The following is a 389,143-nucleotide window of genomic DNA, read 5'->3' as shown; positions in this document are numbered from 1 at the left end:
CCCTCAAATGCCTCTGTTTACCATAGAAGAACCACAGCCGAAACTCAATCCACCCATCCAAAACTGGCGGGAAGATATGCCGGAGAACCACGAGCCGCAACTAGTGCCACCTAAGCTACTCTGGTTAACAACGCTAAATGATATCTTTGTTGAAATACCTCGGTATAGCACGGAAGTTGCATGGGGGGGAGTGCTTATCTGGGGTATTATTATTTCCATTTTCAGCATAAGTTTTGGGATATTGGGGTTTGTTCTACAGATTGGACACGATGATTATGTGATGATTTCTCTAGGGTTGATTGGTACATTTAGTTTTTTGCCATTGGCTTTTTATTGTCTAAAAATGTACTTTGCTCAACCTCGAGATCAGCCGCTTCGCCTCAACCGGAAACGCCAAAAAATCTATATCTTTGAATATAAACGTACGTGGTTTCTCTGGCGCAAATGGCCAACCACCATCCGGTCATATAACTGGGCGGATGTTCGCGGCGAAATACGTTATTCCAGTGATCGTTATAATATGGGCTTCCAGCTTTTCGGTTCGGTTTGCGAGCCGGGCACAAATAAAGTCGTTACCCGCTTTCTGATTGCTAAAGAGCGCAGCTCACAGGAAATGCTGTGCCAGATCTGGAGTTATCTCTCTGTCTATATGCAGCATGACTCGGTCACAGCAGATCCGGTAGAAACCGGCCGGCCTGACGACTGGTGCCCGCGCAAGGCAGACCGCTGGCCAGACGATATGGAACGGGAGTCAACAACGGCACCTTAAAGCGCCCTGCAACCTACGCAAGATGGATAACTAAATCTAAAAGGATTGCCCTCGAATGCCTCTGTTTACCATGGACGAACCTCAACCGAGACTTAATCCACCTGTCAAGAACTGGCGGGAAGATATGCCGGAGAATCACGAACCACAGCTGGTACCACCGCAGCTACGTTGGTTGACAACGCTTAATGGCACATATCTGGAAATACCCCGATACAGTACAGAAATCATATGGGGTGGAATGCTTTTTAGTGGAATTTTAGCCTGCATTTTCGCTTTTATCTTTGGGGTTTTCAGTTTTGCCATACAAGATGGATACAAAGATTATGTAATGACCGCTATAGGTTTGGTGGGAGCATTGGGTATCTTTGGCCTAGCTCTGTTTTTTCTAAAAGTTTATTTTTTCCAGCCTCGCGATCAACCTATTCGACTGAACCGGAAACGTCAAAAAATCTATATTTTCGAATATAAACATACATTTTTCCCATGGCTAAAATGGCCAGTCACCATCCGGTCGTATAACTGGGCGGATGTTCGCGGCGAAATACGTTATTCCAGTGATCGTTATAATATGGGCTTCCAGCTTTTCGGTTCGGTTTGCGAGCCGGGCACAAATAAAGTCGTTACCCGCTTTCTGATTGCTAAAGAGCGCAGCTCACAGGAAATGCTGTGCCAGATCTGGAGTTATCTCTCTGTTTATATGCAGCATGACTCAGTCACAGCAGATCCGGTAGAAACCGGCCGGCCTGACGACTGGTGCCCACGCAAGGCAGACCGCTGGCCGGAAGATATGGAGCGGGAATCGACCACCGCACCTTAAAACGGTTTGCATCGGCAACTGACTTTCTTCTCTCAGAATTTTTTCTGCTCAAATCGAAACGTAGAACTGTGCCGTCTTATTATAAATTAAAAATGTTTTTGTTTATCTAAAGGAATTTTAAATGAAAAGAATTAGCTTAATGCTTTGGATTGGTTTGCTCATTAATATACTCATTACATGTATTGCATGGTTTAATTTATCTGAAACAGCAGGCGGGTACGATTATGACAATTCACACCTGGTGTGGTCTATTGTACTTCCGTTATTTATTGTTGCGTTGGCCATGCAAATTGCAAGTATTGGCTTGTTATTTCTGGCACCAAAAGCGGGGCGAATTATCGCAGGCATTGGCGCATTTTTCATGCTCCCCATTGGCATGGTGTTTTTCATTGGATATATGTCAAGTTACGAAAAAAAATCTAACCAGGGTATGACTGTATTCTCATCACCTGAAGAAGAAAACAATATAAACACTGAGGGGAAAACAGGTTTAAATACACCTGCAGAAGGAAGTACGGAAGAAAACACAGAGATGAATGAAAGTGTGAAACTATACTTCAAAACAACGCCATTTTTTATTAATGGCGTAGTGTTTATTGTCCTCGGAGGGGTGATAATGGTCATGGGCCTAGGGACCGGTAGTATTTTGGTAGGAGCCGGCGTGCTGGCTTTGGTTAATGGTTTCCGCCTGAACAATCGGGTAGTTATTGGGTTATCAAAAAATGAGTTAATAATTACACCTGGGCTATATTCCGAAACCTACCGCGTCCCATATAATAATGTCAAAGTCACGCATATGGATAACCGTCTTTTTAAGTTACACATACAAACACCTGACGTGGATAAAGTCTGTACTCTGCGTAAGGCCTGGCTTGAGGGGGAGCGTGACTACGTTTCGTCAGCCATGGCAAATATTTTGTCTAACCTGACTGAATCTCACGCCGCTTAAATAATAAATCATGGTGATTTCTATATTGCCTCAAAATAAACTCTGAGGCGAAAAACGACAAGAGCAGGGAAATATAGTAACCTGTAACTCATTACCTGCCTCTGCCATTTAACCCCCCTGAGTTCTCTAATACAAGAAAAACGCTATGGCCGTAGATTTAAAAAACATCCCTGACACCTGCATCAGACCGACCCCACCTCGCCTGTCGCGCTGGATAGTTTTTCTTATTTTTCTAATTGGCCTGAGCATTGTTTATTCCAGGCTGGTGACAGGAGAAAATAATGTATTAGTGTCCGTGGGCATCCCTGGAATTATTACGGGATGCTTATATTTTTCGTCTTATTTGATTTATCTACTTAAGCAAATATTTGCCAGCGCCTACGATAAAGAAAGAGAAAATACTATTATTCAGGAAGTTCGCCGGGGTCGTCGTGCATTACAGATATTAGCAGCCGAGTGCTGTACCGCACACTCTGAGCCAGAGACACCCCTGGCTTCTGTATCGGCCAATTTGCTGCGTAATGACAATGTACTCTTTACCCAGCGTTCCTGGCGCGATGAGGAGAATATTCGTCTGAGCCAGTTAGCCCGAATAGCGGGTTTATCCGATGAAAAACACCTTGAAATGTTATTTATCTCACTGGCAAAACAATTAGCGCAAACACTTGCGCTATTGCCTGCAGATAAACCCCTGATGCTGCTATTTGAATCATCGTCATCAATACCTGAGGAGAAAGCAGAGGCTCTGTGGTGGCAAGCCTGGAAGACAAGCGGGATCCAACAATCCTGCTCGCGTATATCTGGCAGCGGAATGCAAGTTGTCGATGAATGGCTGGATCATCGCATTCACAGCGATGCTTTGTTGCTTGTCGTGTCATGGCAATATTCGCCAGTGAATACGCCCATGTCAGCAGAGGCGATTACCGGCATCTTGCTTGGCAACCGCCTGACCCAACATGCTATTTCACCTCTGGCCTTTCTTCATCGCCCCGAAGCCGTCGGGACATCACCGGATGCATTTGAATATGCTCTCGGGCAGGCGCTTGACTGGGTTCCTCTCGCGCCCGCCATACCCGGGCATATCTGGCTGGCTGGCGTAACGACTGATGACAGCGAGCATATACCTCTGATGAAGGCCATCAGTTCTGCTTCGTTGAGTGGTGTTGACCAACAAACCGGTGTACATGATTTTACCGATTATCTGGGCCTCCCTGATAAAGCGGCCTCCTGGCTTGCTGTTGCTGCAGCGGCTCAGGCAATACAACAACATCCTGCATACCATCTGCTGATATGTCGCGAACAACAAAATGGAAAGGTCTGGAACATGATTGTATCCCCGGCAATTTCTGGCCAGGAAGGCGAAAGATGAAACGAATTCTGTCCTTAATTAAAAAACCTGAACTGGTGTTCTGGTGCCTTATTTTAATCGGCTTACTCACAGGTCTCATGATGGTCTGGACCCTCTGCTGGCATCCCGAAAAATTAAACCTGATTCGGGCAACTCCAGGCTGGTACGCGTGGTTAAGCAGTTCGGTTGCCGCGTGCGTTGCCATATTTCTCATCGCCTTTTTCCTGTTTTGGGGAACACGCGTCGAGGGTCGCCGTAGTTTCAGACATGAACGGCAGAATATTTCCGGCGATGATGTTTTGACCCCCAAAAAGCTGGACTCAAAGCTGCCCAATAAATCCCAGTCCGACCTCGCCCAGCTCAAAGCTCGGCTGCGCCGCCGCTACGGTCTGTTCTGGCGTTATAAATTACGCCTGTTGATGATCGTCGGTGAGGCCAGTGAAATCACTGCCCTGGCACCTACACTGGCAGAACAGGGCTGGCTGGAAGGTCAGCGTACCGTGCTTATTCACGGTGGCAGTCTGCATGAAGCTGCTGACGATGCGCGTCTTTCTGAATGGCGGAAACTGCGTCGCACCCGTCCGTTTGATGGCATTCTCTGGGCCGTCACCGAATCTCAAAGCAAAACGTCGCAGTGGATGGACGACGGTCTGCGCTCGCTTGAGAAAACCGGCGAAGCATTGCGTTATCAGGCGCCGGTATATCTGTGGCAGGTTTGCGAAAGCGACTGGTCACAGGATGAACGTATCGAGCAGCCGGTCGGGGTTATTTTCCCGGCTAATGCCACCTCACAATCGGTAGAAAGAACGCTGAAATCGCTGATACCCCTGATGCGCGAGCAGGGAATGCAGCAGGTATTGACCCAACAGACACACGATTTTCTGCTGCGTCTGGCGCAGTCGTTAGGCGAGTCTGGTGCAGCCCGCTGGGGTCAGATACTTTCACCCTGGTCTGCTGATTATGCCGCACGCATTCCAATGCGTGGCCTGATGTTCAGCTTGCCGCAGACCTCAGCAGCCTCTGCCGGTGTACATGATAAAACCTGGACACCGCCTGCAAGCTGGCAGAGCGTACTGGATGACTGCCGGTCTGCACGCGGTCGTCGCGTCGGTCTGCCGTGGGAGCAAACGCTCTGCTACGGTGTGCTCGCGCTGATCGTCCTGTGGGGCATTGGCAGCGTGGTGTCCTTTGCTGTGAACCGTCATCAGATGGTCTCTGCCGCTGAGCAGACGCAATACCTCGCCAAACCGCAGCCTGTTTCCGATGAGCAATTAATTGCCTTGCAGACACTGCGCAATGATATCGGTCGTCTTCAGGCTCGCGTTACTGAGGGTGCGCCTTGGTATCAGCGTTTTGGTCTGGACCACAATGCGCAGCTGCTCACAGCCCTGCTGCCATCATATGGCAGCGCTAATAACCGCCTGATCCGCGATGCCGCAGCTGAAAGTTTGCTACATAAGCTCAACGAACTTGCCAGCCTTCCCGCCAACAGCCCGAAACGTGCTGCGCTGGCAAAGTCAGGCTACGACCAGCTTAAAGCATATCTGATGATGATCAGACCGGAAAAAGCAGATGCCGCGTTTTACGCACAGGTAATGAAAACGACACAACCGCAACGCCCCGGCGTGTCTCCGGGATTGTGGCAGAGTCTGGCTCCTGACTTATGGCAGTTTTATGCCGCCAACCTGCGCACGCAGCCAGACTGGAAGATTAAGCCGGATCTGGCGCTGGTTTCCCAGTCGCGACAGGTTTTGCTGGGTGAAATCGGTCAGCGCAATGCTGAAAGTACTTTGTATGAAAATATGCTGCTTTCAGTACGCCGCAATTACGCAGACATGACACTGCTGGATATGACGGGTGATACAGATGCGCAGCGTCTGTTCAGAAGCGATGAAGTGGTACCGGGTATGTTCACGCGCAAAGCCTGGGATGAACAAATCCAGGAGGCGATCGACAAAGCGGTATCTTCGCGTCGCGAGGAAATTGACTGGGTGTTGAGCGATAACCGCCGGGCGATCTCTGAAGATATTTCACCGGAAGCGTTAAAGAAACGCCTCACTGAACGCTATTTCACTGACTTTGCGGGTAGCTGGCTGAATTTTCTCAATAGTTTGCGCTGGAATGAAGCTAAAAATCTGTCAGATGTTATTGATCAGCTTTCATTGATGAGCGACGTACGCCAGTCCCCGTTGATCGCCCTGATGAACACGCTGGCATGGCAGGGACAAACCGGACAGCAAAACGAAGCGCTGTCAGATTCTCTGGTGAAATCAGCCAAAGCACTCATCAATAAAGATTCACAACCTGCTATTGATCAGCACGCCAGCGGGCCTGTCAGGCCTCTGGATGAAACCTTTGGTCCGCTGCTCGCCCTGATGGGAAAGGGCAGTGCGCAGAACATGTTGTCATCGGACAGTTCGCTTAGCCTGCAAACGTTGTTGACCCGTATTACCCGCGTGCGCCTGAAACTTCAGCAGGTGGCGAATGCTTCTGACCCGCAGGAGATGACGCAAGTGCTGGCACAAACGGTGTTCCAGGGTAAAAGCGTAGACCTGACCGATAGTCAGGAATATGGCAGCCTGATCGCTGCCAGCCTCGGTGAAGAATGGAGCGGTTTCGGCCAGACCATGTTTGTACAGCCACTGACACAGGCATGGGAGGCCGTATTACAGCCCTCTTCGGCCAGCCTTAATGACCAGTGGAAAAACGCCATTGTTAACAACTGGAAATCCGCCTTCGACGGACGCTATCCGTTTGCTGCCAGCAAAAGCGATGCTTCTCTTCCGATGCTGGCAGAGTTTATTCGCAAGGATAGTGGCCGTATCGACAACTTCCTGACCCGTGAGCTGAGCGGTGTTCTGCACAAAGAAGGGACACGCTGGGTGCCGGATAAAGTGAACAGTCAGGGTCTGACCTTCAATCCGGCATTTCTGGCGGCGATCAACCAGCTCAGCCAGATCTCCGACATCCTGTTCACCGACGGCAGCCAGGGAATGCGCTTTGAATTGCTGGCCCGTCCGGTTCCTGATGTTGTCGAAACGAATCTTTCGATCGACGGACAAAAATTGCGTTACTTCAATCAGATGGAAAGCTGGCAAAGCTTCCGTTGGCCGGGCGATACCTATAAGCCGGGCACCATGCTGACATGGACCTCGACCTCCGCCGGTGCCCGGTTATACGGTGATTATCAGGGGACCTGGGGACTTATCCGCTGGCTTGAACAGGCTAAACAACAAAAGCTGGATGAAGGCCGTTATCAGCTGACATTCACCACGTCAGACAAACAACAACTGCAGTGGATATTGCGCACTGAACTGGGTAAAGGCCCGCTGGGTCTGTTGCAGCTGCGTAACTTCACATTACCGGCACAGATTTTCCTGATTCAGGCTAGTCCTTCATCTGCTGAACAGCCTTTTGATCCCGATGCAATCGCCGAGGAGCCGTAATGACCACATTAACCACCCTGCTTACCGCCTGCGCGGCAGAGCCTGAATCTCTTTTATCTCAGGCAGAAAATCAGGTTGCCCTTTGGGATAAATGGTTGCAGCCAATTACACCGGATCAGCCCGCGGGCGAAGATCCGGGTTACGACGATGACTTCCAGCAAATGCGCGAAGAGGTCAACAAACTCTCCGGTGCGGATACTACCCTGACCTGCGAACTGGCAGAAAAACTGCTCGCCAGCCAATGTAAAGACGTCCGCGTGGCCACTTATTACATCTGGGCGCGTCTTCATCGTGACGGCGAGGCCGGCCTGGCTGACGGACTTTCTCTTCTGGCCGGGCTGATTGTCCGTTTCGGGGAAACCCTGCATCCTCTACGTGCAAACAGCCGCAAGACATCACTGGAATGGATCGCAGGATCCCGCGTACTGGACAGTCTGTCGCTTTATCCGGAAGTCGATAAAACAGATTTTGCGCGCATCATTGGCGCACTGGCACTCATTGAACAGGGTGTCAGCACCTGGAATGAATCCTCAAAGCCAGAACTGGGGGCGCTCTACGCCGCACTCGAAAATCGCCTCGCTCAGTCAGGCGGGATGAACGCCGTCGTCCCGCAAACCAGTGCATCGTCGTCACAGGCAGAAAGCAGTGGTTTATCCCCTTCCCTGCGATCCGTGCAGTCAGGAAGGGATCTGCTTGATCAGGCAAAAATGCTGGCAAAATACCTGCGGGATCAGCCGCAAGGCTGGCTGTCGGGCCATCATCTTATTAAGAGTGTGCGCTGGGACACCGTTCACGAACTGCCGCCGCTGGATGCCAGTGGCCGCACCCGCTTGCTCCCGCCCCGCCCTGAATATCGTGCTCAGCTTAAACGCTTATATCTGCAACAGAGTTGGGTGGAACTGCTGGAGCAGGCGGAATCCATGTTTGCTGAAGGTGTTAACCATTTCTGGCTCGATGTTCAGTGGTATTTGCATCAGGCACTCAGCAAAGCCGGCGCACCTTATGAAGGCTGGGCAACTTGTATCACGCAAGATCTGGCGCTGTTTCTCACCCGTTTGCCGGGTCTGGAAAGTTTGTCATGGAGCGACGGCACGCCGTTTGCCGATGAAGTCACACAAGGCTGGATTAACCAGCAGGTGCTGGAATCTGTCTCGGGTTGGGGAAATGAACCCGCTGCCTCCGTTGCTTCCGGTGAAGATGACATTCTCCTGCTGGAGCCTGAAGCGCTTGCCCAGGCAGACAGCGATGGCGTGGAGTCTGCACTGACCTGGTTGCAGACCAGACCGGGCATCCACACCGCCCGCCACCAGTGGCTGTTGCGCTTAGTGATGGCGCGGGTTTCGGAGCAGTACGGTAAAAATGATATGGCGCTGCATCTCCTCGGCAGCCTGGATAGTGACAGTCTCTCACTCACGTTGCCGCAGTGGGAGCCGGGGCTGGTATTTGAAGTGAAAGCCCGTCGGCTGAAATTACTGCGTATGAAATCGCAACGAGGAGACGGTGATAAAAACCGGATGATGGCCGACATGGACGTCTTACTTAGCGCACTGATAGCTATCGACCCTGCCCGCGCCGCCGTATTGTGCGGTTAATACCCAATAAAGGATTATCACAATGGCAAAAGGTTATTACTTAGTTTTGGGCGATAAAACCACCTGCGGAGGAAAAATCCTCAGCGGCGATCCCAGACACACACTGATGGGCAAACCGGTTGTACGCGAGCAGGAACCTGTGACCTGTGGTCTGAATCCGGGCATGTTTGCCGTAGTTGGAGCCATTCCGTCTGATTTGGTTAATGGCCGTAAATTCGCCGGCACAACGTACAGTAAAAGCAGCTGCCCATGCCAGGCACGCCTTATACCTTCGATAACAATAAAAACATATGAAACCAGGACAGGCGAGGCTCAAAATAAAACCACAGCAGATCAGGCCAAACAGCTGGTACTGTCGTCCTATGTGACTGGGGAAAAAACAGACTCAGGCTATGTACCTGATTATCCTGCGACTGCATTGATTAATACATATCCTAGCCCAGATAATCGCATTCGTGACTTGTTACAGGCCAATAGTACTACTGTGATGCTTCTTACCTTAGCAGAATGCTTTGATCTGCTTGGCGCATGGCACGCTGTTAAAACTGGCTGGGTTAGTATTACTCAATCAGGGCCGGGGAAGATTATTGTAAACTACGGATTAAATGTTAGAGACATAGTCAATACATCAGTCGTAATAGCGAAGTTAGGTAGCCTTGGCATCACTGCAACAAAATTCGTAAATGAAAAAGGCACTGAACTGATTAAAATATCAGGCTATGTGGGGATTCGTAAGATATTAAATGCCCCTGTATTTTCCCTTCGTAACCCACAAATACTTAAAGCAGGCATAGGAAAATATGGATTAAGAGGTGCAATGATAGAAGGCGCCACCATTACATTTATATTTGTAACGGTATATCGCACTGTAGATTTTATTTTAAATGATCAGACAACCCTGGCAATGTTCATAGGTAATTTAGCTACTGACGTTGCGAAGTTAGCAATTAATACAACAATTATGTGGGGCATTGGTGAGGTATTGGTTGCATTTGTTCCTGTCGTTGCAGTGCCCTTAGGAGTTGTAGTGTTAGGCGGGCTAGGAATAGCAATTATCTTAAACATATTGGATAGCGAGTTTGGTGTGACTGATAAAGTGGTGGCATACCTTACAGCTGCTCAGCAAGAGTTTGTTGAAACAGCTAGAAGTAAGTGCAAGGATATGGAACAAGGCTTGTGGGATTTAGGTGCCATGTTCGCAGATAAAATGCTGGAAAAAGGTGTAGAAGTCATCGAATCCGAAGTCATGAAGTATTTGAGAAATTCAATTACCGACATAACACCGAGGATTTATCGATGATATATAATACGAAACAACGCTTCTTTTCTTTTTTGGGTTTTTTACTTTTCTCTGGATTATCTTTCTCTGTCTATTATGCTGGGTTTTATTTGCTATCCTCATATCAAAAATATAATTCTGTTGTCATTTATTCAATGTGGTCTATCTTCGCCCTTTGCTTCCCTCTTTTTTTCATGCCGTATGCATTGATGTTAATCCCTGTATTCACTAAAGGGAAAAGCATTTCTACGAAAACTGGCGCAATACTTATAAGAATTTCATTATTTTTTTTATTAGCAACTTTAATAGGAATGACTTCATTTTCTATGATGTATAAAAAAAACCTAGAAAACAGAGGGTATATAGAGTGTAAGGGAACTCCATCAGGTTGGACACCAGGGATGGCAACTAAATATGCACTTAATAAAAGTTATTGTTTATAATAAAATATTGCCTGTTGATTTCTATTCAATCACTTAATGATGATTGTCTCTCTTTAAAGGATTATCACAATGGCAAAAGGTTATTACTTAGTTTTGGGCGATAAAACCACCTGCGGAGGAAAAATCCTCAGCGGCGATCCCAGACACACACTGATGGGCAAACCGGTTGTACGCGAGCAGGAACCTGTGACCTGTGGTCTGAATCCGGGCATGTTTGCCGTGGTTGGAGCCATTCCGTCTGATTTGGTTAATGGCCGTAAATTCGCCGGCACAACGTACAGTAAAAGCAGCTGCCCATGCCAGGCACGCCTTATTCCTTCGATAACAATAAAAACATATGAGAAATAAGACAGGCGAGGCTCAAAATAAAACCACAGCAGATCAGGCCAAACAGCCGGTATTGTCGTCCTATGTGACTGGGGAGAAAACAGACTCAGGCTATGTACCTGATTATCCTGCGACTGCATTGATTAATACGCATACGTTGCCCGACGATCGCATCCGGGCAATGCTTGAAGCCCGAAATCAGGATGTGATGCTACTTACTCCTGAAGAAGGGTATGAAATACTGGCTAGTTGGAATATCTTTAAAAAAGGATGGGTAGATATTACTCAGTCTAGCCCAGGACAAATCATTGTGAACTATGGTCTAAATGGACGAGATGCAATAAATACATCTATTCTGATAGCCAAACTTGGTAGTTTTGGTATCAAAGCCACGACCTTTGTGAATGAAAAAGGAACTGAGCTTATCAAGATATCTGGTTATCCAGGTGTGCGGAAAATACTAAATGCACCGGTATTTGCATTAAAAAACCCTAAGATTGTAGACATTGGTATCGGAAAGTATGGATTGGCGAAATCAGTAATCAAAGGTGCAAGGCTAACTATATATGTTGCTGCTGCATATAGAACTGTTGATTATGTTTTAAATGACCAAACAACTTTAGCGACGTTTATTGGTAGTCTTGCCACCGATGTTGTAAAGGTTGGTATTGTTTCTGCTGTAGCTTGGGGAGCTGGTGCAGTCATTTCAATGACACCTTTTGTCATAGGGCCTTTGGTTGCTGTCGTTGTTTTTGGTTTTGGAACAGCGTGGATACTCAATATGATGGATGAAAAATTCGGAATAACTGACAAAGTAGTTAAGTATATAGAATCAGCGCAGCAAGAGTTCGTTTGGGAGGCAAGGAAGATAGAAAAAGGAGTTTGGGATTTGGGCTCTATGTACGCAGATAAAATGCTAAATAAAGGCGTGGAATTTATAGGAAATCAAGTGGTTGAATATTTACGCTTATCTATTAACGATGTTACACCACGGATGTATTAATCATGTATGACCTTAAACATAGATTTCTAGCATTTTTAGGATTTATTTTTTTCTGTCTGTTATCATTAACGATATCCTTCTTCGCTTTTGAATCTATATTCAAATATTTTCATAACACCCCTGTCGTTACTTTTTCTGCGTGGAGTTTTTTTGCAGCATTTTCACCATTAGTAACCATCCCCTTTTTATTGATGGTCATTCCTATTATTGCCCATGGAAAACAAATATCTATCGAGCGTGGGAGGAAGTTAATGCTATTCTCGATAATCTCGTTGGTTGTGATATTAATTCTTACAACTTTATTTTATTTCACATATAAATATCATTTGAGTAATCGAGGGTATATTCAATGTCAAGGCATTCCTCTGGGCTGGACTCCGGGCATGGCAACCCAATATGTACTAGATGAATCGCTATGCCAAAATTAATGCCATCCCGTTCAGCTCACTCACCTTAATGAAAAGAAAAATATGGACGATTTAACCCTGCGTTATTTTGACGCTGAAATGCGTTATTTACGCGAGGCGGGCGAAGAATTTGCCCGCGCGCACCCTGACCGCGCTGCCGGACTTAATCTGGATAAAGCCGGTGCCCGTGACCCTTATGTCGAACGTCTGTTTGAAGGTTTTGCCTTCCTGATGGGACGTCTGCGGGAAAAGCTCGATGATGACCTGCCGGAACTGACCGAGGGATTAGTCAGCCTGCTGTGGCCGCACTACCTGCGCACCATCCCTTCCCTTTCCATTGTTGAGTTCGCACCTGACTGGCAAGGTATGAAAGAGCGGAGGGTGATGACAAAGGGATTTGAAGTATTGTCGCGCCCTATCGGCGAGCGGGCCACGCGCTGCCGCTATACCACCACGCAGGACATCGAATTGCTGCCCCTTTCGCTGCAACGTGCTGTGCTGGATACCGAACCCGATGGTCGCTCGGTGATCCGAATGCGTTTCAACTGCGGCAATCTGGCAGACTGGAGCAAAATCAATCTGAGCCATATTCCGCTCTATTTTGATGCCGATGCGCCACTGGCCTGTGCTTTGCATGAAGCTCTGACGCTGAATACCGCCAAACTTTGGGTACGTTTGCCCGGTCAGGCCGATCGTCAGCCGCTGGAAGGATTCTTTGCCCCGCAGGGATTTGGTGAAACAGATACGCTGTGGCCAAAAGGTGAGAGTGCGTTTAGTGGTTATCAGTTACTGCTGGAATACTTCACCTTCCGCGAGAAATTTATGTTCGTCGCGCTCAAAGGACTGGAGACAGTTGCCTTACCGACTGAGCTGAGCTGGTTTGAAATAGATGTCGTGCTGGAGAATCGCTGGGAACACGATTTTTCATTCTCAGAGAAGCACCTTCGGTTGAACTGTGTGCCGGTCATTAACCTCTTTGCGCTGGAGTCCGACCCTTTAACGCTGTCATCGTTGCAGACAGAATACCTGCTACGGCCTATGCGTGTTCAGGACGGTTATACCGAAATTTACTCGGTCGATTCGGTTATTTCGTCCAAGCATTCCGGACATCAGGTGTATGTGCCCTTCACCAGTTTCCGCCATAAGGGTGGCATGTTGCGTCACGATGCGCCGGAATATTACTACCACACCCGCGTCAGGCGCGGTCCATCCGGACTGCACGATACCTGGCTGGTGCTGGGTGGCGAAGCTTTCGATAACCATACCGTGCCGGAAAACGAAAATTTGTCCCTGAGCCTGACCGGCACCAACGGCCAGTTACCGCGAAAATCACTGCAAAGTACCGTACTGGACACCACAGTCAAAACCACCAGCGCGAACGTTCGCGTACGCAATTTGTCCGTACCGACCATGCCGTGCTATCCACCGAACCGCGACCGTTTTCACTGGCGGGTACTCAGCCATCTGGGCAGCAGTTTTCTGTGGATGATGGACAACGCCGAAGTCTTACGCGGAACGCTGGCACTGTATGACTGGACAGAAAGTGAGATGAACCGCCGCCGTCTTGAAGCGATTGCCGATGTCCAGCACAGCGAAATCGAGCGTTTTGAACGCGGCTATCTGCTGCGCGGTGTACAGATTGAAATCACGCTCGACAGCAATGGATTTGCTGGCAGAGGCGATATTTGCCTGTTTGGCGAAATGCTCAGCCGCTTCTTCGCACTGTATACCGATATCCATCTGTTTAACCGCCTTACCCTGATACTGCAACCGACAGGAGAACGTCTGGAATGGGAAGAGAATCACCAGCCCCGCATTCCCGGCTAACTGCCAGGCTTGAGCAGGACATCAGTCGGATTAACTTCTACCGCTTCTGTCAGCTTCTGGAAAAACACCAACCGGATGCACCGCAGTTGGGAAGCACCAGCAATCCGGCAGATGATCCGGTGCGTTTCCGGCCACATCCTGGGATGGGTTTCCCGGTCAGTGAGCTGAAAGCGCTGGAAAAGGATGAACATCATCCGGACGCGCCGCTGACCGTTCGTACCACCTTTATGGGGTTATACGGCGTAGATGCCCCGCTGCCGACGGCCTATATCGACGACATCACCCAGCAGCGTGAAGGACATGAAGTACTCGAAGGTTTCCTCGACATCTTCAACCACCGCATCATGACGCAGTTTTATCGCATCTGGCGAAAATACTCTTATCCCGCGACGTTTGAACCGGGTGGTAAAGACAGTACATCTCAAAGTCTGCTGGGTCTGATTGGCATGGGTATTCCCGGCACACAACGGCATTTCGCAACGCCTGCCTCGAGGTTTCTGGCACTTCTCGGGGTAATGCGTCAGCCGGGGAGAACGGCGGAGGGGGTGCAGGCGCTGGTGCGTTTACTGGCACCATTTACCCGCACGGAAGTGACTCCGCATTGCCTGCGCTCAGTACCCATTACCTCTCCGATGGCATTCGCTGGTGAAGGCGCTAACTGGCTGGATGGCGATACCGTAATGGGCGACGAAGGTACTGACGCCAACAGTCAGTTACTGATTTCGCTGTATACCGAAAACGCGGATGAGGCAGAGGAATGGCTGCCCGACGGACCGATTTATGCTGATTTTTTGGTGTTACTTCGTGTTTATCTCGGCTGGCGTTATAAAGCCCGTATCCAGCTGACTGTCCCTGTCCGGCTGTTACCAGCTCCTGTGCTTGGTGACGTTCCTTTCAGACTTGGGCTGACCGGTGTGTTGGGTCTGGAAGAAGGCGGCGCATCTGACGATATCCCTGAATACTTTACCGTGGAGCTTGGTCACTACTGTGGACTGGCGCCTCAAACGCATCAAGAAGGAACGCGACGTGTTATTAAATACCGCCTGGAAAAATAAATTCTGCCTGCCTGCACTGGTCCTGTTATTGAGCGGCTGCGGGCTGACTCAGGCAGTGACAGACGGCACCGTCTCTGCAACCAAATCTATTTTCTACAAGCAAATAAAAGACTTACATCTGGATTTCACTGCCCGTGAAGCCCTCAATACCGATGCCTCTGAGGCGAGTTCTTCCTCACAGCCGGTGCTGGTGCGCGTTTATCAATTACGTGATGATAAAAACTTCCAGAAAACGGTTTATCAGCAGCTGGCGGGAGAAGGCGATGACGCGCTGAAAGATGACTTGCTGGCCAGCCGTAATGTGGTGATTAAACCGGGCACAGCCATGTCACTGGATATGCCAATGGAAAAGGATGCCAAATTTGTCGCTGTCGTCGGGTTATTCCGTCATCCGGATATGGATAAAAACCAGTGGCGGCTGGTTATGAAAAGGGAAGAACTGGATCCGGATAAAGCGCGTGTTATCGAGCTTGGAAATAATGGTCTGACGCTGCAACCGGTGAAAGACTGATGCCCAACTCACGCTCACCCTCACTTTACGAAATGCTGCTCGGCAACTTTGCCGGCGGCCTCGATTTGCACAACGTCAGCGAAGAGAATCAGGTGATCCTCTCCGTGCTTGATAACATGCAGCGCATTCTTAACTGTCGCGCGGGCACGCTTACGCACCTGCCCGATTACGGCTTGCCGGACATGAGCAAAATCCTGCAAGGGATGCCCGGCACGGCGCACTCGCTGCTGACCACGCTTTCCGGCACGTTACTCAAATACGAACCCCGCCTGAGAAAAATCAATGTGATATTGCTGCCGCAGTCCACGCCTGGGCACCTCGAATATGCCATCGACGCTGAACTGAAAGACCTCGGGCTGGTGCGTTTCGGAACAGAGTTTATGCCCGAAGGGCGCGTGTTGATGCGTCATATGAAACAACAGAATTACGTCAGTTAAGGAAAACGATTATGTCTATTGAACGCCAGTTACGCACCGGTGGCGATCCGCGTGCGCTGGCTGATTACGCCGGTTTGCGCGAAGAACTGAGTAAACTGACGCATCCGGCCCGTCCGGATGTTGACTGGAAAAAGGTAGAACAGCTGTGCCTGAACCTGTTTCAGCAAAACGGCATAGAGCTGCAAACTGCGTCATGGTATACGCAGGCCAGAACTCAGCTTATTGGCCTGACGGGCCTCAATGAAGGTCTGGCGATCCTTGAGGCGTTGATCTCCCGTCAGTGGCCTGCGCTGTGGCCGTTGCCGGTTCATGCCCGGATGGAAATTCTGACCGGTCTGAGCCAGCGGCTTCAGCAATCTTTGCGCACCATGACGCTGGAGTATCGCGATCTACCTGCGATTTATCAGGCGGAAAAGCTGATCACGTCGTTGTGTGATGTGCTGCAACGGCTGGAACTGAAACACGCCAGCCAGTTCGACGCATTAGGCACGTTTATGCACGGAGCCGCCGTCCGTCTTGAAAATATGCACGCCGCTACCGATGCTGCCGTAGTGATGCCCGCCGCTGCAGTTCAGTCAGAAACTCAGTCGCAAAACGCGCCCAGAGAGCAATGGGTGTATGTCGCGCAGGCTGAACCCGCGGAGCCTCAGGTCGTCATCGCTCCGCCGCCGCCGCCGTTAAAACGCGTCGTCCAGTGGAAAGGCTTTGTTGCAGGTATGGCGATCACGGCGCTGGCAGGCGCTGGTCTTCAGGCGGGCATCAATGCGTTCTATCGTCCGCAAGCCGCAATGCAACTGACCGCCACGCTGCCGGTTCTGCCGAAACCGCTCAACCCGCAGGCACTTGAAACGCTGAAATCTCAGCAGGCAGATATGCTCAACCGAGAAGCGCCTGCGCTGATTGCAGCGATGCAAAAACAGGTCGACCAGCTGGCAAAACTCTCCCCACGCTGGGCGCAGAACACCGGAATGCAACTGGTAAAACAGACGCAAATCCTCTGGCCGGAAAATCCGGCGACTGAGCAACTGGCAAAAAAATGGTCGCTACAGATGAACGCCAGCGCGATCCCGCTGGAAAACCTCGATGGCTGGAACCAGGCTAATACCCAGTTGCAGCAACTGGCGGATAAATTAAACGGGCTGGATGAGCAGCGCGGTAAATACATGACCGTCTCGCAGCTGAAATCCTCCGTATTTGCTATCCAGCAGGCGCTGAACAGCTCGCCGCCGGTGGAGGAATCGCTGCGTAAACTGGCGCAGGATAAACAGCAAAATAAAGATGTTTCGCCGCAGCTGGTGATGCAAACGGATAATCAGTTCACGCAACTGCTGAACCGGTATGCATTACTGGCGTCCACCCCGGATCATGCCCAACATCAACCCTGATACGCATCAGCCGATGCGTTTTTAAATCTGAGTTTATTTATGAACAAAATTCTAAGCATCACCCTGGTCGCTTTACTGACGACCGGCAGCACATTTGCCCATGCAGATGAACGCTCAACCGTGTATATGTTATCCGGAGCGTTGGCCAGCGCCGGAAGTTCGGTTGTGGTCAGCGGTCTGATCCTCTCCCCGGTTTTATTACCCGCTGCGCTGGTACTTAAAAGCGTGGAATACAGCAAAGGAGAGAAGACTGCCACCCTGGTAACCGAAACGCCTGATACGAAAACTGTGAAACTCAAACTATCCGATAAAATGGCGCAAGATGCCAAACTGAAAGCCGGGGATCACCTTACTCTTGAACCAGCACCGCAGGGAGAAGGTGCAGTGCTCAAGAAAGAAGGAAAACCTGTTGCCCATATGCGCAATGCCAGTGATGAAGGGTTGTCCTCAAGTGTGCCGATGGCAGAAAAACAGTGAAAACCCTCTGTTACAGCCTCTCCTTAATGTGTTGTTTAGCCCTTCCCGCTTATGCTGCCAGCTCGGCCTGTGAATCAGATATTCAGCCTGAGGTAAGTAAGGTCTCAAAAACCATGGCGAATGCTGTTGCCTTAAAAAACAAGCTGAATTCACGTTCAGATGAAATTGTCATTCTGGTACGTCAGGGACAGGATTTGGGGAAATACAATATTCAATATTCTCATGCGGCGTGGGCCAGTAAAAAGGCCGACGGCAACTGGCAGGTGATACACAATCTGAATATCTGTAATACGTCACGTTCGGCGCTCTATATTCAGGGGGTTTATGAATTCTTAAGCGACGACCTGACAGGGAAGCAGATTGCTATTCTGCGCCCCACTCCTGAACTCCAGAAACGGGCAAAAGTAATGCTCAGCGAGCCACGGCAGGCACAACGTCTTCACGATAGCCGTTACAGTTTGGTGGCTTATCCCTATTTCTGGCACTACCAGAACTCAAATGGCTGGTTGCTGGAATCATTCGCTCAGACCTATCAACCCGATATATCCACCCGGATGCAGGCTCAGCGATGGTTAAAACAAAAGGGGTATCAACCCTCCGAAATCTCAGCAAGTCTGCCGGAGCGTATTTTGGCCTCGCTTTCCTCGCAAAATATTTTTATCGATGACAGGCCCGAAGCGCTAATTAAAGCGGGGAAAATAAGCTTTAGCAGTGGTGACAGCATAATTAGTTTCCTGGGTCAGTTTAGCCAGTCCATTTCTGATTGTGACCACGGAAAGTGGCAACAGAACGTGTGTGTTTTTACTTTGCCTGAGTGAAATGAATCACAGCATCAGAAGGTGTGATGACGTCAGCCATTTTAAATTACAGAGGACGTATGTCAGCAAAAGAACGGTTTCTAAAAAAGCTGCAAGACAGCCAGCCCCGCAGCGGCTCATTCGATAACAAAGGTCAGGCGGATATCGCCGAGTTCCGCCAGCGGATTAGCGAACTTCATGAAAACATGGAGGAATGGCTGACGGATACCGGTATCAGATTGGAAAGCACCAGCGTCTCGCTGGTTGAATGCCTGATCGGAGGAAAATCGTTCAGCGTGCCGGGTATTCAGCTGCAGTATGAAGACCGGAAAGTTAAGTTCACGCCGGTATTTTTATATGGGCAAGGAGTGACAGGCTGTGTGGAAGCCAGCCTGTGTACGCAAGGCGGTGTCACTGTCTTGTGCCGGCTATTTATGCAGGCAGGTGAAAACAGACACTGGACCTGGCGCCCTGCCAATGCCTTTACTGGACCGGGCGGTACGTTCGACGAAGACGCCTTTTTCGAACTGGTAGGACGTTTATTACCATGACGCCTTCGGGCGTCATTTTTTTCAACAACACCTGATGAACCCGCAACAAAAATGTAAACAAATGCTACAACCATTACCTGGTTTGATGCGGTTTTTGCCAAAATCGATGACATAAATTTACATTGCATTAGAAATAAGAATGCGCTGATGCCCTGCCCGATTTAACCTTTTTGTTACCGATTTTGCACACAAAAAGTCATTACCGGATGCAGGGTAATTACATTTGGAAAACATCAAAACTCTTTGATCCAGATCAATGCAACAACATAACCATCCTCTTTTTAGGGTTAACCCCCCTCCCGCCCTCTGACATCGAAAATTGTTTTCTCCCGCCTCACTCTCTGCCCGACACGAAAGTGTTTCAGCCAGTAGTTCCCTCCCGTGATCGTCCCTGTTAATGCCTTCTCCCGCTGTGGTTAAATCCATCCCTCGCGAAACCCCAGCTGTACTGCCCTTTCATTCAAGACTTCACCTGCGAATGTCCGACATCGCCGGTTCCCGTACCGGTGCCAGCGTCTGGAAGGGTTATCTGACACACAAAAAGAGGTTGTTATGTTTGGTCTTGATGCGCTAGAACTGGCCCGGATCCAGTTTGCCTTCACCGTCTCTTTTCACATCATTTTTCCCGCAATCACCATCGGGCTGGCCAGTTTTCTGGCGGTTCTGGAAGGCATGTGGCTAAAAACAAAAAAAGAGGCTTACCGCGACCTGTATCATTTCTGGTCGAAAATCTTCGCCGTTAACTTCGGTATGGGCGTGGTCTCCGGTCTGGTGATGGCGTACCAGTTCGGCACCAACTGGAGCATGTTCTCCTCGTTCGCCGGCAGTATTACCGGCCCGCTGCTGACCTACGAAGTGTTAACCGCATTCTTCCTGGAAGCCGGTTTCTTAGGCGTGATGTTGTTCGGCTGGAACCGCGTCGGCCCTGGTTTGCACTTCTTCTCTACCTGCATGGTGGCGCTCGGTACACTGATGTCGACGTTCTGGATCCTCGCTTCTAACAGCTGGATGCAGACACCACAGGGCTACGAGATTGTTAACAATCTGGTCGTTCCGGTCAGCTGGATGAAGATTATCTTCAACCCGTCCTTCCCGTTCCGCTTAATGCACATGACCACCGCCGCCTTCCTGGCGTCCGCGTTCTTCGTCGGTTCTGCTGCGGCATGGCATTTACTGCGCGGTCGCGACACGCCAGCCATCCGTACCATGTTGTCGATGGCAATGTGGATGGCCCTGATCGTCTCGCCAATTCAGGCGTTTTTGGGCGATGCCCACGGTCTGAATACCCTGAAATATCAGCCTGCTAAAATTGCTGCCATCGAAGGCCACTGGGAAAATAAAGACAACAAACCGTCCCCGCTGGTGCTGATTGGTTACCCGGACATGAACCGTGAAGAAACCCGTTGCGCGATTGAAATCCCGTATCTGGGCAGCCTGATCCTGACGCACAGCCTGACGCATCAGATCCCGGCGCTGAAATCCTTCCCGAAAGAAGATCGTCCGAACTCGTCCGTTATCTTCTACACCTTCCGCATTATGGCGGGTCTGGGCATGCTGATGATTTTGCTGGGTGTGCTGAGCCTCATCCTGCGTCGTGGCGGCAAAATGTATACCTCCAAAGCGTTCCTGCGCTTTGCCTTCCTGATGGGGCCTTCCGGTCTGCTGGCGTTACTGGCGGGTTGGATCACCACTGAAATGGGGCGTCAGCCGTGGGTGGTTTATGGACTGCTGCGCACCAAAGATGCGGTATCCAACCACAATGTGCTGCAAATGAGCGTCAGCCTGATCCTGTTCATCGTCATTTACTGCTCGGTGTTTGGTGTCGGTTACGGCTACATGATGCGTCTGATCCGCAAGGGTCCGCAGGCGCATGAAGGCGAAAGCGTTGACCACGGTGGTCCGGGCCAGCACCGCACACCTGCGCGTCCGCTGTCTGCGATTTCAGAATCACTGACCGACGAAAATAAGGGAGCTTGATAATGGGTATCGACTTACCGCTGATCTGGTTTTTGATCATCATCTTCGGCGTGATGATGTATGTAGTGATGGACGGCTTCGACCTGGGTATCGGCCTGCTGTTCCCGCTGGTGAAAAAAGAGCATGACCGCGACGTGATGATGAACACCGTTGCGCCGGTCTGGGACGGCAACGAAACCTGGCTGGTGCTGGGCGGTGCGGCGCTGTACGGCGCATTCCCGCTGGCGTATTCGGTGATACTGGACGCGCTGACTATTCCGCTGACCCTGATGCTGTTCGGCCTGATTTTCCGTGGTGTCGCTTTTGAGTTTCGCTTTAAAGCCAGCCCGGCCAAACGCCACGTATGGGATAAATCCTTCATTGGCGGTTCAGTGCTGGCGACCTTCTGTCAGGGCGTGGTGCTGGGTGCGGTCATCAACGGTATTCCGGTGGTAAACCGTACTTATGCCGGTGGCGCACTGGACTGGCTGACGCCGTTCACGCTGTTCTGTGGTTTTGCGCTGGTGGTGGCTTACGCCCTGCTCGGCTGCACCTGGCTTATCATGAAAACCGAAGGCGAATTGCAGGAAGCGATGCACAAGATTGCTAAACCGCTGCTGATAGTCTTCCTGCTGGTGACACTGGCAGTCAGTCTGTGGACGCCGCTGACGCACAGCGATATCGCCACCCGCTGGTTCTCCCGCCCTAACCTTTACTGGTTCCTGCCGGTACCGGTGCTGGTAGTGCTGGTCTCTGCATGGATGTACCGCGCCATAAGCAAAAATGCGCACCACTCGCCGTTCCTGCTGACGCTGGCGCTGGTGTTCCTGGGCTATACCGGACTCGGTATCAGCATCTGGCCGAACATCATTCCGCCGTCCATCTCTATCTGGGAAGCGGCGTCACCTCCGCAAAGTCAGGGCTTTATTCTGGTCGGCGCCCTGTTCATCATCCCAATCATTCTGGTGTACACCTTCTGGAGCTACTACGTGTTCCGCGGGAAAGTCACACCGGATCAGGGTTATCACTGAGGAATCGCATTATGAATCTCATCAGAAAAATGGATGACAGCAACATCACTAAGGCCCCGTTCTTAAAACGAGTCGGCTGGATGGCCGTCATCTGGGGCGGCAGCGTGCTGGCGTTATTTGTTGTGGCATCGGTGTTTCATCTGCTGATGTTCGCGGCGGGAATGAGAAGTCATTAAGTGAAAAAGGCCGCCATCATGGCGGCCTCTTTTTTAGCATGGCGTTCTGCCGCCCGTTAAGACGCTGAACAATACCTAATCACCGGTTCACACAGTACCGGGAAGTTCAGCGAATTCGCGATAAAGCACAGTTCATGTGCGCGGTGATGCAGTTCCTTCGCGAGCTGAATATCATCCCGGGCACGGATCGCAATGTCGGGTTTGAGTGTGATACTCGTGAAACACCCTTTCTCACCTTCTGTCATTACCCCTTCAGCCTTATCGATATAAGAATCAACACAGATACCCGCCTCGGCGCATAAATGCAAATACCAGAGCTGATGGCAGGCTGAAGCTGAAGCTACCAGCAGGTCTTCAGGGTTCCAGCGCGTGGCATCACCCAAAAATGCAGGGTCTGATGAACCAGCAATGCTTTGTTTCTTCCCTTCTGAAATATCATAATCGCGGCTGTAAGCCTTATAGGATTCTGTTCCGCGACCCTTATTGCCTGTCCATTCAATTTTGACCTGATAATGATGCTCGCGATGTGCCATAGCCGGTGCTCCTGTCGTTGGTAAGAAGGGGAAACTGAGGGGTGGAAAGGGATAGTTCTCCCTTCAACGTCAAAATGGTATACCATTACTCCATAATGTACAGGAGAAAATGATGACGCTGAAACCTCAATCCACCGCCGAAATGCTTGCCGGATCACTCAGGAAGATGATTAACAATGGCTCGCTGCCTGATGGCTCGCGGCTGGTAGAAAGGGATCTGGCCAGCCAGTTTGCTGTCAGCCGTGTTCCGATGCGGGAAGCTATCCGGCTGCTGGAGCAGGAAGGCATGGTGGATATTTTCAGAAACCGCGGGGCGGTGGTCAGAACACTGTCTGTTGAGGATATCGCTGAAATTTATGAACTGCGGGCTTTACTTGAGGGGGAAGCGATATTTAACAGCGTGCAGAATATGGATGCCGAAACACTGGCCAGAGCTGAACTCACGCACACACTGCTCGGGAATGCCGAAGACGCCGACAGGCAAGGAGAGCTCAACCGTGAGTTTCACGGTCTGCTGTACCGCGGATGTCAAAATAAGCGCCTGCTGGCGATGATCGACGAGTTACGTAATCAGATAGAAAGGTACGAACATTTTCAGCGCAGACTGCTTTCAGCAACTCAGGCATTTCAGCATGAACATGAATTGATTCTTAATGCGTGCCGGGAAGGCAATGCAGAGGCGGCATGGCAGGAAACCTTCCGGCATATTGAATCTGCCGGAAGAGTGCTAAAAGATTTCATCAGTAAGGGGATTTCGGCTCAAAAATGAGTGACTGCCCGAAGCCGATGTTCAGGGCCACTACGGTGGAAAACGCCGCCTGAGAATGGGATTATTTCTCCAGCACCAGCGTCACAAAATCCAAAATATCATCCATCGCTTCCTGACGGGCTTCGGCAGAAGGCATGACGATCAGCTGATCGGAATAGCCATTCATGATGGCGGATAACTGACGGGTAACGCGTCCGGCATCGGTCGGGCGAAACACGCCGCTGTCGATCCCGGCACGGATAATTTCAGCCAGCAGTTCCAGCCACTTATGCACCATCAGCCGCGCCAGTTCGGCGTAAGCCTCGTTATGTGCCGCCAGTTGCCACAGCGATCCGTACAGTTGCCAGATATCACCCTGCGTATCAGGCAGATAATTGCACACCAGCGTGTGCAATTTTGCTTTCGGTTCCAGCAGTGCGATTTCAGCGGAAAACTCTTTCAGCTCTGCCATCATCACCACTGACAACGCTTCAATGCACAGCGTCTGCCAGTCAGGAAAATAATGATAAATATGGCTGCGGGAAATCCCGACGTACTCCGTCAGCTCGCGCGTCGTGACTTTCTCAATCCCCTTTTCGATAAAGAGACTGATGGCGCCGTCAAGAATTTTAGCCCTTAACGCTTCCCGGTTTTCTTTCATCATTTATCCTGTGCTGGCATTGAGCAACTGCTCAGACCGGCATTTTATCAGGAAGCCCGGCGTGTGCCCACGGACTTACGCAGCACAATTTTCAGCACTACCACGCTGGCAATCACCAGCGCAGCCGCAGAAATCAGTACCGCCAGAAACGCCTGATCAAACGCGGTTCGTGCCAGGCTGGTCAGCAATGACGCATGCTCAGGGCTGAGATTACCGGCGATCGTTAATGCTTCATCCAGACTGTCATACGCCGTTTCACCGCTGACCAGTCCTTGCGGAAGGGTCAGACTGCGGCTGTAAACGGCCGTCATCAGACCACCCAGCAAGGTGACGCCAAGCACGCCGCCCATTTCCCACGACACATCTTCTATCGCGGCGACCATGCCAGCCTTGTCTTCCGGTGCATTAAGCATGATGGAGGTGGAAGCCGCCGTCACCGCGCCGCCAAGGCCAAAACCTAAAATAAACAGACTGATCAGCTGCATCACCGCGCTGCCATCATAGACCAGTGCGTGAATGACGATGCCAAGCGCAGATATCGCGAAGCCGCCGAGCATCATTTTGCGCACGCCGACACGCGGGATCAGCATACCCGCCAGCGGCGAGGCCAGTGCAGACGCCACCGGAATTGGCAGAATAAACATCGCCGCCATAAACGGCGTCAGTCCGAGCACCAGCTGCAACCGCTGGCTCAGCACCAGTTCGATACCGATCAGCGCAATCATTGACGTGATCGCCACGCCCACGCCACAGGCAAAGGCACGATTGCGGAACAGTGAAAAGTCGATCATCGGCTGTACAGCGCGTTTTTGTCTTCTGACGAATAAACCAAGGAACAACACGCCTGCGGCCGCAGAACCCAAGATCACAAGCCATGAAGAGTTAATCTGGCTCAGTTCTTTCAGCGCGTAAATCACCCCGACCAGCCCCGCCATCACCAGCGCAGAACCGGCAAAATCACACGGACGTTGTTTATTGCCTTCACCGCGTGGGATCAGCGCCTGGGCAAACGGGAAAACGGCCAGCACAATTGGCACGTTGATCAGGAACACCGAGCCCCACCAGAAGTATTCCAGCAGCACGCCGCCGATCACCGGCCCGAGCGCCGCCGCACCAGACGCTACCGCCGACCAGATACCGATCGCCAGCGCACGTTCACGTTCGTTGGTGAAGACATGACGCACAATCGCCAGCGTCGCAGGCATCATCATCGCTGCGCCAATCGCCAGGAACACCCGGGAGGCAATCAGCATTTCAGCGCTGGCAGAAAACGCCGCGCACAGGGAAGCGAGCGCAAACACCGGCAGCCCGCTCATAAAAAGATTTTTGTGTCCGATACGGTCACTGAGCATTCCCGCGCCCGGTAACAGACCGGCGACCACCAGCGGATAGGCGTTCACTATCCATAATTTTTCCGATGCCGTGGCACCCAGCGCCTGCGTCAGACGCGGTAATGCGGTGTACAGCACGGTCATATCAATGATGATCAAAAAGAGTGTACTGGTGACAATCGCAAGTATCAGCCAGCGGTTATTCACGAACATAAAAAGTGCCTCAGATAGATTTTGAGCAAGCGCTCAAGGCCAGCAAGATACTTGAGCAACCGCTCAAACTCAAGCGGCAACTGTCCGCCAGTTGATGAAGCGTTGAAGTAGCGAATGGGGAAGTTTGGATTTGCAGTTGGCCGCTGCAAAGGGGCGGCTTTTAAAAACAAATTATGATCAAGGTCGTGGGTTGCCACCCACACTGGCTCTTAAGGTCAAGGTCGTGGGCGTCGGCCCACACCGACCAGAGACCCGGTAACGCGCGGGCCTCTGGACTCCGCGCTTTTTCACTGCGCGCTATCGCAGGCACGACGTACATGTTCTTGTGCATTGGTGAGTGGCGCAAAATGTCATCGCTGCGCGATTCCCGAATTTCAGGTTTCGAGCCATAGGTCTCGAACCGTTCATTCGGTGCCATTTTTGAGCACGCCAATAAACTTATCTAAAAGATAAAAACAATCTGCCGTTGATTTAAGATCGTGCGGGCGATTCAGAAATCTTGCTGAACGGAGCGGTCTGGAGACCGGAGGCTCCAGGACCGAGTGAAGGAACCGCAAAGCGGCAAGATTTCCAGCCTGTCGCTGGTGATACCTGAAACATAGCCAGCGAGCGGAGCGTGCAGTTAAAAAAACGCAGGATTCCAAAGGGTTTCGTTTAAAACCCTTTGGGCCAGTGTGGGCGGCGAGCCCACGACCTTGACCTTAGGGCCAGTTTGGCTGTCAACCTAAGGTCTTGAACTTGACCTTAGGGCCAGTTTGGCTCGCAACCTAAGGTCTTGTCGGTATGGTCCGACGCTCCCGACCTTAACACCGGCGGCTGGAAGGCCGTGACATCGGGTAAAGGCGCGTCCCAGCGCTCGATATCAATCCAGCAACTTTGCGCACTGCACCCTTGCCCGAGTCGCGAACTGCCGCGATCTTCCGTCAGTACGTTCGGGTTGCCATGTTTATCCAGCGAGTCGGGTTGCGACGGATCCTGCGGGTCGTACCAGGCACCGGTCGACATTTGCACCACGCCGGGACGCAGATCTTCGGTCAGATGAACACCCGCCAGGATTGCGCCACGATCGTTAAACACCCGCACGATACTGCCCTCAGTAATACCCCGCGCGGCGGCATCCTGCGGATGTAACCAGAGCGGTTCACGGTCGCTGATTTTTGTCTTACGGCTGACGCTGCCATGATCGTACTGACTGTGCAACCGCGTCCGTGGCTGACTTGAGAGCAAATGCAGCGGCCAGCGGGCACGGGTTGCCTGCTGTTCACGGAAGTCCTGTTCATACCAGAACGGGAAACCTGGACATTCTTCGTAATCGAAATTCGCCACCGTCTGTGAAAACAGTTCGATTTTGCCTGACGGCGTAGCCAGCGGCGATCCTTCAGGGTCACGGCGGAAGTCTTCGAACAGGATCTGCGGCGCATCCGGACGCGCATACTCCAGTTTGCCCTGTTGCCAGAAATCATCGAATTCCGGCAGCTCAATGCCATCAGCCTGCGCACGGGGAACCGAAAGCTGGTAGATATGCCGCAGCCAGTCCGCCGCATCCCGCCCTTCGCTGAAGGCCTCACCAAAGCCCATCTGCTGCGCGAGCGCAGCAAATATCGCGTAATCGCTGTGCGCCTCACCGACCGGTGCAATATGCTGACGCATGGCAATCATGTAGCCGTCGTTGCTGGCGCTGCCGATATCCTCGCGCTCAAGTGACGTTGTCACCGGCAGCACGATGTCTGCGAACTTAGCCTGCGCCGTCCAGTACTGTTCATGCACCACCACGGTATCGGGCTGACGCCAGGCTTTCACCAGCCGGTTGATATCCTGATGATGGTGAAACGCATTACCGCCGGCCCAGTAAACCAGCCGGATATCGGGATACTGACAGTTTTTGCCATCGAACTGATACGCGCCGCCGGGATTGAGCAACATGTCGGAAAGCCGCGCCACGGGGATGTGATCGTTCACCGCATTTTTACCCATCGGCAAACGCGGACCGGAGAAAGTGCGGCGATCGGAGCCTGCAAGATTGGTAGACGCGTAGGCAAAGCCCAGCCCGCCGCCCGGCGTGCCGATCTGTCCGAGTAAAGACGCCAGCGCCACCGTCGCCCAGAAAGTTTGTTCGCCCTGTCGTGCGCGTTGCAAAGACCAGGCGATATTAATCATGGTGTGCTTTTCGGACATCTCACGCGCCAGCGTGCGGATTGCCTGCGCGCTGACGCCGGTCAGCGGTTCAGCCCATTCCGGCGTTTTGGCCTGCCCATCGCGTACGCCGGTCAGATAATCGCGGTACGTATCGAATCCGACGGTATGACTGGCGACAAAGCCAGCGTCATAACGGGATTCATCGACCAGAACATAACTCAGTGCCAGCAAAAGTGCGGTATCGCTGCCCGGTTTGAGGGACAGCCATTCAGCGGTTTTCACCGATGAGAGATCGTTCTTTACCGGACTGACGTTGATGAAGCGGGTACCGGTGCGTTCCATTTCCTGCAACCAGTATTTCAGGGAGTGATCGTTGGCACCGCCGCCGTTGACCTGCGCATTGCGCCACGGCAGTCCGCCGAAGGCGACGAACAGCTCGCACTTTCCGGCCAGCACGGACCAGTGAGTATGCTGTTTTTGCAGCACATCCAGATCACCGATTATGTGCGGCAATAAACGCTCCGCTGCGGCCAGACTGTAGGTGTTAGTGCTGCCGGTATAGCCGCCAAACTGATTGAAAAACCGGTGCATCTGGCTTTGCGCATGATGAAAACGACCGGCACTCGACCAGCCGTAAGACCCGGCATAGAACGCAGAATTACCGTGGGTTTCCTTTACGCGCGCAAGTTCAGCCGCGACCAGCGACAGCGCCGTCTCCCAGCTGACTTCGACAAAAGGCTCTTTGCCGCGTCCTTCACGAGAGGCCGCGCCGTGTTGTAAATAGCCCAGCCGGACCGCAGGGCGACGCACGCGGCTGGGTCCGTCTACCGAATCCACCAGGGATTGTCCGATTTCAGACGGATTACGATCCCATTCCACGGGTTCGACAGATTTTAAAACACCGTCAGCCGTGGCAACGCGGTACGTTCCCCAGTGCATAACAGCCAGATCATGGTTTTTTTTCATTATAAGCAGGTAAATTCAGGCAAAAATGCACCCTAGCATGCCGTTGCGCCCGCGGCTACGCTGTCTGTGTTATTTCTATTTTTATCATACGCTTATCTTATTTACGTATTAGACACCCCCTTCCCTATTTCTTAGGATTACGCCCCTTTGGGGCAATTTCTGACCATCAGATTCGCCTGTGCAGCAGGGTATTTACACCGTATCAGCCTATAAAATAAGGATAATAAAAAATGCCAAATTCCTGGAATCGTCGCGATTTCCTCAAGTTTTCTCTGGCAGCCGGCGCCGCTTCCGGGCTCAGTTTTACCCTGCCCGCTGCCGCTGCCGCTGCCGACAATACGCCCAAGAAAGGAGGACACCTCAAACTGGGCATTGATGGTGCCGCGACCACCGACGTGTTGGATCCGGCAAGTTGGATCAGTTCATACATGATGGTGGTAGGTTGTGCCTGGGGCGATACGCTGGTGCGTACCGATCCGGTCAGCGGCAAAGCGATACCGGGGCTGGCAGAAAGCTGGGAAAGCGCCGACAAATCATCGCGCTGGATATTTACCCTGCGTAAGGGCGTTCAGTTCCATAACGGCCAGGCGCTGACGGCAGAAGATGTAGTCAAAACCCTTTCCCGTCACCGTGATCCGAAATTCCGTTCCGGCGTAATTGCCTATCTGTCATCCATCAGTACCGTCACCAGTGATGGCGATAAAATCACCATTACTCTTAATGAAAGCAATGTCGATTTCCCGCTGGTGCTTTCGCTGTGGAACCTGCAAATCCAGCCCGGTGGCGGCTATGAAAATCCTAACGCCGGGATCGGCACCGGGCCTTACCGCATCGTCAAATTTGAGGCTGGCGTCTATACCCAACTGGAGAAAAACCCGCATGACTGGGACAGCAGCCGGGGCAATGTGGCGAGTGCAGAAGTGATCGCGATTAATGATGCATCGAGCCGGGTTGCGGCACTGTCTACCGGAAAAGTGCATTTCATCAGCGGGCTGAGCCCGAAAATCGTGGCACTGCTGAAAAGCGGCCCGGTCACGATTTACAACACACCGGGACGCGGACATTACACGTTGCCGATGATGGTCAACACCCCGCCGTTCGACAATAACGACCTGCGTCTGGCGCTGAAACTGGCCATTGATCGCCAGCAAATTCTGGATCGCGTGCTGGGCGGTTATGGCTCGCTGGGCAATGATTTCCCGGTCAACAGTGCGTATCCGTTGTTCCCGGCCGATATCCCGCAACGCCAGTACGACGCCGATCAGGCCGCATTCCACTTTAAAAAATCGGGCTACAGCGGGCCCATTGTGCTGGATGTCGCTGAAGGGGTTTTCCCCGGTGCCGTCGATGCCGCCACGCTGTTCCAGCTCAGCGCGCAGAAAGCCGGGATCAAAATTGATATCCGCCGCCAGCCGGATGACGGCTACTGGAATAATGTCTGGCGTAATAAACCGTTCTGCGTGTCGTCATGGGGAACGCGTTTAACCCAGGATCTGATCTATTCGCTCGAACTGGGCCCGTCCTCAGCCAGCAATGAAACCAACTTCGCTAATCCGCAATTTGCCAGCCTGCTCAAACTTTCACGGGCAGAAGAGGATGAGGCCAAACGCCGCACGCTGTATCACGACATTGCGCTGATTGTGCGTGATGAAGGCGGCACCCTGCTGCCGGTGTTCAATAATTATCTCAACGCCAGCAGCAACAAACTTCAGGGTTATATCGAAGATGTCGGCAACGATTTATCCAACGGTCACGTCATCTCACGCGTCTGGCTGAACAACTGATGAAAAGTCTTATTGCCCGCGGGGTGCGCAGCACGGCGCCCCGTCATCCGCTCGCCCGCGCCATCATTCACCGCCTGCTGCTGGCGGTGATTTTACTCTGGGGTGTATCGCTGCTGATCTTCGCCGCCGTCAACGCCCTGCCCGGTGATTTTGCTGCCGCGTCACTGGGACGCGCAGCGACACCTGAGGCGATTGCCAGTATCAGGCAAAGTCTCGGGCTGGATAAGCCGCTTGTCACCCGTTATCTGCTGTGGATGCTACAGATTTTCAAAGGCGATTTCGGGCTCTCATGGGCCAGTCAGCAACCGGTCAGCGCACAGCTCGGGCACCGGTTACTCAATTCACTGTGGCTTGCGGGTGCCGCCGCTTTACTGGCGATCCCGGTCGCGTTACTGGGCGGACTGTTCGCCGTGCGCTATCTGCACCGCCTGCCTGACCGTGTGATTACGCTGGTATCCCTGATTATTCTCTCACTGCCGGAATTTTTAATCGGCTATCTGCTGATTCAGGTGCTGGTGTTACACGTGGGCGTCTCGACGTTTCCCTCTACGATTTATGACGGCATGAGCCTGCCGGATCGTCTTTCCGCCCTGTTGCTGCCGGTGCTGACACTGGCGATTGCCGTGCTGGCAAACATGTTGCGATCGGCACGCAGTGCGCTGATGTCGGTCACCAGTACGCCATGGATGGAAACAGCGCGGCTGAAGGGATTACCGCCGCTGCGTATTTTATGGCGACACGCCGCACCAAATGCCATTTCCCCCGTACTGACCGTGATCGCCATGAATCTGGCCGGACTGATTGTCGGTGCGATGATCATCGAAGTGATTTTTGTCTATCCGGGTGTCGGGCAATACATGGTGGATGCCGTCACCGTACGCGACATCCCGGTGGTGCAGGCCTGCGGGCTGGTGTTTGCCGCCGTGTATATTCTGCTTAATTTACTGGTCGATATGCTGGCGATGGTGGCAAACCCACGACTGAGGTTCCCGCGATGAAATCACTTTTCTCCTCAGTAAGCGCCGTGACCGGTGCGTTTCTGCTAATCCTGTTTGTCTTCGCCTCGCTGGCCGCGCCGTGGATCGCGCCTTACGATGCCCGTCAGATAAGCGGTGAAATCTGGCAACCAATGAGTGCCGCCCATTGGCTGGGTACCGATAATCTCGGCAGGGATTTGTTCTCCCGTCTGCTGTCTGGCGCACGTCTTACCTTGTCATTTGCTTTTGTGATTTCGGTAATGGCTACGCTTGCGGGCACGCTGCTGAGCTTTCTGGCGGTCAGTGTGGGAGGCGCGGTGGAGGGGATATTGTCACGCCTCAACGATCTGTTTATGTCACTGCCGTCGCTGATTATCGCGCTGGTGGCGCTGGCGGTGTTACCACAAACTAACAGCACGCTGATCGTTGTGCTGGCCGCCATCGGTGCGACGCGCGTTTACCGTCTCGGTTACAGTCTTGCCTCGCATATTCTGGCCACGGATTACATGGAAGCCGCAAAGCTTGCCGGTGAATCTCACGCGTACCGGGTCATCCGCGAAATGCTGCCCAACGCCCGCTTTCCGCTGCTGGCCGAATGGGGAATGCAGTTCAGCGCCAGCATTCTTTTTATCTCGACACTCTCTTTCATCGGGCTGGGGATCCAGCCCCCCGCAGCCGACTGGGGCGCCATCGTGCGGGAAAATAAAGACGGCATTCTGTTTGGTGTCAGTGCCGCCTTTTACCCTGCTATCGCCATTTCGTTGCTGGTCATTGCCGTCAATTTGCTGGTCGATGCCCTGAGCAGAAAGCTGCAACAGCAGGAGGATCAGTGATGTCAGAGGCACTGTTACAGGTCGCACAGCTGTGCGTGGGACATCAGCAAACTGTGTTGATTGACCACGTGTCTTTCGAATTACGCAAAGGCGACGTGCTGGGCGTAATCGGCGAATCTGGCGCCGGGAAATCCACCCTCGGACTCGCGGTGATGGGGCATTATCGCGGCGCGCTGCGACCGCTCAGCGGCAGCATTACTTTTCAGGGGGAAACTTATCATCCCCGGGATGCGTGCCGTTTAGCGACACATCAGGGCAAACGCGTTTGTTATGTCGCGCAATCGGCCAGTGCCGGTTTTAATCCGGCATTTCCGCTGGGTTCGCAGGTTATTGAAGCCGCGTGTTATCACGGTGTCCTGACGCCTGAAGCCGCACAGGTAAAGGTGTTGCAGCTGTTCGCCCTGCTCGGTTTGCCGGATCCGGTACAGTTCGCCAGACGCTATCCTCATCAGGTTTCCGGCGGTCAGTTGCAGCGGGCAATGACCGCCATGGCACTGTGCTCCTCGCCTGATTTGATTGTTTTTGATGAGCCGACCACCGCGCTGGATGTCACTACGCAGCTCGACGTTCTGGCGGCTATCCGCCACGCGGTGAAGCAAACCCGCACGGCGGCGCTGTATATTTCGCACGATATTGCTGTCGTCTCGCAAATTGCCGACAGCCTGCTGGTGTTGCGCCACGGCAAACAGATCGAATATGGCCGCACTGCCGATATCCTTAGGTCAGCCGCACATCCTTACACCCGTGCGTTGCTCAATACCCGACATCCGGCACCGCTGCCGGTCGCTGAACACCATGCGCCGGTGCTTGAACTGCGTGATCTGACCGTCGGGTACGGTAACGGGCAGCCGGTTATCTCGCAACTTTCGCTGACACTGCCCCGCGGGCAAACCTTTGCGCTGGTCGGCGAGTCGGGCTCCGGTAAATCCACCCTGGCCCGCACGCTGGCCGGGCTGCAAAAACCGCAATCCGGCGAGCTGACGCTGGAAGGCAAGGTACTGTCGTTTGATTGTCAGCGGCGAACTGCGCAGCAGCGCTGGCAAATCCAGTACATTTATCAGAACGCGGATACCGCACTGAACCCGCGCCACCGGGTACGTGAGCTGGTCGGGCGGAATATCATGCGCCGCAGCGGTTTACACGGTGCCGCGCTTAAAGCACGCCTCAGCCAGTTGCTTGAGCAGGTAGAACTGGCGCCGGAGCTGGCCGATCGTTTTCCCTCGCAGCTTTCAGGCGGGCAAAAACAGCGAGTGGCAATTGCGCGGGCGCTGGCAGCGGAACCGGAAATTCTCATTTGTGATGAACCTACCTCGGCACTGGATCCGCTGGTTGCGCAGGGCGTTCTGGCCTTGTTCAGACAGCTTCAGCAGTCTGCCGGCCTGACCTTGCTTTTTATCACTCACGACATCGCGACGGTGCGCAGCATTGCCCATTCCGTGGCCGTCATGCATCGCGGCAAACTGGTGCGTCAGGGCTTGCGGGAGACGGTGCTGACGCCGCCTTTCGATGATTACACCGCGCGTCTGTTGCAGGCCGAACCCACGCTGGAACCCGGCTGGCTGGCATCAGCCCTGAAGGTTCCGTCTCCCGAATACCCCTTGTCATTGCAGGAAATACTCACATGATCCAGACCGATATAGCCCGACGCGCCCGCGCAATTTTTTCCGACTCGCTGGTCTGGGATGGCCACTCCGGCTTCATGCCCGATCCGGCTGCAGACCTGAATAATCTACAACTCTGGCGGGATGCGGGCGTACATTACCTGTCAGTGGATGTCGGCTTTGATGTCCTGCCGTGGGAGCAGACAGTACGCAATCTGGCGGCGTTCCGGCACTGGATCCTCGATCATGCCGATGACTATCTGCTGGTGAACCAGCCGGAGGATATTCTGAGCGCCCGTGCTGCAGGAAAGCTGGCGATCACCTTTGATATCGAAGGAATGAACGCGCTGGATGGCCGCGTTGAAATGGTGGAGTTTTATCATCACCTGGGCGTACGACAGATGCTGTTTGCTTATAACCGCAATAATCTCGCGGGTGGCGGCTGCCATGATGAAAACACAGGTTTAACCTCTTTCGGCAAAGAAGTGATTGATGAAATGAACCGCGTTGGCATGTTCGTTGATGTCTCTCATTGCAGTCTTCAGACAAGCATCGAAGCCATTGAATATTCCCGTAAGCCGGTCATCTTTTCCCATTCCAATCCAAAAGCCGTACATGCGCACGGCAGGAACATCAGCGATGAACAAATCAGGGCATGTGTGAACAATGGCGGGCTGATTGGCGTGAACGGGATTGGTGAGTTCCTGGGTGACAGCGCGCCCGACGCCGCGCTGTTCGCCCGGCATGTCGATTATCTGATTCATCTCGCCGGTCCCCGCCACGTGGGAATAGCGCTGGATTATGCCTTTCCGGTGGGCAATGTCAGTACCGGCGAAATTCTGGCGGCACATCCTGAATACTGGCCCGCAGAGGAATATTCCGGGGAAGGTGGCTACGTGCATCCCTCCGCGCTGGAAGAGGTTGTCGGCCATTTGTTACAGTCAGGACACAGCGAAAAAGTGATCCGCAATGTGCTGGGGGAAAACTTCTTACGGCTGGCGAGAGAAGTCTGGTAAACGCTCATGGCAGGCACTGAAATACAGTAAGGAGTCAGATGCCTCGCCTATTTCATCCCTGGCCAAAAATCTTGATGACCGCATCCAGATGATCTTTCATCGCTTTCTTTGCTGCACGACTGTCCCTTGCTTCCAGTGCGGTCAGGATTTCAAGATGTTCAATCTCAGAGCGGTGCGGCATATCCTGCGGCGTGTAGTGCAGTTGCAGGCTGCGGAACATGGTGCCATAACGGTGGCCGAGCAGGTGCGCGATGATAAAAGCGTAAGCCGGATTACCACTGGCCTGCGCGATGCGGATATGAAACAAACGGTCACCGGGATGCGTCGCCGAGCCATTGCGGTTATCGCGACAGTTCTGTTCATAAGCCAGCCTGATCGCCGCAAGTTCGTCGTCGGTTGCGTTTCTTGCCGCCAGTGCCGCGGTTTCCGGTTCAATCAGACGCCGGGTTTGCAGCAGGGAAAATGGCGGCAATTCGGCAGTGAAATCCAGCTCGATATTCAGCTCATCATCCACGTCCGCCCACTGATTACGCCCTGCCTGCGACATCACCGGTTCCTGCGAAGGCGCGGCAGGCTTCGACGGTTGCTGACGCACAATCACGCCGTTTCCCACACGCACATCCACCAGTCCGATCACTTCCAGCGCAATCAGCGCCTCCCGCACTGACGCCCGGCTGACCTGTAACTGACTGGCCAGTTCACGCTCGGCAGGAAGACGGCTGCCGGGCGGAAATTCTTTGTTATCGATTAACGTTTTTAGCTGGTCAGCTATCTGCCTGTAAATTCTGGGATTTTCTAATTTTTTTATCGGCATCGGACACCTGAGGTCAATTCTCATTAAGTGATTCAGCTAGCATTTCCCGGACAAAAATCTTGCTGAATTGTTTTATGCATGTAAAAAGTTGGTTAAACGAAATGGCGTTTTAAGTACAAGCTTGCCGAACATCTTAGCAAAAAGCAGTGCTTATCACGCGTTTTTTTCACCTCCAATGGCCTGACCATTAGGCCTTTAAAATCACTCTTACGGGGAACAGCTATGAGCCTGGCATGGTGGAATCACCTTCCCTGCGCCAGCGCATTGCTGCTCAGGCACAGGCTGAAGGCCGCAGCGAAAAAGAAGTGTATGAGGTGTTTGTTTCGCGTCAGCCAATCGGGCGCATCGGTAAAAAAGAAGAAATCGCCCAGCTTGCGCTGTATCTGGCCTCAGATGCCAGTTCATATACCACCGACACGGTTCAGATTATTGACGGCGGCTGGAGATACTGATTTTCACAGATCTGACTTTCACAGAAGGACACTGACTCATGAAATTATTACGTTACGGCAATGCAGGTTCTGAACGCCCCGGCCTGCTCGACAGCAACGGCAAATTGCGCGATCTCAGCGCCTGTGTTGGCGACATTATTTCCACCGGAACACCGCCGGCCGTCGGGCTGGGGCAGAAACCGCCGGTATATCTGAAAGCCGGTCAGGTGATACGTCTTGGAATTGAAGGTTTGGGTGAGCAACGTCAGAAGACGGTGCAGGCATAACCTCTTGCAGCTGAAGGATTTTTTGTGATGACAACCATTACCGCTTTACGTGTTGAAGATGTGCGCTTCCCGACCTCGCTGGCGCTGGACGGATCGGATGCAATGAACCCGGATCCGGATTATTCCGCCGCGTACGTGATCCTCGAAACTGACAGTCCTGCGCTCAAAGGCCACGGCCTGACGTTCACTATCGGGCGCGGTAACGAAATTTGTTGTGCGGCCATTAAAGCGCTGGAACATCTGATCGTCGGACGGGATCTGGCGGCCATCACCGCCGATATGGGTCAGTTCTGGCGCGATTTCACCAGTGACAGTCAGCTGCGCTGGATTGGCCCGGACAAGGGCGCGATCCATCTGGCGACCGGTGCGGTAGTCAATGCCGTGTGGGATTTATGGAGCAAAGCCGCCGGTAAACCCTTGTGGAAACTGGTCTCTGACATGTCGCCGGAAGAACTGGTGGGCTGCATCGATTTTCGCTACATCACCGACTGCATCACGCCGCAGGAAGCGCTGACACTATTGCAGCAGCGTTCTGACAACAAGGCGCAACGCACAGAGAAACTGCTGGCAGAAGGGTATCCGTGTTACACGACGTCCGCGGGCTGGCTGGGTTATCCCGACGATAAACTGCGCCGTTTATGTCAGGAAGCCGTCGATGCCGGTTTCGATTATCTGAAACTGAAGGTCGGACGCGACCTGGAAGATGACATCCGCCGTGTGCGCATCGCGCGTGAAGTTATCGGCCCGGATCGCAAACTGATGATCGACGCCAATCAGGTCTGGGAAACCAACGACGCCATCCCGTGGGTGAACGCCCTCGCCTTCGCCAGTCCGTGGTTTATCGAAGAACCCACCAGCCCGGACGATATCGAAGGCCACCGCAAAATCCGTCAGGCCGTTGCGCCGGTCAAAGTCGCCACCGGCGAAATGTGCCAGAACCGCATCATGTTTAAACAGTTCATCATGCGGGAAGCCATTGACGTGGTGCAGATTGATGCCTGCCGCATGGGCGGCGTCAACGAAGTGCTGGCCGTGATGCTGATGGCCGCCAAATACAATCTGCCGGTGTGTCCGCACGCAGGCGGCGTCGGGTTATGCGAGTACGTTCAGCACCTGTCGATGATTGATTATCTGTGCATCGCGGGAACGCACGAAGGCCGTGTGATCGAATACGTTGACCATCTTCACGAGCATTTTGTGCATCCGTGCGACATCCGTGGCGCGGCGTATATGCCACCGGAAGCGCCGGGATTCTCCATCGAAATGCATCAGGCGTCGATTGAAAAATATCGCCATCACGCCTGAAACCCATGCTAAAGAAAGCTCGAGGAGAACGCCGATGCGCATCGACAGCCACCAGCATTTCTGGCGCTACACGCCGCAGGATTACCGCTGGATAAGCGATGACATGGCGGTGCTGAAGCAGGACTTATTACCGGAAACGTTAAGACCAACGTTACAACGTCACGATATTCAGGGCACGATTCTGGTTCAGGCCTGTTCCTCAGTGCAGGAAACGCGCTGGCTGCTGGAGCTTGCAGAGAAAACCGACTTCGTGCGCGCCGTTACAGGCTGGGTGGATTTGTCATCGCCAGGGCTCGAACAGGAACTGGACACGATTTCGCATCCGCTGTTACGCGGTTTCCGCCATCAGGTTCAGGACGAACCTGCGCCCGCGCAATGGCTGGCAGATCCGGCAATAAATGCCGGACTCCGTCAGTTACAGCAAAAGGGTTATGTCTACGAAATTCTGGTAACGCACCGCCATCTGACGGACGCCGTGAAATTTGCCAAACGTCATGACGACTATTTTCTGGTGCTCGATCATTTCGGCAAGCCCGATCTGAGCCGGAGTGCCGCGCACTGGAAGCAGCAGGTTGCGCCGCTGGCGGGGTTAAAACACGTCAGCTGCAAACTCTCCGGGCTGCTGACCGAACCGCGTCCGGCAGGTATGTCAGCCCGCGATCTGCTGCCATATTTTGAGGCCGCGCTGGAGATTTTTGGCGCTGAGCGGCTGATGTTTGGCTCCGACTGGCCGGTATGCCTGCTGGCTGATGTGGATGAAAATCCGTGGGATTTATGCGAACAGGCCACAGCGACATTAAGCAGTGACGAGCAGGCAGCCATTTATGGCGGCAACGCCTGCGCGATTTACCAATTACAGCCTTTACCGATTACAGGAAATGACTGATGAATCTGCATCTGCAAAATAAAGTGGTGATGGTCACCGGTGGCGGATCTGGTATCGGCGCGGCGATTTCGCTGACGCTGGCGGAAGAAGGCGCGATCCCGGTGATCATCAGCAATACCGAACCGGCCAATGAACTGATGCATAAACTGCAACAGCTTTCGCCACAGGCCAGTTTTGTGCTGACTGAACTGCGTGACGAGGCCAGCTGCAAAGCCGCCGTCGACGACGTGTTCAGCCGTTTCGACAGCATCGACGGGCTGGTGAATAACGCCGGTGCCAACGACAGCGTGGGACTGGATGCCGGTCGCGAAGCCTTTGTGAAATCACTCGAACAGAATCTGATCCACTATTACCTGATGGCCCATCTGAGCCTTGACGCCCTGCGCGCCAGCCGGGGAGCCATCGTCAATATCAGTTCGAAAACCGCATTAACCGGGCAGGGCAATACCAGCGGTTATGCCTCAGCAAAAGGCGGCATTCTGGCGCTGACACGCGAATGGGCGGCGGCGCTGCTCGGCGACGGTATCCGCGTTAATGCGGTGATCCCGGCAGAAGTGATGACGCCGCTGTACGAACGCTGGATCAAAAGCTTCGATCATCCTGAAGAAAAGCTGCAACAAATTACCTCGCACATTCCGCTGGGGCAGCGCATGACCACGCCGCAGGAAATCGCCAACACCGTGGTGTTTTTGCTTTCTTCCCGCGCCTCGCACACCACCGGCCAGTGGCTGACCGTGGACGGTGGCTATATGCATCTCGACCGGGCGCTGACATGACGCGCCGCTATTGTCAGGCGCTGGATCTGGCGGACGATCCGGCGCTTATCGAAGAATATCAGCGTTATCACCGCGAAATCTGGCCGGAAATTACCGCACATCTGCGCCGTTATGGCATCGCAGACATGGAAATTTACCGGCTTGGCAACCGGCTGATGATGGTGATGGAAACCACGGAAGATTTTGACAGCGGGCTGTTCGAACGCCGCAGTCTGGAGGATCCGAAAGTCTGCGAATGGGAAGCCCTGATGTGGAAATATCAGCGCCCCACGCCGTGGACGCCCGCCGGTGAAAAATGGGTGGAAATGGAGAAGATTTTTTCTCTGGCCGAACAGAAGTAGCTATACACCTCCCTGCTGTGAGGGAGTTAACCGTTTTTCACGTTATCTGACATAAAAAATCAGCCACCTGAGCTGAACCCCTACATGCGTCACCAGATACTGAGGAATACAAAATGCTCGCCGATAAAACTGCCGCGCCTGCTTATGCTCAGCGCAAAACGACGTCCGGTTTCAGACTGGCGTTCATTCTGGTCACCACGCTGTTTTTCCTGTGGGGGTTATCCTACGGGCTGCTGGATGTCCTGAATAAACATTTCCAGGAAGTGCTGCACGTCAATAAAGCCCAGTCCGGCCTGTTACAGGCCGCTTATTTCGGGGCGTATTTCATCATCGCCCTGCCCGCCGGTTTCTTCATGGACAGGTTCGGCTATAAAGCCGGGATCCTGGTCGGATTATGCCTGTATGCGCTGGGCGCGCTGTTATTCGTCCCCGCCGCGTCTGCAGGCAGTTTCGGCATGTTCCTGTTTGCGCTGTTCGTGATTGCCCTTGGTCTGGGTTGTCTGGAAACCGCCGCTAACCCGTTCGCTACCATCCTGGGCGACCCTGCCGGTGCGGAACGTCGCCTGAATCTTTCACAGTCATTCAACGGATTAGGTCAGTTTATCGGCCCGATCATCGGCGGCTCGCTGTTCTTCTCCGCCACGCAAGGCACCACGGCGGATGGCCTGTCCTCGGTCAAAACCACTTACGTCGCCATTGCGGTCTTAGTTTTGCTGATCGCCTTCCTGTTCGGGCGCACCAAACTGCCAGACATCCGCGAGCAAAGTACGTCGGAAGATCACGGCATCGCGAAAGGATTGTGGCAGCACGGGCATTTCACCGGCGGCGTAATCGCACAATTTTTCTATGTCGCGGCACAGGTTGGTGTCGGCGCGTTCTTCATCAACTACACCACCGAACACTGGCACACGCTGTCGAACCAGAATGCGTCGTACCTGCTTTCGGTCGGCATGATCAGCTTCATGGTCGGGCGTTTCTTCAGCACCTGGCTGATGGGCTTCGTCCGGCCTGCCACATTGCTGGTGCTCTACGCCATCATCAATATTGTGCTGTGCGGCGTGGTGGTGGCGGGGATTGATAACGTCTCGGTGATTGCACTGGTGGCGATATTCTTCTTTATGTCGATCATGTTCCCGACCATTTTCGCCATGGGTGTCAAAAACATGGGCAAACAAACCAAACGCGCCAGCTCAGTCATGATCATGGCGATTGTCGGCGGCGCGGTGATGCCATACCTGATGGGTGCGATTGCTGACCATTACAACACCGCCGTTTCCTACGCCCTGCCAATGGTGTGCTTCGCCGTGGTACTGATTTATGCCGTGAAACAACGAGCGAAAGTGACAGTCTGAGGAAGGCACATCACACTTCTCATGCTTAACATCCGGACGGATGTTAAGCATGAGTTCAGACCGGATCTAAACTGAACAGGCGGCTCAGGGCAATTCTGCCACTGTCAGTCACGGTCACTTCGCGATAGCCCGGCGTGCGTGTGATCCACTCTTTTTGCAGTAACAGCGTCATCAATGCCTGCCCCGCATCCCCGCCCAGATGAAAACGTCTTTCACTCCAGTCCAGACAAGGACAGCAAGCCTTACGACGCGGACGCGGATCAAGTACTGCGCCAATCCGTTGAAAATGCGCTTTTCCCTCGGATGTCAGCGCATTACCGTCAGGCTCAAGCCATCGCTGACGCAGCATAAAATCATAGATTTTTACCGCCAGTTCTCCTGCCAGATGGTCGTAACAGGTTCGTGCGTAACGCAAAACTACCGGCGTGCCGGGCGTAAAAGAACGGTGACTGCGCATAGAAACGCCCATCAGATTTTCCAGCAGTCCGGCGATATGATGTCCCGCCAGACTGTAATACCGGTGGCGTCCCTGCGTCAGGCAAATCACCAGCCCGTTGCTGAGCAGCCGGGTAAGATGTCCGCTGGTGGTGGAGGCAGCGATGCCCGCCACCGCACTGAGCTCTGTCGCTGTCCATGCACGCCCGTCCATCAGCGCGCACAAAATACTGACCCTCGACGGGTCAGAAATGGCAGAAGCGACCAGCGACATGGACTTTTCAAGAGAGTCGTCCGGCTCACTGTTGTATTCGGTATGAAGAAAATTCATTCAGATTCCACTGCCCATTTTTGGGTGACTTCTGCCGCGCGGATATCGTCATCCGTCAGCAAGATAAGCCGGTTATCGTGATCGCTGTACTGTACCAGAATGTTAATGCCAGCCTGGGCGAGAGTCTGGGCGATTTCGCCCAGTTCGCCCGGCTGTTTCTGAGGTAATTTCCGTATCACAGGGCGCGACAAATTTCTGACCTCAAACCCGGCATCTGTCAGCACCTGACGGGCTTTCTTGCCATCTTCTATCAGGAAATGCGCGTGCGTGGCTTCCGGCGTGGTAAATACTCCGCCGCCTTCCAGACCCACGCCGTTGAGACCGAGAACGCGTCCGAATGAAGCCAGCGAACCTGAAGTATTGTCGAGAATAACGTGAATGTCATACATGCTGATGCGCTCCTTTACCAGACGGCTGATGGGAAGATTTGTCGGAAGAATAGTCACGAAATACATGGGCAACGCGAATTCTGTAGTATGAAAAAATCGACTGTTTGCCCTCTTTCTGGGCGGCAAGATGCGTCAGATTTTGTTTCCATCCGGCGACCGACTCTTCATCTTCCCACCACGACAAAGAAAGAATTTTCCCGGACGTGCTCAGGCTCTGGAAGCGTTCAATAGAGATAAATCCCGGCGTGTCCGACAACAACGGCTTCAGCTCTGCCGCCAGCTCAAGGTAGCGCTCACGCGCTTCGGGTACTGCGTCTGCCTCAAAAAGTACTGCGATCATCTTTCTGCTCCCTCATGAATTTCACTCAGCTTATTACCGGCAAAAAGGGGATGCTTCGGTCAGCGCCGAAGAATGTCGGCGACGCGCAGGCAGGATCATGAACTTTGCTCATGTTCAGTGAATTTAAATCACTTTTTTTCACTCAATGACTCAGGCATAAAAGAGTCATCGCGATTCACCCTTAAAATATGAAGACTACTGAAATAATGTAGGTTTTTCAGCAGCCGGGACACCTGATAAAAATGAAAAAAGAAATTACATTCACTATTAAGAGCATTCGTTTCGACGAAGATTATAACCCCTCGGAAAATACGCGTATTACGACTAACTTTGCCAATCTGGCGAGGGGCGAAAAACGTCAGGAAAACCTGCGCAACACTTTAGTGATGATTAATAATCGCTTTAATTCTCTGGCACACTGGGACAACCCAACCAGTGACCGCTACGCGGTTGAACTGGACATCATCACCGCTCAGTTGAATATCAGTAGTGAAGGAAAATCCGACGCCTTCCCGGTGATTGAAATATTAAAAACCAATATCGTCGATAAAAAAACCAACGAACGTTATGCAGGCATTCTGGGAAATAACTTTTCCTCTTATGTCCGTGATTATGATTTCAGCGTTGTACTGCCTGAGCATAATAAGGACAAAGCCGGATTCAGCCTTCCGGAGAATTTTGGCGTATTACACGGTGATATCTTTAAGCGTTTTATTACTTCAGATACCTACAAACAGTATTTTAATAAGACACCGGTTATCTGCCTGAGCGTTTCAAGTAAAAACACCTATTACTGTACCGGCAATCAACATCCTGTTTTAGGCATCGAATATCAGCAGGATGAGCCTTCCCTGACGGATGAATATTTCGCCAAAATGGGACTGCGTGCCCGCTACTTCATGCCTGAAAACAGCGTTGCGCCGCTGGCGTTTTACTTCAGCGGCGATTTGCTGAGTGACTACACCAATCTTGAGCTGATCAGCACCATCAGCACCATGGAAACATTCCAGAAGATTTATCGCCCTGAAATTTACAACGCGAATTCACCGGCGGGAAAACAGTATCAGCCGAGTTTGAATTTCCAGGATTATTCATTAACCCGGATTGTTTATGACCGGGAAGAACGTAGTCAGCTGGCTGTTGAACAGGGGAGGTTTACTGAAGAGCAATTTATTAAACCTTACCAAACCGTTCTTAAACAATGGTCTGCTGAACCCGTTCTCTGATTTACCCATAAAAATATAAGGTCACCTGTGATGAAAAAATTATTACCGACATCGACTGCGGGCAGTTTACCGAAGCCCTCCTGGATTGCTCAGCCAGAAACACTCTGGTCGCCGTGGAAACTGGAAGGTCAGGAATTAGTTGACGGGAAACTCGATGCGCTGCGTTTATGTCTGGAAGATCAACAACAGGCCGGTATTGATATCGTCAGCGATGGCGAGCAAACGCGTCAGCATTTTGTCACCACATTTATCGAGCATCTCGAAGGCGTGGATTTCGAGAAGCGTGAAATCGTCAAGATCCGCAACCGCTATGAAGCAAGTGTGCCAACCGTTGTCGGGCCGGTGAGCCGCAAGAAGTCCGTTTTTGTCGAAGATGCGAAGTTTTTACGTAAGCAAACCACGCAGCCGATCAAATGGGCCCTGCCGGGACCGATGACCATGATCGACACGCTGTATGACAACCACTATAAAAGCCGCGAAAAACTCGCCTGGGAATTCGCTAAAATTCTCAATGAAGAAGCCAAAGAATTAGAGGCGGCGGGCGTCGATATCATCCAGTTCGATGAACCGGCCTTTAACGTGTTCTTCGACGAAGTGAACGACTGGGGCATTGCCACGCTGGAACGAGCAATCGAAGGACTGAAGTGCGAAACGGCTGTCCATATCTGCTACGGCTACGGCATCAAAGCCAACACCGACTGGAAGAAAACGCTGGGCACGGAGTGGAGACAATACGAAGAGATCTTCCCGAAACTGCAAAAATCTAATATCGATATTATCTCGCTGGAATGCCATCACTCGCATGTTCCGATGGAGCTGATGGAGCTGATCCGCGGTAAAAAAGTGATGGTTGGTGCTATCGACGTAGCCACCAATACTATCGAAACACCGGAAGAAGTTGCCGCAACGCTGCGTAAAGCGCTGCAATTTGTCGACGCCGACAAACTTTATCCGTGCACTAACTGCGGCATGATCCCGTTACCGCGTGGCGTGGCACGCGGCAAGCTGGATGCGTTAAGCGCCGGTGCTGAAATCGTGCGTAAGGAACTGCTGGCGAAATAACGTGGTCAGCCAGCACAAAGCTGAAAAGAACATAGTCTGAGTTGAGCGATCAAAACGGTCGCCAACTCACTACCCCGCTATCGCTCCCCTCCGTTTAATTTTCTTTTAACTCAGGACACCGGCAATTTGTCCAGAATCGCCTGGGCAGTATTCACATCTGTCACCAGCGAATTGATCATTCCTGAGCGCACTGCGCCAATAATCCCCGCGGCTTTTTCGGGGGTGGCGGCCACACCAATGGTTAGCGGCGTTTTGCGCAGCTGTTCTGCCGAGGCGGCAATCATTCTTTCTTCCCCTTCCCAATGCAGTAAATCGCCAGATTCGGTGAAGTAATGACGCAGCACATCCCCCGCTGCATCACTCAGCGCCTGCTCACCCGGTGTTGCCGTGGTGGATTCACTCGGTTTAGGGGTATGCGTCAGGCCTACACCGACAATCGCCGCATCGAGCCGATCCCACAGTGAAATAATTTCCTGCACACTCGGGTCTGCGAGAAACGCATCACGCAATTCCGCCGATGAAAGATAAGGGGCGTGCAGAAAATACGGCGTGCCTTCCATCTGTTCTGCCGCACGACGCACGAACTCGGTTATCTGGAAATGCGGGGCCGATTGTTGCATACCCCCGTTGAGCGCGACGGTCATAATGCCCGGCAGACGCGGCATACCCGCCAGCGTCACTTCCCGCACGGCCCTTCCCCAGCCGATACCGAGCACTGATCCGGCACCTAAACCGGCTTCCTGTAACAAAGAAGCCAGCGGTGTCGCCAACGCGCCCAGCACGTTGCCCGGTGGCGCATCCACCACATACGCGTGTCTGAGTCCGAGGCGTTTCATCAGGTCAGTTGTCATGTCTTCCGGCGACGATAAACCCACCACTTCGATGCGCACAATCCCTGCCGCACGGGCTTTATTCAGCAACCGGGAAATGGTTGCCGTCGACACATCCAGCTTGCGTGCAATCTCCACCTGAGACATATCAGACTCGTAATGCAGCTTCGCCACCAGATGCATCATGGCACGCGTTGCTGCAATATCTTGCAAAATTGGCTCTTTCAGCTTGAAATTCCTTTCAGTAATGAATTACACTCAAATCGTCGATTGAGGGATTATTGCGCAACACCTGTAAAAATGCAATGTGCCGGTTCGGGCTTCAACCCTTGTAAAACGGCATGTTACGCGATTTTCCGCCCCTTTTCGTCAGGGGGCAAAGACAGAACGTCCAGTGTAATCGAGATTTTTTCATCTGTAATAAATTTCACGCAAAGGAGAGTTCCATGTCAAAAATGTCTACTTCAGAATTACGCAGTTATCAGCAGATTTGCGGCAAGAACGGTGCGATGCTGGTGATCGCCTGTGACCAGCGTGGCGCCATGCGCAGCCTGCTCGCCAGCGACCCGCAACAACAATCCGCCATTTCTGAGCACGAACTCGGGCTTATCAAAGCCGACATCACCCAGTATCTCGCCAGTAAAGCCTCCTGTGTGCTGGTCGATCCGGTTTGCGCCGTCCCGCAACTGGTGGATAACGGGATTATTGCCCGCGACACCGCGCTGCTCATTGGCCTTGATGCTTCTGGCTGGGATAATTCACCGGAAGGTTATCGTCTGTCACGCCTGGTCGCTAACGTAGATGCACGCCGCGTACGTCAACTGGGGGCGACCGGTGGTAAAATCATGGTCTATCTGCGCTCCGATCAGGAAGCCGCTAACCGACATAACATTGATATTCTGCGTCAGTGTATTGAGGACTTCGCCCGCGAAGACCTGCTGCTGGTGGTGGAGTTTTTGACCTATAAACTCGACAACGAAACCGAGGAAGAATATAAAGAAAAAGTCCCGTCACTGATTTATGGCGGCACGAAGATTTGCCTGGAATGCGGCGCGAAAGTGCTAAAACTGCCTTATCCGGGCTCGAAACAAGCCTGTGCTGACATCACCAAACTTGCAGGGGTCGTGCCCTGGGCGGTGCTTTCAGCGGGCGTTGACCATTCCACTTTCCTCAAACAAGTAGCAGATGCCATGAGTGAGGGCGCGTCAGGCGTTATCGCAGGCCGTTCATTGTGGAAAGACTGCATTTCGCTGGATCGCAACGCAACGAAATCCCGTCTGGAATCGCTGGCGGTACCGCGTCTGAACGAGTTGCAGGCTGTCATTCAGCAGTATTTCCATGCACCGGCACATAACCAAACACAACAGGTGGAACATGTCTGATAACAGAAGCGCCTCACGAAATGGCTTTACCAGCAAACGCGTTATCCTGGTGAACGGGATCCCGGCGTCAGGTAAAAGCCGGCTCGCTGTTGAGCTTTCTGCACACAGCGGCTGGCTGCAACTGTCGCTTGATGGCATTAAAAATCCTTTTCTTCAGCGATTAGAGAACGTTGACCGCCCTTTTAACCGCGTACTTGGGCTGGCAAGCTATCAGGTTATCTGGGACATCATCGGCGGCGCACCACAGGGCAGCACTTTTATTGTCGATGCGTGGTTTGGTTTTCAGCCCCAGGAAGTCTTGCAGGATTATCTGCAACGGGCGGGCGTCACGCAGGTCGTGGAAATCTGGTGCCAGATTGATGCTGAACTGGTTGCCGGACGTTTTGCCTCACGACTGGGCGAACGTTTACCGGGACATGTCGGGGCAGAATATATTCCCGAATTAAAAATTCTCGCAGGAAATGCACGGCCAATAACATCAGGACCAGTTTATTCTGTTGATCAGAATGTTATTGAGCAAAATAAGCCTGTAAATATTGTTGATATTCATCAGTGGATAATGAATTCATTCGACACACAAATTCAATGAAAGCTGACCAGAGGAAATATTCGTTTACCGAAAAAGTAAGTTAATTCTGATATCAGGACGTTGTTAAACCTCTGCTATCATTCATTCTTTCAGGTCGCCTGAAATTATTATCTTTCATTGATGGCTAACAGGACTGGATAGATCACAGTTTTTATTTTAATTAAATATCATACTGAGAAAATACCCTACTCTTATGAAGAGGCATTATGTTAAGCGACTGGATTAATGAAAATAACACGCAAATCATCAGTAAAATAGAAGACTGGAAAAGTGCAGTGGCATTTGCCGTGCAACCGTTAATTGATTCGGGCGCAGCGGAAAACCGTTATCTTCAGGCTATATATGATATGCACCGGGAAATCGGGCCTTATTATGTTTTGGGCGAAGGTATAGCAATGCCACACGCCCGGCCAGAAGAAGGGGTTAACCATACGGCACTGTCCCTGGTGATTGTTTCAGAAGGCGTTGAGTTCGGCAGTGAAGATAACGATCCGGTTTACGTCATCTTCGCGCTGGCCGCTGTGGACAGCCATTCGCACATAGAAATGATTGCCAGCCTTTCCCATCTGTTCTGTGATGACGAGGCGGCAGAGCGGTTAAAACGCAGTAAAAACAGACAGGAAGCATTAGATATCATCCGGCAGTTTTAAACGTGAAGTGAAAAGAGATAAACATAACCCTTTATGAACACCTACAAAGAACGTAAGGAAAAATGATGAAAAAGCTATCAATCCTGGCGGTATGCGGTGCGGGTCTGGGCAGCAGTTTTGCCTGTGAAATGAGTATCGAAGCAGCGTTAAAAGATTTGGGTGTGGAAGCCGATTTATCACATTGTGATATTTCCAGTGCCACGTCATCGAGAGCCGACATTATTATGACCGGCGAAAACTTCAGATCGCAATTCCAGCATTACACAATCAACGCCAACATTATTTATCTGAAGCGCCTGGTTGATAAAAATGAAATAAAGACCAAGCTGACTCCTATCCTTCAGGAAATGGGACATCTGGCCATTTAATAAATTATTATTTAAAGTAAAAACACTTATAAATCGACAGAACAATTACCGTGAACTCTACAGGGGACGCTTATGTCTTTCCTTCACTTTATTGTCAATGATGTATTAGGCCAGGCATCAATATTAATATCACTGATCGCCATGATTGGCCTGATCGCATTAAAGAAAAGCACCGGACAAGTTATTACCGGTACATTAAAAACGCTTCTGGGCTTTTTGGTTCTGCTTTCGGGTGCCAGCATAATTGTTAATACCCTGACCTTCCTGGGTGAAATATTCCAGAAAGGATTTCATATGCGCGGGATTGTTACCGACGTCGGTTCGATTGCCGGTATCGCACAGCAAACTCTCGGGCGTGAAACGGCATTAATTATGGTACTGGCGTTTATCGTCAATATCCTGATTGCCCGCCTGACCCGATTCAAATATATCTTCCTCACCGGACAGGCGTCGCTGTGGATGGCCACGGTCTGTTCCGTCATCGGCTACATGGGCGGTCTGCGCGGTACCGAGCTTATCCTGACCGGCGGGATTATTGCCGGTGTAATGGCCGTCGGGATGCCGGTGCTGGCTCAGCCGATTGTGCGCAAAATTACCGGCTCCGATGACATTGCACTCGGCCATTTCTGCACTATCGGCTATATCGTGCAGGCCGGTGTGGCGAAACTTACCGGCGATGTCAGTAAAAGCACCGAAGACTTCGAGCTGCCGCAATCCTTCTCTTTCCTGCAAGACACCTATCTGTCGATGATGGTGGTGATGATCCCGATTTACCTGATCCCGGCAATTGCAGCAGGCCCAGAAGTCATCGCGCCTTATGCCAACAGCGTTAACTATCTGGTCTATTCGTTCCTGCAATCCATTCAGTTTGTGGTCGGCGTTTACGTGCTGCTGTCAGGTGTCCGCCTGCTGCTGGCTGAAATCGTCCCGGCTTTCCGCGGTATCGCCCTGCGTATTGTGCCGAACGCCATTCCGGCGCTCGACTGTCCGGTGCTTTTCCCCTATGCCCCGAACGCGGTCATTATCGGCTTTATCTCGACCACCATCGGTTCGGTGATCGGCATGTTCCTGTTCCCGAGCCTCGGACTGGCGATGATCTTACCGGGCATGCTGACCAACTTCTTCGCGGGCGGCACGGCGGGCATCTTCGGTAACGCCGTCGGCGGGCGTCGCGGCGCGATTATCGGCGGGATTTTCCACGGCCTGTTTATCACTCTGCTGCCGGCGTTGCTGCTGCCACTGTTGGGCAAGTTTGGCTTCTCGAACGTAACATTCAGTGACTCTGATGTCATCAGCGTCGGGCTGGTATTTGGTCATATCCTTAACTTCTTCCATTAAGTGAGCCGGAGGTCATGATTATGGACACTCGTATTGAGCAAATTTTAGCGCAGCAACTGCCCCCTCAGGAGTCGGCGAAAGCGCTTAACGAGCTGGGAAAACAGTATCAGGAGCAGCAGGATCTGGATGCCGCAATTGCCTGCTGGGAGGAAAGCATGGCCTGTTACGGCAAACCGGGATTTGCACAGGCGCAACTGATGAAAGCGTATAACGCGCGGCGTCGCCAGTGCTCTGAAGCCGGGGACGGCAAAGGGCTGGAAGCCTATTCAGAAAAAATTGATGCGCTGATGCAACAAAGTAAAGATGCTATCCGTTACGGATTTTAAGCCACGGTAAATTCGGGATATCTGTTCAGTTACCCCCTTAAGAAGCCGCCGCGGATAACGCCGCGGCCTCTTTATTTTTTCCTAGGGGTTAACGCCCTTCACCAGCACCGGCTGTTCGCTATAATCGGCCGGGAAATGCTGTTTCAAATCTTTTATTTTCGGCAGATCGTTCACCACAATGTACGGATAGTCCGGGTTATCGTTTAAGAAGTTTTGGTGATAAGCCTCAGCCGGATAAAAGTGTGCATTGTTTTCCACTTTCGTCACCAGCGGTTCGCTGTAACTGTGGCTGGCATCGAGCTGGGCAATGTACGCTTTCGCCACGTCGGCCTGCGCCTGATTGAGCGGGAAAACCGCCGAACGATACTGACTGCCGGTGTCCGGCCCCTGACGGTTCAGTTCCGTCGGGTTATGTCCCACTGAGAAGAAAATATGCAGCAGTTCACCGTAACTCACCTGCGTCGGGTCAAACGTGACTTTGACGGATTCTGCGTGGCCGGTATCGCCGTTGCTCACCTGTTCATAACTCGCCGTTTGTGCCTCGCCTCCGGCATAACCCGACACCGCGCTGGTCACGCCTTTCACATGCTGAAACACGCCCTGAATCCCCCAGAAACAGCCACCGGCAAACAGCGCCGTTTCGCTGTGCGACGTTCCCGCAGGCTCATCTTTTGCCGGTGCCGGGATCACCACCGCCGGTTCTGCGCCACCGCCCCACGACCAGGCGTTATTTTGAAAGGCAAAGGCTGAAGCCAGCACCAGTCCGGCGATCAGGCTGTAATTTCGCAAGCTGCGCACTTTTTTGGATGCATTTTTCATTATGAATGTCCTGACTTATTAAGCTTTGGGGGTGAACGTCATCGCCAGCCCGTTCATGCAATAACGCAAGCCGGTCGGCTGCGGGCCGTCATCAAATACGTGTCCCAGATGCCCGCCGCAGCGGCGGCAATGCACCTCATCGCGCACCATGCCAAACGAGGTATCCCGGCTGGTCAGCGCGGCATTGGGTAACGGCTTCCAGAAACTCGGCCAGCCTGTATGGCTGTCGAATTTGGTCGCAGAAGAAAAGAGAGGAAGATTGCAACCCGCACAGGCAAACTCGCCCGCCCGATGCTCGTTGTTCAGCGGGCTGGAATAAGGCCGTTCGGTGCCCGCCTCGCGCAAAATGTGGTACTGGTCATCGTTCAGCTTCTGATGCCATTGCTCATCGGTCAGGGTAAATTCAAACTTTTCGCCTTTCGCCTGGGCATCCGCTTTACGCGGGAAAAAAGACGGGATCAGCCCCATGACAGCGACCGCAGAAACCGCACTGCTGCCCAGCAGGAAATTGCGTCTGTTAATCATTTTTTGCCACCGTGCCGGTTGTTGTCGATGGCATCAGACTACAAGGGGAGGGATTACGGAATCCTCGCGGAGAGTTAACAGTTTTGTGATAAATGGGGGGATAGCAGTTGCACTGCGGGGCTCGGGTAAAGCTGGGATTAGGTAGTTTCGGTTTCTCACGTGCGGTGATCGCTTAACGCGCTGCGCCGAAACCGCCCAAAGAGGGCTATGACGAGCCCTCTTTGGAATCTCCACGTCTTAAACTGCGCGCTATCGCTCGCTGGCTATGTTTCAGTCACCGCGGTGACAGGCTGGAAATCTTGCCGCTGCGCGGTGCCTTCATTTCGGGATTGCAGCCTCTGGTCTGCAACCTCTCATTCAGCAAGCTTTCTGAATCGCCCGTGGGATTTTAAAGAATGAAGAAAGTGAGGTTGTGAAGTATAAACCTGAGGCCGGTTCCAAAATCACGCCGGAGGAGAGGTGTAAAACCGCGCGGTAGTTTGCGCGGGTTGTAACCCGAACGGAGGGCACCGCGCAGCGGTGGGATTTTGCGGCTATCACTGTGTTAACTGAAACATAGCCTGCGAGCGGAGCGCGCAGTAAAAAAGCGGGGAGAGATCCAAGAGAGGGAAAGCACTTCCCTTTCTTGGGCGGTTTCGGCGCAGCGCGTTAAGCAGTCACCGCACGTGAGAAACCGAAACTGTTACCTTACTGTTCTAAACAGCCGCCCATTGCAGCGGCCATCTGCAACCGAAACTGTCACCTTACTATTTTTATAAGATCGCCTTAGCACTGGCATCCGCGCCACCGCGGATAAACACCGGGATTTCACTCATTGGCGCGGCGACCGTAATCGCCCTTCCACCTTCATACTGTTCCCCATTAAGCGCCACCCACGCCTCTCCCGCCGGTAACCACACTTCCCTCTCCCGCTGACCCGCGTACAGCACCGGCGCAACCAGAATGTCGGCACCGAGCATGTACTGGTCTTCCCCTTTCCAGCTTTCAGCCTGATCGGGATACTGGTAGAACATCGTGCGCATCGCCGGATCGCCATTTTCGTGGGCTTGCTGCATGACGCGGCTGATGTAAGGACGCAGTTTTTCGCGCAGGAACAGGCCGCTTTTCATCAGTTGGTAATTCTCTTCACCGTAGCTCCACACTTCATTCGGCGCCCCGCTGTTGCATTGGGCGATGCCGTCACGCCACGGTTCTGATGGCTGGATTTGTGGTTCGCGGTAGCCGTGCAGACGCATCACAGGACAGAATACACCCCACTGGAACCAGCGGATCAGCAGTTCCTGAAACGCCGGATCGTTGACGTTGCCGCCCTGGAAACCGCCGATATCTGTCGTCCACCACGGGATACCCGCCAGTCCCATGTTCAGTCCGGCGGCTATCTGATTGCGCAGCGCGTGGAAGGAGGAATGGATATCGCCCGACCACGCCAGCACGCCGTAACGCTGACTCCCAGCCCAGGCGCAGCGCACCAGATTGACGATTTCGTGCTCGCCTTCCTGTTGCAGGCCGTCGTAAAAACCTTGTGCAAATTTCTGCGGGTAGATGTTCCCCACCTCCAGCACCGGTCCTAAATGATAGCGATAGTTATCAAAATCATAGGCGCGGTATTCCGGCTCGGCTTCGTCCAGCCAGAAGGTGCGGATTCCCAGGTCGTAATAGTTTTGCTTCACTTTTTCCCAGACAAACTGACGTGCGCCTGGATGGGTCGCATCGAAGAACGTGCAGTTGCCGAGGAAGTCCAGATTCACTGACACGCCACGGTCGGTATTCACCAGATAACCTTTGGATTTCATCTCTTTGTAGTTATCGGTGCGGCTGTCAACCGTCGGCCACACGGACACCATCGTTTCGATGCCCAACGATTTAAGCTCCGCGACCATCGCTTTCGGATCCGGCCAGTCCACGGGATCAAAACACCAGGTGCCCTGATTCGGCCAGTGGAAGAAATCGATGACAATCACTGAAATTGGCAGGTGACGGCGCTTGTATTCACGCGCCACCTCCAGCACTTCCTGCTGGGTGCGGTAACGCAATTTGCACTGCCAGAAACCGGTGGCGTATTCCGGCATTAACGGCGCAGTACCGGTCGCGCGGCCATACTGATGCATGATGTCAGCGGGCGTATCACCGGCGGTTATCCAGTAATCCATCTGCTCTGTAACCTGCGCTTCCCAGCGGGTAATGTTCTTGCCGAACGTCGCCTCGCCAATTGCCGGATTGTTCCACAGCATCCCGTAGCCAAGGCTCGAGAGCATAAAGGGTACGCTGGCCTGCGAGTTGCGCTGCGCCAGTTCCAGCGTGCAGCCTTTCAGATCCAGACAGCTTTGCTGATATTGCCCCATGCCGTAGATTTTCTCGTCGGGGCGCGACTCAAAACGCACGGTGAGCTGATGCTTGCCGCCCGGAATGGCCTTGAATTCGCGCGCATCCATCTTCAGCGCGCTGATGTATTTGTCCTGACTTTTCTCCGTCGCGCCGATACCGACCGTAGAACGCTGACGCCAGAACTCCTCGAGGATCAGCTCCCCGCGCTGGTTATAAAACGCCAGCTGCCCTTTGATATTGACCGTCGCCGTTATGTTGCCGTTGCGGATGCTCAGCGTTTCCATGCCACGGCTGATGTCAGTTTGCGGCTGTTCGGTTTGCGGCAGCAGCGCCCAAAGATGTTCATTCAGTTCAGGCCGGCAGGTAGCGCGAACGCGCAGGCTGTTTTCACCCCAGGGTTCAATCACCAGCGTTTGCTGATCGAAATGCCAGAGGATACGGTTTTTTTCGGCGATTAATTCGCTCATGCGGACTCCTGTGTATGCAAGGTGGCCTGAGGGACAGGCTCGTGTTCCCGTGAAATTTTGGACTGATTAATCTGTTTCATGGTCGCGTCGTTAAGCTTGTACCAGCGCATCGACAGCGCGCTGAACATCGACAACACGCCCGGCACCAGTGAGAACAGCGCGATAATTGACAGCATCGCGGCGGTATTTTGTTGCGCGGCGTGCGGCACATAACCGCTCATGCCGAGTGTCCAGCCGACCACCGCCCCGCTCACCGCCATCCCCATTTTGAGGATCGCCAGCAAGGTCGAGAACACGGTACCGTCCATGCGTTTGCCCTGTTTGTATTCGCCGTAATCCACCACGTCGGACATCATCACCCACATCAGCGTAGTCGTGACCTGATAGAACGTGGACACCAGCAACGTCATGCCGACCAGCAGGGAAATCCACGCCGGAACGAAGAATATCGCCATGCTCAGCAAGCCGGTCAGAATGGCGCACAGCGTAAACGCCGCCAGTTTGCTGCGGTTGCGGGTCAGCGGTTTGACCAGCAAACTGCCGAGACTTTTACCGATAATGTGCGCCGCCAGCAGCCACATAAAGTAGCTGCCATTGCCAAGATAATAAGTGACGTAATACATCATCGCGCCAAGGCGGACGACGCCGAATGAGATGTTGAAGAAGATCAGCGCCGCGACCACACGCCACTGATCGTTACGCACTAAATCGCGCAAATCAGAGAGGAAATTCTCGTGCGTTGGCGGTGCGCTGATACGTTCTTTGGTGTTGAGAAAACACAGCAGGAACATCACCACGGCAATCGACGCCATGATGGCCATCGCGCCGAAATAGCCGTCGAGCTTATTACCGCCACCGATCATTTCTGCCAGCGGCATCATCAGGAAAGTGGACATCGCGCCGCCGAGCGTGGCGAGGAAAAACCGGTAAGATTGCAGAGAAATACGCTGGGTGTTATCCGGCGTAATAATCGCCCCCATCGAGCAGTAAGGAATGTTGATGGCGGTATACATCAGCATCATCACGCAATACGTGACGCTGGCATAAACCATTTTGCCGCCCAAAGACAGCGATTCCGGCACCGCGTAAACCAGTAAACAACTGGCACCAAACGGCAGCGCAAGCCACAGAATATAAGGACGGAACTTACCAAAACGGGTTTGCGTGCGGTCGGCGATTAACCCCATTGCAGGGTCAACAATCGCATCCGCCACGCGGGCGACCAGAAACATTGTCCCGACGAAAACCGCCGGTAATCCCACGACATCGGTGTAATAAAACGTCAAAAATATAATCACGTTATCCAGGCCAATATGGCTCGCCATATCTCCCAGACCGTAGCTGATTTTTTCTTTTACGGATAACTTCGCCGTCATTTTTCGTCCTGCCTTTTGTAGGGTTAAACACAAAAAAGTCAGTCCGTCCGTGGTCCGAGGACTTGTTATAGAATGGTTAAAAGGCAGTCACAATTGCGAGATGTTATAAATTTCTTATGTTTTTTGATTAATGTGATACCGGTAACATGGATATGATCAAAAAAAATGAGGCAGTCCGAAGACCACCTCATTTCTGTTTACTGCACCGACCGGTTACGGGTCGATAATCACATCATTTCCCGTCAGGCGTGAGTGACAGGTTTCTGTTCTGAACTGGCCTGTGCGTTTTCCAGCATTCTACGTACCGGAATAATCAGCACGAACAATACGGCAGCACAGATAAGCAACGCGATGGAACAACGCGCAAAGAGATCAGGCAGCATATCCAGCTGATCGGCTTTCACGTGACCGCCGATCAGACCCGCCGCCAGGTTACCCAGCGCACTGGCACAGAACCACAGCCCCATCATCTGACCGCGCATTCTCTCCGGTGCCAGCAATGTCATGGTCGCCAGACCGATCGGGCTCAGACACAGCTCGCCGAGCGTCAGCATCAGAATACTGCCCACCAGCCAGAACGGTGAAACGCCTGCGCCGCCGCTGTTCAGCACGTTTTGCGCCGCCAGCATCATCAGGCCAAAGCCTGCCGCTGCGCACAAAATACCGATAATGAACTTGGTGATGCTGCTCGGACGGATGTTTTTACGTGCCATCATCGGCCACGCCCAGCTAAATACCGGTGCCAGCAGGATGATAAACAACGCATTGACAGACTGGAACCAGACCGCCGGGATTTCAAAATCGCCGATCATGCGGTTGGTGTAGTCATTCGCAAACAGGTTGAACGAGGTCGGTTTTTGCTCGAACGCAGACCAGAAGAACGCGGCGGAAACCAGCAGGATAAAGCAGACCAGCAGTCTGGCGCGCTCTTTGCGGTTAAGCCCGGCGAACAGGAACAGGTAGATAAAGTACAGGGCGACGGATGCCGCAATCACGTACACCAGCACGCTGGCGACAGCGACCGGATTGATGACAATCACGCCCTGCGCAATCAGCGTTACAACGACAGCCACGCCGACGGCCAGCGCCAGTAACCAGGCACCGACGCCGTTTTTCTTCGCGACAGGATTGTTCCAGGTGGAATCCAGACCGACTTCGCTGTCATAGCGTTTCATTGCCGGTACGGCATAAACGCGGAAGATAATCAGCGCCACCAGCATACCGATACCACCGATACCAAAGCCCCAGTGCCAGCCATGCGATTTTATCAGCCAGCCGGAAATCAGCGGTGCGATAAACGACCCCATGTTGATGCCCATATAGAACAGCGAGAAACCGCCGTCACGGCGTGCGTCGCCCTTCTTATACAGCGTGCCGACCATGACCGAGATACAGGTCTTGAACAGGCCGGAACCCAGCACGATAAACATCAGGCCGATGAAGAACAGGTTGTCGCCCATAAACGCCGACAAGGCAATCGCCAGGTGACCCAGCGCAATCAGGATCGAGCCGTACCAGACTGCACGTTGTTGCCCAAGCCAGTTATCTGCCAGCCATCCGCCCGGCAGCGCCGCGAGATACATACAGCCCGCAAAGATACCGACGATGGCCGATGCGTTTTCACGCGCCAGTCCCATGCCGCCGTCATACACCGTCGCTGCCATGAACAGGATCAGTAAGGGACGGATACCGTAAAACGAGAACCGCTCCCACATTTCTGTGAAGAACAGAGAACCCAGCGGATAAGGATGACCGAAGAACGTCCGGCTCTCGTTTTTGTGATCAGAGGAATGCATAAACTCTCCAAAAGGTGTGTCGTAGTGTTTGTAAAATCTCAATGCCTGGCGGTTATCATTTCGCCGCTCTTTAACATTCAGACATTATTATTTGCCATTCGAAACTAGTTTTGTCTGGCGAGAACTGCAGAACTTTTAGAGGAAAAGTCGACAACTGTCTACCTTTACAGAGTTTATGTTGGCAAAAATGTGGGACTATTCAGGAGAAAAAAGAAGGGGGTTTTCAGGGAAATCGATTTTTAACTGCTTGATTTCAGGAATTTTCTTAGAGATTACCTAAACTGTTTTTACGCGAAAAGTTTATGTTCAGATGAATTTCCGTAAAAACGGCTTCTGAAGCTTCTCCTCCCTGTTTTCAGAGGGAGGAGAAAGTCACATTACTCCGCCAGAAGTGGCGGGATCGACGGCACCATCGGCGCATTGTCGATATCTGCCTGCGTCATCTTAAACGCCTCGGGATAATGTTCGCGGCTGGTGCGACGCAGAGGTTCAGTAGAACGCCAGGTGTATAAACAACGCTGGCACTGATGCACGGTCCAGACACCTTTCACCGGGGACACGGCCATCAGTTCGATATGCTCATCGGCACAACGTGGACAAATCATAATCACTCCTTACTATCTTTAATGAATGTTCAGGCTTTGCGCCCGTCCAGCATGGCATTGAGTTTAGCGACCCAGTCTTTGGTTTCCGGTAAATCGCGTACCGGCTGGCTGTAATGACCGCGATTATCCGGCGCGACCGGCGTGGTGGCATCAATAATCAGTTTGTCAGTGATCCCCGCCGGCGATGACCCCGGATCCAGTTCCAGCACGGACATATTCGGCAGCTGAACCAGGTCGCCCGCCGGATTCACCTTGGCGGAAAGCGCCCACATCACCTGCGGCAGGTTAAACGGATCCACATCCTCATCGACCATAATCACCATTTTCACGTACCCCAGACCGTGCGGCGTAGTCATTGCGCGCAGCCCCACGGCACGGGCAAAACCGCCGTAACGTTTTTTGGTGGAGATAATCGCCAGCAGACCGTGGGTGTACATAGCGTTAACCGCCTGCACTTCCGGGAATTCGGCTTTGAGTTGCTGATACAGCGGCACGCAGGTGGCTGGCCCCATCAGATAATCGATTTCGGTCCATGGCATGCCGAGATAGAGGGACTCAAAAATGGGATTGTTGCGGTAAGAGACTTTATCGATACGCACCACGGTCATATTGCGGCCACCGGAATAGTGCCCGGTGAATTCGCCGAACGGCCCTTCGATTTCGCGTTTACGCCCTTCGATCACCCCTTCGAGGATCACTTCTGAACCCCATGGCACGTCAAAACCAGTCAGCGGTGCCGTCGCGATCGGATACGGCGCCTGACGCAATGCGCCCGCCATTTCATATTCCGACTGGTCATATTTCAGCGGCGTTGCACCCATCAGCGTAATGATCGGGTCATTACCCAGCGTGATGACTATCGGTAAATCTTCGCCCCGTTCTTCCGCTTTATGTAAGTGCAGCGCAATGTCATGCATCGGCACCGGTTGCAGCCCGAGCTTACGTTTGCCCTTCACTTCCATACGATAAATGCCGACATTCTGTTTATCGAAGCTGTCCGGGTCGGTCGGATCGCGGGACACCACGCAGGCTTTATCGAGATAGAAACCACCGTCGCCGTCGTTCAAACGGAACAGCGGCAGAATATCGAACAGGTTGATGTCTTCACCGTCGACGGTATTTTCTGCCCACGCCGGATTTTCACGACGTTCGGGTGTGATGGGAAACGTATCCCAGCGGCGGATATATTCGGCAATCTGTTCGTTGGTCGACGTGGAAGGCGGCAACCCCATGGCGATGGCATGATTGGGCCATGACCCCAGCGTATTTAAGGCGATACGCGCGTCGGTAAACCCTTCCACATTGTCAAAATACAGCGCAGGTGCGCCCTCGCCGATACGACCTGTGGCGTTCGCCGCCGCAGCCAGATCCGGCTCCGCTTTCACCTGTTCGGTGATTTTCAGCAGTTGTCCGTTCTCATCCAGTGCGCGCATAAAGCTGCGCAGATCATCAAAAGCCATCTCGATTCTCCTGTACTTGGTACGTAGTAAATTTAACACGTTTTAGAAACTAATTAGTGACACTGTCACCCTTTGCCGTTAACCCGGCCCAACGCTTAGCCCGATGATATTCAAGGCCAAACTGGTCAAGCACGCGGGTCACAATGTGATCGGTCACGTCCTGAATGGTTTCAGGATGGTTGTAGTAAGCCGGCATCGGCGGCACGATTGCGGCCCCCATGCGGGAAAGTGCGAGCAGGTTTTCAAGGTGAATGGTGCTGAGAGGGGTTTCACGCGGAACCAGCACCAGTTTGCGGTTTTCTTTGAGCACCACATCGGCCGCGCGCCCGACCAGCCCTTCGGCATATCCGGCGCGGATCCCCGCCAGCGTTTTCATGCTGCACGGGATGATGATCATGCCGTCAGTTTTGAATGAGCCGGAAGAAATCGTGGCTCCCTGATCGGCGCAATTGTGCGTGAAGTCCGCCATGGCACTCACCTCACGTGCGGTGTAAGGCGTTTCAAGTTCAATCGTGGTTTTCGCCCATTTCGACATCACCAGATGTGTTTCCACACCGTCCATATCCCGCAACGCCTGCAACAGCGTTACCGCCAGCGGGGCGCCCGTCGCGCCCGTCATCCCTACAATCAGTTTCATTCCAGCCTCACACAGATCATGATCCCGAACATTTCGTTCGTATACGAATGATTTTTACCTTATACTCCTTTTCAAATCACCGCAATGGTCTGTCGCATTCATTCCTCAGAGGTTGCTAAAATAGCCGGAGACCTATAAGAACAGCGGAAACCGATGATGAGCACACAATTGAGACAGGAAGCCTTTCACATAATGCGTAAGGTATTCCAGCAGCACACCGCGCGCTGGCAGCAATGCATCCCGGAACTGACCAAACCGCAGTACGCCGTATTGCGCTCGATTGCTGAAAATCCGGGAATTGAACAGGTACAACTGACCGGTGTGGCGATCAGCAGTAAGGCCACCCTGGCAGAAATGCTGTCGCGGCTGGAATCACGCGGGCTGTTGGTGCGTCAGGCCGATCCGGCGGATAAGCGCCGTCGTTTTATTTCGCTGACCACAGAGGGGAAAGCCGTTCTGGCGAATACTCAGCCAGTCGGTGAGCAGGTAGATACGGAGTTTTTGGCAAGATTATCTCCTGACGATCAGCAGCATCTGGTGCGTTTACTAAAGCAAATGCTGGAAACAGAAGACTGAAGATTGAGGAGTCACGGGAGTTTGTATGATTGAAGAAGTCGTGTTGCTGGATGGACAACATCAGCCATCGGGAACCATGGACAAAGCGCTGGTGCATTCCGGACATACTCCGCTGCATCTGGCGTTTTCCTGTTACATCCGCAATGACCGTGGCGAGATTTTGCTGACGCGCCGTGCGCTGGGCAAAGTCGCGTGGCCGGGAGTCTGGACGAATTCGGTGTGCGGGCATCCGTTGCCCGGCGAGTCCCTGCAGGCGGCGGTTCTGCGCCGTTGTCAGTATGAAATCGGTTTATCGGTGGAAAACATCGCCTCGCTGGTGGATGAATTTCAGTATTACGCCACCGATGCTTCCGGCATTGTCGAAAATGAATTCTGCCCGATTTTTACCGCCTTCACCGGCCAGACACCCGCACCGCGCGAGTCCGAAGTGATGGATTATCAGTGGGTGAAACCGGAAGATTTACTCAGCAGCGTAAAGACAACGCCGTGGGCCTTCAGCCCGTGGATGGTGTTACAGCTGGGTCAGATCACTGAGAAAAACCTCAGTCTGCTGGGGTGAGCGTAAACGCACAAACCGGACATGCTGCCATGCGGGGTCACGGAGTAACGCCTCATACTGGCGGCGGTTTTTCCTGTAAGTTTTCAGCGTCCACAGAATTATCGACTCCCGGCTGAAAAAGCTTTTGCGAAACGTCTCGTAGTTGCCTGTCCCCGCCCAGATTTCCTGCCCGCCCCACGCACGCGTAGCCGCCCTTTTAACTGCCTGAAACAGCGTGCGCCCGAACGAATAATCCACCCAGACGATCACATCAATATTGCGCCATTTGACGGGTTGCGAGCGTTTGTAATTGCCGTCGATGACCCAGCTTTCGCTGGCTGCCATTTTTTCTTCCAGGCGGGCAAAAAATTGTTCGTCAGGCGTACCCTGCCAGTCAGCCCGCCAGAACAACGCATCCAGTTCAATATAGGGAATATTCAGTTTCTGAGAAATGCCGCGTGCCAGCGTTGATTTGCCACTGCCGCTGGTGCCTATGACGTTAACTTTCACCGCAAGACTCCTGATCTGCTGTTGCAGAATTCGCCGGATGGCGAAAAAAAGGGCGGTTATTCTGCCGCACAGGCGGACTGTTGTACAGACACAATAGACAACCGCAGAAGTCACCTTATTTACCATTACATATGAAACTAACGCGTCCTGTGAATGTAACCGCTTTAGAAGAAATTGAGCATTTCGTGCTTTTTTAAACATTGCTAGCAACACTATTTAAGATTTTTCGCATCCATACCTGTACAAAATTGTAATCATTGTATAACTTTCTTGTACCCCTGCTTCATCATTAGTCCGTCTTTTACGGGCAATTTCAGCCTGGCCTTTGGAAGAAAAAATTGGATTTCCCTTCTTCCAAAGGTTTTTTTCACGGCTGATTTTATTTTTGTACAAAATAATCACGGGATGAACAGGGAAGGCAATTGTGAAGAAACGCTTCACAATATTCTCTTTTCTGACTGGCAATAGGCACTTTTCCGGCGATGATAATTCGCAGAAAAGTTTGAGGAGGTCTACATGCAACTCGAAGCAGAACAAACAGTTACAGAAATCAGTGATTATTTCAAAGTCCGTGAAACCCCAACATTAAGCGAAGTCGAGATCCTCGGCACCATCGTTTCTGGACTGTTAAACAACGGCTATCCGGTGAGTAACAAAGCGATTATTGAAGGGCTGCTGCGCCAGCTGGAGCAGGAGTCTAACGTCAGCAACCAGCAGGGTTGCCGTAATTTGCTGGAGCTGGTTTTGCTCTCCACGCAAGATGACGTAATTTAACAAATACACCGGCCTGATAAGCATCAGTGCTAGCAGGCCGGTGTTCACTTCTTAATGAAGTTTTCGTGTATTACAGCGATTTCAGTGTCGCAGCGATCACGTCTTTCACCGGCGTCGTTGGACGACCAATCAGTTTGCTCAATGAATGAGAATCATCAAACAGACCGCCCTTCTCTGCGCCCGCGTCAGAATCTGCCAGCATATTCGCCAGACCTTCCGGTAAACCGGCGCCCAGTAACGCTTTAGCAAATTCTGCTTCCGGCAGATTCACGTAATCCACTTTTTTGCCGGACTGATGCGCGATTTCCGCCGAGAATTCAGCCAGCGTGTAGGATTCATCGCCCGCCAGTTCGTAGATTTTCCCGCCCTGATCCTCCAGCACCAGAACGGCAGCCGCCGCTTCGGCATAATCCTGACGGGCAGCAGAAGAAATCCGCCCTTCTCCGACAGAACCTATAAAGGCGTTATGCGCCAAAGCCGGTGCAATGCTCGCGGCATAGTTTTCCGTATACCAGCCGTTACGCAGCAGGACAAAAGGAATGCCAGATTCACTTAACGCTTTTTCGGTCGCACGGTGTTCCACGCCCAGACCGAGCGGTGATTTATCCGCGTGCAGCAGGCTGGTATAAGCCAGAAGTTTCACGCCCGCACGTTTAGCCGCCGCGATCACTGTGTTGTGCTGCGCTTCACGCTGACCGACTTCGCTTGAGGAAATCAGCAGCAGTTTCTCTGCGCCTTTAAACGCTGAATCCAGCGTCTCCGGCTTGCTGTAATCCGCCTGGCGAACCTGAACGCCTAAATCCGCCAGATCTTTGGCTTTTTCAGGGCTGCGCACTGCGGCAATAATTTGATTAGCGGGCACTTTTTTCAGAAGCGCGGCAATAACAAGGCGGCCTAACTGGCCGGTAGCACCGGTAACTGCGATCATATTTATTCTCCTGAAGGTTTCGACACAAAATTCATATTGTGGGTGTATGTTCTGCAAGACGCGAAATTTGTCGCCGTGAAGACATCCTATGCGATACACTTACTTTTCGTAAGTACGCACCAAAAGGTAAGTATGAAAATAATTACGTCAGACCCGACTGAGACACGCCTGCCGCTGTCAGAACAAATCCGTCAGGGGAAAGTCCTCGACCCGAATTGTCCATCACGCGAAATTCTGCGCCACGTCACCAGCCGCTGGGGTTTACTGATCCTGATCGCCCTGTGCGACGAAACGCTGCGCTTTAGTGAACTGCGCCGCAAAGTCGGGGGCATCAGCGAAAAGATGCTGGCGCAAACGTTGCAGGCCTTAGAAGAAGATGGCTTTGTTGACCGGCATTCGTTTCCGGTGGTGCCGCCGCATGTTGAGTATAGCCTCTCGCCTCTGGGACTTGAGATGAAAGACCAGGTTGCCGGGCTGGCCGACTGGCTGGAATTCAATCTGCACCGCATTCTCAGGCAGCGCGAGCTGCGCGTGGTCGGCGAAGAATAACCCTCAAAAAATCTTAACAAGAACGCAAAAATTCTCACCTATCATTGATTCAACCTGCCGACTAACATCATTTCATTGATTCGATAAATGCTTTTATTTAAATCAGCTGAGGTGATGTATGTCCCAGTCCCACAAGCAACACGTTACGCTCGTCATTACGCACAAAATTGCCCCCGCCAGCGAGGCGCAATATGAAGCCTGGCTGAACAAAATCATGCCGCAGGCGAGCACGTTCCCGGGACATCTGGGCGTCAACGTCATCCGTCCAAGCCGCAGCGGGGATCCGTACACCATTCTGGTGCGCTTCGACACGCTGGAAAATCTCAACGCCTGGCACAACTCTGAACTGCGTAAACAACTGGTGGCAGAAGTCAGTCCGCTGCTGTTGCAGGACGACAGCACCGAAGTGCGTCCCGGTGCGGAATTCTGGTTTACCCCGCCGAGTGCGACGGTTCGTCCCCCTGCCCGCTGGAAACAATACCTGCTTACCTTGCTGGTGATTTACCCTTCGACCCACATTGTGCCCTGGTTTTGGGGGCAATTTTTGCCGCAGCTTAAAGGCACGGAAGGCGGTCATTTACTCAATGACGCCTCTGTGGTTGCGCTGGTGGTTTTCCTCTGGATGCCAGTTATTACCCGGGTTTTCCATTCATGGCTGACGCGCACTTCCGCGCAATGACAGGAGCTTTTCCAATGACAAGTTTTGCTTCCCTGATCCTGATTAATGGCAAATTTCATACCGTTGACCGGGAGAAACCCCTGGCGAACGCCGTGGCGATTAAAGACGGCAAATTTCTTGCTGTCGGCACTGAAAATGAAGTGATGCAGTTCGCGGATGCATCTACTCAGGTGGTGGATCTGCACGGTCACACGGCGGTTCCTGGTCTGAACGATTCCCACCTGCACCTGATACGTGGCGGGCTGAATTACAATCTGGAACTGCGCTGGGAAGGCGTACCTTCTCTGGCCGATGCGCTGCGAATGCTGAAAGAACAGGCACTGCGCACACCCTCACCGCAATGGGTCCGCGTGGTCGGTGGCTGGACGGAATTTCAGTTCGCCGAACGCCGGATGCCGACGCTGGAAGAGATCAATCAGGCAGCACCCGACACGCCGGTATTTATCCTGCATTTATACGACCGCGCCCTGCTCAACCGCGCCGCACTGAAGGTCGTCGGTTACACCAAAGACACGCCAAATCCGCCGGGCGGAGAAATTCAGCGCGACAACAACGGCAATCCGACCGGTATGTTAATTGCCAAACCGAATGCGATGATCCTCTATTCGACGCTGGCGAAGGGCCCGAAACTGCCACTTGAGCAGCAGGTGAATTCTACACGCCAGTTTATGCGCGAACTGAATCGCCTCGGTCTGACCAGCGCGATTGATGCGGGTGGCGGCTTCCAGAATTATCCTGAGGATTATCAGATCATTGATGAACTTCATCAGAAAGATCAGCTGACCGTGCGCATCGCTTACAACCTGTTTACCCAGCGGCCGCAGCATGAGCTGGAAGATTTCGAGCTGTGGACCGATATGCTGAAACCGGGACAAGGCACAGATTTCTACCGTCACAACGGCGCGGGCGAGATGCTGGTGTTTTCCGCCGCTGACTTTGAAGACTTCCTGCAACCGCGTCCGGATTTACCGCCGGGCACTGAAGTTGAGCTGGAACGCGTGGTGCGTCATCTGGTGGAGCACCGCTGGCCGTTCCGCCTGCACGCCACTTACGATGAGTCGATCAGCCGTATGCTCGATGTCTTCGAAAAGGTGAATAACGACATTCCGTTCAACGGCCTGCACTGGTTCTTTGACCATGCGGAAACCATTACCGAGCGTAATATCGAACGCGTAAAAGCGCTCGGTGGCGGCATTGCCGTCCAGCATCGTATGGCGTTTCAGGGGGAATATTTCGCTGACCGCTACGGTATCGAGGCCACCAGACACACGCCGCCGGTGGCGAAAATGCTCTCTGCCGGTCTGCCGGTCGGGCTGGGCACTGACGCCACGCGCGTTGCCAGCTACAACCCGTGGACGGCGTTGTACTGGCTGGTTTCCGGCCGTACCGTCGGCGGCATGGCAATGTACGATGACGATGCGCGCATCGACCGCGAAACCGCGCTGATGCTGTGGACGCAGGGCAGTTCCTGGTTCTCCAGCGAACAGGGCAAAAAGGGGCAGATCAAAGCCGGACAACTGGCGGATCTGGCGGTGCTTTCGGAGGACTTCTTCAGCGTACCGGAAGAACGCATAAAGGGTATCGAATCGGTGATGACTGTTGTCGATGGCAAAGTGGTGTACGCGGCAGGCAGTTTCTCACCGCTCGCCCCGCCGGCGATCCCGGTTTTACCGGACTGGTCGCCGGTCACCAACGTGCCGGGCCATTACCGCTCTGCCCCGCCAGAAGGGGCGGCGCGCGTCGGACTGGTGCGTCAGGCACATCAGTGCGCCGGTCCTTGTGGCGTGCATAAACACAGCCATGACATCGCCCGCGGATCCGATGTCCCCGTTTCCAATGACAACGCCTTCTGGGGCGCGCTGGGATGTTCGTGCTTCTCGTTCTGATCATGAGTAACTGACTGACAAAAAATTAGCGCCCGATATGATGTCGGGCGCTGTCAATACGCTTCAGTAGTACTGCACATAATATTAATAATGCCTTTCGATAAACAATCAGGCTCTGTTACGTCTTGCTCACGAAACGGGGTTATTCTTTTCGGATATCCTGCCCGATTAACACCCCCGGAGAAAGTCGCCTCAATTGTGTGTATATATACGTTCTGTTTAATATTGCCCTGATAGTATCCGCCTGCAATTAATAATAAATCTAAAGAGGACGTGTATGTTAAACGATGAACCCCCGTCGGGTATCCCGACCAACACCTGATTATCCTCAGCACCTGTCAGTGTCTGTAAGGATAATCAGAACCACAAGCCCGATAAATTAAGGGCGAAGATTATCTTTATTTCGATGCTGTTATATCGAGGTGCTTTATGCTGTTACAAAAATTTGTTTTTCCATTGATGTTGAAGACTACAGATTCTTCATCTTTCAGCGATACGCTTGCCAATAAAAGCATTACGGCCCCAACTGCCAGGGCGCCGCGGTCCTTTCCTTTCGTTCAGACCCTGAAGCAATACTTCTCAACCCATTATCAGCGTGCGATTAAATCGCAAATAGACAGTCTTCTCCCCTGAGAGGGCGAGGTTCATTACGGTATCGACGTCTTACACTGTTACCGTGATGAACATTATTCTAAATTGAATACGGCGCAAAAAATAACTCCATTTATCCGGAGGGATTAATTACGCCCTATTCTCTCTGCTTATCGGTTTTAATCGATATAAAAATTCCCACTGAGAATTAACGTTATGCAGAAGAACACCCCAGTGATGAGCCGGAATAAATTCGGCCTGAATGATCTGATTATCATCTCAATATTGTGTCTGTTAGCAGGATTACTGATTTATGGCTGGCAAGGTATGCACACTCCTTTTGACGGGAGCACGCTGCCGCCAGTGACTCAAGATTATAAAGACTTACCTTATTACGCATTACGTACCACCATGCGCCTGCTGTTTGGGTTAGCGTTCTCATTAATTTTCACCATCGTATTTGGTGTGCTGGCAGCAAAATATGCTGCGATGCGTCGCATTATTTTGCCTTTTGTGAACTTTATGGAGTCCGTTCCTCTCCTGGGATTCCTGACCTTTACCACTGCTTTCTTCCTGGGGCTATATCCGCACAGTGTTATGGGGCTTGAGGGGCTCGCCATCTTTGCCGTATTTACCGGGCAGGCGTGGAATATGATGCTGACGATGTATCAGACTTTACGCGTTGTGCCGAACGAACTCACCGAAGTCTCGTGCGCGTTTCAATGCAATCCGTGGCAACGGTTCTGGCGGCTGGGATTTCTCTACTCATTCCCCGGTTTGCTGTGGAATACCATGGTGTCTCAGTCGGCGGCATGGTTTGCGCTGATTGCCTCCGAGATGCTGACTATCGGCGACAATAACGTCAATCTGCCCGGTATCGGATCCTGGCTGGGTCAGGCCATTGATGCCGGCAGCATCCACGGTGTGCTCTGGGGCGTGCTGGCTCTCGTCATCACCATCGTGCTGTTTGACCAGTTACTTTTCCGCCCGTTAGTGCGCTTTGCCAGCCAGTTTAAATATGAAGATACCTCTTATGCTGAACGGCCAACCTCCTGGTTTTACAGCTGTTTGCAGCGGTCATTCACCGGGCAGTTGCTGGGAAAACTGGGCAGCCGCTTCTGCCAGTTCTGGCTGTTCACATTGCCTAAGGCGTGGTACCTGCTGGGGCTGAGTCGTCTGTTTAATTTCCTCGGATTACTCAACTGGCTATGGGCGAGTTTGTGGTATCTGGCGATTGCCGTCGCCTGCTTGTACTACGGCAATATTTTATGGGGTTATCTGCCCTTCCAGTATCTGTCAAAGCTTCCTGAATGGATGGGACTGACGGCGGCGCGGGTAATCATCGCCATGCTGCTAAGCATTGTTATCTTTACGCCGCTTGGCGTATGGATCGGCCTGCGTCCGCGACTGGTGCGTATTTTCCAGCCCGTGATTCAGATCATGGCAGCCATTCCGTCTAACGTTTTTTATCCGATTGTCACCGTCATTTTGATCACCTGGCATCAAAGTCTGAATGCCTGGACAATCCCGATGATCATGCTGGGTACGCAGTGGTACGTGTTGTTTAACGTGATTGCCGGGGCGTCTGTTATCCCTAGTCAGATGGTGGATGTGAGCCGGGTCTTTGGCGTGAAAGGCTGGATGTGGTGGAGCAAGTATATTTTGCCCGCCATTTTCCCGTACATCGTGACAGGCATTATTTCTGCCGCCGGCGGAGCCTGGAACGCTGCCATTGCTGCCGAAGTACTGAACTGGGGCGACGTCACTCTTAAAACCAACGGACTGGGCGCATTCATTTCCACCACCACCGAGGCCGGGCAAAACCCTGAGGCTGCACTGGGCTGCATTGCCATGTGCTTTATGGTTGCCCTTTGCGTGATATTCATCTGGCAGCCACTTTATCGTTTTGCAGAAACCCGGTTTAAATTTGACTAACTCGCTTATAAATAAAGTTAAAAAGAGATAATGACATGAAAAATACCCGTACTGTTTTAGAAATTAAAAATGTGTCGAAGTCCTTTCAGAAGGACCAAAAACATACGCAATGCGTTCTGGATAACATCAATCTGGAGGTCAGCGAAAATGAAATTGTTGCCTTGCTCGGACGATCTGGCTCAGGGAAATCCACCTTACTGCGCATGATTGCCGGTCTGGTTGACAGCAGCTTCGGTTCCATCGTGTGTAATGATCAACCCGTCACCGGCCCTTGCCCGGATACCAGTATGGTCTTTCAGACATTTGCGCTTTTCCCATGGTTAACCGTGTTTGGCAATGTCTCCTTTGGCCTGCAGGCGTTAGGTTTACCCGCCAGTGAGGTGAACCGCAGGACGGTAGATATGATCGACCTGATCGGTCTTTCAGGTTATGCGGACGCCTATCCAAAAGAGTTATCCGGCGGGATGCGCCAGAGGATTGGTTTTGCACGCGCTCTGGCGGTTGAACCTCAGCTGTTGTTGCTCGATGAACCTTTCTCCGCGCTCGACATTTATACCGGCCATAAGCTGCGTCAGGATCTGCTGGAGCTGTGGGAGAAGCACTATATTAAAACCAAGTCGATGATTCTGGTGACGCATGATATTGAAGAGGCCGTGATGCTGTGCGATCGCGTTCTCTTATTGACGGGTTCACCCGGTACCATCACAGATGAATTTAAAATCGATATTCCGCGCAAGACCCGTACACAGGAAAATACCAAACTCTGGGTCGATACAATCAGTGATACCTTGAATCATAAGATTGCGCTGACGGCGACGCAGCTTTGAAGCGGCTGTTGATCCTCTAGTTTTTTCACCTTCAGACTCATCATGCTGATATGACCCCTGTTCCTTAATATCAAGGGACAGAGGGTCATACCACGTTGTGTGCAAAGCGCAATCCCTGGCGATCAGTCACCAATCTTAATAACGATTTTACCAAATGCACCACGGGAGAGGTGTCTGAACGCTTCGGTCGCGTCACTGAAGCTGTACACCTGTTCAATGACCGGCCTGATATTATGTTCAGTGAGGAAAGGATTCATGCGATCAAAGGACGAACGCGGTGCAACAGCAATACCGCGTATCGTCGTCTGCCGGAAAATCAAAGGCAAGCAAAAACAGATACCCCACCGGTACCTTGTACCTAAACCGTCTGGCCGGGCTGAAGATGACCGATGTCCATCAGCGAATACCAGGCGGTCAGCGCGGCGATAAGTAATGTTGACGCTTCTTCATCAGTCATGTTGTCCGGAGCTCTGACGGCACTGTCTTCGTGAATAATCATATATTCAGCCAGTCCTCCCGGCAGCGGCATACCCATATTCCGGTTTTAGCGCGCGCCGTGTGGGCAGCGTCAGTATGGCCACCTGTGCTGCGCCGTCATATCTGGATAAGTACGGTATTCCGCTGACGCCGGATGATCTTGTGCATCATAAAGCGGTCAATTTTTTCAGTGAACACAGCCGTGAAGTGATGGACTGGAAGTATATGATGAACGGAGAAATTATGTCACGGCGACCGGGGAGTAATATGTTGGTTAACAATTCCGATGTACTTCTTTCCTGCGGGCTGGAAGGGCTGGGTTTAGTGCATGCATTACGGACAGCGCTGGAACCTCACATTCAGTGTGGCAGACTGACGGAGGTTCTCACGGATTACGCGGCTGTCACAAAACCAGTGTCTGTTCTGTATCCCGATCGCCGCTACCTACCGTCGAAAGTCCGCGTTTTTATCGACTGGTTCTGCGAGGTCTTCGCAAGAAAGTATCAGGAATAACAGTGATATGGCTATTTTACCTACGCATCATGGGGATATTGATTATCTGGATATCGGTCAGGCCGACACGACGCTGTTCCTCATGCCGGGCTGGTGTCAGCCGAAAACCGTCTTCAATGACTTCGCTAAACTAGCCGCCGAATTCTTCCGTGTCGTCATCATTGACTGGCGTGGCCATGGTAAGTCATCGACCGATGGTCAAGATTTTGACGGTGCGGCGTTATTAACCGATGCGTTGACCCTGATTGACCATCTTGGCCTGACCCGCGTTGTGCCTGTTTCCGTCGCGCATGCCAGCTGGATAGCGGTTGATTTGGTAGAAAGTATGGCGGATCGCGTGCCTCAAGTCATATTCCTTGACTGGATCATGAATGAACCTGCACCGGCGTTCTTCACCTCGATCAATGAGATGCAGCGTGAAGACAGCTGGCAATCTGCGCGGGATGAACTGTACGATTTTTGGTTAGCGGGCAGCGACTCGGCCATTATTAATGATCATCTAAAAATCGGGATGTCTGAGTCCGGTTACACACTGTGGCGCCTTGCAGGACAGGTGATTAGCGACGCCTATCATCAATACGGCTCACCGCTCCAGCGTCTGGAAAAACTCAAAAGCCCCCCCAGGGCTACCCACATCTACTCCCTCGACAGAGATGACGATTACTTAGCCTTACAGCAGCGTTTTGCTCAGGCGCATGATTTCTTTGATGTGAAACGCCTTGAAGATGCGAGAACTCATCTGGCTGTACTTGAAAAACCGGGCGATGTGCTGGCGGCGATAATGAATAAGTAAGGAAAAAATCCCACAACAAGAGAAACCATCAGGGTGGACTGAGTAGTCCACGGTAGAGTCCATTCAGGATGCGGGGCGAATTGTTCTATTCATATATTAATTGTGCTTCTCTGCGCGTGTAGTGATTTATTAGAATGTTAATAGCTAGTCATTCTAATGTTTGTTATCAATAACTGTGTTTTTAAACTTCCTGCTGCCTTCACGAAAAAAATAAGCCGCTGTTTTCAATGAATTAAAAGGTTCAACAAAAGCAATTTTGATGCGTTTTCTAATCAGCCAAAAACTCATAATAAACTTCTGAAAGTTTCATTTTTACAAGATTCGCTAATTGTTTCCTGCTCTGCGAAGGAATAGCTTAAAGCCTCACCCTTAAAAGGAATTTATAAAAATGGCAATCCCAGCTTATCTATGGCTTAAAGACGATGGCGGCGCACTGATCAAAGGTTCTGTAGATGTTAACGATCGTGAGCATTGAATCGCAACGAATAGGTACAACACCATAGCGCGGGGTAATGACAAACTATGGTACTAAGCAACGAGGATGTCATAGAGTGGTACAGTCAGCGGTTCAACAAGCCTGTGCTATTCTCGAAGAAACAGATTCCAGTCACGATTGACACCAGCCTGTCAACGGGTCGCTATCTCTGGGCAAGTGAAACGGGTGCCGAGATTATGGATGAGTATTTCCAGAAATTTGATGTAGACCCTGCTGGATTCGATTTCTATAAATACTGGCCTGTAGAGACCTTTATCTTATTTGCGCTATGCACATCTGGCGCTGATGACGATGAACCTCAACCTTTGACTCTGCAAATGCTGGCAGAATCAGCCAGGGCAGGTAAATGGCTCTTTGACTGACTCAAACTGGATATCGGTTATTGATCCTAATTCTAACCCGGCTAAAGGCCGGGTTTTTACATGTACGGACTGCCTGTCGATCACCCGCTACATCATCGATACCGTGAGAACTGATTCAAGTCCGGCAGTTATCGCGTATATCCGTACAAATTAATCCTGCCCGAAAGGTATTCACCCAAGTAGACTTCACTGATTTTTTTGAAACCTTGCTCGGCGATCCTTGCTTCTAACCATTCAGCGTCTTTATTAATTATCTCAAGCAGATCGAAGTTTGCTGATCCATCCACGATGATGGGATAACGAATATTCTCGTCACCGCTTTGGATAATTGTTAACTGACCATTTTGTTCGAGGACCACGCGTTTAAGCTGTTCAACTTCATAAATGCCATTAGATCTTAACTTAAACATCAGGTCATTAGCTGAAACGCCATTTCTCAAACATTCTTTAACATCCACATTGCCGTTATGTACCAGCGTAATGGGTTTACCATCAATAATCCGCTTCACAAACCGGTTATTTTCTTTCAGGAATTTAAGAATGAAGACCAGCAACGTCCAGATAATTAAGACCAACACAAATTGCAGCACTGTAATTGATTCATTGTAGATGACACCACCGATGATCCCGCCCAGAACGTAATTCTGAACCTGGTCCATGGCAGACGTCGGGGCAAGATTGCCTTTGCCCATAAGGTTGATTTGGACAATCAGGCACAGTATCCCCAGCCCCAATTTGATGATAATAGGTGTGTATATAGGCATTTGATTTCTCGTTATTTTATGATGTTAACTTCCGGGTTTGTTAACCAGACGTCCGTTAAGTTATAGGTGTTTTGATCTGAACTTAAGTTAACACGGTAATAGCCGTCGTTAACTTTAACGATCACGCCATCGGATAACTGCACTGAGCTGGAATAAATATCATTTATGCTGACATTCTTTTCTTTTGATAATAACGTGACAAAGTTAACCATTTGCGACGACTGGGAGTGAACATTTTCGCTGTTTGCATAATCTGCATACTGAACACCTGAAACGAACAGCAAAAACAAAAAAGCAATAATTGTCAAATCCCGATATCGGGTCTGCAGGCGATGACGCATATATAAGCTGAAAACGACAATCAAAACAAACAATGTACTGAAAATAATCACATACTTAAGGTAATCATTTATATTTGACTGCGTTTGCAGATAATTTATCCCATAAAAATTCATACTAAAATCGTTCCTTGTTGATTAAGGCTCTCTGCTTTTTATAATTATAGCAACGTATTGTCAATTATCTTGATGGTGATGAGTGTTTTTGTTAAATAAAAGAGTAAGTGTCAAAGACTTTGAGTATTACACGGACGTTATTTATACATTATTTTCACAAATTCAAGTGATACTACGACATCCTCTTCTCACTGCCCCGCCTGACAGGATTCTAAAAAGGGGCATAACGCATTAACTCTCTTTGCGTAAAATTGAATTACAGAATGCTCTTCTCTTTTTCTCTAATCTGATATCAACATCATTAATAACCGCGTCATTACCCCAACCGAGATGTCTGTAAAATTTCGCAGCACGGCTGTTCTTATCGGTTTCCAGCCAGACTACATCATGGTGTTTAAATAACTCTTGCTCAGCAGCCATGACAAGCTTACGCCCTGCCCCTTTATTTTCATATTCCGGGCGAACAAATGCCGCAAAGAAGCAGCCTTCATCCTGTAAAATCATCGAGAAACCGATAATTTTTTCATTATCAACTGCTACCCAGGCACAAGGGTTTTTCAGGATCATATCTGCCACAACGCTTTCAGTGATCCCCATCAGCCGCATTTCCTCAAGACTGAGATGATTTTCTATCACCGACGTTCTCACATCGAAAATACTCCCGACATCAGAAACAAGTGCTGGTCTTATGTTTATACCCATCAGATAAGGTCTCAGGCATGATTTAAAATGTGATGATACCAAATATATCAACCAGATACTCACCCGACAGGTTCGTGGCAGAAACGAAAATGGATTTTTCAGCCGCCCTGCGGACGGCTCTCCGCTCAAACTCATTCGTCAGGAGCAAATCTCAAGTTATCGGCAGTTGCCAGAGTCACAAACGGCCCGGCCAGCGTGACATTGTGATGAGCAATCAGCAGACAAATATTCGACAGAACCGCTCGGGCGGAATGCGGAGATGTCGGGCCACGGAAAAGTCCTTGCTGCATATCGATAACGATAAGTGCATTTTCAGATGAAATCATGATGTTTCTCCATTCAGAATATTATATCTCATCTCAACAGATGGACTGCCGAAGCATGCTTAAGTGCAAGTGGCAGAGAAAAACAGAAAAAAAGCTGGGATTTTGGATTTACGACTGTATATTTAAACAGTTATTTATACAACGAATAGGCCATTTGAAATGAATAGCACTGTTGAAGAGATAAGTTTTGAGATTTGTGAAAATGCTGATGCGGAACAATTATTACCTATTGAAGAAGGGCTTAATGATTTCAACGATTTAATGACGGGGATCAGTGATCGTAAGCCATTATCGGTATTAATAAAATCAACGAAAACGGGTGAAGTTCTTGGAGGAATGCAAGGACGTTCCTCACTGGGCCTCCTTTTTATAGATCTTTTCTATCTACCACCAGAGCTGCGGAGAATGAGGCTTGGCACAGATATCCTAAATCGCTTCGAGGACGAAGGGCGAAGAAGGGGCTGCACTGCAGCATTTTTGTATACGATAAGCTTTCAGGCTCCTGATTTTTACAAAAAACACGGTTGGGAAGAGTTTGGCCGTATTGACTGCGCGCCGGAAGGAACAAGCCGGATATTTATGAAGAAATCCTTATAAAATCCAATTTTATCTTTCAGCCGGGACGTCCGCTTTTCGCACTTCGAAATATGCAGCTCCTGAAATATCCTGTGAGGAGCTGATTTTGTAATTTCAGCAAAGGGTTGTTAAAATTTATGTTAATTAACGATCCACAGCAGCGATGCTGCGTCCTTTACCTGACCCAAAGTTGACCAGAAATGAAAACGAATATCCCCTCCTGGCTGCAGCAAACTGCGATCCTGCTCTTATGGGGGCTGGTTTATTATTTATCAGGATTGATGTCTCTCAAATTTGACGACACAAATTCTGCGATTGCTATAGTGTGGTTTCCTCCTGGCGTTGCGGTAGCGGCCTTTTTATCTGCTCGCTGGCGCCATTACCCCGCGCTTATCCTCATCTTTGTTCTGGCGAGCGTACTACAGGACCGGGCGTGGCAGAATCTCACCACTTTTCTTATCTCAGTGGGTTATTCACTTCTCGAAATGCCCGCCAACGTTCTCATTGCCTGGATCGTCCGGCGCTTCGCGCGGCCAAATGATGATCTGCACGTCATTATTTTGTGGATATGCTCCACTTTTGTCATCAGCATGTTGGATGCGCTAATCGTGGCGGGAGGTTACGCGTTTCTCAGCGGACAGCCGATAATGACAACTATCTGGAATGGTTTCGTTGCTGACGTCACTGGGATTTTCTTTGCCACAACTGTGGTGATGGGTTTCGTGAACAAGCGTGGGCATCAGGCGTTCCTCCCCTGGACGAAGCGGCTGGGAGGCCTGGCCTTGTTGCTCTCGATCTGTGCTTTGACAGTATTTATTTTCAGCTATAGTGACACATGGCTTAAAACCGAAGCTCCCGCGCTATATTTCGCCCTTTCCTGCTTGCCTATTGTCCTGAGTTTGATGCTCGCCCTGGTATGGGGCAACCGTGGAGGATCCATCGGCCTGCTGGTATTAGGGCTGATTGTCATCCATTTTACCGACATGCATCAGGGCCCGTTCTTTCTTCACAACCTTAGCCTCGTCGAGTCACTGCTACTGGCGCTAAGTTATCTTTCTGCGACAGCATTGCTCATCGTATTTGTACGCGTATTAAGACGTTCGACAACCCGTTTCAATCCAGATACCGGCAGGCTTTCAGGTAACGGCGTACTTTACAGACTTGAGCCTGAAACTGGCAAGTTTACCTGGGAAAATGATCTCTCTTCACTGCTGGATTCTGCTTCTCTGACAGAGTTCGATACTGTTGAGAAAGTGCTAAGTCATGTACATCCTTCAGACAGAGAAAAACTCAATCAACACTGGTTCAATTCGATGTCAAGCCAGCACGATACTGTCATTTTTCGTATTAAGTCGAATAATGATGAGTGGCTAACGCTGGTAGACAGCGGCGGTATCACCATGGCAAATGCTGACTCGTTAATTATTGTCGGGAACTGGCAGTCCAGCCATTACGATTTGGCTATCTAAACTCAGACGTCATGATTTAATTAAGAGAGACCGACTTGTGATACAGATTGCATTATTATTGTTCGGCGTGGATTTTATGCGTTACTGGGGCAAATATCTGATCCTGTTTGGGATCCTGTGGAGCCTGTTCGGACTGGCCATCTTTCTCGACGGTCTGGACGGAGTGACGTACTTCCCTCTGCGATTTTTTGGCTTGCTGTTGCTCACGGAAAGTTTAGTGACGCTGAGCATAGCGTCGGGAGGCATCGGTGCGCAAAAAGCACTCCTCTACTTTAAGGGAGGTATATTTTGTTTCGTCTCGCTTCTAATCTTATCAAACCAGTCTTATAGCAATTTGCTCCTGGCGATCGTATTCGGATTTGCCTATTTCGTGATTGGTCTGTTTGTGGTTTTCTCGGCGTGGATTGTGCGTTTCCCTAACTGGAAGAGTTCTTTTTTGAACGGCCTGGCACAAATCTTTTTTGCCATTTTCATATTCAGTCCCTACCCAACACATTACAAGGCTACAGTCTCTTTCTTCCTGGGAACACTGATGGTTTTCAGCGGTATTCATACCGTTCGCCTTGCTCTTCGGGTTATGCGACTGCAGGAAGGGACTTCTGTATTCGAACTTTTAGCGCCTGAAGGTATAGGTGCTGAGTTGAAAAAAAGTGGCACGCAAAAGTCAGAAGTTGCTACGCAAGTTATTACTGATTTTCGCGAACCCCTCACCGTTCATATATGGACGCCCGAAGGAACAGCCAGCGCATCGACTATTCCACGCCCGGTGATCAACCGTTACATAGCCGCAGTTGACTCGGAAGGTGTGATATCAACCGGCCATGCTGCGCTGGAGGTCCCTGACAGTATTTACATCAGCCTGTACCCAGCGGAAGATATCGACCGGTCGCCATCGGAGTTCCTGAATACACTTAAAGCAACACGCGATAATGATGTTTTAGGTAAGTTTCAGCCTGACTATGCCACCGAGGCGGCAGAATGGTGCCATTCAGATCGTAAAATTTGTTTCACCAGATACAACGGAAAAGCCTTACACCGTTTTTGGAGTGACTACAAATTAACAAAAACCTATAACCTGACCTACCGCAACTGTTCAAGCAGTGTTGCCTACGCGCTGGAAAACGCCCTGGATGGTGTGCTCTCCGGACGTACTGAAAGCTGGTTATCCATAATCAGAACGCTCACTATGCCTGAGCTTTGGGTTGCCGCTCAGTTACGCAAACGCGCTATCTCAATGGCCTGGACGCCAGGTCTGGTGATGGATTACTCCAGGGCGCTGCGCAGCATCATCCATCCTGTACCAAAGCCCTGGTATCAACGCGTTCGCTTCAAACGGCATGACAACAGAGAGGCCGATGAATAGCGCACGACGGGATATCTTGGAAGTCAGTCAGTGGGAAACAGATTTAGAGAACAGCTGGATAATCAAAATTCCCACAGCAATAAAAACCATGCCCATGATGGCAGGAAGATCGAGTTTCTGCTTATAAAACAGAAATGACATTATAGAAACCAAGAAGATCCCCATCCCCGCCCAAATCGCGTAAGCGATACCAATATTCATGGTCTTGACCACCTGGGAAAGACCATAAAACGAAATAGCATATCCCACCACCACAACCATGCTTGGGATTATTCGGGTGAAGCCATCTGAAGCTTTCATCATGGTTGTGGCCAGCGTTTCAGCGCAGATAGAAATGGCGAGAATAATGTAAGTGTTGAGCATCTTCTTTCCTCTTGTACAAAATATCTGGAAGAGTATATAACCCGACTCAATCTAAAGTTTAAACAACCGGGAAATCATCCGCTATTAAACACGTCGCGGCGGCAACCGAAGCTCAGGGCTTATATCCACGCCACGTCTGGACATGCATTTTTTTTCTGATGCTTTGGTTGACGGGCGACGACTGTGCCTGTAGACGAAGATCGACGTTTACACCCGCAAATGCCTGGGGATAGGCGGGGGGCAGAATCGGCGCTCGTCAGAGGTGGCTGGGATGCTGAACAGTATAGCGCTCAGGCTCCCTTTACCGCAGTTGCTGAAGACAGATAATGATTCTGACAATGCAGTCAGAATGAAGCCGGGTATTCCTGATTATGGCTGGTTCACCTACGGGGGCGGGTCAAGACCCTGCATGACTCACTGAGCGTTGTGTCAAATCCTGAGTGCAGGTCATTTTAAATAAACCTGGTTAAAATTGTTCCATTTTTTTTCCACATAATTAATAAAATCTAAAAACAGAGGGGAATAATAGGGTCTGTGCATCCAGACAAGATAGACGGGTATTTTATCCAGTTTCCAGTCAGGAATGATCTGCACAAGTTTTCCGTCGCGGATATGTGTTAATGCTAGCCATTTAGGTGTGCCCAGAAGCAGCCCTTTTCCTTCAAGGAGTAAGTTGAAAAGAGCCAGAAAATCATTAGATTTAATAGCAGGCTTGTGATTTTTGTCTAAGGAAACTGTTTCATCCCCTTTTGAAAAAATCATATTATCTTTTAGATTACAATTATCCACCATCAACAGGGTATGCCCTTCGAAATTGTCGGGCCTGTCAAAAATATTAAATTTTTTAATGTATTCAGGAGAGGCGCAGCTAATAAGCTCCACAGAGCTTAGTTCTCTATGCACCAGTTCTGGTCTTTGAATATTTCCGTATTGAAGTGCTACATGATCGAAGTTTTTCACATCATGATTGAATTCAAAAAGCTCCTGTGATTTTATCTCCACCCTGGCCATAGGGTTTTTGATTATATATTCACTTGTCCAATGATTAGCAAGCAACTGACATACCACAGAGGGTACGGAGAATTGTATGTCCCCCTGAATTAAGAGTTCAGGATTCTGTAATTCTGACAGCAGGGACTGAAAGGATTCAGTAATATTCTTCGCTTTACTATACGCAATATGACCCGCAGAAGTGATTTCAAAATTACGAGCATCCCTCTTAATCAGCATCGTTTGGACATAATCCTCTAACCTGGATATAGCCTTGCTCACGGTGCTGACACTAACACCGAGCTCACGAGCAGCAAGAGAAAGGTTCGCCTTCTCAATTGTCTTTATAAAAATCACCCAATCACGAAGCTCGCGAGTGTTATTATATTTCAAGTTTCACCTGCAAAGAAATAAAAACAAAATTTACTATAGCATGAAATTTTAAATAAGGGATAAACATGATGCTCTGATAACTATATAGCAGAATTTTCTATTATGTTATTTTATTATGTAGCTAACTACATAATTCCAATTTTTCCAAATTGGAAAAGTTAATTTTCCCACTTGTTCATTCACTTGTTTGAAATGTAAATGTATTATAAACGAATTGATTTTTTAGGCTTAACATTTGAATAGAATGAGAACTAATCATGAAAAAAAAGCATTTAATACCTTTAGGTTTACTCATTGTTTTTTCTCTTTCTCAGGGTTTAAGTTATTTCAAAGTTTGCATCCCTCATGCTATTAAAAGAACTGCAAGAGCAGTAGCCAACGGGTACTTCATTAAAATATTTGTGTTGATAGCGTTAAATTGAAATTTAATTTATTTTAAAAGATTGAAATTATGAATAAAATGTTTAAGAAAATATTTGGCTGGGAATGTTCTTCATTCGACATATATCAACAGAGTTATTACAAGTTTGGAGGAAGTGTAAATACACACCCTAAAATCTTGCAGTATCTGTTAGATAAGAAAATATGCGAAATAGATTTTTATCATTATAAAAAGAAAGATATCATCCAAGGTTGTTTTTTTGAAATCAGTAATAAGATTGGCGTTAATCTGTGGAGAACATATCCCATAACGAGTGATGAAATCATATTACCTGTAAACATAGATAAGAAAGTATTCCTCCCGGGACGTTCAAATAAGATATCCTCTGCCCATTCCAACCATTTTTACAATACAATTTTCACTAAGTTCAGACCAAAGAAGAAATTTATATGTCTGGCCAAGGATGATTTTTCAAAAAAGAGCCATAAAAACAGAAGGAATGAATTCAATAAATTCATTAAAGAGGGAGGTGTCGTTAAAAATGTAAACGAACTACAACCAGAACAACTTGCCAATATATATGTACTTCTTTTCAAAAAAAGATTCCAGGACAATGTGAAATGCTACAGCAAAGAAATTTTGATAGATTTTTTCACATATTTTAAAGATATGATTTTTGGTTATGTTCTTTTTATCGATGGTTCGTTACCCTGCGCATATGATTTTATACTTAAGGCTGAGTCTGATAAATGGATATATTTTGACGTGCCTAATGGAGGTGTAGATCCTGATTACTCACATCTGAGTGTCGGAAGTATACTCATGTGGTTGAATATAAATGAAGCTGACAAGTTATGTAATGATAAAAACAAAAAGAGGCTATTTTCAATTGGATTATATGATCCAAAATGGGATTATAAAACGCGTTGGTGCAATAAGGTGCCTGTTGGTAAAACAATCTTCATGTAAACAGGACCTCAGTTGCAGCCGGTTTGAATTTTATACTGCAACTGCAAACAGACCCGTTTTAGTTCCACGCACTTTTTGAGATCACGGCCAGGTAGATCCCTTCCCAATATCGGTGCCAGGATAAATCAGAGGTCCGGGCGAGATATACCTGCTGATGAAAGCCTTGCTCAGATTTGAGTCAAATCAATAAACGCGCAGGTATTGTTGCGGATGTGGGATCGGAACTGTAATTTCCCATTGAGCGGGATTTGACGAGATATTTATTATTTTACTAACATCCTGTTATTCAGTGCATTTTCGGGTCAGCGATTGTCGGGTTTTGTAGGATAATGATGCACGGTTTACGGGATACAACGCTTTATTAACAGGATAATGGGATGCTTGAACTGTTTGACGTGAGCTATGAAGAGCTCAGAATGACCAGAGTAGATGAACTTTACCGGCTAAGAAAAACAACCTTCAGTGACCGCCTGGGATGGGAAGTTGTTTGCAACCAAGATATGGAGTTCGATGAGTTCGACAATGACTCAACACGCTATATTCTCGGACTGTGTAAGGGGAAACTCGTTTGCAGCGTGCGCTTTACCGCTCTCGACCAGCCAAACATGATAACCCATACGTTTCGTGCGTGTTTTGATTCGGTTCCACTTCCTTCTGAGGGAGTTGAGTCGAGCCGTTTCTTTGTCGACAAATTGCGAGCCCGGGAACTTCTCGGCGAACGATACCCTGTTAGTCAGGCACTTTTTCTTGCCATGATAAACTGGGCTCAGGATAACGGACATGCTGGTATTTATACCATCGTAAGTCGCGCTATGTTGACGATATTGAAACGCTCGGGCTGGCAAATACAGACACTTAAAGAGGCATTTCTTAGTGAGCGGGAACGCATCTATCTGATCTATCTTCCTGCCGGGAAGGACGATCAGATGAACATGGCCACAGGACTCAACAGCCAAACAGAATCTTTGATTACCTGGCCGCTGACGCTGCCGGTATAATCAGTTCCAGTTCAACGCCCAGCCTGATTGCCTGGCGGGCGTTACTGACACCCAGCTTAGCAACGACATTTCCCATATGAAACTTTATCGTACTGACTGAAACGCCGATAATAGTCGCAATCTCTGCATAGGTTTTCCCCATACTGGCCCAGTAAAGCACCTCATTTTCACGGAGAGTGAAAATGTTATTTTCCTTTCTCGCCGTAATTTGACGTCCGCGGGCTGATATACCGCCAACAAGCCGATACATCTGTTCATTTATATCGATGAGAAGCATCTGCAAGTTGCCACGTTCAGAAGTCAGTCGCTCTTCCAACTCTTGCTGGCTATTGTCGGCAATGATAAAAGACAGCAATGCCAGATTTCCCATCTGATCATGCAGCACAAAGGTATAGCCATTCAGAATGTTGTACTGCCTGGAAAGGGAAAAGATTTTTGTAAATTTCAGTTCAGACATTAGCGTGATGTTTTCGTCCCACGCAAAGGGAGAGGTTCTTTTGAATGCGGTGAGTATTACCGGGTCGGTAAGCTGAAAATTGTTGGCCCGATAAAGATTGACCCACTCATCAGGATAACTGGAGATGATAAGGACTTCTGCAGGATTTTTTTTCCTCACAACGGTATAGGCATAGTCGGGACTGCCTAGTGGACACAGCTTACGGTCGATATAATCTTTCAATGTTTCAGTGATCGTGTGATTTTGTTCAAAAGCACTAAACATACTGACTCCCTGAGGGCTGCTTATCCCTTAATGCCGACATCTATACTTAAGTACAGGTTTTTTCAGGACTTAAGTACAACTTACGCCCCATTATAATGAATGATACCTTCTTTAACGAAAAAGAAACCTCACACACTGCTCCGAACAATGTGTGAGGAGGCCAATGGACGGCCAACACCAGGGAAACACTCGTACTAAAAACCATAATAAATTAAATTTTAAGAATATAAAATTTTTTTGATAAAAGCGCCCATTGGGTGCTTTTTTTTTGCCCGATTAAGTCGGCTAAAAGACCGGCAGAACCGGCCATTATGCGGGCAGGTGATGTAAAACCTTTTTTGCCTGCCCGACATTCATTCAGAAACCTTCTCACCGTCAGGTCGGATCCTGAACCAGATCGCATACATTGCAGGCAGAAAGACGAGAGTAATAATGGTGCCGCCGAAAGTCCCGCCAATCAGCGTATATGCCAGCGTTCCCCAGAACACCGAGTGTGTCAGGGGGATAAAGGCCAGAATCGCTGCCATTGCCGTCAGTAAGACGGGTCGTGCGCGTTGAACGGTAGCTTCCACGATGGCATGGAAAGGGCTAAGGCCTTCCTGCTCATTATGGTGAATTTGGCCTATCAGGATCAGCGTGTTACGCATCAGAATGCCGGACAGTGCGATGAGTCCTACCAGTGCGTTGATGCCAAAAGGTTGCTGGAAGAGAAGCAGCGTAGGCACCACCCCGACCAGCCCCAGCGGCGCCGTCATAAACACCATAATCATTGCCGACATCGACCGCACCTGCACGATGATAATGAGCAGCGTAAGGGCAATCATTATCGGGAATAGCGGCAGCATTGCCTGGGTGGCCTTGCCCGCCTCCTCGATGGCACCCGCCTGCTCAATGTGATATCCCGGCGGCAGGGAGGCGATGACCGGCTGAAGCTCGCGTGTGATCGACGCCGACACATCCGGGGGCTGCAAGCCGTCGGCGATATCACCACGCACCGTAATCGTCGGCATTCTGTCGCGACGACGCAGCAGCGGATCCTCCATACGAACTTCGGTTTCACCCAGTTGCGAAAGAGGAATACGCTGCCCCCCGGCGCCAGCAAGCGTCAGTGCGCCAAGCTGAGCCGGATCGAGACGCACCTCTCCCGCCGCCCTGCCCGTGACTTCCACAGAACGAATATCTTCCCGGACCGCAGTGACCGGTGCACCACTGAGCAGAAATTGCAACTGCCGGGCTGCGTCGGCGGGTGTCAGCCCCATAGCCTGCAGCCGGTCCTGATTTAAGGTGAAATGTATCACCGGTACCCGTGAACCCCAGTCGGTATTAACCGTACGCATCATCGGGCTGGCCTGCATCAGCGCTTTCACTTTGGTGGCAAGCTGGCGAAGGACGTCAGGATCAGGTCCCGTTACCCGATAAGCAACCGGGTATGGGGAATACGGGCCAAACACCAGCTGGGTAACACGCACCTGTGCCTCAGGCGCGAGCCCGTCAGCCACGGTGTCACGCAGGCGTTGTTTAAGCGCATCGCGTTCATGCTCACTTCTGGTGAGGACCACGATTTTCGCGAAAGATGGATCCGGCATCTCGGGCGCCATAGCCAGATAGAAGCGCGGCGCGCCCTGGCCGATATACGCGGTTACCGTCTGCGTCTCTTTTTGCTCACGCAGCCAGCGTTCAATCCGGGCAGACGTCATACTGGTCTGTTCAATTGAGGTGCCGTAAGGCATCTGGACTTCAACCAAAACTTCCGGTCGATCGGAGGTGGGGAAAAATTGTTTCTTCACCAGCCCCATACCCAGTATGGCGATGATAAAGCAGCCAATCACCGCGCCAGCGACCCACCACTTACGCCTGATGACCAGAGTCAGCCATTGTCTGAAGCGATTATAATGACGGGTGTTGTAAATCGCCGCATGACCGCCTTCTATTGGCTTAATATCAGGCAGCATTTTCACACCGAGATACGGGGTAAAGACCACTGCAACGACCCAGGAGGTGATCAGCGCAATCCCCACAATCCAGAACATGTTGCTGGTGTATTCGCCTGCGGTCGACTGCGCAAATCCGTTGGGCATAAATCCGACAGCGGTGACCAGCGTACCCGCGAGCATGGGGGCAGCCGTATGGCTCCAGGCATAGGCCGAGGCCTTGATACGGTCGTAGCCCTCCTCCATTTTGACCACCATCATCTCCAGCGCAATGATGGCGTCATCAACCAGCAGTCCCAGCGCGAGAATGAGCGAGCCAAGCGTAATGCGATCGAAATTTTTACCGGTGGCGGCCATCACGACGAAAACCACGGCGAGGGTTAGCGGCACGGCGGCGGCGACTACAATGCCAACCCGCCAGCCCATGCTGACGAAACACACGACCATCACCACCAGCAGCGCCACAAAGAACTTGATCATGAACTCATCGACAGCAGCACTGATATTGACGGCCTGATCGGAAACGTTAGTCAGCGTCATGCCCAGCGGCATCCCTTCATTAATCGTACTGACTTCTTGTTTTAGTGCTTTACCCAGTTCAAGGCCGTTCCAGCCCTCACGCATCACCACGCTCAGCATCAGCGCGGGCTCCCCATCATTACGAATAAGAAAATCCGGGGGATCGATATAACCGCGTTCTACCTTGGCGATATCCGCCAGCCGTAAAGTATGATTACCGGCAACAACGGGGGTGTTACGAATTTTCTCCAGCGTATCCAGCGCGCCGTCAAGACGGATAAAGATTTCAGGTCCGCGCGTCTGTATCGAACCTGCGGGCGACAGAACGTTCTGTGCATTAAGCGCAGTAAAAATTTGTTCCGGTGAAATACCGAGTGTGGCCAGCCGGTCATGGGAGAAAGAGACATAAATACGCTCGGCCTGCTCACCAGTAATGGTGACTTTTTTCACGCCGGGCACATGGAGAAGCTGCTGACGAAGCTTCTCGGCGTCACGCGTCAGAAAGCGCTGCGGCTCCCCTTTTGCCTTAAGGGCATACAGCGCGAACACCACATCGGAAAATTCATCGTTAACCATCGGCCCGATCGCCCCCGCGGGCAGATTACGCGCCTCATCACTGAGCTTTTTACGCGCCTGATAAAATTGCTCCTGCACTTCTGACGGCGGAGTACTGTCCTTCAGGGAAACCATGGTGTAAGCCATTCCCGGACGGGTATAAGTCTCGGTACGGTCGTACCATTTCAGTTCCTGCAGGCGCTTTTCGAGAGGTTCCGCCACGAGGTCCTGCATCTCCTGTGAGGTAGCACCGGGCCACGCGGTGATCACCGTCAGCTGTTTGACAGTAAACGGGGGATCCTCAGCCCTGCCCAGTCCGAGAAAAGCCATTACCCCGGCCACGGCTATCAGGATTATCAGGAACAACGTGATTGCCCGTTCGCGCACGGCCAGCGCCGACAAATTAAAGCGATGGTGACTCATGGTGCGATCCCCTCCGGGCCAGCCATCGCCATTCGCACGGTTTCGCCTTCATGAAGCAGATGCGCCCCCAGGGCTGCCACCTGCTCTCCGGCGGTAAATGCCCCTGAAACGCGCGCGCTGTCGTCGCTGATGCCGAGTATCGTTACCGCATGCCATTTCACTTTGGCGGGTTTGCCTTCCACCACCCATACGCCAGAACCCCGTCCGGCATCCCATATGGCACTGAGCGGCACCGACCACGAGGGTGAGGTCGCCGAAGATTCCGGGATATGCAGCGTCACGGTTGAACCTAACGGGGCACGGGCTGCCGCGCCGCTCAGCACATAGCGCGCCTCAAAGGTACGTGTCGCGTTATCCGCAGAATCCGACAGTTCCCGCAATCTGGCTTCACTGACACTCTGACTACCGTACATGACGGCAGACGCGACCGATCCGACTTGCGGACGCAGCGTCTCAGGGAGACTCACCATCGCCTCGCGCTGTCCGGCACGCGCAAGACGCACTACCGTTTGCCCCGCGCTGACGACCTGTCCGGGATCTGCGAGTGTATCCACAACCACGCCATCAGCATCTGCGCTAAGCACGACGTACTGAGACGCGTTAAGGGCTACGCGCGCCTGCGCCTGAGCGGCACTCAGCTCGGCGCGTGCCGAGTCTGCTGCAGCACGTACCTGACTGTAAGCCGAAGCGGAAATCGCACCGCCACCCACCAGACTACGATAGCGTTTTTCATCCTCGCCGGTCTGACGGGCGCGAGCCTGCGCGGCAGTCACTGCATCCTGAGCAGCACGTGCCTGTAACGCCAGGTCTGCGGGATCCAGCCGAAGCAGCGGCTGGCCTCGCGTGACGCTTTGCCCTTTATCCACCATCCGCTCAAGCACTTTACCTGATACGCGAAAACCGAGATCCCCCTGAAAACGCGCGGCCACAATGCCGTTAAAAACGCGTGATTGTTCCTGAGCAGGTTTGACCTCCGCCGTCCTGATAAGCGGTGACCGGGTACGCGGATCGTCAGCTGCACTTGAAGGATCACCGCAAGCGGTCAGCAGGAGCGGAAGCAGACAGGTGGCGGACAAAAAGAGAGTGTGCCGGAGCATGGGTTGCCTTACTTAAAAAAAGTATGAGCCGCCATTCTCTGACTAGTGACCAATTATGTCAATGGTCACAACTTAAGGTTTCAGGCTCCTGAGCACCACTGCTGTCAGCAGTGCGGCATCAGCTTCTGCGGTATCAAGGTAGATCTGTAACTGAATCGGATCGGCGAGGGGTCTTAGCACCAGATAAACAGCGGCAGCCGTTTCATCGAGCGGTGTTGTCTGCTCAAACTCACCGGCACTCCGTCCTTCCTGCAAAATATCGACCACGATTTTGCGCAATCCGGCCTCATAATCAACCGCCGCAGCCCAGCGGTCACGGGATGAGACGGCGGCGATGTCATACAGACGCCTTTCGCGGAAAAACAGCTCAGTGCCGCCCAGCGCAATCACCTGAAAAAGGGTGCGAATTTTCTCTGTGGCGGAGGATGAATCCGCCAGCGCGGCCTCCAGACGACGGGCAATCTCCGTAAGGCAATTAGTGCAGATCACTTCTCCGATTTCCTGTTTGGAACCGAAAAATTTGTAGATATATGCCTTTGAGAATCCGATGGATCGGGCGAGATCGGAAACAGTTGTTTTTTCAAAGCCATAATGGCTGAAGTACTCCATTGCGGCATCCACAATCTGATCACGGATAGTGTGATCAGACGGTCCTCGCGTTGTGGTGGACATTTTTTTATCGGTCATTTTCAGCCTGGAAGTTGGTTAATTACACAGATAGCTTGTGACCCTATTATATTTTGGTCACAAGTAAAAATCGTTAAAGTGTTTTTTATTTTCTTTATCGCTGAGAAGTGGTGATGAGGTGACAGGGAAATAAAACAGAAATACGTCGGGGATGTTTCTCAAAATCAGGGGCGCATACACTATCATTGGGGCGCACCGCGCCCCGGTTTAACAGTCAATACGCGCCAGACAAGCCTCGCTATGAAGATTACTTACCCTCGAAAAAGTCTGAAGGAAGTTGTCCCGGCGGCATATTGATCACCTGGTCATTATCCGGACCTTCATTTTTCATGTAGGTCACTTTGGCAAACTTTATCTGCTCCGCTACCCGTACTGAAGCGGGTGTGAAGCTTGATTTTTTATCGCGTTGCTTAACGTCTGACGACTTTAGGGTTTGGCTGTAATTTAGCTGTTCACTGTCGCCTCAGGCCTGATGCGTACGGATGGCCTGAATAAGATGATGCCGGTGTCCGCTCCTCGCTTATAGCAAGTCCGATGACGGCTCTAGGTTTGTTTTCGTGTCAAAACGCACAGGGCTGACAGCATGGTATATTACCTGCTGCCACCGATACGTCGCATTGCCGACGTTGAATTGATTCTGCTGTGAGGATCCCGATATGACCACTTTTTATCAACTTTCGGCCACCAGTCTCGATGGTCAGCCTGTCTCTATGGCTGACTACGCTGGCAAGCTGGTTCTGGTGGTTAATACCGCCAGCCATTGTGGTTTCACACCACAGTACGCAGGCCTTGAAACTCTCTACAAGAAATACGCGACCCGAGGTTTGATCGTACTGGGTTTCCCCTGCAACCAGTTCGGTAAACAGGAACCCGGCGGCGCCGATGAAATCGCGCAAACTTGCCACATCAACTACGGTGTGAGCTTTCCGATGTTCGGGAAAGTGGAGGTTAACGGCGCCGCCGCGCACCCGGTGTTCCGTTACCTTAAGGATGAATTGCCCGGCGCTCTGGGCGGGAGGATCAAATGGAACTTCACTAAGTTTCTGATCGGACGCGACGGAAAACCGCTCAAGCGTTTTGCACCGATCACGACCCCGGAGAAAATGGAAGCGACAATCCTTGCTGCACTTTAAGCAATTTTTGGTTTCGGACTTCTCTTCACAAAATCTAATCGGGGGCAATTCACCCCTGTGTACAACTTCCACCTAGTCTTGAAGCCCTGTTGTTCTTCATGATTTTGCCTTCAATAAAATCAGAATATTATTGCGCCGAAGCTTTATTGGCTACAAAACGCCAGCGGATATAATCATAAGTCCAGTTAAAGACTAACGTATAAGGAAGGAAGACAAATATTAGCCCTATTTCGACCATGAAAGCCTTAGCTAATGACAAATCGAGTAAAAACATGGCGACTGGCGTCAGAGAAAGTACCAGTACAATTTCAAAAATCACGGCATGCAGAATTCTTACTGTAAAATTCCGTTCGAATGCAAAACGCCTTTGAATTGCGTCAAAAATCTTATTGAAGATATAGTTCCAGATTGTTGCGGTAATCGCGGAGATAACAGAAAGTTTACCAGACTGTAATAAGGACACTTTCAGTACAGTAGAAATAAAAATGGCGATAACGACATTCCCAAGCAATTCGAAAAGCACCGCATGGAAAATCCTCTCGGCTGTGCTTTTATTCAACTCCACTTTCATCTTACCTGACTCCCGTTTAGCGCAAATGACCTGACGTTAAACGTTGTAACCTAAACCAATACAAAACACAGCCTTAATCTATGCGATCATTAGTCCATTATCGCTGAACCAGATTTGACGCCCCTTATTGTTACTTAATTGTTATTGTTATGTCACGACAGAGACGCTGGGTTTTCCTGTTTCGATTTCGGTCGAATTCATTTTTTTACGCGTATGAATTTCCTCAATAATTTTGGCGAAGCGTTCTTCATTAAGTTTATAAAACACGCCCATAATCACAGCCGCCATCACAGCCAGTACGCAGGGCCAGATAAAAATAAGCTGCCGTAAGCCGAGTAATGTCGCACTACTTTGCACCACGTTAGGAATATAACCAATTTGCGTCAGCATAATTCCTGGCAGAAAACCCGCCAGCGCCGCAGAGATTTTGCGCGAAAAGGTGTAACCGGTATACACCGAGCCTTCCGCGCGGATGCCGGTTTTCCATTCGCCGTAGTCCACGGTATCCGGCACCAGCGCCCAGTTCAGGCTGTTGACAAAGGCGGTGCCAAAGAACGCCATGCAGGAAAACAGCACAAAACTTAACGAGCTGTTTCCCCAGAGAAAATTGAAAATATCGCCGGTCGCCCACAACAGTAATCCGCCCAGATATACCTGCTTTTTGCCAAAACGTTTCACGCAACCGGGCACCAGAAAGACGCCGAGCAGAATACAGCCCATGCTGAAAAATCCCATCCACGACAGCAGATGAATATCATTGAGGACGTACTGCGTGTAATACACCTGGATCGCCAGTTTGATATTAAACGCCGCCAGCGTACACAGGTTGGCGAGACACAGTACCAGCAACGGCGGATTGCGAAATATGGCGCGAAACGATCGCAGAATGCCGGATTTATGCCCCGCTGGCGTGAGTTCAACGTAACGTTCCCGGACGCCGCGATAACACCAGCCCATGCACAGAATGCCGCAGGTGGCGAAAATCAGCGCAGCGGAGAAATATCCCACCGCGGGAGAGTGACCCAATAACGCCTGCACCGGCATAAACCCGACGGTACACAGCAGTAACCCGAGCGTGGCACCGCCCTGACGCCAGGCCGCAAGTTGTGCCCTTTCATGCGGATTTTTGGTGATGGCGGGCACCATCGCACCGTACGAACAGTTCATCAGGCTGTAGAACAGGCCGAACAGCATAAACAGTACAGTGGCGAGCGCCGTTTTCACCGGCAGGCCAAAATCATTCGCCATAAACTGTGCGGTCGCCACCAGTCCCACCGGCACCGAGGCATACAGAATAAACGGCCTGAATTTGCCCCGCGCGCCGATATGGCGGCGGGAATCGAGCAATACGCCGGTCAGCATGTCGGTAAAGGCGGTGAAAAACTTCGCCACCAGAAAGATGATGCCGCCATAAAACGCCGGCATGCCCAGTTCATCGGTATAAAACTTCAGCAGATAAAGTGTCCCGATGCACAGCATCAGGTTCGAGCCAAAATCGCCCATTCCATAGGCGCACTTCTCACGCAGGGTCAGCGGATCAGGGTGATGTAAATCCTTCATAGTCGATCCTCACAGCGCCCCGCAGGGCGCTGACACAGTGAATGCCTTATGCCGTCTGCCTGCGCTGCTCGATTTCCGCCACGATGCGCACGTACATTTTCTCGTTGAGGTTATAAAAACAGCCCATCGCCACGATAGTGATCGCTGCCAGCGCGCAGGGATAAATGAAGATCAGCTGACGCAACCCTTCCTGCGTAGCCGCCGACTGCACCACGTTAGGCACATAGCCGATTTGCGTCAGCATCAGGCCGGGGAAAAACCCCGCCAGCGCCTGCGAGACTTTACGAAAGAAGGTGAAACCGGTGTAGACGGTACCTTCGGAACGCACGCCGGTGCGCCATTCACCGTATTCCACCGTATCGGACACCAGCGCCCAGTTCAGGCTGTTGACGAAGGCCGAACCGAAGAACGCCAGACAAGAGTACGCGACAAAGCTGACCGATCCGCTGCCGTAGAAGTAGTTGAGAATGTCGCCGACAATCCACAGCGCCAGACCGCCGATATAGACTTTTTTCTTGCCGAAGCGGCGCACGGCGGCGGGCATCAGGAACACGCCGATGAAAATGCAGCCCATGCTGAAAAAGCCCATGTACGAAAGCAAAATGGGATCGTTAAGTACGTACTGGGTGTAATACACCTGGATCGCCAGTTTGACGTTGAACGCGCCGAGCGTGCAGAGGTTCGCGATGCACAGGATGAACAGCGGACGGTTACCGGCGATCGCACGAAACGACTGCAACAACCCCGGCTTTTGCGCAGGATCCTGCGGCTGCGCTTCGACATAACGCTCTTTCACACCGGCATAACACAGCCACATAAACAACAAGCCCACCAGTGAGAACAGCGTCGCGGCAAAAATATAACTGCGCTGCGAACTGCCTTCGAGTAGATTCATCACCGGCACAAACCCAACGGTACACAACAACAGCCCCAGCGTGGCACCGCCCTGTCGCCACGCCGCGAGTGAGGCGCGTTCGTCGGGATTTTTAGTAATGGCGGGCACCATCGCGCCATACGAGCAATTCATCATGCTGAAGAATAAGCCGTACAGCATGAAGAGCAGCGTCGCCACCACGGTCTTACCGGTTATCTCCAGCGGCGTGCCGACGAAATTGGCGACAGCCAGCAACGTCACCGGAAATGCAGCGTATAACACGAAGGGGCGAAACTTCCCTTTCGGTCCGATTTTACGGCGCGAATCCAGCATGATGCCGGTGCCCATATCGGTAAACGCGGTAAAGAATTTGGCGATCAAAAAGATAATGCCGCCGTAAGTTCCCGGCAGACCGAGTACGTCAGTGTAGAATTTCAGCAGATACAGCGTGCCGATATCGAGCAGGATATTGGAGCCTAAATCCCCCATGCCATAGGCCAATTTTTCCCTGAAAGGCAGCCGCAGGGTCGCAGGGTTTTCCGGTGTTGTCTGACTCATTTTTATTCTCCTTCACCTGCCGGAGCGATGTCCTGAACCCCGGCGGGTGAGCCTTATCAGAGGTAACGTAATTCGCCGAACAGCGCTGCCCACTCGCTGTCTGCACGATAAAAGACCGGCGGTTTACCCAGCGGCGCTGCCACTGTGATATCGCCGCCTTGATGGGTTTCACCGGTCCAGGCGTTGGTCCAGGTATCCTGCGGCAGATACAGCGGCCACTCGCTGCGCCCTTCTTCATGCACCGGAGCCACCAGCAGATCGCGGCCAAACAGGTACTGGTATTTCAGCGTGTAAGTGCGGGCATCGTCTTCGTAATGCAGGAACAGCGGCCGCATCACCGGCAAACCGCTCTGGCTGTTATGCTTCACGGCCTGTCTGATGTAAGGCTTGAGATGGGTGAACACGCCGGTCATACGGGCGAAATGCGCGATGGTTTCCGCATCGCCGTCAAACTGCCAGTTATCGCCCGGACGGTTGCCTTCGTGGGTGCGCATCATCGGCGTGAAGGCGCTGAAATCGCACCAGCGCAGCAGCAGTTCTTTGCTGCGTTTCATGTCGAACAGCGTGGTGTAACCGCCGATGTCGCTGTGATGCAGACCGTGGCCGCTCATTGCCAGCGATAATGCCGCCGGGATCACCGAGGCCAGCCCGTCGTCCAGGCTCCAGTCAACGTTCTGATCGCCCGCCCACATCATGGTCGAATATTTCTGGCTGCCGGTGTATCCGGCACGCATAAAGAACAGCACCTCGCCGAGCTTGCCGGTTTCCTGCAAGGCTTCGTAGTTGCACTTCGCCCACAGCGCGGGCCAGGCGTTATGCATAATTTCCGCGCTGACGCCACTATGCAGAAAAGTATCGGTTGGCAGATATTCGCCAAAATCCGCCATCCAGCCCCCGCAGCCCAGTTCAATCAGGTTCTTCTTGATGACGTTTTTAAACCACTCATAGGCCGCGGGATGGGTCAGATCGACCACGCCTGCATAGAATTCGCCGAACTCAACGTGGTAATCCGCACCGCTGGCGTCTTTGGTCAGATAGCCGTGTTTGGATGCCTCTGCGCATAAGTCACGATCGCTGGCGACATACGGATTGATGTAAGAAAGAAACTGCACGCCCTCTTCTTTCCACTGCGCGATACGTTCGTCAAGTTGCGGATACAGCTCGCGGTTCCACTTCCAGTTCCACATCACGCGCTTGCCGAACGAGGTCATACGAATACCTGACCAGTCCTGCGCCCAGATGCCATTGACCTTCACGCCACCTTCGCGCATGGCGTCGAGTTTTTGCTGGCAGATTTCCGTGCCGCCCTGAACGCCCAGCGTCACGCCGTCGTACACCCACTCAGGCAATTCCGGCTGGCGACCTAACAAGGCGGTGAGTTTTTCCAGCAGGCTGATATAGCTGTCGGCGCATTCAAAACGCAGCGTGGCGTTATCTTCCCAGAAGGCCAGTTCGTGATAATCCGGCGCACTGAAATCGAAATTCATATAGCCGCTGTTTTCAACGTGGCAGTAAAACTTCTGCGTGCTGACAAACGTCGGCTGCGGGAAGAACGTCCAGTAATAGTCGCCGCCTGCGTTCTCTTTGCAGTCGGCCTGCCAGGTGACATAGGTTTGTTTGTTACGCCCGACGCCCTGCTCGCTGGTCCACAACGGGAAGGGTTTGCCGCGCAAATCAAAGTAAGAAAACTGTTCACCGCAGCCATAAATATGATCTTGCGGTTCTGCCGCCAGCCGCAGCCAGATGCGGTTATGCGCGCGGTTGTCGTTTTGCAGGTTGAGCTGTAAACGCCCGCTGTCATCGGTGGTGATCGCAAGCCTCGCGCTGAGCGCATCGCCCCGGCTGAAATGCAGATCCCACCCCGCAGGTTGTGCGGTGATTTTTACATCGGTCAGGGCAACCTTTTCGTTCAGGCGATCTTTAATACTGAAATTGCCACGGAACATGTCGATATCCGCCTCGCCAGCGCCAATCCATAAACAGGGCGCTTGCGCGGTATGACGTAAAATCAGGCGCTGCTGATAAATCAGCGAAAATTCATTATTACCGGCGATAAATTCAATCTGAGTATTTTTATTTTGTAGGGTACTCATGATGGTCTCCGTGATTTTTATTTTGCATTGATGTCCAGCAGACCGGCGGCAACGGCAGGTGCCAGCCCCGGCGCCAGCGGCAGACGCGGGATCACCAGGCAATGCAGAAGATGATAAATATCCTGTTTACCGTCCCAGACTTTGGTGGTCACTTTGTTGTCAGTATCCAGCTCCTGCCACCACGAGCCATTTTCGAAGTCCATCAGGTATTTCACGCAGTATTCCCACCAGGTCTGATACCAGGTTTCGTATTGCGCTTCGCCGGTCAGGCAATGCAACGCATACGCGGTACCCATCGCCTCCACAATGGGCCAGCGCACGCGTTCGCGCACGATAGGCTGCCCGTCCCAGTCAACGGAATAAACAAAACCGTCTGCGCCGTCCGGTGCCCAGGCATCGCGGATCGTGGCGTGGAACAGCCCTTTGGCATCTTCCAGCAACCAGTCCGGTGGCGTTTCAAAACGAGCCTCGAGCGCGGCGTGAAGGTGTAGCATCAGGCGTCCCCATTCGATCCAGTGCCCCGGCGTGCCGCCGTAAGCGCGGAAACGGTGCGCAGGATTGTCTTTGTTGTAATCGCGGATCGGCTTCCACTGCGTATCAAAATGCTCATTTACGCGATACTCGCCGCGACGGGCGACGTCATGAATAATCACCGAGGCAATTCTCAGTGCGCGATCCAGCCATTTGCGCTCATGCGTGACGTCGTAAACAATCAGGAAAGCTTCAACCGCGTGCATATTGGCGTTACCGCCGCGATAGGCTTCGGTTTCGGTGAAGGCCTCATCCCACGACTCGAGACACATCTGCTCGTCTTCACTCCAGAAGTACTTTTCGATCACGCCGATGGCCTGATCGAGTAATTTTCTGGCCTCAGGATGGCCGGTGGTGACGGCGCTGGCCGCGCCCAGCAGAACAAAAAAATGCTGATAGCCCTGTTTTGAAGCATCCACTACGCCTTCATCATTCACGCAGGCGTACCAGCCACCGTGCTGTTTATCCGCCAGCGCGCCATTAAGCGAACGGATACCGTGATCGACCAGCGAATACGCGCCGGGACGCCCCATACCTGCGGCAACGGAATAGACGTGCAGCATGCGGGCGGTGATCCACAAATGCGTGCCCATATCCGGCCGCACTTGCCCGTTATTGCCCAGCCAGCCGAAGCCGGTGGGCACGGCGGCATGTTTGCCAAAATCGAAAATCCGGTCGGTTTCCTGCTCAAGCCAGCGATGGTGGCTTATCGTGTTAAACCATTTCATTTTGAACTCCTTTCGTTAGCGGCGACGCGCCATCATCTCGTCCACAATGTCGCCCAGACGCTGCAATTTAGGCGCGGAAATATCCCTGAGCATGAGTTCGGTATCAGGTAAACCGACCACGGATGACCAGACCGCACGGCCTGCGAGAAAACCGGATGCGCCCGCCGTCATGGCGACGCTGACCGCACGCGGAAAAAGTTTTTCATCGACGCCGGAGGAGAGGATCACCCACGGCATATGAATATGTTCATTGAGGTGTTGCGAGGCGCGCAGCAGTTCAGCCTGCGTGCCGCGCCCGCTGAGGGGCATTTCGACTTTATAAAGGTCAGCGCCGCTGTCACCGAGTTCTTTCGCGGCATCGATAATCGCCTGTTCCCGGTCAAATTTATCGCCACGACGCGGCGGCCTGACCACCGGCTCGATAATGCTCAGCAATCCGTGCGCATGGCAGCGTTGATTAAACTCTTTTACCCTCTCAAGACGCTCCTGCGGGTCTTCATCGCTGCGCCACAACACCAGCAGTTTCAGCGCCTTGCCACCGTTTTCCCTGACCTGCTGCGGATCCACATTTTTGTCGATCACCACGCTGTCGACCGGAATGCCATTGCCCGGAATAAATTCGTCTGCCGCGACAATCATCGCGCAGTTTTTTGCAATGGCCTGCTGCTCAACAATCTGGCGGTAACAGAACTGCTGATCGACCAGAATCGCTGAGGCGTACGGCGATAAAATCCGTGCGGCGTTGACTTTAAAATCAGTAAGAACCTGATCGGCGACCGGCGCTTTCGCACCCGCGGCCACGAACATTAAGCGCATCGCTTCCCGCTGATCGACCGCCAGCATGGCGAATCCGCCGGAAGGACGGGTGATATCGTTAAGGCTGTAGTGAGTCATTTAACTTTCCTTGGTTAATGCGTTACGGATGTGTTTTCTGAGTCAGACCGGCGCTGGTGCGCACCTGCTCAAGAATGGCGGTCCAGTCCTGACGTCCGCGCCCGGCGGCACGCGCCTGGTTGTAGACTTCGCGGGAAGCCGCACCGAGCGGCATCGGCACATGTAGCTGATTGGCGACATCCAGCGCGATACCGAGATCTTTATGGGCCAGATCAATCATGAAAGCCGGTGACAGATCGCCTTTGAGCACTTTGTTCGGCCATGTGGTGGTGAAGTGGCCTTTTCCGGCAGGCGTTCCGCTCATGACCTGCAACGCCACATCGAAAGAGAGATCCAGTGCTTCGCACAGCACGGCGGCTTCGGCGGAGAGCGCATTCAGGGCGATACTCATGTAGTTGTTGATCAGCTTGACGCGGATGCCTTTGCCCGGCCCGCCCGCATTAATCAGTTCAGATCCCATCGCCATCAGCACCGGCGTCGCCCGCTCAACCTGTTCCTGCGTACCCCCCGCCAGCAGCAGTAAAGCCCCCGCTACGGCGTGATCCGAGGTTCTGCCGACCGGCACGTCCATCAGGCTGAAACCTTTTTCGTGCATCTGCGCGATCAGCTTGTCAGTTTGCAACGGGTGAATGGTCGACATGTCGATAACCAGCGCCGACGGGCTCAGGGTTTCGCAGATACCGTCGCGGCCAAATAACACATCGCGCACCAGATCGCCGTTAGGCAGCATGGTGATGACAAATTCTGCGCCCTCCGCTGCCTCTGCCGCGCTTTTAGCGCCCGTTGCTCCCTGCTGCACCAGTGCTGCCACAGCCTGCAGATTAAGATCGAACACCGCTAACCGGTGTCCCTGTTTAATCAGGTTGGTCGCCATCGGAGCGCCCATTTGTCCCAGACCGATAAATGCCACATTTGCCATGCGTCTCTCCTTTGTGCTGAACAGTCATGTCACTTTTTGATAATCAGTGCTGTCTTTGTTTGTCGTTTTTTGATCGTATTTGTAATTTCAGGTCAAAAAATTGACAGCCATCACTTTTTTAACAATTCGCTTAATTAAAATAACCTCATCAAAACACGCTTAAGGAACAGCCATGATTCGCATTGCCTGTGTCGGGATCACCGTGATGGACCGGATCTATTACATGAATGAATTACCTGCAGAAGGAGGGAAATATGTCGCTGAAAAATATCATGAAGTGGGTGGCGGCCCGGCAGCCACTGCCGCAGTGGCTGCCGCAAAACTGGGCGCAGAGGTGGACTTTATTGGCCGCGTGGGCGATGACGATACCGGCAACCGGCTGCTCGCGGAGCTGGAATGCCTGGGGGTAAATACCCGCTACGTCCGTCGCATTGAGCAGGCGCGTTCGTCGCAATCTGCCATTCTGGTGGATCAACACGGTGAGCGGATCATTATCAATTATCCCAGCCCGGATTTACCCGTTTCCGCCACGTGGTTACAGGCCATCGACTTTTCGCAGTGGGATGTGGTGCTGGCGGACGTTCGCTGGCACGACGGTGCGAAACAGGCGTTCACACTGGCGCGCCAGGCGGGTGTGATCACCGTGCTGGATGCCGATGTAACGCCGCAGGATATCGCCGACCTGGTGGCGTTAAGCGATCACAGCGCATTCTCTGCCCCCGGTTTGCAGCGGCTGACCGGAAACGCCGACGCCGATGCTGCGTTAGTTAACGCACAAACGCTCACAAAGGGTCATGTGTATGTCACGCAAGGCGGGCAAGGTTGTCTGTGGCTGGAAAATGGCAGTCTGCATCATCAGCCCGGTTTTGCCGTCAGCGTGGTGGACACGACCGGCGCGGGGGATGTTTTTCACGGCGCGCTGGCCGTCAGTCTGGCTCAGGGTGCGGATTGTGCGGAAGCCGTGCGTTTTGCCAGTGGTGTGGCCGCCCTGAAATGCACAAAGCCAGGTGGCCGTGCCGGAATTCCCGACTGTGATCAGACACGGTCTTTTTTGTCACTTTCTGTATAGAATACGACTCAGACGCTCATTTTTAGAGGTATGCCCATGAGTCTTACGGAACTGACAGGGAATCCGCGCCACGATCAGCTGCTCGGGCTGATTGGTGAAAACGGGTATATGAACATTGAAGAACTGGCGGCCTTACTTGATGTCTCGACGCAAACCGTACGCCGGGATATCCGCAAGCTCAGTGAACAGGGACTGGTATCGCGTCATCACGGCGGCGCGGGCCGCGCCTCCAGCGTAGTCAATACCGCCTTTGAGCAGCGGGAAATGTCGTGGACAGAAGAAAAAAAAGCGATTGCGCAGGCGATCGCCGATTATATTCCCGACGGTTCGACGGTGTTTATTACTATTGGTACCACGGTTGAACAGGTGGCACATGCCCTGCTCAATCATAACCATCTGCGCATTATCACAAACTGCCTGCGTGTCGCCCATATTCTGTATAAGAATCCGCGATTTGAGGTAATGGTACCGGGCGGAACGCTGCGTCCTCACAACGGCGGAATTATCGGGCCTTCGGCGACGGCCTTTGTGACGGGATTCCGCGCAGACTATCTGGTCACCAGCGTCGGCGCGATTGAAAACGATGGGGCTTTAATGGAGTTTGATGTCAACGAGGCCAGCGTGGCGAAAACCATGATGGCGCACTCGCGGCATATCCTTCTGGCTGCGGACCATACCAAATATCATGCTTCCGCCGCCGTTGAAATCGGCAATGTCTCTCAGGTGACGGCATTATTTACGGATGAACTGCCTGCGGCGGGTCTGCACAAGATACTGAAAAACAACCAGGTCGAAATTGTTAAAGCCAGCCCGTCGGATTAACGGGCATAATCCCCTTCTCGCCAATTTTTATAAGAAATGAGTCTGCAGATGACAAATAAGGATGTTTTTTCAAACAAATTCAATATTCAGCCTGAGGGCGATATTGTTTGCCATGTTACAGATGAGTACGGGGACATCATCGTCGCGGACACTGAAGAGCACCGGATACTGCGTTTTGAAGGGATTAATGAGCAGAGCAAAATGCTCAAAAAAGACGTTAACTTACCTGTTCATCATTATTCCAAAGCCATGTTGATGGCGACCGCGTTCACTTCCGGGCGGACTGCGCTTCTGCTCGGACTTGGCGGAGGCGCATTACTGCGCGCGCTTCATACTCAGGATGATCAGCGGGTTATGGATGTGGTTGAGCTGAGAGCGGGTGTGTTATCCGTCGCGCAGGAATGGTTTACGTTGCCCGGGTCTGACAAAATCTCTTATTACATTGAAGACGCAGAACATTATTTGCGCAGAGAGCATACGCATCAGTACGATCTGATTTTCTCAGATCTGTACTCAGCCTTTTCGATGGAGCCACGTCAGGGTACAGAAGCTTTTCTGAGATTGTGCCTGGAAAAATTGAGTGATCAGGGCTGGCTGGTGCTGAATTATTACGAGGTGCCACGAGCCGGAAGCGCATTATCTTGCGCACTGCGCGAGGTATTTGGTGAGGTACTTTATTGCCGGGTGCCGAGTGGGAATGTCGTCATTTATGCAGCCAGAAAACCACATCTGCAGACGATAAGTGAATTAAGAGAGCAGGCCCAATTGTTGCTTTCTAGTCTGAACATCGGCAACGAGATGGGTGATCTGTCAAAAAATATTGTCCCGCTGTACCCGTAGCCGCCTCTCAGGCGTGCCCCTGACCTCTGACATATATGCCAGCGGCAGGGGCATTCCGGTCATAAATCTTTAAACGACCCCAGCCGGAATCCGCGTTCTATAATGGCGGACTTCAGTGTTTCTGACGTCAGCACATCCAGTTCTGCCAGACGCGGATAGCAATATTTACTCGCCAGAATGGTGTTATCAATAAACGATGGATGCGTCATGATTTCCACAGAGCGGTTGCCGCGCTGTGTCGCATTGTCCAGCGTTTGCAGAAAAAGCGCTTCTGAAATCGCATCGCCATAGAAGGTTGTGTCGAATCCGTCGGTACTTTTCGCGCCACACAGAGCAATTTCCTCCTTGCGGACTTCGTCGCGGTCAATACGCACCGGAACGCCCTTCTCTTTCGCGAACGCTTCCACTATCGGGAAAATTTCCGCGAACATATGTACGTGGTGATGACTGTCGATATGTGTCGGCATTTTGCCAAACAGCTCGATAAAACGACCGAACTGACATTCCAGTTCACGGGCGATTTCATCCAGCGGCAGGGTTCCGGCCTCGGCCATATCCCAGATCCATTTTCCCAGTTCGCCTTCACGGGTCAGGTTTGGCATGGGCGAAAGCGGACGGCCTAACGTCAGGACAAAATGCATCCCGACGCTCAGTTGCGGGCTGGCCTTGCTGAGAACAGCGGCGTGTTCGATGCCCGGCGCATTCATCATCGCCGTGGTAGACCGCACCACGCCGTGATTAAACGCCTCAATGATCCCGTAGTTTTGCGCTTTGCAAAGCCCGAAGTCGTCCGCGTTCACAATCAGTAATTTATCCATAAACACCCTTTCCGGAGAGCCTTCCCTTGCGGGAAGGCGATGGGTTATTTTAACGCGGCAATGGTTTTTGCAAAATTCGGCAGCAGTTTTTCATGTGCAAGCAACATTTCGCGTGCCAGTATTTCGGCATCTTTATCGGAATGGATCAGCGGGCTGAGGTTCATCGCCAGCAGCACATCGTTCAGCTCGCCGCTGATGGCGGCATTGCTTGCAGCAATCTCAAAACCTTTGATGGTGTAGATAAGCCCCAGCACTTTTTCGTCGAAGTGCGTGATGCGCGGATGAGGTTTTGCGCCGTCACGCCCGATGGTGCAGGTCATTTCCACCGCCCAGTCCGCCGGAATATTATCAATATGCCCGTTGTGCGGGAAATTGACGTACTGTTCGGTTTGCTTGTCGTTATAAATCGCGCTGATCACTTCACACGCCGCATCGGAATAATAAGCGCCGCCGCGAAGTTCCAGCTCTTTTGGCTTCACGTTCAGATCAGGATTTTTGTACAAATCAAACAGCTGCTTCTCGACTTTTTGCACCACAGTGGCACGCGCGCCGCCTTTATAGAACTCACCCATTTCAATCGCCAGCATCTCTTTCTGCTTGAAGTAGTACAACAGGTAAGAACACGGCAGCAGATTCAGAGAGCGGATCAGGCCTTCGCTGAACGGCAGGTCGAAAATGTTTTTCACCGAACCGGCGGTCAGTGTGCCGGAAGCCACACCGTCGAGCAGTTCGGCAAAGCGTGATTCGCCGTTCACAATGACATCTTTGATGAATACCATGTGGTTCAGGCCAAAGAGGTCAATGGACAAGTCATCCTGCGGCGTCAGTTTCAGTACATCCTGAATGAACATTTTCATACCGACAGGGATGTTGCACACGCCGATGAATTTTTTGAATTTGGTGTGACGGAATACCGCCTCAGTGACCATACCGGCCGGGTTGGTGAAGTTGATCACCCAGGCGTCCGGGCAGATTTCTTCGACATCTTTAATGATGTCAAAAATCACCGGAATGGTGCGCAGCCCTTTAAACAAGCCACCTGCGCCGTTGGTTTCCTGCCCCAGATAGCCGTGACTCAGCGGAATACGTTCATCAAGTTCACGCGCTTTTAACTGGCCGACGCGCAGTTGCGTGGTGACGAAATCGGCGTCTACCAGTGCTTCGCGGCGGTTCAGCGTTTTATGCATGACAATAGGCACACCGGCACGCTCGACCATACGCTGGCAGAGATTGAAGATAATATCCTGCTTCTCTTTTCCGCCTTCGACATCCACCAGCCATAATTCAGTGATCGGTAATTCGGCGTAGCGTTTAATAAATCCTTCAAGTAATTCCGGGGTATAGCTGCTCCCGCCACCAATAGTGACGACTTTAAGTTTTTTACTCATAGGAACTCCCGTGCAATAATCATGCACTGCAAATTAATACAGAAATATTGTTGAATGAACCGACATTAATTAATGCTGCACAACTTCTTCCGGTAATGGTTCGGTGTAAAAGAAGTCAGCTTCTTAAAGTTTTTAATAAACATACTCGGGCTACTGTAACCGGAATCAAAAGCAATATCCGTGACCGAGTAGTTGGTGATCTCCAGCTGTTTTTTGGCAAAATCAATACGGATTTCATTTATAATCTGCATCGGCGTTTTGCCATAATGTCGCTGCGTCGCGCGCGTCAGGTATTCCTGAGACTTCCCGGAAAGCTCCACCATATTGGATAATGCTTTATCACCGAAGCGCGCTTTATCATGCATTTTCTCAATCGCCGTTTTCAGCCAGACTGGAATATCAGGCATCACTTCTGATTCACGGTGATGACGTAAGCGGTTAACAATATAAAACGTCACCATCTCCAGAAATTCATTGAATTCACCGTTGCGGAAATTCAGTGAAGCAATGACCGACTCAATATAAGCCAGAAATTCCGTTTTTATCTGATAGACCTGCGATGCAACAAATCGGGCAGGTAATAACGATAAATAATGTTGCTCGAAAAAGGCTTTACTGATCCCAACATTTAAAATCCGGGTAGCACCAAATTCATAAAAACTTTGATGGTTAGAACCTAACGGGATGAAAACGAAATCGCCACGTTCTAAAAGTACCCGTTTGCCGTTAACGTGCTGAAAATACCGGCCAGTCAGGACGATGGTGAACTCATAGTAGTCATGCTCGTGCAGCCCGGAGATGCTTTCTACCTTGTTGTAGATAAACATGTGGAAATTCTGACCGTCGAAGAGTTGATTTTCGCGCGCTGTCTTAATTTCCATACTGAGTACCGGTGGCTGCATTATGGTTCCCTACGTTATTTTATTTTCTCATGAAGCTCAATGAGTTCTGCAATCAGTTCGCGGGCGAGCATGGATGTCATCAGGTGATCCTGCGCGTGAACCAGCACCAGGCTGACTTTGGTTTTACCTTCGCCCTGATCTTCTTCAATCAGTTTGGTCTGTATCAGATGGGCTTCATTGAGCGCCATTCTCGATTGCGCCATCACTTCACGCGCCTGCTCAAAATCGCCTTCTTTGGCTTTTTTCAGTGCTGAATACGCCAGGCTGCGAGCCTGTCCGGAGTTAATAATCAGCCCCATCACCACTTCTTCTAAATCCTGCAGTTCGCTTTCGGTATCAACAATGCTGTCTAAATCCATCATTTTTATCTCTCCGTGATTTGCCGGACAGCGGCAGGAAGCTTGCCCCGCCGCTGTCCGTTCAGATTAAAATTTCAGTGCTGCGGCAATGTCTTCTTCGCTTTCTTCTTCCTCGATTATCGCCTGCGCTTTGTTCGACAGGATAACGAAAGGCATATAAACCAGCGTGGCGATACCGAGGTTGAACAGAGCCACTAACAGGGCGGCGATGCTGCCGTTACTGTTAAAGAAGGCGCCCAGACCGGTAGGCATGGTCCACGGCGCGAGGTTCGTCACCGGTGGAATAATCCCCATGCTGTAAGCCGCCAGCGTAATCGCCGCCAGAATCGGCTGGACCAGCACGAACGGAATAAACATCACCGGGTTCATGATAATCGGCAGGCCGAACAGGATAGGTTCGTTAATCTGGAAGATGCCTGACGGCAGCGCAAGCTTGGCGACCTGACGATGATCTGCACGACGTGATGCGATAAAGATGGCGATAATCAGACCCAGCGTCGCTCCGGAACCGCCCAGCAGGATGTAGGAATCCAGCATCGGTTTGGCCCAGAAGTGGAAGGTTTTACCCGCGTCAATCGCTGCGCTGACAGAACCGTACTCGGTATACAACGCAATGTTTTCCAGTGCCCAAGGCGTCATGATGCCGTTGTCCAGTGCGGTCAGCGCCAGTGAACCATGCACACCGAAGAACCACAGCAGGGAGTTGAAAATCACATACGCCCAGCCGACTACGCTGCCCATTGCCGCCAGAGGTTTGGAAATAGAATCCATAATAATCTGGTGGAAATTATGACCGTATAATCCCAGCAACCAGGAAATTACTCCGAAGAAGAACAGAATAATAAAGCCCGGAATTAACGCGGAGAATGAACGGGAAACCGACGTCGGAACGCTCGCGGGTAAAGTAATCACCCAGTTTCGGCGAATAACAAACGTAAACATTTCGGCGACAACCAGACCGATTATCATACCGGAAATAATATTCGCGCCACCTAACCAGTTTGCCCCGACCGCATAAGCTTCACCCACGCTATAAGGGGTAACCGTCATAAATGCGGCGACAGCTAATAAGCCTGCGGAAAGCGAATCGACTTTTCGTTCTTCTGCTAATGCCATCCCAATAAAGAACGGTGCCATTAACGACATAATACCTAACGTGCCGTTATAGACATTAATACCAATCGTTTTTAAACCGGCCAGCGTTTCAATGGTTGATGGGTCTAAACGTACGCCCAGAGAATAAAAGAAGGAACCGGCACCGAAGTTCAGAAATACGTTATTAATTAAAACGAACATGGCGCCAGCCAGGGTCAGCGGCATTAATTTGATAAAACCATTTTTGATGGCATTAATATGCGGCTGTTTACCTATTTTGACGGCAAAAGGAAGAAGTATCTTTTCAAGTGAATCAATGGCTTTGCTCATTGGGATTTTCCTTTAATGCCGCCATCCGGCGGCCAGGGTATGAAATTCGCTCTTTGACTGGAGTTCTCTTTGACTTAAAAATTTCAATATAAAGACGTTCAATTTAAAAATAAGGAAAAACGGTAAATTACTGCGCTGCTGCTTTTTTGATCGCAGCAACCGCTGCTTTCAGTACACCTAACCCATCAATTTTGCCGTACAGAGCAGAATCGATCACTTCAACCGGTTTGCCCGGTAAAATTTTTTTGATTTCGTCGAGCATGTAGGCAATTTGTGGTCCGAGTAACACCACATCTGCGGCGGCACCTTTTTCGGCAGCCAGTGTTTCTGGGAATGCTTCGATAATGACCGGCACTTCATATTTCTCGGCCTGGATTTTCATTTTAGAAACCAGCAACGAGGTAGACATTCCTGCGGAACAAAACAAATAAATGACTTTCTTTTCCATGATGAAACCCTCATATCCCGAATAAATTACAGCTCCGACAACGGTTCCTGGTAAACCAGTAAGAATGCTTTCAAAGCCAATCGATGAAAATGACCTATTGTCTCTGCCTGAATGGAGTATACGGCATCGCTTAGGCAGGGGATAATTCTCAACTAACCAAAATTGTCTCTCCTTGACCAACGCCTATGACTCCCTTCACGTTTTGGGCAAATAATTCGCGGGGATAAATAAGATTGCGGCGCCCATGAAGCAACAACAAATTAACATTTAAGCCTACCTAAGCCGGTTCTGTTATGAGAAACTAAGAATGTTTGCGCAAACATTCTTGTATCGATCTCCGGACATCAGTGACCAACGTTTTGAATAATAAAATAAAATCGCAAAAAGGCCGCTCCCGTACGGCTACGCTCGAAGATGTCGCCCAGGCTGCCGGACTTTCTCCGATGACAGTCAGCCGCGCCTTAAACAATCCCAAAGTCGTTCGCCCTGCAACCATCGCGCGCGTGATGGAGGCCGTCAACAGCACCGGATACATTCCAAATATGCTGGCCGGTGGACTGGCGACCAGCCGCACCAAACTCATTGCCGTCGTCGTGCCGCAAATTAACAACAATATGTTTGTCGATACCGTTCAGGCGATCAGCGATCAGCTGGCGGCACGCGGTTACCACATGTTGTTGTGTATTGTCGGCTACGAGCCGGAAGACGAAACCGATATTGTTTCCACGCTGCTTTCCCGCCGCCCGGATGGCATCGTACTGACCGGTATTCATCACACATCAGAGCTTAAAAGAATCATTCTGAACGCCAATATCCCGGTAGTAGAGATTTGGGATCTGACGCCGACGCCGATTGATATGCTGATTGGCTTCTCGCACGAAAAAGTCGGCAATGCCATCGGTGAATACTTCGCCACCAAAGGATTTACGCGTTTTGGCTTTATCTGCGCCTCGGATCGCCGCGCAATGGTACGTAAAAACGGGGCGATCAGCGTATTGCGGGCGATCCCTGAGCACGACATTAAAGAAGTGATTGTGTCACGGCCGGCGAATATGGAAGTCGGACGCCATGCTCTGCGCCAGTTGCTCGACAGTGGTCACCGGTTCGACGCCATCATTTGCAGCTCCGACACCCTTGCCCAGGGCGCCATTATGGAAGCCGAAGCGCAGGGTTTACGCGTACCCGATGATTTCTCGGTGATCGGATTCGCAGACCTGAATTTTGCCGCACACAACCGCCCTGCCATCACGACCGTCAGCGTCGAAAAATGGGATCTGGGCATCCGCGCGGCGGACATGCTGGCGGATAAAATCGAAGGCATCACGGTTGAAGAACCTATTGTGGATATGGGTTACCGGCTTGTTATTCGGGAATCAGCCTGATGGCTTTTGTCGAGTCTCCGTGCGAATGAGGGCATTTTGCAACTGCCCCGGCGTCTTTCCAAAACGTTGCCGGAAGACGTCGATATAAGCACTGACGTTGCTGTAACCACTTCTTAACGCCACCTCGCTGACCGGCAAGCCGGCAAGCACCCATTGCAATGAAGTGACCACTTTTGCCTGCTGTCTCCACTGGCTAAAACTGAGGCCGGTTTGTTGAGTAAACAAACGACTCAGGCTGCGAACGCTGAGCCCCCATTGTTGGGCAAGCTGAGTCTGGTCCAGCTCGCATGCCGGGTTTTTCAGTAATTGATTCGCGACATTACGCGCCCGGCGATCGACGGGCAACGTCAACTGAAGCGGCAAGTCAGGAGCTCCGGCAATTTCAAAGCCTAATAATTTGAGAAGATGGCTTTGATATTCCGCAGAGGATGAAAGATCACCTTCCCGGCACAGGCGTTCCAAAATCGCCATCACGAAGGCATCTGCCCCATAGACACCCGGATGAGCGGGAAACGGTGAGCAGGAAGCAGGTTCAAGGTAAAGGCTTTGACCTTTCACGCCTGCCGGAACCCAGGCCCTGTGGCTGACATCAGCGGGAAACCATCCCAGTGATCCCGGTGTGACAGTCCAATGTACTGACGTCGTTTCAATGACAAGAATGCCATGACTCAACCAGTACAGCTGACCGGATGCGTGTTTATGCCAGGGCGTCGAATGCAGACTGTCGTAGTCGAATCTTTCAATTTTCATCTTCTGGCCGGTTAACCGTATATCTTGTCCAGATACGGATAATACCCTCATCCGCTCTTCCCGTACTCTTTCTGCTCTCAAAATGGAGGAACCGATGAAAAAGACAACTCAGACAGTCATTGATGCACTGCAAAACGTGGTCTGCAGCCCTGAACACAGCGAGCATGAAATTGCCCTTTACTTTGATCCGGGCTATCAGCAGGTGGTCGATGGTCACCGGCTCGATTACCGCGAATTTATTCAGCATATGGCGCTGCTTAAATCACAGACCACACAAATAAAAGTCTCTGTTCTGTCCGCCGTCACGGAGGATCAGACGGTGTTTACACACCATCATGTCAACGCAGCAAAAATTCAGGGTGAACACTGTGAATTTGAAGTTTTTGCCCGCTTCACGTTGTCATCTGGAAAGATCATCCGCTGCGAAGAACTCACCCGGATGATTCGCGGCACATCAGGTGACCGCGATCTTGGGGGCAGACATTAACAGTCCCCCACTCTTAGCTTAGGGGTGGGGACCACCACCCAATAACCAGGCTTAATTGATACGTTTCCCTTCACTCGCTACCTGGTCTGGTGGTCAGGTCAGCGCGACCCTCACCTTTAGTCCAATAACGAGCGTGGCAAAAAACATGATGCAACCGGCGGTGATGAAAACACCTGTTACACCGCTGATACCAAAGAGTAATCCTCCCAACGCAGCACCCGCAGCAATTGAGGACTGAACGGCTGCGACGACCATGCCGCCAGCGGTTTCAGCCTGATCGGGAACCGAACGCGCTACCCAGTTTGACCACGCAACCGGTACGCCACCAAATGCCATCCCCCACAACGCGACGAAAAACATCAATCCCTCTTCCTCCAGTGGCAGCAAAATCATGCTTAATGCCGCGAAACCGACAAGTGCTGGCATGATTATCAGGGTAAGACGCAGGCTTCTCTCCATCAGCCACCCGGCCAGCAGCGTACCGATAAAATTAGCGATGCCAAATCCAAGCAGTATCAATGACAAACGATCCACATCGAGTTGGGCAATATTTTCAAGCGCCGGGCGAATATAGGTAAACAGCGCATACTGACCCGTATGGGCGATCACACACCCCGTCATTCCCATCGCAATGCCTGGGCGGCGGAGTAAATCCATGACAGATGCCGTTATCGTCATTCTACGCGGCGCCATTCCAGGAAGGGTAAACAGTTGAAAGATCAGTGTCAGCACGCCGAGTGCGGTTGCAGCGATAAAAGCACTACGCCAGCCATAAAGCCCACCTAAATAGCTCCCCAGCGGGATCGAAACCACAGTACCGACAGCAATACCGCTAAAAATAATGGAGAGAGCACGCGGAACGCTTTTAGCCGGGACCAGTCGCATCGCTACGGCAGCAGCCATACTCCAGAAACCTCCCAGCGCGATGCCCAGCAAAATGCGCATGACTAACAGAACAGCCAGACTGGATGAAAGTGCGACAAGCAGGTTGGAGGCAATCATCAGCACGGTAAAACCCAGCAAAACATTTCGGCGATCATAATTACGCGTCAGGCGGGGAACCATCAGACCCGCAAACAGGGCCACCACCGCCGTTACCGTTACAGACTGACCAGCCAGAGCTTCGGTCACACCGAGATCGGCGGCCATGGGTGTCAACAGGCTGGCAGGAAGATACTCCGCAGTCAGCAAGCCAAACACGCCCATCGTCAGTGAAATAACGGCCATCCATGCGGATTCTTTGGGTTCCGAGCTATTCAAACTCGCGGATACAGCTACAGTAGCTTCATTTCTCATAACACACTCTTCCTGGGAAAAAATCACAACACCAAGTCTAGAGTTGAGCAGCTGGACGATCTATGATGCCACATCCTGATTTTTTACCCGAAACGCCGGTTATGCCTGTGAATAAACATTTTGCCCTGTCATCCGAGCTCATCAGTGAACTGCTGCTGGAAATGCGCCTGCGTGGCGTGCAGTATCGCCGTTTACAGACTGGCTCTGAATTTGGCGTCGGTTTTAGCAACAGACCGGGACATGCCTATTTTCATTACATCGCTGTGGGCACTGCTCTGCTTCGCACACACGACGGTACGTTGCACGAATTGAAAACCGGAAGCATGGTATTCATGCCGCAGGGTGAGGAGCATCAGCTTTTATCGGATGTCAGCTGTTCATTTCAACATATCGACACGTTAGGCTCTGCGCCTTTGGGCGAGGCCGTCAGCGGAATCAATACTTGTCCGAGTTCGCATCCGACACCCAGCACGGTTCTGTTTTATGGCTGTATGGAGTTCGATCTTGGTGGAATGCAGGGGCTTGGTAAACTGATGCCGCAAGCCATAGTGGTTGAGGCAAATGAACAGGTCTATCCGGGACTGGTTCCTATATTGGGCGCGATGAAATTTGAAATCTGTTCCGGACGCGCAGGATTTGCGGGCATTCTGGCACGCCTCGCAGAAGTGGCGGCCGCCATGATTGTGCGTGGATGGATCGAAAACGGCAGCGAGAACGCCGCTGGCCTGATCGCTGCGTTACGTGATCCCCGACTCGCCCGTGCTATTCTGGCCATTCATCGCGATACGAGTCGGGAGTGGTCTGTTGCAGAGCTCGCTGCACAGTCGCATGTGTCACGTTCTGTTTTTGCTGAACGCTTCAAATCAATCATCGGCATACCTCCCCAGCGCTATGCAAGGGAGGTGCGAATGCGCATCGCAAGTCACTGGATTATTCACGATAAGATCTCAATTGACACCGTTGCTCTTCGCCTCGGTTATGCCTCACAGGCAGCGTTTAGCAGAGCTTTTAAGCGCATCAATGGATATCCGCCGGGCGCTATGCGTCAGCGACCCGCGAGACAAAGGGGAATCGCATCAATCACCCATCCGGGCTCTGCCGTTTAAATGGATATACCCACGGGGGACCGTTCCATCCTATTAAGAAATGAGTTATCCGTATTTATGGGAACGTCGCCGAACCCCCGAATTCCAGATAGATTTTCGCCAGATTTTGGAACTGATTAAAGCGGTTTTCATCCAGTGATAGCTCCGCCTGGCGGCGCTTCTCCTGAGCATCAAGCCAAAATGAGACCGGCACAGCGCCCTGGCGATATCGTACTTCGTTCAGTCGCTCAGACTCCCTTGCCAGTTCAAGTCCTTCATGCAGCCTTTTTTCCTGCGCCAGTAACTGGTTACGCAGGGACAGCTCGTCTTCAATACTGCTCATCGCTTTATAAAGCGACTGCTTAAACTCCAGTAATCGCTGTTCGTAGTCGTTGCGGGCAATTTTTACATCCACGCCCTGTTGCCTCCACTCGAGAAACGGCAGTGTCAGGTTGGCGCCAACGGAACCGACAGGATTTTGCAGGAACGCCATCAGCGAGCTGCTGCTGGTACCCAGAGAACCGGTCAGACTGAAAGCGGGATAGAATTCGGTGCGCCTGATATCAACGGTGGCCAGAGCTTCACGCACCCGCCACTCTTTAGCACTGATATCGGGTCGGTGTCTCAGCACGCTGGCCGGAATGTTCGCATTAACCGCGGGCATTCTCCCTTTTGGCAACGTCATCGGTTCAGCCACGGGGCTGCCTGGCGCGGTACCCAGCAATACCGCCTGCTGATTCAACGCCTGCAAACGTTCACGCTGCAGCCCGGTGAGTCTGTTTTCCTGGGTCAGCAAGCTTTGCCGGGCATCAACCACATCAAGTGATGAAGCACCACCCGCGTGGTAGCGAGCCATCGCCAGGCGTAGCGTTTCTTTTGCATAACCGATGCTCTGCTGAAGGACGCTTATCTGTTGGTTAATAAAACCAATGCGCCAGTAGTTGTCACTGGCCTCTGAGAGCAAGGTCAGGCGTGCTGCACGCAGATCCTCTTCTGTGGCCTGACTTGCCCAAACCGCGGCATCTCGCTGCCGGGCCATTTTGCCCCACAGATCCAGTTCATAACTGGTATTCAGGGTGGCGGAACTGCCCTTTTCCCAGCCTGATGCGCCGGTAAGTGGTTTTCTGCTGTCCACGCCCAGCGTCCCTTTTAACCCCGGATCGCTTGCAATGCCCACTCTCTCGGCGTCAAGCCTTGCCCGGTACATCCTTAACACGGCTAAAGCCACGTCATTATTGCTTGCCATCACCTGGCGTAACCAGCTATCCAGCAGGGGGTCATTAAACGCGTTCCAGTCAAACGGTGCGGACTCCCCGTCGGCATCGTCGTGATACCAGCTGGCCGGATACTCTACGGCAGGCGCGTGATAGTCGCTTTTGAGTAAGTTTGCGCAGCCTGCGCTGAGCGTGGCGGCGAGGCATAAAGCCAAAGGTGATAATATTTTCATAGGTTACTCGCTGGCCAGTGAAGCGACCGGATCCATCCTTGCCGCCTTGCGGGCGGGGAGATAACCGAAGATCATGCCAATGATTGTTGAACAGACAAATGCGGCGGCAGCAGCCTGCCAGGAATAGATGGCGGTAAACATTCCGCCTGCCAGTGCGGTGAAAAGAGCGCCTGCGGCATACGACAGCGCGATGCCTAATGCCCCCCCTATCAGGCACACCAGGACGGCCTCAATCATAAATTGCTGCATGATATCGCTTCGACGCGCTCCCACCGCCATCCGCACGCCAATTTCATGGGTACGTTCGGTAACGGACACCAGCATGATGTTCATCACCCCAATACTGCCGATCATCAGTGAGATGCAGGCAACCATAAGAATCAAAATGCTGAAAGTCATCGAAGTACTTTCGATGGATTTTCTTATCTGTTCAAAATTATAAAGCTGGAAGTCTTTTACGCGGTGACGCTGGGTCAACAGCTGAGATATAGCACTGACAGCGGCCTCGTTAGCCACATTGTCCTTCAGCCGGACGCTGATGCTGGTCAGTACCGGTTTACCTGCCATTCGGTACATTACCGTACTGTAGGGCATCCACACGGTAATACGGTTGGGTGCATAACTACGGTTATTACTCTTAGCGATGCCCACAACGCGTGCTGGTACGGAACCGAGGAATACAATTTGTCCCAGCGCCTTTAACCCCGCCTCATCAAATAACGCTATGCGGGCATTTTCATCGATGATCACTTCCTGCAGGGCGTTACGATCGTCCCTGAACGTTGCCCCCTGCAAAATCTCGATGCCATTAACGCGGAAGTGATCTCGCCCAACGCCATTGATTGAGGCGGTTGCGGATTTTCCGCGAAAACGAATGGTGTCTGAGGCACTGACTTCCGGGCTTACGCTGTCAATAAACCCCTGCTTCGCCAGTGCTGCAGCATCTGCTGGCACCAGCGTACGAATGCTTTCGGCGCTGTCGTCGAAGAAATCGCTCCCGGGATAAATGCTCACTACGTTGGTGCCCAGATCTTTAATATTCTCCAGCGTCCGCTGCTTCGCCCCTTCACCGAGCGCCACCACCGTGACCACGGCAGCGATGCCGAAAATAATTCCGGTCATGGTTAAGGTTGTGCGTAAACGGTGTGCGTTCATCGCTTTCAGCGCCATTCCCAGCGATTCACGTGTACGATCGAGAAAACTTTGCCAACGACTTTGCCGGGTCCTGTTGGCAGGCGGCAGTTTTTCTGTCGCGGTCAGGCGGCTGCCGCTGTCTGAGATAATTTCGCCGTCGCGCAGTTCGATAATCCGCTGAGCATGTTGCGCCACCTTCATGTCGTGGGTCACTATCACCACGGTATGACCCCGCTGGTGAAGTTCGCTGAGGATGGCCAGCACTTCCTGCCCTGACTGTGAATCCAGCGCACCGGTCGGTTCGTCCGCCAGAATTATCTCTCCGCCATTAATCAGCGAGCGGGCAATACTGACACGCTGTTGCTGACCGCCGGAAAGTTCACCGGGTTTATGATGCTCCCGCCCTTCCAGCCCGAGCCTGCCCAGCAGTGCTGCGGCTCGCAGCCGACGCTGGTCACGCCCGCTGTTGGCGTAAATGGCAGGGATCTCAACATTGCCCAGTGCGCTGAGGTCTGGCATCAAATGATAGCGCTGGAAGATAAAGCCGATATGTTCCCGGCGTATTCTTGCAAGCTCATCCGGTGAAAGCTGGGCAGCATTTTGCCCGCCGATGTAATAATTCCCGCTGTCGGGGACATCAAGGCAACCCATGATGTTCATCAGGGTCGATTTACCCGACCCTGATGCGCCGATAATCGCCACCAGTTCACCTGCCGCGATCGTCAGACTCACCTCTTTGAGGACGGTAAGCGTCTGGCCACCATTACGGTAGGTACGGCTAATACCGTTAAGCTCAATAATATTGCTCACAGCACGAACCCATCCCCAGGTGCTTTTTCACCCGGCTGCGACAGCACCACCTTTTCCCCGACTTTCACGCCATCAAGGATCTCAATATCCACGCTGTTGGTTATTCCGGTTTTTACCTGTCGGGTTTCAAGCTTGCCGTTACTTGTCAAAACCTGCACCTGCTGCTTATTGCCATCTGCTTTATGCACCGCCTGAATGGGCACCAGAAGCGTATTTTTACCTTCACCGGCAAGCAGCGTGACCTGAGCAGTCATGGCAATTCGCAGCCGGTTTTCCGGATTGGGCACGTCCAGCAGCGCGTTGTAGTAGACGGACGCATTCGAGGTACCTGAGCCTGATGCCGAACTGCTGCTGGCAAGCGTGTCGTCTTTCATTACCGATTCCGGCGCCAGTTCAACGGTGCGCAGTATCGCGTCATACTCTTTGTCAGGTTCCGAGAAAATGGTGAAGCGCGCTTTTTGGCCGATGAAAATACGGGTGATATCGGCCTCAGAGATCTGCGCCTTAATGGTCATCACATCCAGTCGTGCAAGTTTGATAATTGTCGGTGCACTTTGGCTGGAGTTAACCGTCTGCCCTTGCTGGGTCACTACTGCGATAACGATGCCGTCCATCGGCGCGACGACACGTGTATAGCTCAGGTCGACCTTTTTCTTATCCACCTCGATCTGCGCCTGCACCAGACGCGCGTTAAGCGACAGTAGCTCCGCACGCGTGGTCGCCAGCGTGGCTTCTGCGGACTCAAAATCTTCACGTGAGCTGGCTTCTTGGTTAAGCATCTGCCGCTGCCGTTTGTAACGGAGTTCAGCCTGTTTTAAGAGCGCCTGCTTGGCTTGCAGATCGGCTTTGACCACGTTGAGTGCGGCTTCTGCGGTGCGCAAATCATTACGCTGCGGCACATCGTCAATGTCAGCTATCGGTTGCCCTTTAATGACTTGATCGCCAGGCTTAACTTTCAGCGATTTTACCTGGCCTGAGACCTGAGCACCGACGTTAACGCGCTCAATCGCATCGATTCGGCCGGTAGCCAGTACGGTATTTTCAATATCCCCTTTACGCACCGGAGCCGTGACATACTCCGGGACCGGCGCGCTGCGCAGGAAGAACAAGGAGACGGTGATAAGAACAGTCAGCATCACTGCAGCAAAAATGGCGACGCGACGTGAAGGGAGTTTCATTAACATTGTGCGGGTTTTCCATAACATTAAAACGCAGCGATCTAAGATATCATTTTGCCCCCCTGAGTCTCTACGGGAGTTAAACACGGGGTTAGCGGCTATCCCCTTGCACAAAGTCGGAGATAGCACATTCCCGGATCCCTTTTTGGATTAAAGTGAACGGGTAGCCTCATTGGAGGTTGTCGTTAATCATCTTCACCCTCTCTTTGCCGGGGAAGGGTTAACTTGTAGCTTATTTCAACTTCGCTTTTGTCCCACAAATAGATATCACCCTAAGTGAAACCCATTCCTATTTGTTAAAAATGTTAGCTAACATTCATAACAACAAATAACAGAAGCTTTCAATGCGGAATTAGATTGAACTAAATTCAGCCAATGGAATTATAAAGAAGACTTTGATAAACAATGCTATTCCTCTTCTCATCCGCAATAATCAGATAACAGCATATACTCTTGATTAGTATGACTTTTAATTCAAATTAATCCTGTTGAGATCATTAAGATATTTCCCACCTCATAGTTCATGTGGAATTTATTCATTTATTTTAAATGTAGCGGTGATATTATCGACTTGTACCCAAAAATAATAATAATTAACCCAAACTTAACATCAGGCATGTGAGAGTCGTAATTCTATGCTCCTTCAAAAAAAAACAACCCGTCGCAAGTTTTTACTTGGGTCGCTGATGGCTTTGCCTGTCGGGACCATCATGATGAAAGGGCTGTCAGCGGCACAAGCTGCGGAAATGGCTGCCCCGGATTTGCTCGATTATAAACCGATATTTTTCAGCGCCGATGAGTGGCAATTTATTATGGCCGCCGCTGACCGTCTGATCCCTGCTGGCGGCAAAGGTAAAGCGCCGGGCGCACTCGAAACCAACGTGCCGATTTTTATCGATCAGCAAATGCACGGTGATTTCGGTGAAGAAATTTACATGCAGGGCCCGTTCAACGTACATGCACCGGCGACGATGGGATATCAGATCCCGTTCCGTCCGCAGCAAATCTACAAAACCGGCATTCGTATCGCGAACAGCTGGTGTCAGCAAAATCATCAGAAAGCCTTCCATGAGCTTAACGATCAGGACAAAGACAACGTACTGACGCAGCTTCAGAAAAACGGCATTAAGTTTGCGGACGCAGGCGAAGAGAATCTCGTCGCTTCGCAATTCTTCAGCGAACTGCTTTCAGACACCAAACACGGTTATCTGGCAGATCCGATCTACGGCGGAAACAAAGGGATGAAGGCGTGGATCGCCATCGGATTCCCCGGCGCTCGCGCCAGTTTCACCGAGTGGGTTAAGCAGCACAACGTCCCGTATCCGCTGGGGCCAGTGAGCCTGCAAGGCGCGCGTGCCTGATTGCGGCGCCCTAATTCCCCTTTTCTGATGACTGACAGGATTTAAGATGGCAAAAGTAACTAAACCAGAAGTCGACGTCGTTGTTGTCGGCCTAGGCTGGGCTGGCTCGCTGATGAGTATCGAGCTGGCAATGGCAGGCCTGACCGTTCGCGCCCTCGAACGCGGCGGCGATCGCGGCTACGAAGAATTTGCATACCCGAAACCGGCGGACGAATACGCCTACGCGGTGCGTAACAAAGTCATGGCGACGCCGGCTGAAGCGGCGGTCACCGTGCGTTACAACATGAGTGAAACCGCTCTGCCGACCCGTAAATGGGGCGCGTTTGCGCCGGGTACCGGCGTCGGTGGTTCTGGTCTGCACTGGACGGCGGTTCTGATCCGCCCGACGCCGACCGATTTAAAACTCAAAACCTACGCCGACGAAGCCTACAAGCCGGGTATCCTGCAGGAAGATATGCGGATCATGGACTTCCCGTTCACCTGGGACGAAATCGAGCCGTATTACACTAAATTTGAGCACATCTGCGGTCAGTCCGGTAAAACCGGTAACCTGCGCGGTCAGATTATGGAAGGCGGCGACCCGTTCGAAGGCCCGCGTTCTGAGCCGTATCCGCTGCCAGCGCTGGAAGATACGCTCAACAGCAGCATGTTTGCTGAAGTCACCAAAAAGATGGGCTATCACCCGTTCCCGAACCCGTCGGCCTGCGTATCCCGCGCGTGGACCAACCCTTACGGCAACCAGATTGCGCCGTGTAACTACTGCGGTTATTGCAGTAAATATCCGTGCCTGAACTACTCGAAAGCTTCACCGCAAACCGCCGTGATGGACGCACTGAAACGCATGGATAACTTCTCTTATGAAGTCCACGCCAACGTGCTGAAAGTCGAATTGCACGATGATAAGAAAACCGCCAAAGGCGTGATCTACATGGATGCAGACGGCAACGAATGCTTCCAGCCGGCAAAAATCGTGGTGCTGAGCAGCTTCCAGTTCTGTAACGTGCGCCTGATGCTGCTGTCCGGGATCGGCAAACCGTACAACCCGATCACTGAAGAAGGCGTGATTGGCCGTAACTATGCGTTCCTGAGTAACGGCGGCTCGACGCTGTTCTTCAAAGACAAAAACTTCAACCCTTTCGCCACCGCAGGCGCCACAGGCCAGATGTTTAACGACATCTCTCCGGGCAACTTTGATGGCCCTTCTTTAGGTTTCATCGGCGGCGCGAAAATCCACAGTTCTCAGGCCACCGGCACGCCAATCAGCACCTCGCTGCCAAAAGGCACGCCTGCGTGGGGCACCGGCTGGAAAGAAGGGATGGAAGAATGGTACGGCCATTCGATGAAAATCAGCATCACGACAACCTGCCAGTCTTACCGCGACATTTATCTGGATCTCGATCCGAACTACAAAGATGAATACGGCTATCCGCTGCTGCGCATGACCTTCGACTGGAAACAGAACGAACTCAAATTGCAGCAATACCTGAAAGGCATCGTCGGCAATATCACCAAAGAGCTGAACCCGGACAGCTACAGCGAAAGCTTCCTGCCGATGGACGCGCATTTTGACCTGACCAAGTACGTTTCCACGCATAACGTGGGCGGCGCGGTGATGGGCGATAATCCGAAAACCTCGGCGCTGAACAAGTTCCTGCAAAGCTGGGATGTGCATAACGTGTTTGTGCCGGGCGGTAATGCGTTCCCGCAAAACTTCCAGGCCAACCCGACGGACACCATCGGCGCGATCACCCTGATGGCGGCGCAGGCGATTAAAGATCAGTACCTGAAAAACCCTAGTCCACTGGTTCAGGCATAAGCGGAGATGAACAGGATGAAACTCAAAAGTTTATTTATCGCTAATGCTCTGCTGCTGGGAGCAGGTTTTATGGCGAATGCGCAGGCGGATACCAATACAAAATCCGATAACGCAGCGCTGATCAAACAGGGCGAATATGTGGCGCGTCTGGGCGACTGCGGCGCGTGTCATACAGTCGCGGGTAAACCGGCGTTTTCCGGTGGACTGGCGATCAACTCTAATCTGGGCACCATTTATTCCACCAACATTACGCCAGATAAAGACCACGGCATTGGCGGTTATACCGAAGCACAGTTCTCTGATGCGGTGCGTAAAGGCGTTCTGCCTGACGGCACCCGTTTGTATCCGGCGATGCCTTATCCGGATTACGCCAAAATCAACGATGAAGATATGCACGCGCTTTACGTTTACTTTATGCAGGGCGTAAAACCGAGCGCGGAACAGCCACCGGAAACGGATCTGAGTTTCCCGTTCAGTCAGCGCTGGGGGATGCGTTTCTGGAACTGGGCGTTCGCGTCTGATAAACCTTTCCAGCCCATCGGGGGTGCTTCCGCGCAGGTGAACCGTGGCGCGTATCTGGTGGAAAGTCTCGGTCACTGCGGCAGTTGCCATACTCCGCGCGGTTTCGGTATGAACGAGAAAGCGCTGGACAGCAGCGACTCTGATTTCCTGGCAGGCGCCAGCCTGAATAACTGGGACGTCCCTTCCCTGCGCGGCGTCGCGCACTGGAATGAACAGGAGATCGTCGATTATCTGGGCAAAGGGCGTAATGACAAAGCGGCGGTTGGCGGCGAAATGACGTCTGTGGTGGAAAACAGTACTGCCCACATGACCGATGACGACCTGAAAGCCATCGCGGCGTACATCAAATTCCTGGGCGGTAATCCGCCGGTTCCGGCAGAGGACACGCAGAAAGCCAGCGCGACCGAAGCCAAACTGACAGCGGCGAAAAACCTCAGCGAAGGCGAGCGTTTGTATCTCGATAACTGCGGTGCATGTCACTTCGTGACCGGTAAAGGCGCACCGGGCGTGTTCCCGCAGCTGGATCAGGCAACGATTGTGAATGCCAAAGATCCGACCGGATTAATTCACACCATTTTGGCGGGCGCACAGCAACCGTCCACCGCGCGCGCACCGTCTACGCTGGTGATGCCGGGCTTTGCTAACCGTCTGACGGACGAAGAAGCGGCACAACTGTCGACCTTTATCCGTCAGGGCTGGAGCAACAATGCTCCGGCAGTGACCGCAAAAGATGTCAGCGAAGTCAGAAAAACCCTGACGAAGTAATCACTTTTGCAGGCTACAACGGCTTTCCTCGCGGAAGGCCGTTTTTTTATACGCGATCAGGCGGCTGGCGTTTCATGCAAATGACGCCACAGAATTTTCCCTTCTGCATCCACCACAAACAACACCGTCGAATAACGCAGCGTTTCCGGCTGGCCGGGCAACTGCTGGCGTTCCTGATACGCAACGACCGCGCCTTTTTCACTTTCAGCAATCAGCACCGGCTTTTCGACCTCAATCTTCAGCCCGCTTTTCGCGCCCCGCTGCGCCCTGAAAAAAGCACATAACGCCGGATGATCCAGCCGGTGGCCGGTGATAGTTACCATCGAATAGGCCGGACTAAACCGCGCCAGCAGTTCATCACAAACCTGCTCAGGCGCGGCGGAGTCTGTAAACCAGCGCTGAATTAACACATGCGCATCAAACACTTCTTTCACAAAACGATTCATCTTCTTTCCTTTTGAAGTTCCTGCTGATGCAGTTCCTGCACAATTTCCCGGCCCGGCAACCGCAGACACAGCATGACCGGAACAATAACGCTGGCGGCGGCAAAAATGAACGCCAGCCTGAACGCAGATTGCGGGAGGTAAATCTGCAAAATATTGAGCATCACGCTGACCAGCGTCACGCCGAGGCAAAAGCTCAGCTGGCGGTTGATGTTCCACACCGCGCTGGCATCGGCCAGTTTCTCCGTCTGAATATGTAAAAACGCGCCACTTTGCGCCGTGCTGCTGCACAAACTGCTGCCCGCACCCATCAGCGTGAACGCGGCGATCGCCAGCCACGGTGCTGCGGGAAACACACTGAGCAGCGCCAGCAAGCCAATACCTGCGCCCTGAATCAGGCAGCCGGGAATAAACAGCGCCCGCGGCCCGATCCGGTTAAACATTTTGCCGGTAAAACTGATGGCAGCAAACGACGCCAGCGACCAGGGCAACATCAGCCCCCCCGACTGCGTTGCCGAGAAATGATGTTCATTTTGCAGATACAGCATCGCGATCAGGCTGACGCCGGTAAACACGCCGGGAACCCACTGATAAACCAGCATGCCGGTACGCAGCAGCGGATCTTTCATCAACGTCAGATCCAGCAAAGGCTCAGGCTGTTTTCGGGAGACGCCAACAAACATCGCCATCAGCCCTGCGCCCGCCAGCAAAAATGCGCTGCCGCTCAGCCATTCACTGCTTTCACCCAGCGACGTCAGCCCCCATAACACCAGCGTCAGCCCGCCGTTGAGCAGTGTAAATCCTTTCAGATTGAATCTTCCAGCCAGTTCCTGCGGCGTTTGTGGCAGCCAGCGCAGTGCCAGAACCCAGGCCAGCAGCGCCAGAGGCAGACTGGCAATAAACACCCAGCGCCAGCTGAAACTGTCCACGATAATGCCGCCGATGGCCGGAGAAAGCGCCGGTGCCATCAGCCCGACCAGCATGATCACCGCCGAAAGTCTGGCACGTTCGTGGCTGCGGTACAGCGCGTACGTCAGCGTCTGCCCGAGCGGGATCAATAATCCGCCGCCCAGCCCCTGCACAATACGCCAGGCAATCAGCGTGGTCAGATTTCCGGCGCTTGCTGCGCCAACAGAGGCAAGCATAAAAATCGTCAGTGAAAGGATGAAAATCCGGCGCGCCCCGAAACGTGCGGCCAGCCAGCGACTGAGCGGGATAACCAGCGTCAACCCGAGAATATATCCGGTGCTGACCCACGCCAGCGCGCTGACCGGTGCATCAAACTGACGTGCGATGCCGGGATACGCCACGTTAGCGATAAACATGTTGATCAGATCAACGAAAAAACCGAGCAAATACACCGCTGCAACCCGCGCTCTGTGACTCATCTGCACTCATCCACAATCAGTTAAGGCGTGCAATCTAACGGAGATATTGTCCGGGATAAACGGGCGCGGCGCAGTTACACTGTCAAAAATATTTTGACAATCAGGACGCAGGAAATGCTGAATTTACAGCGGCTGGAGATTTTCGTCGCGGTGGTTAACGCAGGCAGTTTTACTGGCGCGGCGGCTTCGCTCGGGCTGACCAAAGCGGTGGTCAGTTTCAACATAAAGCAGCTTGAGAGTGAAACCGGCGTCGCGTTACTGACCCGCAGCACGCGACGACTGGCACTGACTGAATCGGGCGAACGCTTTTATCAGCGATGTCAGGACTTATTACAGGAAGCGGAAGCGGTGCTGGATGACGTGCGCCGGGAACACGGCGGCCTGAGCGGACAACTGCGGATCACCAGTACGCCGGAATACGGTGCACGCGTGGTGGTTCCGGCGCTGGCGGCGTTCTCTGCACTGCATCCGCAATTACGCATTCAGCACGTTGCGTCCTCGAATCACGATGACCTGATTTCCGGACGCTTCGATCTGGCGATCCGCCTCGGTCAGTTAGCCGATTCCAGTCACCACGCCGCCACGCTGGGGAGTTTTGAAATCCTGCCGGTAGCCTCTGCGACATATTTGCAACAATCAGGAAGTATTCAAACACCGGAACAGCTGGCCCAGGCTTCATGGATTGCGCACAGCCGTTTGCCGCTGCCGATGAACTGGCCGGTGAGAAATACTCATGGAGATAAGATACCTTTCCGGGTTTCATCACCCCCTGCCGTGACCGCCGACAGCGCGTCGGCGTTGTTAGCTTTTGCGCTGGCTGGCACAGGCGTCGCCCTGCTGCCCGACTGGCTGGTGCAACCGGAAATCGATACACAGCGTTTATGCCATTTGCTGCCCGATCACCGGTTCCCGACACAGGGCATTTTCGCGCTCTATCCCAACACCCGCCATGTCCCTGAAAAGGTGCGGCGGTTTATTGATTTTTTGCAAAAACAGATGGCGGAGTTTCCTGCTCAGTCTAAGATTTACTTCAGCTAACAGAAGGAAAACGCTGACTATGATCCTCGAAACATCGCGGTTGTTGCTCCGGCCTGTCGAGGCTGATGACATCGGTTCATTTTTTGCTATTTACGGCGATCCGCAAACTAATCTGTTTAATCCGCGCGGTCCGCTCAAAGACATGGCGGCAGCGAAGGAAAAACTTAGCGGCTGGTTACAGGAATGGCCGGAACACGGTTTCGGCCATTGGGCGATAACGTTGAGTCATAAGCCGGATGAGATTATCGGCTTCGGTGGGCTGGGAGTTCGCGAAGGCTACGAAAATCACCGGGTATTTCTCGGCTATCGCTTTGCGACCATCGCGTGGGGAAAAGGGCTGGCAACGGAGTTTGCCAGCGCATCGTTGAACGCAGGTTTCGAGAAACTGCATGTTGAGCGGATCTCAGCCACCGTGCGCGAAAATCATCTGGCTTCGCAGCGTGTGCTGGAGAAAATCGGCATGCAAAAAGTCGGTTTTGAAGGTGATCCGGTACATGGCACCGGTAGTTACCTTTACCGGCAGACGGATCACCGCACAATCCGCTGATCGCTAAAATCAGCAGGCGGCCAGCGCGTCAACGTCACCTGCGGTGATCAACGCCAGATTTGTGGAAATTTTATCTGCTGGCCAGTTCCACCAGGCGATCTGCTCCAGGCGGGCGATCGTCTCATTGTCGAAACGGTATCTGATGACCTTAGCCGGATTACCTCCCACGATGGCGTAAGCAGGGACATCACCGGTGACCACCGATTTCGATGAAACAATGGCTCCGTTCCCGACCTTAACGCCGGGCATAAACAGCGCTTCATAGCCAATCCACACATCATTCCCGATCACCGTATCGCCTTTATAAGGCAGGTCTTCTGCCGCAGGCATCACCTTTTCCCATCCGTTGCCAAATATTTGAAACGGATAGGTCGAAATGCCAGAGAGCTTGTGATTCGCCCCGTTCATGATGAATTTCACCCCGCGGGCCAGCGCGCAGAACTTTCCAATCACCAGCTTATCGCCAATAAAAGGAAAGTGATAAAGGACGTTGCGCTCGAAATCTTCTGAATCAACAGGATCGTCATAGTAGGTGTAGTCGCCAATAATAATATTGGGGTTGCTGACGGTGTTTTTGATGAAGCAGACCTGAGGAAATCCCTCCATCGGATGCTTGTTATCGGGGGACGGCCCAGACATGTTATCTCCTTATAAAAATGACCCGGCGGGATATGATGCAGACCCCATTAAGAGTCATGGTGCCAGCACTCTATTTTAGAGGATAATCGCGGGTATACGATTCACTATTCAGGAAATCCGCGAATGACACAACACCTCGCACCAGAAGACTATTACACCGAAAAATACGGTCTGACCCGTACCCATTCCGAAATTCTCAACGCGGTAAATTATGTTCAGCCGGGTAAAGCGCTGGATTTGGGGTGTGGCAGCGGACGTAACTCGCTGTATCTCAACCTGAAGGGTTTTGATGTCACCGGCTGGGACAACAATGCGATGAGCGTCGCAAAAGTGAATGACATTATTGCGGCAGAATCCCTACAAAACATTCATATAAGCGAGCAGGATCTGAACACGCATCGTTTCAGCGGTGAATATGATTTTATCTTTTCAACGGTAGTGATGATGTTTCTGCAACGCGACAGCATCCCGCATATTATTCAGGATATGCACGCTGCGACGAAAACCGGAGGCTACAACCTGATTGTCGCCGCGATGGACAGCCCGGATTTCCCGTGCCCGTTGCCCTTCCCGTTCACCTTCAAGCCTGAAGAACTGCGCGAGTATTACCATGGCTGGGAAATCGTGAAGTACAACGAAGACGTCGGCGAGCTGCATAAACGCGACGAAAACGGTAACCGCTATAAGCTGCGCTTTGCGACGCTGCTGGCGAAGAAGATTTGATGTGAAAATAAGCTGGCGGGAACGCCGCCAGCCCTGTAAATCTGCCGAAGCCGGATGCTAGTGTTTTATCATCACATGCCGGATTGCCGTGTAATCTTCCAGTCCGTACATCGACATATCTTTGCCGTAGCCGGATTGCTTTTGTCCGCCGTGCGGCATTTCGCTGACCAGCATGAAATGCGTATTCACCCAGGTACAACCGTATTGCAGACGGGCGCTGAGGCGATGGGCGCGACCGATGTTTTGCGTCCAGACCGATGAAGCCAGCCCGTAATTCGATTCGTTTGCCCAGTCGAGAACCTGCTCTTCGGTGTCGAATTCGGTGATGCTGACCACCGGTCCGAACACTTCACGCTGCACGATTTCATCTTCCTGACGCGCTCCCGCCAGCACGGTAGGCTGGAAATAATAGCCTTCGCCGCGCACGTGTTCGCCGCCGGTGACAACCTGAATATGCGCCTGCTGTTTTGCGCGTTGCACGAAACCTTCCACCCGTTCTAAATGTGCTGCCGATACCAGCGGCCCCATTTCTGCGCTTTCATCTGTCCCAAGTTTGATCGTAGAAACCGCTTCGCCCAGCGCGTTGACCAGCCGCGAATAAACCCCTTTTTGCACATAGAGTCGACAGGCCGCGGTGCAGTCTTGTCCGGCGTTGTAGAAACCGAACGTGCGCACGCCTTCCACCACCTGATCGATATCCGCGTCATCAAACACGATCACCGGCGCTTTGCCACCGAGTTCCATATGCGTGCGTTTGATGCCGCTGGTGGCCTGCGCAACAATTTTCTCGCCGGTTGCGACCGAGCCGGTCAAAGAGATCATCCGCACTTTATCGTGATGCGTCAGCGCGTTACCCACCGTCTGACCGTCGCCAAACAACACATTCAGCACACCCGCCGGGAACAAATCCTGCGCCAGTTCGCCCAGCTTCAGCGCCGTCAGCGGCGTAATTTCAGAAGGTTTGATCACCACACAGTTGCCCGCCGCCAGCGCCGGAGCAATTTTCCAGGCAGCCATCATCAGCGGATAATTCCACGGCGCGATAGAGGCAATAACTCCCAGCGGATCACGGCGGATCATGGAAGTATGACCGGTCAGATACTCGCCGCTGGCCAGTCCGTTCAGACAACGGCTGGCACCGGCAAAGTAACGAAACACATCAGCTACCGCCGGGATCTCATCGCCCAGCGCCAGATGAAAAGGTTTGCCGCAGTTCAGCGATTCGAGTTTCGCGAGGGCTTCAGCATTGGCTTCAATGCGATCGGCCAGCGCCAGTAACAACTCAGAACGGGTTTTCGGCGTGGTTTGCCCCCATTCGGTAAAAGCTTTGTGCGCCTGATCGACAGCCTGTTTGGTCTGCTGCTCGCTGGCCTGCGCCAGTCGCACTATTTCCTGCCCGTTATGCGGGTTGTAAACCGGCAACGACGTCCCTTCTCCGGCAACCAGCTCACCATTAATCAGCATGTTCGTTTGCATTATTTTTTCCTTATTATTTGCCGTCACCGGCCACATCAGACCCGTTTCTTGTCAGATACCATGCGCCCAAAATCGGGATCATGGTCAGTACCATCAGGCACAGCGCCACCACGTTGGTGACCGGCACTTCGCGCGGACGTCCCAGCTGATTGAGCAGCCAGATAGGCAGCGTGCGCTCGTGTCCGGCGGTGAAGGTAGTGACGATGATTTCATCGAAAGACAGCGCAAACGCCAGCATTCCGCCCGCCAGCAGCGCGGTGCTCAGGTTGGGTAAAATGATGTAGCGGAAGGTCTGCCAGCCGTCGGCGCCTAAATCCATCGATGCCTCGATCAGGCTGTGGGTGATGCGACGGAAACGGGCGATGACGTTGTTATAAACAATCACCATGCAGAACGTGGCATGACCGATAACGATGGTGAGCATGCCCGGTTCGATTTGTGCGGCGTGAAACGCGTTGAGCAGTGCCAGCCCGGTGATGATCCCCGGCAAGGCAATCGGCAGCATGAACAGCAAGGTGATACTGTTTTTGCCGTAGAAATTGCGCCGGTACAGCGCCGCTGCTGCCAGCGTGCCCAGCACCATCGCAATCACCGTGGCGTAACAGGCGATTTGCACCGAGAGCCAGACGGCGTCGAGAATGTCATGTCTCCCCGCCGCCACCGCGAACCAGTGCAGCGTGAAGCCTTTTGGCGGAAAACTGAAGGCTGCGTCTTCGGTGTTAAAGGCGTAAACCGCGATGATCAGCAGCGGGAAATGCAGGAAAACCAGCCCGCCCCATGCGGACAGTTTGAGTAACCAGGGTGCGCGTTTAGAGTGCATCGAAAGCTCCCAGTCGTTTAACCATCGACAGATAAACAGCAATCAGCACAATCGGCACCAGCGTGAACGCCGCCGCCATCGGCATATTGCCAATCGACCCCTGCTGGGAATACACCATATTGCCGATGTAATACCCCGGCGGCCCCACCAGTTGCGGGATGATGTAATCGCCGAGCGTCAGGGAGAAGGTGAAAATCGAACCCGCGGCAATACCCGGCACCGCCAGCGGGAAGATGACATAGCGCAACGTCTGCCAGGGTTTCGCGCCCAGATCTTCGGATGCCTGGATCAGGGACGGCGGGAGACGTTCAAGCGCTGCCTGAATCGGCAAAATCATAAACGGCAGCCAGATGTAAACGAACACCCAGAAGCGCCCGATCCCCGACGTTGACAGCGTATTGCCGCCGATACCCGGCAGACTCAGCATCGCGGTCAGCAGCGGTTCCAGCCCGAGATGTTCTAGGAACCATTGCAGTACGCCACCTTTGGAAAGCAGCAGCGTCCACGCATAGGCTTTGACGATGTAACTCGCCCACATCGGCAACATGATCGCGACATAGAAGAAAGCTTTTTTCTTGCCCGTAATGTAGCGCGCCATGTAATAAGCAATCGGAAACGCCAGCACCGCGCTGAAAAACGACACCAGCAGCGCCATGCTCACCGTGCGGATAATGATGTCGGCGTTAACCGGATCAAACAGCGCGCGCAGATTCGCCGTGGTCAGCGTCGAAGACACCGTCATGGTGAAATCGTCGAAGGTATACAAACCCTGCCACAGCAGCGCAAACAACGAACCTAAATAGATGGCACCGAACCACAACAGCGGCGGAACCAGCAGCAGCGCCAGATAAAATCCGGGGCGATGATGCAGGAAAGTGATCAGCGCCCGGCCACGCCGCGCCCGCTTCTCGTAAGGAGTCATACTGATATCCATCGTTTAACCCTCAAGCAGCGCCACCATGGCGTCCCGGTTCCAGCATGCCACCACCGGTTGCCCGGTCTGGAAGTGGGTTTGCAGGCTGGCCGCCAGATTATTCGGTTCACTGACAAACAGCCGCTCACCGCCATCCAGCGCCAGTTCGTAGCGCGTCGCCGCCCCCTGAAAATGGATATCTTTCAGGATGGCGCTGACCTGCACGATACTGCTGTCAGCTTGCGGTTGCGGCGTCAGGCGGATATGTTCCGGACGAATCGAGCGGCTGCCGGGAAGGCCGGTGAGCCTGAGGGAGAGATCAGAATTAAGCACATTGGCGGTACCGACAAACTGCGCGACAAACGCCGTGCGCGGACTGAGATACAGCTCGCGCGGTGAATCCACCTGCTCGATGCGCCCGTTGTTAAACACCGCCACGCGGTCCGACATCGACAGCGCTTCACTCTGATCATGCGTGACGAAAATGAAGGTAATGCCCAGTTCGCGTTGCAGTTTTTTCAGCTCGCCCTGCATCTGCTCTCGCAGTTTGAGATCGAGCGCGCCGAGCGGTTCATCGAGCAGCAGAACGCTGGGCTGATTGACCAGCGCACGCGCCAGAGCCACGCGCTGACGCTGACCGCCCGACAAAAACGCCGGTTTGCGCGCCGCAGTAAAACCGAGCGCCACCCGTTCCAGCGCTTCCATCGCGCGGATATTGCGTTCTTTTTTGCCCACGCCTTTCACCATCAGGCCATACGCAACGTTCTCCAGCACGGTCATGTGCGGAAACAGCGCGTAATCCTGAAAGACGGTATTCACATCCCGCTCATAAGGCGCGAGTTTTGTGGCCTCTTTGCCATGAATGCGGATGGAACCGGATGACAGCGTTTCAAACCCGGCAATCAGGCGCAGGCAGGTGGTCTTACCCGAACCCGAAGGCCCAAGCATGGAAAAGAATTCGCCGTCCTGAATATCGATCGACACATTATCGACGGCTTTGGTTTCCCCGAATATTCGGGAAACATTAATAAATTGTACGGCGGGCATAGTTAGCTCCCGGGGTTTCATTTTTGAAAAAACCAATTCCACTGGAATACGCAAAAATCATTTGAGTCGCAGGAAGGCGGCAAACTCACGAATCCCGATGAGCTGACACAGGTCAGTGATTCGGGTGAGAGAGTGCAGCCAACGCATCTGCGGCGCAAAGGATGCCGCGTATTAACGGCCGCCCATAATGGCGATATAGTCCTGTGTCCATTTACTGTATGGAACGAACTTGCCGCCTTCGGACTGTGGCGTTTTCCAGAATGAAATCGACGCGAATTTATCGAAGCCGTTGGTCTGACAGCCTTCTGCGCCTAACAACGGGCTGGCTTTACAACCCGCCGGAACCGCAGGCACAGAACCAAACCAGGCGGCGACGTCGCCCTGCACTTTCGGTTCAAGCGACCAGTTCATCCACTGATAGGCGCAGTTCGGATGTTCGGAATCCGCCGCCAGCATGGTGGTATCCGCCCAGCCGGTAACGCCTTCTTTCGGAAACACGGTGGCAATCGGCTGCTTCTCGCCTTTCAGTGAGTTGGCCTGATACGGCCATGAGGAACTGGCGACCACACCTTCGTTTTTGAAATCGCTCATCTGCACGGAGGCGTCGTGCCAGTAACGGTGGATCAGCGGATGCTGGGCACGCAGCAGTTTCAGCACGGCCTGATACTGGGTTTCATTGAGCTGATACGGATCTTCAATTTTGAGATCTGGCTGGGTACTTTTCAGGTACAGCGCGGCATCGGCAATGGCGATCGGCCCGTCATAGGCCTGAACGCGTCCCTGATTCGGTTTGCCATCTGGCAGATTTTGCGGGACAAAAATCACCGCCCAGCTGTCCGGCGGTGTAGGGAATGTTTTGGTGTTGTACATCAGCAGGTTCGGCCCCCACTGGTATGGCGTGCCGTAAACTTTGCCGCCAACGTTAAACCATGCGCCTTTGGTCAGGCGCGGATCGACGTTTTTCCAGTTAGGGATCAGCGCAGGGTTGATCGGCTGCACGCGTTTACCGTAAATCAGACGCAGCGAAGCATCGCCGGACGCCGTCACCAGGTCATAGCCGCCCTTCGCCATCAGGCTGACCATTTCATCGGACGTCGCCGCGGTTTTCACATTCACTTTGCAGCTGGTTTGTTTTTCGAACTGCGTCACCCAGTCATAGTTTTTGTCACTTTCGCCGCGCTCGATATACCCCGGCCACGCAACAATATTTAACTGGCCTTCGCCTTTGCCAATACTGGTGGGTGCGTCGGCAGCCAGCGCGCTATTTAAGAAACTCAGCAGGCCCAAACAAATAGCAGATAAAGCGTAAACACCTTTGTTCTTATTCATCGCTTACTCCTGTCCTGTCGTCGTAAATGTTGTTTTTAGAATTGAGGTTTGAACTTCGCCATGATGTGTCTGACTACGCTGTAGTCCTGTAAGGAATAACTGGAAAGATCGTTGCCGTAGCCGGAGCGTTTCAGTCCGCCGTGCGGCATTTCACTGACCAGGGAAAAGTGGGTGTTAATCCACGTGGTGCCATATTGCAGATGCGAGGAAATCTGCATGGCGAGGTCGATATTTTGTGTCCAGACTGAGGAAGCCAGTCCGTATTCAGATTCGTTGGCCCAGCTGACGACCTGCTCAAGCGAGTCAAAACGCGTCACGCTGACCACCGGCCCGAACACTTCGCGCTGGACGATTTCATCACTTTGCAGACAACCCGCCAGCAGCGTCGGCTGGTAATAAAAACCGGAACCGGAATGGGATGCCGCGCCGGTAATCCGCTCGATATGCGGCTGACTCAGCGCCCGCTCGACAAAGCTGGATACGCGGTCACGCTGTCTGGCACTGATGAGCGGTCCCATAAAGTTTTCGCTGTCATTCTTTTTGGCGAACGGCAACTGAGCAATGGCGTCGCCCAGTTTTTCCACCAGACGTTCGTAGATCCCGGCCTGCGCATAAACGCGGCAGGCGGAGGTGCAATCCTGTCCGGCGTTGTAGTAGCCCCAGGTGCTGACGGCGTGGACCACATCGTCAATATCCGCGTCATTACACACAATTACCGGCGCTTTACCGCCCAGCTCAAGATGAGTGCGTTTTACGGTTTTAACTGCGGCCTGCAAAATCCGTTGTCCGGTGACGATATCGCCGGTCAGGGAGATCAAACGAACGTGAGAATGGCTGACCAGTGCGTTGCCGACGCTTTCTCCGCTGCCGGTGATCACGTTGAGCACGCCCGGCGGCAGGATGTCCTGCAAAGCAGGCAGTAAGGCAAGAATGGTCAGGGGAGTATGTTCGGAAGGCTTGAAAACGACGGTGTTTCCGGCGGCCAGCGCCGGTGCGATTTTCCACGCTGACATCATCAGCGGATAATTCCACGGGGCGATAGAAGCGACAACGCCAAGCGGGTCACGGCGCACCATGGAGGTATGACCTGGCAGGTATTCTCCGGCCAATTGCCCCTGCTGACACCGGACAGCACCGGCGAAAAAACGGAAGACATCCACGGCGGCTGGCAGATCGTCATTCAGCGCCTGATGCAGCGGTTTGCCGCAGTTTAAGGCTTCAAGACGCGCCAACTGCGGCGCCTGCTTTTCGATAGCATCGGCAATGCGTAAAAGGAGAGTGCCGCGTTCGGCAGGCGTGGTACGTGACCAGCGGGCAAATGCCTGACTGGCGGCGTTAACGGCCATATCGACCTGCGCCAGTGACGTTTCCGCCACTTCTGCAATCACCTCGCCGGTGGCGGGATTAAAAATACTCTGCGTTGCGCCCTCGCCATGCAGAAGGTCGCCGTTGATCGCGTGTTTATCAGAGAAACTGGCAACAAATTCTGCATCCGACATCGTACTGCCCCTCAGAGAAGTCAGTCATAGGGAATTAACAAAAATGTTATTAGCTAGTAACAAAACTGCTAATTCACATTAGGTAATTTCTCTGAGGGCAACAAATAGCAATTATTGAAGGCTGCGTTCGGAAAAAACGAATGCTCCGGTTAAGACGGTTTTCTCTTGGCGCTGTTTTCACGAGCGATCGTCAGAAACGGCGTCACCAGTTCAGGCCGCGCACTGCCGCGACGCCATGCCAGTCCGATATCCAGCGGTTCGATGGAATCCTCAAGCTTGCTGGCCTCGATCATATTCCCTTCCAGTGACCAGGCGCGGTAAGCCATGTCCGGCTGTACTGATACGCCCAACCCGGCAGCCACCAGACTGCGCACCGCCTCGGTTGACGCGGTTTTCATCGCAATATTGGGCTTGAGTCCGGCCCGCGCCCAAAGCCGCTGCGCGTGTTTTTCCATCTCATCCACGTTGAGCTGGATCAGCGGTTCATTGGCAATATCCGCCAGAGAAATACTTTCCCGCTCCAGCAGCGGATGCAACGGCGGCAGCCACAGACGGTAAGAAGAATGGGTCAGAACCTCGGTTTGCAGCGCGTCACGATCTTCCAGATTTGAGAGGATCAGCACACCGATGTCGATCTCGCCGCTGACCAGCAGGTGCTCGATATACTGGCGTTCATCCTCGACCACTTTGACATCGACATTCGGGTAATAGGCGTTGAATTGTTTGAGTAAATCCACCAGAAAGTATCCGGCCACCAGGCTGGTCACGCCCAGCGTCAGCTGACCGGTGACATTTTCGGTACCCATCTGCAGGCTGCGTTTGGCGTTATCAACGGTGGCCAGAATAAGATACGACTGGCGTAAAAACTGATGCCCCTGATGGGTCAGCGTCATCCCTTTGGCATGGCGGTCAAACAGCCGCGCCTCGGTTTCCGTCTCAAGTTGCTGAATCGCCTGTGTCAGCGAGGACTGTGAAACAAAAGAGGCCTGTGCGGCAGCGGATATCGATCCGGTTTCAGCAACGGCAATAAAATGGCGGATCTGGCGCAGTGTCAGCATAACGGCTCTCTCATCGCATTAAAAAACCGAATCCTGTGCGGCAGCATTCGGTTTTTGGGAATGATCAAGTAATGGCAGAGAGGGGATTTTTGTCAAACCGGGGACAAGCGTTTTGCGAGGCGTACCGGAGAATGGGAAAGGAAGGCTCGAAGGTTTAACGAAAAACACTATATTGTGAAGCCAGCGCAGAAACTGAAAATATCCGCTGGTAAGCAATAATGGATAAACTATACTCGTTGTAAGATTAAATCTTACATGAGGTGATAATGGCCAGAACAATGACGGTTGATTTGGGTGATGAACTGCGCGAGTTCATTGATTCTCTTGTGCAATCTGGAGATTACAGAACTCAAAGTGAAGTACTGCGCGACGCATTGCGACTTCTGCGTGAAAAGCAGGCCGAATCTCACTTGCACACGCTACGTGCCCTGCTGGCTGAAGGTATCAATAGCGGAACGCCACAAGGATGGGATAAGGATTCGTTTCTGCAACGAGTGAAAGGAAAAAATGATCAAACGGAAAGAGATTAATTTAACGCCCAGAGCGACTGAGGATCTGGAAAACCTCTGGTTCTATAGCCAGGAACAGTTTGGCCTTCTTAAGGCCGACGAATATATCGGACGAATTTCTGATATTTTTGAGTTAATTGCCACACATGAAGTAGGAATCAAAAGGCCGGAGTTAGGAGACTCTCTATATTCACTTCCCGTTGAAAAGCACGTAGTTTTCTTTCTCGTGTCAGAGCTGGTGATTATAGTTATGCGTATCCTCAATCAGTCCCAGGATGTGCCCCGGCATCTGCTCTGGCACTAATTTCATCCCGTCATATGATTCCTGAGTGTTACCATAAGCAAAAAAACCACGCAAACTTCGCGTGGCTTTCAGATTCAAAACGTCAGTCTTTCATCAATTTTCAAGCTGATACGTCAGCGTGATTTCCGCGTTCAGTACTTTAGAAACCGGGCAACCGGCTTTGGCTTTTTTGATGATTTCGTCGAATTTGTCTTTATCGATACCCGGCAATTTCACTTTGCTGTCGAGCGCGATTTTGGTAATCGCAAAGCCGCCATCCACTTTATCCAGTGAAACATCTGCGACAGTATCAATGCTTTCTGGCGTGTGCCCTGCTTCGCCGAGCATGAGCGAAAGTGCCATTGAGAAGCAGGCAGAATGCGCTGCTGCTATTAATTCTTCCGGGTTGGTGCCGGGTTTTCCTTCAAAACGGGTGTTGAAACCATAAGGCTGGTCCTTCAGCGCGCCGCTCTCAGAAGAGATGTGACCTTTACCGTGTTTAATGTCACCTTCCCAATGCGCTTGCCCTTTCTTATGAATGGTCATGTTTTCCTCCTGTTTGTATTACATTCACTTTAAGTATAGCTTCAGATCCGTGTTTCGCGAGGATGGCGCGGCTATGCGGCCTGCGGGCACGTTTTTCCATCATTACAACGTCATTGAAAACAGAGGAAAAAATATGTTTGAACCCCAAGATATCGTTCAGTCTAAAACCGGCGGCCCGAGACTGGTCGTACAGCGTGTTGAAGGTGACACCCTGTGGTGTACGCGTCAGGACGACTTCGGCGCAACGGAAATTGAAGTGAAAGCGGATACCGTGAGCCTGTATCACGAAGAAGGCGATTTCGGCGTTTGCTGATCCCGTTTTGCTTCCTGCCTTTGGCTGCCACTGCCGGCCTTTTTGACTGCCTGTGAATGGCTGAAACTCAGGCTGGAATAGTCCTTCTTCGGGGATGGCCGGAATCATGCGTATGAATGTATTGATTAGCCATAATCATAATTTCCAATTATGTAAGATTCTGAATATAGTAGTCGGAAATTACTGAGAATTATCGGATGAAGGAACCGGCCATAATGAATAAGCATTTTGCGTGGATGTCTGTCGTTGTCGCTGCCGCATTTTTAAGCGGATGTGCGCAACAACAAACAGTTAAAAACGCCGAGCAGGATCAGTCTGCACTTAACTCCCGTTGCTACACTGAGTTCAAAGCACTTCAGACGCTGGATAAAAATGCTTTCAATGTCTACAAGCAGCAATTTAATCAGCTCAATGAGGCGTATGCCGTTTATAAAACTAATGCTTCGCTGATCAACAAAGACTCTAAAGAAATGTTTGCTCTCGAATTAAAAGACAAGCAAACCCTTATCTGTGCCCGTGTTAAAAGCGCCGTGTTCAATAACATGAATCAGCGTTCTCAGATGCTCAACGATATCTAAAAGATTCCAACATTGAATCCTGAGATTCCACAATCTCAGGATTCAATGATTCCCGCCTTACCAGATAGCCATTACCAGCCTTTCACCGCATCGCCGTGATAAATAGCATCTGCCGCTTTGACAGTGGCGTCAGTCTGATAGGCTTCCACCAGTTCTTTCACCGCCTGACTGTCTTTGTTATCTTCACGCGCCACAATGATATTCACGTAAGGTGAATCTTTATCTTCCACAAAGAGCCCGTTTTTACCCGGCGTAAGTCCGACCTGGCCTGAATAGGTGGTATTGATGATCGCCAGCTCGATTTTGTCATCGTCAATAGCGCGGGTCAGCTGAGGCGCTTCGATCTCAACAATCTTCAGATGTTTTGGATTCTCGATAATATCCAGCGACGTCGGCAGTAAACCTGTGCCCTCTTTCAGTTTGATCAACCCGACTTTTTGCAGCAGTAACAATGAGCGGCCAAGGTTCGTCGGATCGTTAGGTACAGCCACCTGTGCGTTATCACTCAACTGGTCGATGGATTTAATTTTGCGCGAGTAACCGGCAATCGGATAAACGAACGTTTTACCCACTTCCACCAGCTTATAGCCACGCTCTTTGATTTGTTTATCCAGATAAGGGCGATGCTGGAAGGAGTTAACGTCGATATCGCCGCTGCTTAGCGCGGAATTAGGCAATACGAAATCGGTGAATGTCACCACTTCGACATCCAGATTGTATTTGTCTTTGGCCGTTTTTTTGATGGTTTCCCACATCTGCTGATCGATACCGGCACTGATCCCGACCTTGATGTGATTCTCAGTAGATTTTTGATCACAGGCAGTCAGCGCCAGAACGCCCGCCAGAGATAAAGCCAGAACAGATAATTTTAATATTGTGCGCATAAGGTTTACTCTTTCCGTGAATAAATTTTCAAGTTGAAACAGACTGTTAAGCCGACAGTGTTTCAAATCGCTTCCCGCGCGGCAAATACGAAAAAGAAATAACCTAATGCAAACCCGCCAGAAATAAACAAAGCCCGCAATATACGGGCTTTGAAAGGGCAGAAATTTCAAATGTGGAAAGATTTCCTGATCGTTATCCGATCATTCTGAAGCACCGTGCAACGTCACAGGCTGCGGACGGGAGAGGAAGATCGTGATTCCCGCCAGCAATGTCAGCACACCGCCAAGCAGGAAGGCGCTGCTCACGCCCGAATTGTCTGCGAGGATCCCGCCAAACAACGCGCCAAGCGCCAGCGAGGTCTGGAAGACACATACCAGCAGCGCCGAACCGGTTTCGAAAAGCGCAGGCGACGCCTGATACGTCCAGATATTCAGGCACACCGGCAGCGCGCCAAACGCTAATCCCCACAAGATGACCAGCGCACAGGCCAGCGCTAACGGCACCTGGAACAGCGACAACACCAGCACAGAAACACTCAGCAGCAGCATATTGAGCATAAACGCTCTCTTTACACCGAACTCGCGAACACTGATTTCAGTCGTCAGCGTACCCACCAGCCCGGCAACACCGTAGCCCATCAGCAACAACGAGATATCACTGGCGGAAAGATGCAGATTGAACCGCAGCCAGGGTTCGAGGTAGGTATAGGCCGCAAAATGACCGCCCGCCATGAAAATACCGATGATAAGCGCGTAACGGATCCCCGCGACTTTAGTGACGCCCAGCATCGCGCGCAGGCTGATAGATTGCTGCGCGGGCAACGACGGCAGCGCCAGCCATTGCAGTACGAAGAAGACCAGCGCCAGCACGGCATTGAGAGTAAATGCCATGCGCCAGCCAAACAGATCGCCTATAAACGCGCCCGCCGGAACGCCCGCAACCGTGCCGACTGCCACGCCTGCGGTGATCAGCGAAATAGCGCGTGCGCCCTGCTCTTCGGACACCAGCCGCCGCCCGGAGGGAATAGCAAACGACCAGAAGCCCCCCACGCCGACGCCCAGAATAATGCGTCCGATCAGCAAAATGTTGAATGAGTCCGCCATCACGGCAATACCGTTAGCCACAATGACCGTCGCGGAAAGCAGCAACAGCAAGTTGCGACGGTCCATTTTGCGGGCAAACAGCATGATCAGCGGCGCAGAAATTGCCGCCACTAAACCGGGCAGCATCACCGCCAGCCCGGCATGACCTTCAGTGACACCCAGAGATTGCGCGATCGGCGAAAGTAATCCGATCGGCAGAAATTCGGTATTAACCAGCGCGAATGTGCCGCAGGCCAGTGAGAATACCGCCAGCCAGCGGCGGAAAGCAGAGGTTTCTGGCCGGGTGTCCAGCGATGAGCACTCAGTCATTTATTATCCTTATCCCCTTCATTCTTCAGATTACAGATGCGTTGGCTGCACTTGCTCACCCGAATCACTTACTTTAGTAAGCTCATCGGGATTCACTCGCTTGCCGCCTTCCTGCAATTCGAATTATTTCGGGTATGTTGTTTTGTTATTAGAACGTAATAAACGTGATCACTATCACAGGGTCAAGGCATTTTCATAATGACTGTTAGGGTATTTCTTATCCGCCATGCAGATAAGCCAGTCCCCGCCTACGATGCGGGCTGCAGAGGCGTGCGGAGTCTCAAACGAAAAAGGCACATACAGATAACGCCGATCAGAAAATTCCTCCACATATAAGCATGTTGTAACTAAATTACTGTGCAGCGATGAAACCGGCCTTCAGGACAGCGGCTATCATTTTGCGGGGAGTAAAATCAGGAAATGTTAATGCGTTACCAATTTGGAACAAAGCTGAATACCCCACGACAACAATAATGCCCGGATCAGGCGGGTAAATCCGTGGGAGGCTTTTCATCATCGTGGTCGCCAGTGTTTCGGCGCAGAGAGAAACGGTAAGGATGAGATATATTTTGAAATAAGATCTTCTCAATATGAGATTTAAAAATAAAGCTTTACACCGCAGAGTCTTACATTAAACAGTCCTGAGGGCAATCATGGCTGCTATTACTGTCTCCATAAAATAACCGCCCACGAATTCATCGAATCACCAAACATTATTATGTCAATGAACCGTCCCTACGCAGGTTAACTTATCCCGTCCCTTAATTTCTTCTTTTATTATGGACGCAATTTCAAGCAAATCTTTCTGAGTACGTTGGATAAGATGTCAGCACGAAGTTTTTAAAGTGGCGAAACTAATGACTATTTCATCGACGACGAAAGATTTTATACTCTCATCATTAGAGAAAGTGGGTGTTGACAATAGGAAGTTGGCGGCTATTGCAGAAGGAGCGGAAATCTACGGGCCTGAAGGGCTGCTGGACTCGATCCATCTGGTGGGTTTTATCGCAGAGATGGGCGAATGGCTTGAGGCAAGAAGCGATGCTTCTGAGAGTTTTTTCGATATCCTTGATGGCGATCTTTTCGAAAACTTCAGGAATATTCATCAGATTGAATCACTGTTATCCCGGAGGTTTAGCGATGTCAGCTTTTCCTCCTGATAGCCAGTTTATTAGCGCAGAAAAAATCGACGATATTCCATATCAGCGTCTGGCTGACAAGGTTCCGACACCGTTTTATGCCTACAGTGCCTCGCAAATAAAGGCAGATTTTGCAGCGTTAAAAAAATCACTTCCTGATGAGATTCATTATTTTTATTCGCTCAAAGCCAATCCCAATAAAACAGTTGTTCAGTTGTTAAACCGGGAAGGAACGGGTTGTGAAGTGTGTTCTCTCGCGGAACTGGAAACAGTAATACGTCAGGGGGTGCCCCCTGAAGATATTATTTTCGTTGGTCCCGGTAAACATATTGCTGAATTAACCCAATGCTGTCGCATCGGTATTAAAGCTGTCGTCATTGAATCCATTGAAGAAATAAAAATTCTTAATGATATCGCTGCCAGCATGGGCGTTATACAAACCATCGCCTTGCGCATCAATCCTGACTTTACTGGCGAAAAAGCCAAACTGGTGATGAGCGGCAAACCGCGGCAATTTGGTATAGATGAACAACTTTTACCGCAGGCATTTGCCTGCGTCGGGCAGCAGAGCAATGTACGACTGGCAGGGATCCACATTTATCTCGGTACACGGATCCTCGACTGGCAGGCGCTGGCCAAAAATACGCTGAATATTCTGTCACTGGCTGAGACTTTGCAGGACATCTACAAGATCGATTTTGATTTTGTCGATGTCGGCGGTGGTTTCGGCGTCAGATATTTTGACAAAGAAAAGCCGCTGGATATTGTTGCGCTGGGTGAGGCACTGGCCCCGGTTATCCGCAATTATCATGACAAATTTCCGCACTGTAAGATCATCGTCGAACTGGGCAGATATCTGATTGCCCGTGCAGGCATTTTTGTTACCCGCGTTAATTATCTCAAACCCTCACGTGATGAATGGTTCGCGGTATGTGATGGCGGAGCCAACTGTCACGGCAGTGCAGCAGGCATCAACTCGCTGATCCGGCGTAATTTCCCGATGGCCCGTCTGGGTGAAGCTCGTGCCGGGACACAACATCGGTATCAGGTGACCGGCCCGCTGTGTACGCCTACCGATTTATTAGGTGAAAACATAATGCTGGCTGAGCTGCATCCGGGCGACCTGATTGGCATCGGACATTCAGGCGCATACGGAGCCAGTGCCTCACCGGTCAACTTCTTAAGTTTTGGTCATCCCGCCGAAATTCTGGTGGAAAAAGGTCAGGCTTTCCTTATCCGAACCGCAGATAACATTGAAACATTGTTGGCGCCTCAGATTTGTCAGCCTTTATCTGTCGAAAATGCCTAAGGAATCTCTATGTCTCTGGAGTTTTCAGCATCCAATATTCTTTGGCATGAGTTTGAAAAAAATAACAATCCTGCTGTTGCGGCGGAAAACGCGCAACTGGATAAAGTTAAAAGTTTTGTTAACGCTTTTTTTCAGTCACATTCCCGCACAAACAAAGCCAGGCTTCAGCCCGTCTCCCGGTGGATTAACGCTCAGAACCTGACATTCACCACGATGCTCAAAAAATTGGTGACGCAGCTGGAAGAGCAGGCGCTGGTCAATGATCTGGATTTAGTGGTGCTCACCCACTGGACGCCCGATGCTGAAATTGGCGCGTCAGTGACCAATGCCATTATTTATGAAACCGGCTCCCATAACGCTTTTGGTATTGCCATCAGTGATCATGGCTTAAGCAGTGGATTTGTCGCGCTGCAAATCATCGAAGATTATCTGGAAGATCTCGGCGGCGACCAGCACCCGCGTAAAGCTCTGCTGATGATGGCCGATCAGGCTACCATCCTGTATGACAGCCCGTACCTCGCCAGTTTCAATCCTTCTTCCAGTTGCTGTTTGCTCCTGCTACAGAGCATCGTGACCACTGAGACCTGTAAGGCCAGGGGCAATATTACCTTTAAAAATTATCAGAAGACCTCACTGCCAGGTTCAGTGGCGGGCATTTATTCCCTGCTTTCCAGGCTGGATATGTTCAGTGCGGCTGAAAAGTCATTGCCGCTGATCATTCTGACCACCAAAGCGTTTTCACAGACACTGCGTGAGGAGGCCCGCTTCTCAAATGTCAGGATAGAAACCTGGAACGATGCCTTATTGTCATCAGCCCCCTGGGTGTTATTAAAAAAACTGGCTCAGGAAAATACGCGGTTTTTATTAATGATGCCGGAAGGGAAGAATGTGGTCTTCGCCAGTTTTGTGATGGAGAACTGAAGGTGTATATCCATTCCATCACCAGCCTGACTGCCCCGGAGCTTACTCCGCTCTCTCTGCTGGAAAAGGAATACCGCTGGGGGGAGCGTAACCATAAAATTTTTAGCCGTTTTCATAAGATGCAGTCGGCCAGTCTGTTTACGCATGAAACTTTGCCGGATCTTGTCTTCGAACTTCTGCAAAAATTACGCGCCGAGTGCGATCCCGGTTTATTTCGCCAAATCCGCTATGTCGCCTGGGCCCATTCTCTGCACGCGGCGAGCCCGTTTGACCGTATGGACAGCCAGTACGGGGCATTTCAGACGTTTTTTGGCGATCAGCAAATCGAATTTTTTTCTGCGACGCAGGCTTCCTGCGCCTCAGGTCTGGTGGGATTACAGTATTTGCAGGCCAAAATGCGCGCCGCGCAGCAGAACAAGTCCTCCGGGAACACTGACTCTCAGAACCAGGCCTCTGTCTGCGGGGTGCTGATCACCGGTGAAAAATGTTTTCACCGCACGGTGCAATATGTTGATCAAAATGGATATTTTGGCGAAGCTTTTTGCGCCACGCTGGTTGGCATGACCCCGTCGCCTCATTCACTGCATCTGCGCGCACTGCATATACAACAACTGGGCGCTTATGGCACGCGGATGCGGGAAACAGATCGTGAAAGCGAAAATGCCTATGACCACGCTTTTTTGCCGGTAATGAGCGAAACCATTCAAAAAGCGCTGGAGTGCGCCGGACGTAGACCGAAAGAACTCGATGCCGTTCTCCCCTACCACATCAGCCCGGTCACCTTTGATCGTCTTGCCGATCGTACCGGATTTAGCAGGGAGATCGTTTTTCGCCATAACCTCTACACATTAGGTCATTGCTTTTGCAGCGATGCGTTTCTCAATATCAAAAGCCTTCTTGCCTGTCGGGATAATTCCGTAAGAGCGCAGTGCATTCTTGCTCTGGCCTCAGGCGTGGCGGGTACGTTTGGCGCAATGGTTCTCGAATCGGACAATAAGGATATTCTATGAGCACAACCCATTTAACGCAGTGGCTGGTCCGTGCTGCACAGACATCTCCGGAGAAAACGGCACTGGTTGCCGGTGATGAGGAGGTGAGCTGGTCGGCGCTGTTCCAGCGGGTCATGAAGACGGCCACCTATTTGCAACAGCATCATATTAAACGGGGCGATCGGGTGGTGGTCTGGCTGCCGAATAGTATCGACTTTGTGGTGTGCTTCTGGGCGGTTCAGTACCTGCAAGCCATTTTTGTCCCTGTTAATCCTGATACCCCCGTCGCGCGCGTGGGCTGGATATTCAGCAATGCAGAGGCCGCTCTGCTGATCGGCAGTGCAGAACAGGCGGGTGCGCTGGTCGCCGCCTCCGGTCAACGCCTCCCTTATCCGGTGCTGTTTGACAAGCCGGGCACCGACAGTCTGATCTGTCCGGTATTACTTTCATTACAGCAGATCGCCGCGCAGGCAGACGTCACTCCGCAGGTGCCGGAAGACACGCCGGATATCGATCTGGCGTGCCTGATTTACACATCTGGTTCTACCGGAGACCCTAAAGGCGTCATGCTGACCCAACGCAATATGTTGAGTGCGGCAACATCTGTCAGCACTTATCTGGATCTGAGGGCAAGCGATCGGATTTTCTGCACAATCCCGATGAGTTTTGATTACGGTCTTTATCAGGCAATCATGGCCACCAGAGTGGGCGCAACGCTGATTATCGAGAAAGATTTCAGCCGTCCGCTGTTTGCACTCAAACAACTGGTGAAACAGCGGGCATCAGTTTTGCCGATTGTCCCTACGATGCTGGCCCTCATCGCCCCTCTGGCAAAACGCTATGATTTCTCATCCGTGCGTAAAATAACCAATACGGCTGCCGCGTTACATCCCAATGATATTGACACGCTGATCGCCCTGTTCCCGCAGGCAGAAATTTTCTCTATGTACGGGCTGACAGAATGCCATCGCTGCACCTGGCTTCCGCCCGCGATGTTGGCAACGCATAAAGAGAGCGTCGGTTACGCCATTCCGAATACCGAACTTTGGGTGGTGGATGAAAACGGTGTCCCGCATCGCAGCAATGCCACGGGTGAGCTGGTCATTCGTGGCGCGACAGTCATGTGCGGTTACTGGCGAAATGAAGAACAGACGCGAAAGAAATTACGCCCCGGCCCGCTGCCCGGTGAATCCGTGCTGTATACCGGCGACATCTGCCGGCTGGATGAACGAGGCCTGCTTTATTTTGTCGCCCGCAAAGATGACATTCTGAAAACCAACGGTGAAAAAGTGGCGCCACGTGAAGTCGAAGGTGTGCTCAAACGCCTGCCCGGCGTCAGGCAGGTGGCGGTGATTGGCATTCCTCATCCGGTTTACGGTGACGAGATCGTTGCCTTTATTGAATGTGTCACCGCGCCCGAGATTGCCCTGCTTAAAGCCTTTTGTCAGATCCATCTCGAAAGCTATAAACGCCCTCACCGCTACTATTTCAGTGAGGCGTTACCCAAAAATAATAACGGAAAAATTGATCGTAACCGGCTGCCCGAACTCCTGTTACAGCGTCCCCGTGATGTTCAACAAGAATCCGTAAATTCATAAGGAATTCATCATGTTTACCTCAACCATTATTGAAGCCATCGGCTTAGTACTTGAAAGCTCTCATCTCTCAGAACTGCATGCAGAAACACATCTGGAACGCGATTTAGGGTTTGAAAGCGGGCTGTATATCGAGCTGATTATGTATCTTGAAGAGAAAATCGACGGGCTGATCCTCGATCCGGCTACGCTGGAATTTGAGCATTTTGAGACGGTGGGCAGTTTATCGAGATTCATTCAATTGCAACTCGCGAACCAGGCTGCCTGAATGGAACAATGGGCAGAGGTTATCTCGGTTTATATGCGTTTCCGCCACCGACCGGAACTTGCCTGGTGCCATGGCACAGACCGTTGCGATTATGCAGCGCTGAGTCAGCGTGCCGCAGATCTCGCCGTGCAGATCCGCCAGCACGAGTCAAACACTGGCGGCCATGTAAAACCGGTGCTGGTTTACGGGCATAAGTCTTTCGATTTTATTGCCGCCTGGTGGGCATGCCTGCTCTGCGGCTGCCCGGTAGTGCCTGTTGAATCGGATAACAGCCCGGAGCGCGTGGAGAAAATTGCACTCACCCTCGGCGCAGATCTGCTGTTGAATACCACGTTGACGCCGGTTCAGATGAATGCGATCAGGGTGATTACCACGGCGGAAATTAACGCGCCTGCCTGTACGGATGCTACGTTGCATGCGCTGCTGACGGAAAGTCGCCAGCGTTTGCAGGATACATCCGGCGAGCCACTGGCTTATATCATGTTCTCTTCCGGGACCACCGGTGAGCCGAAAGGGATCCAAATCACCCTGCACAATATGCTGAATTTCATTCACTGGATCCGCGAAGACTTCCCGCTGAGCGGAGCCATCACCGGTAATGTTCGCTATTGCTTTGATGTGTCCTTATTTGAAATCTGGTTAGCATGGGTTTTCCTGCAACCGCTGTCAGTGCTCGATCACCGCGAACTCATCAGCACCCGCAAAATGATTGCGCAGCATGCCAGAACCGGCGTGGTTTGCTGGGTGTCCACGCCTTCGATTGTCCGCCTTTATCTATTGGATCCTACGTTCAGTGCCGCGCAACTGCCTCTGCTCAGACGGTTTATTTTTTGCGGCGAAACACTGACAAAAGACATCGTCACACGGCTTTGGATACGCTTTCCCGATGCAGAAGTCATAAACACCTATGGCCCGACGGAATGCACGGTGGCGGTGAGCTCAGTGCTTATTACGCAAGAAATGATCAGCGACCTGCTGCCCCTGCCCATTGGCGCAGCCCGGCCTGGCTCGGAACTCAGCCTGCACGGGCAGCAGGATGACACCGGACGGGGCGAGTTGTTAATCAGCGGTGACTGCGTCGGCCCTGGCTATCTCAATGCGCCGGCGAAACAGCAAACGCAGTTTATCCGCCATGCCGGGCAAAACGCCTATCTGACCGGCGATATCGGCCGGGTGAAGGGAAATTATTACTATTTTCTTGGGCGGGAAGATGGCGAAGTCAAAATTCAGGGACACCGCATCGATCTCTATGAAATAGAGCATTTCCTGCGCAGTCAGGATCTCGTTTCAGATGTCGTGGTAATGCCCTTCTTACGTAAAGGCAATGCAGAGGCCCTTCAGGCCTGCGTGATCCTCAATGATTCCTGTGCACTTGCAACGCTGGGACACGCCATGCAGGCGCATTTTCCGCCGTGGTCGATCCCGCGTTACTGGTATGCCATTCCTCATACTATTTTGAATCATAACGGAAAACTTGACCGCAGCGCAGCGCGTGACCTGGCGCTGGATAAAGGGGAGAAATATGTTTTTATCGCTAATCAGACCGCTGTTTGACCGGCTCAGGAACGGCAGTGACGCTATCGCGCTGATTAATCAGCAAGGCACCTACAGTTTTGCGGAACTGGGCGCGCGGACAGCCGCCATCGCCCACTTTTTAACCCCACTGGCAGGCCGCAATGTGCTGATCTACGGCCATAAACAGCTTGATGCCGTCGCCTCTATTCTGGCCTGTATCAGTAAAGGCTGTTGTTTTACCTTTGTGGATCAGGCAAATCCGACGTCGAGAATTGAAAGAATCGCCTGCATGACGCGCACGGAAGTGATCATCACCACCCTGCCGCAATCCCTCGACGGGCTGGAGCAATGGCCGCAGTGCGTCAGCGCGTCACTGGCAGATGTTTCTCCTGCAACGCTGCCGGCTGAACCGTCATTAATCCAACCCCTTTTTTATATCCTTTCCACCTCGGGCAGCACCGGTGAGCCCAAAGGCGTTAAGGTCAGCTATGACAATTTTGCGGCTTTCAGCGAATGGTTCGCGCCGCAAGTCACCGGCGGTACGGACACGGGCTGCCATATTAATCACGCCTGTTTTTCATTTGATATGGCGATACTCGATCTCATTCCGGTTCTCAGCCGCGGGCAGACTGTACTGATGTTGGATCACTGCAATAATGTTTTGCCACGGCAAAACATCAGACTGATGACAAGAGAGCCGGATGTGGCCGTCACCAGTTGGTTCTCTACCCCCAGTTTTGCCGAGCTCATGCTTAAAGACGCGTTATTCAGCCATGTTAAATTCCCCAGTCTGAAACGTTTTTATATCGGCGGTGAACGGGTTGCGCCGGGTTTGATCTCCCGGTTGCAGACGCGCTTTCCGCAGCTTGACGTGATGCATGCTTATGGCCCGACCGAGACAACCTGCGTGACACATACGCATCTTTTATCCAAACCGTTACAACATCAGGCAGGTTTATTGCCGCTGGGCAGGCCGCAGGGGCTGAACCGTATTCGCATCGTCGATGCTGCGGGTCATCCCGTTTCGGTCACTACGGTAGGTGAAGTCAGGCTTTATGGCCCGCAGGTTTCACAGGGCTATTTGCCGGAAAATCACCCGCGCAATCAGGCCTTTGGTGAGGATAAGTATGGCCGCTACTACGCCACCGGCGATCGCGGTTTTGTAGACGAAAACCATTCTCTGTTTATTTGCGGCAGGGATGACGGACAGTTTAAGTTGCATGGCAACCGCATTGAGCTGGCAGAAATAGAATCCGCAGTGTGCAGAAATGCCAATGTGATCCAGTGCTGTCTGGTGCCGGTTGAAGATCAGGGGAAAGTGACCGATCTGCAACTGTTTGTACAACTGCATGATGATAATGCGCTCCGGCGGCAAGCCTTACGCCACTTTTTGTCCGGGCAATTACCAGGGTACATGATCCCCAGACAATGGGTCTTCTGCCAACACTTCCCCATGACCTTACATGGCAAAATAGACCGGCAGGAGCTCGTACGTGAACATCCGGCTTCTGACAGTTTTTAATGCACATCCTGCAATCACATGTAAAAAACCCAGGATAATTGCTGAGAAAATACCCGGCATCTGTTTATCTTCATGATGATGAAGATCATATTATTTTATAAAGGGTTAACGGAGCCATAATGCGTTTCGATCATACCGGTTATGTCGTGTCAGATACCGATGCAACCGTCGCTGCTATTAGACTCTTTTTCCCCGAGATCGTCAGGTATAAAGAACAGATTAATGCTCAGAAAGTATTTATTACCTTGCTGACCACGGCAGACGGAAATAACCAGGTCGAACTTGTTGAGCCATTGCCAGATAATATTCATCTGCAAAGCATGCTGGATAAATCAGGAAAATCATCCCTGCCTTATCATATTTGTTTTGTCGTCGATAATTTTGACCAGCAATATCACACCATGAAATCCGCTGGCTGGATGGTATTAACGCGTCCGTTTCATGCCTTTAATAATCATCACCGCGCCAGTCATCTTTATCATCCTGATGCCGGAATAATCGAAATCATGTCGGGGCCGCTATGAAATCATTTTACGATCATCCTTCAGACCCGGATTTTTTCACGCCGGGCGCAGAGGCGCAGGCGATTGCCGATCAACTTCGCCAGATAGCGTCTCCGGACGAAACGCGGGCGGTTATGGCCCGCTGGTCACAGGCTCCGGCGTTTAATCTCCTCGGCGTGCCTGCTGAGTACCCGTCACATCAACCACACCTTCAGGATTATCAACACATCAGTTTAACTGAGCGCTACCGGCTGTATGAAAAAGTGGCCTTTATCTCCCCGATACTCATGTTTTCGGCTCCCGGCCCCGGCATGGCGGCCTTTGCCGTCGCCGGGCTGGGGACAGAACAACAGCAGGATGCTTTTTTTAACCGCTTTCAGCAGACCTTAAGCTGGTCTTGTTTCGCGATGACTGAACCGGCGCAGGGAAGCGATGCAGGTGCCATGGAAACCACGGCGTCGCCGGTAAGGGGCGGTTATCGGCTCTGCGGGAGAAAAATGTTCATCGGTAACGGTATGATTGCCGATACCGGCGTGATATTTGCCCGCACAGCGCCCGGGCCTCTGGGCATAAATGCTTTTATTTTTAATCCGCAGTCAGCAGAAATTTCCCGTTACGCGCTGGCGTTAAACGGGCTAAAGGGCACCAACCTTGCACACATGCAGTTTGATGATCTGTTCATCCCACACGCAGATATGTTGGGCAGGCATCTGAAACCGACAGAACGGTTTGCAAAGTCCGCCATCGCCACGTTCGATGCCCTGCGCCCTTGCGTCGGCGCGCTTGCACTGGGTGTTGCACGACGAGCAATACACGAATGGCAACGCGACCGGCAACTGACACTTCAGCAGTCTGCCTGGTTGTCACAGATGGAACGGCGCTGGCTGGCGGGATATCACCACGGACTGCAGGTTTGTCAGCAAACCGAAGATAAGCTTGTGCCGGGAAATCATCCCGGCATGGTGAAAACCCATTGTGTCATCCTCGCGGAAGAGCTGATTTGCGGGCTGATTCATCGTACACAGGCCGGAGATATGCCGCTGCCCAACGCATTATGGCAGGCGTTCCGGGATGTGAAAGCCTTTGAATATACCGAAGGTACGCGACAGATCCATCGTCTGAATCAGGGGTATTCACGCCCGCAAGAGGTGAGCTCATGTCTGTAACCGTCAACTTGCTCGGACAGGGCACGATAACGGTTCTCACCCACAGCCTGGCCGTCACGCCGGACAGCCGGCATTTCATTGCGTCAGAATTTCTGCCACCAGAAGGCGCACCGGCGGGCGACTGGTATCATCACTGGCCTGAAGAGGATTGCGGAAACCGTCTGCATGCGAAAGCGCTCATCACGCTTTGCCAGCATCATGTCCTCGCCTCTTCGGAGAGTGTGCTGGTCTACGATTCCCGGTATCCTGCCGCACGCGGTGCGACCCCTTTGCTGCAAAGTTTGCTGTGTCACTGCCCCGGATTTTCCGAAGCCTGGGGGATTTGCAGTGGCCGTTTTGACGCCGATGCAGCATACCGGCTGGCTCAAACCCTCATGCAGGAGGAATGCCGTTTACTTTATCTCTACGACCCGCTGCAGAGACTGAATCAGGACCCCACGCCTCAGGAGTCTGAATTGCACTATCTGATTTTTTCCGCACGGACGTTGAGAAGGTAATGGATAATTTGCTGCTTTCGCTGACAGATAAGCTGTCCATGCCCGCTGTTTTTCCGATGCGTCCCTCAGAGGTACAACAGCTCGTGCTGATGAGAACCCAAACCCTGCATTGCGGGCCCTGGCGCAGCCGGGTATTGATCAGCAAAGGTCCGGCGCAGACGGCAAAAAAAGCGCTTCTGCTGCATGGCTGGGGAGGTCATCCCCTGATGCTGGCGCGGGCTAAAGATATTCTGCTGGCGCAGGGATATGAGGTGTATCTGCCATTTTTACTCGGACATGATCCGCAAACGCCAGCACCCTGTGATTTTCCTGCACAATGCCAGTTACTGCTCACCCTGCAAAAAACCTATGGCGCTTTCGATACTGTGGTTGCCCATTCTGCTGGCGGGCTGATCACCGCGTTGTCTGCGTCTCTCGGCTTTCGCTTCAGCCGGCTGGTGCTGATGTCAGCGCCGGCCTCGTTCACCAGCCTGCTGCAACACTATTTGCGCCAGAATCATCTGCCTGACACGTATCTTACCCCGCTGTGCGCGTGGTATCAGGCCCGCTACCCGGCAATGGAAGTGCCAGCAACGGACTCGCTTTTTGCGCCGTGCGACATTCCTGCACTGATACTGCATGGTCAGCAGGACACTAAAATTACGCCTGCTGATGCGCGGAAAATCCACCGTCAGTTACCCGGAAGCAAGCTGGCGTTGATAGAAAATACCGGCCATCTGGGTGTACTGACACATCAGCGGACACAATACGAATTAAACGCCTTCCTCCGCACTTCAAACGCTGATCCTAAAAGGAGCCACTATGTTGGGTCACATTGAATCCCTGACGGTCTACATTCCTGAAGTGCGGAAATCGCTGGCGGAAGTAGCGCCCGCGCTGCAACTGAGCCCGCTGGATATCAGAATGTTTTCCCGCTTTTACGGGCTGGCAAACTTCCCGCGCCAGCCGGGTTCGCTTGATGACCTGTTACGCCCGTTGTTAACGCTGTTCACCGACAATCACGCTGATTTGCTTCCGCACATCAAACATGTGGTGCATACCCATACGCTGCCGGGCATCAGGCCTTTTGACCGTCCCGGAAAAAACCTTCTCAATGAGGCCGGATTTGCTGACGACACCCATTTCACGTCGCTGACGATGGGGCATTGTGCAACGTCATTGTCAGCTGTGGAGTATGTTTGCAGCCGGATTAAAGCCGGGGAATACGCCTTGCTGTTGGTCGGCGAAAAGGCCTTTCACCCCAAAGTCGAACTGATCGACGATACCACCATTATGGGCGAAGCCGCCTGCGCCGTTCTGCTCAGCCGTAGCGGGGAGCGCTGCAAAGTGACTGCCCGATACAGCATGCAGGCAGGCGAATTCAGTCAGCATCGCGGCAACGAATCAGGTAAAGAATCACGCTTTGCCAGCGTTTATTTTTCATTTATCGCCAGCGCCATGCGTAATGCCCTGGAACATTTCGGACAGACTGTCAGTTCGCTGGCCTGGATTGCGCCGCATAATGTCAATTTATCGTCATGGCAGAAATTAGCGGACGAACTGAATATTCCACGGCAAAAGATATTTCTGGAAAACGTACCGCGCTATGGTCATTGTTTCGGTGCTGACCCCTATCTGAATTTAGCGACGTTAATTCGTCAGAAAAGATTATCGCCCAATAATATTGTGATGCTGGCGAGTGTGGGAATGGGCGCGACCTTCTCTTCATTGTTGCTGGAATTATCCGCCGGTAATGAAATTCCAGTATTTTGCAATTTGAAGCAATTTCCAGATATTAAGCAGGATTAAGTTAACACTCACTTGTTCTTTATGTGATGCGTTACTCCCTCATGGCTGATATTACCCAATACTATCCGCAACTGAATGAACTCCAGGCTCTGCTCTCCGCGGCTGGCGAGATTTCGGAATATAAACCCGATCAGGCGCGGGCTTGTTTTGATCACCCGGAACTGATGAGCATTGCCTGTATCGGCATTCCGTCCCGTTTTAATCCCTGGGAAACCGCGGCCTTCTCCGACGTGGATTATTCACATCATTTACAGATCATCGAGTATTTGAGCCGAGCCGATGCCAGCGCCATGATGATGTTGCCCGGCGCCTCCCTCAGCACCCGCGCGATTCTGACACTCGGCACTGAACAGCAACAGGCGCGTTTTTTCTCCTGCTTTGAACACAGCCCCGCCTGGACATTTTTCGCCGTCACCGAACCGGAGGTCGGCTCTGACGCCACGGCAATTGCCTGCGAACTCACGCAAAACAGTCAGGGATGGTGGCTGAACGGGCAAAAGATGCTGGTCGGCGGCGCAATGCGCGCCAGCGCGGGCCTGGTATTTGCCCGGTATGAACAGACCCACCGGCTGGTGATGGTGTTTCCCGAAGGGGAAACCGGGCGTTTGCAGCGTGAACTGCTCGATACCTTCGGATTAGCGGGCGCGGCACTGACACGTCTGACGATGACCAATCTGCGCGTCAGGGAAGACGATATTTTAGGGCATGAACGCCGGGGGTTGCAGCAGGGGCTGAGTGCGTTGAGCAAGGTCTTTGAGCGCCATCGCCCGATGGTGGCGGCCATGGCGCTGGGCACCACTTACGGTCTGCTGGAAGCGCTGGAAACCCGACCGTTACCGGCGGCCGCGCACCGTTGGGTCGCCTGCCAGTGGCGTAAATATCACGCTCTCTATCAGCAGATGCTCGCGCTGGCGGAAGGCTATCGCGCGTGTCAGCAGCAATATGCCCAAACCAGCCGCCTCAAGTTGAGCGCGACCCGTCTCGCCGAAGAGACGGCAAGCCATCTGCCTCACTGGCTCGCCACAGAAGACTGGCTGGAAGAAACTTTCCTGCGTAAGCGCTACCGCGACAGCTTTGCTTTTGAGTATATGGAAGGCACCAGCAATATCCACTTACTTAACAGCTTCCGCGTACCAGAAATTCAGGGGGGTCAACGTCATGTTGTACCTTGATCCTGCCGATATTGTCAGCCAGTCATTCCATCACACTGAAGTGCCTCAGCCAGAGTGGGAAGCGGATATTCCACACTGGCGTTCATATGTTCAGCATTTTTTCGCCGCCAGCGGTGAGACGCTCAGTGTGGAAGACGAACAGGTTAACACCTGGATCACCAGCAATGAACGGGCGGCCTTCAGCGATATGGTAGCCACGTTACTGCCCCATCTTGCCGGGGTGGTTCAGCCACAGCGGGTGAAAACGGTGCTGATGGCGCACTGGACGCCTGACCTGCACATGGGCAGTTCTGTGGTGAATTTAGCAATACATCAGCTCGGTCTCGCCGACTGTCTGGCGCTGGCAATCAGCGATCGCGGACCGGATGCCGCATTGTTCGCCCTTGATGGCCTCAGCGACTGCCTGCACGGGAAAGCAGAAGACGGATTATTGCTGATCGCAGAGCAAAAAAGCCTGATGTACTTTTCGCCGCTGATGGCGCGCCTGCAACCGGAAAACAATGCCTGTCTCTGTCTGGTTAATACGCAACAGCGCGGATTACGTTATCTGGGGTATCAGCGGCTGAAAACGTCCGCAGATTTTAGCGAGGCAATTTTGCAGTCCGTTGAGCACTTCGGATTGACCCGCGAACGGTTAACGCTGATCGGCCCTCAAAATTGTCTCACCCATTTACCTGAAGGCTTTACGTCTTTTGCGGTCAATCCCCGCTTACTGTGCGCGGCGCCTTTTGTCGCCCTGCGTGAATGCTGGCAGTCCGGACGTGATTACCTGCTGATGAGCGAACACAACGGACAGATAAGCCTGTGTGGTCTGGCGGCAGCAGGGAAACTGACATGAATATTTTTGCACTGAAGTGTTGCATTCCTGCCACACGGATATCACTTGACACGATCCTCGCCCATCGCGGGGCGAATGCCAGCGAAGCCCGGACCTTCCGGCACCTTTTCGGTTTTCAGGAGGCCTCTACGCTGGCGGAAGACGAAAGTGCCTCCGCAACGTTTGAATCGCTGTTAGAGCAAACGGCCGCAGAGTTAATGAAGGCTGAAAAAATCGATGCAATTATTTTGGTACAAGGACTGCCTGCCCGTTCACGACGCCAGCGGGTTGATTTAGCGCTGCTGCGACAGCGTTTTGATTTTATTGCCACTGACGCGCATCTCATCACCCTTAATCAGCAAAATTGTGCCACGTTATTCTGGGGGCTGCTGATGGCCGAACGCATGCTTGAACAGGGAAAATACCAGTGTGTAGCCCTGCTGGCGGGCGACACACTGGCAGATTTCAATCTGGCAGAGCGCTATGTTCCCGGCTGCACTCTGATCGGCGATGCTTTTGTCTGTGCCTTGCTGAGGCCGGGCGGTGGGGAGCGCAGGGTTTCCGGCATTCAGTGTTTTCATCATCCCGAATTCTGGCAGGGTCTCGACGGCAGCCGGGAAGATATTAAGCGTTTTTATCAGTCTCATGACCCTCTGCTCGACATGGCACTGCGTCAGTATCCTGCACAACAGCGTAAAGACGCCTGGTTACTGCCTCACAACATTAACCGCCTCAGTTGGCAAACCTGGCGGCGACATCCCGATCGCGCCCATCAGCGCATTGCCACCGATCTCATCGGGCAATGCGGACATTGTTACACCACCGATCCTCTTTTACTGCTCGATACTCACCTGCCAGCCGAAACCGGCCAGCCAGCCATTTTACTTTCTGTCGGGCTCGGCGGCTGGGTGGGCAGCGCCATGATCACCTCAGATACACCTGCGGAGCCTCAGGATGCCCGATAATGCACAAGCCATTCCCTTTTTCACTCCCCCTTCCGGGCAGTTTGCCCAACTCGGCTTTCTCAAAATCGCTGAAATGGCCTGTCGTCAGCACGGTGATAAGGTCTGGATTGGTGAAAAAAACGATGTGGTGCTGTTGCTTGGCGGTGCCCGCCATGTTCGTTTGATGATTGAGCAGGAAAGTCTGTTCGTGAAGGAGTTTGAGCATCTTTCCTCCGCCTCAACCATCGGACGCATCTTGCTCGGCCAGTCACTGACGACATCCAAAGAAGGCGAGGAGTGGCGTCTGGCGAGGAAACTCACCACACCGCTGGTGAATCCAAAATCCCCGTTGCTAAAACAAAGCACCGACCTGTCCGCCCGCTGGCTGCTGGACATTCTGCAGGATCCGCAGCAGACGTCATTGCGTGAAATCTGCCTGCACTGGGCGCTGATGTGTGTGGCGGAAGGATTTTTTGGTACGGGGATCAGTCTGGCACAACTGAACAGGCTGATTGATCGTTTCCGTGACATTTATCTGCAACTCATTCTGGCTGCACCGACCTCGGACTACGAGGCGCTGTGCCGTCATCCAGCCCTGGTGGCATTCCGGCTGGAAGCTGAGTCTTTGATCGGGCCGTTGCTGGATGCCACCAGCGGCGGCAATGCCACCATGCTGGAACGTCTTTGTCAGGCACTCAGCCCCGGCGCGCATCCCGAAGCGCGTGAGAGAGTGATCAGTCTTCTGCTGGGCAATCTTGCCGCCAGCGTCGATAACACGGGTATTGCCTTGTTATGGACGCTGACGCACCTTTCTCAGCACCTGAATTATCAGCACTGCGTGCGTGAGGAAGCGGCTCACGGTAAACGAAATATGGCCTCGGCCATTGTTCGGGAATCGCTGCGTCTGACGCCCGTGACGGCATTTTTTGAGCGCCGTGTGGCAGAAAATATCGTGGTGGATGACGTTGATATTCCGGCTGGCACGCGGGTTCTATTTTCCCCCTGGCTGGTTCATCGTAATGCCGCCTGCTGGGCAGAACCGCTTTGCTTCAGGCCGGAACGGTTTCTGGGTGAGGCGAAAATTGCGCCGGAGTATTTTCTGCCCTTCAGCGCGGGTAAACGTAACTGCGTGGGCATGACGCTGGCACTTGACCAACTGACCACAGCGGTCACAACGCTGTGCGAACATTTTCAGTTCTCGCTCGCCCCTTCAACATCCCCTGCCGCCCTCACCCCGCTTTTTGCACTTAACGTAATACCGCGCGGTGATGTGTCTTTCATTCTCGAGTCCGCACACAAGGCTGAACAGTATGACAACATCCGGTGAGATCCCGGCACTCAGCCTGTTCTGCTTTGCCGATGTGGCCAGAGACAACTTTGCTGATAAATACGAACAATTGCTGAGTACCGCCCGGCTGGCGGATGCGCTGAATTTTCATGCTATCTGGACGCCAGAGCGGCATTTCCACACCTTTGGCGGCATGTTTGCCAATCCTTCGGTCGTCAGCGCGGCGTTAGCGGCCTGCACGCAACGTATCGGTATCCGGGCAGGCAGCGTGGTGCTGCCATTGCATGATCCCCTGCGGGTTGCCGAGGAGTGGGCCATCGTCGATAACCTGTCTCATGGCCGCGCCGGGGTGGCATTTGCCAGCGGCTGGCAGCGTAATGATTTTGTGCTCCGGGCTGAGAATTACCACCAGAAGCAACAGGTCCTCTTTTCCTCACTGGCGCAGATCCAGGCGCTGTGGCGCGGTGAATCCCTCACGCGCCACGAGCTTTCTCTGCCTGCGCAACCCGAACCGGTCACCGTGCAAACCTGGCCCGCGCCTTTTCAGACAGAGATCCCCATCTGGCTGACCACTGGCAGTAATCAGGATTTATTTACTGAGGCCGGAAAACGCGGGCTGAATGTGCTCACCCATCTGGTTTCACAGACCCGCGAACAACTGGTGGAAAACTGCGCGGTTTATCGCCTCGCGCGCCGTCAGGCGGGTTTTGATCCTGCGCAAGGCACCGTCACCCTGATGTTGCACACCCAGGCCGGAGAAGAAAGAAAGAGACTGCTGCCACGCCTCAGACCGGCACTCACCGGATATCTGCGGGCGTTTATGGCACTTTCCGACAATCTCAGTCAATTACCGGCCGCCGATGCGGAGCAAAATGAGAAGAAGCAAGCCTACACACTGAAATGGGGAGTGGAGAAATATCTCAACCACTGCGGTTTATTTGGTTCGGCACAAGAATGCGCGGATCAGCTTGCCCGGCTCAGGCAGGAAGGTATCGATGAAGTTGCGTGCCTGATGGATTTTGGAATGCCTCAATCAAGTGTAGAAGAAACGCTTCATACACTTGCAACATTATTATGAAATCAAGGAATTATGATGAAAAAGACCCTCCTGACGCTTACCCTGTTCGCCTGTGTCACCAGCACTTCTGCCTTCGCGGCAGAAAAAACATTTCCCCTGGAAGCCTTTAGCGCAGTAGAAGCCAGACAGGGCATTAATCTCACCATTAAGTGTGTCGCGACACCGTCTATGGTGGTTTCAGGTTCACAAGACACGTTGAATAAATTGAAAGTCACCAACAACCGTCACGCGTTATTGCTGGTCAATGATGCCGCCGAAAATGATCGTTTTATCTCGCATACGCTGGATATCACCCTGTATACCAGCGGCCCGCTGAACAGCCTGGCAGGAAAAGCCGGTGTTAAAATAGCGGCGCCGGCCTGTGCGGTGGATCCTAAAACACTGGCCGTTTCCGGCAGCATGGGCACGGAAATCCTGGCGGAAGGCAAAACGGCTGAGCTGAATCTGGATCTGGCCATGGGCGGGAGTTTTAACAAGAAGCCGCAGGATTTTACGGCGGAATCGGCTAACGTGCGCATGAGCATGGGCGCGGAATCTTCGCTGTGCCATATTCCCAAAATTCAGGGCACGCTGGCGGCGGGCGCACGTGTTTCCGTCAGCGCCTCTGCACAGGTGGATACCGGTGCCGCCAGCTCGTTTGCCAGCGAGATTTCAAATTCCGGCTGCGCGTAATGACGGCTTAAGTTCTTCCTGATAAACAAAGGCTTGCCATCTGACCGGCAGGTCTTTTTGCACAGAACAGGCGCCATACGCCAGACAATATACGCCATCGTCTTCAATCAGCCGGTGATGTAACAGGCCGGTTTCGTCCTGATGCGCACCGGACACCTGCGTAATGCCGCAGTGTTGCGGGATGGCACAAAAACCGGCCAGCGGCTGCGTAAGGCCGGTTCCCCGCGCTTTGAGCCACGCTTCCTTCACACTCCACAACCGGGTAAACCGCAGCAGGTAATCGGCCTCATCTTCTGCCAGCCAGCGCTGTTCATCAGGGTGGAAAAACCGGCGGGCGATGGCTTTTTTCACCTCCACTTTGCCGCTGACTTTTTCCAGATCGACCCCGACCTCAACCCCGCGACACAGCACTATCGCCGCCGATGTTCCACTGTGGGATAAGTTAAAGCGCAACTGAGGAAAATCAGGCAGCCAGGGTTTACCTTCAGGGGTTCTTGCGATAATTAACTGCGTATCGGTCACCGGTAAGCAGCTTGTCAGCACCTGTCGCAGCCAGCACTGCGCCTGCTGTCGCAGCAGTTTGCCCGACAGCGAAGGCGCAAAGTGACGGATCAGGCAAAGTCCTTCGCCGGTCTTCAGTTCAGGGAGGGGATCACAGCGGTAAATTGAGGGTAACACGGCAACCGGTGCGGTCATGGCGATTCTCCAGAGACAGATACCCGCCATGACTTTCAGCGATTTGCCGGCACAAAATCAATCCAATGCCACTGCCGTTAGGTTTGGTGGTATAGAAAGGAACAAACAGATTTTTGGGGTTGGTCAGCCCGACCCCTTGGTCAAGAATAGTCACAAACAGACGCCCTTTTTCCTCTGACCATTCAATGCAAACCGGCGCCGTGGTATCGCTCATAGCCTCATCGGCATTTTTAATCAGGTTGATGAGCAACTGATGGATTTGCACCCGGTCGACATCCACTATCAGCGGCGCGGGGCCTTTCAGGGTAATTTTACGGTGCGCGAACAACAGCGGCAGTTCCGCAATCAGGGCGGCGAAATCAAGCGGTGCTTTAACAGGAGGCGCGAGCTTACTCAACTGGCGGTAGCTGCTGACAAAAGCGATAAGCTCTTTCGCCCGGCGGTTGATAAGATCGATACCTTCCGCAAAGCCCTCCGGCAGGTTTTCTGTATGGCGGCGATAGTGCTGCTGGAGCATCTGGCTGATAGAGGCAATCGGGCTCAGTGAATTGTTTATTTCATGGCTGATCACGCGCAGCAGATTTTGCCAGGCTTTTTGTTCTTCCTGACGCAGCATGTCATCAACGTCACTGACAAACAGCAACACGTTTTGGATCCCGTCAACCATATAGGTATCACTGGACACTTTATAACGACCGGGACGCCCTTCATGATGAGACTCTACCGGATGTTCCCGGTTCGCATTTTGCAACAGCGTATCAAGTTGCCAGTGGCTGGATTTCTCGCCGATCAGCTTTTCCAGCGAGGTACCCAGCATCCGCGAGGCCGCATCGTTACACCAGACCAGCCGGTTATTACCGTCAATTGCGAAAATGGCCACGGTGATATTAGAAATCACTTTTTGCAGCAGAAAATCCATTTCTCTTTGCTGCTGGCGGTGGCGTGATAACTGACCGGAAATCGCGTTGATCTGTTCAATGACGCCTTCAAACACCCCTTCCCCGCTGGTCACGCCGCGAAGGCTAAAATCTTCCTGCTCAACGGCTTCTAACAGGTTAGAAATCACATTGATTTTATAGAGAAGCTGCTGGAAAAAGTGATAGGAAAAATACACTAAGGTGACGCACAGGATAAAGAGCGTGAGACATTTCAGGTACAAAGACTGCTGCGGGAAACACCACAGCAGCAAATAGGCAACAACGCCCCCGAGCGGGGACAAACTGCACAGGATTAAATGACGTGACTCAAAGGATCGAAAAAGTTTACTCATGACAGATTTTTAATTTATCCAGTCGTCGGTAAAAAGCGCTGCGACTCAGCCCTAACGATTCAGCCGCTTTCACTGCATTTCCGTCATAGTGACGCAGGCGTTGTAAAAGCACCGTTTCTTCCACTTCTGCCAGCGTGCCCGTTTCGAGTGGTGTCACCGGCTTTTGCTGTAACGCGTGACCGGTGTTTTGCCCCTTCACCGGCAGTGGCAGGCAAAGATCCGCCAGGTCGATCGTATTATTGCGGCAAAGCAATACACCGCGCTCGAGCAGATGGCTCAGTTCGCGGATATTGCCCGGCCATGAATATTCATGCAGCCCTTGCCGCGCCATCGCCGATAATATCGGTTTAGGTTTATTGTACTTGCGGGCAAACCGTTGCAGGAAACGTTCGGCCAGCGGCTCAATATCTTCCTGCCGTTCACGGAGCGGCGGTAACGGAATTTGTATGACATTCAGCCGGTAAAGCAAATCCTGCCGGAACCTTCCTTCCACCACGGCTTTTTCAAGATCTGTATTGGTGGCCGCAATGATCCGGCATTGGGTGGTTTGTGTCCGCGATGAACCCACGCGTTCGAACTGCCGCTCTTCCAGGACGCGCAGTAATTTTACCTGCTGGGACAACGGCAAATTGCCAATTTCATCGAGGAATAATGTGCCTTTATCGGCCAGTTCAAAGCGGCCAATGCGGTTTTCCCGCGCATCGGTAAACGCGCCTTTCACATGTCCGAACATTTCACTTTCAAACAACTGCTCATTGATGCACCCCATGTTGACTTCAACAATGCTGTGCTCACGGCGGGAGGATAACTGATGTATGTAGCGGGCGAGCAGGCTTTTGCCGGTGCCATTTTCACCCAGGATCAGGATGCTGGTATCCGTACCCGCCACAGTTTCAACCACGTTGATCAACTGTTTCATGGCCTGAGAGCGGACAACCCATTCATTGCCCATGTCATCTTCAAGCGCCATTTTCAGCAGCTTATTTTCTTCTCTCAGGCAATTCCCGGAGCGTCTCGCCTGACTCAATGCGATCTGTTGCTGAACAATGCTTAACAGGCGTTCGTTATCCCACGGTTTTTGGATAAAATCCGCCGCGCCGGCCCGCATGGCGCTGACGATGATATCAACGCTTCCCCAACCGGTCATTGCCACGGCAGGCAGGCAGTCATCAAATTTCTTTAACTCCTCCAGCAGTTGCAAGCCTTCCAGACCCGACGTGGTGTCTTTCTGAAAGTTCATGTCCATCAACACCAGATCAAAGGACTTTGCGGACAAATGTGACAATAAACGGTCAGCCTGCGTTTCCAGCGTCACGTCATACCCTTCCAGACGGAGCAGCATGTCAAGGCTGGTCAAAATGCCCGCGTCATCATCAATAACAAGAATTCGTTTTTTTTCGTTCATTAAAGCATCCGGCTTGTGCCGCCGCACCCGTCAGGCGCGGCGACAAATTATTCGTAGCGAATGGCATCCGCAGGCGACATACGAATGGCACGGCGGGAAGGCAACCAGACCGCTAACGCCACAATCAAAGAGATCATAAGGGCGACGCCCCAGAAGAGCAGTGCAAAGGAGGTATGCCCGTTGCCCAATATACGCGTCAGCTTGGGTGCGACAAAGAAGGCAAGAGGCAGCCCGATAATCAGCCCAATACCTAATTGCTTACTGCCCTGCAGCATCAGCATCCGCAACAGAACCCCTTCCGTGGCCCCCATTGCCATACGCACGCCGATCTCCTGAATACGTTGATTTATCACATTGCGCATCACCGCATAAATACCGGTAGCGGCCAGTATTACCGCGACAACGCCAAAGAGCATAAAGAGGTTGGCGATGAAATGCAGCCCGGCGGTATTTCTGGCCAGACGCTGATTTAGCGTTTGCACCTGATTGACCGATAGCGTGCTGTCAATCTGGCGTACCGCATTGATAAGCGCAGGCCCTAACGTATCAGGATTCTGAGCCCCGAGCACCAGCGTTAATGAAGCCGCCGGTATTTGCGTCAGCGAGCGATAAACCGTGACCCGCTGACGAAACGCGCTGAAAGGCCGGCCATGAATAACGTTGGGCACCACACCGATAACCGTGAACCAGCGCTGATCATCCGAATCACGAAAACGCAGACGTTTACCGATCACATCCCGTTCACCTGGCCAGAACTGCTCCGCAAACGACTGGCTGACCACCACAACGGGTTGCGAGTCCTGCGTGTCAGTGCTGGCAAACTCCCTTCCGGCTACCGGCGTGATGCCCATTGCCACCAGGCTTCCGGGCATCACTTGTACATCATTAACCAGAGGATAAGACCAGCGCTCTTTGCTGTTGTTACTCGCCGAATCGATATCCACCTGACGGGGAACGGTAAATTGTCCGACGGCACTGGTGGTGATGGCCGTTTTTTCAACCCCAGGAATCCCGCTGAGGGACGATTGCAGACGCTGGTAGAACAGGACCCGGCTCGCATCATCAGGATACTGGTTGGCATTGAGATTAATCTGGCCGGTGAGATAGCCCTGCGTCGCCACCCCGTAATCGGCCCGGGTTGCCTGATAGACCAGCAGCGCCAGCAACGCACTGATACACAAAATGGAACAGGATAATCCGACTTCAAACGTGACCAGAATACGGGAAACCCTGCCAGCTCCGCGGCTTTGTGCGCCCCGCGTTCCGTCACGCAGCACATCGTTGAAATTACCGTGGGTGATTTTCCAGGCAGGTAACGCACTGGTAACGACAGCGGTCATGATGACCAGTACTAATGCATTGAGGATCATGACGTTATCCAGTGACAAATGCCACCAGAACGGAATTTTGTTCGGCACGAAAGTCGGAAGTAACGTATTAGTGATCTCCAGTCCCCATGCGGCAAGCAGAACGGCAATGACGCCCGAGAAGGCGCAGATAAATAAGCTTTCCCACATCATTTGCATGACCAGACGACCGGAAGGTGATCCCAGGGCGACACGGATAGCGATTTCTTTTGAACGCTCTGTGGTTCTGGCCAGCAACAAATTGCCGACATTGCAACACGCCAGCACAAGAACAAAAGCGACGGCAAAAAGCATGACGATGAATATCGGCATGGTCTCTTCACCCATGAAATTTTCCTGGAACGTCAGTACCTGAGCCGATAGCCCTTTATTGCTTTCAGGATACTCAGAGGCCAGCGACTGCATCACCTGAGCGAGGTCACGGTCAGCGTCAGCGAGCGGAACACCGGGTTTCAGGCGCGCATAAACCGACACTTCCGGCGCACCTTTGCGGACCAGATACTGTGAGGGATCCAGCTTAGAAGGCAGCCAGAGATCATGAAAGAAAGGAAAGGCAAAATTGGCGGGCATGATCCCCACAATGCGTGTATGTATGCCATTAATCAGCACATCACGGCCAATAAGCTGTGCATCGGCAGCAAAGTAGTTTTGCCACATGCCATAGCTGATGACGGCAACAGGCGTCGCGCCGGGCTGGACATCTTCACTGTTCAGCACTCTGCCACGATAGGGCTCGACGCCAGCGTAAGAAAACATCCCCGGCGTGTTACGGATCGCCATATAAGAAACCGCTTTCGTACCGTCACTGATATCGGCACGTTCCGCATAAAAATAACCGACATCATTGAGCGTGGTATTGCGCGCCTTGATGTCCTTGTAGTCGAGGAAGTTGACCCCGGAATCACTCAGACTGACGCCATTGACCGTCGGGTTAATTAACACCATGTTTTTCCCGTCCGGATAAGGAAGTGGCGTAAACATGATGGTATTAATCACTGAAAACATATAAAGCGTCAGTGCCAGACCACAGGACATGATCAGCACCGTGATGAAGGTAAATGACGGACTTTTGAGTAGCAGACGTAAGGCATATCGGATATCAAAAAGCATTTTATGCTTCCTTTATCAGGGTCAGTTCCCGTGCCACATGTCCGTCTCCGACGACCTGTCCGTCCGAGAGTACAATGCTGCGTTGCGCCCGTTCGGCTGAACGCGGGTCATGGGTTACGATGCAAATCGTGGCCCCTTCCTGATGCAACTTATCGAGTATATTCAGCACCGCCTCGGCATTGTGGGAATCCAGGTTACCTGTCGGTTCATCCGCCAGAATAATGGAAGGATTGCCCACGATAGCCCGCGCAACGGCTACACGCTGCTGCTGTCCGCCGGAAAGCTGTGAAGGATAATGCCGTCCCCGGTGGGACATATTGACCTTGTCTAATGCCTCCGCCACCCTCTGCTGCCGTTCAGTCTTAGAAATATCCTTACGGTAAGTCAGTGGCAGGGAAACATTTTCCTCAATGGTTAAATCGCTGATGAGATTAAATGACTGGAAGATGAAGCCGATATCGCGATTTCTTACCAGAGCACGCTGCTTTTTAGAAATATTTTCTACATTATGCCCGGCCAGTTGATAGGTGCCGGTAGAAGCCACATCCAGCAGCCCCAGAATCGATAACAGCGTTGATTTTCCGCAGCCTGATGGCCCGGAAATCGCCACGTATTCTCCTTTGGAAATGCTCAGCGTAATCTTGCTCAGGGCGTGTGTCTCAATTTCATCCGTCAAAAATATCTTATTCACATCAGTGAGTTCTACCAGTGATTCCATTATTTTCATCTCCATCGCTTTATCCAATTAGCAGGCGTCTTTTGCAGGTGAGCCGGCATCATTTAGTAATCTCAATCTGATCTGCCCCTTGCCAGGCGCTGCCGTCACTGAGAATAATTTTATCTCCCGCACGTAACCCGCTGGTCACCTGAATATAATCCGCAGATCCTTGCCCAAAGTTGACCTTCATTTTAGTCGCTGAACGTTCCTTATCATCGAGCCGGTAAAGCATCGAAGGTAAATTATTCTGTGCGAACGGTGGGCGCTCAACGTACAGGGAATCATTAATTTTTGTCACTGCGATTAAACCATCCACGCTCAGATCGGGACGGGCTTCTTGCGGCAGCGGCTGAGTAAACGTCACATCCACTTTAACGGTGCCATTGGTCACCGCAGGATCAACACGTGATAACACGCCGGTAAACTGGCTGCGCCCGGTGTTAATGGTCACCTGTTGCCCGACGGCAAGATCGCGGGACTGTAATTCCGGCACTTTGAGTTCAGCGTAAAGTTCCTTCTCTTTTGCCAGACGGGCGATACTGGTTCCGGTGGTGACCCGCTGCCCGACCTGGACTTTCACATCCTGCAAAACTCCCTCTATCGGTGAGGTGACATTCAGCGAATCGACTTCCTGCTGGCTCAGCAGCACCAGCGATTCCAGTTTGTTAAGACGCATCGCGCTGGCTTTGATATCAGCATCAATACTCAGCTTGAGCGTTTTTAATCGTTTTTCCTCAAGCACAACCTGCTGGCGATATTGTTCAGTATTAATACGGGTTGTTTCGTATTCCAGCATCGGCACTGCCGCAATATATTTCTTTTGCGCAGCAAGCCGCATTGTAGAGCTGAGTAGCCGGCTTTTCGCATCCAGAACCAGCGCTTCCTGACTCAGAATTTTATTTTGTAATTCTGCATTCGTCGCATCAGTCTCAGCCCGGCGGGCATCCAGCTCGAGCCGGTTTTCCTGTAATTTCTGTTCCAGCGTAGGGTTACTCATTCTCACCAATAACTGGCCCTTACTCACCTTCATGCCGGGTTTGTAGATAACCTCTTCCACACGGGCATCGACATTAGCGGCAACCCAATTGATATCACGCGGTAACAGTACCCCGTTACCCCGCACTTCAACCGAGAAATTTCCATATTGCACCTGCCCGACTGCGATACTCCCGCGGGAGATCTGATAAGGCGAAAACCGGTAATTATAGATTGCCGCTAACGTGGCTAAAAAAAATGCTCCCGCAACCAAAAATTTGCGGTACCGCTTCAGTATCAATTTATTCCCGGGTTGCGGGATTGAAATGTCCATAATAATACCTTTTCTGATAACTCCTTACTGGTGAGCACAAATCGTGCCAATGTTTAAAATTTTATTAAATCACTGATTTTTAATATTTTTTTTAGGAAGTCACAAAACAGACCTTTTCCCTTCCTCATTTTCTATCTCATTAATGGAACGAAAAACGGGACGGCATGGCCTGATTGTCTGTTTTTCCCTGCGTCGTCCCACTCATATCAGTCATTCCCGAAACTGGGATATTAAATCAGTTAAATTTATGAACGCGTTTCGAAAATGGGATTTTACGTTTCCCATAACAGGAATGAATAATAATATCCATTATAAACAACAAGTTGAAACAAATAAAAACATGGCATAGTAATTGCTTAACCCCCTATGGGGTCAGTATTCCACTTTTAAAAAATGTTCATCACTCATTAATTACGCAGAAGGGGTGTGTATGTGGGAACGCAAACTATCGAACGCTGAAAAAACTCTTTTTACACAAAAAATAACCGAGGATCTGGATAATCGTCATTTGACTGTCTATGGGAAACACGCTCATACAGAAAAAGCCTTATGCATTGTTAAGATTATTAATTATATGCTGGAGAATATTTCTGACGAGATCACACTGGAAGATCTGGAAAAAATATGTGGTAAAACCCGTTTTGATATTTGCCGCATATTCAAACATTTCTATGATGTCACTCCCATAAAGTGGATGTGGAAAGTCAGGCTGGCGCTGGCCAGAGAATTTATCCATTTAGCCCCTGAATGGTCATTAACGGACATCAGTTATGCTTGCGGATTTTCGTCACTGCCGCATTTTTCCCGAAGTTTCAGCAAGACCTATAACGAGTCTCCGCTCAAATTTAAGCAGAATGTCATCCGGACAATGCGCCCGGAAATTAAAAAAGAGTCTTCAGATTATGATTTCATTTTCGGGGTCCAAAGAAACAATTTTTCAAGAAGCATGTTAATCAGTAACCTGCATTGCTTATAATTATCAAAAAGATTTCCTATGCCACTTTTTATTATTCACTACACGCAATATAAGTTTAGGTTCACGAAAAGATGAAAAGTCCTCATGCAGGGTATCTCTCAGGAAATCTGAAATATAATTAAATACAGCAGGGTCACGTAATGCGCCGTTGTGGCCCTTTCCTTCTGTCACGATCAATTCGCTTTTCTTCAACGAATGGCTCAGTATTACCGCTTCATCCAGTTCAATACTGAGATCATTCTTATCATGTAATATCATGACCGGTTGTGTTATTGAGCCGATAAGCTCCGGACCAATAGCATCAGGATGAACACCATAGCGGTGCTGGTAAAGTTTTTTCATTGACACGGCAATACGCTTTGGCAATTTATTATTGCAGACATATCTGTCCATCATTTTTCCGTAGCTGCACGGACTGCCGATTAAAATCATCCGTTTAAAAATTAGCCCCTGCAGGGCGGCCATACAGCCAATTAAGCCGCCGGTCGAATGACCAATAATCACCGAAAAATGACCATAATGGTTTTCCATCTCCATGACGACTCGCGACAAATCATAGAAAGACACTTTTTTTCCGGGAGAAATACCATGTGCGGGAAGATCAGGCGCAAAAACCGCATAGCCTTTTTCCTGCAACCGCTGCGCCATCTGCCGTAACATAATACTCCGCCCATCCCACCCGTGAAGGAGCAACACTTTTTCAGCCTGCGGTTCCGCCTGAGGATAAATGAAGACCTTAACAAAAGATTTACGCCAAAAAAGCTCATCCTGCACGCAGCGACTAAGCAGCATGATTTCCCCCTGTTTATAGGGTAAAGGTCGGGTCTTTTCGAAAAGACGTAATGCGTATAATGCTGAAAGATAGGAAGACATGGCATGTAGGGAATATAAATCGAATAAACTAATTAATTTGCATGCCCGTGTATAATGTGTCGCAGGTCTTATTTTGGCTTTCATCAGTAACGTCGGACGCAATCGCATAATGACCAAAATTCTCAGGTAATTTTGGTGAACCAGCGATAGAAATAAAAGGACGGGATAAAAGAAGCTATAAAACATTCTCACTCCCTATTTTATTGGCCAGTCGCCAGTACTCCCTGCCGAATGCAATAAAGTACACCACATTAAAGACAATAATCAGATTCATGATAGTGTGCAGTTGTGAAAATTTATCCCAACCCACCAGTAAGGTGATAACGGTCAGTAATTCAATGAGTACGGTTAACACCAGTACCCGTCGGGCCTGTTCTAATTGTTCCAGTAATGCCTGAAGCGAGGCGACAAAAGAAGTCAGGAAAAACGTCGGTAACAGAATTAGTAAAATCTGGCTGCTGACGTCCTGAATCACTCTGTCACCGGACAGAATTTTTATCAGGCTGGTCTCGGTAAAATAAACACCCGATGTCAGCAGAAGGTAAATAATACAAATAAAGGCCAACCCGCGGTGCAGCAATCGTTTTAACTCTTCACCACTACTGATGGCCAGTCGCTGGTTAATTAATATCGCCAGCGCGGATCCACAAGCCACAGCGGGGATGACAATAAACATTCGGATCTTAGTCACAATTAAAAAACCGGCGACATATTGCTCACCCAGAGTGCCGATTAATGGGAATATCAGCAGTGAACTGAAAAACAGCACCACTAGCGAGGCAAAAATGGGCATGCCTACCTGAAACAAAAGTCCGCTGAGACGCGGAATAAAAGCCCCTGGCCGGTCATCTTGCGCATTGCGGCCTGTGCGCCATACCAGCCAAAGCGCGACAGGGATAAGCAGAGCCGAAGCCAGCGCGTTGGAGATAATAATCGAATTAAAACCTAATCCGTAAACCTGATAGCCGATGTAGCAGATCAGCGCATTCAGCACGATATACGCGATGACTAACAGCATGCTTAACGCGCTCTTCCCCTGCCCGCGGAGCGCGCTGTTGCACATCTCAAGCTGAATAAAGGGCAACATGGACAGGAAATAGAGCGGTAATGCCGACGAATAAAATGCATTCCCGGCGACCGGCAGCAAGGTCTGTAACAGAGGAGCACAAAGCGCCGTCACGCCGCTCAGCAGTGCCACAATCAGGATACCCAGCGTCGCCAGCAGTGAAGTCGCCGCCAGTACCTTTTGACGCGACCACAAATTCAGTGAACGGGCACTGAAAACCTGATTGGTGATAGCCAGACATTCCAGAATCGCCAGAAATAGAAAGCTGAAAGGCTGGAGCATCGACAGCACATAAATTGAACTGGTTTCTTTGCCGTGCCCCAGGATCGCGGTCTGAATGTTTTGCGAAAATGAGACGGCAATGGCCACGATGATCATCGGCCAGGCTAACTTCAGCAGGTCGGCGATATCCTTGCTCAGGCTATGACGTTGTGGCAACGCCATTTCAGGTGAAGTATTCATACTCTGAGCTCCCGACGTTCCGGCAATGCGGCCATGGCAACGGCTGCGGTTTTCCCATACAGGCTGTAAATCATCATCGAAAGGTAAGAGAGGCTGTGCGTCGAGCCTGATAAATAGCCATGTCCGCCCATCAGTTTTTCTGCCCGGTTGGTCAGCACCGTGAGCTGCCAGTGATCCGCCTCCGGGTCAGCAAAGTCCTGCATCGCAATACGCATCTGCCACTGGAGCAATAACACCTCTGTCTGACTGCTCAGATCGGCGAAATCCGCCTTCACCAACTGGTGTCGGGTCGTTTTTACGCCAAAACTTTTCCTCGCAGATAAATGCTTCCAGCTCACAGCCATGATTTGGCTCAGGAGCCCCAGGCGTGCCGCAAAAGATGCCATAAGCGGGATCGGATCGTCGGGAATGATTTCTTTGCCTGTGTGCTGCAAAGACATGCCGAGTGAAGCCAGAATACGATCAGATTCAGCATGCTGTTCCGCACAGGTTTCACCTTCCGCAGCCAGCAATTGATACCCGCCGCAAAGCACGCCGCTTGCCGGGTCAGCCCATTTCCGGCGCATCTGCCGGAAAGCTTCTGACGGCTCACAGTCCCTGAACAGAAAGTAAAGTCGGGTAAACTCTTCTTCAGACATCAGAGCTCTCCAGCTGCAGGTGCTGCTCAATCCACTGAATAAGTTTTCCGACGGTAGTGAATGCATCCTGGTTGATTTGATCAGGTTCAAACATCAGGCCGGGGATTTTTTCTTCCAGAGTTAATAAGAACTGAACAAATAATACTGAATCGAGGTCCAAATCTTCATTGAAATCGGTTTCCAACGTTATGTTGATTTTTGCAGACATGACATCGTTTAATGCATCATTAACGGCTGACAGAAGTTGTGACATGATTTACCCCATTAATTTCGTTTTTTTCAATCAGGATACAAGACATTGTTATCCCCATCCCCATAGCAACACAGAGTATTCTTTTCCCTTCGAAACCCTTTAATAAAGACGACAAGTTAAATAAAATATCGGAACAATAAGCATGCCCATACACTGATATGTGCTCAGTAAAAAATTCACCCTTAAATTTCAATTTATCGGTAATGCGCCTGAGCATTGGCAAATCTATATTACCCGGAACAATGGCATCTATATGGTCAATGGTAAGGTTAAATTTTTTCAGGACGTAAAGATAAAAGTCATAGTAATCTTGTTCAAGTGATGAGAAAAGTTCCCGCCGTCGGGCAGCCGGAAGCTCTCTGTAATTATTATAAAATGAAGGCAGATGCCGCACGGCAGTGTTGTTGATTTGCCACTGTGAACGTCCCGCATTGAGTAGCATGGCAGCAGGAATTTCCGCCATAACACTATTATCAAGCTTATTAATATCACTGTGGAAAGCCTTTTCACCCGTAATAAGGATCATCGGCAGCTGACTTTTTATTACCCTGCTCTTCAACAAATGAATCGCCGACAAAGCGGAGGCACAATGATTCAGACTCACGGTTAATTTTTCCCAGTGCCCTATTCCGCAACAGGTCGCTATCTCATCAAGCCAGCGGGCATCAAAGAAAGTATTATGCGTTTGTGTTTTTGCATAAACCAAATACCCCTGGCCTTTAGCAATATCTCGCTTTCCTTCCATCAGCGTTGAAAGGGTTTCCTGTAACATCTGTGTATGGTTACCCGAAAACATTCCCACTGAGTTCAGAGAGTAATAACGTTCAAGTACCTTTCGCGCGCCTGCTTTTAAATTATGAGATGATTCAAGCGTACTTAATGGCCTTAAAGAAATGCGACCAGGCAACCAGCATAATTCATTAAGTGGCAACATATTTTCTCACAGAGAATTATTTTAGAATTATTATAAACGCAGTCCATAATCCCAGAAAAAAAACGTTTTTTTTGCCTGCAATTGCTTAAAGGGCATGAATTCCCATTTTTGAATCCCAAAAATGGAATGTGGAAGAGATTTCAGAATAAAGTACGGGAAGAGCATCAAATAAACGCCACTGTTAAAGTTGCACAAAATGCCCGTCACTGACTTCACGATAATGACGCGCCGGCGGCTCATAGGTGGCCGGACGGAGCGGGCTGGCGAGTTCTTCCGGCACCACAGTGCGTTTACGGTGAACATCCGGATCAGGCACCGGCACGGCGGCCAGCAGTTTACGGGTATACGCGTGCTGCGGATTATCGAAGACATCGGCACGCGAACCGATTTCAACGATTTCGCCCAGATACATGACCGCCACACGGTGGCTGATGCGCTCAACGACGGCCATATCGTGTGAGATAAACAGATACGAAAGGCCAAGTTCCTGCTGAAGATCGAGCATCAGATTGATCACCTGCGCTTTGACCGACACATCCAGCGCTGACACGGCCTCATCGGCGATGATCATTTTCGGTTCCAGCGCCAGCGCACGGGCAATGCAGATGCGCTGCCGCTGTCCGCCGGAAAACTGATGCGGGAATCGCGTCGCCATAGTGCTTTGCAATCCCACCTGTTCCAGCAGTTGCGACACGCGATGCTTCGCGCTTTGTGCATCATGCAGCCCGAGGCTTATCATCGGTTCGGCAATCGCCTGGCCGATACGCATTCTCGGGTTCAGGCTTTCGTACGGATCCTGAAAAATCATCTGCGCCTGGGTGCGGATTTCCGCCAGCCGTGCGCTGTCCGCCCGGCGGATGTCTTGTCCGGCAATCAGCACGTCACCGGAGGTGGCTTCGGTGAGGCGTAAAATCGTGCGTCCGGTGGTGGATTTCCCGCAGCCGGATTCGCCGACCAGTGAAAGCGTTTCGCCCTGTTGCAGGCAGAATGACAGGTCTTCCACCGCATGCACCCGTGCAGAAACCCGGCGCAGCAGGCCGGATTTCACATCAAAACGCGTCACCAGATTTTTGACCTCCAGTACCGGCTGACCGGTGCGCAGCGTATCGACAGACTCCGCCACCGGCTGCGGTTCACCGGTTTGCATGTCGGTGAGCGGGAAGCGTTTCGGCAACGTTATTCCCTTCATCGCGCCCAGTCGCGGCACCGCAGAAAGTAATGCGCACGTATAAGGATGTTTGGGCAGATGAAAGATTTCCCGCGTGGTCGCCTGTTCCACGGCTTCACCCCGGTGCATCACCAGCGTGCGGTCCGCCACTTCCGCCACCACGCCCATATCGTGCGTGATGAACAGAACCGACATGCCCTCTTCTTCCTGCAACGATTTAATCAGCGCCAGAATTTGCGCCTGAATAGTGACATCCAGCGCGGTCGTGGGTTCATCTGCAATCAGCAAACGCGGGTTACAGGCCAGCGCGATGGCGATCACCACGCGCTGACGCATACCGCCGGAAAAGCTCAGCGGATATTCATTCAGCCGCGAGGTAGCGGCCGGAATACGCACTTTTTCCAGCAGGCGCACGGCCTCGGCGCGGGCGGTTTTATCGTCCATGCCGCGATGCCGTTTCAACACTTCGGTAATTTGCACGCCGATTTTCAGCACCGGATTCAGGCTGGTCATCGGTTCCTGAAAAATCATGCCGATACGGTTACCGCGAATGCTTTGCATCTGCGCGCGGTTCAGGCTCAGTAAATCCTGGCCGTCAAACCGGATGCGGCCGGAATAACGGGTCTGTTTTTCATCCAGCAAACGCATGACGGACATCGCCGTGACACTTTTACCGGACCCGGATTCACCCACCAGCGCCAGTGTTTCTTTCGGGCCAATCGAGAAGGACAGATCCCGCACCACATTCAGCCATTCGCCGTCCACGGAAAACGCGGTATTCAGCTTATCGACCTGTAAAAGCTTGTTATGCATCATCAATCCTTATTCCGCGGGTTGAGGATGTCGCGCAGGGCGTCACCGACTAAGTTGATGGCGACGATCAGCACCAGCAGCGTGACGCCGGGGAAGAAGCTTATCCAGTAATCACCGGACATCAGGTAATCAAAGCCGTTGGCGATCAGCAGGCCGAGCGACGGTTCGGTGACCGGCAGACCGATGCCGAGAAACGACAACGTGGCTTCAAGCATGATGGCGTAAGCAATGCGCATGGTCGCCACCACAATCAGCGGCGGCAGGCAGTTGGGCAGAATATGGCGGAACAGAATGCGCGGACTGGAAAGCGCCATGCTGCGCGCAGCGTCCACGTAGCTGCGGCGGCGTTCGAGCAGCGCCGAGCCACGAATGGTGCGTGCGTAATACGCCCATTGTATGACCACCAGCGCCAGAATGATTTTATCGACACCCTGCCCGAGCACCGCCAGTAAAATCAGCGCAATCAGTATCGGCGGAAAGCTCAGCTGGATATCGACAATGCGCATGATCAGCGCGTCCGTTTTACCACCAACATAAGCGCTGACTAGCCCTAAAGCCGCGCCGAGGGTCAGCGCAATCACCGCGCTGGAAACGCCGACCAGCAGGCTGGTACGCGTGCCGTACAAAATAGCACTGAGTAAATCGCGCCCCTGGTCGTCGGTGCCGAGCCAGTAAATCATCCCGCTCAGGCTGGCGGTGCCCGGTTTCAGGCGGCCATCCATGATATCGAGCTGCGCTAAATCATACGGATTTTGCGGCGAAATCCACGGTGCCAGCGCGGAGAGCACAATGGCGATGCCTAAAATGATCAGACCGCACAATGAGAATTTATTGCGCAGCAGCGCACGCGCAGTGTTGTAAAACGCCGAATGCGGTTTGCCCTGAACGGTGCTGCGCGAGTGAACGGATTCAGACGCCATCAGTTCTCACTCCCCAGCCGGACGCGCGGATCCACCAGCACATACAGCACATCTACCAGCAGGTTAATCAGGCTGAACATCACCACAGTTATCATCAGATAGGCCAGGATCACCGGACGATCCAGCACGGCGATAGAATCAATGATCAGCTTGCCCATGCCCGGCCAGGCGTAAATGGTTTCGGTAACCACGGCGAAAGCAATCAGCGAACCCAGTTCAAGGCCGATGACGGTAATCAGCGGGATCAGGGTATTTTTCAGGACGTGAACCAGCACGATGCGGCTTTCAGATAAGCCCTTGGCGCGGGCAAAACGGATGAAATCCTGTTGCAGGCATTCAAGCACACCGGCTCGCGTCAGGCGGATGATCAGCGAGATTTTGAACAACGCCAGATTGAAGGCGGGCAGGATCAGATGCGCGAGCCCATCGGCGGTAAACAGGCTGAGCGGAACGCCGAAAACGTCCACCGTCGCGCCGCGTCCGGAGGCCGGAAGAACGCCCAGTTTGACGCTGAACAGCATGATCATCATCAGGCCAATCCAGAACGTCGGCAGGCTGAAGCCTAAGATTGAAACGGTCATGATCGACTTCGATAACCAGCCATCAGGGCGCAAACCGGCATACACGCCGAGCGGAATGCCAATCACCAGCGCCAGAATAAAGGCTACCAGCGCCAGCTCGAGCGTGGCGGGCATACGCTGAAAAATCAGGTGCAGCGCGGGCTGATTGTAGATAAAGGAGTTGCCCATATCGCCGTGCAAGGCGTTGACCACGAACAGGCCATATTGCTCCCACACCGGTTTATCGAGGCCAAATGACTGGATCACATTCAGGCGTTCGGCGGGCGTCGCGGTGGTGCTGAGCAGTAAATCCACCGGATTACCGACCAGATACACACCGCCGAAAACCAGCAACGACATCACCAGCAGCGTCAGTAATGTTTGTCCGAAGCGCCCCAGCAGATAACGGCTCATGCCTGTGCGTCGCCATCACGGCTGCTGTATCGTGAAAAAACGCGGCGCATCAGGCTGAAAAAACCGTATTCATCCACTTTTTGCATGACCGTGGCGTTAGGCGGCGTCGACAGTTTGTTCCAGAAATCCGCATAAGTATAACCAGCTGTTTTACCCGAGATTTCTACCCCCACGCGGGCAGGCTGGCCTTCAAACAGACCGGGTTGCAAAAGCCATGCGACGACGGTGGCGTCATGTACCGGCCCGCCTTCCCGGCCAAACCGGTTGAGGTCACTGCGGTCAAACGCATTGAGTAAAGCAGCAACAGATTCGCCCGGTAACCCGCCGTCCTGTTTTAACGCCTCGATATCATCTTTGCTGATCAGCGCCTGGAAGGTCATGTCCAGAGGCATGATGACGAGCGGAACGCCGCTGTTAAACACTTTTTCGGCGGCGTGAGGATCGGCATACACGTTGAATTCCGCCCACGGCACACGATGCCCGAGCGCAGTAAACGCGCAACTCATTGTGACGATGTGCTTAATGCCGCGCGCGACGTCCGGATGCATCCCCAGCGCCAGCGCGATATTGGTCATCGGACCGATGACGCACACCGTGATCGGGCTGTTATCTTGCGCGGCCTGTCGTAAGGTCCGCACCAGAAAATCAACGGCGTGTTCAGCCTGCGGTTGCAGTTCCGTGTCAGGCACCAGTTCATCTTTAAATGCGCCGATGTGCGCATATTTGCCATAAACCTGTTCGCGCACCAGCGGACCGGGTGCGCCGGCAAAAACCGGTATGTGCGTATTGCCGGACAACGCAACAATCTTGCAGGCGTTGCGCACGCTGTTTTTCAGCGCCACATTGCCCGCGACCACGGTCACGCCAAGCACATTAAGTTCCGGCGACGCCAGTGCAAGCCAGATGGCGATGGCGTCATCTACGCCGGGATCGGTGTCAATAATGATGCGCTGGCTCATAGATTATTTCCCGGCATAACGTGAAAGCAGCTCGTAAAACAGCGCAAAAACTTTGTTCGTTTCTACACGTGTGACGATCTCAACGTTGGGCGTCATTCCCGACTTTCCATACCAGTCGGCGACGGTTTGACCCATACACAGTTCGCTGTCGTGCTCGACAAATACCCGGGCTTTTTCGGTGCCGAACAGTTCCGGTGCCAGCACGTAAGCAATCACCAGCGGATCGTGCAATGGCCCGCCACGTGAACCGTAACGGCGCACGTCGTTGCGGTCCCAGAACGCCATTAACTCACCCAGTTGCGCTGAAATCCGTCCTGAGACTTTAATGAATTTCGCCACATGTTCCGGCGTCAGGATCACCTGATGCGTGGCGTCGAGCGGCAACGCGGTAATATTAAGACCTGATGAAAACACAATATGCGCAGCATGCGGATCGGCCAGCATATTGAATTCTGACGTCATGGTGCGGTTACCGGCTTCGCGGTATGCGCCGCCCATTAAAACGACGCGACCGATACCGGCGGCGATGTCAGGTTTCATGCGCAGAGCCGTCGCCATATTGGTCAGCGGCCCGAGTACGCACAGTGTCAGCGGTTGCTGGCTGGCAATCGCCTGCTCGCAGCTATTAATCAGAAAATTAACGGCATGAAGGGATTCAGCGGATTTTTGCGGCGCGGGAAAGGCAGTATTGCCAAGGCCGTTTTCGCCGTGGAACTGGCCGTGGATCGGGGCGCGCAGCATCGGCTGATGACATCCGGCAAACACCGGAATATCCAGCCGGTAACCCAGCTCAGTGATTTGCAGCGCGTTGCGGGTGGTATTCGCCAGCGGCTGATTGCCGCACACCGTGCAGATACCGAGAATAGTCAGCTGCGGAGCAACGAACGCGCTGAGCAGCGCAATGGCATCATCAATGCCCGGATCGCAATCAATGATAACCGGAATGGTTTTCACAGCGCCCCCACGGAACGTAAAACCTCAGCGATTTCCTGACGTGCCGCCTCGTTTAACGGCACCTGCGGCGGCAGCGGATCGCCAACCGCAAAGCCCTGCAATTGCAGCGCAGCTTTGATACAACCGGCAATCGAATATTTGGCAAAGATTTCGTTGATGCGCCACAGCGGACGCTGCAACTCCATCGCTTTCTTCCAGTCGCCTTGTTTCGCAGCCTCATAGAGTGCCAGACTTTGCTTTGGCACAATACATGCCGGACCGGCCATCCAGCCCACGCCGCCAATCAGCATCACACACGCCGGAATATGCGCCGATGCGGCAAATACCTGCATCCGTCCCTGCGTGCGTTCGATAATCGACAGCAACCGGCCGGTATTGGTCGAGGCGTCTTTAATATAGTTGATGTTTTCTACGTGGCTCAGTCGCTCGATCACCGGCAGGCTGAGATCAGAACGCTGAAACTGCGGATTGGTGTACAGCACGACCGGCAGTTTTCCTGCGGCAGTCGCGATGGCACGGAAATAATCCTCGACGCCCTGTTCGGGCACCGGGAAATACGCTTCAAGTATCGCCAGAATACCGTCGACACCCAGAGCGGCGTAGCGAGCGGTTTGCGCGACAGCGTCCTGGATGGTGGTGGCTGCAACTCCGGCGATTACCGGAACGCGGCCTCGAGCGGCTTCGACGACGGTTTTCACTATCTCCGTGCGTTGCTCTGCATTGAGATAAGCGAATTCACCTGTACTGCCGAGCGGCGTCAGACCGTGCACGCCGCTGTTAATCAGATGTTCGACCAGCGCTGTTAACACTGGTTTGTCTATCTGGCCGCCATCAGTGACAGGCGAAACCAGATAGGGATACACACCGCTAAAAGAAGTCATAGCTTCTCTCTCTTTTCTTAAACTACTACTTTAGTACAGCCCTGGTGCTGGTGCTGTATTCCCCGCCTGGGTTCGGTCTGCACAATGCGCTTATTGTTTCTCATGCACAAAGTACGGCAACGTATAGCCATCGGAACGGCCAACGTAGGTGTAAGGTGTTTTCATCGCCCAGGTGTATGAAAGGAACAGCAACGGAATAGTGCCTTCGTCTTTCATCGCAATCTCTGTGGCCTGCTGCAACAACTTTTCACGCTGGCCGTCGTCGAGGGTTTCCCGCGCTTTTGCCAGTGTTTTATCAAATTCAGGGTTTGAGTAGCGTCCGCGGTTGCCCTGTCCGCCATTTGGCCCGAAGGTTTCGAGCAACGGCCCCAGCACGCCGGAGGCTTCACCGGTTTCAATCGCCGCGCCGCCCATGATCAGGCTAAAATCGCGTTTGGACGCACGTGAGAAATACACGCTGCCCGGCATGGTCACGACGTCGGTTTTAATGCCGACACGGCTGAACATCTGGCCAAGCGCCTGGGCGATTTTGGAATCGTTAGGATAACGGTCGTTCGATGCATGGAACGTCAGCGTGAAGCCGTCCGGATAACCGGCCTGCGCCAGCAGTTGTTTGGCTTTTGCCGGATCATAGACCGGCGCGGCAATCGACGGCGTATAACCGAAATAGCCTTTTGGCACCAGCTGCGACGCCGGAACGCCCTGCCCGTCCATGATGCGGTCCACAATCGCCTGACGGTTTATCGCCAGCGACATCGCCTCACGCACTTCGCGTTTTTTCAGCGGATTACTGCCATCCGGCCCTTTGGCGAAGGGCGACACATCACGATCCTGATCCGGGTGTAAATACAAAATGCGGTTACCGGCAACGGACTCCAGATGCAGGCTGGTTTGTTTGCCCAGATCCCGTCCGTCCGCGGTCGGCACGCTTTCAATCATATCCACATCACCGGAACGCATCGCGGCGACACGGGCGCTCGGGTTTTTGAACACGCGCAGCGTGACGTTATCCCACTGGGCTTTGCCGCCCCAGTACTGGTCGTTACGCGCCAGCACCACGTTATCGTCCGGCGTCCAGCTGACAAATTTGAACGGGCCGGTACCGATGACGTCTTTCCCTTCATTAAGGGTTTGCGATCCGACCGTTTCAAGACGCGCCGGTAAAATAGCGACACGACTTAAGTTATTGAGTAATAGAGGTGTTGGCGCTTTGGTGACAATTCTCACCGTTAAAGGATTCACTTCGGTGACATCGGCGATGTCATTCACGTACGGCGTATAAGCACTCGGGCTGTTTTTCGACGCCAGCGCCACGCGTTTCACGCTGGCAATCACATCTTTGGCGGTGAAATCGCTGCCGTCGTGGAATTTCACGCCGGGCCGCAGGGCAAATTCCCATGTGGTGTCGTTAATCACTTTCCATGACACCGCGAGCGCAGGCGTGATGTGTTGTTTTTCGTCCTGATTTACCAGACCGTCAAAAATATTACGCGCCATGGCGCTGTTGGCACCACCGACATAAAATTGCGGATCCATTGAAGTGGTTGACGCGGCAAGGCCGATTTTTAGATCAGCAGCCTGTGCAGAGATGGTATGAAAAACGAAAAGCGTGGCCAGTGCTGAGGAAAGCACTCCTGCCAGAACGGACTTTCTCATGCATTTAACCCTTAATTATTTTAGATTTTCAGGCAATGTGTGTCAGATCGTAAATTGGAGTCTAGGGGGTGGACTTCTGAATTGAAAATTGTATTTTGTGTTACATCCATAAACAAATGTTATGGATTCTGAGGATATATTATGAAAATTAATCCCCGTCAGGTCGAAGCTTTTCACAAAGTGATCCTGACAGGTAGCATTACCGCAGCCGCGAATATGATGAACATTACCCAGCCTGCGGTGAGCCGGCTGATCCGCGACTTTGAATATGCCGTGGATCTGAAGCTGTTTGACCGCGACGGTCGCGGATTGATCGCGCGTGACGACGCCATCAAGCTGTACCGCGAAGTCGAGCGTTTGTATCTCGGACTTGAACATATTTCACATATCGCCGACGAAATCCGTCATTCCAAAGGCAGCGTATTGCGCATTGGTTCAGTGGCAGCGTTATCGGCGCTGTGCGTCGAGCATATTCTCCCGCCGCTGATTGAGAGTATTGGCGATATCTCGCTGTTTCTGGACATCGAAAGCACGACGCATATCACCGATGTCGTCACCAGCAATCAGTACGACGTTGGGTTCATTTTCGGCAAGCCGGATGTGAAAGGTCTGGAAGCGGAAATGCTGGCACGGGCAAAAGCGGTTGCTGTGATGTCGCCGCGCCATCCGCTGGCGAAACAAGACGTGGTGACTGCGATGGATCTGACGCGCTACCGCCCTATTATTCCCGGACGCAAGACGCCGCTTCGCGAACAGCTTGATCAGGTGATGAGCCGCCTGGACCTATATCTCAACAATCCGATCGAAACCTCGCTCAATAACTGTTGTGTGATGGCAGGTAACAACCTGGGCGTCGGCGTGGTAGATTTCATCACCGCCCGCAGCCATAAAAGTGATCTGGTGCTCAAACCCTTTTCACCGGATATCAGCATTGCCTATCTGGCCGTTTTCCCGCCGCAGATCCCGAAAAGTCGTCTGGTGGAACATATCACTAAAGAAATGAAGACCTTAATCGAAGGCTATTTGTAAAACTTCCCGTCAGGTTCACCGAATTCGTACCAATGAGTCCACAATGTTACATTTCAGTCATTATGATGAAAAATGAGGGGACAGTTGGTGCGATCTGTTAGATGAAAAAATTATATCCATTCATATATTCATTAAAACAATGAATAACACACTATATTTTATTCTTTAAAATCAACGCATAAAATTCCTCTGCATAAATAATAATCTAATCTATAATAATTTACCTAAATTCAAACTCTTCGTTACACATTCACAACCTCGATGAGAAGTATTACTATTTGCGCGAAATTGTTCTATTTGGTTCATTTAATTACGTGTGGTCATTAAGTGTTACCTCTTTTCATCAACAGTTATCTACAACTATGCAGTGAGATAAATCATGCCAACAACAAATAGCAAGTGGACCTGGCTCCTCTGGCTGCTGAGTGCGCTGATGGTCGTCATCGGTCTGACACTTGGTATCGGTGGCGCGTATCTGGCCACATTGGGAGGAAGTGTTTACTTCCTGCTGATGGGTCTGGCGCTCATCGTTTCCGCCGTTTTGATTTTTAAAGGTAAGCCTTCAGGTGCTTGGCTGTATGCCGTGGCCTTTGTGCTTTCTATTATCTGGGCTGTCTGGGACGCGGGCTTCACGTTCTGGCCTCTGTTCTCCCGCCTGTTCACTTTCGGCGTGCTGGCATTCCTGGTCGCACTGGCTTATCCCCTGCTGAAAGCACGCGCGGGTCTGGTGGCACGTAAAGGGCCAAGCTTCTCGCTGGCGGCTGTACTGGCTGTTGCCTTGATTGCCGCTTTCGGTAACACCTTTGTGCCGACGCCAATCATCAGCGCTGACAACGATCAGGCGCCGGTGAAACCGGTAGATAAAGGTGCAGAGCAGAAGAACTGGGAAAACTGGGGTAACACTACCGCTGGCGACCGTTTTGCTGCATTGGATCAGATCAACAAAACCAACGTGGATAAACTTCAGGTTGCGTGGATTGCCCATACCGGTGATATCCCGCAGAGCAACGGCTCCGGCGCTGAAGACCAGAACACTCCGCTGCAAATCGGCGACAAGCTGTTTGTTTGTACCGCTTACAGCAAAGTGATCGCCCTGAATGTGGATGACGGTAAAAAGCTGTGGTCTTACGACTCCAACTCGACTGCACCTAACTGGCAGCGTTGCCGTGGTCTGGGCTATTACGAGAACAGCAGCGCAGCGCCACAGGCTGCGGCTGCACAGCCCGCTGCAACTCCTGCGGCAGAACCGGCAACGCCAAACGCCGCTTCAGAAGCTGCCGCGCCTGCCACTAACGCACCGCAAACGCCTGCGGCTACCGGCGGCACCGTCAGCGCTACCTGCGAACGTCGTCTGTTCCTGCCAACTATCGATGCGCGTCTGATCGCCATCAACGCCGACACCGGCAAGCCTTGTGCTGATTTCGGTGACAACGGCGTGGTTGACCTGAAAGTCGGTATGGGCGAAGTCAAACCTGGCTACTATCAGCAAACCTCTACCCCGCTGGTCGCGGGTAACGTAGTGGTTGTCGGTGGTCGCGTAGCGGATAACTTCTCTACCGGCGAACCTCCGGGCGTGGTGCGTGCATTCGACGTGCATACCGGCGCACTGGTATGGGCATGGGATCCGGGTAATCCGAACATCACCAAACTGCCACCGGAAGGTCAGACTTACACCCGTGGTACCCCGAATGTCTGGTCAGCCATGTCATACGATCCAAAACTGGGTCTGATTTACATGCCAACCGGTAACGCGACGCCAGACTTCTTCGGCGGCACGCGTACCGAGCTGGATGACAAATACAGTTCTTCAGTCGTTGCAGTCGACGTGGCAACCGGTAAAGTCCGCTGGACGTTCCAGACCACGCATCACGACCTGTGGGACTTCGACCTGCCGTCTCAGCCGCTGCTGTATGATCTGCCGGACGGCAAAGGTGGCAGCACGCCGGTTCTGGTGCAGACCTCCAAACAAGGCATGATCTTCATGCTGAACCGCGAAACCGGCCAGCCGGTCGCGAAAGTGGAAAACCGTGAAGTGCCGCAGGGTAACGTCCCTGGTGAACGCTACTCCAAAACGCAGCCTTTCTCTGTCGGTATGCCAAACATCGGCAACCAGACGCTGAAAGAATCTGATATGTGGGGCGCAACGCCGATGGATCAGTTGCTTTGCCGCATCGAGTTTAAAGGTATGCGTCACGAAGGCGTTTACACGCCTCCGGGTCTGGATCGTTCCCTGCAATTCCCGGGTTCTCTGGGCGGCATGAACTGGGGCAGCGTCTCGGTTGACCCGAACAACGCCATCATGTTCGTGAATGATATGCGTCTGGGTCTGGCGAACTACATGGTTCCGCGTGCACAGGTTCCGACCGGCGCGAGCGGTATCGAGATGGGGTTGGTGCCGATGGACGGTACGCCTTACGGCGCAGTCCGCGAGCGTTTCCTGTCTCCGCTGGGCATTCCTTGCCAGAAACCACCGTTCGGTACCATGTCTGCGGTTAACCTGAAAACCGGTAAAATCGTCTGGCAGGTTCCTGTCGGTACGGTGAAAGACACCGGTCCGCTGGGCATCAAAATGCGCATGCCAATGGAAGTCGGTATGCCAACGCTGGGCGCGAGCCTGTCAACGCAATCCGGCCTGCTGTTCTTCGCCGGTACCCAGGATTTCTATCTGCGCGCGTTTGATACTGCAAACGGTAAAGAGATCTGGAAATCCCGTCTGCCGGTCGGCAGCCAGTCTGGCCCGATGACCTACGTTTCACCGAAAACCGGTAAGCAATACATCATCATCAGCGCCGGTGGCGCACGTCAGTCTGCAGAACGCGGCGACTACGTGATTGCCTACGCACTGCCTGACGAAAAGTAAGATATAGCAGTCAATGACAAAGCCCGCAGGTGAAGACCGGCGGGCTTTTTTATTGAAGAGATTAAGGCAAACGTGCAGCCTGATGTCGCAGACCTTTAAAAATTGCATCACTGATTTTTGCCGGAAAATTAGCAGGTAAAATAGCTTCAACATCTGCAATCACCTGCTCAGTTTTTTCCTTCATTTCCGTCATCATCACAGAAACGTTTTCTTTCGAGTACTCGACTCGTTGCGCCGTCGACACAAAATGTCGGGGAAGAATTCTGTCCCAATGAAAATGCCGGTTTTTCCCTAATACAGCCATCGCCATTTTGGCTTTCTTCGCAGGAATTCCTTGCGGATGCATCAGAGGAAATGCTGACATCACGTCATAAAACGGTGTCATGCGGTATGCGCTGCCCGGCTCAATATAAACACTGAAATTCTTAGCATGACCGTCAATGGCGGCCAGCATCCAGAAGAGAATCTGGCTTTTAAAGAACATATCCCTGTCAGCACCAGCCCGCTGAGAACCCAGCAAAAGCTTCATTGCGCGAGCAATTCCGGGGCCGCCATCAGATTCATACTTCAATGCGGGAGCAACACCCAGCGCCTGACAAAAATCCTCCTGAGGTAAACGCATCAGCCAGGATCCATCCTGCGACCAGCGACGGTCAAAACGCTCAACGACTAACACTTGTTGCGAGCCAAAGTTGGCAATCTCAGATCTCGCGACAGGGAATCCAAATTTTTCGGCTATCTTCAGACACAACCATTCATTCTCCACGCTCTCGCTGAGATCAATACCATTGTTAGCGATATAACCAATGGGGAGCTTAAGGATATGGCTGGTAGGCGTACTTCCCTGCGGGCGGTGCCACTGGTCGCGATACCAGAGCAAAGCCGTTTTTTCCTGTGCACCGGCCAGAGAAATTCGAAAGTCTTCAATGTCAGCTTCCATGCCCAAAGGTGCATCCTTATATCCCTGCAGAAGCTGCTCAATATCCTTTTCGCCAAGCGGTTGGGCATGAATTTCCGTGACAGGTGCAACCTGATCACCTTCAGGATAGAGCTGGATCGCACCGACACAGTCACCGCCGATCCGCGAAAGCAAATCGAAAGGCTGCTTCGTCGGGATGTGGAAACGTGCCTGAATACGGCTGCGTATCTGTTCGTTATCGGGCAGAAGATTGTCAAAAAAGTTGTATACCTCTGCGCCACGGAATTTATCTGCCTGCAGAGGTAATGATAATGAAATGGCGCGGGCTCCGGGGCGATCGAGCCAGCTTTGATGATAAATAAATGACATTTCACCACTGCCGCCTTTTTCCAGGATTCCGACAGCAATGCCATTTAATGCGAGCGTTAACTTATCCATGTATTACCACTCCTGATCCCAGGTACACTTTTCCTGCGGATTGCTATCCCTTGGCGTGATCTGTAGCTCTAAATCCAGCGCCGCCAATAATTTAAACAGTGTTTCCAGACGGGTGCCGTCCGGATAATTTTCAAACTCAGAAACCGTAGACTGCTTCAGGCCAATGGTCTCAGCCGTTTTACTTTGGCTAAGTTTGCGCTTTTTTCGCTCATTGCGCAGCGCATTGGCAAGCATTTTTGCAGAAGTAATGTTCATATTATCCTCCCTGGCGGATAATATCAGCATATCCCTTACAGGGGATAAATCAACATTTATCCCTTACAACAGATAAAATATAAATATCCCTTTTAGGGGATAACACAGAAGCGTATGTTCCATACGATGATGCTCTGTAAAATCAAAATACAGCCTGAAAGCTGTAAAATATAAAGACAGTTTATACGCTGTAATTTGCCCACTGCCGCCCTGTCATGCTCAAATACCTGTTCCACGCACGGATGAAACCTCATGAAAAAAAGCGAATTTATCGCTCAGGATTTACTGAGCAAGATTTATCAAAACAGCGGTTCGGTGCCGGAGAAGTTACCTCCGGAGCGCCAGCTGGCGGAAGAATACGGGGTTTCGCGCTTTACCGTGCGTAAGGCACTGGAAAAGCTGGTCAGTATCGGAGCGGTGCATATCGTGCAGGGTTCGGGCATTTACATCAATGCGGGTGTCAGCAGCAATCCGCTAATTTACAACTCTGTGACCGAGAAAAAATTCGCTGAAATCAGTTTCAAAATGCTCGAATTGCACAAGCGCCGGCCAGATAAAGAGGAACAACAGGTATTCGATCTAAGCACCGACGACTTTATCTGGGCGTTCACCCGCTTGCGGCGCATTAATCTGCGCAATGTGCAGATTGAATATTCCCGTATGCCCGCGGAAGTGTTTGCAGATTTGAATCAGAAAACCATTGAGCATTCCATTCAGCAATATGTGTTGAGTAAGGGCTACACGATTTCGCATTCCCTGACCCGTTACCAGGCCGTCACGATTAATAAAGAGCAGGCGCAAATACTTGGCTGTAAAAAAGGCATTGCCGCCATGCATATCACCAACAGAGGTATTTTGCAGGGCGGCAAGGTTTATGCGTTCAGCGATATCGTCGATATCGATTATTCCTGCACCTACGTCATCCCGTTTAATCAGGACAATCTGGCTTTTCGCCAGACGTAAGCGCGTTAAGGCGTGTGGATCACGCCATCCGGCAGACGGCTTTGTGTCCATTCATGCGGACGATAGACCACAGGAAATTCTGCCGCAGCCTGTTGGTTAAAGCCCACGCCAATCCCAACTTCTTCTCCCGGATAGAAATAACCGTTCTCCGGTGCCCGTGCGCCCGGAAAGACCTGCTGCGTGTTAGCCGGATATGCAACAAATTCCTGGATTGCCGCATTATGCAGATGAATATTCAGATGCGTATTTACCGCAGCACCAATCGGGGTCATGTCCGGCGGACAATGCCAGGCCAGACGCACGCCAAAACTCTGGCAGAAATGCGCCAGTTTTAATGCCGGTGTGATGCCGCCTATTTGTGAAACATGGCAGCGGATAAAGTCGATCCGGCGGTTGATAATCAGATCTTTCCATTCAGCAGGATTATTAAATAATTCGCCGGTTGCCAGCGGAACGGCGGTCTGACTGCGGATTTGCGCCAGCCATTCGTTCTGATCGGGTGGCAGAATGTCTTCAATAAAGTAAGGCCGGTATTGTTCAACGGCTTTGGCGAACTGCACCGCCTGCTGCGGGAACAGCCGTTCATGAACATCGTGCAGAATGTGGAACTGATTGCCGTATTTTTCACGCAGCGCTTTGAACATCGCCAGCGTGTTATCGATGTACTGATCCTGATCGTAATACGCACCCGCCGTCGGTTCACGGGTGCTGTGAAAATCACGCGCATTACCGCCGTAAAAACCCAGCTGACAGCGGATGTGGCGGTAACCTTCGGCTAGCAGACGATCGACTTCGCCGTACAATGCTTCCAGCGTTTCACCCGCGGCGTGGCTGTACGCCGTCACTGCATCTTTCGATTTGCCGCCAAACAAATGATACAGCGGCATATTCGCCAGTTTGCCTTTGATATCCCACAACGCCATATCAATACCCGCGATAGCATTGTTGATCACCGGCCCGTTACGCCAGTAAGCGTTCACCATCATCATCTGCCATAAATCTTCTATATGATTCGCATCGCGTCCCATCAGCAGCGGTCTGAGATATTCATCCACCATCAGTTTCACCGCCAGCGGGCGCTGCTGGAATGTCGCGCAGCCCAGACCGAAGACTCCACGATCTGTTTCAATTCTGACCACCACTAAATTATGACGATCGGGACGTGTTATCTGGCATTCGATATTGGTAATCAGCACAGGCTGCATGATAAATCCTTAATAAAAACCGTTATTCCTTTTCATAAAAAAGGCGGCGGGAATATTCGTATTGGCGTTATTTCAACGTATTTTTATCCTGCTTGTAAACCTAAAATTCAGGCTTTTATTTTGGTTTGAAAGCACGGCGTATTTTCGATAAAAAACAGACCAATTTGGCATTGATGTGCAAAATAAGCGCCATTCAGTGAAGTTTTGTGATGAAGATCCTGTTTTATTGGTTTGTTTTTGAAAACCACCCTCATTACACTCCCCTTCAATCAAATAAAGAATAATTCATTTTTTCGTCGCGGGGTTCAGGGTGAATACAGAAATAATACAGTCAGTCATTAAACTGGTCGGCGGTGCGGGAAATATTAATAAAGTCTGGCATTGTATGACCCGTCTGCGGTTTGATTTACGTGACGAAAATAAAGTGGCCTGGGGGGAAATTAAAAATCTGCCCGGCGTACTGAGCGCACAAAGCCAGAGTGATCAGGTGCAGATCATTATCGGGCCGAAGGTGAATATCTGGTACGAAGCCATCGTGTCACAGCTGGATCCGGTAACCGGAAATTCAGAAACAGCAACAGGAAATGTTTCCACAAAAGGACGTAAAAGTCTGATCTCGATGTTCATGGATACCGTCTCCGGCGTGTTCGGCCCGATCGTTCCGGCCATCGCGGGCGCGGGGATGATCAAAGGGTTGCTGGCAGGACTGATCGCCCTGAAGGTGATTTCAGCCAAAAGCGAAACGGTGATGATCATTGATTTGATCGCCAGCGGCGTGTTTTACTTCCTGCCGTTTTTCCTCGCGGTTTCTGCGGCGAAGATCTTCAAAACCAATGAATACCTGGCCGCCGCCGTGGCCGCCTGTCTGATGTATCCGACACTAATGGACGCCGCGAAAGCACTCGCCAGCCATACTGCTGGCGCACCTACCGCATTGTATTTTATGGATGTGCTGCCGGTATCCGTTTTCAACTATTCGGCGAGTGTGATCCCGGTGATTTTCTCGGTGCTGGCGCTGAGTTACATCCACCGCTGGGTGGATAGAATCATGCCGGACGTGCTGAAAACCGTGTTTACACCCACGCTGACACTGTTCATTGCGGCGCTGGTATCACTGACGCTGATCGGTCCGGCGGGGATTTATCTCGGTAAGTTGCTGGCGTTTGGCATTCAGGGATTGTTTGACGTGTCTGCAGTATTTGCCGGATTTATTGTCGGTGCGATCCGCCCGGTGGCGATCCTCACCGGTATGCATCATGCGATGACGCCGATTGCGTTGCAGAACTTTACCGATCAGGGCTGGGACATGCTGATGCCGATGATGTTTATGGCCAACATGGCAATTGCCGGATCGACGTTTGCGATTTACTTCCACGTCAAAACCCGCGAGCAAAAATCCGTGGTGCTGTCTGCGGCAATTTCCGGCCTGCTGGGGATCACCGAACCTGCGCTGTTTGGCGTGCTGACGCGCTACAAAAAAGCGTTTATCGCCACCACCATCAGCAGTTCTGTGGCGTCTGCATTTATCGCGTTCTTCGGGGTGCGGTTGTACGGCTATATTCTGTCGAGTATTTTCAGCCTGCCCGCCTACATCGGTCCGTATTTTATCTACATTCTGATGGGCGTGGTGCTCTCGCTTGGGCTGTCATTTACGCTGACGTATCTGATGGTCGTCAAAAACAAAGGCACCGAACAATCGGTGCCTTTGGTTAATCAGACGCGCTGAGGTTTATCAGGCCGCTGTCTTTGAATGCGAAATCTCAGACAGCGGTGCGTTCTGAATAAGATTGGTCAGACGTCCGATATTTTCGATTTCCACTTCAATCTTGTCATTCTCATGCAGGAACAACGGCGGTACGCGGGTTTTACCGACGCCGCCCGGTGAACCGGTCATGATCACATCGCCCGGAGAAAGCTGAGTAAATGTGCTGATATAGGCAATCATCTGCGGAATAGTGTGGATCATGCTGGCGGTCGTATCGTCCTGCACCAGCCGGTCATTCAGCCAGGTTTTGATACTCAGGTTTTGCGGGTCGCCCACTTCATCCGGCGTCACCATCCACGGGCCAAACGCCCCCGTCGACGGCCAGTTTTTTCCGGCGGTGTACCATTTATGCTGCCAGTCACGTACTGAGCCATCCATATAACAGCTGTAACCGGCGACAAAATCGAGCGCATCATCTGCTGAAATATTGCGGCCGGTGCGGCCGATAATAATCGCCAGTTCACCTTCATAATCAAACTGCTCTGAAGAAGCCGGTTTGATAATGGTGCCATTGTGTCCGACCTGGGAATCCGCAAAACGGACAAACAGGGTTGGCGCGTCGCTGGTTTCATTAAATTCTTTGCGCTTTTCCGCGTAGTTCATGCCCACGCCGAAGATTTTTCCCGGACGGTCGATAACCGGCAGGAAACTGATGTCATTCAGTTGAAGATCCGCAGGCAGATCAGCGTAGCGTTGCAGCCAGGGAAGTGAATGGCGTGCCATGAATTCGTTAATATCGCGGCATCCTGAGTGACTGCCGACATCGACAATCCCCTCTTCTTTATAGATGCCGAAGCTTTTGGTGTGGTCTTTACTGATGGTGAAATTAACAATTTTCATAGATGCACTTAGATTCTTATTTTACTTAAAAACAGGTAAATTCGCTGGCGTTCGTGTTGCGAAAACGGCTTGCCCGTCGCAACGTTGGCGTGATTATTGACCCTGCCTCTCATGCCTTCTACTATATTTTATTATCAAATCGATGAATTTCAGGAATCAATGTTAAATAACAGAGACTTAGAGTATTTTGTGACAGCCGCAGAGATGATGAATTTGAGACTTGCGTCACAAAATTTAAATATAACTCAGCCTGCGCTTTCGAAATCCATCACCCGTTTAGAGAAAGAACTGAACATCAAACTGTTCAAACGGGCAGGTCGCGGGCTGGAACTGACCGAAGCAGGACGGGTGCTCTATCAGCGTGGTTTAGCGCTGCAAAGTTCCTACCTTGAGCTGGGCGAAATCATGAATGAACTGAGCAGCGGCGCGGGCGGGATTGTGCGCGTCGGCGTTTCCGGTTCCGCAACGCAATTCCTGCTCCCTGAAATCTGCAAAATGCTGCAATCGCAGGTGCCGAATATGAAACTGGAAATCCAGATCGGCATGAACGACGTACTTTTTACGTTGCTGGAACGTCATGCCATCGATGTGATTATCGGTCCGCTGGTCAATTACGACAGTCCGGTGGTGCAGTTGCCGGTCACCGCAGACCGGGTGATCGTCGCGGCCTCACGCGATCATCCGCTGGCCGGTAAACCCGCCAGCCTGCGCGAACTCAGCCGTTATGGCTGGATTTTACCGGCGAAAACCGTCTCGATGCGCCAGTGGCTGGATAAGATGTTCTATGAAAATCATTGCTCGCCACCAGACGTCAAAGTGGAAATCAGCTCGCTGGCATCGGTGCCGGGACTGATCGCGAAAAGCGGTTTGCTAAGTTTTTTGTCCGAAAACATTCTGGTCGAAGAAGAATTTCTTTCGCGGCTGATCCGTATCGATAACGATCAGTTAGTGATGGAACGTCGGGTGGGCATCACCTGGCTGGAAGGCGCGTTTCTCTCACCGGCGACGCAAAAAGTGATCGACGTGACCAAAAGCGTCGGGCAAAAAATGCAGATGGAAGCCCGCCGGATCCTCGAAGACTGAAGTCCGGCGGGCAGGTTTATATCAATCTGTTTTACACCAGATGACAGGCCACGCGGTGACCGTTTTCCACTTCACGCAGCAACGGAGTTTCCGCCCGGCAACGAGCTATGGCGTGAGGGCAGCGGGTGTGGAAACGACAACCGGCGGGCGGTTTTGACGGATCCGGGATTTCCCCGCTGACCATCGCGACCGGTTCGCTGTCGGGATCGAGCGTCGGCACCGCCGCCAGCAGCGCCTGCGTGTACGGATGCAAAGGCCGCTCAAACAGCACATCCCGACTGGCGGTTTCCACCAGATGGCCGAGATACATCACCGCCACGTCATCACAAAGATGTTCCACCACGCCAAGATCATGCGAGATAAACAAAAATGTCACGCCGTGATCGTCGCGTAAATCCGAGAACAAATTGATGATCTGCGCCTGAATGGACACATCGAGCGCCGAAATAGGTTCGTCGGCAATGATAAAATCCGGTTGCAGGATCAGCGCACGGGCAATGCCAATACGCTGGCGCTGACCGCCGGAAAATTCATGCGGAAAGCGGTTGTAATGCAATGGGGACAGCCCGCAGATTTTCATCACTTCCAGCACTTTTTCCCGCAGTTCTGCGCGTGAACACAACCGGTGCTCAAGCATCGCCTCGCCAATGGCGTCACCGACGCGGATGCGGGGATTCAGCGAACTGTACGGATCCTGAAACACCAGCTGGATTTTCGGACGCAACGCTTTCAGTTGTTTTGGCTTCAAGGCATGAAGTTCTTCGCCACGAAATTTCACGCTGCCCGCAGTTTTGTCATACAGCCCAAGCAGCGTGCGCCCTACCGTGGTTTTGCCGCTGCCAGATTCCCCGACCAGCCCGAAAATCGTGCCCTTGCGGATGTTAAAACTGACGCCATCAACCGCCCGCAGCTGTCCGGTTTCCTGTCCGAATACGCCGTCGCGGATCGGGAAATACTTTTTCAGCCCGTCGACTTCAATCAGATATTCCGCGTTCATGGTTGCCGCTCCGTGTCTTTATTCTCTTGCGCCGTCGTTAACCCGCTATAGAAACAGGCGGCCTGACGGTGTTTTCCTTCCAGAGGCGGGATCCCTTCACGGCAACGTTCGGTAGCGCGCGCACAACGATCGGTGAATGCACAGTAAGGCGGCAATGCGGCCAGACTTGGCACTTGTCCCGGAATGGAATACAAGCGGCGGCGACGTTCTCCCGCGGTGGGACGCGAAGCGATCAGCCCCTGCGTATAAGGATGCAGCGGATTACGCAGCACATCGGCGGTCGCGCCCTGCTCAACAATTTTACCGGCATACATCACCACCACGTGATCTGCCATCTGAGCGATCACGCCTAAATCGTGGGTGATAAGCATCAGCGCCATATGATTTTGCTGTGCCTGATCGCGCAGTAAACGCAGGATTTGCGCCTGCACGGTGACATCGAGCGCGGTGGTGGGTTCATCCGCAATCAGCAGCTGCGGCTTACAACTGAGTGCCATCGCAATCATGATGCGCTGCAACATGCCGCCGGAAAGCTGGTGCGGATAACTGGTCATCAGGCTTTCCGCGCGCGCCAGTCCGACTTCAGTGATCATCTTCGTTGCCAGTGTCCACGCCGACTTCGGTGATTCACCACGATGGCGGATCAGCGGTTCCACCAGCTGTTCGCCAATGGTCAGCACCGGATTGAGCGCGGTCATCGGTTCCTGGAAAATCATCGCCAGCTGATTGCCGCGCAGATCCGCCATTTGTGACGAACGCAGTTTCAGCAAATCACGCCCCTGAAACAGGATTTCTCCGCCATCAATGCGGGCGGCCTGTGGCGGTAATAACCCCATCAGCGACATCGCTGTGACGCTTTTTCCGCAGCCTGATTCACCAACAACACCGACAGTCTGCCCGGCCTGAATGTCGAACGTGACGTCCTGCACCGCACGCACACGTCCTTCATCGCTGGCAAAAGATAATGAAAGCTGGTTAAAACGGATCAAGGGTTCAGTCATTTTTTGCTCCGTTTCATCTTGGGGTCCAGCGCATCACGCAGGCCATCGCCCAGCACATTAATCGCAATCACCGTAATAAAAATCGCCACGCCCGGCGGCATCCACAACCATGGACGACGCTGGAAGTCGATCAGGCTGTTGGCGGCATCCATCATATTTCCCCACGACGGCGTTGGCGGCACCACGCCTAATCCCAGATAGCTGAGCGCAGATTCGCTGAGGATGGCGTTCGCCACGGCCATCGTCGCCATCACCACCAGGATCGGCACGGTATTGGGCAGTAAGTGACCGAACAGGCGACGGCGCGACGACAATCCGAGAACCTGAGTCGCCAGCATAAAATCACGCTCACGCAGGGAGAGGATCTGCCCGCGCACCAGACGCGCCAGTTTCGGCCATTCCAGCAAACTGAGCATGACGATCACCATGTACACGCGGGAGTCCGGCGAGAAATCCAGTTCAGACAGCATCGCGCCCATAACGATAAGCAGCGGCAAACTCGGAATGGTCATCACCAGATCGGCAAAACGCATGATGATTTTGTCGGTGATACCGCCGACATAGCCGGATACAGCGCCCATCAGATAGCCGAGCGTTACGGAGAGCAACATAGTCAGCATGCCGATAATCAGCGAGATTCGACCGGCCAGCAGCAGCCGCGTATACACGTCACGCCCGAGAAAATCGGTACCCAGCCAGTGCTCAGCGTTGGGCGCTTTGTTGATCATCAGCGCATCGGTCGCATCATCCCGCCATGGCGAATAGTAAGGGCCCACTATGCACCAGACTGCCATTACCACCAGTAAAATCAGGCAGAGCATCGCCAGACGGTTCTGCCGTAAAGCACGCCATGCCTGTAACCAGGGTGACGGTGTCACCTGTGCCAGCGCGGGGATCTGTGCTTCACGTAACCGCCGGTTGGTAGGAAATAAAGAGCCAAACATCACGACCTCACACGAATGCGCGGATCCGCCCACGCATACAGGACATCAGCAATCAGGTTGCCAAGAATGGTTAATACCGCCAGAAACAACGTAAACCCCATCAGAACCGGGTAATCACGCGCCGCCAGTGAATCAATGTGAATGTGCCCTGCTCCGGGCCAGTTAAAAACTTTTTCGGTGATCAGCGCTCCGGAAAACAACCCCGGCAGCTCGAAACCCAGCAGCGTAATAATCGGCAGCAGCGCATTTCGCAGCGCATGTTTCAGGATGACCGTGCGCTCGCGCAGACCTTTGGCGCGCGCGGTACGGATGAAATCCATACGCACCACGTCAAGCATACTGGCGCGGAAATAACGCGTCAGGCTGCCCGCCTGCAACATCACCAGCGCAACTACCGGCAACACCAGATGCGCAGCCACTTGTGCTACCCACGCCCAGCCCGTGGCATCGCTGCCTGTATTGGTCATACCGCCCACAGGCAGCCAGTGAAGATCCACGGCAAACCATTTAATCAGCAGCAGGCAAAGGAAGAAGGTCGGGAAGGACATCGCGGCAAAAATCACAATGCTCACCACATGGTCGAACAGGGAGTAAGGTTTCATCGCCGAGACAATGCCCACCGCCAGCGCGATCCCCCAGTACAGCACCATCGCAATGGTGGCGAGCAGGAAGGAGTTCCAGATGTACTGGTTCAGCAGCTGACTGACGGGGATCTGATATTGCAGCGAGAAGCCGAGATCGCCGTGCAGCAGATTACCCAGCCAGTGCAGATAACGGCTGAGCAGCGGTTGATCCAGTCCATAAAGCGCTTTAAGTTCGGCGGCGCGCTGCGCAGTCAGGGTGATATTTCCGTCAATGAAATCGCCCGGCGTTTTGGCAAACAGCATGAAGATGAGCAGTGAAGCGAGGAACAACATCGGAATGGTTTGAAGCAAACGACGCAGAATGAAATTTCTCATGACTTTCTCATTGAAGCTGCCGGAAGGATCCGGCAGCCGCATTATTTCTGATTATTTTACGATTTTGACGTCCGGCAGACTGCCGGTCAGTCCGTTATAGATATCCGGTTTAAAACCGGTCACGCGGGCGCTGCTGGCCGAGAGAATTTTACGGTTACCCAGCAGGATCACCGGCGGATCGTTCGCCAGCACTTTATACAGTTCATGATAAATCGGCTTACGCTTCTCGATATCCAGCGTGGCGTTGCCTTCGTTGATCAGCTTATCGACTTCAGGATTGTTATAGCCCGATTCCGTGGACTCTGTGCTGTAGTAATCCCAGACGCCATCGTGCGGATCGTTAAGCGTGCTTGTACTGAACGACGCCAGATCGTAATTCCCGGCCTTGCGCTGAGACATCAGCGCGTTGAAATCCACCACCTGTGGTTTCAGCAGCACACCGATTTTCTGATAGTTCTCTTTAGCGATCGGGATCAGCGCATCGTTCAGCACTTTTTTGCTGACAAGCAGCGTCAGTTCAAGACGTTTACCGTCTTTCACACGGATCCCGTCACTGCCGGCTTTCCATCCTGCTTCATCCAGCAATTTGTTGGCCTGCGCCGGATCGAATTTGTACGGATTCACGCCATCAGTGTTATACGCCCAGGAAATCGGCGCGATCGGCTCAATCGCCACCGATCCATAGCCCTGATACACCACGTCGATCAGTTTCTGGCGATCCAGACCATAAATCAGCGCCTGACGGACTTTCACATCCTGCAATGCAGGGCGTCTGACGTTGAACTCAATCTTGCTGTAATCGCTGGAACCGTACAGGTTGATATTGGCAAAGCCGAGCATCTTCAGCTGTTCGATATCATCCGGGCGGGAAGTGAACGCGTCATAGTCGGTGTCACCCGTCTGGAATAACTGGAAATTAGTCGACGGATTGGTCACGCGATAGATAAAGCGCGGAGTCGACGGTACGCCACGATAGTAATTGGTGTTGGCGTGGAAACGGATCTCCTGCCCCGGAATGTATTTGTCGTACACATACGGGCCGTTACCGAGCGGTTTGCCATGCAGCGTGCGCAGATAATCGAGATTACCGCGCGTGTAGCCTTTGCCGTAATAGGCTTTCGAAAGTACCGGTCCGCCGATTTTTTGCAGCGTGGTGGCGCCCGGTTGCGTGGTAGTGACCTGCAACGTCAGCGGGTCAATCACTTTCAGGCCACTGATGCTGTCGGCCTTGCCCTGCTTATAGTCATCACCGCCGGCAATGTGCGCCAGCGTGATATCGGTGTCGCCGTCATATTTTGGGTCGTACAACACGGTCAGCGTGAACGCGACGTCTTCTGCCGTCAGCGGAGAACCATCGCTGAATTTCAGGTCATGGCGCAATTTGATGGTGTAAGTCTTGCCGTCAGGGCTGACCGTCCAGCTTTCTGCCAGACCAGGGACCAGTTTGCCCTGGCTGTCCCAGTCAATCAGACGGGCGAAAATCACATTAGTGACGTTTTCATCCCAGCCGTTAACGAAGAAGTAAGGGTTAAAAATACCCTGAGGTTCGGAGATCCCCGCGATCACTGTATCGGTGCGCAGTTTAGCTGCAGCAGGAACCTGACTGGCATCGGTGGCCGGTGTAATGCCTTCTTTTAAGACATCATCAGCGAAAGCAAAAGAAGACAACATTACGGCACTGGCCAGTAATGCGATTTTGAAAGAGACAGTGCGACGTGCGCGTTGTACGGCTGGCGCGAAAGCGGAACGTAATAACGTAGCCAAAAGAGATCCCTCATCTGTAATGTGTGCAAACGGTTTACAAAACATGACAAAGAGTAAGGATGCGGTTTAGCCTTGTCTAACAACGAAAAAATATGGCTTATAGCTTTTGCTACAGTACGCTGAAAAAGCCGCCAAAACGGCTAATGTGGAAAGATTACCTGATCACACCCAGTGAGTGCTTACTAACCTCAGAGAGCCAACTACATCAGGAGCACTGTAGGAAACTTATCTATTTCTGGCGGATAACAGGCAAAGAAAAACGGCGTATCTTTTTAAGGATACGCCGTTGAATGTGAAGATGAATGCTGTGAGGTCAGGCAGCCACTTTTTTGCTGCGGGAACTGACTTCGGCGAGGATCTCTTTCTGCTTGTTCTTCTCGCCAATCATTTTGTACCAACCTGAAAGCTTGCGAAGATCCGGCAAGGTAGCCTTTTCCTCAACATCGTAAGCACTTAATTTCTCGCGATACTCTTCAAAGATGGCGATGCAGCGACGTGCCCACTCGCCTTCCAGTGCGGAACCGGCCACGGCACGCGGACGTCGTGGTAAGCGCGGACGCAGCGGCTTGCTGGCTTCTGGTGCAGATTCATCCACGTAGGCAAACTTGATGGATACGACCGTTCTGCCCTGCTTTACCGGCTCCCAGACCACTGAAATATCGGTATTGGCATTGATCCGATTGATCGTCGGCTCAAGCAGCTTCTGGCGGAAGTCACGATAGTCCTCATATTTGCCCGCTAAACCGGCCTTCTCGCGCATCCAGTTGAGATCAAGTGTCACTTCAATGGCTTTGCCACTGCGTCGCCCGTAGAGGTTCTTGGCTTTGATTAGCCAGCCATACAGGCGTACGGAGAACGGGGTATCCAGCTTCGCGATATTGGCGAAATTGAGTTTGGTAAAAGATTCTTTAAGTTCATAAAGATACGGAGCCACGTCTTGCCCGAATCTCAGCACGACTGCACTATGATCGTCACTGCTGACGTATTCCAGACGTGAAAACCAGGAAAGCTGCACGGTACGCACTTTGCCGGTTTTCACATCAGGCTTGTAGATGGTCACCGGCTTTTTCATCAGGCTTTCAGCTGCTTCGCGCAACTGGCGGTGGCTGCTTGTCGGGTTAACCCCGTAGATCCGCTGATAATCCTGAGGGAAAAGTCGATAAAGCGTATCCGGTTGCGGTTTCCTGCTATCAATTTGAGCCAGTGCCAGGTTAAGCAGGCGCATTTCATCCAGAGTAACGCTATAGGCGCCTTCAAGAAGATCGTTCCCCTGAACTACTGTGAGTTTATTCAGTTCCATGTAGCAGGATCCATAAGTGGAAAGTAGGTAAATTATTCCACATAAAAAATGCTGTCGTAAAGTAAAAACAAGGCTTATTTAATGTCTAAAAATCATTGAGTTAAGTATGGATCGAAAAATTCCGATCAGGAAAAATCTCCACATAAGCATTTCAGGCCCAGCAGGGATCCTTTTTTTAACATGCTGGATCGACAGTCTTTTTACAGGAAATCACTCCACATATCTGCTCAGTGATCCTTAACGCTTATGCAGCACAATACCTCCCCCTCCACTGGCAGATGATCAGATAATTCCTCCACATTAGAGGGGTGATTGCACGTTTAACCATCAATCCCTGCAATGTGATCCCCTTCTCACTTCGTTTTAAGGCTGTATTCTGCTCCCCAAAGGGATCATCAGGAAAACTTTCCACATATGCCTGTGAGTGGGATCAGAAAATGTCTCCACATTAGCGACGTGACAGGCATTTGATCAGGAAATCTCTCCACGTAGCCGCAGCGATCAGATCACAGAAAATCTTTCCACATATACTGGACTACGGGATCAGGAAATCTTTCCACTTATTGTGGGCACTTCTTTTTTCAACCTGGTGTTTGAAAGCTTAAACGACGTCCTGGATCAGGAAAAATCTCCACATATCATCAAGTGACACCGTCACAATAAAACTAACTCATTGATTTTCATAAACCCGAGTTCAATCTTGATCAAAATCTCTCTTTTCGGGATCAGATAATGTTTCCACATATAGGCTTTCAGGGATCAGGAAAAATCTCCACATAAACGCATTATGCCTCCTGAACAGGCCGCGCTGTGCCCTGCCGGCGGACTTTCGGGGATCCCATTTGGCTCTTTGTGACACCACGTGACGCTGTCACAGGAAATTCTTCCACATAACCCACTTTCCTCCTCGATCAGGAAAAGTCTCCACGTATAAGAAAAAACAGTTATGGCAGTATGTTAGCGAGTTTTGGGTCGTCCGGGCGTAGTGACATGACACAGGAGGAAAGTATCCACAGAAAATTATTCCACATTGGTAATAGCATGATCCCTATAGAAATTATCCACAGAAAAAGACTCTACATTGACCATGAAAAGGATCCACATCTAACATGAAGGATCTCCACCTCGGGCAGGAAATGACTCCACGATATGTGTTTTAACTACATGATAATTAAAAGTAAAAATGCTCCCTAAAGAGAAAGATCTAAACTTATAAAATAAACAAAAGATTATTTGATCTTGGGATCTGATAACAACGGAGAGAATACTTCAGGAAGGGATTGGTTAGCGTTTAAGGCAGGCTGAGCAAGGTTTACAGACTGGATCAAGTTAGAAACGGGCCTGTAAGACCCGATCCAGCCAGCGATTATATTATCAGGCGCGTTCGTTGTGGATGAGCCACGCTTCGATCAGTTCTGTCAGAACGTCTTTCATTTCGCGATCCTGCAGGAAGCAGCTGGTTTTGAACCGGCGATGCAGCTCCTCATCGATATTGGTTTGTAACTTTTTCACCGATGCAGGCGGTTTAGCCACAGCGTCCAGTGCTGTAGTTAGTTGTCTGTGCTGGCCAAGTTTCATTTTCATTTCAGCAACTCCGTGATTTCTTTGGTCATAATTTCAATTTCACCCTTTGCATTACCGTCCGTTGTATCGAAAACGGTGCCGCCGTCCATCATGGTTCGTATGTAAACCTGGCGTTGGGTCGTGCCGGTACGCAGTGCAGGAACACCCGTGTCGGCAATGGATTCTTTCAGTACTTCAAGCATTTTAGCGGATGCCACTTTTTTAGTGATCAGAAAGCGGGCAATAACGGGTTGCAGATTTTCGCGAGCTTCTACCACGGCCAGAATAGCGCCACAGGCGGCAAAATCTAAAGGTGACGGTGTCACGGGAATCAGGACTAAATCACTGACCATAACCGCTGCTGATGAAATTGCAGAAATGGCAGCTGCCCCATCGATCACTACGTAATCGTATTCTTTCAGTTGCTTGCGTACGGTATAAACTTCTTTTTCTGAAGCGGCTTCAGCCAGGTCAAACTGGCATTTTCTTTCGTCATACCAGTTGCTGATGCTTCCCTGTGGATCGGTATCAACCATCACCACTTTATGGCCTTGTCTTGCCAGACAGGTTGCGATGTTTATTGATGTCGTGGTTTTCCCTACTCCGCCCTTCCCGTTAAGGAAGGAAATAATTTTCGCTGCCATGACAACCTCTTAATGAAGCGTTCAGTAAAGATATCAGGATTCCAAAATCATAAGATTTTAGGATTCGTCTAGTTTGTAATCTTAGGATTCTGAGATTTTCTAATCCATGAATCACAGGATTGGAGTGCTACTATAAAGTTTGCAGCCTGGGATTTCAATATCTAAGGATTATCGAATTACAATATCCTATGATTACAGGATTCTGCAAGGTTATTGAAGTCATCATTCGATAATACGAGAATGGCAATACACATAAATCACAGGATTTTATGAGGTCAGGATTTCATGATTTTAGGATTACGAAATCTTTAGAATTTGGTTGAACCTGTTTGCAGTGCGTTTGCGTCAACCCTGCTATCCGGTGATTATTAAATCTCTGAATCTCTGAATCTCTGAATCTCTGAATCTTGTAAGTTTGAGATTCAATTATCCCAGTATCAACAGACGACAGGATGCACATGTTGAATCAAATGACTGGACATGACCGCATCAGGATATAAAATCTCACCATCTCACCATCTCACCATCTCACCATCTCACCATCTCACCATCTCACCATCTCACCATCTCACCATCTCACCATCTCACCATCTTATGCTCCGGAGATAGCATGATATGATCTGTCAGATTTCAGGATTCGAGAAGTGTCAGGATTACAGGATTAATCTTTAAAATATTCGAAGCGGAACACTGATAGCATACCCGGATTCTAACCTCCCAGAATCACATGATACTAAGTATCATTCTGAGATGATGGAATCCTGTAATCTTTACATCCCGTACGAGTGTTTTTGTAGCAGCCAGATTGTGGTCAGGATACTGGGATTTTATCATCCTGAGATTATAACTGAATAGGTGATTGCAGGATTATAGGATTATGTGTGGAGTTGAAGATTATGAGATTACATAATCATGATAAGTATATCAATGACTTAATTATAAGCCCCGACTCAATACAAAAGGATTGTAGAATCTCAGGATTATATCGGGATTTCAGGATTATAAGATTTCATGTCCGTATTTCAGGATTATGAGATTCTATAGGCGAAGGTGAGGATTATATCATCCTGAGATTAATAAGGGATTATAGGATGCTAGGATTCTTATCCTGTGATTCTGTGTGGTCAGGATGTGATTATGTAATTACAAGATTATAGGATGGAAGCAGCCGAAATCTTAAGATTCAGAGATTCTGTGATTGTAAAATCCTGACATTTTTATCTTATGATTTCAGGATGCAGAAAGTATCAGGATTCAAAGATTTTTGGGGTGATTACAAGATGATAGGATTCAATGATTTTTTGATTGTATGCTCTTAGAATTGTAAAATCACGCAATCACGCAATCACGCAATCACATGATTATGGGATTGAGGTTTACTGACTTACCTCTGGCCCGGTCGTACCAGCGGAAAGCAACCGACGTCGCAGACACTCGATGATATGCCTGAATGCAGTTTCTATTTCTTCCTCAGGTACACAGCCATAACCGAGCAACAATCCGCGACGCATAGCCGGGCGCAAATAATAAGCTGAGAGAGGGCGGGTCAAGATATTAAGTTGCTCAAGCTCGGCGCTCAGCGCCACGTCATCAATAGAATCCGGCAGCGAAAGGATCAGATGAAGTCCGGCATTGCTGTCTTCACACAGATATTCTGGTCCAAGTTCCTGTCCAATTATCCGGGTCAGCGCATTTCGGCGTTTACCATAAATCAGCCGCATTTTACGAATGTGTGCGGCGTAATGTCCTTCGCGAATAAATTCCGCCAGCGTCAGTTGCGTGAGTCCATTTCCCCCGCGGTACAGTTCTGAATGCGCAATTTTTAGGCGTGATGCCAGCGGGCGGGGCAGAACCATGTAACTGATGCGCATCGCGGGATACAGCGTCTTGCTGAATGTTCCGACGTAAATCACAGGCGCATCGCTGCTCAGTCCCTGCAGTGCCGGGATCGGACTGCCCGAGTAACGGAATTCACTGTCGTAGTCATCCTCCACAATCCAGCTGCCTTGCTCACTGGCCATTGCCAGAATTTTTTGGCGCCTTGCCAGACTCATCACCGAGCCGAGTGGATAATGATGTGACGGTGTCACGCATATCAGTTTCGGCACACGGCAATCCGGTGGTTTTTTAGACGGATTGTCAGGCGGATTGTCTGGTGGATCCATTCCGTTGTCGTCTACCTGAACCGGCTGAATATCCACGCCATTAATGGTCAATACATTACGAATTCCCCAGTAGCTGGGCTCTTCAATCCATGCGGTATCGCCGGGGTCGCAGAGCATTTTAGCCAGCAGATCCAGCGCCTGATGCGTGCCTGTGGTGATCAGAATCTGCTCAGCCGTGCAATCAACTGAACGTGCAACACGAAGATAATCCGCCAGTGCATGTTGCAGCTGCGGGCATCCGCCGTGGCGGGAATAAGTCAGGAATTCCGGGTGCAGGCGGCGGCTCAGGCGGTTATGAATTTTGCGCCAGATTTCATGTGGAAATTTGGTCACGTCGGGTACGCCCGGCATGAACGCGCCCCATTGTTGCGAGGCAACGCCTGTGCGCGTCAGCAACCGGGTGCCACGTTTGGAAAGCGCAACATGACTGCGAACTGGTGAAAAATATCGGGCAGTTTTATCGGCAATTACACCGTCCTCGGGCAAATCAGATGTGACGAAAGTCCCACTTCCGGTACGGGTCTGAATATAACCCTCCGCCTGCAATTGGTCATACGCCGCCAGCACGGTATTGCGCGAAATATCCAGTTCTTTCGCCAGGTCACGCGAAGCCGGTAAACGGCTGCCTGGCGTGATACTGCCGTCGAAAATTGCCTGTTGTAACGCCTGATATACGCGCTTATTCAACGTGCCTGTAGACGTATCGGAAAGGCCGGTCAGGCGTTGCGAAATGAGGTCAGAAAGCAGTGAACGCAAAAGTGGTACCTCAAAATAATTCAAACTGGTTCTGGATTATAGAACCGCTGGCGCGATAAAACACAAGAACGGATTGCTATTTCGACAAATTGTTCATCTTGCAACCGGCAATCTATAAAACATCAACCTTTATGCAGGAGCGAAAGATGAGTCACAGTGAACTGGAAAAACGCCGTAAAGAAGCGACCCCAAGAGGTGTTGGCGTGATGTGTGATTTCTACGCGGCGAAGGCGGAAAACGCCACGCTGTGGGATGAGCAGGGACGGGAATACATCGATTTTACTGCCGGGATTGCTGTGCTGAACACCGGGCATCGTCACCCGAAAATTGTTGAAGCGATCCGCACACAGCTCGACCTTTTCACGCATACGGCCTATCAGATTGTCCCGTACGCCAGCTTTGTGAATCTGGCAGAGCGCATCAATGCGATTGCTCCGGTCAATGGTAAAGCTAAAACGACCTTTTTCAGCACCGGCGCGGAAGCGGTAGAAAACGCGGTTAAAATTGCCCGCGCGGCAACCGGCCGCCCTGGCATTCTGACATTCTCCGGCGCTTTCCACGGACGCACGCTGCTGACCATGGCGCTGACCGGCAAAGTGGTACCTTATAAAGTCGGGTTCGGTCCTTTCCCTGCCTCCGTTTTCCATGCGCAATATCCAAATGCCGTGCATGGCGTCACCACTGAAATGGCACTCGACAGCATCGAGCGTATTTTCCGCAGTGATATTAGCCCTTCGCAAGTTGCAGCAATTATGTATGAGCCGGTGCAGGGCGAGGGCGGTTTCAATATTGCGCCGGAAGATTTCGTAAAAGGGCTGCGTGAAATCTGCGACCGCCACGGCATTGTAATGATTGCTGATGAAGTCCAGAGCGGTTTTGCCCGTACCGGCAAAATGTTTGCTTCGGATTATTATCCGGATGCTAAACCAGACATCGTCACGATGGCGAAAAGCCTCGGCGGCGGGATCCCGATATCCGGCGTAACGGGACGCGCTGAGCTGATGGATGCACCTGAGCCAGGAGGTCTGGGCGGAACTTACGCAGGTAATCCGCTGGCAGTGGCGTCAGCCCTTGCTGTGCTCGACATCATCGAAGAAGAAAAATTGTGTGACCGCGCCAGCCGGTTAGGAGCGGAACTGGTGGAAGTGCTGGAAAAAGCCAAAACGACATGCCCGGCGCTGGTGGATGTCCGCGCACGCGGGTCGATGGTCGCTGCCGAATTTAACGATCCCGAGACCGGAAAACCATCTGCTGAGCTGACTAAACAGTATCTGCGCAAAGCGCTGGATGCCGGTTTGCTGATGCTGAGCTGCGGCGTACACGGTAACGTGATCCGCTTCCTGTATCCGCTGACCATTCCTGACGCCCAGTTTAAAGACGCACTGGCGATTTTATCCCGCGTTCTGGCTGACTGAGGCAACCTATGCAACTCAAACATCTAAGCCTTCTGCGCCAGCAATGCCTCATTAATGGCGAATGGTATGACAGTGAAAACGGTGAGTTCGACAATGTGATTAATCCCGCAAACGGAAAGGTAATAGGTCACGTTCCGCAAATCACCACGGCGCAAACAGCGCAGGCGATCGTGTATGCAGAACAGGCGCAGCGAGTCTGGAAAGACAAGACGGCAAAACAACGCGCTGCGCTGATGCAGAAATGGGCACAGCTGATGCTGGAACACGCTGACGACTTAGCGGCATTGCTGACGGCGGAACAGGGTAAACCGCTGGCGGAAGCTCGGGGCGAAATAGTCTACGCCGCTTCCTTTATCGAATGGTTTGCCGAAGAAGCCAAACGCGTCGAAGGCAGCGTGCTGGCTCCTGTGCAGGCGTCGCAGCGGATGCTGGTTCTGAAACAACCGATTGGCGTGTGTGCGGCCATCACACCCTGGAATTTCCCTGCGGCGATGATCACCCGTAAAGCGGCACCGGCGCTGGCTGCGGGTTGCGCAATGATTGTTAAACCAGCCGAACAGACACCCCTGACTGCGTTAGCGCTTGGACAACTGGCGATGGAAGCCGGTATTCCGGCGGGCGTTTTGCAGGTGATCACCGGTTCAGCGCAGGCCACGGGCAAGGTGTTGTGCGACAGTCCGGTGGTGCGCAAGCTGAGCTTTACTGGTTCGACTGAAGTGGGGCGCATTCTGATGGCGCAAAGTGCGCCGACGGTGAAAAAACTTTCGCTGGAACTGGGCGGCAACGCGCCCTTTATTGTGTTCGATGACGCCAATCTGGAGCGAGCGGTGGCCGGGATCATGGCCTCGAAGTTCCGTAACAGCGGGCAAACCTGCGTTTGCGCTAACCGGATCTATGTCCAGCAGGGAATCTATCCGGCACTTATCGCCAGACTGGTCGACGAGGTGAAAAAACTCAACGTGGGTGAAGGCACACAAACCGGCATCACGCAGGGGCCGCTTATCGACCAGGCTGCGGTCAGCAAAGTGCAGGAACATATAGAAGATGCGTTATCGCAAGGCGCCACGTTACTGACCGGGGGGCAGCCGCATGCGTTGGGCGGAACTTTCTTCCAGCCGACAGTTATCGGAAATGTTACCTCAGCGATGAAATTTGCGCGTGAAGAAACCTTTGGTCCGGTAGCGCCTGTATTTAGCTTTACCGATGAAGCGCAGGCTGTGGCGATGGCAAATGATACAGAGTTTGGCCTTGCCGCATACATTTTTACCCGCGACGCAGCGCGTCAGTGGCGCGTGCCGGAAGCGCTGGAATACGGCATGGTGGGTATTAACACTGGCCTGATTTCAAACGAAGTCGCGCCGTTCGGGGGGATCAAGCAGTCCGGCCTGGGGCGTGAAGGATCACGTCACGGGATGGACGATTATCTGGAAATGAAATACTTGTGTATTGAGCTGGGTGAATAAGGGAGTTGAAAATTGTTTTCCTGATCGTTCAGGGTAAATCCATCACCTCCAGCAGGTGCATTCTGCGGGAAACATATTTCAGAACTTTGTCACGCTGTTCTTCAGGCATATGACTTTCATGGTAAGTATCAATAATGAGCTGGTGGCTCCTGATGACATCAGCTAACCATTTTCTGGCGAGCGGGTTTTGGATCCCGATCCCTTCACCCAGGGCAACAAAATCAGCGCCTGTATACTCGCCGTAAGGTGAGTCAAGGCCCGGGGCGCTATCCTGATCGTTTTCTTCCCTTTCGAGAAGTGGCAACGCGAGATATTCGCCAAACGCTGCGGGGTAAGGAACAACGCTGATAAAGTCATAAACAGGAGCAAGTGAAGCTGGAGCATTTCGGGGTAGCAAAATGCCAAAATTACGCAGGTGAAAGTCGTTGTTACTGAGTACATAGGCGTAAACGATGCGCAGAAAAATATCGCGTTTATTCGTCAGATTATTGCCCAGATTATCCAGCAAAAAACGGGCGGCTCTTTGGTAACTGATCGCTTTTTTATCGTTGATAGTGCCATATTTATCATTAATTCCCATCGCACCATCGAGCTGTTCCTGATGCGTTCGGTCTTCACCAGTCTGTCCGCGGTCATATCTTCTTATCACAAAGGCCAGCTCACACTGTTGCGCTTCATCCTCTTTCCGAAAACGGACGAGGCCAAAAGGGGGAACCCTGAATTTGAGGCGAGCCATTACAGTCATTGTCGCGTGTTCATTTTCGGCGAGATGAGGATACTCTTCCGGAGAGGGTTTCAGTATGTACGTCCCATCATTGCTTACCACCCTAAATTCATTATCCTCAATGGCTAATGATAGTTTTGGTTGATAGCCCGATATGCTCATGCCTTTCTGATGCTTTGGCTGTTCCTGAATAAACTGTCTGCGTGTAAAAGGTAAATCTGGCATCATTTTGGGATGTAGAAGTAATTGTTTGATGCCTTTTCTGGAATATCCGCTCCCAATTTCGACACCTTTCAATCGGCTTAAATTGATCAGGCAGTGTTCTGAGTTCATGATTTACTCTCTTTAATCACGATGGCACCCAGCAAATCATCACCGTTATGCATGAGTAATCCGAATAAGTCCCTTGAGTCGATTTTCTGAATTTCTGAATAGCGCTTGCGCAACCACCCTTCAGGTGCCAATCCTTTGAAGAAAGGATGTAAGTCCTGACTTATGTAAGGCTCTGTTCTGACCGGCATACTGATGGAGAGGGCGGGACCCGCATAGCCGGTGAAATACGAAAATTCATACTTGTTTTCAAGCTCGCTCAATATGCCGGCGGCTTCATCGTACAACCATACTTCTATTTCTCGAGCCATACATTTATCCCGAGTTCTTTTAGTAAGGCATTGAGATTGATAGTTTTCGAACCCGCAGGGTCTGCAACTATTCTTTTAAAAGTTGATAAAGATACGCCAATTTGCAGAGCCATTTCCTGATAGGTAATGTTTTGTTGTTTCATCTTTTGAATGATGAGTGGTGTCAGCCCGGATGGCTCAAAAGGGAGACGCTGAACGGCACTTAGCCGTTCAATAAATAACCGCCTTTCATTTTCGGAAAGCTGAGAGAGGAAAGTTTCTACGCTGCTCGGGGTCATATTTGACTCTATCAGGCTCGGTCGGTGAGAAATTAAGCAAGTTATCTCATTATATGACGGAAAGTGTCATATTTGAACCTCTTGGCGAATAAAGATGCAGTTTTAGCATAAGCGTTGTGTAAACAGGGATGAAAAGGTCAAATATGACACTTTGTTCTTAGCATATTTTACCGGCCAGACCAAAGCCTGACCGGTAAGGTTATGACATCACAGCCTTAACTTCTTGATTCCTGCGGAGCAGGATCATCCTGTAAGTGTTTTTTGAAGTGTTTTTCAATCTGCTCTAACGTTTTGCCCTGCGTTTCCGGTGCGAAGATGATCGCGAAAATGCCCCCTGCGACACCGATGGCGGCAAAGCAGAAGAAGGACATCGTCAGTCCGATGGTATCCAGCATGATCGGGAACATAAAGGCGATGGAGAAGTTGGTCATTTGCATAGCAAAGACTGATACGCCGTTAGCCATACCGCGGATGCGCATCGGGAACATTTCCGACAGCAGCAGCCAGGTAACAGGCGACAACGCGCCCTGCTGGAAGCAGAGGAAAATCAGCATACCGCCAAGAACCAGATAGCTGCGAACCGCATCGGGATGGCCGTTGACAGTTTCCGGCATCAGCCAGGTGACTAATCCGATGGCAAGCAGCGTCAGGGTACAGCCGATCTGACCGGTCAGCAGCAACGGACGGCGTCCGAAACGGCTGAGCAGCATGATGCCCACAAACGTCATGATCACCGAAATCACCCCATTGGCGATAGTCGCCATCAGAGATGCATTAGTGCTTAAGCCCGTGGCCTGCAACATGGTCGGCGCGTAGAACATGATGGTATTCACGCCGGAGAGTTGTTGCAGCATGGCGATACCAATTCCCAGAAATACCAGGCGTTTCATCCAGACGGAAATAGTCTTCTGGCGGCGGGAATGCTTCTCGCTTTTGGAACTCATAGAACTGCGGATCTCACTCAGCTCTTTCTCTACTCTGCCTGCTTTACGGGTGCGCTCCAGCACGTCACGCGCCTCGCGATAGCGGCCATGCATGGCATACCAGCGCGGCGTGTCAGGCAGGAACAACATACCGACCCATAAAATCACTGCCGGAACACAGGCGACACCCAGCATCCAGCGCCAGGTGGTTTCGCCGCCCCACACTTCGTTAATGGCCGCGTTACTGGTGTAAGCAATCAGCTGGCCGGACACGATCATCAGTTCCTGCAAGGTGACGAACTGCCAGCGGCGGTTAGAAGGCACGATTTCAGCGATATAAATCGGCACAATCGCCGCCGCGCCGCCGACGGCCAGTCCGAGAATAAAGCGGAACATAATCATCAGCACAACGTTGGGTGCCATGGCGCAACCCAGCGAACCGGCCATGAATATGATCGCCATCACCAGAATGATTTTTTTGCGCCCGAACCGGTCAGCGACCCGACCCGCAAAGATCGCACCGATGGCAGAACCCAGTATCAGGAAGCTGGTGACCATACCGGTGGTCACCGACGTCAGATGCAGATCGTGCTTCATGAACAGCAGCGCGCCCGCAATCACACCTGTATCGTAGCCAAACAATAAACCACCGAGGGTGGCAATAAACGCAATTACTTTTACCAGCGGTTCGGTCGGCGGCGGCGTTTTCTTCGCCTCGCTTTCCTGCCCGCTGTTGAGTTTCTCAGTCACAAGTGCTCCCTGTATTTCATTATTGTTGTCATATTTTTGTGTGATGCAGATCACACAACCTCTAAATCTAACCCATGTTTAGGATTTTGGTAGGCGGCGGGGGAAATTAGTCATGGATTACAACGCAGACACAAAAATTTCGGAAAATACTGAATGCCGCGCAGGAGTGAGACGGGAAGTGCATTACACTTTCTCAAAGAGGATATCGCGGTTCGTTTTTTATCCATTCGGGTAAAATAAGCGCTGTTTTTACTTCAGAGAAGTCTGTTTACGATGGGAAAAAGCAGCAGGTTTTGCCTGAAACGGCGCAAACCTATATTCTATCGGCCAATTTACTGAGACAGTTGCAATGAGGTCTATATGATTATCAAACCACGCATCCGTGGCTTTATCTGTGTTACTGCCCATCCGGAAGGTTGCAAGGCGAACGTTAAAGAACAAATCGACTACGTTACCGCGCAAGGCAAAATCGAAGGCGGTCCGAAAAAAGTCCTGGTGATCGGTGCTTCTACCGGTTACGGCCTCGCTGCCCGCATCTCAGCTGCTTTCGGTTCTGACGCAGCAACGCTGGGCATCTTCTTCGAACGTCCGGGCGATGAATCCAAAACCGCTACCGCAGGCTGGTACAACTCTGCTGCTTTCGAAGAATTTGCGGACGCAAAAGGTCTGTACGCTAAAAGCATCAACGGCGACGCGTTCTCTGATGAAGTGAAGCAAAAGACCATTGAGCTGATCAAACAAGATTTAGGTCAGGTAGATCTGGTGGTTTACAGCCTGGCCGCGCCGCGCCGTACCCATCCGAAAACCGGTGAAGTGTTCAACTCCACCCTGAAACCAATCGGTAAGCAAGTCACCATTCGTGGCATCAATACCGATAAAGAAACCATCAACGAAACCACGCTGGAACCGGCAACCCCTGAAGAAATCGCGGGCACCGTTGCGGTCATGGGTGGTGAAGACTGGCAGATGTGGATCGACGATCTGAAAGCCGCCGGTGTACTGGCTGAAGGCGCGAAAACCACGGCGTTCACCTATCTGGGTGAAGAAGTGACGCAGGACATCTACTGGAACGGTTCTATCGGTGAAGCGAAGAAGGATCTGGACAAACGTGTTCTGGATATCCGCAGCACACTGGCAGAGCAGGGCGGCGACGCACGTGTTTCCGTACTGAAAGCCGTTGTCACTCAGGCGAGTTCTGCTATCCCTGTGATGCCGCTGTACCTTTCCCTGCTGTTCAAAGTGATGAAAGAGAAGGGCACTCACGAAGGTTGTATCGAGCAGGTTTACGGTCTGTACAAAGACAGCCTGTACGGCGCTGAGCCGCTGGTCGACAACGAAGGCCGTCTGCGCGCTGACCTGAAAGAGATCGCGCCAGAAGTGCAGGCAGAAGTCGGCAAGCTGTGGGATGAAGTCACCAATGACAACATCCCTGAGCTGACAGATTTCGCGGGCTACAAAAGCGAGTTCATGCGTCTGTTCGGCTTTGGCCTGAACGGCGTTGATTACGCAGCCGATACTAATCCAGACGTGAAAATCAAACATCTGATCCAGATGTAATTTGGATTAACGCTTAGATTGCTAAAACCCCACATTCGCTGAGAAGCGGGTGTGGGGTTTTTTATAACTTTCTACACGCCGCCTGCAGATCTCACCTTCCGCTGAATAAGTTCACGCGTCTTTGGATCAAAATACCGGCTTGGCCAGATGGTGCTCGGGTGCATATCCAGTGCCTGCGCAATAAGCATTTCGCCTTTCGGCCAGGGTCTTGAAAGTGCGTTAGACAGTGTCGAGGAACTCAGACCGGCAGCGCGGGATACGGCGGCCATCGTTGTACCTTTCTTATGTAATCCGGCAATGATATCGGCCTGATGCCAGTCGCGATTATTCATGACGGGGTGCTCCTGTTTTTAACAGCACAGGAACAGCAGAGCAGAAGGGCAGAAATGTGGGGCTATGCGATAGTTTCATATACGACTCCTTGTAGTGAATACGACTACCACTGGAGCTGCGAAACTCTTTGGGTGGTAGCTCAGACAAGGTTCGCAGTACCGGCCTACAAGGACACCGGCCAGCCCGAAGGCTGCCCTGCCTGAGCCACCATTGATGTTATTAAACAGGGTTAGCTGCCTAAATAACAGGTGAGCAGAGACAATTGCACTCGATGTATAACATCAAGTACGTCCTTATAGTGTTGGCCGAGCTGCGAAACCCGGCTGCGGATTTTGCCGCAGCGGGCGCACTATAGCGTAATTGAGTAAGCTAAACCAACAGGCTAACCGCGAAAATGAGGTGGGCTTTCCAGAGAAATTTCAGGCGTTGCAGCGGGTTACATGACAACATCAAGAACGAATGACAGTCGCTTAAGCGCGTTCGCATGTTTCTCTGCGGGCATCTTCGACAGATTTTTTCTTTTCCAACGCACTGCGGGTAACTTGTCTATATTGTCGAGACCCAATAACGTCCAGTCCGGTTCTTTATTTTTGAATGACAGTAAAAATTCTTTCTCTTCCTGAGTTATTTTCCCATTAATCAGGTCAATCAGTTGCCTGCGTACTGCGAGCAATTCGGCGAGCGGAACATCAACATCTGCCATGTTGCGGAACTCGCCTTCATAAATACCCGAAATATCTTTTAAATGCGGTTGAAGTAACTCGGCAATAGGGCGTGGATGGCTGATCAGATAAACCAGCAAAGCCTTACGAAGCGCTGATGTAAGGCCTTCATTGTCAAGCAGAAGTTTTACGTCGAACAGATCTCTGGGATGCTGGCGGTCTAACGCAGCACAGATTTTACCGGCATAAAGATCGGCAAAGGAAACAACAGATATTTCAGCAAAACCAAGTTCATCTTCCACCGCTTCACAGACCTGAAGGAGAGCCGGCTCAAAGACTGTTCCCCTCAATACCGGTGAAAGCTCAATCTTGATCAGAACCCCGTCGCGGATGACAACCAGCCGCAATGCATCATTTTTGTCCTCATAGGATTTACTGACTTTGCTTTGCGGAATATAAGCGAGCACTGATTTCGCAATGTCGTCTAACGCAGCTTTAATTCCCTATAGTGACTCTTCCCGGTCCAGCACGGGCAAATAAACCAGATCGATATCAACGGATAAGCGTGGAAAATTGCGGATAAAAAGATTGATTGCCGTCCCACCTTTGAGAGCAAAGCAATCGTGTTTTGCAATGAAAGGAAGCAATTGTAAAAGCAACTGCACCTGTCGGTAGTAAATACTTTCCCTGTCCATTTTTAATTACATATCCTTGGGTACCGTAATATTCCATGTCGTATCTAGTCTGCCGGACTTAGCGATTTCGCGTTTACCGCTACCTAACTCATAAAGATCAGGCTTGAGATATTTAAACCAGGCATGGTTGTGACGCTGTGCCAGCCACAGGAAAAGACGTTTGGACTTTATACTGCCGCTTGCCTGGAGCAGAAGTTCAAGTTTGCGAGGGGAGAGTGTCGAAAGCCCCTGCATGATTTGGTCAGCATGCTCAAAACTGATAGCTTTGGGCACGTCTGAGAGAAGTTCGAGCATAGCTTTCTCAGGCGCGGAATAGAGCATTGGCGACAGCGATTCCTGCCACTGACTTTCACGCAGAAATCTTTTGTCCGCCATGACCGAATCAGGCCATAAACGTCGCGTGCTGTGCCCTTTAAAACTGGCGCGCCCGGTGATTTTATTTAGCCACGCTGGAAGTGGACTGGAAGAATAAAGGCTGACTGGTACGACCTGACCCTTAAGCTGATAATGTGCTAACCCTTCCAGGTTCAGAGCCGTCAGACCGCCTAAAGTGACGGGCGTTGGGTGCATACGCTGAAGCGAGGTTACGATCCCTTGCCAGTTCAATGGCGATTCATCACGTGTATACACGCCGGGTGCAAGCATCAGCAACGTCCGGCTTTTTACTGCGTTATCGATAAAATGTCGTGGTAATCCCTGTTCTTGCAACCACGTTTTTGTGGTGATCAGCCCACAAGGGAGTAACGTTTTCAGATGTTGTCTCGCCTCAGTGTTAAGCATAAAAAACCACCGGTTTACAAAATGGATAATTCGCGGCGATTATTGCCGCATATTTTTATTTTTGTAAACCATAGCATGGATAGAGCTTATCAGGCTCGCGCTATTCCAGCGCAATGTAACGCGTCTGCGGAGGCTAAACCAACGGGCTAACCGCGAAAATGAGATGCGCTTTCCAGAGAAATTTCAGGCGTTGCAGCGGGTTACATCAAGCACGTTGATCAAAAGCGTCCCGTTATCTTCAGGACGCCTCTTCCTTATCAGAACCCGATGTTCACCCGGATCATGATCATCTGCGAGCGGCTGCGTGCCTCATCCAGCCCGAGCGTGCCCTGATAGGCGATGCCCGGCGTAATGTTATGCGGCAGCAGGAAATCCAGCCCCATGCCTAACACCAGATTTTCCTGACTGTCGCCGTAGACATCCGCACTCCACGTATCATTGCCGGAATCGGCGTAACCCAGACGGGCGCGGCCCGGATCGCTGAAAGCCTGCGTGTATTCGAAACGACTTTGCCAGCGCAGCACCGACCACGTCAGTGGCAGTGCGTATTGGGTGCGAACGCCGAGCGCGCCGGTCACATCATTCAGTACCTGGGAGGCGAAAGCCAGATCGTAGGCATCGGCGCTGGATTCCGTGTAGCTGTCGAGCCGGGTGCGAGACAATTGCAGGCGTCCGTATGGCGAAATCAGCAGGTCGGGCAGACGATAGTCATAACCCGATGTCAGAGCCCCAAATACCTGATAACCGCCACGGTCGCCGCGGGCGAATTGATCCATTTCTGTCACATAACGACGGCTGTCGTAGTCCAGACGGCTGTATCCGAGCAAACCATCGATAAAGAAACGGCTGGGATGATAGCTGCCATAAAGCGCCGAGCTGATGGATCGGCCGTTGCTGCGGGAACCGCTGTCACCGATATCGCTAACGTCTCTGCCAAAACCAATCCCCATACCTGCGGTGAAAGTCGGGGTAAACTGGTAGTCCGCGCCGGTGCTGATGCCGGCCAGCGTGTGACTGAAACTCACACCGTCTTTCCCTGAGTGGCCGAAGTCAACAAATCCGCCGGTCCAGTAATTGATACGCGAGTTCGCACCCTTAAGCGGATGCTGCGCGGCGTTTTTATCGGTCAGTTGCGGCAGTTCAGGCTGCGGACGATTGTGCTCCCATGCGGTGTCCCACAGCGTGTCATCGTTGCCGCGTTCCTTTTTAGACGCTGGCATATTGAAACGGATGCCGTTCATATCGCTGCGCGCACTGGCCGGGTTGTGCAGCGTTTCCAGACGATCGCTGAAGTTGCGGATTTGCGCACGCGCGAAATTTTGCGCCGACTGAATCTGCGCGCTGACCAGGCCGAGCACATCCGGATCTTTGGACGGGTCAGGACGTCCGGCGATGGTCAGTGTCACGGTCGCTGGGGCAGATTGCGAGTCTTGCGTCAGCAGCACATAACGCAGTACCACCGTGCCGGAAGCCTGAGCCGCAGCCTGGAAGTCGAAATAAATACTGTTGTCGCTTTGCTCCAGCGCCGCACTGCCGAGCGTTGCCGCCGGAGAATCGACAAGACGCGCACCAGTGAACGGCCCGCCGGTGGCATTTTCTGTGAGGTTTACCCGCACGGATTTGCCAGCCAGAACGGAGGCCGCATGGCTGACGCCCACCGGCTGCGCGCTGGTAACGTTTAGCGTGTACGCGACCTGAGCCGTTACGCCGCTGGCGTCGGTGGCGATCAACGTAAAGCTGTTGTTTCCCGCTGCGGAAGGGGTTCCGCTCAGGGTGTCGCCGCTCAGTGTTAATCCGGCAGGCAATGTCCCTGACATGCGGTACTGATACGGTGCCGTGCCGCCGGTTACGCTGAACGTCTGACGATAAGGCGTGTCTGCGCGACCATCGGTCAACGCGCCGCTGGCAGGCGTAAAGGCCAGCGATACGGCAGTGATATTCAGCGTGACCGTCGCCTGTGCTGCGCCAAAACTGTTGGAAGCGCTGTAAATGAAACTGTCACTACCGGAATAACCTGCAACCGGTGTGTAGCGGATTTTCAGGTTCTGGATGCGCGCCGTGCCGTGTGCGGGTTGCTGCACAATCGCCAGTGACGTGACTGCGCCGCCCGACAGCACCGGCTCGATCAGATTCTCACTGGTATTGGCCGCCACGCTCGAGGATACCGCACTGACCACCGGTGCCTGTCCGGCAACGGTCAGTGCGTAGTTTACGGTGCCGGTGATCCCGTGACTGTCCGCGGCACTTACCTGAATGGTATAAGTGCCGGAAGCGGCGGGTGTACCGGAGATCTCACCCGTGCTGGCGCTGACGGAGAGTCCGGCAGGCAGGCCGGATGCGCTGTAGGTGTATGGGGCGGTGCCGTTGCTGGCAGTAATGATCTGCGACCACGGCGTACCTGCGGTGGCTGCGGGTAATGCGCCGCTCGCAGGCGTGAAGCCGAGCGTCACGCTGGCTACGGTCACATTCACCGTTGCAGCGGATGAAGTTCCCCAGTTATTGCTGGCGGTGTAAGTGAAACTGTCGGTACCTGAATATCCGGGCGCAGGGGTGTAACTCAGTGAGGTACCCGAAGCCGTTGCCGTGCCGTGAAGCGGAGCGGTCGTAACGGTGACTGACGTTGCGACGCCGCCAGACAGTGCCGGCACAATGGCATTGTTGCTGCTGTTACCGGCAACTGTGGTGCTGACCGCATCCGCGACCGGTGCCTGCCCGTTAACGGTTATCGTATAGCTTTGGTTTCCGGTGGCAGCATTCGCCGTATCGTGCGCCACGACGGTAATGTTAAAGCTGCCCGTTGCAGTCGGCGTTCCCGAAATTTCGCCATTCAATCCCAGTGTTAATCCGGCAGGTAACGCATCCCCGGTCGTGAACTGATAGCTGCCTGACCCGCCGGTTGCCGTCAGTGTCTGGTTGTAAGCGGTGCCGGATGTGGCAGAAGGTAAGGTGACAGGCGACAGTGTAATTACCGGTGCGGCGACATTCACGCTGACGGTCGCTGGCGCGGATGTGCCCCAGTTGTTGCTGGCGGTATACGTGAAAGTGTCCGCACCTAAATAGTTTTGCAGCGGCGTATAAAGGGCAGTTGAGCCTGAGAATACGACCGAACCGTGTGCAGGTGCCGCACCCTGTGCCACCAATGTCGCTGCGCCACCGGAAAGGGGCAGGGCAATCGTATTATTACTGCTGTTAAACGCTACGCTGGCGCTGGCAGAACCGGCGACCGGTGCTAATCCGTTGCGTTGAACCTGAACAGAATAGCCGGACGTGGTGGTGCCGTCGGCAGCCGTCACGGTGACGGTGATCGTGTTACTGCCTTCACTTAACGGGATCGCCCCTGACGCACTACCGGAAGTGACGGAAGTTCCATTCACTTTTACGGTTGCGGTGCTGTCGGTGGTCACTGGTGTCAGCGTAATGCTGGTCACGTTATTGGCGACGGTTGCGCTGTAAGAGGTTGTCCCGCTGGAAAAGGTCGGGGAAAGCGAACCGGTTGAAAGTGACAGCGCCGAGAGGCTGGCATCGGTGGATGCGCTGACCGGTGAGGTACAGGAAACGCTGAGAGGGCTCAGGTAGCCGTGGCTGGTGGTGATGCGAAAGCGAACTCCCGCACTCGCCAGTTGTGACCCTGTCACGGTATAAGAATGAGTACCTGCCGTGCCGCCGGTGACATAGTAGGTTGAGAATGTCGACTGCGCATAATTCGTCAGGCCGAAGCTGTCCGTATCTGTCATCTCGCTGTTCACACCGGCGCCAGAATCTGAAAACGTCAGCGTTAAGGTATCACTGGTATCAAACTGGCTGGCTTGGTAAGCCTGACTTGAAAAGTTCGCGGTAGAAAACGTGCGGTTATTCAGCGCCGTACACCCTGCCGATTGAGCAATGGCCTGGGATACAGAGAAGAGTGATAACAAAAGAAAAGCGCAGACAAAACGGGCAAAGCGCCCGGTCGCGCGGCGATGGCGAGTCATGTAAATTCCCTGAGATATTCTGACGTGCAGGCGTCTTTTTGTGTGGTTGTTTTGGTGATGTTATAAGAATGTTCCTAATGCCATTGCTCAAATAGCGAGTAAAAAACGGCTAATTCCGGTGAGATCAAAAGGGATGACGTCAGGGTGTGTCAGTCGCAATCGGGGGATGAGTAGTCAGAAGGGCGTTCAGAGAAATGATATTGAAAGGCGAATTAAATAAAAAAGCCGCAGACCTGTCCGGTATGCGGCTTTTTATATTTTACTTAAACTGTCAGGAAACATCAGTCATAGGCCACTTTATGGTTGATATGATAAAACGTCGCGGTGGCCGCCATGACGTGTTGTTCCTCTTTACCCGGTTTATGGGATTCCACATTAGTAATGTGATAACCGACCGCACCTGCATCTAACGCTTTTTTAACAATCGCATTGTTGAGTTCTTCCATGGAAGTAGCCCAGGAAACCGTTGTTACACCAACAGCTTGCAGGGAGGCTATTTCACGATGTGATAATCCGCTGCGGATCAAAACAGGCTTAACAGACTTCGGATAGAATATGGATAAAACATCATTTACTAAGCCTTTCATGGAGTTATTCCTCAAGAGTTCACTGTCTGAATCGGGTATTACGTTGCCGTTAGTTAACGGGCACAACGTTAATAAACACCTTTTCATGTGACGAACTTTAGCTTTAATTGCTAATTTCTTGTTAAGAAGGGTTTCGCCACAATTAACGCGATTTTAAAAGAAGATGCTTTCATTTCGTTACAGGTTCGTTATTTTTGACATGAATAAAAGGAAGGGAAAAGATAACGGGCACTTTCGCGCCCGGATGAGATTTCTTTTATACCCTTTACGGAGCGCGGCGGGTGTTATTTCCGGTTGCTCCACACGGTCTGCACGTTACAGAACTCGCGTAAACCGAAGTGTGAAAGCTCACGACCATAGCCGCTTTTTTTCACGCCACCGAACGCAACACGCGGATCGGATGCACTGTAACCGTTGATAAACACACCACCGGTTTCCAGCTCATTCGTCATCTGTTCCGCCCGCGCAAGGTCCGTTGTAAAAATTGTCGCACTCAGGCCAAACTCGCTGTCATTAGCCAGTTCGACGGCATGGTCTGCATCGCGCGCCACCGTGATCGCGGCAACCGGGCCGAACAGTTCCTGGCGAAATGCGGTCATTTCAGGCGTCACATTGCTTAAAATAGTCGGCGCATAGAAATTACCGTTTCCGGCAATTTTCTCGCCGCCGAGCAGCAGGGTTGCGCCTTCTGCCAGCGTATCCTGAACCTGTTTATCCAGTTCATCACGCAAATCATAACGCGCCATCGGGCCGATATAGGTCGCGTCATCCAGCGGATCGCCCGTCACCAGCGCCTGAGTCGCGGCAACAAATTTTGCGGTAAACGCATCCAGCACCCCTTCCTCAACGATAAACCGCTTGGCTGCGGCACATACCTGCCCGGTATTTTGATAACGACCGGCAACCGCCGCTTTTACCGCTTCATCCAGACTGGCGTCATTAAGCACGATGAACGGATCAGAACCGCCCAGTTCCAGCACACATTTTTTCAGGGACTTACCTGCCAGCTCTGCAATTGCCGCACCGGCACGCACGCTGCCTGTCACCGTCACGGCAACCACGCGCGGGTCAGCAATCAGTTCTGCCACTGCCGGATTTCCGACATTAATCACACCGAACGCACCGGCGGGAAAACCAGCTTTCAGCGCGGCCTGTTTCACCAGATACGTGGTGCCCATCACGTTCGGCGCCGGTTTTAACAGGAAAGTATTACCTGCCAGCAACGCCGGCACGGCACCGCGTAAAATCTGCCACACCGGAAAATTCCACGGCATAATCGCCAGGATCATCCCGGAAGGGCGGTAATGAATGTGCGCCTCGCCGTTATCGACCATCGTCGGTTCCGGTGCCAGCATCGCCGGACCGTTTTTAGCGTACCACTCACACAATCCGGCTGATTTTTCCACTTCAGCGCGTGCCTGTTTCACCGGCTTGCCCATTTCGAGGGTGATCATGCGGGCGATGTCTTCGCTGGCGGAGCGCAGTTCGGCGGCCAGATTGACCAGCAGCTTTGCCCGCTGTTGGACGTCAGTTTTGCGCCATTGCTTAAATGCCGCGCTGCCCTGCGAAACCGCCGCTTCCAGTGCCAGCGTGGTGTCAAAAGGATATTCAGCGATACGTTCGCCGGTGAACGGATTTTGCGAAATGGCATGTGTTTGCGAATTTGTCGTCGTCATTTTTTATTCCTCGTTGAACCAGTGCGTTCAGAATAGAGGGTTGCGTGTTTTAATAAAAATGAATAAAAATAAGTAAACCATTCACTTTTTGAGAAAGCTTATGAATCTCTCACAGCTTGAGATGTTCCGTGCCGTTGCTGAAACCGGCAGTATCAGCGCCGCTGCACAGCGGGTACATCGTGTTCCGTCGAATCTGACAACACGCATTAAACAGCTTGAGGCGGAGCTGGGTGTCGAATTATTCATCCGCGAGAATCAGCGGTTACGTCTTTCGCCAGCAGGGCGTAATTTTCTCGATTACAACAACCGGATCCTGGATTTAGTGGAAGAAGCGCGGTTGTCGGTGGCCGGAACAGAACCGCAGGGGATTTTCGCACTGGGGGCGCTGGAAAGTACCGCCGCCGTGCGTATTCCGGCGTTGCTGGCGCGATATCATCAGCAGTTCACCAAAGTTGAACTGGCGTTGAGTACCGGTCCGTCGGGTGAATTGCTGGATAAATTGCTCGAGGGCGAGCTGGAGGCAACGTTTGTAGACGGGCCCGTCCTGCATCCTGTGCTGGATGGTGTGCCGGTATACCCGGAGGAAATGGTGATTGTCGCGCCGCTGCATCATGCACCGGTCACACGCGGACAGGACGTAAACGGAGAAATTGTGTATGCATTTCGCTCCAACTGTTCTTACCGGCGTCATTTTGAAAGCTGGTTCGCGGATGATGGTGCAGCGCCGGGGAAAATTTACGAGATGGAGTCCTATCACGGCATGCTGGCCTGCGTCATTGCAGGTGGCGGACTGGCGCTGATGCCACGTAGTATGCTGGAAAGTATGCCGGGCAGCAGTACGGTGAGTATCTGGCCGCTGGCTGACAATTATCGTTATCTGACGACCTGGCTGGTGTGGCGGCGGGGGATCCTGACCAGAAACTTGTCTGAGTTTGCGAAGATGGCCAGGGAACTGACAATCAGCCTTCAGCTACCTGCAAAATGATCTGCCAGTCCAGCGCAAGTTTCAGCGCTACACAGCCAGCACAAACAACAAAAATGGTTTTGAACATAACGGTCAGGGGTCTTATTTTGTGATTTAAGTCTCATTTTACCGTCGGAGTTGTTTAATCGCTTCTAAAAAATGGTGCAGAAGATGCTTTTTCTAACCCATTTTACCGAAATGATTATTCAGAAAAGAGTAATGCTTCGCACGTAAAGACCAGACTTTGACAAATTTGTACATAATAACAACATAGTTTATTCACGTACTGACACTATTATCAAAGTGTGCAAATTGTGATTAATAATATTTTTCTGGCGTTTTTTAGGTGTTTAAAGTGATTTCTTCGTAAAAGTTTTAATTACTCAGCGACAACAAGTTGTTATGAGAGGGGGTATTAACAATTAAAGAAAAAGAGTGGCGACTGCCACCGTTGTGTCACGGTGAATAATATTATGCTGGCGCAATTGATATCATTATTTCTTTGTGTAGAATCAGGGTCACTAATTTAATGATACCCCTCTAAAGTGAGCACATCATGGACAACGCGTTAAACGTTTTGAATAATATCCGTACACTTCGGGCACAGGCTCGTGAAATGCCACTCAGCACTCTGGAAGAAATTCTCGAGAAGCTGACTGCAATTGTTGAAGAATCACGCGAAAATGTGAAAGCGCGCAGTGCGCAGCAGCAGGAACGTGACGAAAAATTACTGAAATACCGTGAAATGCTGGCAAACGACGGCATCGCTATTGATGACCTGCTGGGTCACCAGACAACCAAAGAATCCGGTAAAGCCAAGCGTAAACCACGCCCGGCAATCTATGAGTATACCGATACCGACGGTTCTAAAAAAACCTGGACCGGCCAGGGCCGCACTCCCTCTGCCATTAAAGCGGCACTGGATGGTGGTGCAACATTAGAGAGTTTCCTGATCGCGCGTTAATCAGGCTACCGATGTGTTCAGTGTTTTCTGCCTTGCAAACTGCGGGGCAGATAACACACTTTTTTGCCTCTTCTTTCTCACTGCGCTATTCCCTTTTTTAACATCGTAATACCCCTGCATCCGATCATTTCTCGCCGGTGCTCATTCCTCTTAATGTAAGCTTAAGTCTCAGCAAGTATGGTTAACGTCTCTTCGTTTACCGGAAATGCTATGCGTACCCGATATTCTTTCGTTCAAATTTTGCTCCACTGGCTGGTGTTTGTTTTAGTGGTATTGACCTATACCACGATGGATATAAAAGGGTGTTTTGCAAAAGGCACGCCCTTGCGGGAGTTATTAGCCCTGACGCATTACAGTCTGGGATTTTGCGTATTATTTCTGATGTGTATACGGCTTTTTGTTCGCGGGATGTATGTTACGCCACCGGTCAAACCCGCGTTGCCGCGCTGGCAGCATTATTTTTCAGGTGGCGCGCAGATTCTTATATATCTGATGTTTCTCAGCTTACCGGTGATGGGTATTTTGTCACAATATTATGGCGGGCATGACTGGACGATGTTTAACATCCTTATGCCGAAAAGCGTGTTTCCGGATTTACCGTTACAGAAGCTATTAAAAACGCTGCATGAATGGCTCGCTAACGCGGGGTATTACCTCATCGGATTACATACTCTGGCGGCTCTCTGGCATCACTATCGCCGGCGCGATAACACGCTGATCAGGATGTTACCTTCACGAAAATAGCCCGCGGGTGCGTGGATCAATGGAACCGTTGCAAGGTTCTGGTATCAACAGACCGATTAACGTGACGGAAGGAGCAATGATGATATTCAGTGCGAGGGGGCACATTGCCTGCTTATGAATGCGGCAGTATTCTAAAGCCCTGCTAATCAAATGGATATTGAAAATGGATACTACCGAAACGCTAAACGGGACGTACTTCTATCACGGTCATGCCAATGTAAGCGCTCAGGAGTTATTTTGGTTGATTTTTGCGGAGTCCTTTGCTGAGCATCAAGGGCTCGCTATAGAAACCTCTGCGATGATCATTGCAGGCTGGCCAATTCTTCCAAAACCGAAGGGATTGGGGGATTCAACCTGGGGGACCAGCGTCGCTTCAAAACTTTCTCGAAGAATTTTTAAAGATATGCGCTTTGTTGAACCAGTGGCAACACCTGTAGGTTTCATGAAAACCCGCATGACGAAAAGTGTTGGTGCTGCTGTCGGGCGTTACGCGCCGTATGTCGGAGGAACAATTCCTGCCATGATCATATTTGGAATCATAGCCAGAAAAACCAGGAATAAATATAATCTGATTGCACGGCCGAAAGACCGTATTGAATGGACGTATTTCTGATGGTCGATGAGAAAGAGATTTTAAGTTATATCACTGATAAATATAGCGTACGGAAGCAAAAAGTTCTTAAAGAATGGACCTTTCAGGAGCATTTTAATTATCTTCAGGAAGAATTAGAAGAAATGTTAGTAGATTTGTTTACCCGGTACGGTATTTCTTACGATAACTTTAATTTAGATAATTATTTTGAACCAGAATGGCCTGTGTGGTTATGGTGGAAGAAATTACAACGTCGAGTTTACAAGCCGCTTACGGTCGAGATGATTATCGAATCAGCAAAGGCGGGTCGTTGGCTATATGATTAAGGGGCGGTATGCCCCTTTTCACATTATGCAGTCTGGCGGTCATCCCATGAATCAGCATAGATGATATTGCCATCGTTATGCTTCCACGTAATTTTCTCGTAGCGTAATTCAACAGTTTCCATATGATTTTCATTCGGATTGCTGGCTGCTGCCATAGCCGGCGAAATAGACACTATCCGAACCTTTTCTAACAGCATGTTGAAATACTCAACTTCCTGACCTGCATCATTGATCCGATACCATTTGATTTCAGCCGAAGCAAGGCATTGACCCGTCGCCACTGCTTTGTAGATATACGGGCTTGAACAGTCAAAATCTTTCACCAGCATCATAGGGGAATGAATACGTGTACCCGTAATTTTCCCTGTACGATCATCAGTTGGCGTCATCAGATTATGATGGAATCCTTTTACTTCGATGCTGTATTCCCGCCCGATAACATCCACACCGCCTTTAATCAGTGCGCCGCCATCGTCTTTGAGCCATAAATAAGCTGGTATAGCCATTTTCAAAAATTCCATTTTTAAAAGTGAGGCTTAAAAGTATTCCTTTGTTCAGCGGGGTACAATTATCGAAAGTCGTAGTTGCCTGATTTTCAGATGTTTATTACTGATAGCGGGGCTCCTGCTGCGTGAAGCGCCCGCACATAGAATTCCCTTTGCCTGCTTATGAATACAGCAGTATTCTAAAGCCCTGCTAATCAAATGGATATGGAAGATGGATACTACCGAAACGCTAAACGGGACGTACTTCTACCACGGTCATGCGAATCTGAGTAATCAAGAGTTATTCGGATTAATTTTTATTGAAAGCTTAGCGAACCACCTCGGCTTAGACACTACGGCTACAGTTCTCATTATTACAGGGCAGCCTTACATTCCGGTTCCGGGCAAAATGGTAACTGCAATAACGGGAACCAGCGTGGCGTCAAAGCTAACAAGAGCACTTTTAAAGCAAGCCAAACTACCCTTTAGCCTCAAAGCGTGGACGCCGGTTGGTAAGACTTTCAATACTCTGACTATGCGAAGAACCACTAAATGGGCTGCATTGATTGATAGATATGTTCCCTTTGTTGGATACGCAATGGCAATCATATTAGTCCAGCAGGTAGCAACTGAAACCAGATCGAAATATAACTTAATCGCCCATCCAGAAGATCGTATTGAATGGACGTACTTTTAATGGACGAAAAAGTTTTGTTAATGTTCCGCGAGGAAATACCTGGATACTACGATTTCGATTTAAAAAGGGAAGTGCCGCTTGAGTTTGATACTGAGCTACAGGATTTTGCTCCGGGTGATGATTTCATATGTGCTCTCGAAGCCTATGAAAAAACCTTTAAAGTGGATCTTTCAGTCGTAAATTGGTCCCACTATTTTCCTTGGGAAAACCTTCCTTTTTTAACTCGCTGGTTTAAGGCTAAGCGTAAGGATGTTGAAAAGATCAGAAAGCCTTTAACGGTGAGAATGTTTGCAGAATCGGCTAGGGCGGGTAAATGGCTTTATGATTAAGGTGCATTTTGCCCCTTTTTAATTATGCAGTTTGGCGATCATTCCACGAGTCAGCAAATATGATGTTCCCATCATTGTGCTTCCACGTAATCTTCTCGTAGCGTAATTCAACAGAATGCGCCCGTTCAGCGTTGAAATTTGCATGAACAGGCGGAAAGGTTTTACTGTTTTAAGTAGTTCTTCTGATAAACACACAAATGTGTATAAGCGGCCTGCAGATGCGGTACGCTAATGCCCACACGCGTTGCGCGCTCTACTAAATCACCAACAATCTGCTCCGCTTCGATCGGATATCCCTGCATCATATCGCGGTACATGGACGAGGTTTGTGGCGAGTTTTTATCCGTCACCGCTTCCCTGACTTTTGCGACCGCCGCCGCGCGTTCCGCGTAGCCAAAGGCTTTCATGGTGGTCAGGGCTTCGGTGACAATAGCCAGGGCGAACTCTGTTCCGCCCGGTGCTGAAGCTACCTGACCGATATTGCCGCGCATGGAGCAGGTGATGGCGCCGAGGCTTGAAAGCAGCAACCACTTCTCCCACAAATCCGTGATAATCGTTTCAGAAAGGATGGCTTCAACGCCTGCGCTCTGAAACGCCTGATCGACTTTCAGAATGCGTTCGGTTTTTTCGCCGGAGAGTTCGCCATAAATAATCTGGTGCAATGGCGTCATCTGATGGACATGGCCGTCGGCATCCAGCGTTGCATTAATTTTGCATAATCCGCCGATCAGGGCGTGCTCGCCGAAACGCAGACTCAGCGTCTCCATGTGTTTCATGCCGTTGAGAACCGGCATCACCATGGTATTCTCACCGACAACCGGCGCGATGTCTTTCATCGCCGCTTCCAGCCCGAAGCTTTTAACGGTCAGTAAAATCAGGTCATAGGGACCGGTGAGCTGCGAGGCCTGTAAGACATTAGGCTGGAAATGGAAATCACCGTGCGGACTGTGAACAGTCAGCCCGTTTTGCTCAACCGCAAGCGCGCGTTTTTCACGTAAAAGAAACGTCACATCCTGCCCGGCCTGCGCCAGACGTGCCCCGAAATACCCGCCGGTCGCACCAGCACCCACAACTAAAATCCGCATATGTTTTCCCCTGTTACAAGTCATTCAGAAACCCGGTGTCTGATTAAACTACGGGAGGAGGGCTGCACGGATCAAGGGGCTGTGATGAAAGAAGGTTTTTTGAAGATTTTACCGCGTGATACTATGCGCAATCATTATTTCAAAAGGAGCACTGAATGGCAGGTTATCAGCCTCCGTACACTATCACACCGCAGATCCTCAGCCGTGTTGTGGACGTCGGGGAATTGCTGGGGCGCTGGGCTGCACATGCTGAACACTCATCTGTGCTTCTGCGCAAAGAAAACCGTATCCGTACTATTCAGGCTTCACTCGCTATCGAACATAACAGCCTGTCCACGCAGCAGGTGACGGCCATTATGGAAGGCAAGCGCGTGCTTGCGCCGCAAAAGGATATTCAGGAAGTGCGTAACGCCATCCTGACTTACGAACAATTACCGGCGTGGAAAAGTCATCGTCTTGATGATGTCCTGAAAGCCCACCAGACGCTCATGCTCGGACTGGTGGATGCGCCGGGACACCTTCGCACTGGCAATGTGGGCGTGTATCGCCACAACCAGCTGATTCATATGGCACCGCCTGCGGGGCAACTTTCCCGTCTGATGTCTGATTTGCTGAACTGGCTAAAGGAAACGGATATCCACCCGCTCATCGCCAGTTCGATTTTCCATTATGAGTTTGAATTTATTCACCCGTTTGCCGACGGCAATGGCAGGATGGGACGCTTATGGCAGACGCTGATCCTCAGTCAATGGCGACCTGAACTGGCCTGGCTTCCGGTTGAAACGCTGATCCACAATCAGCAGCAGGACTATTACCGCATATTGGGCGAATGTGATCGCGCCAGTGACTGCACGGCGTTTATCGGTTTTATGCTCGATAAATTGGCTGAAGCGCTGAGTGAAGGTATTGACACACAACTCTCCAGCCATAATCCCCGTCCGCAGGCAAAGTGATCGCTATTTTCCCCGCGCCAGCACCTTGCGGTACAACACCGGCAATGAAATCACCACGATCAGCATCGCGCCGACAATCACCGACATCACAATCCCCGGCACATTCAGCAGGCTGAGTCCAAAGGTCAGCAAGCCCATCAGGAACGCGGCGATGATCACGCCGGTCATGCTGCCGGATCCGCCGAGCACGCTGACGCCGCCGAGCACTGCCATGGTGATCACGCTCAGTTCCCAGCCGAGTGCCAGCGTCGGACGCGTGCTGCCAAGCCGTGACGTCAGCAGTACTGCCGCCAGTCCGGACATCACGCCGACCAGCACAAACAGTGTCAGGTTGTGGCGTTTCACATTAATCCCGGAATACCACGCGGCAACCGGATTGTTGCCGATGGCATAGGTGCGGCGGCCAAAATTGGTTTTATGCAGCAGGAAATAAAACATTGCGCCGAGCACCAGGAACAGGGCGAACTCAAAAGACAGCGGCCCCCAGACATACCCCTGACCGAACCATGCAAAACTGGCGGGATATTTATTCAGCGACTGATCGCCGAGCAGCACATACGTGATACCACGGAACAGGCTCATTGTGCCGATGGTAATCACGATTGACGACAGATTCAGCCGCGTCACCAGCAGTCCGTTGATCAGCCCGCACAATAATCCCACGCTCAGCCCGACGCCGACCAGCGCGGGTGTTGGCAAACCGGCTTGCGCGCAGAATCCCATCACGGTGGAACTGAGCGCCATGGTGGAGGCGACCGACAGATCGATTTCACGTGCGATAATCAGCATCGCCATCGGCAGCACGATGATGGCTTTTTCGGTGAAGTTAAACGTCGCGTCCGACAGATTCCAGATGTTGAGGAAATACGGCGAAGCGAACGCATTCACCACAAACACCAGCAGCGTTACCAGCAGCAAAAATCCTTCCCAGCACATCAGGCGGTGGAAAAACGGCGTGACGGACATGGTGGATTTTTCTCCGGCAGTTGAATGCGGCGTGTTGCGCGAAGTTAAGGTCTTACTCATGATCTTGCTCCGGTTTCAGTTCGCACAGGCTGGACGGCAGGAGAATGGCGCAGGATCAGCCGCCCCTTACGTTTATTGGCGCGTTCGTTGAGGATGACGGCTATCACAATCACGCCACCGGAAATCGCCATCTGCCAGAACGGCGACACTTCAATCACCGGCAGGGCATTGTTGATGACGCCGAGGAACAGCGCGCCGAGCAGGCAGCCGACCACCGAGCCGATGCCGCCCATGGTGCTGATCCCGCCGATGACGCACGCCGCGACAATCTGTAATTCAAAGCCGTTAGCAACATCGACGTAAGCGACAGCGAAGCGTGAAATCCACAGATAGCCGCAGAAACCGGCCAGCGCGCCGGAAAGGCAGAAGCTGACGAACTGCATTTTACCGGCGTTAATGCCGGTGTAATACGCTGCCGTGGCATTGCCGCCTGCGGTATACAAAGCGCGTCCGGTGCGGCTGTAACGCAGGAAATAGGCCACCAGAATCAGTGCCGCAATCGCACACCAGCCGAGCAGCGGCAGGCCGATAAAAGTGGCACGTGGCAGGCTGAGGAACTCCGGGCTCATCTGGTGAGCATTGATCCAGCCGCCGTTGGAAAGCAGAAAGATAATGCCGCGATAAATGCTCATGGTGCCGAGCGTGACCACAATTGGCGGAATGCCGACTTTCCACACCAGCAGGCCATTAATCGCGCCCATCACCAGTCCGAGAACTGTCGCCAGCACAACTAGCGACCACACCGGAATATCGGGATGATGGAAGTTAATCAGCGCGACGATCATGCCGGTCAGCGCCAGATTGGCGGCCATCGATAAGTCGATCCCTTTGGTCAGCAGCACCATCATCTGGCCGAGGGCGAGGATGATCAGAATCGAGGTATCGTTAAACATTTCAAGCAGGTTTCCGGCACCGACAAACTCCGGTGAACGCGCGCCGACGCCAAGCACCATCAGCACTATCACCACCGCCAGCAACAGCTCGCGATATTTGAGCAGGTTTTTGATCATGCTGCCTCCTCGCCCGCGCCACTGGCGGCACTGACAATCATTTCTGCGCTGGCTTCACCGGCATTAAATTCCGCCACCATCAGCCCTTCATGCATCACAATGATGCGATCGGCCATGCCCATCACTTCCGGTAATTCAGATGACACCATAATCACCGCCAGCCCGCGCCCGACCAGTTCAGACATAAACTGATGCACCGCCGCTTTGGAGCCGATATCTATACCTTTAGTCGGCTCATCGAGAATGATGATGTCCGGTTTGGTCGCCAGCCATTTGGCTATCACCACTTTCTGCTGGTTACCGCCGGAAAGCGTACCCACCGCCTGTTTCCAGCTGGACGCTTTTACCTGCAAACGTCGGGCGTAATCATCCGCCAGCGCCCACTCTTTTTTGTCGTTGAGCACCCCACGCGGATTCAGCTTACTGAGCTGCGGCAGGCTGATGTTCTGGCTGATGGGCAAATCAATAATCGCGCCTTGTTTCTGGCGCTCTTCCGGCACGTACACAATCCCTGCGCGGATAGCCTGAGAAGGGCGGGAGAAATGTTGTTCTTTGCCATTGATCAGAATTTTTCCGCCGCCGGGCTGTGTGACGCCAAACAGCGCCTGCATCAGCTCGGTTCTGCCAGCTCCGACCAGCCCGTAAAAGCCGAGAATTTCGCCTTTGCGCAGAGAGAAGTTAATGCCTGCAAATTCGGTCGGATGGCTGAGGTTTTGCACCTCGAGCACGGTGTCACCCGGCTCGCAGTTCACTTTCGGGTAAGCCTGACTCACTTCGCGACCGACCATCATGGTCACCATCTGCTGTTCGCTGATGTCGCTGATTTTGCCGGAACCGACATAACTGCCATCACGCAAAACCGTGTAGTAATCGGAAATGGAGAAAATCTCGTCGAACTTGTGCGAAATAAACAGGATAGCTTTACCCTCGCGTTTCAGACGTTCAACAATTTGATAAAACTCAACAATTTCATGCTGCGATAGCGCGGCGGTCGGTTCATCGAGAATAACCACCTGCGCATCAAACGACAGCGCACGGGCAATCGCCACCATATGACGCTGCGCGATACTCAGGTCTTTCAGGATGGCGTGCGGGTCAATGTTCACTTCCAGACGCGTCAGAATATCGCGTGCCTGCTGATGCATTGCCGGCCAGTTCAGGCGTTTAAACAGCCCGCGATAGATGTAATGGCCGACAAAAATATTCTCGGTGACGGAAAGCTCGTCGAACAGCACGGTTTCCTGATGAATGGCGGTAATGCCAACTTTGTGCGCGGATTCGGGATTCGGCAGTTTGATTGGAATCGCTTTATAACGCAGTTCGCCTTCTTCCGGCTGATAAATGCCGGTCATGACTTTCACCAGCGTCGATTTTCCCGCGCCGTTTTCGCCAATCAGGGCGGTTACTTTTCCCGGATACAAATCCACGTGAACGTTATTTAACGCCCTGACACCCGGAAAGACTTTGCTGATGCCTTTTAATGATAAAAGCGGCGTCGTTGAGTCTGTCATTTCAGTTCCCCTGTCTGGCTAAGCACAACAAAACGGCTCACCGCATCACGATGAGCCGCATTCAGGATCAGAAGATTTTGGAGAATTTGTCGATGTTACTGGCGTCATAGACAAACGGTTCTGCCATCGCGCCGCTGCCGTCAGCATCCAGTTTCACCTTGCCTAAACGGCCCATGCTGGCTTCGGTTTTGGTGGCGGTGCCTTTGACTAAATCGTCTGCCAGATACGTTGCGGCGTAGCCCAGATCAATCGGGTTCCAGATGGCGAAACTTTTCGTTGCCCCGGATTTCACCGCACCCGCCATTTCAGACGGCAACCCCAGGCCGGTTACGTAAACCTTGCCGATTTTGCCCTGATCTTTCACCGCCTGTGCCGCCGCCACGATACCGACGGAAGACGGAGAAATAATCACTTTCAGATCCGGGTAGGATTTCAGCAATCCGATGGTTTCACGGTAGCTTTTATCTGACAGATCATCGCCGTAAGCGACAGTCACCAGATTCACCGAAGGATATTTCGGCAGCACCTTTTTCATCTCTGCGATCCACAGATTCTGGTTAGTCGAGGTTGGCGTGGCGCTGAGGATTGCCACATCGCCTTTTTCCACGTTCAGGGCTTTCAGCGCATCGGCGGCCAGTTTGACGTTAGTTTCGCCGATCAGCGCGTTATTGGAAGGATTGAGGTGGATCTGACGGCCATCTTTAGCAACGCCGGAATCCCACGACACCACTTTAATCCCGCGCTGCATGGCTTTTTTCAGTACCGGCACCAGCGCATCAGGGTCGTTTGCGGAGACGGCAATGGCATCGACGCCCTGCGCGATCAGGCCGTTCAGCACTTCAATCTGCGCTTCGGCGGTGGTGGTGGTCGGACCGGTATAAATTACCTTAACGTCCCCCAGTTCTTTGGCTGCCTGCTGCGCACCGACGTTAGCCGCCTCAAAAAAACCGTTGCCCAGCGATTTCGCTACCAGCGCAATTTTGACTTCTGCCGATGCCGCGCCTGCCAGCAGGATGCTGCTCGCCATCAGGGTAAGGCTCAGTACGTGTTTTAATTTCATTGTTGGTACTCCGCATGCTATTCGCATAAATCTGCAAAAAGTTTAACGACGAAAAGTTGCCGACGCGCCAGGCGCATGATCACGACTCTAGGAGGTTGCCTTCAGACTGACCTTTCCGCGAGTGCCAGTTCAGCGCCAACTATGGCAAAGATGCAAAGGTTTAAGCGAACAACCTCACAATTTGATAACAATTTTGTTTCGGTCATACCAAACGGTCAGAAAACCACATCTTACCGGTCTCTGAAGTCCGTACTTAAATAAGGTGTAAAGCCACGCGGTACGGCGGATGGCGCAGGATTTCGTAAGGAGGGAAATGTTTTGTTCAAAAGCGGCTGGCGGATCACAGTTTCAGCCTTATAGCCGCGCCGGTGACGACTAAGATATTACGATAATGTTAATAAGGAGTCGGAAATGACCGTGCTACGCAGTAGTGAGTATTTTTCCTCAGGGGATTTTCCGGTCGCCATTGAACCCCGTTATCCGCAGGAAACGTTTCCCGAACATCATCATCAGGATTTCAATGAAATTGTTCTGGTCGAGCAGGGTACTGGCACGCACGTTTTCAACGACCAGCCGCTGATCCTCAGTGCCGGCAGCGTCTGTTTTGTCCGCCACAGCGACCACCATCTTTATGAAGATACCGACAATCTGCATCTGACCAACGTGCTGTACCGCAGCCCGAATGCGTTTCGTTTCCTGAATGGCGTCAGCGATTTGTTACCGCAGGAAGTGGACGGAATTTATCCGGCGCACTGGCGCATCAGTCCGAATCAGATAACTCAGGCCAAAACCCTGATTGACCTGCTCGCGCGTAAGCCCTTCAGCCTGTCACCGGAAAATCAGGCGCAGCAGGAGCTGTACTTTATGCAACTCCTGCTATTGCTGCGTAAAGGCAGCCGCGACGTGGGTTATCGCGGGCAGGGCGGTGACCTGAATAATTTGCTGGACTGGATGAACGAACATTACGACGAAGAAATCGACTGGCCGCAACTGGCTGCGCAGTTCTCGATGTCGCTGCGCACCTTGCACCGGCAGATGAAACAGCAAACCGGCTGCACGCCGCTCAATTATCTCAACCGTCTGCGCCTGCTTAATGCGCGCAATATGCTGCGTTTCAGCGACAGCCCGATTACCGAGATCGCTCATAACTGCGGTTTTTGCGACAGCAATTACTTCTCCACATTGTTCAAACGCGAGTTTGGCTATGCGCCAAGAAGTGTCCGTCAGTAGATATCACCACAATTTGCAGAAATGTTATGTCGGGCAACCCAACCATGACATTTTTGCCATTTCTCAAAATTAAATGGCAATCACGGAAAGGTAAAAACCAGACGGATAGAACAGGCTGTTAAAACTTCACAAAAAAGAGCTTTTTTATTAACAACTCGTTCATCACCTCTATCCGTACCTTGGAGACTCCCTACATGAGCACAGTTCAGAAACGTATGTACATCAACGGCGAATTCGTTGAAAACACCGGCGGTAAGTGGATTGACGTTGTGAATCCGGCAACGGAACAGGTGATTTCGCAGATCCCTGAAGGCTCGGCAGAAGATGCCAGAAGAGCCATTGATGCCGCCGAAGCGGCGCAACCAGGCTGGGAAGCATTGCCTGCGGTTGAACGCGGCGTATGGCTGCATAAAATCGCCGCCGGTATCCGCGAGCGCGAAGCCGAACTGACGGACACCATTATTGCTGAAGGCGGCAAAACCTACGGGCTGGCGCAAACCGAAGTGCTGTTCACCGCGGATTATCTCGATTACATGGCGGAATGGGCGCGCCGATACGAAGGCGAAATCATTCAGAGCGACCGTCCCAATGAAAACATCTTTGTATTCCGAAAAGCTATCGGCGTGACCACCGGTATTTTGCCGTGGAACTTCCCGTTCTTCCTGATTGCCCGTAAGGCGGCACCGGCGCTGATTACCGGTAATACTATCGTGATCAAACCGAGTGAAATCACGCCGAACAACGCGGTGATCTTTGCTGAAATCATCCACAAAATTGGTCTGCCAAAGGGCGTGCTGAATATTGTGACCGGTTACGGTCCGACCGTCGGTCAGGAACTGGCAGCCAACCCGAAAGTCGGCATGGTCAGCCTGACCGGCAGCGTGGCGGCGGGTATCGCCACCATGACCGCCGCAGCGCAGAACGTCACGAAAGTCTCGCTGGAACTGGGCGGTAAAGCCCCGGCCATCGTGATGAATGACGCCGATTTGGATCTGGCGGTAAAAGCCATAGTCAGCTCCCGCGTCATCAATACCGGGCAGGTGTGTAACTGCGCCGAACGTGTTTACGTTCAGGAAGGCGTCTACGACGAATTCATTTCGCGCATCGGCGAAGCGATGAAAAAAGTCACGTTTGGCAATACTGCCGAACAAAAAGAGCTGGATATGGGTCCGCTGATCAGTGGTGCAGCCTTGCAGCGTGTGGAAGATAAAGTGGCGAAAGCAGTGTCGCAGGGCGCGAAAGTGCTGCTGGGCGGCAAACGTCATGGCGACAAAGGATTTTTCTATCAGCCAACGGTGCTGGTGGATGTGACGCAAGATATGCCGATCATGCACGAAGAAGTGTTTGGTCCGGTGTTGCCTGTCGCGACATTTAAAACGCTGGACGAAGCCATCGCGATGGCCAATGACAGTGAATACGGCCTGACGTCGTCGATTTACACCAGCAACATCAACACCGCAATGAAAGCGCTGAAACAACTGAAATTCGGTGAGACGTACATCAACCGTGAAAACTTTGAAGCGATGCAGGGCTTCCACGCGGGCTGGCGTAAATCAGGCGTCGGTGGTGCAGACGGCAAACACGGCTTGCAGGAATATCTGCAAACGCACGTCGCGTATTTGCAATTCCACTAATCAGCAGTAACGGCCGGAGCGGGGCAACCTGACTCCGGCTTATAAGGACATATCATGAGCCGCAACGATTTCCTCACCGGCATTCGTCAGCATAAAATCATGCAAACGCTATTTCCGCCACAGACTGAAATTCCCAATCTGCCTGAAGAATTTGGCCGCGCGCTGACCCTGATGGGCGGCGTCTGGGACGATACGTTTTTGCATACGCCGCAGAATGGCTACACCACGCTGAACGCCTATCTGCGCGGGTTGTATCCGGTGGATTCCCTGTTTTGTTCCGCCACACCGGAAATTATCGCGGAAGTGGATTTCAGCGCCCGCACGCAGGCGGCAGCGCTTAAAGATGTGGATGTCGGCGTGGTTCGCGCCTGTTTTGGTGTGGCCGAAACCGGTGCAGTGTTTCTCAGCGATCCGCAGCTTTGCGTGAATTCCCTCAGTGCGATGGCGAAACATCTGGTGGTGCTGCTCGACGTGCAGCACATCATCGAACATCTGCACCTTGCTCATCGCCAGCCGCAACCCTTCAATGCCCGTTTTACGGTGATGGTGACGGGGCCCGCCGCGATGGCCGACAGCGAAAGTGCGCTGATGCTCGGCGCAAAAGGGGTGCAGAGTCTGCGGGTGATCGCGATTTAAGTCGTGACTGCTCCCCGCCGTAAACGGCGAGGCTTCCCACTTCTTAGGCCGCAACCGCCTTTATGACGGACTTACACTGGCCTCGATGGGCAGTAACGACGAGTCCCGCCGCCATAAGTTCTGTTATGCCTTTATTCTGTATGTTCATCGCCGCGTTTATGTCTCGGTCATGTTCAATATTACAGGTAGGGCATTGCCATATGCGTTTATGTAGCGGCATATCAACCATTTTGTGACCGCAACAATGACAGGTTTTCGAACTGGCAAACCATTGATTTAGCTTGACCAGATGAACACCTTCGGCTGCGGCTTTATATTCCACTTTCATAATGAAACCCTGCCAGGCTGCGTCACCAATAGCCCGAGCGAGACAGTGGTTCTTCATCATATTTGCTGATTTTAGCGTCTCTACAATTACCGCTTGGTTTTCGTCAACAATTGCACGAGAGAGTTTGTGCTGAAAATCAGCGCGGGCATTAGCTACCCGCTCATGTACTGCGGCCAGCAGTAAACGCGCCTTACTACGGTTAGCGCTACCCTGTTTTTTCCGGGATAGTGCCTTCTGTTTGCGCCGCAGGTTACGACTCGCGTTTATCAGGTGGCGGGGGTTATTTACTTTATCGCCGCTTGAGGGGATCAGGTAGTGCGATAACCCCATATCGTAGCCTGTTACACAGGTAATAAGGCTCGGCTTTTCTGGCGCTTCCTGTCCGTCGTCGCACAGAATTGAGGCAAAATATTTGCCCGTCGCATTGCGACTGATCGTAATACTGGAAACCTTTCCGATTATCTCCCGGTGAATGTTTGCCCGGACGGGTTTCATTTTAGGGAGTTGGATAGCGTCAGTTAACACCTTACCGTTCGGGTGGTAGCTCGATTGCTTGCCGTGTTTACTCTTGAAAGTGGGAAAGTGAGCACGTTTCTTGAAAAAATTCCCAAACGCTGTATTGAGGTTAATTACGGCCTGCTGCAATGCCAGGGAGTCATATTCTTTCAGCCAACTATAGCGGCGCGACTTTTTACCCACAGCCAGTAAAGGCTTTAAGTCGCGTTTAATGCTGACAGATACGCCGTGGCGTTGGTACATATGACGACTGATATGAAGAGCTTTATTGTATGCAAAACGCACCGCGCCGAACTGGGCATTTAAAAATACCGCCTGCTCGCCATCCGGGTAAATACGTACTTTGGTTGCCCTTTTCATTTTAGCCGCTCACCTGTAATATCATTGAATTATGTTACTTTGATGGGTGTTTTTCAAGTGAGTGTGCATAGCGATGAGTTGGCAGGGTATCTTTGCCGTCGTCATTCAGTCAGTAAACTGGTCGTGCATTTAATCTTTACGACAAAGTATCGCCGCCGTTTGCTCGATGGTGCGATGATTGGTCAGATCAGAGAGGCATTTAAATCAGCGGCTGAGTCGCTTGAGGTTGAGATTTTAGAAATGGATGGCGAAGCGGATCACGTTCACATCCTGGTTGCATACCCGCCCAAACTGGCTATCAGCGTGCTGGTTAATAACCTTAAATCAACCAGCAGCCGTTATGTCAGGATTTTAAATACCCATCTTCGCAAGCAAAGTAATGCCGGAGTGCTCTGGTCACGTTCCTACTTTGCCTGTAGCGCTGGCGGAGCAACAATTGAAACACTGAAAGCGTATGTTGAATCGCAGAAAACCCCTGATTAGCACCCCTTATATCCCTGCCCGACTGGGCGAGGGTTTACGGGGCAAATGCTAAAATCCACGGATCCTGCTGTACTCACTTCGCTTAAAATAACTCCTGTAAATAAAATAAATCCTATCTGATACAATAAGTAAACGGGGTCACAACGGGAGTGTCCTGACTTTTACTGCAGGTGAGCGCGACAACCATGAGCGTGATACAGAGCCTTATCAAACAAGCCTTTGGCACCGGTAACAGCAATGAAGCGGCCACTTTTCTGGCCAGCGCGTGCAACCGGATGAAGGCAATGGATAAAACGTCTATCGCCCGCGAAGTGGAAAGCGCGCTCAGAGGCGTCAGTTTCAGCCGCGCCGAAGCCGATAAAGCCAAAGTCAAAACCGTTTTTAAAGACACCGCCGTCACGCTGGAAAAACTGGCGTCACTGGAAAAACAGGTGCGCAGCCTGACCCATGAACTGGCCGTTGCACGCAACCAAACCAGCAGCGGAAATAAAGAAGACGTTCAGCGACTTGAAGGCGAGCTGTACCGTCTGAACACGCGGGTCAGCGAACTGCTGCGCCAGTCTGAAATACAGAAAAAGCAGCACGCTGACGAACTGGCGCTGATGCGCTCGCGCCAGCAAACCGCCGGGAACTCTGCCTCCGCCGGGCTGGAAGAGTCCAGAAATCTTGTTGCTTATATGGGCAGTCAGATGGCGGCGATGGCTGCCGCCCGCGACAAGCTACAGGGCCAGGTTGTTGAGGAAGAAGACAAACGTCACGCTGCCAACCGCCGTGCAGATGGCAATTATGCGCTGCTCGGACAGCAGAAAGAACTGACGGCTGAGGCGAACCGTAAAGTCACGCAACTGCGTGCCAGCCTGAAACTGGAAGAGTACGAAGCGCAAAACACGAAGAGCGAAAGGGCGAAACTGAAAAAGCAGCTCGCTGAACTTCAGAATGAAAACAGCCGTCTGGCAGAACGTTTTCGCGATAACGAAGAAGATTGCGAACGGCTTAGCCAGGCGCTGGAACGCACGAATCAGGAATTCGCTGCCTATAAAGCGCAAAAGCAACGCTTAACCCGCTGGATCCACATTCCCGGCGCGATGATGGGCATCTCCGTTGTCGCGCTGGTGCTGTACTCAGATGCCCAGCCCGGGCATCTGTTCGATAATCTCGCCCCCGCTGCTTTTCTCGGCAGCGTCGTCTACGCACTTTCCCTGATGATTGCGTTTACTCGCCGGGCGTAGCGGCTGTCTGTGAACCCAACGCCGCCGCGGCGGCCAACAATGTTGAAGCTAAACGTAAACGCATGGCACTTCCTCTATTCGTTTTAAACCGGAATGAACATCAGTCTGTGAGGCCACTGTGAGCCTGACGGTCTGACAGAGAAGTGACGCGATCATGACAAAAACGTCATCAGGGCAGGGCGGCTAAGGTCGTGGAAGCGGTTTCCCTGAGCGGGTTGTGGATATTTTAAACAGTGGAATGGATTTTGATTTTATATCTTATGTAAAGAAGGGGAGGTTTCATTACCCGGAACCAATTGGGTGAAAAAACGTCAGAGAATATTCTCTTGTCTTAAAATAGTGGTCTATATTTATTCTGACTTTGATTCAGTTTGTGCGGTTTCGAAAGATGAAAGTCAAATTACCTAACCGTAAGTAGCGCATGATTAATAGTCGTAATGGGCATTTCTTGGTTATGATTTATATGTTTTATATCAGTTAATTACCTATAATGTAACCGTTACCATTTACTGGTTTATTATACGCGTCGATTTATCCGGTGAATTTTCAAATGAAAGCGGTGTTTTATTCTGTCCGGCCTTAAAACGGTATCAGGCCAATTAATCCACGAAGTTTACGCGGGGATTTAATTGAGAAATCGCATCATGATGCACACTGCGTGCGGTATTTTGTTAAAAAGTTATATTTGTAAAGTTGCGTATGTACTAACAGGAAGAAAAAATCTATAGTGAGCCCCTTACGGCTCTCAATCAGAACGGTCGATTTATGTCTACTTCTAATGTCTTAAATTGAGAGATGTGTCTTGTTTTTGACCCAGCCTTTTAACACAAAACAAAAGAACTCATAAAGTGAACGCCAAAACCTCTGCTTTTATCATCACGTTCTTGTCTTTTTTGAACCCGGTTTCAGTCAGTTACGCGCAGTCAGCGACCGACGCCTCTAAGGGCGATACGGGCGATTCATCAGACTCTTCTTCCCTGATGATCATTAAACGCGAAATCAGCGGCGGTCTGTCAGAACTGGACACACCCGCAGCGGTCAGCGTCGTGGATGGCGACGATTTCAGAAACAGCAAAGCGCAGGTCAACCTGTCAGAAAGCCTCGGCAGCGTTCCGGGTTTACAGGTGCAGAACCGCCAGAATTACGCGCAGGATCTCCAACTTTCCGTGCGTGGCTTCGGCAGCCGTTCGATGTACGGCGTGCGCGGTGTGCGTATTTACGTTGATGGTATTCCGGCCACGATGCCGGACGGGCAGGGCCAGACCTCCAATATCGATCTGAACTCGGTAGAACGCGTGGAAGTATTGCGCGGTCCCTTCTCGGCGCTGTACGGCAATGCTTCCGGCGGCGTGGTGAACGTGGATACCCAAACCGGTTCGCAGCCTGCAAAACTTGAAGCAGGCACTTATTTTGGCAGTTACGGCTCGTTCCGTAACAGCGTAAAAGCCAGCGGTGCGACCGGCGACGGCACGCACGCGGGTGATGTGAATTACCTGATTTCCGGCTCGCGTTTCACCACTGACGGCTACCGCGACCACAGCGGTACGCAGAAAAACCTCGGTAACGGCAAACTGGGCGTGCGCATTGACGATGACAGTACCCTGACGCTGATGTTTAACAGCGTCTCTGTCGATGCGAACGATCCGGGCGGTCTGACTGAATCCGAATGGCACGATGACCCGACGCAGGCGAAACGCGCCGATCAATACAATGCGCGCAAATCGCTGGATCAGACTCAGGTTGGCCTGCGTTATCAGCGTCAGATGGGCGAGAACGATGAGTTCAGCCTGATGACCTATCACGGCGAGCGCCACACCACGCAATACCAGACCATTCCGGCGGCATCGCAGAAGAATCCGCTGAACGCAGGCGGGGTGATCGTTCTGGAACGTAAATACTCCGGCGTGGATACCCGCTGGAAACATGACGATCAGATTGGTTCTGTGCCGTTTTCCGTTACCGGTGGTCTGGATTATGAAACCATGACCGAACGCCGCTTTGGTTATGAAAACTTCAATGATGAAGGCGATCTGGGCGTGAAAGGCGACGAACGTCGCAATGAAAAGAACGTGATGTGGAACCTCGATCCCTATCTGCAAACCACGTGGAACCTGACGTCGCGCTGGACGCTGGATGCCGGTGCGCGCTACAGCACCGTGAGTTTTGACTCACAGGATTACTACATTACCGGCAGTAATCCGGATGACAGCGGTTCGCGTCGTTATCACAAGCTGCTGCCAATGGCTTCACTGAATTATGCGGTGACGCCGGCGCTGAACACCTATATCTCTGCCGGTCGCGGTTTTGAAACGCCAACCATTAATGAGCTTTCTTACCGCACTGACGGCAAATCTGGCCTGAACCTGGGGCTGGAACCTTCGACCAGCAACACGGTTGAACTGGGCAGCAAATGGCGCGTCGGCAATGGCTTAGTTACCGCCGCGGTCTTCCAGACTGATACCGACGACGAGTTAATTGTTGCAGAAAGTGTCGGCGGACGCTCGAGTTATACCAACGCCGGTAAGACCCGTCGTCGCGGACTGGAACTGTCGTTAGATCAGCAGATTGAAGAAAACTGGCGCGTCAAAATGGCCTGGACTTTACTCGATGCCACCTTCCGCAATGAGACCTGCGGCGCCGGGGATTGCACGCCAGCGGGCAACCGTCTGCCGGGTATCGCACGCAACATGGGCTACGCTTCTCTGGAGTGGGCACCGGTTGATGGCTGGCATGCTGGCGCTGATGTGCGCTACATGAGTGACATCGAAGTGAATGACGAAAACAGTGAGCAGGCACCGGCTTATACCGTCGCCAGCGTGAATGCGGGTTATCGCTTCAACTGGAACAAAGTGACGCTCGACCTGTTTACCCGCGTCGACAATCTGTTCGACAGAAATTACGTCGGTTCTGTCATCGTCAATGAAGGTAACGGTCGCTATTTCGAACCGGCACCTGGCAGAAACTACGGTGGCGGCGCTACGCTTTCTTATAGTTTCGAATAGATTCCATAAAGTAAGCGTTTTTAGTCAGTAAGAAAAATGAACCACGCGGTGTTGCCCGGCGCCTGCACTGAGTCAAGCAGGGCGGCACATGCAAGGAATGACACCCGGTGAGAACCGGATGTTCTTGAAGATTCAGGTCACCCTGAATCGACGATTATAAAAAATCAGTAAGGTCATCAACTATGGAAACGAAAGCCTCGTTATCACGCATCGTCGTCATAATTACCGCTTTGTTCGCCGCGTTAAGCGGGATTTATCTTCTTGTCGGCGGTATCTGGCTGGCAAAATTAGGTGGTTCTCTTTATTACATTATTGCCGGTGTTATCTCGCTGGTTACCGCGTGGTTGCTGTATCGCCGTCGCTCTTCTGCATTGTTGCTGTACGCCATCTTCCTGTTCGGCACCACGGTGTGGGCTGTGTGGGAAGTGGGCACAGACTTCTGGGCACTGACGCCGCGTTTAGACGTCACCTTCTTCCTGGGCCTGTGGATCCTGCTGCCAGTCGTTTATAACCAGATGCTGGCGAAAAATGCCTTCGCCCGTGGCGCACTGGCCGTTTCCCTGCTGTTCACCGTGATTGTGCTGGCGTACTCCGTCTTCAACGATCCGCAGGAAATCAACGGCACCATCAAAGCTGCCGATGCTGCACCTGCAGCGACCGATTCCGACGTTCCTGCCAGTGACTGGCCGGCCTATGGCCGTACTCAGGGCGGTACCCGTTACTCACCACTGAACCAGATCAACGATAAAAACGTCAGCAAACTCGACGTGGCATGGACTTTCCGTACCGGTGATCTGAAGACTCCGAACGATCCGGGCGAAATCACTGACGAAGTGACGCCAATTAAGATCGGCGACATGCTTTACCTGTGTACGCCACACCAGAAACTGTTTGCTCTGGATGCCGCGACCGGTAAAGAGAAGTGGAAATTCGATCCGCAGCTCAATTCTAACCCGACCTTCCAGCACGTGACCTGTCGCGGTGTGTCTTATCATGAGACTACGCCTGCGGCACAAGGTGATGCTGCTAAGGGCGCGGCGCCTGCTGTCTGTTCACGTCGTATCATTCTGCCTGTTAATGATGGCCGTCTGTTCGCACTGGACGCTGAAACCGGCGCACGTTGCCCTGCATTCGGTAACAACGGTGAGCTGAACCTGCAAGGCAACATGCCTTACGCAACGCCGGGTCACTACGAGCCAACTTCACCGCCAATCATCACTAAATCTGTGATCATCGTGGCGGGTGCGGTTACTGATAACTACTCAAACCGCGAGCCTTCCGGCGTTATCCGTGGCTTTGATGTTGAGACCGGTAAACTGCTGTGGGCATTCGATCCGGGTGCTGCTGAACCAAACAAAATCCCTGCGGATGGTCAGCATTTCACACCGAACTCCCCGAACTCATGGGCACCAGCGGCTTATGATGACAAGCTGGATCTGGTCTACCTGCCAATCGGCGTAGCGACACCAGACATCTGGGGTGGCAACCGTACTCCGGAAATGGAACGTTACGCGAGCGGCCTGCTGGCGCTTAACGCAACCACCGGTAAACTGGCCTGGTTCTACCAGACTGTTCACCACGACCTGTGGGATATGGACGTTCCGGCGCAGCCAACCCTGGCTGATATCACTGACAAGAGCGGCAACAAAGTTCCTGCGATTTATGTTCCGACCAAAACCGGTAACATCTTCGTGCTGGATCGCCGTGACGGTAAGCTGATTGTTGATGCACCAGAAAAACCTGTTCCACAAGGCGCAGCGAAAGGCGACCACGTTTCTCCGACTCAGCCGTTCTCCGAACTGACTTTCCGTCCGGAAGCCAAACTGACCGGTAAAGACATGTGGGGCGCAACGATCTATGACCAGCTGATGTGTCGTGTAATCTTCCACAAACTGCGTTACGAAGGCACCTTCACACCGCCATCCGAGCAGGGCACTCTGGTGTTCCCGGGTAACCTCGGCATGTTCGAGTGGGGTGGTATTTCTGTGGATACCGATCGTCAGGTGGCTATCGCTAACCCGATTGCTCTGCCATTCGTGTCTAAACTGATCCCACGTGGTCCTGGCAACCCGATGGAGCCAGACGAGAACGATAAAGGCGGTTCCGGTACTGAGACTGGCATTCAGCCACAGTACGGCGTGCCATTTGGCGTGACGCTGAACCCGTTCCTGTCTCCGCTGGGCTTCCCTTGTAAACAGCCTTCATGGGGTTACATCTCCGGCGTTGACCTGAAAACCAACGATATCGTGTGGAAAAAACGTATCGGCACCGTGCGCGACAGCTCACCATTACCGCTGCCGTTCAAAATGGGTATGCCAATGCTTGGCGCACCGATTTCTACCGCCGGTAACGTGTTCTTCATCGCCGCGACCGCAGATAACTACCTGCGCGCGTTCGATATGAGCAACGGTGACAAACTGTGGGAAGCACGTCTGCCAGCAGGCGGCCAGGCGACGCCGATGACTTATTCTGTGAACGGTAAACAATACGTTGTTATCGCAGCAGGCGGTCACGGTTCGTTCGGCACCAAACTGGGCGATTACATCATCGCTTATGCGCTGCCAGACGCTGACGCTAAATAACTAGCCGTCATAAGCTCTGAAATCTGAAAGGCCGCGCAAGCGGCCTTTTTTATGGAACTTTTTCAGCAGTGGCAGCTATTTCTTGCAACCAGTCACTTGCGGATAGTTGCGGCAAACCAGCATGAGTTTATGTTTCGGTTCAAAACTATTATCGAGCATACATTGCTGAACTTTGGCGGCTTTCAGGACGGTTGGAACGAAAGGAACCGAGCCTAGCGGTTTTGGATATCCGCATTCATACATCACCTGTAACGCGAGCTTGTCATTCTCAGCTGCGTGCGAAAAATGCCGTGAGGCACCCGCTTTACGCCAGCTGATGAGTTGGTATTCATTCCGGCCTGAATCCGGTTTGATCGGATGAAAACCCTCATCAGCGACAAAAGGCAGTGCTTCGAGCTGTCGCTGACTGAGCGGGTGACCCTGTTGTTTCTCGATGCAGGCAGGTGTGTTTTTGTAGTAATCGCAAATGTGAAAACCCCCCTTATAGGTAAATCCTTTCCCCTCCATGCACTGGTAATACAGCACCGACTCATTATCGGTAAAAGAAGGTTCCGGCCCCGGAAGCGGGACGCCGCATTGCCCCATCGCAACACGCGCATCATCTATGGTACTGCCGGGGCGCTGCCACTGGGTTAAATCAGGCGGAGGCGGACATCCGGTGAGCAGAAAAACCGAACCAATGAGTGCAGATGAAGAAACCAGAGAAAAATAGCGAGGCATAAAAATCCTTTATTTATAATGATGATCCAGATTTCATTCAGCCATTACTAAGAAGCGCAGCCCTGTGGCTTAAACACCCGCGTGGTGGAGGCCGGATTGTTCGCCAGTTTATTTGCCGGTCTGCGCGGGCGTGCGACAAGTTCTCCGCCGCAATTGGGGCATGTCCCGCTCAGTTTATCTTCGGCACAAGGGATACAGAATGTGCATTCAAATGAACAAATTCTGGCGTCAGCAGCCGGGGGCAGATCGGTGTTGCAGCACTCGCAATTGGGTCTCAGTTCCAGCATAGAATTTATCCTTGATCAGCATGTGTAAGTTTTAGCCATTTTGCAGGTGAGTGGCAGGGTTTCGCAAGCGGCTCAGACTGATCAGCATCGCCAGCACCGTGGCAATCACCGCCACCCACAAACTGACCTTCACCGCCTGCGCTTCCTGTAACACAGTGCTGGCCGAATAAATGGTCAGGATAATGCCGACACACGCCGTTCCCAGACACTGACCGAAGGTACGCATGATCGCCAGCACACCGGAGGCATAACCGCTGTTTTCCCGTGAAGCGCTGGAGAGCATTTCACGGTTGTTCGGGCTCTGGAAGCAGCCGAAGCCCAGGCCGCAGATAAAGCTTCGCAGACCGATATCCCACATCTGCGGGTGTGGTGGCAGTTTTGCCAGCAGCAATAAACCCAGCGCGAAAACGCACAATCCTGCGGTCGAAATGATCGCTGCCGGATAGCGGTCAGCAAGGCGTCCGGCATGCGGCGCGGCGAGAATAATCCCCAGCGGCCACGGCGTGAAAAGCAGTGCTGAAACAAACGCGCTGTAACCGTAAACGCTCTGGAAGAGAAACGGCAGCGCGACAAAAGTGATGCCCTGGCTGACAAAAGAGGCCAGCGAAGTGAACGCCGCCAGCGTGAACCGGCTGGAAGCAAACATGACAAGCGGCAGCAGTGGTTTTGGTGCACGACGCTGACGCCAGACAAAGGCCGCGCCTGCGATCACTGCTGTCAGGCCATACGTTAAGGCTGTCGCCAGTTCGTCACTGCCCGGATGTGCGAAGGATTCGGCGGCCATAATCAGCGCGCCCAGCGCCACCGCCGACAGAATTGCGCCCGCCGTATCAAATGGCTGACGCGTGCCAGCCGGATTGGAGGGCACCACGCGCAGCGTAATAATCACAGCAACAATACCGAGCGGAATATTAATGGCGAACAGCCACTGCCAGCTCATCGCCGAAAGTATTGTCCCGCCCAAAACCGGCGCGACGGCGGTGCTGGTGGCGATCATCAGGGCGTTCAGCCCCAGTATTCGCCCGAGTAAACGATTGGGAAACACCGAGCGCAAAATCGCCGGGCCGATGCTCAGCGTGGCCGCCGCACCGACACCCTGAAGCACACGCATGATAATCAGCATGTCGAGGGATGACGACAGCGCACAACCCAAAGAGGCGAGGGTAAAGACCGTCAATCCGGCGGCAAACAGCCGACGAAAGCCGATGTGGCTGGCGAGCGCGGCAAATATCGCCAGCGTCATGGAGGCAGAAAGCAGATACCCGTTCGATACCCATACGGCTGCGCCCGCAGAAATGTCCAGTGCCTGCGCGATTTGCGGCAGGGCAATGTTAACCATCGAGCCGTCGAACACTGCCATCGTCGCCATGATCATCACGGCGGCCATTGCCAGTCCCCGTTCATGGCCGGGTAATCCTTCATCGCCTGGTTTGTCGGAAAATAATTCCATAACGCATTCGCCTTATTGATATTGAGTCAGGTAACTATACCGGCAGGTGATATAGTGCGGAAGGCGCAGCATCTGCACTTAATACCTGCACCAAACGCCTTCTCTCATTATTGCTGTTGCGTTACTCTGTGCAGATGACTGAACCCGATCTGAACTTACTTATTGCACTTGATGTGCTGCTGGCTGAAGCAAGTGTAGCCGCTGCTGCCCGACGTCTGGGATTAAGCGCCTCTGCCATGAGCCGTACGCTGGGTCGCCTGCGCGAAAGTACCGGCGATCCGCTGCTGGTGCGCGCCGGACGAAATATGGTGCTGACGCCTTACGCCGAAGAAATCCGCCAGCGTGCCCGTAATGCCAGTTTTGAAGCCCGCGCGCTGTTGCGGCCTTCATCGGCAGATTTCAATGTCGCCAGACTTGAGCGCACTTTCCTGATCCGATCCAATGATGGTTTTGTGGTGGCCTTCGGCGCAGCGATGATTGCCGCGGCGGCGCAGGTCGCCCCTTCCGTGTGTTTGAGATTTATGCCAAAACCGGAAAAAACCTCGAATGCATTGCGGGAAGGGCGGGTCGATCTTGAGATTGGTGTTTTAGGCGAAATGGGGCCGGAAATTCGTTTACAGACGTTGTTCCGCGACAGGTTTATGGGCGTGGTGAGAAAAGGGCATCCGCTGGCAGGTGAGAAAATGATTACCGTGAACGAGTATGTGTCTTTCGGGCATGTTGTCGTTTCGCGCCGCAACAGCACCTATGGGCCTGTCGATGACGCGCTGGCCGAAGTCGGATTGAAACGGAAAATCGCCGCCGTCGTGCCGGGATTTTCTGCCGCGCTGGCGATTGCACAAAACTCCGATCTGGTGGCGCTGATCCCCGCTTCATTTCTGATTGCTGAGCCAGACCGGTTACATGCGTTTGAACTGCCGGTGAACACCCGCGAAATCACTATCTCTCAGATGTGGCATCCGCGTTCAGAAGTCGATCCGGCGCACCGCTGGTTGCGACAACTGGTTCTCAGTGTATGCAGGAATAAAATCCCGGATTAACTCACATTCAATCCCTTACTCTGCGTCGAGATAATGTCTGAGCGTCATCCGCAAATCGGGCGTTAATTCTTTGATGTTTTTAAGCATCCAGCGCAAATACCCCGGATCATCCTCGGCGATTTCTGCAATTTTCCGGCCGCGATATTTCCCGAACATCATGGTGCTGACCAGCGCCGGGCGTCCGGTAATGGTCACCATTTCTTCGGGCGTCCAGCCGGATTCATCCATGATACGGATCAGCAGCGCGGCAGTAATATAGCAGTCAAACAGCGCACGGTGATGATGCAAGTCCGCAGGCGTGGCAACTTGCAGCTTGAGAGATTTGTAGAGCGCCATATTACTGTACTTAATCCCCGGCCATAAACGTCGCGCCAGTTTCACGGTACAAATCCATTCGCCCGACATATCAGGCAGCATGCGCTGGTCAAAACTGGCATTGTGAGCAACATAATACTGACTGCCGTGGTAACGCGGGATGATCTCCTCAATCCACGGTTTATCGGCCACCATCGCTTCGGTGATTTTATGGATGGCCATTGCCTGATGGCTGATCGGGCGGTCAGGGCGCACCAGATCACTCATCGGGTTAACAATTTTCCCGTTCTCGATATCGACGGAGGCCACTTCCACCACGCCACCCTGCAATCCGCAGGTTTCCGTATCAATAACACGCAACATTTTCTACTCCGGCTGATCACCAAATACTTTCCAGTACCGCTAGCCTAACGGAATGGCTTTCCTGTGCCCACTTTTCTGATCACAACTTTTTTCATCACAAACAAAGACTGAATATCTCCCCACACTCACTCCGTCTATTTCCTGTACAGATCACACTTCCCCCTGCTTTCGTGAAAATGCTCACATTCGTCCGTGCAGATGCCCAAACAAACACGGAAATTTTCGGCTTTTAGCCGTGGAAATGCTTCAGGAAACTGTCTAAGTTCAATATTGAAACGCTATTTTATTATTGTTGGATTGCGGTTTTAAGTAAGTGTGAGTGCGCTCACATTGCTGAATGAACACGCAATTGCGGCACGCCCTGAAGGGCGTTAACTCACTCAGTAATGGCAGGTATCGCTGTGAAAATAAGTTCTGTTGAAGTCTCTGTTTTTACTTATCCGACCCGTCGTGTTTCAGACAGCGCGGGTCATTCGCATCCGGGTGAAGAAAGTCAGGCAAAAATGGCGATGTTAACCATCACCACCGATGAAGGCGATTGCGGATATTCGTTCGCGCCGCCGGAAGTTGTGCGTCCGCACGTAGTGAATGCTTTTTTCAGAAAAGTACTGATCGGTCAGAATCCGTTCGACCGTGAACGTCTCTGGCAGGATCTGGTGCACTGGCAACGCGGCAGTGCGCATCAGCTGACCGAACGGGCGCTGTCGTTTGTCGAGCAGGCGCTGTGGGATCTGATCGGCCGCAAACTGAACATGCCGGTACACAAACTGCTGGGCGGATTCCGCGAGAAAGTACCGGCCTACGGCAGCACCATGTGCGGCGATGAATTGAAAGGCGGATTGTCGACACCCGACGAGTTCGGCCAGTTTGCTGAAAAACTGGTCGCGCGCGGTTATCAGGCCATCAAGCTGCACACCTGGATGCCGCCGGTGGCGTTTGCGCCGGATCCGAAAATGGACATCAAAGCCTGCGCCGCCGTGCGTGAAGCCGTCGGGCCGGACATCGAACTGATGCTCGACGGCTATCACTGGTACAGCCGCAGTCAGGCACTGACCATCGGTAAAGCGCTGGAAAAACTCAACTTCGCGTGGTTTGAAGAGCCGATGGAAGAAGAGAGCATGGCGTCCTACGCCTGGCTGGCGGAAAACTTGTCCATCGACGTGATCGGGCCGGAAAGTCTCGGCGGTAAACATCACAGCCGTGCGGACTGGGTCAAAGCCGGTGCCTGCGACATTTTACGCGCCGGTGCCAACGGCGTCGGCGGCATCTCGCCGTGTATGAAAGTTGCCAGTCTGGCAGAAGCCTTTGGCATGGACTGCGAAGTACACGGCAACGGCGCGGCGAGTCTGGCGGTGGTCGGGGCTATCCGCAACTGCCGCTGGTACGAGCGCGGTCTGCTGCATCCGTTCCTCGAATACGACGAACCCGCTGCGTATCTGAACAGCATCGTTGACCCGATGGATGAGCACGGTTTTGTGCATCTTTCTGACCGCCCGGGCCTGGGTGAGGACATCAATTTTGATTACATAGAAACCCATACCGTCAGTCGCGACTGACCTGCGGGCAGAAAAAAATAATAAACCTCTGACTCTACCCGGAAGGTACATCATGAACTCTGGCAAAACGTGGGGCGCGTGGATTTTCGCGCTCCTGCTGATGACCGGTGGCTGGACGGCGCAGGCAAAAACGCCGCCCGACCAGCTGATCATCGGCATGAACATGAATAACCTGTTAACGCTCGATCCGGCAGCGATGACCGGCAATGATATTGTCGGCATCGTGGTCAATCTTTACGATCCGCTGATTGAGCTGGATCCGCAACAACTCACCAACGTGCGCCCGGCGCTGGCGACCTCGTGGGAGGTCAACGACGCCCGTAATCTCATCACGTTTCATCTGCGCGACGGCGTGAAATTCCACTCCGGCAATCCGGTCACCGCGGACGATGTGGTGTGGTCGATGCGCCGCATTCTGCACCTCAATCTGGCACAGGCCTCGGTGTGGAAATCCTACGGTTTCAGCAAAAAGAATGTCGATGAGATGGTACGTTCGCCGTCTCCCGGTGTCGTCGAAATTCAGTTACCGAAACCCAATGACCCGAAACTGGTGATTTACTCACTGGCGGCGCTCGGCAGCGTGGTGGCGCTGGACAGCAAAACTGTGCAGGCGCATGAAGTGAATGGCGACTGGGGTAACCGCTGGCTGACCACTAACGAAGCCGGTTCCGGGCCGTTTCGCCTCGATAACTGGCAGGCGAAAGACGTGCTGAACATGAGCCGTAATCCGCAGTACTGGCGCGGTGAACCTAAGCTTTCGCGCGTAGTCTTCCGCCATTTTCAGGAGTCGCAGACGTTGCGCCTGATGATTGAAAAAGGCGATCTGGATATTGCCAATAACATGGCCGTATCGGATGTTACCGCGCTCAGTCACGACCCGGCGATGCAGGTCGATCAGGTAAAAAAAGGCACCATTTATTACGTGGCGATGAGCATGAAAGAGCCGCATTTTGCTAACCCGAAAGTACGCGAAGCGGTGCGCTATCTGATTGATTATCAGGGCATCGGCAAGGCGCTAATGAACGGCTACGGCATTGTGCATCAGCGGCCGATTCAGGTCGGGATGCCTGCCACGCTGCCTGATCCGGGTTACCAGCTGGATATCCCACGTGCGAAAACCCTGCTGGCGGAAGCCGGATATCCCGACGGTTTTGATACCACGCTGCGGGTGCTGGCCGATCAGCCATTCCTCAATATCGCCATTGCTGTGCAGTCCACGCTGATGCAGGCAGGCATTCGCGCCAAAATTGTCACCGGCACCGGTAACCAGATTTACGGCGCGATGCGTGAACGTAAGTTCGACATGCTGGTCGGGCGCGGCGGCAGCGGCGTGGAACCGCATCCGCATTCCAGCCTGCGCGCGCTGGTGTATAACCCCGACAACAACGACGCGGCGCGGCTGACCAACTTTCAGGGCTGGCGCACCGGTTTTTACGATAAACAGCTGAACATGGATATCGATCAGGCGCTGCTCGAACGTGACCCGGAGAAACAAAAACAGGATTACTTCGCCATTCAGGAACGCTATGACGCGCTGATCCCGGCGCTGGTGCCGCTCTCGCAAATGGTTGATTCCATCGTGGTGCGTAAGGATGTCAAAAATTACCTGCCGCATCCTTCAGCAACCACGTTCCTGCGCGACGTCTGGAAAGACGAACCTGCTGACGTCCAGCCAACCGGAGGTAAAGGGTTATGACCATGCAAATCCCGGCTCCCGCTTCAAAGCAAACGGCGCGGATGTCATTCCCCGCCGGACGTATCGGCAAACGGCTGGTGCAGGTGGCGGTCACACTGTTTGGCTTGCTGTTGCTGACGTTTTTTATTGGCCGCGTGATGCCGGTGGATCCGGTGCTGGCGATTGTCGGACCGGACGCCGACCACAGCACCTATGAACAGGTTTACCACCAGCTCGGCTTTGATAAACCGTTGTGGACGCAGTTCGGCATCTACCTTTCAGGGCTGGCGCACGGCGATTTAGGCAATGCGCTGCTGACCGGCAAACCGGTGACGCAGGACATTCTGCGCGTGTTCCCGGCCACCATGGAACTGGCGACGCTGGCGATCATTCTCGGCGCAGGCGTCGGCATTCCGCTTGGCGTACTGGCAGCGGCAAAACGCAACAGCATCGCCGATTACGTGGTGCGTATCATCAGTCTGGCCGGATATTCCACGCCGATATTCTGGGTCGGCATGATGGGGCTACTGGTGTTTTACGCCTGGCTCGGCTGGGTCGGCGGTGCCGGTCGGGTAGATTTCAGTCTCGACGGGCAGGTCACGCGGCACAGTGGTTTTATGCTGATTGACGCGCTGATCGCCGGAAACTGGGAAGTGTTTCGCAACGCGCTTAATCACCTGATCCTGCCTGCGTCGCTACTAGGCTTTCACTCGCTGGCCTACATCAGCCGCATGACCCGCAGCTTTATGCTGGCGCAACTTTCACAGGAATTCATTATCACAGCCCGCGTCAAAGGGCTGAGCGAATGGCATGTGCTGTGGAATCACGCCTTCCGCAACATCCTGGTTCAGTTGCTGACCGTGGTGGCGCTGGCGTACGGCTCACTGCTGGAAGGCGCGGTGCTGATAGAAACCGTGTTTTCGTGGCCGGGCTTTGGTTCGTATCTCACCAGCAGCCTGATGCTGGGCGACATGAACGCGGTGATGGGCTGCGTGCTGGTGGTCGGCATGATTTTCGTGGTGCTGAATTTGCTCTCTGACCTGCTTTATCAGGTCTTTGACCCGAGGACAAAAGTATGACGATTTCCCTCGATTCCGTCACGCTCAGCGCAGGCGATGAAAAACGTCAGCGCGTGAAAAGGGCGTTTGGCCGCGTGGGCCATTTTCTGTGGCAGATGGCCTGTAATCCGCTGACGGCCATCGGCGGCGCGATAGTTCTGGTGCTGATGATTGTGGCGATTTTTGCGCCATGGATCGCGCCGTTTCATCCGCTGGTGCAGGATTTAAACAACGCGCTCAGCCCGCCGTCGGCGGCGCACTGGTTCGGCACCGACGAGTTTGGCCGCGATATCTTCAGCCGTCTGGTGTATGGCTCTCGCATCACTTTGTACATCGTGTTGCTGGTGTCGGTGACCGTCGGGCCGCTCGGCTTACTGTTAGGTGTTACCGCCGGGTATTTCGGCGGCAAAACGGACATGGTGCTGATGCGCGTCACCGACATCTTCATCTCTTTCCCGAGTCTGGTGCTGGCGCTGGCGTTTGTCGCCGCGCTGGGTCCCGGCCTGGAACATGTGGTGATCGCCATTACGCTCACCGCGTGGCCGCCGATTGCGCGTCTGGCGCGTGCCGAAACGCTCTCGCTGCGACAAGCTGATTTTATCTCTGCGGTGCGGTTGCAGGGCGCGAGTCCGCTGCGGGTTTTGTGGCGTCACATTGTGCCGCTGTGCCTGCCGTCGGTGATCATCCGTATCACCATGAATATGGCCGGTATCATTCTGACTGCCGCCGGTCTGGGCTTTCTCGGGCTTGGCGCACAGCCGCCGGATCCGGAGTGGGGCGCGATGATTTCCAGTGGCCGTACGTACATGATGGAGTGCTGGTGGGTGGCGACCATTCCCGGTCTGGCGATCCTGATTAACAGTCTGGCGTTCAACTTTTTAGGAGATGGCCTTCGTGACATCCTCGATCCCCGAAATGACTGACGCTCCGGCGTTACTCGATGTGCAGGACCTGCACGTCAGCTTTGTGAATGGCCGTCAGGTGACGCAGGCGGTACGCGGCGTGTCTTTCCAGCTCGGACGCGAAAAACTGGCGATTGTCGGCGAATCCGGCTCGGGTAAATCCACCGTCGGTCGTGCGCTGTTGCATCTGCATCCCTCAAAAGCGCAGATCACTGCCAGCAAAATGCAGTTCGCCGATGTCGATCTGCTGCGCGCCAGCCCGAAGCAGATGCGTCAGGTACGCGGCAAACGGATTTCGATGATTATGCAGGACCCAAAATACTCACTGAATCCGGTGCTGTGCGTGGGCGATCAAATCGCCGAAGCGTGGCGGTCGCACCACAAATGTTCGTATCAGGATGCCAAACGCAAAGTGCTGAACATGCTCGACGTGGTGCGCATCCGGGATCCGGAACGCGTTTACGGTCTGTACCCGCATGAGATATCCGGCGGGCAGGGACAGCGCATCATGATTGCAATGATGCTGATCACCGACCCCGAAATGGTGATCGCCGATGAACCGACCTCGGCGCTGGATGTGTCCGTGCGTTTACAGGTGCTGGCGCTGCTCGACGACCTGGTAAAAACGCGCGGTTTGGGACTGATATTTATCAGTCACGACATCAATCTGGTGCGCAGTTTCTGCGACCGCGTGCTGGTGATGTACGCCGGACGCATCGTGGAATCCATCGCTGCCACCGATCTGGATAACGCGCAGCATCCGTACACGCGTGGCCTGCTGAACGCGCTGCCGGACATGGATAACCGCCGTTATCCGCTGCCGGTAATGCAACGGCAGGCCAGCTGGCTTACCGATTAAGGAGCCGACATGACAGCTAAAACCATGATTGACGTGCGTAACCTGAACCTGACTTTTGGCGAAGGCGCGAAAACCACGCAGGTGCTGACCGATGTGAATATCGCCGTGCGTGAAGGCGAGATTTTCGGGCTGGTGGGCGAGTCCGGTTCCGGTAAAACCACGGTGCTGAAATGTCTGGCGGGGTTGTTTACTCACTGGAAGGGCGAGCTGGAAATCGATGGCCAGCAGCTCGAACACCGCATTGGTCGTGACCGCTGCCGTCTGGTGCAGATGGTGTTTCAGGATCCGTACGGTTCGCTGCATCCGCGCCACACCATTGGCGATATTCTGGAAGAGCCGCTGCAAATTCATCGCATCGATCAGCGTGATCAACGCATTAATACCATTCTGGAGAAAGTCGGTTTAAACCGCGCATTCCGCAGCCGTTATCCGCATCAGCTTTCCGGCGGACAGCGCCAGCGTGTGGCGATTGCGCGGGCGCTGATCCTCAAACCGCGCGTGTTACTTCTCGATGAACCGACCTCAGCACTGGATGTGTCGGTACAGGCGGAAATCCTCAATTTGCTGTTCGATCTTCAAAAAGAGGAAGGGCTGACTTATTTGATGGTCACGCACGATTTGGGTGTGATCGCCCATCTCTGCCAGCGCGTCGCGGTGATGAAATACGGCAAAATCCTCGAAACACTGGAAACCGATGCCCTGCTGCGCGGCGATATTACGGATGATTACACCCGCGTGCTGGTCGACGCCAGCCGCGACTACAGCCGGGAAATGGCGGCGAAAGTGATGCTGTAGGATGGGGACTGACAGGTAATTTACTGCCGCTGCATCGGGCATGATGCAGCGGTAGTTAATGCTTTTCATCCCGGATCCTGCCCAACTTCATCGTCACCTCTGCCGGCATGTCATCCAGATTATCTTCCCGTAACCCCATTACGACGTTATATCCCATTAGCAGCGAACGGTCGCCCAGGCGTGGCAGTGGAGCCAATTCTATCGGGATGGTCAACTTCAGGCTGGCGTCATAATCACATCCCAGATACACACGCAACAAAGTAAACACGTCTTCCCGCAACTGACCGCCTGGCAACCAGCCTTTAGCCTCAGCCGCGTCTTCGGTAAACATTTCCACGCCGATGCAATAGTTGGCGTCCTCCGTATGACTACCGAGAACCAGATGATCGCCCAACCTTTGTTGCTCTGAAAACGAGAATCTCGCCCGTTTGCCTGCCAGCATCCGGGTCACCATGTGCGGGTTCACGGTGACCTGCGTATTCGGTGCCTGCGTGCGGATCACGCTCACAATCCCCTCCGCCGTGCGGGTGGTTCTGACAAGTGGCTGCAGCAACGCCAGTAAACGCGAGGCGGGCACGTCGCCGCTGTCGGTGATGCCGGTCAGAGCCATCAGGCTGCGGGATGTTTTGTCGGTACCGCCGTCTTCAAAGGTGGCGGGATAATTGTACTTTCGCCAGATGCGGTAAAACTGCGTCATCATCCGGTGGTTGAAGATGTCTAAAAAGGCTTCCAGCGCCTCGTGACCTTCTCGCCGCTGGGTGATGTCATCGATGTAGCCGGTCGGCAGCGGCGAATCCACGCCGTACAGTCCCATAAAGGTGGTGCGTACCGTCGGCGGCGCGTCCGGGCGTTCTTCGCTCTTTTCTACGGCTTTAAGTTCGCTGACCGGGAATCCCATCCCCGGATGCGGACGAAAACGCACCGCGTCGTTTTTCGGCGAGAAGGTGCTTCCGGGAGGTTGATGATCCGAAAGCTGTTTCTCCAGCAACTGGCAGAACCGGTAGAAGTTAAACGCGTGCGCCCGGTCATTGCCGTCTTCGTCCCGCCAGAATTCGTTCAGACGCTTTTTGTTATCTTCCGTCTTCATCAGAATAAAATCCGTGTCAGGCGGCGTTCCGGCCATGACCATTGTGTCCCGGACTGACTGAGCGTCACCGTCAGTTGTATAAACCGGCGGATATCGGCGTACTGGGTGTAGAACTGCTCCAGAACCTCGCAAAACAGCAATGCATCGCCCTGGCCACAGAACTGATGTTCATCAAGCGTTACGCGGATAGCCACGCCGTGCCAGCCTTCGGCGGGGTAGTGAGACGGCGTATAGCTCACCTGCGTAATGCCCGCAATGCGTCGGGCATTGTCCGGGTCATGCGTCCAGTCCAGCAGGCTGAGCGCGTGACGCAGCGTGTCGGTTTCCATCAGCCCGGCGATGGCCTGCGGATGCAGCAGCGACAGCACCTGCCACTGATAAAGTTCAGCGGTCGGCGGGTAATGCGGCATGGAGGGACGCGTGCGGGTGGCACACTTCAGCTCAAGATTACCCAGGGCGGTCTCGCCGTCGAATACGCTCTCCTGTAACGCCATGCGCGGATACGCGCCGTTGGTGCAGGTCATGTTCAGGCCAATTTTCAGGCCATTCTGCTCTTCGTGAGTGCGTCCCCCGAGCATTAAAATGGTCTCGTTCAGCCCGGAGGTCCCGCGGTACATGCGGGTGTGGTAATAACGGTCGGGCCAGTTTTTCTTATACTGGAGCATGCCGCCTTTCTGACGAAACTGGCTGTAAGGCACGTAGCTGAATTCGGCGTTGTCTTCGGTCACTTCCGCGACCTCATTAACCGCGTAGATTTCGGTGTGGCCGTCGCTGAGCCGGTGCGGCCGCAGGCGGTAATCACTGACCGCGGTGGTCACGGACAGCGGCTGGGCCAGCAGGCGGAACAGGTTAATCACCGGCACGCAGTGCATGCGGATGGCGTCCGGCGGCACGGCTAAATCGTACGGCCAGCGTTCGCTGAGCGTCACCTCGATATCAAAGGCGGTGGTGTCAGGCGGAAAGGTCAGGGTTTCCAGTCCGCGCAGTTGCATAAAGAAATAGCGTTCGGGGGAAGTGAAATACTCCAGCCACGGGCGCACCTCGCCGCACAGGGCCGGGCTGTCGCTCTCCGGCCAAAGCGAGGCGTCGTTTTCTGCCTGCCAGCGTGGCACAAACTGCACGTCTACCGGCGTCAGCTCAGTCGATTCCTGCCAGTACCGCAAGTTCACCCGCTTCACCTGACGGCTGAGAGCCAGATACAGCGCCGACTGCAGTACGCGGTCGCCGTTGAGATACAGGCTGATGTTCTGCCAGTCGGCGCGGCGGATTTCCGTGAGGGCGGGCAGGGTAAAGCGCAGTTTCAGCGCCTGCTGGCCTTCGGGCAGGGTGATTAATGAGACGTTATCAAGGGCAAAAGGATGCACCTTCAGGTCGCGGGTGGTGCGATAAACGCAGCGCTGACGGTCGTTGCCCAGTGGCTGGGTTAACAGCTCGCTTTCAGCGGGCAACACCTCTTCGCGCACATGCAGCTCCGGCGCGGCCGGTGTCAGTTCGACAATTGCCGTGGAGGGCAGCGTGCGGTTGATCACCGGCAGCAGGTGCGAGAGCAGAGGCTCAGTGAGCTCGGGAATATCGTCATCTATCTTCTGACGCAGTTTGGCCATCATCAGCGAAAAGCCCTGAAACAGCCGTTCGACGGAGTCATCGCGCGGTACCGGACTGCTGTCCAGACCTAACGCGCGTCCCAGCTCCGGGAACTCTTTGGCAAACTCCAGCCCGGCTTCCTTCAGATAGCGCATTTCGCCGTCAAAATATTTTAAGAAATCGTCTTCCATTACTGACTTTTCCTGAGCTGCAGCCGGTTGTCATTGAGCTCAACGATCCGGTCTTTACTGTCATCGAGGTCATTACGTTCGAGAACCAGCCGCCAGGTGTTGTTTGTGGCATCCGGTGCCATAAAGAGGGCAACCACGGCGACAAACTTTGCGTCGGCATGCAGCGGCACGGCCACCGTCGCCTCTGCGTCCGGCATCACCTGGACAACCTGCCGGTCGAGCAGGTCAGCGGCCAGCACGGAGTTGTCCTGTTTGAGCAGGGCGGCGTAGCTGGCCGTATCAAACGTTTTGCGGTCTTTGAGCTGATAAACGCGAACCACCGTCGGCAGCGCCTCGCCGCCTTCGTTGCTGTTGAGCGCGGCGCGGGAGGTCAGCTTCAGATGCAAGGTGTCTATTTTACGGTAGAACACGGCGCTGGCGACCGCAGAGGCGCCGTTGCCCACGCGCTGCGTCAGGCCGCAGCTGCTTATCAGCAAGGGCAGCAATAACAGCGCGGTGCCGCGCGTTAGTCGCTGGAAATTATTGGGCATCATGGCGCGTTGTGTCCTCCGCATTGTCCGTGGCCATGCCCGGAGAGGTAAATATTTGGGCCGGCAACTTAAAGCGTCGCAGGGTCAGCAGTTCCAGCGGGCCGCGGCCGCTTTGGGTGCGTAACACCACGTTCAGCGTCTCTCTGGTGGCGGTTTGCCAGCTCAGGCGATAGCGGCTGCTGTCGAGCTGTTCAACCTGCGCCTTATCGAGTAAACGCAGCCAGGCCCAGCCGCCGTCCGCCTGAAAATAGCTCTGGAAAGCGTCGGCGCTTTTCCCTGATGCCGCAACCGGTGAGTACGTCAGGGACACCTGCGGGTGATCGCTGGCGGCGTCTGGCCAGCGGAACGTCTGCCAGCCCGGCAGCTGGTTAAAGTACTTCAGAACAGCGTCGTCAATCTGCAGGTCGGTTTCCACCACGTTAGGGGTCGGGCGGATCTGCAGCTCAAAGGTCACGCCGGGTTTACCCTGCGGGAAGACGCGGCGGCCGAGCTGGCTCTGCTGGTTAACTGCGCTGAGGAAGTCCGGGTTGATGCTCATTCCCTGGGTGTTGAGCGGATTCGGTACCCAGCTGTCACCCTGTTTTTCCAGCACGCCGGCCAGTTGCCGGGTAATAAACTGGTCAATCAGGCCGGTATCCGGCCTCAGGTAGTGAGCCAGCTGGGTGAAGTCGGCGTCGTTTTTGGTGTTATCGAACGGGTAACGTCCGGTAAATTCCGCCTGCCACGGGTTCTGCACCTGAACCTGCCAGGCGCTGTTGATCCCCTGCTGCGCCGGAGTCATCACGCCGTTCCACGCCTGTTCCAGCGGCTGGACAAACGCGGCGTCGGCAAAGCTGCTCCATTCGCCACCCAGGCTGGCCGCCAGAAGCTGCGCGTAGTGACGGCCCTGCGACAGCGTGGTATCGCTGTTGCTGAAGGCGGATTTGACCAGGCTTTGTGCCATCGCCTGCGGGTCTGAGGCATTGGCCACCTGCATCAGCTGCAATCGCGTTTGTGACACCTGCAGCAGGTAGTTACTGACGGAGACGCCGGCGGTATTCTGTGCCGCAGGCGCGTCGCCAGCCGCCGGGGTTTCCGGCGGTAACACGGCCAGCAGCGGGGCGAAGGTCTCGCTCAGCACGCGGGTCGGGTCATTGCGCCCGCCAGCAAATCCGGCGTCCGGCGTGGTTTTCGACACCAGTTTTTGCGCCGATTTCAGCAGGGAATCCCCCATCGCTTCGCGGTGCTGACCGGCCGCACCCTGATAACGCAGGGTGCGGCTCAGGGCCAGCAGCGGCGACTGACGGGCATCGGCCAACTGGGTCAGCTGATCGAGGGAGGTGCTCAGCGAGTCGCTGGTGTTCCAGCGGATGCTGTTGAGGAAATTGAGCCAGGCGCTGGTGTAATCGGCAAAGTAGCGTTCGGTCAGGCGGTATTGCAGCTGGTCTTTGGTCAGCAGCTGTTGTTCGCCTTTATCATCCAGCACCCAGTCGGAGGTGACGTGGCGTGCCGCCGCCGCTTTATCAATCGCGTCGCTGACTTCTCCCTCCCAGGCTTCACGGGTGAACATGCCGGGCAGGGTGTCATCGGTGGAGAACAGCTGACCGCCGGCGGTTTCCCCGAGCAGGCTGTCGAGCGTGACGTCGGCATTGTGCGGCGACACGCTCAGTAACATCTGCTGATACAGCGCGTTTTCGCTGTTACTGATGCCTTTCTGGCTGCGCAGGATGGTACGCACGTTGGCCACCAACGGGTCATCGGCGGGCAGCTTCCACTGCGCATGGCGCGGCAGCTGCTGCAGGTAAAAGCCGAGCAGCTTGTCCGAACGGGCCAGCCATTCTCCGGGCGCCACGCCGCCCGGCGCCGTCCACAGAGGAGACAGCACCGGCTGCATAAAGGCCGGGTCGGCATGTTCAGGATGCAGCAGCATCAGGTAGGCTTTCAGTTGCTGATAGGCCACTTTCCCGGCCAGACGTCGTTCGGCAGAGCCCGGCGGCAGGAACACAAACGCCTGCAGCCGGTCTTTCAGCGCGTCCACCACCGGCGTTATCAGCAGAGCCTGACTTTGACGGGTATAGGCGGGCCACAGTGCGTTGATCACCGCATCGCGCTGATCGAGGCCGAAGCGGTGCAGCCACGGCGAACCGTTTTGTTGCCACCACAGCAGGCGGTCAATGTTGTCCTGCAGGGCGACGCTGCGGGTCAGCGTGTCGGACATCGGGGCCGGCGTGCGGGTCGCCTGCAGCAGCGCCTGGCTGTCGGCGATAAGCGTGCGGTTGGCACAGGCAGATATTCCCATGCCCAGCACCCACAGTCCCGCCAGCGTGAGCGTGCCGATGGCCAGCTTGTCACCGGTGGACAGATGGTCGCGGCGACCCTGCTGCGTCCGGCTTTGCGCGATCACGCCGTTCCAGGCGGGGGACAAATAGCAGGCGTGGGAGTGTTGCTGAACAGAAGCCGGTTCAGGGGTAGCAGGCATAAAGAAGATGCCGCCGGCCAGCAGGCGCTGATGCTCACCGAGCCACGGCTGAAAACGCTGCCTGAGCAACGCGCCGGTGTGGTGTTTCAGATCCCCTGACAGCTGCAGCAACCAGGCCCAGCGTTTGTTCTCGTTCAGCTGCGCAATGCCCTGTGGAATGAGCGTGGCGGCCAGCTGACTGAGCTGGTCATCAAGGGAGACCGGCGTGCCCGCCGGCCAGTGGCAGCCGATAGTCTGCACCGGGCGGTCGTCCTGTTCCCACTGCGGCTCACTCAGGCACACACCAAACACTGGCGGACGCCAGCTGAGGGTGCGCCCGAGCGCGATAAACTGACGATAGACGGCGTCGCTGTTGCACGCCGGCAGCGTCTGATTAGGCACCGGCTGCGTGGTCCACAGGTATTGTGGCTCTGCCGTCACATCGGTGACCCACAGCACGGCGTTAAAGGCGCGGCGCCCGCGCATGTCGCGCAGCTGCGTGACGGCGGCTAAATCCAGCGCGTCAGCCTCGCCACACCAGATAAGGACGGCATTCTGGCTTTCCTGCCAGCGCGCCTGCGTCAGGCCGGGGGCGACTTTTTCCACCACCGCCGCCTCACCGGTGACCAAAAGCCACGGCTGTTTGTGCTTCCAGTGCCAGCCATAGCGGTGACGCAGGGTGAAGCGCAGGGTATCAAACGCCGTGATGCGCGCGTCGTCCTGTGTCTCGGGCGGGCGGTTAAAATCGAGCAGTTCCAGGGCGAAGGCGTAGCGGGCCAGCAGAAAATAGCTCAGCAGGATGACGCCGGTTGCCCACCAGACCACGCCGTGGGTGAGGGTTTCTCCGTCGGCGTTCAGCCACAGGAGGCTCAGGACCAGGGCGAGCATCACCACCAGCATCAGGTGAAGGCTTTTAGTCATGACGTTGTTGCTCCAGCAGGTGCCATTCCACATCGAGCCGCTTACGCCATAAGCGCAGTACCAGAGGGACAGAGAAACTCAGTAAGGCCGCGACCACCGCCAGTCCGCCGCCCATCCAGGGCAGCATGCCCATCTGCGTATCACGGTCGGCGGGGAGTAATATCAGAGCCAGCATCACGGCCACAATCCCCGCGAGATAGGCCAGCGGATAGCGTGAAATCGTATCGACAGGCATGTCCACGGGCGCAGCAGGCTGGGTGCTGAGCTGCACCAGGCTGATGGACTCCTCAGACTGTGCGGCGACCAGCTGGCCGCGCTGGCCTAAATCGCAGCTTTCGGCTGCCAGGCATAACGTTAACCAAAAACTAGAGGAAGCCGAAGGCCCCAGTAACTGAGGTAAAACATGCACATTATTTGGAGATATCGCGATAGCGCTTTCATCGAGTATCGAGATCAGTTTGCTATGTTCCCGACGTTCTAATCCGTTATCCCACAAATGACGCAATCGGGTTCCCTCTGTTTGGTCTGCCCCCAAAAAATGAGCTGCGTTATGTTCAAACTCAATCAAGGGATTTCGTTGTGGGCGGAATACGTACACTGGCTTAAGTTTTATGCTGTTCAGATGCGCGTCGGAATGGGGTTGAAAGAGCAGGGCAGCGCTAAATTCGCTTACCTGAGACTCTGCCTTTAAAAACTGACAGCATATGAGTAAATGCGGTTTTAACAGGGGGTTATTGATCCAATCTGTCAACAACTGGCCATCCGGATATTGCTCGAGGTAGTGAATTTGATCCAAGGGGAGTTGTTTGTTCAGCGCAGCCTTCCAGGCCTGTATGACCGCGATGCAGGAGGTATTTTCAACCTCGCCGGTGAAGAACCAGACCTGTACCCCCTGAAGCTTGCTCAATTGCTCCGACAGAGGCGCCAATGTTTGAGTGATGATGTCAGCTAATGGCGACGCGCTAAGATTGTCATTTTGATTTTCAACTAACGAGGCAGGTTTAGACGGCGCCTGTGGCATCACACCTTCAAACCCTAAAATCCGTACAGCCAGATCAGGCTCTGGCGTCAACAAACTCCAGCTGGTTAACTTTAATGCTCGTCGAGCCCAGTTCTGCCACTGAGCCTGTTTGCTATCGATAAACTGATTACGGAATATCACTGCCCTGCGAGCCTGCAGGCACGCACTCAATACGAAAGCACCAATTGCGAATGCCAGTAAGAAAGGAATTATCAGGAGATATAACCAGAAACGACTGTTGGCAAAGCCACGCTGTACTGGCCAGGTGAAAAATAAAATAAGCGCGGCAATAGAAATTAAAATGAGCAGCAGTAGTGGCCAACACCACCACATAGGCGGCTTTGGTAATTCTTTGCGAGGCATTGAGGGTAAAAGCCAGTTCATCCTTGAGCTCCGGCATTGGGAAGTGTTGTCCTTAACACGCAACCACATTGCGCTGTGCAGCCATCGACAATGACAGCCTGCCCCCTCATTTTCCAGGTCGGGTGCCCCTGATTAACAGGCACTGTACCGTGCTGGGAACAGCTGACTTTATCGCCTGCCAGCATGACAGGTTTGCCCGCAAAAATTGCACCGGATGCTGTATTGACGGCGCCCCCGTGATTATGTGGATCACCTAAGCGGATGACTCCTTTCATTGGTTCCCTTAATGAAATATAAAATATAGCCAGAAAATGGAAATCGAATTAATTCCACAAAAATGGAACGTTCGTTGCAAGCGCGTCGAGTTAGGAAGGAGCATATAAATAATCGACATGACAAAATTAACACCGGAAACTACAAAAAATCCGAAATAAAAAACGAGCGCACAAATTGGCATCGTCCATCTGTAGCCAGGCAGACTAATTAAGATGTAAGAAAGCAATATCGAGAACCATGGATAAAGAGAAATAATGTATGCCCAATTATCCCACGTTTTGATGTTATTCAAACTTATGGTTGAATTTTTTGTAGTTGCCATTATTACTTCTTATCCTCAATAGAGGATGACCCTAAGTTCGGGTCACAGCGCATATGATCCCAACCGATATAGTTTTTGACTTCAGGTACTTGATGCGGTAGATCCTGAAAATTTTTTGCTTCCGAGAATGTCATTTTGTAGCCATACCGCTGGTCTTCAATCGCTCTGAGAGATGCATAGTCTTTACCCCAACGTTCGCCAAAAGGTTTTGAACTGAGATAGAGTTCCCCCTTTTTAGTCAAAATAAAAGCTTGGTCATTGATGACCGTGAATGACTCAATTTCACCGGAGCTAGGGTTTGAACTTCCCCCCGGAATGGCTCCGCCTCCAGGTGAATAACTTGCTCGCTCCCAAGTTCGGCCATAATCTTTTGAAATTAAAAAGCCAGAGTTATCGTAGTAACCGATGGCGATATATCTCTCCGAAGGATGGATGTAGGTTGAGGTAAATAGCTGATAAAATTGAGAGGTAACCTCGGTATGAATTTTCATTTTCACATCGGTGTACCACAAGGCTCCAATGCAACCAAAACCGGTAAGTTCTAGGTATCTATGATCGTCAAAACGATACACAACTTGTGTAGGTGGCGTATTATTTGATGTTGAACTTTGATCACAACCCGATAAAATTATTGTTCCGTACAGCAGCATCAATTTGAAAACAGACATCCCTTTCTCCTTAAATTTTTGGCTCAGGCATATCCCACTGCAGTACGGGATCGCTTTTGGGGCTCGGTTTAGGAACGATGCCCATTTCAATTTCTGCACGGCTACGTGGAACAACTTTTTCTTTAAGCCCACCAAATTCGTTCACTACACCAGAGTCTCCAGTTGGCATTCCTTTTTCTCGCTCTGGCTTATTCATGAACCCTTTAAAATCAATTGGTAACTTCCCATTCTGATAGTAATCTTTAACTTTAGAGTCAGGATTTCGCTCCTGTCGCCAATCTGCCAGCAGCAATAAATCTCGCCAAAACTCACCTTTCTTTATCTCAAAGGCATTACAGCGACCGATCGCTAAATCGAAAGCCATCGCTTTGCTGGGTACGTCTTTGTTCGCTACAATCGAAGAATGTTGACTATAAGTAATAACGTTTTTGCTGCTCTTAAGCCTTTCCTGTACTTCTCCCTTCGTCATCTGGCGTTTAATCAGCAGATCCTGACCGGAGGTTGCCATCATTTCTTGCGACTGACCTTGCCAGTCAATTTTTTCACCTGACATTGCCCGGATGTTATAGATTTTGCTTATTTCATCCAATTGTTCTTGGTTAAGCGCATCTCCAGGATGCAGGCTGTAAAATGCCGGTGTTTTAGGCTGCGGGATTGGCATTGCAAGAAACTCCTGAGCTGCCATAGCCGATCCGGCAAGGTCTGGATCGTTGCCATCCAAAACGGCACGATACCTTTCAGCAGGAACATCTGGGTTAGTTTGGTGACGTTCTGGATTATCCTGCCCCATTAGAGAAAACTCGAAAGGTTCAGGTAACAAAGGTGCGTTGATAGTCACGTCATAGAAGTGATAACTGGCGTTAGTTTTCCCTACTTCTGGAGCGTCTTTATCCCCCCTGGGGAATAAAAAGTGCAGGTCTGTGCGGTCACCAATTTTGAAGCCTTTACAGAATGCCCGTTGACGGAAATTATCGCCCAACGAATTGCGAATGGCATCCCGCACACCACTCCAGCCGAAGCCCTGTATAGGGAACATGGAAACTACACCGTCATTGGGGCAAAAATAGTTGTATACCAGACCGAAGTTGTTCCGTGAGAACAAAGGATTTCCCCATTGTGAAACCGGGGGCAAACACATTTTTTTTGTGAGTTCTTTCTGATAGGCGCCATCGTGGGGTTTTCCTCCATTGTACAAAGGATTAGTGCCCATAAGTTGGCAAAAGTGAGCTAAGGTTTTCTGTCTGGCGTTATCTGTTTGCTGGTTCCCTGGGGAAGTATTTTCGAGCCAGCGATTCTCCAGCGAATAGGGGGAGTGGTTTAGAATGACACAATCAGCCGGAGGTTTTCCTGCTTCTTTAACCCACATATTTGCCAGCATAGTAATAATGGTACCCTGGCTATGTGCAACGATATTAATAGCATCATTTTTAGTCGCATCGTTATTTCGAATTTCCAATATCAAATTCGCTAGACGTCGTGCCGCGTAGGCCTGGTAAATACGATGAGGGTTATCGTAAATTGGGTGACTCCAGTCACCGTCGTTAAGTTCTGAACGGGACAACTCTCCGATTAACTTCAGTGCTGCGCCGCTGGCACCCGGGCCAAACATATCGGGAATATTAGTTGTCGCATTGGCAAAAGTCCCACCACCTTTCGCAGCGGTGCGGTCTAGCCAGTTTCCAAAATTATCAATGTTTTGGTCATTAAACTGAGCGATACGCTTGGGATCTTCTTCCCTGTAGGCGTTATAGGGAATATTGGCCTCATTATGCAGGCTCTTTAAATCCTGTTGGTAAGCTTTCTGATCAGCCTCCCAGCTCGCTTTATCTACGGGTTTATACCCCCAATAGAAAGGGATCACGGGTGAACGGTTCAGGCCATCAATACAGGTTTGGTGCTTCACATCACAGGTTTTAGTTGTGATATTTCCTTCAATATCTGCTATCTGAAATTGTTTTTCTATCCAGCTATGTGGATGTAAATCTGTGCGATTGAGACGATTATTTAGCCCTATGCAAAGACCAATGTCCTGGTTTTGGTAGGCTTCTCCAACATCATTAACGCCGTGGACCAATATCACAATACATGGCAATGCAGGATGTACCTCGCAAGTCTGAATCAACATAGCGCCTGAATCACTAGGCCTGCCGGTGTCATCTTCTGAAATAATCCCGCACGAACGTATAGCATCATTATTATCGTTGCTCATTTACTCATCCTTGATCAGTTCAATGACTAGTTTTTCCAGTTCATTCATTTTCAATAAGGGGGATTCACCGTTACTGTCGGTAACCCCTTCTACTACGGAGCCATCAGATTTCCGAATCCTGAATTTTTGCTCGGCTAAAACCCAGTCAGGGTTGCCTTTACTATGAAGTTTGTACTTCAACCCAAAGTCGCCCTGTTTGAACGATGGCATTGCTTGGCTGACGCTGTCTCCATCCTGGTAAATCAACTCAGGTGATTTTTGTAGAATACGGGTAGGAGCAAGCTCTTCGATCACCCCGTCTTTGATACGGATCCCAGCCCCGCCACACATCAGTAACAGCTCTTTCTTCGCGTTCAGCACGATGCGGCCGTTGGTACTGGTGATCTGCATGTCCTCGAAGGAGGTCAGCTCCATCTGGTCTTTTTGCGCCTGTAGCTGCACCTTTCCTGCAGCAGCGATGAGCTTGATGCCTAACTTGTTCGCAAATACGGAGAACAGTTCACCGGCGGCAACTGAGAAGCGACGGAATACGCTGAAACTGACATCCTGGCCGGCGGTGGCCACCAGATTCTTACCTGCAGTTTGTTGGATCGTTTTCGGCGTGGTGTGCGCAATACCGGCATCGCCATAGACGACGACACCTGGCTGAGCGAGTTTGGTGAGGTCTGTCTTGAGCAGCTCCTGATCGGTGGTTTCTGCCGGAGACGCCTGAGCGATATCGGCGGTACTCTTCAGGGTTTTGGCCAGAGCCAGGGCTTTTTCAAGCTGGGCAATGGCGGCATCCATATCCAGTTGCTGTCCCTGAGCACTGTTCTTCGGCTCGGTAGAAAGCAGCACGCCTTTACCGCCGCGAACGGCAACATAGGCATCAGTTCGCAATTCTGCGCCTTCACCGCGCTGCTTTCTGGCACTGTCCACAAGGTGTCCCAGGCTGAGCTGGCTCTTACCTGAATGTACCGTGCTGATTTTTATATGTTCTTTGCCCCGCTGGTCCTCAAGTCGAATCTTATTTCCAGAAGGAGTGCGGATGACGTTCCGCTTGTAGTTCGGTAACGCCACATGATCCGGGTGCGTTGAATCATGCAGCGCATAGGCGATATAAGGCCGATCAACGTCGCCGTTCTCGAACGCAATTGCCACGCCGGTGGAATCCAGCAGCGGCATATGGAAGCCGCAGGTATCACCGGAATACGGTTTCGCCAGGCGCAGCCAGCAGCTCTCGAAGCCTTTCTGCCATTCGGTGCGGTCGAAGCCAAACTGGGCGCGGTACAAACCGTCGGCGTTGATGTGGGCGTAAGGTTCATCCGGATGCGCGCTGGAGATGCGGGCAGACAGCGTGCCGGTGACGGTCGGCCACGGCAACAACGCAGGGCGATACGGATGTTGGGTATTACGCGGAACCGCGGTGAAGGTGACGAAATACGCTGTGTCGCGGGCGACGTTTTTAGAGTTCGTGGAGACAATCAGGAGACCGTCCGGCGCTTCCGGCCAGTCTTTGCCGGGCGTGGTGATTACCATCCCCGGACGCAGCGTCATACAGTTGGATTTACCCTCAAAGGTGATTTGCTCACTGAGGTAACGCTCCTGACGGCGTCTGGCGTACCACATGCCCTGTCCGGGCTCGCTGCTGTATTCCTTGCCCGGTTCAGGATAGTACTCACCCCAGCGGTAATCTTCGGCAACCAGCGCCGGATAATCCGGATTGGTCTCCGCTGTGCCGGTCATATCGCTCTGCGCAGCGGGGTAATAGTCGTCGTTAACCGTGACTGACTTCGGAATGGCCTTGCGGCTGACCGACATCTCCCAGACCGATTCCAGTCCGCCGTCAAACAGTCCCGCCGGGTTGCGGAACGGGATCTCAACCGGTTTCGGCCAGGCGTAAGAATGGTCGGCCAGGACCATGACGTCGCAGTTGTTCTCTTCGTCATATTCGAAGAAGTACGAGATGCCGCTGTCAGCCAGGCGTCGCGCAATATGCGCGTATTCGCTTTCGCCGAACTGCATCATGAATTTTTTCAGCGGATACTGATCATTGAGCGCAAACCGAAAATCCAGCCGGTCCATGTTGTAACGCAGGAAGGTGTTCTCGGTCATGCTGATGACGCTGTCGTTCTGGTAAATCGCGTTATTGCTGCCCTGATTTAACCGGGTGACGCGGTGTTCCAGCGTGGCGACGTAGCGGGTTTCATCGGCAGAAGTGCTGCACTGGCGGAGCTGCGTGATGACACCGGGGATGATGCGCGGTTTAACGGACTCCCACGGCTTGCCGTCGGGGTACATCAGAAACAGGGCGGTATAGTTGATGATGTGCTGAGCGGGAATGTCTTTCACCGCGCTGGTAAACTCAATCTCATAGCGCAGGATATCGCTGATGGCCTCGCAGCCACTGAACTTGAGCACCGACATATCGACGCCGGGCTGCTGAGATTCAAGCCGTTTAAGTCTTAACTGGTAATGATTGTGGAACGGTAATTTACTGCCTGCAAGAATGTAATCCTGAATGCTCATCGTTTAAGTCCCTTTCCCACAACACAGAAACAGGATCGACTCACCTAAACCCTTTCTCTGATTATGAAACTAATCCATTGTGTAAAATCATTGATATTATGAATAGAAATAACACGTAACTTAAGTCAAATTTCAGTCGTGGATTCTACTCAAAAAACGTTGAGGTAAAAGTGATATATGGGCAATCATTTGAAATAGTGGCTGTGAGAAGTGTGTGTGAATGTAATTGAAGCGATGGTTTTGTGTTCTCTAAGAATTTTCCTCTTATTAGTTCTGATTATTCTTTTTAAATCATTTTAGACCCAAATACATTCCGTCCTTGCCACTGGCGATTTAGCCAGACAGGGAGATGAGTGGATAGGGCTAGCAAAGATTGACAGAATCCCGGAAGCACTTTAATTTCATTGATACTATCAACAATCAGGGTTAATCATGTCGGCCATTCACACGATCCGTACCGAGCTCCGCTATCTTGTCAGGGAGCTCGGGCTGCTGGATAAAAACTGTTTTCGTTCGGGTTTATCCCTGACACAGGCGCATCTGCTGACCTATCTGTCAAAGAATGGCGTGACGTCTTTTGCCGAATTATGTCTGCAGCTGAGTATGGATAAGGCGTCGCTGAGCCGGGCGCTGAACGTGCTGGCGGGGAAAAATTATGTTGAACCGGTGGCGGGTGTCAAAGACAAACGGCAAAAAAGTTTTCAGCTGACGGCGGCGGGTGCGCGGAGTTTAGCGACGGCGGATGACGCGGCGGATAATGAATTTTCATTTATTGATAATGCAATGGCGTTACAGGATGCGCAGGAAATAATAAACGGGTTACGTGCGCTGAGAATTAACACCTTCCGGCGTAACGCTGCACGTCATCCGCAAAGAATACAAATTGAAATAATGCGCAATAATTACCAGGCGGAAGTGACGAAACTATTATCTGAGACGTTTGCAAAGGAACAGAATATTCCGGCGGAACTGATTTCATTACCGCCGCAACTAAAAAGTCAGTGCTGGATAGTCCGCTCGGGGGAATATGTTCTGGGCACCGTTTCCTGCTGGTATGAAAATAATCACTGGCACTGGGGACGGTTTGCGGTGAATTCGTGCTATCGCGGAATGGGGATCGGTAAACAACTGGCGCGTGTTTCATTGCAGGAGATGCTGGAGCAAACGGATAAAGTGCTGCTGGATGCGCGGGATTCCACGGTGAAAATCATCAGTGATCTGGGCGGTGTAATCACCGGCCCGACCACCGATTTTTACGGCATGCCGATTACACCCATGCGCCTGAAAAAAGAAGATTTTGAAAACGCGACCGGCTGACCGGTCGCGCTTAGGCGAACCTCAGCCCGCGCTGCCCCATCTGCGTTTCAGGTAGCTGACCGCTTCCTGCGTCTGCGGCTGGTTGAGGTAGTTTTCCCTGAACAGAATCGTGCCCTGAATTTGCGGGTTGGATTCATTCATATCGAGCTGTTTTTTCAGCTCAGGCACGCCGCCGCTAATCATCCAGTCGGGTTCACTCTTCGAAGGTTCACCCACTTTATACAGCGCGACGCCAATATACAGGCGCGTATGGGTTGGTTTTACGACATCAGCCCACCACTGCGCCAGCACATCATAACGCGCAGCTTTGCGGGCAAAAGGCCAGTAAAGTTGCGGGGCGATGTAATCAAGCAAACCCTGCTGCACCCAGAGACGCGTATCGGCATACGCCTCATCGTAGGCCGCCGCGCCAGAGGTGCGGGAACCTGCCGGATCGTGCGATACATTACGCCAAACGCCAGCCGGACTGACGCCAAATTCCACGCCGGGTTTCAGCTGTTTAATGGTGCGTGAAACCTGCTCAATAAGTAGCTGGGTATTATGGCGTCGCCAGTCGGCTTTCGAGGCAAATCCCTGTCCGTAGCGCCGGAACGTCAGATTATCGTCGAGCGTCGAACCCGGCGCTTCAGTATAGAAATAGTCATCAAACTGCACACCATCCACCGGATAACGCGACACCACTTCGGCCACGATGCTGGTTATCCAGTCGCGCGCTTCGGGAATGCCGGGGTCGAGCACAAAGCGGTCGCTGGCGGTGCGGATCCAGTCGCGGTGCAGGACAAATACGCTGGCAGGATGCAACGGCAGCGTGTTGTTCAGCTCAGCCACGGTAGAAGGTTTGGTGTTGACCGACACGCGGTAAGGGTTAAACCAGGCGTGGACCTTCATTCCACGCTTATGCGCTTCATCGAGCATAAACTGCAACGGGTCATAGCCCGGATCCTGACCAATTTTGCCGGTCAGCGTATCCGACCACGGCAGGATTCTAGAGGCCCACAGCGCCGTGCCATCCGGTTTCACCTGGAAGAATACGGTGTTTATTCCGAGACTTTGCAGCTTGTCGAGTTTGTCAGTCAGAGCCTTTTTCTGCTGGCTGATGCGTGCCGTCGGACTGCTTTCTGTCACCGAAGATACCGGCGGCCAGTCGAGACGCGAAACCGTCGCCAGCCATACACCGCGCACCGGTTCATGCGACGGCGCAGATTTACCCGGTAGTGGCTGTTTGGACACCGGTGGCAGCGGCGTGACCAGCGATTTCGGCGGCTTCGAAGAGCAACTGGCCAGTAACAGCGCCAGCCCCATCAGGGTCGCTGATGTTTTGACGATCTTGATCGCTGAAATGTGTTGTGTTCGGGCGATGATAAACTCCATTTTTCTTGTAATCGCGGGGACAGGCAGCAGATTAGCTGCTTCGTGTCGCGTGCTTAATGATCAGGATTAATTTTCACTGTAATCAGGCATTAACGCAATTTTCCGTGACGCCTTTTTGCTATCCACTGGCGCAACATTCCTTCGGCGCTCACGGTCAGGATCCCCAGCATGATAAGCAGCGCACCGGCGATAAAGTTGATTTTCAGCGGTTCATGCAGAAAAACCACGCCCGCAATAATGCCGAAAACCGGCGTCATAAACGAGAGGATCCCCAGACGCGAAGCCTGATAACGGCGCATCAGGCTGAACCACGCCAGATAACTGCCGAACGTCACGATCACGGTCTGAAATACCATGCTGCTGACAGATACCGGCGTCAGGCGAAACTGTGTCTGACCGGTCAGTAACGCCATGGCACCGAGCAAAACGAACGCGCCAGCCAGCTGATAAAACAGCGTCATGGTGGCGCTGCCGGAAGATAACGCGCTGCGACGCACCACGATGGTGGTCATACCCCAAAAGGCACCGGCCAGCAGGCCGAAGAAATCGCCGAGCAGCATATTGCTGGCCTGCGGTGCAGTAGAATTATTGCCGCCAAACAGGAAAGCGACAATTACGCCGAGAAAGGTGATGCCGACGCCGGACCATTGCAGGCGGCTCAGGCGTTCTTCCGGCACCAGAAAATGCAGGCCAAGCGCGGCAAATATCGGTGCGGTATACAGGAAAACCGCCATGTGCGCGGCGGTCGTGAACCGCAGCCCTTCGGCGACAAACATAAATTCGACGGAAAACAGCAAACCGACCAGCAATCCGGGGCGCAGCGTCTGTGCGCTGAAGGGGATTTTTCGCTGGCGAATGAGCATCAGGATCATCACCGCCAGCCCCGCCATGCCCGAGCGCAGCGCCACCTGCAACAACGGCGTGATATCCGCTGCGGCGCTTTTGATCGCCACCTGCTGCACACCCCAGATAATACAAAGCCCAACCATCACGCTGCTGGCAAATCCGTCCAGCGGTTTACGCGAGTCCATTTTTTGTCTTCCTGTTCTGTCTTCTTGTCATAAACCAGTCCAACAGATTAGCGCGAAACTATAAATTCAGATAATAGTTCAGCGAGCACGGGCCGGATTTTTCCAGCGTAAATTGCTCAGGGTTACGGCCATCACCGACAGTAACGCCAGCGCGCCTGCCGGGGCGAAAACCGTCCAGCCCGCACGCTCGATATAAGGCATGCCTTCGGCCAGCACGCGTCCCCATTCAGGCACCGGCGGCGGTGCGCCAAGCCCGAGAAAACCCAGTGACGCCAGCGCCAGCGCGATGCCGGGTAAACGCAGTAATGCGTGACGCAGAAGCGGACCAGCAAGGGCGGGAAACACATAAAACACATGACGACGAATAGCCCCGACGCCGGAAAGGGGCAGCATCTGCATATAAGGACGCGCGCGAATTTCCGCTACCCGCGCGGCGGTGTGAGCTGCCAGCGGCGCCCAGCTGACGGCGGTGACGGCAATGATGGCACCTCCTGCCGTAGCGCCGTTAACGGCAGCGACCACTAATCCGGCGATCACCGGTGGCAGCGCATTCGCAACTTCAACCGGCCCGGTCATGACACGGGGAAACGCTCCGGCAATGAGGCCGATAGCCAGACAAATCAGCGAAACAATCAGCGCCTGAAAACAGGTATTGAGCGTGCCGTGCGCCACACGGGCGAGAAGGTCGCGCCCCATAGCGTCCGCGCCAAAAGGCAGGGCGAAAGACGGCGGCTGTAACCGCAAATAGTCCGATGCCAGCGGGTCGCGCGGCAAACCGGTGCAGACCATGACCAGCAGAATTCCCAGACATAACAGCGGGATCCACGGCCGCGATTTTTCCGTGCGATCGGAAGATGCCGGAACCGGCACCGCGTTCAGCCTGACGGCTCGCCCCAGCAAGACGATCCGCACCCCTCCGGTTAACATGCCAAAAAGAGACGCCAGCACCAGCAGGATCAGAACGCCGGTCTGTAAGGCTGGTAAATCACCCGCAGCCGCTGCGCCCAGCGTGGCGCGCCCCAGACCCGGAATGGCGAACACCTTTTCAACCGCCACTGCGCCGCCGGTCAGGGAAACCAGCACCAGTCCGGTCAGTGGCATTACGCCGGGCAGCGTCCGGCAGACAACGGCCAGCGCGGTATGACGGCGTTGAATACCCAGCACGCTCCAGGTCGTCAGCCAGTTTTCTTTAAAGGTTTCGCAGAGCGCATCAGAGTAAATTCGTCCGAGATACCCGCCAGCCGGAATACCCAGTGCCAGCGAAGGCAGCACTGCGTAATGCCAGCCTTGCCAGCCATAAGGCGGAAAAAGGGAAAGCCAGACCGCACCGACAATCAGCAAAACTGATGCCAGTAAAAACTCCGGCAGAGCGGTGAACAACGCTGCGGTAAAACCCGCCGGACGGGGCGTTCTGCCCTGTAATCCGCGCACCATTGTGCCTGCGCACAGCAGCAGTGCGAGAATAAAGGCCACGCCCGCGGAGGATGCCATCAGCGTTAATGACACGCCGGTTGCCTGCAACATACCGGGCAGAACCGGCAATCCCGAAACCCAGGACACACCGGCGTCGCCGTGCAGCAAACCGTTCAACCAGTGCGTCAGCGCGAACCAGGGTCCGTTATCCAGCCCGAGCGACTGGCGGATAGCGCCCAGTGTTTCTGCCGTGGCTTCCTGCTCACCGGACCGTGCGCGCAGTAATGACAGCGCCGGATCACCGCCGGACAACCACGGCAGCAGACCGGTCAGCACCACTATCCCCGCCAGGGTCAGCAGGCGTGAAATCAGCGGCACCAGCGCGCCGCCGGTCTGACTCATGCGCAGACGGCTGACACCCGCGCAGGTGCGGCAATACAGAGATTCACTCATCAGCCAGCCTGACTCACACGCTGTGTAGCGGCGTTGATCAGCGTGCGTTCACGCGGGTCGCGCACGGCGTCACGAATATCAGCCGCTTCGCCCTGAATCACTCGTTCATGCAGCATCGGAATGGCGGCATCAGTTGAGAGGATCAGGTTTTCAGCCTGCATAATGGCCTCACGGCGCGCATTGCCTGCCGGAATGGCAGCGGCTTTTTGCAACGTCTGGTCGATTTCAGGGCGACACAGTTGCGCGATGTTAAACGAACCTTTGCAGGCGAAATCGCTGTACATGTAGGCCACCGGATCGCCGGAATCGAGCACAGTCGCACGCGATAAAATAAACGCATCGAACTTACCTGCCAGAGCATCCGATTCAATTTGCGAATACTCCCGCACAACCTGTTTCACGTTAAAACCGGCCGCCGTCAGCTGCTGCGCCAGATACACCGCCACTTCCGGCAGTTCGGCGCGATCGCTGAATGTCGCTAACGTGATGGTTTCACCGGCAGGTTTTGCGGCAGTGACCGGATGGCTCACCGGCTGGCGCAATTCTGCCGCCCACGGCAGCGCCGGGCCGAGCAAACCCTGCGCCACGTCGGCACGTTTTTCGTAGACGTTATCCACCAGTTGCTGACGATTAATCGCGTCGCGCACGGCGGCACGCAATGCCGCATCCTGCATCACGCCGGATTTCGTATTGAGATACAACGTATTGGTGCGCGGCATGGGCACTTCGTGGATTAAACGCTGGTCGAGCAACGGTGCCTGTGAAACCGGAATAGCTTCCACAATATCCGCTGAACCGGTGCGTAACGCGGCTCCCCGCGCGGTACCGTCCGGCACAAAACTGACGTCGATGCCGCTGGCTTTCGCCTGTTCACCCCAGTAACCGGCGAAGCGCTCGAGTCTGGCGCTGCTGGTGCCGTTGACCTGCACCAGTTCAAAGGGGCCGGAACCGGTATGGCGCGGGTTAACCGTGCCATCCTTGCTGTAGGCTTTTTTTGAAAGGATGGCCAGTTGCGGGCTGGAAAGTCGCTGTGGCAGCAACGAATCGGGTTGCGCGGTGGTGATGATAACGGCCAGCTGACCGTCCGCTTCAGCGGTCAGTTGCACGCCATCCAGAATGCGCGGTTTTGGCGCAGCTTGTGCGGCGACGGTCAGCGCATTTACCACCGTGGCGGCATCAAGCGCGCTGCCATCATGGAATTTTACGTCCGGGCGTAACTCGAACCGCCAGCGGTTATCGCCGGTTTGCTGCCAGTTTGTCGCCAGCGCCGGTTGCGCTTCGCCCAGTTTATCCAGCACCACCAGCGTTTCTGCCGTGCTCCAGCGCGAGAGTTTAAACGCATCGTCGCTGAGCGGCGTCAGGCCGGAACGTGGCGGTTGTAACATCGCCAGGCGCAGGCGCTGATCGACACTTTGTTGGGGAGTTTTATCGGCTTCATTGAAGCAACCGGTCAGTAAAAGTGCAGCAGAAAGCAGCCCGGCCAGCGGGCTTACACGTAACAGAGACATCAAAAAATCCTTGTCAGATTGCGGGAGGAGGCAGGCGACGGCAGATTCGCCACATCGCCAGCGCACTTAAAAAGGGAACCGCCGCCAGCGCCAGCCACGGAATGACCGCGGCGGGTGAAGGGGTTAGCGCGTAATCAAGCAGGCCGCCGAGCAGGAAATTGCCCGCCAGCACTGCGATGCCGCCCATCGACGAGAGCGCACCGTAATGTGCGCCGAGATTATGTTGCCCGGCAAAGCGTGGAATGAGATCCATCCCGACCGGCACAATCAGCATCTGGCCGACAGTCAGCAGGGTGATCAGCAATACAGATGGCAGCAGCCGCAGCCAGCCTTGTGGCGGTATCGTCCAGGCGAACAGCGCGACAGCGACAAATGCGGCAGAGAGCAATCCGAAGCCCGCAGGTAAAATGCGTGAGGCTCCCATCCGGCGTGCAAAACGCGCCAGCGGCATTTGCAGTCCGATCACCAGAACCGAAGCCAGCACGAACAATGGCCCGAGATCTTGCTCACTGCCGCCAGAACGGCGCAGTTCGACCGGCAGCGCCAGATAGAGCTGGTTGTAGCTGAACAGGTACGCGCTGTAGGCGATGATAAAAGCCACAAAACGTGGCTGACGGAACGTCTCCCACCACGGCACAATTTTCAGTTCTGTGGCGCGTTTTGGCGTGGCGGGCAGGGTGAAAAACAGCACCAGCAGCGCAATCAGAAACAGTCCGGAACCGGCCAGCGCTACCGGCTGAAAACCGTATCCGGAAAGCAGGGAGCCGAGCAGCGGCCCAAGCACTGCACCCAGTTCGGCACATACTGCTGACAGAGCAAACCATTCGGCGCGGCTGCGTTTTCCGGCTTTTTCGCTGTGGGTTCCGGCCTGCGCCAGCAGGGCTTCAATGGAAGGGGAAAACAGTGCGCCACCGACACCGGTCAGGCAGGCACCGAGGATCACGGGTGCCAGCGTGTCGGAAAGTCCGAGCAGCAGGAAACCGGCGATGCGCACCACGCAACCGAGCAGAATAATGAGACGTGCGCCGTAGCGATCTGATAACGCGCCGCCGAGTAAAAACATCCCTTGTTGTGAGAACGTCCGCAGACCCAGCACCAGCCCGATCGCCCAGCCGGAAAGCAGTAAATCATCGCGAAGAAAAATCGCCAGAAATGGTACGACAGCATAAAAGCCAATATTAAACACCAGACTGCTGGCGAGGAGCAGCGGCGGTTTGGGCGCAGAAGGTCGCGCAATAAAACGGGTCAGCATCCGGTTATCCGTTAACGATCAAAGGTAAATGAGGTATGGCGTTGAGTAACTGCCGCGTATGAGTATGGTCCGGAGAACGCAAAACGTCCTGCGTGGCGCGATCTTCTACAATCTCACCGCAGTGCATCACCAGCAGACGCTCGCACAAACCGGCGACCATCGAAATATCATGTGTCACCATCAGCAGGCCCATGCCATTTTGCTGCGTCACCTGTTGCAGCAGCTGTTTGACCTGCGCACGCAGCGGCAGATCCAGACCGCTGACTGGCTCATCAGCCACCAGAAATTGCGGGCGGATCGCCAGCGCACGGGCAATCGCCACACGCTGTGCCTGTCCGCCGGAAAGCTCGCCTGCCGTCCGGGAGGTGAGAGTGTCGCTGAGACTGACCTGCGCCATCACATCGCTGACCCGCAAACTAATATCGCCTTCAAAACCCAGACGTTTCAGCGGTTCGGCAATAATCTGACCGATCGTCTGCGCAGGTGGCAATGAGCCTGCAGGATCCTGCGGAATATACTGCACGCACCGCCGGTATTCCCGCAAAGAACGTGCTGAGCCCGGGCGGATTTCTGTACCCGCGCAATACACTTTTCCGCTGTCGGGTGCTTCGAGCGCCAGAAGAATTTTCAGCAGGGAAGACTTACCGCATCCGGAGGCACCCACCAGTCCGAGAGTTTCGTGGCGGCTTACGCGTAGCGACAAATGCTCAAACAGCGTCGTGTGCTGTCTGCGCCAGAAGGCACGCGGTAGCGCATGATGACGGCTGACGTTATGCAGATGCATAAAGGGTTCGCTGACCAGATGCAGTGAAGTTTCCATCAGACTGCAACCCCGCAAAGTGACGCAGCATTCTGATGCAGCATGGCGGCCTGTCTGGCGGCGTGAACCAGTTGTCTGGAATAAGGATGTTGCGGGCGGCTGAGCAACTGCGACATCGCGGCAGATTCCACCAGAACACCGTTTTCCATCACCAGTGCGCGCTCGCATAATTGCGCGGCGACGGCGATATCGTGGGTGATAAACAGCAGCGCACGTGAAGGGCGGGCAAAACAGGCTGTACGCATGGCCTGCAAAACCTGATGCTGGTTTAACACATCCAGCGCGGTCGTCGGCTCGTCCGCCACCAGCAACGCTGCGCGGGATTGCATTGCCAGCGCAAGGCACAAACGCTGGCGCTGGCCACCGGAAAGTTCAGCCGGATAACGTGAAGAGAATCGCGCAATATCGCCCAGCCCGACGGCGTCCAGCATGGCGTGTATGTCATCAGTGGTTGCGGCGGGCAGGGCGAGGCGCAGCTGTTTTCCGAGTGTCATCAGCGGGTTCAGTGCGGTGGAGGAATCCTGAAAAACGGTGGCGACACGGCTGTATGCGGAACGTGATACCGGCGGTTTGCCGCAAACTTCTGCGCCATTCACCCGGATACTGCCGCTGAGTCCCGCGCCTGCGGGCGCAGTGCCAGTGATCGCCCTGGCGGTCAGAGATTTGCCTGAGCCGGAAGCGCCGAGCAGACAAACGCGCTCGCCTGCGTTGATGCTGAAACTCAAACCGGAAATCCGGTTTTCACCGGCGAGCCGCATTGTCAGTCCTTCAACCACCAGAACCGGCTCAGTTTTTTGTTTATTGTCTTGCGTCATCCCTGAACCCGTCCATCCAAGCGTTTTCTTGATATGTGATAACATAACAAATTGTGTCAATTTGATGCAAAAGGTTTTGTGTTTTTTTCTCTGTCATCTTCTTGCGTCCTGCATTTTTTTGCCCGTTGCAAAAACAACAGGGCAAAAAAGTCCTCCACCTGCACAACCCTGAGCAACAGCCTTTCAGAAGCAGAATGTTAGGTTAAATGCATCTTTTTTCGGCCGCCTTCCGTAAGCCGGCATCCTGAGTAAAGGTGTTGAAATAATGGCGAGTTATTTTTTCTCCAGCCCGCGCGTGTACTTTGGCGACGGCGCTCTCACGGCATTAAACAGCCTGATTAATAAGAAAGTGGCAATTGTCACCGATGAATTTATGATGACGTCAGGCAAGGTCGCGTATCTGACGGAACAGATGCCGCAGGCCACGGTATCGGTGTATGGCAAGGTCAGGCCGGATCCGGACACGGATATTTTGCAGGAAGGTGCGGCGCAGTTTAAAGCCTTCCGGCCACAGGTGATTATTGCACTGGGCGGCGGGTCTTCGCTGGATGCTGCCAAAGGCATCAAAGTGACGCTGGAAGACCACTATCAGCGGACCGATTCTCGGCAATATGACATCGAACTGATCGCCATTCCGACGACCAGCGGTTCAGGTTCGGAAGTGACGTCCTATGCGATTATTTCTGACCCGCAGAATGGCCGCAAATACCCGCTGGTTTCGCAGGCACTCGTACCGGATACCGCCATTCTTGATCCGCAACTGGTGCTGAGTGTACCGCGACATATCGCGGTAGATACCGGAATGGACGTGCTGACTCATGCCATCGAAGCACTGGTTTCAACCGGCGCTAATGATTTCAGTGATGCACTGGCCGAAAAAGCCATCGCCCTGACGTGGCAGCATTTGCCGCAGATTTATGAGAATGATAAAGACGTCGCGGCGCGGACTCATATGCATAACGCTTCCTGCATGGCGGGCATGGCATTTAACTCGGCTGGCCTTGGGCTGGTGCATGGCATGGCACACGCCATCGGCGGAATGTTGCATATTCCGCACGGTAAAATTAATGCCATGTTGTTGCCGTTAGTCACCGAATTTAACGCCGCGCATGCCTCGCCTGAAACGACCCGCCGTTACTGTCTGTGCGCCCAAATTATGGGTATCGCAACTGCTGATCCACAAGACATGATTTCCCAACTGGTGGAGCGCCTCCGACAGTTAAACCAGCAATTTGGTATCCCCTGCAGCTTAAAAGAACTCGGCACGGATCTGGCCGCATATGAAACGATGCGCCCCTTGCTGACACAGGCCGTGCTGGCCGATGGTTGCACCGCTTCCAATCCCTATACGCCTTGTGCGCAGAGTATTGACCTGCTGCTTTCCTGCATCGCTGAAACCGGCGAATACCGCGCACCGAAGTTTGCTGTGCCTGTCGGTATTTCTAACCGCCACGTGCATTTGTGCCGTGAAGATATGGATGTGTTGTTCGGATATGACTCGACGCTGACGCGTCTGAAAGCGGTTAAACAACCCGGTCAGTTTGCTGCGGAAGAGACCGTTACCTTGCGTACGCCCAAGGGTGATATTCCCAATGTGCGTGTCCTCGGGCCGCTGCGCAGCGTCACGCAGATTGAAATTTCAGTGGCCGACAGTTTTGCGCTGGGCGTGAAAGCGCCGGTGAGAATGTCAGGCGATCTGGAAAATTCGCCAGGTGTCGAGCTGGTCGGGCCGAAAGGACAAGTCAGCAAACCGCACGGGACCATTGTGGCCTGGAGACACATTCATATCTCCCCGCAGGAAGCAGAACGCCACGGTTTGCGTGATGGCATGGAAATCGATTTGCAGGCACAGGGCCAGCGGGCGGGCATTCTGAGCCATGTGCTGGTGCGGGTCAGTGCGGATGCAGTGCCGGAATTGCATATCGATGTGGAAGAAGCCAATGGCCTGGGGCTGCGCAACGGCGACCTGCTGTTTCGGACCGGCAAGGTGACGCACCCATGAATACGCCGGAGCTTCAGCGTTTGTCACGGCTGATTGATAAGTCGATTGCCGAGCTGCTGGTGCGCGAACGTGCGGCACGCAATGCAGGATGCAAAACCGTGCGCGTGGTGATCACCGGCAGCGATCTGACGACCTTGCCACAGACTCTGAAAAGCCTGCGGGCGCTTGAATCTGCCGGTTATGTGCTCCGGGTGATGTTTTCATACAGCGCCGGAGAGTCCGGGCTGAAAACTGCATTACTATCTGAAATACAATTAGTTAGCGGCATCGATGAGTTTTCAACGCTGACTGACGACAGCCTGTATTTGCCGGCGCTTTCCACCAACAGCCTGAGCAAAATCGCGCTGGGATTACGCGATAACCTCGCGACTACGCAAGTTTTTCACGCGCTCAGCTTAAAAACGCCGGTGATTGTCACACTCAATTCCGAACTGCTGCATCTCAGTGACAGTGCGTTTGCGCCGCCGCTGCAGGCCCGGCTGAATGATTATATTGATACGCTCAGGCAATACGGCATTGCGATAAAAGGCCTTGAAGACACTGCCTGCCAAAAGCGACTGATCACAATGAATGATATCCGTCTTCATCACACCAGCGGCTCGCTGCGCATTGGCCGTAACACGCTGATTACGCCCGCTGCGCAAGATGAAATTCGCCGACAGAACATCACCGTGATCCGGTGAACCGGAGGAATTATGTATCTGGCAAAAGTGACCGGCGCGCTGGTCTCGACCACCAAACACGTCTCGTTAAACGGGGCCAAATTACTGATGGTTGCGCGGCTGGATGAGCATTACCAGCCCACCGGCAGCGCCCAAGTGGCGGTGGATTTCGTCGGGGCAGGCAATGGCGAAATCGTCATTATCTCCACCGGCAGTTCGGCGCGCATGAGCAACAGCAAAGAGCATTCTGTGATTGATGCCGCCGTTGTTGGCATCGTCGATCCGCAAGATCTGTCTTAAGGAAACGCTATGTCTGAACAACTCGATGGCTGGATCAGCGCGGCGATTACCGTCCAGGGAACGGGTTCGCAGTGCACGTTTAGCCTGGATGACGGCGCCTTGCTGGCGCGGTTTGCCGCTGAAGAAGCGCTGAGTATTGGCGTGCCGATGGTGTTCAGCCTGGCGGATGCCAGCGGCCATCAGCGCTATTTCTTCAGCATGGAGAATGCATTGCTGATCAGCCACCAGCTTGCGCCGGAAAAAGCCCGCACCGCCGTGGCGCTCAAAATGCCCACTCACAAACTTGCTGCGCTGATCCAACCGGGCGCAGCGCTTTACAGCCTGCAACATCAAAACGGCATTTGCTGCATTGGTGGCGGACTACCGTGCTGGTCGAAGGGGATTTTACTTGGCGGGATTGGCATCAGCGGCGGCACGGTTGAACAAGATCTGACTGTCGCGCGCAACACGCTCACACGCTTCAGTGTCGCCCGCTTCGTACTCACAACAGGAAATGATTAACAGGGGTCAACATGTCCTTCGGTTCACTGGTTTTAGTTATTAACTGCGGGTCATCCTCGCTGAAATTTTCGCTGATCCCGTCTGATTCAGGCGCGCCGGTGTTGTCGGGTCTGGCTGAAAGACTGGGGCTGGATAACGCCAGCATGACGCTAAAAAACAGTCACGGACAGAAGACCAAGGTGGCGCTGAGCGAAGCCAGCCACGTTTGCGCGCTGAAAGTGCTGTTCAGGGAACTGGCAGAACGCCAGTGGTTGCCTGCGGTACAGGCTATCGGACATCGTGTCGCCCACGGCGGCAATGAATTCAAACAATCGGTTCGCCTCACGTCGGAAGTCATCGAAAAAATCCGTGCGCTGTCGGCGCTGGCGCCTCTGCATAACCCGGCGAATCTGACCGGCATCGATGCGGCCATCGCACTGTTGCCTCAGGTGCCACAGGTCGCGGTGTTTGATACCGCATTTCATCAGACACTGCCTGCGGCGGCCTATACGTATGCCATTCCGCTGGAATATCAGCAACGCTATCAGGTCCGTCGTTACGGATTTCATGGCACCTCGCATCGTTATATTGCGGGCGAAGCGCTGACGATGCTGGATCTCGACCCGGCCGATCATGGCATTCTGATTGCCCATCTTGGTAACGGTTCTTCGGTATGTGCTGTGCAAAACGGGCGCAGCGTGGATACCTCAATGGGCATGACGCCGCTGGAAGGGCTGGTGATGGGGACACGCTGTGGCGATCTGGATTTTGGTGCTGCGGCGCATATTGCGACCTGTACCGGTCAGAGTATCGATGCGTTGTACAAAATGGTGAATAACCAGTCAGGATTACTGGGATTATCCGGGTTATCCAGTGATTGCCGCACCTTACTGGAAGCGCGCGGGCAGGGTGATGCCCGGGCAACGCTGGCAATAGATGTGATGGTTCACCGGCTGGCGCGCCATCTGGGGGCGCATCTGACCTCACTGAAACGACTCGATGCGCTAATTTTTACGGGTGGGATTGGCGAAAATTCAGCGCTGATCCGCGAACTGACGCTTGCGCGGCTTGGTGTGCTGGGGCTGAAACTGGACGCTCAGAAAAATCATCACACCTGCGGCGGTCGCACGGGCGTTATCTCATTGCCTGATTCTCCGCGTGTAGTCGTGATCCCGACCAATGAAGAAAAAATGATAGCACTGGATGCGGTGGCGATTTGCGCCGCGCAGACGGTGAATTAATTAAAAAGAAAACAAAGAGATTTTATTGTCCGGTTGCCGGATGAAATAACAAGAAAGTCCGGCTGGCGGGCAAAACATTTTGTCGTGAAGTCCTTATTATCATTGTGCGTGAATAGTTTACCTGCAGGATATAAGTGCGCGGTTTTCTGGCCGACGTTAATAACCCTGTATTAATTAATTTCCCAACTCAATATCAGAGGTCGTTATGCAACAAGAAGCATTAGGTATGGTTGAAACAAAAGGTCTGGTTTCTGCAATTGAAGCCGCAGATACCATGGTGAAATCCGCCAATGTCACTCTGGTTGGTTATGAAAAAATCGGCTCAGGGCTGGTTACTGTCATGGTGCGCGGCGATGTTGGTGCAGTGAAAGCGGCGACGGATGCCGGTTCTGCTGCGGCGCTCAAAGTTGGCGAACTGGTATCTGTACATGTTATTCCTCGCCCGCATATTGAAGTTGAAAAAATTCTTCCAAAAGCCGTCGGCTAATAAAGGTCGGTAAACAGTTGTCGGTTAATAACCCCAGAGGATACTGACCATGAGAGATAATCTTGTTGAGCAGATTATATCTGAAGTAGTGAATAAACAGACCAGCGACAATGCCAGGGATAAAAAAGCCGCCAGTATTGCTGGTTGCGGGTTAACGGAATTTGTCGGCACCGCGCTCGGACATACTATTGGTCTGGTTATTGCCAATGTCGATCATCAGTTACATGACGTCATGAATATCGACAAGAAATATCGCTCTATTGGTATTCTTGGGGCGAGAACCGGTGCGGGTCCGCATATATTTGCGGCAGATGAAGCAGTGAAAGCCACCAACAGCGAAATATTATCGGTGGAACTGGCGCGTGATACTGAAGGCGGCGGCGGGCACGGATGTTTAATTATTTTTGGTGCTACTGATGTGTCCGATGTCCGCCGTGCTATTGAAGTGGCGCTGTCAGAGATTGAACGCACGATGGGCGATGTTTACGGCTCTCCGGCCGGTCATCTTGAATTCCAGTACACAGCACGTGCCAGTTTTGCGCTGAATAAAGCTTTCGGTGCGCCGGTCGGTAAAGCCTTCGGCATGACTTGTGCGTCACCTGCGGCCATCGGCGTGGTCATTGCCGATGTGGCGGCCAAATCGGCAGTGATCGAGCCGGTGGGTTACGCCAGTCCGTCGAAAGGTACCAGTTTTAGCAACGAAGTCATTTTCACCTTTGCCGGTGATTCTGGTGCAGTGCGACAGGCCGTAATTGCAGCACGTGAAGTCGGGCTGCAACTGCTTGCCACGCTGGATCCGACGCCTATCAGCTCTACCACCAAGCCCTACATTTAAGGGTTAACCTGGCGAAGCGACGTGAAGTAAGGAATTAACAGCATGAATGATATTGAAATTGCTCAGGCGGTCTCCAACGTGCTGAGCAGGTTTACCAAAACAACGTCAGATACTGCGCCTGAGGCAGTGTCTGAAATCGCTCAGGCAACGGGCGGTGACACGCTCGACGCCATTGTTGCCAGAGCGCTGGCGCAGGCACCTTCTAAAACTCCTGCAACGGCGGTGCAGTCACCGGCATGTGAGGCAGGCAACGGTGCGTTTGCTTCCATGGATGAAGCGATTGCCGCGGCAGTGCTGGCGCAGGTTCAGTATCGCCACTGTTCAATGCAGGATCGGGCGACGTTTGTTCAGGGCATCCGCGATGTATTCCTGCAGGACGCCGTTTTGCAGGATATTTCCCGCATGGCGGTAGAAGAAACCGGCATGGGCAATTACGCCGACAAGCTGACCAAAAACCGCGTGGCGGCACAGAAAACCCCCGGGCTGGAAGATCTCGTTACCGGCGCGCTGAGTGGTGACAGCGGCCTGACCCTGACGGAGTTCTCTGCTTACGGGGTTATCGGTTCGATCACGCCGACCACCAATCCGACAGAAACCATCATCAACAACAGTATCGGTATGCTGGCGGCAGGCAATTCCGTGGTATTCAGCCCGCATCCGCGCTCCCGCAACGTTTCTTTATACTGTGTTGAACTGATTAACCAGAAACTCGCCGCCCTGGGCGCGCCGGCCAATCTGGTGGTGACGGTAACACAGCCTTCCATCGACAACACCCGCTCGCTGATCAACGACCCTCGCATCAATATGCTGGTGGCGACCGGCGGTCCGGCGATTGTGAAAACGGTAATGTCATCCGGTAAAAAAGCGATTGGTGCCGGTGCAGGCAATCCGCCCGCAGTGGTCGATGAAACCGCCGATATTGAAAAGGCAGCCCGCGACATCATTTGCGGATGTAGCTTCGATAATAATTTGCCGTGCGTGGCTGAAAAAGAAGTGATTGTCGTCAATCAGGTAGCTGATTATCTGATCCATTGCATGAAAAAAAGCGGTGGCTATTTACTGTGTGACAAACAACTTATCCGCCAGCTGGAATCTCTGGTGCTGAACGAAAAAGGCTCCGGTCCTGACACCGCTTTTGTTGGCAAAGATGCTCGCTATATTCTGCAACAACTGGGCGTCAGTGCACCGGAAGACACTAAAGTGATTTTGGTTGAAACCGAGAAAAATCATCCGTTTGTAGTGCATGAACTGATGATGCCGGTGCTGCCGGTGGTGCGGGTCGATAATGTGGATGAAGCCATTGAATTGGCGGTGCAGGTCGAACATGGCAACCGCCATACCGCCATCATGCATTCAACCAACGTTGAAAAGCTGACCAAAATGGCCCGGCAGATCCAGACCACGATTTTCGTCAAAAACGGGCCTTCTTATGCCGGGTTGGGTGTCGGCGGCGAAGGGCATGCCACCTTTACCATTGCCGGACCCACCGGAGAAGGGCTGACGTCAGCGCGTTCATTTGCCAGAACCCGTCGCTGCGTGATGGTCGAGGCCCTTAACGTCAGATAAGGAGCGTCGATGAAAAAACGCATTATTAATGCCCCGACCCCGGACATCGTGGCGATGATAAAACGCAGAATGCCCGGGGAATTTCGTTCAAGGCTTGATCTTATCCGTATCGATGCGATCGGCATGATTATGTTGCCGGTGCCGGATCTGTATTTTTACGCCGATGCTGCCAGTAAAAGCGCCAATGTTGTGGTCTCGGAAATATTCGGTAGTTGTCCACAACATATTACGACGCTTGCTATTTTTGGCGAAGTCGCCGCGGTAAATGAAGCCATGCGAATAATAGAAGACGATAACAATAATAGCGCTTTCTGATTATCCGCTAATAAAAACTATTACTGCCGCAAGGTTAAATCACTCATTTCGGGAGTTACACTATGTTAGAGAAAGGTTTTTCTAATCCGACCGAACGTGTTGTCAGACTCAAAAATATGATCCTGCATGCGAAACCTTATGTTGAATCGGAACGCGCAGTATTAGCAACGCAGGCGTATAAAGAAAATGAACAACTGCCCGCTATTATGCGCAGGGCACGCGTGGTCGAAAAAATATTTAATGAGCTGCCGGTAACTATTCGTCCCGACGAGCTGATTGTTGGCGCGGTGACGATTAATCCACGCTCCACTGAAATCTGTCCTGAATTCTCTTACGACTGGGTAGAAAAAGAATTTAATACCATGGAACACCGGGTCGCCGACCCGTTTATTATCCCGAAAAAAACGGCTGATGATTTGCATGAGGCGTTTAAATACTGGCCGGGAAAAACTACCAGTTCACTGGCGGCATCTTATATGTCGGAAGACACCAAAGAAAGTATGGCCAGCGGCGTATTTACCGTCGGCAACTATTTCTATGGTGGTGTCGGCCATGTCAGTGTGGATTACGGCAAAATACTGAAAATCGGCTTCCGAGGTATTATTAACCTGGTGACCCGTCAGCTGGAAGCCCTGGACCGTTCCGAACCGGGATATATTAAAAAAGAACAATTCTACAATGCCGTGATTATCAGCTATCAGGCGGCAATCAATTTTGCGCATCGCTACGCGCAGGAAGCGACACGTCTTGCGCAGCTGGAAAGTAATCCAACGCGTAAGCGCGAACTGGAACAAATTGCCCAAAACTGTACGCGGGTGCCGGAAAACGGTGCCAGCAATTTCTGGGAAGCCTGTCAAACCTTCTGGTTCCTGCAAAGCATGTTGCAGATAGAATCCAGCGGTCACTCCATTTCCCCGGGGCGTTTCGATCAGTACATGTACCCGTATCTGGCCGCTGATACTTCCATCTCGAAAGAATTCGCGCAGGAGCTGGTGGATTGCTGCTGGATAAAGCTTAACGACATCAACAAAACCCGCGATGAAATTTCCGCACAGGCATTTGCCGGTTACGCCGTGTTCCAGAACTTGTGCGTCGGTGGTCAGACTGAAGATGGCCGCGATGCCACCAACCCCCTGACTTATATGTGCATGGAAGCCACTGCGCATGTGCGCCTGCCACAGCCGTCTTTCTCCATTCGCGTCTGGCAGGGTACGCCGGACGAATTCCTCTACCGCGCCTGTGAACTGGTGCGCATGGGGCTGGGCGTTCCGGCAATGTATAACGATGAAGTGATCATTCCGGCGCTGCAAAACCGTGGTGTTTCTCTGCACGATGCCCGTGACTATTGCATTATCGGTTGCGTCGAACCGCAGGCACCTCACCGCACCGAAGGCTGGCATGATGCGGCATTCTTCAACGTGGCGAAGGTGCTGGAAATCACACTGAACAATGGCCGCGTGGGCAGTAAACAATTAGGACCGGTGACCGGCGAAATGACCGGATATGCCAGCATTGATGACTTCTTCACTGCCTTCAAAAAACAGATGGCACACTTCGTTCATCAGCTGGTCGAGGCCTGTAACAGTGTCGATATCGCCCACGGCGAGCGCTGCCCGTTACCGTTCCTTTCTGCACTGGTGGATGACTGCATTGGTCGTGGTAAATCATTACAGGATGGCGGAGCAATCTACAACTTTACCGGCCCGCAGGCCTTTGGTATCGCTGACACCGGGGATTCTGTTTACGCCATTCAGAAGCAAGTTTTTGAAGACCGCAAACTGTCAATGACTGAGCTGAAAAGCGCGCTGGACGCCAACTTCGGTCATGCCATCGGCAGCGTTCCTCATCAAGCAGGCGGTAAGTCATCGCTCGGCGAGCAGGAAATTCATGAGATGGTGAAACGCATCATCAGTCAGCATGGTTCTCTCGATCCGGCGGCGATTAAAAATGAAGTTTACCGCCAGCTTGCCAGCAGCACTTCTGCGGCTCCGGCTGGCAATAACCCGCGCTTTGAAGAGATTCGCCACATTCTGGAAAACTCACCATGCTTTGGTAACGACATCGACGAAGTGGATTTGGTGGCGCGCAACTGTGCGCTGATTTACTGCCAGGAAGTCGAAAAATATACCAACCCGCGTGGCGGCCAGTTCCAGGCTGGGATCTATCCGGTTTCCGCTAACGTTTTGTTTGGCAAAGATGTGGCTGCGCTGCCTGACGGACGCATGGCGAAAGAACCTCTGGCCGACGGCGTATCGCCGCGTCAGGGCAAGGATACACAGGGGCCAACGGCAGCGGCTAACTCAGTGGCTAAACTCGATCATTTCATTGCCTCCAATGGCACGTTGTACAACCAGAAATTCCTGCCGTCTGCTCTGGCCGGTGAACAGGGGCTACGTCATTTCAGCGGATTGGTGCGTAACTACTTTGATAAGAAAGGTATGCATGTCCAGTTCAACGTCATTGACCGTAACACTCTGATAGAAGCGCAGAACAACCCGCAGCAACATCAGGATCTGGTGGTGCGGGTCGCCGGATACAGTGCGCAGTTTGTGGTGCTGGCGAAAGAGGTGCAGGACGACATTATCAGCCGTACAGAACAGCAATTCTGATCAGCTACCTTCACGGGCTATGTAGCAATACATAGCCCGTTTTTTAAATAACCTGTGGCGCTGATGGCGGGTCAAGTTATGAATAAAGTCGATTATGAGATGGAAGGCGTGCTGTTTAATATTCAGCGCTATTCTTTGCATGACGGGCCGGGGATCCGCACTATTCCTTTTTTTAAAGGTTGTCCGCTGTCATGCAAATGGTGCAGTAATCCGGAATCACAACGTCCTAAGCCGGAATTAATTTTTAAGAAGAGCGATTGTATTCGCTGTGGTAAATGCATTGAGGCATGCAAGCAGCAGGCATTATCTGTAAGTAATGCTTTCTTTATTGATCGCGAACGTTGTATTCAGTGCGGCGAATGTACGCAGGTCTGTCCGACACAGGCTCTGGAAATGAAAGGTAAACGCATGACGGTCGCTGACGTTATGCGGGAACTACAAAAGGAAGAAAATCTCTACCGCCGTTCGGGTGGCGGCATCACGCTTTCCGGCGGTGAACCGCTGGCGCAGCCTGATTTTGCCCGGGAACTGCTGAAAGCCTGTAAGGAAAAGGGCTGGCACACGGCCATGGAAACGACCGGTTTTACCACGCCGGAGGTGATTGCCGATGTATTCCCTTACGTTGATCTGGCACTTACCGACATTAAAGCGATCAATCCTGCCGTTCATCTGGCGAATACCGGGATTGAAAATAGTCAGATCCTGGAGAATTTGCTGCGTATTTCATTCCTGACCAAAACCATTGTGCGTATTCCGGTGATCCCTGGCGTGAATGATAATCCCGAAGAAATACACAATATTGCGGAATTTGCGCGGCTGATGTCTAACGTCGATACCTTGCATTTATTGCCTTATCACTCTTTTGGTGAAAATAAGTATGGCCTGCTGGGGCGTATTTATCCGATGGGCGAAGCAGACAGTATTGCCGAATCGAAAATGGAATTATTAAAAAGAGAAGTTGAGTTGTCTGGTTTTCATTGCCATATCGGCGGCTGAGTTTCCGTTAAGGAAATCCAGCCTTACAAAACAATTATCGGGAAGGGTCGTTGTATGAATGATTCAGTGAAGACGCAATGTATTGCGGAATTTCTTGGTACCGGCTTATTTTTGTTTTTTGGCATCAGCTGTCTTGCGGCAGTAAAAGTTGCAGGAGCCAGTTTTGGGTTGTGGGAAATCTGCATTGTGTGGGGGTTGGGGATCTCGCTGGCTGTCTATCTCACCGCAGGCATTTCCGGTGCACACCTGAATCCCGCGATCACCATCGCTTTGTGGCTTTTTGCGCGTTTTCCCGCCCGTAAAGTGGTGCCATATATTATCGCCCAGGTAGCCGGGGCTTTCGGCGGCGCGCTGCTGGCATACATGTTCTACCATAATCTGTTTATCAATTTTGAAACCGCCAACCATATGGTACGCGGCAGTGTGGAAAGCCTTCAACTGGCCAGCATTTTCAGTACTTATCCTTCGGCAGCCATCAGCGTGTGGCAGGCGGCGTTTATCGAAATCGTCATAACTTCGATTCTGATGGGGCTGATCATGGCGCTGACCGACGACGGCAACGGCGTGCCGCGTGGCCCGTTAGGTCCGTTGCTGATCGGCATTTTGGTCGCGGTTCTTGGCGCTTCCACCGGTCCGCTGACTGGTTTTGCCATGAATCCGGCGCGTGATTTTGGCCCAAAATTATTCACTTTCTTTGCCGGTTGGGGTGACATCGCCATGACCGGCGGTCGGGACATTCCTTATTTCCTGATCCCAATTATTGCGCCTGTTATCGGTGCTTGCCTGGGTGCTGCGGTGTATCGCCTGTGTATCGGTAAAAACCTGCCGGGTAACGCGCCGGTGGCGGAAGTTGCCAAACCTTAGATTTCATTCAGCCCGTAGAAACAGCCCATAAAAAACGGCGGTGCCAATGCATCGCCGTTTTTCTATCTGCAGATTACGTTTATTTGCTTTAGGTTTATTTTCTACGGCCAGCACCACGAGGCTTTTGGCTGGGGTTTACAGTGACCGTTGATTGTTCCTTCTTCGGTGCCTCTTCTGAAAAATCCATACATGTGGATTGATCCGGCGTTTCTTCCACATTCAGTTCTTCCACATTCAGCACCGGAATAGTTTGTGGGTTTTCAAAGAGCACGGGTTCAGCTTCAGGCTCGGCAGCGGTTATGCCAAGGGTATCTGCAGAATAAATCATGCATTCAATGTGTTGCGCCGTGCGGGCAATCACTTTGTGCGCATAAACGGTGCCTACTTTGCTGGCCGCCATCACACCCGCTGCGATCCCCGCGTTAATCGCGCCGATTTCGCCTTCGAATTTGACGGTGACCATACCGCCACCTTTGGTGAGTTCATAGCCGATAAGCGTAACGTGCGCGGATTTTATCGCGGCATCCGCAGCTTCTATTGCCGCGGCCAGACCGACGGTTTCAATTAATCCCAAACTTTGTCCGGGCATAAGTCGCTCCTGTTAACAGATTCAAGGGGAAGTGCGTCGCGCACTGTTTCAGGCGTTATCGCGTAGTGCCTGTGCTTTATTGGTCTTTTCCCAGGGGAAAATGTCGCGACCAAAATGGCCGTAGCAGGCGGTCTGACGGTAACGCGGGACGAGCAAATCCAGTGTCGCGATGATGCCGCTGACGCTGAGGTCAAAATGTCGGTTCACCCGCTGCACCAGCTGTTGCTCCGTCAGCGGGCTGCTGCCAAAAGTGTCGATACGGATGGCGACCGGGCGGGGCAGGCCGATGGCCCAGGCGAACTGGACTTCGCAACGTTCTGCCAGCCCCGCCGCGACAATATTTTTTGCCACATAGCGTGCGGCATAAGCGGCCGAGCGATCGACTTTCGACGGATCTTTACCCGAAAACGCACCGCCGCCATGACGGGCTACGCCGCCGTAGGTATCTACAATGATTTTCCTGCCAGTCAGACCACAATCGGCTGCCGGACCGCCGGTGATAAATTGTCCGGCGGGGTTGATCAAAATACGGGTTTGCGGCGTTAGCAAGCGGGCGGGAATAACCGGTTTGATGATATCTTCCAGCACCACTTCGCGAAGTTGTGTAAGAGAAATCTCCGGGCAATGCTGTGTTGAAATCACCAGCGTATCGGCGGATACCACCTGATGCTGCCGATAGCGCAACGTCACCTGGCTTTTGGCGTCGGGACGCAGGAAGGGCAGGTACCCCGACTGGCGTAACGCCGCCTGACGCGCCATCAGCCGGTGCGCATACACCAGCGTCGCCGGCATATACTCCGGCGTTTCATTGCAGGCATATCCGAAAGTGATGCCCTGATCGCCCGCGCCCAGTGAGTCAGGGGTTGTGCCGCCGATACCTTGTGCGATTTCGGCAGACTGTTTACCCAGCATATTCAGTACGGCGCAGGTTGCGCCATCGAAACCCAGGCTGGAATGGTTGTAGCCAATTTCTTTAATGGTGTGACGGATAACCGATTCGATATCAACATGGGCGGTTGAGCTGATCTCCCCGGCCACAATGGCTACGCCGGTTTTGACCAGGCATTCACATGCCACTCTGGCCTGAGGATCCTGTAATAGAAAGGCGTCCAGAATGGCATCGGCTATCTGGTCGGCCATTTTATCCGGGTGCCCGGCGGCAACCGATTCAGAGGTAAAAAGAGAGTCTTCCAAAGTCGCGCCACGTTGTTCAAAGGTTCCCCCATGGTAGGGGGCGGCGGCTGAAAGCAACGTAAATTATCTTGCGGGCAGGGTGGACTTTCTTGCCCTTACGGCGAGCCCGCGCACAAAATTAGCCCGCTTGTGAATTGACGGGTTCCGGTGCGACGATTTTACGGAAATCAGAAGGTGACATGCCGGTCTCTTTTTTAAATATCCGGCAGAAGTAGTTGGCGTCCTGATATGAAAGTTCCAGCGCGATGGTGTTGATTCTGAGATCGCTGAACTGCAGAAGTGATTTGGCTACGCTTAACTTGCGGGCAGCGATGTAATTTGAAAAACCATAGCCGGTCATTTTCTTGAAGGCCCGGCTCAGATAGCAGGAACTGACGAAGGAGCGTGCGGCAATGTCGTCGAGCGTCAGATTATTAAGAATATTTTTCTCAATATGGAATCTGGCGCGATCGATAAAACTCATGGTGCCCGTAAAGTGCTTTAGTGCATGGTCGAAAACGTCCTCGCTAATGCTTAGCAAGCCGGTCATGATGCGGAAATAGGCTCCCGGCGTAATGCCAGACTGGCTGATTTCCTGGATCATTGCCGTCACTTTCTTCCCGGCGGGCAGTCCTTTATCTCCCAGTGAAGAAAGATGCTGATGCAGTAATTCGAGTATATCCGTTAGTAATTTGCGTTGACTGATGCCGGAAGGCGTACCCGCGCAGGCGTCATCGAGCGCATTCAACAGAAACTGATGCCATCGATGATAATCGCAGTGTTCGATCATCTCGCCGACAGATTGTTTGAGTGCCCGCGACGCCGCAATGTCCATATCACTGACTTCCAGGGTTTTGCTGATGGCATCGGTCAGTGTGCTTTTCTTCACCGGTTTCAGCAGATAATCATCCACTTTCAGGTTCAGCATGCTGCGCACAATATCAAAGTCGTCATTAGCGGTAGTGACAATGACTTTGGTGCTGGCACTTTTGGTGCGCAGATATTCAATCACCTGATTGCCGTTAGGCAGCGGAATATTGATATCGACCAACATCATATCGATTTGATCGAGCTGGTCGATCAGCTGGATGGCTTTTTTGCCGGTATTGGCTTCATGCACCACGGAATTATCGACGTACTGAGACACAATGCGTCGTAAAGATTCAGATTCAATCAGTTCATCTTCTACAATCACAATATTGTACATAGTCTTTTCTCCCTGTTTCAGGCTTGCAGCATGGGGAATTTAAGAGTGATGGTGGTCCCCATTCTTGGCTGATGCGCGCTGGAAATCACCAGACCATAGCTTTCGCCGAATAACAGCTGAAGCCGGTTTTTTATATTATTAATGCCGATACCGCCTTTCTGACGGTTTTCGTCACCGGATAAAATGTTGGCAATATCAGCACGTGACATGCCGTCGCCGTTGTCGGTCACCTCGAGAATGACATCGTGCCCGTCGTCAGTCGCGCTGATGCGTAGCAGACTGGGAGTGTCTCTCGGCTCGACAACGTAATTGAAAAAGTTCTCGACCAGGGGCTGCAAAATCAGGAACGGACAAACGACATCAAGGTATTTTTCCGGAATATCGCACTCATAATCGAAACGGTCATTCATGCGGACTTTCTGAATTGACATGTAGCAGGTGACATAATTAATTTCATGGCTTAGCGTAATCAGGCCATGATTATTTTTGCGCAGCAAATAGCGCATCATGTCGGAAAAATCATGCACCATGGTTTCTGTGCGCTGTGCATCTTCCAGATATGCCAGCCGGCCAATGGTATTTAATACGTTAAACAGAAAGTGCGGGTTAATCTGATAAGACAGGGCTTTAAATTCCGCTTCATGCAATGAACGTTCTATTTCCACTCTTTTACGCAACTCATCGGTGAGTTCGAGATCTTTGCGGTGCAGTTCCCGCTGAATATTGTTGGTATGCGCCTGTTCTACCAGATACGACGAGACATGTAATAATGTGGAGGCGGTCGATTCGAAACGATCGTAAGGCATGCGTTTAGCATCATGATGTAAGTCGATCAGCCATTCATTTTCTTTCCATATTTCGTTGTTATCGAGAATATACGGAATGGTGCGCTCTTTCTCTTCCTCGACTTTCACCTGGCCGGAAATAAACGCGCCAAGATAATGATCGTTAATCATGATCGGCACAGCGAACTCAACAAAGCCGCAGTAACAGCGGTATACCACTGGTTTTCCGGCCTCCATAGCGGCACGTCCACCGGCGTTATCACTTTCGTAGCAGTGGTTCGCCAGCGATTCATTAAGACGTGACCGGGCGCAGAAATCTGAAAACCCGCTGGCCTGTGTCACCGGAACGCCATCCTGATCGACTACCACTAAGGCAATCATCATCGATTTACTAAAATTATCCTGGAGAGTCTGAAGTCTTTTTACATCAAGAAATTCATGCAATTTATATTTGTTATTCATTATGATTACCTGCACTGGTAATTAAATACATTCACCGTATAAATATACAGGAAGGCACCTTTATGTATTTTGAAACCCGTCACAGCGGGGGCAATTTAATTAGCCAGGAATATTAATTTATATGTACTGATGTTAATTATAAGTGCGAAAATTAGTCAGGTATTTACCGTTCAGACGCAACATGCTCAACGTGCTCTCCCCGCATGGATGACCACAAAGGACAATGCAGGCGGAATAAATCAGATGATGCGAAATGAATTATCACATCATCTTGTGGCGGCAGTATTTACTATTTATTTGATCTGCGAGAAGTGCCGGGAACGCCAGTGCAATTTAGGGGTCAGGAAGCATTGGGTTTGTGCGATGGGTTGTTCATTCATCAGGTCACTGATCATGCTGAAGCAGTGCATAGCCAGTTCCCCGCAGTCCTGCGCGACCGTGTCGATTTTCACGGAAAGGGAATCGTACAGATAGTGGTCGTCAAAACTGCACAGATGGATATCGCTCTCGAGCAGCTGATGCTGGCTCATATAGCGCAGAACGCCTTCCATCAGGCCGCAGGAAGCCACGAAAAGTGCTTTGGGCGGACGTCCGAGTCGGGCGCACAGTTGCGCAAACATTTCATAGCCGGAGCTTGGCTGGTAATTGCCGTAAACAATCCAGTCCGGGTTCAGGCTGACACCCGCCCGCTGCAGGCCAAGCTGATAACCCGCCAGGCGGTCACGGGTCGGGGAGATCCGCGGTTGTCCGCCAAGAAAATAAAATTCATCACGCTGGGTTTGCGCTATACGCGAGACCAGTTCTGCTGAGGATTCGATGGCTTCACAGACCACAATCGGCAGCTGCGTGTCTTGCATATGGCGGTCAAATAAGACGACAGGTAACTGCTGGCTGATTTTTACGTATTCTGCATCGCTGAGCATGCTGGATGCGACAATCAGTCCGTCGACCTGACGCTGGATCAGATTATTGACCACCATGGTTTCCTGACTGGTATTTTCATCCGTGCAGGCAATCAGCAGCTGCATGCCGTTCTCGCGACACAGCGTCTCAAGTTCGTTGGAGCAGGCAGCAAAACCATAGTTGGTCATTTCCGGGACGACCAACCCAAGTGTGAAACTGCGCGTGACATTGAGCGAACGAGCGTGAATGCTCGGCTGATAATGATGTTCAGCTGCCACAGCGAGTACCCGATCCCGGGTGGGATCGGAGATTCGAAACTTCTTGCTGTGTCCGTTGAGTACCTGGCTGGCAGTCGATTTTGAGACGCCAGCCAGTTCGGCTATGCCACTGATAGTGATGCGTTTGGTCTTTTTCACTGCGCCATATTCTGTTGTCCGGAAAGACATTTATTCTATCACGCATTCCGCCAACGACCAGTGGCGCAGCGTAATCTGATGAGAACCCCGCAAGTTCAATTGTGCCGGTAAAACAGGGAAATAGCGTGAGGACATCACCGCTTCTCCGCCATTAATGAAAATTTCAAGGCTCGACGCATCGCTTAACACCGTTAGTTTGTGCAGCGCGCCGCGCCAGATACGCTGTTCCGCCAAGCCACTGCGTCGGTTTTTTCGCGTTAAACGCAGCCATTCTCCGTCGAAGCTGAGCGTCATGTCGCCACCTAAATCCGCGCTGAAAGCCTGTTCTGTGACAATTTCCGTCTCGGCTTTTGTGATGTCCAGTGGAGGGCAATCGTCGGCAATCCCCTGCCATGCCTGTTCATCACGACGGAGTTGTTGCAGCTCACGTGCCGGTTTTTGCATGATTTTACCCGCCACCAGCGTCAGTTCGCGCGGGCAGGTCATCGTATGCAGCCAGCCATTTTGTATTGTCGGCTGGAAAAATTCATCTCCGTCCGGTATTCCCATCCATCCAATCAGCAGGCGTCGCCCGTCATCCGTTAGCGTGGTCTGCGGCGCATAAAATTCGAACCCCAGATCCAGCTCAGTGAATTCGCCGTGCTCCAGGGTCGCATTGTCGTAATCCAGTTGCCCGACAAAATAACCCGACTGGAAAGTATTCAGATAACGGTCAGATTCCGCCGCTAAACCTTGCGGACAGCAAATCAAAATGTCGTTATCTGCCAGCCGGAATAAATCCGGGCATTCCCACATGTAGCCGAATTCGCCCAGCCCGTGTAAACCTGAACCGGCAATTTCGCCCAGAAGATCCCAGGCTGATAAATTCTCAGATCGCAGCAATAACACTTTGCCTTTGAGGCTGAGATCCTGAGCGCCCAGCACCATGTACCAGTGGTTTTCATGCCGCCAGACTTTCGGATCACGCACATGTCCGGTATAGCCTTTCGGCAGATTAAATACCGGCCCGGTTTTATCAAATTCGCCGTCTGCATTTTCGCGCGCCAGACACTGAAATGCCGTACGGCTGCCATCGGGATACTTCACGTTACCGGTATAAATCAGCGTCAGCTGGCCGTTATCTGTCACGGCTGAGCCTGAATAACAGCCGTGGGATTCGTAGGCTTCTGAAGGTGCCAGCGCCAGCGGTTCATGCTGCCAGTGCAGTAAATCTGCCGAACTCCAGTGCCCCCAGAATTTAGCACCGTGCGCGCAGGCCAGCGGGTTCCATTGATAGAACAAATGGAAACGACCGTTATGCTGAATAAATCCGTTCGGGTCATTGAGCAGCCCGACCGGCGGCGCGAGATGCCAGCCGGGGCGGTAAGGGTCTGCCGCCGCTTTAACCTGACCGGCGACCACGCTGCACAGTGCTTTTTTGAGCAAACTGGTTTCCGTCATTTCTCACTCTCCGTGTTGTATTTCAGCAGCAATGACAGCAGGAATGCGCTGCCGAAGGCAATCACCAGACCGATCAGGTAGCTGAGAATCGAGCTGGCCTGCACGATAGCCAGCCCCGGAATGCCGGTCAGACCGACTGCCGTCATATTGACGTGCATCGCCACCACCCAGGCACCGCCGAGCGCACCGCCCGCCAGCGCCGCCAGAAAAGGCTTCATAAAGCGCAGGTTGATCCCGAAGATTGCTGCCTCCGTAATACCCAGCATGGCGGAAAACGCTGAAGGCACTGCGATGGCTTTAATTTTCGCATCACGCGTTTTGAAGTAAACCGCCAGACAGGCACCGCCCTGCGCGACGTTAGCCATCGACCAGATCGGCAGCAGGAAATTCACGCCGATATTTGGATTACCCAGTAAACCGGCTTCAATAGCATGGAAGCTGTGGTGAATACCGGTGATGACGATAACCGAATATAGCCCGCCAAATATCAGCCCCGCGAACCAGCCTGCATGAGTGATCAATGTACTGAGAATAAAGGAAATGCCGTCACCCAGCGCACGACCCGCCGGGCCGATAATCAGGAAAGCGATAAAGCCGGAAATGATCACGGTCAGGAAAGGCGTCAGGATCAGATCCAGCGCATCCGGAATGATTTTGCGCAGGCGTTTTTCGATGAAACTCATGAACCACACCGCCAGCAGCACCGGGAAAACCGTGCCCTGATAGCCGATCATCGCAATCTCAATACCAAAGAAATTCATGGTATGGAAACCGCTGGCGACGCCCCAGGCGTTAGTCAGCGCCGGATGGGTCAGAATGCCGCCCAGCGTAGCGCCGAGGAACGGGTTGCCGCCAAACTCCCGCGCAGCGGTGAACCCAATCAGAATTGGCAGAATGATAAACGCCGCTGAGCTGAACATATCGAGCATGATAAAAATCGCGCTCTCCGGGTTGGCCCAGCCGTAGGTTTTCACCATACCGAGCAGCCCCATCAGCAGGCCGGATGCCACAATCGCCGGAATGATCGGCACGAAAATATTCGACAGCACGCGGGCGATGCGCTGGAACGGATTCAGCTTTTGCGCCGCAATATCCGCGGCTTCAGATTTACTGGATTCGCTGATACCGGCCACTTTAATAAATTCGGCGTAGACCTTGTTCACCAGCCCCGTACCAAAAATGATCTGAATCTGTCCGGCATTGCTGAAACAGCCTTTAACGCCTTCGACCTGTTCGATAGCACTTTTATTGATCAGGCTGTCGTCCGCCAGCACCAGGCGCAGACGGGTGGCACAGTGTGCCGCACTGGCAATATTCTCCTTGCCACCCAACAGCGGAAGCAATTCAGTCGCGATTGCATTGATATTCATAGAATCCCTTAGTTTTTCATTATCATTTACGCCCGGTCTGGCCGGGCGTTTTTTTTAAATCAGACCCTGCCGTTTAGAACCAGGTTTCCATCTGGATGCCAAAGTTCCACTGTCCGCCCGCCGTGAATCCGTCGGTACCAAATGAATCTGCGGAAGAATAACTGTCGAGCTCTTTGCTCCAGTCCATGTAAGTGGCGAAGAAGCGGATTTCCGGACGACTCAGCATGTCGCTGATATCGCCGACCTTGAAGGTCGGTGCGAAGGTCAGTTTGTAGAAACCGCCTTTCACTTTGTTGTAATCGCTGTAACCCTGTGGATTGAGATCCATATACTGATAGCTGCCTTCATATGCCAGTTCGAAGTTCTCGGTAATTTGCTGGATCAGGCGGGTGTTAAAGGTCAGCCATTTGTAATCATCGCCAGAGACATAACGGTCTTTGCTCTGCTGCGCCAGAACCGCCGGGGCGATACTCCAGTTTTTGCTGATCGGCGTGATGCCATAAGTTGCCAGACGCAGCGTACTGGCATCGTCAGTCAGACGTCCGTCAGAACCCAGCGCTTTCACTTCTGCTCCCAGTCCGTGCCCGTAAAGCAAGGCTGTTTTCGATGTCCCTTCGCGCAGGCCGTAGAAACTGTCGCCGTGATACGCCAGCATCGTGTGGAAGCCGGTGTCCGCCGCGGTGCTGATCCCCCGGTTGCCGGTATTTTCACGATCCTGATTATTTTTCGCACGCAGGCCGCTCAGCATCCACTGGAATGGCCCGGCATAGTTGTTGGCCGTGACAATGTAGTTTTCGATGCGGGTGTCGTCGTTATTGTCGTCTTTCAGGTCGTCAAAGTTTCTTCCGTAAAGTGAGAAGTTACTTTTCAGGTTATCGCCCCATTTGACGTCGTAGATCCCGCCGCCGGTACCCGCCAGAAAGATGATGTCGGAATCCAGCCAGTGAATGTCGAAATTATCCCGGTCAAAGCGTTTACCCGCCCACAGGGTGGAATCTTTCCAGACCCCGGTGAATGTCGGCAGCGACCCCAGTTCGACAAACGCCTGACGGATATTTAAGTCGCTGGTCGCGCCGGTCCAGTCGTTGTAGCTGCGCTGACCATCAGCCAGCATGACTTTGTAGCGGGAGGTCGCACCGCTGGCCATCGTCTGGTTGTGCTCCAGATTCAGTTCGACGTAGGTGTTATTTTCGTTACCCAGACGCCCGACTGCACCGCCTGTTTGTCCGGCCGGGGTGACGTAAGGGCCACTTTCCGTTGAGGTGCCAGAATCGTTCATGATCACGCCGGAACGGGCATAACCACTGAATTTAAACCCGCTGTTATCACTGCTGTTGCTTTTGGCATTGCTGGCTAACGTTTCGGTGCGTTTAGCCACATCGGCAGTTTGCTGCTGGGTGATTTCAGCCGTCTTCGCCACCTGACGGGTTTGCTGTTCGTTGCTGGCGGTGCGTGTCTCGAGTTGTTTAACCTGCTGTTCTGCCTGCGTAGCACGGGCTTCGGCCTTAGCGGCGCGGCTTTCGGCGAGTTGTAGTCGTTTTTCCATCGCCGCAAAGCGGGCTTCAATTGCACTGGAAGAAAGATCGGCCCCCTGAGCCGCAGAAGAAAGAATAAGTCCAATAGCAACAGCAAGATAGCGAGGTTTCATCATCATTTTTATCCCTTCAGAGGAAGTTTAATTATTATGGGAAAACCATTTTGCTAAATTGCTAAACTGGTTTTCCTGAGCACAATAAACACCCGTTATGTATTTACGCAACGAAGTTCGGCAGCCTTGTGCTGGATTTGTGATCTTGCTGGCAATTCCCAATGTCGTCCTGAAAATTCATTTGCTCTTGATTAGCTAAACCGGTTCTTCTATTTTATCGACAGACGATTTATCAGGATTATGAAAAGGGAATGAAGATGAATAACCGGGTTTGGGTACTTGGCGATGCCGTGGTGGATTTGATCCCTGAGCAGGATGGCCGCTTATTAAAATGTCCGGGCGGAGCACCGGCAAACGTTGCCGTCGGCATCTGTCGTCTCGGCGGCGACAGCGCTTTTATCGGACGCGTGGGTGATGACCCGTTCGGGACGTTTCTGATGAAAACCCTGGATGATGAGGGCGTTAATACAGAGTGCATGACGCCTGATCCGCATCACCGCACTTCCACGGTGGTGGTGGAAAACGACGCTGACGGCGAGCGTTCTTTCACATTTATGGTGCGTCCGGGCGCGGATTTATTCCTCCAGGCCACCGACATTCCGGCGTTTAGCGCAGGACAGTTTTTACACTTGTGTTCGATTGCCTTATCCGCAGAACCTTCCCGCGCTTCGGCTTTTCTGGCAATGGCGAAGATGAAAGCGGCGGGCGGATATGTCTGTTTTGATCCCAATATCCGGCATGACTTGTGGCCTGATGAGGAACAGCTGCGTGACAATCTTGACCGCGCCTTGTCGCTGGCGGATGTGATTAAAATATCGGAGGACGAGCTGGAATTTCTGACCGGAGAAGCGTTGTTGTCCGAGGGAATGCTGCGCCTGTGTGATCGTTATAACCCCGAAATGTTGCTGGTCACGCAGGGGAAACAGGGTGTGTCGGTCTACCGGAAGAAAAATGCCAGCCTGAAGCATTATCCGGCACCCGAAGTGCGGGCGGTGGATACTACCGGTGCAGGAGATGCCTTTGTCGCCGGGCTGCTGGCCGGACTGGCGCAACACTGGCCACTAACCTCGGACAGCGCATGGCAGCAAACCATTCATCAGGCGCTGGCGTGCGGGGCGCTTGCCACCACCGCGAGAGGCGCAATGACCGCATTGCCCGACAGCGCGACCTTAAAGGCGTTTTCCTCTCAGATCTGATCTGAATAGATTTACTCCCAGACCCTTTTTTTGTGTAGGATCAGGGGAGTCAATTTTGCCGGACCGGAGAGTTATGGCTTCGCTGAAAGAAGTAGCACAACTGGCCGCGGTGTCGCTGATGACAGTGTCCCGCGCCATTAACGAACCGCAACGGCTAAAGCCCGAGACACTGGCGCGTGTTCAGACGGCGATCAGCGCCCTGAATTATGTGCCTGATTTTTCCGCACGCAAAATGCGTGGCCGCAGTACCAAAGTCTCGACTCTGGGTGTGCTGGCGCTTGATACCGCCACCACGCCATTCTCGGTTGAACTCCTTCTCTCGATAGAACTGACGGCGCGTGAATTTGGCTGGAGCAGTTTTCTGGTCAATATCACGTCGCAGGAAGACAGTAAACGGGCGGTCAGTCAGCTGCTTTCTCAGCGCCCGGACGGCATTATCTTTACGACCATGGGGTTGCGTGAAGTAGAAATCCCGGAACGTTTGCTGGATAAAAACCTGGTGCTGGCAAACTGCCTGAGCCGCGAACACACGCTGCCGGGTTACATTCCTGACGATTTTGAAGGGCAATATCAGGCGATGAAAGCCCTGATCAAGAAAGGTTACCAGCGTCCGCTATGCTTTTATTTACCCGATTCAATACCTGCCGGAATTTGCAGAAGGGCGGGCGCGGAAGCGGCATGGCAGGAAGCCGGATTGCCTGCACAACAACTGCGCCAGTTTCATATGGCGTCGGGTGACGAGCATTATCGCGATGTGGTGGCTTTACTTAATGAGTTTACCCCGCAGGATAAGCCGGATTTTGACGTGCTGGTGTGCGGCAACGATCGTATTGCGTTTCTGGCCTATCAGGTATTGCTGGCGAAAGGCATCGCCATCCCGCAGCAGGTGGCGGTTCTGGGTTATGACAACATGGTCGGTATCGGTGATCTGTTCCAGCCGCCGCTGACCACGGTGCAGTTGCCGCACCGCGAGATAGGACGTGAAGCGGTATTGCATCTGATCGAACAGCGCCCGAACAGCGGAGTGATCCAGATTTCCTCCCCGCTGCTTGAGCGTGCTTCTTTGTGACGTTATTCGGTGCGCAGTGTCCAGCTATCTCCCTGACTTAACATGGCCTGTCCTTTTTCTGCAAACAGAGAAAGGGCGCGCTTGTCCGGCTGCGGATAAATTCTGCTGCTGAGCGTTTTCTCCCCCTGATTAACAAAAACTTCCACCGATGAGCGGTCGATAAAGACACGCAATTCCAGATGATTGCTTTCCGGCAGCCCGACACTGCGGCTGTCCTGAATTCTGTATGCGGCATAATCCCGGTTCAGAAAGAGTCTTTGTGTCTGTTTGTCCACGAACAGGCAAAGACCGTCGCCGAGCGTGATGCCAAAGCGTTCTGCGTCCGAATGACTGAGATCCCATTGCAGGATAATTTCAGTCGCCTGAGCATTTTCAGAAAGTTGCTGCACGCTGCTTTTCAGCACGCAGGGCGTCAGCGGGCGATGTTCCCGGCGAAGTGTGCAGACTTCCTCTGCCGGCATCATGCGGACTTTTCCGTCACGTAACGTCAGCTCGCGGGGCAGGGTTAGGCAGCCCGCCCAGCCTTCTTCTTTGGACGGCATCACCGATTCCCACATGTCCATCCAGGCGATAATGATCCGGCGTCCGTCAGCCGCAGTGAATGACTGCGGCGCATAGAAATCGTGCCCGTGGTCGAGTTCCATAAAGCCTTGCGTAATCTCAAAGTGGTGACCCGGCTGCCAGTGCCCGCGCAGATAGCCGCTCTGGAATAAATTCTGATAATCATGGCCCTGCGTGCGGATCCCTTGCGGCGAGCACATCAGAATATTTTCATCGCCCAGCGGGAAAAAATCCGGGCATTCCCACATATAACCGTCACCGGCGTCGGCTTTGGCGAGAACGCGATCAAACGTCCAGTCGCGCAAGCTGGTGCCTTTATAAAGCAGTACTTGTCCACAATCGCTGGCGTCACGGGCACCGACGACCATCCACCAGTGACCGTCTTCCTGCCACACTTTCGGATCGCGAAAGTGCATGATATTTTCCGGCGGCGTCAGCACCACACCCTGTTTGGTAAAATGAATACCGTCCTGACTGGTTGCCAGACATTGTACTTCGCGGATGGCGCTGTCATTGCCTTCACCATTGAGCCAGACGTGGCCGGTGTATATCAGGCTCAGCGTGCCATTGTCATCAACGGCACTGCCGGAGAAGCAACCGTCGCGGTCGAATTCTTCCCCCGGCGCCAGTGCCACCGGCTGATGCTGCCATCTCACCATATCCTTGCTGGTGGCGTGCCCCCAGTGCATTGGCCCCCAATGTTCACTGAACGGGTGGTGCTGATAAAACGCGTGATATACCCCCTGATGATAAATCAGGCCATTCGGGTCATTCATCCAGCCGGCCGGAGGGGCGAGGTGAAAGTTGGGATAAAAGGCGTTACCGCGCTGGTTTGTTGCCTGATTAAGCGCCAGTTGCGCGCGTTCAAGTTTTGTATTCATACCATCTCACTTTTATTCAGAAGCATGTTTTTGGATGCCGGGGAAGGGGGAGCCTGGCTTTTTTCGCCGGTCAGCAGGAAAACGGAAACGAGAGTGAGCACCAGAACCAGCGTCCCCATGATCATGTAAGTGTCAGCAAAGCCCAGCAGGTCATAGCCGTGACCGGCCAGTGGCGACAACACACTGGCGCAGACTTGCGTAATGAACTGGAATCCCACCAGATATAGCGTTGCGGAAAGGCGCGGGTCAAAGCGGGTGGTAATGTATTTAAACATCGCAATCAGCAGGATGGGCAGCTCAACAGCGTGCAGCAATTTCATGCAGGAAATGGTGACCGCATCCGCTGCCAGGCCTGATCCAAACACACGCAGTGCCATGATCGTCCCGCTGAGTAACAGTCCGTTTTTCGCCCCGATTTTGTTGACAACAAAAGGCGCCAGGAACATGCCGCCCGCTTCCAGAAACACCTGGAAAGAGTTAAGGAAACCGTACATCTCGTTGCCGTGGCGGACATCAGAAAACAGTGACGCGAAATACACCGGGAATTGCTGGTCGTAGACGTTGTAGACGCTGACGCCGGTAACAAAAACAATCAGCGCCCAGAATCGCGGGAGGCGGAACAGGGTCATCGCATCGCTGAGCGTCAGGGTGCTGGATTTGCCGTATTCGAGCTGGCTCAGGGCATCCGTTTTCACTTCCCGAAGTTGCCATAGCAGCAGCAGAAAAATGGCAGCCGAACAGGAAGCCATCCAGAAGTTGAGGTTGGGATTGATATTAAACAGCATCCCGGCAAAGAAGGTTGCGACGGCCCAGCCCAGTGAACCCCACATTCTGGCTTTACCGAACTCAAATCCAAGAATACGACTGACGCGCTCGGTGTAAGACTCCAGCGCACCGATCCCGGCAAAAAAAGTCGCACCGACATACAAACCGCCCGCCACAGCGCCTGACAAAATACTGATCTTCAGCAGCGGCGCAAAAACGAAAATAAAGAAAGGCCCGCTGATGAGTAACAGAAAACCCAGAAACCAGAGCAGGTTTTTACGCAACCCCAGTTTGTCCTGAATGAAACCGTACAGTGGCTGTGCACAAAGTGCGGTCAGCGCGACGGCGGAAAAAAACAAGCCTGTTTCAGTGCCTTTCAGCCCGACCTTCTGGCTCAGCCACAATGAGATAAGCGAAAAGGCGGAAGACCAGGTGTAGAAAAAGGAAAAAAGTAAACCACTCAGCAATGCGTAATGACTTCGTTGACTGTTTTTCATGGCATGTCCGGGTTTGAATCGTCACAAGGAGTCATATTGTTAACGTTAACATCTCAGTTTTCAAAGATTCATAAAGCCAGAATTATGATGTTAATCACGAATGTTAACGTTAACATTTTTGGAGTGTGATCAAAGTATCATTTTTCTTGAAGGGCATCTCTTTGTTGAGTGAGGCGAGCGGGTCAGCTAAAACAAAACGAGAAGGAGCATGGGAGGAAAAAGGGCGGGTTAAGCAGCTTCCGGGACTGAATAAAAAAGGAGGAGATATCGCTATCTCCTCCCGTGTTTTACATCAGGACATTTATGAGGCTGTCATTACAACGGGCGCTGATGGGTATAAACAGCACGGGGTTGAGTACGGCGCCCCAGCATACCCATAAAGCCCGCCAGAATGGCTTCGATCACTAACATCACAAAGGTAAACCAGCTGGCTTTCGCCGTTGCAGCAGCTGCTTTTTCAGCGGCTTCGCGGGCTTTCTGCTCTGCCTGCTGTTTCAGTTCTTCATATTTAGCACGGGCCTGCTGATAGGTTTTTTCAGCCTGGCTGACAATCTGATCGACTTCCTGATCGCTTTTTCCGGTACGGGCTTTAATGATATTTTTCAGCGCGTCACGGTCAGCTGCCTGGAATGTATCTGCATTACGACTAATTAAACCTTTAATAAAATTAGTGAGATCCGTATCGGCGGTTTGCGGATGATTACTGGTGTCAGCCGCCTGATTTTGGGCATTGTTTACTTCACCCTCGGCTTTATTTTGCAGGTTCTCTGGTTGCAACTCCGGTTTCCCGGTCTGGCGCAGAGTGGTTTCAAGTTCATTCTGCAGACTGTCGAGATTAATATTATTTTCTCCCAGCTTGTCTTTTACCATTTGACCTACCGGTGGCGCAGCGGCAGATATTCCACTGCCTAACGTTTGTAACCCGGATCCCACAACACTGGCTGCACCGCTGACCGCATTATTGACGACCACAATCAGGAACCAGGTGCAGATTAAGGTGTTTACCCCAAACATCAATACGCCATGCAAAGCTCCCTCACGCTGAGCCAGTCGTCCGCTGGCATAGGCCCCGGCCGCAATGGAAATCAACATGCTGATGCCTGTCCAGATGGCCGCTCCCTTCCCTAATCCATCGAGCGGGTTTTGCTCTTTCAGGGGATCAATGGTACTGGCTCCGATGGCTGTCCCTAATATTGCCAGTAACAAATAAACCACCATTGAAATAATGACGCCGGCAAAAATAGCACTCCACGAAATACGTTTAAGCGGCACTCCGTTCGCAGGCTCAATCAACGTTTCGTTATAAACTTCAGTGGCAGGCCTTTGATGATCAGTCATTTGGACATCTCCATATATCGCCATATTTTTGATAGTAAGAAGGGAGCTTACCCCCTCATAATCACTGCTTATCCTGGCTAATGTCAGTGAATAATCACACGATTACATTAGCTGCCTTAATGTTAGTAAGAGAATGACGATTACACCAAAAAATAATTATTTCGCAAAATAATCAGGACGTTATTTATGACATGTCGCGCGCGTAAGTAATATCCCTGAGCATTGAGGGGAGAGGATCTCAGGAATAAAAAATTTAACCCGCTGTGTAATTACGCAGATCCGTTACATGATCTTCATTTAGAACGGGGAGCATTTAAGGCTTTGTTCAGATCCTGGATCCGCTTCATCGTTTTCATGGTTCGCGATGCAGATGCGGAAGCGACGGATAAAATCAGCATCTCAAGACACACCAGGACAGTGCCATGAAGTGGCATTCTGCCATTCTCACCCCCACGCGGCACATTGATAACGACGGTGGCTTCCCTGGTGAAAAAGGATTCCGCGGCATTTGTCAGTAATATTATCGGAATACCCAGACGTTTCGCCTCATGTACCGTTGTTTTTCCCTCACGGTGCGCACTCTTCTGCGCCATCATGATCAGCACATCTCCACGCTGCAAGCCGATCAGTTGTTCCGCCAGCGCAATTCCCGAACGGTTAAGGCAGATAGCGGGAATGCCAATGCGGGTGAACAGTCTCGCACTGTACTCGGCCAGAATGCCGGACGCATTGATACCAAACAGCGCCACCTGACGGGCACCGGCCAGTAAGGCAATGGCTTCAGAAATAGCCTGTCGGTTTGCGGGCTCTGCCAGGGCATCACAAGCGCGCTTATGGCCATCAAGTACAAAGTCCATTCCTGACGTCATATCACACGAGAGTTCGCTGACGGTGGTGATCATCTTTTCTTCAGAATTGACCGATGTCCCAAACCAGGCCTCCAGCGTTTTTTTCATATCCCGCAAGCCAGCAAAACCTAATGCCTGGACAGCACGTATTACCGTCGCATCGGAAACTTCTGTGGCGGCAGCAATCTCCATGGCCGTCGCGTCCAGCGCTGCCTCGCGATTGTTCTGGATATAAGACGCAACGGTTTGCAATCCTGGCGGGAGCGTATGAGCCCGTGCGCGATATCGTTCTCCGAAAACATCGAGCCTTTTTTTACTTCGCACATCTGCCATGGAGTTTTACTTATCCTCTTAATTTTTAATCACTTAAAAATGACATCGGGTTAACGGACTCTTTCACCATCTTAGCAATGTAGTGTTTTTAGGGGGAAGGATATTTTTAATCCGGAGCAGTAAAGTCTTGGAATTTTCATTCTGGGGAAGGGGTTTTGTTGTTATTTTGAATTAAATCAATATCTTAATGTTGCCTCTGCTTTGCCAGTAAAGGCATGGCCTGACGCATCTTCATGTAGCAGAAAACTGAAAAAGACAATTTACTACTACATCAGTGCGTGATTGAATGATAATCAATTGCATTGGTGGGGCGATTTGTTGTCCCATCAGAATAAAAATAAAAGTCAGTGAACAGCCAGAAGATATAACCCATTTCTTTATGTGGATGTTGTTTTAACGCTATCTGGCAATTTCTTTACGGAAAAAGGCGTCATTTTCATACCAGGTCGAATTAAATGAATAATAAAGCGTTATTTAATTTTAAAAGAAAACACCATCCTGCATTAATTGCCGCTCTTTATGGCGTCGCGATGATAACCCCAAATACCGGTTATTCAGCAGACGATGGCGATACCCTGACTATTAGCGGTCAGGAGCAAAATAATCAGGGGTACAGCGCAGGCTCAAGTTCTGTTGCCAGCAAAACGCCGACACCTCGTCTTGACGAAGCGCAGTCGGTCAGCGTGGTGACCCGGCAACAGCTGGATGACTATCAGGCTGAGAGCCTTTCTGACGCGATGCGTTTCGTCGCGGGTGTGAGCGAGGGCAATACGCTGGCGGGCACGGAGGATGGCTTTGTCCGCCGTGGCTTCGGTTCCAACTCTGATGGTTCTGTTTATCGTGACGGGGTACGCAGCAGCCAGGGTCTCAATTTTGATGCCACCACGGAACGCGTTGAAGTGCTGAAAGGCTCTGCTTCTTTACTGTATGGGATCCAAAACCCGGGTGGCGTCATTAATCTTGTGAGCAAAAAGCCGCAATACGACTGGCATACCAAAGTCAGCGGGCGTTATGCCAGTGAGGGCGGCGGCGCAGGGACAGTGGATGTTACCGGCCCGCTGGGTAACGGGTTTGCATTTCGCATGATCGCTGAAAAACAAGATCAGGATTACTGGCGTAATTTTGGCAGCGACAAGCACACGTTACTCTCTCCGTCCCTTCAATGGTATGGCGAAAAGGCCAGTTTCCTGATCAGCTATTCTGATTATCGCTACGACATTCCTTACGATCGCGGTACCGCTTTTATTAACGGCAAACCGATCGATATCGGCTATAAAGACCGGCTGGACGACAAGTCAAACCGAGCCTGGGGGCATAATAAAACCCTGAACGCTCATTATGACTGGCAGTTCAGCGACGACTGGAGTACCCGTCTCACGCTTGGCTGGAACCAGCGCCGCTACGACAATGACGAAGTCAGGGTAACCGCAGTGAACACCACAACCGGTGCGGTGACGCGCAGGGCGGATGCTAACCGCGGCTTTAATCACAAGACCAAATATGTTTCCTGGGATTTGCTGGGCTCTCAGGACATTCTGGGCATGAATCACAATATTGTGCTGGGTACGGATTATGAGATGAACCAGACCTATCGTGCTCATCAATATCAGGGCAAGGCGAACAGCAGCTTTAACTATAATGATCCGCAATACGACATCCTCTCACCGGTCGTCGACAGCACAACAGAGAATACCGCGAACGGAAATAATCTGAACCGTATCCACAGCCGTTCAGTGTATGCAAAAGACAGTATTTCGCTGACTCCCAACTGGATTGCCGTCGTCGGCGGCCGTTATCAGCATTATGAACAGCGTGCTTCAAAGGGATTTGATCCGGTTGTTCAGACCCTGGATTCCGAAGGCAATAAATTCCTGCCACAGGCCGGTCTGATTTATAAAGTCACGCCTGATGTGTCCCTGTACAGCAGCGTCAGCAAGTCCTTTACCCCGTCCACGGATGTTGATGATGACGGCAACGTCGGCAAGCCGGAGCAGGGCACGACCTGGGAAGTGGGCAGCAAATGGCAGATGACACCGCGCCTGTTTGCCAGTGTTGCGCTGTATCGTATTGATGAGCGAGATATGTCGCTCAGCATCAACGGAAACACCCGCGCCATTGATAAAGCGCGCTCAAGCGGTGCTGAATTTGAGCTTAACGGTGAAATTCTGCCTGACTGGGATGTCAGCGCGAATTACAGCTATGACAAGGCGGAAATTGTCGATGATGGCGTGAATTCCGCCAATAATGGCAACCGCCTGCAAAACGCGCCACGCCATTCAGGGGCACTTTATCTGAGTCATAATCTGACTATTAACGGCCTGCCGGGGGATTTCCGCATCGGCGGGGGAGCACGTTATGTCGGCACGCGGGCGGGGGATCCGGAAAACAGTTTCACGCTGCCTGATTATGTCGTCGCTGACAGTTTCGTGGCCTGGAATAACCGCCTGTTCGGTGAGAAAACCCAGCTGAAACTGAACCTGAATAATCTGTTTAATAAACATTATTACACCTCCAGCGGCGGTAATCTTCGCGTGCGGGAAGGTGAAACCCGTAATTTAATGGTGCAGGCAAGTGTTGAATTCTAATCTGAATATGGCTTCTGTTCGCGGCAAGAAACGTATGCTGCATGTGCTGGTTAGCCTGCTGCTTATGTTGTTTCTGGCGCTGATAAGTCTGAAAGCGCAGGCGCGGACCATTATCGATATCGACGGCAATCATGTTGAAATTCCGGATAATCCGCAGCGTATTGTGCTGGGAGAAAGTCGCATGCTCTATACGCTGGCGATGCTGGAACCCGGTGATCCGGTCACACGCATCGTCGGCTGGCCCCTTGATTTGAAGAAATATGACAGTCAGATCTGGCAGATATTTGCGCAGAAATTCCCTGGTATGCTGGCTATTCCGTCGCTGGGGCTGGGCGGGACGAATGACATGAATCCTGAAAAGGTGCTGGCGCTCAAACCGGATCTGGTCATTTTGCCGAGTCTGGCGCGCTATGACGATGCAGATTTACGGCTAAAAGCCATGCTCGACGCAGCGCATATTCCGGTTGTTAAAATAGATCTCCGTGTGCGTCTGCTTAAAAATACCACGCGCAGTGTGGCTATCCTGGGCGAAGTGCTTAATCAGAGCGCAAGAGCGCAGGCTTTCAATCGCTTCTACGATGCGCATATGCAGGTCATTCATGAGCGCCTGGCTTCCTACCACGGAAAAAAACCGACCGTGCTTCTTCAGCTACATCTTGGACGCCGGAATGAATGTTGCGTGACGGCGGTAAAGGGAAGTCTTGGTGAACTGCTGTCCTTTGCCGGGGGAGATAACATCGCCAGCAAAACGGTTCAGGGCGTCTTTGGACGATTAAATGAGGAAACGGTGATCATGGCGCAACCCGAAGTCTACATCGCTACCGGCGCGGGTGCTGCTGAAGATCAGAATGATTTGAAACTTGGTCCTGCGATCACCCCCGACATGGCGCAGCAAAGCCTGCGTGAATTAACGGCCAGACAGAATGGATTACGTGAACTGAAAGCCCTGCATAATGGCCGAACGGGGATAATTTGGCAGAATTTCTACTTAAGTCCATGGCACGTTGCTGCGACGGAGTTTATGGCGAAGACACTATATCCGGAACTGTTTGCGGATATCGAACCGGAACACACGTTGAAGCAGATTTTCCATGATTATCTGCCGATACCTTACAGCGGCACATTCTTTGCGACTGGCGGTCAGTAAACACGTCAGACCATGGCATGAGGTTTACTGAGTCCCTCAGGATAAAACATCACGGCATGATGATATTGTTGGCGTTTTCTTTATAAGGGCTGCTCCTGAGCGGCCCTTTTTCACATTGATTCCTGCTTATTCCGCCTTGTGATAATTACCTTGCTGGTCTGCGCTTTCAAAAACCATTGAAACGGAGTTCACGCAGTGACGCAGATTCTTCTCGGTTAAATATTCTCCCTCAAAGACATGCCCCAGATGCGCCTTGCAGTTGGCACAGACAATTTCGGTTCTGCGGCCATCGGCATCAGGTACGCGCTCGACCGCGCCAGGGATTTCGTCATCAAAAGCGGGCCAGCCACAGTGAGACTCAAACTTATGTTCTGACGAATACAGCGGCGCAGAACATCTTTTGCAGACATAACGGCCCGGTGAAAAGTGCTCATTATATTCACCGGTATAAGGGCGCTCCGTCCCTTTATTTTCAATAACAAAACGTTCGAATTCGTTGAGTTCTTTATTCATTCTGATGACTCCTCAGATTACAGACATTGCAGGTGCTGGCTTTCAGTTTACACGATAAACCTGACCGCGTGGCGTACGCGACCGGACCTGAGCACCTGCTGCTAAGCGCCGGTCAGCGGGAGTTCATCGACTCAGTCATCATCACGCTGACTTTTTCCATCACTGGCGCGGCCAGTGTGTTGCCTTGCGCTTCTTGCTGTTTTACCCACTGAGCCTGAGCGTCCTGATAGCGGGTAACCTGTTTCCAGTGGGTCACTTCGCTGTGTTGCAGCTCGCGGACATTTGCGCCGTCTTTTCGCAGGGCATCGAGCTGTGGTTCATAATTGCTGTCCATCACTGAACCGGCAGTTTTGTAGGCGATGCCGGCAGCGCGGGTGATGGCGTCTTTATCCTGCTGCGCCAGTTCGTTCCAGACTTTCTGATTCATCACCAGCAGATAAACATGGCCCAGCCACAGCTCTTTCGAGACTAAAACATCAGGTGCCATCTTCTGAATTTTAAGATCATAACCGCTGTCGACATTGACCATAATGCCGTCCAGCGTACCGGTTTTAAAGGCTTCCACAGTCTGCGGCCCCCACGGCATGGTCACCGGCGTGGCACCGGCATTACGCAGAAAACCCTGATGCCAGAAACTGGCTGAACGCCAGGTTGTCCCTTTAATATCCTCAAGGTTTTTGAGCGGATGTGTGCTGAAAAATGCCAGCGGATAACCCGTGGCAATCAGCACATTCACTATGCCTGCTTTTTTCAGTTCAGCAGGGAAAGCGGGGATTTCAGTAAAAACGCGACGGAAGAAAGCAATTTGCTTATCGCCGGAAGGCCCGACCGGAAAGCTTTTGAAGATCTGATGCAGCGGCAGTTCTTTCGCGGCATATTCCGGCACGACAATGCCGATATCTGCTGTCTTTCCCTCGCGCACGGTGCGTAATGCGTCGTAGCTGGTCGAAAGTTCGCCGCCCCAGTGCGCTTCAATCTTAAGGCGCCCCTGAGATTCTTTTTCGACAGCAGGAAAGAACACGTCGTGGATAAAACGTGTACGCATTCCGCCCAGCGGTTCGTGATCGGTATATCGCAAGGTGGTAGTGGCTGAAACAGCCGCCGGTAAAAGGAGCAGGGCGAGCGCAAACGCCAGAGGTTTTCTGATTAATTCCATGTAATCTCACGTCTTTAGAGGAGGAAATGTTGAGGCTCATTCTAGCTGACGGGCATTGACGTAAACGTGCGGAAGGACAGGAAGGAAATAAAAAAGCGCCATGTTTGCACATGACGCTTGTGTGATTAAACGGCTGTGTTTACCGGCTGATGTTAGAAATCAACATTGACGCCCAGCTGGAAGCTGCGACCTGGCATCACGGCCAGTGCCTTGTTGTATTCATCCTGATTGGTGGTATCAGTCAGAGTACGGCTGCTCAGGTAATCCCAGTATTTGCGGTCGGTGATGTTGTAAACGCCGCCGCTGAGTTTCACGTTCTTCGCGACTTTCCAGTAGGCCGTTGCATCAACCATACCGTAACCCGGTACGTTCATGTATTCGGTGGTGGAACCCGTGATTGGCGTACCGGCGTTGGTGTAGCTCTGACGGTTTGTCGCTTCGGCTTTTTTACCTTTGACGAAAGTCGCGGTCAGCGCAGTACCGTACACGCCGGATGGATCATCCCACGCCACGCCAGCGACAAATTTCATTGGCGGCACGCTGTCGAGATCCACATATTTGTCGCCATCGTAGCTGGATTTCGATTCACCCTTGGCATAACCCAGTGCGAAGGTGGTGCTCAGACCGTCAACGCTGCTGAACCAGGTACCGTAGTTAATTTTGGTGCTCAGATCGCCACCATAGATAAACGCTTCATCGCGGTTTTCGGCCTGATAAATCGTATAGATATTGGAGGGCACATTGGTGAACATGCCCGGGTTGGCAGCACGGCTGTAGCGGGTGTTGGCAATAAAGTTTTTGTAGGTGTTGTAGAAAACGGAAGTCTTGAAGGTCACTCCTTCAGTCGCTTCACCTTTCATACCCCATTCGAAGTTATTGCTGGTCTCGGTTTTCAAATCCGTGTTGCCGATCAGCGCGTATTGCTGAGAACCGGCATAAGAAGAACCGAGGTTCCAGGAACCGTAAAGCTGGCTGGCATCCGGGAATTGCGCACCACGACGATATTGCAGGTAAGTCATCAGCTTAGGCGTGATGTCATAGGTGAACGCCAGGGACGGCAGAACCTGCGTATCGGAATTGGCTTTGCCATACAGGGTAGAAACCTGGCCTTCAGAGACGGTGCTGTTGGACAAGTCAGACAGATCTTTCGCTTTGGTGTTCTGATACGCCACACGCACTGCAGGCACGATGGAGAAGTCATGGCCATCAAGGTCAAACTTCATGGTGTCTTGCAGGAAGCCGCCGAGAATATAAGAACGGCTGTTCGCTTCCGGCTGCATGATAGTGGTGTAAACGCTTTGCTCCGGGCTTTCACGGAACGGACGTTCAGTGTTGGACATACGACCGTTGATACCGGCGCTCAGCTCATGACGACCCAGGGTTTTCAGCCAGCTGGTTTCCCCGCCGAAAGTGTTGACGTCATAGTTGGAATAGACGTTCATCATCTGCTTACTGGCGTTTGGCATGTAGGTATTGTCGTGCGCCTGCGTGTACTGGTAATACACTTTCGAAACAATGGCATCGACGTAATCGTTGAACGGCGTCCATTCGTCTTTCAGCGTCGCGCCCCAGCGGCGGGTGTTACTTTGCTGCTGTGCAGTGCCGAGAATGGCGCTGCCTGAGCTATTCCACGCATCGTAATGGGTATGGTTTACTTTTTCGTAATAATCGAGCGTACCGGTGACTTTATGTTCGTCATTTGGCTGCCAGATAACGGAAGTCATTACTGCGTCGGAGTGCCAGTTAGCCGGATACGCATCGTGCGTTCCGCTGTTATTGCTGGTTTCCTGGCCGTCGCGGCGGCTGATGGCGATCAGACCACGCAGGGTTTCGTCACCTGCGGCGGCGGTGATGCCGTTGTGCCAGGAGCGGTCGGAAGAATCATAATCAGACTGGTAACCGAAATAGGTTTCCTTGCCCGGACGCAGATAATCATCGGCAGATTTTGGCAGGAAGGAAACGGCACCGCCGATTGAGTTGTTGGCGCGATCAGCGGAGGTGGCGCCGGATTCGATATCTACCTGGCCGTAAATGTAAGGATCGATGTAATCACGGCCAATACCGGACGTGCCAAGACCCGCGCGGCTTGCGTAGCTGCGGCCAGTGGCGCTTGGCTGTGGAATGCCGTCGACATCGATGCCGACGCGGTTGCTTTCCAGACCACGGATGTTATAGCCGGTATAACCGTTACGGTCGAAGCCGCTTTTGCCGTTGCCGGAACCGCCGCTGGAGCCGGTAGCGGTGATCAGGGGCTCATAACGCATGATGGTGCCGAAATCATTGCCGCCTTTTTGCTGCATTTCTGCTGCGGTGATGGTGGTTTTCGAGCCTGGTTTTTTATCCGGCATCGTTTCGGTAACCGTCATCACTTCTTCATTGGTCTGCGCCAGATCCTGCGCAGTACGTACCACCGGTTTTTTCCTGATGGCTTCAGAAGCTGGCGTTTTATTGGCTGCCAGATCGGTGGTGTCTTTAATCGCTTGTGCTGCATTTACGTTAAAGGTGGTGGTGAGAATCGTCCCCATGAAAATGACGTTTTTCACCAAACCCTGCTGTGTAAAGGATTTGAACATTTGTTTTTAGCCCTGCACTATTTTTAAAAGTTCTGCTCGCATTTACTGCCTTTCGACAAATCAGACGCGCTGGTCATCTGCTTTCAATTCTTCCGTAAAAAGCCCTTGTCCTTATAAAATATGGGTTTATTTAACGTCCTTACCCACTTTGGCTTGGTGCGAATGATAATGATACTGAGAATTGTTATCAACAAATTGATAAATAAAAATGGGCTTCTTAACGAAATCTTTGCAATGTGTGGCTCAGAATGAACTACCGCGAGATCAAAAGTGCGGGGGATGATGCCTGTGTCCTTACGTTTTTCAGGGTTGCGGAAAATATTCCTAAGATATATCTTTCTTTCAACCTTACTTCAAAAGAGAAAACGTGATGACTCAACATCGCAACGAAACCCCTGCCGTAAACCTGCCTGTCCGCGTCAAAAACGACCTGGTTTTCCGTCATATCACCGTCAAAAGCAGCGAAAACGTGGCTGGCTGTTTTCAGCGTATCGTGTTGAACGGCGACGATCTGAAGGGTTTTACCTCGCGTGGTTTTGATGACCACATCAAACTGTTTTTCCCGGCAAATCCCGGTGATGTGATCACGCCGCCGACCGCGACCGACGAAGGCATTGTCTGGGGCGAAGGGCCGCGTCCGCTTAACCGCGAATACACGCCGCTGCATTTCGATGCACAAGCCAATGAGCTGACGCTGGATTTCTATCTTCACGATGGCGGTGTCGCCAGTGAATGGGCGGCTGGCGCGAAGCCGGGCGATAAACTGATCATCGGCGGACCGCGCGGTTCACTGATTATCCCGACCACTTACGCATGGCAGTTGTATGTCTGCGATGAAACCGGTCTTCCGGCGGTGAAGCGCCGTTTGCGCGAGCTGAAACAGGCCGCGTCTGCCGCGAAAGTGACCGTGCTGGTCAAAGTGAAACATGTCAGTTGCGTTAGCTACTTAAACGATGAAAAAGAGTTCGACATCGAATGGATTGTCAGTGAAGAACAAAACGGTTATCAGGAAGATGACGCGGCAGTAAAAAAACTGAAAAGCATTTCTTTGCCGGAAAGTGATTACTACATCTGGGCGACCGGCGAGGGGAAATTCGTCAAAGGGCTGAATGATTACTTCGTCGAAAATCGCGGACTGGACGCCAATCTGGTGCGTTGTGTCGCTTACTGGCACAACAAGTAACGATGATGAATCATAAACACCGTCGCGAAAGGATGTTTGAAACGGGTGATATCCGTCTGCTGATGCTGCATTTTTTACAGCAACGTTCAGCTCACGGTTATGAACTGATCAAAGCCATCGAAGAACTCTCCAAAGGCGAATACACGCCGAGCGCCAGTATCATTTATCCGAACCTGACGTTCCTGGAAGAACAGGGTCTGGTAACGGCGAAGCAGGAAGAGGGCGGTAAGAAACAATATTCAATTACGCCGGAAGGCACGCAGTCGCTGGCAGAGCAGGGTGATTTGCTCGGTTCAGTAACAGAGAAACTGCATTCACTGGCGATTTTATCGAATAACCGCAGTATTCCGGAAATGCAGCGCGCGATTAACAATATGCGCATGGCGCTCAATCTGCGGCTGGCGAAAGGGCCAATCGAGCAGGAAACGCTGTATAAAATCACCGATGCGTTAGATCGCGCGACCAAAGAAATCGAGCGCAGCTAAACGGATTACCAAAAACTATAAAGCCTCCGACCGGAGGCTTTATACGTTCAGGAAATATCACGGGAAATTAGTTTTCTTCAGGCCATGGGGTCAATATTTCATAACCCGTTTTCGTCACCGCAATCATATGTTCCCATTGCGCGGACAACGAATGATCTTTAGTCACCACCGTCCAGCCGTCGGGCAGCACTTTGTTTTGCTTTTTACCGGCGTTCAGCATCGGTTCGATGGTGAATAACATGCCTTCCTGCAACACCAGTCCGCGGCCTTTTTCGCCGTAATGCAGCACCTGCGGATCTTCGTGATAACCCATGCCGATGCCGTGACCGCAGTATTCTTCTACGATGGAAAACCCTTCGCGTTTCGCTACCGAGGCAATGGCATGACCCACATCACCGAGGGTTGCGCCGGGACGCACCACTTCGATACCGGCCATCATCGCTTCAAAGGTGGTATCCACCAGACGGCGAGCCATAATGCTCGGCTCACCGGCGTAATACATGCGGCTGGTGTCGCCGTACCAGCCATCTTTAATCAGCGCCACGTCGATGTTCACGATGTCGCCTTTCTTCAGTGCTTTATCGGAGGGGATACCGTGGCAAATCACATGGTTGACGGAGGTACACGTGGTTTTCTGATAGCCGTGATAACCGATATTTGCCGGGATCGCCTGTAATTCGTTGACGATAAAATCGTGGCAGATGCGGTCCAGTTCATTGGTCGTGACACCCGGCACCACATAAGGCGTGATCATATGCAGCACCCGCGCCGCCAGTTTACCGGCGATACGCGCTTTATCGATGCCTTCCGGCGTTTTGACCATACGGTTATTGTTGACGAAATATCGGCTGTCTAAACCATTATTCATTGCTTGCCTTCCTGTGTGTGCCGCCGACATTTAACAGCGTGCGGATACTTCCGGTGTTTTCTTCAGATTCCATGCTGCAACGCACCAGCAATTGCGAAATCTCGCTGTGCGTCATGTCCGGATGAGTTTCCATCAGCATACCAATTTTCATCCAGTGCTCGGCCTGCGCGTTGATGGAACGCGTATACGCCAGACTGGCGATGCGCAGATTCTCATGCATCAGTTCGGAGATTTTAATGATACCCATCGGGCGCCCTCGGTAGTATACGAATCATATATGTTTTATATACTACGCAGGTCGCTGCGAATTTTCCAATAAAAAAGCCTCCGCTGAACAGACGGAGGCGTTTTCGCTACATGGCCGGGTTTAGCTGCGTTTACTGGGCAGAGGTGTCTTTTTTCATGGCATCTTTCGACATAGAGTCTTTGGACATAGAGTCTTTGGACATCGAATCTTTAGACATGCTGTCTTTCTTCATATGATCTTTCGACATGCAGTCTTTGCCCATGCTGTCTTTCGCCATGGAATCTTTACTCATGCTGTCTTTTTTCATGCAGTCTTTCGACATATGGCCCATGGTATCTTTCTTCGCCATCGCGTCAGCGGCATAGGTGGTGCTCACAGCGCCCATCATCAGACAAGCAGACATCATCATTACGGTTAACTTTTTCATGATAAATCCTTCTTTTAGGTTTTGAGATACAAAGGTTGTTGTGGACAGTGTTGATCCTTGAGGATCGTGTTCAGCTTCCGCCGAACCAGTTGTAGCCCTGATCTTCCCAGTAGCCACCAGTGAACTTGTTTGTTATTTCAATGACTTCGATATGCTTTGGATTCTTATAGCCGAGTTTGGTCGGCATTCTGAGCTTCATCGGGAAGCCGTATTTTCGCGGTAAAATCTGGCCGTCATAAGTCAGCGCCAGCAGGGTTTGCGGATGCAGTGCCGTCGCCATATCAATGCTGGTGTAATACTGGTCCGCACATTTAAAACTGACGTATTCCGCGGTCAGATCTGCGCCAATCAGGCGCAAAAAATCACCAAACGGCACGCCGCCCCATTTGCCAATCGCGCTCCAGCCTTCGACACAAATGTGACGAGTCACCTGGCTGACCTGCGCCATTTTGTACAGCGTTGGCAATGACCATTCGCGTTTATCCAGCGCCAGACCGGCGATTTTCAGGCGATAAGCGTTACCGTCTACTTCCGGTGCGTCGTCTTCGGCGTAAAAAGCGTTAAACGGAAACGGACGGGTGATCATCGATTCGGCGTACACCGGCGCCAGGCGCGTCGAGCCAAACAGCCAGCCTTGTACGCGGTCGTTGAATCCAGAAATCTTATCGAGCGCGTTTTCGACGCTGGCGTTATCGCTGATGTCGCAACCTGTGAGCATCGCGACGCCGCCGAGTGTCAGCCCGCGTTGTAAAAACAGGCGGCGGGAGGGCGCATCCAGTTCGCGGATAATTTGTTTTTTTGCTTCCTGTAAAATGGCTTCGCTGTCGGAAGGGCTGAAAATCTGGCTGATCGTTTTTTTAACGAGGTTTTTCATCATGTCTTCCTTAGCGTCCGCGGATCATGGCAATCAGGGTTTTCGGCACCAGCGCCACCATCACGATATGCAGCACCACAAATCCCACCAGTGAAGCCATCGCCAGAAAATGCACATAACGCGCTGTATCAAAGCCGCCCATCAGTTCGCGCAGCAGCGGAAATTGCACGGATTTCCACACCACCAGCCCGGAAAGCACCAGCACGATGCCGTCAAACATCACGAACACATACGCGGCACGTTGCACCATGTTGTAGTGGCGTAAATCGTCGTGTTTCAGCTTGCCGCGCACGGCAGCCAGTAAATCGTTGAAGATGCCGCGCGGCGTCAGCGGCCAAAATTTTCGTTTCATGCGGCCGGTAAAAATATTCATCAGCAGATAAAACAGGCCGTTGAAACCAAACAGCCACATCCCGGCAAAGTGCCACTGAATACCGCCACCGAGCCAGCCACCGAGTGTGACGGTTGGCGGAAAATCAAAATCAAACAGCGGTGAGGCGTTATAAATCTGCCAGCCGCTGGTGACCATAATCAGCACCGCCAGCGCGTTCAGCCAGTGCGTCAGACGCAGCCATAACGGATGCACGATGGCGGGTTTTTGTTTTGCCTGTCCGGGTAAATCCGTGTGTATTGTCATGATGAAGTCCGGCTGTCCGTCCTGTGATGAAGCGAGTATTGAGCGGATTTGTTCCCCGATACCTCACGCAAAGTTAAATAAAATGTGATAACTCGCGGGCGGTTGCTTGTGTAGACTCAAACCATTGGGGAGTGCCATGTTTTGGGATGACATATGGATAAGACGAAGAAGATCCTGATCGTTGAAGATGACGGGGATATCGCTGAACTGCTCAGCCTGCATCTGCGTGATGAAGGTTATGAAATTACGCACGCCGCAGACGGTAATCTGGGCGTGGCGCATCTGGAGAAAGGCGGCTGGGACGCGCTGATCCTCGACCTGATGCTGCCGGGTGTAGACGGCCTGGAAATCTGCCGCCGTGCGCGCAACATGACGCGTTATACGCCGATCATTATTATCAGCGCACGCTCCAGCGAAGTGCATCGGGTGCTCGGGCTGGAACTGGGCGCGGATGATTATCTGGCGAAACCTTTCTCCATGCTGGAACTGGTGGCGAGGGTTAAGGCGCTGTTCCGGCGGCAGGAAGCGATGAGCCGCAATATGAAAATGGACGCCGGTACCCTGAGTTTTTCCGGGCTGGCCATCGACCCGATTGCGCGCGAAGTGATGCTGAATCAGCAGCCCGTTGAACTGACGCCGCGCGAGTTTGATTTGCTGTATTTCTTTGCCAAAAATCCCGGCAAAGTGTTCTCGCGCCTCAGCCTGCTCAATCAGGTCTGGGGCTACGAACACGAAGGGTATGAACATACGGTGAACACCCATATCAACCGTCTGCGCATCAAGATAGAAGCCAATCCGGCTGAGCCGGAACGTATTCTGACCGTGTGGGGAAAAGGCTACAAATTCGTGTCTTCCGCTGAAGACGCGCAAGGGTAAATCATGAAAAATCTCACGCTGGCACAAAGACTGACTCTGGTATTTACGGTGTTACTGATCGCCTGCTGTGCGCTTTCCGGCTATATGCAGGTGCGCTCCAGTAACCAGTACAGCCAGTCGGTGATCCAGCGGCTGTCAGCCAATCTGGCGACGCAGATAGCGGCGAATAATCCGCTGCTCAGCGAGGACGACTGGGATCCGAAAGCAGTGCATACCCTGTTCGATCAGCTGATGGCGGTGAATCCCAGCGTGGAGGTTTATCTGCTGGATAAAGACGGCAATATTGTCGGCAATGCCGCTCCTGCTGGCAGATTGCAACAAAAGCGCATTGATCTCGCGCCGGTTAACGCGCTGCTTCATGGTGCGAAAATGCCGGTATATGGCGACAATCCGCGGGATCCGCAAACTCCGCAGGTCTTCAGTGCTGCGCCGTTGCTGGTCAACGGAGAAACTCAGGGTTACGTGTACATCGTTCTGCTCGGCGATGCTTACACCGCGCTGACCAGTGACGCGCAATATCAGTCGGCGATATCTCTGGCGCTGCGCTCGATGGGGCTGGTGGCGCTGTTTGGTTTGCTGGCCGGTGCGCTGGCGTTCCGCTGGGTGACGCGTCCGGTGCGAAAACTCACGGCACAAATTGCCGAACTTGATACCGGCGGCATGGACGCCATTCAGGCGCTGGCGAAAACGGAGACACCGGCCGGAGCCGCACGTGATGAAGTCACGCAACTGCAACAGGCATTTGTCGCGCTGGCAAAACGTATCGATCAGCAATGGCAAAGCCTGATGGTGCAGGATCAGCAACGGCGTGAATTTATCGCCAATATTTCCCACGATCTGCGTACGCCGCTGACATCGCTGCACGGTTATCTGGAAACGCTGTCGGTCAAATCAGACCATCTGAGCAATGAAGATCGCCAGCGTTATCTGAATATCGCCCTGACGCAGAGTAAAAAAGTTGGCCGTCTGGCGCAGGAATTATTTGAACTGGCGCGGCTGGAATACGGCGTGGTGAAACCGCAGAAAGAGCCATTCTCGCTGAGTGAGCTCGTGCAGGATGTTTTCCAGAAATTCGAGCTGGCAACGGAAACACGCGGGCAAAAATTGCTGGCGGATATCACACAGGGTATTCCGCTGGTGAATGCCGATCTCGGTATGATTGAACGGGTGCTGACCAACCTGCTGGATAACGCCATCCGCTTTACGCCGGAAGGGGGCACGATAGAAATTAAATTGTGGCCGCACGAAGGTCAGGTGATGGTGCAGCTGAAAGACAGCGGACCGGGCATTGCGCCGGAACTGAAAGACAGCCTGTTTGTACGTCCGTCGATACTCAGTACCAACAAACACCGTGCAGGCGGGCTGGGGCTGATGATTGTCCGCCGCATTCTGCAACTGCACGGCAGCGATATCCAGCTGATTGAACAGCCGAAGCGCGGTGCCTGTTTTCAGTTTTCCGTGCCCGTTTGAATTCCTGGTTTGTTTTTGTAAAGGCATGAAAGAGTGAACTATAATCTTTCACTCTTCATGCTGACTGGACGACCAGAGATTCAGCCATTCTAAGCAGGGACGACCTTGCGTGTTTTCAGGAACTATCATGGCCTGGTTTTATCTGTTTCTCGCCGGTATTTTCGAAGTGGTCTGGTCGACCGCAATGAAAGAATCCCACGGTTTCACCCGCCTTATTCCCAGTATTCTTACGGTTTTCTTCATGATCCTCAGCGTCATTTTGCTGGCGATTTCGATGAAAACGCTGCCGCTCGGCACGTCTTACACCGTCTGGGTCGGTATCGGCGCTATCGGTGCCTTCATTCTCGGCGTGGTGATGTTCGGCGAAAGCCTCAACCCGCTGCGGGTGATCGCCGTGCTGCTGATTTTCTCCGGCGTGGTTCTGCTAAAAGTGGCGACGAAAGGGTAAAGGCGGAAACGCTGATATGACAAAGCCGCTCTGTACAAGGAGCGGCTTTTTGTTTATTGCTTATTGAAAAATAGCGTCGAGAGCACCTGCTGCGAAACCGGCACCAGCCCGACTTTCAGACCAAAGGGTTTGAAAAGTTTGTTGATAATATCGGAGGTATAATTTCCTTTATCATTTTCCACTTCTGACAGTGTTTTCCGCGATACGGAAACCAGTTTAGCGAAAGCATCTTGTTTTAGCCCCAGCACATTGATCCGCAGTGCTTTTAACGCTTCCCCCTGGCTTATTTCCCCGGATATCAGCGCGCGCATGATCCTGAGTCTGGCTTCATTCCTTTCATTGGCGCTGACGGGTTTCGTTAGATGAGAGACTCTGCGGCGGGTGCGTGTTTCGACAGCACGGTCTATCTCTGCCTGGTTAGTGATTTCTGCCGTGGCGCTTTGGGTTCTCTGCGCGGCATTTTTTTTCGCCCGTATTTTAGCGATGGTGCTTTTCGCTGAATGGGCCGCAATCAGAGGTTCTTTCATAACAGCCCCCAGCGGCGCAATTTTTCGGGAATATAACTGAAACTTATTGCGGGCATGTTCAGGATCTGTTGCGGGATACCCCGGGCAGCAAGCCGGTCTTTCAGACCTGTCAGTTGCTCAGCAGTCTCATTGAGCGCCCGGAGTAAGTTTTGTGCCGGAATGAGATCATCCAGAGTTTGCGCAATAGCGGGAAAATCATATTCACCGCCAACTTCCAGCGGCGTTTTCCATTTCGTCGTTCTGGCAATCCCTTCAGGATCGGCCTTCATGGGCGCGAAATCGTAGATCGGCGCGAGCCGGATGCTGCCTTCATCCTTGAGAAAAGAGGTATTTCGACCATGGTTATCGCTGTTGCCAAAAATAATATTGAGCAGATCCCGTCGGACCCATTCGGTAACAAACGCCGGGATATCAAAAGAAAAACCCTGCCCTGTCACCATATGGCTGCGGGAAATTTGATTAATCAATGTCCTGAGGGTTTCTTCATGATAGAGCGTGACACCGGGTGCCTTGCGCAGCAGAGAATAGACCGATTCCATCCCCAACCGCCTGACGACACCTTCTTCTTCAAAGGCAATATCAAAACGTGGCAACCACAGTGACGGATAAGTCAGTCCTTCTTCAAGCCGCATATTGTGCGTCGGGATTGTCTCAAATCCCATCGCTTCCAGTTCATGATAGAAATGGAATTCAGCCCGCAAGATATTGCAGTCCACTTCAGTCCTTGCCCCGCGTGGATATTTGACCAGATAAGGAATATCCCGGTTGGCGGGATCACTCTGGTAGGTATCGATCCAGATTTGCTGTTCCCGGTTACAACGGAGCAGCAGTTTTGGTGCTTCCCCGCCCGCACCTGTCGCCCCCCCGGCAGCGGCACCGCGTTGCTGGGCATAATCCAGAAAGTCTCCCGCCCGGTTTATAACGTCGTCGACGGTGAAAAAGAGTTGTTCAGCAAGGGGGGTATGTTCCGGCAAGGATTCTTTAACGCGCAGGTTGCCGACAGGGGACAGGGTGCCATGCTTGAGCAATACAAAATTTTGCTCATCCGGGGTCAGCCCTTCGAGGTCAAGATAGTTGGCCCAATAGCGGCGGCTGGAGCCGCTGGGAATGATGTCATCGAGAAATTTCAGCCATCCGCGTTGCCCGTTATCATCGAAAAAGAGGGCAACCGGATGGTTAAGTGATACGGCGCGGTTATCGTCCCGGTCGAGGTTATCAATTGCATAATCGAAAAGATAATTAAGTTCAGTCAGGCGATAGTTGTTTTGTTCGCTGTCGGGAAAAGTGATGTTAGCAATATCCACCCACTCATTATTGAGAAAAGCCTGTAACGTTAACTGTTCCATAAGATCCCCTTTACTTATGAGTGGCATATTACTCGTTAATAAAGAATAGTCCATTTAACGTTACCTAAAACACCCATTATTCGGCTTTTTCGAATTTATTGCGTTTTATATCACTCGTTAATTTTCGCTACTCAACGACAAAGCCGCTCTGTAAAAGGAGCGGCTTTTGTTTTGAATAACAAACTTCAGCAAATCATTTGTACAACACAGCGGTACCATGAATGCGGTTCTGACCACCGGCTTCGATGATTTTATAAGAACTGGCACCGGCAGCAGCGGCTTTGGCGGCGAAAGTGGATTCCAGACCATCTAAGGTATTGTCAGAGGCCGTTATGGTGCCGATTTCAGCCGCGAAGCTACCGAAAGAAACTGTGGTGAGTGCAGCAGCGATAACGAAAGTTTTGATAGATTTCATGATGTCATTCCTTCTCAATGTTTGTTTGGGGAAGGCCGTGTGCCTTCGATGAGAAGAAGAATAGCGCCGTGCGACCGGAAGGGATAGCGGAGTGATTTGCTTATGTTGTTCGAAAAAATTGAATTAAATGCCGGGGGGATTAAAAAGCCCCGTTTCCGGGGCATGAGATCAGAACCTTTCCCCTTCCAGCGTCGAATCACACAACGCGAAAATCTTACCCCAGCCTTCGCCGGAGGCCAGCAGATGCTGAATGTGCAGCGCGACATCGCTGCGGCGCACGCGGCCGTGGGCTTCGGTTTGGATCAGATGCGCTTTGCCTGTCGCATCGCCATTCATCAGGCCGCCGGGACGCAGGATGCACCAGTCTAGCGTGCTGGTTTGCAGCCAGCTTTCGGCCAGCGATTTCTCACGCACCGCCTGCCCGAACGCCTGTTTTGCGCGTGTGGATAGCGTCGGCCAGCTGTCGCCGCAACCAATGGAAGTTACCAGCAACATATGGCGGATCCCGGCCTGCTCTGCAGTATCAATGATCAGCCGGTTAGCGGTGTAATCGGCGAGCTTACCGCCGAGCGTAGAGACGATCTGCGCCGCACTTCCTGCCATCTCGCAGGCCTGCAAAACGTCGGCGGGATCAAGCGCATCGCCGTCAATCACGGTCACGCCAAGGGCGCGCAACGTTTGCGCCTGTTCTGCGTTGCGGATCAGCGCCACGACCGGACGTTCCTGCGCCGTCAGCGCCACCAGTTCAGCGCCGACGCCGCTGCCTGCGCCAAAAATCAGCAAAGTGTTCAAGGTTATTTCTCTCTCTCAGCCAGAAGGGCGGGAAGGGCGCGAAATGCATTCAGCTGATCGGTCAGTAATTCACGATGGCTGTCGCGCCCGACGAAAACCTTGAGCATGGCATAACCGGAAGCGTTTAAAAACCAGACACTTGCTGTGCTCATTCCCATAAACGGACGTTCAACCAGTGCAATGTGCTGACAGTGTGTCGAGCGGATATGCCCGCTCATGCCCTGTTTGCCGCGCAGGTTAAAGTAACCGTGACGATGTGTGCCGGACGGCAATTCGCCATGGAATTCGAGGATCAGATCGTCATTATTAACCAGCGTCGTGACGTCGCCCCAGCCGGTGATGTTGTCCCAGACGGTGTCGAAATGGGTTCCGGCAAACAGATAACTTCCCGGCAGGTTCTGAATCACTTCCAGCGGCGTGATGCGGTATTCACGGGCGATATCTTCGACGGTGCCGTCGGGCTGCGTGGCTAAAAAGTCGATCAGGGACTGAAGTTTATCCGTTGGCATGAGTGGTATTCCGTAAAGTCAGTTGTGGGATCAATGTCTGTAAGGCCTGCAACATATTGCTGGCCCAGAAACGCCCGGCAGGCGTGAGATTAAAACGCGGGCCTTCGTTATGCATCAGGCCGCATTGTTGCCATTGCTGTAACAAGGGTTCGAGCGGGAAAGGGTTTTCGATGATACGGCTAAGATCATAACGGCCTGCTTCGATGCCGCCCTGTAAATCCAGCCGCCAGCGGTGCTCACCGGTCGTCGCTGCGGTCATCATCATGATCGGTTTCTGTCCGGCATCCATCTGCTGGTAATACATCTCCAAGCTGCGCGCCGTCATGTAGGATTGCCCGCCGAGATTGCCGCCTGCACCGCTGCCAAAAGCCAGACAGTCGGCACCTTTTTTGATCAGAAGATTGTAGAGGTTACGCTCGCGCGTGTTGCGCGCCCAGTGACTGTTGCTTATCTGATGCCAGCCGTCGCGCGCCAGAAAGGCTTCACCTTCGAGGTAAAAATCACGACGCTGAGTGACATCCGGCAGCGACACGCGTTTATTTTCCACCGCTTTGCCCAGTGGTGTGGAAGGCAGCAGATTCAGGGCGTAAAGATCGACACCATCAAGTGGTAACTCGCGGACGATTTGCAAATCTTCCCGCCAGCTTTCCGGCGTCTGTTCCGGTAATCCGAACATCAGGTCGCAGACCACCGCAGCGCGATCACGCTCCCCGAGTTTACGCAAAAACTGTATCGCTTCTTCACGGCTGGCGCTGCGTCCCATACGCTGGCGGACACGGGTATCAAACGTCTGAATACCAATCGAAAAACGGTTTGCGCCCGCCTCCAGACAGGCGTCGATGCGCTCGTCATCGAAATTAAGGATCCGTCCTTCGACGGTGATTTCGCAATCCGGTGCCAGCGGTAAACAGCGACGCAGCGTGCTGATGATCCGGTGCAGCTGTTTTGCGCTGAGCGCGGTCGGCGTGCCGCCACCAAAATACACGGCGTGGACAGGCGCGGACTGATGCAGCGGCGAACCGGCTTCCTGTTCAATCTCCCGGATTAGGTAATCGCAATACTGTTCTGTGGCTTCCGCTTCCAGTTTGTTCTGGTAGAACCCGCAAAATTTACAGTGCGTCGCACAAAAGGGGATATGCAGATAGACCAGACGCTTATTGGCCGGAAGCGGACGCTGGCACAGCGCCTGCCACTGAGCGGGAATATCCTGCGGCGGAACGGGCTGCTGAGGCCGCCAGGGCATGACTGCCCAACGGTCGGGAAACGGCAGCCCGTCAGCGGCAGCGTAAAAACGCGCGAGATCTAAGCTCATTGAGTTTGTCTTCTCCTGAAAAACAATCATTCATTCGCCGGCATTAAACGATAATGATTATCATTCGATCAAACCCAAAACGCATTTGTGATGATCTGTATCAAGTTTGGAAATGTCAGGTTTTAGTTAGAGGGCACTGATTCAGTGCTTCGCCTTATCCCGCCTCGGTCTGACGGCGATATCCGTAATTTGCGTATCGTCACTGGCGTCGATCACCAGACGTACTGCCGCAGCCACTGATTTCGGCGTGCTGTATTCGCGCGGGTCGATGGCTTCAAAGTTGCCCTGACTTTCGCGAGTTTTGCGGTTCATCGGCGTATCTGTCGGGCCGGGCGCGACGGTGGAGACGCGCACGCCATGTTCGCTTTCCTCCTGTCGCAGCGCGTGGGCGAGGGCGCTGAGGGCAAATTTTGACGCACAATACACCGTGTTTCCGCCATCAGCTTTGGTGCCGGATCCTGAACCGATAAACACCACCTGACCTTCCTGCTTTCTCAATGCAGGCAATGCCAGCCGGGTGAACTCAGCGGGCGCAAACACGTTGATGGCAAACTGCTGCTGCCAGTCCTCTGGCGTTGCATTTTCAAGACGTAACGGTTTGGAAATGGCCGCCGAATGCACCAGCACATCAATCGCCGGTATTTCACCGACAAACCGCGCAATGGCGTCAAAATCAAGCAGATTAATTTCTACCGCCTCGACATTTTCAATCAGGCGCAGCGCAGCCAGACTTTCTTTATTACGCCCAAGCGCATAGACCTGATGATCGCGCGCCAGATTATGAACAACCGCCAGCCCGATACCGCTGGTACCGCCGGTGACCACTGCAACAGGGAATGAACTCATGATGTTTTCCTTAGGTTTTTTCATCAAGTTATCAGCTTTGCGCAGGGCGAACGACTGCGTTTATTGGATTAGCTTTTGCACGGAGTGGAATAGTGATGCTGTTTTTTGGAATAATAAAAAAAAGGGATTAATTCTTTATTTATCCCGCCGCTTACATCCTGACTAAATCGGTAAATAAACTGTGGAAAGAGGCCCTAATGCGAGATGAGAATACTGGCGGAGAATATATGCGCGAAGAAAATTCCTAAAAAATCGGAATAGGCACCCAATTGTTATTAATTTCCCCAATATTTTGTCTTACCAAAAGCTGCATTCTTATCATGCTCAGATTATCTTGTGCTGATTGCTTTCATTTTTATGTGAATTTTCATGATTTTTTTCATGTTTAACGGCTTGCTATAGAGCAAAAATCTTAACAAATGGGTTATTCAACTTAATATAGCGCAGCCTGAGTGGTTGTTAGTATATTGATCTGGCGGGAGCAAGGGTTGCTCTCAGAGTCAGGGCGAAAATATCGCTTAATAACGACGCCATCAATATCTCAAGGACTTACAATGTTTAACACTAAAAATAAAACGCTGGTTATTGCTTTATCTGCCCTTATTTCAGCTCCTGCTTTCGCAGCTGATGATCCGACGCCACCGGCGGGTGCCGATAATGGTTCCGGACGTATTCATTTCACCGGAACCGTGATTAATGCACCTTGCTCTGTCGCGGCAGGGGATGAAGACATTAATGTGAATATGGGACAGGTAGCGAATAAAGTGCTCGAAAGTGGCAGCAAATATTCGCAAAACGTGAACTACACGATTCACCTGCAAGACTGCGACCTGGCGGCCCAAACCGTGGGTACTGTGGCTTATCCTGCGGTTTCTAAAGTCGCGGTGTCATTTACCGGCACACCTGACAGCAGTGCAACTGAACTGCTGGCGAATACCGGCAGTGCCAAGGGTGCGGGCATCCGCCTGATTGACGCTAACGGCGATTTGCTGAAAGTCGGTGATACCTCTAAAGATATTGATCTGGTGACGGGTAATAATAATCTGGTCTTTGCTGCGCGTGTGGAAGCCAATACTCAGCCTGTTGCCACCGGTACTCTTGTTTCTCAGGCAACTTACGCCCTGAATTATAAATAAACGTCCGCTATCACTTGGGGGGAGTATTTCCCCCTTTTTATCTTTGCCAGTACCGGGGTTTTCGATTTATTACCATAAACAAGTGATTTTATTATGGCAGTTGCGATGGAAAGGATTTTCACAGGGAAACGGGCAGTTACCGGCGTTGTTTTATTTTTATCAGGATGTTGTATTTCAGTCAGAATTTTCGCAGTGGAATTTAACGTTAACTTTATTGATTCCGCCGACCGTAATAATGTCGATTTATCGCGTTTTCAGGTGGCTGATTATATCGCACCCGGCGAATACCTGCTGGATGTGGTACTCAATGGCCGCACGCTCGGCGATCAAAGCCTGATAAAGTATTATGCCTCACAAGATAATAAAAACAGCCGCCTTTGTCTGCCGCCCGCGCTGGTGGATAAATTCGATCTGACGAAGGATGCCCGCCAAAAGCTGACGCTCTGGCATCACGGCGAATGTACCTCTTTAGACCGGCAATCAGAAGTCACCGCCCGCTATGACCAGGAAAAACAAACGCTGAACATTAGCATTCCGCAGGCGTGGCTGGTTTTTCACGACCAGAACTGGGTGCCGCCTTCACAGTGGGATAACGGCGTGAACGGCGCGTTGCTCGATTACAACCTGCTCGGCAGCAAATACATGCCGCATTCTGGCGACAGTACCACCAGTTTCAGCAGCTACGGCACCACCGGTTTTAACCTCGGGCCGTGGCGTGCCCGTGCGGATTATCAGTATTCATCGTCGCGTACCTCCGGCACACCGGCCAGCGATCAATTCACCTGGACGCAGAGCTATTTGTATCGCGCTTTACCGTCGATGGGGGCACGACTGACGGGCGGACAAACTTATCTGAGTTCTGACATTTTCGATTCTTTCCGCTTTCTTGGCGCTTCACTGAACAGTGACCAGCGCATGTTACCGCCTTCATTACGCGGTTATGCGCCACAGGTCACCGGCATCGCCAAAACCAACGCGAAAGTGAGCATCAGCCAGAACGGTCGAGTGATTTATCAGACCAATGTGTCGCCGGGGCCGTTCGTGGTTCAGGATTTAACCGAAGCGGTTCAGGGCGCGCTGGACGTGAAAATAGAGGAAGAAAACGGCAGCGTCACGACCTATCAGGTGACCACCGCGACTATTCCGTTTCTGACCCGCAAAGGCCAGGTGCGCTTCAAAACGGCGATGGGTAAACCGACCACCGGCAGCAGTCATCACGTTTTGCAGCCCGGTTTTTACAGTGGCGAAATGTCGTGGGGCGCGCTGAATGATTTCTCGGTATATGGCGGCCTGATTGCCACAACCGGCAACTATCAGGCGCAGGCGGTCGGTGTCGGACAAAACCTGCAAAAGCTCGGCGCGGTGTCTTTTGATGTCACACGATCTTCGGCGACCGTGCCGGTGGCGGGTGAGCAAACCGGCCTGAGTTACCGCGCCAACTATTCCAAACGTTTCGACTCCACCGGTAGCCAGATAACCTTTGCCGGATACCGTTTCTCGGAAAAAACCTTCATGTCGTTCAGCCAGTATCTCGACAAGATGAACGGCGACGGTTATTCGCGCGACGATAAACAAACCTACACCGTTACCGCTAACCAGTATCTGCCGTGGCCGGCCATCACCTTGTATCTGTCAGCGACGCACAAAATCTACTGGAACGAGAGTGCCAGTAACAACTACAGCGCGTCGGTGAGCAAGATTTTCGACATCGGGCGCTTTACCGGCATTTCCGCGACGTTCTTCGCCAGCAAACTGAATTACCGCAGAACCGATGAAAACCAGATGTTTTTGTCGCTGAGTCTGCCGCTGTCTTCCGGGCAGCAAATCAGTTACGACGCGCAGCAGGACTCGCAAAACGGTTTCTCGCAAACGGCGTCCTATTACAATAGTCAGGATCCAAATAACAGCTGGCGCGTGGGCGTGGGGGGAAGCAGTCCGGATCTGCAAAAAGGCCAGGGTGTGTTCCGCACGAACTACCAGCACATGTCACCTTACGGGCAGTTCGGGGCTAACGGCAGCGTGAAAAATAACGATTACCGCTCGGTGAATGCTAACTGGTACGGCTCGATGACCGCCACCGCGGCGGGTGCGGCGCTGCATCAGAGCAGCGCGGGCAACGAGCCGCGCATGATGTTATCAACGGGCGTAAAGGGGATCCCGGTCAGCGACGGCGCATCAGTCACCAACGATTACGGGATCGCGGTGGTCAACGGTGTGTCGAGCTACCAGACCTCTGATATTCGCGTGGATGTGAATAATTTGCCGGACGACATAGAAGTTTACGGCTCGGTGGTCAGTAAAACGCTGACCGAAGGGGCGATTGGTTTTCGCAAAATGCGCGCGATCAAAGGCGAACGTCTGATGGCGGTGATCCGTCTGAAAGACGGCAGTCATCCGCCGCTCGGTGCGGCCGTCACCGACAACAGCTCAGGTTTTGAAGCGGGACTTGTCGGCGACGGCGGACTGGCGTATCTGGCCGGAGTGTCCGGCGAAAAATCTCTGACCGTGCACTGGGGCGAAGGGCAGCAATGTCAGATTCAGGTGCCGTCAGACCCCGGCGCCCGCGCCGGACAAATTTTGCTACCGTGCAGCTAATGAAAACTGAAAACCAATCATACAAATTTTACGAGGAAAGGAAGTCCTGATGCACAAACTCATTTCACACTGCGCACTCATGCTGATGGCTGGCGCGGCGTATCCGGTTTATGCCGCCATCAATCTTGACCGGACGCGCGTCATTTTTAACGGCAGCGATAAATCCGTCAGCGTGTTGCTGGAAAACCAGAGCAAACAACTGCCCTATCTGGCGCAGGTCTGGCTGGAAGACACGCAGGGCGAAAAGATCACTTCGCCGCTGGTGGCCTTGCCGCCGATGCAGCGCATCGAAGCCGGACAGAAAAGTCAGATCCGCATCCTGCAATTGCCGCAAGCCGCCACTCTGCCGAAAGACCGTGAATCGCTGTTTTACTTTAACGTGCGCGAAGTGCCTCCAAAGAGTGACATGTCAAACGTCATCCAGGTGGCGATCCAGAGCCGTGTGAAGCTGTTTTACCGCCCTGTGGCATTACAAGATCAGCTAAAGGAAAACTGGCAGGAGCAGCTTGAAGTTTTCGGTCTCAGTGACGGACTAAAACTGACCAATCCCACGCCGTTTTACATCACCGTCGGCTATCTGGGTAAAGATAATAAAGGCAATTTTGCGGGTTTTGATAGCGTAATGCTGGCACCGTTTACCTCTGAAAATCTCACCGGCAGCCGGTATGTGAGTCATCAGTACAGCCTCGGTTATATGGATGATTACGGAGGTTTACAGGTGAACGAATATTCCTGCCAGACCGCGCATTGTCAGCTTGTGCCAAAAAATCCTCAGGCGAAGAGGTTGTGATGGTTGAACTGATTCGGTTTTTAAGCGGACGAATGACAGTCCTTTTTATCATGCTGTTATTTTCCCGCAGCGCGCTGGCGCTGGACTGCGTGGAGAAGGGCACCGGAATTGTCGACAAACTGCCGATCCCGGTCGGGCAACTCGCTATTCCGGCGAATGTGCCACCGGGCACCAAAGTCTGGGAATCCAACGACATCACCGTGACCGCGTATTGTGACAACGTGCTGGGCAGTAGCATTGACGTGGTGCATTTCTATTTTAATCCCAAATCACAGTCGATTGGTGAAGGGTTAAGGCTGGGCGTCAGTTATAACGGGCAGGAGCTGGAGCAGGATCAGCAGCGCGCAAGTACCAACAGCCCACCGATTCAGCGGGGTGGAAGTGTGACGCTGGACGTCACATTCCGTCTGTATATCAAGGTTACCGGCACTCCCCCTTCCGCCGGGTATTATCTGGGCGCGGATCAGTTCACGGTATTTCAGCTCGACGGCAGCAGCAGTGTCAACAACACGCCGGGGGCAAAAAACCTCAAATACAATCTGTCGGGTTTACAAGGGGTGCGTTTTCTGGCCTGCGGTTCAGATCTGAAAGTGTATCCGGAATCGCAGATTTTAAATTTTGGCGAAATTCAGAGCACAACGCTTTCCCGCTCGGCGGGCGTCTCGCTGCCGTTTGCTATCCGGGCTGTGAAGCAAGGCTGTCTGGATAACTTCTCGCTACAGGCGGAATTTTCAACCGCCAGTCCGCTGCTGGATAACACGGCGATTGATCTCGCTAACGGTGCGAAACTGATGTTATTTAACGAGCAGCAACAGGCTATTGCGTTCAACCGCTACGATGACTTTGCTCAGCTGAATAATGTGAATGAAGTGACCAAAAACTTTACGGCAAGAGTGAGCGCCATTCCCGGAAGAGAGCTGTCGCTCGGGCAGTTTGATGCGTCGGTGATCGTAAAAATTAACTATTACTGACGGCTTTCCAGCAACGTCACCTGTGAGGATAAGCCTGGATGCAATGGATACTGGCTCAGTTGCAGGGGATTAATTGAAATACGCACCGGAATTCGCTGCACATCATAAATCCAGTTCGTCGCGCCGTTTTTGGCTGACAGTGCGGCCAGCGCGGTATCTGTGTCCAGATTGATCCCTTCAATCTGGCCGTCTAATACGACTTTTCTGCCATTAAACTCAGTCAAGATGGACGCCTTCTTGCCGATAAGCAGGTCAGAAAGTTGCGTCGCTTTAAAACTGGCGGTCACCCACATCTGATCGTCGGGCACGATGGTCATCAGCATTTGTCCGGCGCTGACGCCCACGCCCGCATGCACATTGTGCCGGGCGACATAACCGGTCACCGGACTGCGCAATTCGGTACGCATCAGTGCCAGACTGGCTTGCTGAAATTCTTCGGTGGCCTGCGAAACCATCTGTTGCTGAGCCGCATCAGAAGCGTCAAGTAATTGCTGATCCTTACGGTAGGCAGCAATCGCTTCATCCAGCGCTCTCTGGCTGCTGCTGACGGCTCTGAGGGTCTGTTGCAAATCCTGTTTTGAAATTGTCACCGCGCCTTTTGACTGGATCCGGCGATGATACCTGCTCAGCGCCTGCTGGTACGTCATCTGGGCTTTCAGGATGCGGGTATTATTCTTTTCATCGGTGGCATAACGGACCTGCGTTTTTTTGACTGATTCTGACAGTTTATTCTCAGCCTGCATATAAAGGTGCCGGGCTTCAGTGTCGTCCAAACGTACCAGTAAATCCCCTTTTTGCACCCGGCCGGTGACGGGCGCGAAAACCTGCGCCACCCGGCCACTGATTTGTGCGGCAAGCGTTATTTCATTGCCGGTGATATATGCATCGCGGGTGCTGGGCATAGCAGAAAAATTAAAATGCCCCCCGGTGGTGAAAATAAAGCACGAGATAAAAATAAATATCCTGATAAGTAATCGTGTTTTATTTCTTGTCTGAAGGGGCAGCGAAATGCGATGTGTTTTTGCATCGTGCCGTAGTTTCATGAAAAATCTTAATTCGCCTTTCCGTAGGAAATAGAAATCCTCACGCGTTCCGAGCACTTAACAAGCCGTGAGGTCATGTCAGTCAGCAGGGGCGTGTAAATATGATCCGTGTTTAAAATATCGAATAAGACTAATCTCCGCTGTCTGATAAATACAGCGGACACGTCGGAAAATTTTGCAGGTGATATCCTACACGTGAAGTCCTTGGGGAATTTTTAGAATTGATTAGTACTATTTTTCTTAACGCCAATGGCAATGGTATTAGGGAGGCTGTAGACTTAATATGAACTCCGTTTCCGGCAAAGAAGAATGCTATAGCATGAGTAAAACGAATAAATTAAACGCTGTCATTGTGGACGATCATCCGCTGGCGCGTATGGCGATTAAAAATTTGCTGGAAAGCGAAGGCATTACCGTGGTCGCAGAAGCCGGAGATGGCGCGCAGGCGCTGCTGCTGGTGGAAGAACACTATCCGGATCTGGTGATCGTGGATGTGGATATTCCGGTAATGAGTGGTATCGAAGTAGTGGAGAAACTCAGGAAACAAGCCTTTAGCCGTATTATTATTGTGGTTTCTGCCAAGAACGATCTGTTTTATGGCAAGCGTAGTGCCGATGCCGGGGCGAATGCTTTTATCAGTAAGAAAGAGGGCATGACCAATATTATTGCCGCCGTTAATGCTTCACTGAATGGTTACAGTTACTTCCCGTTATCATTACATACTTTTATGGGCAGCTTGTCCTCCGAGCAGGAAATGTTGCAATCGCTTTCCAGTCAGGAAATCAAAGTGATGCGCTATATTCTCGGTGGTGCGGATAATATGAAAATTGCCTCGGAGATGAACATCAGCAATAAAACGGTGAGCACCTACAAAAGCCGCTTAATGGAAAAACTGAACTGCAGGTCGTTAATGGATCTCTTCTCTTTTGCCCAACGCAATAAAATCGGGTAATGCCATGATCCGCCGTGTGATGGCCATGATGTTTCTTTTGCTGGCAGTCGTCTGCCCGCTGCGCGCGGCCACGCCTGAACCAGTAACCCTCACCCTTGCAAGCGATTATCAGGTCTTTACTCCTGCGCTGCCGTTAAGCCACCTTGATCTGCTGTGGCTGGCGGCCAAACGGACACTGACTGTCGGCGTGTATGGCACGGAAACTCCGCCGTTGAACATGAACACCTCCACTGGTCGTTACCGGGGGATGAACGCCGATTATTTGTTGCTGCTGGAAAATTCACTGCAAGTCCGCGTAGTGATCAAACACTATGCGGATCAGGCACAGGCCCTGACGGCCCTGCTGGGCGGCAACCTTGATCTGATCCTGACCTCCCCGTCGGGGGGAGAACCGTTGGCGGCAACGTTCGCCGCCTCGCTGCCGCTGGTCCGCGCTTTTCCGACGCTGGTGACCCGTCAGGCCGACGTGATGAAACCTTTGTCGGATGATCATGACGCGGTGAAAGTGGCAATTAAACAAGGCTATCCTCCCGACGCCTTTATCAAAACGGTGTTTCCGCAGGCGCAGATCACCGCCTATGCGGATAACTATCTGGCGCTGGCGTCGGTTGCCAATAAAGAAAACGACTACTTTTTCGGTAACAATCTCACCTCCAGTTTTATTCTGGTGCGCGATTTTTATCAGGCGCTGGACATGGTGAAATTCTGGCGTGAACCTCAGACCGGCAACGCGTTTATTGTGCTCGCCAGCCAGCCGCAGTTACGAGGCATACTCGATGCCTTCATCAGTTCCCTGAGCGAGCAGACGCACAAACAGGTGGCGCAGTCCTGGGTGGATAACGGCAATATTTCTTTTTTAAATAAGGCGATGAAACTCACGCCGCAGGAAGAACGTTGGGTCTCCCGCCATCCGGTGCTGCATGTGCTGATTAACCCGTATTATGCCCCGTTCAGCATGATTGACGACAATCAGGAAATCCGCGGCCTCCTTGGCGATATTCTCAACCTGATCCAGTTGCAGACCGGCTTGTCCTTCGAACCGGTGATCGCCAATTCCAACAGCGACATGGTGAATATCATGCGTAAAGGCGGCTGGGATATTCTGCCCACGGCCACTCACAGTACCGAACGCGAAGAGCAGATGTTATTTACCCATCCGTTTATTGCCACGCCGTTTGTGCTGGTGACCCGCGCCACAAGCGGGCAGGAGGATAGTCTGTCGCCTGGGTCGAAAGTGGCAATACCGGCGTATCATCCGCTGAGTGAAAAGCTGAAGAAGAAATATCCAGGCGTGACCTGGGTGATTGCCGAAAATACCAGTACGGCGCTGAGCAAACTGATGCTCGGCGATGTGGACGCTGTGGTGTCTACTCAGCTCGCGTCGCGGTTTATCATCGATCACTATTATCCTGAGATGATGACCTATACCCGCATTCCGGATGAGCCGTCGGCACAAATTGCCTTTGCTATCCCGCGAGACGCGCTGGAATTACAAAGTATTCTGAACAAGGCGCTGGATGATATTCCGCCGAAAGAGATCCTCAATCTGGCCGGGAAATGGGTGAAAGCGCCGGATGTGAAAATCGGCACCTGGAATCTGTATAACCGGCCATTTTATCTGGTGGCAGGACTGGCCGCATTGCTGGTCATCAGCAGCCTGCTGTGGGGTGTCTACCTTCTGCGGGCGATCAGCCGTGGCAAGGCGTCGCAGGCGGCGCTGAGTTATCAGCTGATCCTGCGTCAGACCTTGTCCAACGCCATTCCGGTGCCGGTGTATGTCATCACGCCGGACGGTGAACTGGAAAGCCACAACAGCGCCTTTGGTGAATTCTTCACGCCGGAACGCCGCGAGGCCATGCGCTATTCGCTGTATGACCGCCGCAGCCCGCTGGCGGATGTGTTCCCCGATGTTCAGCAGGAAATCCAGAAAGGGCTGTCGCCGGATACGGTGATCACTCATCAGTTGGTGCTTAATAATGGCGAAGAAGATCGCCTGATCCTGCACTGGCTCACCTCATGCCGGATGCCGGATGAGTTGCCCGCCACCCTGATTTGCGGCTGGCAGGACATCACCGAATCCCGTCAACTGATGAAAGCGTTGCAGGTCGAGAAAGACAAAGCCATCGATGCCAGTCAGGCGAAAAGCCGGTTCCTGGCGGATATGAGTCATGAGATCCGCACGCCTGTCAGTTCGATCATGGGATTTCTTGAGCTGCTGACCACCCGCAAGCAAAGCCCGGAAGAAGCCCGCGAGGCGATTCAGCTGGCCTACAGCACGGCGCAGACGCTGATAGGGCTTATCGGTGATGTGCTGGATATGGAAAAAATCGAATCCGGCAACTTTACGCTGGTGCCTGAATGGGTGGATCTGGCGGCGCTCGTCCACGCGACGGTGGCGAATTTCGAAGGGCTGGCGCGTCAGAAACATCTCCGGTTGACGGTCGATTGTCGTCTGGAAGAGGGCAAAACGCTGTGGCTGGATCCGCAGGCTTTTAAACAGGTGCTGTCTAATCTGGTCAGTAATGCCGTTAAATTCACCACGCAGGGCGGGATTGAAGTGATGGCACATACGCAGGCGCTGGGCGAGGAGCGGGTTTACCTGTCAATGAGCGTGCGCGATACCGGCGCCGGGATAAGCGAGCAGGAACAGCAGCAATTATTTAAGCCGTTCAGCCAGACCGCCGTCGGTAAACGCAGCGTTGGATCCGGGCTCGGGCTGGTGATTTGCCGCGAAATGGTCGAGAGAATGTCCGGGCAAATCAGCCTTGTCAGCCAGCCGGATGCGGGCACGACCATGACGGTCACGCTGGTGACGCGTACTTCTGACCATGCGCCAGGCGTTTTGTTGCTGGCTGAACAGGAAGCAGTGCTTCCTGCTGCATTAAGGATTGTGATTTCCGAGGATAACCCGACGAATCGTCTGTTGTTGCGCCGTCAGCTGGATATGCTCGGTTATCATGTGGATGAAGCCGAAGACGGTTTGCAGGCGCTGAATCTGATCCAAAGGCAGGATTACGATTTGCTGATCACTGATCTGAATATGCCGAACATGGACGGCATTACGCTCACGCAAAAGGTGCGGGAAACCAATCAGCAGATCATTATCTGGGGTTTAACCGCTAATGCGCAGACCGATGAGAAAGAACGTTGTCTGGCGGCGGGCATGAATCTTTGCCTGTTTAAACCTATAGACCTGCAACAGTTGAAAGCGGCGTTAAGCGGCGTGCATATGTTCGCAGATACCCGCCCGCTGGAAGAATTCGTCGATATGCCGACGCTTGAGGCGCACAGTCTCGGTGACAAAAAGCTGATGTGTCAGATGCTGGAACAGTCGCGCATCGAAAACGATAAAGATATGGCCGCCGCGTTACAGGCGCTGGAACGCCAGGACCGGGATGTACTGCGACACCATCTGCACCGGATCAACGGCACGATGCAGCTGCTGGGCGCGACAAAGTTGCATTTGCTGGCGGAAAAGTTAGAAGACGTGCTGGCTACCGGGCAACAGGGTTTACAAATAGAAGCTGCAATAGAAGAAGGTACTGCGCAGCTTAAACAGCAAATCATGGCATTCAGCGCCGCCATCGAAACGTATTCAAAATCCACCCGGCATTAATATTGTGTTTTATCCCGCTCAGCCATTCTCCGGAATGGCTTTATTTTTATCCGCCGGTGTGATAAATATTTATTTAAGCGGATGTTCATATTCCCTGTAATCCTCCATTTTACTTCAGACGTTATTCGTTGCCTACGCGTGTAGGCCGAGACCTTCATTAAAATAATCTCCCTCTGATATTTAATGCTCTTTAGGAAAAGTATTATCTTCTCCTCAGCCAAGGCAGGCTGAAATGAATTATTCCCATTGTCATAATGACGCATATTTAATGAAGGATCTTGTAATGAAAAAAATTATCGCCCTTGCGCCTGTCGCTCTGATGTTAGGTTTGGCAGGTCAGGTTCAGGCTGCAACTCAGGCTGATGTCCAGTTGCAAGGGTCTATTGTAGACACCACTTGTGAAGTGACTGCAAATAACGGTGCTTCTACTCTGAACGTCGGTTCTTTCTCTAAAATCGCTTTCGACGCAGCGAAAAAACAGATTGGTGAAGAACCACTGCTGGTGTCTTTGAAAAACTGTAGCAAAGACGAAGCGGGTGCTTTACAGGTCAGCGGTATCGTTGCGACCGGTAACGAAACTGTGTTCCTGAGCGACGTTGCTCAGTCCGCAGGTTTCATGATGACCCGTGAAGACGGCACCACTCAAGTGACCAACAACACCAGCATCCCGGTTGTTGCTGATACGACTGGCGCACTGACTTATACCTTCAACACCGGTATGGCCGTGCTGGATAAGACTAACGTTGAGCCGGGTGCTTACCACGCGCCGATCAAAATCTCTTACGTGAGCAACTAAGCGTAAAGAACCTGAAGTACGGGACCCGTCGTAAGGCGCGAGCAGTACGGCAATAAGCGTCCGGAAAAGAGAGGTTCTATGAAACCTCTCTTTTTCATTTAACTGGCAGAGAACATTATGAAGTTTATTCACAAGTTAGGCGTTATTTTAAGCCTGGGGATATTATTGACCCCGCCAGCAATCGCAAGTATTGCGGTGGGTGCCTCCCGCATTATTTTTACGGCATCTGACAGCAGTCAGAGTATTGACATTAATAACCGATCTCATAATCAACCTTATCTTATTAATGTCGGTATTTCAGAAAGTCTCTCAGCGAAATCATCGAACAGCGTGTTCATGCCAACCCCGGCATTATTTCGCATCGAGCCTGATTCCGCTAATAAAATCCGGATCCTGAAAAAATCCAATTCTCTGCCGGGTGACCGGGAGTCGGTCTTTTATTTAAATATACTGGCGATCCCGACCGGTAAAACAGGTCAGGAAAATAATGACAATAAAGTCGGTGGCACCTTGCAGGTGGCGACCGGTAATACCCTGAAGCTGTTCCATCGTCCGGATAACCTGCCGATGACGCAAAAAGAAGCGATGGGCAAATTGCAGTTTTCCAGAGCAGGCCAGAGCGTGAAGGTGTCGAATCCGACGCCGTATTTTATCTCGCTCAACAAACTGACGATTGACGGCAAAAAGATCCCGCTCGATGTGATTAAAGGCACCAGCATGATTGCGCCCTTCGCATCAAATAATTATCCGGTGACAGCCGGGCAGGGCAAAGCCGAGTGGGCAGCGATTAACGATTTTGGCGGTGTGGAGACGTTCCGTGGCACGGTTAATTAAACAGGTTTCATCAGCACTTTTGCTGATTTTATCCGGCGTTTCTGCCGGTCAGGCACTGGCTGCCACCACTGACATTAAAGCCACGGTAATGGATGGCAATTGTCAGGTGGCGATCGACACGCCGACGCTCAAATTCGACACAAAAGATGTTACGCAATTTGCGACCGGTACCGCCGCCATTCTGCCACTGGCGGTCACTGTGAACTGCGAAGGAATGCAGGGCAAAACGCCGTCGCTGACTGTGTCCGGGGAATCCGCTCAGCTCAGCGACACGCAGCTGTTTCGCTCGGCCAGTTCAACGGCGAAGTACGTCGGTTTTATGCTGAAAAAAGGCACGCTGAATAACCTCAGTGATTTTTATAACGCGGCCGGTACGGTTGCGCCCGGTGATTCGGTGGCGATCACTCAGGATGACGGCACATCTGTGCAACCTTTCTCGGTGGGACTGGTGCGTAGCGCCGGTGATCCGCTGCTGACGGCGGGTGCGGTCAGCGCAAAAATCACCTTCGCCTTTATTTTCCCTTAACGCTTTCAACAGACAGACACCATGAAAAATCACATTTCTTTATCAGGACACCACGTTGCCCTGAGGGCTTCGCTTTGCCTGTGCCTGCTGGCGATGGCGGGTCACGCGGCGGCGGCAACAGAGGTGCAGTTTACGGCCACATTCCAGGCGCCGACCTGCCAGGTTTCCGCGCCGCCGGTGCTGGATTTCGGCGCGGTGCAGTCTTCCGGTATCCGCAGCGGCGACAGCCTGGCCAATCCGTTACCGCTGACGGTGACCCTGTCGCAATGCGCCGGTTTTGTCGGTGCGGTGCAAAAACCTGTGGTGAAAGTGTCGGGAACCGGCAACACAAGTTCCGGCGATTTTCTGTTCCTGCAACCGGCGTCCTCACAGGTGGTGAATTACGGCGTACGCATCGTGAACGCGACGGGTGATGTGGTGAACAACACCACGTTGCTGCCGGTGCCGCTGAACGCCACCAATTTTGACGGCGGCAACGTCAGCATTCCGCTGAAAGCAGCGCTGTCCTGTGGCACCAAATGCAGCGATGCCGCCACCAAAGGCGGCACGCTGAACGCCAGTGTCACCTTTGATTTCGCCTATCAGTAAGGGGTTTTCTGTGCAGTTTATTTCTCTTTTAGTACGCCGTGCCGCACTCATTTTAATGGGCATTGTGACGCTGATTCAGGGCGCTTTTGCCGCTGATGGGGGGATCAGCCTCAGCCGTACGCGGGTGATTTTTCAGTCAACCGACAGCGCCCAGACGCTGACCGTGCAAAACCACGGTTCCCGGCCTTATCTGGTGCAGTCGGCGGTCGTCGGGTCACCGCAAGGCCGTGAAGTTGCGCCTTTTCTGACCACGCCGCCGCTGTTCCGACTGGAAGAAAATAGCAAAAACACCCTGCGCATTTTGCGTAAGGACGATGCGGCGCTGCCTGCTGACCGTGAGTCGGTGTTTTATTTCACCGCGATCGCCGTACCGGCGATGACGGAACCGAAAGAAGCGGAAGACGCCTCGCTGGCGGCGCGGATTTCGGTGGGTATTCAGAACACCATCAAGCTGTTTTACCGCCCTGCAGGGCTGCCGATGACGGCGGAGGAAGCGCAGGGGCGTCTGACGTTTCATCTTCAGGACGGCAGCATCGAGGTAAAAAATCCGACGCCTTACTTCCTGACGTTTTCACGTCTGGCGTTTGATGGCCACGACGTGGCGGTGCGAGACGTTGTGCCGATGATCCCGCCATTCTCGCAGGCCAGTTATCCGGTGAGTGGTCAGGTTAAGCAGGCGCAGTGGACGGTGATTAATGATTACGGCGGCAACAGCCCGCTATTTTCAGCCGCTGTGCAGAACGGAGGGAAATCATGACGTTTTCGCTGAAAGTGCCGCTGCTGATTGCCGCGCTGGCATTGGCATTGCCGTGTGTTGCCGCGCCGGAACAGCCTTCCGGCCTGTCGATCAATCAGTTCCGCCTTGTGTATCCGGCATCGGAAACCAAAGGCATCACCTGGTCAATGACCAATAACACCCACCGTGCGTATCTGATGCAGTCATGGGTGCGGCCGCTGGATTTGGCCACCGGTTTACCGGCGACAGAACAAGACGATAAAGCGCCCGCCACGGCCATTCCGCTGCTGGTGACGCCGCCGTTAAAACGTGTTGATCCGGGTGAACAGCTCCAGCTGCGCATCCGTCTTACCGACATGACGCTGCCGCAGGACAGGGAATCAGTGTTTTACCTGTCGGTAAAAGGCATCCCGTCGGTGCAGGATAAAGACAACCAGACCGGCGGCCAGATGGTGGTCGCGGTGGTCAACAACATGAAGTTGTTCTACCGACCGGAAGGTTTACCGCCAGGCGGCGTCACTAAGGCGTCTGAACAGCTGCGTTTCAGCCTGCAAGGGGATGCGCTGGTGGTGGATAACCCGACGCCGTTTTACCTCAACTTCAGCCAACTGAAAGTGGGTGGAAAAACCTTACCGGCAGCCGATCTGCGCAAGCTGGTACCGCCGAAAGGGCAGCAGCGCTATCCCTTCCCTGAAGGGACGCGGGGCGAGGTGGAGTGGCAGGTGATCGGCGAAGACAGCCGGGTGACGTCCGTCCAGCGTAAGCCATTGTAAGACCGGGGAAATCCGGAACCGCTAATCATATATTACATAGCAGGGAACGACCTTGAGTAAGAAATTGACATCCTGTTTAAGGACTAACGGAATGGCAGCCAGCACCCGCGCCTTCCCGCGCAAAACGCTTGCGCTGTTTGTATTAATGAGCTGCCAGAACGCGTGGGCAGCGGATTACTTCGATCCTGAATTGCTCTCGCTGGGAAGCGGCGCATCGGATGTCGATCTCTCCGCGTTTTCCCTGGCGGGCGGCGTGGCGGAAGGGAAGTATCCGGTCACTATCTTCGTCAACCAGCGTGAAGCGGTCTCCCGCGAACTGGTGTTCGGCAAAAACGCCCACGGCAATATTGCGCCTGAACTGTCGCCGGAGTTGCTTGGCGCGCTGGGCGTGAATGTGGATCAGCTGCCTGCATTTAAAGGCTTAGCGAAAGACAAACCGGTGGATGATCTGACAGCGCTGGTTCCGCAATCTACGGTGAAATTCGATTTATCCCGCCTGCGGCTGGACGTCAGTATCCCGCAGGTGGCGATGCAGCCGGGCAGTGACAGCCAGACGGATCCGTCACAGTGGGACGACGGCATTCCGGCGATGTTGTTTAACTACAACGTCAGTGCCGGTCGCAATGAGCAGACGCTCAACAGCGATACCCGCGTGAATAACAACCTGTTTGCCAACGTGCAGACCGGCGCTAACGCCGGTGCCTGGCGGCTGCGCAGTACGCTGACGCACAGCCACACTGATGCCAGTGGTAGCAGCAGTAATAACGACAGCACGCATTTTTCCAATACCTATTTATCGCGCGATATCCGTGACTGGCGTTCTCGCGTGACCATGGGCGAATCCAATACCGGCAGTGACGTGCTGGACGGCGTGCCGTTCCGCGGCGTGCAGCTGAATTCGTCCGAACAGATGATGCCTTCGCGTCTGCGCGGTTTTGCGCCGCTGATCACCGGCGTAGCCAGCAGTAACGCCCGCGTGACCGTGCGTCAGAACGGCTACGTGGTATATGAAACCTACGTCGCACCGGGCCCGTTTGAAATTAAGGATCTGTATCAGGCGGGATCCTCCGGTGACCTGGACGTGGCAGTGACCGAAGCCGATGGCAGCGTGCACAGCTTCGTGGTGCCGTATTCCTCCCTGCCGGTGATGCTGCGACCGGGCGCCATGAAATATGAAGTGACCGCCGGACGTTATGACGGCGGTACGACGCAGGGTTCACGCGAATCAGAATTCGTGCTGGCGACGCTGATTTATGGCTTACCGAAAAACCTGACGCTGTACGGCGGTCTGCTGGGCTCGCAAAACTACAGTGCGCTGAGCATGGGTTCAGGTATTTCGCTGGGCGATCTGGGCGCAATGTCTGTGGACGGCACTTTCTCCAGCACGAAGCTGGAAGAAGAAGATCGTCAGGCGGGCGGTTCATGGCGGGTGCGTTACTCCAAAAGCATGCTCACCACCGGCACGTCGTTTGACCTGACTGCGCTGCGTTATTCCACCCGAAATTATTACAGTTTCGCAGAATACAACAGCATGGGTTATGCGCAGAAGGATGATGTGTCGCCGTGGACGATGAGCCGCCGGCGCAGCAGTTTCCAGACGCAGGTAACACAGCAACTTGGGGATTATGGCTCTGTGAGCCTGCGCGCCAACCGTGATGATTACTGGGGGTCGACCAAAACGCTGACCAGCCTGTCATCCGGTTACAACGGCAGTTATCACGGCGTCAGCTACGGCGTGTATTACACCGTGGATCGTATGAAAGGCAACGGCGACTGGCCGGAAAACCGTCAGGTTTCCTTCAACATGAGCGTGCCGTTCAGCATCTTCAGCTATTCGTCTGCGTTGCAAAACACCTACGCCACCAGCCAGATATCTCATGACAACCACGGACGCACGCAGAATCAGGCGGGGATTTCCGGCAGCAACCAGAACGGCGCGTTGTCGTACAGCGTGATGCAGGGCTGGGGCAATCAGGATCAGGCCAGTAACAGCAACCTGAATCTAGGATATCAGGGCAGCAAGGGCAACGTTTCTGCGGGTTACGGTTACTCAAACGACATGCGCTCGATGAACGTCAACATGAGTGGCGGCGCGGTGGCCCATGCGCAAGGTGTGACGCTGTCACGTCCGCTGGGCAGCTCGGTGGCGCTGGTCAGCGCGCCGGGTGCGGAAGGCGTCAGCCTGTCTAATGGCGGTGGCAAAACCGATTCGCGCGGGTTCGCCGTGGTGCCGTATCTGTCGGATTACAGCCGCAACAACGTCGGTCTCGATCCGAGCACGTTACCGGACAACGTCGATTTGCCGCAAAACCAGAAAGTGGTGTACCCGACCAACGGCGCGGTGGTGAAAACTGACTTTGCCACGCGTATCGGTTATCAGGTGCTGATGTCCCTGACGCGGGCTGGCGGAGCAGGCGTGGTGCCGTTTGGTGCCACCGCATCACTGCTGGAAAACGCAGGTCGTGAGGAAATCACCGGCATCGTCGGCGATAACGGCCAGGTGTATCTGACCGGCCTGCCGGAAAAAGGCCAGCTGGCGGTGTCGTGGGGCAAAGGCAACGATAAACAGTGCCGCGTCAGTTATGACCTGAAGGGGCTGAAACCGACGGCACAAATGCCGGTTATTCAGCTGAACGGCGAATGCCGCTGATAAACGGCCGCGCACCGTTGCGCGGCCTTAATGTACACCAATTTAAGGAGCAGTCATGACTGCAAGGATGTTATTGGGGTCTGTGGCTCTGATGTGGGGAATGAACTGCGCTGCACTCGAGCTGAAATCGGGTTATCAGGTGGTCAGTGACGTGGTCAACACCCGGCTGACGTGGACCGAGGGCGATACCATTCCGGGCAATAAACCCGGCTGGTATTACTCACAAAACGTGGTGCCTTTTATGGCATCAGGTGTCGCGGGCACCGTGGTGGTTTCCCCCGTGCCGGTGCCCAGCGCGGGATGCGCGTCGATGTATCCGATGAAATCCTATGACGGTTATCGCGGTTATGAAATTTCTCCCGGCATTCTGGTGATCCCGTTCGGTTCCATATCCGGCCAGATTGTCATCAATTCCGGGACGATGAACCCGGTCGCCACCGGTGGCACGTTTATCCCTAACGGCGCGCCGGATCTGAACACCGTGTCTTCCGCGTCATGGGACAAATCCGGCAATGGCAGTGGCGACATCAGTGTGCGCTCCGACTGTCTGGGGGTGAAGACCACCTTTAACCAGTCGTTCGGCGCGGTGGAAATGAACAGCGGCGGCGGTTCGCAGTCGGCAATGGGTTACGGCGTCTATGTGCAGCCGGGAGCCGCCAAAATGGCGGTGAAAACTGTCTATGCGCAGGCCGGGCGTGGCTACAGCTGGAACGTCACGCCGGCGACCTTTGACCGGCGTATCCTGTCGCTGGCGTGGAGCGGCATGGACTGTACGGTGAATTCAACGCCTGCAATTGCCTTCGGTGATGTCACGCCGGATGACCGCAAGGTCGCGGTGAACTCCTCGGTGGATGTGACGTGCAGTAATCCTTCCGGCACCGCGCTGCCGGTGTCCTATTCGGTAACGCCCAAAACACAGGTCGGTGACCATTTCAGTATCCCGATGATGTCGGACAAAGGCGTGGCGGGCGGCGATGTCCGTGGTTTTATTGGTGCATCCGCGACCACAGAAGCCGGTTGCGCAGACCGCACGTCCTCACTGCCGATGGACGGCACGAAAATTAGCCTGCACACGGTCACTACCAGCACGAACTGGTCCGATCCACTGGTCTGGGTGTTATGCCCGCGGACGACCGCAGAACCCGGTCCGGCCACGGCGGCGGTGACGCTTGACATGAGCTGGTAATCAACCTCATCGGGCCAGATTTTAGTCTCTACAAAATTATTGATATAGGAAATAAGATGTCTGTTTTTAAGCGTTTTTTGGCGCAAGCCTTTCGTCGATGCGGGATCCAATGCATGGCCGCTATTGCACTGTTATCTTGTCAGGCGGCATTCGCGGTGAATCTTCCGCAGGGTTATACCCTTCTAGGCACCTGGACGCCGACCATCAACGGTACGGCTCATGGACCTTACGCTAGCTCTACCGCTCTGACATACGGATGGGGCTGGAAACTATCGGCCTGGCAAAACACGCCAAATGACAGTAATGGTGCAACCTGCTCAATAGCGGGCCTGCCCTACACCACGGTAGACGGTTGGTCGGGATACGAGATCCAAAAGGGCGTATTAATTGTCCTGACCGGCAGTCTGAACGCGACGACCATTACGGCGACGCCGACCGGCAACGCCAACGTGGTCACCGACACCTATTCCGCCACCTGGGACAGTAAAGGGGCCATCATCACTGACTGGCAGACGCCCGGCACCGCGTCGCATTGTGCGGCGATAAAGCGTCCGATCAGCGGCAACTTCTACATTCTTGACGGGTCTAGCACTTCGATGAATGTTTCGTACGGGGTGTATGTTGCACCAGGCGCCGCGGCAGGCCCGTTGCCCACAACCTATCTGCAACTGCATAAAACCAGTGGAAATAACAGACAGTCTCTGCTGAGCTTCAGTGATCTGGTCGTGGCCAGCACGCAATGTTCGATGAACACAGCGGCGGTCGTGCCATTCGGTGACGTGACGCCGGGTCAGGGAACGGACGGCAAGGGGATTGCGGTGCAGTCTTCGCTTAATGTGAACTGTACTAACGACGCCGGTACCAGTGCGGATATCACCTATTCTGTGACGCCGAAAACCCAGGCAGGCGACGATTACACGCTGCCGATGATCTCGACCGCAGGCGGCGGTATTGCGGGGGATATCCGCGGCTTTATTGGCGCAAACGCCAGCGCAGAGGCCGGATGTACCACCAGAGGCTCGTCGATGCGTATGGATAGCAGCAAAGCGGCGCTGCGCACTGTGTCTTCCACACAGTCGTGGTCTGACAATCTGGTATGGGTATTGTGCCCGAAAACCACCGCAGAGCCCGGCACTGCCACGGCAGCCGCCACCCTTGATGTGAACTGGTAAGCACAAAGGCACAATGGATCGAAAAAAGGCGGACTGCATCACAGCAGGCCGCCTTTTTCGTTATCGGGTAAAGCCACAGAGGAAGGAAAAGGGCGCGCAGATCAGCGCAGGGGAAGGGCGTGCATAAGCTGGTGAAAGAAAACCGACGCCTCGACCGGCTTTGAGAAGAAATATCCCTGAAAGTGACTGACGCCCAGGGTGGCGAGCTTTTGTCGCTGTGCGTCTGTTTCCACGCCTTCGGCGATGGTCAGGCAGTGCAGTTCCGTTGCGACGGCAATAATGTTGCGCACAATCGCTTCTTTCACCGGGTCGGCTTCAACACCGGCCGTGAACATTTTATCGATCTTGATATAGCGCGGGCGAAACTGCATCAGATAATGGTAGTTAGCATTACCCGTTCCAAAATCATCGACAGAAAGATCAACGCCCAACAGCGCGAGGCTTTTGCACAGATCTTTCACCAACGTCGTATCTTCAACCGCTTCTCTTTCGGTGATTTCCAGCCCGATACGTAAATCCCGCTGCGCGGTATCCCTTTTGAACGCTTTGCAGAGATTCACAATGGCGTGATTTTTAAAATCTGCCGCAGAGACGTTAAAGAATAACGTGGTCTCAGGGCGACAGATAAATGCCATCGACATCACAGTGCGGGCGACGGACTGAATGCCTGACTCTGTGATGCGGGAAATAAGCCCGTTTTTCTCGGCAAGCGGAATAAAATAGTCAGGAGATATATTTCCAAGCGCGGGATGGTGCCAGCGCATCAATACTTCGCCCGCCACCGTTTCACCGGTTCGGGCATCCACAATGGGCTGAATAAAAGGCATCAGCTGGTGTTTATTGATGGCCCTGCGCAACATAAAAAGCAATGCGTGCGGCTGCGCCAGAGTTTTATCCGATAATGCAGATAACAGGGCGGATTTAAATGTCCGTTTAAAAATACGCATGGCGCACCGTAAGGTAATAACAGGACATGAGGTTTTAAATCATACCGTTTAAACATTCTATAAACGATCGCCCGTGAACGTGATATTTCAGACGGGAACTACAGGCGTAGTCATTGACGCACATAAAAATAATCTGAGGCCGATGTTGATCTTTTGTTAAGTGTGTAAAATATGCCGGACGTGAACGAAATATTGTGGTGAATGCTGCAAGGTATTTTCACTAAGAAAAATCCATTTTTGAAATTATTGTAAGTTTTGGCTATCAAACCACTGCGGATTTTAACGTAAGGCTGATTTTACAGTGTGGTTGTAGGTGCTGCGAAAAGATTATTTTATGGTGATTTACACTATTTTTATCGGGAGTGTGCAGGCTAATGTCCTTTCGTCATGAAAAATTAAGATGAATTGAACGTTTTTAAATTGAAAGAAAATTCCTATTACTTTAGTAGTGTCAAAAATTTGTGGTTTCTGTAACTTTTATAAAAGGAAATGAAGCGAATTACTGACAGTTAAATAGGGTAAAAGGAACTACGGAAAGGGAATTTATATGGACTTATCAGACTCCGTGATTTCTGATGATTATTTTTTTATCTTCGGCTTCAGCGCGTTATTATCGCGGGAACTGATTGATGAGAATTTTTATATCGTCGATGTGGAGACCACCAGTTATGCGCAGGTGACCGATTCTGTCTGCCAGGGACGAAAGATTTTCGCTTTTATCTCCAATGATGTGGATTATTACGCATTGCAACATCTGGAGAATGTCACACTGATTGACCGGCGCAGTCCGGTAAAAGAAGTGCTGTCATGTTTACTGGTGAATAATTCACGTTTTAATTATCACGTGAAATATAAACTTTCTGCGCGGGAAAATGAAGTATTGACCTGTATGCAGCAGGGGCTGGATACGCAACAAATTGGTGAGCGATTGGGGATGAACATGAAAACGTTTTATGCCCATCGCACCCGCATGATTAACAAATTACAAATCAGCAATCGTATTACGTTATACAAAAATATTGCCAGACACAGAGCAATAAGCTGACGGCGTAAGGCGCGGTACTACGCCGGGATCCCCATTCTAAGGACGGAAAAGCAGGTGGCATCACTCATTTTTATTTCAATAAAATGGAGCTGTCTCAATGAAATCAATTCATCATATTCCCCCGCATGAATTCTGGTACCAAACCCCGGCAGGCTGGGCCTCTGATGCAGGAGGCACGACCGGCGGCGGCGAAAAACCTGAGCTTTCCTATTACGTCACGAATATCGGCGAACTCCGGCAGGCCATTGAGGAGTCCGGCGACCGTCCGAAACGCATCTGGATTGGCGGGCTGATTGACGCCAGCGGCGGCGTGCCTTATCTCAACCGTCAGGATCAGTCCCGGCGCGGCAGGATATTTATCGGCAGTAATACGACGCTGATGGGTATCGATGAAAATGCCCGGTTCGTTGAAAGCGCGCTGATTATTCAGGATGTCAGCAACGTCATTATTCATAATATTTACATCGAAAATCCTGTCGACGTCGATCCTCAGTTTGAAGAGGGCGATGGCTGGAACGCGGAATGGGACGGGCTGAGTATCATTCGCGCCCAGCATGTCTGGGTCAGCAATGTGACATTCAGCGACGGGCGTTTTACGATGGACATGTATAAAACCGTCGATGGCTGGAAATACGTCCAGCACGACGGTTCTCTGGATATCAAACGTGCCTCGGATTACGTCACCGTTTCGCACTGCGTTTTCACCCTGCACGATAAAACGATTCTCATCGGCCACAGCGACAACAATGACGAAGAAGACGCCGGCAAACTGCGCGTGACCTTTCACGACAATCTGTTTACCCGTGTGGTACAGCGCACACCACGCGTGCGTTTCGGCAATGTTCATCTGTTTAACAACGTGTTTGATAATGATGTCGCCGATCCGATATACAAATATCAGTACAGTTTTGGCATCGGAAAAGATTCCAGAACGTTGTCCGAACTGAACGTATTCAACGTGAAAGGGCAGACGGTTGCTTGCAGATTGTTCAAGGGGTTTGGCGGCGAATATTTGTCTGATTCGGGCTCGGTATTTAACGACACAACAGCGGATTTAAACGCCTGCGGTTTTAACACTACATCCGTCGTCAGGCCGCCCTATGACTATTTCCCGCAATGGGATCTGACGCCGGAGTTTGTCGATGCGGTAAGACGTTCAGCGGGAAACATGCTGGATTACCGCGTTCTGGTGTAAAAAAAATGCCCTGCGATCCATATGCAGGGCATTTCTTCCTGGCGACGTGCTAACTCGTCACTCTCCCAATTCAACCTCCACCCTGTGTTCAACGCCATCATCGTTGAGTGGGATCTTGTCACCGGCAAGCGGTGTGCCATCCAGCGTGACGCAATATTCTCCGGTACTGCGGCGGACGGTGATCAGATAACGGCTGCTGCCCTGCTGGTAGGTGACGGTGATTTCCGGCCAGTCCTGCGGGAGTTTACTGTGGATCGAAATGGCGTCGCCGTGGCGGGTGATGCCGAGCAAAGATTCGGTGATCAGGCGATACGTCCAGCCTGCAGAGCCGGTGTACCAGCTCCAGCCACCGCGCCCGCTGTGCGGATCCACCGAGTAAATATCGGCAGAAATCACGTAAGGTTCGGCTTTGTAACGGCTGACGGCCTCCGGCGTCAGACTGTGATTGACCGGGTTAATCATCGACATCAATTGCCACGCGCGTTCGGTGTTGCCCTGTCTGGCAAAAGCCATCACCGCCCAGATTGCCCCGTGCGTGTATTGCCCACCGTTCTCGCGTACGCCCGGCAGATAACCGCGAATATATCCCGGATTCGGCCCGTTGCCGTCGAAAGGTGGCGTCAGCAGTTTGATCAGCCCCGCGTCACTGTCCACCAGATATTTGTCCACCGACTGCATGGCGCTGGCGGTACGTTCCGGTGTGCCTGCCCCGGAAAGCACTGACCAGCTCTGAGCGATGGCGTCAATCTGACATTCCGCATTCACATGCGAACCGAGCGTTTCACCGCTGTCGAAATAGCCGCGCAGATACCATTCGCCGTCCCAGGCATGATCACTGAGGTTTTGTTTCAGCTGCGCCGACTGTTCGCGGCACAACGCGGCGGTGGCGGCATCCTGACGGATGTCCGCCAGTTCACCGTAACGTTGCAGCACATCATAGAGGAAGAAGCCCAGCCAGACGCTTTCCCCGCGTCCGCCCAGACCGACCAGATTCATGCCATCGTTCCAGTCGCCCGCGCCCATCAGCGGGAGGCCATGCCCGCCCATTTGCAGGCCATGTTTCAGCGCACGGATACCGTGCTGCCACAGGCTTTCGCGTGTTCCGCTGACCACCGGTTGTTCGTAGAAAGACTCTTCGCCCGGAGCCAGTAAGCGCGCCTCAAGGTATGGCACTTGTTCTTCTGCAATCGCGTCATCGCCAGTCACCGCGATGTAATGACTGATCGCCAGCGGCAACCACAAATAGTCATCGGAACAGCGGGTGCGCACGCCGTTGCCGGTTGGCGGATGCCACCAGTGCTGAACGTCGCCTTCGATAAATTGCCGTGACGCGCACAGCAGGATCTGCTCACGCATACGTTCCGGCGCCGCGTGAGTCAGCGCCAGCGTATCCTGCAACTGGTCGCGGAAACCAAACGCGCCGCCGGACTGGTAATAGCCGCTGCGGGCAAGGATCCGGCTGGCGAGGGTCTGATAAATCAGCCAGCCGTTAGCCAGCAAATCGACTGATTTATCCGGCGTGGTGATCTGAATTTTATCCAGCACCTGATGCCAGTGGTGATGAATTCTGTCCAGCTCAGCCTGCGCGGCACCTTCCTGGAAGAACTGATGAATTAAGGCTTCGGCCTCACCGGCGTTTTGCCCCAGACCGAGGGCGAAAATAAAGGTGCGCTGATCGCCGTCAATGAGCGTGGTGGCGGACTGAACCGCACCGCACGGATCGAGCATTGCGCCGGTTTTATCCGACAGCCGCTGATTTTTCATTGCAGCGGGCGCTGCCGTTGACCCTGTGCGCCCGAGGAACTCACGACGATCGCCGCTCACCGAACAGTGCGCGCCGGTTACGGCGAAGAAGGCGGTGCGCGGGGAGCCGTTGCTGGTGTAATGGTTGGTCGCCAGCACGCCGCAACCCTGGGCCACATGGGCCGCGGAGGTAACGATATGCATGGCTGATTTGGCGCGTAAATCCGCCATCACCCATTCGGCATAACCGGTCACAGACAGCCTGCGTGGCCGCCCCGAGACGTTGGTCAGCGTCAGCATAATCAGTTTCACCGGCGCATGTTCCGCCACTAATACCGTCATTTCGCTGCTGATCCCGTGTCCGGTATGCTCGAAAACGCTGTAGCCAAAACCGTGGCGTGTCACATAGCCGCCGTTCCCGCGCACCGGTAACGGTGCCGGTGACCAGACGCTGCCGGTTTCCTCATCGCGCAGATAGAACGCCTCACCGGAGCTGTCGCTGACCGGGTCGTTTTCCCACGGCGTCAGGCGGTATTCGTGGGCATTTTCAAACCACGTATAGGCCTGTCCGCTTTCTGAAATCACCGTCCCGAAACCGGCATTCGCCAGCACGTTTGACCACGGCGCAGGCGTATTCTGACCTTCGTTGAGCACAATCTGATATTCACGTCCGTCCGGCGAGAAGCCGCCCAGCCCGTTGAAACAGGTCAGGTCACGTGGTGCTGCGGCAACCGGCGTATTGTCGGTGACGGTGCGTACCGGCAACAGGGCAGGCAGTGAGACGTGTGGCAATTGCATACGCAGGTTGAGCTGATCGGCGAGTGAGCCGCGGCGGTCGTCGATCACCACCCGCGCCACGCTCATCAGCAGTGTGCGGTCTTCCTGCGTCAGTTGTTCGCCATTGCGGACAAAAATCCCCCCCGGAATATCGGTCTGACTGGAGCCCGCGCCGGAAGCGACCAGGCTGAGGATCTGATTTTGCAACGCCTGCTGATAGCCGCCGGAGTCATTGCATAACAACACCAGATCGACCTTCAGCCCTTTGAGACGCCAGTAGTTGTGCGCGCGGATAAGTTGCGTCACCAGCCCGATATTCTCATCGCTGGTCAGGGTGAGCAGCACGATCGGCAGATCGCCGGAAAGCGATTGTCCCCAGAGACCGGATTGTCCGCGGCGGTTGGCGGCCACGGTCTGCGCATCGCCGCGCAGTTCCTGACTGGCGAAAACCAGCGCACCGGCCAGACGGTTATACAATCCCGCGTCGTCTTCGGTGGCATTCAGCTGGCGCAGCACCACCTGACTGTGCGACCAGGCGATTTCGAATACCCGATCAGCAATATGATGGTCACGATATTTTTCCAGCAGCATCAGGCTTTGCAGCCGTGTGTCGGAAATGCCGTACACCATATCGATAATCACTGGCACGCCGGGTTTCAGGGTAATGCGCTGGCGGATGGACATCACCGGATCCAGCACCGCACCGGCGCTGTTAGTGAGCGGTCCGGCCTGACGCAATGCCTGCGGGCTGGCCGCGGTATTGCCGCGTCCGATAAAGGCCGACCGGTCAGTTTCGAACGACGTTTCCCGTTCAAAAGAGCCGTGGATCGCCATCATATGGAACATCCACGGACACTGTTCTTCCGGTTCACGCGGACGGCGGTGGCACAAAATCCCTTCCTGTGCGGGCACCAGTTCGGTCTGCACAAACAGATTGCTGAACGCCGGATGTGCGGTGTCATTGGCGGCTGGCGCCAGTACCACTTCGGCATAGGTGGTGATTTCCAGCTCACGTGGTCGGCGGCCATGATGCGTAACCGTCATGCGGCGGATTTCGACGTCATCCTCCGGCGAAACCACGATGTGGGTTTGCATGGTCAGCGAACCCTGTGTGCGTTTGAATTCCGCACCGAAATCGTTCAGCACCGCGTGATAGGTGCCTTTCTGTTTGCCGAGCGGTTGCCAGGTATTGCTGTAGACCGCGCCGGACTCCGGATCGCTGAGATAGCAGAAAATCCCGCGATTATCGCGTGTTGCATCTTCCCGCCAGCGGGTCAGCGTCAGGTCTTTCCAGCGGCTGACGCTGCCACCGGCCTGCGTGACCATCAGATGGTAATTGGTGTTAGACAGCAGCTGAATTTCCGGCGAGGCACTGCTGATGTCGGTGAATTCACGCAACTCAATGTTCACTTTTTGCAGCGTGTTGTCATGAGATTCAAAGTGACGACGCGGACTGTATAGCTCGACGGCATCCGGCACCCGTTCCTGCAACAGCAGGCGTGCCGACTGGAACGCGGCATTGGCGGCGAAGCGTGCGGTCATCGGCGCGCCGAGCAGCACATTGCCCAGCGCCAGGAAACCCATTCCCTGATGGTGAGCCATGTAAGAGCGCACCACGATGTAAATCTGGCCGCGGATCAGACGCGACGGGCTGTAATCCAGCGCGTCGTAAAAACCGTATTCGCCACGCGCACCGCAATGTTCCAGTACGTTGAGATTGAGGCAGGCTTCCTGCGGGCGGATCATCAGCGCCATCATGGTGGCATAAGGCGCGACCACCATGTCTTCACCAAGACCGCGCTTCAGGCCCAGACCGGGCACGCCGAACGCGTGATACTGATAATTCTGATTGAGGTCAAATGCCGCATAAGCGGATTCAGAAATCCCCCACGGCACGCTGTTTTCCTTACCCCAGGCGATTTGCCGGTCAACGGCGGTCTGACACATCTGCACCAGCAGGGTATCCGGATAGGCCGGCATCACCAGTTGGGGCATCAGGTATTCAAACATCGATCCGCTCCACGACATCAGCGACGGCTGTTTCTCGATCACGGTGAACAGGCGTCCGAGCGCAAACCAGCTTTTTTGCGGCAACTGGTTGGTGGCGATGGTGACGTAGTTGGTCAGACGAATTTCAGAAGGCAGCAGATCGTATTTCCCGCTGTCCAGTTTATGCGAGTCGCAGTTATATCCGACGGTCAGCAGATGGGTATTCTTGTCGTACAGGAAGCGGAAATCCATGCGCGCATGGTCATTAAGGCGCTGTTCAAGCTCGCCGATAATGTCCAGACGCTGCCGTGCCAGACCGATCGCGCGGGAAAGCGCCGGTGCCGTACGGGCATCCTGTTGCGCCAGCCATTGCAGTGAAGGGAGCGGTGCGTTTTGCGCCTCCGGCGACAATTCTGCGTAAAAATCTGTCCACGCCTGCAAACCGGCATCAAGTTGCTGCGCCAGTCGTTGCAGCCAGCCTTCTGCGGTGATGGCAATCAGCGCACGCATCTCGCGCAGGCTCAAAATACTCTGCTCAGTTTTTTCGCCCGCAGCCTGTTTGAGACTTTCACGAAGCTTAGCCACCAGCGGTGCATCTGCCGGGATTTCCGCCATATTCAGCGTGTCTTCCAGCCCTTTCAGCCATGCCGGAAGATTGACGGCTGGCTGTGTTCGCCACAGACGTAAGCCGGTGCTCAGCGTCAGTAAATGCCCGGCCAGATTGCCGCTGTCTACACTGGAAATGTAGCGCGGATTGAGCGGCTGGAGCGTGCGTGTGTCGTACCAGTTATATAAATGTCCGCGAAAATGCTCGAGTTTATCCAGCGTATCAAGCGTCAGCATCGTGCGTTCCAGCACTTCACCCTGCGTGAGATAACCAAAATCCCACGCGGTGATATTGGCCAGCAGCGACAGCCCGATGTTGGTCGGCGAGGTGCGGTGCGCGATCACCGGCTGTGGGATTTCCTGGAAGTTATCCGGCGGCAGCCAGTTTTCTGTTTCATTCACGAAAACTTCAAAGAAGGACCAGGTCTGACGGGCAGCCTGACGCAGGTAAATCTGTTGTTGTGCGTCCAGATCCGGCACCTGGCGGCGGGCGGGCTGACTGAGCCAGCATAAAATACGCGGCGCGATAAACCACAGCAGGCCGAGCGGGACGGCAAAGCCCAGCAGCGGCGGACTTGCCTGCGCGGACAGCAAAATGACCGCCACGCCTGCCAGCGGATTAGCCCACATGCGGCGGTAGAAATATCCGGGCGAATGCGCACGGGATTTCGCGCTGATATTGACGCTCGCCCACTCATGTAACTTGCGATGGCTGACACTGAGTCGCCACAGTGTCAGCAAAATCGCCTGCACCGAATAAACGGCTTCGTGCGGCAACGTCATCAGGTTAAGCAACACGCGGGAAATCCGGCTGACAGTCGCCGATGCCACACTTTTCAGATGCGGAACCAGCGCCCGTCGTGGCCCTTTATTCAGCAGGTCTAACACCAGTGCTACCAGCGCCGGGAACAGCAGCATCACGGTAATAAAACCGAGCCAGTAAAGTTTGTCCGGCACCACCAGCAGCGTGGTGAAGATCAGAATCAGCAGGGCAGGCGCGACCAGGCTGCGGCGCAGGTTATCGAACAGTTTCCAGCGGGAAAGCGTGGTCAGCGGATTACGGCAGCGCGTCCCATCTTCCTGCGTGACATAAAACCCCAGCCAGTTAAGCAACTGCCAGTCGCCACGGATCCAGCGGGTTTTACGCGCCACGTCTGCCAGATAATGATCGGGATATTGCTCGTAAAGCACCACATCGCTGAGCATACCCGAGCGAGCGTAACAGCCTTCCAGCAGGTCGTGGCTGAGCACCAGATTTTCCGGGCAGGTGTTGTCCGTCGCACGGATGAACATATCGACGTCGTAAATACCTTTACCGACAAAAGAGCCTTCACCGAATAAATCCTGATAGATATCGGAAGACATCGACGAATAAGGATCGTTGCCCGGCACGCTGCTGCATAAAGCGGCATAGCGTCCCTGACCATTTTCCGGGATTTCCTCCGCCAGCCGTGGCTGGAGAATGGCGTAACCGGACACCACCCGATGACGTTTCTCGTCATACACCGGATGATTGAGCGGATGCGCCATTGCCGCGATCAGCTGATGGGCGGTGGCCCGCGGCAGCACGGTATCGCTGTCGAGAGTGATAACGTATTTCACCTGACGCAGATGCGCCTGCGTGCTGCCTTCGGTCAGCGAGAACGGCTCGCCTTCATCGCGCAGCCAGCGGTTAAGCGCATTCAGTTTGCCGCGCTTACGCTCATACCCCATCCACACGCCTTGTTTCTCATTGAGTTCGCTGTCGCGGTGCAACAGCGTAAACAGTGCGCCCTGCGCAGAGGGATAACGGCGGTTCAGCACCTGAATTTGCTGCACGGCAAAGGCCAGCAGGGCATCGTTATCCGCATTCTGCGGATTTACGCTGTCATGAAAATCACTGAGCAGCGCAAAATTCAGGTTAGGTAACACGTTGCCGAGATAACAAACTTCAAGGCTGCTGATCAGCGCCTCGATATTTTTGCGGCTGCCGAGCAGACACGGGATCACCACCAGTGTGCTGGCGGACGCGGGAATGCCACCGGCATATTCGAGGCGCGGCAGCGGTTGCGGCGTCCGGCTGCGGGTGGTGATTTCGCTGAGCAGATTGAGCGCGAACTGGCTGGCGACCAGCACTACCGGTACTAACAAACTCCACCATAACCAGTGCATGGGCGTATGGGCGGAACGGTAGAGTGCATCAGCGGTGACGGCGGTGGTCAGCAGCAACAGGCTGCCGAGCCACGAGAGCAGCGGAGTCTGGTTGAGGCGGCCACGCATGCGCGTCACCCATGAGAATCTGACATTCAGGTCTTTCTCAAGCGCCTTGCGCCCGGCGTCGATCAGGTAATAACCCACATGTCGTTGCTGGACAGCACCGCTGGCCTGTTGCGCTATGGCAATCGCGCGGCTGGCGACAAAGGCCTCATCGTGGCGGGAGTTGCGCGAAAGGCGTTCTATCTGATGGCGGTAATTATCGCGGGTATCGAAGTGCATGGAGGCGTAAATGCCAGCGGGATCTTCATGCAGGATTTTCTCCACCACGCTGAGATTTTCAGCGAAATCCGCCCAGTCCATTTCTGTCAGCTGGCGTAATCCCATAATGCTGTTGCTGACTGAAAGCTGGTTGGCCGCCAGTTGCTGATTAAATTTGTCGATCACTTCCCGCTGCGTCAGGCCGACTTCGCTCAGACGCTGTTCCACCCAGGTCAGCGGCAGCGCCAGTATTGAACCGTGGCCCTGCAGGCGGCGAACCAGTTCGGCGACAAACGCGCTGGTACGCGGTGGATTGCTGCGCGCCATGTCGGCAATCACGATGATCTGACTGGCCGGATCATTCTCGGCGCTGTCTTGCAATTTATTGACCCAAAAATCGGCCAGATTGCGCTCCTGCTGTGCATTTGCCACTTCAATGCTGACGCGGCGCAGGTTCTCGATCAGCGCCAGGCGCAGCATCCCCGGAAACGCCCACAATTCGCCGAGCGTCAGCTGTCGCACGCTCTGATAGGTGGAGAGAAAACGGGTGAGCGTGGTGATGTCCCAGAGTCCGTCGCTGTGGCTGACGACTTCGGTGGCGATGTCATAAATACGCGGGCAAAAATGCGGTGCGCCCAGTGAGGGCAGGCCTTTGCCGAAGTTTTTCGGCAGCAACTGGCGAACGACGCGGATCTGTTCTTCGATCAGATAAAAGTTGTCGAGCAGCCATTCTCCGGCGGGCGTGATACTGGCTTTCTCACCACTGCTAAGGATAAGACAGCTGCGGGTCAGGACTTTTTCGTTATCGTCGAGACGTTTAAGCAGGTAGTAGGGCAGTTTCTTACCGGAAAGCTTATGAGAGAGTGCCAGCTTGCCGCCAAAACGTTCCATCTGATCCGCCGAGAAGAGTTCGGCGCGGATAGGCGCGGGATTTTCCAGCGCGCTGGCCCGATGACGTCGGGTAATGACCGGAACAGGTGGTGCTCTTTTACTTTTAAACCAGTTAATCACAGCATTTTTCACGTCGACATACCTTACGCGAACCCGAAAAGGCAGTTGCCTGGGCTGCGATAAGAGTTCACACGAAGAGAATAGTGGGCAGAGGGCAGGGAGGCAGATCGAATTTGTCGCCGGGCGGGCGTCTCCCCTGAGCTTAGTCTCTTTTGAGGCGGAGCGTGGGTTTAGTTTCCAAAGTTGCTGACGGAGAGTTTGCTGCAGACGTATTGCACACGGGCATAATGTTGATGCTTATGTATATTATACTGATGGCGAAATTTGGATTGGGTTAGGTAAATTTCCCTTGCGCACATGTAAATTTTTAAATGGTAAATGAAATTGGGGAGTCAACCCCCATTTTCTTATGAACGATCGCTCCATTCATCGGTGTATTTAATATTGCCGTCAACGTAGTGCCAGGTGATTTTGTTGTACATCATTGATACTGATTCCATGTGATTAATCTGCGAAATACCTGACATTTTTACGTTCGGCATTCCCGGATTTACACCAGTAATTTTCACACCTTCTATCGTCATAATAAAATAAACCTCTTCACGCCCGGCATCATTAATGCGATACCAGCGGATCTCAGCGGACTTTAAAGTTTGCCCTTTGGCGACAGCCTTATACAAATAAGGACTCGAAGAATCGAATTCCTTTTCAAACAACATTGGGGAATGAGTTCTCGTTCCGGTAATGCTGCCACTGCGGCTATCAACCGGAATATTCAGACCGTGGCTGAAACCGATGATCTCAATACTTCCTTCACGCCCAGCGACATCCACTGAACCTTTAATTGCGGAACCGCCATCATCATAGAGCCACATATAAGCAGGTATTGGCATTGTGGTAATTCCCTTTTATGAACTGAGGCTTCACGTTATGCCCAAACTTCTATCAGTGCAATTAGCGAATGTCGTAACAAATTGACTTTTCAGAAGTTTATTATCTATTTATGCGTTAGAAGCGCCTGTTTTTACGGTATGATCCCTGTAGTGTCATCCCTTAAGCTGAATTTACGAAAGGTAGTTTCATGGCTATACAAGGAAAGTTTATCATTAATGATGCGGATTATTGCCCATTGATGATGTTTGGAGTGGGTACTTTTATGGCTTATTCCGGAAGAGATGCGTATCGCAATAGGGCAAGTTGTATTGGAATTCCGGACCTGGGGCCTATTCCACATGGGCGCTATCATATTGTTAAACGAGTAACAGGGGGAGTGAAAGGTATTGTAAGGGCTGATCTTCGTGATTCTTATTCGTGGTTTACGCCTACCCCAGTTATCAAGGCGGAGTGGTTTGCCCTTTATCGGGACGATGGTTCAATAGATGACAAAACGTGGATAGAAGGAGTTGAGCGCGGTAATTTTCGCCTGCATCCCCCTGGTCCGCTAGGAATTTCGTTAGGATGTATCACCCTTCAGCATCGCAGTGATTTTATGGCTATTCGTCAGGCTTTGATGTCTACCCGGCAGACAGAATTAGCCAATGGTTTAATGAGTTACGGAATGATAGAGGTGATCCTGAATGGGCAGGCGTCGTGTGGCAACGGGATTTAGAATTTTAATCGGCGTGGGGATTTACATTCTGGTTTTTCTTATTTTGCGGCCTTCATCCCCAGCGACTCAAGAACAATATGCTTTTTGGAATGATACTGCCGCTCTATTTGAAGAACCTGATGTTGAAGGTTTTATCGGATGGGCGCTGTTAATCATTTGTCCTGTTATCACTATTATTTTCTATCAGGTGATCGTCAGGCTTTTACAATGGCATCTTAATAAACCTGATAAGTGATGAACCCGTGGGCACGATCAAAGCGGCGAGAATAGAATCGCCGCGCATTTTCAAAAATTTCCGTTCTTCCCCCCCTGCCATGCTGTGCTGCGTAAAAGTTTAGGGTTTCGTTGTCGTTGTTTTCTCTCGTGTTGTCTATTTTCAACTACACTTTCTGCACCCCTACAGCGCCAAATAAAAGAGCGCGTTATGAATAACGAGAAAACATCATGATCATTTCTGCATCAACGGACTATCGCGCTGCGGCAAAAAGTAAACTGCCGCCATTCCTGTTTCATTACATCGACGGTGGCGCTTATAACGAGCACACGCTGCGTCGTAACACCGCCGATCTGGCTGATATCGCCCTGCGCCAGCGCATCCTGAAAAACATGTCGGATCTGAGTCTGGAAACCGAATTGTTTGGTGAAAAGCTGTCGATGCCTGTGGTGCTGGCACCGGTCGGGCTGACCGGCATGTACGCGCGACGTGGCGAAGTTCAGGCCGCCCGCGCCGCAGCAAAAAAAGGCATTCCGTTCACGCTTTCCACCGTCTCCGTCTGCCCGATTGAAGAAGTCGCACCGGCCATCGATCGCCCGATGTGGTTCCAGCTTTACGTGCTCAAAGACCGTGGATTTATGCGTAATGCGCTGGAACGCGCACAGGCCGCAGGCGTCAAAACGCTGGTGTTTACCGTTGATATGCCGGTGCCCGGCGCTCGTTATCGTGATGCCCATTCCGGTATGAGCGGCCCGAATGCCGCCGCCCGCCGCATGTTACAGGCGGTGATGCATCCGCAATGGGCCTGGGATGTGGGTCTGAACGGTAAACCGCACGATCTGGGGAATGTCTCGGCCTATCGCGGTAAACCGACCACGCTGGAAGATTATATCGGCTGGCTGGGGGCGAACTTCGACCCGTCGATTTCATGGAAAGATTTAGAGTGGATCCGCGAATTCTGGAAAGGTCCGATGATTATCAAAGGCATTCTGGATCCGGAAGACGCGAAAGATGCGGTGAAATTTGGTGCAGACGGCATCGTGGTGTCGAACCACGGCGGCCGCCAGCTCGACGGCGTGCTTTCTACCGCGCACGCACTGCCAGCCATCGCCGACGCGGTGAAAGGCGACATCACTATTCTTGCCGATTCCGGCATCCGCACCGGTCTGGACGTAGTGCGCATGATTGCCCTTGGCGCAGACAGCGTATTACTGGGCAGGGCGTTTGTGTACGCGCTGGCGGCGGCGGGCGAGGCGGGCGTGATTAATCTGCTGAACCTGATCGAGAAAGAAATGCGCGTGGCGATGACATTAACCGGCGCGAAATCGATATCTGAGATTAGCGCGGAATCGCTGGTGTACGGGCGAAGTTTGCGCTGACGCGGTCATTCACCCCGGGGCCGTCTGCTATGACTGCCCCGGTCTTATCACTCTGCCACGCAATACCCGTTTCTTCCCGCATGTTTTGCCTGATACAAGGCGCTGTCAGCGTGCTTTAGCAACTCCAGCGCCGTCATTCCCGTTGCCCATTGCATGATGCCCTGACTGACCGTTACGGTTTCTGAAACCTGTGATAACGCATGGGGAATAGCGGCTTTTTCGACACTCTCTTTGATGCGGTGCGCGATCACTGCTGCATCGTTGGCACCTGCGTTATGCAGCAGAATGACGAATTCCTCGCCACCGTAGCGGGCGACCAGATCAGCCGGTTGCCGGACGACATTCTTGAAGCACTCTGCGATGCCCACCAGACAGCTATCTCCCGCCTGATGACCATAATGGTCGTTGTATTTTTTGAAGAAATCGACGTCAATCATGATCAGTGAAAAGGTGCCACCCGAACGTTCTGTCTGAGCAATAAGTTGTTCGAGCTGGTTATCAAGCTGGCGACGGTTTGCCACACCCGTCAGCGGGTCGTAATGCGCCAGATTATCCAGTTTACTGACCAGCAGCTGGTTATCACATTCCCGGCGAATCGAGAGCACAAACCAGCGGCTCAGCATGATGCGACCGGTTTCGAACAGGGCACTGGCGATCAGAATAGCCGCAACTTCTAATACCGGAATAGTGTTGTCACGAAAAATCAAATGTATAAACAGTGATAACCACAGCGGCGCGATGAAGCTGTAAAGGACAGGCATGGTCGGATAGAGCGCAATCAGCGCGGTAAAAATCAGCATGCAGAACAGAGGAAAGACCATTTGCTGCTGCGCATCGCTGGCCAGCATGTAGTGGAACACCACCGCCCAGTACAAACCGACCAGGAAAGCCAAGGCCATCGCCGGTGTGCGCGAACGGATGAAACGTAACACTGGCAGTGCAATGACAAAAAACACTAAAAAAATTAGCGATAACTTGTCCAGCACCGGTCCGGCAATCGCCACGTCGGCGTGCGGATCGAGCAAAAGTCTGAACTGGTGGCGACCAAACAGAAAAAGTACAAAACATAAATTAGCGATCAACAGCCAGATACTGCTGGTGCGCAGTGACGCTCTTTTATAATGATCCAGCAGAGCGTTAAACGTAGTGTCTTGCAGCGTGTGAGTGGTCTTTTGCATGGCTTTCCTTAACATTGGCTATGGAGATAGTGTAGCCGAAACAGTTCCGGTGTCTCGCTTCAAAAACCGTGGGTTCGCGGCCCTTTAAGTCAAAACCGTGGGTTGCCACCCACACTGGCCTTAAGGGTGGCTTATCGCCGCCACCCTTAAGAATCCCGGGCTCTTTAACTGCGCGCTATCGCAGTCAGACATGTTTCAGCCACCACAGCGACAGGCTGGAAATCTTGCCGCGTAGCGGTCCCTTATCTCGGTCCTGGAGCCATGGGTCTCCAGGCCGCTCCGTTCAGCAAGATTTCTGAATCGCCCGCACGATCTTAAATTCAAAGGCAAGCTGCTTTACATCTTTTAGAAAAGTTGATTGGCGTGATCAAAATCCAGCTGAACGTAGCGGCTTCGAGACCTATGGCTCGAAGACCGAGAGAAGGCAGTGCGAAGCACCTGGATTTGCGCCACTCACTAACGTACCGGAACATGTCCGTGGTGCCTGCGACAGCGCGCAGTTAAAGAGCCGGAGATTCTTAAGAGGCGCGGCGACAGGCGCCTCTTAAGGCCAGTGTGGGTGGCAACCCACGGTTTTGAACTTGAACCAAGTCGGTGCGGGTGGCAACCCACGGTTTTGACGTTAAATTATGGTCTTGATCCGCCACGCTTCCCGCCCGCGCGCCCGTACACAAGCCTTGAGTAACTCCGCGGTGACTTCAGCAATGGCTGTCTCATCTACCGGTGGCGCAGCCGCAAACTCCCTCAGCCATTGCTGCCTTGCTGCTTCCAGCCTGTCGGCAGGCCTGACTCGCAGCGACTCCCGCAGCGCGCCGCGTTTCTCCTCCAGCGCCTGCGGGCTGATGCTGTTAATCATGGCGGGGATCTGCGCGATAAACGCATCAATAAACCCCAGCAACGCTTGTGCATCATAGGCGGGCGACTGTAAGGCAAACAAAATCCCGGACTGACGCGCGGTCTGATGGAAACGGCAACTGACCACATAGCCAATATTCTTTTCAACGCGGTATTGCTGGAAGAATGCTGGCTCAAGAAAAGAAGCCAGAATCTGCGTGGCGGCCAGACATAAGGCGGTGTTTTCCGTCAGCGGCCTGAACACCAGTACCGCGGCGTCATCACCCGCGGTCGTGAATTCATGCGACTTTTCGGACGAGCCGCAGATCACTTCCGGCAGTTTTGCGAGCAGCGTGCGGATCGCAATCTCCGACTCTGCCTTGCGTTGCTCCTGTTCAAAAAGCCGTTCGCCCTGCGTCAGCACTATAGCCGAGGGCGTGCGCAGCAGCGCACGTGCTGTGGAGAGCGAACGTGTTACCCATTCCAGTGGCCCGCTGAGCTGCAATAATCCATTTCCCTGAACATGCGTAAAGACCAGCGAATTGCCCTCATGAGCAGATTGCGCACTAAGGACGCGCAGACAGGCACGGGCGATACAAGCCTGATGTAAGGTCAGGGGCGCGCCGGTGGTGTGAACCCTTTCGTCTGTTTTGTGCACAATCCCATTAGGTGGGAGATGGAAAGCAAAAGATGATTTTGTGACATTGTCACTTATTACGCCCCACTCATCGAAACACACCGGCAGGCAGAACCCCTGAGCGGATGTGTTTTGCCCCTGAACATCCGGCGCAATCCACAGTCGCGTCATGTTCCGCGGATGCAACTCAGCGAGTAATGTTTGCCAGCCATTTTGCGCGGCGGGCGGAAAGTCCAGTGTTCGCGTGCGCAATTGATCCAGCGGCGTTATGCGGCTGAAATCGCGCTGTGCGAGGGCGAAATAATGTTGCAGATGTGCCGCGCTTAAATCGCGGATCTGTTGCAGCCACTGGCAGAACAGCGTTTCGATTCGGGCACGGATTGCTGAGGTAGTGTCGCAGACGAGAAATTCAATACTGAGAATATCGCCACTGCCGGATGCGTACGGCAGCGAAACCCGCACATCATCGGCCAGCGCCTGCGTCCGCAGGATGTCCAGCAAACTATTCGTTGCCTCGTCTGTCAGTAGCTGACGCAATAAGGTCAGGGCAGGGCAATGCGTGACCGGGAACGAAAAACGCAGCCGCGGTGAACCGTCAAGAAGCAGCTGAAGATGGCGTTTGTCGCGTAATACAACAGGCTGAGCGGGCGCCGGCTGATAACCGTTGCGGGCTGAAAAGGCATTGCCGTAACGTTCTGACAGCGCGGTCAGTTCTGTGAAAGATTGCGGGCCCTGCAGCCACAGCGTGAGATGGTCTGCGGTGAAAAATTGCTGATGATAGTGCGTCAGCGCCCGTTGCAGTGCGGGAATATCCTCGCCGAAAGAGGCACGACTACCGACGTGAAAATCGTGCAGCCGCGCCGGAGTGTTAAACGCCAGACTCAGTGCCGCATCACACAGCGAGTCTGCATGGCCGGTCAGCATGGTGTATTCGGCGTCAATGACAGACACTTCCTGCCTGACCGAATCCTCTGCCAGCAACGGCTGCGCCAGCATATCCACCAGCCGCGCCAGACCCGCTTCAAATTTTGCCGGTGTCATGTCGAAAAACCATGCCGTGGCATTCGCGTGCGTGGTGGCGTTGAGTTTTGCGCCTTCCGCCTGCGCCCACATCATCAGCCGTTCATCGCCCTGAAACTCACGGCTTCCGGCAAACACGACGTGCTCGAACAGGTGCGCCAGACCGGGAAACTCGGGCGGTTCGTGATGACTTCCGGCATTCAAATGAATGAGTGCGGCAGCACGCGAGGCCTGTGGGTCGTGAAGCATGTTAACCCGCAGGCCGTTTGCCAGCCTCAGTGACTGCACGTCAGGCAGCATCAGCGCATCAGCCCTTGAAGATCAGTTGCGAGTTCGCGCGGTTGCGGAACTGTAGCTGATTGATCTGAATGTTGGTGCAGTTCGCCTGTTCGCGTGCGGCGAGGATCATGCCGTGATGTTCAGATTTGGAACACACCGGATCGGCATTGTCGGCATTGCCGGTCAGCATAAATGCCTGACAGCGACAGCCGCCGAAATCCTTCTCTTTTTCAGAGCAGGAACGGCAAGGTTCCGGCATCCAGTCGAAGCCGCGGTATTTGTTGAAACCGAAGGAGTCGTACCAGATTTCCTGCAGGGTATTTTCCAGTACCGATGGGAATTCCACCGGCAGCTGGCGCGCGCTGTGGCACGGCAGCGCCATGCCTTCCGGCGTGACACTTAAGAAAATCGCGCCCCAGCCGCCCATGCAGCCTTTAGGACGTTCTTCGTAATAATCCGGCGTCACAAACAGCAAATTCGCCAGATTACCGGTTCCGGCCATTTTCTCGCGGTACTGATGTACCACGTCTTCGGCGCGGGCGATCTGCTCGCGGGTCGGCAGCAACCCTTCGCGGTTGAGCTGTGCCCAGCCGTAAAACTGACAGGTCGCCAGTTCGACATCGTCGGCGTCCAGCTCAATGCTCAGGTCGATAATTTTGTCGATCTGATCGATGTTATGGCGGTGTAGCACGAAGTTCAGCACCATCGGATAACCGTGGGCTTTTACTGCTTTTGCCATCGCCAGCTTTTGCTGGAAAGCTTTAGCATTGCCCGCCAGCGCGGCGTTCAGCTCTTCGTCGCTGGCCTGGAAGCTGATCTGAATATGGTCCAGACCGGCTTGTGCAAACGAATCGATTTTCTTTTCCGTCAGCCCGATCCCGGAGGTGATCAGGTTGGTGTAAAAACCCAGATCACGCGCAGCGCGGATGAGCTCCGGCAAGTCTTTACGCACCAGCGGTTCGCCGCCGGAGAAACCGATTTGCACCGCGCCCATTTCCCGCGCTTCTTCAAACACCTTGATCCACTGGGCGGTGGTCAGTTCTTTTTCCTGTCTGGCGAAATCGAGCGGGTTCGAGCAATACGGACATTGCAGCGGGCAGCGGTAAGTCAGTTCGGCCAGCAGCCACAGTGGCGGTTTGACCGCAGGTTTAAGCAGGTTCACGGAAGGTAATCCACTTTTGTGCATGGGCCTGAGCGAAGAAATCTTTGACGTCATCATTCACGCCACCGGCTTCAGGGAAGCGCTCATTCAGCTCATCAATGATATTGGCAATCGTCCGCTCGCCGTCGACCAGTTGTAAAATAAACGTCGCACTGTCGTTGAGTTTTGCCATCCCTTCCGGATACAAAATCACGTGGCAGTCCTGTGTTTTTTCAAATTGCATGCGGTAGCCGCGACGAAACATCGGCGTGTAATGTTCGGTAATGGTGATCACAGGAGTCGTCCTTTGTGCCAGACCGCCTGTTGCGTCACGCTGTGGTACGGCGGGCGGTTAAGTTCGTAAGCCAGGGTCATGGAATCGAGCATGCTCCACAAAATGTCGAGTTTGAACTGCAAGATTTCCAGCATACGCTGTTGTTTTTCAAAGGTATCGCAGTATTCCAGCGCCAGTTGCAGACCGTGTTCGACGTCGCGGTTCGCCTGACTCAGACGGCTGCGGAAATAGCCGTAACCCTCTTCCTCGATCCATTGGTAATGCTGCGGCCAGGTGTCGAGACGCGCCTGATGGATTTGCGGGGCAAACAGTTCGGTCAGCGAGCTGCATGCCGCTTCCTGCCAGACCGCGCGACGGGCAAAGTTAACGTAAGCATCGACGGCAAAACGCACGCCCGGCAACACCATTTCTTCTGACAGCAGCACATCACGATCCAGACCGACCGCTTCACCCAGCCGCAGCCAGGCTTCGATACCGCCTTCACTGCCGTCATAGCCATCGTGATCAAGAATACGCTGCACCCATTTGCGGCGGGTCAGGGGATCCGGACAGTTGGCCATAATAGCCGCGTCTTTCAGCGGAATGCTGGTCTGATAATAGAACCGGTTCGCTACCCAGCCCTGAATTTGCTCGCGCGTCGCCTGACCATTGTGCATCGCAATATGGTAGGGATGATGGATGTGGTAGAACGCGCCTTTGGCACGCAGCGCCTGTTCAAATTCTTGCGGCGTCATCGGTGACGTCGGGTGTGAAGAAGTCGTCATAATCGTATTTACCTAAAGTTCGATGCGCATCCCGTCCCGGCTGACTTCAATATTTTGCTGCGTCAGCGCCTGCCGCTCGGCAGAGGATTCATTGAGGATCGGGTTGGTATTATTAATATGGATGAGAATTTTGCGTTCCGCCGGAAGGGAAGAAAGCAGGGCAATCAGCCCCTGTTCTTCGGAAAGCGCCAGATGGCCCATGTCTTTGCCGGTATTGCGGCCAACGCCGGTGGTCGCCAGCTCGTTGTCCTGCCACAGCGTGCCGTCAATCAGCAGGCAGTCAGCTTTATTGAGCCACTTCATCAGCTCGTCGTCTGGCTCGCCCAGACCCGGTGCGTACAGCAGCGAGGTGCCGGTTTTCGTGTCTTCAATAAACAGCGCGATATTGTGGCCGGGGAGCGGTTTGCCGCGGTATTTCGAATAAGGCGGTGCGTTGCTCAGCAGCGGAATGGCAGTGAATTTCAGATCCGGGCATACGGCCACGGAGAAGCTGTTCTCCGGCTCGATAGCGTGATGTTGCAGGCCGCCATTCCAGTGCGAAAGCATGGTGAAAATCGGAAAGCCGGTAGTGAGATCGTCGTGGACTTCCGGCGTACACCACACCTGATGCGGGCAGCCTTCGCGCAAATTCAGCAGACCGGTGCAGTGATCAATCTGGCTGTCGGTCAGGATGATGGAACCGATGGCGGTGCCGCGCAAAACGTCGTGTTTAATCAGTTCGGGCGTGGCGGCAATCTGGTGGCAAATGTCCGGTGAGGCGTTACACAGCACCCAGTCGGTACCGTTGTCGCTGACGGCGATAGAAGATTGCGTGCGCGCGGAGGTGTTCATGGTGCCATTGCGCACACCCTGACAGTTGCTGCAATTGCAGTTCCACTGCGGGAAGCCGCCGCCCGCCGCTGAACCAAGTACGATAATTTGCATGTGTGAACCAGGGGAAAGGGAAGGAAGATGCCCACAGCGAACCGTGGGCATAAGGGCTTAGCGGTTAGAAATGTACAGCGTCACTTCTAAGCCTAAACGCAGGTCTTCGAAAGAAGGTTTAGTCCACATGATAACGTCCTCTTGGTGATTACAGTTTTAAGTTCACTGCCACTTTCATTGCGGCAGGTGATCGGCTTATTGTCAAATATCGCCGGTTTAGCTACAAAAATGTTGCGATGGTGCCAGACCGATATTTCCCTGTAAGCCACAGGGATTAGCGCAAAACGCCGGATGAAAAACTATTCACCCCACGTTTGCTTTAATACTTTCAGCCAGTTGCGGTACGCGATTTTTTCGATGAGCAGCTTGCCGTAGCCCGCATCAGACATGGCCTGCAACAGAACGGGCAGTCCGGCGACATCACCCAGCGCGTCCGGCACATTGATACCGTCGAAATCCGAACCAAAACCGACATTTTCTTCGCCCAGTTTACCAATAAGGTTATCAAGATGTTTAACAATTTCGGTGATTGGAGTGTCGCCGTTGCGTTTTCCATCGGCACGCAGAAACGCGGTGCCGAAATTCACGCCAACAAAGCCGTCACTTTCGGCAATGGCAGCCAGTTGTTTATCGGTCAGATTACGCGGTTGCGGGCATAACGCATGGACATTGGAATGGGTGGCGACCAGCGGGGCATCGCTGAATTTTGCTGTCTGCCAGAAGGCTTTTTCGTTCATGTGCGAGACATCGAACAGAATTTTTTTGCGGTTGCACTCACGTAGTAAATCAAGCCCGGCGGGCGTCAGGCCATCACCGGTATCCGGGGAACCCGGAAAATCACCTTTCACGCCAGTACCAAACTGATTGGGTAAATTCCACAGTGGCCCGATGCTGCGCAGCCCTTTTTCATACCAGAGTTCCAGCCGTGAATAGTCATCGCCCAGCGCTTCCGCGCCCTCGATATGCATCACCATTGCCAGCACGCCGTAAGCCATACAATGCTCAATTTCGGCGACCGTCCGGCAGATTTTTGCCCGCCCGGATGACTGCGTTTCAAGGCGTTCAAGCAATGAAATCTGCGCCTGCGTGATGGCTAACGCGTCATGCGGTTCTGGCGGAGAATTTGGCTTCAGTTGCGGCATATACGAAGCAGGTGGTACGAAAATGGCAAATAAACCGCCTGCGAAACCGCCGAGACGACAACGCCTGAGATCGAGATGCCCTTCAAGTGCGCCATCCAGAAACAGAGCAGCAGGATCTGCTGCGTCATGCAGCCACAGGCGAAGTAACAGGTCGTTATGACCGTCAAAGACAGGGGGATTAGGGATGGTGTTCATGATGTTAATGGTACTTTATAAAAGTATGTTGAAACATGGGGAATTATGTAAGTTTTGGTTTTTTGCACGGATCGGTGCAAAGGTGGCGATTTTAAAATCAATTTCCAGGTCAAGGTCAAGACCGTGGGCGTCGGCCCACACCGACTTGGAGGGCGGCCTATCGCCGCCACCCCCCAAGACCCCCCGGGCTCTTTTACTGCGCGCTGTCGCAGGCACGACGGACATGTTCTGGTGCAATAGTGAGTGGCGCAAATCCAGGTGCTTCGCACTGCCTTCTCTCGGTCTTCGAGCCACAGGTCTCGAAGCCGCTCCGTTCAGCTGAATTTTGATCACGCCAATCAACCTTTTTAAAAGATGAAAAACAGTATGCCGTTGAATTTAAGATCGTGGGGGCAAGATTTCCAGCCTGTCGCGGAGATACCTGAAACATAGCCAGCGAGCGTAGCGCGTATTGAAAAAGCGAGGGGAGTTCAGAGGGGAAAAGCCTTTCCCCTCTGGTCGGTTTCGGCGCAGCGCGTCATGTGACCGCAGCACTTGAGAAACCGAAATATTCTCGATCCAGCCCTCACGGCGAGTGAGAAACCGAAATATACCCGTTCTGCCCTCACTGCAAGTGATAAGCCGCAATTGCTGCGGCCTCAGCAAATCAGAAACTATAGCTCGCCGTCACCGACACATTCCTCGGTTCACCGTAAACCACATACTGGTTCACGCTGGTGTCATATTCCTTGTCGAACAGGTTGTTGATGTTGCCCTGCACCGCCAGCTGTTTCGTAACCTGATACCGGCTGAACAGATTGACCAGCGCGTAGCTGCCTTGCTCTGCATAACGGGTGCCGTTGCCGCTCGGTCCAGGGACGTCCTGCCAGACGTGAGTCTGCCAGTTCACGCCACCGCCGACGGTCAGATCCTGCAACATCGGCAGACGGTAGCTGGAGAACAGTTTCAGCTGGGTGCGCGGCAGTTGCGGGTTAACCGCATCACCGTTTTCATCTTCTGCAATGTAACGGGTGCCGCCGAACGTCATCTGCCAGTTATCGGTCAGTGCGCCGTTCACTTCAAATTCCACGCCACGGCTGACGGTACCGTCTTTCCCTTCATAGGCCGTATCGGTCGAGCCCGGGATTGTACGGCCGGTACTCTGCGCAACGTTGTCCAGTTCTGCACGGAAGATGGAAACGGACGCTGTCAGGCGGCTGTTAAACCAGTCAGATTTCACACCCGCTTCGTAGTTTTTACCGATGACCGGGGAAAGATACGCGCCGTTGATATCACGGTAAGTCTGTGGCTGGAACACCGAGGTGTAGCTCGCGTAGGTCGACCAGGTATCGTTGATGTCAAACACCAGACCGGCATACGGCGTGATGTTGTTCTTCTCGATCTGGTCGGTCAGCGTATGCGAGTTCCAGTTGGTGTATCGCGCCCCGACGATCAGGTGCAGCGGATCTGCCAGTGATAGACGTGTTGCAACATACGCGGACTTTTGACGGATAGTGTCGTCTTCGGCCAGAGAACGCGGGTTCCAGTCGGTCTCAGGGAACTGTCCGTTGAAATCATTAAAGTTGCCCAGCTCTTCGGTGGAAATATTGGCAAAGGAGCTGTAATAGGTGTTCTGCTGTTTGCTGTAACTCAAGCCGGTCATCAGCTCATGCTGACGACCAAACAGTTGATACGGGCCACTGGCAAAGGCATCGACGCCATCGACTTTACGCTTACCGGTGTTATAGCCGGTACCCGCAACGACCGGATATCCGGCATAGGCAGATTCACCGACGCCGGTGGTTTTATCGAATGTCCCGTCGATATACATCATCTTAGAGTCGATGTGCGATTCGGTATGCGTGCCGTTCAGGGTCGCCTGCCAGCCGTTGTCGAAAGACTGTTTCAGGGTGGTGAACAGTTTGGTGGTTTCTTTATCGCTGTAAGCCCAGTCCGGTGCCGAGTTAAAACCACGGCGATAGTCTGTTTTGCTGCCGTCCAGATACCAGCGCGGCATGCCGCCCCAGGTCGGGCTGTCGGTGTTGGTTTGCTGGAATTCGTAGCCCGCCGAAAGCAGGGTGGAATCGGTCAGGTCAGCATCCACGGTGGCATATACGAATTTTTTGGTCGCGCCGTAACGTTCAACGTAGCTGTTTTTATCCTGATAACCGGTGACAAGACGGCCGCGCACGCTGCCGGATTCATTCAGCGGGGTTGATAAATCCGCCACATAGCGTTGTTTGTTCCAGCTGCCGTAACTGGCGGAAACATTGCCGGTAAACTCTTTACTGTCGGCATGTTTACGCACCTGGTTGATCGACGCTGACGGATTCCCAGGACCGGTCATCAAGCCGGTCGCGCCACGGACAACTTCGATACGATCATAAATGGCCGTGTCGGACTGGGAATCACCAATGTCCCAGCGTGGGTCAAAGGTGGTCGGGATGTTATCAACCATGTAGTTGTCGATCAGAAAACCGCGCGCGTAGTAGGTACGGCGGTCAAGGTCAGAGACACTTTCCTGGATCCCGGTGGTGTTTCGCAGCACATCACCCAGCGACTGAAGCTGCTGATCCTGCATACGTTGTGTGCTGATAATGCTGACGGACTGCGGGATATCGCGTGCAGTCAGCGCCATTTTGGTGCCCGCAGTGGTAACCGGCACACTGTAATCGGTCGCTGAGGTATCTGCCGCGCTGGTGTCGTTCTGACCGGTGACGACAACCGTGTCTTCAGAGGTTTTTTTTGCGCTGGCTTCTGCTGCATAAGCACTATGCAATGAAGATGAAACCAGCAGGGCAATGATGGAAAGTGAAAGTTTCTTTCCTGAATTGTTTTGAGGATTTTCCTTAACACTCCTGACGGCGTAATTCCCTGTAAAATTTGACATAGGTATTCTCCACACGGTTATTTTCTTATTTTTTAAGCCACTGCATTTTTTTATGAATACGGCTTTATCAGCATGAGCAAACCCCGCCAGGATCCCCCGTAACAAGGGCTGGAGAAGATAAAATGAGCACGGTTAATAAAGCGAATGAGAATAATACGCATTGGGTTTACTGCTGTAAATAAATATTACAGACTGGGGGCAACACTGTGGGGTGGCTGCCCACACAGGCCTTAGGTCAAGACCGTGGGCGTCGGCCCACACCGACTTGGGGGGCGGCCTGTCGCCGCCACCCCCCAAGACCCCCCGGGCTCTTAACTGCGCGCTGTCGCAGGTAGGACGGACATGTTCCGGCGCAATAGTGAGTGGCGCAAAATGTCATCGCTGCGCGATTCCCGAATTTCAGGTGTCGAGCCTCTGGTCTCGAACCATTCATTCGGTGCCATTTTTGATCACGCCAATAAACTTATCTAAAAGATAAATCCATTCCGTTTTTGAATTTAAGATCGTGCGGGCGATTCAGAAATCTTGCTGAACGGAGCGGCTTCGAGACCTATGGCTCGAAGACCGAGAGAAGGCACCGCGCAGCGGCAAGATTTCCAGCCTGTCGCGGTGATACCTGAAACATAGCCAGCGAGCGGTAGCGCTGGTTGTAAAAGCGGGGAGAGATCCAAGAGAGGGAAAGCACTTCCCTCTCTTGGGCGGTTTCGGCACGAATGGCTACGTGATAACCGTTGTTAAGAAACCGAAATATTCTCGATCCAGCCTTCACGGCGAGTGAGAACAATTTGCAATTAAAAATCCACCTTTTAGCCATTAAGAAATCTAGACATCTAAACGTTCGTTTTGTAGAGTGTCATCACCTGCCGTGTTAACGATTGATTCGGCTAAGAAAAATACGATGGTGGTGACACAATGTTCAGTAACATTAAAATCCTCGATGGCGGCATGGGTCGCGAACTGGCCCGGATGGGCGCTCCTTTTCGTCAGCCTGAATGGTCTGCGCTGGCGCTGATAGAGGCTCCGCAGTTTGTGCGTGCCGCGCATGATGCCTTTATCGCTGCCGGTTCTCAGGTGATCACCACCAACAGCTACGCCGTCGTGCCGTTCCACGTCGGGGACGATGTTTTTGCTGAGCAGGGCGCGGCGCTGATCGCTCTTTCCGGCAAACTGGCGCGCGAAGCGGCGGATGCGGCTCCGGCTAAGGTGCTCGTTGCGGGTTCGCTTCCTCCGGTTCTGGGATCTTATCGCCCGGATCTGTTCGAACCTGTGGCGGCTAAAAAATTACTTCAGGTGCTGGTGGATAGCCTGACCGGTAATGTCGATGTCTGGCTGGCAGAAACACAGAGTTCTGTGGCGGAAGTTGAAGCGGTGCGTGATGTGCTGGGCGATGACCCCCGTCCGCTGTGGCTGTCCTTCACTTTGCAGGACAATCTCGACCCACAGGGCAACGCGCTGCTGCGTTCCGGCGAATCCATTGCTGAGGCGGTGAATGCTGCGCTGCGGATTTCTGCCGGTGCGGTGCTGTTTAATTGCAGCCGTCCGGAAGTGATGGCGACGGCGGTGAAAACCGCACGCGCTGCCCTGACCTCGCAGGGATCGGCGCTTGATATCGGTGTGTATGCCAACGCGTTCGAACCTTCCGATAACACGCGCGGTGCCAACGAAGGGCTGAGCAAAATGCGTCAGGACACCGATCCTGCCGGATACCTCGATTTCGCCAAAGACTGGGTGGCGCAGGGCGCGACGATGGTTGGCGGCTGCTGCGGCATCGGGCCGGAACATATTGCGGCGCTGAAAAAAGCCTTCGTTAAATAACGTCCATAAAAAGAAAAAATCACATTTTTATTCTGAAGGCATCCTTCGGAGACAGGGGAAACACATGATTGATCGTCGTTCGTTTATTAAAAGTGCGGGGGCACTTACCGTTGCTGCGGCAACGCATTCTCTGTGGCTGGGAAATGCTCTTGCTGCGGAGACAGATAAACCGAAAAAAGGCGGCCATCTGGTCGTCGGCGTGGATAACGCCTCAAGTACTGACCGTCTGGATCCGGCGTTCTGGTTCGAAACTTATATGTATTTCGTTGGCTCGCAGATGTTTAACAATCTGGTGGAAATCGACGAAAACGCGAAGCTCGCGCCGTCGCTGGCCGAGTCGTGGGCTTCCACTGACGGCAGCAAAACCTGGGTGCTGAAAATCCGTCAGGGCGTGCAGTTCCATGACGGTCGCTCACTGGGCGCGAAAGACGTGGTGTATTCCCTTAATCACCATCGTGGCGAGAAATCCACGTCGCCGGTGAAAGGGTATCTGGATCCGGTCAGTTCCATTGAAGCCACCGGTGAACATGAAGTGACGATCAAACTCACCGCGCCGGACGTCGAATTCGTCTGGCTGCTGAGCGCCGTGCATTTCGCCATTACCGCTGAAAACGAAAGCTTTGATAAAGGCATCGGTACCGGCGCCTTTATCCTGGAGAAATTCCAGCCGGGCGTCACCACGCTGACCAAACGCAATCCGAACTACTGGAACAGCGAACGCGGTCATGTCGATTCGGTCGAAACGCTGGCAATGAACGATTCTACTGCCCGCGTGGCCGCGCTGGTCAGCGGATCGGCGCAACTGATTAACCGCGTGAATCCGCGCATTGTCAGCCGCATCGAGCGTATGCCGAACCTGAAGCTGGTGCGTGCCAAAGACAGCATGATTTACACCTTCCCGGGGCTGTCGAATCTCGCGCCGTTCGATAATGTGGATGGCCGTCTGGCGCTGAAATATGCCATTGACCGTCAGAAAATAATCGACACTGTGCTCGGCGGTTATGCCAGCGTGGCGAATGACAACCCGATCTTCCCGTCGAACCGTTATTTCGCGAAAGACATTCCGCAGCGTCCGTACGACCCAGAAAAAGCGCAATTCCACTGGAAGAAGTCCGGTTTCAGCGGTCTGCTGACGCTGAATGTGGCGGATGCCGGTTTCCCCGGCGCAGTCGATGCCGGTCAGATTTATCAGCAATCCGCGGCCAAAGCGGGCATTAACCTGAATGTGGTACGCGTGCCGGACGATGCGTTCTGGAATGACATCTGGCAGAAGAAAGCTTTTGTTTCGTCTAACTGGGCGAACCGTCCGACTGCCGATGCGCTGCTTTCACTGGTGTTCACCAGCCAGTCTTCGTGGAACGAGTCGGCGTGGCATGTGCCAGAGTTCGATGCGATGGTGAAAGCCGCACGCGGTGAACCGGATGAAGCGCGCCGCAAGCAGATTTATCACGATATTCAGGTGATGCTGGTCGATCAGGGCAGCGAAATCATTCCGCTGTATGCCGATGCGCTCGACGGCTGTTCTTCCAAAATCAAAGGGTTCACCTCCGTTCCGGGGATGCCGCTGAGTGGCAACCGCGCGGCGGAAAAAGTCTGGATCGAAGGCTGAACCGGGTAAAAATATGTCTGACTTATCTGCACAACAGAAAGCGACTCAACGGCCTGCGGGCCGTTTTTCGCAACCTCATTCCGGCCTTCTGAGCATGGTGCTGGTGCGCCTGTTTTATGGCGTGCTGGTGGTACTCGCGGTCTCGGTGCTGATTTTTGCCGGTGTGCAGCTGCTGCCGGGCAATGCCGCGACGGCTATTCTGGGCCAGAGCGCGACGCCGGATGCCATTCGCGAACTGAATCTCCAGCTCGGGCTGGATAAACCGGCTGTCAGCCGCTATCTGAGCTGGCTGTTTGGCATACTGCACGGTGATTTCGGCACCAGTTTTTCTACCCGTGAAGCCATCAGCGGTCCGCTATTTACCCGTCTGGGCAATACGCTGTTTCTGGCCGGATGCACCGCCGCGATTGCGGTGCCGCTGGCGCTGCTGATCGGTTTTATCTCAGTGCGCTATCACGGCAGTGTTATCGATACGCTGCTCAATGTGATCACCCGTGCGACGGTCGCGCTGCCTGAGTTTTTCTCCGGTTATCTGCTGATCCTGATTTTTGCCATCACGCTGGCGTGGGCGCCAAGCAACAGCAGTATTACGGCAGATATGCCGCTGACGGCCAAACTTTCAGCGATCTCGCTGCCGTGTGCCACGCTGGTGCTGGCGATCCTCGGGCATATGAGCAACATGACCCGCGCCGCGCTGATTGCCGCGCAAAGTTCGGCGTATGTCGACACCGCGCTGCTGAAAGGGTTGTCGCCGTCGCGCATTTTGTGGCGTCACGTTTTACCCAATGCTGTCGGGCCGATTATTAACGTCGTGGCGATTAATCTGGCGTATCTGATGGTCGGCGTGGTGATTGTCGAAAACGTGTTTGTGTATCCGGGACTCGGACAATACATGGTCGACAGCATCAGCAAGCGTGATATTCCGGTGATGCAGGACTGCGCGCTCTTACTGGCTGGCATTTATATCCTGCTGAATTTGCTTGCAGATGTGATGGCGCTGATATCAAATCCGCGTTTACGCCACAACCGCTGAATCTTAGGAATTGTTGTCATGCCTGCATTAAAACCTGCTTCGATTCTCGGCCTGCTGGTGCTGAGTCTGTTTATTGTTATCGCCATTTTTGCTCCGTGGCTGGCGCCTCATGCACCGGATCAGACGCTCGGCATGTCGTGGGATTTACCGGGACCCAACGCACTTCTTGGCACCGATAATCTCGGACGTGATCTGCTTTCCCGGCTGATCTGGGGCACACGGGTTTCCCTGGGCGTGACCGCGCTCGCGGCGCTGGTGGCGTTTATCGTCGGCTGTACGCTTGGCTTTATCGCCGGACTGCGCGGTGGCTGGCTGGATCAGGTGATTTCCCGCTGCAACGATATCGTGATGGCGATCCCGACGCTGATCCTGGCACTGATCGTGCTGGCCGTGTTACCTAAAACCATTCTGGTGCTGACGCTGGTGCTCGGCCTGCTGGAATCTACCCGCGTACTGCGTGTGGCACGTTCTCTCGCGGTGGATATCGGCGTGATGGAATTTGTCGATGTGGCGCGTCTGCGCGGCGAAAGCCTCGGCTGGATCCTGTGGCGGGTCATTTTACCGAATGCTTTACAGACGTTAATTGCCGAATTCGGCCTGCGTTTTATCTTCATTTTGCTGTTCCTTTCCGCGCTGTCTTTCCTCGGTTTAGGCGTTCAGCCACCGACTGCCGACTGGGGCGGACTGGCACGCGATAACAAAGACGGCATTCTGTTTGGTGTCTGGGCGGCATTAATTCCAGGCGGTGCCATTGCCGTGCTGGCGCTGGCGGTCAACGCAGTGGCGGACTGGCTGATGAGCGGTCAGCGTCGCGTCTGGGGGAAAAAAGCATGAATGAACCGTTACTGAACGTTGAAAGCTTGTGTGTGGTTTCGCAGGGAAAAAATCCGCGCACGCTGGTGGATAATGTCTCTTTTACCGTCAGACGCGGCGAAGTGCTCGGACTGATTGGTGAATCGGGCGCGGGCAAATCGACCATCGGACTGGCAATCCTCGGGCATTGCCGTCAGGGGATGCGCATTCAGTCAGGCAAGATTGCCTTCAGCGGGCAGGCGCTGACCCAGCTTTCTGACCGCCAGTTGCGTCAGGTGCGCGGCAGGCAAATTGCGTATGTGGCGCAATCTGCCGGTGCGGCGTTTAATCCGGCGATGACGCTCGGCGAGCAGGTGATTGAAGCAGGGCTGAAACACAATATTTTTAACCGCCAGCAGGCGCAGGCGAGGGCGACTGAGCTGTTCGAACAGCTCGGATTGCCGGAGCCGCAGCAGTTTTATCATCGCTATCCGCATCAGGTTTCCGGCGGCCAGTTACAGCGGGCGATGATTGCGATGGCACTTTGCGCGGGGCCGGAACTGCTGATTTTCGATGAGCCGACGACTGCACTGGATGTTACCACGCAGCTCGGCGTGCTGAAGGCTATCAGCGATGTCATTCGCCTTTCCGGCGTGGCGGCGATTTATATCAGCCATGATCTGGCGGTGGTCGCGCAGATAAGCCATCACATTATGGTATTGCAGCACGGCAAAATGGTGGAGCACGCGCCGACGGCACAACTGCTGGCTGAGCCTCAGCAGGATTACACCCGCCGCCTGTTACAGGCGCAGGGCAAGACCAAAACACCGCAAACCGGCGATGCGCCGCTGATGCTGACCATCAGTAATGTCAGCGCCCGCTATCACGCGCAGCCAGTGCTGCAAAACATCTCACTCAGTTTGCCACGAGGCCGCACGCTGGCGGTCATTGGTGAATCGGGTTCAGGCAAATCGACCCTCGGTAAAGTGATTTGTGGATTACTGGTGCCGGAGTCGGGAGATGTCAGCCTTGAGCAGACCTTGCTGCCCGCCGGGCTGCGTCAGCGCAGCCGCATACAATTGCGCGATGTGCAGATGATCCATCAGATCCCTGATACGGCGCTCAACCCGAAAGAGCCCATCGGCGGCCAGATTTCGCGCGTGCTGGCGTGTTTTACCACGCTGAACCGCAGTGAGCGTGAGGCGCGGGTGAAAGCCTTGCTGGCGCAAGTCGGGCTTAATGCTGAACTGGCGAAGCGTTTTCCGGATGCGCTTTCCGGCGGTCAGAAACAGCGCGTTTGTATCGCGCGGGCGCTGGCGGCTGAACCCAAAGTTATCGTTTGTGATGAGCCCACCTCGGCACTCGACCCGTTGGTCGCCCGCGATGTGTTGGCTTTACTGCGCCAGATCCAGCAAGACACCGGCATTTCTTATCTGTTCATCACTCACGACTTGCAGGTGGTGCGGGAAGTCGCCGATGACGTCGCGGTGCTTAAACAGGGCGTGATTGTGCGCCAGGGCCCGGTCAGCTCCACTCTGGCCGAGCCGCTGGACGATTACACCCGTGAATTGCTGCACTCCGTGCCTGAGATGCGGGTCGGCTGGCTGGAAGAAATGTTTGCTAATTAATACTCTTCCTCCCCTCGCCGGGGAGGAGAAATTTTTTGTTCAGTAACATGCCTTATCAGGTCATCCTTATTTACACTTTCCTAATATTCTCTTCGCTAAAGATTCCTTTATTTATACCGATAACCCTGTTGGATTAAATAAATATCTGCAAAGTAGTTCCTCTATGTAATCAATATTTTGAAATATTTTTTCATTGTATTTATTTTATTGGCCAGGAAACAAGGGAGAAAGAATGTTTAAAGCGATCAACAATATGCGTGTCGGTGCCCGTCTGGGTGCGGCATTTAGTCTGGTGATACTGCTGCTGATCATCGTCAGCGTAACGGCAGTGACGAAAATAAGCAGTATTAACAGCACTATCGAACAAATAGTCAGCGACCGTTATGTCAAAGTGCGGCTGGCATTTGATGTCCGTGATGGGGTGAACGATCAGATTAAATATCTTCGCGGTATTGTCATCGATACCAAAAATCCTGAGCAAAATAAAAAACGTTATTTACAGCTTGATGACACCGTTAAACAAACTAATTTAGCGATGGATAAAATCGCCGCTATTCAGACTACCGTGGTCGGCAAACAGAAGATTAAAGCGTTGCAGGATGCGAGTGATACCTTTGAAGCCGCGAAAGAACAACTGGTCAATTTAGCGCGTGCCGGGGATATGGACGGCGCGACGGAATTCGTTCTGCGCAAACTGACCACGTCGCAAAATGCTTATCTGGATCTGGCAACGGCGTTTGCCGACTCGCAGGATCAGCAGTTACAGAGCGAAGGCAAAACGGCGATTGCCGATGGCGCAACGGCGATTCAGCTGACACTGATTTTCTCCGCGCTGGCGGTTCTGGTGGCGGCCGCGCTGGGCTTCTTCCTCACCCGTTCTATCACCCGTCCGCTGCATACTGCCGTAAAAGTGGCGGAAAACGTCGCGGCAGGGGATCTGACCACGCAAATCCGCGTGACATCAAACGATGAAACCGGTCAGCTCATGCAGGGGCTGAAAAACATGAATGAAAACCTGCTGAAGATTGTGACCGAAGTGCGTGCGGGCACCAACGCGATCCACAGCGCGTCCGGCGAAATCGCGGCAGGAAACCTGGATTTGTCTTCACGCACCGAACAGCAGGCCAGTTCGCTGGAAGAAACGGCATCGGCCATGGAGCAGATGACCGCGACCGTGAAGCAGAATGCCGATAACGCGCGTCAGGCCAATCAGCTTGCGGCGCAGGCTTCCCGCGTGGCTGTGCAGGGCGGAGAAGTGGTGGGCGAAGTGGTTCACACCATGGAAGGCATCAACGCGTCTTCCCGCAAAATCGTCGATATCATTGCCGTAATTGACGGTATTGCGTTCCAGACTAATATTCTGGCGCTGAACGCTGCGGTTGAAGCCGCACGTGCCGGTGAGCAGGGGCGCGGTTTTGCGGTAGTGGCTTCTGAGGTGCGGAATCTGGCGCAACGGTCTGCCAGTGCTGCGAAAGAGATCAAAGTGCTGATTGACGATTCTGTAGCGAAAGTGGATAACGGCACGCAACTGGTCGCCAAAGCCGGTTCGACGATGGCGGAAGTGGTGTCCAGCGTGAAAAGCGTGACCGACATTGTGGGCGAAATCGCTATCGCCAGTAACGAACAGAGCACCGGCATTGAGGAAATCAATAAAGCCATTACGCAGATGGATGAAGTGACGCAGCAGAACGCCGCATTGGTTCAGGAAGCGTCGTCGGCAGCGTATTCTCTCAATGAGCAGGCGGAGCGTTTATCACAAGCCATCAGCATCTTTAAAGTCAGCGCAGGTTCTGCGACGGCCGCGGTGCGTAAGGCTGCTCACGCGAAAACACCGGTATTGTTGTCAAACCGCCAGCCGGTTCCTGCCGTTGAAGAAGGTAACTGGGAAACCTTTTAAACTTCCGCATAGTTTCTGAAAATTTCTGTTTTACGTCCGAAACCCGACAAATTCTGTCGGGTTTTTTACTTTATGTGTCAGCTTTTGCCATAATCCCTTCGCCAATATAAAGGAGAAGGCTTTGATGATGAAAAATACCCTGCGTAAAACCGTGCTGATGGCAGCGGCTGTGGTGCCAATGCTCGCATTCAGCGCGCCGTCATGGGCGCAAACTGCGACGAAAATGACGTCAGTTCAGCAACAGCTGACGGCGCTGGAAAAAGAAAGCGGCGGACGTCTTGGCGTGATGCTGATTGATACGGCGGACAACTCGCAAATTGCTTATCGTGCGGATGAACGTTTTGCGATGTGCAGCACCAGTAAGTTCATGGCGGCTTCGGCGATCCTGAAAGAGAGCGAAGTGAAGAAAAATCTCCTTACTCAGCATGTCGCGTTGAAAAAATCGGATCTGGTGAATTACAACCCGATTACCGAAAAGCATCTCAACGAGGGTATGACGATTGGCGAACTGGCAGCAGCGGCCTTGCAATACAGTGATAACACCGCCATGAATAAGCTTATCGAACATCTCGGCGGGCCAAATAAAGTCACCGATTATGCACGTACGCTGGGCGACAACACTTTCCGTCTGGATCGCACCGAACCGACGCTGAATACCGCCATTCCGGGCGATGAGCGCGACACCACGTCACCGCGTGCGATGGCGCTGAGCCTGCAACACGCGACGCTGGGCTCCGCGCTGGCGGAACCGCAGCGCGCACAACTGGTGGAATGGATGAAAGGGAATACCACCGGCGCGATGAGCATCCGCGCAGGATTACCGGCGACCTGGATTGTCGGCGATAAAACCGGCAGCGGTGATTACGGCACGACCAATGATATCGCAGTGATCTGGCCTGAAAACAAAGCGCCGCTGGTGCTGGTGACGTATTTCACCCAACCCGAAAAAGATGCAAAATCCCGTCGTGATGTGCTCGCCAGTGCGGCCAAGATTGTGACGCAGGGTTATTGATCCACGCGCATAAAGATTCATTAAAACAATAAGAAAAGGGTCCGCAGGGACCCTTTTTTGTGTCTGTTTAACGCCTGATCCGGTTAACGGCCAACGCGTGCCATCAGTGAAGCCGGATAACGGTCGCCCTGAACTTTCACGGTCTCCAGTGCGGTGGCTATGGTGCGCAGTTCGGCGTCTGACAGCGTGACCTCAGCAGCGCCGAGATTTTCTTGCAGACGGTGGAGTTTAGTGGTGCCCGGGATCGGCACTATCCACGGTTTCTGTGCCAGCAGCCAGGCTAACGCTATCTGCGCGGGCGTCACTTTTTTGTCCTGAGCAATCTGGTGAATAACTGTGATCAATTGCTGATTGGCCGCCAGTGCTTGCGGAGAAAAACGTGGCACAAGGCTCCGGAAATCATCACTGCCGAACGTTGAATCTGCGGTAATCGATCCGGTCAGGAAGCCTTTACCGAGCGGACTGAATGGCACAAAGCCGATGCCCAGTTCCTCCAGCGTGGGGATGATTTCCTGCTCCGGCTCGCGCCACCACATCGAATATTCACTTTGCAGTGCGGTCACCGGTTGTACCGCGTGCGCACGGCGAATGGTCTGCGCGCCCGCTTCAGACAGCCCGAAATGTTTCACCTTACCTTCGCTGATCAGCTCTTTCACCGTACCGGCGACGTCTTCAATCGGTACATCCGGGTCAACACGGTGCTGATAGAGCAGGTCGATAACGTCGGTTTTCAGACGCTTCAGCGAGCCTTCAACGGCCTGGCGGATATGTTCCGGGCGGCTGTTAAGGATTTGCTGCTTATTATCATCGCCAAAAGTGAAACCAAATTTTGTCGCTATCACCACTTTGTCACGAACCGGTGCCAGCGCCTCGCCAACCACTTCTTCATTGAGATAAGGGCCATAAACTTCAGCGGTATCAAAGAAAGTGACGCCCCGTTCGACGGCAGCGCGGATCAGTTCAACCGCCTGTTTGGTCCCTGTGGCAGGCCCGTAGCCATGGCTCAGACCCATACAACCCAAACCGAGTGATGAGACTTCAAGGCCGGATTTTCCCAGCAGACGTTTTTGCATGTGTTTTTCCTCTTATTAATTTCTGAAATCCTGTCATCTTGTGATTATGGGATTTTGGGATTTCCCGTTGCGGGCAACGGCAGGTGATGTAGTGTCAGTAATACTAGACGCTGAACTTTCATCAGATTAGAGGGGGTTATCTGCAAGAGCTTATGAGCAGGATTCATGAATCAAGATGAGGCCGTTGTTATATCCTTGAAAAGTGGCCCTGTATTAACGGTTTTAATAAGCAGTAATAAAAGTCCGGATTATTTCGTCCCTAAGTGGAATTGATCTCGTTGTAATATATTTAAACATTTATATCAGGCCAATATTCAGCCAGTTACTGGCGATATAATTATTATTGACGCCCGTCTGCTGTCCCCGAGACTATAATTGCAATATTCACTATGACGTCTGATCCGGGTATCCCAACCCGTGCGGCGTCATGGCCATCTGGCCAAACCTCTTTGCGATTTCGTCAGCAGGAAGTGCCTGCCGGGATCCCTGTTTAGCCTGTGTTTAACAGGCCGGAAGTGCTTTTTAGGCCTTTATTAATGACCTCGTAATGGGCTTAACTCGGCACGATCGTTCATTAAATCAGCAACATATTGATTAGTATGCAAAAGAATAAACAATTCTATACAAAATAAATTATTGAGGTGGGGGCAAAAAAGCCATATATTGGCCGCGTTTTTCACAGGGTACTTACTTTTAAATTCCATTTATTCAATTGCGGCGTTACCAATAACCCGCGGTTGTAGGAGAGATATGATGACGGATAAAGTCCGTATTGACAGTTTAGGTGCGAATTCATTAAACGGAAACAATGAAACCTATTTGGCGAGACAAGCTGAATTTGAATCGAATGTTCGGAGCTATCCTCGTAAATTGCCTCTGGCAATCGCGAAAGCCAATGGCGTGTGGATCACTGATGTTGAGAATAATCAATATCTTGATTGCCTGGCAGGCGCGGGTACGCTGGCTCTGGGACATAATCATCCTGACGTGCTGCAAAGCATCCAAAATGTCATTACCAGCGGCTTGCCGTTACATACACTGGATCTGACAACACCGTTGAAAGATCAGTTCTCCGAATATCTGCTTTCTGTGTTGCCACAACAGGGCAAAGGATATTGCCTGCAGTTCACCGGCCCGTCCGGTGCTGATGCTGTTGAAGCAGCAATGAAACTGGCTAAGAAAGTCACTGGCCGTACCGGTATCATCAGTTTCTCTGGTGGTTACCACGGCATGACCCACGCCACGCTGGCGGTGACCGGTAACCTGTCTCCGAAAGAAGCGGTTAACGGCATGATGCCGGAAGTGCAGTTTATGCCTTATCCGCACCAGTACCGCTGCCCGCTGGGCATTGGCGGTGACGCTGGCGTTAAAGCCTTAACTTACTACTTCGAAAACCTGATCAACGACGTGGAAAGCGGCGTTCGCAAACCAGCGGCTGTGATCCTGGAAGCCGTTCAGGGCGAAGGCGGCGTGAACCCGGCTCCGGCTGAGTGGTTGCAGCGCATCCGTAAAGTGACTCAGGAACACGGCATTCTGCTGATCCTCGATGAAGTACAGGCGGGTTTCTGCCGTACCGGCAAACAGTTCGCCTTCGAACACGCAGGTATTGAGCCGGACATCATTGTGATGTCTAAAGCGGTGGGCGGTGGTCTGCCACTGGCTGTTCTGGGTATCAAAAAAGAGTTCGACGCCTGGGCGCCGGGTCACCACACCGGGACCTTCCGCGGCAACCAGCTGGCGATGGCGACCGGCCTGACCACGCTGAAAATTCTGAAAGAAGAAAAAATTGCCGAGAAAGTGGCTGCACAGGGCGAGTGGCTGAAAGGCAAACTGGCTGAGATGCAGAAACGTTACCCGGTAATCGGCCACGTGCGCGGTCTGGGTCTGATGATCGGTATCGAGATCGTGAAACCGAACGAAGCGCAGGATCATATGGGTTGCTACCCGGCTGACGGCGAGCTTTCTGCCCTGTTGCAGAAAAAATGCTTCGAAGCAGGCCTGATCCTCGAACGCGGTGGCCGTAATGGTTGCGTTCTTCGCCTGTTGCCTTCCCTGCTGATCACCAATGATGAGCTGGGTATTTTCCTCGATAAGTTTGAGCAGGCGCTGTTAGCGGCTGGCGTCAAGCCTGTCTGAGCGGAGTAAGAGATTCTGATGTCCGAGTTAAACCCGATTCTGGCAGGTTCAGCGCAAAGCACTGAAGCCTATCAGCAAGCCATTGCGCAGAGCAGTGAAGCTGTTGTGCAGTGGCTGCAACAACCTGAGATGTATCAGGGCAAAACCGTTGCTGAGCTGCGTGAACGTATCAAACTGGACTTCAATCCAAACGGCCTGGGTAACCAGGCCGCGATTGAACGCGCCATTGAATACTTTTTAAAAGACAGCCTGTCTGTACATCATCCGCAGTGTGTTGCGCATCTGCATTGCCCGAGCCTGGTTGTCAGCCAGGCCGCGGAAGTGCTGATCAACGCCACTAACCAGAGTATGGACTCCTGGGATCAAAGCCCGTCAGCGACCATCATCGAGATGAAACTGATCGAATGGCTGCGTACTCAGGTTGGCTATCAGGCTGGCGACGCGGGCGTGTTCACCAGCGGCGGCACCCAGAGCAATCTGATGGGTCTGATGCTGGCGCGTGATGCCTTCTTTGCCCGTCAGGGTCATTCCATTCAGCAGGATGGTCTGGTCGGTAATCTGCGTAAAGTTAAAGTGTTATGTTCTGAAAACGCGCATTTCTCTGTGCAGAAGAACATGGCATTGCTCGGTCTGGGTTATCAGTGCGTGACGCTGGTGAAAACCGACGAGTTCGCGCGTATGGACCTCAACGATCTGCGCGAGAAAGTCGCACAGGCGCAGGCCAATGGCGATCAGATACTCGCGATCGTGGCGACCGCCGGGACCACCGACGCCGGTGCTATCGACCCGCTG

The 389,143-nt window shown here is 52.6% G+C and carries 346 protein-coding genes and 9 pseudogenes (1 of these 355 cut by a window edge); 178 read left to right on the top strand and 177 right to left on the bottom strand.

What is annotated here, in order from left to right:
• From EC840_RS07725 to EC840_RS07620, 22 genes and pseudogenes are all read left to right on the top strand, one after another.
• Positions 1-769: DUF6708 domain-containing protein (locus EC840_RS07725; RefSeq protein WP_347876900.1), on the top strand; the 769-nt coding region annotated here is incomplete at its 5' end.
• Between the two features lie 55 nt (positions 770-824).
• Complete coding sequence (locus EC840_RS07720; RefSeq protein ID WP_132964783.1) at positions 825-1,586, top strand: DUF6708 domain-containing protein; 762 nt, start codon at positions 825-827, stop codon at positions 1,584-1,586.
• Between the two features lie 121 nt (positions 1,587-1,707).
• Positions 1,708-2,535 (top strand): hypothetical protein, encoded by an 828-nt coding sequence (locus tag EC840_RS07715; protein WP_132964781.1) that lies wholly within the window; start codon positions 1,708-1,710, stop codon positions 2,533-2,535.
• A gap of 145 nt (positions 2,536-2,680) precedes the next feature.
• Positions 2,681-3,904, top strand: a complete 1,224-nt coding sequence (locus EC840_RS07710; protein ID WP_129639481.1) for a hypothetical protein — start codon at positions 2,681-2,683, stop codon at positions 3,902-3,904.
• On the top strand, positions 3,901-7,329 hold the full coding sequence (locus EC840_RS07705; protein WP_132964779.1) for an ImcF-related family protein: 3,429 nt from the start codon (positions 3,901-3,903) through the stop codon (positions 7,327-7,329). Before EC840_RS07710 ends, EC840_RS07705 begins: the two co-directional genes overlap by 4 nt.
• Complete coding sequence (gene tssA / locus EC840_RS07700) at positions 7,329-8,921, top strand: type VI secretion system protein TssA (protein WP_132964777.1); 1,593 nt, start codon at positions 7,329-7,331, stop codon at positions 8,919-8,921. The genes EC840_RS07705 and tssA overlap by 1 nt, the downstream gene beginning before the upstream one ends.
• Before the next feature lie 22 nt (positions 8,922-8,943).
• Positions 8,944-10,221, top strand: a complete 1,278-nt coding sequence (locus EC840_RS07695) for a PAAR domain-containing protein (RefSeq protein ID WP_132964775.1) — start codon at positions 8,944-8,946, stop codon at positions 10,219-10,221.
• Positions 10,218-10,643: a hypothetical protein gene (locus tag EC840_RS25495; RefSeq protein WP_240783357.1), complete on the top strand. Its 426-nt coding sequence runs from the start codon at positions 10,218-10,220 to the stop codon at positions 10,641-10,643. Before EC840_RS07695 ends, EC840_RS25495 begins: the two co-directional genes overlap by 4 nt.
• A gap of 69 nt (positions 10,644-10,712) precedes the next feature.
• Positions 10,713-10,967, top strand: a pseudogene (locus EC840_RS07685) (PAAR domain-containing protein); the annotation flags it as partial.
• A gap of 13 nt (positions 10,968-10,980) precedes the next feature.
• Positions 10,981-11,973 (top strand): PAAR domain-containing protein, encoded by a 993-nt coding sequence (locus EC840_RS07680; protein WP_129639486.1) that lies wholly within the window; start codon positions 10,981-10,983, stop codon positions 11,971-11,973.
• Positions 11,974-11,975: 2 nt separating this feature from the next.
• Positions 11,976-12,401: a DUF1240 domain-containing protein gene (locus tag EC840_RS07675; protein WP_132964773.1), complete on the top strand. Its 426-nt coding sequence runs from the start codon at positions 11,976-11,978 to the stop codon at positions 12,399-12,401.
• Positions 12,402-12,443: 42 nt separating this feature from the next.
• Positions 12,444-14,207: a type VI secretion system baseplate subunit TssF gene (tssF, locus tag EC840_RS07670; RefSeq protein WP_132964771.1), complete on the top strand. Its 1,764-nt coding sequence runs from the start codon at positions 12,444-12,446 to the stop codon at positions 14,205-14,207.
• Positions 14,171-15,262 carry a type VI secretion system baseplate subunit TssG gene (gene tssG / locus EC840_RS07665; protein ID WP_129639489.1) on the top strand — a complete coding sequence of 364 codons (1,092 nt, stop codon included), beginning with the start codon at positions 14,171-14,173 and terminating at the stop codon, positions 15,260-15,262. The genes tssF (EC840_RS07670) and tssG (EC840_RS07665) overlap by 37 nt, the downstream gene beginning before the upstream one ends.
• The gene (gene tssJ, locus EC840_RS07660; RefSeq protein WP_112290248.1) at positions 15,234-15,773 is read left to right on the top strand and encodes a type VI secretion system lipoprotein TssJ; all 540 of its coding nucleotides are present in this window, start codon (positions 15,234-15,236) and stop codon (positions 15,771-15,773) included. Before tssG (EC840_RS07665) ends, tssJ (EC840_RS07660) begins: the two co-directional genes overlap by 29 nt.
• Positions 15,773-16,210 (top strand): type VI secretion system baseplate subunit TssE, encoded by a 438-nt coding sequence (tssE, locus tag EC840_RS07655; RefSeq protein ID WP_129639491.1) that lies wholly within the window; start codon positions 15,773-15,775, stop codon positions 16,208-16,210. Before tssJ (EC840_RS07660) ends, tssE begins: the two co-directional genes overlap by 1 nt.
• 11 nt (positions 16,211-16,221) lie before the next feature.
• Positions 16,222-17,595: a VasL domain-containing protein gene (locus EC840_RS07650; RefSeq protein WP_132964769.1), complete on the top strand. Its 1,374-nt coding sequence runs from the start codon at positions 16,222-16,224 to the stop codon at positions 17,593-17,595.
• Positions 17,596-17,634: 39 nt separating this feature from the next.
• On the top strand, positions 17,635-18,072 hold the full coding sequence (locus EC840_RS07645; protein ID WP_132964768.1) for an STM0539 family protein: 438 nt from the start codon (positions 17,635-17,637) through the stop codon (positions 18,070-18,072).
• The gene (locus EC840_RS07640) at positions 18,069-18,890 is read left to right on the top strand and encodes a DUF2145 domain-containing protein (protein WP_132964766.1); all 822 of its coding nucleotides are present in this window, start codon (positions 18,069-18,071) and stop codon (positions 18,888-18,890) included. Before EC840_RS07645 ends, EC840_RS07640 begins: the two co-directional genes overlap by 4 nt.
• A gap of 59 nt (positions 18,891-18,949) precedes the next feature.
• Entirely contained in the window at positions 18,950-19,420 is a 471-nt protein-coding gene (locus EC840_RS07635; protein ID WP_132964764.1) for a hypothetical protein, read from the top strand.
• A 552-nt stretch (positions 19,421-19,972) separates the two neighbouring features.
• Positions 19,973-21,397 carry a cytochrome ubiquinol oxidase subunit I gene (locus EC840_RS07630; RefSeq protein ID WP_132964762.1) on the top strand — a complete coding sequence of 475 codons (1,425 nt, stop codon included), beginning with the start codon at positions 19,973-19,975 and terminating at the stop codon, positions 21,395-21,397.
• 2 nt (positions 21,398-21,399) lie between these two features.
• Positions 21,400-22,407, top strand: coding sequence for a cytochrome d ubiquinol oxidase subunit II (gene cydB, locus EC840_RS07625; RefSeq protein WP_113876440.1), 1,008 nt, complete (start codon positions 21,400-21,402; stop codon positions 22,405-22,407).
• 11 nt (positions 22,408-22,418) lie between these two features.
• Entirely contained in the window at positions 22,419-22,583 is a 165-nt protein-coding gene (locus EC840_RS07620; RefSeq protein ID WP_013577857.1) for a DUF2474 domain-containing protein, read from the top strand.
• A 56-nt stretch (positions 22,584-22,639) separates the two neighbouring features.
• On the opposite strand, the gene EC840_RS07615 is transcribed toward EC840_RS07620, so the two are convergent.
• Positions 22,640-23,116, bottom strand: coding sequence for an OsmC family protein (locus EC840_RS07615; RefSeq protein ID WP_132964760.1), 477 nt, complete (start codon positions 23,114-23,116; stop codon positions 22,640-22,642).
• A gap of 112 nt (positions 23,117-23,228) precedes the next feature.
• Between EC840_RS07615 and EC840_RS07610 the strand changes: the two genes are divergently transcribed.
• Positions 23,229-23,885, top strand: a complete 657-nt coding sequence (locus EC840_RS07610; protein ID WP_132964758.1) for a GntR family transcriptional regulator — start codon at positions 23,229-23,231, stop codon at positions 23,883-23,885.
• Between the two features lie 61 nt (positions 23,886-23,946).
• On the opposite strand, the gene EC840_RS07605 is transcribed toward EC840_RS07610, so the two are convergent.
• The 4 genes from EC840_RS07605 to EC840_RS07590 form a co-directional block, all read right to left on the bottom strand.
• On the bottom strand, positions 23,947-24,525 hold the full coding sequence (locus tag EC840_RS07605; protein WP_132964756.1) for a TetR/AcrR family transcriptional regulator: 579 nt from the start codon (positions 24,523-24,525) through the stop codon (positions 23,947-23,949).
• A gap of 47 nt (positions 24,526-24,572) precedes the next feature.
• A complete protein-coding gene (locus EC840_RS07600; RefSeq protein ID WP_132964754.1) occupies positions 24,573-26,069 on the bottom strand; it encodes an MFS transporter in 1,497 nt (498 codons plus the stop codon).
• Positions 26,060-26,266 (bottom strand): hypothetical protein, encoded by a 207-nt coding sequence (locus EC840_RS07595; RefSeq protein WP_132964752.1) that lies wholly within the window; start codon positions 26,264-26,266, stop codon positions 26,060-26,062. Before EC840_RS07595 ends, EC840_RS07600 begins: the two co-directional genes overlap by 10 nt.
• 547 nt (positions 26,267-26,813) lie before the next feature.
• The gene (locus EC840_RS07590) at positions 26,814-29,171 is read right to left on the bottom strand and encodes a molybdopterin-dependent oxidoreductase (protein ID WP_132964750.1); all 2,358 of its coding nucleotides are present in this window, start codon (positions 29,169-29,171) and stop codon (positions 26,814-26,816) included.
• A gap of 230 nt (positions 29,172-29,401) precedes the next feature.
• On the opposite strand from EC840_RS07590, the gene EC840_RS07585 reads away from it, so the two are divergent.
• Genes EC840_RS07585 through EC840_RS07565 form a run of 5 tightly spaced genes read left to right on the top strand, consistent with a single transcriptional unit; the run spans position 29,402 to position 35,382 of the window.
• On the top strand, positions 29,402-30,955 hold the full coding sequence (locus EC840_RS07585; RefSeq protein ID WP_132964748.1) for an ABC transporter substrate-binding protein: 1,554 nt from the start codon (positions 29,402-29,404) through the stop codon (positions 30,953-30,955).
• On the top strand, positions 30,955-31,953 hold the full coding sequence (locus EC840_RS07580) for an ABC transporter permease (protein ID WP_132964746.1): 999 nt from the start codon (positions 30,955-30,957) through the stop codon (positions 31,951-31,953). The genes EC840_RS07585 and EC840_RS07580 overlap by 1 nt, the downstream gene beginning before the upstream one ends.
• Positions 31,950-32,765, top strand: coding sequence for an ABC transporter permease (locus tag EC840_RS07575; RefSeq protein ID WP_120163368.1), 816 nt, complete (start codon positions 31,950-31,952; stop codon positions 32,763-32,765). The genes EC840_RS07580 and EC840_RS07575 overlap by 4 nt, the downstream gene beginning before the upstream one ends.
• Positions 32,765-34,390, top strand: coding sequence for an ABC transporter ATP-binding protein (locus EC840_RS07570; RefSeq protein WP_132964744.1), 1,626 nt, complete (start codon positions 32,765-32,767; stop codon positions 34,388-34,390). The genes EC840_RS07575 and EC840_RS07570 overlap by 1 nt, the downstream gene beginning before the upstream one ends.
• A complete protein-coding gene (locus EC840_RS07565) occupies positions 34,387-35,382 on the top strand; it encodes a membrane dipeptidase (protein ID WP_132964742.1) in 996 nt (331 codons plus the stop codon). Before EC840_RS07570 ends, EC840_RS07565 begins: the two co-directional genes overlap by 4 nt.
• A gap of 52 nt (positions 35,383-35,434) precedes the next feature.
• On the opposite strand, the gene EC840_RS07560 is transcribed toward EC840_RS07565, so the two are convergent.
• On the bottom strand, positions 35,435-36,196 hold the full coding sequence (locus tag EC840_RS07560; protein WP_132964740.1) for a FadR/GntR family transcriptional regulator: 762 nt from the start codon (positions 36,194-36,196) through the stop codon (positions 35,435-35,437).
• A 215-nt stretch (positions 36,197-36,411) separates the two neighbouring features.
• On the opposite strand from EC840_RS07560, the pseudogene EC840_RS07555 reads away from it, so the two are divergent.
• The 7 genes and pseudogenes from EC840_RS07555 to fucP all read left to right on the top strand — a co-directional run.
• Positions 36,412-36,648 (top strand): annotated as a pseudogene (locus EC840_RS07555) (SDR family oxidoreductase); the annotation flags it as partial.
• Positions 36,649-36,776: 128 nt separating this feature from the next.
• Positions 36,777-36,914, top strand: a pseudogene (locus EC840_RS07550) (fumarylacetoacetate hydrolase family protein); the annotation flags it as partial.
• Between the two features lie 27 nt (positions 36,915-36,941).
• Complete coding sequence (locus EC840_RS07545) at positions 36,942-38,219, top strand: L-fuconate dehydratase (RefSeq protein WP_132964738.1); 1,278 nt, start codon at positions 36,942-36,944, stop codon at positions 38,217-38,219.
• 34 nt (positions 38,220-38,253) lie between these two features.
• Positions 38,254-39,105 (top strand): amidohydrolase family protein, encoded by an 852-nt coding sequence (locus tag EC840_RS07540; RefSeq protein ID WP_132964825.1) that lies wholly within the window; start codon positions 38,254-38,256, stop codon positions 39,103-39,105.
• The gene (locus EC840_RS07535) at positions 39,105-39,881 is read left to right on the top strand and encodes an SDR family oxidoreductase (RefSeq protein ID WP_132964736.1); all 777 of its coding nucleotides are present in this window, start codon (positions 39,105-39,107) and stop codon (positions 39,879-39,881) included. The genes EC840_RS07540 and EC840_RS07535 overlap by 1 nt, the downstream gene beginning before the upstream one ends.
• Complete coding sequence (locus EC840_RS07530) at positions 39,878-40,222, top strand: L-rhamnose mutarotase (protein ID WP_132964734.1); 345 nt, start codon at positions 39,878-39,880, stop codon at positions 40,220-40,222. The genes EC840_RS07535 and EC840_RS07530 overlap by 4 nt, the downstream gene beginning before the upstream one ends.
• A gap of 113 nt (positions 40,223-40,335) precedes the next feature.
• Positions 40,336-41,574 (top strand): L-fucose:H+ symporter permease, encoded by a 1,239-nt coding sequence (gene fucP, locus EC840_RS07525; protein WP_132964732.1) that lies wholly within the window; start codon positions 40,336-40,338, stop codon positions 41,572-41,574.
• 55 nt (positions 41,575-41,629) lie between these two features.
• On the opposite strand, the gene EC840_RS07520 is transcribed toward fucP, so the two are convergent.
• The 3 genes from EC840_RS07520 to EC840_RS07510 are packed head-to-tail and all read right to left on the bottom strand — an operon-like array spanning position 41,630 to position 43,069.
• Positions 41,630-42,340, bottom strand: coding sequence for a helix-turn-helix transcriptional regulator (locus EC840_RS07520; RefSeq protein ID WP_129639509.1), 711 nt, complete (start codon positions 42,338-42,340; stop codon positions 41,630-41,632).
• Complete coding sequence (locus tag EC840_RS07515; protein ID WP_132964730.1) at positions 42,337-42,729, bottom strand: amino acid-binding protein; 393 nt, start codon at positions 42,727-42,729, stop codon at positions 42,337-42,339. The genes EC840_RS07520 and EC840_RS07515 overlap by 4 nt, the downstream gene beginning before the upstream one ends.
• Complete coding sequence (locus EC840_RS07510) at positions 42,722-43,069, bottom strand: antibiotic biosynthesis monooxygenase (protein WP_132964728.1); 348 nt, start codon at positions 43,067-43,069, stop codon at positions 42,722-42,724. Before EC840_RS07510 ends, EC840_RS07515 begins: the two co-directional genes overlap by 8 nt.
• 242 nt (positions 43,070-43,311) lie before the next feature.
• Between EC840_RS07510 and EC840_RS07505 the strand changes: the two genes are divergently transcribed.
• Together EC840_RS07505 and EC840_RS07500 are read left to right on the top strand one after the other, a co-directional pair.
• Positions 43,312-44,295, top strand: a complete 984-nt coding sequence (locus EC840_RS07505) for a DUF1852 domain-containing protein (protein ID WP_132964726.1) — start codon at positions 43,312-43,314, stop codon at positions 44,293-44,295.
• Positions 44,296-44,325: 30 nt separating this feature from the next.
• Positions 44,326-45,357 (top strand): methionine synthase, encoded by a 1,032-nt coding sequence (locus tag EC840_RS07500; protein WP_113876461.1) that lies wholly within the window; start codon positions 44,326-44,328, stop codon positions 45,355-45,357.
• A gap of 110 nt (positions 45,358-45,467) precedes the next feature.
• On the opposite strand, the gene EC840_RS07495 is transcribed toward EC840_RS07500, so the two are convergent.
• Positions 45,468-46,400, bottom strand: coding sequence for a sugar-binding domain-containing protein (locus EC840_RS07495; protein WP_113876462.1), 933 nt, complete (start codon positions 46,398-46,400; stop codon positions 45,468-45,470).
• Between the two features lie 233 nt (positions 46,401-46,633).
• On the opposite strand from EC840_RS07495, the gene EC840_RS07490 reads away from it, so the two are divergent.
• From EC840_RS07490 to EC840_RS07465, 6 genes are all read left to right on the top strand, one after another.
• Positions 46,634-47,569 (top strand): tagatose-bisphosphate aldolase, encoded by a 936-nt coding sequence (locus EC840_RS07490; protein ID WP_129639512.1) that lies wholly within the window; start codon positions 46,634-46,636, stop codon positions 47,567-47,569.
• The gene (locus EC840_RS07485) at positions 47,562-48,158 is read left to right on the top strand and encodes an AAA family ATPase (RefSeq protein WP_113876464.1); all 597 of its coding nucleotides are present in this window, start codon (positions 47,562-47,564) and stop codon (positions 48,156-48,158) included. The genes EC840_RS07490 and EC840_RS07485 overlap by 8 nt, the downstream gene beginning before the upstream one ends.
• Before the next feature lie 206 nt (positions 48,159-48,364).
• The gene (locus EC840_RS07480) at positions 48,365-48,808 is read left to right on the top strand and encodes a PTS sugar transporter subunit IIA (RefSeq protein WP_113876465.1); all 444 of its coding nucleotides are present in this window, start codon (positions 48,365-48,367) and stop codon (positions 48,806-48,808) included.
• 65 nt (positions 48,809-48,873) lie between these two features.
• Positions 48,874-49,176, top strand: coding sequence for a PTS sugar transporter subunit IIB (locus EC840_RS07475; protein WP_113876466.1), 303 nt, complete (start codon positions 48,874-48,876; stop codon positions 49,174-49,176).
• A gap of 72 nt (positions 49,177-49,248) precedes the next feature.
• Positions 49,249-50,514, top strand: coding sequence for a PTS sugar transporter subunit IIC (locus tag EC840_RS07470; protein ID WP_113876467.1), 1,266 nt, complete (start codon positions 49,249-49,251; stop codon positions 50,512-50,514).
• A gap of 20 nt (positions 50,515-50,534) precedes the next feature.
• Positions 50,535-50,840 (top strand): hypothetical protein, encoded by a 306-nt coding sequence (locus tag EC840_RS07465; protein ID WP_132964724.1) that lies wholly within the window; start codon positions 50,535-50,537, stop codon positions 50,838-50,840.
• An 81-nt stretch (positions 50,841-50,921) separates the two neighbouring features.
• Here EC840_RS07465 and msrA read toward each other — a convergent pair whose 3' ends face one another.
• The 8 genes from msrA to EC840_RS07425 form a co-directional block, all read right to left on the bottom strand.
• Positions 50,922-51,659 (bottom strand): peptide-methionine (S)-S-oxide reductase MsrA, encoded by a 738-nt coding sequence (gene msrA / locus EC840_RS07460; RefSeq protein WP_132964722.1) that lies wholly within the window; start codon positions 51,657-51,659, stop codon positions 50,922-50,924.
• An 18-nt stretch (positions 51,660-51,677) separates the two neighbouring features.
• Positions 51,678-52,184, bottom strand: a complete 507-nt coding sequence (msrB, locus tag EC840_RS07455) for a peptide-methionine (R)-S-oxide reductase MsrB (protein WP_132964720.1) — start codon at positions 52,182-52,184, stop codon at positions 51,678-51,680.
• A gap of 752 nt (positions 52,185-52,936) precedes the next feature.
• The gene (locus EC840_RS07450) at positions 52,937-54,976 is read right to left on the bottom strand and encodes a glycoside hydrolase family 31 protein (protein ID WP_132964718.1); all 2,040 of its coding nucleotides are present in this window, start codon (positions 54,974-54,976) and stop codon (positions 52,937-52,939) included.
• Positions 54,973-56,352 carry a glycoside-pentoside-hexuronide (GPH):cation symporter gene (locus tag EC840_RS07445; protein WP_132964716.1) on the bottom strand — a complete coding sequence of 460 codons (1,380 nt, stop codon included), beginning with the start codon at positions 56,350-56,352 and terminating at the stop codon, positions 54,973-54,975. Before EC840_RS07445 ends, EC840_RS07450 begins: the two co-directional genes overlap by 4 nt.
• Positions 56,353-56,594: 242 nt before the next feature.
• Positions 56,595-58,148 (bottom strand): peptide MFS transporter, encoded by a 1,554-nt coding sequence (locus EC840_RS07440; protein WP_129639518.1) that lies wholly within the window; start codon positions 58,146-58,148, stop codon positions 56,595-56,597.
• A gap of 377 nt (positions 58,149-58,525) precedes the next feature.
• On the bottom strand, positions 58,526-58,753 hold the full coding sequence (locus tag EC840_RS07435) for a non-oxidative hydroxyarylic acid decarboxylases subunit D (protein WP_112289696.1): 228 nt from the start codon (positions 58,751-58,753) through the stop codon (positions 58,526-58,528).
• Positions 58,754-58,782: 29 nt separating this feature from the next.
• Entirely contained in the window at positions 58,783-60,213 is a 1,431-nt protein-coding gene (locus tag EC840_RS07430; RefSeq protein WP_132964714.1) for a non-oxidative hydroxyarylic acid decarboxylases subunit C, read from the bottom strand.
• Positions 60,214-60,262: 49 nt separating this feature from the next.
• A complete protein-coding gene (locus tag EC840_RS07425) occupies positions 60,263-60,850 on the bottom strand; it encodes a non-oxidative hydroxyarylic acid decarboxylases subunit B (RefSeq protein WP_113876474.1) in 588 nt (195 codons plus the stop codon).
• Positions 60,851-61,006: 156 nt separating this feature from the next.
• Here EC840_RS07425 and EC840_RS07420 point away from each other — a divergent pair, with 156 nt between their 5' ends.
• Positions 61,007-61,426 (top strand): MarR family transcriptional regulator, encoded by a 420-nt coding sequence (locus EC840_RS07420; protein WP_113876475.1) that lies wholly within the window; start codon positions 61,007-61,009, stop codon positions 61,424-61,426.
• A gap of 25 nt (positions 61,427-61,451) precedes the next feature.
• Positions 61,452-61,985, top strand: coding sequence for an isopentenyl-diphosphate Delta-isomerase (idi, locus tag EC840_RS07415; RefSeq protein ID WP_129639521.1), 534 nt, complete (start codon positions 61,452-61,454; stop codon positions 61,983-61,985).
• Here the strand turns inward: idi and EC840_RS07410 are convergent.
• Positions 61,938-62,474, bottom strand: coding sequence for an AAA family ATPase (locus EC840_RS07410; RefSeq protein ID WP_129639522.1), 537 nt, complete (start codon positions 62,472-62,474; stop codon positions 61,938-61,940). The genes idi and EC840_RS07410 overlap by 48 nt on opposite strands.
• A gap of 216 nt (positions 62,475-62,690) precedes the next feature.
• On the bottom strand, positions 62,691-62,915 hold the full coding sequence (locus tag EC840_RS07405) for a hypothetical protein (protein ID WP_132964712.1): 225 nt from the start codon (positions 62,913-62,915) through the stop codon (positions 62,691-62,693).
• A 75-nt stretch (positions 62,916-62,990) separates the two neighbouring features.
• Between EC840_RS07405 and EC840_RS07400 the strand changes: the two genes are divergently transcribed.
• Positions 62,991-63,248, top strand: a complete 258-nt coding sequence (locus EC840_RS07400) for a biofilm/acid-resistance regulator YmgB/AriR (protein WP_113876479.1) — start codon at positions 62,991-62,993, stop codon at positions 63,246-63,248.
• Positions 63,249-63,318: 70 nt separating this feature from the next.
• On the opposite strand, the gene EC840_RS07395 is transcribed toward EC840_RS07400, so the two are convergent.
• On the bottom strand, positions 63,319-64,176 hold the full coding sequence (locus EC840_RS07395) for an SDR family oxidoreductase (RefSeq protein ID WP_132964710.1): 858 nt from the start codon (positions 64,174-64,176) through the stop codon (positions 63,319-63,321).
• Between the two features lie 132 nt (positions 64,177-64,308).
• On the opposite strand from EC840_RS07395, the gene EC840_RS07390 reads away from it, so the two are divergent.
• From EC840_RS07390 to EC840_RS07370, 5 genes are all read left to right on the top strand, one after another.
• Complete coding sequence (locus EC840_RS07390; protein WP_132964708.1) at positions 64,309-64,725, top strand: helix-turn-helix domain-containing protein; 417 nt, start codon at positions 64,309-64,311, stop codon at positions 64,723-64,725.
• A 118-nt stretch (positions 64,726-64,843) separates the two neighbouring features.
• On the top strand, positions 64,844-65,404 hold the full coding sequence (locus EC840_RS07385) for an antibiotic biosynthesis monooxygenase (RefSeq protein WP_112289680.1): 561 nt from the start codon (positions 64,844-64,846) through the stop codon (positions 65,402-65,404).
• Positions 65,405-65,418: 14 nt separating this feature from the next.
• Positions 65,419-67,290 carry an amidohydrolase gene (locus tag EC840_RS07380; RefSeq protein ID WP_132964707.1) on the top strand — a complete coding sequence of 624 codons (1,872 nt, stop codon included), beginning with the start codon at positions 65,419-65,421 and terminating at the stop codon, positions 67,288-67,290.
• Positions 67,291-68,097: 807 nt separating this feature from the next.
• Positions 68,098-69,816 (top strand): ABC transporter permease subunit, encoded by a 1,719-nt coding sequence (locus EC840_RS07375; protein ID WP_132964705.1) that lies wholly within the window; start codon positions 68,098-68,100, stop codon positions 69,814-69,816.
• A 35-nt stretch (positions 69,817-69,851) separates the two neighbouring features.
• Positions 69,852-70,643, top strand: a complete 792-nt coding sequence (locus EC840_RS07370; protein ID WP_113876484.1) for an ABC transporter ATP-binding protein — start codon at positions 69,852-69,854, stop codon at positions 70,641-70,643.
• Between the two features lie 122 nt (positions 70,644-70,765).
• Here the strand turns inward: EC840_RS07370 and EC840_RS25490 are convergent, their stop codons facing one another.
• Both EC840_RS25490 and EC840_RS25485 read right to left on the bottom strand, forming a co-directional pair.
• Positions 70,766-70,900: a zinc-binding dehydrogenase gene (locus tag EC840_RS25490; protein WP_243701040.1), complete on the bottom strand. Its 135-nt coding sequence runs from the start codon at positions 70,898-70,900 to the stop codon at positions 70,766-70,768.
• Between the two features lie 101 nt (positions 70,901-71,001).
• Entirely contained in the window at positions 71,002-71,172 is a 171-nt protein-coding gene (locus EC840_RS25485) for a hypothetical protein (protein ID WP_243701029.1), read from the bottom strand.
• Positions 71,173-71,216: 44 nt separating this feature from the next.
• Here EC840_RS25485 and EC840_RS07360 point away from each other — a divergent pair, with 44 nt between their 5' ends.
• The 4 genes and pseudogenes from EC840_RS07360 (at position 71,217) to EC840_RS07345 (ending at position 73,284) form a co-directional block, all read left to right on the top strand.
• A complete protein-coding gene (locus tag EC840_RS07360) occupies positions 71,217-71,633 on the top strand; it encodes a LysR substrate-binding domain-containing protein (RefSeq protein WP_314722189.1) in 417 nt (138 codons plus the stop codon).
• A 7-nt stretch (positions 71,634-71,640) separates the two neighbouring features.
• Positions 71,641-72,426: an alpha/beta hydrolase gene (locus EC840_RS07355; RefSeq protein ID WP_132964703.1), complete on the top strand. Its 786-nt coding sequence runs from the start codon at positions 71,641-71,643 to the stop codon at positions 72,424-72,426.
• 388 nt (positions 72,427-72,814) lie between these two features.
• Positions 72,815-72,895, top strand: a pseudogene (locus EC840_RS07350) (type VI secretion system tube protein Hcp); the annotation flags it as partial.
• Positions 72,896-72,948: 53 nt separating this feature from the next.
• Positions 72,949-73,284 carry a DUF1493 family protein gene (locus EC840_RS07345; protein ID WP_132964701.1) on the top strand — a complete coding sequence of 112 codons (336 nt, stop codon included), beginning with the start codon at positions 72,949-72,951 and terminating at the stop codon, positions 73,282-73,284.
• Between the two features lie 128 nt (positions 73,285-73,412).
• Here EC840_RS07345 and EC840_RS07340 read toward each other — a convergent pair whose 3' ends face one another.
• The 4 genes and pseudogenes from EC840_RS07340 to EC840_RS25480 all read right to left on the bottom strand — a co-directional run.
• Entirely contained in the window at positions 73,413-74,048 is a 636-nt protein-coding gene (locus tag EC840_RS07340; RefSeq protein ID WP_112289659.1) for a DUF421 domain-containing protein, read from the bottom strand.
• An 11-nt stretch (positions 74,049-74,059) separates the two neighbouring features.
• Positions 74,060-74,503 carry a DUF3290 domain-containing protein gene (locus tag EC840_RS07335; RefSeq protein WP_113876489.1) on the bottom strand — a complete coding sequence of 148 codons (444 nt, stop codon included), beginning with the start codon at positions 74,501-74,503 and terminating at the stop codon, positions 74,060-74,062.
• Positions 74,504-74,734: 231 nt separating this feature from the next.
• Positions 74,735-75,205: a GNAT family N-acetyltransferase gene (locus tag EC840_RS07330; RefSeq protein ID WP_132964699.1), complete on the bottom strand. Its 471-nt coding sequence runs from the start codon at positions 75,203-75,205 to the stop codon at positions 74,735-74,737.
• 212 nt (positions 75,206-75,417) lie between these two features.
• Positions 75,418-75,531, bottom strand: a pseudogene (locus tag EC840_RS25480) (cysteine hydrolase); the annotation flags it as partial.
• A gap of 159 nt (positions 75,532-75,690) precedes the next feature.
• On the opposite strand from EC840_RS25480, the gene EC840_RS07320 reads away from it, so the two are divergent.
• From EC840_RS07320 to EC840_RS07310, 3 genes are all read left to right on the top strand, one after another.
• Positions 75,691-76,128 carry a GNAT family N-acetyltransferase gene (locus tag EC840_RS07320; protein WP_113876492.1) on the top strand — a complete coding sequence of 146 codons (438 nt, stop codon included), beginning with the start codon at positions 75,691-75,693 and terminating at the stop codon, positions 76,126-76,128.
• A 179-nt stretch (positions 76,129-76,307) separates the two neighbouring features.
• On the top strand, positions 76,308-77,576 hold the full coding sequence (locus EC840_RS07315; protein ID WP_129639531.1) for an MASE1 domain-containing protein: 1,269 nt from the start codon (positions 76,308-76,310) through the stop codon (positions 77,574-77,576).
• A gap of 37 nt (positions 77,577-77,613) precedes the next feature.
• The gene (locus tag EC840_RS07310) at positions 77,614-78,939 is read left to right on the top strand and encodes an MFS transporter (RefSeq protein WP_113876494.1); all 1,326 of its coding nucleotides are present in this window, start codon (positions 77,614-77,616) and stop codon (positions 78,937-78,939) included.
• Between the two features lie 27 nt (positions 78,940-78,966).
• Here EC840_RS07310 and EC840_RS07305 read toward each other — a convergent pair whose 3' ends face one another.
• Together EC840_RS07305 and EC840_RS07300 are read right to left on the bottom strand one after the other, a co-directional pair.
• Positions 78,967-79,302, bottom strand: a complete 336-nt coding sequence (locus EC840_RS07305; RefSeq protein WP_113876495.1) for an SMR family transporter — start codon at positions 79,300-79,302, stop codon at positions 78,967-78,969.
• 447 nt (positions 79,303-79,749) lie between these two features.
• Positions 79,750-80,685 carry a LysR family transcriptional regulator gene (locus EC840_RS07300; protein WP_113876496.1) on the bottom strand — a complete coding sequence of 312 codons (936 nt, stop codon included), beginning with the start codon at positions 80,683-80,685 and terminating at the stop codon, positions 79,750-79,752.
• A gap of 451 nt (positions 80,686-81,136) precedes the next feature.
• On the opposite strand from EC840_RS07300, the gene EC840_RS07295 reads away from it, so the two are divergent.
• Together EC840_RS07295 and EC840_RS07290 are read left to right on the top strand one after the other, a co-directional pair.
• Positions 81,137-82,036, top strand: coding sequence for a hypothetical protein (locus tag EC840_RS07295; protein WP_132964695.1), 900 nt, complete (start codon positions 81,137-81,139; stop codon positions 82,034-82,036).
• Between the two features lie 377 nt (positions 82,037-82,413).
• Positions 82,414-83,034: an acyl-homoserine-lactone synthase gene (locus EC840_RS07290; protein ID WP_129639533.1), complete on the top strand. Its 621-nt coding sequence runs from the start codon at positions 82,414-82,416 to the stop codon at positions 83,032-83,034.
• On the opposite strand, the gene EC840_RS07285 is transcribed toward EC840_RS07290, so the two are convergent.
• The 5 genes from EC840_RS07285 to EC840_RS07265 all read right to left on the bottom strand — a co-directional run bounded on the left by EC840_RS07285 (position 83,006) and on the right by EC840_RS07265 (position 89,307).
• The gene (locus EC840_RS07285; RefSeq protein WP_113876499.1) at positions 83,006-83,755 is read right to left on the bottom strand and encodes a LuxR family transcriptional regulator; all 750 of its coding nucleotides are present in this window, start codon (positions 83,753-83,755) and stop codon (positions 83,006-83,008) included. The genes EC840_RS07290 and EC840_RS07285 overlap by 29 nt on opposite strands.
• Positions 83,756-84,108: 353 nt before the next feature.
• Positions 84,109-87,183: an efflux RND transporter permease subunit gene (locus EC840_RS07280; RefSeq protein ID WP_132964693.1), complete on the bottom strand. Its 3,075-nt coding sequence runs from the start codon at positions 87,181-87,183 to the stop codon at positions 84,109-84,111.
• Entirely contained in the window at positions 87,180-88,280 is a 1,101-nt protein-coding gene (locus EC840_RS07275) for an efflux RND transporter periplasmic adaptor subunit (protein ID WP_132964691.1), read from the bottom strand. The genes EC840_RS07280 and EC840_RS07275 overlap by 4 nt, the downstream gene beginning before the upstream one ends.
• Positions 88,281-88,352: 72 nt before the next feature.
• On the bottom strand, positions 88,353-88,967 hold the full coding sequence (locus tag EC840_RS07270) for a TetR/AcrR family transcriptional regulator (RefSeq protein ID WP_243701028.1): 615 nt from the start codon (positions 88,965-88,967) through the stop codon (positions 88,353-88,355).
• A 247-nt stretch (positions 88,968-89,214) separates the two neighbouring features.
• Complete coding sequence (locus EC840_RS07265; RefSeq protein ID WP_259275003.1) at positions 89,215-89,307, bottom strand: hypothetical protein; 93 nt, start codon at positions 89,305-89,307, stop codon at positions 89,215-89,217.
• Positions 89,308-89,623: 316 nt separating this feature from the next.
• Between EC840_RS07265 and EC840_RS07260 the strand changes: the two genes are divergently transcribed.
• Positions 89,624-90,100, top strand: coding sequence for a glutathione peroxidase (locus EC840_RS07260; protein ID WP_132964689.1), 477 nt, complete (start codon positions 89,624-89,626; stop codon positions 90,098-90,100).
• A gap of 127 nt (positions 90,101-90,227) precedes the next feature.
• Here EC840_RS07260 and EC840_RS07255 read toward each other — a convergent pair whose 3' ends face one another.
• The 7 genes from EC840_RS07255 to yihU form a co-directional block, all read right to left on the bottom strand.
• The gene (locus EC840_RS07255; RefSeq protein WP_112289631.1) at positions 90,228-90,671 is read right to left on the bottom strand and encodes a PACE efflux transporter; all 444 of its coding nucleotides are present in this window, start codon (positions 90,669-90,671) and stop codon (positions 90,228-90,230) included.
• A 147-nt stretch (positions 90,672-90,818) separates the two neighbouring features.
• Positions 90,819-92,231 carry an MFS transporter gene (locus EC840_RS07250; protein ID WP_132964687.1) on the bottom strand — a complete coding sequence of 471 codons (1,413 nt, stop codon included), beginning with the start codon at positions 92,229-92,231 and terminating at the stop codon, positions 90,819-90,821.
• Between the two features lie 46 nt (positions 92,232-92,277).
• Positions 92,278-93,663: an MFS transporter gene (locus EC840_RS07245; protein WP_132964685.1), complete on the bottom strand. Its 1,386-nt coding sequence runs from the start codon at positions 93,661-93,663 to the stop codon at positions 92,278-92,280.
• A gap of 56 nt (positions 93,664-93,719) precedes the next feature.
• Positions 93,720-95,756: an alpha-glucosidase gene (locus EC840_RS07240; RefSeq protein ID WP_132964683.1), complete on the bottom strand. Its 2,037-nt coding sequence runs from the start codon at positions 95,754-95,756 to the stop codon at positions 93,720-93,722.
• 17 nt (positions 95,757-95,773) lie between these two features.
• On the bottom strand, positions 95,774-97,015 hold the full coding sequence (gene yihS / locus EC840_RS07235) for a sulfoquinovose isomerase (protein WP_132964681.1): 1,242 nt from the start codon (positions 97,013-97,015) through the stop codon (positions 95,774-95,776).
• A gap of 15 nt (positions 97,016-97,030) precedes the next feature.
• On the bottom strand, positions 97,031-97,909 hold the full coding sequence (yihT, locus tag EC840_RS07230) for a sulfofructosephosphate aldolase (protein WP_132964679.1): 879 nt from the start codon (positions 97,907-97,909) through the stop codon (positions 97,031-97,033).
• 22 nt (positions 97,910-97,931) lie between these two features.
• On the bottom strand, positions 97,932-98,828 hold the full coding sequence (yihU, locus tag EC840_RS07225; RefSeq protein WP_132964677.1) for a sulfolactaldehyde 3-reductase: 897 nt from the start codon (positions 98,826-98,828) through the stop codon (positions 97,932-97,934).
• A 172-nt stretch (positions 98,829-99,000) separates the two neighbouring features.
• Between yihU and EC840_RS07220 the strand changes: the two genes are divergently transcribed.
• Genes EC840_RS07220 through EC840_RS07210 form a run of 3 tightly spaced genes read left to right on the top strand, consistent with a single transcriptional unit; the run spans position 99,001 to position 101,559 of the window.
• The gene (locus EC840_RS07220) at positions 99,001-99,897 is read left to right on the top strand and encodes a sugar kinase (RefSeq protein ID WP_132964675.1); all 897 of its coding nucleotides are present in this window, start codon (positions 99,001-99,003) and stop codon (positions 99,895-99,897) included.
• A 36-nt stretch (positions 99,898-99,933) separates the two neighbouring features.
• Positions 99,934-100,719 (top strand): DeoR/GlpR family DNA-binding transcription regulator, encoded by a 786-nt coding sequence (locus EC840_RS07215; RefSeq protein ID WP_132964673.1) that lies wholly within the window; start codon positions 99,934-99,936, stop codon positions 100,717-100,719.
• A gap of 48 nt (positions 100,720-100,767) precedes the next feature.
• Positions 100,768-101,559 (top strand): fused MFS/spermidine synthase, encoded by a 792-nt coding sequence (locus tag EC840_RS07210; RefSeq protein WP_132964671.1) that lies wholly within the window; start codon positions 100,768-100,770, stop codon positions 101,557-101,559.
• A gap of 59 nt (positions 101,560-101,618) precedes the next feature.
• Here the strand turns inward: EC840_RS07210 and chbG are convergent, their stop codons facing one another.
• From chbG to EC840_RS07180, 6 genes are all read right to left on the bottom strand, one after another.
• Positions 101,619-102,377, bottom strand: a complete 759-nt coding sequence (gene chbG, locus EC840_RS07205) for a chitin disaccharide deacetylase (RefSeq protein ID WP_113876514.1) — start codon at positions 102,375-102,377, stop codon at positions 101,619-101,621.
• A gap of 44 nt (positions 102,378-102,421) precedes the next feature.
• Positions 102,422-103,765 carry a 6-phospho-beta-glucosidase gene (locus EC840_RS07200; protein WP_113876515.1) on the bottom strand — a complete coding sequence of 448 codons (1,344 nt, stop codon included), beginning with the start codon at positions 103,763-103,765 and terminating at the stop codon, positions 102,422-102,424.
• Between the two features lie 65 nt (positions 103,766-103,830).
• A complete protein-coding gene (chbR, locus tag EC840_RS07195) occupies positions 103,831-104,667 on the bottom strand; it encodes a transcriptional regulator ChbR (RefSeq protein ID WP_129639546.1) in 837 nt (278 codons plus the stop codon).
• Positions 104,668-104,681: 14 nt separating this feature from the next.
• On the bottom strand, positions 104,682-105,029 hold the full coding sequence (gene chbA, locus EC840_RS07190; RefSeq protein WP_132964669.1) for a PTS N,N'-diacetylchitobiose transporter subunit IIA: 348 nt from the start codon (positions 105,027-105,029) through the stop codon (positions 104,682-104,684).
• A gap of 63 nt (positions 105,030-105,092) precedes the next feature.
• Positions 105,093-106,451 (bottom strand): PTS N,N'-diacetylchitobiose transporter subunit IIC, encoded by a 1,359-nt coding sequence (chbC, locus tag EC840_RS07185; RefSeq protein ID WP_112289611.1) that lies wholly within the window; start codon positions 106,449-106,451, stop codon positions 105,093-105,095.
• 127 nt (positions 106,452-106,578) lie between these two features.
• A complete protein-coding gene (locus EC840_RS07180; RefSeq protein ID WP_279432769.1) occupies positions 106,579-106,902 on the bottom strand; it encodes a PTS sugar transporter subunit IIB in 324 nt (107 codons plus the stop codon).
• A 344-nt stretch (positions 106,903-107,246) separates the two neighbouring features.
• Between EC840_RS07180 and EC840_RS07175 the strand changes: the two genes are divergently transcribed.
• The gene (locus EC840_RS07175; protein WP_112289608.1) at positions 107,247-108,281 is read left to right on the top strand and encodes a LacI family DNA-binding transcriptional regulator; all 1,035 of its coding nucleotides are present in this window, start codon (positions 107,247-107,249) and stop codon (positions 108,279-108,281) included.
• Here EC840_RS07175 and EC840_RS07170 read toward each other — a convergent pair.
• Positions 108,273-109,031 carry a helix-turn-helix transcriptional regulator gene (locus EC840_RS07170; RefSeq protein ID WP_132964665.1) on the bottom strand — a complete coding sequence of 253 codons (759 nt, stop codon included), beginning with the start codon at positions 109,029-109,031 and terminating at the stop codon, positions 108,273-108,275. The two genes, EC840_RS07175 and EC840_RS07170, sit on opposite strands and share 9 nt — an antisense overlap.
• Positions 109,032-109,125: 94 nt before the next feature.
• Between EC840_RS07170 and EC840_RS07165 the strand changes: the two genes are divergently transcribed.
• On the top strand, positions 109,126-109,518 hold the full coding sequence (locus EC840_RS07165; protein WP_113876520.1) for a nuclear transport factor 2 family protein: 393 nt from the start codon (positions 109,126-109,128) through the stop codon (positions 109,516-109,518).
• Between the two features lie 93 nt (positions 109,519-109,611).
• Here EC840_RS07165 and EC840_RS07160 read toward each other — a convergent pair whose 3' ends face one another.
• Positions 109,612-110,814: an MFS transporter gene (locus tag EC840_RS07160; RefSeq protein ID WP_132964663.1), complete on the bottom strand. Its 1,203-nt coding sequence runs from the start codon at positions 110,812-110,814 to the stop codon at positions 109,612-109,614.
• 62 nt (positions 110,815-110,876) lie between these two features.
• On the opposite strand from EC840_RS07160, the gene EC840_RS07155 reads away from it, so the two are divergent.
• The gene (locus EC840_RS07155) at positions 110,877-111,920 is read left to right on the top strand and encodes an AraC family transcriptional regulator (protein ID WP_113876522.1); all 1,044 of its coding nucleotides are present in this window, start codon (positions 110,877-110,879) and stop codon (positions 111,918-111,920) included.
• A 55-nt stretch (positions 111,921-111,975) separates the two neighbouring features.
• Here the strand turns inward: EC840_RS07155 and EC840_RS07150 are convergent, their stop codons facing one another.
• Genes EC840_RS07150 through EC840_RS07140 form a run of 3 tightly spaced genes read right to left on the bottom strand, consistent with a single transcriptional unit; the run spans position 111,976 to position 116,474 of the window.
• Positions 111,976-113,346: an efflux transporter outer membrane subunit gene (locus EC840_RS07150; protein ID WP_113876523.1), complete on the bottom strand. Its 1,371-nt coding sequence runs from the start codon at positions 113,344-113,346 to the stop codon at positions 111,976-111,978.
• Between the two features lie 3 nt (positions 113,347-113,349).
• Positions 113,350-115,290: a MacB family efflux pump subunit gene (locus EC840_RS07145; protein ID WP_132964661.1), complete on the bottom strand. Its 1,941-nt coding sequence runs from the start codon at positions 115,288-115,290 to the stop codon at positions 113,350-113,352.
• A complete protein-coding gene (locus tag EC840_RS07140) occupies positions 115,287-116,474 on the bottom strand; it encodes an efflux RND transporter periplasmic adaptor subunit (protein WP_132964659.1) in 1,188 nt (395 codons plus the stop codon). The genes EC840_RS07145 and EC840_RS07140 overlap by 4 nt, the downstream gene beginning before the upstream one ends.
• A 629-nt stretch (positions 116,475-117,103) precedes the next feature.
• Between EC840_RS07140 and EC840_RS07135 the strand changes: the two genes are divergently transcribed.
• Genes EC840_RS07135 through EC840_RS07125 form a run of 3 tightly spaced genes read left to right on the top strand, consistent with a single transcriptional unit; the run spans position 117,104 to position 120,932 of the window.
• Entirely contained in the window at positions 117,104-117,829 is a 726-nt protein-coding gene (locus EC840_RS07135; protein WP_120163306.1) for a gluconate 2-dehydrogenase subunit 3 family protein, read from the top strand.
• Positions 117,830-117,875: 46 nt separating this feature from the next.
• Positions 117,876-119,645, top strand: a complete 1,770-nt coding sequence (locus tag EC840_RS07130) for a GMC family oxidoreductase (RefSeq protein ID WP_132964657.1) — start codon at positions 117,876-117,878, stop codon at positions 119,643-119,645.
• A 6-nt stretch (positions 119,646-119,651) separates the two neighbouring features.
• Complete coding sequence (locus EC840_RS07125) at positions 119,652-120,932, top strand: cytochrome c (protein WP_132964655.1); 1,281 nt, start codon at positions 119,652-119,654, stop codon at positions 120,930-120,932.
• Positions 120,933-120,988: 56 nt separating this feature from the next.
• Here the strand turns inward: EC840_RS07125 and EC840_RS07120 are convergent, their stop codons facing one another.
• Both EC840_RS07120 and EC840_RS07115 read right to left on the bottom strand, forming a co-directional pair.
• Complete coding sequence (locus tag EC840_RS07120; RefSeq protein ID WP_112289594.1) at positions 120,989-121,378, bottom strand: DUF4440 domain-containing protein; 390 nt, start codon at positions 121,376-121,378, stop codon at positions 120,989-120,991.
• Positions 121,375-122,763, bottom strand: coding sequence for an MFS transporter (locus tag EC840_RS07115; RefSeq protein WP_132964653.1), 1,389 nt, complete (start codon positions 122,761-122,763; stop codon positions 121,375-121,377). Before EC840_RS07115 ends, EC840_RS07120 begins: the two co-directional genes overlap by 4 nt.
• Before the next feature lie 114 nt (positions 122,764-122,877).
• On the opposite strand from EC840_RS07115, the gene EC840_RS07110 reads away from it, so the two are divergent.
• Positions 122,878-123,801, top strand: coding sequence for a LysR family transcriptional regulator (locus tag EC840_RS07110; RefSeq protein ID WP_132964651.1), 924 nt, complete (start codon positions 122,878-122,880; stop codon positions 123,799-123,801).
• 19 nt (positions 123,802-123,820) lie between these two features.
• Entirely contained in the window at positions 123,821-124,348 is a 528-nt protein-coding gene (locus EC840_RS07105; RefSeq protein ID WP_132964649.1) for a GNAT family N-acetyltransferase, read from the top strand.
• Between the two features lie 9 nt (positions 124,349-124,357).
• On the opposite strand, the gene EC840_RS07100 is transcribed toward EC840_RS07105, so the two are convergent.
• Entirely contained in the window at positions 124,358-124,987 is a 630-nt protein-coding gene (locus EC840_RS07100) for a Vat family streptogramin A O-acetyltransferase (protein WP_120163311.1), read from the bottom strand.
• Between the two features lie 123 nt (positions 124,988-125,110).
• Here EC840_RS07100 and tehB point away from each other — a divergent pair, with 123 nt between their 5' ends.
• Positions 125,111-125,710 (top strand): tellurite resistance methyltransferase TehB, encoded by a 600-nt coding sequence (gene tehB / locus EC840_RS07095; RefSeq protein WP_132964648.1) that lies wholly within the window; start codon positions 125,111-125,113, stop codon positions 125,708-125,710.
• Positions 125,711-125,767: 57 nt separating this feature from the next.
• On the opposite strand, the gene EC840_RS07090 is transcribed toward tehB, so the two are convergent.
• From EC840_RS07090 to EC840_RS07060, 7 genes are all read right to left on the bottom strand, one after another.
• On the bottom strand, positions 125,768-127,186 hold the full coding sequence (locus EC840_RS07090; RefSeq protein ID WP_132964646.1) for a gamma-aminobutyraldehyde dehydrogenase: 1,419 nt from the start codon (positions 127,184-127,186) through the stop codon (positions 125,768-125,770).
• 13 nt (positions 127,187-127,199) lie between these two features.
• A complete protein-coding gene (locus EC840_RS07085) occupies positions 127,200-128,006 on the bottom strand; it encodes an ABC transporter permease (protein WP_112289587.1) in 807 nt (268 codons plus the stop codon).
• Complete coding sequence (locus tag EC840_RS07080) at positions 127,996-128,928, bottom strand: ABC transporter permease (protein ID WP_113876645.1); 933 nt, start codon at positions 128,926-128,928, stop codon at positions 127,996-127,998. The genes EC840_RS07085 and EC840_RS07080 overlap by 11 nt, the downstream gene beginning before the upstream one ends.
• 15 nt (positions 128,929-128,943) lie before the next feature.
• Entirely contained in the window at positions 128,944-129,966 is a 1,023-nt protein-coding gene (locus EC840_RS07075) for an ABC transporter ATP-binding protein (RefSeq protein ID WP_243701027.1), read from the bottom strand.
• 171 nt (positions 129,967-130,137) lie between these two features.
• On the bottom strand, positions 130,138-131,295 hold the full coding sequence (gene ydcS / locus EC840_RS07070; RefSeq protein ID WP_113876534.1) for a putative ABC transporter substrate-binding protein YdcS: 1,158 nt from the start codon (positions 131,293-131,295) through the stop codon (positions 130,138-130,140).
• Between the two features lie 35 nt (positions 131,296-131,330).
• Positions 131,331-132,794 carry a gamma-aminobutyraldehyde dehydrogenase gene (locus EC840_RS07065; protein ID WP_132964642.1) on the bottom strand — a complete coding sequence of 488 codons (1,464 nt, stop codon included), beginning with the start codon at positions 132,792-132,794 and terminating at the stop codon, positions 131,331-131,333.
• Between the two features lie 149 nt (positions 132,795-132,943).
• Positions 132,944-133,852 carry a LysR substrate-binding domain-containing protein gene (locus EC840_RS07060; RefSeq protein ID WP_112289580.1) on the bottom strand — a complete coding sequence of 303 codons (909 nt, stop codon included), beginning with the start codon at positions 133,850-133,852 and terminating at the stop codon, positions 132,944-132,946.
• 266 nt (positions 133,853-134,118) lie between these two features.
• Between EC840_RS07060 and EC840_RS07055 the strand changes: the two genes are divergently transcribed.
• Complete coding sequence (locus tag EC840_RS07055; protein WP_113876536.1) at positions 134,119-134,382, top strand: type II toxin-antitoxin system ParD family antitoxin; 264 nt, start codon at positions 134,119-134,121, stop codon at positions 134,380-134,382.
• The gene (locus EC840_RS07050) at positions 134,360-134,665 is read left to right on the top strand and encodes a type II toxin-antitoxin system RelE/ParE family toxin (protein ID WP_132964640.1); all 306 of its coding nucleotides are present in this window, start codon (positions 134,360-134,362) and stop codon (positions 134,663-134,665) included. Before EC840_RS07055 ends, EC840_RS07050 begins: the two co-directional genes overlap by 23 nt.
• 93 nt (positions 134,666-134,758) lie before the next feature.
• Here EC840_RS07050 and EC840_RS07045 read toward each other — a convergent pair whose 3' ends face one another.
• Positions 134,759-135,190 (bottom strand): OsmC family protein, encoded by a 432-nt coding sequence (locus EC840_RS07045; RefSeq protein WP_112289575.1) that lies wholly within the window; start codon positions 135,188-135,190, stop codon positions 134,759-134,761.
• Between the two features lie 133 nt (positions 135,191-135,323).
• Here EC840_RS07045 and EC840_RS07040 point away from each other — a divergent pair, with 133 nt between their 5' ends.
• Together EC840_RS07040 and EC840_RS07035 are read left to right on the top strand one after the other, a co-directional pair.
• The gene (locus EC840_RS07040; protein ID WP_132964638.1) at positions 135,324-135,503 is read left to right on the top strand and encodes a DUF2158 domain-containing protein; all 180 of its coding nucleotides are present in this window, start codon (positions 135,324-135,326) and stop codon (positions 135,501-135,503) included.
• Positions 135,504-135,718: 215 nt separating this feature from the next.
• The gene (locus tag EC840_RS07035) at positions 135,719-136,081 is read left to right on the top strand and encodes a hypothetical protein (protein ID WP_112289572.1); all 363 of its coding nucleotides are present in this window, start codon (positions 135,719-135,721) and stop codon (positions 136,079-136,081) included.
• 71 nt (positions 136,082-136,152) lie between these two features.
• Here EC840_RS07035 and metQ read toward each other — a convergent pair whose 3' ends face one another.
• The 3 genes from metQ to EC840_RS25265 all read right to left on the bottom strand — a co-directional run bounded on the left by metQ (position 136,153) and on the right by EC840_RS25265 (position 138,895).
• Positions 136,153-136,965, bottom strand: a complete 813-nt coding sequence (gene metQ / locus EC840_RS07030) for a methionine ABC transporter substrate-binding lipoprotein MetQ (RefSeq protein WP_132964636.1) — start codon at positions 136,963-136,965, stop codon at positions 136,153-136,155.
• A 201-nt stretch (positions 136,966-137,166) separates the two neighbouring features.
• Positions 137,167-138,378, bottom strand: coding sequence for an MFS transporter (locus EC840_RS07025; RefSeq protein ID WP_132964634.1), 1,212 nt, complete (start codon positions 138,376-138,378; stop codon positions 137,167-137,169).
• Positions 138,379-138,730: 352 nt separating this feature from the next.
• Entirely contained in the window at positions 138,731-138,895 is a 165-nt protein-coding gene (locus EC840_RS25265; RefSeq protein ID WP_165353183.1) for a hypothetical protein, read from the bottom strand.
• Positions 138,896-139,235: 340 nt separating this feature from the next.
• Between EC840_RS25265 and EC840_RS07020 the strand changes: the two genes are divergently transcribed.
• The 19 genes from EC840_RS07020 (at position 139,236) to EC840_RS06930 (ending at position 157,561) form a co-directional block, all read left to right on the top strand.
• Positions 139,236-139,538, top strand: coding sequence for a hypothetical protein (locus EC840_RS07020; protein ID WP_129639566.1), 303 nt, complete (start codon positions 139,236-139,238; stop codon positions 139,536-139,538).
• Positions 139,519-140,826: a type III PLP-dependent enzyme gene (locus EC840_RS07015; protein WP_129639567.1), complete on the top strand. Its 1,308-nt coding sequence runs from the start codon at positions 139,519-139,521 to the stop codon at positions 140,824-140,826. Before EC840_RS07020 ends, EC840_RS07015 begins: the two co-directional genes overlap by 20 nt.
• Positions 140,827-140,835: 9 nt before the next feature.
• Positions 140,836-141,747, top strand: a complete 912-nt coding sequence (locus tag EC840_RS07010; protein ID WP_132964632.1) for a hypothetical protein — start codon at positions 140,836-140,838, stop codon at positions 141,745-141,747.
• Positions 141,748-141,749: 2 nt separating this feature from the next.
• The gene (locus tag EC840_RS07005; RefSeq protein WP_132964630.1) at positions 141,750-142,757 is read left to right on the top strand and encodes a 3-oxoacyl-ACP synthase; all 1,008 of its coding nucleotides are present in this window, start codon (positions 141,750-141,752) and stop codon (positions 142,755-142,757) included.
• A complete protein-coding gene (locus EC840_RS07000) occupies positions 142,754-144,334 on the top strand; it encodes a class I adenylate-forming enzyme family protein (protein ID WP_129639570.1) in 1,581 nt (526 codons plus the stop codon). Before EC840_RS07005 ends, EC840_RS07000 begins: the two co-directional genes overlap by 4 nt.
• Before the next feature lie 10 nt (positions 144,335-144,344).
• Entirely contained in the window at positions 144,345-144,599 is a 255-nt protein-coding gene (locus tag EC840_RS06995) for a phosphopantetheine-binding protein (protein ID WP_129639571.1), read from the top strand.
• A complete protein-coding gene (locus EC840_RS06990; RefSeq protein ID WP_129639572.1) occupies positions 144,600-146,153 on the top strand; it encodes an AMP-binding protein in 1,554 nt (517 codons plus the stop codon). It abuts the gene before it with no gap.
• A complete protein-coding gene (locus EC840_RS06985; RefSeq protein ID WP_129639573.1) occupies positions 146,122-147,636 on the top strand; it encodes an AMP-binding protein in 1,515 nt (504 codons plus the stop codon). The genes EC840_RS06990 and EC840_RS06985 overlap by 32 nt, the downstream gene beginning before the upstream one ends.
• Before the next feature lie 119 nt (positions 147,637-147,755).
• Positions 147,756-148,160: a VOC family protein gene (locus EC840_RS06980; protein ID WP_129639574.1), complete on the top strand. Its 405-nt coding sequence runs from the start codon at positions 147,756-147,758 to the stop codon at positions 148,158-148,160.
• Positions 148,157-149,305, top strand: a complete 1,149-nt coding sequence (locus tag EC840_RS06975) for an acyl-CoA dehydrogenase (protein WP_132964628.1) — start codon at positions 148,157-148,159, stop codon at positions 149,303-149,305. Before EC840_RS06980 ends, EC840_RS06975 begins: the two co-directional genes overlap by 4 nt.
• Positions 149,296-149,802, top strand: a complete 507-nt coding sequence (locus EC840_RS06970) for a hypothetical protein (protein ID WP_129639576.1) — start codon at positions 149,296-149,298, stop codon at positions 149,800-149,802. Before EC840_RS06975 ends, EC840_RS06970 begins: the two co-directional genes overlap by 10 nt.
• Entirely contained in the window at positions 149,802-150,620 is an 819-nt protein-coding gene (locus EC840_RS06965) for an alpha/beta fold hydrolase (protein ID WP_129639577.1), read from the top strand. The genes EC840_RS06970 and EC840_RS06965 overlap by 1 nt, the downstream gene beginning before the upstream one ends.
• A complete protein-coding gene (locus tag EC840_RS06960) occupies positions 150,604-151,590 on the top strand; it encodes a 3-oxoacyl-[acyl-carrier-protein] synthase III C-terminal domain-containing protein (protein ID WP_129639578.1) in 987 nt (328 codons plus the stop codon). The genes EC840_RS06965 and EC840_RS06960 overlap by 17 nt, the downstream gene beginning before the upstream one ends.
• Positions 151,591-151,631: 41 nt before the next feature.
• Positions 151,632-152,762 carry an acyl-CoA dehydrogenase family protein gene (locus EC840_RS06955; RefSeq protein WP_132964626.1) on the top strand — a complete coding sequence of 377 codons (1,131 nt, stop codon included), beginning with the start codon at positions 151,632-151,634 and terminating at the stop codon, positions 152,760-152,762.
• Positions 152,749-153,600 (top strand): hypothetical protein, encoded by an 852-nt coding sequence (locus EC840_RS06950; protein WP_132964624.1) that lies wholly within the window; start codon positions 152,749-152,751, stop codon positions 153,598-153,600. Before EC840_RS06955 ends, EC840_RS06950 begins: the two co-directional genes overlap by 14 nt.
• A complete protein-coding gene (locus tag EC840_RS06945; RefSeq protein ID WP_129639581.1) occupies positions 153,597-154,544 on the top strand; it encodes a 3-oxoacyl-ACP synthase in 948 nt (315 codons plus the stop codon). Before EC840_RS06950 ends, EC840_RS06945 begins: the two co-directional genes overlap by 4 nt.
• Positions 154,534-155,850 (top strand): cytochrome P450, encoded by a 1,317-nt coding sequence (locus tag EC840_RS06940; protein WP_129639582.1) that lies wholly within the window; start codon positions 154,534-154,536, stop codon positions 155,848-155,850. The genes EC840_RS06945 and EC840_RS06940 overlap by 11 nt, the downstream gene beginning before the upstream one ends.
• Complete coding sequence (locus EC840_RS06935) at positions 155,834-156,889, top strand: MupA/Atu3671 family FMN-dependent luciferase-like monooxygenase (protein WP_132964622.1); 1,056 nt, start codon at positions 155,834-155,836, stop codon at positions 156,887-156,889. Before EC840_RS06940 ends, EC840_RS06935 begins: the two co-directional genes overlap by 17 nt.
• Before the next feature lie 15 nt (positions 156,890-156,904).
• Positions 156,905-157,561: a DUF2807 domain-containing protein gene (locus EC840_RS06930; RefSeq protein WP_132964620.1), complete on the top strand. Its 657-nt coding sequence runs from the start codon at positions 156,905-156,907 to the stop codon at positions 157,559-157,561.
• Here the strand turns inward: EC840_RS06930 and EC840_RS06925 are convergent.
• From EC840_RS06925 to EC840_RS06900, 6 genes are read right to left on the bottom strand one after another with little or no spacing between them, the layout of a single operon-like run.
• A complete protein-coding gene (locus EC840_RS06925) occupies positions 157,541-158,257 on the bottom strand; it encodes a 4'-phosphopantetheinyl transferase superfamily protein (RefSeq protein ID WP_129639585.1) in 717 nt (238 codons plus the stop codon). The two genes, EC840_RS06930 and EC840_RS06925, sit on opposite strands and share 21 nt — an antisense overlap.
• Positions 158,214-159,527 carry an ATP-binding protein gene (locus tag EC840_RS06920; protein WP_129639586.1) on the bottom strand — a complete coding sequence of 438 codons (1,314 nt, stop codon included), beginning with the start codon at positions 159,525-159,527 and terminating at the stop codon, positions 158,214-158,216. The genes EC840_RS06925 and EC840_RS06920 overlap by 44 nt, the downstream gene beginning before the upstream one ends.
• Positions 159,520-160,932: a sigma-54 dependent transcriptional regulator gene (locus EC840_RS06915; RefSeq protein WP_132964618.1), complete on the bottom strand. Its 1,413-nt coding sequence runs from the start codon at positions 160,930-160,932 to the stop codon at positions 159,520-159,522. Before EC840_RS06915 ends, EC840_RS06920 begins: the two co-directional genes overlap by 8 nt.
• Before the next feature lie 47 nt (positions 160,933-160,979).
• Positions 160,980-163,409, bottom strand: a complete 2,430-nt coding sequence (locus EC840_RS06910) for an ABC transporter permease (protein WP_132964616.1) — start codon at positions 163,407-163,409, stop codon at positions 160,980-160,982.
• 1 nt (position 163,410) lies between these two features.
• On the bottom strand, positions 163,411-164,127 hold the full coding sequence (locus EC840_RS06905; RefSeq protein WP_037033254.1) for an ABC transporter ATP-binding protein: 717 nt from the start codon (positions 164,125-164,127) through the stop codon (positions 163,411-163,413).
• Positions 164,128-164,185: 58 nt separating this feature from the next.
• Entirely contained in the window at positions 164,186-165,436 is a 1,251-nt protein-coding gene (locus tag EC840_RS06900; RefSeq protein WP_132964614.1) for an HlyD family efflux transporter periplasmic adaptor subunit, read from the bottom strand.
• Between the two features lie 430 nt (positions 165,437-165,866).
• On the opposite strand from EC840_RS06900, the gene EC840_RS06895 reads away from it, so the two are divergent.
• Positions 165,867-166,412: an AraC family transcriptional regulator gene (locus tag EC840_RS06895; RefSeq protein ID WP_132964612.1), complete on the top strand. Its 546-nt coding sequence runs from the start codon at positions 165,867-165,869 to the stop codon at positions 166,410-166,412.
• 3 nt (positions 166,413-166,415) lie between these two features.
• Here EC840_RS06895 and EC840_RS06890 read toward each other — a convergent pair whose 3' ends face one another.
• The 12 genes from EC840_RS06890 to EC840_RS06835 form a co-directional block, all read right to left on the bottom strand.
• Positions 166,416-167,471 (bottom strand): alpha/beta hydrolase, encoded by a 1,056-nt coding sequence (locus EC840_RS06890; protein ID WP_132964610.1) that lies wholly within the window; start codon positions 167,469-167,471, stop codon positions 166,416-166,418.
• Positions 167,461-168,813, bottom strand: a complete 1,353-nt coding sequence (locus EC840_RS06885; protein WP_129639592.1) for an MATE family efflux transporter — start codon at positions 168,811-168,813, stop codon at positions 167,461-167,463. The genes EC840_RS06890 and EC840_RS06885 overlap by 11 nt, the downstream gene beginning before the upstream one ends.
• Positions 168,810-169,451: a hypothetical protein gene (locus tag EC840_RS06880; RefSeq protein ID WP_129639593.1), complete on the bottom strand. Its 642-nt coding sequence runs from the start codon at positions 169,449-169,451 to the stop codon at positions 168,810-168,812. Before EC840_RS06880 ends, EC840_RS06885 begins: the two co-directional genes overlap by 4 nt.
• A complete protein-coding gene (locus EC840_RS06875; RefSeq protein WP_129639594.1) occupies positions 169,444-169,704 on the bottom strand; it encodes a phosphopantetheine-binding protein in 261 nt (86 codons plus the stop codon). Before EC840_RS06875 ends, EC840_RS06880 begins: the two co-directional genes overlap by 8 nt.
• Entirely contained in the window at positions 169,679-170,638 is a 960-nt protein-coding gene (locus tag EC840_RS06870; protein ID WP_129639595.1) for a 3-oxoacyl-[acyl-carrier-protein] synthase III C-terminal domain-containing protein, read from the bottom strand. The genes EC840_RS06875 and EC840_RS06870 overlap by 26 nt, the downstream gene beginning before the upstream one ends.
• 181 nt (positions 170,639-170,819) lie before the next feature.
• Positions 170,820-172,619 (bottom strand): ABC transporter ATP-binding protein, encoded by a 1,800-nt coding sequence (locus EC840_RS06865; RefSeq protein ID WP_132964608.1) that lies wholly within the window; start codon positions 172,617-172,619, stop codon positions 170,820-170,822.
• Between the two features lie 2 nt (positions 172,620-172,621).
• Positions 172,622-173,539 carry an ABC transporter permease gene (locus tag EC840_RS06860; protein ID WP_132964606.1) on the bottom strand — a complete coding sequence of 306 codons (918 nt, stop codon included), beginning with the start codon at positions 173,537-173,539 and terminating at the stop codon, positions 172,622-172,624.
• The gene (locus EC840_RS06855; RefSeq protein ID WP_113876545.1) at positions 173,539-174,513 is read right to left on the bottom strand and encodes an ABC transporter permease; all 975 of its coding nucleotides are present in this window, start codon (positions 174,511-174,513) and stop codon (positions 173,539-173,541) included. The genes EC840_RS06860 and EC840_RS06855 overlap by 1 nt, the downstream gene beginning before the upstream one ends.
• Positions 174,510-175,472 carry a nucleoside hydrolase gene (locus EC840_RS06850; RefSeq protein WP_132964604.1) on the bottom strand — a complete coding sequence of 321 codons (963 nt, stop codon included), beginning with the start codon at positions 175,470-175,472 and terminating at the stop codon, positions 174,510-174,512. The genes EC840_RS06855 and EC840_RS06850 overlap by 4 nt, the downstream gene beginning before the upstream one ends.
• A gap of 3 nt (positions 175,473-175,475) precedes the next feature.
• Positions 175,476-176,426, bottom strand: a complete 951-nt coding sequence (locus EC840_RS06845) for a nucleoside hydrolase (protein WP_113876546.1) — start codon at positions 176,424-176,426, stop codon at positions 175,476-175,478.
• On the bottom strand, positions 176,423-177,307 hold the full coding sequence (locus tag EC840_RS06840; protein ID WP_129639599.1) for a dihydrodipicolinate synthase family protein: 885 nt from the start codon (positions 177,305-177,307) through the stop codon (positions 176,423-176,425). The genes EC840_RS06845 and EC840_RS06840 overlap by 4 nt, the downstream gene beginning before the upstream one ends.
• A 90-nt stretch (positions 177,308-177,397) precedes the next feature.
• A complete protein-coding gene (locus tag EC840_RS06835) occupies positions 177,398-178,963 on the bottom strand; it encodes an ABC transporter substrate-binding protein (RefSeq protein ID WP_132964602.1) in 1,566 nt (521 codons plus the stop codon).
• Between the two features lie 141 nt (positions 178,964-179,104).
• On the opposite strand from EC840_RS06835, the gene EC840_RS06830 reads away from it, so the two are divergent.
• The gene (locus EC840_RS06830; RefSeq protein ID WP_132964600.1) at positions 179,105-179,992 is read left to right on the top strand and encodes a LysR family transcriptional regulator; all 888 of its coding nucleotides are present in this window, start codon (positions 179,105-179,107) and stop codon (positions 179,990-179,992) included.
• Between the two features lie 379 nt (positions 179,993-180,371).
• On the top strand, positions 180,372-182,852 hold the full coding sequence (locus tag EC840_RS06825; protein WP_132964598.1) for a membrane-bound PQQ-dependent dehydrogenase, glucose/quinate/shikimate family: 2,481 nt from the start codon (positions 180,372-180,374) through the stop codon (positions 182,850-182,852).
• A 61-nt stretch (positions 182,853-182,913) separates the two neighbouring features.
• Here the strand turns inward: EC840_RS06825 and EC840_RS06820 are convergent, their stop codons facing one another.
• Together EC840_RS06820 and EC840_RS06815 are read right to left on the bottom strand one after the other, a co-directional pair.
• The gene (locus EC840_RS06820) at positions 182,914-184,209 is read right to left on the bottom strand and encodes a type II toxin-antitoxin system HipA family toxin (RefSeq protein ID WP_129639602.1); all 1,296 of its coding nucleotides are present in this window, start codon (positions 184,207-184,209) and stop codon (positions 182,914-182,916) included.
• Positions 184,210-184,212: 3 nt separating this feature from the next.
• Positions 184,213-184,494 carry a helix-turn-helix domain-containing protein gene (locus tag EC840_RS06815; RefSeq protein WP_165353184.1) on the bottom strand — a complete coding sequence of 94 codons (282 nt, stop codon included), beginning with the start codon at positions 184,492-184,494 and terminating at the stop codon, positions 184,213-184,215.
• 222 nt (positions 184,495-184,716) lie between these two features.
• Here EC840_RS06815 and EC840_RS06810 point away from each other — a divergent pair, with 222 nt between their 5' ends.
• The gene (locus EC840_RS06810) at positions 184,717-185,427 is read left to right on the top strand and encodes a GntR family transcriptional regulator (protein ID WP_132964596.1); all 711 of its coding nucleotides are present in this window, start codon (positions 184,717-184,719) and stop codon (positions 185,425-185,427) included.
• Positions 185,428-185,432: 5 nt separating this feature from the next.
• Here EC840_RS06810 and EC840_RS06805 read toward each other — a convergent pair whose 3' ends face one another.
• Entirely contained in the window at positions 185,433-186,632 is a 1,200-nt protein-coding gene (locus EC840_RS06805) for an enolase C-terminal domain-like protein (protein ID WP_132964594.1), read from the bottom strand.
• A gap of 310 nt (positions 186,633-186,942) precedes the next feature.
• Here EC840_RS06805 and EC840_RS06800 point away from each other — a divergent pair, with 310 nt between their 5' ends.
• Positions 186,943-188,358, top strand: a complete 1,416-nt coding sequence (locus tag EC840_RS06800; RefSeq protein ID WP_132964592.1) for a PTS transporter subunit EIIC — start codon at positions 186,943-186,945, stop codon at positions 188,356-188,358.
• A gap of 6 nt (positions 188,359-188,364) precedes the next feature.
• Here EC840_RS06800 and EC840_RS06795 read toward each other — a convergent pair whose 3' ends face one another.
• The gene (locus EC840_RS06795; protein ID WP_132964590.1) at positions 188,365-189,237 is read right to left on the bottom strand and encodes a fumarylacetoacetate hydrolase family protein; all 873 of its coding nucleotides are present in this window, start codon (positions 189,235-189,237) and stop codon (positions 188,365-188,367) included.
• A 111-nt stretch (positions 189,238-189,348) separates the two neighbouring features.
• On the opposite strand from EC840_RS06795, the gene EC840_RS06790 reads away from it, so the two are divergent.
• The gene (locus EC840_RS06790; protein WP_314722040.1) at positions 189,349-190,320 is read left to right on the top strand and encodes a LysR family transcriptional regulator; all 972 of its coding nucleotides are present in this window, start codon (positions 189,349-189,351) and stop codon (positions 190,318-190,320) included.
• 31 nt (positions 190,321-190,351) lie between these two features.
• On the opposite strand, the gene EC840_RS06785 is transcribed toward EC840_RS06790, so the two are convergent.
• From EC840_RS06785 to EC840_RS06745, 9 genes are all read right to left on the bottom strand, one after another.
• Positions 190,352-191,317, bottom strand: a complete 966-nt coding sequence (locus tag EC840_RS06785; RefSeq protein ID WP_132964588.1) for an oligopeptide/dipeptide ABC transporter ATP-binding protein — start codon at positions 191,315-191,317, stop codon at positions 190,352-190,354.
• Entirely contained in the window at positions 191,314-192,318 is a 1,005-nt protein-coding gene (locus tag EC840_RS06780; protein WP_132964586.1) for an ABC transporter ATP-binding protein, read from the bottom strand. Before EC840_RS06780 ends, EC840_RS06785 begins: the two co-directional genes overlap by 4 nt.
• Positions 192,315-193,262: an oligopeptide ABC transporter permease gene (opp4C, locus tag EC840_RS06775; RefSeq protein WP_165929014.1), complete on the bottom strand. Its 948-nt coding sequence runs from the start codon at positions 193,260-193,262 to the stop codon at positions 192,315-192,317. Before opp4C ends, EC840_RS06780 begins: the two co-directional genes overlap by 4 nt.
• Positions 193,262-194,221, bottom strand: coding sequence for an ABC transporter permease (locus tag EC840_RS06770; protein ID WP_132964583.1), 960 nt, complete (start codon positions 194,219-194,221; stop codon positions 193,262-193,264). The genes opp4C and EC840_RS06770 overlap by 1 nt, the downstream gene beginning before the upstream one ends.
• Positions 194,222-194,272: 51 nt before the next feature.
• Positions 194,273-195,892, bottom strand: a complete 1,620-nt coding sequence (locus EC840_RS06765; protein ID WP_243701039.1) for an ABC transporter substrate-binding protein — start codon at positions 195,890-195,892, stop codon at positions 194,273-194,275.
• A 406-nt stretch (positions 195,893-196,298) separates the two neighbouring features.
• Positions 196,299-197,285, bottom strand: coding sequence for a replication initiation protein (locus tag EC840_RS06760; RefSeq protein ID WP_112289539.1), 987 nt, complete (start codon positions 197,283-197,285; stop codon positions 196,299-196,301).
• 1,374 nt (positions 197,286-198,659) lie between these two features.
• Complete coding sequence (locus EC840_RS06755) at positions 198,660-198,869, bottom strand: plasmid partition protein ParG (protein ID WP_112289538.1); 210 nt, start codon at positions 198,867-198,869, stop codon at positions 198,660-198,662.
• Entirely contained in the window at positions 198,866-199,492 is a 627-nt protein-coding gene (gene parA, locus EC840_RS06750; protein WP_132964579.1) for a ParA family partition ATPase, read from the bottom strand. The genes EC840_RS06755 and parA overlap by 4 nt, the downstream gene beginning before the upstream one ends.
• Before the next feature lie 1,376 nt (positions 199,493-200,868).
• Entirely contained in the window at positions 200,869-202,413 is a 1,545-nt protein-coding gene (locus EC840_RS06745; RefSeq protein WP_132964578.1) for a PLP-dependent aminotransferase family protein, read from the bottom strand.
• 146 nt (positions 202,414-202,559) lie between these two features.
• Here EC840_RS06745 and EC840_RS06740 point away from each other — a divergent pair, with 146 nt between their 5' ends.
• Positions 202,560-203,828 (top strand): 4-aminobutyrate--2-oxoglutarate transaminase, encoded by a 1,269-nt coding sequence (locus tag EC840_RS06740; RefSeq protein WP_132964576.1) that lies wholly within the window; start codon positions 202,560-202,562, stop codon positions 203,826-203,828.
• Positions 203,829-203,836: 8 nt separating this feature from the next.
• Positions 203,837-205,291, top strand: a complete 1,455-nt coding sequence (locus EC840_RS06735) for an NAD-dependent succinate-semialdehyde dehydrogenase (protein WP_129639612.1) — start codon at positions 203,837-203,839, stop codon at positions 205,289-205,291.
• A gap of 28 nt (positions 205,292-205,319) precedes the next feature.
• Here the strand turns inward: EC840_RS06735 and EC840_RS06730 are convergent, their stop codons facing one another.
• The 4 genes from EC840_RS06730 to EC840_RS06715 all read right to left on the bottom strand — a co-directional run bounded on the left by EC840_RS06730 (position 205,320) and on the right by EC840_RS06715 (position 208,661).
• Positions 205,320-206,348 (bottom strand): HipA domain-containing protein, encoded by a 1,029-nt coding sequence (locus EC840_RS06730; protein WP_132964574.1) that lies wholly within the window; start codon positions 206,346-206,348, stop codon positions 205,320-205,322.
• Entirely contained in the window at positions 206,345-206,656 is a 312-nt protein-coding gene (locus EC840_RS06725) for a HipA N-terminal domain-containing protein (protein ID WP_132964572.1), read from the bottom strand. The genes EC840_RS06730 and EC840_RS06725 overlap by 4 nt, the downstream gene beginning before the upstream one ends.
• Positions 206,641-206,934, bottom strand: coding sequence for a helix-turn-helix transcriptional regulator (locus tag EC840_RS06720; RefSeq protein WP_113876596.1), 294 nt, complete (start codon positions 206,932-206,934; stop codon positions 206,641-206,643). Before EC840_RS06720 ends, EC840_RS06725 begins: the two co-directional genes overlap by 16 nt.
• Before the next feature lie 215 nt (positions 206,935-207,149).
• Positions 207,150-208,661: a sugar porter family MFS transporter gene (locus tag EC840_RS06715; RefSeq protein WP_259274998.1), complete on the bottom strand. Its 1,512-nt coding sequence runs from the start codon at positions 208,659-208,661 to the stop codon at positions 207,150-207,152.
• A gap of 306 nt (positions 208,662-208,967) precedes the next feature.
• Here EC840_RS06715 and fabV point away from each other — a divergent pair, with 306 nt between their 5' ends.
• Positions 208,968-210,164: an enoyl-ACP reductase FabV gene (fabV, locus tag EC840_RS06710; protein WP_113876597.1), complete on the top strand. Its 1,197-nt coding sequence runs from the start codon at positions 208,968-208,970 to the stop codon at positions 210,162-210,164.
• A 71-nt stretch (positions 210,165-210,235) separates the two neighbouring features.
• Here fabV and EC840_RS06705 read toward each other — a convergent pair whose 3' ends face one another.
• From EC840_RS06705 to EC840_RS06675, 7 genes and pseudogenes are all read right to left on the bottom strand, one after another.
• Positions 210,236-210,496: a helix-turn-helix transcriptional regulator gene (locus EC840_RS06705; protein ID WP_132964570.1), complete on the bottom strand. Its 261-nt coding sequence runs from the start codon at positions 210,494-210,496 to the stop codon at positions 210,236-210,238.
• A 167-nt stretch (positions 210,497-210,663) separates the two neighbouring features.
• A pseudogene (locus EC840_RS25720) lies at positions 210,664-210,748 on the bottom strand (ash family protein); the annotation flags it as partial.
• Between the two features lie 185 nt (positions 210,749-210,933).
• Positions 210,934-211,854: pseudogene (locus tag EC840_RS06695) on the bottom strand (nucleotidyl transferase AbiEii/AbiGii toxin family protein).
• Between the two features lie 6 nt (positions 211,855-211,860).
• Entirely contained in the window at positions 211,861-212,634 is a 774-nt protein-coding gene (locus tag EC840_RS06690) for a type IV toxin-antitoxin system AbiEi family antitoxin domain-containing protein (RefSeq protein WP_132964567.1), read from the bottom strand.
• Between the two features lie 257 nt (positions 212,635-212,891).
• Positions 212,892-216,605, bottom strand: coding sequence for an autotransporter domain-containing protein (locus tag EC840_RS06685; protein WP_132964565.1), 3,714 nt, complete (start codon positions 216,603-216,605; stop codon positions 212,892-212,894).
• 281 nt (positions 216,606-216,886) lie between these two features.
• On the bottom strand, positions 216,887-217,192 hold the full coding sequence (locus tag EC840_RS06680; RefSeq protein ID WP_112287418.1) for a DUF1471 domain-containing protein: 306 nt from the start codon (positions 217,190-217,192) through the stop codon (positions 216,887-216,889).
• Positions 217,193-217,476: 284 nt separating this feature from the next.
• Complete coding sequence (locus EC840_RS06675) at positions 217,477-218,868, bottom strand: aldehyde dehydrogenase family protein (protein ID WP_132964564.1); 1,392 nt, start codon at positions 218,866-218,868, stop codon at positions 217,477-217,479.
• 100 nt (positions 218,869-218,968) lie between these two features.
• Between EC840_RS06675 and EC840_RS06670 the strand changes: the two genes are divergently transcribed.
• The 5 genes from EC840_RS06670 (at position 218,969) to EC840_RS06650 (ending at position 222,458) form a co-directional block, all read left to right on the top strand.
• Complete coding sequence (locus EC840_RS06670; RefSeq protein ID WP_132964562.1) at positions 218,969-219,853, top strand: LysR family transcriptional regulator; 885 nt, start codon at positions 218,969-218,971, stop codon at positions 219,851-219,853.
• A 535-nt stretch (positions 219,854-220,388) separates the two neighbouring features.
• Complete coding sequence (locus EC840_RS06665) at positions 220,389-220,796, top strand: H-NS family nucleoid-associated regulatory protein (RefSeq protein WP_112287421.1); 408 nt, start codon at positions 220,389-220,391, stop codon at positions 220,794-220,796.
• A gap of 210 nt (positions 220,797-221,006) precedes the next feature.
• A complete protein-coding gene (locus EC840_RS06660) occupies positions 221,007-221,540 on the top strand; it encodes a cytochrome b (protein ID WP_129639619.1) in 534 nt (177 codons plus the stop codon).
• A 163-nt stretch (positions 221,541-221,703) separates the two neighbouring features.
• Entirely contained in the window at positions 221,704-222,153 is a 450-nt protein-coding gene (locus EC840_RS06655) for an STM2901 family protein (RefSeq protein ID WP_112287423.1), read from the top strand.
• Positions 222,153-222,458 carry a DUF1493 family protein gene (locus EC840_RS06650; protein ID WP_240783363.1) on the top strand — a complete coding sequence of 102 codons (306 nt, stop codon included), beginning with the start codon at positions 222,153-222,155 and terminating at the stop codon, positions 222,456-222,458. Before EC840_RS06655 ends, EC840_RS06650 begins: the two co-directional genes overlap by 1 nt.
• Positions 222,459-222,481: 23 nt before the next feature.
• Here the strand turns inward: EC840_RS06650 and EC840_RS06645 are convergent, their stop codons facing one another.
• Entirely contained in the window at positions 222,482-222,964 is a 483-nt protein-coding gene (locus EC840_RS06645; protein WP_132964560.1) for an Hcp family type VI secretion system effector, read from the bottom strand.
• Between the two features lie 211 nt (positions 222,965-223,175).
• Between EC840_RS06645 and EC840_RS06640 the strand changes: the two genes are divergently transcribed.
• Both EC840_RS06640 and EC840_RS06635 read left to right on the top strand, forming a co-directional pair.
• Positions 223,176-223,640, top strand: a complete 465-nt coding sequence (locus tag EC840_RS06640; RefSeq protein ID WP_129639625.1) for an STM2901 family protein — start codon at positions 223,176-223,178, stop codon at positions 223,638-223,640.
• Entirely contained in the window at positions 223,625-223,969 is a 345-nt protein-coding gene (locus tag EC840_RS06635; RefSeq protein ID WP_129639626.1) for a DUF1493 family protein, read from the top strand. The genes EC840_RS06640 and EC840_RS06635 overlap by 16 nt, the downstream gene beginning before the upstream one ends.
• Positions 223,970-223,991: 22 nt before the next feature.
• Here EC840_RS06635 and EC840_RS06630 read toward each other — a convergent pair.
• Positions 223,992-224,084 (bottom strand): annotated as a pseudogene (locus EC840_RS06630) (type VI secretion system tube protein Hcp); the annotation flags it as partial.
• A 46-nt stretch (positions 224,085-224,130) separates the two neighbouring features.
• Positions 224,131-225,054: a ketopantoate reductase family protein gene (locus EC840_RS06625; protein ID WP_132964558.1), complete on the bottom strand. Its 924-nt coding sequence runs from the start codon at positions 225,052-225,054 to the stop codon at positions 224,131-224,133.
• A gap of 155 nt (positions 225,055-225,209) precedes the next feature.
• Between EC840_RS06625 and EC840_RS06620 the strand changes: the two are divergent.
• Positions 225,210-225,962, top strand: a pseudogene (locus EC840_RS06620) (Fic family protein); the annotation flags it as partial.
• A 48-nt stretch (positions 225,963-226,010) separates the two neighbouring features.
• Here EC840_RS06620 and EC840_RS06615 read toward each other — a convergent pair.
• The 4 genes from EC840_RS06615 to rhaS (EC840_RS06600) all read right to left on the bottom strand — a co-directional run bounded on the left by EC840_RS06615 (position 226,011) and on the right by rhaS (EC840_RS06600) (position 230,614).
• A complete protein-coding gene (locus EC840_RS06615) occupies positions 226,011-226,973 on the bottom strand; it encodes an ABC transporter permease (protein ID WP_132964821.1) in 963 nt (320 codons plus the stop codon).
• Positions 226,974-227,029: 56 nt separating this feature from the next.
• Entirely contained in the window at positions 227,030-228,043 is a 1,014-nt protein-coding gene (locus tag EC840_RS06610) for an ABC transporter permease (protein ID WP_132964554.1), read from the bottom strand.
• The gene (locus EC840_RS06605; RefSeq protein WP_132964552.1) at positions 228,040-229,554 is read right to left on the bottom strand and encodes a sugar ABC transporter ATP-binding protein; all 1,515 of its coding nucleotides are present in this window, start codon (positions 229,552-229,554) and stop codon (positions 228,040-228,042) included. The genes EC840_RS06610 and EC840_RS06605 overlap by 4 nt, the downstream gene beginning before the upstream one ends.
• A gap of 67 nt (positions 229,555-229,621) precedes the next feature.
• Complete coding sequence (rhaS, locus tag EC840_RS06600; protein ID WP_056779797.1) at positions 229,622-230,614, bottom strand: rhamnose ABC transporter substrate-binding protein; 993 nt, start codon at positions 230,612-230,614, stop codon at positions 229,622-229,624.
• A 411-nt stretch (positions 230,615-231,025) separates the two neighbouring features.
• Between rhaS (EC840_RS06600) and rhaS (EC840_RS06595) the strand changes: the two genes are divergently transcribed.
• The 3 genes from rhaS (EC840_RS06595) to EC840_RS06585 all read left to right on the top strand — a co-directional run bounded on the left by rhaS (EC840_RS06595) (position 231,026) and on the right by EC840_RS06585 (position 234,114).
• Positions 231,026-231,844 (top strand): HTH-type transcriptional activator RhaS, encoded by an 819-nt coding sequence (gene rhaS / locus EC840_RS06595; RefSeq protein ID WP_132964550.1) that lies wholly within the window; start codon positions 231,026-231,028, stop codon positions 231,842-231,844.
• Positions 231,845-232,038: 194 nt separating this feature from the next.
• Positions 232,039-233,478, top strand: a complete 1,440-nt coding sequence (gene aldA / locus EC840_RS06590) for an aldehyde dehydrogenase (RefSeq protein WP_120162911.1) — start codon at positions 232,039-232,041, stop codon at positions 233,476-233,478.
• A gap of 54 nt (positions 233,479-233,532) precedes the next feature.
• Positions 233,533-234,114 (top strand): LUD domain-containing protein, encoded by a 582-nt coding sequence (locus EC840_RS06585; protein ID WP_132964548.1) that lies wholly within the window; start codon positions 233,533-233,535, stop codon positions 234,112-234,114.
• Positions 234,115-234,157: 43 nt separating this feature from the next.
• Here EC840_RS06585 and EC840_RS06580 read toward each other — a convergent pair whose 3' ends face one another.
• The gene (locus EC840_RS06580; protein WP_132964546.1) at positions 234,158-235,318 is read right to left on the bottom strand and encodes an RNA-guided endonuclease TnpB family protein; all 1,161 of its coding nucleotides are present in this window, start codon (positions 235,316-235,318) and stop codon (positions 234,158-234,160) included.
• Positions 235,319-235,375: 57 nt separating this feature from the next.
• On the opposite strand from EC840_RS06580, the gene tnpA reads away from it, so the two are divergent.
• The 4 genes from tnpA (at position 235,376) to EC840_RS06560 (ending at position 242,614) form a co-directional block, all read left to right on the top strand.
• Positions 235,376-235,801 carry an IS200/IS605 family transposase gene (gene tnpA / locus EC840_RS06575; RefSeq protein WP_132964820.1) on the top strand — a complete coding sequence of 142 codons (426 nt, stop codon included), beginning with the start codon at positions 235,376-235,378 and terminating at the stop codon, positions 235,799-235,801.
• A gap of 185 nt (positions 235,802-235,986) precedes the next feature.
• Positions 235,987-237,030 (top strand): hypothetical protein, encoded by a 1,044-nt coding sequence (locus tag EC840_RS06570; RefSeq protein WP_132964544.1) that lies wholly within the window; start codon positions 235,987-235,989, stop codon positions 237,028-237,030.
• 848 nt (positions 237,031-237,878) lie between these two features.
• Positions 237,879-240,032: a TonB-dependent receptor PqqU gene (gene pqqU / locus EC840_RS06565; RefSeq protein WP_132964542.1), complete on the top strand. Its 2,154-nt coding sequence runs from the start codon at positions 237,879-237,881 to the stop codon at positions 240,030-240,032.
• Between the two features lie 182 nt (positions 240,033-240,214).
• Positions 240,215-242,614 carry a glucose/quinate/shikimate family membrane-bound PQQ-dependent dehydrogenase gene (locus tag EC840_RS06560; protein ID WP_132964540.1) on the top strand — a complete coding sequence of 800 codons (2,400 nt, stop codon included), beginning with the start codon at positions 240,215-240,217 and terminating at the stop codon, positions 242,612-242,614.
• 75 nt (positions 242,615-242,689) lie between these two features.
• On the opposite strand, the gene EC840_RS06555 is transcribed toward EC840_RS06560, so the two are convergent.
• The 3 genes from EC840_RS06555 to EC840_RS06545 are packed head-to-tail and all read right to left on the bottom strand — an operon-like array spanning position 242,690 to position 245,071.
• On the bottom strand, positions 242,690-243,334 hold the full coding sequence (locus EC840_RS06555; protein ID WP_113876630.1) for a hypothetical protein: 645 nt from the start codon (positions 243,332-243,334) through the stop codon (positions 242,690-242,692).
• 47 nt (positions 243,335-243,381) lie between these two features.
• Complete coding sequence (locus EC840_RS06550) at positions 243,382-243,621, bottom strand: DUF1272 domain-containing protein (RefSeq protein ID WP_132964538.1); 240 nt, start codon at positions 243,619-243,621, stop codon at positions 243,382-243,384.
• Positions 243,622-243,652: 31 nt separating this feature from the next.
• Entirely contained in the window at positions 243,653-245,071 is a 1,419-nt protein-coding gene (locus EC840_RS06545; protein WP_132964536.1) for an MFS transporter, read from the bottom strand.
• A 134-nt stretch (positions 245,072-245,205) separates the two neighbouring features.
• Here EC840_RS06545 and EC840_RS06540 point away from each other — a divergent pair, with 134 nt between their 5' ends.
• On the top strand, positions 245,206-246,111 hold the full coding sequence (locus tag EC840_RS06540; RefSeq protein WP_132964534.1) for a LysR family transcriptional regulator: 906 nt from the start codon (positions 245,206-245,208) through the stop codon (positions 246,109-246,111).
• A gap of 15 nt (positions 246,112-246,126) precedes the next feature.
• Here the strand turns inward: EC840_RS06540 and exoX are convergent, their stop codons facing one another.
• Positions 246,127-246,789, bottom strand: coding sequence for an exodeoxyribonuclease X (gene exoX, locus EC840_RS06535; RefSeq protein WP_120162919.1), 663 nt, complete (start codon positions 246,787-246,789; stop codon positions 246,127-246,129).
• Positions 246,790-247,190: 401 nt separating this feature from the next.
• Between exoX and EC840_RS06530 the strand changes: the two genes are divergently transcribed.
• The 6 genes from EC840_RS06530 to EC840_RS06505 all read left to right on the top strand — a co-directional run bounded on the left by EC840_RS06530 (position 247,191) and on the right by EC840_RS06505 (position 253,634).
• Positions 247,191-248,345: a mandelate racemase family protein gene (locus EC840_RS06530; RefSeq protein ID WP_037033211.1), complete on the top strand. Its 1,155-nt coding sequence runs from the start codon at positions 247,191-247,193 to the stop codon at positions 248,343-248,345.
• 100 nt (positions 248,346-248,445) lie between these two features.
• Positions 248,446-250,041: an ABC transporter substrate-binding protein gene (locus EC840_RS06525; RefSeq protein ID WP_132964818.1), complete on the top strand. Its 1,596-nt coding sequence runs from the start codon at positions 248,446-248,448 to the stop codon at positions 250,039-250,041.
• Complete coding sequence (locus tag EC840_RS06520; RefSeq protein WP_165353187.1) at positions 250,038-251,099, top strand: ABC transporter permease; 1,062 nt, start codon at positions 250,038-250,040, stop codon at positions 251,097-251,099. The genes EC840_RS06525 and EC840_RS06520 overlap by 4 nt, the downstream gene beginning before the upstream one ends.
• Positions 251,096-252,001 (top strand): ABC transporter permease, encoded by a 906-nt coding sequence (locus tag EC840_RS06515; RefSeq protein ID WP_112287441.1) that lies wholly within the window; start codon positions 251,096-251,098, stop codon positions 251,999-252,001. Before EC840_RS06520 ends, EC840_RS06515 begins: the two co-directional genes overlap by 4 nt.
• The gene (locus EC840_RS06510; RefSeq protein WP_132964532.1) at positions 251,973-252,839 is read left to right on the top strand and encodes an ABC transporter ATP-binding protein; all 867 of its coding nucleotides are present in this window, start codon (positions 251,973-251,975) and stop codon (positions 252,837-252,839) included. Before EC840_RS06515 ends, EC840_RS06510 begins: the two co-directional genes overlap by 29 nt.
• A 24-nt stretch (positions 252,840-252,863) precedes the next feature.
• Complete coding sequence (locus EC840_RS06505) at positions 252,864-253,634, top strand: ABC transporter ATP-binding protein (RefSeq protein ID WP_112287454.1); 771 nt, start codon at positions 252,864-252,866, stop codon at positions 253,632-253,634.
• Between the two features lie 55 nt (positions 253,635-253,689).
• On the opposite strand, the gene tssG (EC840_RS06500) is transcribed toward EC840_RS06505, so the two are convergent.
• From tssG (EC840_RS06500) to vgrG, 9 genes are all read right to left on the bottom strand, one after another.
• Positions 253,690-254,757, bottom strand: coding sequence for a type VI secretion system baseplate subunit TssG (tssG, locus tag EC840_RS06500; protein WP_132964530.1), 1,068 nt, complete (start codon positions 254,755-254,757; stop codon positions 253,690-253,692).
• Positions 254,721-256,496, bottom strand: a complete 1,776-nt coding sequence (gene tssF, locus EC840_RS06495) for a type VI secretion system baseplate subunit TssF (protein ID WP_132964528.1) — start codon at positions 256,494-256,496, stop codon at positions 254,721-254,723. Before tssF (EC840_RS06495) ends, tssG (EC840_RS06500) begins: the two co-directional genes overlap by 37 nt.
• The gene (gene tssJ / locus EC840_RS06490; protein ID WP_132964526.1) at positions 256,496-257,029 is read right to left on the bottom strand and encodes a type VI secretion system lipoprotein TssJ; all 534 of its coding nucleotides are present in this window, start codon (positions 257,027-257,029) and stop codon (positions 256,496-256,498) included. The genes tssF (EC840_RS06495) and tssJ (EC840_RS06490) overlap by 1 nt, the downstream gene beginning before the upstream one ends.
• Positions 257,016-260,384, bottom strand: coding sequence for an ImcF-related family protein (locus tag EC840_RS06485; RefSeq protein WP_132964525.1), 3,369 nt, complete (start codon positions 260,382-260,384; stop codon positions 257,016-257,018). The genes tssJ (EC840_RS06490) and EC840_RS06485 overlap by 14 nt, the downstream gene beginning before the upstream one ends.
• Positions 260,377-261,789 (bottom strand): hypothetical protein, encoded by a 1,413-nt coding sequence (locus EC840_RS06480; protein WP_132964523.1) that lies wholly within the window; start codon positions 261,787-261,789, stop codon positions 260,377-260,379. Before EC840_RS06480 ends, EC840_RS06485 begins: the two co-directional genes overlap by 8 nt.
• Positions 261,786-262,043, bottom strand: a complete 258-nt coding sequence (locus EC840_RS06475; RefSeq protein WP_132964521.1) for a PAAR domain-containing protein — start codon at positions 262,041-262,043, stop codon at positions 261,786-261,788. Before EC840_RS06475 ends, EC840_RS06480 begins: the two co-directional genes overlap by 4 nt.
• 325 nt (positions 262,044-262,368) lie before the next feature.
• Complete coding sequence (locus EC840_RS06470; RefSeq protein ID WP_113878372.1) at positions 262,369-263,034, bottom strand: hypothetical protein; 666 nt, start codon at positions 263,032-263,034, stop codon at positions 262,369-262,371.
• 10 nt (positions 263,035-263,044) lie between these two features.
• On the bottom strand, positions 263,045-265,243 hold the full coding sequence (locus EC840_RS06465) for a DUF3274 domain-containing protein (RefSeq protein ID WP_132964519.1): 2,199 nt from the start codon (positions 265,241-265,243) through the stop codon (positions 263,045-263,047).
• Positions 265,244-267,751 (bottom strand): type VI secretion system Vgr family protein, encoded by a 2,508-nt coding sequence (gene vgrG / locus EC840_RS06460; RefSeq protein ID WP_132964517.1) that lies wholly within the window; start codon positions 267,749-267,751, stop codon positions 265,244-265,246. It lies immediately after the preceding gene.
• A gap of 432 nt (positions 267,752-268,183) precedes the next feature.
• On the opposite strand from vgrG, the gene EC840_RS06455 reads away from it, so the two are divergent.
• Positions 268,184-269,068, top strand: a complete 885-nt coding sequence (locus EC840_RS06455; RefSeq protein WP_132964515.1) for a GNAT family N-acetyltransferase — start codon at positions 268,184-268,186, stop codon at positions 269,066-269,068.
• Between the two features lie 21 nt (positions 269,069-269,089).
• Here EC840_RS06455 and EC840_RS06450 read toward each other — a convergent pair whose 3' ends face one another.
• The 7 genes from EC840_RS06450 to EC840_RS06420 all read right to left on the bottom strand — a co-directional run bounded on the left by EC840_RS06450 (position 269,090) and on the right by EC840_RS06420 (position 277,731).
• Complete coding sequence (locus tag EC840_RS06450; RefSeq protein ID WP_243701038.1) at positions 269,090-270,370, bottom strand: glycoside hydrolase family 10 protein; 1,281 nt, start codon at positions 270,368-270,370, stop codon at positions 269,090-269,092.
• Positions 270,371-270,528: 158 nt separating this feature from the next.
• Positions 270,529-271,470, bottom strand: coding sequence for a DMT family transporter (locus tag EC840_RS06445; RefSeq protein ID WP_132964511.1), 942 nt, complete (start codon positions 271,468-271,470; stop codon positions 270,529-270,531).
• Positions 271,471-271,548: 78 nt separating this feature from the next.
• On the bottom strand, positions 271,549-273,336 hold the full coding sequence (locus EC840_RS06440; RefSeq protein WP_132964509.1) for an ABC transporter permease subunit: 1,788 nt from the start codon (positions 273,334-273,336) through the stop codon (positions 271,549-271,551).
• Entirely contained in the window at positions 273,336-274,844 is a 1,509-nt protein-coding gene (locus tag EC840_RS06435) for an ABC transporter substrate-binding protein (protein WP_132964507.1), read from the bottom strand. Before EC840_RS06435 ends, EC840_RS06440 begins: the two co-directional genes overlap by 1 nt.
• Positions 274,845-274,857: 13 nt before the next feature.
• Positions 274,858-276,096: an MFS transporter gene (locus tag EC840_RS06430; RefSeq protein ID WP_129638133.1), complete on the bottom strand. Its 1,239-nt coding sequence runs from the start codon at positions 276,094-276,096 to the stop codon at positions 274,858-274,860.
• A 4-nt stretch (positions 276,097-276,100) separates the two neighbouring features.
• The gene (locus EC840_RS06425; protein ID WP_132964505.1) at positions 276,101-276,916 is read right to left on the bottom strand and encodes an ABC transporter ATP-binding protein; all 816 of its coding nucleotides are present in this window, start codon (positions 276,914-276,916) and stop codon (positions 276,101-276,103) included.
• Positions 276,916-277,731, bottom strand: coding sequence for an ATP-binding cassette domain-containing protein (locus tag EC840_RS06420; RefSeq protein WP_132964503.1), 816 nt, complete (start codon positions 277,729-277,731; stop codon positions 276,916-276,918). Before EC840_RS06420 ends, EC840_RS06425 begins: the two co-directional genes overlap by 1 nt.
• Positions 277,732-277,996: 265 nt before the next feature.
• Here EC840_RS06420 and EC840_RS25675 point away from each other — a divergent pair, with 265 nt between their 5' ends.
• The 12 genes from EC840_RS25675 (at position 277,997) to pduF (ending at position 290,088) form a co-directional block, all read left to right on the top strand.
• On the top strand, positions 277,997-279,733 hold the full coding sequence (locus EC840_RS25675) for an iron-containing alcohol dehydrogenase (protein ID WP_279432767.1): 1,737 nt from the start codon (positions 277,997-277,999) through the stop codon (positions 279,731-279,733).
• Positions 279,730-280,416: a flavoprotein gene (locus EC840_RS06410; protein ID WP_132964501.1), complete on the top strand. Its 687-nt coding sequence runs from the start codon at positions 279,730-279,732 to the stop codon at positions 280,414-280,416. The genes EC840_RS25675 and EC840_RS06410 overlap by 4 nt, the downstream gene beginning before the upstream one ends.
• Before the next feature lie 12 nt (positions 280,417-280,428).
• Positions 280,429-280,695, top strand: a complete 267-nt coding sequence (locus tag EC840_RS06405) for a EutN/CcmL family microcompartment protein (protein ID WP_112289088.1) — start codon at positions 280,429-280,431, stop codon at positions 280,693-280,695.
• A 9-nt stretch (positions 280,696-280,704) separates the two neighbouring features.
• A complete protein-coding gene (locus EC840_RS06400; protein ID WP_113877727.1) occupies positions 280,705-281,196 on the top strand; it encodes a heme-binding protein in 492 nt (163 codons plus the stop codon).
• An 11-nt stretch (positions 281,197-281,207) separates the two neighbouring features.
• On the top strand, positions 281,208-282,416 hold the full coding sequence (tdcD, locus tag EC840_RS06395) for a propionate kinase (protein ID WP_132964499.1): 1,209 nt from the start codon (positions 281,208-281,210) through the stop codon (positions 282,414-282,416).
• Between the two features lie 205 nt (positions 282,417-282,621).
• Positions 282,622-282,903 (top strand): propanediol utilization system shell hexameric protein GrpH, encoded by a 282-nt coding sequence (grpH, locus tag EC840_RS06390; protein ID WP_095925478.1) that lies wholly within the window; start codon positions 282,622-282,624, stop codon positions 282,901-282,903.
• A gap of 49 nt (positions 282,904-282,952) precedes the next feature.
• Positions 282,953-283,738, top strand: a complete 786-nt coding sequence (pduB, locus tag EC840_RS06385; RefSeq protein WP_112289091.1) for a propanediol utilization microcompartment protein PduB — start codon at positions 282,953-282,955, stop codon at positions 283,736-283,738.
• A 42-nt stretch (positions 283,739-283,780) separates the two neighbouring features.
• Positions 283,781-285,304: an aldehyde dehydrogenase family protein gene (locus EC840_RS06380; RefSeq protein WP_113877725.1), complete on the top strand. Its 1,524-nt coding sequence runs from the start codon at positions 283,781-283,783 to the stop codon at positions 285,302-285,304.
• Between the two features lie 9 nt (positions 285,305-285,313).
• On the top strand, positions 285,314-285,619 hold the full coding sequence (locus EC840_RS06375) for a BMC domain-containing protein (RefSeq protein WP_112289093.1): 306 nt from the start codon (positions 285,314-285,316) through the stop codon (positions 285,617-285,619).
• Positions 285,620-285,681: 62 nt separating this feature from the next.
• Positions 285,682-288,228 (top strand): glycyl radical diol dehydratase GrpM, encoded by a 2,547-nt coding sequence (gene grpM / locus EC840_RS06370; RefSeq protein ID WP_132964497.1) that lies wholly within the window; start codon positions 285,682-285,684, stop codon positions 288,226-288,228.
• Between the two features lie 78 nt (positions 288,229-288,306).
• Positions 288,307-289,224: a glycyl-radical enzyme activating protein gene (locus tag EC840_RS06365; protein ID WP_132964495.1), complete on the top strand. Its 918-nt coding sequence runs from the start codon at positions 288,307-288,309 to the stop codon at positions 289,222-289,224.
• A 54-nt stretch (positions 289,225-289,278) separates the two neighbouring features.
• Entirely contained in the window at positions 289,279-290,088 is an 810-nt protein-coding gene (gene pduF, locus EC840_RS06360; RefSeq protein ID WP_129638142.1) for a propanediol diffusion facilitator PduF, read from the top strand.
• Between the two features lie 94 nt (positions 290,089-290,182).
• On the opposite strand, the gene EC840_RS25670 is transcribed toward pduF, so the two are convergent.
• From EC840_RS25670 to EC840_RS06320, 8 genes are all read right to left on the bottom strand, one after another.
• Entirely contained in the window at positions 290,183-290,677 is a 495-nt protein-coding gene (locus tag EC840_RS25670) for a BMC domain-containing protein (protein ID WP_132964493.1), read from the bottom strand.
• 48 nt (positions 290,678-290,725) lie between these two features.
• Entirely contained in the window at positions 290,726-291,871 is a 1,146-nt protein-coding gene (gene metK, locus EC840_RS06350) for a methionine adenosyltransferase (protein ID WP_132964492.1), read from the bottom strand.
• Between the two features lie 118 nt (positions 291,872-291,989).
• Complete coding sequence (locus tag EC840_RS06345) at positions 291,990-293,057, bottom strand: AraC family transcriptional regulator (protein WP_132964490.1); 1,068 nt, start codon at positions 293,055-293,057, stop codon at positions 291,990-291,992.
• 17 nt (positions 293,058-293,074) lie between these two features.
• Complete coding sequence (locus EC840_RS06340) at positions 293,075-294,304, bottom strand: PocR ligand-binding domain-containing protein (protein WP_132964488.1); 1,230 nt, start codon at positions 294,302-294,304, stop codon at positions 293,075-293,077.
• Between the two features lie 293 nt (positions 294,305-294,597).
• Positions 294,598-295,653: a LacI family DNA-binding transcriptional regulator gene (locus EC840_RS06335; RefSeq protein ID WP_112289101.1), complete on the bottom strand. Its 1,056-nt coding sequence runs from the start codon at positions 295,651-295,653 to the stop codon at positions 294,598-294,600.
• Positions 295,654-297,063, bottom strand: a complete 1,410-nt coding sequence (locus tag EC840_RS06330) for a sucrose-6-phosphate hydrolase (RefSeq protein ID WP_132964486.1) — start codon at positions 297,061-297,063, stop codon at positions 295,654-295,656.
• Positions 297,060-298,433 carry a sucrose-specific PTS transporter subunit IIBC gene (locus EC840_RS06325; RefSeq protein ID WP_113877716.1) on the bottom strand — a complete coding sequence of 458 codons (1,374 nt, stop codon included), beginning with the start codon at positions 298,431-298,433 and terminating at the stop codon, positions 297,060-297,062. The genes EC840_RS06330 and EC840_RS06325 overlap by 4 nt, the downstream gene beginning before the upstream one ends.
• Before the next feature lie 73 nt (positions 298,434-298,506).
• Entirely contained in the window at positions 298,507-300,087 is a 1,581-nt protein-coding gene (locus EC840_RS06320) for a carbohydrate porin (protein ID WP_132964484.1), read from the bottom strand.
• A gap of 251 nt (positions 300,088-300,338) precedes the next feature.
• Between EC840_RS06320 and EC840_RS06315 the strand changes: the two genes are divergently transcribed.
• Positions 300,339-301,277, top strand: a complete 939-nt coding sequence (locus tag EC840_RS06315) for an aminoimidazole riboside kinase (RefSeq protein WP_132964482.1) — start codon at positions 300,339-300,341, stop codon at positions 301,275-301,277.
• Between the two features lie 73 nt (positions 301,278-301,350).
• Positions 301,351-302,346: a LacI family DNA-binding transcriptional regulator gene (locus tag EC840_RS06310; protein WP_132964480.1), complete on the top strand. Its 996-nt coding sequence runs from the start codon at positions 301,351-301,353 to the stop codon at positions 302,344-302,346.
• Between the two features lie 2 nt (positions 302,347-302,348).
• Here EC840_RS06310 and EC840_RS06305 read toward each other — a convergent pair whose 3' ends face one another.
• The 4 genes from EC840_RS06305 to EC840_RS06290 all read right to left on the bottom strand — a co-directional run bounded on the left by EC840_RS06305 (position 302,349) and on the right by EC840_RS06290 (position 307,569).
• A complete protein-coding gene (locus EC840_RS06305) occupies positions 302,349-303,788 on the bottom strand; it encodes a glycoside hydrolase family 32 protein (protein WP_132964478.1) in 1,440 nt (479 codons plus the stop codon).
• Positions 303,785-305,050 carry an MFS transporter gene (locus tag EC840_RS06300; RefSeq protein ID WP_112289108.1) on the bottom strand — a complete coding sequence of 422 codons (1,266 nt, stop codon included), beginning with the start codon at positions 305,048-305,050 and terminating at the stop codon, positions 303,785-303,787. Before EC840_RS06300 ends, EC840_RS06305 begins: the two co-directional genes overlap by 4 nt.
• A gap of 315 nt (positions 305,051-305,365) precedes the next feature.
• Positions 305,366-306,388, bottom strand: a complete 1,023-nt coding sequence (locus EC840_RS06295) for a hypothetical protein (RefSeq protein WP_232829894.1) — start codon at positions 306,386-306,388, stop codon at positions 305,366-305,368.
• Positions 306,389-306,681: 293 nt separating this feature from the next.
• Complete coding sequence (locus EC840_RS06290) at positions 306,682-307,569, bottom strand: MurR/RpiR family transcriptional regulator (protein WP_129638153.1); 888 nt, start codon at positions 307,567-307,569, stop codon at positions 306,682-306,684.
• A 455-nt stretch (positions 307,570-308,024) separates the two neighbouring features.
• Between EC840_RS06290 and EC840_RS06285 the strand changes: the two genes are divergently transcribed.
• Positions 308,025-310,154, top strand: a complete 2,130-nt coding sequence (locus tag EC840_RS06285; protein WP_113877710.1) for a TonB-dependent siderophore receptor — start codon at positions 308,025-308,027, stop codon at positions 310,152-310,154.
• A gap of 64 nt (positions 310,155-310,218) precedes the next feature.
• Complete coding sequence (locus EC840_RS06280; protein ID WP_243701037.1) at positions 310,219-311,301, top strand: ABC transporter substrate-binding protein; 1,083 nt, start codon at positions 310,219-310,221, stop codon at positions 311,299-311,301.
• A gap of 126 nt (positions 311,302-311,427) precedes the next feature.
• Here EC840_RS06280 and EC840_RS06275 read toward each other — a convergent pair whose 3' ends face one another.
• From EC840_RS06275 to EC840_RS06265, 3 genes are all read right to left on the bottom strand, one after another.
• On the bottom strand, positions 311,428-311,814 hold the full coding sequence (locus EC840_RS06275) for a methionine-R-sulfoxide reductase (protein WP_112289111.1): 387 nt from the start codon (positions 311,812-311,814) through the stop codon (positions 311,428-311,430).
• 112 nt (positions 311,815-311,926) lie between these two features.
• Positions 311,927-312,970: a TRAP transporter substrate-binding protein DctP gene (dctP, locus tag EC840_RS06270; RefSeq protein WP_132964476.1), complete on the bottom strand. Its 1,044-nt coding sequence runs from the start codon at positions 312,968-312,970 to the stop codon at positions 311,927-311,929.
• A gap of 152 nt (positions 312,971-313,122) precedes the next feature.
• Positions 313,123-315,495, bottom strand: a complete 2,373-nt coding sequence (locus EC840_RS06265; protein ID WP_243701036.1) for a TonB-dependent receptor — start codon at positions 315,493-315,495, stop codon at positions 313,123-313,125.
• A gap of 418 nt (positions 315,496-315,913) precedes the next feature.
• Between EC840_RS06265 and EC840_RS06260 the strand changes: the two genes are divergently transcribed.
• Together EC840_RS06260 and EC840_RS06255 are read left to right on the top strand one after the other, a co-directional pair.
• Entirely contained in the window at positions 315,914-316,726 is an 813-nt protein-coding gene (locus EC840_RS06260; RefSeq protein WP_132964472.1) for a siderophore-interacting protein, read from the top strand.
• A gap of 5 nt (positions 316,727-316,731) precedes the next feature.
• Entirely contained in the window at positions 316,732-317,211 is a 480-nt protein-coding gene (locus EC840_RS06255; protein WP_132964470.1) for a PadR family transcriptional regulator, read from the top strand.
• 67 nt (positions 317,212-317,278) lie between these two features.
• Here EC840_RS06255 and map read toward each other — a convergent pair whose 3' ends face one another.
• From map to EC840_RS06230, 5 genes are all read right to left on the bottom strand, one after another.
• Positions 317,279-318,079 (bottom strand): type I methionyl aminopeptidase, encoded by an 801-nt coding sequence (gene map, locus EC840_RS06250; protein ID WP_113877698.1) that lies wholly within the window; start codon positions 318,077-318,079, stop codon positions 317,279-317,281.
• Positions 318,072-318,326, bottom strand: a complete 255-nt coding sequence (locus EC840_RS06245; protein ID WP_112289129.1) for a ParD-like family protein — start codon at positions 318,324-318,326, stop codon at positions 318,072-318,074. The genes map and EC840_RS06245 overlap by 8 nt, the downstream gene beginning before the upstream one ends.
• A 130-nt stretch (positions 318,327-318,456) precedes the next feature.
• Positions 318,457-318,753, bottom strand: coding sequence for a pentapeptide MXKDX repeat protein (locus EC840_RS06240; protein ID WP_132964468.1), 297 nt, complete (start codon positions 318,751-318,753; stop codon positions 318,457-318,459).
• A gap of 70 nt (positions 318,754-318,823) precedes the next feature.
• Positions 318,824-319,627, bottom strand: a complete 804-nt coding sequence (locus EC840_RS06235) for a molybdopterin-dependent oxidoreductase (RefSeq protein WP_207914744.1) — start codon at positions 319,625-319,627, stop codon at positions 318,824-318,826.
• A 10-nt stretch (positions 319,628-319,637) separates the two neighbouring features.
• A complete protein-coding gene (locus EC840_RS06230; RefSeq protein ID WP_132964464.1) occupies positions 319,638-320,264 on the bottom strand; it encodes a cytochrome b/b6 domain-containing protein in 627 nt (208 codons plus the stop codon).
• 153 nt (positions 320,265-320,417) lie between these two features.
• Here EC840_RS06230 and EC840_RS06225 point away from each other — a divergent pair, with 153 nt between their 5' ends.
• The 3 genes from EC840_RS06225 to EC840_RS06215 all read left to right on the top strand — a co-directional run bounded on the left by EC840_RS06225 (position 320,418) and on the right by EC840_RS06215 (position 323,058).
• Positions 320,418-321,140, top strand: coding sequence for a response regulator transcription factor (locus EC840_RS06225; protein ID WP_132964462.1), 723 nt, complete (start codon positions 320,418-320,420; stop codon positions 321,138-321,140).
• A 3-nt stretch (positions 321,141-321,143) separates the two neighbouring features.
• Positions 321,144-322,610, top strand: coding sequence for an ATP-binding protein (locus EC840_RS06220; protein ID WP_132964460.1), 1,467 nt, complete (start codon positions 321,144-321,146; stop codon positions 322,608-322,610).
• Between the two features lie 127 nt (positions 322,611-322,737).
• A complete protein-coding gene (locus tag EC840_RS06215) occupies positions 322,738-323,058 on the top strand; it encodes a multidrug efflux SMR transporter (RefSeq protein WP_112289135.1) in 321 nt (106 codons plus the stop codon).
• Positions 323,059-323,111: 53 nt separating this feature from the next.
• Here EC840_RS06215 and EC840_RS06210 read toward each other — a convergent pair whose 3' ends face one another.
• From EC840_RS06210 to EC840_RS06180, 7 genes are all read right to left on the bottom strand, one after another.
• Positions 323,112-323,585 (bottom strand): helix-turn-helix transcriptional regulator, encoded by a 474-nt coding sequence (locus EC840_RS06210; RefSeq protein WP_132964458.1) that lies wholly within the window; start codon positions 323,583-323,585, stop codon positions 323,112-323,114.
• A complete protein-coding gene (locus EC840_RS06205) occupies positions 323,582-324,931 on the bottom strand; it encodes a HipA domain-containing protein (RefSeq protein WP_132964814.1) in 1,350 nt (449 codons plus the stop codon). Before EC840_RS06205 ends, EC840_RS06210 begins: the two co-directional genes overlap by 4 nt.
• Positions 324,932-325,124: 193 nt before the next feature.
• On the bottom strand, positions 325,125-325,346 hold the full coding sequence (locus tag EC840_RS06200) for a YdgH/BhsA/McbA-like domain containing protein (protein ID WP_129638877.1): 222 nt from the start codon (positions 325,344-325,346) through the stop codon (positions 325,125-325,127).
• Between the two features lie 168 nt (positions 325,347-325,514).
• Entirely contained in the window at positions 325,515-326,138 is a 624-nt protein-coding gene (locus EC840_RS06195) for an NAD(P)-binding oxidoreductase (RefSeq protein ID WP_132964456.1), read from the bottom strand.
• Positions 326,139-326,140: 2 nt separating this feature from the next.
• Entirely contained in the window at positions 326,141-326,647 is a 507-nt protein-coding gene (gene hutX, locus EC840_RS06190) for a heme utilization cystosolic carrier protein HutX (RefSeq protein ID WP_132964454.1), read from the bottom strand.
• Complete coding sequence (hutW, locus tag EC840_RS06185) at positions 326,634-327,959, bottom strand: heme anaerobic degradation radical SAM methyltransferase ChuW/HutW (RefSeq protein ID WP_132964452.1); 1,326 nt, start codon at positions 327,957-327,959, stop codon at positions 326,634-326,636. Before hutW ends, hutX begins: the two co-directional genes overlap by 14 nt.
• A 141-nt stretch (positions 327,960-328,100) precedes the next feature.
• Positions 328,101-328,805, bottom strand: a complete 705-nt coding sequence (locus EC840_RS06180; protein ID WP_132964450.1) for an SDR family oxidoreductase — start codon at positions 328,803-328,805, stop codon at positions 328,101-328,103.
• Positions 328,806-329,359: 554 nt separating this feature from the next.
• Here EC840_RS06180 and EC840_RS06175 point away from each other — a divergent pair.
• The 4 genes from EC840_RS06175 (at position 329,360) to EC840_RS06160 (ending at position 334,297) form a co-directional block, all read left to right on the top strand.
• A complete protein-coding gene (locus tag EC840_RS06175) occupies positions 329,360-329,941 on the top strand; it encodes a fimbrial protein (protein WP_132964448.1) in 582 nt (193 codons plus the stop codon).
• A gap of 192 nt (positions 329,942-330,133) precedes the next feature.
• Positions 330,134-332,536, top strand: coding sequence for a fimbria/pilus outer membrane usher protein (locus EC840_RS06170; protein WP_243701026.1), 2,403 nt, complete (start codon positions 330,134-330,136; stop codon positions 332,534-332,536).
• 79 nt (positions 332,537-332,615) lie between these two features.
• A complete protein-coding gene (locus EC840_RS06165) occupies positions 332,616-333,326 on the top strand; it encodes a molecular chaperone (protein WP_238485447.1) in 711 nt (236 codons plus the stop codon).
• The gene (locus EC840_RS06160; protein ID WP_132964444.1) at positions 333,326-334,297 is read left to right on the top strand and encodes a fimbrial protein; all 972 of its coding nucleotides are present in this window, start codon (positions 333,326-333,328) and stop codon (positions 334,295-334,297) included. Before EC840_RS06165 ends, EC840_RS06160 begins: the two co-directional genes overlap by 1 nt.
• Here EC840_RS06160 and EC840_RS06155 read toward each other — a convergent pair.
• Entirely contained in the window at positions 334,291-335,199 is a 909-nt protein-coding gene (locus EC840_RS06155; protein ID WP_165929013.1) for an HlyD family efflux transporter periplasmic adaptor subunit, read from the bottom strand. The genes EC840_RS06160 and EC840_RS06155 overlap by 7 nt on opposite strands.
• 460 nt (positions 335,200-335,659) lie before the next feature.
• Here EC840_RS06155 and evgA point away from each other — a divergent pair, with 460 nt between their 5' ends.
• The 11 genes from evgA (at position 335,660) to EC840_RS06100 (ending at position 349,169) form a co-directional block, all read left to right on the top strand.
• A complete protein-coding gene (gene evgA, locus EC840_RS06150; protein WP_132964440.1) occupies positions 335,660-336,292 on the top strand; it encodes an acid-sensing system DNA-binding response regulator EvgA in 633 nt (210 codons plus the stop codon).
• Between the two features lie 4 nt (positions 336,293-336,296).
• Positions 336,297-339,908 carry a transporter substrate-binding domain-containing protein gene (locus EC840_RS06145; protein ID WP_243701025.1) on the top strand — a complete coding sequence of 1,204 codons (3,612 nt, stop codon included), beginning with the start codon at positions 336,297-336,299 and terminating at the stop codon, positions 339,906-339,908.
• A 283-nt stretch (positions 339,909-340,191) separates the two neighbouring features.
• Positions 340,192-340,704, top strand: coding sequence for a type 1 fimbrial protein (locus EC840_RS06140; protein ID WP_113877683.1), 513 nt, complete (start codon positions 340,192-340,194; stop codon positions 340,702-340,704).
• 117 nt (positions 340,705-340,821) lie between these two features.
• Positions 340,822-341,538, top strand: a complete 717-nt coding sequence (locus EC840_RS06135; protein WP_113877682.1) for a molecular chaperone — start codon at positions 340,822-340,824, stop codon at positions 341,536-341,538.
• Positions 341,522-342,064, top strand: a complete 543-nt coding sequence (locus EC840_RS25460; protein ID WP_132964438.1) for a type 1 fimbrial protein — start codon at positions 341,522-341,524, stop codon at positions 342,062-342,064. Before EC840_RS06135 ends, EC840_RS25460 begins: the two co-directional genes overlap by 17 nt.
• A 21-nt stretch (positions 342,065-342,085) precedes the next feature.
• Positions 342,086-342,652: a fimbrial protein gene (locus EC840_RS06125; RefSeq protein WP_120509480.1), complete on the top strand. Its 567-nt coding sequence runs from the start codon at positions 342,086-342,088 to the stop codon at positions 342,650-342,652.
• 10 nt (positions 342,653-342,662) lie between these two features.
• Positions 342,663-343,409 (top strand): molecular chaperone, encoded by a 747-nt coding sequence (locus EC840_RS06120; RefSeq protein WP_132964436.1) that lies wholly within the window; start codon positions 342,663-342,665, stop codon positions 343,407-343,409.
• Positions 343,406-344,161 carry a molecular chaperone gene (locus EC840_RS06115; protein WP_132964434.1) on the top strand — a complete coding sequence of 252 codons (756 nt, stop codon included), beginning with the start codon at positions 343,406-343,408 and terminating at the stop codon, positions 344,159-344,161. The genes EC840_RS06120 and EC840_RS06115 overlap by 4 nt, the downstream gene beginning before the upstream one ends.
• 91 nt (positions 344,162-344,252) lie before the next feature.
• Positions 344,253-346,811, top strand: coding sequence for a fimbria/pilus outer membrane usher protein (locus tag EC840_RS06110; RefSeq protein WP_132964432.1), 2,559 nt, complete (start codon positions 344,253-344,255; stop codon positions 346,809-346,811).
• A gap of 55 nt (positions 346,812-346,866) precedes the next feature.
• Positions 346,867-347,997: a hypothetical protein gene (locus EC840_RS06105; RefSeq protein WP_132964430.1), complete on the top strand. Its 1,131-nt coding sequence runs from the start codon at positions 346,867-346,869 to the stop codon at positions 347,995-347,997.
• A gap of 113 nt (positions 347,998-348,110) precedes the next feature.
• Complete coding sequence (locus EC840_RS06100; RefSeq protein ID WP_132964428.1) at positions 348,111-349,169, top strand: hypothetical protein; 1,059 nt, start codon at positions 348,111-348,113, stop codon at positions 349,167-349,169.
• A 101-nt stretch (positions 349,170-349,270) separates the two neighbouring features.
• Here the strand turns inward: EC840_RS06100 and EC840_RS06095 are convergent, their stop codons facing one another.
• Entirely contained in the window at positions 349,271-350,116 is an 846-nt protein-coding gene (locus tag EC840_RS06095) for an EAL domain-containing protein (RefSeq protein WP_113877674.1), read from the bottom strand.
• A gap of 547 nt (positions 350,117-350,663) precedes the next feature.
• Between EC840_RS06095 and EC840_RS06090 the strand changes: the two genes are divergently transcribed.
• Both EC840_RS06090 and EC840_RS06085 read left to right on the top strand, forming a co-directional pair.
• Complete coding sequence (locus EC840_RS06090) at positions 350,664-351,161, top strand: helix-turn-helix transcriptional regulator (protein WP_132964425.1); 498 nt, start codon at positions 350,664-350,666, stop codon at positions 351,159-351,161.
• Between the two features lie 97 nt (positions 351,162-351,258).
• Positions 351,259-352,356 carry a pectate lyase gene (locus EC840_RS06085; RefSeq protein ID WP_132964423.1) on the top strand — a complete coding sequence of 366 codons (1,098 nt, stop codon included), beginning with the start codon at positions 351,259-351,261 and terminating at the stop codon, positions 352,354-352,356.
• 57 nt (positions 352,357-352,413) lie between these two features.
• On the opposite strand, the gene EC840_RS06080 is transcribed toward EC840_RS06085, so the two are convergent.
• Both EC840_RS06080 and tssD read right to left on the bottom strand, forming a co-directional pair.
• Positions 352,414-360,816, bottom strand: a complete 8,403-nt coding sequence (locus EC840_RS06080; protein WP_132964808.1) for a glucoamylase family protein — start codon at positions 360,814-360,816, stop codon at positions 352,414-352,416.
• Between the two features lie 467 nt (positions 360,817-361,283).
• The gene (gene tssD, locus EC840_RS06075) at positions 361,284-361,769 is read right to left on the bottom strand and encodes a type VI secretion system tube protein TssD (protein ID WP_113877670.1); all 486 of its coding nucleotides are present in this window, start codon (positions 361,767-361,769) and stop codon (positions 361,284-361,286) included.
• Positions 361,770-361,957: 188 nt separating this feature from the next.
• On the opposite strand from tssD, the gene EC840_RS06070 reads away from it, so the two are divergent.
• The 3 genes from EC840_RS06070 (at position 361,958) to lldD (ending at position 364,078) form a co-directional block, all read left to right on the top strand.
• Positions 361,958-362,485, top strand: coding sequence for a DUF2778 domain-containing protein (locus EC840_RS06070; protein ID WP_113877669.1), 528 nt, complete (start codon positions 361,958-361,960; stop codon positions 362,483-362,485).
• A complete protein-coding gene (locus tag EC840_RS06065) occupies positions 362,454-362,720 on the top strand; it encodes a hypothetical protein (RefSeq protein ID WP_112289146.1) in 267 nt (88 codons plus the stop codon). Before EC840_RS06070 ends, EC840_RS06065 begins: the two co-directional genes overlap by 32 nt.
• 209 nt (positions 362,721-362,929) lie before the next feature.
• Positions 362,930-364,078 carry an FMN-dependent L-lactate dehydrogenase LldD gene (gene lldD, locus EC840_RS06060; RefSeq protein WP_132964422.1) on the top strand — a complete coding sequence of 383 codons (1,149 nt, stop codon included), beginning with the start codon at positions 362,930-362,932 and terminating at the stop codon, positions 364,076-364,078.
• A gap of 47 nt (positions 364,079-364,125) precedes the next feature.
• Here lldD and EC840_RS06055 read toward each other — a convergent pair whose 3' ends face one another.
• The 9 genes from EC840_RS06055 to fhuE all read right to left on the bottom strand — a co-directional run bounded on the left by EC840_RS06055 (position 364,126) and on the right by fhuE (position 375,356).
• Positions 364,126-365,256, bottom strand: coding sequence for a membrane-associated sensor domain-containing protein (locus tag EC840_RS06055; RefSeq protein ID WP_132964420.1), 1,131 nt, complete (start codon positions 365,254-365,256; stop codon positions 364,126-364,128).
• A gap of 622 nt (positions 365,257-365,878) precedes the next feature.
• On the bottom strand, positions 365,879-368,047 hold the full coding sequence (pqqF, locus tag EC840_RS06050) for a pyrroloquinoline quinone biosynthesis protein PqqF (RefSeq protein WP_132964418.1): 2,169 nt from the start codon (positions 368,045-368,047) through the stop codon (positions 365,879-365,881).
• 7 nt (positions 368,048-368,054) lie between these two features.
• Positions 368,055-369,212, bottom strand: a complete 1,158-nt coding sequence (gene pqqE / locus EC840_RS06045; RefSeq protein WP_132964807.1) for a pyrroloquinoline quinone biosynthesis protein PqqE — start codon at positions 369,210-369,212, stop codon at positions 368,055-368,057.
• A complete protein-coding gene (gene pqqD, locus EC840_RS06040; RefSeq protein WP_232829931.1) occupies positions 369,175-369,432 on the bottom strand; it encodes a pyrroloquinoline quinone biosynthesis peptide chaperone PqqD in 258 nt (85 codons plus the stop codon). Before pqqD ends, pqqE begins: the two co-directional genes overlap by 38 nt.
• 26 nt (positions 369,433-369,458) lie before the next feature.
• Complete coding sequence (gene pqqC / locus EC840_RS06035) at positions 369,459-370,226, bottom strand: pyrroloquinoline-quinone synthase PqqC (RefSeq protein WP_132964416.1); 768 nt, start codon at positions 370,224-370,226, stop codon at positions 369,459-369,461.
• 12 nt (positions 370,227-370,238) lie between these two features.
• On the bottom strand, positions 370,239-371,150 hold the full coding sequence (pqqB, locus tag EC840_RS06030) for a pyrroloquinoline quinone biosynthesis protein PqqB (RefSeq protein WP_132964414.1): 912 nt from the start codon (positions 371,148-371,150) through the stop codon (positions 370,239-370,241).
• A gap of 57 nt (positions 371,151-371,207) precedes the next feature.
• Positions 371,208-371,279 carry a pyrroloquinoline quinone precursor peptide PqqA gene (pqqA, locus tag EC840_RS06025; RefSeq protein WP_013578120.1) on the bottom strand — a complete coding sequence of 24 codons (72 nt, stop codon included), beginning with the start codon at positions 371,277-371,279 and terminating at the stop codon, positions 371,208-371,210.
• Positions 371,280-371,449: 170 nt separating this feature from the next.
• Positions 371,450-372,487, bottom strand: coding sequence for a dipeptidase (locus EC840_RS06020; protein WP_129638866.1), 1,038 nt, complete (start codon positions 372,485-372,487; stop codon positions 371,450-371,452).
• A gap of 646 nt (positions 372,488-373,133) precedes the next feature.
• Positions 373,134-375,356, bottom strand: coding sequence for a ferric-rhodotorulic acid/ferric-coprogen receptor FhuE (fhuE, locus tag EC840_RS06015; RefSeq protein WP_132964412.1), 2,223 nt, complete (start codon positions 375,354-375,356; stop codon positions 373,134-373,136).
• A gap of 912 nt (positions 375,357-376,268) precedes the next feature.
• On the opposite strand from fhuE, the gene EC840_RS06005 reads away from it, so the two are divergent.
• The 7 genes from EC840_RS06005 to EC840_RS05975 all read left to right on the top strand — a co-directional run bounded on the left by EC840_RS06005 (position 376,269) and on the right by EC840_RS05975 (position 385,142).
• Positions 376,269-377,171: a homocysteine S-methyltransferase family protein gene (locus EC840_RS06005; protein WP_132964409.1), complete on the top strand. Its 903-nt coding sequence runs from the start codon at positions 376,269-376,271 to the stop codon at positions 377,169-377,171.
• A gap of 67 nt (positions 377,172-377,238) precedes the next feature.
• Entirely contained in the window at positions 377,239-378,780 is a 1,542-nt protein-coding gene (locus EC840_RS06000; RefSeq protein ID WP_207914745.1) for an ABC transporter substrate-binding protein, read from the top strand.
• 94 nt (positions 378,781-378,874) lie between these two features.
• A complete protein-coding gene (locus tag EC840_RS05995; RefSeq protein WP_112290690.1) occupies positions 378,875-379,813 on the top strand; it encodes an ABC transporter permease in 939 nt (312 codons plus the stop codon).
• An 18-nt stretch (positions 379,814-379,831) separates the two neighbouring features.
• Positions 379,832-380,647, top strand: a complete 816-nt coding sequence (locus EC840_RS05990; RefSeq protein WP_129638862.1) for an ABC transporter permease — start codon at positions 379,832-379,834, stop codon at positions 380,645-380,647.
• Positions 380,644-382,233 carry an ABC transporter ATP-binding protein gene (locus EC840_RS05985; protein WP_132964405.1) on the top strand — a complete coding sequence of 530 codons (1,590 nt, stop codon included), beginning with the start codon at positions 380,644-380,646 and terminating at the stop codon, positions 382,231-382,233. Before EC840_RS05990 ends, EC840_RS05985 begins: the two co-directional genes overlap by 4 nt.
• Before the next feature lie 232 nt (positions 382,234-382,465).
• A complete protein-coding gene (locus tag EC840_RS05980; protein WP_132964404.1) occupies positions 382,466-384,130 on the top strand; it encodes a methyl-accepting chemotaxis protein in 1,665 nt (554 codons plus the stop codon).
• 124 nt (positions 384,131-384,254) lie between these two features.
• Complete coding sequence (locus tag EC840_RS05975) at positions 384,255-385,142, top strand: extended-spectrum class A beta-lactamase RAHN-6 (RefSeq protein WP_113877255.1); 888 nt, start codon at positions 384,255-384,257, stop codon at positions 385,140-385,142.
• Between the two features lie 83 nt (positions 385,143-385,225).
• On the opposite strand, the gene EC840_RS05970 is transcribed toward EC840_RS05975, so the two are convergent.
• Positions 385,226-386,215: an aldo/keto reductase gene (locus tag EC840_RS05970; RefSeq protein WP_132964402.1), complete on the bottom strand. Its 990-nt coding sequence runs from the start codon at positions 386,213-386,215 to the stop codon at positions 385,226-385,228.
• A 750-nt stretch (positions 386,216-386,965) separates the two neighbouring features.
• Here EC840_RS05970 and EC840_RS05965 point away from each other — a divergent pair.
• Together EC840_RS05965 and EC840_RS05960 are read left to right on the top strand one after the other, a co-directional pair.
• The gene (locus EC840_RS05965; RefSeq protein WP_112286532.1) at positions 386,966-388,351 is read left to right on the top strand and encodes a diaminobutyrate--2-oxoglutarate transaminase; all 1,386 of its coding nucleotides are present in this window, start codon (positions 386,966-386,968) and stop codon (positions 388,349-388,351) included.
• Between the two features lie 18 nt (positions 388,352-388,369).
• Positions 388,370-389,143, top strand: partial view of an aspartate aminotransferase family protein gene (locus tag EC840_RS05960; protein WP_129638858.1) — the 5' portion only. Its footprint extends 699 nt past the window's final position; 774 of the gene's 1,473 nt are visible here — the first part of the coding sequence; its start codon is at positions 388,370-388,372; its stop codon lies off the right edge, out of view.

Source organism: Rahnella sp. JUb53, from assembly GCF_004346065.1.
GTDB classification, from domain to species: domain Bacteria; phylum Pseudomonadota; class Gammaproteobacteria; order Enterobacterales; family Enterobacteriaceae; genus Rahnella; species Rahnella variigena.
The sequence above is the reverse complement of the archived record's forward strand: the minus strand, read 5'-3'. Positions and strand labels throughout refer to the sequence as shown.

Coding starts and splice junctions, on each gene's coding strand:
- EC840_RS07090 (WP_132964646.1), bottom strand. CDS start 127,186: ATGCAAACGAACATGCTGATTAATGGTGAGCTGGTTGCCGGAGAAGGG.
- EC840_RS07305 (WP_113876495.1), bottom strand. CDS start 79,302: ATGCTCAACACTTACATTATTCTCGCCATTTCTATCTGCGCTGAAACG.
- EC840_RS06375 (WP_112289093.1), top strand. CDS start 285,314: ATGAAAAAACGCATTATTAATGCCCCGACCCCGGACATCGTGGCGATG.
- EC840_RS07240 (WP_132964683.1), bottom strand. CDS start 95,756: ATGAGTACCCTACAAAATAAAAATACTCAGATTGAATTTATCGCCGGT.
- EC840_RS07045 (WP_112289575.1), bottom strand. CDS start 135,190: ATGACCATTCATAAGAAAGGGCAAGCGCATTGGGAAGGTGACATTAAA.
- EC840_RS25490 (WP_243701040.1), bottom strand. CDS start 70,900: ATGAATCCTTTCCTCACTGAACATAATATCAGGCCGGTCATTGAACAG.
- tssF (WP_132964528.1), bottom strand. CDS start 256,496: ATGGAAGACGATTTCTTAAAATATTTTGACGGCGAAATGCGCTATCTG.
- EC840_RS06560 (WP_132964540.1), top strand. CDS start 240,215: ATGGAAACGAAAGCCTCGTTATCACGCATCGTCGTCATAATTACCGCT.
- EC840_RS07255 (WP_112289631.1), bottom strand. CDS start 90,671: ATGAAAGTGGAGTTGAATAAAAGCACAGCCGAGAGGATTTTCCATGCG.
- EC840_RS06815 (WP_165353184.1), bottom strand. CDS start 184,494: ATGCTGATATTATCCGCCAGGGAGGATAATATGAACATTACTTCTGCA.
- EC840_RS06705 (WP_132964570.1), bottom strand. CDS start 210,496: ATGAATAATCGCGACTGGCATCAGGCCGATATCATTGCCGGATTACAT.
- EC840_RS05980 (WP_132964404.1), top strand. CDS start 382,466: ATGTTTAAAGCGATCAACAATATGCGTGTCGGTGCCCGTCTGGGTGCG.
- EC840_RS07215 (WP_132964673.1), top strand. CDS start 99,934: ATGAGTCTTACGGAACTGACAGGGAATCCGCGCCACGATCAGCTGCTC.
- grpM (WP_132964497.1), top strand. CDS start 285,682: ATGTTAGAGAAAGGTTTTTCTAATCCGACCGAACGTGTTGTCAGACTC.
- EC840_RS07315 (WP_129639531.1), top strand. CDS start 76,308: ATGAAAACGAATATCCCCTCCTGGCTGCAGCAAACTGCGATCCTGCTC.
- EC840_RS07650 (WP_132964769.1), top strand. CDS start 16,222: ATGTCTATTGAACGCCAGTTACGCACCGGTGGCGATCCGCGTGCGCTG.
- rhaS (WP_056779797.1), bottom strand. CDS start 230,614: ATGAAATTAAAACACGTACTGAGCCTTACCCTGATGGCGAGCAGCATC.
- EC840_RS07560 (WP_132964740.1), bottom strand. CDS start 36,196: ATGCCGATAAAAAAATTAGAAAATCCCAGAATTTACAGGCAGATAGCT.
- EC840_RS06330 (WP_132964486.1), bottom strand. CDS start 297,063: ATGACGGAAACCAGTTTGCTCAAAAAAGCACTGTGCAGCGTGGTCGCC.
- EC840_RS07080 (WP_113876645.1), bottom strand. CDS start 128,928: ATGACTCCTTACGAGAAGCGGGCGCGGCGTGGCCGGGCGCTGATCACT.
- EC840_RS06480 (WP_132964523.1), bottom strand. CDS start 261,789: ATGAACTGGCTTTTACCCTCAATGCCTCGCAAAGAATTACCAAAGCCG.
- EC840_RS06420 (WP_132964503.1), bottom strand. CDS start 277,731: ATGACGCAAGACAATAAACAAAAAACTGAGCCGGTTCTGGTGGTTGAA.
- EC840_RS07615 (WP_132964760.1), bottom strand. CDS start 23,116: ATGGCACATCGCGAGCATCATTATCAGGTCAAAATTGAATGGACAGGC.
- tssF (WP_132964771.1), top strand. CDS start 12,444: ATGGACGATTTAACCCTGCGTTATTTTGACGCTGAAATGCGTTATTTA.
- EC840_RS06680 (WP_112287418.1), bottom strand. CDS start 217,192: ATGAAAGGCTTAGTAAATGATGTTTTATCCATATTCTATCCGAAGTCT.
- EC840_RS07160 (WP_132964663.1), bottom strand. CDS start 110,814: ATGAGAAATGAAGCTACTGTAGCTGTATCCGCGAGTTTGAATAGCTCG.
- hutX (WP_132964454.1), bottom strand. CDS start 326,647: ATGCCAACGGATAAACTTCAGTCCCTGATCGACTTTTTAGCCACGCAG.
- EC840_RS06145 (WP_243701025.1), top strand. CDS start 336,297: ATGATCCGCCGTGTGATGGCCATGATGTTTCTTTTGCTGGCAGTCGTC.
- EC840_RS06165 (WP_238485447.1), top strand. CDS start 332,616: ATGCTGATGGCTGGCGCGGCGTATCCGGTTTATGCCGCCATCAATCTT.
- EC840_RS07020 (WP_129639566.1), top strand. CDS start 139,236: ATGACTATTTCATCGACGACGAAAGATTTTATACTCTCATCATTAGAG.
- EC840_RS07430 (WP_132964714.1), bottom strand. CDS start 60,213: ATGGCTTTTGATGATCTGCGCAGCTTTATGCGCGCACTGGATGAGAAC.
- EC840_RS07135 (WP_120163306.1), top strand. CDS start 117,104: ATGCTCCTTCAAAAAAAAACAACCCGTCGCAAGTTTTTACTTGGGTCG.
- EC840_RS06610 (WP_132964554.1), bottom strand. CDS start 228,043: ATGATCAAAAACCTGCTCAAATATCGCGAGCTGTTGCTGGCGGTGGTG.
- EC840_RS06980 (WP_129639574.1), top strand. CDS start 147,756: ATGCGTTTCGATCATACCGGTTATGTCGTGTCAGATACCGATGCAACC.
- EC840_RS07710 (WP_129639481.1), top strand. CDS start 2,681: ATGGCCGTAGATTTAAAAAACATCCCTGACACCTGCATCAGACCGACC.
- EC840_RS07470 (WP_113876467.1), top strand. CDS start 49,249: ATGTCTTTCCTTCACTTTATTGTCAATGATGTATTAGGCCAGGCATCA.
- idi (WP_129639521.1), top strand. CDS start 61,452: ATGATTGAAGAAGTCGTGTTGCTGGATGGACAACATCAGCCATCGGGA.
- EC840_RS07530 (WP_132964734.1), top strand. CDS start 39,878: ATGACGCGCCGCTATTGTCAGGCGCTGGATCTGGCGGACGATCCGGCG.
- EC840_RS06825 (WP_132964598.1), top strand. CDS start 180,372: ATGCCAACAACAAATAGCAAGTGGACCTGGCTCCTCTGGCTGCTGAGT.
- EC840_RS06425 (WP_132964505.1), bottom strand. CDS start 276,916: ATGGAAACTTCACTGCATCTGGTCAGCGAACCCTTTATGCATCTGCAT.
- EC840_RS06755 (WP_112289538.1), bottom strand. CDS start 198,869: ATGAAAATGAAACTTGGCCAGCACAGACAACTAACTACAGCACTGGAC.
- EC840_RS06640 (WP_129639625.1), top strand. CDS start 223,176: ATGGATACTACCGAAACGCTAAACGGGACGTACTTCTACCACGGTCAT.
- EC840_RS07400 (WP_113876479.1), top strand. CDS start 62,991: ATGCAACTCGAAGCAGAACAAACAGTTACAGAAATCAGTGATTATTTC.
- EC840_RS06440 (WP_132964509.1), bottom strand. CDS start 273,336: ATGAGTGAATCTCTGTATTGCCGCACCTGCGCGGGTGTCAGCCGTCTG.
- EC840_RS06365 (WP_132964495.1), top strand. CDS start 288,307: ATGAATAAAGTCGATTATGAGATGGAAGGCGTGCTGTTTAATATTCAG.
- tssG (WP_132964530.1), bottom strand. CDS start 254,757: ATGGCCGGAACGCCGCCTGACACGGATTTTATTCTGATGAAGACGGAA.
- EC840_RS06950 (WP_132964624.1), top strand. CDS start 152,749: ATGTTGTACCTTGATCCTGCCGATATTGTCAGCCAGTCATTCCATCAC.
- EC840_RS07680 (WP_129639486.1), top strand. CDS start 10,981: ATGAGAAATAAGACAGGCGAGGCTCAAAATAAAACCACAGCAGATCAG.
- EC840_RS06410 (WP_132964501.1), top strand. CDS start 279,730: ATGAATACGCCGGAGCTTCAGCGTTTGTCACGGCTGATTGATAAGTCG.
- EC840_RS05990 (WP_129638862.1), top strand. CDS start 379,832: ATGCCTGCATTAAAACCTGCTTCGATTCTCGGCCTGCTGGTGCTGAGT.
- EC840_RS06570 (WP_132964544.1), top strand. CDS start 235,987: ATGAGCGTGATACAGAGCCTTATCAAACAAGCCTTTGGCACCGGTAAC.
- EC840_RS06925 (WP_129639585.1), bottom strand. CDS start 158,257: ATGACCGCACCGGTTGCCGTGTTACCCTCAATTTACCGCTGTGATCCC.
- EC840_RS07485 (WP_113876464.1), top strand. CDS start 47,562: ATGTCTGATAACAGAAGCGCCTCACGAAATGGCTTTACCAGCAAACGC.
- EC840_RS06085 (WP_132964423.1), top strand. CDS start 351,259: ATGAAATCAATTCATCATATTCCCCCGCATGAATTCTGGTACCAAACC.
- EC840_RS07100 (WP_120163311.1), bottom strand. CDS start 124,987: ATGTCTGGGCCGTCCCCCGATAACAAGCATCCGATGGAGGGATTTCCT.
- EC840_RS07170 (WP_132964665.1), bottom strand. CDS start 109,031: ATGAAAATTGAAAGATTCGACTACGACAGTCTGCATTCGACGCCCTGG.
- EC840_RS06180 (WP_132964450.1), bottom strand. CDS start 328,805: ATGAGTTCATTCCCTGTTGCAGTGGTCACCGGCGGTACCAGCGGTATC.
- EC840_RS25485 (WP_243701029.1), bottom strand. CDS start 71,172: ATGCCGCTGCCGGGAGGACTGGCTGAATATATGATTATTCACGAAGAC.
- EC840_RS06965 (WP_129639577.1), top strand. CDS start 149,802: ATGGATAATTTGCTGCTTTCGCTGACAGATAAGCTGTCCATGCCCGCT.
- EC840_RS07035 (WP_112289572.1), top strand. CDS start 135,719: ATGAATAAGCATTTTGCGTGGATGTCTGTCGTTGTCGCTGCCGCATTT.
- EC840_RS06100 (WP_132964428.1), top strand. CDS start 348,111: ATGGCCGCTATTGCACTGTTATCTTGTCAGGCGGCATTCGCGGTGAAT.
- EC840_RS06430 (WP_129638133.1), bottom strand. CDS start 276,096: ATGCTGACCCGTTTTATTGCGCGACCTTCTGCGCCCAAACCGCCGCTG.
- EC840_RS06625 (WP_132964558.1), bottom strand. CDS start 225,054: ATGCGGATTTTAGTTGTGGGTGCTGGTGCGACCGGCGGGTATTTCGGG.
- EC840_RS06230 (WP_132964464.1), bottom strand. CDS start 320,264: ATGACAATACACACGGATTTACCCGGACAGGCAAAACAAAAACCCGCC.
- EC840_RS06910 (WP_132964616.1), bottom strand. CDS start 163,409: ATGCTTTTTGATATCCGATATGCCTTACGTCTGCTACTCAAAAGTCCG.
- EC840_RS07630 (WP_132964762.1), top strand. CDS start 19,973: ATGTTTGGTCTTGATGCGCTAGAACTGGCCCGGATCCAGTTTGCCTTC.
- cydB (WP_113876440.1), top strand. CDS start 21,400: ATGGGTATCGACTTACCGCTGATCTGGTTTTTGATCATCATCTTCGGC.
- EC840_RS06260 (WP_132964472.1), top strand. CDS start 315,914: ATGACTCAACATCGCAACGAAACCCCTGCCGTAAACCTGCCTGTCCGC.
- EC840_RS07465 (WP_132964724.1), top strand. CDS start 50,535: ATGGACACTCGTATTGAGCAAATTTTAGCGCAGCAACTGCCCCCTCAG.
- EC840_RS05965 (WP_112286532.1), top strand. CDS start 386,966: ATGATGACGGATAAAGTCCGTATTGACAGTTTAGGTGCGAATTCATTA.
- EC840_RS06605 (WP_132964552.1), bottom strand. CDS start 229,554: ATGACAGACTCAACGACGCCGCTTTTATCATTAAAAGGCATCAGCAAA.
- EC840_RS06135 (WP_113877682.1), top strand. CDS start 340,822: ATGAAGTTTATTCACAAGTTAGGCGTTATTTTAAGCCTGGGGATATTA.
- hutW (WP_132964452.1), bottom strand. CDS start 327,959: ATGAGCTTAGATCTCGCGCGTTTTTACGCTGCCGCTGACGGGCTGCCG.
- EC840_RS06645 (WP_132964560.1), bottom strand. CDS start 222,964: ATGGCTATACCAGCTTATTTATGGCTCAAAGACGATGGCGGCGCACTG.
- tssJ (WP_132964526.1), bottom strand. CDS start 257,029: ATGATGCCCAATAATTTCCAGCGACTAACGCGCGGCACCGCGCTGTTA.
- EC840_RS06405 (WP_112289088.1), top strand. CDS start 280,429: ATGTATCTGGCAAAAGTGACCGGCGCGCTGGTCTCGACCACCAAACAC.
- EC840_RS06450 (WP_243701038.1), bottom strand. CDS start 270,370: ATGGGGCTGGCGCTGTTACTGGCCAGTTGCTCTTCGAAGCCGCCGAAA.
- EC840_RS06320 (WP_132964484.1), bottom strand. CDS start 300,087: ATGATGATGAAACCTCGCTATCTTGCTGTTGCTATTGGACTTATTCTT.
- rhaS (WP_132964550.1), top strand. CDS start 231,026: ATGACCGTGCTACGCAGTAGTGAGTATTTTTCCTCAGGGGATTTTCCG.
- EC840_RS06205 (WP_132964814.1), bottom strand. CDS start 324,931: ATGGAACAGTTAACGTTACAGGCTTTTCTCAATAATGAGTGGGTGGAT.
- EC840_RS07715 (WP_132964781.1), top strand. CDS start 1,708: ATGAAAAGAATTAGCTTAATGCTTTGGATTGGTTTGCTCATTAATATA.
- EC840_RS06325 (WP_113877716.1), bottom strand. CDS start 298,433: ATGAATATCAATGCAATCGCGACTGAATTGCTTCCGCTGTTGGGTGGC.
- tssG (WP_129639489.1), top strand. CDS start 14,171: ATGGGAAGAGAATCACCAGCCCCGCATTCCCGGCTAACTGCCAGGCTT.
- EC840_RS06005 (WP_132964409.1), top strand. CDS start 376,269: ATGTTCAGTAACATTAAAATCCTCGATGGCGGCATGGGTCGCGAACTG.
- EC840_RS07635 (WP_132964764.1), top strand. CDS start 18,950: ATGTCAGCAAAAGAACGGTTTCTAAAAAAGCTGCAAGACAGCCAGCCC.
- EC840_RS07375 (WP_132964705.1), top strand. CDS start 68,098: ATGCAGAAGAACACCCCAGTGATGAGCCGGAATAAATTCGGCCTGAAT.
- EC840_RS06210 (WP_132964458.1), bottom strand. CDS start 323,585: ATGAAAGAACCTCTGATTGCGGCCCATTCAGCGAAAAGCACCATCGCT.
- chbA (WP_132964669.1), bottom strand. CDS start 105,029: ATGATGGATTTAGACAGCATTGTTGATACCGAAAGCGAACTGCAGGAT.
- EC840_RS07245 (WP_132964685.1), bottom strand. CDS start 93,663: ATGAGTCAGACAACACCGGAAAACCCTGCGACCCTGCGGCTGCCTTTC.
- EC840_RS06200 (WP_129638877.1), bottom strand. CDS start 325,346: ATGAAATCTATCAAAACTTTCGTTATCGCTGCTGCACTCACCACAGTT.
- EC840_RS07130 (WP_132964657.1), top strand. CDS start 117,876: ATGGCAAAAGTAACTAAACCAGAAGTCGACGTCGTTGTTGTCGGCCTA.
- EC840_RS06265 (WP_243701036.1), bottom strand. CDS start 315,495: ATGGGGACGATTCTCACCACCACCTTTAACGTAAATGCAGCACAAGCG.
- EC840_RS07610 (WP_132964758.1), top strand. CDS start 23,229: ATGACGCTGAAACCTCAATCCACCGCCGAAATGCTTGCCGGATCACTC.
- EC840_RS07335 (WP_113876489.1), bottom strand. CDS start 74,503: ATGAATTTTTATGGGATAAATTATCTGCAAACGCAGTCAAATATAAAT.
- EC840_RS07720 (WP_132964783.1), top strand. CDS start 825: ATGCCTCTGTTTACCATGGACGAACCTCAACCGAGACTTAATCCACCT.
- EC840_RS06065 (WP_112289146.1), top strand. CDS start 362,454: ATGGGCAGGCGTCGTGTGGCAACGGGATTTAGAATTTTAATCGGCGTG.
- EC840_RS06675 (WP_132964564.1), bottom strand. CDS start 218,868: ATGACGACGACAAATTCGCAAACACATGCCATTTCGCAAAATCCGTTC.
- EC840_RS06855 (WP_113876545.1), bottom strand. CDS start 174,513: ATGAGCCGTTATCTGCTGGGGCGCTTCGGACAAACATTACTGACGCTG.
- EC840_RS06070 (WP_113877669.1), top strand. CDS start 361,958: ATGGCTATACAAGGAAAGTTTATCATTAATGATGCGGATTATTGCCCA.
- EC840_RS06515 (WP_112287441.1), top strand. CDS start 251,096: ATGACGATTTCCCTCGATTCCGTCACGCTCAGCGCAGGCGATGAAAAA.
- EC840_RS07125 (WP_132964655.1), top strand. CDS start 119,652: ATGAACAGGATGAAACTCAAAAGTTTATTTATCGCTAATGCTCTGCTG.
- EC840_RS07645 (WP_132964768.1), top strand. CDS start 17,635: ATGAACAAAATTCTAAGCATCACCCTGGTCGCTTTACTGACGACCGGC.
- EC840_RS06095 (WP_113877674.1), bottom strand. CDS start 350,116: ATGCGTATTTTTAAACGGACATTTAAATCCGCCCTGTTATCTGCATTA.
- EC840_RS06485 (WP_132964525.1), bottom strand. CDS start 260,384: ATGACTAAAAGCCTTCACCTGATGCTGGTGGTGATGCTCGCCCTGGTC.
- EC840_RS06870 (WP_129639595.1), bottom strand. CDS start 170,638: ATGTTGCCACTTAATGAATTATGCTGGTTGCCTGGTCGCATTTCTTTA.
- EC840_RS07055 (WP_113876536.1), top strand. CDS start 134,119: ATGGCCAGAACAATGACGGTTGATTTGGGTGATGAACTGCGCGAGTTC.
- EC840_RS06540 (WP_132964534.1), top strand. CDS start 245,206: ATGACTGAACCCGATCTGAACTTACTTATTGCACTTGATGTGCTGCTG.
- EC840_RS07480 (WP_113876465.1), top strand. CDS start 48,365: ATGTTAAGCGACTGGATTAATGAAAATAACACGCAAATCATCAGTAAA.
- EC840_RS06795 (WP_132964590.1), bottom strand. CDS start 189,237: ATGAAAATTGTTAATTTCACCATCAGTAAAGACCACACCAAAAGCTTC.
- yihU (WP_132964677.1), bottom strand. CDS start 98,828: ATGGCAAATGTGGCATTTATCGGTCTGGGACAAATGGGCGCTCCGATG.
- EC840_RS06550 (WP_132964538.1), bottom strand. CDS start 243,621: ATGCTGGAACTGAGACCCAATTGCGAGTGCTGCAACACCGATCTGCCC.
- EC840_RS07260 (WP_132964689.1), top strand. CDS start 89,624: ATGACCACTTTTTATCAACTTTCGGCCACCAGTCTCGATGGTCAGCCT.
- chbG (WP_113876514.1), bottom strand. CDS start 102,377: ATGGATAAATTACTGATTGTGAACGCGGACGACTTCGGGCTTTGCAAA.
- EC840_RS06445 (WP_132964511.1), bottom strand. CDS start 271,470: ATGGACTCGCGTAAACCGCTGGACGGATTTGCCAGCAGCGTGATGGTT.
- EC840_RS06160 (WP_132964444.1), top strand. CDS start 333,326: ATGGTTGAACTGATTCGGTTTTTAAGCGGACGAATGACAGTCCTTTTT.
- EC840_RS05970 (WP_132964402.1), bottom strand. CDS start 386,215: ATGCAAAAACGTCTGCTGGGAAAATCCGGCCTTGAAGTCTCATCACTC.
- EC840_RS06785 (WP_132964588.1), bottom strand. CDS start 191,317: ATGAACGCGGAATATCTGATTGAAGTCGACGGGCTGAAAAAGTATTTC.
- EC840_RS07380 (WP_132964707.1), top strand. CDS start 65,419: ATGACAAGTTTTGCTTCCCTGATCCTGATTAATGGCAAATTTCATACC.
- EC840_RS06875 (WP_129639594.1), bottom strand. CDS start 169,704: ATGTCACAACTTCTGTCAGCCGTTAATGATGCATTAAACGATGTCATG.
- EC840_RS06920 (WP_129639586.1), bottom strand. CDS start 159,527: ATGAGTAAACTTTTTCGATCCTTTGAGTCACGTCATTTAATCCTGTGC.
- EC840_RS06580 (WP_132964546.1), bottom strand. CDS start 235,318: ATGAAAAGGGCAACCAAAGTACGTATTTACCCGGATGGCGAGCAGGCG.
- EC840_RS06505 (WP_112287454.1), top strand. CDS start 252,864: ATGATTGACGTGCGTAACCTGAACCTGACTTTTGGCGAAGGCGCGAAA.
- EC840_RS07520 (WP_129639509.1), bottom strand. CDS start 42,340: ATGAATTTTCTTCATACCGAATACAACAGTGAGCCGGACGACTCTCTT.
- lldD (WP_132964422.1), top strand. CDS start 362,930: ATGATCATTTCTGCATCAACGGACTATCGCGCTGCGGCAAAAAGTAAA.
- EC840_RS06915 (WP_132964618.1), bottom strand. CDS start 160,932: ATGAACGAAAAAAAACGAATTCTTGTTATTGATGATGACGCGGGCATT.
- EC840_RS07105 (WP_132964649.1), top strand. CDS start 123,821: ATGATCCTCGAAACATCGCGGTTGTTGCTCCGGCCTGTCGAGGCTGAT.
- EC840_RS07535 (WP_132964736.1), top strand. CDS start 39,105: ATGAATCTGCATCTGCAAAATAAAGTGGTGATGGTCACCGGTGGCGGA.
- EC840_RS07060 (WP_112289580.1), bottom strand. CDS start 133,852: ATGCTGACACTGCGCCAGATCCGCCATTTTATTGCCGTTGCTGAAACC.
- yihS (WP_132964681.1), bottom strand. CDS start 97,015: ATGAAATGGTTTAACACGATAAGCCACCATCGCTGGCTTGAGCAGGAA.
- EC840_RS07220 (WP_132964675.1), top strand. CDS start 99,001: ATGATTCGCATTGCCTGTGTCGGGATCACCGTGATGGACCGGATCTAT.
- EC840_RS07050 (WP_132964640.1), top strand. CDS start 134,360: ATGATCAAACGGAAAGAGATTAATTTAACGCCCAGAGCGACTGAGGAT.
- EC840_RS06525 (WP_132964818.1), top strand. CDS start 248,446: ATGACCGGTGGCTGGACGGCGCAGGCAAAAACGCCGCCCGACCAGCTG.
- EC840_RS07345 (WP_132964701.1), top strand. CDS start 72,949: ATGGTACTAAGCAACGAGGATGTCATAGAGTGGTACAGTCAGCGGTTC.
- EC840_RS06345 (WP_132964490.1), bottom strand. CDS start 293,057: ATGTACAATATTGTGATTGTAGAAGATGAACTGATTGAATCTGAATCT.
- EC840_RS06315 (WP_132964482.1), top strand. CDS start 300,339: ATGAATAACCGGGTTTGGGTACTTGGCGATGCCGTGGTGGATTTGATC.
- EC840_RS06110 (WP_132964432.1), top strand. CDS start 344,253: ATGGCAGCCAGCACCCGCGCCTTCCCGCGCAAAACGCTTGCGCTGTTT.
- EC840_RS06935 (WP_132964622.1), top strand. CDS start 155,834: ATGACAACATCCGGTGAGATCCCGGCACTCAGCCTGTTCTGCTTTGCC.
- EC840_RS06655 (WP_112287423.1), top strand. CDS start 221,704: ATGGATACTACCGAAACGCTAAACGGGACGTACTTCTATCACGGTCAT.
- EC840_RS06650 (WP_240783363.1), top strand. CDS start 222,153: ATGGTCGATGAGAAAGAGATTTTAAGTTATATCACTGATAAATATAGC.
- EC840_RS07565 (WP_132964742.1), top strand. CDS start 34,387: ATGATCCAGACCGATATAGCCCGACGCGCCCGCGCAATTTTTTCCGAC.
- EC840_RS06380 (WP_113877725.1), top strand. CDS start 283,781: ATGAATGATATTGAAATTGCTCAGGCGGTCTCCAACGTGCTGAGCAGG.
- EC840_RS07575 (WP_120163368.1), top strand. CDS start 31,950: ATGAAATCACTTTTCTCCTCAGTAAGCGCCGTGACCGGTGCGTTTCTG.
- EC840_RS06635 (WP_129639626.1), top strand. CDS start 223,625: ATGGACGTACTTTTAATGGACGAAAAAGTTTTGTTAATGTTCCGCGAG.
- tdcD (WP_132964499.1), top strand. CDS start 281,208: ATGTCCTTCGGTTCACTGGTTTTAGTTATTAACTGCGGGTCATCCTCG.
- EC840_RS07450 (WP_132964718.1), bottom strand. CDS start 54,976: ATGAGCGAATTAATCGCCGAAAAAAACCGTATCCTCTGGCATTTCGAT.
- EC840_RS06290 (WP_129638153.1), bottom strand. CDS start 307,569: ATGGCAGATGTGCGAAGTAAAAAAAGGCTCGATGTTTTCGGAGAACGA.
- EC840_RS07675 (WP_132964773.1), top strand. CDS start 11,976: ATGTATGACCTTAAACATAGATTTCTAGCATTTTTAGGATTTATTTTT.
- EC840_RS25495 (WP_240783357.1), top strand. CDS start 10,218: ATGATATATAATACGAAACAACGCTTCTTTTCTTTTTTGGGTTTTTTA.
- EC840_RS06285 (WP_113877710.1), top strand. CDS start 308,025: ATGAATAATAAAGCGTTATTTAATTTTAAAAGAAAACACCATCCTGCA.
- EC840_RS06215 (WP_112289135.1), top strand. CDS start 322,738: ATGGCCTGGTTTTATCTGTTTCTCGCCGGTATTTTCGAAGTGGTCTGG.
- dctP (WP_132964476.1), bottom strand. CDS start 312,970: ATGGAATTAATCAGAAAACCTCTGGCGTTTGCGCTCGCCCTGCTCCTT.
- pqqC (WP_132964416.1), bottom strand. CDS start 370,226: ATGACGACTTCTTCACACCCGACGTCACCGATGACGCCGCAAGAATTT.
- EC840_RS07270 (WP_243701028.1), bottom strand. CDS start 88,967: ATGACCGATAAAAAAATGTCCACCACAACGCGAGGACCGTCTGATCAC.
- msrB (WP_132964720.1), bottom strand. CDS start 52,184: ATGATTAACAGACGCAATTTCCTGCTGGGCAGCAGTGCGGTTTCTGCG.
- EC840_RS06885 (WP_129639592.1), bottom strand. CDS start 168,813: ATGAATACTTCACCTGAAATGGCGTTGCCACAACGTCATAGCCTGAGC.
- EC840_RS06780 (WP_132964586.1), bottom strand. CDS start 192,318: ATGACTGAACCCTTGATCCGTTTTAACCAGCTTTCATTATCTTTTGCC.
- EC840_RS07370 (WP_113876484.1), top strand. CDS start 69,852: ATGAAAAATACCCGTACTGTTTTAGAAATTAAAAATGTGTCGAAGTCC.
- EC840_RS07360 (WP_314722189.1), top strand. CDS start 71,217: ATGGCCACCTGTGCTGCGCCGTCATATCTGGATAAGTACGGTATTCCG.
- EC840_RS06235 (WP_207914744.1), bottom strand. CDS start 319,627: ATGAAAAACCTCGTTAAAAAAACGATCAGCCAGATTTTCAGCCCTTCC.
- EC840_RS07340 (WP_112289659.1), bottom strand. CDS start 74,048: ATGCCTATATACACACCTATTATCATCAAATTGGGGCTGGGGATACTG.
- EC840_RS07065 (WP_132964642.1), bottom strand. CDS start 132,794: ATGTCGGATGCAGAATTTGTTGCCAGTTTCTCTGATAAACACGCGATC.
- EC840_RS07010 (WP_132964632.1), top strand. CDS start 140,836: ATGTCTCTGGAGTTTTCAGCATCCAATATTCTTTGGCATGAGTTTGAA.
- EC840_RS06470 (WP_113878372.1), bottom strand. CDS start 263,034: ATGTCTGTTTTCAAATTGATGCTGCTGTACGGAACAATAATTTTATCG.
- EC840_RS06790 (WP_314722040.1), top strand. CDS start 189,349: ATGCCTTCTACTATATTTTATTATCAAATCGATGAATTTCAGGAATCA.
- EC840_RS07040 (WP_132964638.1), top strand. CDS start 135,324: ATGTTTGAACCCCAAGATATCGTTCAGTCTAAAACCGGCGGCCCGAGA.
- EC840_RS07320 (WP_113876492.1), top strand. CDS start 75,691: ATGAATAGCACTGTTGAAGAGATAAGTTTTGAGATTTGTGAAAATGCT.
- EC840_RS06720 (WP_113876596.1), bottom strand. CDS start 206,934: ATGACCCCGAGCAGCGTAGAAACTTTCCTCTCTCAGCTTTCCGAAAAT.
- exoX (WP_120162919.1), bottom strand. CDS start 246,789: ATGTTGCGTGTTATTGATACGGAAACCTGCGGATTGCAGGGTGGCGTG.
- EC840_RS06985 (WP_129639573.1), top strand. CDS start 146,122: ATGTTTTTATCGCTAATCAGACCGCTGTTTGACCGGCTCAGGAACGGC.
- EC840_RS06930 (WP_132964620.1), top strand. CDS start 156,905: ATGAAAAAGACCCTCCTGACGCTTACCCTGTTCGCCTGTGTCACCAGC.
- EC840_RS07075 (WP_243701027.1), bottom strand. CDS start 129,966: ATGCCCGCCGTACAATTTATTAATGTTTCCCGAATATTCGGGGAAACC.
- EC840_RS07275 (WP_132964691.1), bottom strand. CDS start 88,280: ATGCTCCGGCACACTCTCTTTTTGTCCGCCACCTGTCTGCTTCCGCTC.
- chbC (WP_112289611.1), bottom strand. CDS start 106,451: ATGAGCAAAGCCATTGATTCACTTGAAAAGATACTTCTTCCTTTTGCC.
- EC840_RS07165 (WP_113876520.1), top strand. CDS start 109,126: ATGAAAAAGACAACTCAGACAGTCATTGATGCACTGCAAAACGTGGTC.
- pduB (WP_112289091.1), top strand. CDS start 282,953: ATGAGAGATAATCTTGTTGAGCAGATTATATCTGAAGTAGTGAATAAA.
- EC840_RS06335 (WP_112289101.1), bottom strand. CDS start 295,653: ATGTCTTTCCGGACAACAGAATATGGCGCAGTGAAAAAGACCAAACGC.
- EC840_RS06475 (WP_132964521.1), bottom strand. CDS start 262,043: ATGAAAGGAGTCATCCGCTTAGGTGATCCACATAATCACGGGGGCGCC.
- pqqB (WP_132964414.1), bottom strand. CDS start 371,150: ATGCAAATTATCGTACTTGGTTCAGCGGCGGGCGGCGGCTTCCCGCAG.
- EC840_RS07390 (WP_132964708.1), top strand. CDS start 64,309: ATGAAAATAATTACGTCAGACCCGACTGAGACACGCCTGCCGCTGTCA.
- opp4C (WP_165929014.1), bottom strand. CDS start 193,262: ATGTTTGGCTCTTTATTTCCTACCAACCGGCGGTTACGTGAAGCACAG.
- EC840_RS07295 (WP_132964695.1), top strand. CDS start 81,137: ATGAATAAAATGTTTAAGAAAATATTTGGCTGGGAATGTTCTTCATTC.
- EC840_RS06770 (WP_132964583.1), bottom strand. CDS start 194,221: ATGAGAAATTTCATTCTGCGTCGTTTGCTTCAAACCATTCCGATGTTG.
- EC840_RS07025 (WP_132964634.1), bottom strand. CDS start 138,378: ATGACTGAGTGCTCATCGCTGGACACCCGGCCAGAAACCTCTGCTTTC.
- EC840_RS06400 (WP_113877727.1), top strand. CDS start 280,705: ATGTCTGAACAACTCGATGGCTGGATCAGCGCGGCGATTACCGTCCAG.
- EC840_RS06660 (WP_129639619.1), top strand. CDS start 221,007: ATGCGTACCCGATATTCTTTCGTTCAAATTTTGCTCCACTGGCTGGTG.
- EC840_RS07440 (WP_129639518.1), bottom strand. CDS start 58,148: ATGCATTCCTCTGATCACAAAAACGAGAGCCGGACGTTCTTCGGTCAT.
- vgrG (WP_132964517.1), bottom strand. CDS start 267,751: ATGAGCATTCAGGATTACATTCTTGCAGGCAGTAAATTACCGTTCCAC.
- EC840_RS07000 (WP_129639570.1), top strand. CDS start 142,754: ATGAGCACAACCCATTTAACGCAGTGGCTGGTCCGTGCTGCACAGACA.
- EC840_RS07150 (WP_113876523.1), bottom strand. CDS start 113,346: ATGAAAATATTATCACCTTTGGCTTTATGCCTCGCCGCCACGCTCAGC.
- EC840_RS06275 (WP_112289111.1), bottom strand. CDS start 311,814: ATGAATAAAGAACTCAACGAATTCGAACGTTTTGTTATTGAAAATAAA.
- EC840_RS06820 (WP_129639602.1), bottom strand. CDS start 184,209: ATGGATAAGTTAACGCTCGCATTAAATGGCATTGCTGTCGGAATCCTG.
- EC840_RS07515 (WP_132964730.1), bottom strand. CDS start 42,729: ATGTATGACATTCACGTTATTCTCGACAATACTTCAGGTTCGCTGGCT.
- EC840_RS07200 (WP_113876515.1), bottom strand. CDS start 103,765: ATGAGTAAAAAACTTAAAGTCGTCACTATTGGTGGCGGGAGCAGCTAT.
- EC840_RS07155 (WP_113876522.1), top strand. CDS start 110,877: ATGATGCCACATCCTGATTTTTTACCCGAAACGCCGGTTATGCCTGTG.
- EC840_RS07420 (WP_113876475.1), top strand. CDS start 61,007: ATGAGCACACAATTGAGACAGGAAGCCTTTCACATAATGCGTAAGGTA.
- EC840_RS06895 (WP_132964612.1), top strand. CDS start 165,867: ATGTGGGAACGCAAACTATCGAACGCTGAAAAAACTCTTTTTACACAA.
- EC840_RS06835 (WP_132964602.1), bottom strand. CDS start 178,963: ATGAGAAAGTCCGTTCTGGCAGGAGTGCTTTCCTCAGCACTGGCCACG.
- EC840_RS06900 (WP_132964614.1), bottom strand. CDS start 165,436: ATGGACATTTCAATCCCGCAACCCGGGAATAAATTGATACTGAAGCGG.
- EC840_RS25265 (WP_165353183.1), bottom strand. CDS start 138,895: ATGATGAAAAGCCTCCCACGGATTTACCCGCCTGATCCGGGCATTATT.
- EC840_RS06840 (WP_129639599.1), bottom strand. CDS start 177,307: ATGACTTCTTTTAGCGGTGTGTATCCCTATCTGGTTTCGCCTGTCACT.
- EC840_RS07250 (WP_132964687.1), bottom strand. CDS start 92,231: ATGAAGGATTTACATCACCCTGATCCGCTGACCCTGCGTGAGAAGTGC.
- EC840_RS06020 (WP_129638866.1), bottom strand. CDS start 372,487: ATGAACACCATCCCTAATCCCCCTGTCTTTGACGGTCATAACGACCTG.
- EC840_RS06220 (WP_132964460.1), top strand. CDS start 321,144: ATGAAAAATCTCACGCTGGCACAAAGACTGACTCTGGTATTTACGGTG.
- EC840_RS07570 (WP_132964744.1), top strand. CDS start 32,765: ATGTCAGAGGCACTGTTACAGGTCGCACAGCTGTGCGTGGGACATCAG.
- EC840_RS06615 (WP_132964821.1), bottom strand. CDS start 226,973: ATGTCCGTCACGCCGTTTTTCCACCGCCTGATGTGCTGGGAAGGATTT.
- EC840_RS06685 (WP_132964565.1), bottom strand. CDS start 216,605: ATGACTCGCCATCGCCGCGCGACCGGGCGCTTTGCCCGTTTTGTCTGC.
- EC840_RS06850 (WP_132964604.1), bottom strand. CDS start 175,472: ATGAGCCAGCGCATCATTATTGACACCGATCCCGGCGTAGATGACGCC.
- EC840_RS06880 (WP_129639593.1), bottom strand. CDS start 169,451: ATGTCTGAAGAAGAGTTTACCCGACTTTACTTTCTGTTCAGGGACTGT.
- EC840_RS06310 (WP_132964480.1), top strand. CDS start 301,351: ATGGCTTCGCTGAAAGAAGTAGCACAACTGGCCGCGGTGTCGCTGATG.
- EC840_RS07285 (WP_113876499.1), bottom strand. CDS start 83,755: ATGTTTAGTGCTTTTGAACAAAATCACACGATCACTGAAACATTGAAA.
- EC840_RS07140 (WP_132964659.1), bottom strand. CDS start 116,474: ATGTTAATGAAACTCCCTTCACGTCGCGTCGCCATTTTTGCTGCAGTG.
- EC840_RS06240 (WP_132964468.1), bottom strand. CDS start 318,753: ATGAAAAAGTTAACCGTAATGATGATGTCTGCTTGTCTGATGATGGGC.
- EC840_RS07120 (WP_112289594.1), bottom strand. CDS start 121,378: ATGAATCGTTTTGTGAAAGAAGTGTTTGATGCGCATGTGTTAATTCAG.
- EC840_RS06990 (WP_129639572.1), top strand. CDS start 144,600: ATGGAACAATGGGCAGAGGTTATCTCGGTTTATATGCGTTTCCGCCAC.
- EC840_RS06305 (WP_132964478.1), bottom strand. CDS start 303,788: ATGAATACAAAACTTGAACGCGCGCAACTGGCGCTTAATCAGGCAACA.
- EC840_RS06810 (WP_132964596.1), top strand. CDS start 184,717: ATGAAAAAAAGCGAATTTATCGCTCAGGATTTACTGAGCAAGATTTAT.
- fucP (WP_132964732.1), top strand. CDS start 40,336: ATGCTCGCCGATAAAACTGCCGCGCCTGCTTATGCTCAGCGCAAAACG.
- EC840_RS06830 (WP_132964600.1), top strand. CDS start 179,105: ATGAAAATTAATCCCCGTCAGGTCGAAGCTTTTCACAAAGTGATCCTG.
- EC840_RS06765 (WP_243701039.1), bottom strand. CDS start 195,892: ATGTTGTCTTCTTTTGCTTTCGCTGATGATGTCTTAAAAGAAGGCATT.
- EC840_RS07620 (WP_013577857.1), top strand. CDS start 22,419: ATGAATCTCATCAGAAAAATGGATGACAGCAACATCACTAAGGCCCCG.
- yihT (WP_132964679.1), bottom strand. CDS start 97,909: ATGACTCACTACAGCCTTAACGATATCACCCGTCCTTCCGGCGGATTC.
- EC840_RS06725 (WP_132964572.1), bottom strand. CDS start 206,656: ATGGCTCGAGAAATAGAAGTATGGTTGTACGATGAAGCCGCCGGCATA.
- EC840_RS07085 (WP_112289587.1), bottom strand. CDS start 128,006: ATGCACTCTAAACGCGCACCCTGGTTACTCAAACTGTCCGCATGGGGC.
- pqqF (WP_132964418.1), bottom strand. CDS start 368,047: ATGCTGCCTGACGTGCAGTCACTGAGGCTGGCAAACGGCCTGCGGGTT.
- tehB (WP_132964648.1), top strand. CDS start 125,111: ATGACACAACACCTCGCACCAGAAGACTATTACACCGAAAAATACGGT.
- EC840_RS06455 (WP_132964515.1), top strand. CDS start 268,184: ATGTCGGCCATTCACACGATCCGTACCGAGCTCCGCTATCTTGTCAGG.
- EC840_RS06995 (WP_129639571.1), top strand. CDS start 144,345: ATGTTTACCTCAACCATTATTGAAGCCATCGGCTTAGTACTTGAAAGC.
- EC840_RS07445 (WP_132964716.1), bottom strand. CDS start 56,352: ATGACGGCGAAGTTATCCGTAAAAGAAAAAATCAGCTACGGTCTGGGA.
- EC840_RS06665 (WP_112287421.1), top strand. CDS start 220,389: ATGGACAACGCGTTAAACGTTTTGAATAATATCCGTACACTTCGGGCA.
- aldA (WP_120162911.1), top strand. CDS start 232,039: ATGAGCACAGTTCAGAAACGTATGTACATCAACGGCGAATTCGTTGAA.
- EC840_RS07500 (WP_113876461.1), top strand. CDS start 44,326: ATGAAAAAATTATTACCGACATCGACTGCGGGCAGTTTACCGAAGCCC.
- EC840_RS06280 (WP_243701037.1), top strand. CDS start 310,219: ATGTTGTTTCTGGCGCTGATAAGTCTGAAAGCGCAGGCGCGGACCATT.
- EC840_RS06245 (WP_112289129.1), bottom strand. CDS start 318,326: ATGGGTATCATTAAAATCTCCGAACTGATGCATGAGAATCTGCGCATC.
- EC840_RS06905 (WP_037033254.1), bottom strand. CDS start 164,127: ATGGAATCACTGGTAGAACTCACTGATGTGAATAAGATATTTTTGACG.
- EC840_RS06340 (WP_132964488.1), bottom strand. CDS start 294,304: ATGAATAACAAATATAAATTGCATGAATTTCTTGATGTAAAAAGACTT.
- EC840_RS06955 (WP_132964626.1), top strand. CDS start 151,632: ATGGCTGATATTACCCAATACTATCCGCAACTGAATGAACTCCAGGCT.
- EC840_RS06760 (WP_112289539.1), bottom strand. CDS start 197,285: ATGGAACTGAATAAACTCACAGTAGTTCAGGGGAACGATCTTCTTGAA.
- EC840_RS07510 (WP_132964728.1), bottom strand. CDS start 43,069: ATGATCGCAGTACTTTTTGAGGCAGACGCAGTACCCGAAGCGCGTGAG.
- EC840_RS06805 (WP_132964594.1), bottom strand. CDS start 186,632: ATGCAGCCTGTGCTGATTACCAATATCGAATGCCAGATAACACGTCCC.
- map (WP_113877698.1), bottom strand. CDS start 318,079: ATGAATAATGGTTTAGACAGCCGATATTTCGTCAACAATAACCGTATG.
- EC840_RS07435 (WP_112289696.1), bottom strand. CDS start 58,753: ATGATTTGTCCACGTTGTGCCGATGAGCATATCGAACTGATGGCCGTG.
- EC840_RS07505 (WP_132964726.1), top strand. CDS start 43,312: ATGAAAAAAGAAATTACATTCACTATTAAGAGCATTCGTTTCGACGAA.
- EC840_RS06940 (WP_129639582.1), top strand. CDS start 154,534: ATGCCCGATAATGCACAAGCCATTCCCTTTTTCACTCCCCCTTCCGGG.
- EC840_RS25675 (WP_279432767.1), top strand. CDS start 277,997: ATGGCGAGTTATTTTTTCTCCAGCCCGCGCGTGTACTTTGGCGACGGC.
- fhuE (WP_132964412.1), bottom strand. CDS start 375,356: ATGTCAAATTTTACAGGGAATTACGCCGTCAGGAGTGTTAAGGAAAAT.
- EC840_RS06225 (WP_132964462.1), top strand. CDS start 320,418: ATGGATAAGACGAAGAAGATCCTGATCGTTGAAGATGACGGGGATATC.
- EC840_RS06555 (WP_113876630.1), bottom strand. CDS start 243,334: ATGCCTCGCTATTTTTCTCTGGTTTCTTCATCTGCACTCATTGGTTCG.
- EC840_RS06730 (WP_132964574.1), bottom strand. CDS start 206,348: ATGAACTCAGAACACTGCCTGATCAATTTAAGCCGATTGAAAGGTGTC.
- grpH (WP_095925478.1), top strand. CDS start 282,622: ATGCAACAAGAAGCATTAGGTATGGTTGAAACAAAAGGTCTGGTTTCT.
- EC840_RS06860 (WP_132964606.1), bottom strand. CDS start 173,539: ATGGCGTCTGAATCCGTTCACTCGCGCAGCACCGTTCAGGGCAAACCG.
- EC840_RS07210 (WP_132964671.1), top strand. CDS start 100,768: ATGACAAATAAGGATGTTTTTTCAAACAAATTCAATATTCAGCCTGAG.
- msrA (WP_132964722.1), bottom strand. CDS start 51,659: ATGAAAAATGCATCCAAAAAAGTGCGCAGCTTGCGAAATTACAGCCTG.
- EC840_RS07115 (WP_132964653.1), bottom strand. CDS start 122,763: ATGAGTCACAGAGCGCGGGTTGCAGCGGTGTATTTGCTCGGTTTTTTC.
- EC840_RS06255 (WP_132964470.1), top strand. CDS start 316,732: ATGAATCATAAACACCGTCGCGAAAGGATGTTTGAAACGGGTGATATC.
- EC840_RS05985 (WP_132964405.1), top strand. CDS start 380,644: ATGAATGAACCGTTACTGAACGTTGAAAGCTTGTGTGTGGTTTCGCAG.
- ydcS (WP_113876534.1), bottom strand. CDS start 131,295: ATGAATAAGAACAAAGGTGTTTACGCTTTATCTGCTATTTGTTTGGGC.
- pqqE (WP_132964807.1), bottom strand. CDS start 369,212: ATGCACAAAAGTGGATTACCTTCCGTGAACCTGCTTAAACCTGCGGTC.
- EC840_RS07110 (WP_132964651.1), top strand. CDS start 122,878: ATGCTGAATTTACAGCGGCTGGAGATTTTCGTCGCGGTGGTTAACGCA.
- EC840_RS06585 (WP_132964548.1), top strand. CDS start 233,533: ATGAGCCGCAACGATTTCCTCACCGGCATTCGTCAGCATAAAATCATG.
- EC840_RS06960 (WP_129639578.1), top strand. CDS start 150,604: ATGTTGGGTCACATTGAATCCCTGACGGTCTACATTCCTGAAGTGCGG.
- EC840_RS07605 (WP_132964756.1), bottom strand. CDS start 24,525: ATGAAAGAAAACCGGGAAGCGTTAAGGGCTAAAATTCTTGACGGCGCC.
- EC840_RS06175 (WP_132964448.1), top strand. CDS start 329,360: ATGTTTAACACTAAAAATAAAACGCTGGTTATTGCTTTATCTGCCCTT.
- EC840_RS06295 (WP_232829894.1), bottom strand. CDS start 306,388: ATGACTGATCATCAAAGGCCTGCCACTGAAGTTTATAACGAAACGTTG.
- EC840_RS07385 (WP_112289680.1), top strand. CDS start 64,844: ATGTCCCAGTCCCACAAGCAACACGTTACGCTCGTCATTACGCACAAA.
- EC840_RS07355 (WP_132964703.1), top strand. CDS start 71,641: ATGGCTATTTTACCTACGCATCATGGGGATATTGATTATCTGGATATC.
- EC840_RS25670 (WP_132964493.1), bottom strand. CDS start 290,677: ATGCCCGGACAAAGTTTGGGATTAATTGAAACCGTCGGTCTGGCCGCG.
- EC840_RS06890 (WP_132964610.1), bottom strand. CDS start 167,471: ATGTTTTATAGCTTCTTTTATCCCGTCCTTTTATTTCTATCGCTGGTT.
- pqqD (WP_232829931.1), bottom strand. CDS start 369,432: ATGTTTCGTCGCGGCTACCGCATGCAATTTGAAAAAACACAGGACTGC.
- EC840_RS06465 (WP_132964519.1), bottom strand. CDS start 265,243: ATGAGCAACGATAATAATGATGCTATACGTTCGTGCGGGATTATTTCA.
- EC840_RS06690 (WP_132964567.1), bottom strand. CDS start 212,634: ATGCTTAACACTGAGGCGAGACAACATCTGAAAACGTTACTCCCTTGT.
- tssE (WP_129639491.1), top strand. CDS start 15,773: ATGCCCAACTCACGCTCACCCTCACTTTACGAAATGCTGCTCGGCAAC.
- EC840_RS07015 (WP_129639567.1), top strand. CDS start 139,519: ATGTCAGCTTTTCCTCCTGATAGCCAGTTTATTAGCGCAGAAAAAATC.
- EC840_RS05975 (WP_113877255.1), top strand. CDS start 384,255: ATGATGAAAAATACCCTGCGTAAAACCGTGCTGATGGCAGCGGCTGTG.
- EC840_RS06670 (WP_132964562.1), top strand. CDS start 218,969: ATGAATCTCTCACAGCTTGAGATGTTCCGTGCCGTTGCTGAAACCGGC.
- EC840_RS07280 (WP_132964693.1), bottom strand. CDS start 87,183: ATGAGTCACCATCGCTTTAATTTGTCGGCGCTGGCCGTGCGCGAACGG.
- EC840_RS06155 (WP_165929013.1), bottom strand. CDS start 335,199: ATGCCCAGCACCCGCGATGCATATATCACCGGCAATGAAATAACGCTT.
- pduF (WP_129638142.1), top strand. CDS start 289,279: ATGAATGATTCAGTGAAGACGCAATGTATTGCGGAATTTCTTGGTACC.
- EC840_RS06545 (WP_132964536.1), bottom strand. CDS start 245,071: ATGGAATTATTTTCCGACAAACCAGGCGATGAAGGATTACCCGGCCAT.
- tssD (WP_113877670.1), bottom strand. CDS start 361,769: ATGCCAATACCTGCTTATATGTGGCTCTATGATGATGGCGGTTCCGCA.
- EC840_RS07425 (WP_113876474.1), bottom strand. CDS start 60,850: ATGAAACTGATTGTAGGGATGACGGGCGCGACGGGCGCCCCGCTGGCG.
- EC840_RS06090 (WP_132964425.1), top strand. CDS start 350,664: ATGGACTTATCAGACTCCGTGATTTCTGATGATTATTTTTTTATCTTC.
- EC840_RS07475 (WP_113876466.1), top strand. CDS start 48,874: ATGAAAAAGCTATCAATCCTGGCGGTATGCGGTGCGGGTCTGGGCAGC.
- EC840_RS07580 (WP_132964746.1), top strand. CDS start 30,955: ATGAAAAGTCTTATTGCCCGCGGGGTGCGCAGCACGGCGCCCCGTCAT.
- EC840_RS07395 (WP_132964710.1), bottom strand. CDS start 64,176: ATGATCGCAGTTACCGGTGCTACCGGCCAGTTAGGCCGCCTTGTTATT.
- EC840_RS06435 (WP_132964507.1), bottom strand. CDS start 274,844: ATGTCTCTGTTACGTGTAAGCCCGCTGGCCGGGCTGCTTTCTGCTGCA.
- chbR (WP_129639546.1), bottom strand. CDS start 104,667: ATGCAGCCACCGGTACTCAGTATGGAAATTAAGACAGCGCGCGAAAAT.
- EC840_RS07705 (WP_132964779.1), top strand. CDS start 3,901: ATGAAACGAATTCTGTCCTTAATTAAAAAACCTGAACTGGTGTTCTGG.
- EC840_RS06970 (WP_129639576.1), top strand. CDS start 149,296: ATGTCTGTAACCGTCAACTTGCTCGGACAGGGCACGATAACGGTTCTC.
- EC840_RS07290 (WP_129639533.1), top strand. CDS start 82,414: ATGCTTGAACTGTTTGACGTGAGCTATGAAGAGCTCAGAATGACCAGA.
- EC840_RS07590 (WP_132964750.1), bottom strand. CDS start 29,171: ATGAAAAAAAACCATGATCTGGCTGTTATGCACTGGGGAACGTACCGC.
- EC840_RS05995 (WP_112290690.1), top strand. CDS start 378,875: ATGGTGCTGGTGCGCCTGTTTTATGGCGTGCTGGTGGTACTCGCGGTC.
- EC840_RS06105 (WP_132964430.1), top strand. CDS start 346,867: ATGACTGCAAGGATGTTATTGGGGTCTGTGGCTCTGATGTGGGGAATG.
- EC840_RS06735 (WP_129639612.1), top strand. CDS start 203,837: ATGCAACTCAAACATCTAAGCCTTCTGCGCCAGCAATGCCTCATTAAT.
- EC840_RS06865 (WP_132964608.1), bottom strand. CDS start 172,619: ATGCATAACAAGCTTTTACAGGTCGATAAGCTGAATACCGCGTTTTCC.
- EC840_RS06125 (WP_120509480.1), top strand. CDS start 342,086: ATGAAAAATCACATTTCTTTATCAGGACACCACGTTGCCCTGAGGGCT.
- EC840_RS06115 (WP_132964434.1), top strand. CDS start 343,406: ATGACGTTTTCGCTGAAAGTGCCGCTGCTGATTGCCGCGCTGGCATTG.
- EC840_RS06080 (WP_132964808.1), bottom strand. CDS start 360,816: ATGGAACGTTTTGGCGGCAAGCTGGCACTCTCTCATAAGCTTTCCGGT.
- EC840_RS06300 (WP_112289108.1), bottom strand. CDS start 305,050: ATGAAAAACAGTCAACGAAGTCATTACGCATTGCTGAGTGGTTTACTT.
- metQ (WP_132964636.1), bottom strand. CDS start 136,965: ATGCGCACAATATTAAAATTATCTGTTCTGGCTTTATCTCTGGCGGGC.
- EC840_RS07490 (WP_129639512.1), top strand. CDS start 46,634: ATGTCAAAAATGTCTACTTCAGAATTACGCAGTTATCAGCAGATTTGC.
- evgA (WP_132964440.1), top strand. CDS start 335,660: ATGAGTAAAACGAATAAATTAAACGCTGTCATTGTGGACGATCATCCG.
- EC840_RS06140 (WP_113877683.1), top strand. CDS start 340,192: ATGAAAAAAATTATCGCCCTTGCGCCTGTCGCTCTGATGTTAGGTTTG.
- EC840_RS06740 (WP_132964576.1), top strand. CDS start 202,560: ATGAGTCACAGTGAACTGGAAAAACGCCGTAAAGAAGCGACCCCAAGA.
- EC840_RS07540 (WP_132964825.1), top strand. CDS start 38,254: ATGCGCATCGACAGCCACCAGCATTTCTGGCGCTACACGCCGCAGGAT.
- EC840_RS06520 (WP_165353187.1), top strand. CDS start 250,038: ATGACCATGCAAATCCCGGCTCCCGCTTCAAAGCAAACGGCGCGGATG.
- fabV (WP_113876597.1), top strand. CDS start 208,968: ATGATTATCAAACCACGCATCCGTGGCTTTATCTGTGTTACTGCCCAT.
- EC840_RS07695 (WP_132964775.1), top strand. CDS start 8,944: ATGGCAAAAGGTTATTACTTAGTTTTGGGCGATAAAACCACCTGCGGA.
- parA (WP_132964579.1), bottom strand. CDS start 199,492: ATGGCAGCGAAAATTATTTCCTTCCTTAACGGGAAGGGCGGAGTAGGG.
- EC840_RS06975 (WP_132964628.1), top strand. CDS start 148,157: ATGAAATCATTTTACGATCATCCTTCAGACCCGGATTTTTTCACGCCG.
- EC840_RS06945 (WP_129639581.1), top strand. CDS start 153,597: ATGAATATTTTTGCACTGAAGTGTTGCATTCCTGCCACACGGATATCA.
- EC840_RS07585 (WP_132964748.1), top strand. CDS start 29,402: ATGCCAAATTCCTGGAATCGTCGCGATTTCCTCAAGTTTTCTCTGGCA.
- EC840_RS07545 (WP_132964738.1), top strand. CDS start 36,942: ATGACAACCATTACCGCTTTACGTGTTGAAGATGTGCGCTTCCCGACC.
- tssA (WP_132964777.1), top strand. CDS start 7,329: ATGACCACATTAACCACCCTGCTTACCGCCTGCGCGGCAGAGCCTGAA.
- EC840_RS06055 (WP_132964420.1), bottom strand. CDS start 365,256: ATGCAAAAGACCACTCACACGCTGCAAGACACTACGTTTAACGCTCTG.
- EC840_RS07600 (WP_132964754.1), bottom strand. CDS start 26,069: ATGTTCGTGAATAACCGCTGGCTGATACTTGCGATTGTCACCAGTACA.
- EC840_RS07330 (WP_132964699.1), bottom strand. CDS start 75,205: ATGGGTATAAACATAAGACCAGCACTTGTTTCTGATGTCGGGAGTATT.